The sequence below is a fragment of the Streptococcus sp. 1643 genome (genome assembly GCF_006228325.1).
In the GTDB taxonomy this organism is placed as follows: domain Bacteria; phylum Bacillota; class Bacilli; order Lactobacillales; family Streptococcaceae; genus Streptococcus.
Genome location: NZ_CP040231.1, coordinates 538,701 through 1,000,073, shown reverse-complemented (window position 1 = coordinate 1,000,073; position 461,373 = coordinate 538,701). Strand labels below are relative to the sequence as shown.

Genomic DNA, 461,373 nt, shown 5'->3' with positions numbered 1-461,373 from the left:
GGTCCTGCTGGATATGTAGCAGCCATTAAAGCTGCCCAACTCGGTGGTAAGGTTGCCCTTGTTGAGAAATCTGAACTTGGTGGAACTTGCTTGAACCGTGGCTGTATCCCAACTAAGACCTACCTTCACAACGCTGAAATCATCGAAAACATCGGTCATGCAGCAAACCGTGGTATCGTCATCGAAAATCCAAACTTCACTGTAGATATGGATAAACTTTTAGAAACTAAATCTAAAGTTGTCAATACCTTGGTAGGTGGTGTTGCTGGTCTCCTTCGTAGCTACGGAGTTACTGTTCATAAGGGTGTTGGTACGATCACTAAAGACAAGAATGTCTTGGTAAATGGTTCTGAATTGCTTGAAACCAAGAAAATCATCCTTGCTGGTGGTTCAAAAGTCAGCAAGATTAACGTTCCTGGTATGGAATCTCCACTTGTGATGACAAGTGATGACATTCTTGAAATGAACGAAGTTCCAGAGAGCCTCGTAATCATCGGTGGTGGCGTTGTCGGTATTGAACTCGGCCAAGCCTTCATGACATTTGGTTCAAAAGTGACTGTTATTGAAATGATGGACCGTATTGTTCCAGCTATGGATGCTGAAGTTTCTAAGAATCTTCGCTTGATTTTGGAACGCAAAGGAATGACTATCTTGACAGGTACCAAATTGCAAGAAATCATCGAAGAAAATGGTCAACTTCGTATCAAGATTGAAGGAAAAGACGATATCATCGCAAGCAAAGCTCTTCTTTCAATCGGTCGTGTGCCAGACCTTGAAGGTATTGGCGATGTTGAGTTTGAATTGGATCGTGGACGTATCAAGGTCAATGAATACATGGAAACATCTGTTCCAGGTATTTACGCACCAGGTGACATCAACGGTACTAAGATGTTGGCCCACGCAGCCTTCCGCATGGGTGAAGTTGCCGCTGAAAATGCCCTCAAAGGAAATCATGCTGTTGCCAAATTGAACTTGACTCCTGCAGCCATCTATACTCTTCCTGAAGTAGCAGCAGTAGGTTTGACTGAAGAACAAGCGCGTGAGAAATACGATGTAGCCATCGGTAAATTCAACTTTGCAGCCAACGGTCGTGCCATTGCATCTGATGCTGCTCAGGGTTTCGTAAAAGTTATCGCTGATAAGAAATACGGGGAAATCCTTGGTGTGCACATCATTGGTCCTGCAGCCGCAGAATTGATTAACGAGGCATCAAGCATTATCGAAATGGAAATCACTGTTGAGGAAATGCTGAAGACCATCCACGGACACCCAACCTACTCTGAAGTGATGTACGAAGCATTTGCGGATGTTCTAGGAATGGCCATCCATTCACCAAAGAAAAAATAAAACGAAGATAACTAGGCTGGAAAGATGTTTTCCAGTCTCTATCGTATAAAGGGATATCATGAAATACATTATCAATCATTCAAACGACACTGCTTTTAATATCGCCTTGGAAGAATACGCCTTTAAACACCTTTTGGATGAGGATCAAATCTTCCTACTTTGGATTAACAAACCATCTATCATTGTCGGGCGTCACCAGAACACTATCGAAGAAATCAACCGTGATTATGTTCGCGAAAATGGTATTGAGGTAGTCCGTCGTATCAGTGGTGGTGGAGCTGTTTATCACGATTTAAACAACCTCAACTACACCATCATTTCAAAAGAAGATGAAAACAAGGCCTTTGACTTCAAGAGCTTCTCAACCCCAGTTATCAATACCTTGGCTCAACTAGGCGTTAAAGCTGAGTTCACAGGCCGTAATGACCTAGAGATTGATGGCAAGAAATTCTGTGGCAATGCCCAAGCTTATATCAATGGACGTATTATGCACCATGGTTGCTTGCTCTTTGACGTTGATTTGTCAGTCCTTGCTAACGCCCTCAAGGTTTCAAAAGATAAATTTGAATCAAAAGGTGTAAAATCTGTCCGTGCTCGTGTCACAAATATTGTCAATGAATTACCAGAAAAAATCACAGTTGAAGAATTCCGTGATTTGCTATTGGAATACATGAAAAAAGAGTACCCAGAGATGACTGAATACGTCTTTTCAGAAGAAGAAATGGCGGAAATCAATCGCATCAAGGATACAAAGTTTGGTACTTGGGATTGGAACTACGGTAAATCACCTGAATTTAACGTCCGTCGTGGAACAAAATTCACTAGTGGTAAGGTTGAAGTTTTTGCCAACGTCATTGAATCAAAAATCCAAGATATCAAGATTTATGGAGACTTCTTTGGTATCGAAGACGTTGCAGCTGTAGAAGATGTCCTCCGTGGAGTGAAATACGAACGTGAAGATGTCCTCAATGCATTAGAAACTATTGACATCACACGCTACTTTGCTGGTATAAGCCGTGAAGAAATCGCTGAAGCAGTAGTGGGATAAAAAGAAAAGAAGTTGGTTGTATGACCAGCTTCTTTTTATGAGTTATATTTTACATAAATATTTTTATGTATTCTACAAACTATCTAAGGCATTCTTTTGTTCATCATTGACGATATGGGTATAGAGGTCAGTGACTTGTGTACTGGCGTGTCCTAGTTGGTGGCTGACCAAAACTTGCGATTTAGTCGCATCATAGAGCCTAGTAGCCAGGGTATGACGCAGTTTGTGGGGAGTTACACGCACTTTGAAGTCCTCAGAGTACTTAGCAACCATCTTTTCAACGCTAGAAGCATCAATACGATTGGGAACACCCCGATAGAGTGTCAAAAAGAGAGCTGTATCCGTCTTTTCTGTCTTATAGCGTTGATTTCGAATGGCGAGATAATTCTCTATATAAGGCTTGGCAAAGGCAGCGACATTAACCGAGTCACGTTTCCCCCCCTTACGTGTGACATCAATGACCATCATTTTGAGATTAAGGTCTCTTAGATCCAGATTAACAGCTTCAGATAGGCGGACACCAGACGCCAAGAGAAGGGCAATAATGGCTAAATCACGTTCTTTATTTTTATTGAATGACGAGAGGGCACGATTTGAGAGCTGTTGTGGATACTCCTGGTCGATATAGGTTAGAAAACCTTCTGTTTCATCACCTAGAAAGAGCTTTTGCTTGATGTTTTCAGCTCTGGCAGCAAGAGTTTCTTTCTTTTTCTTGGTTGAAACTTTCTTCATTACATTACGATAGAAATAGGGTTCTCCCTGGTCGTTTTCAACCTCCTCGGTCAGATACTTATAAAGACTGGAAAGTGCTGACAAGGTCCGATTGATGGTCGTCTGAGAGACACCTTGCTTGGCTGTATTAGCATTCAGCAAAGGTCGTTCACGTAGATACAGGATAAAGGATTCCATATCTTTCTTAGACATATTTTCCAAGACTGATAAAGGAATGTCAGACATTTTATCAACATTTGAAATACCAGACTCCAAAAGCCAGCTGAAAAATCGATCGTATTCCTTGAGATATTCGTACAAGGTTGTAAAACTGTAGGGCACAGCAAGCTTGGATTGGTAGTATTCCAGAACATACCAGGGCATGATTTGTTTTAGTTTGTCGATTCGTTCCAGTAAAATCTCACGTTTCATGTATTTTCTCCATAATTAAGTCTACTAGTAGTATAGCATAGACTCATATATTTTTCAAGAAAATTATAGTTTTTCGGAAAGATGTAACAAGAAACTTAAAACAGAAGTCTAACTTTTTTATAAAACTGAATTTTTTAAAAATCAAAACTTCCACTTAAAATGTACATTATTAGAGTGAGAACTGAAATGTCTTCAAATGTAGATATTGCATCTATACTCTATAACTACAAAAAAAGTCTCAATAATATTGAGACTTTTCATTTAACTATTCTTAATACAGGACCTTTTTGTGCCAATTGATAATTATCATTAATTGAAATATCTAATGATTTTTCTAACTCATCTTTGGGCAGAGATAAGTTAGAAATTAGTTCATTTTTTTGTAAAATATCATTACTGATAATTAAGTCAAATACTTTACGGTAAAGACTAGGTTTCTCAGGAGTCAATTCATCATCCAAAGGCTCACGCTTCTTCCATTTATTAAAGCCAATTTTCCTAAACAAATATAATTTTTGATCATCATTGATTAACTCTAACTGATAAGTTCTCATAATCATTGATTGAATAGAAACTTTCCAATATTTTTTTAACTCAATATAAAAGTCTAAATTAGTAGATAACAAAGATTTTAAAAAACCATTCTCAGGTAACAATAAACAAGAAGCAAAATAGTTTGCCTGATTCTCAATAATATTCTTTAATTCCTGAGAGGTATAGTCGTGAATACTTTCAATATCTCCATGAAGTAAAATATGACCTAATTCGTGTGCAATATTAAAACGACGACGTACAGCAGATTCTCCATTATCTGTCAGCATGATATACGGTCTGTCTTCAATCCATTCTGACACTGCATCCAATTTGTCATCAGACATATTGGACTCAACAACAATAATACCATTAACTTCTGCAATCTCAGTGAGATTAGAAATTGGTATATCTTTACCTAATCCCCATAGTTCTCTTAATTCTTTAGCTTTTTCCTCAATATCGTTATTAGTAATATCGTAAATAGTTTTCGTTAAAATGTCAGGTAGAGTTAATTCAGGAAAATTAACATACTGAGACAGCAAATCATAAATTTCCTTTTGAAATTCTAACCTGACAGCTTGCATATCCCTTGCTCTTTTAGTAGCCGCAGATTGACTACGAAAAAAAGTGGCCCCTTCGTAAAACCTTTTAGGTTCAGAAGTAAAATAGGCGTATGGAAAATCTAGTTCAGCAACAATTGTCATTAACTTACTTGCTCCTGGATGTGTTTTCCCTAATTCATAATTAGAAATCATTTGTCTAGATATTCCTGTTCGTTCAGCCAATTCTTTTTTAGTTAATCCTCTGGCTATTCTAGCCTTAGTTAATTTAGAGGGACTAAATATTCCTTGTTCCATTTACTTCTCTCCTAAGAAGCTCTTCTGACAGCTCCGTTAAAGTCAAATCTAGTTTCTTTTGAGTGGTCTGCTCTTGGTCTTTCGAGGCAACAATCCGCTGGGCATTCATAATATCTACTTTCTCAATCCATTGCTCTGTATCAACATTTGGCAAACCCAGCTGAACAAATTGCAGGTGATGATTCTTTCCGCCGTATGTTAAGAGGAGAAATGGTGGGTTATCAGCATCATAATGCTTATTGATATCCTCTTGGGTTGTAAAAAGATCAAATTGTTTATTTTTCACACTAGCCACACTTCTGTGAAGAGCTTTTTTCGGCATTGTTTTTATACTTCTGGTTTTTACTGGAGAAATAATGGCTCCTTTTGCTTCAATCATCGTATAAGTATAGCCGTTCACTTTATTATTCACTGCAGACAACATTTGCACATCTGTTCTCATTGATGAATCTTCTAAAACTAATCGCAGCGCTACATCGACTAATGCTTGTCGGATATGCCCATAAGTCTTTCGCATTTCTGGGTGCCGCAATACAGGTGTGGTATCAATGAGTTCCCACAAAAAACGATAGGCCTCCTTAATACTGTATGCTAATTCACCGGCTAATCGTGGGTCACACTCTGCTTCTAAATGAGTTCTTAAAATTCCCATCTTATCTCCTAACTATTAACTTTATTCACGTCATGTTAATAGTTTACCTTTTTTTAAAAAAAATGTCAACACCAAAACATACTAAGAATAGTAGGTAGAAAATTTCTGACGGGAAAATTACGCATTACTTTTTTGGTGCAAAGTAAAGGTGTCCTTTTAAATCAAGAGGCTTTTCCAAAGAATAATACTGTTTCATACAAAACAGCTAGCGACTATACTCGTCTTTTTTATGTATTACCATATAGCAGGATACCAAGATGATGAAGATTTTAAGCAGGTAGGTTTCAGATCGATCAGTGTCTATGGTTAGCTGAGACAAGACATTAATGATCGAATGTGTCATAACGCAAATCCAGAGATTCTTTGTTTTGTTATAAAGAGCTGAGAGTATGAAAGAATTCGTCAGCAATCCAAATAAAAACGGTAGAATTTGCAGAGTTGCTAGGGAACCATCTATGTAAAAGAACAACAGATGCCAAATTGCCCAGCTGAAAAAGGTTAGGATTGTTGAGTAAAAATATGGTAGCTTCTCTTGTAAGATTGGTTGAAAAACATATCGCCATCCAATCTCTTCTATACCGCCAAAGACAATAAATTTGAAGAACATCAAAAATGGGAGATACCAGCTAAATTCTACTATTTTCCCACTAAACACTAGAAAAGAAAAATCAAGGATAATAAGGAAAAAAGATAATAAATAATGTTTGTAACTGGTATGAATGTTAAAAAAATCGTTAACGATCTTCTTAAAAGGAATATGAAAATAGTGATTTGCAACAATTATTCCCCAAAGAGCTGAAGAAATCCCACCAACAATGATTCCTAAAACAGTTAATAGATTGGAATGAACAGAAAAATGATTCAAGAAAAAGAAAAGGAGACAAACTGATACTATCTGGCTAAATGTGCCTAGCAAATATACCGCAATTGCCTTATTTCTTTTCATAGAGAATCCTTTCAAAGTTTTTTACGTAAAACAAATTATGTAAAAAACCTACAGCAACAAATCTTTGACTTTTCCAATTTCACTTTTTGGAATCACTAGGTGAATCATATCACCCAAATACATTCTAGTTGAACCGTTGACTGTTTGGCTCTTGCCATTATGGACTTGGGTGGTGATGAGTACGTTATGTGGCAAGTTGAGTTCGTGAACCTGTTTTCCAGCGATTTTGTCAGACACAGGGATTTCTATGAGGGTGACTTCTCCTTCGTCTGTTGCTTCTTCTGGCAGCATTTTTTCTAGCATGGCCTCATAGACTGGCGCACCTTTAAGTAAATCCATGATGATATAGGCAACTAGGGTTACCAATCCAAGTGGCATGAGGTTGCGAATATCTCCAACCATCTCAGTTACGAGGATCATGGCAGTTAAGGGAGCCTTGGAAATTGCCCCAAAGTAGCCACTCATTCCCAGAATGACAAATATAGGGAATTGTGCCTGACTGACAAGCCCAAGATTGACACAAATGACACCAACTAGGGCACCAAGTAAGGAACCGAGCGCCAAAATGGGTAGGAAAATTCCTCCTGGGAGGCCACTTCCATAGCTAATCATGCTCCAAACAAAGCGAATCAAAAAGTAAGCTAATAGAACCTCAAAACTAAAATCTTGCTCAGTCAAAGAAAGAACGACCTGATTTCCACCACCGAGAATTTGTGGCAAGAAAATCCCGACTGGTATGATAAGGATAAAGGCTAGGATTGGATAATAAGCTTTATCCAAATGGATTTTTTGACCAATCCAGTCATAAATTCGACCAACATTGAGTACAGCCTTCTCATAGAGAAAACCAGAAAGTCCGAGAAAAACTCCCATAAGGAGGTAAATCCAATACTGGTCTAGGTTCATGAGAGGAATGTTGTCTGGCATATCCAGTACGGGTGTTAAGCCAAATATGAGCAGAGAAACAAAGTTTGCTACGAGACTAGCTGCTAGAGTTGAGACCCAGAAAAAGCGTGAAAAATGGTGATAGACTTCTTCTACAACAAAGAGGAGACCTGCAATTGGTGCATTAAAGGCAGCAGCTAAACCTGCAGCAGCTCCACTGGCAATCAGGGAACGTTCCTCTACTGGACTAGATTTGAGCCATTTGGCAATACCTTTACCACCAACTGCTCCAAGTTGAATACTTGGCCCTTCTCGACCTAGCATAAGGCCACTGGCAATAGCAAGAATCCCTAATACATATTTCTTCCAGAGAACACTCCACCAGTTAAGAGTCATGAGTCCCTTTAGTTCGGCTTCGACTTGAGGAATTCCTGAACCCTTGATATCTTTTTCTGACCGAGTTAGTTTCGCACTAAGCCAGCAAACGATTAAATAAAATAGACCAATGATAAAAAGATTGCGCACTAGGTGCGCTTGATCTTGATAGAGTCCTTGTAGCAGGTGGAAGCCCTTTTCGATTAAGAAACGAAAGGATCCGACGATTAGTCCGACGACGAGACCAACAATAATTCCTCGGCCAACTTGGGATAATATGGTGCTTGAGGCAAAGGCAAATTCTTTCTTGGAACTGAGTGTTTCTGACCGTTCCTCCATAATCATTTCCTCTTACTTGTCTTTCTTAGTTGAAACTAGTGTTTTGACTGGTTCAAAACTGGTTCGGTGAATTGGGGTGACACCTAGTTTTTCCAGTCCTTCTAGGTGTTTAGCAGTTCCATAACCTGCATTAGCTGTAAAATCATATCCAGGATATTGCTGATCATATTCCTTCATCAATTCATCCCGTGTCACCTTGGCCACTATAGATGCAGCTGCGATTGAGAGGGAGTTGGCATCTCCTTTGATGATTGCTGTTTGGGAAATCGACAAATCCAGTTTCATGGCATCGATCAAGAGGTGATCAGGTTGCGGACTGAGCTGGGAGATTGCTTCTTTCATGGCTAGTTTGGTTGCTTCATAGATATTGACTTGGTCAATGACTTGATTATCCATGATTCCAATGCCGATTGCTAAGGCTTGGTCTTGAACAGCATGATAAATTTCCAGATGTTTCTTTTTGGGGATTTTTTTACTATCGTTGAGGCCGTTAATCTTACAATTTTTAGGTAAAATAACAGCTGCAGCGACTACGGGTCCAGCCAGAGGACCACGGCCGACCTCATCAACACCTGCAATTAAGGCCACTCCTTGCTTGTAAAGTTCTTTTTCATAGGAAAGCATGGATTCCAAACGAAGGTCCTCATCCAGTTCAGCCTGTATGGCTTTTTTACGCTTGTTAATTTCTTTTTGAACTCCAGAACGAGGATCCTTTTCCAGTTCAAGAAAAAGGGGATTGTCTAATTCTTTGACAGTGGCAAGAAGGTCTTTGATTTCTTTAATCGTCGTCATCGATGTCATCCAATGTATCTAAGGTATAGTTACCGAGCTTTCCATCACGGACTTCCTTGACGAAGAGGCTGTAAAAGCGGTCGTAGTCGTCTCGGAAACCAAGGGCACGGGTCATATCCATGATGATAACAGGTGCTTCTTCTTCAATTTTCATTTGTTTGAAGCGTTCAGCTAGCTTTTCTGGATAATGTTTTTTGAAATAATTGAGACCAAAAATGGTCACCTCATCCATAGGAAGCAACTGGTCTTTGATAGCTCCAGTCAAGGCTAGTTTCAAAGCAACGGTTTCGTCTTCAAATTTAGGCCATAGAATACCTGGCGTGTCTAATATTTCCAGGTCTTTGTTGGTTTTGAGCCACTGTTGCCCCTTAGTAACACCTGGTTTATTGCCGACCACCGCAATCTTTTTCCCTGCCAAACGGTTCATGAGAGTTGACTTACCAGCATTTGGAATTCCGATAATCATGGTCCGCAAGGTTTCGATCTTGATACCGCGTTCTTTCTGGCGTGCAATCTTATCAGCCATGAGCTTTTTAGCCGCATCTGTCACAACTTTTACAGTTACTTGCTCTTTGGAGTTGATAGCCAGAGTTTGAATTCCCTGTGATTCAAAATACTGACGCCATTCTTTGGTCATTGCGGGGTCAGCAAGATCTGCCTTATTCAAAATCAAAAGCTTTGGTTTATCCCCCACAATCTTGGTTAACATAGGATTTTGACTAGATAAAGGTAGCCGAGCATCCACCAAAATCGTCACAAAATCAACAAACTTTAAATTCTCCTGAACTTGCCGCCGAGCCTTAGACATGTGGCCCGGAAACCATTGAATAGTAGCCATAATATTTCCCCCTTCCGACTAAAAAAAACGTAGTAAAAACGTTTTCTTTCTTACTACCTATTCTATCATAAATGAGGAACTTTTGCACAGGCTTTGACCATAATAAATGACAAATAGTATAGGTCCGACACATCCTTGATGCCAGTCTGAATTTACTTGACTTTTTTTGCCAATAGGTATATACTTAGTGTATACTAATTCGTGGAGGTAGAGCAATGAATACAGTAAAGACTCGGAAGGTGGGGAATTCGCTCACTGTGACCATTCCTAAAAATTTAGGGATGACAGAAGGTCAAGAAATGGTCGTCTACAAAGGGATTGACGGAGTCATTGTCTTAGCTCCAAAACTGAAAGATCCTTTTGATGGGATTACTGATTTGAGAATGACAAATGATTTTGAAGGAGTAAGGTCACTTGATAGCGAAATCTGAGTATATTCCTGAAAAGCAGGATATCATTTGGCTGGACTTTGATCCATCAGTCGGTCGAGAAATCCAGAAACGGCGACCTGCCTTGGTAGTTTCTAGGAGAGAATATGCCTTGCAAACTGGTTTTGTAGCTGTCTGTCCTATCACTCATGGCCAACAAGGTTTGGCAGAAAAAGGCTTGCTCGTTCCTGTCTCGTCGGACAAGGTAGATGGCGCTGTCAATCCATTTCAACTGTATACCTTTGATTTTCGGATGCGTAATGCTCAAAAAATAACAAGAATGGACACACAATGTTTTCAGAAAGTCGTCCAACTTTACCAGTACATCTTTGGAGATACTTAAATCCTACCATGCATAGACAAGGTAGGATTTTTTCTATATGAGTAACCTATCTAAAAACGGATGAAGACAATTGAGGAGAATCCCTCTAGTCCAGCTTTCTTGTGCAGATGACAGATGTTCTGCCTGAAGGCATTCTTTTAAAAATTCAGCAGCTTGTTCCGGAGCAATCTCAAACTCAAAGGCTTTCATCTTGTAAAAAAAGTCGATGAGATGCTCAGATAAGTATTCATCTGAAAAGCGTACTTCTCCACTTTTTCGATATTCTAATAGGAGCCGAGAAAATCTGGCTTTTTCATCAGGCAAATCCCGAAAATAGGAATTGAGAAGCCAAGTCTGCTTCTGCTTTCGTTCAATAGGATCTTGATTTGCAATTCGCTGATCCTTTTCCAACTCCTTTTGGTTTTGTTTAGCCTTGATAGCCCGTTCGTCCCTATTCTTACCAAAGAGGATTTTTTCCCATTTTCGTTCTTCTTGGGTCAAGGTTTCTGTAAAGCCGAAGTAATCTTGATAGGCTCGTTCTGCAGGCCCCATAGCAAGAATGAGGTTGTCAGCGTATTGCTTGGCGATTTTATCTCTCTTCTTGCGTTCTTTCTCTGCCTGAATCCGTAAATGCTGCTCGTAGTCGATTTTCTCCTTGCCTAGTTTGACAAGGTAGAGTTGGTCATCGGTCTTACCAAGTAAAAAAGGTTTGATACACTTTTCCAGCACTTCTTCCATACGAGCCTTCTTCTTTGGCTCTGCCTTGGTCCAACTTCCGCCTTGAAAGACCTCTAGGAAGAGCTGATAGTCTCTCTCAGGTGCGAATTGATTGCCACGATTGGCTTTGAAAACACCTTTTTCCCAAAACCATTTTAGAAGTCGTTCGTCAAAATCGCTTTTAGTGACCTTGATTTTTTCCTTTTTCTGAGCCTTTCTGGTTAGTTTTTCAACTTTTCTGAGTAGTTTTTCTTCCTCTTCTAGTTGCTGATCAAGGCTAATACGATGAAAATGGCGAACACAGTCGCTTCCTATAGGGAAGAGACGTTGGCCTGTAACTCCGTTAAAGAGTTCGTAGGCGTATTTTATGGCATTCCCGCAAACACAATTACTACGGCCAATGCCATTAAAAATCAAGGAAACTTCATTCCATTCCTTGGTAGCTTGATCCCAAGTATCGGCTTTTGAAGCCTGTAAAACCGCATCGTGCAGGGATTTTCTAACTGGAAGTGGCATGAGGTCTCCTTTCTAGGTTATACTTTTACAACTTGAACCTCGTCTTTGCCGAGCAAAATCAAGTATTTTTCTATGTTTTCAATTGAATAGGCACGAGATAAGGCTTCTTCATAGAGGGCTAACTGACCACGATAGCGGTCTATGAGTTGACTTGGTTCATCGTAACGGTCTGTTTTGTAGTCGAAAAGAACGATACGATCCTCATAAAGCAGATAGCCATCCAAGATCCCACGAACAACAAAGTCTTCCTGACTCTTTTGATCTTTTTTGAGCATGGAGAAAGGTTGCTCGCGATAGAGATGGTTTGTATTGGCGAGAATTTCCTGACCGAGTGGCGTATCAAAGAAAGCTAGGATTTTAGAAAGATTGATCTTGTCTCTAACAGCTGGACTAGTTTGAACTTGTTTAAGAGTATCTTTCAGGCTAGTAAGTGTTGGCCGTTGACTGAGGTCGATTCTCTGCATAAGTTCGTGGGTTGCACTACCAATTTCTGCTCCAGTTACCTTTTCTTTAGTTGAAAAATCTGGTAAATCAAAGCAGATTTTCTTCTCTGGTGATTGAGTTTGGTTAGTAATTTCTACCCCTTCCATATCCATAACAGGTTCGTAGAATTTCTTGATTTGGCTTGGGGTTTGAACACTAGGAAGCTCAATGGCTGCGCGGTGGAGACTATTATAAACCTCCACCTCTTTCAACATTTCCAAAGCCTCTTTGATGGTTTCAGACTGGCGGTTGCTTGCTTGAGAGCTATCTTGGAGAGGGCTCTTGTTCTCCAACTCCCCAATAGCTTCTCTAGTCAACTGGTCTTCACCAAGAAAACGATAGCTAAAGTTGAGATTTTCCTTGGCAAATACTTTGGTAATAGCCCAGATCCAATCTTGGAAATTTCTTGCTTGCAGTCTGGTATTGCTATCTAGTTTTCCATTTTTAGCTGCTGGGTATTCCTTTGTTTCCAGCTTTTCACGAGAGCCCTTACCGACAAGATAGAGCTTTCTCTCGGCTCGCGTCATGGCAACATACAGCAGACGCATCTGCTCTGAATAGCTAGCCAGTTGCAGTTCTTTCTCATTATGGATATAAGTCAGACTAGGAATGGAGAGTTTGATGGTTTTAGGATAGTGTGCTTCCACTGCTCCTGTTCCCACCTTAGCAATGTATTTGACACCAAGCCCATTTTGACGGCTGAGAATGACGTCTGACATTGAGTCTTGTTTGTTGAAGTCCTGATCCATGTTGAGGATAAAGACATAAGGAAACTCCAGTCCTTTGCTCTTGTGAATGGTCATGAGTTCCACGGCATCTTTAGGTGGAGCGACAGCTACGCTTGCGAGGTCATGCTGAGCTTCCAAAACCTGATCAATCATACGTATAAAACGCGACAAGCCCTTGAAATTACTCTTTTCAAACTGGTCAGCGCGCAGAGCTAGGGCGTAGAGATTAGCCTGTCTAGCAGGTCCGTTTGGCAAGGCTCCAACATAGTCATAATAAAAACGGTCATTATAAATCTTCCAAATCAAGTCATAGAGAGAGTGGGTTTTGGCATATAAGCGCCAAGAATCCAAGATATCCATGAACTGATTTAGTTTTTCAGCTAGAGCTGTATAAATCAAGTTTTTCTGACTTGTTGCCAGTTTTTGAGAATTGACCAGTTTCTCATAGAGATTTTCTTGGACCTTATCTTCTACTTTCTGAAGGGACAAGCGTGCCAACTCGTCCTCATCAAAGCTAAACATAGGAGACTTCATCAGGGCAACCAAGGCATAGTCTTGCAGGGGATTGTGAATGACACGCAGGGTGTCTAGCATGACTTGTACTTCTAGGGATTGGAGATAATTGTTTTGATCACCGTCGGTTTTAACTGGAATTCCATACTCAGACAGGGCGAGGAGAATCTGGTCATTTCGACTGCGGCTAGAGGTCAAAAGGGCAATTTTTTTGAAGGCAACACCTTTTTCCTGATGAAGTTTCAAGATTTCCTTGATGACCAGGCGCATTTCACCAGTGAGTTTCGTTTCTGCTTGGCTCTCTTCCTCCTCTTGCCCACTATCGTCCTTATCGTAGAGGAGAAATTCTGCCTTGTTGTCTGGATTGGGAGTCAGTTTGGTATTGGCAAAAACAAGCTGGTGCATACTGTCATAGTTGATTTCGCCGACCTCTTGGTCCATAAGGCGTGCAAAAACATCATTGGTTGCTGACAGCACTTCTGAACTACTACGGAAATTTTCCTTGAGGAGTATCAATTTACCCTCTTTAGGATTTTTCGCATAGAGTTGGAATTTTTCATTGAAAATCTGCGGGTCTGCCTGACGGAACCGGTAGATGGACTGCTTGATATCTCCCACCATAAAGCGATTGTGACCATTCGACAGCAATTCCAGCATCCGTTCTTGAATGTGGTTGGTATCCTGATACTCATCTACCATGACTTCATGAAATCTCTCTTGATAAGTCTCGCGAACTTGTGGGAAATTCTCTAAAATCTCAATGGTGTAATGACTGATATCAGCGAATTCAAAGGCATTTTCTTGGCGTTTACGTTCGCGATAAGCCTCCACAAAATCACTCATAAATGTTTGGAAGGTTTTAGCTAGCTCCCAGGTATCTTCATGATAACGTTCTTGATAGTCGAGAATGGTTATCTGGTCCGCCAGTTGTCCTAGTTTAGCAAACTGGACCTTTCTCTCATCGTTATAGGCATCAGCCAGTGGCTTTAAATCGGCCTTACGACTGGAGTTAGCCAGAGCCCGACCATTTTTCTCCTTAGAGATGGCGACAACACGAGCAAGCACTTCTTGATAAGCCTGACTATCGGACTCGTGATTTAAGGAGCCCATTTCATCCAAAACCTGTTGAACAGCTTCTAAATAGGCAGCTTTGGGAAACTCATTGGCATCGTTATCCAGATGATAACGGAAAAAGCTTTCCAAATCCCAAAGCGCCTGCTTGATTTGCTCAGTTTGTTTGTCTTTTTCATTTGCAAAGTCAGCTTCTTCAAACCCTTTGAGAAAAGAGTCGCTCAGCCATTTTTTGGGGCTACTGGTGGATTGAAGAAAATCATAGATTTTGTAGACTTGTTGGCGTAGACCTCGTTCATCCTTACCTCGTCCAGCAAAGTTCTTCACCAAACTACAAAATTTCTTTTTATTCTCACCTTGGTAATGTTCTTCAAAAACTTGATGAAAAACTTCGTTCTTTAAGAGTAACTGTTCACTTTCATTTTGTAGAATACGGAAATTTGGTGCAATATCAATCAGATAGCCATGTTTACCGAGGAACTTTTGTGTGAAAGAGTCCATAGTTCCGATGGCCGCGTTTGGCAGATCTGCCAACTGACATCCCAAGTGTTGTTTGAGATCAACATCATCGGTTTCTTGGATTTGTTGGCTGATTTTTTTCTCCAAACGTTCCTTGAGTTCACTAGCAGCCTTGACAGTAAAGGTCGAGATAAAGAGTTGGCTGATTTCCACACCTCGCGCCAATTGATCCAGAATGCGCTCGGCCATAACAAAGGTCTTCCCTGAACCAGCAGACGCTGAAACAAGAATATTTTGCCCTGCCGTATAAATGGCTTCGATTTGCTCGGCAGTTTTCTTCTGTTCCTTGCTCGAATTCGCTTCTGCTTCTTGCAGTTTTTGAATCTCTTCCTCAGTTAAAAAGGGAATGGGCTTCATCGATTCAACTCCTCTCTCATTTTCTCAAACCAAGCTTGCTTGAGCTTTTCTCCAACTAGACGCTTGCCATCAGCTAAGTCCAACTTCTCTAGGAAACGGGCTTGTCCCAAGTGGTAATTGGCTTCAAAACCTGTAATGGCTTGATGTTGCTGAACGTACGGGGCAATGCTTCTGCCATTTTCGGTATAGGGATTGATGGCGAACTGGCCTTCTAGAATCTTCTCAGCCGCCTTCTTGTACAGATGGGCATTATAGTCTAGTAAGAGCTGAAACTCCTCGTCTGTCAGCTGATTGGCCTTGTTTTTGTTGTAAAATTCGCCCAAGTGACTGCTTTCTTTCTCTAAAAAGAGTCCCTGGTATTTCATAGACTTGCTGGCTTCTGCTACTGCTCCAGACAGACTTTTAACAGCTAATAAAGATTGGACAGGCTCAGCCATTTCCAAGTACATGGCACCGAAAAAGTCCTGCTCCCCTTCTCTTTTTAGGGCAGCAAGATAGGTAGGCAGTTGGGAATCAAGCCCATTAAAGAAATGAGGAAACTGGAACTGGGTCAAACTAGACTTGTAGTCCACCACTCCTAGCGCTCCATCAGCTTTCAAACGGTCGATTCGGTCAACCTTGCCTCGCACATGGACACTGCGACCATTATCCAATTGAATAAAGGCCCGGTCCCTACCGCCAAATGTTGCCTCCTCTTGGATAGTTTCAATGGCTGGATTATGACGTAGGATGTGGCCCGTAGTTCGCGCAACATCAAGTAGAATTTCTTTTGTAAACTGGGCTTCCAAACTTTCCTGATAAATAGCCTCAAATTCCTGTTCTTGGCTGGTTTCTTCAATAGCTTGTTCCAAACGTTGGTCAAAGGAATTTTCAGCAGGCAGTTTCAAGGCACGTTCAAAAATACGATGCAAGAAATTACCATGACTGCGGGCATCCGGACGCAGGCGCACTTCTTCCTGCAAACCTAAGACATAACGGAGGAAATAACTGTATTCATTGCGGTAAAACTCTGTCAATCCAGACGTAGACAAGTAAAACTCCTTGTCAGCTGGATAGAGAGCCTGCAAGGTCTCTTTCTCTAATGGCTTGCTGCTTGGACTAGTTGGGAGTGCTGGATTTGTAAGACCTTTTTGGTCAAGTTTTTTCCCCATCACACGCGCCAGAACCTTGACAAAGGTCAAATCTTGCTCAGTATTACTTGTCTCGCCCTGCTGATGATAGGCAACCAGACTAGACAAAAGGCTGTGATATGAACCCATATCATCCTTAGACAGACTTTTTTGATGAATCTTCTTCTCTATTCGGCTAAATCCAAAACTCACCAGTTCCTGAAGATAGGCCGATTCCTTGCTCTCATTTTCATTGAGGAGACTTGGAGAGGATAACACCAACTGCTTAAGGGCAGCATTGACTAAGGAAAGCATGGTATAGCGATTTTTCTTGAGATTTTCACTACTTGCAATCAGTAATTGCGCTCCATCTTCAGTCGCTTGGTTTAGGCTTTGTCGTTCTTCATCTGTTAACAAACTGGTGTTTTGCGCGATTTTTGGCAAATGATCCTGAGTCAGTCCAATGGCATAGACAAAGTCAGTGGTCAGAGGGGCAATCAAATCATAACTCTGCACCAGAACGGTATCAACAGTTGCTGGAATGGTGCGATACTGAGACAAACTCATCCCAGAATGGAGCAAGGCTAGGAAATCCTCCAGACTAACTTGTGAACCTGCAAAAACGGTCGCAAATTGTTCTAAAACATGGCAGAAGGCTTTCCAAACTTCGGCTTGTCTTTCCTGTTCTAGAGTTTCCATAGTAGCTGTCAATTCTTGCATCTGCTTGCTTAAGGCAGCATTTTTTAGAAAAGCATTCCACTTTTGCAAGAGATTTTCAGCCTTCTGTTTCCGACTGGCTAATAAGGTTTCAAGTGGTGTCAGAACTCGCAGACGAATGGCGTTCAAACGTTCCAAATCGAATTTTCCGTGGTGGGATTTTGTGAAGGTCTGCTGAAAAGCTGGCAAGCCATTGATGCCAAGATAGTGGAGATATTGCTCAAAAGAATCAATATCCGCTTGGCTAAGGTCACTATACAGACCAGTTCTTAGGAGATTAATCAAATCTTCCTGACGGAAACGATAGCGTTTTAAACGCAAAATAGACTCCACATACTGGGTCAAGGGATGATGAGCCATGGATTCACTTCTACCTAGATAGAAAGGAATCTGGTACTGGTCAAAAATAGTCTTAAGAGACAACTGATAAGAAGCTACATCTCCCAAGAGAATACGAAAATTCTTGTAACTCAGGTCTGGATGGTCATGTAATTTCTGACGAATGCTACGGGCTACTAGTTCCAACTCCTCTTTTTGTGTCAAACAAGACCAGATTTGCAAATTTTCACGGTCCTTCTCATCGACATCTAAAGCGAGTTCTGAAAAGTCATAAGAAGACTCCAGCAAACGAGAGGCCTTGTCAAAACTATCTATTTTCTCATGAGTCTGAGAACGATCCTGAGCAGGTGTTTGGTATTTTGCCCCCAAATGATGGAGGAATTCCACACTGGCTTGGTAGAGATTTCCTTCAGTGAACGGACTGGTATAGGCCTTCTTGCTTGCATAAGCGCCAATGACAATCTCGACCCCTTTGCGATGGAGCAGATCCACTACACGCTCCTCTTCAGCAGAAAAACGGGTAAATCCATCAATAACCAAGGCAATCTGACTGAAATCACTACTTACCTTGCCATTTTCAATAGCCTCAATCAATTGAGACAACTGACTTCCCTGAGCCAACTGGCTTTGATTGAGATAGGCAGTTACTTTCTCGAAAATCAAGAGTAAATCTGCCCGCTTGTCTTCATCAGTCAAACTTTCCAAGTCTAAAAAGTTCATCTGAGCAGTCGTCATCTCGTGATAAAGTTCAATCAACTGCTGGATAAATTGAGGGTCTTGTTTAATAGCACCATAAACTCGTAAGTCCTTGGGATCAAATTCAGCAAGGCATTTATAAAAGGCCATTCCAAGTCCGATGTCATCAAGACTGGTCTTTGTAGGCAAGTCATTTAAAATCAGGTAACGAGCCATTTGGGCAAAGCGCGTAACAGTAATCGCAAAAGAAGCCTGCTGGGACAAGCATTCCAGAACGGCGCGTTCCTTTTCAAATGAAAGAGAGTTGGGGGCGATGTAGAAGACACGCTTGCCCACAGCAACTAGCTCTTCCGCCTCTCTAGTCAAGATTTCTGTCAAAGAAGTCCGAATATCAGTATAAAGTAATTTCATCTCAGCCTCGTTTGGTTTATCAAAGTTTCTTACTCTATTATAGCAAAGTTCGCTTCACAGTCCAAATCCAAAATTCTAGTTGACAATCATTTAATTAGCAAATCAATCATCCTTCATCATCCACTTTCATATGCTGAAAGATATAGAGGAAAAAGTCTTTAGAAACTTCAAAATGTCCATAACGAAGTCGAGAAGTATAGTCTTTCCATTCAGGATGTTGTCTGGCTACTTCTATGGAACAATCTTTGACTGGCTGATAATACTCAACATTTCGTCTAAAGGGAAAGAATCCTTCAAATTGCTCTACTTGATAGGCTTTGTCATCTATAATTTTACCTACGGCTACAAAAGCCTGTAACTTATCTTGACCATTCATATCGTATTTTGGACTATAGTATAAGAGATAGTCACCTTTTTTCATACGATTTAAGGGGCCGCCCTTTCCATGACAGACCTGACAAAAATTTCCCTCAACTCCTCTTAAAACATGGTTCTTTGAAACAACTCCGACCCAATATCTAGGCATTTTTATCCTCCAACACTGCTAACATGTGATTAAAACTTTCTCTATCGTTAGAAAGTTTTTCAAAAAATTTTTCATCAATCCCTTCTACTAAGGGTAAAGCTTGATTGACCTTCTCCGCGCCAGACTTCGTCACTGAGACCAGTTTTGCCCGACTATCCTTTGGATGTTGATCACGTCTAATGTAGTCCTTCTTCTCCAGTAGTCTAACAATCTGGGAAACCGTCATGACATCCATACCGGTGAAACGAGCAATATCAACTTGCGTTACATATTCCTCTCTATTGTTCAAAAACAAGAGCGAGGTTAAAACGATAAATTGAGGCAAAGTGAGGCCAACCGATTTCAAAACTCTTTTTAAATTACTTTCCCATTTGTTGTAAACTTTAATGAAAAGAAGACCTGTAGACTCTGTTTCATCGTTTTTATAAATTGAATTAAACTGATATTGTGGCATTTTTTCTCCTTAAATATTAAGTATACATATTATATAAGAATTTATTTTGTTTTTCAAGAAAAGGAAAGCCGAATTTTACAATTCTGTCAGACATTTTATAGTCTATATGCTATAATAAAAGCAAAACACATAGAAAAGGAAGTCTTATGATTAAACTACTAGCCTTGGATATGGATGGAACCCTCCTCAATGAAGCCAAGGAAATCCCTCAAGCCCACATTACTGCCATTCACCAAGCCATTAAAAAAGGTGTCAAACTGGTTCTCTGTACAGGTCGCCCGCTTTTCGGTGTCCTCCCCTACTATAAACAACTAGGACTTGACCTCCAGAATGAGTATGTCATTGTCAATAATGGTTGCTCAACCCACCAGACCAGTGACTGGAGTCTAGTTGACTGGCAAGAACTCAGTCCAGCTGACATTGAATACCTTTATGACCTAGCTGAAAAAAGCGACGTCCAGCTAACTCTTTTTGATGAAGAACATTATTTTGTCCTCGGTGGTAAACCTAATCAAATCGTTCAAAATGATGCCAAACTTGTTTTTTCAGACCTAACTGAAATTTCCCTTGAGGAAGCCACTAGTGGCAAATATCGGATGTTCCAAGGTATGTTTTTGGGTACCAAAGAACAAACAGACGATTTTGAGCAGCGTTTTGCCAAGGAACTTTGCCAACGATTCAGTGGAGTTCGTTCGCAGCCTGTCATTTATGAAGCGATGCCACTTGGGACGACAAAGGCTACTGCTCTTTCTCGACTAGCAGAGATTTTGAAGATCGAACCCTCGGAGATTATGGCCATGGGCGATGCCAATAACGATATCGAAATGCTTCAGTTTGCAGGACTTGGCATTGCAATGGGAAATGCCAGTGACCATGTCAAATCCCTTGCAAATGACGTTACAGCTAGCAATGAAGAAGAAGGCGTTGCGCGTGCGATTGAGAAGTATATTTTATAAAAAAGAAAAGCAAATAGACAGAAATTACTGCTATTTGCTTTTTTACTACTTAACCCAATAAGCAATCAGGGTAATAATCCATAAATGAGCTGGGTAGAAAATATAAAAAAAATATTTACTCCAACTGGTTTCTTTTCCTCGCTGTCCATTATACAAGGCCATAAAAGGAAAGACGGTGACAAAGAGCCAGTCAGAATTGAAAAGCATCATTCCCAGTGTTTGGTGCCAAGTGTCGTAAATTTGGATGGAAGTCACTAACAGAAAGGCCCACAGAAAGGCATATAGGAGATTTCGCAATCCCTTGCGATTTCGACAAGAGTAACTAATCAAGAGAAATGGTAGCATAGTAATACCACCCTCAGTAAAAAGACAACCGAAAATCAAGAGCCCAGCAACTCCAATCCGACGCCACAACTTCTCCTTTTTATCCAACTCTTTTCTGGGAAAACCAATCCAAAGCATGGTGACACCGATGGCCAAAGTCAGGAAAATGTTGTTATTTACCATTACTCCTTTGGATGCAAATAGGGCATTTAGTAGGCTATTTCCAGCAAACATGATAATCGCCCAACTCCAAAGGCGGATGAGGTAGTTTTTCAAATTCCGAGTATGAATGAATCCTTCCATAGCCATATAGGCAAACCAAACTCCTACACAACGGGTCAAGGCGTGAAAGATACCTTCCCACAGAGGAGAAACGATTCCGGTGATATGAGGGATATGGTCTAGAACCATTACTGCCGCCATCAGGTACTTCAACTGCGTCGCATTCCATTTTTTCATAATAAACCTCTTTCTTTTTAATCTACATAGAGTATAGCATACATTTTCACGTATAATCGTACACCCATCTTACATTTAAAAAGCCTATCTTACATTTTTGTAAGACAGGCGTGAATATCAAAAGTTTATTATGAAATTTACCATCTAGTCCGTAATTCGTTGGTACATTTCTGGTCTTCTATCTCGAAACAGTCCCCAGTTGAGGCGTTCACTTGCTCCCTTGTCAAGGTCATAGGTCGCTAACAGAATTGCTTCTCCTTGTCTTTCAGCTCTCTCTAAAATAGCTCCTGTTTCATCCGTCATAAAGGACGAACCGTAGAAGTCAAGACTGGAACTCTGTCCACCATTTTCCTCACTAGGAGAGACTTCTTCCAAACCGTAACGATTGGCTGCAATGACTGGAACAATATTTGCTGCTGCGTGCCCTTGCATAGTACGTTGCCAGTGACCACAACTGTCTGTATCCAAAATAGGTTCCGAACCGATAGCTGTTGGATAAAAGAGCAATTCAGCACCATTCAATGCAAGACAGCGCGCTGTTTCGGGGAACCATTGATCCCAACAGATGCCGATCCCAATTTTAGCGTAGCGAGTATCCCAGACCTTGAAGCCAGTGTTACCAGGCGTAAAATAAAACTTTTCTTGATAATAATGGTCATCTGGTATGTGGGTCTTCCGATAAACGCCCACCACTTCCCCATCAGCATCAATGACAGCAATAGAGTTATACAAGACATTGCCATCTTTTTCATAGAAACTGATCGGTAAAACAACTTCTAGTTCCTTAGCAATCACCTTAAAATGCTGAATGGCTGTATTTTCTGTCACCGACTGAGAATACTGGTAATAGTCATACTGACGTTCTTGACAGAAATAGGGACGTTCAAACAACTCCGGCAAGAGAATAATTTGTGCGCCTTGTTTTGCAGCTTGACGAACTAAACGTTCCGCTGTTTGGATATTTGTTGCTACATCCTTGGCGCATTGCATCTGGATCGCTGCAACTCTAACATTTCTCATCTTGTTCTCCTATTCTGGGATTTGTTGGGTAATGCAGTGGATATTGCCACCACCTAAAAGAATGTCTCTTGCTGGTATTCCGACAACTTTACGGTCTGGGAAACACTTGCTGAGGATATCCAAGGCCACTTGGTCGTTTACATCCTGAAATTGGGGAACAAGGACAGCCTTGTTGGCAATATAGAAATTGACATAGGAAGCTGCAAGACGTTCACCTGCATAACGCTCCTCTTCCCCTTCTTCATAGATGTAGCCTGGCAAATCCTCTGCGGTTACAACTTGTCGAACTGCAGGGATAGGCAATTTATGAATGGTGAAGGGACGCCCTTTTGCATCCGTTTCCTTCTCTAAAAGCTCTAAATCAGCTACTGACATGGCATATTGGGGATCATTTTGATCATCTGTCCAAGCCAAGACAAGCTCTGCAGGACCAACGAAGGCTGCAACATTGTCAACGTGTTCATTGGTTTCGTCCTGATAAATACCATAAGGTAGCCAAATAACTTTTTCAGCGCCAAGATAGTTCAATAATCTTCTCTCGATTTCCTCTTTACTGAGATGAGGATTGCGACCAGCGCTCAGATGGCAACTTTCAGTCACAAGAATGGTTCCTTGACCATCGCTATGGATCGCGCCGCCTTCCAGTACAAAAGGTTTGGCATCGTAAACAGGCATTTCCAAGGCCTCAGCAAAACGACTAGCTACTTGGTCATCTGCTTCATAGTCTTGATAAAGACCATCGACTGCTCCACCCCAGGCATTGAAAGACCAATCGACTGCCAACTTGTCTCTTTTATCATTGACGAGAATAGTCGGACCAGTATCACGGGCCCAGGCATCATTGGTAGGAATATCTAGATAAACGACCTTGTCTCCGAGATAGGATTGGGCTTCAGATTGATAGTCCTGCTCCGCCAAGAGATAAACGGTTTCCCCTTCGGCTATGGTTTTGATAATTTGGCTAAATGCTCTTTTGGCAGCCTTTCCTTGGAAGGGCCATGAACCTGGTCGAGTCGGCCAGATCATGATGGTGCCATGGTGTGGTTCATACTCTGCCGGCATACGGTAGCCTAATTTCTTTGGACTGTCCATCATGATAATCTCCCTTTAAAGTCTTGATAGCTGAAGGCTTTGACCAAGCTGCAGTCACCTCGCTCGTCCATGAGATAGAGACTTGGCAAGCCAATACCGTTAAAGGTATTATTTTTTACAAAAGAGTAAATAGCCATATCTTCAAAATAAAGTCTATCACCGATTTGGATTGGATTCTCAAAGCTATAATCGCCTATCACATCACCCGTCAGACAGGTATTGGAAGAAAGTCTATAGGTATGGGCTTTTTCCTGAGCCTCAAATCCATTTCTCAAAGGTGGACGATAGGGCATCTCAAGTACATCAGGCATATGGCAGGTTGCAGAGGCATCTAAAACCAAGATTTCCATACCGTTTTCTACAATATCCAATACCTCCGTTGCTAGATAACCCGCATTGAGCGCAATAGCTTCACCCGGCTCGATATAGACTTCAAGATTGTAAGTTTCTCGGATACGCTTGATTTCAGAAATCAGCAAATCCACATCATAGTCTTCTCTCGTTATGTGGTGTCCTCCACCCATATTGAGCCATTTGACCTTATATAAATAAGGTCCAAACTGCGCTTCTACAGCTTTCAAAGTTGTTTCTAAATCATCTGCCCCCTGCTCACAAAGGGTATGAAAATGAAGACCATCTACTAAGTCCAGCAAATCACTCGGTATCTTGTCTAAAGTAACTCCAAACCGAGATCCCGGAGCACAAGGGTCATAGAGCGCGTGATCTCCTTGAGTTGAACATTGAGGGTTGAGGCGCAAACCAACACTGATACCAGCCTCTCGACAACGAGAACCGTATTTACGCAACTGTCTCTCCGAATTAAAGACGATATGATCTGATATCTGAAGTAACTCTTCCATATCTGATTCCTTGAAAGCTGGCGCAAAGACATGGACTTCCCCTGGGAACTCTTCTCGTGCTAGTTTAGCCTCATAGAGACCACTAGCCGTTGTACCAGAGAGATACTGGCTAATTAAGGGATAGGTTTTATAAAGAGAATAAGCCTTCTGGGCCAGTAAAACCTTGCAGCCCGCTTCTTCCTGAACTTGCTGTAAAATACGGCAATTGGCTTCTAATTTTCCTAAGTCAATGACATAGGCTGGTGTGGGTACTTGTTCTAACTTCATTAGTCCACCATTTGCGGGTTTTCTACCACAACCCAAGGCAAGCCGTACTCATTCAAAGCTTCCATGAATGGATCTGGATCCAATTCTTCAAGGTTGTAAACTCCAGGTTGTTTCCAAGTACCATTCATCACTAATTTTGTCCCAATCATGGCTGGAACTCCTGTTGTGTATGAAATTGCCTGTGAACCAACTTCTGCGTAACATTCCTGATGGTCACAAACATTGTAGATATAGATAGTCTTCTCAAGACCATCTTTGACACCTGTAAAGATACATCCAATATTGGTTTTTCCAACAGTGCGTGGGCCAAGGCTAGCAGGATCAGGTAGCAAGGCTTTTAAGAATTGAATCGGTACAATTTCTTGACCGTTAAAGTTAATGGTATCCGTACGAAGGAGTCCGACATTTTCCAAGCATTTCATGTGCGTTAGATAAGATTGGCCAAAGGTCATAAAGAAACGTATCCGTTTGACACCGGGAATGTTCTTGGCCAATGATTCAATTTCTTCATGGTGAAGGAGATACATGTCTTTCTGTCCAACTTGAGGGAAATCATACTCACGCTTGATAGACATAGCTTCGACTTCGACCCATTTTCCATCTTCCCAGTAAGAACCTGGCGCAGAAACCTCGCGGAGGTTGATTTCTGGGTTAAAGTTTGTTGCAAATGGATAACCGTGGTCACCACCATTACAGTCTAAAATGTCGATATAGTGGATTTCATCAAAATAGTGTTTGAGAGCATAAGCTGAAAAGACACTGGTCACACCTGGGTCGAAACCAGAACCGAGAAGAGCAGTTAAGCCCGCTTCTTTGAATTTCTCCTGATATGTCCATTGCCATGAGTAGTCAAAGTAAGCTGTAAAACCAAGTTCCTTGCAGCGATTTTCATAAATGGCACGCCATTCTGGGTCTTCTGTGTCCTCAGCCTCATAGTTGGCGGTATCGATATAGTGGACACCTGTTGCCAAGCAAGCATCCATAATTGTTAAATCTTGATATGGTAAAGCTACGTTCAAAACAGCTTCTGGTTTGTAGCTATCAATTAAGGCAATCACTTCTTCAACCTTGTCAGCGTCAAGGGCAGCTGTCTCAATCTTTGTACTTGTTTTACCTTCCAGTTTAGCCTTCAAGTCATCACATTTTGACTTGGTACGGCTAGCAATCATAATCTCTGTAAAGGTTTCGCTATCTTGGCAAATCTTTGAAATAGCAACTTGGGCAACGCCCCCACATCCAATAATTAGTAAACGACTCATTTTTTTCCTTCCTCTTCTTCTAAAATGTCCTCAACATACTTGGGCAACATAAAGGCTCCCACATGTAAGTTTGCAGTATAGTATTCTGTGAAAAGCTGGCGTTTTTTCCAGCCTTCCTTGTCAAAATCTTTGACAGGGTGGTATTTTTTCGATGCAAATCCAAACAACCAATAGCCCGCTGGACTGGTTGGGATATGGGCCTGATAAACCCGACTGATTGGAAATGCTTGATTGACCTTGCGGTGCATACTTCGGCAAGCTGACTCATCCTCGTCAAAGAAGGGACTCCCATGCTGATAGATCATGATGCCATCTTCTTTGAGAGCTCTGTAACTGTTACCGTAAAATTCCTTGGTAAAGAGCCCTTCCGTATGTCCAAATGGATCTGTCGCATCGTTGATAATGATATCGTAATCATCCTCACAGTTTCTCAAAAATCGCAGTCCATTTTGGTAGTAAATGGTGACACGAGGGTCATCTAGCCCCGCAGCAAAATCTGGGAAATACTCACGACAAACCTCAACCAGCATTTCATCTGGTTCAACGATATCGATTTGCTCGAGTTCAGGATAGAGCGTTAATACTTGGGCAACACCGCCGTCGCCACCCCCAATAACCAATACTTTCTTAGGATTAGGATGGACAGCCATGGGTACGTGGACGGTCATTTCATTGTAAACAAAATCATCTGCATCTGAAAACAAGACATGCCCATTTAAGATCAATATCTTTCCAAAAGCTGGCGTGTCTAAGACTTCTATATCCTGCCATTCACTCTTACCAGCGTAGAGTTGCTTGGCTGTTCTCAGGGACAGTTTCACATCTGGAGTATGAACTTCAGAAAACCATAAATCCATCTAGTTCTCCTTTCTCTTAATGACGTTGATATGATTGACCTCTGGATCTTCCGTCCCTTGGAGGGAGCAACCACGTTCCTTGGCAAATTGGATATAGTCTACAATTTCTCGTGTAATGCGTTCACCTGGTGCTAGGATTGGAATCCCTGGAGGATAGCACATGACAAATTCCCCACAGACTTGTCCAACAGAATCATCCAAGGTTAAACTTTTTCTTTCTGAATAGAAGGCTTCTTGTGGAGACAGCACCAACTCGGGCTGGATATATTCCCCAGCAATCAAATCTTTTCCATCTCTTGAGTAGAGTCTCTTGATATCAGCCAAAGCACCAACCAAACGCTCGATATCTTGGATACGATCTCCAATGGAGATATAGGCCAAGATATTGCCGATATCACCAAACTCGATCTGAATGTCATATTCATCCCGTAAGAGGTCATAAACCTCGATACCGGTTAAGCCAATACCCTGAGTGTAGACTGACAACTTAGTCACGTCAAAATCACAGACAGACACACCGTCTATTAACTCTTTTGAATAGGCATAGTAACCACCGATAGCATTGATCTCACGACGAGCGTATTCGGATAGCTCAATGACTTTCTCAAACGACTCTTTCCCGCGAAGAGCTAGGTTGCGACGTGAAATATCCAAACTAGACATTAACAAGTAAGAGGCAGATGTAGACTGGGTCAGGTTGATGATCTGACGAACGTACTCAGGATTCATCTGATTCCCGATAAGTAAAATGGAGCTTTGGGTCAAACTCCCACCAGACTTATGCATAGAGACCGCCGCCATATCCGCTCCAGCGTCCATAGCAGATAGTGGCAATTTATCTGTAAAATGCAAATGCGCACCATGGGCTTCATCCACTAAAACCAGCATGCCAGCTTCATGAGCCATATCTGTTAATCCTCTCAGATCCGAACAAATCCCATAGTAGGTAGGATTGTTAATCAAAATGGCCTTGGCATCTGGATGCTCCTTAATTGCCTGCGCAACACGGTCATTTTCAAGACCTAAAGCGATGCCGATTTTAGGATCTACACTCATCTCGATATAGATGGGAATGGCACCACATAGAACCAGCGCATTGATAGCAGATTTGTGAACATTTCGTGGAAGAATAATCTTATCTCCTGCCTTGCAGGTGGAAAGAATCATGGTTTGAACAGATGAGGTTGTTCCCCCAATCATGAGAAAGGCATGGGCTGCACCAAAAGCATCCGCAGCTAATTCCTCCGCATCCCGAATAATCGAAATGGGATGACCAAGATTATCCAAGGGTTTCATCGAATTGACATCGATGCCAACGCATTTTTCCCCTAACAGTTCGACAAGTTCTGGATTTCCTCGTCCACGCTTGTGACCTGGCACATCAAAGGGGACAATCCTTTTCTTGCGTAGCTTGACCAAGGCCTCGTAAATTGGGGCTTGGTTTTGATCTAACTTATTCAAGACTTACTCCTTTACCGTATTTTAGCACCTCAAGAAGATAAAGGCGACTAAAGGTTGACTTATGAAAAAAGAGCAGGTTTTCACCTGCTCTGCAATCTTCTGACGTGTGTATTTTGGTTTCTGTTGAGTATGTCTGTTCCTGATGTTTCCTAACTCTCTAGTAGCAAATATTACGTACTTTATTGATCGTTTCACAAGATGACGTGTGCTTTCACCACACTAAAAATTTATGAATTAGGACAAGCGTCCTAACATCAACTTATAAAAGTAGGCTTTTAACCCTATCAATAATGTGGCTTTTTAACCACGCTTCGGCATTCAACCCTGCCTGTCCGTAGGCATTTTTTACTCGGGTTTATATTTGCTAGAAAACATCATCTCATTTTCTAAGCCTTATAACTATATCATGTTTATAAGAGCTTGTAAAGTGTTTTGTGAAACTTTTTTAAAGAATTTTATTTTTTGTTCGTCAAATTCTGTTGAACTATAAAAGGAAATCGCTTTAAAACGTCATAGGAATAAGAAAAAAGAAACTACAGGCATTAGCTGCTTCAATAATCTTAAAGTATAACTTGATATTGAAAATCAATTCTTTTCATCAGATTTCATAAATATTTTCAGCTAGGAAGTATGAATCAACTGCTCCAATTCTACTTCTGAAAGCTGTCCTTGATTGTAAAGTTTTCTAAATAAGTCCTCATCTACGGTAATTGAATAGTAATCCGTCACAAACTCATGAAATTTCTCAAAACTGTCAAAGAAATAGGATAATAACCATTCGCCACCGTCCTGATCTTGATAGGTATTTTGATGTTCTTGACCGTCATACCAGATAAAGAAGGTTGTTTCATCTTTTTGCTCTTCTGAGTATAGGTTTTGATACTTTTCATCCAGTCCTCTATAAAATCCGTCTATGATGTCTTGATTCCACTCATCCGCAGCAAACTGACTCAAACTGCTTTCATGATCAAAGCCCTTTATAAGGATCATTTTATCAGTAAAGATTACATCTAGAGAATCACCAGAACCGTTGTCGATGAGGTAACGAACCCCATAGCTCTCCTCACTCTTACTGATCAATCGAAGCCAGTTCTTGTCTGGATCTGTCTGATACTCATCAATGACGAGCAAAGCGTCTAAGCGAGTCTTTACCTTGTCCCATTCAATTTTTCCCATCTCTTAAAACCTCCATGCTAAAAAATTAAAATTTATTAAGGTCACAAGTTCTATAATCAATTTCTAGGTATTTCAACAGACTAAATGGATAGTAAAAATACTTAACAAATAATCACTAAGACATTACCCTTGAGATCTAAGATTTTCTTGTAAAAGTCTTTCATTTTTACAAAGCTGATTCGAATATCATCCTTGATTTCTTCCTCTTCTTCAAGATAATCCCAAATGTCAGGGTATAACTCTGCCTTCTTGCATGCTTCCATGCTAAAGTCTGCCATAGCCCTATCCATGTCAAAATTCTCTAAAGCTTGAACAATCTCAGCTATCTTTGACTTTTCAGTATAGGCTATATATTCTGACACATTTTCTAAAGGGGTCACTCCCAATACAGCTTCTCTCAAAGGATCGTCATCCATAAATTCTGAACTACTAAAGCCTGTCATAACAAAGAGTAAGGCGTCTCACATTTTGTCAATATCTATCAACGTCTCATTTTCCTTAGTAGAATCCTCTACTAAGTCAAACAATTCTTCTTCCTGACGAGAATCTGGCACTATTTGGCTTAATTCATTGTCAGATAGATATCGATAATTAGCAATCATTCCCATAATGTTTCCTCCTATTCGTTTCTTAGGATAGCACTGATTTTACTAGTTACCTTTCTTGAAAAGGCATAATACTTTTTGGTCTCTCCACCTTATTTCCAATCCTCATCTTCCGTCACTTCCCAGACTTCTGACTGATAGCCCTCCCCATCTATATCGTAGCGTTGCATATAGCCAATAAATCTTTCCTTTTTACTTGTCTTACGAGGCTTGAGAATGTTTACAGCCCAAAATCCGATAAGAATGACAACTAAAAGTGCTATTACTGTTTCCATATTACTTCTCCCCTGCCTAGCTTAATATCCTTCAACCCACTTTTCATTGTCCATGATGAAAGGTTTAGCTAGACCGTCACCTGTGTAATCAGCATATTTGGTGGATAGATACTTGTAACAATCTTCCTTGCTCGCGAACTTAATAGCTTGATAAGGCTCTTCAAAAGTCAGTTTCTCTACAAATAAGAAACCATCATCAGCTGGCACTAAAATACCAACATGCCCGACAAAAAGAAACTCTCCATCCAAATTATCATGTAACACAACAGACAGCATCCGAGCTTTATCATTGAATTGAAACTGGGAGAAGAATGTTTCCATCTTCTGCGCGTGAACTTTTACATCCGTCGTTGCTTCCGTCTCCACCCTAGAAAATAGAATATCAAACTCTTCCTTATCTTTTGCATCAAACACCTTTCCCTTATCGATAGCATCGTTATCCACGAAAAGAAGCTGATCATTCTTTTCAAGTTTTGGGATTGTGACTGAATTTTTTAATAGCGCATAGCTATTGATACGGCAGTTGGTCCCAACAAAGTCACCCTTTTTTTGATTCCAGAGATTGCTGATTTTCTCTACGTCGTATTCTGTCTTTGTAAAGGAAGCAAAATCACCACTTAAACCAGTGGAGCCGACAGTCGCATTATAGTCTGTGACAAGATTGAAAAATGCATCAACACTATTTGGGTCCAAGTGAGCTGATAAGAGAGATTTGACCTCTTCGGAACTTACCTGGCTGTTTAGATTGGTATATGAAGCCGTCCAAGGAACTTTATCTGAGCTGGTCTGTGTCTGATTTGTAGAGTCTGTGCTCGTATTATTTTGCTGACAAGCAGCCAATCCAAGTAATAAGGGTAAACACAGTCCCAAGGCTACTACTTTTCTCATTCGTTTCATGCAATTCTCCTTCTAGACTACAAGTCCCTTTTTCATTTTAAATAGCATTCACTAATCGTTCAGCTAGTAATCGGTGACCTAGCTTTATTATACTACATAAGTCAAAAAAAGACTGCACGAATCACCCATTCATTACAGTCTTTTTAATCTTATTTTTTATTGAATGACGAAACCTTTAGGCAAAATCACCAGTTGCTGGTCCAATTCTTGGCAATGACTGGCCAGCGCTATAGTATCACGATTTACAAGATAGTTTTCACTTGATTGGTTAAAAATAGCTTGGATTTTTTGTCCATCATAATCCCATGCCAGAGATACCACATCTGGCTCGATTTCTTTCAGTCTATAGGTCCCGTGCTGGATTATATCTGAGACATTCTTGCGAAGCTGAATCAATTTCTTCATGAATTGAAGCATCTCATTACTGTCGGAAACACGTTCCCAAGGCATGACACGTCGACAATCTGGGTCTTGCCCTCCACCTAACTCCAACTCCGTTCCATAGTAGAAACACGGTGTCCCCCTTTGTAAAAAGAGACAAGCAAGGGCAGACTTAACGAGTTGAACATCTTCCTTGGCAGTAGTCAAAATACGCTCCGTATCATGCGAATCCAAGAGATTGAACATCACTTCCGAAATCTGCTGTCTATAGTACATAGACTGGCTATTGATCTCATCGATAAATTGATGGGACTTCTTAACCCCACGCAAGAAATAATCCTTAATGCTGTCGGAGAGAGGATAGTTCATGACTGCGTGGAATTCATCTCCGTTTAACCAAGGCTGTGAAGTGTGCCAGACCTCTCCAAGAATATAAAGGTCAGGCTTTTTAGCCAAGACAGTCTTATGGAAATCTCGCCAAAATTGATGGTCTACTTCATTTGCCACATCCAAACGCCAAGCATCGATATCAAACTCTTCAATCCAGTAGGTCGCAACGCTTAGTAAATAGTCCCTTACTTGAGGATTTGCCGTATTGAGCTTGGGCATATAGCTGGCAAAGGCAAAGGTATGATAAGGGAGCTTTCTTGGATCACCGAGCTTATCCTTGGTCACTGGGAACTCTTGAATATGGAACCAGTCTTTATATACTGACTCTTCACCGTATTTAAGGACATCCTGCCATTGAGGTGATTTGTCCCCGATATGGTTGAAAACAGCGTCCAGCATGATCTTCATGCCTCTCTGATGGGCCCCCTCCACCAGTTTACGGAAGGTTTCCTTGTCTCCAAAATGCCGGTCAATTTTAAAATAATCCGTTGTATTATACTTGTGATTGCTTGGGGATTCAAAGATTGGACAGAGATAAAGTCCTGTAATCCCTAAGTCTTGCAAGTAATCCAGATGGTCAATAATACCCTGTAAATCACCACCAAAGAAATCGCTCGTCTTTGGTTTGATAGAGGAATCCCAAGCTAGTGCACCTTCAGGTGAAATCTCAGGATTGCCATTAGCAAAGCGTTCTGGGAAAATCTGGTACCATACCGTCTTTGCTACCCAGTCAGGAACATGACAAGCATCAATCTCATGAATATAAGGAATTTTAAATCCATTTCCTTCATAATGAAGGTTTTCTAGCGTGTTTTCAACACATCCCTTATCGCCATACAAAATATTCTGACCTTGCTTGTCCTTGAGTTCAAAGAGATACTGGAGTCGTGCATAGCCAACTGAAACTTCCGCTTGCCAGTAATCAAATAATGCATCAGAAGTTACTTTGAACATCGCCTTGCTTGCTTCATAATGGTCCTCTATAAAAATAAAAGGATCTCCATAATGCAAGTTGATGTTTTCAATATTATCTTTCTTAGTCCGGATACGAATGTGCATTTTATTATCCTTATAAAGGTACGCATACTCCGACTCTGGTCTGTGATAAATGGCTGTTAATTCCATTATTCTGTCTCCTAGTTTACTTTTATTCACCTTGCTGCGCAAACGTTTTCATAGTCTTGATTCTAGTATACTACTTTAAAATTTTATTTTCAAGGCTTTTCCGTAGTTTCGAGTAGTTTGGTTCTATAAATAAAAAAGCAGCCAGTCTTACAACTTGCTACTTTTCAAATGATGATTTACAACTGTCTTTCCAACCATTCTATCTTTTTAAAATCCTTATTGTTATTGTGGTCATTTCTATAAGAATCTTGGGAAGAAGCCTTGTAAATACTTAAAAACTGTTTTAAACTTGGAACGCGAAAAGTGATGTCCTCGAGATGAATCAGCTCTATATCTGATTCCGAAACCCCTGCAAAATCTGGTAAAGAATCAATACTTCCAAACTCAACGCTCACACCATCCTTTTGGAATTCGTGCTCGTGAATATCTACCAAGGTATAGCCCAAGTGGTTCATCACTTTCATTATCTTGTCCCAGTCATAAATTCTGAGATGATCAGGTGCTTCCCATCCTCTAGGATCTCCAGGAACATGAATGTCAATGTCGGACGGCTGCCATTCTTCATTTGAACGGTATTCAAAACCCAAAGACCCCATGAGCGTCGGAGTGATTCCGACTTGGTTTAAATGAGAACAAATTGTTCGAAATTCATCAAATAGAGAATTCATTCCTCCTCCAATCGTTGATATAGAACTTAATTTCGTTGTGAATAATAAACTAATTTTTACTTTCTACTCTTTCGGTTTTGAAAATACTTCTACTCGCTGAGCTAGGACTTTGATTTCAACAGGTAGGTTATCTGATTTATCGCCGTCAACATCTGACTCCAATTCACTATCTGAAGAGATCTTAATATTACGCGCTCTGATATACTCAATATTATCATTACCGACAACATCTCCTTTTAGTAAGTCAGGAATGACGGATAATTTTGAGAATATAGAAGCATCTTTTAGAATCAAAATATTGGCATAGCCATCTTTGTCTTCTTCAAAGATTTTCTTATCAGCGAAGTAATTTGTCAAGAGAACCAAAACATGACTAGCTTCACCAACATAATTTCCATTTTCAGTCTCAACCTTAATGTTAAAGACCTGATCCGTCATCACGGACTTCATGGTATTTACAGCATAGGCTAAAATACCGAATTTTGTCTTGTCCTCGATTTCAACATTGTGAATCGCCTCAGGCAGAGAACCGATACTAAAAATATAACCAAAATAGTTATCATTTGCTTTACCGATATCAATCTTGTTGGTTAAGTTAAAATCGAGTTCATCAATCGCACCATCGATGTCTTGATTGATTTCCAAAAGTTTCGTAATGAGGTTACCCGTCCCACCAGGGATAATCCCTAACTTAGGAATGAAGTCTCTCTCAGCAATACCTGAAATAACTTCATTGACAGTCCCATCTCCACCAAAACACACCACTGCATCATACTGCTCACGAGACGCTTCCTCAGCAAAATGTGTTGCATCCAGTGCTTTTTCGGTAATTTTTGTTTCCACCTGCTCAAAATAATCCTTGGCCTTATTCTCCAGCTTGACCTTATAATCCAAAGCCTTTTCCCCACCAGAGGTAGGGTTGATAATTAACATTACTTTTTTCATTAATAGTACTCCTTAATTTTTAAATAGAAATGTTAGTGTAACTACATCAGTCATTACATATAATGCTATTATATAATGAAAACTCAGAAAAGGGAACTTTGACGTACCGGAGATTAATATAATTTTATTCTATTTTCCCATCACCTTTAAGGATTCATCCAAATCAGAATAAGTTTTATCCTTTATCCAATAAGGAATACCATAAGCTGCCTCTGCCACCAAGTGAGATGGCGTTTCTACTTACAATAGTCTTTTATTTTATCAGCATATTCAGTCAAAAGATTTTTTGAATAAATTTTTTCATTACTTGAATTTCTAACTTCTTTCCAAAGAATAGAAGCTATTTTTAACTTGTTTGAGTAGTTACGACTATTTTCGTCTGCACAGAAATCCTTAAAAAATTGATTCCATTGACACACCGAATGGTCATACTTGGCATAATCTGAATCTCCATAATAAACTTTTAGCATATCTTGGATTGTAAAACTCAAATCATTTTCTCTTTTTGCCTTTCTCCAGGCTGTAGCCATATCAGCAGTAAATTTAAAGGGCGAAACACTTGTTAAAGTTGAAAAATATTCTCTAAAGTGTGCATTAAAGGAGAATCCACATTCAAGTAAAGGCGTATCTAAAGTAACGACTTCTACTTGTTTCTTCTTGCTTTTTATTGATGATTTTTTAATCAAATTCCCCTTAAAGTACTGCTCAATGATATCATTGAGTTCCTGTTTTGTACCTCTATATTCAAGTCCTAATGACTTGCATATCTGTGAAAGTTCATCACGATACCAGTAGTATTTATTAAACTCATCAAAGGATGAGATTTTATCAAACTCAGGTCTGCTCTCTATCAATATAACACCTCCTTAAAGCCAATTTAGGTTGTCATCTCAAAATAATGGAGTTTTAGTTCCTTTATTTTGAGGATTAGCTACGTTTCGCTAACAAACTCACACTCTCAGCGGTTCGGACTTACCGTATCATCCGTGAAAAAATAATCCTCACAAAATACTTCGTTTTGATATTGTTCCATTCGTAAACTGAACCTACAATGTCTCCAATAATTGCCCTAGCATAAGATTTGCCACCTTCTAAGTTTTTATAATCTACTCTCAGCTTCTCTAGTATTCTTTTTTCTCCATAATTAAAATAGATATTTTTATAGCAACTCCTATGGTAATAATACTGACAAAAACCATTCCAATAAAAATCATTAATCTCGAATTCTTTAAGAAAAACTCTACAACATTAGTCAGTAAATCTGATTTTGCTTTAAAAAAACTAGACAGAGCAAATACTGTAAAGTATGTTATAACCATGATTAGCCTACCTTTTTCAGCACCGTACTTAAGGATAAACGGAAGTTGAATAGCTGATATCAAAATACTTGCAACTAATGTAATTAGTGAGATAAATATGATGCTGTCTATTAACATCTCTTTTTTTATTACCAATTGAACAAATAAACAAACTGAACCTACTAATCCAAAAACAAACGCAAAAAACAATTTACTTAATACAAAGCTACTCTTTTTAATCGGCATTGAAAAGGCAAATTGTTCAAATTTCGATTTCGTATCATAACCAAAAGCGACTGCAGTTAAAATTAACGGTATCATTGTACAAATAAGCGGTATCATAAAAATTTCATTTTCATACACACCATACACAATGAGGGCAATACAGAGAGCAATTGTTAATAGTAGTGTTTTCTTTAAAGTAGCTATATCTTTTAATATCAATGCAGTCATTATCTTTTACCTCCTTTCACAAAATATATCATAATATCTTCGATAGACGGCTTTTGTAATCTGATTCCATCTGGAACAAGATTTCTTTTAACAAGCAACTCTTGTCCGAATGAGTGTATCCTTCTTCCAATTATGGCTTCCTCATCAAGATTTTTAACTTCTTCATTAGATAAAGTACAGATACCATAGTTTTCTTTGAGTTCATCCTTTGGTTCAACAAAAAGAACTTTACCATCATTGATAAAAGCAATATAATCCGCCACTTTCTCTAAATCTGATAGGATATGTGACGATATTAAAATTGTATGATTCTCATCTTGAATAAAGTCAAGAAGAAAATCTAAAATTTCCTCCCTTACAATCGGATCCAATCCACTCGTAGCTTCATCCAAAATGAGAATTTCTGCTTTATGAGATAAAGCTACTGCCATCGATAATTTCATTCTCATTCCACGAGAATAACTTTTAATAGCCTGTTTTTCAGATAAATTAAATTTTTTTATTAATTGATAGAAAAATTCTCTGTCCCATTTTGAATATACCCTTGAACAAAATTTTTCCAAATCAACAAGTGTCATTTCTTCCGGCACTAATAAATCATCAAACACTACTCCGATTTTATCTTTCAATTCAAGACTATTAGGATTATCATAATCTAAAATTTTAATTTCTCCTGAATCTTTCTTAAGTAATCCTAACAATAATTTTATGGTTGTACTTTTACCAGCACCGTTTTGGCCAATATATCCGACAATAGAGCCTTTAGGAATAGCAAAATCTATCGGACCTAATGTAAAGTCATCAAACTTTTTAACCAAGTTTTTGATTTCAATAGCAAAATCACTCATATTTTCCCTCCATATAACTACTAAACATCTCTACCAACTCATCATTGGTTACACCTGCAATAGCTGAAAGCTCAAGAATATCTTGCATCTTTGATTCGATTCGTTTCAAATATTCTTCTCGAATAAGCTCTTTATTTTGAGCTGCAACAAAATTACCTTTACCTTGAACTGAATTAATGAAACCATCAAGTTCCAGTTCATCAAAAGCTCTTTTAGCAGTTATCATACTCACTCGAAGTTCTTTAGCTAAGAATCTGATTGATGGCAATTGCTCGCCAACCTTTAATTCTCCCGAAATAATCTGAGCCTTTATTTGATTTTTTATCTGTAAATAAATCGGATTATCACTTGAATTATCAATTTGTATATTCACCCTCCATATCCTCCTAACTATCCAGCTGTTTTACCTGTTTATATTATACCATAACAGTTATATTAGTTCAATATTTAACAATCTGTATGAGCCATATTATCGTTTAAATTGATTACTTTTCAATTTCAATTTTTAATATAACAAAAAGCCTTACAATCAAGGCTTTTCTTAATCACTTTCATTCACAGGTTTATACGTTTTTACCATCAACAGCACAGGCCATGACCGTATCATCCGTGAAAAAACAATCCTCACAAAATAAAGAAAAATCCTTCGTTTTGATATTGTTCCATTCGTAAACTAAACCTACAATATCTCCAATAATTGCTCCTAGCATCCGTTTCCTCCTTATGGCATATCAGATTCGTTACACATTTCTAATGAGTCACTCTTTAAAAATGGCACCACCAAATCAATCCACTCATAAGGTAGGTAAGCTGATAAATAGCCGTGGTTATAGCCCTTTGCTTCATAGAAAATTGTATTTGAATGTAGCTGATGAAATAATTTCGCTGATTCTTTCACACAGTTCAATTCTTTTTCACCATAGATATACAGAACCTGAGCCTTGCTAGCAGAAATCATATCTTTCAGCTTGTAACATCCCATATAGTTTTTGTAAATGGTCACCAATGTTTTGATATGCGTCCTTGGCAGATCCTCCAAATAATAATCTTTTAGTTCCTCTGGATAAGCCAGTTTAGGATAGAGTTTGTTCATCATGCTTAACTGAAGTTTACAAGAGAATTTACTAAACATCAGTTTGCCAAATAGACGTACCAGAAAAATGCTGATTTTAGCTAATCTTGGTTGAGGAATACAGAGGCTTCCATCTATGATGGCCTTCTCAGCAATTTCACTGTCTAAAGACAAAAGCTCCATGGCAATTTGACCACCAAGTGAAACACCACCGATTGCAAACAATTTCCCACCACAGTTTGCTTTGATATAGTCTAGAATCTCCAAAGCAGAATCTTCAGTAGAAACATAATCAAGTTGATATTCCTCGCCGTGGCCATTCAAAGTTGGTAGAATAATACGGTATTCTTTTGACAAGATTCGTGCTTGACGAAGATAATTCCACCAAGAACTGCCACCACCATGTATCAGTATAATAGGAGGCAAATTCTTATCACCAAATTCATGGAATTTCATGTTTAAACTCCTTGCTGTAGGACTTTCACTAGATAAATACTTGTTAAATCAGTTTGAACAATCAGTGATGCCTCATCAAATAGAAAAGTCTCTAACATTGATTATCTAGAATGACCACACGTTACATTCAATAATGGATATCCTGATCTAAATTTTAAAATGTTGTTTCCTTACTAATTCTATTACTCGCCAATATAGTATAAATCAAATAACCAATAAAAATGATAATAAAAATAAGATTAATTTTTAACACAAAATAGAGATTTAACAAATTTGCGAACGCATGAAATAATAGACAGTACCCCACAGATTTCGTTTGACGATAAAGAAGCCCTAAAACAAAACTTAAAAATAATGTATATATAAAAAATAAAATGAAAGGAAATCCTTGATGACTTTCTCCGACTATAAACCATAAAGGCAGATGCCAAATTCCCCAGATTGAACCTACAATCAAATTAGATTGCCAATAAGTATATTTTTTATCAAGTAATGGCTGTAATATTCCTCTCCATCCTAATTCTTCATGTCCACCACCAAAAAAAATTAGTTGTATAAAGAATAATGGCATCAGATAAATGGATACTCCGTTTAATTCTAAGGAAGATACAGAAAATAGTATCAAAATTGCTAACATATGATAAATGAAATAAATACTACTATTTTCTATCTTATTAAATAAAAAATGTTTAAATTTTATATTATTACTTTTTAAATAAAAGCCACTTGCAATAGCTGGTCCAAGTGCACCAACTATATGTAATATTCTTCCTATAAATGTCTCTAATCCCAAAATATAAGATTGAGTAAAGATGGCAAGAATCCCCCAAGCTATATAAGTAATTCCAAATGTACAATAAAGATAATTTTTTAAATTCTTTTTGTCAATTTCTGTCATTTTATCTTCCTTATTTTGATTATTTTATATGTAATATTTGTTACTGCTTCTTAGTTGCTCTCGATTTATAACTACCTATATTCTATCATAAAAATAGGAGCAGTTTAATTGACTGTTCCTGTTTTTTATTACGAATATTCTCGAACAATTATCGTCACAACAGGATATAATTCATAGTTTACGTTTAAGTACTATTTTGTTACTAACTAGCTAACAAAAAGAGTGAGGAAATCAAACGTTTCCACCACTCGTTTGTATTCTATTATAGATAAATCGATGTTCTTTCACTATCTATTTTCTCTGTAATTTCAAATGATTTATCTTTCAGATTAGCTCTTCATTCTGCCACTGTATTGGCATCGGTATTGGTCTAGCTGATGTGGATAGTATTAGCGTCTTCCATGTCAACAGCAAACTCTCCATCAAATGCTGCGCTGGTATTACGGAATTTGAGCAGATTGAACAAGGACTGCACAACTGGGCGTTGAACTTCTCGCTCAATTTCTTCCAAATCGTAATAGTGACGGTTGATGTTGCAGCCTTCTTTGGTTGATTCGAGCAATTCGATATCATTTTCTCCTGACAACAAGCCAACGTAGTAAATCTGCGGAATACCTGGTGCAAAACATTGAAGCACACGTGCCAAGAGATAGGCTTGGTCATCATTTCCTAAAGATGAATAGTAGGTACAATTTTTCTTATAAATATCCAAATTATTGTAGGCCTCTGAGCTGTAAATCTTTTTGACATTTGCTCCTTGGGCATAGAGGGCTTCTCTTGTCGCCTCTGTTTCAACATCTGTTAGCAAGTCCTTGACATCGACCACTCCGATACTATCGTGCGTGTCTAAGGTTGTAAATTGCTTGCGAGGCAGATTTCCATCCAGTGAACAAGACGTTTGACATTACCTGAATAAAGAGCATGAAAAACCAGCATCGGAAGGGCAAAGTCATAGACATAGTAGTCTTGCTCAGCGATTTTTTGCTGAATGGTGTAATGTTCATGAATTTCTGGAAGAATTTTCACTCCTTTTGGTGCCAATAGCTGACACGGAAAATGAAGCATTTCCCAAATATCTGGCTCAACAAAGAAACAGTTGGTGCCGATTTTCTTATTGGCGTAGACAAAGGCGTCCAAGCGAATAATGGAAGCTCCGTGGTCCGCCAGCTGTTCCAGATTTTCCTGAATAAAGCGACGAGTTGTTTCTCTTGTCACATCGAGGTCGATCTGTTGCTCATCAAAGGTACACCAAACTTTTTCCTCACTACCATCAGCAAACTTGGCAATGCTATAGGGAGCACGTGGCTTCCGTTTGTAAATCAGGTCTACATCTTCCTGAGTCGGCCCACTGTTTGGCCAAAAGTTTTTGTAGTGGATAAACAAATCCGGATAGGCAGACTCATCTTTCTTTTCTAGGAAATCAAGGGAAAAGGCGACTTGGCTGAGATTAAGACCTACTTCAAGTCTTTCAGATTTTTTCCAGGACTGTCTGAATAGGTAATTAACATTGCTTGATTTTTTACTTTCATAACTTGCTCTATTTACCTTCCTCAAAGCGTTTATAGACTGCTATAAATTCCTCAGCAATCGTTCGAAAACCTTCTGCACTCATTAACTGATCCTCAGCATGCATCAGAAGTAGACCTGTTTCGCTTAATTCCCCATTCATTTCTTTTGTCAAAAGTGAGTGGTGAGCATTGTGTCCCTGTACAAATGCTTCTTCGCCTTGTTTAATTCTATCTTTAGCCTGCTCGAATTCACCCTGCTTAGCCAATTGAATAGCATTGATGTACATAGATTTTGCTGTTCCTACATAGGTGATAATTTGAAAACACACTTCGAGTACTTTTTCGTCCATTTTAATACCTCTCTTACCAATCTTCATCTTCTAAATCGCTTGTTTCTTGTATTACAGCTTGTAAAGCTTGTTTATCCATCTGTTTAATAAACGGATAATAAACAAAGAAAGACATAACCAAAATAAGTGTTTGCAACAAGGCTGTTTTCCAACCACCGATGATAAATCCTGAAATAATTGGAGGACAAGTCCACGGAACTTGAACGGCACCATACATAGGTGTCAGTCCAAAATAAATCGCTGAATACTGGATGATACAAGATAAAATAGGCGTTAATATAAAGGGAGTTGCTAAAACTGGATTCATTACAATCGGCAAACCAAAGAGCACCGGCTCATTGATATTAAAGATGGCTGGAACCATTTCAAGACGTCCAAGAATTTTTAGTTGTTTTGATTTTGCAAATGCAACCATGTAAACTACCAAACCAATCGTAATCCCGGCACCTGTAACATTGATAAATTGATCAAAAAATTGAATCGTCACAATATGACCGCCATTGGCTAGATTTAATTCTAGGCCCTTATCTAAAATGGCTTGGTTTTCCAAAGCATTCGCCTGTAGCAAGCCACTCATGATGCCACCAACTACAGTTGAGCCGTGCACCCCAAACATCCATAAGAATGGTACAAGGAAACACATAAGCACCGCACCAAACAATGAGTCAGTCAAGCCTTGCATTGGTGTTTGAATAAGATTATAAATCACTTCAATCGTTGTGACCTTAAACAATTGTTCAACAAGTCCGACAAAGATCGTTGCCGCTGTGATAATAACAGTAGCAGGAATCAAGGCTGAAAATGCGTTGGCTACACCAGTTGGTACGCCATCTGGCATTTTGATTTTGATATTTTTCTTCAAAAACCAAGAATAGCTTGCTCCTACTATCAAACCAACGATAATGGCACCAATCATCCCTTTCCCGGAAGTCCAATCCTTCAGAATAATGTTACCAACTACATCCCCATTTTTAGAAATCAAACTGGAGGGCTGGATTAGCAAGAAAACTGCTAGGGCAATGACACCTGCCCCAAGCGGCTCCTGTTTTTCTAGCTTAGCATAGGTATACGCAATCCCAATGACTGTTACAATCGCACTGATATTAAAGGTTGCACCAATTGCTTGATTGAGAACAGGGGTAATACCACTAGTTTCTAACATCGTTGCTAGAGCTGGAACTGGAAGATTGGCCAAGATAAGAAAGATGGAGCCAACAATCAACAATGGCATAGAGAAAACAATACCATCTTTTATCGCTGTTACACCTTTGGTATTGACAAAGGCCATCATCCTATCAACAAACTTTTTAATCAGTTTATCCTTCATCATCGTCTCCTTATTTTTTCATCATGTAAGCTTGTTTAAGAACTGCCATACCGTTTGCAGTACCATAATCAGCCATTGCAATCACTTCTACAGGAACATTGTGAGAAGCACAAATTTCTTTTGCTTTTTCAAGTTGGAAACCAACCTGTGGGCCTAATAGAGCCACATCAATATCTCCAACTCTTTGTTCCAATTCACTGATGGAATAAGCTGCAATTGTTGCATCTTTCCCTTTTTTCTGAGCCGCTTCTTTCATACGCTCAACCAAAATACTTGTTGACATACCTGCTGCACAAAACAATCCAATATTCATTTTAATTACTCCTTATAATTCGTTTCCATTTGATGCAATCACTTTTTGATACCATGTAAAGGAATCTTTCTTCATTCGTTGCAAAGTTCCTTCGCCATTATTATTCTTATCGACATAGATAAAGCCATAACGCTTCTCCATTTCACCTGTACCAGCACTAACAATATCGATACAGCCCCAAGGGGTATAACCAATGACATTTACGCCATCTTCTTCAATCGCTAACATCATTTGTTCAATGTGTTGTTTGAGGTAATCAATGCGGTAAGAATCATGGATTCCATCAGGCTCTACCTTATCATAAGCACCGAATCCATTTTCAACTATAAAAAGCGGACAGTGATAGCGATCGTATAAAAGATTTAAGCTATAGCGTAATCCCTCAGGGTCTATCTGCCAACCCCAATCGCTTGATTCAATATAGGGGTTTTTCTTAGTGTAAACATCTTTGAAAAGTTCTTCTGTTTCCTCAGATGCTGTAGCAGTCACTGTATCACTCATATAGTAACTCAAGCCAATATTATCTACACAACCTTCTTTTAGAGTTTCTAGATCTTCTGGTATAATATCCAGTTTGATATTATTTTTTCGACAAAAGGCCTCAATATAGTAAGGACGCTCTCCAAAAACATGAAGATCTCCATAGTGAAATAAACGATGCTCCATTGCCTTCTGGCTAGCAAGTATATCTTTTGTATCACATGTATTCGGGTAAAATGGTACCATTGCCAGCATACAACCAATTTTGAAATTTTTATTGATTTTCCGACCCAATTGTACAACTTTTGCAGAAGCCACTGACTGATAATGGATAACCTGCTGTAGTACCTCAACTGGATTTTCATCTTCTTGATAAATGACACCAGAATTAGTCCATGAGCACCAAGGAACATTAATTGCACCTTGATTATTGATCTCGTTAAAGGTCATCCAATACTTAACTTTGTCCTTATATCGTTCCATGACGACTTTCGCAAAACGAACAAAGAAATCAATCAACTTGCGATTACGCCAAGCACCATACTTAGTAACTAGATGATAGGGCATTTCAAAGTGACTGAGTGTGATGACCGGTTCAATTTGATGAGCTAGAAGCTGATCAAATAAATCATCATAAAATTTCAACCCTTCTTCGTTAGGTTCTTCTTCATCTCCATTTGGGAAGATACGAGTCCAGGCAATCGAAGTTCGAAAACACTTAAATCCCATCTCAGCGAATAATTGTATATCGTCCTTATAGGTTCTGTAAAAATCTATTGCATCATGATTCGGATAATATTCGTCAGGTAAGACGCCATCAGTAATCTGTCGAGAGTGGCTAGCACTTCCAACTGTCATCACATCGGCTATCGAAATGCCTTTTCCACCTTTATCATATCCTCCTTCAATTTGGTGAGCAGCAACTGCCCCACCCCATAAAAAGCCTTCTGGTATTTTTGCCATTTTACCAATCCTTTCTGTATTTTGTACTAGCGCTATGAACAAGTCTATTTTATAACATACTGTACCTGCTGACAATAGATATTGAGATAGAAAATAAATGTACAGTCGAACAATATTTGTTACATAAAAAAAACAAGAGTTTTCACTCCTATTTTTTTAAATAAACTTGGTAACGTAAGGATTCTAAAAAATAGACAACTGGAATCTGAGTGGTCAAATTAGTGGAACGTAGCGAGGAATCTGCATAGGCAACTGGCATAAAGTAGGATAAATTTATATCCGATAGCTGTGATAAAGTGGAAATATCTGTATTTGTCAGACTAACAATCTTAGCATTTCTTTCTTTGAATCCCTGTACCAGAGTTAGAACTTCTTCTGTCTCACCGCTGACACTTAGAGCAATAACCAAAACATCCTCCAAATTAGAATGATGCAATTTCAGAGAATAAAATGGGTTAGTGATAGCAAAGCTAAAAATACCGATTCCAGAAAAAAGATATGAGCCATATTCTGCCAAACTTAGACTAGTACCCACCCCTAAAAAGATAACTTGTTTGGCTTGAACGATCAAGTCTGCTATCTCTGATAGTTGTTTTTTTAAAGCTTCATCTTGAACACTAGTCTGTAAAAATTGTATTGCTGGAATATCAATAGGAAAGTAGTGACGATGTTTATTTTCCTTATCTTCTGACCTTGACAAGACATACTTTAAATCATTGTAGCTATCAAATCCCATCTTTTTCGCAAAACGAATGATGGTTGTTGTCGATAGATTTATAGATGTCGATAGCTCTCTGATAGTCATCGTAGCAACTTTATCTCTATGTTGCAATATAAAATTATACACGCTTAATTCACTATTATTTAGCCCTTTTACTTTATGATAATCAAATAAATTCATAGACACCCTTATGCTTTTGTAGTATATAGTTGTTTCATTAACATTTCAATAATGAAAATAACAGGTACCTGCGTCGTAATATTAAACCCATTTAAAAATAATTGAGGAACATGATAGGTTATGGAGCAATCAGATAGCCTTGACAATGTTGATTCCAATGTATTTGTGATGGCAATAACTGGACAACCTTTTTCCTTTAATTTTTGTACAATTTTCAATGTTTGAGAAGTCTCACCAGATTCGGATAAGGCAATGACACAAGTTTTTTCCATACTGTTTTGTAGCACTGGTTGCCAAGGATCTTCAATACACATACTAAATTTGCCAATATTTGAAAAATAGCGCGCTCCATATCGACCTAAAGTTCCAGAGGAACCAATTCCGACAAAAACAATCTGTTCAACGTTCTTTAAGATTGCCACAGCCTCCATAATCAGCTGCAAAAAAGTATCTTGCTCAGTATAATCAATGAATAACTTCAAAGAATGATTGTCTTGATTGTTTAAAATAATTTGCTCATTTTTTAAATATTCTTTATAAGCAATCTTAAAATGGCTATATCCATCAAATCCTAGATGCTTGCAAAATCGTTGTACGGTTCCAACTGATACATGTGCAAGTTGGGCCAATTCCTTGATTGTCATAGAGGATATATTTTCATTTTCTAAAATAGTTGTATAAATAGCATTTTCTAAGTCGTTAAAACTTGCTACAACCTCATAACTAAACATATAATTCCTTTTTCTATCTCTATTGATTTGCTTACAATGTAACAAAAAACTAATAACCAAAGTGTTCTACACTAAAATAATGGAGAGCATAATGGCTATAAAACCAAGTCAGCATTAAAATCCATTAGAAAACCAGACGAATCAGATTTGTCTAACGAGACATGGTTAAGAGAAAATACTTTAAAACAGTATTGCCTTATGTCCTAGATTATATCATATTTTTGAGCATACTTTGAGTATTGTTAGTTTATTGACTTAAAAGAAACATAACAAGAGCTTATCTCTATTAAATTGTCTCAATTTCAATCGCCCATTCTGGAGATATGTAAGGTGGGGACGTTTCTATTCCCACAAACTCCTTGTCAATGGAAAGAAACACATACCCACAGGGTAAATGTAAATAGAAACTGATAATTTCTAGCTATCACTTCTATTCATTCCAAAAATTTTCTCACTATAATACTCCCCCACGCCAATACAAAAAGCCTTGAAACCAAGGCTTTTCATTATTGCGATTTATCAAAATGTTCTAGGCTTTTACAAGCAAAGCTACACACTCGACATGTGGTGCTAGTATACTCCTATATTATAGAACGAAAGGGATAGAATCAACATTTAAATAACACTTTAGAACGAAAGAATATACTGTCTTGTACCAAATTTCTATTTTAAAAAAGGTAAAATAATTTATTACTAAATTAGTTAATAATTTACTCCAATAACACTACACTCTGTAAAACTAAAAACACAAAGTCACCAATAGTACCTTTTCTCACTTAGATATTGTTCTTTTTGTTCTCTAGAATTGTCATGATTTCTGATTCCTAACAATTTGTCTGTTGAAGAAACTATTGGGTCTATCCAGTCAGCTTTGGATCTAATCCAATCAATTTCATCCTTACTAAGTCTTCCCATTTAGGTACGTCGGGATTGGAGATTTCGTTCGGGCTACTGCTTGCTAATTTTAGTTCGATTCCTGATATTTTGTTATATCAGAAATAGTGATATCTTCATTATTAAACATATCATCCCAAATTTGCTTATAAAGTTCTTTTGCGGTCATTTGTTGAGGTATTTCAAAGGCTGTGTCGGTACTAGGAAATTGATCATATAGTCGTTCTTCTGTCCAGAAATTTAATCCAAATCTCAAACTTTCTTTAATTCTAAATTGGGTTGATATTGTAAAATTTTGATACTCGGGGTACAGATATTCTTTGACTAATCTCTTTACGCTATCTCGATTAACCAAATTCAGACCTGATAAGTCTTCAAGTTTGCTATCTATACCTTCGTGTAATAGTCCAAGAAAAAGTCTGATATATTCAGGACTGACTTTATACTTTTTATTCATTTAAATTTCCCCCGAATTGAAACTAATTGACCAACTTTATTGAATATGGCTTGTACTTGAGATGTTTGGATTAATAATCCTCTCTTCCTGTCTGGGCATACACCTGTTCGAGCACGGTATCTCTGCTGTGCTCTTGTTGTACCCGCATCAGGCTCATAGTACCTGAAGAAGTTGTAATGCAGCCCAGTTTCACGGTCGCAATACTGGTTTTGCAGGTGGAAGGACTAAAGGTTTTGTGCAGGCTACGGCTTGCTACACACGCCACGTCAAAATTGGAAGTTTCACGCAGGCTAAAACCTGTTAGTTGCGAGGACAGCACCATTCGAGATATCAACTTCCCAAGTATCTGAAATCAACCCTTTGTAATTAGACTCAACAATAAAATGTTCGTCGTCTATCCAATGAAAATTCAAGCTATACCATATATCGATATAATATGGTTGTTCTGTCAGTAATGTACCCTGCTTAACTATTTCCCCTTTTTTATCAGATATTATCCAAGTAATTTTAAAGTAGTGTTGATCGCAATATGCCCATAAAGACAAATATTGTTTTCTGTTCGGACTTAGCTTGCGCTTTTTGATTTGTCTTTTAAAGGTTAGATCGGAAGTTAAGCAACTTTGGTAAGCTTCTTCCAATGGTTCCGTATCCCAATTGTAATCAGCAGCAATATCTAGCATTCCCTGATGAATAACTTGTAATACCATGAACTTTCTATCTTCCTCAGTTAAAGAAAGATATTTTTTAAAATCAAAAAATTGGTACGACATAGCAAAACCCAGTATTTTCGCTTTGGTTGGAAATTGTCGGTCCTCACACAAGAAAATATTACATTTAAAAACTTTTTTTGAATCAAATTTTGGTAGAGATACCAAATATAGCTCTGATATAGCAAACATTCCTTTGCTAATGTTTTTATATTTTGTGTAATCTTTGAGCGGTAAGCGAATTTCTTTAATCATCGTTTTTTCCTTCGTTACATAGGAGATTTAGTAAGGATTCCAAATACAATTCTGATATAGAAAACATCCTCGGCGAATTATTTTCCATTTTAAAGTAATCTGCATTTGTTCTAGTTGCTCCGCTGATACCATATTCCATTATTTGCCCCGTTCTTTTATCGAAAATTTTATATCCGTGCAGAGACTTTTTTGAACTTTTACAGTTTCCATGACAAGCGCCTGCCTTTACCTGTGCTTTAGCCTGACTTTTCTCTTTTGAAGTATCACCACTTAGACTTAAAACTGCTCCAATGCCAATTGCTGTTAGTGCAGCTTGCCCTAAAGCAGTTAAAACAGCATCTATTTCTGGTAAGAAAACTAATGCCATAGCTATAAAACTAGAGGGATCAGTCCATCCTGGCGCATTAGGTGCAAACCGATAAAGGTTACTACCACCCCACAACCCAATCGGATCCTGATTCACAAACCTACCGGCCTCAGGTTCATAATAGCGCATCAAGTTGTAATGCAGTCCGGTCTCTTCATCGAAGTATTGGTTCTGCAGTCTGAACGCCTAGTGCGTGTCCTTATAAACCCGATCGTCCCGGCACCAAGCGGTGTATTCGCGGTACCACAATAGATTGCCTTGGAGGTCGGTCATCTCTTTTGGAATACCGTTTGGTAGCAGTGGAAGTAGTCGGTTTGTCGGCAGTTTCACCGTATTCGTTGATGTGGTTTCGAAAGCCGAAGCCGCTTATATTCGTACCATACATTCCCTGCGTCAGGACTAAAGGTTTTGTGTAGGCTGCGGCTTACTTTAATCAATATCAGGAATTGGGTAGTTTTGAATTACATAGACATCATCAATGTTACAAGTCTCATATATCCATTTATTCCAGTTATTTATTACCCATTGTCTATCTATTCCTGCAAAGTGATTTGATTCAGCTTCCTTTGGAAATTTAATTAAAATCAATCCCGCTTTGTGACCAGTAGATACAACAAGGCCAAATTTTCTATCACTATCTGGAAATTCAACTAACATCAGATCAACATATTTTTCATGTGGATATGAGCCTGGAAATCTAAAAACAGTACCATGCGCCAAATCACCATGATAATTCAATAATTTCTGCATCATTTACTCCTTATATCGTGTCCACCACTAGAATTTTGTTTACCTTTTTCATTTAAACACTTATCAACTTCACCCTTGTGTTTATCTTTCTTATTTAGTTTTACCTTCCATATTGTGTAGCTGTGCCAGGGGTTCGTAACTGTCGGGAGCGGTATAGATATAAGTATACCTGCCGTCCCAAACGACCTTCATGTAGACTAGTGATGAGATTGTTAAAGAACAAACATTTTAGATGACCTTATGGGATTATAAAACCTTGATACAAGTTACGTTTACTCAAAATCTATAATTTTTCCATATTCAAGAATTTCATCAAAAGTATCTGCTACTTTTCCAATACTTCCATCATCTAGCCAATATTCCCATATTGATAGATGATCATCTAAATCGAAATATAAGCGTCCTCCATCTGAAGAAGTTCCAAACATAAAACCTTTCTTTACGCGTTCAGAGTCTACAAATTCTGTGGAGTCATGCCTTTGTACAATATTTTCTGCCTTTTGTTTTTTCTTGTTGGTTTCAACTAAATATTCCATATAATTCCATCTTGGAAAAGAATTCAACTCGTCAAACAATAAATTATTATTAAATAAATCAATTTCATAATCTTTAAATTCTATTTCCATAAACGACTTGAATTTATCAAGGGTATTTTTATATGACTGAGGAAATAAGATGTTTAAATTTCTTTCTATGCTTGATAATTCTTTCATGATTAGTCCTTTCAATATGAGTTTTTTTTTTTACAACTTCCAATATAATCCCGTGCATGTTTTTCCAATAGGCCTCACGAAATTTATCGTGCGCATCAGTTTGTGCTTTATCTCTATGAAAACTTTCTGTAATAAAGAGTTGTGTACCTGTGCTAAGGGTTCGTAGCTGTCGTTTTGCCCTCTCCCCAGCCCTCTCCCACGAGAGAGGGAGTAGATGTTGGGATGGAAAAAAGTTCATCCAACACTTCTTTGATTTATATTAATCCCAATAAAAGTCTGAATTATTTAATTCCTTCCACTCTTCCAAAGAATAAAGAAAAGGCAAAGAAAAGTTTTCCAATATTTTTTCTTTTAAATTTTCTGACACCATAAATGCTCCTGAATAATTATAATTGGAAGACAATAAAATATCCTTATCTGAATTAGTATATGCCTCCAGTGAATAATCATCTTCATCTAATGCTAAATCTGGGTAAACAATTTCATCCTGAATTTCCCAATCAACTATTCTTACCAAATAATAGATTTCATTCGTCAATAACTCACCTTTTGTATTGACAATAATTGCTTTACTCATTCCAAAATCATGATCAAACCCATATTTTTTTATAAATTCCAAAAAACGTGCTGACATGATAAAGAAATCATTATATGGAAGAAAATCAAAAGTAACACCTCTTGCTTTCTTTAAGCAGACATAAACCTTTTCAGGCATTGGAGGAATTTCTTGTCCCTTTACGAACCAACTCCATGGAAAGTCAAAATCAGGATGCGTTTTCTTAGGGTTAAACTTCTCTGATATACCCACAGCCCCACTACTTACTCGTGGCAACCCCATTTTTTCTGCTTTATCCATGCTTTGTAGGGCATATCCCCATACTAGTAATTTTTTCATAATATCCTCCTAATCTAATCGTTTGGGTGAGTTGGTAGATGAACATCCTCCAACAGATATGGACTGACTCAAACGTTTTTTAAATCTTTCTTGTAAATCTCGTACACGCTGTCGCACTTGTGCCTGTAATCGACCATGATGTGGTTGCGGTAGGCGAAACCGTGTGCGTATAATTCTGCGCACACCTAACATTAGAATTGAAGGTTTCTGCGGGGCTACGGCTTGCTTACCTCAATGTTATTTTTATAAATTTTTATTAGATTTCCCCTCTCATCATATTCATAAGCAAAATCCATTACTTTATTATCATTAATAAATTTCTCAAATTTAATTAATTTTCCATCTTTATAAAACCCAGTATAATAAGATATAGTCTCTTTGCTTTTTCGGATATTGTTTACCTTATCTAAATTGATTTCATCATACAATTTTGCAGGATGGTTATACTTAGGAAAAGTCATTCCTAAATAGTATCTAACAGTCAAATCATTATATTGAGTATTTTTTGTAAGTGGTTGTGACATTTTTAAAGCTCCTGTCAAAAGCAAAATAGTTCCAATCAATCCAATCAGTAACTTTTTCATTTTACTTTCTCCAATTTTAAACCTAACTTTTTTATAAAGCCCTCTTGGGATGTGCGTTCTTATAAACCCACTCATCTTTTTTCAGACGACCCCAAGAGGTGTATTCGCCGTACCACAACAGATTGCCGTAGATGTCCGTCATCTCATGCGTACTGCACACATCCTACTTCGAAATTGAAGGCTTCATGCGAGCTATGTCTTGTTATTCACTCTAGTTAATTGATTATATTTACGTAATTTGGCTATATCTTCCCCTGTTTTTATCATTTCAATACAATTAAATTGTATTTTGTAGTCTTCTTCATAATGTATATCAAGCCGTTCATAATCTGTTTCGTAATACATAACATCAATTGTTTCAATTACCTTATCGCTACAATTCGTAATAAAAATTAGTTCATTTTTATTTATAAACTCGTATAGATATGATAATCCAATCATAGAATTTTGTGTAAAGATAGCTACGTTACCTGGGAACTCCTCTGTATCGGGGATGATTGTATTTAATGTATTCAGAGTTTTTTCAATTTCATCAGAAGAAATATCTTTATTTATATTAACATATAAAAAGATACTATCTAGCCAATCAGTACATAAAGAAAGATATGGCTCCTTAGTTATTCTTTTAATATGATTCTCTTCTAAAAAATTATCAAAACCTGCTATGAGATGTAAAATTCTATCTATGCAACATGCTCCAAAAAGTAATCTTTGTGTATTTGTTAAATTTGCCAATTCCTTTTTTATCTTTTCTTCATATTTTTCCATATTAGCACTTTCCTATGTTACGTCTTTTTCTACTTTTCTTACCAGAACGAGGAGTTTTACTTTTAACACCTTTTTCATTTATCAAATTTTTACAATCAAGATATACAGGACGTGAGGCCTCAATCTCTGTAATTCCTTTACCTGACTTGATTAAAGATTCTTCTTCGTGAGCATCTTTCATATTTATAACAGTAATATCTTTAGACTCAGCCCAAGTTCTTTGAACCTCTTCTGAATGCACTATAAATTGTAATTCGGCGCAAAAGCATACTAATTCTCCCCACCCAACAACCCAATCGGATCCTAATTCACAAACCGACCCGCATCAGGCTCGTAACAATAATCTGCTCAAACTTATTAATTAACTGATATTTATTAGTATTTTTAATTCTTCTGGTATTGTGGCACCATTTCTATGTGCCTTTTTAGCCCAAAATATGGCTTTTTCTTTATTGTCTTGTGTGAAAAATAAATCAGCTAAATTGGATTGGGCAATTGGATGTCCATTTTTTGCTGCGATCTCTAGCCATTTTATATTCCAAATCTTGGTCTAAAGATACAAACATATGGTATTGATATAATTTGAATGCTGAGTTTTTATCTCCATTAGTGGCGTTCTTTTCGAGAATTTGAATTTCTTCATCTGAAATCCAATAAGTATTACCTGTTGATATAAAGTTAGTCATTTGGAGCAGCCATTACAAACACTCCAGCTACCATACCACCTCCAACAACACTGCCAATAGTTGCAAGACCAGAAGTAATACCAACAGCTGATAACCCTACAGTACCTAAACCATAAAGAGCTGCAAATGAACCTATGCCACCAATACCTGCTCCCAATGCTCCAGCTAACACTTCTGGGATTGGACTCTCTCTTATTGTACGTGTTTTATCATTAAGAGCTGCCGCAGCCTCTCATTAATTACGTTTACAACTTGTTGTAGTGATTCTACACTTTGAAATACTAATTCTTTACTCATAAAAAATCCTCTTTATTTTATTATTTTAATTATACCATGTATAAATTGAAAAATTGCAACATAAAAGTTACAGTCTAACAATATTTATCCAAAAACAGTGTAATGAATTATACCCTATCTTTTATCATTCACGAGCAATACTCACACATCAACGTGTGCTTACATCTAGCTTTTCCTTCTATAAATTTACTAAAGTTAAATTTGGGGTATTAGAGGAATAGAAATATTCTCTTTCTAATCCTATTGAAATCCCTATTCTGTTCGAGTTTCAGCTAAATATATTCCCCATTCAGCTAATTCTGTAGGCAAATCATAAACAGTTTTTCCATTACTTTCATAGATTTCAGAGATTCCTGGTGAGGTCTTAGAAAAAGTTTTCCAAGCTGTCACTAGTTCTTCTACAAATTGAATATTATGAGGTTCAAAAAAGTCATTAAATTTCGATAGTTCTTTACTATAAATTGTCACAACATTATAGCTATCAAGCATGATTTCATCGTGACTTTTATGTCCACCAAATCCAAACTTACTTAATCCATCATTTACAAGTAAATCACCGTATCTAATCAACAGTGCTAGACATTCTTCTCTTGAACAACCATCAATATAATAAACATCCTTATGGGATTCCTTAATAATATTCTTTGCTATCACTTTTTCTCTATCAATACTGACAGGCAATTCCAAAATAAAAAACAAGGGCTCGTCATGATTCGCAATAAAGTGTTGAAAAACCTCTAATATTTTTTCTGCGTGTACATTCGCTATCAAAAGATGTTCATTTAACTTTGTAAATGATTCAAACAGGTTTTCTACCAAGCTAACTTGGTGACCTTTTACTAAATTCAACATTCTGTGTCCTCCAGAGAATTTAAACAATACCCACATTTATAATCTCATTATACCATTAAACCCCTAAAAAAACTGCAACTTCCCAGTCACAGTCTCTTATAAATCTACCCCAGTTCCTTCAAGGAAAGTTACTACAATTTTTCCATCTTCTGAAATATTTATGTGGTCGAGAACTTGATTCATGATAGCTCCATCAAATTTATCTAAATCTAGAATCTGATACATCTGCTTTGCATAGTGCTTATGGAGAAGATTTGCCCCTTGCTCTAGCTTTTGCCACTTATCTACCACATCGGATCTATGCTTTTGAAGTAGTCCAACTGCTTTCATAAAAGCTTTTTCAAGCATTTCTTCATCGATATGGTTGTTCTGACAACCAATATGTCCCTTGACCTTGTACCGGTTATTACATTGCCATACCTTCCGTTTACCACGACTTGTAGTCCAATTTTTTCTACCAAATGCTGAACCACACTCTGCGCAAAATACTTTTGTTGTAAAGGGATTGTTTTCTTTCTGCATGATATAAAATTGGAGATTATGTTGTTCTCTAAACTTCTTTCTTCTTGCTATTTCTAACTGAACAATCTCCCACTTTTCTCTATCTAAGATTGGTTCATGATTGTTCTCGATATAGTATTGATTAACTTGTCCATCATTATCAATTCTTTTCTTCGTCAGGAAATCAACGGTATAGGTTTTCTGAAGCAAAGCATCACCCTTGTATTTTTCATTTTGAAGCATTTTCCATATAGCACTTGGGCACCACTTTGCTTTACCTGTGCAACCTGGTATTTCCTGTTCTCTTAACTCTTTGGAAATAAATTCTGGACTGTATCCTTCTAGAAATCTATCAAATATATACCTTACGACATTAGCTTGTTCATGGTTTATAATGAGATTTCCTTTTTCATCTTTGTCATATCCCATAAAATTTGTAGTGTTTACTTGAACTACACCACGCTCAAATTTCTTACGAATTCCCCAAGTTGAGTTTTCTGAAATGGATCTCGATTCATCCTGTGCGAGTGACGATAGAATGGTAAGTAGTACTTCTCCTTTTGAATCTAGACTATCAATATTCTCTTTTTCAAACGTTACTCCAATGCCTAGTTCTTTCAGTTCTCTTACATATTTGATGCAGTCCAATGTATTTCTCGCAAATCTACTAATAGATTTAACTAAAATTCTATCCACCTTACCACCTCTACAATCTTGTATTAGGCGGTTAAAAGCATCACGTTTTTTTGTATTAGTTGCGGAGATCCCTTCATCCGCATAGATGTCTACTAACTCATAATCTTCATGTTTTAAGATGTATTCACGGTAATAATTAACCTGATTCTCATAACTTGATAGCTGTTCGTCTTGGTCTGTAGACACTCGACAATAAGCGGCTACTCTGATTTTTTTCCGAGTTTGAGATATGACCGTTTGCTGAGGTTTTTTGGCCGGTATAACCGTAATGTTTTTCTCCATCTTCTATCCTTTCTAACACAATTACTGGTAAACTTAGTTTCCAATCTTCAATATCCATTTCAGGGACTCTCATACCTTTACATGAATTTTTTCCTTCTTTGATATATTTGGAACAACACCAAACAATCTTTTTCTTATAAGATACCTGTCTTTTTAATGTTGAACCACAATATTGGCATTTTAACATTCTGGAAAATTTATAGGTTTTATTTGTACCTTGGATCCGAGAACGGCTTTTCATTTTTACCTGAACCTTCTCCCATATTTCCTTAGAAACAATTCCTTCATGATTATCTTCGATATAGTATTGTTCAACCTGTCCTTGATTTAATTTCTTTGGACCGTTTACACCGTCATGAAAGTATTTTTGAAGTAGTAAAGAGCCTTTGTATTTTTCGTTTTTTAAGATATTACGAATTGTGCTGTCATACCATTTCTTTCCTGTTACAGTTGGAACCTTGACCTCGTTAAGTTTTTTAGCAATCCTATGTGTACCCATTCCTTCTAAATAACTATAAAAGATGGTTCTTACTATTTGGGCTTCTGCTTTGTTTATAACAAGTTCACCTTTTTCGTTTAAATCATACCCTAAAAACCGTTTAGCATTAATGAGTAATTCTCCCTTCTGGAACTTTCTACGAAAACTCCATCGTTGGTTTCCGCTCATGCTTTGTAACTCTTCCTCAGCCAAACTTGCTAACACAGTCAAGACAACTTCACCTTCATTGGATAAAGTGTGGATATTCTGCTCTTCAAAAAAGATATCAATACCAAGAGTTTTTAATTCTCGACTGATTTCAAGAACATTGATGAGATCTCTTGCAAACCTTGATATTGACTTAGTATGGATAACGTCAATTTGTCCTTTTCTACAAGCATCTAGCATAGTTTGAAAATTAGGTCTATCATACTTTGAACCTGAAATCCCTTTGTCACAAAAAACACCCAAAAACTCAACATCATCACGTTCAGCATACAACTTTTCAAAAGAGACTTTTTGATTCTCTAGCGAATCAAGTTGACTTCCGTTGGTTGTAGAAACTCGAACATATGCACAAATTCTCTTTTTTCTTTTGTTATTCTTTGCTTCAATTTTTCTTATATTCATTTTTCCTCCTACAAGAAGTTTTTACACACTATATATCCCTCTAAACGCTTTATTAGTCAAGTAATCAGCAACCCTGTACTTTAACAAAATGTCTTTATTGTCCTCTTACCTAAATAGGTACTTTCAAGATAGATTTTTCCGGTTTTAAGAAAAAATCAAAAAGAAAAAGCCTGATGTACTTCACCAGGCTTAGATTTTTTATTTGAAATTTAATCGCAATATGTTATAATAAACATAGAAAAAGGAGCTGAGCTACCAACTCAACTCCAACGTAGAACCGTTAAAAAGACGGTAGCTCGTATAACAGATTTAATCCGTCCTACTCGCTCAAAAGTGGGGACGGATTATTTTTTGTCCTTGTCTTTGAAGATTTTATAGCACAAGCCAATCAAAGTAATGGCAAAACTACCAAAACCAAGTATTGTCTGTACAACTTCAAATGCGGTCAAAAGAGTGCCCCTCCTTTCCGTCAGATTTTGATGAACTGCCCATAGGCATCACCTCTCTTTCGGTATAAGGAGCCACCGTCTTCACTTATCTACAATAGATATTATACCACATGAACCACCAACTTCGGTGGTTTATTTTGTTTAAAGATTTATTTTAAGAGTAGTATCTACAAACTCTTAGTTAGTAGTAATCAAACCATCAGGTTCAATCGTAAATTCTGGTTTTACTGATAACGAACCATCAGACTTGAGATAGTACCATCCGTTTCCTGATTTAATAAATTGCTTAGATTTCATATCCCCATCTTTTTCATCCAAGTAATACCAAGTTTCACGATATTTTACCCAACCTTTAGCCATTCTACCATCCGACTTAAAATAGTACCAACGATGATCGATATGCATCCAACCAGTAACCATGGCACCACGCTTATCTAAATAAAACCAATCCTTGCCATCATTGAACCATTTATTGATGAAACAGTAGCCTCTATTATCAAAGTAGAACCATTCTCCTTTGATATTTTTCCATTGAGATTTTGGATAAGAGCCATCTGCTTCTTCCCACCACCAACCAACTTCGTTTCGTTTCCAGTTTCCTTCAGTTAGACCAGATTCAATATCTTTCTTAAACTGTTCTCTACTGATGCCCCATTTTGCAAGGTATGGATAGGGATCTACATGATCACTTCCATTATTTGGTTGATTGTAAGTACAAAATTGATGAGTTTTAATCCCAGCAAGACTACTAGAATCTAGAGTTTTAGGGATTCCAGCCTCGTCAGCTAACTCACGTAATAGATTGACATAAAGTCGATAATCTCTCATGAATTCTTCTTTAGATTCATGACTTTCTATTAGTTCAACTTGAGCGTAACCTTCAACATTCCATCCGCCACCAACATCATAAGCGCCTCGGTCTACTAACCAAGTTTGCATGATACGACCATTCCCTACCACATGGGAGAAAAATCCTGACTCAACTGGACGACGCAAATGGTAATCCGCTTCATTTTGTGCTGTTGAGTTAGGATTACCTGTAGAGTGAGCATGAACTTGTCGATAGGGTTGCTCACCGATTTGAGGAAGATTTGTTCGTAATCTACTTTTATCAACTTCCATGATTATCCTCCTTATCATCGTTAGACTTTCCTTCAGTTAGATGTTCAAAAGCTTTTAAAATTGGTTTAAAAAGTAGAATATTCCCTTTTACTTTTTGATAGTTCTCAATTAGTGATTGGAAAGTAAAAACTAGGTATCCGATATAAATCGAATACAGAAACATAAATCCAGTTTTTTCAGGCAACAAAACAGACATCGGAATCAATAACAGTAACATAAAAATCCCTAAGACTTTTCGAATTAATCCATTGATTCCAATTCTACTTTTATACTCAACATCAGGATTTACAATTGCAGCAAATGTGCCTGATGCAAAGTCTACAATTTCCATGATGACAATTAACGCTAACGCATACAAAATAAGCCCATCTTCTGTTTCGATGAGCTTTCTTAAAAAATTAAACAATTCAATATCCATTTTTAATACTCCCTATTGTTCTTTTTTATTTGACTCAATTTCAGCTAAAACAGCATCTTCTAATTCATATCGTTTATCTCGGAACAATTTTTCTTGGTTTCTCATTTCGAGACGATGCTCCGCATAGAGCTCTGAATGATAGAGAAACTCAGATACTGTAGAAACACCATGTTCATCAACATCAACAGTATACTGCTTAACTACTTCATCGCCAATCTTCAAATTTCCAACCAAACGTGTTGTTTTAGTAATTTCTAATGCCATTAACTTTCTCCTTTCTCTCTTTTAGTTTTTACTTCCTCAAATAAGTCTTTTAGGTCTGAGTCGTATTCTAATACATCTTTCATTAACTGCAATTCGCTTGCAACAACCAAATAAAGAGCCTCATTTTGTGCTGCTTGACCTTCGGTTTGTGCTAGTTTCTTAGTCAACGACTCCATTGCTAATTGATGGATTAAATCTGTGTTCATCTTCTAACATCTCCAATCGTTTATTTAATTTTCGAATATCAAGTATTAACTCTTGAATTCCTTTTAAAGCGATATTCGTTAATCTTGTATTATCAAGATTCAGAAAACCACCATTTTCATACACAAGTGACGAGTCAATTTGTTGAACATCTTGAGCGATGAGTCCAATTTTGGTATGAGCCTTTTGAATACGATTCCCTATTTTCTTCCAGTCATACTCTTTAAATTGAAATCTTTTGATAAAATCGAGTGCTTTATAGTTAGATAAGCCTATATTCTCTTTTAAGTTTTTATCAGAAAAATGTTGGTTAACAATTTGCCATAAGCTATAAGCATTTCCGTTATATGAGTAGTAAATATCATTTCCTGATCCACCAAAGTCTAGAGACACATTATTAGAATTCCAATAACTAATAGTTCCTGTAGTTGAGCCATTAATGCTACTTTTGCCGTACTTTAACCAGCCAATTCCTTTTGCCTTAATGTATCCTTCGACCGTCAATAGAAAATCATCACTATCACTTGCAGTGTTTCCAGTAGTAAAATCTGAATCTTTGTAAATAAATAAGCCGTAAGGAACATTGTCTCCTCGGCCATAAGAACCTATAAATTGTACGCCTAAACCATCTTTAGAATTAAACTGACGAGGAACATTAATCTGTAATCCACCGTTGATAGCGTCAAATGAACCATAAGCACCTAACTTAATTTTTGTTTCTCCAGTTAATAATCCACCAGAAATTGTGGTTCCAGTTATTGTGCCACCCTGAATTCTGTCACCACTTAGTAAGCCTGACTTTATTTGACTAGCATCAATCCTAACACTTTGTACACTATTGATAAAAGCATTCTTAGCAAACAGCTGTCGTAAATAAGCTTCATTTGCAACTAACTTATTAAAAAACGCTTGATCCACAACAATTTTATCTGCAGTTACTGAATTTGACGCTAATACCATAGTAGTTACTGAACCAGATTCAAAGTTTGATGTCTTTAATTTATCAATCATTCCTGATTTAATGACTGCTCTATCAATTAAAGTATCCCCAGTGATATGAGTTGCCTTACCAATGATTCTATTGATTCCATTCGCGCCTAGATTAATACCTGAAATTAAAGAGCCTGCATTAGTTAAATTTTGAATCGAATAGGAACCTTGATGTTGCTGAACAAGACTTTCTGTTGCAATTTGTTGAAACGATGTACTATCTACAAAGTTATTAGGTGGCTGACTACCTCGAACAATTGAAATTTGGCCAACTGCCACAGTGCCGTTCTTTTCTAGCCAAATATGAAGCCCAAAATCATCTGTTTTTGTCACGGTTTTATTTATCGTAAAAGTTCCTGTAAAAATTTGAGCTGCGCCCGTTCTAGTCGGACTAATGGTGAAACCTCCTATTGAGTTACCTGATTTAATTTCAAAACCAACTTTTCCATCAGGTAGTACATCTATCCATAAATTGACCCTATAAGAAAGTTTCTCACCAGCAACAAATTTTTGACTATGAAGAGGCATTTGGAAACCACGCCAACCATTTGTTGTCCTGCCACTTTGTGCAATTCTTAGCAACTTGTATTCATTAGTTCCAGTCATAATTAAATTCGAATTCGGTTCACGTTCTTTATATTTACTAAAATTGGTTGGATCGTATACTAAGTTTTGGTTATCAATTAAATCACTGACTCTTGTAATCAGTCCTTCGGATGTTTGTAAAATCTGACTAATTGATTTACCTTGTTCACTAATAGTTCTTGTATGGCTACCTATAGTATCTTTTACCTCGTTAAAGGCTGTTACAGTTGTTAAATCTTCGATAGGTTTAGTCCAATAATTTGGAAAGATATCTCCAGTAGTAATCATTAAAGCTCTCCAATGAAACTTACCTGAACTTGCTCCATCAATACGAAATTGTAATTCAAAGTTTTTAAAATTATTGAACATCTCATCTGTTACCATTCGAGAAATTTTAATAAGATGGTAGTTTGTACCAGTTTTTAAGGCGCTAGACCAAGAGGTATGAAAGGGATTAGAATGAACACTCCATACAGCGCTATTATCTGATTTTTTATATCCTGGACCTTGTAAAATAATTCTAGGAGTAACAGTTGAATCTAAAACAACATTATCGACAGAAATATAAACAAATAGGTTGATTTTTGTCCCTGCATAAATGCCAGTCGCATCACCATAAGGAATTTTTCCTAATGTTTGAATCCAATTGAGTTTCGAGTTTATTTCTTTGTATGAAGTCCAACTATCACTGGAACCAGATGCTAAGTTTCGATGAGAAACACTAGTTGGTATTAAAGCTTTAGTTTCACTAATAGTCCGAGTGAAACTATTAGATGTTTCTCTAACTAAGTTTTGCACGCTAGAGTTCGTTACATAACCTCTATCTAAAATATTTTTATCAACATCTGATTTAGTTTGAAATCCTTTTAAATTGATTACAGTTTCTACCTGACTACTGGTCAATCGTTTGGCTATTTCACCTGCTTGGATTTTAATTGTTGTTTCAGTACTAGCAAGTCGATTTGTCGTTTGGTTAAAATCTGTTTGTGATACTTTAGTATTTATAGCATCTGCAGCAACTTGTAAATCAGTTTTAGTTTTAGATATTGCTAATGCGTTCTCTGATATTCTTTGGAGTGCTTCACTAGCTGTTTGTTTAATATTTTCTACATAGGTCTTTTCAGCTTTTAGATTTATTTTATCCTTGGCTTGTGATATTTCCGTTCGTTGTTGCTCTACGGTATTTTTGATAGCATCAAAGTCTGTCTTTGAAACCTTGTTAGTAATAACACCCGTAAGCTTATCAATTGAAGATTCTACTGTCGTAATTTGATTCAATAAGCTATTCTTGCTGAGTTCAACTAAACGGTTTGCTTCTGCAATGGCTTCTTTTTTATAATTTAAGGTATCTGTTAGCACTGTATTAGTAGTTTCTTTAACTTCTTTACTGACCTCTAAGGCATGATTAGCTAAATCTCTACTACTATTTGCTTTAACCAATACATCGTTATATCTATTTTCATTAAGTAATTCATTAGATAGAACTTTAGAATCAACATCAGCAATCTTTCCTTCAATCTCTTGACGAATACCATCTGCGTAAACTTCTGCACTAGCTTTGACTTTTTCAATATCATCTAGAATTGATTCTTTTTGTTTAGTGAATTCGGCATCAAATGCTGTGTTCGCATTTCTCAAAGCTTTTTCAATTGTGACTTCTTGTAATGTGAAACTAGAGTCTAAAATTTCATTTGCGACAGTTGAAATTGCATTATTTGAAGTTGAAGCACCTACCATTGGTTTATCATCAAAAATAATCGAGATATATTCTTGTGTCAGTGCATCAAATTCATAAGCAACTGCCTTTTTGGGAATATCGATCCCATGTTTCAAACTCTTGATATTTACGGTATCCCCTAAATGTACAACCTGCCCATCGAGTTCATAGGCTTCAATCGTAATAGCATCCGATAACTTATCAATTCCTTCATTCTTGAACTTAGCCTCAGCCCACTTTTTTAACTCCTCAGTGCTTTTAAGAGTATTATTTTCATACTCTTTTTCATTAATATATGGATAGTAAGTAATTAGAGGACTGTCGACAGTAATTTTAATTGTCTGTTCTTTATCCTTACCATCTGGTTTAAATGTTGATTTTGCATGAATACGAGTAATGATTGATTGAGTTGATTTTGTTCTCTTGTAAGACTTTAGATTCTTATGTGTTGTTATGACAACACCCCTATTTTCACCTCTATTCTTCTTGATTGTCAGAGCCAAATTGTCACGAATCAACTCCCCTTCCCAAGTTCCTATAATAGAATGAGCACCATCCATTAAGACAGCATAAAGTGTTTTTACCTCATCTGTATTGAAAGTTCGGCGATCTGTAACATCGCTCGTAAATGAAAAATCACCAAGATTAGTCTTAGTATTTTGTACCATTTGGGATAAGGCCATACCACAAGTAAGATTAGCAACACTAATTGGTTCAATAGACCGTTGCATAATATCATCTGAAATATGGTAGGCGGTTATATCCAAACTATCATCGTTTTCAATTGGCTTTTTAATACGAAATAACTGGAATCCTAAGACAGGCACAGGAGCCTTGATAAGCATATCCTCTTTTATTTGTTTATAGATACCAGAATCGGTAATTGGATAGCGAATAGATAAGGTGAAATCACCGTTCAGGGTTTCTTTTACAATTGCAGAGCTAGTTTCATGAAGAGGTAATCCATTCCACTTTACAGTTCTAATATCTTTGTTCAACAAAAATAACATTTAAGCCCACCCCCAATTTGTTTCAAAGCTTAATGAAGTAATACCTCTACCAAGAACAACACCTACTTCTTTTTTAGCGCTTGGATCAATAGTGATAAAATCACCAGACCATTTGATGTACTTTTTGCTAACCGTTAGAAAACTTGGACTATTTGGTTCGTTTACCATCACAAGAGGTTCTGTAAGTTTTTCAATTTTAATAACCTGATCTCCAATCGTAAACTGAGTCTCAGTTGCCGAATTCCCCATTATCGTTATTTTGGGGAACGCTAGAGACGTCCCTTGAACTCTAAGTACACCGTTTGATGTCAAAGTTTGTCTATCAATTGATTTAAAAAACTTTGTAGGATGACAAATAAAGGTAGCTTTCGTCGCATACACACCATCTCTCTCTTGTTTTACCTCAGTACATTTTACTCGGTAACACCAAAGACGTGTGGTTTTCATCCGTTCACTCTCAAGCCAAAACTGCTCCTTGATAAATAGACCCATAAATTGATGGAGTTGTTCTTCTGAGGGCTTAACAATGTAAATCGTATATGATTTTTCAATTAAATCACGGTGCCGATTTGTTTGCGAAAGAGCGCCACTCATTCCTTTATGTTCTAATAAACTCGTCTTACTCTCCGCTAGAATAACAGAAGGCGATTCGTGGACAATCACCTTAAAAGGAAAACTAGAAGTTCCAATTCCATCTATGACTAACTCGTTTCTTTTAATCATATAGTGGCTCCTCTCAATTGTTTTTGACGTGCTAATTCTTCTGCGATTCGACTTGCTACTTCATTTGCTATTTTTTCAATATCTGCCTGTTCTCGGATAATATTTCCAGTAATCGAAATGTTGATGTCTGGCATTCTTAAATCCATCGTTCTTGCAATACCTCTTCCGATTGCCCCAAGAGTAGATTCATTTAAAGGGAGTACCGCTTCGTTTCCTGCTTCTCCTCCTACCATTAGGGAATTCCCTATTGTTCCAAAGGCAGTTGGTTTTGTTAAAATCCCCCCTTTTGCATACCACTCAATTCCGATTCTAGGAATTTGTCCCTTTAACCAATCCAGAGGGTTTGCAGATCCTGACACACTAAAATGAGGTAAAGGAATGTGTGGCCACTGAAATCTGAAATTAAAGAGATTTTTGATAGCAGTTATAGCAGTTGAAACTGCATTTTTGGCAGTGTTGATTGCATTTGAAATCGTATTTTTTACTCCATCCCAAACATTAGACACTGTACTTGAGATTCCATTTAGAATACCTGAAATAGTTGAACTGATACTATTCCAAATTGTACTGACAACGTTACTAATTGCTGATAAGAGATTACTAATTGTGTTCTTAATCCCATTCCAGGTGTTTGATATAAGTTGACTAATAGTACTTAGAACTAAGCTTACAATTGACTTGATGGATTCCCATACTGTTGAAATAACTGCCTTTATTGTTTCCCATGCACCAGACCAATCTCCTGTTATAACCTGCATGATTGCTTTAATAATGCCTAAGACAAGATTGATTGCCGTTTCAACTACTTGTTTGATGATTTCCCAAGCTGTGCTGATAATCAGTTTTATATTTTCCCATGCTGCCAGAATATAGGGTTCTAGAATTGACATAACGGTAGTTATGACTGTTGAGATTGCATTCCAAACTGTGGTTGCAGCTGCAAGAATTAACTCTTGATTCTCAGTCCACCATGAAGTTAGAGTCCCCCAAATACTTAAAATAAAGTCTGATATTTCTTGAATGATAGTAGATATAAAAGAATATATAGCATTCCAAATATCCATTACTGCTGTTCTAAATCCCTCGTTATGTTCCCAAAGTTCTTTTATACCAACAATTAACAAGGCTAGAACAGCTACAATTCCTAATACTATTGCAATAACAGGTGCTACACTTGCTATTAAGCCACCAATTGTGACACCCATTGCTAAGGCAGCTGCCTGAAGTGCTAAAAATATAGGGAGTAATAATCCTAATCCAGTAATGAGGCTACCTACAATAATGATAAATTGTTTTACTGGCGTTGATAAACTAGAGAACCACTCTGCAATTGAACGTAACAAATCAGCTAAAATCTCTAGTATCGGTGCAAAAGTGACAGCTATAGCATCCCCAACTTCAGCTAATGCTAACTTCGCTTCATTTTGAGCAGTTGTAAATTTATCAATTGGATCTAGTGTCGCTTCATAAGTTGAGCCGACTGTTCCTGATGCTTTCTTTGCTGTTTCAGCTAAGTCATCGAAAGATAAAGCTCCACGACTAATAGCATCCACCATTCTTGGAGCACCCTTGGTCCCAAATATATCTGAAGCGATAGTTAACTTTTCAGTTTCGCTAGTTGAATTTCTAATTTTTTCTATGGTTTCAGATAAACCTTGCTGCAAAGTCTTTCCAGATGCTGCGTACTTCACAGATGCTTTTGATAGGGATGATAAAGAGGCTGATGAATCCACACCAGCCTTTTCAAATTTCCCCATTAAAGCAACACCCTCATCAAATGAAAGTCCTAATGCCTTAATTTGTGGTGCTCCAGAGATAACCTTATCCATCAAATCTTGGACTCCCACCCCAGTAGCTTGACTGGTAAAGGTGACAGTATCAAGAACACCAGACAAATCCATTGCCTGTAAGCCATATGCTTCTATAGCTTTCTTAGCTGAAATAGCTGATGAGGTAACATCACTTCCGTTTATGGATGCGAATTGAATGAGGTAACTTGAAGCTGATTTTAAACTATCACCAGTTAAACCAAACTGAGTGTTCAACTCTCCGACTGCACTTCCAGCAGTGTTAAAGTCTGTAGGGATTTCTGTAGCAAGGTTCTTTGCGATAGTTGTCATTTCTTCTAAAGCTTGGCCAGAAGCACCAGTTTTGGTGACAATGATATCCATCCCTTCATCAACTTCGTTAAAAGCTTCAAGCGACTGTTTCCCAAAATCAATCAGTTTTTGTGATAATTCTGCTAAACGGTCACTGAATTCCATTAGGATTTCTGCTTTTAAGAGATGATTGATGTCTGATAGATTATCCTTTGCACTTATTGAACTAGTGCTCATCTCTTCCATCTCATTTTGAAGGTGATTATAGGCCGTTTTGGTATCATTTAGAGTCTGTTCCAGTTTATTGGCTTCAATTGAATTTTCGCCATACTGAGATTTTGTTAGTTCTAGCTGTTTCTCTAAATTCTGAATCTGTTTTTCTAGTAAAGAGGAACTTTCATTTACTTTTCTTTGAGCTAAAGCTAGCTGTTCAGATTCACTAGAACTTGAAGAAAGTTCACTTTCTTGTAATTTAAATTGACTCGTTAATTTTTCACTCTCAGAAGCTAGACGAGCTTGTTCTTGTTTCAAGCTATCCCATTGACTTTTAGTACTACCTATTCGATTACCATTTTCCGATAAGGCTTGGTTGACACCCTCTAGTTTGCCTTCGTAACTTTTCAGTACTGTCTGTGTAGTTTCTACTTCCCTTTGAAAGGCTCGATATTGTTCCGCACCAATAGTACCAGACTTAAATTGAGCTTCAACTTGAGCTTGTGCCTGCCTTAAGGTAGCTAACTTTTCTTTAGTTGTTTCAACTTGTTTAGCAAGCACTTCTTGTTTTTGAGTAAGGAGTGTGACATTTCCTGTATCAAACTTAAGAGCCTTATCAATTTGTTTCAATTCTTTAGTTGATTCAGCGGCTTGTTTATTTATCCCTTTTAAGGCATTTTGCAAGGGTTGTGTGTCACCACCAATTTCTATTGTGATGCCTTTTATATTTCCAGCCATGTTCACATCTCCTTTCTATTAAAAATTATCAAAATCACTTTGATTCGCTTTTCTTGTTTTGCTTGTTTCATTTGTCCGCAAGTTTACATAATCAGTTTGATAATCAAGAGCCATCCCTATTGAAATATGCTTTAAGTCGTTTATGGATAAGCCAGTTTCCTTACAACAAAATAGATAGCTTTCTACCGTAAAGATTTCTTCGCTTGCTGTTTCTGTTTGATCTGCTTTTTTCTTGTATTCATCCCTTGGTTAAGCATATTCATTAAGATAGTTGCTACTTCTTGAACTGGAAACTCCTCCATCTCCATAAAGAATTCTTTGAATGGTTTAATTCTTGGATTAGCAGATTTCGCAAATACCCAAAAAATTCTGTGAAAAAAAGTCATATCAAAATTGGTCAGGATAGATAGATCAATGTCACCAGTTTCGAGTTTTTCTTCCTCATTTAGGTGTTCAATCTTATCGAGAATTGACTGCGTACTCACCATTGAAAACAAGTCTTGAAAATAATCTTTACCAAACTGTTCTTTATAAGCAATCGGTGTATAGGCATTAGTAGCTAATTCATAGGTCTTTCCTGAAATTGTAATACTATCTCTCATCTGTAACTCCTTTATTCACGAGGTTCAAAGACTTCCTTGAACCAATTCTGACGAATCTCATCACTTGTTTCTTCTGTCGTTTTGCGACGAACCACCTTATCAAGTGGCCGAGGACTTGCAGTAAAGTTTAGCTCAACCTCATTAATATCTGAACCAGATTTTGTTTTTGATCCCATTGACGGACGTGATGCGTAACAGTAATACAAAACATGAAGTGTTTCTTTCTTATCTCCTTCAAAACGAAACATCAGAGCGAAATTCTTCTTTTCAGCATTTGCGATTTCAGAAATTGTTTTAGTTGTTGGATCTAATTTTTCTCCTAAGACACGAGTTAAAAATTCTTGGGTTAATAAGGCGAGCTTCAATGTTCCCTCATAACCATCATTTGATTCCGAAGTATAAAAGTTGATATTATCTGCCTTGTATGAACCTTTGTCACCAGTCGGTTCCAAGGTTAGTTCTGCTGCACCTCGTAATCGTTCAACCGTTCCATAAGTCAATGCACCATTTGAAGCTTCAGTTGTAACTTCTGCCCAATGAACATCTTGTAATCCGAATGTAACTTTATTTTTTTCAGTCATAACTATCCTCCGTTTAATGAAATGTAATATGTAATTTGATACAGTTTTTCAGTTGAGATATAAGTCTCTACTTTGTCAAAAAAAATTGAATGACTATCAAATAAGTCATCCATCTTAGTTTCGATTTCTAAGTCCTTCTTTAAGGTATAGAGTTCCGCTTGAAGATTAAGAGTCTTATGATAGCTCCAATTATCAGCTCCAGTATTTTCAGAGTCCTTAACAAGATATACAATAAATGGTGGAGCTGGACTTCTTCCTTCTTCAAAATGATGATAAGCTACTGGCAACTTTGATTTTATTAAAATGTTATAGAAATCTTTTAATGTCATGAAATCCTCACAATCTTTGTCTCAGCCTATCTTCAAGTGACTTAACGGCACTTTTTTCAACGATTTCAATATGTTTTTGCCCTTCTACTCGACCACCATTTTGTTTAGCGTGACCATTTTCTAGGAGATGAGTTAAGCCTGGTGTTCGGTTATGAATGGTTTTTGTTAAGCCTGTAGGACTGTCACTTGTTGACTTACTTTTCCAACCTCGTGCATACTTACCAGTTTTTCGTGGAGAAGAGATCTTTAAAGTATCTACAGCACTATCTGTTACTTCTTCTACTACCTCTCGCATTGCAGATGTCGTCTCTTTAATGTAATCACCCAACTCTTGATCAATTACTTTTTCCAACTCATCCATTCCTATCCTGTTCATAGTCATTCTCCTTAGTTGCTACAATATAAATCAATTGCCTAGGAACGCTATCACCATCAATTGAATCTATCGTAAAGTAGGCGTCTCTGTACTTTATCCTAGTTTTTAATGAACTTAGATTTAGTACCGCTTTGTCGTACCTTAGTGTAAATTGAATTTTGTTATAAAGAAGTTTAGACACACTCCCCTCATTTTCTGTCAAGGTCAATGGGCGACTAGAACACCATCTTTGGAAAACCGTGTTCCAAATTGAAGATTCATTTCCAATTTCATCAACCACAATTTTACGCACTTCAAATGTAAGACGGTCACGTAACGGAGCGATTTTCATCAAAAAATATCCTTCCTATCAGCTAATAGTAGGTGATATAACATTTGTTTTAACTCTTTATAATTAGCTGTTTCACGGTGTTCATAAAGATAGGCAACCCCATACAGGATTGCCATTCTTAGAACCTCACTGTAAGTATTCTGCCTTAATGTTTCTTCACAGAGTTTTTTACTCGTATCAATCAATTGCGTAATCAAGTCATCTTCATCTGTGTTTTCTACCTTAAGGTAAAGTTTTGCTTCTTCTAGACTTATCATGATTATTTTGCTTTCACAGATAAAATTTTTACTGCTTCTGGTAATACTAATTTCCCATCAACACGTTGAGATGCAAGAAAACCAATTTGACCATTATTAGCATAAAGTTCATTGAGACGTTTAAAAGTACGTCCTTGGCGGTCAGCAATCCAGTAATATGAGAAATCTCCAAATGCAATGGCTTTATTCCCCTGTTCAGGGAGAGGTGCAAAGGTAGATGTATAGTATGGACGGTTAAGAATTAAATCTGGTTGTCCAGCTTGTGTAGACGGTTGCCAAATATAATTTCCGTTATTGTCTTTCAGTTTACGGATTGCTTTGACAGTTGTATCATGAAGAATCCATACTGCATTTTTACGATACGGAGCAGGAAGAGAATGATACAATTCAATCATGTCATCAAACGTAATGTCTTTAGTCGTCGTTGTAGGACCAGTAACATTTGCTTGCGTAAAGATTCCTGTTGGTTTCTTTGAGCCATCTCCAATAAGGAATGATTTCTCTTCTTCTGTACCAATACGTCGTGCAAACTCACTAGTCATATAGGATTCTAAATCAAATACTGAGTCATTTAACAATTCTTCTGAGATTCGAATAGCTGTTCCAATCTTATGTGAATCAAGTGTTACTTGACCAAATGTCTCATCAGTTTCAGGATAAAGTCCATTTTCATCCATCCATGACGCAGTTCCATGCCCTGTAACAACTGGAATCTTCCGCTCTCCACTTGATGTTTTAATGACGGTTGCTAGACTTCGGAAGAAATTCTCTTCTTGAAGACCTTGAACTAGTTTTTTCTCATACTCATCAGGTACTAAATGGCCACCCTCTGTATCTTCTCCAACACGAAGAACATCCTTAACATCAAAGAAGTTACGCTTACGGACATTCGTCCAAAAGGTTTTGGAATAGACATCAGACTTAGTTCCCTTCTTCTCATCTTCTACCTCACTATCTTTTAAGACAGTGGTAGGCTGTCTTGTCAAAGCCTGAGAAGTTGGTTGAGCAAGTTCTAGATCAATCTTTTCTTGTCGTTCTAAGCGAGCGATTTCTTGATTATAGCGATTGATTTTACTTTCCATTTCATCATAGCGTTGAGAATCTTCTTCTGAGACTAAACCATCTTCAGTTCGCACTGAGTCTAGGAAAGTTTTTGCTTGTTCCCAAGCTTGATTTCGTTTTTCTTTTAATTCAAGTAATTTAGACATAGGTTAGTTTTCCTTTCATTATTTCAATAAATCTAATCGTTTTCTTAACTGATTGAGAGGAGTCGTTGATAAAGGTTTGTAGCTATCTATTTTGGCTTGAAGTTTAACAACAAGGTTATGATCCGCAGTGGCTCTACTAAATGAATAACTGCTAATTTCTAGCTCTTCTTTAGGTTCATCTTTATCGAATAGAATCTTGTCCGCAAAGCCAAGTTCAACTGCTTTTCTCGCATTAAACCATGATTCAGAATCCATTAAATGTGAGATTTTTGCCCTAGATAATCCTGTTCTTAACTCATAGGCATTCACAATGGACTCTTTGATTTCCCCCAACATTTCAATAATCTTTTCCATATCTTTTGCTTCACCTTGTGCAATCGTCCACGGATTGTGAATCATCATCATTGCAACAGGACTCATGGATACTGTTGTTCCAGCCATGGCAATCACACTGGCAGCACTAGCGGCAAGGCCATCAATTATGACATGCACATTTCCCTTGTAATCCATCAGCATGTTATAGATTTGTGCTGCAGCAAAAACATCACCCCCTGGACTATTAATCCAGAGGGTGATATCACCTTTTCCTGCATTTAAATCATTTTTAAAGAGTTGTGGAGTAACTTCATCTCCAAACCATGTTTCATCAGCAATCTGTCCTTCAATACGAAGAGTACGAATATTCCCTTCGTCTGAAAAACTCCAAAATTTACGCATCTTCTTCCTCCTTTGGTTTTTCTTTAGGTTGTTCAATTACCTGTTTTGTCATAAAACCACCAGCATCTTTTAATTTAGTCATATTTCCGTTAATTAAATAAAGATTTCCTCCCTCTTCATCTGTTAAAAGATTTAAATCTTCAAGTTCTCGAATATCATTTGTAGATAACCAGCCATTCTGTCTTGCAATAGCATATCCACTCATACGACTTTGATAATCTCCACGTAATAAACCATCTACATTGAACTTAACAAAGTACTTCTTCTTTTCTTCAGGCAAAAAAAGAGACCTCTTGAAGGCCTGTTCTAAACGAACTACCCAAGGGTCTAATGTGTATTTAACAAACTCTAGTGATTGTTGCTCGATATTTGAAAATGAAGATTTTTCTAAATCACCAATCATATGTGGTGGTATCCTATACAAACGTGCAATCTCATTGATTTGAAACTTCCGAGTCTGTAAGAATTGCGCTTCTTCTGGCGGAATGCCTATTTGAGTGTACTTCATCCCTTCTTCTAGAACTGCAACTTTATGTGAATTTGTGACACCGTTATAAACCGCATTCCAAGAATCACGTACTCTTTTTGGATCCTTCAAAATCCCTGGATGTTCCAATACACCACCAGGATTTGCACCATTTTTAAAGAATGATGCTCCGTAATTCTCTGTAGCCAAGGTCATTCCAATTGCGTTCTTTGCTAATGCGATGGGAGAATAGCCAATCAATCCATCAAAACCAAGTCCGGGAATGTGAAGTACATCTTCTTGTTTTAAAATAACACTGCCTTTTTCCTTGAAATTTGGATTTTCTTCGGTCTGACGTTGATATTTGTAGTAAAGTTTCCCATTTTCATCACGGTGTACTGACATTTTATCCGGTAACAAAGGATACAAACTGATAACCTGACCGCTCTTATCCCTTATGATTTGAATATAGGCATTTCCCCATATCAAAAGATGAGTCATCAAAGTTTCACGAAAGACAAAAGAAGACATCTCTGGATTTGGTTCATCATGAAGTAAGAAATATAGAGGGTGTTCAAATTTTTTCTCCCTCCCATTAGATGTTCTTTCATAAATGTGAATGGGTAGAGAGGCGACAGCTTCAGCTAATATTCTCACACAAGCATAAACAGCTGTAGTCTGCATGGCTTTAAATTCATCTACATTTTCTCCACTAGAAGTTCGTCCAAAGAGATAGGAAAAGTCCTGTCCCTCATAGCTATTATGCGGTTTATCTCGTGATCTTTTTCTTCCAATAAAATCTAAAAATCCCATCTAATCCTCCATTTTTGAGTACAATAAAAGCACCTCATTTGTGAGATGCTCTACGAATTATAATTGAATTTACTTATTGAATAACTTAGCCCAATTCTGCTTGGAATTTAAAATTCTTGAGACATAAACCTCATATTTGTCGATATAATAAAAAGCTAAGTAATTTTCAATAGGCATATATCTATAACGTTTCCCGTCATCTGTTAATTCACCATAACCTCGACTCGACACCAAAGGACATGCTTCTGGAAAGGTTTCTAAAGTTTCTAGTGCCGTTAAAATAAGGTCTAATTTACTATCGGCAGATTGCTGGCTGTAAAAATTCAGTACAATATAATCATGTATTTCTCTCAAGTCTTTCTTAGCTTGATCCGTAAGAGAAACATGGTAACGTTTATGATTACTCAAGTCCAAATTCCTTTCTTACATCTGCTAAAGACGTTAGTTTCCCTTGCTCAATTTCTTGATGGCCCAACAAGATTTCCTTTTTCAAATCTTCAAAAGCAACCTGATATTGAGTCTCTTGTGAATCACTAAATACGAACTCTTTGGGATCAACTGCACCTGTCGCAATTTTACGAAGTGCAGCATTAAAGATATCTGACAGGGTTAATTTTTCATCAGCTAAGATTTCTTTCGTTTGTTGGTAAAAAGTCGAATCTGCTCTAAAATTAACAGGTTGAGTACTTGCCATAATTAATACCTCTTTGTAAAGATGTTTTGTAAATACATTGTATCATCTTTAGATTTAAAATTCAACTAAAAGCTTAGTATTCCTCGCTCATCATAAATACTACTATCATTATTTTGGTGTCTAATACATCTATCAATCCCCATTATAAGAGCAACAATTCCATCGATTTTTTCAATTGATTTCTCTTTATCTGGTTTGATATTGCCTGCAGGGTCTTGGCGCATAACTACGTTTTGCGACATCCATTTTAAAACAGGTTGTCCTCCGTGTTGTATACGACCTTCCATCATAAGTTTGAATAATTCCTTTGACGGTGGACTCATATCCTTGTACCCCTGACCAAAAGGAATCATTGTCAGCCCCATATCTTCTAGATTCTGCACCATTTGCGTTGCATTCCATCTATCATAGGCGATTTCTTTTATATTGTATATCTTTGATAATTCCTCAATGAACTTCTCAATAAATCCATAATGAACTACATTACCCTCTGTCGTCTTTAGATAACCTTGCCGTTCCCATACGTCATACAAAACATGATCTCTACGACAACGAAGTTCAAGAGTATCTTTTGGTAGCCAGAAATAGGGTAGGATGATGTAATATTCTAATTCATTTCTAGGTGGGAAAACTAAAACAAAGGCTGTGATATCGGATGTACTTGACAAGTCTAGTCCTGCATAGCATTCACGACCTTGCAAACTTTCAAAATTGATAGGTGCATCCCCTTTGTTGTATACATGTTCTGGAATCCAAGCAACCGTAGAATTTGTCCACATATTTAGCCGTAGTTGCTTGAATACATTTTCTTCAGCAGGATTATCAAGTGCTTGTTTATAGGCTTCTCTGACACGGTCTAAGCCAATGGTATGACCTAATGACGGATTAGCTTTTAACCAGTTACTTTCGTCATTCCAGTCCTCTTCATCAGATAAACCATAAACGACAGGATAAAAAGATGTATCATTCTTTCTGCCCTTTAAAATATCAAGTGCTTTTGTATGTAACTCGTAACAAATTGAATTCTTATCTGTTCCTGCAGTAGTAATGATAAAAAATAAGGGTTGTTCTCGTGCATCCCCTGAACCTTTAGTTAAGACATCATAGAGGTGGCGATTGGGTTGCGCATGAATTTCGTCAAACACGAGTCCTGAAACGTTGAGACCATGTTTTGTACCAGTCTCAGCGGACAAAACTTGATAGAAACCTGCATTAGAGTAGTTAACAATTCGTTTCGTAGCACCCATTATTTTTGAACGTTTCTCTAAAGGTCGACTCATTAGTACCATTTGTTTTGCTACATCGAATACAATAGAAGCTTGATTTCGGTCACATGCAGCACCATAAACTTCTGCACTGGCTTCATTATCTGCATAAAGTAGATAAAGAGCAATTGCTGCTGCTAGTTCACTCTTCCCATTCTTTTTTGGAATTTCAATATAAGCTGTTAGAAATTGTCTATTTCCATCTTCTTTAACAATCCCAAATATATCTCGTACTATCTGTTCCTGCCAAGGTAAAAGTATAAACTTCTGACCTGCCCATTTTCCTTTAGTATGACAAAGGTTTTGAATAAAAGTCACTGCTCTATCAGCCTTACTTTTATCATAATGTGATGTAGCTAGCATAAAAGGAGTTGGTTCATAATGAAAAGTCATAGTAAACCTCCCAACAAATCTTCCATTTCGTCACCGTTACCAACCTCTGAATCCATAGTAGCTAAACGATTCCTAGCGGATGGGGTTAGACCAAATTGTTCACAAAACTTCAGCATAATTTTTAAATTAGTTTGACTAATTGAAACTTGTGGAACTTGCTGTAAATACCCATTTGGCGTCTTTAAGATAGAACCATGTTTTGATAAAAATTCCTCTGCTTCTTTCCATCGTGCGTAAGCTTGACAATAACCTGCAAATGCAGTCATATCCATTTCCGTCAGTAATCCCATTTGTTCCAATATTTTCCCCATCCGTTTCCATTCCCTCTTAGCATCCTCTTCAAGCCACTGGGGGCAACGTGGAGCCTTCCTTTGAGGTTTTACTTCATTCGTTGGGAGAGGCCGTTTACCAGGATTACCTTCTAAAACTTTTAAATTTGTAGGTTTCGGTTTACGTCCTCTAATTGCCACTAATTCACCTCCTAAAATAAAAAGAACTCACATCGAGTTCCAAATTATAATTTATTGTATGTATCCACTATTTCTTGATATATAATTTTATCCAAATCATCCATTCGGTCAGTAATTTTGCCATATTCATAATGAAAAACTATTTCTTTATTTCGTTTAATTTTTAGGATTGCTATCCAAGCTCCATCAATATGTCGATCATAAGTACTGTATTCCCTAAGAAACTCAATATGATAGTGCCGACCATTGAATTCTCTAGTTATCATTTCCCACATAACTATCTCAATTTCATTATTTTATCAATCCCGTAAAGTAAATTTAAACTTTGTCCGTTATCCCAACTTACTAAAATTGAACCAATATCATCAACACCAATTACCGTACCGAGAGTACCTATAGGTGGCGCAAATGGATCCTCCATTTCGAGTAATTTTACTCGAGTTCCATTGGGATACAATGATTTCAAAGTCTTCACTTTTAAGTCATCCATAATACAACCTCTTCTCTTTTGTTTAGTACATATTAACTCTAAAGTTCATTTTTATCCAGTTATTCCTGATGATATTTTTGAAGATAATATGGCGCAACCAATAGCATACACAACTGGTACTGTGACTCCGTTTCCTGCTTGTTTATAAAGTTGTGCATCTGAATTTACAGCTTTTGCCTTTTCAAATAAGTCATCATTAAAACCTTGAAGTCTAAAACACTCTTTTGGAGTAAGTCTTCTAATTTTGACAACACGACCATTCCAAACTACTGCGCCCATCTGGCAGCTACATGAAAGGTTGTGAGCTATTCCTCTCCCTACTCTTGCCCTTCTCGTTAATGAACTTGGATAAGAAAGATCAACCGAGTCACCAACCTCCGCCAATTGGTAACCTTGCTTTGTTCCGTTCCTAACCTTGATACCTTGTGTCAAAATTGGTTGAACCTCAAGCACTCCAGAGTTCATTGCTGTACGCTTTGTTGCACCAGCAGTATAACGAGCAGTTATACATCTTGCTTCTTCAGTTAACTTTGGTTCAGTTAGTGATTGGTCAATCAGATAAAGACCTGTCTTAGCTCCTAGTCCACCACCCTCTCCAACAAGTGTTGTTGCAATACCACTAGGGTCGTAGACACGGTAGCTTTGCATACCGCCTACAAGTTGCTTAAGATGGCTACTGCTTTCTCTGCTGATAGGTAGTACTTGTCGTCGACCTTTTCTTCTAAGATGTCCGATAGTATAGATGCGTTCTCTATTTTGTGGTACTCCGTAATCTTTTGAGTTAAACACTTGCCACTCAAGGTCATACCCTGATTCATCCAAGATAGAGAGATAGTCGAGATAATCTCGTCCCCCACCACTTGATAAAAGTCCTTTAACATTTTCAAGGAGAACCCATTCGGGTTTATCTTCTTCTTTTTGGCTTTTGATGAGTTCAACAAATGTAAAAAAGAGTCCACTTCGCTCACCGTATAGGCCGGCTCGTTTCCCTGCGATAGACACATTTTGACAAGGGCTTCCCGCACACCAGAGATCTGCTTTGGGTAATCGTGTTGAATCGATTGTTGTGATATCGTCATGAAACCATTCTCCTTTCGTATCATACATTGCTTCATAAGATTTGCGTGCAAACTTATCTTTTTCGCAAAATCCTATACACTTCATTCCTGCTAATTCTAGCCCATGTCGAAAGCCACCAACTCCGGAAAAGAAATCTAGAAATGTTAGTGTCATACTTGTTCCTCCAACTCCTTTAACACTTGGTTATAAGTTAAAACCTCATGATTACGTTGTACGGTTACTTCAGTATCTCCTGTAACTTCTATATAGCGTTTAACAATGACATCCACAAACTTTTCATCCAGTTCGATTCCATAACAAACACGTCCAGTCTGATCTGCAGCTATTAAAGTAGAACCAGAACCTAAAAATGGATCTAAAACTATTGTTCCACGCATAGAAGAGTTTTGAATAGGGTAAGCCATAAGTTGAATTGGTTTCATGGTTGGGTGGTCTTTACTAGACTTAGGACGGTCATATTCCCAAATGGTAGTTTGCTTCCGATCACTAAACCATTGATGCTTTCCTTTTTTCTTCCACCCATATAAACAAGGTTCATGTTGCCATTGATATGGGCTACGACCTAATACAAGTGAGTTCTTTTTCCAGATGCAACACCCACTCAAATAGAAACCAGCATCTTTAAAAGCTTTACGGAAGTTGAGTCCTTCCGTATCTGCATGAAAAACATAGATAGACGCATCATCTTCCATGTGATTTTCTACTTGAGTAAACATAGAAAGGAGAAATTGATAGAAGTCTCCGTCAGACATATTATCATTTAGGATTTTCCCAGCCGTCTCTTCAACGTCCACATTATAAGGTGGGTCCGTTACTACTAAATTAGCTTTCCTATCATCTAGCAACTGCTTATAGGTTTCAGCTTTTGTAGAATCACCACAAATGACTCTATGTTTTCCCAATTGCCAAATGTCCCCATGTCTTGATAACGTTGGTTTCTTCAATTCTTCTTCCACATCAAACTCATCTTCATACAACTCCTTGTCATGGACATTGGAGAGGATGTCATCAATCTCTGGTGGCTCAAAACCAGTAAGGTCTAGATTGAAATCAGACTCCTGTAAATCTAAAAGTAAGTCAGCTAAGAGAGCTTCATCCCATTGACCTGTAATCTTATTGAGTGCAATGTTCAATGCTTTCTCATCTTCTTTGGGTAAATCAACGATGACGCACTTAGCAGTTTCATAGTCTAAGTCTTTAAGAACTGTCAAGCGTTGATGACCACCAATTACAGTTAAATCTTCATTGACAATAATAGGGTCAACATATCCAAACTTAAGAAGCGACTGTTTAATTTTTTCATATTCCTTATCCCCTTTTTTCAGTTTCTTTCGAGGATTATAAGCTGCAGGCTTTAATTCTTTCAGAGGAAGTTCTTTTATTTCCATTGTTGGTTGGTTCGTCATTTTAGACTCCTTTGTAAAATCTTATCTGTATGTAGCAGGCATGGCTACAATACTTTCTATTGGGATTGGCATAAGATAAAAATGACCTACCACAACACTGGCAAGTCATTTCTTCATATGCAGTTTGTTCCTTATCATGCTCCTCTTGATGATTTTTCCACCAATTTATTCTGCACCTATCTGAGCAAAATTTCTTCGGTCGTCCGGTTTTATTAGGAACCATAGGTTGAAAACATTGAGGACAGTTTGTACCATTTTCAACTCGTTTCTCAACCATCAAATACGGTAATGTTCCTTGTCCCTTTAACTCAGGATGTCTTTTACAATACTTCTTAACAGAGTCTTTAGATAAACCAATTACTTTAGCAACTTCACCGTATCCTAAGCCATTTTTTCTAAGTAACCAAATTTGTTCTCGTTGAAAGTTATTCATACCTGTTCCTCACCTTTATACTAAAAAATAAGGTTATTTTCGTACCTAAATTTAAACAAATTTACGAAAATAACACTCACTTAATTCTATATTCTTACTGGATTCTTTACTATTTTGAATTTATTTTTATATCCCACCCTATCAATTTTGCGAAATTTTACGTTTAAGGGGGCGTCGGTCTTTTACAAACAAGGGGTTAGAGATTTTATCCCCCCTACCCCAGAGAGAAAAAAAATAAATACTTTTAGTACGAATCTACAATATTAAAACCGATAGGTATATTCCACATATCTATCAGTCGTCTTGGTCTTTCTATCATGACAAGATTTACAAAGGGCTTGCCAGTTAGATTGATTCCAAAAAAGTTCTTGGTCACCTCGGTGGGGAGTGATATGGTCAACCACTGTTGCCTTGGCCAGTCGTCCCTCTCTTTGACAGTAAACACAGAGAGGATTGAGCTTTAAGTAACGAATCCGTGCCTTATTCCACCGTGCATTGTAACCTTTAGCTTTAGTTGTCTTGGCGTCAAGTGCGTGGTTAGTCTTGTGGTCATAGCAGTACTTGTTTCCATAGGTCACAAGGTTTGGACAACCATTCTGCTTGCAGGATGTTCTTGGTCTACGTGGCATCTTACTGCTCCCAAGGAAGAGTTGATTTCGTAAAATGTCCAAAACATGTAGATTGAGTGTAGTCTACGTTTAGAAGATCCAACTCCTTGATAATCCCTTTCGGTGTTAAATCGTACCGTTCTCTAATCATTCCTACCAATTGTTTGCTCGTATACTTACTTGTCCCAAATGTTTCTACATGAATAGAAACCGGTTCTGCGACCCCTATAGCGTATGCTAATTGAACTTCGCATCGTTTAGCATATCCTTCACGAACGATGTCTTTTGAAATCTTACGTGCCATATAAGCTCCTGAGCGATCCACTTTACTTGGATCCTTTCCTGAAAATGCACCACCACCATGATGCGCAAATCCACCATAGGTATCAGCGATAATTTTTCTTCCAGTAACTCCAGCATCTGCATAAGAACCACCAAGAACGAAACGACCAGTGGGATTCACTAAAATATTAAAATCAAGGTTTTGTCTATACCGTTTAGCAATTTTCATCATAGATTCTTTAACAATTACTCTTAAATTCTCAATTGTCATTTCATCGCTATGCTGAATTGATACTAAGAATGTTGTAATTCTTTTATTGTCATAATCATAAGAAACCTGTGCCTTAGCATCTTTCCCTAAGAGCGGATGCTGAAGTTCCATAAGTTTCTCAAGAACACGAGTTGCTAAAACGTAGGGAAGCGGCAAGTATTCATCAGTTTCGTCAGTTGCATAGCCATACATCATCCCTTGGTCTCCAGCACCACCTGTATCAACACCTTGAGAAATATCATCACTTTGTAAACCGATAAGATTCGTCACAATGATATTTTCCATTCCTAGTGGTTTAACGACATTTCGAACAACAGTTTTTAAATCAAACAAGGCTGTTGTTTTCATTTCACCAGCAACCACTATATGATTATCTTTGATAAGAGTTTCTACTGCAACCCTGCTATTCTTATCTTGTTCTAAACATACTGTTAGAACTGCATCTGAAATCTGGTCACAAATTTTATCTGGATGGCCATTAGATACTTGTTCACTCGTAATAATCATTCTTTCCTCCACGCAAAAAGCCTCCCCATTTGGGTAAGGCTCTGTTTTTTTTATTTTGCTTTTCTACCTGCTTCATAGGCTTGTTCAAGCATTTCTTTCAATGCCCAAACGCTGATGTCATAAAAGTCAAGGCTGTCACTATTTCTCGTTTCTAGCGTTTCAGCGCCAATTCTATTTTTTGCGATTTTTGTTAAAATATCCTCTTTCTTCATGGTTTTATCCTCTTTCTTTTTTGTTGTAATCATATTACCTCTAAAATCGGGATATATCCAGTCATTTGTGCATTATTTTAAAGATATTTTTAAACTTTTAAAGCTTTCAAAACCACTTCAAGTATAGCTTCCTGTTCATCAGATTCTGGGTAGATATCCCATCCTCTGTCATAAGAAATGATAGTCTTTTCAGCAACATCAACCTCTAATTTGAATACACATCCTAAATCAATACCTACATCAGAAGGTTGGTCACTGACTTTTGCTATGTAATCAACTATTTGTCCGTGATAATGAATCTGCCCTCTGGTCCACATGGTTATTCTCCTCTTATTTTTCTAGGTGTATATTACCGTAGAACCAGAATTTTATCCAGTGAACATAGCCGATTTTCTATCTTTTTTGACATCTTAAGTATATCACAGTCATTTTTAAAAAGCAGTACCATCTTAGTAACAACTTAGTAACAGGGTAGTACCACCTTAGTAACACCCTAGTATCATTATCCATTTATACTCAAGGTTTTACCAGCAAAACGGTAATATTCTTTTACTTGTTTTAAGGCTTTTTGTCTATATCGACTAACTGTCATTCTAGAAACATTATGCTTAGGTAGTAACTCATCCCATGTCAATCCAGCTAAGACCAAATCAACAACTACATCCCTCATTATTTCATCAACAGAAGAAACAGCAAGTTCGAAGAAATCGAGATCGGTTTTTAAATGACAGTACTTTTCAAACAGTGACTCCTGATATTCTTTTTCCTCTGCTAAGAACTTATCATGAAAAGATAGAGCCATATTTTCTGTCCTAACATTAGTTTTACTCGTTTTAACACGTTCTTCATTTGTCTGTCTAGTAGCAAGAGAGTAGAGAAAAGCATCTTCTGAAATGGGTTTATAGTTTTCAATCAAGTTCTTTGCAATTATTAAATCTCTTTTTGCATCTTGATAGTGTTGGAAATAGTAGTCTACTTTATCCATATCATCCTCCTACTTGTGCTTTTACTGCTTCAATCAAACGTGATTGTTGTGCGTCCTTGGCAGTTAAAGCTTTTAGAATATCATCATCAATTGTACCTTCCGTTACAATATGTTGGATAATGACTGTGTTTGATTGTTGCCCTTGTCGCCAAAGTCGAGCATTGGTTTGTTGGTACAGTTCAAGTGACCAAGTTAACCCAAACCACACTAAGTGATGACCTCCCTTTTGTAAATTTAGACCATGTCCTGCACTAGCTGGGTGTAGCAAACCCACAGAGATATTCCCTTTATTCCATTCATGAATATCAGTTTCACTTTTAAGAACTGTACTTTGAATCCTAAGTTTTTTCAATCGTTCTTGAATACGAAGTAAATCATGTTTGAACCAATAAGCAACCAACACAGGTTCTCCATTTGCTGCTTCGATAATATCTTCAAGTGCATCTAGTTTTTGATCATGTAACTTGATAATTCTATGATCATCAGAATAAACTGCACCATTTGCCATTTGAACCAGTTTATTGGATAAACTAGCAGCATTTGCTGCTGTTACTTCAATTTCGTTAGAATCAGAAATAACAGATCCCTTTTTAAACTCTTTATATCTTTTTGCTTCTGCGTTTGTGAGATGGACTAATTTTTTCGTTGAGATTAATGTTGGCATTTGTAGATAATCCATTGCTTTCATAGAAATTGTGATGTCATCAATCTTGTCAAAGATTTGACACTCTGCATAGTCCATTGGAATATATTCATAGACGACGTTTCCATTTCTACGTCCCTCTCTAAAATAACGACTTCGGTATTCTCCGATAAAACGTCCCAAACGAACACCGCCATCAATGACCTTGAACTCCGCAAACAAATCCATCAATCCGTTGGAACTCGGTGTTCCTGTTAAACCTATCACTCGTTTCATGTAGGGGCGCATGGCCATAAAAGCTTTAAAACGTTTTGATTGCCATGATTTGAATGAACTTAATTCATCAATGACAATCATATCCCACTTGAAATGCGGATGACACTGTTCAACTAACCAAGGGATGTTTTCACGATTTACAATGTAGATATCTGCATCTTTTTGGAGTGCTTCTTGTCGTTGTTTAGGAGTACCCACAATTTTTGAATATCTCAAATGAGACAGTTCTGTCCATTGCTCTATTTCGTCACTCCATACTGTATTTGCGACTCTAAGTGGAGCAATTACCAAGACCTTTGAGACCTCATAGCGATCAAACATCAGTTCATTAATAGCTGATAAGGTTGTAGCTGTTTTTCCCATCCCCATGTCTAAAATGACTGCTGCATAAGGAGTTTTTATGATGAAGTCTTTGGTGACTTCTTGATAGTCATGCAGTTTCAATTTCATCCAATATCCCCTCAATATCTTTCTTATTATCTAAAACATAGACTCGAAATCCTAAATGTTCAAATAACTTATGCCGTGACACCTGCAAAGCTCTAGGATGTTGATTAGGTGCTTTTACTTCCACCAAACCAAACTTGCCATTGGGTAAGAATACCAATCGGTCAGGTACTCCTGAAAAGGAAGGTGATACCCACTTTGGACAGATACCACCACGCTTTAAAACCTCGCTTGCTAACTTTTGTTCTATCACTTTTTCTCTCATACTTGTCCTCTCATCAGATTTAAATGGTGGAGGTCTAATGAGGTCATATCCTAAACTTTCCTTATATACTTTTTCTTAGTTATATTTCCTATAGAGATAGTTTTAGAAAAGACCATCATTGACTTACACTAAACAAAGAAATGGAAGTCATGGAACTTAATCCATAAACTTTTTGACCATACTTCACAAATTATTTTTCACTGAATACTTCAACGACTTACACTCAAAAAATACTTCATTTAAAATCTACTGGTGATACAGCCTCACTGTGTAAGTCATTAGTTTAGAAAATCATCGTCATCAGCTTTTAATGATAACCCCATAATAAAATTCCCTTTATTAGTTCGTTTTCGTTCGTAACCAGCTTGATTAAGTGCAGCATAGAAATCAGTTGTACTTCGTGTGTATTCCAAATTTTGAAGGCAATATGCACGATACTTACTGTACAGTTCTCCTGATTTCTCACTTAATGTTTCTCCCACGACACAACTTTCATTGATGAAATGCCCCAACCAGTCATTAGCTTCACGGTAAGATTTGACAGAGTTTATTACTGCTTTTGGAACTGATGTTTTAAAATTTGCTTTGATGGCTTTTTCCGCTCCTTCAATAATCCACGATAAAATTGCTGGTGCCGCATTGTCATACAAATGGTCCGCAAAGTTTTTGATGTCAGAGCGGCCAGTGATTTTAGCATTAAAAGGAATAACAACCAAACGTCGCCACGTTCCATCATCGTTCGCTCCTACTTTAGGCAGATGGTTAGTGTAAAGAACTAGCGTGTGTGACGGCACGAAGTGAAAAGGATCCTTGTACTTTTTCTCAGCTTGGATTTCATCAGTTGAAGTAATCTGCTTAACAACAGCTGTATTGAGTCTCATGCCTTCTGCCATCTCAGAAGCAATGACCAGTCGTTTCCCTTTTAGCTCAGCAAGCTCAGGACTCACGTTACGCTTGTTTGACATGGTTAAAGCATCCGCAGATAGTTTTCCTGAATAGCTCCCTAGCACACGAGCGATGGTATTCCAAAAAGTAGACTTGCCATTTGCTCCACCACCGTATGCGATAATCATGTGTTCTTGGTAGACCTTTCCAATAGCTGCCATACCAATTATTTCTTGAACATAATCAATTAATTCTTGGTCATTACAGAAAAAGGTAGCCAATGTTTCCTGCCATAATCTCAGTCCCTGATCACTAGGAGAGATTGCGGTTATTTTAGTTATATAGTCTTCAGGATTATGTTCTTGTGACCCATTTATTCCTTTTCGTAAATCATAGGTAGCCTCTGGGGTATTGAGTAATAAGTCATCACTATCTAATTCTGACAATTCTACTGAAAGCATTGGTTTTGCTGTATTATAGACAGCCATCAAATTCTTATAGTCACGATGTTTCATAACAAATTTATGAAACTCTTTGGCTGCAAGATAGGCTTTTAAATATTTTAATTGGAGTGGAGTTTCAACTGCATTTTCTAGACGCTTTCCTCCTGCCTTAATGGTCAATTCCTCAATACCTGAAGACTGAAGTTGCTTCTCTGCAGATTCCAAGAGTACATTCGCTTCAGCAAGTTGTTCATCGGTAAAGTGTACAACTGCACCTAATGCCAACTGCTTATTCTCACGCCAGTGAGTTCCATCATAGTAAAGATAGTCCGTTGCATTGGTGTAAGCTAACTTCTTGGCATACTCTCTAGCAAGAACTCCCGCTTCCCCAACATCCGAGTAATCATCCGGTTTTAATGTTTCTCTATTGAAAGCATCTGGAGCCACATAACCTTGCGAGGTTTTAATAGTTCTGTTGTAGAATCGGATTGCACTTCCCCAGATGGTATCCAACTCTGCTTTATCAAGTGGCGGTACACATTTCTGTGCCTGCTCATCAAAGCCATCTCTTGCTTCTTGGGTCACGCCTAAACGTTTGAGAATCTTAGCCGCAAAAACCGACATTGTTGAATTACGACTCCCTTGCTGGATTGGACCACTTGGTGGAGTATAGAATTCTGCATCAAAATCTTCCTCGTCATCAATAGAAACAGCTTGAAACAAATCTTCATCAATAGTTAGCCATGAATCATGCCAAACAACTTCTGCTTGTGGATTTCCAAAGAAGAAACGTGCCGCATCTTTGGCATTATCATCAAAGAACTTGTACTGATTACAAAGTTCTTCCTTCATGGCCACATAGATATCCTTATCTGCCACCTCGTTGATTTGGAAGTAGATATGAAATTTAGGTCTTGGAACTTTTCCTGCCTTTACCTGCATATGACTTCGACTAGTTACCAAGGCAAAGTTGCAATCCGCAAAGATTTCTTTTAATCGCTCAACTGTCATCCATTCATCTGGATTTTCAGAATGGTCATTATCAATATCCATGACCAAAACGTCCGACTTGATAAAATTGGCATTTGAGCGTGCATTGTTTAAGAATATCCCTGCCACATGGTCAAATTGCACAACAGTTTGTAATGATATTTCATCAATAATGGTTACTTGATTGGGATAGACCGTGGTTGTCTGAACCCCAGTCTGTCCAGAATGAGATAAGGTAAATTGCATTATGCGCCCTCCAAATGTAATTAATGATATGGGGAGATTTTCCCTCCTACCTTAATAGGTAGAACTACGACTCATTTTTCCGCCTCTTAATAAAAATTTTTTCAAAAAAAATAATCTTCCTTTATATAGCTAGAGGAAGATTATTTTATTGCATAACAAATTAAAAAAATTTTTATAAAAAAGCGGAAAATTTCAACCCAGTATTACCTATATAGGTGTAAGAGATGAAAAACATCGATTCAAAAAAATTTTTAATAAAAACCGGAATTACTGTTCACATCTCTACCTAATAAGATAGGAGGTCACAAAATGACTAAAGAAATAACTGTGAATCACAATGATGAACTGGTCGATACTCTAACTGCCATCAGCGTCATCTCAAAGCAACTCGCTCGTAAGATAAAGGAGGAAGAAAACAATGAGCAAAATGAAAGAACTGAATAGACTAATTCATGATATGGAAGAAACCGCAAAGTACTACCTTCGCTTGGTGGATGAGTTCAAAAAACTCCTATCTAATGATAATGAAACAGTTCCTGAACCAATATCACCAAAATCTGAATCAAAAAGGGAAATTCAACTGGAGGATGTCCGTGCAGTCCTTGCTATAAAGGCAAAAGATGGCTTTAAGAATGAGGTTCGTGCTCTTCTAAATGCTTACGGTGCTTCTTCTCTATCAGCTCTTGACCCTAAATACTTTGCGACAGTCCTTGAAGAAGCTGGAGGGATTGGTAATGACTAACCACGCCATTCTATCTGCTTCTGCATCACATCGTTGGTTGAACTGCCCACCTTCCGTTCGGTTAACTGAAGATATGCCAGATGTAAACTCTGAGTTTGCCCTTGAAGGTACGGATGCTCACGAGTTATGTGCTTATCTAGTCGAGAAAGCTTTAGGTAGGAATGCGCGTGATCCAACTGAGGATTTAGCATTTTACAATCATGAAATGCAGGATTGCGCAGAAGAATACTGCAATTATGTCATGGAACAAATCGAGAAAGCCAGAGGCTACTCACGTGACCCTACAGTTCTTGTCGAACAACGACTGGACTTTTCTAAGTGGGTACCTGAAGGATTTGGAACTGGAGATTGCCTTATTGTGGCAGACGGACTTCTTCAGGTTATTGATTATAAGCACGGACTTGGTGTTCTAGTTGATGCAGACTATAACCCGCAAATGATGTGTTATGCACTTGGTGCTCTTGAGATGTTTGACGGTCTTTATGATTTTGATAAAGTTACCATGACTATCTTTCAACCACGAAAACATAACATATCTACCTTTGAGATAGAAAAGACTGAGTTGCTTAAATGGGCTGAAAATGTACTCGCTCCAAAAGCTGAACTTGCATTCAAAGGTGAGGGGGATATGCAGTCTGGTAAACACTGCCAATTCTGTAAACTAAAGAATATCTGTCGCAAACGTTCGGAGGATAATTTGGCTCTTGCCAAGATGGAGTTTGCAAATCCAGCTACTCTTGATAACGAGGACATTGCAGAGATTTTGCCTAAACTAGACTTGTTGATTTCATGGGCAAACGACATCAAAGCTTATGCATTAAATCAAGCCACAGATGGATATCCTATCCCAGGATACAAACTGGTTGAAGGTCGCTCAGTTCGTAAATTCTCAGATGAGTCAGCCGTTAGCCAAGCTGTGATTGAAGCAGGCTATGATCCTTATGAGAAGAAGCTGCTCACTATCACTGCCATGACAAAGTTACTTGGCAAGAAAACTTTTAACGACCTACTTGGTGGTCTCGTAATAAAACCAAGTGGTAAACCAACACTCGTTCCAATTGACGATAGCCGTCAAGAGATGAATCTAGCAAAAAATGAATTTAAAGAGGAATAACTATATGACAACTAAAGTAATTACAGGACCAAACACTCGCTTCAGCTACTTAAATGCCAACGAACCAAAATCTATCAATGGTAGCACTCCCAAGTATAGTGCCTCACTCATTATTCCAAAAGAGGATACTGTCACCATTAACAAGATTAAAGCAGCCATTGAGCAAGCTTACAAAGAAGGTGAGTCAAAACTCAAAGGCAATGGCAAATCTGTACCTGCATTATCTACTCTGAAAACTCCACTTCGTGACGGTGACCTTGAACGCCCTGATGATGAAGCATACAAAAATGCTTACTTCGTAAATGCTAACTCTCCGCATAAACCTGGTGTGGTTGATGGCAATCGTCAAGAAATCATTGATACTTCAGAATTGTACTCAGGTATCTACGGTCGTGCTTCTATTACCTTCTATGCTTTCAATTCTAATGGCAACAAAGGTATTGCTTGCGGTTTGAATAACTTACAAAAATTACGTGATGGTGAGCCGCTCGGAGGACGCACTCGTGCTGAGGATGATTTTGCGACTGAAGATGATGATGACTTTTTGAACTAGAAATGGAGAATTAGATTGATGATGTATACTATTTTAACTTGTACAATTATGGGACTTTGGGTGCTTATCGGACTATACTTCGGGTATATGACTATTAGAGATGATATTCGAAATGAATTGGAACGAAAGGCGAAGCAAAATAAAGAAAAACTTAGCCAAACACCACTCAGTCGAAAAAATAAATAGAACTTTAGGTGGCAGTACTTCTGTCACCTTTTTCAGAAAGGACGTACTATGCCAATTAAAGAACTCAGCATTGACATCGAAACCTATTGTGAGATTGACCTACGAAAATCTGGTGTCTATCGCTATGCGGAAGATGACAGTTTTGAAATCCTTTTGTTTGCTGTATCTGTCAATAATAGACCAGTGACTGTTTACGACTTAACTAAGGAGAAGTTACCACAAGATATTCTTGAAGCTTTAGTAAACGATAATGTTATCAAATGGGCTTTCAACGCTTCATTTGAACGAATTTGTCTATCCAACTGGCTCAAGAAACTTCATCCCGAATTGTTATCAGATGGATTTCTCTCACCAATTTCATGGAGGTGTAGCATGATTTGGTCAGCCTATTTAGGACTTCCACTCTCCCTTGAGGGAGTTGGAACAGTTCTCAAACTCAAAGACCAAAAGATGAGAGAGGGGACTGACCTCATTCGCTACTTCTGCGTACCTTGTAAGCAGACGAAAATTAACGGTGGACGGACACGTAACCTCCCTCATCACGCGCCTGACAAGTGGTCTACTTTTATCGATTACAACAGACGTGATGTTGAGGTCGAATTGGCCATCAAGGAACGGCTAAAAAACTTCCCAGTACCTGCCTTTATGTGGGATGAGTACCACCAAGATCAGATTATCAATGACCGTGGAATTGGTATTGACATTGACTTTGTTCAGTCGGCTATCAAAATTGATTCAGAGAGCAAAGCTAAAATCCAAGAAGAACTAAAAACCTTAACAGGCCTTGAAAATCCCAACTCTGTTCTGCAGATGATTGGCTGGTTACGAGAACACGAAGTAGCAACAGATTCTCTAGACAAAAAAGCTGTGAAAGAACTTCTCAAAACAGTTGATGAAACAACTGCTCAAGTTCTCAAACTTCGTCAGCAAGCTACCAAATCAAGTGTTTCCAAATACCAAGCGATGATGAACTGTGTTTGTAAGGACGGTCGAGCAAGAGGAATGTTTCAATTTTACGGAGCTAACCGTACAGGTCGATGGGCTGGCCGTTTGGTACAACTTCAGAATCTACCTCAGAACCACCTTTCTGACCTAGAGGAAGCTAGAAAACTTTTTAGAACTGGTGACTTAGAAGCTACTGAGCTACTCTATGACACTCAAGATACCTTATCGCAACTAATACGTACTGCTTTCGTTCCAAGTGAAGGAAAGAAATTCATTGTTTGCGACTTTTCAGCTATCGAAGCTCGTGTACTGTCCCACTTAGCTGGTGAGAGATGGCGTAGTAAGGTATTTGAACAAGGGAAAGACATCTACTGTATGTCTGCCTCACAAATGTTTGGTGTGCCTGTTGAGAAGCATGGACAAAATTCTGATCTAAGGCAAAAGGGAAAAATTGCGGAGCTTGCTTGTGGCTATGGTGGTTCAGTCGGTGCACTCAAAGCCATGGGAGCACTTGATATGGGACTAACTGAGAAAGAACTCCAACCACTAGTAAACTCTTGGCGTCAGGCAAATCCCAATATCGTTCTCTTCTGGTGGGATGTCGATAATGCCGTAAAGACTGCTGTAAAGGACCTAATTCCAACATCTGTTCATAACATTCAATTTGAAGTTAAAAGTGGCATTTTGTTCATCAGCCTTCCTTCTGGTCGTAAACTATCTTATATCAAGCCAAGAATTACCGAGAACCAGTTCGGTGGAGAGTCTGTCACATACGAAGGAACTGGAACTGCCAAACGTTGGGAGAGGTTAGAAAGTTATGGTCCAAAATTTGTGGAAAACATAGTCCAAGCTATCAGTCGTGACATACTTGCCTATTCCTTAAAACTGCTGAAAGAGTTCAAGATTGTAGGACATGTACATGATGAAGTAATAATCGAATGTCCAATGGAACAAAAACTTGATGAAATTGCAGCGTTGATGGGTAATGCGCCAGACTGGTTGTCTGATATTAACCTTCGTGCCGACGGATACGAATGCTTATTCTATCAGAAAGATTAGCAAAAAATCACCACCTCAAGTCGAGATGGTGATTTCCAATTATTGATTTAGTTCATTATAGACCTCCTTTGCCATTGCTTGTGCTTTCTTAATAGCAGCATATCCTTGGGTCTTTTTCAGACCAAGTTTTTCAATGATCTCTTGTTTACTAATCGTGATATCTTGGTAGATTAGCTTTAGGATTTTACCGTACTTTTCATTACGTTGGTATACAACATCAATCAATTCTTCTAGTGTTTCAATAAGCATCAGTTTCTCCTCGTGAGAAGGGATTCCAGTTGGATCGTAGCCAAATTTCTCATCATTATCCATTTTATCGAACATCTCATCTAAAGATAAATCATCATGCTTTCCTTTAGAATGACGGCTCAAGTATTCATTGGTATCCATGTTAAAGACACGAAGGGCATTCGCAAACTCATCTCGTTCAATAGGTACAAATCCAACAAGAATTCGCTTGCCATAAATGTTAAAAGTTTTAAGATTATCTCGATTTACATCCTTGTTAACTAGCATCGCTCTATCTCTAATTACGAATGGAGCTAGTACTTGTGAATCAGTAGGTTTTACACCATTATAAGACTTTTCACTTTGATAGCGATCTGGAGTGTATTTTGAGTTTCGATTTTGTTCATTAATTGACATGTCTTGTCACCTATTCCTTCGTTCACAAAGGAATTGGACATGCCAAAAGAACTATTAAATTTTATTTCTGACCACATCAGCAGTTCCTTTGCTAAATCATGGTCAGCTGGCTTTATAGCTGAACTGCTATTTCTTAAAGACACAGTTAAAGCCGATAACGTAGGAAAAATTCCTCGTTACAAAGTATCTTTAAGAAGACATTAGAATGTAGGATTAATCTTTACAGTATTAGTATAGAACATTAAAACTATTAAAAATAGGTAGTCTAGACTTCCGTAGCTAAACCCTATTGGTTATAATGTTTTTAATAAGATAAAGCCTTGAAATAATCAATTAATGAGCAAAAAGCGGAAATTGAATCTCCGCTTTTTTGATAAAAAAATAAGACCATCATAAATTTGATGGTCTATAGTGTCTTCATTTGTGCTGCTTGTAATATTGTATTAATTTCAGCTAATGGTTTGTAATAACTTGTCGTTAGTAACATTTTATAAACTTGATGCTGGTGAATTTTAGTTAATTTATGTCCCGCCTTTTCAAGCATATCCTCACTAATAGGTAGCATAAGTTTTAAAGCAAAACAAAATGCCAATGCTAACTCAAGCCTAGGTAGATTATCTTCTTTGGTTTCATAATCTCTTAGAGTTCTGTCCGTAATACCAACAATTTTAGCCAATAATGGTTGAGAGCATTTTTTTCGCTCTCTATGTCTTCGTAATGTCCCTGAAAATTCAAAAGGTAATTCCTTTAATAAATCAGAAATATTTTTTGAAAGTTTCACCATTTCTAAAGGTGGTAACTGATCCATTAAGCTCGGATTCTGTAAAATCTCCACAAAGTCAGCTTTTATTTCGCTCTCTCTTGTGACCCCACGATTTAATACATAATCATAATAGTCTTCATCAGAGATGGCAGTAAATTTCTTAGATTTTACCTTGAAAAGGAGACAACATTCATCCATATGTTCATAAGCATAATCAGTCATAACTGGGCCATCTTTTGTCATGGAAATATATTTTTTATCTTTTAAACAAAGATGGTTATCAATGTAAAGAAACTTATTTCCATCGATGATTTTTCTGAATGATTCATTGAAACAATACTCAAAACATAAATCATTCGATGTGATTGTATAGCTACTTCCATTATCAAAAGCTTCAAGCTCAAAAGCGAAATTGTGCATATACCTATCATCTAAGTAATTGTAAACTCCATTTGCTTCTTTGAATCCCAAGTCAATCATTCGAATTTTTGCTGCCTGCTTGGATACATTAAAGAATTCAGCAAGTTCATCAACCACTTCACGTACAAGTTCAGAGCGACTGATATCAGGATTCACTAAGGTTAAAGTTCGAAATAACTCTCTAATCTTAATTTTCGTTTGAACTTTTGGCATAAGGATTCGAGGAGCAATCCCATTAGCATGCCACTCCATCCAATCAAGTGGAGACCACATGCTAGAATCTGCTTGATTTTCCTCTGTCCAACTACTAGATACCGAGTGTCTGTTATCAAGTATCATTCTTACTTCGTGAAATACTTTATGTAATTCCCAGTGCACACACTCATGAATTACTGTATTATTGAAAGAACCAACATTTCTCTTATAGACAACATCTTTATCTACCAAGATACTTCCTTTGTTAAAAGGCTTAGAGACAGGTTGGTCATTTTCAATCACCTCTACTTTAGTATCTTTAAAAACCATTTTTCCAAAAACTGAGTCGTCTAATGTTAACTTCTCTCGATGTATTGAAAGTCCCATCTCCGCTACGATTAACTCAACTGGTATAGGAGTTGGTTGCCTAAGTGCTACAGGATAATATTTCTTTAGAAATGATTCTGCAATGTTATCAAATTCTTTCTTAGGGATGTACGGAACCCAATCCCTACTAAGCATCAAATTTCTATTTTTTTTATATTGGTCAGATTTAAACTCTGCGTTGTAAATATTAAAGACCTTTATACCTGAATCAAGCTCCATATCTACATAGACTGAAACGTACTTCGATTTCGTATCAAGTTCCATTTCCCCTTTGATGTACTGACGAACAATAACATCCGCAATCACAATAATTTCAAGTTTCAGTTTAGAATTATCAACTACTTCATAGTAAATCTTATAAAGTTCGAAATCATCAAACTCAATATATCCATTTGGTTCAGGTACCATGTATGTAGATAAATCAGTATTATCCTTATTATTGAAAATGAAACCTCTAACAGTTTTTATGATTAAATCCTGGTAAGTATCAAAAATATATTTATCGAACACTAGTTACCTCCGAGAACACTTACAATTATTTTCTAGAAAATTATACCACATTTTGCAAGCGCTTATAAACTATGATATAATTAATTGGAATTAACTCATTGGGAGGTATAAATGCTAAAGAATTTAAAAAAATTTCTACTCAAAGAAATCCCCAAAAAGATAAGCGAGCATGATTTGAACAGTTACGAAAATTTTGGAAAAATGATTGAGGATCACATTTCTGACATTATCGAAGAATATCTTAGAAATAAAAAAATTAAATTCAAATCCTATAGAGCCCCCAATAAAAATTATTTTCCCGATCTTACTCTAACTATAAGAGGTAATAAGTATGCATTAGAGTATAAATGTGGTCTATATAACAAATCAGGTACTTTTATTACTGAACCTGCTAATGATTTAGGGACTCTTAATTCTTACACTAAGAAAATCGATAAATTCAATAACAATATCTTTTGTATATTCGTAAAATATTCTATTGACGATAATTCCATCATTACTATCGATAATATTTATATTGATTATTTGTATAAATTTGTAGGAAGAAGAAATGAAAAATCTAAAATATTGACAAAATACCGTGAAAAGGATGGCAATCTAAGACCCAAAAATTGGGAGGATTTTGATAATTCTACCTCTTATTTCAACTCACTTGAAGAGTTTAGGAAGGCCTTACTTCTCACACAAAAATATAGATCTCTGCAATTAATATTAAAAAATTTGGAAACTTTATCTACTGACGAATTATTAGATATCAAAGCAAGTATAGATCACTTTATTAAAACAAAGCAAAACTAGAATAATTTTTTAGGAGTAATCAACATGGACAATATCGAAACTATTGAAGAACTTTTCCAATTGACCCAAGAAAGACTTGTTGGACAAGCAGGTGCAATTTCAATTACGTTTGCAAATCGAGCGCATATTTATTCTGGAAATGATGTTATTGGTAACTGCTTACAAGAATGGCTTCCTAGTTGGTTCACATTCCTTGGTGTAGATATACAGCCAGGTGCTCATACACAAGAGTTTCCTGATTTTGTAGCAAATTTTAATGGAAATCCTATTGATGTAGAAGTTAAAGCATGGAATATAAATAATGCTCCAGCATTTGATTTAGCAAATTTTTTTAGCTTTCTCGATACTACTTTTACTGAACCTGGAAAATTAAATGCACGATACTTTATTTTAGGTTACAGGCCTGCAAATGATGGTTTTACACAAGGTTTTACGCTAGAGAGGGTTTACCTCAAACATATTTGGGAGATTACTAACAACACTAGAAATTACCCTATCGGACTTCAGGTAAAACGTGGAAATCCATATGCGATGAGACCTAGTAATTTCTATAGAAATGAAGACAATCATTTTGAAAATATTTTCGAGTTTGTTGAAGCTGTTGCAGATGCATACAGACATTTTGAGCATGTATCTGATTTACCATTTACACCAGACGAATGGTACGAAAGAGTGATGAGTTATTTATAGTATCCTAAAATGAAAATAGAGTATGCTAACAAGTCATACTCTATTTTTTTTATAGGTTTCTAATAATTTATTCGATACTGCTTTTATTACTGGGACACATACTGTATTACCTAGTAAGTCAAATGCCTCACTTTCTTTTAGGAAACTGAGGTCATAATTATCTGGGAAACCAAATAATCGTAGACCTTCATTTACCGTTAAAGGTCGAATACCATTAAGTACAGGAACAGCAAGTTTATGAACATCTGTTGCTACTAAGGTTGGTGTTGTATCATAGGGCGATAGGATTTTTGTAAATTCAAAAGAAAGCTTACCGGTTACTATATTGTAACCTTTTTCTAGGGTTTCGTCTGGAACTCGTTTATTACCTTCAAGTTTTTTAGGATGTTCAAAACTTAAATATCCTTTTTTTACAAGATCATCTAGCATATCTGTAAGATTAGGTGAGTTAAAAAAAGTGGAAATCATATCCGATGTTAGCGGCATCCCATCCATCCATTTAATGCCAATTATTTCAGCCCATTTTTTATTTCTTCTTTGTTTTAATAAATTGTCTAATAAAGCTGCCTGTTCCTCCGATATTTCGCCTTTAAGACCTATATCCCAACTATGTATATTATTTTCCCCACCTCGTTTATCCTTTATCGCTTTACCATACACACTCTTCAAATCGTATTTTGATAGTAATTTTTTGGAAAAGTCACTATCAATTGGTGGAGTATTAAAGTCAATCACATCCTGAAGTACTGAATGAGAATATTCGAAATTTTCCAATGTCTCAATAGTATTAGATTTAAACCCAATTATGTAAATTCTTTTCCTAGATTGAGCTAAACCAAAGTCCTTACCATTCAAAACACTGTAACTTATTGAGTAACCCAAATCTGCCAAAGTCCGAGTAATAACTTTAAAAGTATTACCTTTATCGTGATTCACTAAGCCTTCCACATTTTCCAAAACAAATCCTAAGGGTTTTTTCTCCAATAGTATTTTTGCTATATCAAAAAATAATGTTCCCCTCGTATCTTGAAAACCTAGACCTAATCCTGCTTGTGAAAATGCTTGACATGGGAAGCCAGCTAATAGAAAATCAAAATTCGGTAAGTTTGATGGATTTAATTTAGTTATATCACATTCAGGATTATGACCGAAATTATTAGTGTATGCCTTTATCGCAGCAGGCTTGATGTCGCTAGAAAACACACATTTTCCAACCAATCCATGTTCCTGCAATGCTTGCTCAAAGCCAATTCTGATACCTCCAAGACCACTAAATAAATCAATGAAGGTCACTTCACCTTTATTTCTGACAAGCTTTTGTTCTACTTCTTTAATACCAATACCAATCAATTCTCTACATTTTTGAGAAAAAGTTGAACTGTTTGGCAAAGGTAAACTATCTATCCTTTCAGAATCCTCATCGCTTAGATATATAGTATACGCTTTTCTCTTATTAGAAATCGACTTTCTTCCTGCTCCTTTTCTCGGACCACCATGCATAATGTCACCTTCTTTAATATTCATTGTGTAAACATAATATCACAAAAACATTGTTTTTTCAAGTTTTTAAAATCCGAAAATTTATTCTAACTTTCTAGTTGAAATTATCTTACATTTTGATATAATTTTGTTAATTTATAAATTAACAAAAGGTGTAGACTAATGTTTTCAAAATTTCGTTTAAAAGCAAAAAGGGAAGAATTTGGTCTTTCTCAAACCAGTATTGCAATAGAGTTAGCGATAAGCCGTGTCGCATATAACCATTGGGAAAGTGGTAAAACTGTACCTAATCAAAAACACCTCACCGCTTTATCTAAAATCCTAGATGTCCCTGTTACCTATTTTGAATCTGAATACAATATTGTCAATAACTATCTTCAGTTATCTCCTGACAATCAGATAAAGGCAGAGGAATATGTTGAGGAACTTCTACTTTCTCAACAAACCTCAAACGTCACTCCACTTTTCTCTGTCCAAGTACTATCAGATGTTCAACTGTCTGCTGGTCTTGGTGAGGGCTTCTTTGACGAGTTTGAAACTGAAATAGTCTACTCAGATGAGGAACAATACGGTTATGACATTGCAGCTTGGATTGAGGGAGATTCTATGGAGCCTGTCTATAAGAGTGGCGAAGTCGCACTTATTCGTTCAAACGGCTTCGACTATGATGGGGTTGTCTATGCTTTATCATGGAATGATGCTGTCTATATTAAAAAGCTTTACCGTGAAGATGATGGGTTCAGAATGGTTTCTTTGAATAAGGACTATCCAGATAAGTTCATCCCTTATGAGGATGAACCAAGAATTGTTGGTCTGGTTGTAGGCCACTTTATGCCTGTCGAGGGAGTGTAGTCATGAAATTAAAAGATATTTTAGAACTTGGAACATACGGTTTCAATCCTGATTGTAAAGTTGAAATCTTCAATATGGACAACTTTGAAGAGCGACTAGAGAATGAAAGTTTCGATGAAATTCTTATTCCTCAAAATGATGATGCAAAAATCTATCCTTACGCTTTTTTGATAGAAGATTCTATTTTAATTGCTATGACCGAGGAGGGTGACAATACCAATGAACGTTAAAGAAATGATTTACATAAAGGGCGAACGTATTATCTTTACTCCCGACAAGTTCGAATACGACATCACTGATTACATTGGAGAACTTATCGAAGAGCTAGAAAAACTCAAACGGAGATGATCCTATGGGCTATATCGACTACTCTATAGAACCTCAAAGTGACATAGCCTTCCTCGATATGAAGTCCTTTTACGCTTCGGTTGAATGTGTAGATAGAGGTTTGCATCCGCTCTATACATCATTATGCGTCATGAGCCGAGCAGATAACTCAGCAGGATTAATACTTGCTTCCTCTCCTATGTTTAAGAAAGTATTCGGAAAAGCAAATGTAGGGCGTTCCTACGACTTGCCTTTTGACGTAAACACTCGTAAATTCAGTTATCAGAATGCATGGAAGCAGGGCATTGAGGTAACACCCAAGTATAAATCTTTCATCGAACACTGGGCAATGCGTACACTCATTGTTCCTCCTCGTATGGACAGATATATCGAGAAGAATTTAGAGATTCAACATATCTTTCAAGACTACGCTGCTCCAGATGACATTCTCCCCTATTCAATCGATGAAGGCTTTATTGACCTTACTAGCTCACTTTCTTACTTTATTTCTGATAAGTCAATGTCAAGGAAAGATAAGTTAGATAATGTTTCGGCAATGATTCAGAGAGATATTTATCGCAAAACAGGTATTATCTCAACTGTTGGAATGAGTAATTCCAACCCTCTTCTAGCTAAATTGGCTCTAGATAATGAAGCTAAGAAAACTGCTACTATGAGGGCTAACTGGTCATACCAAGATGTAGAATCCAAGGTATGGTCTATTCCAAAATTAACGGACTTTTGGGGTATTGGTAGTAAAACTGAGATTCATTTACAAAAACTTGGTATTCATTCAATCAAAGATCTAGCTAATTTCAATCCTGATATTCTCAAAAAAGAATTCGGTAAAGTCGGTGTTCAACTTTGGTTTCACGCAAACGGAGTTGACGAGAGCAACGTCCATGACCCCTATAAACCAAAATCACGAGGATTGGGTAATTCTCAAGTACTTCCTAGAGATTACAGAACCCAAAGAGAAATTGAAATTGTATTAGCTGAAATGGCTGACCAGGTTGCTAACCGTCTTCGCTCGGCACATAAAAAAGCTACTGTCGTTTCTATTCATATTGGCTATTCTAGGACTGAGATGAAAAAATCAATAAATGCTCAGAAAAAGATTGACCCCGCAAATTTTCCAAAAACAATGGTTGGTCATGTACTTGAATTATTCCGAAAGAAATACAACTCTGGTGCAGTGAGACAAATCGGCGTATCTTATAGTGGCTTCGTAGATGAAAATTATACTCTACTATCACTATTTGACGATGTAGAACAAATTGAAAAAGAAAATAGACTTCAGACAGCAATCGATGTTGTCAGAGAACAGTTTGGTTTTTTGGCCATACAAAAAGGAACCGTCCTAACCAAAGGTTCCAGAAATATTGAACGTAGTAAACTTATCGGCGGTCATTCCGCTGGTGGATTGGAGGGATTAAAATGAAACAAGAAAAAAATACAGTACAATTTTCAGAAATCCGTAGCAAAGGATGTAATGATATTGAAATGCTTGAAAGATTTTTACATGGAATCGTTGAAACAGCAACTTCAAAACTTCGTCAGAGAAAACTCAAAACAACTGAAATATCGATACGACTAGTACATGCTAAATCTGAAAACCGATTACCATTGGAATTTACATTTAGCATTAAGCCAACAAGCTCATCTGTGATAATCTATACTGAGGTAATCAATCGCTTTAAAGAATGTTACACAGGTGGGGGAATTCAAGGTTTTACGATTCAATTTGATAAAAATACCCTTGCCTCTGCATAGAAAGGATTTGATATGATTGACCGTTCATATTTACCATTTCAATCAGCAAGAGAGTACCAGGATACAAAGATGCAAAAATGGATGGGCTTTTTCCTATCTGAACATGCATCAGCACTCTCTGATGATACAAACAAAGTAACGTACATGTCTGACTTATCACTAGAGAAGAAATTATTACTCCTCAGTCAAGTATACGCCGGGCAGCTACGCACACGCATTCAAGTGATTGAAAAAAACAAGCGTGTTTCCTACACTGGAACAATACCAAGTCTGACCAAAGATTTCATTTTGATAAAAACTACAACAGGTCACATCAATTTGAAATTAAAAGACATTATTAGTATTGAACTTGTCGAGGAGGTGCTCTATGAATCAGCTTGAGTTTCAGCGTAATCACCTACAAATGGACTATTATAGCGAGAGCTACCAAGATTTTGAACGTGACTTCTACCGCTACTCTAACATGAATATTCCATTGACCTTCCTAACTGATGATATCCTAAAAACAATGGCGACTTCACGTAAGAATTACTTTGTCCTCAATAAGGAAAAGTCCAGAGATAACCGCGATCACTTCTTCATATTTGAAGTAAGTACCGTAGATGAGAATCCGCTAATCTATCATTATACATATAAGAAAACTACAATATATTTAGCAGAAAAATAGGAGCAGTTCAATTGACTGTTCCTATTTTTAATATTCATAAAATCTAAAGTCTTTATACTCTTTAACAATGGAGTCGCCAACCAGAACAGACTATACTGACCAGCGACTACCTTAAATTTAATGTTTCAGATTTATTTTCTTATCTCTAATTTCATAAACTACATCTGCTACATTTTCGAGTAATCGTTTATCGTGGGTGATAAACACGATAGTTCCGGTGTACTCCTTCATTAGTATTTCCAAAGCCTCTAAACTTGGTATGTCAAGGAAGTTACTGGGTTCATCCATTATTAGGATGTTATATCTACCCATGAGCATTTTAGCAAGCAACAATTTTATAATTTCTCCACCGCTTAAAACAGATAAACTTTTTCCAATATCGTTCTGTTTGAACCCCATAGATGCTAGCACTGAACGAATTTCTGATATATTGTAGTCACAATCCTTCTGCATAAACTCCATAACATTCTGATTACTGTTGTACTTGTAACCATTCTGTGCAAAGTAACCTATTTTTGCCTTAGGCGAAATAGAAATTCCTTCTTCATGGTTTAAGATCATTTGGATTAAAGTTGTTTTTCCGATTCCATTACCACCAGTTAACGCCACTTTTGCTCCTAACGGAATTTGAAAAGATGCATTTTCAAACAGAGCCTTATCCCCAAATACTTTATTAATTTCTGCACCGACTATAGGGTATGGATTATGGAGCTCCAATGCTTTACTTTGCCTGAAACGAATTCTGCGAATGCCTTCCGGAGCTTCTACTTTTCCTAAGGCCGCAATCCTGTGCTCTAGGGTTTTAGCAGCATTATACATCTTTTTTTCCTTACTTCCTATTGATTTTTGATGAGCTAAACGCCCTCCGTCTTCAGTACTTTTTTTCTTTGAAGAACCTTTTGCCTTCTGTTCTATTTTACGAGCCTGTTTTCGCTTTTCCTCCGCAGCCCTTTCCAATCGGGCACGTTCCGCAATAAATTGTTCGTATTCTGCAGCTTGGCTCTTACGTTCTTCCTCTTTCTGACGAAGATAATCAGAATAGTTTCCCCAATACTCAGTGATTTTGCCATCTTTCAGTTCCCATATTTTATCTACTATTTCATCAAGAAAATAGCGGTCATGGCTAATAACTAACAGTGCACCTGTAAAATATTTTAGCTGTCCTATTAGAAAATCAATTCCTTCACGGTCTAAATGGCTCGTAGGTTCATCCGCTAAAATACCATGAACCTGTGCCGATAAGGCCTGTGCTATTTTAAGCCTTGTTTCTTCACCACCGCTCATAGTCTGTATATTTAATTGCTCAACACCTAGCTTGCCTACAAGTGCAAAATCTTTTTCCTCCTGCAGAGTTACTTCGTCCAACTGGGGAATATAGGCAAGTTCACCCAGACGATTCATTTTACATCCTGGGGGAGTTAATTCTCCTAAAAGTACCCTGAGTAAAGTGCTTTTTCCAGCACCATTTGCTCCTACTAAACCAATACGGTCATAATCATATACTTCTAATTCATTTATATCTAAAACATCGCGTCCTTTGAATTCCACACGAATGTCTTTTGCTTTTAATATTAATTCCATAACATTTCCTCCTGTCTATAATCGCATGCTTTCATTTGCTTGTATGCAGGGAAAACCCTGCGATTTTAGCAGGAAGAGTTACATGAAAATAAGATACATAAATATTCCTCCAATATTGTTTATTTTAAATCTAATTTTCTAACCTCAGTTATCATTTGGCAAACTATAGCAATGCCAATAATTAAAATACCTGATAGTAAAAACCAATGATTTACACCGATTTTATCAGCAAAGAATCCAGAAAGAATTAACCCAATTGGCATAGCAAGTGACATGATACTTCCAATCAAAGAAAATACACGTCCTAAATATTCAGGCTTAATTTTCTCCTGAAAAAGAGCTGTTTGCACACCGCTATAAAATGGCACCGAAAGCCCCATTATTGCACAGCAAACTACGAATATTACAAATCCATTTGGAGGAAGTATTCCCGAAACGGCTAAACTGGTCCCCATTATAAAAAATGAACTTGTTATTAGTAATACATGCTTTTCGAAGCCCCCTAATCTTCCTAATAATAAGCCTCCTGCTAGCATCCCAAATGCAAAGGAAATTTCCGTAATAGAAATATGCACAGGCGTTCCATTAAAGTGTTCCATGCTTATTAAAGGAAATAGTGCATTGATTGGCATATAAACAAAAGTATATAGTGTTCCTAAGAGTAATAAGGCAAACAATCCTTTGTTTTGTCTCAGAACCACAACTCCTTCTTTCATCTCCCTTATGAAATTTGGTTCTAAACTTTGCACTTGATTACCCAGCTTAGGTATACGTACAATTGCTACCGTAATAGATGCAATCACAGCACCCAATACGTCGATGGCAATAATAGCATTTAAATCCCAAACGGAGTATAAGAGTGCTGCAACTGCCGGACTAACAATATAGCTTATAGACTGCAAAGACTGACTATAGCCTGCGCATTTCGTTAGCTGTTCTTCTGGTACTAAAAGTGGTGTAACCGCATTGAGTGCTGGGGTATGAAAAGCTGTTCCAATGCTACGGATAAACAATACTATCATAATCATCCAGACAGGTAGCTCCATACAGAATGCAACAATAGCAAGCACTGCACCAGCTGCTGCGATAATTAAATCGGCACCAATCATTATCTTCTTCCTATCATGACGATCCACTAGCACACCAATGGCAGGTCCCAAAATCGCATAGGGTAAAAAACCTACTAATGAAGCCATAGACAAGACCATCGCAGATCCTGTTTTTTCTGTAAGGTAAAAAATAATCGCCATTTGCAGGATGGCACTAGTGATTAATGATACTGCTTGCCCTGCCCATATTGCATAAAATTTTCGTTTCCAATTGTTGTATTTTTCCATTTATATTATCTCCTGCATATTATTTTGCTTGAATTTCTATTTTGAATAGCATTCTAGGCAATAAAAAATGCAGGCCAAACCCCACAATGTGGCTTTTGGTCTGCATACATACAATTTGGAAACATTCATATTAAAGACATAGTTAAATAAAGGTATAGTTAAATAACCAATATCCTCACCGTAACTAATGAATGCTCAATATCGTATAAATAAGCACAACAAAAAAGCCTATCATCGGGTATAGATTCTGCTTTTTTTATTGCCAGCTTATCTTAAACGCATTGAGGCTGTCATAGTTTCGGTTCCTCCTACATCTTTGTTTATATCAATTTATAGTATAACACAACAAGATGATATGTTCAATATAAAAGTTATGGAATGAGACTCATACTTCCAATTCGATGCCAGATTTAAAGGATATGACGAAGTTTTCTTCATAGACTGTAACGCTCTGGATTATCTTCCTTAGTAGCAAGCGATTAGCTTTCACAAAATCTTCTGTTTGTAGTTTTAAAAATTCATCAGGATTTTCTAACTCAACCTCAAAATATTTCATTTTACATTCCCTCATTTCATTTATTGATAAATTGAGTTTGCAAAAAAGAGTGGACAATTTTTGTCTACTCTTAACCTTTAAAATAGTTTTTTTTAATCGATTTGAAGTTGCCTAAATTATTACTTATTCGGTAAAATGAAGTATTGCTTTCAACAGATTTCCTTCAACTACACTTCACTTGATTCAAACAAGGTGGGTACATTTCTATTCCCACAAACTCCTTGTCAATGGAAACAAACACGTACCCACAGGGTAAATGGAAATAGAAACTGATAATTTCTAGCTATCACTTCTACTCATTCCAAAAATTTTCTCACTCTGATACTTACCCACCATAAAGCAAAAAGCCTTGCAATCAAGGCTTTCATTATCCCTTTCGTTCAAAGGTTTCTAAGCTTTTACGAGCAGAGCGACACACTCAGCGGTTCGCTATCTCCGTTCTGTCTGCGTGCTAGCACTTGTCAATCACGGACAGCTATCGCATGGGCGGAAGTAAATGCTAATCTTCGTCGTTTTACTCCTTGACTAGCAAACTTACCGCCTCAACATGGTGCGTTTGAGGAAACAAATCCACCGGTTGGACTTTCTTCAACTCATATCCCAACTCTTGGTAGAGTTTGATATCACGCGCCATGGTTGCGACATTGCAGGAGATGTAAGCAATGCGGTCTGCTCCTGTTTGAGCGCTTGCTTTGATAAAGCTTTCGGTCAAACCCTTGCGTGGTGGGTCAACCAAGATAACAGTTGGTTGAATACCTTCCTTGAGCCAATACTTCATAGCATTTTCAGCTGTGTCACAGACATAGTGGGCGTTTGAGATATTGTTTAGTCGGGCATTCTTTTTGCTATTCTCGACTGCTTCTGCAATCACTTCAACACCGTAGACTTCTTTAACATGCTTTGCAACGGATAATCCAATCGTTCCAATCCCTGAATAGGCATCGATAACCACATCATCTGCTTTTAATCCTGCAAAGTCAATAGCTGTTTGATAAAGTTTCTCTGCCATTTCAGTATTGACCTGGTAAAAGGCTGGGCCAGCGATTTGGAAGTCATTTCCCAACATCTGGTCCGTAATATAGTCTTGACCATAAAGAGTCTTCCACTCCTTACCAAAAATCGCATTGGTATTTCGGTCATTGATATTTTGCATGACAGACACAATCTCTGGAAACTGCTTGATTAGTTGGTCAATCAATTGTTCCACACGGAAAACTTTAGGACGAGTAGTTACCAAAATAACCATGATTTGTCCTGAATAATGGCCACGACGCACCACAAGGTTCCGAATCAAGCCAGACTGTTCCTTTTCGTCATAAGGTTTTAAATCAAAACGACGAAGCAAATCGCGTAGAACTACTACGACTTGGTCAATAACAGGATCCTGGATAAAGAAATCTTCAAGAGGCATGAGGTCGTGCGAATTCTTACGGAAAAAACCAGTTTCCAAGACACCATTCACTCGACGAACAGGTACCTGAGCCTTGTTACGATACTTGACAGGATTTTCCATACCAAGCGTTTCAGCAACATCTACATCTATAATACCAGCAATCTTGTAGAGACTGTCTTTGACTTGCTTGCTTTTAAACTTGAGCTGCTCGGGATAGGCAAGATGTCCCAAATCAGCGATACCTGAGCGTAGATAAGCTAGGTCAAGGTCTTGGTTACGATGAGGTGACTGAACGAGGTATTTTTCAACCTTCCCAAAGCCAATCTTTTTATTGACTTTAAGGACACGCATGAGGATTTTCTCAGTTGGTAGAGCATTTTCTACAAAGAAAACCAAACCTTCTACCTTGGCCACCCCAGAACCTTCATGGGTCAAATCAACAATTTCAACTTCTACAATATCATTTTTCTTTAACATATTTTTCACTTTCTATCGGCCGACAAAAAAGACGGCAACATTTCTGTTACCATCTATTATATCATGAAATGACCTAAGCACCAAAACTCTTGAAAAAGTTGACAATGGCTTGCCAAAGGGAGCTAAAGAAGTTGCCCCCGTCTTCTAGCGCTTTATTGGCATCAAAGTTGAGGTTGATATTTTTAAAGCTATCTCCAGCTTGGGAAACAATGCTTTCCTTGAGGTCTTTTAGGGTTTTAGTGAAATCAGCATTATTCAAGATGTCACTCTTCGAGAGGTTAAGTGCAAAATTGATGATGATGTTGACCTGGTTTCCTGTTATAACCTGATCAAGTTTGTAGTTTTTTAGCGTGTCTTCAACGATTTTGCGGACATCTTCTTCTGTCAGATTTCCTTTGGCTTCTTTTGCCTTTGCGATTCCTGCCTTGATATCTGCCAAAGCCACATTGAGTTTATTGGCATCGTAGCCTGACTTGTCCTTGTTTTCAGCATTGATATCAGATAAGGCTTTTAACTCTTCTTGAGCCAAGTCTTTATTGGCTTGTGGTACTTTAGCACCATTGGCCTCTAACGAGTAGTAAATCCCTGCTAGGGCACTCTCACCAGTAACGGGAATAGGAGCTGCAACTGTGATTTTTGCATGCTCAACTCCCAGGGTCACTGCTGCATTACGGTACATATCCTGCGTCACCTTGGTGATATTTTCAGGCGTTTCAATCTTGACCTCTAGAGGTGATTTGTCACCCAGCTTTTGAATTTTAGCCGACGAATAGAGTTGTAGGCTAGCATCATTAGCCACATTCATAATTTTCGAATAGATATCAGGTGTCATAGTTTTGATATCCTTGGTGTCTTTTGATGCGTCATAGCCAAGTTTGCTAAGGGTTTTGTTTTTCTGGTCCTCAGATAGAGAAGAACCAAGCACATATTCAGGCTGTACATAGGTTTCATCGATTACTTTTTGAACATCAGTTGCTGCGTGGACGCTTGTCATAGCTGTTACAGCCCACAAAACTGCAGCACTTGTTAGAAAGAATTTTTTTCTCATGGGATATTCCCTCCTTTACCTTTCTAGGGTAATAAATCAATCTTAAAGAAAGCTTATAGTGAAAAACACCTGGTAAAACCAGATGCTTAAAAGAAATTAAAGAATTTCATGATGTAAAAGTTAAAGCGTACCTGTCTCGAATAGTAATAATTTCCACCATTTTCATAGAGTTCTGCACCATGAAAGATAGAAATTGGGTTGATGTAGGTGTAGGTCTTCCCAGTGGTATTTCCAAGGATAGGAGCGACCGTTTCTCGGGAATAACGCTTGGCTAATGCTAGTGTATTTTCCTTGCCATTCTGAGCGATAAAGTCTATATAGGCAGGTCCAAAATTATAGGCTTGAACGGCTGTCCATACATCCACTCCTTTGTTTTGTGCAAGATAAAGGTTATCTGTTAGAGTTTGAATTCCTTGTCGAATACTTGCGGCATCATCATCAATGGTATTGGTAGTACCACTAGCAGATTCACTAGACTGCATGACATCCCGCTCTTTTCCTTTCGTTTCGGTATAAATCATGGCAAGCACTAATTCTTCATTGGCTGGTGTATCTCTTTCACTAAGGATTTCCCGAACCATAGGTTGGTAGGTCATGACTTGCTTTACATCCTGACGAATGTGATAGGCTTTGTATCCAGCAAAAAGAAGGACTGCTAGCACTAGCATTCTTCTTATAAATTTAAACATTATTTACTTTGAATATCCTCAATATTTTTGATTAAGATAGAATAGGTTCCATTGTCATTTTGGATAAACTCAACAGACTCGGCATCCTGGTAGACATTATTTGGAACGATGAGTTCGATTCCGTTTGACAAGGAAAGTTTTTGGTTTTCAAATTTCTTGAGCTGACGACTGGCATCAATTTCATCAAACTGGACTGGTTCTGGTACAGCTTCCTTGACTTGGTCTATAAAACTTAGACGAGCTGTCAGGTTGTTATCAAAAAGGTCGTTAGCCAATTTTTCAGGCGACAATTCATTGCTTTCTTCAAGATTGTTGAAAATCGCTGATTTGACCTTGGATTGAAACTGAAAATCATCTGTGTTAAAGGACTCTGCAATTCTCTGAGCCGTTTTTTCCAATTCCTTGATGGATTTTTTTGGCGAAATCTTAGGGGCAACAGCTAGGAGATTTTCTGAAAAGTAGTTCAAAAAAGTCCCATTGTACTTGATTCGTTTTTCAATCAGATGGTACTTGCGACTTTGAAGATTGACCACCAAGGCCTCATCAGCCCCCGTTCCAAATCCAGGCAAGTTATTCTGAGTTAGCTTGATTGGATTATCAACTTCTCCCCCAAGGTGGGTCAAGGTTTCCCGCAGGGCAATTCGTAAGAAAGCGAAATGCTCTACACCTTCTTTAGAAAACTCAACAAAAACCAAGTCATTGGTCTTGAGGTTTTCAGAAATACTGAATTCCTCTTTCCAAAGATTAGCCAGTGTTACTGATGTCTCCAACAAATCGTCTGTGATGTGATTGAAGAAGGGATTTTCTTCTTCGAAAATCCCAGTCTTGGCTTCATCTGAATACACGCGTTCGATTTTTTTGCGTAGGTATTCTTCGATTTTTGGAGTGATATTGAGAAACTTATCCGCTAAGAACAGCTCGGTATCATCTGGGCTGAACTGATGGATAATAGCTTTCTTAATATAAATGTCCATAAAAGTATTAGTCCTCGTATAATGGGAAGGCATCTGTCAATTCTTTGACTGCGCTTCTCACTTCTTCTAAAACAGCCTCATTTTCTGCATTTTTAAGAGTTTTAATGATGAGTTCAGCCACTTTGCGACTTTCTTCTTCACCAAATCCACGTGCAGTAATGGCTGCTGCTCCAATACGAATACCACTTGTCTTGAATGGTGACAAGGTTTCGTAAGGAATTGAGTTTTTATTTAGGGTAATATTGACTTCATCCAGCAAGTTTTGAGCAACTTTTCCGTTTTCTACAACCTTAGTCACATCCACTAGAAAGAGGTGGTTTTCAGTTCCTCCAGAAATGATACGAAAATCAGGGTCTTGCAAGAAGACATCTGCCATAGTCTTGCTGTTCTTGATAACATTGGCAGCATATTCCTTGAAGGCTGGATCCAAAACTTCTTTGAAAGAAACAGCTTTAGCTGCCACAACATGCTCCAAAGGACCACCCTGAATACCTGGGAAAATAGCTGAATTGATTTTCTTAGCAAGTTCTTCGTCATTAGTCAAAATCAAACCACCGCGTGGTCCACGAAGGGTTTTGTGGGTCGTTGTTGTAGTGATATGAGCGTATGGCACTGGGCTTGGGTGAAGTCCGGCTGCCACCAAACCAGCGATATGAGCCATGTCCACCATGAGCTTAGCCCCAACAGCATCTGCGATTTCACGGAATTTTGAGAAGTCGATAATTTGAGAATAGGCTGAAGCACCTGCTACGATTAGTTTTGGTTTTACTTCTTGGGCTTGTTTCAAGATAGCATCAAAGTCCAAGAGTTCCGTTTCAGGATCCACACTGTAAGAAACAAAGTTGTATGTTTGACCAGAGAAGCTAACTGGAGCTCCGTGGGTCAAGTGTCCACCTGCTGCCAAATCCATCCCCATAACGGTATCACCTGGCTCAATCAAGGCCATGTAAGCCGCACAGTTAGCTTGGCTTCCTGAGTGAGGTTGGACATTGGCGAATTTAGCACCGAAAATTTCTTTTGCACGTTCAATAGCTAGAGTTTCTACCACGTCTACTACATCAGTTCCACCATAATAACGGCGTCCTGGGTACCCCTCGGCATATTTGTTTGTCAAGATAGACCCTTGAGCTGCCATAACAGCCTTGGAAACCACGTTTTCCGAAGCAATCAACTCGATATTGTTTTGCTGGCGTTCTTCTTCTTTGGCAATAGCATTCCAGAGATCAGCATCGTATGCTTTAAAATCGTCTTTGTCAAAAATCATAGGTCTTCTCCTTTATAGTGTGACTGGTCCTTTAGTTTTTTTCCAATAAGAAAAGAAACTAAAAGATGCGAATAAACCGTTTCTGCACTTTATCACAAGTATAACCAACTTTTTCATAAAATGCATGAGCTCCCAGACGATGATCGGCAGAGTTTAAGCGGATAAACCCATAACCCCGTCTTTTTGCTTCTTGATCCAACCCTTGTAGTAAGCTTTTACCAATACCTTGCCCTTGTGCTTGAGGTGAAACCGCTAAGCCTAAGATATTAAATCCTGCTTTGGAATAGAGGGATTCATAAACTTCAGCATGGACATATCCAAGTAGGATATGACTAGCTGCATCCTCATAGCCAAGTAGGAAATGATGGGAGTCCTGAGACAGTCTAGCTAGTTGACTAGCTGTGTCCTCTGGACTAAAAGAATAACCCAAAGCCTCTTTGTTAATCTCACATATAACATTCACATCTGTTTCTTGCAAATTTCTTAGCATCTCATTCCTCCTCAAAAGAAATCTCTGGCAACCGAGCAAGAATATCTTCTCGCTTAATCGCCCCCTGGCGTAAGATTTTCACCTTGTCTCCAGACAAATCCAAAATCGTCGAATCCTGTCCAGTTAGAAAAGTGTCGTCTTCCAGACCCAAAACCTCTTGGTCAAAATCTTGTAGAATTTGAGCAAAGGTCACTCCACTTGCCTGACCTGAAATATTGGCGGATGGCCCAATCAAAGGACCTGTCTCTCGAATCAAATCCAGTGTAATGGGGTGATTCGGCATCCGAAATCCCACCGTTGCAAGTCCAGAATTGACCCAAAAGGGAACTCTGTCATTGGCTTCGAGGATAATGGTCAAGGGACCCGGTAAAAAGGTCTCTACAAGCTTTTGGAGATAAGTTGGCTGATTCTTTGAGAAGTGCAAGATGTCCTCTAGAGAAGAAACATTAAGATTGAGCGCCTTATCTCTAGGACGACGTTTGAGTTGGTAAACATGGTCGACAGCTTTTTCATCTAAGGCCTTAGCAAAAAGACCGTAAACCGTCTCTGTAGGCAGAATGACAGCTCCGCCCTTTTCCAACTCTTGTCTAATCCTGTCCATCATCAACTACAACCATCCTATCTTGACCAAATTGGTCTTTGAGTGTTCGTACTCGTTTTTCAGGAAAATGTTTCTTAAAAAGCGCAGGAACACTTTGACCTTGCTTGTATCCAATTTCAAGGTAAATCTTACCACCATCTGTGAGATAGTCTTTTGCATCTTCCGCAATTCTGCGGTAAATAGCTAGGCCATCCTCATCTGCAAAGAGAGCTAGATGAGGCTCCGAATGCAAAACATTCAAACCGACCTCTGACTCATCTTCACGAGAGATATAGGGTGGATTGGATACAATTATATCATATTTTTCAGAAATTTCTGCAAAACAATCAGATTTTTTAAAAAATATATTAAGATTTTGATTTTTAGCATTCTCTGATGCAAGCTCTAAGGCGTCTTGTGAAATATCTGCTGCTGTCACTGACCAATCTGGTCTGTTTTTTGCTAGTGCGAGGGCTATGGCACCACTTCCAGTACCAATATCCAAGTTCTTGAGATTTTCTTTAGGATTTTCAGCTAGGATGAGTTCCACCAACTCTTCTGTTTCTGGACGAGGAATCAAAACCCGCTCATCCACTTTTAACTGCATTCCAAAGAAATCTGCCTGTCCGATGATATACTGAGCTGGTTTGTGAGCTACTAGCTGCTGGAAAATTTCTTCTACAAATTGTTTTTCTCCCTCTGTTACTTCTTGCTGGAGGGCAAAGACAAAGTCCGTAAATGAGAGATTTTTTAAGCTACGATAGACAAAAGAGAGGCTTTCTGCTTCCTCTCCTTGTCTGATCAACTCTTCTTCAAAATCTGAAAATAATTGAGCTAATTTCATTAATTGTTTAATTCTTCTAATTTTTGTGTTTGGTCATAAAGAACCAAGGCATCCACAACTTCATCCAATTTTCCAGACAAAATGGTATCTAGTTTTTGGAGGGTCAAGCCGATACGGTGGTCTGTGACACGGTTTTGAGGGAAATTATAAGTACGAATACGTTCTGAGCGGTCACCAGTACCAATAGTAGACTTACGCTCAGCGTCTTGTTCATCCTGGGCAATTTGTGCAAAGTGGTCAGCAACACGCGCACGGATGATTTTCATGGCCTTCTCGCGGTTTTTCTGCTGGGTACGTTCTTCCTGCATCTCAACCTTGATATTGGTTGGCAAGTGAACGATACGAACGGCAGTCGCAACCTTATTGACGTTCTGTCCACCAGCACCTGATGCGTGGTAGATATCAACACGAAGGTCTTTTGGATCAATATCGTATTCTACTTCTTCCACTTCAGGCATGACAAGGACTGTCGCTGTCGAAGTATGTACACGGCCTTGGCTTTCTGTCACAGGGACACGTTGCACACGGTGGGCACCAGACTCATACTTGAGTTTAGAATATACAGACTGACCAGAAACCATAGCAACCACTTCCTTGAAACCACCGACACCATTCATAGAAGCTTCCATGACTTCAAAGCGCCAGCCTTGGGCTTCCGCATACTTTTGGTACATAGTTAACAAATCTCCAGCGAAAAGTGCTGCTTCGTCTCCACCAGCTGCTCCACGGATTTCAAGGATGATGTTCTTGTCATCGTTTGGATCCTTTGGAAGGAGCAAGATTTTCAATTTTTCTTCATACCCTTCTTTTTCAGCCTTGGCATCTTTCAATTCTTGCTTGGCCATTTCTTCCAAGTCCGCATCTCCGCCTGATTCTTTAATCATTTCTTCAGCATCGACGATGTTTTGAAGGACTTGTTTGTACTCACGGTAGGCTGTTACTGTGTCACGAGTTGAAGCCTCTTCTTTTGAAAGCTCCATGAAACGTTTGGTGTCTGAAACGACATCAGGGTCACTCAGCAATTCTCCTAATTCTTCATATCGGTCTTCTACAGCTTGTAGTTGATCATAGATGTTCATTTTTCTTTATTCTCCTTATTGATTTCAGGGGCAAAATAATGTTTACGGCAAACCGAGATATAGGTTTCATTGCCACCGATCTGGATTTGTTCGCCATCATAGACTGGCACACCATCTTGAGTTCGTAGAACCATGGTCGCCTTTTTCTTACAATACTGGCAAATAGTCTTAATCTCGTCAATCTTATCTGCTAAGAGTAAGAGATGTTTGGAACCTTCGAAGAGTTCATTGCGAAAGTCATTCTTCAATCCGAATGCCATGACAGGAATGTCTAACTCATCGACAACACGAGCTAGGTCGTAAACATGGTGACGTTTGAGAAACTGGGCCTCATCGACCAAAACACAGTAGGGTTTGACTTCCAAATCTCGGATTAAGCCATAGATATCTGTATCATCTTCAATCGCAAGTGCAGGTCGTTTCATGCCGATTCGACTCGACACATAGCCAACACCGTCACGCGTATCCAGAGCCGAAGTCATAATCACAACTCCCTTTCCTTGCTCCTCATAGTTATAGGCTACCTTAAGAATCTCAATCGTTTTACCTGAGTTCATAGTCCCATAACGATAATACAACTGTGCCATGCTTCTATTTCACGTCCATTTCTAAATTTTTGCTACATTCTAGTATATCATAATTTTCTGAAGCTTTAAATGGCAAAATATGGTAAAATATAAAGAAATAAAGAATCCACGGAGGAAACCATTATGCCATTTGTTCGCATCGATTTATTTGAAGGACGTACGCTCGAGCAAAAGAAAGCTCTTGCTAAGGAGGTTACTGAAGCAGTTGTCCGCAACACAGGAGCACCTCAGTCTGCTGTTCATGTCATTATCAACGACATGCCTGAAGGAACCTATTTTCCTCAAGGAGAAATGCGCACCAAATAAACCAGCTTAAGCAGAATTGCTTAGGCTTTTTCAATCTCCAAGTAGCATCCATTGAAGAAATAGTCTAATTTTGTTACAATTTGAAGAGATGCTTGGATACATATCCAAAGAAAAGAAATACAAAAGGAATTAGTATGATTACACGTGAATTTGATACCATCGCTGCTATCTCTACTCCACTAGGTGAAGGAGCCATTGGTATTGTCCGCCTGAGCGGAACAGATAGTTTTGCTATTGCCCAAAAGATTTTTAAAGGAAAAGACTTGAGCAAGGTTGCAAGCCATACTCTCAACTACGGACATATCGCTGACCCTCAAACTGGTAAGGTCATGGACGAGGTTATGGTTGGAGCTATGAAGTCTCCAAAGACCTTCACTCGTGAGGATATTATCGAGATTAACACTCACGGTGGGATTGCGGTGACCAATGAGATTCTCCAGTTAGCTATCCGTGAAGGAGCTCGATTGGCTGAACCTGGTGAATTTACCAAGCGCGCCTTTCTAAACGGTCGTGTAGATTTGACACAGGCTGAGGCGGTGATGGACATCATCCGCGCCAAGACAGACAAGGCTATGAATATTGCAGTTAAGCAATTGGACGGCTCCCTTTCTGACCTCATTAATAATACCCGCCAAGAAATCCTCAATACACTTGCCCAAGTCGAGGTCAATATCGACTATCCTGAGTATGATGATGTTGAGGAAGCTACTACTGCTGTTGTCCGTGAGAAAACTATGGAGTTTGAGCAATTGCTAACTAATCTCCTTAGGACAGCACGTCGAGGTAAAATCCTCCGTGAGGGAATTTCAACTGCCATCATCGGTCGTCCCAACGTTGGGAAATCGAGCCTGCTCAACAACCTCCTGCGTGAAGAAAAGGCCATCGTTACAGACATCGCTGGTACTACCCGTGATGTCATCGAAGAATACGTCAACATCAATGGTGTTCCTCTCAAATTGATTGATACAGCTGGTATTCGGGAAACAGATGACATCGTGGAACAAATCGGTGTCGAACGTTCTAGAAAAGCCCTCAAGGAAGCTGACTTGGTACTACTAGTACTAAATGCCAGTGAACCACTGACCGCCCAAGATCGCCAACTCTTAGAAATCAGCCAAGATACCAACCGCATTATTCTACTTAATAAAACGGATCTTCCTGAAGCGATTGAAACTTCGGAACTACCTGAAGATGTCATCCGTATTTCAGTTCTTAAAAACCAAAACATTGATAAGATCGAAGAGCGTATTAACGATCTCTTCTTTGAAAATGCTGGTTTGGTCGAGCAAGATGCTACTTACTTGTCAAATGCCCGTCATATTTCCTTGATTGAAAAGGCCGTTGAAAGCCTACAAGCAGTTAATGAAGGTCTTGAGCTGGGTATGCCAGTTGATTTGTTGCAAGTTGACTTGACCCGTACTTGGGAAATCCTAGGAGAAATCACTGGAGATGCAGCACCAGATGAACTCATTACCCAACTCTTTAGCCAATTCTGTCTAGGAAAATAAGAAAAATCCATGATCCTTCTTGCGGTCATGGATTTTATTGTCTTTATTAGTAATCTGGCCTAAGGACTCCTGTTACGGTTGCCTTAGTCGCTTCGTAGTCGCCATCTACAACAACCTTGATAATGCGTTTAGCATCTTCTTCTGGTGCTGGAACTAGAGGTAATCGAGTTGGTCCAGCTTCAAATCCCATATAGTTCAAAACAGCCTTAACTGGAGCAGGACTTGGATAAGAGAAGAGGGCGTTGACCTTAGGAATGAATTTACGTTGAATAGCTGCTGCTTTCTTCATATCGCTTTCTGCAATGGCAGTGAGCATCTCGTGCATCTCATCTCCATTTGTATGGGAGGCAACAGAAATAACCCCATCCGCACCAAGGTTCATGGCATGGAAGGCATCTCCATCTTCACCTGTATAAATCAAGAACTCTTCTGGCTTGTGTTCAATCAAGTAAGCCATATTAGCCAAGCTGGTACATTCTTTAACACCGATGATATTAGGATGGTCAGCCAAGCGAAGCATGGTTTCTGGAGTCAATTCGACAACCACACGCCCTGGAATGTTATAAATGATAATAGGTAAATCTGATGCATCTGCAATAGCTTTAAAGTGCTGGTACATGCCTTCTTGAGAAGGTTTGTTGTAGTATGGTACGATAGCAAGTCCAGCAGCGAAGCCACCAAAGTCTGCTACTTCTTTGACAAACTCGATCGAGTCACGCGTATCATTGGTACCTACACCCGCAATCAAAGGAACACGTCCATTAACAATCTTTTGTACAGCCGCAAAGAGTTCCAACTCCTCATCGTGGGTCAAGGTCGGACTCTCAGCAGTCGTTCCAGCTAGAAGAATGCCGTCTGTGTGATGGGCCAATAAATGCTCAATCAAGGCTGGAATGGCATCAAAGTTGATGGAACCATCCTCATGAAAAGGGGTAATAAAGGCTGTGATGATTTTACACTCTTTTAAATCTTGATAAGACATGAGAAACACCTCTCTATTTCAAAGAAGGAGTTCATCTGAACTCCTAAACGATATGGCTATTTTAATTCAAATTTCAACTCAGCTGTTGGACGAACCAATCCACGTTCGTGAAGCGTTTCTGCAATCTGAACTGAGTTCCAAGCAGCACCTTTGAGAAGGTTATCTGAAACAACCCACATGTGGATTCCTTTTTCAGCATCCAAGTCTTTACGGATACGACCAACAAAGGTATCACGTGAACCAACTGCATTGATGGCTTGCGGATAGATTTGATGAGCTACATCATCTTCAAGAACTGCACCTGGAAAGGCTGCGATAGCTGCTTTCACTTCTTCGATTGGGGCCACTTCTTTTGTTTCGATATAAACTGACTCAGAGTGAGCTGACAAGACGGGAATACGCACACATGTTGCAGACACTGCGATGCTGTCATCTTCCATGATTTTCTTCGTTTCCTTGGTCATCTTCATCTCTTCATAAGTGTAATCATTGTCAGTAAAGACATCGATTTGTGGAAGAGCGTTAAAGGCGATAGGATAGTGTTTCTTGTCACCACCTGAAGGCAAGATTTCCGCATGCAAATCACGTGGATTCACACCGTCATTCAAGACTTCACGAAGTTCACGTTGTGTTTCAAGAATCGCTCCCATACCAGCACCTGAAACCGCTTGGTAAGTTGAAACGATGATACGGTCCAAGCCCCATTTTTGACGAACAGGCTCAAGAGCCACCATCATTTGGATTGTTGAACAGTTAGGGCAGGCAATAATCCCGTTGTGGGCATCAAGTGCGTGAGCATTGACTTCTGGAACAACCAATGGTACATCTGGATTTTGACGGAAATAAGATGTATTATCCACTACTACCGCTCCAGCTTGAACTGCGTATGGTGCATACTTAGCTGATGTCGAACCACCTGCTGAGAAGAGTGCAATATCAACCCCCTCAAAAGCTGTCTCAGTCGTTTCTTCAATCGTAATATCTTGGTCTTTAAATTTCAAAGTCTTACCTGCTGAACGTGCAGAAGCAAGGTAACGAATTTTATCGATTGGAAGTGTTGATTCTTCCAACATTTTTATCATCTGAGCTCCGACAGCACCTGTCGCGCCGACTACAGCAACTGTATATCCCATAAATAACCTCTTTCGGAATTTTCTAAAAATTTCTATAATAGATGTATTATACTACTTTTTCAAGAAATTGAAAAGCATTTTTAGACTATATTTTCTGAAAACTAAAAATCCCTAGTCATTGACTAGGGATTAAGAGGCATCTTCATGTGATGAGCAGGTTCACACAACTCATCAAGGTCCGCTCCTGCGTTATGACCTCCTTATGCTCAATAGCAGTCCGAAGACTACCTATCGACTCATCGCAGGTTTTATTCTACTATGCTTTGCTGACTTTGTCAAGGCTAATGCGGGGGAAATATAAAAAACTCTCGAAAATCAAGAGTTTTTTTGTCTATCTAATGCTAATTGCCGGGATTGAACCGGCGACCTCATCCTTACCATGGATGCGCTCTGCCAACTGAGCTAAATCAGCTTACCTAAAAAGTATACTATAGTTCTATGTTCTTGTCAAGCGCTCTCTTTTAATTTTCTATAATGAAAAAAGCTAGATTTAGCAAGAATCTAGCTTATAAACTTCTTATTTTGTTAGATCGATTCGCTGTCCCAGTTTACCAATCAAAATCGCTCCCACGATAAGTGATGCAAACTCACCAATTCCAGTAGAGAACCATGTGAAAAAGAAGGGAGCTTCTGTCAAGATATGAAGTTCAGCTGCAATGGTAATCATTGAAATGGAGAAGAGGATTGAAAAGAAGAAATGATCTTTTCGAATCAATCCGTTAAAGAGGTAATCTTTGCTGTATTTTGCAAAGAGCCATACACCTAGACTAAGGAAAACTAGAGTAGATCCCCCGCCGACAAAGACATCAATTATGCCAAAACTAAAGAAATTAGCAATCATACAACCAATCGTCACACCGATGATGTATTTAGGATTGTAAAAAGCCAAAAAATTCATCATCTCAGAAATACGGAACTGGTAAGCACTGTAGCTAATAGCATTTAGTGGTGGGGTAATGGTCAAAACCACATAGATAGCAGCAACAATAGCAATATCTGCCATGTCACGAACAGTTAAATTTTTCATGTTTTCTCCTTTGGCGGTTTCCCGCGTAAAATATGCTTGGTGAAAGAAGCTAAGCACCAAGGGTTGAGTGAATCAACCTTACTAGTATAGCACAATATATGACTTTATGCTATACTAAAATCATGAAAAATCAAATTAAGGATTTTTTTGATAATGAAATCCTCTCCTATCTATTTTTTGGTGGAGCTACTACCTTGGTATCTATTTTATCACGTTTAGCTATCTACCATATCAGCCATCAGGAAATCCTAGCAACTGCCCTCGCTAATATTATCGGTATTCTTTTTGCCTTTCTCACAAATGATACAATCGTCTTTAAACAAGAGAGGAAGAATTGGCCAATGCGACTAGTTAAATTTTTCTTAGCCCGTCTCTCTACTCTTGGTCTGGACCTTCTTTTAACTTATATCTTCGTTACATCTTATCCTGATATTATTGGCCAGTTTGTCGAATTTAATATAGATAGGGTTAATACGATTGAAACTATCCTAGCACAAATTTTGATCATCATTTTAAACTATATTTTCAGTAAAATCTATATTTTTAAAGGGAGCAACTGACCACTTTGAGCGTTCAAGTTGCTTTTTGTCACAATTTAGGATATAATAAATTAGAAAATTAGGAAAGGAATTTATGAAAATGTTAAAGGATCTTAAAGAATTCTTGCTTCGTGGTAATGTCGTTGACCTCGCTGTCGGTGTGATCATTGCCTCTGCATTTGGTGCTATCGTTACTTCATTTGTTAACGATATCATCACTCCACTTCTATTGAACCCAGCTTTGGAAGCTGCGAAAGTACAAAACATCGCTGAGCTTGCATGGAATGGTGTTACATATGGTAAATTCTTGAGTGCTATTATCAACTTTCTCGTTGTAGGTACTGTGCTTTTCTTCGTTATTAAAGCTATGGAAAAAGCGCAAAACCTTCGCAAGAAAGAGGAAGTGGTTGAGGAAGCACCTGCTGCTCCAACTGAACTTGAAGTTCTTCAAGAAATCAAAGCTCTTCTTGAGAAAAAATAAAACAGATAAAGGATTTAGCTTAAAGCTAAATCCTTTTTTTCTTTACTCTTTTGGTAACTTCCCAGCTTTTTCGAGCATTTTCTTAATTAAGTAAGGCATCTTGACATTTTCACGGCCTTTTTTCTCAATGAGTTTTTTGACAAATTCTGGCATCTGAAGGTCGTTTGTCTCCTCCATGATGTCCTTTGTAGTTGCTGAAGGTGCTAACTCATCAAAGGTTTCTTCTTCTGGGAGAAAAGCTTTAAATTCTTTGTGTTCATTGGCTCTTACAGTAGCAACTAAAGCGTCAATTAAACGGCTATCCGTATTGGGCATAGGTGGACGATGGTAGGTGACACCTAATTCTTGACACAACTCATAACATTCCACATCATTATCAAAAAGGACTTCGATGTGCTCACTGATAAAACTAATCGGGACAAAAATATAATGCTCTGGATGTTGCTTTTGTTCTCGTAAATATTCTAAGACATCTGGCTTGATCCAAGGAATTCCAATATCGCTTTCGCTCTGCCAAGTATTGGTATACTGGTCGGCTGTTAGGCCGATTTGTTCAGCAATGAGCTTGCTATTATCGAAAATCTGATCGATATAAGGATCTCCATAATCCAAGGCTAAAATGGGAACACTGTGAGCTGAAAAGATTACCTTGAAAGATTCTTCTCCCACATGGTTTCGTAAAATTTTTCTAATCTCATCTGTCCAGAAGTCCAGCAAAGGCTGTTGCTGATACCAGTCCTTAATAACTAAAAATCGGATCTGCTGGCTTTCCAAAAACTTTTCATACCCCATGACTGAGTAAAAAGAATAATGAGGTTCCAAAATCAAACAAATACATTCTTCAATACCATCAGACTCCATCTGCTTGATCACATCTGGGATAAAGGGACGGGAAAACTTATTGGCAAAGTAGATACCGTACTCCTCCCCTAAGCTTTCTCTTACTAAAGCAACTTCTTCCCTTGTAATCTGTTGCAAGGGCGTCCCACCGATAAGGACGTAGTTGTCATAGAGGGTCTGAATCTCGTGGTCTTGAGGTCTAACACCACGACGAATATTTGTAAAAAATTCTGCTACTCCTTCAAAACTAATCTCCTCTGGAGATCCAAAGGTCATCATTAATATAGCTTTTTTCATGTTATCATCCTTATGATATTATTTTCACTATCTATTCTATCATGAAAGAAAAAAATAGTAAACGCTTCCGACGTCTACTATTTCTTTTGTTCTTTTGTCTTTCTATCTCGCCTTATGATTAGGATGATAACGACAAGGAGTAAAATAACGATAATCAGGAGAAGAAAGGCAAGGATATAAATCCAATGCGTTGGAATCCCTTGATCGAAATACCGTGTTCCTACTGCTTCCCCACTTTTATCCTGGGCTGCTTTTACTGGTGCATCCGTTATTTTAGCTAAGAGGATATGTCTTCCGTTGGTAATATTAAGGAAACAGGTGCTTAACAAAACAATCTTGTCCGTTGAGGTCAAGGAGACATCTCGCTTGTACTTGGCTTTACTTAGCAGATATTGATAGTAGGCCTGGTGTTCCTCATCGTTGGAACTCAAAGTTCGGTAAATCTCCGTGTCATAGGCATCCACTTCTAAAATCCCAAAAATCTCCAGACCACGTTCTCGACCATTGTAGTAGATAGAGCCATAGCGATGCTTTTCAAAAAAATCTTGATCCGCAAATTTTTGGATCTCCCCAAACATAGCTCCAGAAGCCATGGAGTGACCATAGATGATGGTGTTAAAGTCAGTAAAGTTGGGATTGAAACGATAGTCTAGGAATATAGAACCTGACACAGTATAATCACCAAAGGCATTTCGGTCAAGGTATTTGACATTGTCCTGACTCTGCAAGAGGGGATAGTCTACCTTGGTCCCATCGAGGCTAATCCAACCACAAACATCCTTGTTGAGATGCTGCAAGGTTTCAAAGCCCGTACTGCTGGCATCCTTTTCAATGGGATTATAATGATCGTAGTCGCTCGCAAGAGCTCTATCAGCTGTAAAAAGGCAGAAAAAAGCTAGAAAGAGGGAGAGAATGACCTTTATAATTTTGCGACTCGTATTTGTTTTCATATTTCCTTCTTTCTCCTTTCTAGCCTTGAAAATAAAAGAGCAAGAGAGGCTGTCCCTTTCTCTTTTATTGGTAGTTTAGTCAGTAATGGTATCTGCTCCTTCTTCCTTTGCTTCTCTTCTACGACGCAAGATCAAGTAGAGGATGATGAGCAAGAAGATCAATAGCAAGAGCAAGATAAACAAGATGATGTACCATATCCACAAAGGAATCGATGAGAGAAATCGTCCGAGCGACGAATCATCAAAGACACTGTATGGGAATGGTTTTGATTTTTTCGTATGGAAGGTGTTCTTTGGAACCGTATCCGTAATCTTGGCAACTACGATATGTCTCCCATTTGTTACGTCTAGGAAACAGGTACTGAGAAGGATGATATGGTCATTTGGCCCCAGTGTAATGTCTCGTTTGTGAATGGCAACCGAGAGTAAGTGATCGATATATTCTTGGCGCCGATCATCCCCATTAATACCTGGATCGTAGATGTTAAAGTCATAGGCGTCCACCTCGAGCATTTCAAAGATTTCAAGACCTTTTTCAACGCCATTATAGTAAATACTGCCGTAGCGATGCTGGTCAAAAAATTCCTTATCAGAAAACTTTGCTACATCTCCAAACATAACCCCATTTTCTACATGGTGACCGTAGATGATGGTATTAAAGTCTTCGAACTTGGATTCATTTCGAGCCTCAAGGAAAATAGCCCCTGTAGCTGCAAATTCTCCCTTGGAATCCTTGTTCAGGTATTTTTCATTGTCTTTGGCTTGGACTAAGGGATAGTCGATATTGGTGCCATAGACATTGATCCAACCGAGAACCTCTGGATTGACTTGCTGTAGCTTGTGAAAGCCAGAAAAACTAGCAAGCTCATCCTTCTCACTGGTACTAACAGGTCTATAAGCCTCATACTCACTTGATGAAGCCTGAGAATAAACCTGATTGGCATCCCAAAGGGCGTAGAAACCAAAGAGAAAGACTAAGGCAGCCAAGAGGAGCAGGATATGATTCATCAATGCATCTACAGCAAGGACCAGACGCCTAGACAAACTCCTTTTTGGTTTCTCACGCTTGATTTTCATAATTCAAACCAGTTGCCTAAGCTTGTCTGCGTTTTTTAGACAAAACAACAAATCCAGCCAAACCAAGACCAATCATCAAGATGAAAGGAAGGTTATCAATCAAGAGACCAGTAGGGGTAACGTCTGGTAAGCTATTTGTGATAGTGTTATCGTTTGGTTTTTCACCAATAAGGATGTTTTCTTGTGTAAAATCTTGTGATTTTGTTCCATTCTGTGTTCTAATTAAACCATTTGATTTGAGTTCTGATGATGCAGTATATCCCTGAGAACTAACTTCAACTAATTTATATTTTGTACCAGCTGGAATTTTTTTAAATACAAGAGTTTGATTATGTCTTAAAGTAATTGTAGTTTCTCTATCATATTCAAAAGTTTTGGAAACTCCATCAATACTACCATTAATTGAACTTGCTTCTTCAGTCGACGCTTTTTTAAAAGTAAGTTTGAAAGTGAAATTTTTAGTCTTATCAGCACTTGATCCTGACACAACTTTTTTAATAACTAATGAATTTGCTGTTGGATCTATGTTAGCTTGATCTGGATTATTTGGTTTTGGATCATTGGGGTCCGTAATTTTTCCAGCATCTTTTCGATAGATGTTACTAAATAAATCATATTTATATGTTTCAGAGCCTGTAGAAGGTTTTACTTTTGCGCCATTAGTATTACTGGTTTCTTTAAAATACACAGATGAAATGTAAGTCCCATTCTCACGACTCTTATTCTTTACAATAACGTGCATGTCGTATGTACGCGTATCATAAGTCATATAATCAATAGGGGTACCATTTTTGGAAATCGCATGCCAACCATCATTCTTTTCTGCAACTCTATAAACATATTCACCAGCATGATTATATCTAACAGAATAAAAAATATTAGTTGTGTCTTTTTTTATACTATCTTCATTCGGTTTCAAGACATCTGACGAACGAAAAGTTACACTCTGATCTGGAATATTCGTTCCAGTTTCATATGGTGCCCCATTAGATGATGTTCCAGTTTGAGGTGTGAATGTAAATGTAAAAGTTGCATTAGGTGTAGTAATTCCTTCGGCAATTTTTAAAGTTTTATTTATAGCAACTTTAGCATCACTTTCTCCTGTTGCTCTAGCTGTTGCGAGATTATCATCATTTGTATCCGCAAATGTTGGCACTCCTCTAAAGACCGACAAGGCGGTTACAGCTGCAATACTTGCAGTAACTAATTTTTTCAAAAATGTTTTTTTCATGATTATTCCTTTTATTTTTAAATTTCTTTTTTCATAAATTATCATCAAAAGCCCCGTCGCCTTAGGACTGTTACCACCTTGCCATGGGTATCCTGTATAGGAATGGTTCCAAAAGCACGACTATCTACAGCCGTTGTTCGATTGTCTCCGAGGACAAAGAGTTGTCCTGCTGGAACTTTCATTGGGAAGGTAGCCCCTTCCTTATAGAGCAGCGTTTCTTTGTAGATATCCTGCTCTTGTTGAGGAGAACCATTGATGATGAGACCATTTTCGTTTATATCGATCGTACTTCCTTCGGTTGCTATGACACGCGCCACTCTTTCCTTGCCCTTATAACTATAGACGAGCAGATCACCAATCGAATAACGTTTATCCAACCTATAGTAGACAACCAAGTCGCCATCTTTTAAGGCTGGCTTCATGCCATCGTCATTGTATCTCAATAGTCCAAAGACAAAAAAGTAAAGGGTGGCCAGTACAAACCCAACCATCAGAAGCTTACTGACTAAGTAGAGGATATCTCCCCATACACTCGGCGGAGACTTATCCCAATTGACTTGTGTTACTGTTTTCTTATGTTTCTTTTTAAGTAGCATTATTTTCTCCTATGTACCACTAGATATCCGAGTAGGATTGTAAAGAAGATTCCTCCTAGAGGAAGGATTATTCCTAACATGAGTGTACTGCTGAGGAAGTCAACTCCGGTTTCAGGTACACTATTCTTATTATTCGTGACTGTCGCGGACTTATCCCCATCCAGCTTGCCTTCTTGATTTTCATAAGAAACCTGATATCCACGCGAAGAGTTTGATTCCTCTTCTACGGTATAGTGACTATCGAGTGGAAGTCCATCAATTTTTATGGTTTGGTCTTTGTTGAGATCAATAGACGCTCGACCATTCGTGAATTGCAGAGAGGTTCTTTTATTATTCACCGTTGCATTATAGGTTCCATTCAATGGGCTATTCTGAGCATCCCTGATGTTAATGGTAATCTTGAAGGATTTTAATAGATTGGCAAATACGCCTGTAACTTTTTTTGTGACTGATAAACTTGGAAGCTTGTGATTTGTGACAATACTGCTTTCGTCTTTATTCAGATCACCCTCTTGATTCTCATATGTAACGTGGTAACCATTCGTTGATGCCGCTTCTTCTTCAACCTTGTAATGTGTTCCATACGGAAGATATTTTAGAGATTTTTCGGCATTATGTGTTAATGGTATTTGTGCACGTCCATTAGTAACTTTGATATCACCAAAAGTACCATTTATAGGATTTCGTTCTTTATCAGTTAGCTCGATGTTAATATTAAAACTCTTATTCGATGTATCTTCAGGGACTAATATCTTTCTTATCGTCAAACTAGGTAATTGACGATAAAATACTTTAAAGGTTGGCGATTGGTCCGTTCCTTCTTTTTTTACTTCCTTAGTAAAACCGGGAACATCAGGAGCTATAAGATCATATTGATAACCCTTAGCTACTTTTTCAAAATGGGAAGTTTCACTTAGTTCACCTGCTTTTACTCCAACACTAGTTTTCCTATATTCATTCTTGTCAGTTCCGCCACTCTTGCTCTTTTGAATTAATTTAAAATCTAAAGCCTTAGGTTGATTAGCTGTTACTGTGCTACTTCCATTAACACCTTCCCACTTAACTTCCACTGGAACCGTTAATGGATCTGAAGGCTTGAAGGTTGGTTTGTCAGAGTAATCTTTGATCTTGGTTTGAGAGGTGCCTATTCCATAAGAATATGTGACACTAGCTCCTTTATTGGAGTAGAGTTTATTAACATCGGATCCCTCAGCATCCCCAGCCTCTAATTTTTTATCACCAGCGATAGCATCTAGAGCTTCTTGACTAGATGCAACTTTAAATTTTAGTACATATCTAGCGCCATCTTCCAAGGAATAATTAGGAGAAAAATTAGCCGTAACCTCCACTAATCCTTCTGAGCTTGTCTTGGTTTCAAAAGTTACTTGCTCGTTGCTTAATGTTTCACTGCTACCATCTTTCTCTTTAACGACACGAAAATCTGAAGATCCATTAGGTAATAACTGAACATACTTAGAAAGAACATCCTTGATGGTCACATGGTGGACCCCCAGAGGTAAAATCTTATCTGTGATATCTTTAAAACTGTCTCGTAACTGGTCTTCATTATTTGCGGATAGGATTTCATTAGGAATAGAAGAATTGTGGTACCTGATATAATACTGCAAACTGGTAATACTATCGACATTATTTGAATAACGAAACTTAATAGAGTAAAAGCCAGCTAGTTTTGGAGCGAGACTATAGGCGAGATTATTGATAGATACATCTAAATTATTCCAGAACCAATCTGGTGCCGTTTCTGATCCATCTTGATTATTATAGTTATAAACTGTATAACCACTGTCGTTGTAATACATATTGGCAAAACCATCTGATAGAACAATAACAACCTTCTTGGCATTTGGTCTTGCACTATCTATCAATTGATTAGCAATACGAATACCCGCGCTAATATTGGTTCCTGTACCGATTCCTGATTCAGTCCCTATTGATTGACCACCAGCAATTCTCATATTACTGACTGCAGTCTTTGAACCACTAGCATCGTTATTCCAATTTAAAATTGTTTCCGCATCATCCCATGGGGATACACCATCATAAAATGCTGTTCTCTCTTCATACGGCCAATACCGATACCCCCACTCCCATTTTCGGTAGTAGGAATTCCATGCTTGTTCCGCAAACTTATTATCAATCTTTCCACCAAAACCTACCATGGATAACCGATTATTTGAATTGGATAAAATCGTATCAATTAATCCCTGACGATTTCGAGTTCCTTTAAGGGTATTTTTTAAAGCATCCAATCTTGTAATTGTTCGGCCAATAGAAGAAGGAACATCTCTCTTGTTCATACTTCCTGAGAGGTCTGCTACTAAAACAACATCCAAGGGATCCGTTTGAGTCTCCGTTCCCAGTTTGGATGTGATATCCAATGACAACTCATACTTGTCATCCTGTCCTGATATCGGAGTAATTGTCTTGTGAAGAGTTGTCTGAGGTTCTGTAGTAGAATCTGCATTTAACAGACTTATAGGAGCACACAAAAAGAGAATAGCTAACAGTATAACTAAACGGCTCTCAATAATTTGAACTTTCTTAAAATCGAAGCGAATGTTCATTTTATTCTCCTTAATTATTTTGCTTTTAAATCTATTGTTATATCAATCTAAACATTTGCAAGACAATTGTACAATAAAGTTCACGCAGTGTCAATTAATATGATTAATTTTATATTATGTTAATTAATAAAAGAGTATGATTCTTCTTTGTCTTTCAAACTATTCTATGGTAAAATGAAAAAAGAATAAAAAAATCTCATAAAATATCAATGCATATATTTTATTCTAGAATATCCAAAATTTCATTTAAAAGTCTATTGAATTTGAATTATTATATTTTTTCAAAATTCATGAAATTTTCAGAATAAGGTTTTTTCCGAAGTTTGCATTCTATTTTATGATTGTTAAAGGAGTTTTTATGACTTATCCGAACCTTTTAGATCGTTTCTTGACCTACGTTAAGGTCAATACGCGTTCTGATGAACACTCTACTACTACTCCAAGTACGCAAAGCCAGGTAGATTTTGCGACCAATGTTCTTATTCCTGAAATGAAACGTGTCGGTCTGCAAAACGTCTACTACCTTCCAAATGGTTTTGCTATTGGAACCTTACCAGCTAATGATCCAAGCTTGACACGCAAGATTGGCTTCATCTCCCACATGGATACAGCTGATTTTAATGCTGAGGGAGTTAATCCGCAAGTCATTGAAAATTACGATGGTGGAGTTATCGACTTGGGTGATTCTGGATTTAAACTCGATCCTGCTGATTTCAAGAGCCTTGAGAAATATCCAGGCCAAACGCTTATCACAACTGATGGCACGACCTTGCTGGGTGCTGATGACAAGTCAGGGATTGCTGAAATTATGACTGCTATTGAATATCTGACTGCTCATCCCGAAATCAAACACTGTGAGATTCGAGTTGGTTTTGGACCAGATGAAGAAATCGGTGTTGGAGCTAACAAATTTGATGCTGAAGACTTTAACGTTGACTTTGCTTATACTGTTGATGGTGGTCCGCTAGGTGAGCTTCAGTATGAAACTTTCTCAGCAGCTGGTGCTGAATTGCATTTCCAAGGGCGCAATGTTCACCCTGGTACTGCTAAAGGACAGATGGTCAATGCCCTTCAGCTAGCGATTGATTTTCATAATCAACTTCCAGAGAATGACCGACCTGAATTGACAGATGGTTATCAAGGTTTCTATCATCTTATGGATGTGACAGGTAGTGTCGAGGAGGCGCGTGCAAGCTACATCATCCGTGACTTTGAAAAAGATGCCTTTGAAGCTCGTAAAGCAGCTATGCAAGCCATCGCTGACAAGATGAATCAAGAGCTTGGGAATAATCGCGTGACCTTAACTCTGACAGACCAGTACTACAATATGAAGGAAGTCATTGAGAAAGACATGACTCCTGTTACCATTGCCAAAGCCGTAATGGAGGATCTGGGAATCACGCCAATTATCGAACCAATTCGTGGTGGAACAGATGGGTCTAAGATTTCCTTTATGGGGATCCCAACTCCTAATATCTTTGCTGGTGGTGAAAACATGCATGGACGTTTTGAATACGTCAGCCTTCAGACTATGGAGCGTGCGGTGGATACCATCATTGGCATTGTATCTTATAAAGACTAAAAAAGACGAGGTAGCTTAGCTACTTCGCCTTTCTTTTTATTCTACTGTTTTTTCTTGATTTTCAGTGCTTGTTGTAGATTCTGTTGTTTCCTTTTCTGAAGTTGATTCAGATGGTTTAGAATCTGTTGCATTACTCGGTTTGTTTTCGTCGCTGGCAGTTTCGCTGTTAGATTCTGCAGTTGCTGATGTTTCAGTTTCAGTACTTGTCTTACCACTATTTGCTTCAGCATTTCTTGCTGGGGTTGCTTCTTCACCGACGCTTGATTTTGACTTGATTTCTTGATTTAATACCAGAATAGCTTTTGTCAATTCAAGTAAAGCGGCTTTATCTTTACTCTTAGCAGATAGCTGATCTAGTAGAGCATCAACCTTATCAAAGTCTGCATCAGAACCCTTATTATTTTCTAAATATGAGTGAAGCGACATGAGAATATCGTAGAGTTTTTGATAGAGAACAAGTGTCTGAGGATCTTGCTCTGCATTTTCCTTCTCTTGTTTAAGGGCGCTAGCGATACGAGCCAAGACGTCTTTCACCTGACTATTTACTTCATCCAAGTCTGCATCAGCCTTGTTTGTGGCAGCTTTGAGATTTTCTACTTCTTCTGCCAAGGATTGTTTGATGCCTTCTTCTTGGATTTGTTCCAAGAGTTGATTTGCCTTGCTCAGGAGACTCTCTACTTGTTCCTTGCTAACATGGTTGACATGTTCCTCAGGCATAAAGTCTCCATACAATTCTTTCAAGAAGCCATAAATAGCTGTTTTGGCACTTTGATTATCGACTTTTTCAGTATCTAGAACTGTTTGCGTTGATTTTGCAGTAGTTGGTTGAGCTTTCAAAGCTTCTTCCACTTCTTGTTTTGCCTGATAGATGCTTGGGAATAATTTGTTCAATTCTGCTGCCTTAAGGAAGGATTGAGATTGATACAAGGTCCAAGTCAACTGAGCTACTTTATTTCGCAGTTCATCACTCAAACGACCATCATTTACGTGTTCGTAGAAATACTTGATGTATTCTACAGTTGTAACACCTGTTCGATCATTAAAGTCTTGTAAGGCTTGAAGTTGTGATTCAACCGCTGCTAAACCAGCCTCATCTTTAGCTAATTTAGCTTCTTGAAGTTGAACGAGAAGCTCTTTCTTAGGAAGACCATAAGAGTCTGTATCTAGTGTATTGATTTTATCAATCAAGGCCTGATATTTCTTATCTAGAGCGCTTGTTTCAACAGGTTTGATACTTTCATCAATATGGATATATTGCTTATCAAAAAGATCAAGTGTTGCAAGATAACCTGCCGTAGAGTTGGTTGCTAGTTTCTTCATATTTTCAGTAAACTGACCTAAAGCTAATTCAATCTGTCTTTGTGCGATAGGCTTGTCTTTGTAAATATTTCTGCTATATTCTAAAAGTTGATCCACTTTAGATAGAACAGTTTGTTCATCAAAAGCCCCAGGTTGATAGGTCGATTGTAGGGCCGGAATCTTATTTTTCAAAGCTACTTCATAGCCCTTGGTTTGAACCTTGATGTAGTGATTGTGGTCTCCGTGAGGAATTACAAAACTACCATTTTCTACTTGCAAACTATAAGGAGATACCCCATCACGTAGTGCAGTCGTATAAAGTTCATTTAGGAAATCCAGTTCTGGATTTCCAGTTTGGAGAGGAATACGAACATGTTCTTTTCGAACGGCATAGGGATGGATATGGGTTGGATCATAAGCTTGATCCGGATTTCCAAAGACAAAGAATCCATTTGAAATGCGAATGGCTTCTAGCGGTACACCGTAGGTCTTAGCAATATACTCCATTTTTTCTTTGTCACTGGCCTCTCTAGAAAATGCTTCTACATCTTTTGCAAGAGGTTTAACAGACTCAGTTTTATGACTGTTTAAATGTTCTTGAGCAGCTTTAATCTGATCTTTTGTTAAATCTTTTTTAAAGAAATAGTGGTTGTGATCTCCATGAGAAACGACAAATCCTTTATCATCTTCACTTATCACTCGATCTGCTGCAAAGCCATGATCGTGTTCTTCCTCATGATGGTTTCCATGGTTATCATGATGGTGTTCTTCTGGTTTACTAATGTGGTTATCAGGGCTAGTTTCTGAATGTTTATTTCCGTACAAGTGATCTTGTGCTGCCTTGATTTGCTCAGGTGTCAAATCTTTCTTAAAGAAGTAATGATTGTGATCACCATGACTCATGACAAAACCTTCTGAATCTTCACTTATAATTCTATTTGCATCAAAACCATGATCGTGTTCCTCTTCTTCATGGTGAACATGTGGTAACGGATTATTTGGTGTAGAATTAGAAGGACTTTCTAAGCTTGGAGTGTTAGATTGTGCTTGATGATTGTTAAGAGATGATTTAGGGATATAGTGATAGTGGTCCCCATGTCGTACGATATAAGCATCGCCAGTATCTCTGACAATATCATTAGGGTTAAAGACATAACCATCATCTGCTGCAGAAACACCATTATTCGGTGTCAGTGACAAGGGTTGACTGAGAGCTGAACTATTGCCAGATAAATAAGCCTTTGCGGCAGCTAATTCACCCGCTGACAGATCACTCTTAGGAATATAATGGAAGTGTCCTCCGTGGGGAACGATATAAGCATCTCCTGTATCTTCAATGATATCAGAAGCGTTAAAAACATAACCGTCATCAGTTGTATAACGTCCTTGAGCTCTAGCTGCCACAACTTCCTTAGAATCATTTTTTTGGTCAGATGTATGCCCTTGTTTTTGTTTTTCAATTTGTTCTTTGGTACGAATATTTTCAGCTTGACTAGCATTTTTTAGGTAGACATAATACTTACCATCAACCTTGATAATGTAGCCACCTTTGATTTCGTTGACAATATCAGCGTCTTTCAGTTGATAATTGGCATCTTTCATCAACAGTTCTTCGCTGAAAATCGCGTCAAAAGGAACTTTACCATTGTAATAATGGAAATGATCACCGTGTGAAGTCACATAACCTTGATCGGTAATTTTCACAACAATTTGTTCAGCCTGAATGTCTTCTTTTTTGCTAACTTGATCTGGTGTCTGATTCTCTGTTTTTTTAGTGTCTTGCTTCCCATCGACATAAGACACACGGTTATTATCTTTATTTCCTTCTACCTGGTGTTGGTTCAATGCATAGATGCAAAGGCTTAGGGAAAGGACAAGAGCCGATCCTGCTACAATATATTTCTTCTTCATTTTCATCATCTCCTCATTTTAATTCTTCTGCAAGAACATTCATATTTTCTTCTAGATTTTCTAAGTAAGTTTTGTCATTTTCAGGATCTGCTTCTAAAGGATTGAGTGTCTTTAGGCTAACTCCTGTTGATTTGACCAAGGTCTCAGCGACTTTAGAAGAAGCATTGCTCTCAGTAAAGATGGTTTTAACCTTATAGGTTTTAACGAATTCTTGGATTTCTGTCAACTGTCTCGGACTTGGCTCTTGTTCAGGGGAAATCCCTGCTATACCAAGTTGTTTCAAACCAAAGCGTTTAGCGAGATAAGAAAAGGCTGTGTGTTGTGTAACAAAGGTCTTTTGACTCGCTTTTTCAAAAATAGGCTGGTACTTCTTAGTCAATTCTTGGGCTTTAGCGATAAAGTTTTTAGCATTCTTTTGATACGTTTCCTTATTAGCACTATCAATCTCCGAAAGTTTGTCAGCGATAATCTGAGCTTCTTCACCTGCTTTTTCTGGATCTAACCAAGTGTGAGGGTCGTAGAGTGTTTTTTCATCGATGCCGTCACCAGCTTCAACATCTTCCAAACCTGGTACACGCTCCAAAGTCATTCCTTCAGAAGCTTCTAAAACCTTAACTTTTGAGTTTTTCAAGTTAGGATCCAGACTTCCAGCCCAAGATTCGAGCGTATGAGAATGGTAGACAAAGACATCCGCGTCATAGATAGCAGCAATGTCATTTGCTGACGGTTCAAAGGAGTGAATCCCACTACTTGACTGAATCATCCGTACGTCATTCAAGTCACCTGATACCTCTTTGACCATGGCATAGATTGGGTAAAAACTTGTTACAATCTTCATCCCTTTTGCTTCTTGTTTTTCTTTTTGACTACATGCTCCTAAGACAAGAGCCAATAAACTGGCCATCAATAATAGGATCGTTCTTTTTTTCATCATTACTCCTTAACTAGTATTTAACCATTTAATTAACTAGTAAATAGTTTATCTTTATTTACACTATATGTCAAGTTATTTTGCACATTTTCATAAAAAAAATGAGAACTAGAACTCACATTCTGCTCTCATTTTTCGATTTTATCTTTTCTATATATCCTATCCTGTTTTTAGGAGTTAGAAAATTGGGGTAGGTTTAGTTACTCTCCTTTAGCAATGCCAACAGCTTTTGAACTTCTGCCATAATAGTATTGTTGTCTTGGGCGCCAAATAGCAAGTTATTCTTTAATCCTGTGAGAGTTTCTTTGGCATTGGATTTGATAATGGAGTCTTGGATCTTTGCAAGTAGCTCTTCAGCCTCTCTCAACTTCGCTTCAACCTTTTCAGTCTCGACCTGAGGTTCTTCTGGTTCCTCTGGTGATTCTTCTTCCAGCTCCTCAGTTGGTTTTGGAGATTCTGGTTTCTCACTTTGAGGCTTCTCTTCGCGAGGCTTTTCTTCCTCAGGTTTGTCTGTCCGAGGTTTCTCCTCTGATGGTTTTTCCGTTTGATTGGTATCAGCTTGACCATTTTGGTTTCTTTGAACATGGTCACTTGCATTGCCCCAACCACTATCTGAATGCGGACGTTCGTTTGGATGTTCGACATAGTACTTGAAAGTCGCAAAGAGATCTTCTAGACTATACCCCTTAGGTACCTCATAAAGTCCTTCGTCAAACCACTCAAATTTGATGTTATGGTAATGATCATAATGAGGAATGATTAAACTACCGTTTTTAACTTCCACGGCATGTTGGAGATTGTAAGGCATACGATCAAGCGTCACCTTCTTAGCTGCTTTCACGCGGTTGTAGATAGCTTCTGCTCCTTTAGCCTCCGTATTTCCTGGATTCTGATGGTCTGTTGAAGGAGGAGTCAAACCTTTCTCTTTAGCATAAGCCTGGGCTGCCGCTCTTTCAGCTTCAGACAAACTATCTTTCTTAATCCAATGACTGTGGGTCATATGTGGAGTTACATAGGCATCCCCCTCATCACTGGTGATATCACGAGGATCAAAGATATAGCCATCTTCTGTTGTATACTTGCCTGCCAACTTGGCTACCTGAATCTCATCATCAGTGTAGGCAATTTGCGCATTTGGTTTTCCTAAACGTTCTGGATGACGAATCGGTGCTAGAAAGGCCAAGATATCATCCACCAACTTGACTTTATCACTGCTTTCATCATTTAAACGTTCCAACAGTTTATCCAAAGTGTCAAAATCAGCTTGGCGCCCTCTATTATCAAGTAAGTCTTGATGAACTCTTGCTAGTAAATCATAAGCCTTATTGTAAAATCCTTGATCACCAGATGGGAGGTTGGTTTTCTTAGCTCCGAGTTTATGATCTAAACTTTATTGCTTGACTAGTTTACTATCAATGGCTGCAGCAGTTTCTGCTGAAAGCTTCTTGGCAGGAATATAACGTGAGATTCCATTCTCCTCAAATACATAGCCATCAGCTACTTTTCGAATCACCTGTTTAACTAATTTTTCATCAATTGGATTGCTTGGAGTTGGTTGAGGAGTTGGTGCAGGTTGCGGGCTTGGACTAGGTTCCGGAGTCGGTTGTGGACTTGGTTGTTCTGGTCTTGAATCCGGCACCAAATGGTTCGAACGATAGCGAAGCGGGATGATGCGAGCGATTCGTTCTTCCAATTCAGACATCTGTAAATAAGGTATGAAATGGTAATGATTCCCATGAGGCACAGCAACTCCTCTAGCTGTTCGACTTGTAATCTGTGCTGGGTCGAAGACAAGGCCATCAGATTCTACGTGTCGTTGGCTGAGCGGCAAGGCGTAAAGTTGTTTCAGAAGGCTATCAATATCCTCATCACTCTGACTTGCTTGGTTATCGTCGCTACTGTTGTTAGCTGTGTTCGTGTTCGTATAGCTGTTGCCTTGATTATTATTGGATGGAGTCCATCTATCTACATCGCTGCTAGCACTGTTGTTATTGGTACGGCGGTAAGTAGGCGTATTTGATTGGCCACTTCTACCAGATAGAAAGGCTTCTGCAGCAGCCAATTCGCTGGCAGACAAGTCACTCTTAGGAATATAGTGGAAGTGATTGCCATGAGGAACGATATAGGCATCACCTGTATCTTCTATGATATCAGAGGCATTAAAGATATAACCATCATCTGTGGTGTAGCGTCCCTGTGAACGTGCCAAGGCTACCGCACCATCGTTTGCTGAAGTCCCTCTTTCACGATGCTGACTATGTTCTTGTTTTTGCCGATTGATTTCTTCTTTCGTACGGACATTATCCGCATATGCAGCATCCTTAAGGTAAACATAGTATTTTCCATCTACCTTGATAACATAACCGCCCTTGATTTCACTGACAATATCCTCGTCCTTGAGCTGGTAGTTTGGATCCTTCATCAGCAACTCTTCACTGATGATAGCGTCATAAGGAACCTTCCCATTGTAATAATGATAGTGGTCTCCATGAGAAGTGACATATCCCTGGTCTGTTATCTTGATGACGATTTGTTCGGCATTGATGCCTTCTTTTTTGCTAACCTCATCAGGAGTCAGATTCTCTGTTTTTTGCGCAGCCTGTTTTCCATCTATATAGGAAACACGATTATTTTCTTTTACAGTTTGAGCTTGATGCAAACCTAGTTCATAAGCACAGACACTTAAAAAAAGTGTAGCTACTGACCCAGCTAGATATTTTTTATTAATTTTCATTCTTTCCTCTTTTCTTAAGTATATTTGATTCACTATAAAATAACAAACCGGTTAATTAACCAGTTAATAGTTTACTCTTTTTAATATTGCTTGTTAAGAATTTTACATATATACATAATAAAAATGAAAGCCTCTTTATTGAGACTTTCATTTTTCATTAGTTTATTTTTTCCTTACTTACAGATGAAGGATTACTTCCTTTTAACAACGCAAGTAATTTTTCTGCTTCTGCCATGATACCATTATTATCCATAGTTTGAAGAGTCAAATTATTTCGTAAACCAGCTAGAGTTTCTGTTGCATTAGCTTTCAGACTAGAATCCGTTACTTTCGCAAGCAAAACTTCTGCTTCTTTGAGTTTGGCTTCTACTTTTTCAGTCTCTACTTGAGGGACTTCTGGCTCAGCAGGTGTTTCCTCTACTAGCTCTTCGTCCGCTTTGAAGTTCTTATTTGGTTCTTCACTGTGGTCTTTCTTGCCTAACACATGCTCACTGGCATTGCCCCATCCATCATTAGAATGTGGACGTTCGTCAGGGTGTTCGACGTAGTACTTAATCGTCGCAAACAAATCTTCCAAGGTATAGCCATTTGGAGCTTTGTATGTGTGATCATCAAACCAAGCAAATTTAATGTTATGGTAATGATCCTTATGAGGAATAATCAAATTACCGTTTTTAACCTCAACTGTATGCTCAACCATATATGGAAGTCGAACGAGTGGAATTCGTTTTTCCCCTTTCACACGATTGTAAATAGCTGCTGCACTATCTCCAGTTGGATTTGCTTGAACATCTGCGTCTGGAGATGGAGGTAGGATACCTTTTTCTTTAGTATAGGATTGAGCTGCAACTTTTTCCTTATCAGAAAGGCTGTCTTTTCCAATCCAGTGACTATGGCCCATATGAGGCGTTACATATGCATCTCCTTCATCACTGATTATATCATGTTCGTCAAAAATGTAACCATCTGACGTTGTATACTTATCAGCTAATTGAGCAATACGAACTTCGTCTTCAGTATACTCAATCTGAGAATTTGGCTTGCCAAGTCGCTCTGGATGGGTAATTGGTGCTAGGAATGCCAATAAATCATCTACTAATTTTCCTTTATTAGAAGATTCATCATTCAAGCGTTCTGCTAATTTGTCTAAGGCTTGGAAGTCAGAAGTACGCCCCTTGTTTTCAGACAAGGCTTTATGAGCCTCGGCCAATAAATTATATGCTTTATCATAAAATTCTTGGTCACGAGAAGCGACATTTTCTTTCTTCGCAACTAGGGCATGCGTCTCTTGAGTTTTCTTAGACAAGAGATTTTCAATAGCGTCAATCTTATCCTTGGCTAAGTCTTTAGCTAGAACATAACGACTAGCGCCCTTATCTTCGATAATATATCCATCACCAACTTTTCTAACAACCCGGTTGACATCAAATTCTGTCGGTTTATTTTCCACTGGTGCTAGAGGTTTGGTAGTAGGGGCTGGTTTCAGAGGAGTAACACTTGACAAGACACTGCCATTTTGTCCCTTAATAGCTATCATACGAGCCAATTTTTCTTCCAGCGGTGACATTTGTGAATAAGGAATAAAGTGATAATGGTCTCCGTGAGGCACTGCTACACCATTAGCTGTACGTTTGATGATTTGTGCCGGATCAAAGACTAATCCATCAGATTCCACATGGCGTTCTGATAAAGGTTTGGCATACAATTCACTTAAAAGTGTTGGGATATCTTCCCCTTGATTTTGATGATATGTTGGGGTGACAGTCAGGTTTGGAGTCTCTGTCAAACTTGGTTGGGCTGGTTTAGCATTATCACTACTTGATTTACTTGAGCTTGTAGAAGAATGAGAACCCTGTTTACCATTCCAATAGGCTTGGGCTGCAGCCAATTCTCCTGCTGACAAATCACTCTTAGGTATATAGTGAAAATGATTGCCGTGCGGTACAACAAAAGCGTCACCTGTATCTTCAATCACATCTGTCGGACTAAAGACATACCCATCATCCGTTGTATAAGCGCCTCCAGTTCCTCGATTTGGTGCCTGCGTATTGAGATTAAAGTTTGATTTAATCGGTGAACTTGGTGTTGAACTTGGTTTATCTGTACTGCTTGGTTTCGTATTGTCAGAATGACTTTGAACTGGCTGACCTCCAATTGGTAAATTTCGAGCCAATTTTTCTTCCAAAGCAGACATTTGTGAATAAGGAATGAAATGGAAATGATCTCCATGAGGAACTGCCACACCATTGGCAGTACGTTTTATAATCTGTGCTGGGTCAAATACCAATCCATCAGATTCCACATGACGTTGGCTAAGTGGCAAAGCGTATAATTCTTGAAGAAGACTAGCTAAATCCTCATTTTGGCTCTCCGGAGCTGTTGCAGGATTTTGAGGAGTTTCAGATGAACTAGTTCTCACACTAGATCTTGTTTCTCCCCTGCTTGAACGGTATTCAACCGTACTTAATTGGCCACCTTTTCCAGATAGAAAGGCTTCTGCAGCAGCCAATTCGCTGGCTGATAACTCGCTCTTAGGAATGTAATGGTAATGGTCGCCATGAGGAACGATATAAGCATCACCAGTATCTTCAATGATATCGGATGCATTAAAGATGTAACCATCATCTGTGGTGTAGCGTCCCTGTGAACGTGCCAAGGCTACCGCACCATCGTTTGCTGAAGTCCCTCTTTCACGATGCTGACTATGTTCTTGTTTTTGCCGATTGATTTCTTCTTTCGTACGGACATTATCCGCATATGCAGCATCCTTAAGGTAAACATAGTATTTTCCATCTACCTTGATAACATAACCGCCCTTGATTTCACTGACAATATCCTCGTCCTTGAGCTGGTAGTTTGGATCCTTCATCAGCAACTCTTCACTGATGATAGCGTCATAAGGAACCTTCCCATTGTAATAATGATAGTGGTCTCCATGAGAAGTGACATATCCCTGGTCTGTTATCTTGATGACGATTTGTTCGGCATTGATGCCTTCTTTTTTACTGACCTCATCAGGAGTCAGATTTTCCGTTTTCTGCGCTGCTTGTTTTCCATCTATATAGGAAACACGATTATTTTCTTTGACTGTTCTAGCTTGATACAGTCCCAACTCGTAAGAGCAAACACTTAAAATTAAAGCTGCCGCAGAACCAGCAAGGTATTTTTTATTAATTTTCATTGAAACTCACTTTCTTTTTTAATATTTCTATTTGCAATTCATTTCTAAATTGCAGAAACTCCTCTCTATTACTTAACTGGTTAATAGTTTACTCCTAAATTTGCAACTTGTCAAGAATTTTATGAACCAGTTAAGTATTTTTGTTCTGACCACTACTTTCTCTAGAATGGAGTTTATATAAGAAAGATTTTCTTGAAAGTTCTTAAAAAAATCCCTGCAACTGGGTTGCAAGGACTTTTCGATTAATCAAAATTAACGTATTCTTTTTGAAGTTCAAGAACTTCTTCCATTGTTGAGCATTCTGTAAGGGCACGGTTTGCGTACTCTTCCATCTTAGCTGTATCGAGTTTCTTCATCAAGCTACGTGTACGAAGTACTGATGTTGCTGACATAGAGAACTCATCCAAGCCCATTCCGACAAGAAGTGGAACAGCCTGTTGGTCACCAGCCATCTCACCACACATACCAGCCCATTTACCTTCAGCGTGAGCTGCTTTGATAACGTTGTTAATCAAACGAAGGATTGATGGGTTGTATGGTTGGTAAAGGTATGAAACTTGCTCGTTCATACGGTCTGCTGCCATTGTGTATTGGATCAAGTCGTTTGTACCAATTGAGAAGAAGTCAACTTCTTTAGCAAATTGGTCTGCAAGCATTGCTGCTGCTGGGATTTCGATCATGATACCAACTTGGATATTATCCGCAACTGCAACACCTTCAGCAAGAAGGTTTGCTTTTTCTTCGTCAAAGACTGCTTTCGCTGCACGGAATTCTTTCAAGAGCGCAACCATTGGGAACATGATACGCAATTGACCGTGAACAGACGCACGAAGAAGGGCACGGATTTGTGTGCGGAACATAGCATCTCCAGTCTCAGAGATAGAGATACGAAGGGCACGGAATCCAAGGAATGGGTTCATTTCGTGAGGCATATCGAAGTAAGGAAGTTCCTTATCTCCACCGATATCCATTGTACGAACGACAACAGGTTTACCGTTCATTCCTTCAAGTACAGCCTTGTAAGCTTCGTACTGCTCGTCTTCTGTTGGGAAGTCTTGAGAATCCATGTACAAGAACTCTGTACGATAAAGACCAACAGCTTCAGCACCGTTGTCATTGACACCTTCAACGTCTTTTGGAGTACCGATGTTGGCAGCCAATTCAAAGTGTTTGCCATCAGCAGTTACTGTTTTAGCATCTTTCAAGAGAGCCCATTCAGCTTTTTGTTTCGCATAAGCTTCACCAGCAGCCTTGAATTCAGCCGCTTGCTCATCTGTTGGATTGATAATAACCTCACCTGTGATACCGTTAACGGCAAGAAGGTCACCGTCTTTAACGATTTCAGTGATGTTGTTTGTACCCAATACTGCTGCAATTTCAAGTGTACGTGCCATGATAGCTGAGTGACTTGTACGTCCACCAATGTTTGTTACAAAAGCTTTTACAAAGTTTTTGTCCAATTGAGCTGTATCTGAAGGAGTCAAGTCATGCGCAATCACGATCACTTCTTCATTGATAGAAGCTGGGTTTGGCAATTTTTTACCAAGGAGGTTTGCCAATACACGTTTTGTCACGTCGCGGATATCCGCTGCGCGTTCTTGCATGTATGGGTTGTCTTCCATGCCTTCAAAGATAGTGATAAACATATCTGTAACTTCTTTCAGACCTGCTTCTGCATTCACTTTCTTCGCACGGATTGTTTCCTTGATTTGGCTGATCATTTCTGGGTCAGCAAGAACCATTAAGTGAGCGTCAAATACTTGAGCAGCTTCTTCACCAAGCGTACCTACTGCTTTCTCACGAATAACAGAAAGCTCGTCTTGTGATGCTTGTAGAGCGGCATCAAGGCGAGCTTCTTCTGCGTTTGTATCTTCGACTGTAATAGTCTCAAATGACAAATCCGGTTGAACGAGTAGATATGCTTTTGCAACTGCAACACCGTCAGATGCTGCGATTCCTTTAAGCATTTCTGTCATTTTCCTTATGCCAATCCTTCTTTTTCCATAGTTTCAGTGATAGCAGCGATTGCGTCGTCAGCATCTGCACCTTCAGCTGAAATTGTAACGTCAGCACCTTGGCCAACACCAAGACTCATAACACCCATGATAGATTTAAGGTTTACTGATTTACCTTTGTATTCAAGAGTGATATCTGAAGCAAATTTGCTAGCTGTTTGAACCAACAATGTTGCTGGACGTGCGTGAATACCTGTTTCTGCCACTACGTGGAAATCTTTAGAAGCCATAGTTTGACTCTCCTTTAGTTATTTCTTTTTTGGATTATATGTGATAACCCTTACAAGACTGTATTATATCACCTTCTAGATTATTTTTCAAGTGTTTTATGGACTTTCTTCTATTTCCTTTCAGATAACTTGCTGAAAATCTTCTATTTATCTTACCAATATACAGTATATAGTTTTTTTGTTTTGATAAACTTTGATAGTTCAATGAAAACCCAATTTTACACTCCGACAAAACACTATATATTGTGCTTTGTTTTTGAAACTGTAACTTTTTAGCACAAGATTTAGTTTAAAAAGTTTGACAAAGTTTTTTTTTCTGATATACTAAGAAAGTAATCTATATTTGAAAGAGGAGTTACGAAAATGGTAACCGTTTATTCTAAAAACAACTGTGTCCAATGTAAGATGACCAAGCGTTTCTTGGACAGCAACAATGTCGCTTATCGTGAGATCAATCTCGATGAGCAACCAGAGTACATCGATCAAGTTAAAGAGCTCGGTTTCAGCGCTGCTCCTGTTATCCAAACACCAACTGAAATCTTTTCAGGCTTCCAACCAGGAAAACTGAAACAATTAGCATAATCTTAGTACATCATCCAGAAGAGATTGCTTCTAGGGCTAACTTAGAGGCCTTTCTTTTGTAATTAGATAAGGGAAATTTTATGGGATTAAAACATCTTGAGGACGTAACTTACTTCCGTCTCAATAACGAAATCAACCGTCCTGTCAATGGACAAATCATGCTTCATAAAGATAAGGAAGCCTTGGATGCCTTCTTTAAAGAAAATGTAGTTCCAAATACCATGGTTTTTGATTCAATCACTGATAAAATCAACTACCTCATTGAACACAACTACATTGAAACTGCATTTCTTAAGAAATACCGTCCAGAGTTTTTGGAAGAATTGCATCAATTTATCAAGGATCAAAACTTCCAATTCAAATCATTCATGGCTGCCTATAAGTTTTACAACCAGTATGCCTTGAAGACTAATGACGGTGAATATTACCTTGAAAGTATGGAAGACCGTGTCTTCTTTAATGCACTTTACTTTGCAGACGGGGATAAAGCCATTGCGACTGATATTGCCAATGAAATCATCCACCAACGCTACCAACCTGCTACTCCTTCCTTCTTGAATGCTGGCCGTGCTCGTCGTGGGGAGTTGGTATCTTGTTTCTTGATTCAAGTAACCGATGATATGAACTCTATCGGACGTTCTATCAACTCAGCCCTTCAACTTTCACGTATCGGTGGTGGTGTGGGAATTTCCCTCAGCAACCTTCGTGAAGCTGGAGCTCCTATCAAAGGTTATGAAGGTGCTGCTTCTGGTGTCGTACCAGTTATGAAACTTTTCGAAGACAGCTTCTCTTACTCTAACCAATTGGGTCAGCGTCAAGGTGCTGGGGTTGTCTACCTCAATGTCTTTCACCCAGATATCATCTCTTTCCTTTCAACTAAGAAAGAAAATGCCGATGAAAAGGTTCGTGTTAAGACCCTCTCACTTGGAGTTGTGGTGCCCGATAAATTCTACGAATTAGCTCGTAAAAATGAAGAAATGTATCTCTTTAGCCCATACTCTGTAGAGCTTGAGTATGGTGTACCGTTCAACTACATTGACATCACTGAAAAATACGATGAATTGGTCGCAAATCCAAATATCCGCAAGACAAAAATCAAGGCGCGTGATTTGGAAACTGAAATCTCTAAATTGCAACAAGAATCTGGTTACCCTTATGTCGTCAACATTGATACGGCTAACCGTGCAAATCCTGTTGATGGAAAGATTATCATGAGTAACTTGTGTTCTGAGATTCTTCAAGTTCAAGAACCAAGCTTAATCAACGATGCTCAAGAATTCCTTCAAATGGGAACGGACGTTTCATGTAACCTTGGATCAACCAACGTGGTCAACATGATGACTTCACCTGACTTTGGTCGTTCTATCCGTGCGATGGTTCGTGCTTTAACTTTCGTTACAGATAGTTCACACATCGTAGCTGTTCCTACTATCGACCACGGAAACAGTTTGGCTCACACCTTTGGTCTTGGTGCCATGGGGCTTCATAGTTACCTTGCCCAACAACTCATCGAATATGGATCAGCTGAGTCTGTTGAATTCACTAGCATCTACTTTATGCTTATGAACTACTGGACCTTGGTAGAATCAAACAATATCGCCCGCGAACGTGGTATCACCTTCCACAACTTTGAAAAATCAGATTATGCTAACGGAAGCTACTTCAACAAGTATGTAACTGGTGAATTTGTTCCAAAATCAGACCGTGTTAAAGAACTCTTCAAAGATGTCTTTATTCCAAGTGCTGCTGATTGGGCTGAACTTCGCGAAAAGGTTCAAGCAGATGGACTTTATCACCAAAACCGCCTTGCTGTAGCGCCAAATGGTTCTATCAGCTACATCAACGACGTTTCTGCTTCTATCCACCCGATTACACAACGTATCGAAGAACGTCAAGAAAAGAAAATTGGTAAAATCTACTATCCAGCTGCAGGTTTGTCAACAGATACTATCCCTTACTACACTTCTGCTTACGACATGGATATGCGCAAGGTGATTGATGTTTACGCTGCTGCAACAGAGCACGTGGACCAAGGGCTTTCACTCACTCTCTTCATGCGTAGCGACATTCCAAAAGGTCTTTACGAATGGAAGAAAGAAAACAAACAAACGACACGTGACCTATCTATCCTTCGTAACTATGCCTTTAACAAGGGTATCAAGTCTATCTACTACGTCCGTACCTTTACCGACGACGGTGGAGAAGTCGGCGCAAATCAATGTGAAAGTTGTGTGATTTAATTTTTATCTGAAGCAACCACATTTTCTCAGATTAGTAATTCAATCACCGTATTAGACTGGAATAAGCATCTATACTATGAAAAACTAAAAAGTCGGGCTTCCGACTTTTTGTGCGATACTCTTCTCAGACTATGATAAAATAGAGATGATTCGGCAATCGCATTATTACATACAGAAAGAGATTTCAAATGGAAACTTACTACAAAGCCATTAACTGGAATGCCATCGAAGATGTCATCGACAAATCAACTTGGGAAAAGCTGACAGAGCAATTCTGGCTCGATACGCGTATCCCCTTGTCAAATGACCTAGACGACTGGAGAAAACTATCAAACAAAGAAAAAGACTTGGTAGGAAAAGTCTTTGGTGGTTTGACCCTTTTGGATACCATGCAATCTGAAACAGGAGTTCAAGCGCTTCGCGCAGACATCCGTACACCGCATGAGGAAGCTGTTTTCAACAACATCCAGTTTATGGAATCTGTCCACGCAAAATCCTATTCTTCTATCTTCTCTACCTTAAACACCAAGGCTGAAATCGAAGAAATCTTTGAATGGACCAACACTAATCCCTACCTACAAAGAAAAGCAGAAATTATCAATGAAATCTACCTCAATGGTAGCCCCCTTGAAAAGAAGGTTGCCAGCGTTTTCCTTGAAACCTTCCTTTTCTACTCTGGTTTCTTTACACCACTCTACTATCTTGGTAACAACAAACTGGCCAACGTTGCGGAAATCATTAAACTAATCATCCGTGATGAGTCTGTTCACGGAACCTACATTGGTTACAAATTCCAACTTGGTTTTAACGAATTGCCTGAAGAAGAGCAAGAAAACCTCAAAGAATGGATGTACGACCTGCTCTACACCCTCTACGAGAACGAAGAGGGCTATACAGAAAGCCTCTATGACGGTGTTGGCTGGACTGAGGAAGTTAAAACCTTCCTTCGTTACAATGCCAATAAAGCTCTTATGAACCTAGGACAAGATCCACTCTTCCCAGATTCAGCAGATGATGTCAATCCAATCGTTATGAACGGAATCTCAACAGGAACTTCTAACCACGACTTCTTCTCTCAAGTCGGAAATGGTTACCTCCTTGGTGAAGTTGAAGCCATGCAAGACGAGGATTACAACTACGGTTTAGACTAATTTGACCAAACATTCAAAATATCATGGTTTGTTTAAAACAACCATGATATTTTTGTTTTTGTTTTATTTTGTTTTTTTCTATTTGATTGATTGAGCGTTTTATGGTAAGATAATAATAGTAGAAATCGAGGTGATAAGGATGCTAAAGCAAGAAAAACTAGATAGTATTCTAGAAGCAGTAAACACAAAAGGCACTATTACTGTAAAAGAGATTATGGAGAGTCTTGATGTGTCAGATATGACAGCTCGCCGCTATTTACAAGAACTAGCAGACAAGGATTTGCTGGTCCGTGTGCATGGTGGCGCTGAAAAACTTCGTACAGGTTCTCTCTTAAACAACGAACGCTCAAATGTTGAAAAACAAGGCTTGCAGATTGCTGAAAAACAAGAAATTAGCCGTTTTGCCGGCCATTTGATTGACGAAGGTGAAACTATTTTCATCGGGCCAGGAACAACCTTAGAATGTTTTGCTCGTGAGCTCCCAATTGATAATATTCGTGTTGTAACAAACAGTCTTCCTGTTTTTCTCATCCTAAACGAACGAAAACTAACAGATTTAATCTTGATTGGTGGAAATTATCGCTCTATCACTGGTGCTTTTGTAGGGACACTCACCTTGCAGGATTTGACAAACCTTCAGTTTTCTAAGGCATTTGTTAGCTGTAATGGTATTAAGGATAAGGCAATTGCTACTTTCAGTGAAGAAGAGGGCGAAGCGCAACGAATCGCCTTGAATAATGCTAATAAAAAATACTTACTGGCAGACCACAGTAAGTTTAATAAGTTTGATTTTTACAATTTCTATAATATCTCAGAAATTGATACCATCGTTTCAGATTCCAAACTGAGTCAGGAGACATTTGAAGACCTGTCAAAACAAACAACCATTCTTTTATCAAAACCATAAAAATTCCCCTGCCTTTGTGGCGGGGAATTTTTGTTGAATTTTAATCAATAAGTTGGGTCTCAGCTAGTTTCTTGTACCAGTGAGCTGATTGCTTTGGATAACGCTCCTGGGTTTCAAAATCAACATAGAAGAGGCCGTAACGCTTTTCGTAACCATTTGACCAAGAAAAGACATCCATCAACGACCAAATGAAGTAACCTTTTACATTAGCTCCATCAGAGATTGCATCTGCAATCACTTCCATATGTTTCTTAACATAATCAATCCGTCCATCATCGTAGACTGTTCCATCCACAAACTCGTCTTTGTATCCGAGACCATTCTCTGTGATGTAGATTTTTTTGTAATTTGGATAATCTTTCTTCACGCGCATGATTTGATCATACAAACCTTGAGGGTAGATAATCCAATCCCAATCCGTACGTGGGACATAGTCAGGCGCCACTCGACGTCCAACTCCCTTAATCTGATACTTAGAGCTTCCTTTTTCACCCTTACCGTTATGAATGATTTCTGTTTCGCCATCAAAGGCTTGCATCCAATCACTCATATAGTAATTAATTCCAAGAAAGTCGTTCAAGTCTTTTGCAGCTTCTAGCACAGCGAAGTCTTCTTCACGCAGATCTAAGCTTCCACCGTTGACTGCTAAGATATGGTTGACACCTTCCATGGTTTCTTCGGAATATCGTCCTAGATAAGTCGCATCCAAAATAAATTTATTATGGATGATATCTTCCAACTCAGCAGCGCGAACATCTGCTTGATTTTCAGGATCTAGAGGATATTTAGTAGGCAGGGCGTGAACCACACCAATTTCCCCTTTATAGCCTTTATCTTTATATAGTTTGACTGCACGCGCATGCGACACCATCATATTGTGATGAGATTGGAAGACTTTGGCAAGGTCGTACTGAATACCTGGAGGGAATTTCCCAACCAAGTATTGACCATCACCAATTGGCCCAATTTCATTAAAGGTTGTCCAATAGTTTATTTCTGGGAATTCTTCAAAACAGAAAGCAGCGTAGTCTACAAAGTGTTCAATGTTTTCACGGTTTAAGAAGTCTCCATTTGAATGTAGAGCTTCTGGCGTGTCAAAGTGATGAAGAGTTACAAAGGGCTCAACATGTCGCTTGTGACACTCTGCAAACAACTTGTGGTAGAATTCAACTCCCTTGTCATTGACTTTTCCGTAACCAGTTGGAAAGATACGTGACCAAGCGATTGAAATACGGATACCATTGACACCATACTCTTCTGCTAGTTTGAGGTCAACTGGGTATTTGTGATAGAAATCACTGGCTGGTTCAGCAGTGTACCAGTAGTTATCTTTGAGGTATTTATCCCAGGCAACTGGTCCTTTACCATCAGTATTTGTCGCACCTTCTGCTTGATAGGCAGCTGTTGCTCCGCCAAAAATAAAGTCTTTTGGAAGTGTTTTTGTCATTTGATTCACCTTTCAAGAAATAGAAATGAGATGGAGATAGAGTTGGGAGGAATTCCTCCATCTCACTTCTTCGCTATTTACCTTTTATTCTTCGAACTGCGCTTGAACAAAGGCAAGAGCGCCTTTTCCATCGCGAGTCAGTTTAATGTATTGCCCACCTTCTGTCTTGGCAAGTTTGATACCAAGTTTGTCGGTTTCGGCCTTCATGTCTTCAAAGTTTGAAGCAACTTGAGGAGCAAGGATAACCAGATCAAACTCAGGCAACATTTCACGGTGAGCACCATAGCCACCAGCTGCTGCTTTAACAGGAACCTTGTACTCCGCAGCTGCCTTGTTTAGAGCATTTGCCAGGAGACCACTTGTACCTCCTCCTGCACAGAGAACGAGAACATTTGTTTCTTCTGTGATTGTGTTTTGCGCTGTTTCTACACCTGCTTTTTCAAGAATCGCATCTGCTTTGGCAGTATTGAAGTTTGCTGCTACTTTTTCTTTCAATTCATCATTGGCTTTACCAGAACGCTCTTCTTCAAGGATTTGTTCATCATAAACCTTGAGGAATGGATAGTAAACGGCTACGTCAACAAGGATTAACAAAGCAGCAAGTACAAATGACAAGAATTGGAAGTTTGTACCGAGAACAATACCGAGCGGACCTGGTGTTGTCCAAGGAAGGTTGGCAGTAAATGAGTTCATGCCAAGCGTTTCAATAAAGAATTTAAAGATCCATACGTTAGCAATTGGCGCAAAGATAAATGGAATAAAGAAGATTGGATTCAAGACAAGCGGTGCACCAAACAAGATTGGTTCATTTACACCAAAGAAAGTTGGAACTACTGAAGCACGTCCGATTGCACGGTTTCGTTTTGATTTGGTCAACCACATGAACATGAATGGAACAACTAGTGTCGCACCAGTACCACCCATGGTAACGATAAACATTTGTGTACCAGAAGTAAGGATCTTGTCTGCATGCATCCCTTGTTGGAGAAGGTTCAAGTTGACTTCGGCATTTGCATAGGTAATAGCTGCGATTGCTGGTTCAACGATAGATGGACCATGAATACCAACAAACCAGAAGAAGGCAAAGGCACCAAAGATAATGGTAATGCCTAGATAGCCATCAGCAGCAGAGAATAATGGTGCAAAGAATTTACCGATTGATTCAGCTACGCTTGCACCAACAAAATGACGAGCTAGTAAATCAAGAGCATAAAGAGAAACCACTGATAGAGTGAATGGAATCACATCTTTAAAGACTTGTGAGATATTTGGTGGAACTTCGTCAGGCATACGAATAGTGACGTTGTTCTTAACACAAACCTTATAGATTGCTACAGTAACAAAGGCAGCAAGGAAGGCTGAAAGCAAACCTTTTGTCCCAAGGAAACCTGTCGCAAAGCCACCTTCAATCGGATCAGCTGCCAACATCAACAAACCAACAATCGCTGCCAACAGTGTTGACATATAGTTGATTTGGTTGGTTTTCTCCATGCTACGGTTTACTGAGTCGGTCAATGACTTAGCTGTTGTGCCAGCTACCAAGAGAGCTAGAATCCCCATTGAATAGCTATAAGGTTTCATGAGGAGATTAACAACATCATCAGACCATTTAAAGCCCCATGAGTTTGGTACAAAAGCAATCAAGATAAAGATACTTGAGAAGAGAATAACAGGCATCCCTGCAATGAAACCATCACGAATAGCACGAAGATAGATATTACGAGACAGTTTTTCAAAGAAAGGTTTTCCTTTCTCGATAAATGAAATTAGTTTGTTCATTACTTAACTCCTCTCTTGTAGAGTTCGATTAAATGGTACATCAAGTCTTTTAACAAGATAGTTGTCATCAAGTGGTCTTGGCCATGCATCATGGTCACACTATAAGCCAAATCCTCACCAGCTGCTTCCTTGGTCAATAGACTTGTTTGCGCGTGATGTGCTTCAGCAATGCAAGAACCAGCTTCTTCAACTAAGCTATCCGCTTTCGCGAAATCACCAGCTTCAGCAGCCTTCAAGGCTTCCAATAGTTTTGAACGAGCATCGCCAGCATAGGCTACGATTTCAAAACCTAACAATGTTACTTCTTCTCTATTCATGATAGAATTCTCCTTATGTATTTTTAATTAAATTTTTATGACAATAAACGTTGGATATGTAGAACTAGATAAACTCGTTCACTTTTATACAAATCAAGACCCGTATGTTGCGTAATCACATCATAAATCTTGGAACCAATCTCGAACGCTTTTGGATAGGATTGTTTAATGTGATCTTCCATATCCAGAAGTGATTGGTTATCATCTCTAGATCTGTCTAAATAATCCAAGAAATAATTCAAATGAATCATAAAACGATCATAGAAATGATTATTCTCTTTGGTTCGTTGAATTGCATAACCCTTTAGCACTTCTTCAACATTCCTGAGAATTTCTTTCCTCTTATCAATCGACTCAACCACTTGAACTTCATTCTCCCCTTCGGCATTGATGAAATGATAAGCGATCCGAATAATTTCATCCTCAGGGAAATGATCTGTCAACTTCTGACGATAGATGTCAAAGGCTTCCTTTGCGATTTGAAAAGCGACAGGATACTTAGTGGAAATATCTGGCAGATTACTATCCTTGTACCTTCCTTGTGCTAGAGCTTGGTAAGAACAGTAAATATGATCTGTCAAGGTTACGTAGAGATACTCTTGAATCGGATAATGATATTTCTTTGATAGCTTATCAATGATTTCATAAGTCACTGTGATAAAATCAAGCGGAACATCTTTGAGCAGAGCCATAAAGTTTTCTCTGGACTCTTCTGTCTTCATCCGAAAGATTTTCTCAACTTGTTCTTCAGCAATCAAATCCCCCTTCTTCTTTCCAAATGCAATCCCCTTACCAATCACAATCACTTCTTCTCCCTTGTCATTTCTGACAAGAGAGACGTTGTGATTCATTGGGTTTAGAATTCGATACATGGCAACCTCCTTTTATCTCTTAAAGGTATATGAGTATAAAAAATGACCACAAATGAACTAGAAAATCTATTGATTTCTAATCCACCTGTGATCATGCCTAATATTACTTAGTAACACTCACCTTGTATTAACTTGTGATTTAAGTATAGCACAAGTCAGTTTTTTTGTAAACCTTTACATTCAACTTTTTTTAAATTTTTTATTTAGATCAATGTTCCTAAGATTAGGGGGGAAAACTTATACACGTTCAGTCCATGAAGTCGCTGTGGTTTGGAGAACTTTGTTGAGTTCATCAATGTTCTCAAATCCAGTTGTGCGAAGCCATTCACGAGCTGCTGCTTCACCGTCTTTGATGTAGGCTTCAACTGATCCAGCCCAAGTTGCACGGCCGCAAAGAACACCGTTGAAGTTTGCGCCTGATTTGTGGGCAAAGACAAGTGTTTCTTGGAAGAGTTTGGCTGATACACCCGCACTCAAGTAGATATATGGCAAGTTAGTCGCTTCATCTTGTGCTTTGAAGAAGGCTGCTGCTTCTTCACGAGTATGAACGATTTCACCATCACCAAATCCTTCAACGTATTTCACATTGACTGGAACTTCCACTTTCAAAACATCAATGTTAAAGCGTGGGTCTGAGAAGACCTTCATGGCACCGATAACCTTGTGTGGTTTCACTTTTGCGTATTCTGCAGAACCTGCATCAGCGATTTTTTCATCGTAAGCGAGGATTTCAAGGAAGAATGGAATGTCTTCCGCCACGCATTCAGATCCAATGCGTTCGATGTAAGCTTGTTTTTGTTGGTTGAGTTCGTCAGAGCTATCTACGTCATAGTAAAGCAAGAATTTGACAGCATCAGCGCCTTGTTCTTTGATGCGTTTTGCAGACCAAACATCCAAGCAGTCAGGCAAGCGTTTGGTGCTTGTTGTGTCGTAACCAGTTTTTTCATAAGCAAGGAGAAGGCCGGCGTTGACATCAAGCGCTTTTGTAGCTGGAAGACCATACTCTGGGTCAAGAAGCATAGAGGATGCGTATTTAGTCAATTCATCTGCAACCAAGACTTTGAGTTCTTCCATTTGAGCCACTGTTGGCTCTTCTGTTTGGTATTGCGCCATAAGGCGTTTCAAAGCACCACGTTGGTCAAAGGCAAGAGCTGAGATGATGCCGTTCTCGTCAGAGAGTTTTTGCAAGCGTACACGTTTATTTTCTGTTAAAACCATTTTATACCTCTTTTACTATTAATTGATCATATAAAGCTTGATAGTTGGCCATATTGACATGACCTGTCATCTTTTCTTGAGCATTGAGCATACCAAGGACATTGGCCTTGATGAGGAGTTCTTGATCAGTTTCCTTATGAAGAAGACCTGATGAAATACCTGCAACAGTAGAATCTCCAGATCCGACAGGATTGACTACCTGAATTCTTGGAATATCTACCTTGTAGAAAGTATCACCGTGTTTTGCAAAAGCACCATTTGCTCCAAGTGAAACGATTATCCACTCAATCCCTGCAAATAGAGGCTCTTGAAGAACTTCTTTTAATTCATCCAAATCCTCAGAAACTTCTTTCCCAAGAAGCTGAGACAATTCTTCGTTATTTGGTTTGATTACTGTTGGTTTATGTGGTGATTCAAGAACCGCCTGAAGGGCAGCACCTGAGCAATCCAGAACAACTGGTTTTCCTGCGCGATTAGCAAGTTCTACTAAGCTTGCATAGTAGTCAACTGGAAGACCTGCTGGCAGACTACCAGAGATGGCTACTACTTCCACAGTGTCAAGGAGATGCTCGAAATGAGCCAAGAAATCTTGCCCTTCTTGTTCTAGAACTTCAGGCCCTTTTTCAAGGATTTCTGTTTGGTTGTCTCCGTGGAGAATAGCGATACAGTTACGAGTCTCTCCTCGGATAGAGAAGAAACGTTTCGTTACTTTATCGTCGATATGCTCTACTAAAAACTCACCAAGTTTCCCACCGACCAAACCAGTAGCAACAACAGAATCGCCAAATTCTGAAAGAACTCGTGTAACATTAAGACCTTTACCACCAGCTGTCTTGGTCACGTCCACCACACGGTTGACAGTGTCAATTTTCAATTCATCCAAAGGATAAGAAATATCAATGGATGGATTCATTGTGACTGTTAAAATCATGCGTCACCTCTTAGTCGTGGTATTCACCGCGATCCCATTTTTCAAGGAATTCTGTAAAGAAGTTTGCATCTGCTTGATGAGCATTGTGAGTTTCAACGTGCTCAATTTTCGCAATCAATTTTTTATTTTCTTCTGATGGTTTGTATTCAGCATTGATGAAAGCTTCAATGATATCGCACATGAGCAATTCACCAGTGATTTTACCACCAAAACCAATAACGTTGGCGTTCAATTGTTCTTTTGCATAAAGAGCTGTTGTCATATCACGAACCAAGGCAGAACGAACTCCTGGAACTTTATTGACAGCGTTGTTGATACCAACACCTGTACCACAGATACATACTCCAAGATCAGCTTGACCGCTTGTAACGGCTTCACCAACTTTTTTACCAAAGATTGGGTAGTGAGTACGTGTGTGGTCATAGGTACCAAAGTCGATGACTTCATATCCTTTTGATTTCAAAAATTCTGAAACCGCCATTTTTTCATCTGTTACGATGTGGTCACATCCAATTGCAATTCTCATTTTTAACTTACCTTTCTTACTGTAATCTAATTAGCACATTTTGTTCAACATATCAACACGAATTTGGTGACGGCCACCGTCGTATTTACCGTTAACAAATCCTTTAGCAATATTTTTAGCCAATTCATCACCAACAAGTTGTGCACCCATAGTGATCATACGTGAGTTGTTGTGTCCACGAGTCATATAAGCTGAACGTTCGTCAGATACTTCTGCAGCAACCATTCCTTTGATTTTAGTTGCAACCATAAATGGACCAGCTCCATAAGCATCAATCACGATACCAAGATTTTGTTCTTCTTTGTTTACTTCTGCAGCAACAGCAAGAGTCACATCAACAAAATCTTGACCTTCAGCTGTAACATCCACAACGTGGAAGTTTTCTTTTTCCAAGAAGTCTTTCACAACTTCTTTCAATCTCAAACCTGCAGCATCTGCACCGATAACAATAGACATATTGTATACTCCTTTTTATTTTTCTAGGCTAGTAAAGACTTTTATAGTTAGCAGTTTACCTACAAAAGATTTTCTAGCAGTTTATTGACAAATTTGATTGAATGAGATGAATATCACCTTATCCAAGTCCAGGAAATCAAGTTCCTAGAAACAAACTTTCTCCTCGAAAGAGAATATAACAAGTGATTATTTGTTTGTTACAAACATCATTTGTTGCTTACAAACATAATATACTCCTATTTATAGAAAAAGTCAACAGTAAATGTTTGTTTTTGTGGTTTTTTATCTAAAATATTTCAATATCAAAGCCAATCTGATCTACTTGACCAGGTTCTAAGAGACGAACGTTTTTCTTATCTTCTAAATGATCTCCTTCTTCAAGAGATGTTGATAATCCAGACCAAGGTTCAAAGGCAATGAACGGTCCCTTATTCAAAGTTGACCAAATGATGAGATTTGAAAACTCTGCAAAGTGCACTTTTAATCCCTTCTCATGCTTACGAGAACGAAGGGCAATTGTTCTGGATTGTAACTCATCCAAAGTCACTGCATCTGTGCTAAACAAATCATAGCTAAGGTCTAATTCTTTTTGCCCATCCAACCATGGACTTCTATCTTGGAAGTCTAACATTCCTGTTTCTGGGAAAGGTCGTGGAACAGAGCAAGTCTCTTCTTTCTCAAACTCTAAATAGTAATCTTCATAAGTTTCGCCATCTAGTAGAGGACAATTAAATCCTGGATGTCCTCCTATAAAGAATGGCATTACTTTATTCGTTTCTTTATTATAGATTTTGTATTGAGTACGAACAATCTTGCTGGTCACTAGATAAGTGATTTCAAGGCGGAAGTGATAAGGATAGTTTTGATAAGTATTCTCATCATCTTCGATAGCAAAGGTTACGCTGTTTTCTGTTTGATCAACTAAGTCAAATTCTTTTTTACGGACCAAACCGTGACGAGGAATGTTTCCTTTCGTCTCCGTTCCATCTTCGTGATTGTAGAAGGCTGTATCTTCTCTTAAAGAGCCACAGATTGGAAAAAGAACTGGCGCTTGTCCACTCCAGTAAGTGGCATCTCCTTGCCACAAATACTCAATGCCTTCTCGATTCTTGAGCGACGACAAGGCGCCACCTAAGGTTTTAAACTGGACCGTTAACTGGTCTGATTTTACTTCAATTACCATTGTATTCTCCAACTATTTTTAGATTTTTATATAAAAAACTAGGTTGCCACTCCCAATGTAGGAAATTAACAACCTAGTTTTCACAATTTACATTTTATAGGAGCGAATTATTTAGCATTTGCTGCGTATTCTTCGTTACGTTTGATCATTTGTTTTCTATACCAAGCAAAGATACCTACATAGAATACAAGGAAGACTGCTGCACCAAGGATTGCTTTGATATCACCTGTTGTAGCATTACCGATTGCCCAACCAAATAGTTTTTCAATTGGTCCTTCAAGAGTTGAGTGAGTAATCAATTGAGATTGGTTCACACCTTCTGGGAAGGCACCTACACCTTTAGCAAGTTCTGTTGCGAATGGTGCGATAAGAGTACCAGAAAGAAGGAAGAGAGGCAACAAGAGTGTTCCGAAGATAATCATACGGAGCAATTTACCACGTGTAACAACCAAGAGAGCTGGAGTTACACCCATAGCGATGATACCTGCAAGTGGCAAGATACCATTACCGACATTAGAAAGAAGCACAGCTTCTACTAGCATGATTGGAGCAAGTACGTTTGCACAAGCCCAGATTTCAGCACGACCAGCGATGAAAGGCCAGTCAAGACCGATGTTGAATTTACGTCCTTGAAGACGTTTAGTAGCAACGTTTGTAATACCTTGTGAAAGTGGTTCTACGGCTGCGATGAACCAAGATCCGATAAGTGAGAAGAGTTCCAAAGCTACACCGGCAGTCAAACCAAGGCTCAACCAACCTTTAATAACAAGTTCCCATTTATCAGCTCCTTCTACACCTGCAACTGGGTGTGGAGTCCCCATCAAACCAATAACGATACCAAGAATGAAACCGATGAAGAATTTAGATCCCCAGAAACCGATTTTCTTGTTCAATTTTGCAGCGTCAAAGTCATATTTATCAAGACCTGGGAAGAATTTTTCAAAAATCTTATCCAAAACCATGATAACTGGGTTCATCATGTAGTTCATGTGAGTTGAAGTCATTGGTGATGAACTTGGTGCATTAAGAAGGTCGTCGAATGTTGGTTTCATCAAGTCAGAGTTAATGATTTTCAAAACACCTACAAGGACAACTGCTGCAGTTGCGATGAAAAGTGAAACTCCTTGGCTAACACCATTGTTGTCTGCATACCATTTGATCAAAAGACCAGTGATTGACAAGTGCCAGATATCAAAGATATCAACGTCAAGTGTGTCCGTTTTCTTCATTGCAAGCATCACAACGTTGACAATCAACATCACAAGCAAGAAGTAAAGTGTCCAGGCAGATCCCCAAGTAATCGTAGCAAGTGGTGCCCAACCAACGTCAGTGATGTTTAACTGAATACCTGTGTTTTCAACGAATTTCGCAAGTGATGCTGAGAAAGCTCCGTTGAGCATACCGATGATGGCACCGATACCAGTAAGGGCGATGGCAAGTTTAATACCACCTTCAAGCGCTTTGGAGAATTTCACTCCAAATAGTAAGGCCAATACTGTCAAGATGATCAGCATGATGATAGGACCACCCATTTCCAAGACTGGCTTGAAAATCTTATTGGCTAGTTCGATAATGACATCCATAATAGTTCCTCCCGTTTTTTTTTAGTTATATGAATGTTAACAAGATAAAGAATAAATTAGCTTAGTCCGTGTTCTTTGATAGCTGCTTCAATATTGTCAAATACTGGAGCGCTCATTGCTGGAATACGGAACAAGATTGGTCCAGCTTCAATTACTGGAATACCAGGTTCAAAACCAAGGTCAGTTGCAGCGATTGGTGTAAAGATATCATAGCCCTTGATAAGGTCTTCGTTTACATCTTTCACCATGACGGCATCACAGTGAACGTCATAACCACGGTTTGAAAGTTCTTCTTCTAGAGCACTTTTAATTTGGTGACTTGAGTTAACACCTGCACCGCAGGCAGCAAGAATTTTAATCATTTGGATTTCCTCCGATTTTATATTTTAATAGACAAGATTAAGCGGTTGCTTCAGCAATGTAAGCATAAAGTTTTTCTGGTTCGGAAATTTTTGATAAATCTTCCAGATGTCCATTTCCTGTGAAAAAGTCCATCAACTGAGCCAGAATATTTGTTTGACTTGAACTTGAGTTGTTAATGATAAAGAAGAGTAGGGATACTTCTACTTCCTTATCAGGAGCTATCATATTGTGAAAAGTTACTGGTTTTTCTAATCGAACAACCACCACTTTCTCAGCTAGATTATGAACAATATCTGTATGAGGAATCGCTACATTTGGCAAGTCCTTACCTAGAAATTCCATATCTAAACCAGTTGGAAATGACTTTTCACGCGTGATCAAGGCTTCACGATAAGTTGGAGTTACAATTTCTCGTTCTTCCAACAGGGTTGCTACCTGATCAAAGAGTTGTTCTTGATTATCCGCTTCTAAGCAAAACACGAGGTCTTTGTCAAAGAAATGATCTAATCCCATAACATTTTCCCTTCTTTCAATTATCTTTTATGCTATAAGTATAACACTATATGAAATCGTTGTCAATAATTTTTTGTTTTATTTTGTTCATTTTTTTGTAATTTTTGTTTCATTTAAAGAATACAATCAATATCAAACACTCTTGTTATAAAATCCACAAAAAAAGAAGGTCCAAGCCTTCTTCTCTTTCCTTACTTAATGGTAGATAAAATCTCTTCTAACTTATGGTAGTCCTTTACACTATCAATTTCATAGATGCTATTTCCTTCTAATTCTTCGACATAGACATCCAATTCTTTGATATTATCCTTAACCATGTTATCCCAGTAGAGATCAACAAATTCACCACTTTCGTAAGCTTTGTCAATAAAGCTAACAATCTTCTCTGCTGTTGGTGCATCCCAGAATGAAACTCCGCTCAGAATGCGACCAGCCTTACTGTCAACAATAATGTCTTGAACCTTGTAGTCATCACCGTAAACCAAGAACCACTCGTTGGTACAGTCTTCACGATAAACGCTAAAATAGGTAGAACGTTTAAGATCGTTTCGAAACATATTTTTGAAAAGATAGTTATCTGCATCAATGACATAGCTGTTAGCCAAATCTTCTTTTACTAAATAAAGTGAGTAAAAATTATTGTAATCAGCATACTTGTCGTTAAAGATCAAACGGACACCATATTTTTCTTTTAGGTAGTCAAATTGTTCTTTGAGGTAACCGACAACGATGATAATCTCATCAATTCCTCTCTCTTTCAAAAACTCGATTTGGTATTCTACTAAGGGTTTTTGATTAACCTTAACCAAAGCTTTTGGGGTATTTTCAGTCATAGGGCGTAGACGAGTTCCTAAGCCCGCTGCTAAAATAATCGCTTTCACACGAATCTCCTTTATTCTTTAATAATAATATAAACACCAGCCATAACAATAAGTGAAGTGATGATTGTCAGCATATCTAGCGGTGCACCCAAGAAAAGCACTGCAAATAAGACAGTCCAAACTACATAGCTCACATTCAAACCTGTCGCTTTCGCAGGTTGTAAGCGATTAATGGCGATATAATAAGCTAAGTAGGAAATCATATTAAAGGCCGCAAAGACAAGCAAGAGGCCTAGTAACTGCCCATCTGCCACTTCTGCAAACGAATGGTGAGAAAAGAGCACAATCACAAGATAGGACAAGAATGAGGTTACTTGTCGGATTAACAAGGCTTCAATTTCACTTAAATCACTTTCCATAGCATAGGAGCTGAGAACACTTTCACTCCCCCAGGCAATAGCACAGATAAGGGCACAAAGAATCCCAATGTAAAACGAGTTAACTTGTTCAACCTTGTAGGTTTGAGCAATGATCGCTGCAATAATCAAGAAAACACCGAATACTGTATTCTTTGAAACCTTGTGTTTCAAAATGAAGAAGGCTAGCAAAACTGAAACTGCTGGGTAAATAGCTGATACAGATGAAGCTAGAGAACTACCAATATATTTAACCGCATAAAGATTGGCCTGCATACCAATAGGTCCTGCTAGTAAAGCACCGATAATTACACTCACATTTCGAATATTTAAGAAAATCGAAAGACGAACTTTTCTTTCTTTTACCAAAAGAAAAGCTAACAAGATAAAGATACTCAAGAAATCATGAGCAGCAGCCACCACAAAAGGTGAAAGATTTGTAAAAATTGAAAAGATATAAGCACTAATTGTTAGACCTAATCCCCAGAAGATACCAGAGAGCAGACCAAAGGAAACACCATTTTTATTCTTCATCCTAACCTCCATAATAAGTCAAACCTTCGACAGCTCTTTGGTAACGACTGACACCGTAATCTCCAAAATCAGCCCCTTGAGCTTCTTTGTACACTGTCCACAAACTCCAGATAGTATCTTGCAAGATTTTATAGATACGAATTTTCTCACGTGATACAGGCGTTTTGTCACTTTCATAGTAGGAAAGGAAATCATCTTCCTCTTGCTTTGTAAATTCAGACTCTAAGAAAAGAGCTGCCAAATCCCACATCGGGTCATTCATAGAAGAGTATTCCCAGTCAATCAAATACAAACGACCTTGTGGTGACTCGATAAAGTTTTCTGGTACCAAATCGATGTGACAGGACTTTCTATCAACACCCAAATCAGCCAATCTCTTTTCTAGTGAAAATACATCTTTTCTTACAGCTTCATAGTTTTCATAAGGGATAGGTCCCTCAATCAAGGATTCATATTTGCTGATTTCCTCAAAAGGAGCAAATTCTCCTCTTAATTCTTTCCCTGAAGTGTGGATGGTTTGTAAAATTGGTGCAATCTTTTCAAACTTGGATTTGATAGATGTTGAATCAAGAGTTACTGCCGATTCGATGTATTCATTTACTTTAATCCCTGACTCAATATCAAAGAGATAATTTTTGACATCTAAATCTAAATCCTCTAAAAGTTCAAGATTGTACTTTTCATTTTGACGATTGATGAGTTTTTCAGTCCCTTTACCAAAAAATTTCACAATATACTGTTTGTTGGTTGTTTTGACCAAATAGTTTTGGTTGGTCATGCCTCCCAACTGTTCAACACTGAGTACTTCCTCTTCATTAGATAGTAAAGAAGAAATTTTTTCTTTGATGAGTTTTTCCACAATTAACCTCCATCTCCTACACTTCCCACTTAAATACTGTTTTAAAAGCAGTATTAAGGTCTGTAGCAAAGACACGGTGAATGTCCTTGATTTCTCTCACAGGCTCTTCAACATAAAGGATATTCTTCAGACGATTCGCAAACTTTTTAACTTCCATCATTTGAATGGCCATCTCAAAATCGACGCGTCCTGAACGAGATGATCCTACTAATAACAATCCTTTTTCCAAAGCATCTCGTGTATTGATATTAACCTTGTATTCACTTACTCCCATCATGAGAATCGTTCCCTGTGGACGAATATAGCGAATCAAGTCATTGATAGCTGGGCCTGTACCATCGCCACCGCAACACTCAAACCCATGATCAAAGGTCAAATCCTCTGGGATATTATCCGTGATGTAGCACTCTTTTGCAAAAGAGAAGAGCTCCAATTTTTCCCAATGGCGACCAATCACGATAATCGCTGCTTCTGGCAAGGTATAATTGATAATATTTGCAACCACAAAGGCCAAACTACCATCTCCAATAACAGCGATGCGCTCTCGCTTGCTATGAGCAAGATGCAGGAATCGATCCATAGCATGCATACCAACACTTACAAACTCGGTAATGGCAGCAACTGTATCTTCGATATCATTATAAGAAACGACTCGGTCTTTTGGAAGAGAGACAAATTCTCGCATAAAGCCATCGTAACCACTAGATAGGAAGTAGGTGCCAGTCATGTAGTTCTCGTAGAACTCCTTGTCACTCTGCATAGGCGGTTGATTGGGAATCATAACTACCTTTTGACCAACTTCATAAGTCCCAGTTGGATCGGAAATAACAGTTCCACAAGACTCGTGAATCATGGCCATTGGAAGCTTTTTAGCCAATATCTTTGGATCACGTTTCCCTTGATAGTAACGTTGATCCGCATGACAAACCGCCATATAATTTGGACGAATAAGGATATGATTCTCCTGATCAATGTCCTCTTCTTGGTATTTTACATTGATAAACTTTGGTTTTGTCAGTTGATAAATTTGATTAATCATAGCCTTAGTCTTTCTCAATCATGCTTTTCGCGATTTTCAAGTCTGTCACTGTTGTGATTTTAAGGTTTGAATATTCCCCTTTAGCTAGAGCAACATCCTTCCCTTTGATAACAAAAATCTTACATGCATCCGTCAGGATTTCTTTTTCTTGATCAGATAGGGAACCATACAAATCCATGAAATCCTTACAACGGAAAGTCTGAGGTGTTTGACCTTGATAAAGGTGAGCACGATTTGGAATATCAGTGATAAACTGACCATTAGTACTTTCAACAATGGTATCAACTGCTTCTACTACTGTGTCAACCGCATCATGATTTTGCGCCAGTTTGATATTGTCCTGAATCATGCGAAGTGTGATAAAAGGACGAACAGAGTCGTGGGTAATCACAATATCTTCTGGAGTGATTGGACGATAGGCATCAATAGCTTCTATAATCTTCTCGATACTGGTATTGCGATCAGCACCACCCTTGGTAATGATGATACGATCCTTGTGAAGAGAAAGATACTTGTCAACTAGGTCCTCAGCGTGTGACACCCAGTCTCCATGGACTCCAACTACAATTTTTTCAATACTTGGTTCTAAAACAAATTTTTCGATTGTGTGGATCAAAATAGGTCGATCACCCAACTCCAAGAATTGTTTTGGTAAATTACTGATTCCCATGCGTGTGCCAGTTCCTCCGGCTAGGATTCCTGCATAGATCATTTATATTCTCCTTTAGTTTATTCTAAAAAACTCATTACTATCTATTATATCACAATCTATCTTTATCATGAAGAAAAGACAGAGCGTCATTTAGTCTAATCGACGCACCATTTAAGGTAAAAAGTGAACAATATGTTACTAAATCTGTAAAGACCATAACAAATTAAGAAATAAAAATAGGTTATCCTCTATATTATCCGTCCAACGTTCGGTTAATATAGAGTTCTTTAGAATATAATAGAAACCTTAAAGAAAGCTTAAACGCATTTTTTGAATACAAAAATAAGCTAGGAAACTGTTCAAATTTGTCTAGACAACTACAGTTCCTAACTTTATTGTTTTTATTTGTAAAAGATGGAATAGATTATTTTTCCTGTTCTTGGTCACTAAGTCCTTTAACTGCCTTCTTAAACTCAGACAGCATTTTACCAATTGATTCACCCAGTTCTGGTAATCGTTTTGGTCCAAAGATTAAGAGCGCACCTAGAACGATGATAATCAATCCTGGAGCACCGATATCACGTAAAATTCCCATTCTTTTCTCCTTTCATTTTTTTCTTTATTATTCTCTTGCTAATTGCAATACTAAGCTCATAGAGCGAGATTAAAGGAATAGTCATGGCTAAATCGCTAATAAAATCAGCAGGTGTCAAAATAACAGCGAGTACCAATAAAATAAAGTAGGCATAACGTCTATAGGTAACTAAGAGACTTGGTCCAATCAAGCCAATCGACGTTAAAAAAGCGATGATGACTGGCAATTCAAAGATGAATGCCAAAGGGATAGTTGTTTGGAAAACAAAGTCTAAGTAGTTCTGCGCCGTTAATTGAGTTTCAAATAATCCTTCCCCTAGTCCTAAAAGCACTTGAAGTAAGGCAGGTGTTACAAAGTAGAATCCAAAGGCTAGTCCAAGTAGAAAGCAAATAAAACTAGCTGGAATATAGGCAAAAATGGCTCTTGCTTCTTCTATTTTCAAGCCTGGTTTGATAAAACTCCAAATCTGATAAATTGTAAAAGGTAGAGTAATAGTAAAGGACATTAGGCTCGCTAAGCGAAAATAAATCCACAGAATATCATTTGGACCTAATACAATCAATTTTTGATTAAAGGACTGAGTTAGATAGTAGTAGAGCTGATCTGCAAACAATAAAGCTCCACAAAAGACTATAGAAAAGCAGGCTATAACAGCAATGAACCTCTTTCTAAATTCTACCAGATGTTCAACGATTGTCAATTCTTTTGTATCCATCTACTTTTCACCCTGTCTCAATGTGACAACCAAAACAATTATCAAAAAGACTAGCTGACTTCCTAAACCTTCCCAACTTGGATAGATACCCAATAGGTCGATCGTTGGGAAACCTGATATTAAGTGATTTGGAGCCATATTAGTCAGCTGGAGTGCATGCAAACTAACACCTAGCATCTTGAAAGCCAGAGCATAAATCATCCATGTCAAGATAAAGAAGATCTTGTGAGGGAGAATAAATTGACTCGCCTTATTCATCAGAAATGCGATAACTAGCAAGACGAACAAAGCCAGAGAAATACCTAGAATAAACTCAAAATGAGATATTCTCGGTAAAATTCCTACATAAAATAGTATGGTCTCTGCCCCTTCACGAAAAACAGCTAGAAAACTAAGAGCAAACATGGAAATGAAAGAACCTGTCCTGGTCACCGTTTTCATCTGTGAATCCATAAAGTCATTCCATTTTTTGACCGAGGATTTACTGTGAAGCCAGATACCGATCAAAATCATCATCACTACTGCAAAAATACCAACAGATCCTTCAATGATTTCACGATTGGAGCCTGATGTCACTGCTGGAAAGGCAATTTGCAGGATAAAAGCAATAAGGAGACTAGCCATAATTCCAGTGATAGCACCACCATAAACCCACTTGAGTCCTTTACGCATCTTGGCTGCTTTCAAGGTCGTCACCAAGGCCATGACGATTAAGAGAGCCTCTACCCCTTCTCTCAGGAGAATGAGCATAGCATCAAAGGCATTGTAACGTGCGCTGGTATCAATTTGTGATAAATCTGCAATCAGTTTTTCTAATTTTTCTTGATATTCCTTCTCACTTCCCTTGACCATAATCACAGGGCTTTCACTTTCAACTCGTGTATAGAGGGAAGGATTGGTCGTGCTAACAGAACCCTCAATCGTTGGCCAGATAGTGATGAATTCCTTCATACTAGCTGCTCCTGATGCTTGGTCACCAGCTTGGAATTGTTCTAAAGCCTTCTTCAAAAGGGCAATACCGTCTTTGAGACTTAAATCAGAAGATGCTTCTGCGACTTCTTTTCCAGTTACAAAATCATCAATAGCCTTTTTTAAGTCTTCAAAGGAAGTCTGGATGGAGTTAAAATCAGTAGGCTCAGTTTCTATGCTACTACGCAAGAAGGAGATAGCTGTTTCAACACGTCCATAATGGGCCGTACTATTATCACGAACCACACTTTCATTGATGGTCCAAGTGGAATTCATCTTTTTATAGGCTTCTCGAATTTGCTCTATGTCTTTGGAAGAAATTGCCTTATCCAAAGTCTCAAAACGTGGTTTTAGTCGACTAACAAGCTTTTCTTTTTCAGCATCAAGATCTACCGGATTTTGCTCTTTCTCAAATGCAAGAAGAGCAGATGAAATCTGTGTCAGATTTTCTTCACTAATCTCCCCTGACAGAGCAAGTTTCTCTTTGACAACCTTTCCAGCTTCTGAATCAGCATGTTCTACTGTTTCAAAATCCATCGCCATTTCTCTAACTAGGGCCTTGGCTTCTGCCCGATTTCCATTTTTTAAAGCCTGAGAGGCATCCGTAATCTTTACAAAATAAGAACTCAGACTTTCCTTCGCACTAACTGGAGAAATAGCTAGCAAGAGAAAAGATAAAGCCAAGAAACAAATGTTAGTCTTCCAATAATTTCTGACCAATATAGCCTCCTTTCTCTATTCCACCAAAGCAGGCAAAAAGACCACTACCGATGTGTGTTACATACTCATTCATCTTGTCTGTAGCTCCGAGGTTGGTTTGAACCTTGACAAAATGATCTGGATCCTTTTGGAAAGAAATAAAGAGTAAACCCGTGTCAAATTGTCCAGTCTTTTCATCAATGCCATCTGAGTATGAATAGGATCGTCGTAAGAGTGGCTTATCTACCTCTTTGGCTAATCGAACATGCGAATCATCTGGTAAAAGACTCAAATCGACTTCATCAAACTCATTCTTCTTACCAAAGGGAGCGCCACTTTCCTTGTAGCGACCAAAGGTATTTTCTTGCTCTTCAAGATTGGTTCGATCCCAAGTATCGAGAAACATCTGGATGCGGCGAACAGCCATATAGGATCCATTTTCCATCCAGTCCTTGCTATCAGCCCAGACAACTCGGTCAAAATCCTTCTCTTTGGTCACATTAGCTGTTCCATCCTTGAAACCAAAAAGGTTACGTGGTGTCTCCAGACGATCTCCAATAGCAGCAAAACCAGATTGGCTCCAACGGAGAATCACCGCATTTCTCCCTTTACGGATAAGGTTGCGAATAGCATGAAAAGCAACTTGCTCGTCATCTGCACAGGCTTGGATAACAATATCTCCCCCAGTATATTTTTCACGTAGTTGCTCTTTTGGGAAGGGAGGTAAATCCTTAAAAAGTTGAGGACGTTTTTGCTCTAATTTCATCTTTTTCAGGAAACTAGCAGATACACCAAAAGTCAGCGTTAAACGATGAGGATTTAGCCCCACGGTTTCTCCAGTGTCACTAGGTGGCAAGAGGGCATTCGGACCATCTTTTTTAACCAATTCCCCCTCGACCAACTTGGCACTATAATCCGTCCAATCCTTGAACAACTGGATAATCTTATCCTTATCTGTCGTATGCAAATCTAGAACAACAAAATAAATATTCTTCTGCATAGGGGTCGTGATACCCGCTTGGTGTTTCCCATAAAAGTCAATCTTTTCATTACCGTACGAGATTTTTTCCTGCTTGTCTAACCTAGGTGCTAAAAAAGCGGAGGCACCGGAGAGACCTAGAGCTAGTCCAGCACCTCCAATACCCGCTTTTTTTAGAAATTCTCGACGGTCCATTTTTTTCTCAAAAAAATTTTCGTCTTTCTTAGTCATACTGCTTATTCTCCATCAAGAAATTTGCCCATTTGTGATAGAGGTTCACCAAGTTTTGTCACGGCTTCAGCCAATTCCTTGGTGTCTTCTTTTGTTAAGTCTGTATAAAGTTTGTAGTGCTCCTTGTCCGTCATATGTTTGTCCAACAAGCTATTAACAGACTTGAAATCTGCTTCCAATTCTTTAACTAAATCAGCATCTGATTTTTCTAGTAAAGGTTTAAAGAGTTGGAAAATCTTCTCAGCACCTTCAATATTGGCACGGAAGTCATACAAGTCTGTATGAGAATAAATTTCTTCTTCACCTGTAATCTTGCTTGTCGCTACTTCATTAAGCAAGTCAACTGCCCCAGTCAACATAACCTTGTAGTCCACATCTACAGTCGCAATCTTAGCTTTCAATTCCTTAATATCATTGACCAATTGGTCACCGTATTTTTCAGTCCCTTTTGTGGTATTATCTTCCCAAAGGATACGCTCAATACGGTGGAAACCAGACCAGCCTTCCTCAGTCTTATTTTCATCTACGTAGTCTGCCAAACGAAAGTCAATCTTGACATCTGACTCACCAAAGCTCTCAGCTATGGGTTCTGAACGCTCATAAGACATACGAACTAATGGATAAGCTTTCTTTGCTTCCTCCAGTTTCCCCTCTTTCAAAAGTTGAACAAAGCCCTCAGTATCGGTCAAAAGTTTATCAATTTGCTCTTGTACAAAAGTCTTATAGTCAGCAGTGGCCTTATCCAGCATTTTTTGCTTGTCTTCAGACAAGGCTGTCACCTTAGAGGAATCATTTGTCTCGGTTGATTTTTCAAAACGGACTGCACATGCTGTCAATAGCAAGGCTGAAGATAAAAGGACAAAACCTAGTTTTTTCATTGTATACTCCTATTGGTTCAGAAGACCTGAATTTATTTTACGCTCTATTATAACATGTATTTCCTCATTTTTCAATAAATTGTCAGAAAATTTAATGTTAGCTATCTAAAACTAATAATAGACTTTTGCCCCTAAAATTGATAAAATAAAAAAGAAAATAATAGAAAAAGGAAACTGTAAACCGCCATGATGAACATGCAAAACATCCGTAGTAGTTTTTTAAGAAACCTAAATCTTAAAAATGTTATTTTTATAGCTTCTATAGTTTATTAAATTATTTTTATTTAGATTCAATTTTTAAAAATAAGTCAAAAAATAGTCACTGTAGTATCTAGATTGTACAAAAAAGCAACACTGAATTCGATGTTGCTTTTTTTATATCTTAAATATGTTTAATTTAAAAAATTAGTTTTTAGCTACTACTTTCTTAGTTGCATCAATTCGGTTATTTGTATACTGAACCACATCTCTAATAGCTAATTTTGATACAGCTCTTGCAAAGATTTCCATGAAATCAAATGCTATTTCATCATTTATAACTGGCAAAGCAATATTCTTATTTTTAACAACATTCCAGCCACCAAGTTTCATTTTATAAGAATAAATTGGTAAGTCAGTTACTTTGTTGATAGCTCTGACTATGAAGAGGTACTGGTAATTGGATAGTTTCTGCTCTTCATCAGTCCATTTAATAGCATATGCATCTGATAAAACAGTAAATTCTCTTGACTGGAAATATGCTCTATACACATCACTGTTGGATGGAATAGAAATCACATCTTTTAAGATCGTTGCCCCTTCTTTTGGAGCAAAATAGTTCAAACCTTGGTTTCTAAAGCTAGAAGTCAAACAAGGTAAATCGTAATTATCAATCGCTTCTGTTGGTAAGTCTTTAGCTTTGTAAGGTAATTTCTTGGTACTGATACGACTAAATAGGCTACCAATACGATATTCTCTCCACTCCATAGAATCATAATCTTGAAGAGCTTTCAGCTCTTCATCGGACAATTCATAATTGTCCAATCCGCTTACTTTTAAGTAAGCGGATAGCTCCGCTATACGCTCTGCCTCTAGCTCCGCTATAAAGGACTCCATAAATTCAAAGTCTATTTGATTGTTACATGTTGGAAGTAAGATAATCTCCTCTTTCAACGAAGATAAAGTAGGATAACTAGAATACCCACTATATTTCGATAAAGCTCTATTGATTACTACAATCAACCATTGATTAAACAATTTTTCAATGTTAGGTTCCAGTATAAACATATTCTGACTAGAATACCATTCTTTTTGTCTTAACTGTGCATGAATAGCTCCTATCTGACTTATTGAAATACAGTGAGCTTTATTTGGTTTTGAATCTAATTTTTTTACATATCCTTGAAGTCCATAATCGGTTTGTGTTCGACCAATAAATTCATAAGTATCTGTTGACTTTTTAACAAAATTCATCTTTCCTGCATCATATCCACGAGAGGTTGAAATAGAGAACAAGTCATCTAATCTATATTCGCCCCACTCAACATTTGCTAATTTTTGATTGAGTGAGGCATCTATTTTCCCAGCATTTCATCTTCAGTAGATTGATTTTGTAAAAGATTGGAAACTTCCCAAGCTAGATAATTACTAATAGTTTTCTTGAAATCATTCAGTGTTGGTTTCAAGTCAATCGGTGCGGTTTGATTCCAGTCATCACCTTTTGATACATCAATATTACCTTCATAGTATTCTGATTCTGTTAGATAATGTAGCTTGCTTTTACCATATTTCACCAAATCTACCACTTCTTGATACTTTTCTTTAGCATGGTCTGTATCTCTAAGATTATTACTAGATTTCTTACGATTGCTTCTGGTATAACCATCATTTGTAAAATCAATAAATTTTACCGTATAGTCATTTTCGTGTGCTTCGCCCACTCGAAAAACATAGATATAGGTCTGAACACTAGATTTCCCTACAAACAAGTCTATAGGCATTTTGATACTTGCTAACAAACGATTAGACTTCAATATTTCCTTGTTAATTTCAGAAGCCTTACCACTACCAGCGGATCCCTGAATGATGATAGATGCATAGCCTTTATCCATCATAGAAAGTGCACGTTTAACAAAAATCATACCATTGCCATCTGCTGAATATGGAGGATTAAGGACAAATGCTGTCGCTGGAAACCTCTCGTCAGTCTTGCCATAGCCATACTTACCATTAAATTGTGTTAGAGAGTCTTCGTTGATGATGTTTGATGAACCATCCCCCATCATAATCATGTTTAGAACAGCAAGCATATAAACAGATGATAAGATTTCTAACCCTAAGAGTTGATTAGCTTTAATTTCGGCCTCTTTTTTGTATAGTTCATCAGGAGAAGTAATTTTAGCTTTGGCGTCATTAAGCATTTCATTCATAGCTGATACCAAAAGTCCAGCAGAACCAGTTGCAAAGTCCCAAACATAAGAGTCTTTATCAACACGAGCTAATTTTACTAATAATGTAGCTACGTATGATGGAGTTAGAACAACATCATTTAACTTATCTTGTGTAAAACCTAACCATGAATACATCTCATTGAAAAGTTTTCCAGTAAAGTCAGTGTTCAAACCAATCTTGTAGTAAATCCCCAAATCGTCAACAATTTTGCTGAATACTCGTTTTAATTGACTTTCACCATTTACAGGCTTGTTGATATTTTCTGTAGTTAGTGTATTTTTCAGCGTGCGAATGATTAGCTCTTTTTTGGCTTTTGGAATTTTTTTCTCTTTCAAGAAAGAGTTAACTTTTCGAATAACAATATCACCATCTCTATTTTCTTCCTCAGTTGATGATTTTAAATCTTCCTTATCTAATGGTTTTACTTTACCAGGTACACCTAGAGTAGCAATAATAGAAGCAGCAACTAGATACACACGGTCGTTTTCTCCTAAACCTTTTTCATTTTGATAAATATCATTGTTAAGTTTAGTTAAACTTGCATCAATTTCTTTCTCACGTTGCTCTTTTAATTTTTCAGCTTCCTCAGCAGTCAACTCCAAAGCTTTTACTTTCTCAATAAAGGCATCAAAGTTTCTAGATTTCAAAAAAGAGAGATCAGTATAATCATCTACTTTTTGACCAATACCAAAGTTATCTTTCGAAACATAGTAGACACCGATTTGAGTTTGAATTTCACCATTCTCATCTTTATATCCAGTAACTCCTATAGAAATAATATTGGTATAGCTTGTATAATGTAATAATGCGTTTGCATAGTGTACTGCCCCGTTAACAGCAAAGGAATTAATATTTGAGTAATTGGGTTCATTCTTACTCTTTCGATTATCTACCTGACCATCGCTATCAAGCTTCTCTAATTTATCTTTATAACCTTTATACTCAATTAAAATCGGCCAATAATCTGTGTGCTTATCTTGTAGTAATAATTTTGCATCAGGGCGATTCCCACCTTTACCACCATTCTTTGAAGCATACTCCAATAAAGCCTTATCGATTTCAGAATTTAATGTTTCTTGTTCTAATTTATAATCTAAATCATAAGATTTCAACCAACCATTGACTAAATCAGCCACCATAGGCTCAACCGATTGAATTTTTGCTTTCCCTTTTGCCATTTAATAAAACTCCTATTTCGACAGTATTTCATGCTATTATACCATGAATTATCGTAGATAAAGTATAATCCACAAAAAAATGTTGTTTACAAACTATTTAACAGTGCTTTCAAATTCATCTATTTGTTTTATTTCCAATAACTTTAGAAATCTATCTTCTGAAAAACGATGTGATGCTTTAATCAAAAACATCTCACTATCAAAATACTCCTGCTCAATATTACCAAATATATCTTTTTGCAAATTCTCTAATTGTTCAATATAAACTTCACTTGCTTCTAACAATTCCAACATAACATCCATTTCATTTTTTTCTGCTCTAGTAATATAGTACCCATATTCTTCTGAACTTCTACTTATATCTAAAATCATTAACTCATCACCTAGTTTTAAATCATCAAGTAAAATACTATAAGCTCTATTTCCTAGTGAATTATTTGTATTCTTATTAAGAATCGGTTCAAGTATGTCTTTGTTTGATTTACGAAACGCATCTTCAAAATTTTGAAAATGAATTATTTCTTTTTTTAATTGATAACGACCATTACTGTCTTTAGATTCATAAGTGTAATCACTTCTTAAAAACTCTAAAAAATTTTCAAAAATTGTTTCAGACACATCAGAAAGACAAAATAAATAAACAGACTCCGCAAATGTATCAACATGATTATTTTTAGAATCATTTTCAAAAATACATTCATAATTTTTATAATGTTCTGTATATTGTTCAAATGCAAGTTCTCTCGCATATGGAACATAATCCAATAATATTTTTTCGATATAAAAAGAATATTCCTCGTCACTTTCCAAATCTAAAAATAAATTCAAAAAGAAATTGAATTTATCTTTTTGTGTAAATTCTTTATCAACCCCCCAAAACAATTCTTGAAGTGTTCTAAATTCTAAATTTTCACTTCTCATTCTTTCCTCATCTGATTTTATAGAAGACGTTGAAATTAAATCAGGTTTCAATTTAATATTATCAATCAACGACTGAGCAACTGTAAGTGATAATTTTTCAACGAGTATATCTGAATCTAATTCTCGTATTTCTTTTATAATTTTTGGTTTATTTTTGTAAATGTGAGTATTTCTAATTTTTTTTAGTTTCTTATATCTAATATCTCTACTATTTCTCAAAGATACTCTTCTAGAATTTATCAACTCAATACGTTCATTTATTCGTTTCTGACAATTAGACAAATAATATTTCAATAAATTAGTTACCATAATACACCTCTATAAAAAAAAACGGATTATTTCAGCTAAGATTATAACATTCAATCCTTATATTTTCAATTTTTAGGTGATATGATTAAAGCATATAGAAATTACAAGTTGAATTTCTATTCGATATCTCCTGCTAGTGGAGAACTTGCTAGCTAGAAAGTTAAGAGGTAGTCAATATGATTACAAACTTGAAGCAGACGCTTCGTAAATTATATGCTTACAGGTTGATAAACTACGGAAACACAGCTTATCAACATATTACTAATGACTGGCATTTTGAAAATGTACCAACTCAATTAAAAGAGCTCTGGCATGGACAAGATGTTGTTTCTTTCATAACTCTATCTATCGCTTATGACTCAGATATTGATTTTATGTCACATCATGAGCTAGTTCGCAGGATTGATAATGAATATTATCTAATAGCTCGTTTGGAAAAAATTTTTTCAGACCTTAGAAAAAGAAAGTAGGTACTAATAATGGCAAAAACTAACTGGAATAGAACTCTTGAGGAGGTTCTCAAACAAAAAACACAACCCATAGTAATGGTTAGCGAGAAAACAGGTAATGAGTATACAACTGATGTTGTTCCTGTTTTGAACGTTGTATCAATTGGTTCAATTGAAGAAATTGATGGAAAATTTAAATATTCAATTGTAGACACAAACAACGATCTTGAATATACTATCAAAACATCAAATAAGGTTGAAGTAAAGTTTGGTACAATTCTTCAATTCAAAAATGTACGTGGCGGTGCAACAGCTAGTGGTGTAGGATGGTATGTTGCTGATTCAGTAACTGTGGTTCAACGCAATGCGTAAGCGTAGATTCAGAAGAATCAAACCAACTTCTAATTGTAAATTACAAGGCTATCAAATCTCTCTGATAGCTTTTGTAGTTACAATCAGTATAACTGGCTTGCTACTCTACATAAGTCTTTCAAATTCTATATTGGCACCGTATATTGCAAAACCGCTACTGCTCTTCTACTTACTAGATGCTATATTTTTATCGCTATTAGTTCTTCTATTCACAAAACGAGAAGAAGTATCAACAATTTCAATACCTTCAATGTCTAGCAAATCAAAAAAACTGGCTAAAAAACTGAAACAACTATTTAATGATAAACAAATAACCGATGTTCTAAAACTTTCAAACTCCACTAGATACGGAGATGAAATGCCCGAAATTTCTGTCTGGGTTAATGAAACCTTAATAGATGGATATATAGCCATTGAAAATATCGCTAATTGGGAGCGTGCAGACCGTGAAAAGTTTGAACAGCGAGTATCTGGAATACTATCAGGTAAATATCAACGTTTCTCTGTTGTCAACTCCGAACTAACCGCTGGAGATAGCTATATTCTCTTCTATTTTGAAGATACACTTACTTCACAGCGTTTGATTGTAAAAGACAATATAGATTCATTAAAGCCATTTGTAAACGATGATACACATGCAATAAAGCTATCAAAAGACCTAATATGGCATTCGGATATTGTACCCATGATGTCTATCATTGCACGAACAAGAGCAGGGAAATCAGTGTTAGCTGGTCGATACTTGGCTAAACTAATGTTGTTACAAGGTTGGACAGTTGAATACAATTCTGCTAAATACGACCGATACGTCAAGGAATTTAACGGTCAATCAGAACCTACCAAGATTGTTGAACGTGCTGAATATTGGTGTAGCATTATGGATGATCGACTTTCAAAAATCAATGAAGCAGGAAAAGAAAAGTATCTTGAAATGGAACACATGCCAAATATTGGCTTGTTCTTCGATGAACTCGGAAATCTAAATGCTTCATTAGAATCACTAGACAAGACTGATAAAGCATTAAAAGCAACTTCACGCTGGACCAATGCAATAAACAGACTATCTGCGACTGGTGGCTCTGCTGGTATTCATATCATTGCTATTAGTCAGTTTGCAACAAAAGAAGGGTTTTTACCTTCCTTGGCTCGTGTAAATTGCTCCGATGCTGTAATCATGTTAGGTGGTGCTGCCGATTCTGCTGATGAACGTAAATATCTGATGTCTGGTTTTGCAGATATGGCTAAAAGAAGTTATGGAAAAGGTCAGGGACTAGCTCGGATTTTAGGTTCTGGTAAAAAGTGGGAAGTGCCACACTTCTATGAAACGCCGTGGTTTGAAGAATAGTGAAATATAATCCATTTGTGTTTCAACTAGAGAAATCTGTTGAATTAACAAATGGATTCATGACGAAGCCGACGAGTCATAAGGTCGGTTATCTTTGAAAAAGATGAAACACTTTTAAATCTAACTATGTCTAACGCGTGCACGGCACTGGGCTTGTCAAGTGCCGTGCATATTCAAAAACCTAGGAATATCAAGTATTTGAGCGAATTATAAAAATTAGTTCTCTTGATTTATCTAGGGAATAGTTAGAAGAATAATTAAAACAAGGAGTTCTTAATAATGAACAAAAATAAAAAAGACGCAAACCTAACTGCTATCATGCTGGTCCAACAACTGGAAGATGAACACTGGAAAACTTGGCAAGATAAAACAGCTTTAAAAAAGGCTAGAGATGAAAGTAATATCCGCCCCCTACTTGAGATAGTCACTGATAAACTAAATAAAGCTGATATTACTGTTAAAGAGGCTTACGGAATCAAACACGATAAAGACGAGATAAACGTTTGGAATCAAGAATTGATGAAAAATGTAATCAAAAAGAAAGCTGAACATATTCATTTTCTCTTTAAGTTTGAAAAAGGAGCATCACTAAACAGAATAGCTCTAGCTGTTGGGGTTGAACCTCAATATCTAGAAAAACTAAAGTCTGGTCGATACGGATATGATAATTGTTTAGCCTACTTAGTCCATGCGAAGGACGAGAGTAAATATCAATACAAACCAGACGAAGTTGTTACTGTAAAAGGTGAAAACTACGCTAGCGTTTATCATAGATGTATGGAAACATGGGTTAAAGGTCGTGCAACCAAAAAAGCTAAGGAAACAGATCTTAGTATTGATTGGTTAATTGAAAAGATATTGTCCGGAGAAATAACCAAAAGTAATATTTTGCTTACGAATGATTATTACGCTATCTATGGACAACATAAGCGAAAAATAAATGAAGCTTTAGATACCGTAGGAGAGCGAAAAAGTTATAGGACTATTGCAGAACTTGAAGCAAGAAGCTTCAAGAAAACAGTTTTATTTGTTACTGCTAAAAGTGGGGTTGGAAAAACAAAATACAGCAAGAAGCTGATAACGTTATTACAAAATGTAGCTTTAAATTTCGGACAAACTTGGGATTCCTGCGTCACAGCATCAACTAATGCTTTTGATGAATATAATAGTCAAGAAATTTTGTTTCTTGATGACATCAGAGGAGACAGTTTAACTGTATCTGATTGGTTAAAACTACTCGATCCTTTTATGATTAGTCCAATATCAGCGCGATATCATAACAAAATGGGGTCAGCAAAAGTCATTATCATTACAAGTACCAAACAACCTATTGATTTTTTTGCAATTGCAAAAGGAAATATTACTGAAGATGTAGGACAATTTAATCGTAGAATTGATTATTTAATTAAACTAGATGATGATAGTGCAACATTATCAATCCCAACAAAACAATTAGAAGAAATTTTTAATGAAGAAGAAATCCCTTGGGGATTGCCTCCTTTTATTTCATATGATTTTTCGCAAGATAAACAAGTTACAGTTAACGAATCTATCGATATTCTAATAAAAACTATTATTCGCAATATGCAATGGAACAAAAAAAAGGTTATCTCTGACACCGAACAAAGTAACAAAGATAACCAAAATACTCAACAAAAATAGTCAACAACTACCTCTGTTGTTGCTATTATATCATAATTTCCTAAAGGAGTATAATATGCAATTTAAACAAACTACAAAACAAAATAGATTATCAAACTCTAATACTACAACTTTTGCACTTGTAAATAAGATTGATGTTATGAACATGACTGGATATTCAGAATCACAATCAAAAAAAATAATAAAGCAGGCTAAACTTATTCTTGTTAATAAAGGTTTTCAATGGTATAAAAATAAACGTGTTGGTCGAGTACCAATGAAAATAGTAGAAGATATACTTGGTTTTGAATTGAATTTAAAAAATGATATAATGTATAATGTACATGAAGATACTGCTAATAGGGAGGAAACCCAGTATGGTAGTAACTAAACAAAAAAATAAAAAATGGAGGGTTGATATTAGTGATGGCTATGATGCAATAACTGGTCTTCAAAAGCGTCACAGAAAATCTGATTTAAAATCACGTAAAGAAGCTGAACAATATGAGGCTGATTATCGTATCAATAAGCTACATCAAGTAACTCATAAAGATAAAATTTCTGTTTCGTATCTGTACTCGCTCGTTCAAGAAGAAGATGAACTTCGAGGGAATAAACGAGGAACAATAGATAGTCAAAATTCTTACTATCGAGTGTACCTATCCAGATACTTTAAAAACGCAGATATGCGAAATGTTTCCCTAAACGAAATCAAAGAGTATAGAAACTGGCTTAAATGTCAACCCAGTAAAAAAGGTGGATGCCTATCTAATTCTCACGTTAATCAGCAAATGATTTTTGTCCATAAAATGTTTGATGTTGCAATAGCCAATCGTATTCGACAAGACAACCCTTGCGACGGATTAAGGCGTTTGCCGAACAAACATAATGAAATGGAATACTATACACCTGAACAATTTAAAGAATTTGATTCACTTTTTGAAGAACATGAATACACTTTCCAACTTTTGTATCGGGTATTGATGTATACTGGTTTACGTATGGGTGAGGCGCTCGCTTTGACTTGGGAACAGATAAACCTTGATGAAAAATATATTGATGTTAAATACTCAGCGTATTATCGCAATAAACAAGTCTATATTGGCTCAGTAAAAACTACACAGTCAAATCGTAGAATATATATTCACGAAAACTTTGTAAATGAGTTAAAGGAATGGAAAAACAGACAACATGAACTACTGAAAGAGTTTAGTCAAAATGTAAATAGTTTTCAAATTTATCAAACTAGTCCTGAAGTTTTAACTGCTCCAAAAGTATCTAATTTTAGAGTTTTATTCAAGAAACGTTTACCAAAAAATTTAAAGCTAATTCGTAATCACGATTTTAGACACTCTCACGCTGCTTTTCTTATTTCACAGGGATTACGTAATGGAGAAGGAAAAGACTACATCTTTTTTACGTTGATGAAAAGATTAGGACACAGTTCTATAACTACTACGATAAATGTTTACTCTCATTTATTCCCTGAACAGCAACAAGAACTCGCCTCTGCCTTTGATAATTTTTAAAATAAGGCAAAATTAGGCACATAAAACACATAAATAGGGTATAAACTCTTTATACGAAAGGAATCTTAAAAATCTTATGATGAACATGCAAAACATGATGCGCCAAGCACAAAAACTTCAAAAACAAATGGAACAAAGCCAAGCAGAACTCGCTGCCATGGAATTTGTTGGAAAATCTGCACAAGACCTTGTCCAAGCGACCTTAACTGGTGACAAAAAAGTTGTCAACATTGACTTCAACCCAGCAGTTGTAGATCCAGAAGATCTCGAAACCCTTTCTGACATGACTGCGCAAGCAATTAACGCAGCACTTGAACAAATTGATGAAACGACTAAGAAGAAACTCGGTGCTTTCGCTGGAAAATTGCCTTTCTAATCCACAAAAAAAGAGAAACAGATGTTTCTCTTTTTTTCTTAGAAATCAAAGAATTCCATTACTTTCTTTAAGAGTAATTCCGTATATTCTGGATCGTCTTGAGCCATTGTGACTTGTGACTGGACCATTTCAAGATCATCAGTAATCATGCCATCTGCGCCGAGACGAACTGCTTTATCAAATGCCTCCGAACCATTTACGGTCCAAACATAGAGCCTCTGATCGGTTGTCCAGAGTTTATTGACAAAGTATTCATCCAAAGTCGAGTACTCCATAGTGTAACCCGTTGCCTTGGTTCTTGGGAAGATACTGTTATAGGGAAGAATAAAGTAAACTGGAATTTCAGAATCATAAGTCAACACTTTATCAATCACATGATAGTCTAGTGATTGCATCTGATGTCCATATTTCTTGATAGTCGCTCCGTACTTTTCGAGGAAATGGTCCATCATTTGCGGACTATCTTTTTTACTGGTCTTAATCTCAATCAGCAATTTTTGATTTAAAGCATTTGCTCGTTCTAAATAGGCATCAAAGCTTGAAATCTTTGTTTGATAACCATTCTCATAAATATCTGTATTTGTTAATTCATCCAGAGTCAAATCTTGCGGCGTAGCATTAATACCTGTTAAATTTTTTAGGTTAGCATCGTGCATCATCACGAACTGACCGTCTTTCGTTTCCTGCACATCCATTTCGATGAGATCTGGTTTTAGCTGAGCTGTTTTTTCTAAAGACTGCACAGTATTTTGAACACCATTTTTATTACTTACTCCTCTGTGCGAAATCACTAAAGGTGTATTGGTATCCGGAGATTCCAGATAAACGTAGCCTTCTATGGCAAAGAAGATGCTTGCACACCCCATAACACCCCATCTCATCAGATGATCTTTCTTTCTCCTTGGCATGATCTCCAACTCTTCTCCTGTCAGGAAGGAAACAAACTTCACTAGGAAATAAGTCAGGGTCATGTAATGGAAATTTTTAATCAAGACAAAATTAATCACACCGAGAATCAAGGATTCTTTTTGAGTGAGATTATCCATCACTGCTTGCGCAAAAAGCAAAGGAATTAGCAAACCAAAGAAGAAAAGATAGGTTTTAATGATAATGAGTAAGAGATGCCAAGAGAAGAAAAGGACATTTTTCTTTGTCTTTTGGAGACTATATTTCACACTTTCTCTTACGGTCTTTCTTTCAAAGAGAATCTTAGGAAGGGCAAACATAAATCGGACAGAGATGTAGAGAAAGATCCAAGCGGATGCTATGATCATCAGACCTACCAGCCAATGCTTACCTTCCCAATAATTCACAATAAAATCAGGAATAATAATCTTGTTGAGGTAGTAGATTTTTAAAATCTTACGGATGAACGGGAAAAGCAAAGCAATGTAAAAAAAGACAAAGGCCATCTTACAAAAGCTCAATCGCTTAACGAATAGAAAGCTCTGGTGAAATACTTTTCTACTGTACTCAATTAAAGTTCTCTTTTCATGATAGAGAAGGTGACGAGCCCCGATAAACAAAAGACAAATCTGGAAATAGGCAACCAGGAGATTGATTGCAATTAAGATGAGAAAGGCTAAACTGATAAAAGGCGAGCCTTGTATAATCGCCCAAAAGTTATTGTAGGAGATAAACAAATAACCGGTTTGTCTCAGAAGAATGCCAGCAATCCACGAATTTAATGGTAGCCAGACAAACTCAACCATCATAAATATCAAGAAAAATAGAAATAAAATCTTATCTAGGTTATAGTATATCTTCCTAAAACCTAGCTTTTTAGGTTTTTCAGGTTTCATAGGCACTCCTAGTCTAAAAATTGGGATAAATCTAAGCCATCGAAAGGATTATTCATAGAAAAACTGCTTTGGTTTTCTATGAATAGCTTTCCTTCATCCGATTCCAAAAAAGCTTCGTAAACACGCGCCGTCATGCGGGCATCTTCTAAACTGTTATGAGATTTCCCGTGAAAGCCTAAAAAATTTGCAACAGTTTGTAATTTAAGATTGGCTATGCCGTGTAGGTCAGAACTACGGCGTTCAAAAGCCTCCTCATATAGATCAACCTTATACTGGTCACGATAATCAATACCATGCTCCAAGAGAATAGGCAAATCACTCTTAGCTGCATTGTAACCAACGATAGGTAAGTCGCCAACAAATGCTTGAAAGTCCTTTAAAACTTGTTCTACTTTTGGCGCATCTTTCAAGGTTTCAGCTGTGATCCCAGTCAAACCATTGATAAAACTCTTCAATGGGGCTGTAGTATGAACATAAGAATCAAAAGCAGCACTTTCTTGTCCATCTTGATAGCAGACTGCTGATACTTGAATTAAATGGGTAACCCCCTCGTGTTGATTGAATTCCAAATCAAAGGCGATATAATCTCTTAATTTTTCCATTATTTACCTCAATTACTACCCAAACTAAACTATAAATAATAAAAGAAGCCATTAGGTTAGTGAGTAACCCAAACAGCTTCTTTATTTTCCTCCAAAAAGGCGAGCAAAAAAGCCTTTTTTGGTTGCTTGGACTTCTTCTTTTGCTTGGTCCAACTCGAGTTTCAAGGTTTCTTGATCCTTCATCGCTTGAAGAGTCAACTGTTGCTGTTGGTCCAACTGTTTGTCCTTTTCAGCAATCTGGCGGTCTTTGATACGCATCTGTTCATCTTTTTCTGATAACTGGCGATCTTTTGCCTTGAGCTGCTCGTACAAGCGAAGAATTTCAGCATTTTTCTCATCGACCAAGATTTCCATCAGTTCACGTTGTTTGACATCATCACTGACTGGTTCATCTTCAAAAATCGTTTTTTTGTAGATTTCTTCTAGCTTGATCAAGCCACTTCGAGTAACTACAGTTACACCTTTGTCATTTTTTTTCGTGTCCTCTTCTGGAAGTTCTTTGACACGATTGTTGATTGCTTGACGAGATAGTCCCAAGACCTCTGCAATCTCACTGACGGTCATTTCAATACTCATAATATCCTCTGAAACGTTTTCTAGCTTTTCTTTATTTAAATCTTATCATAAGCTAGATAAACTGTCAAATTTTCGCTTAATCCAAGGCCTTTAAAAAGGCTAGTAAGACTTGGGCAGAACGACGTCCAGCTTCGATAATAAACTCATCAAAAGAGATAGAGGCTTCGTGATTGGCATTGTCACTCATAGCACGAATGACTAGGAACGGTAAATTAAGAGCCTGAGCCGCTTGTGCAATGGCTGCACCCTCCATCTCAACAGCTAGAACATCTGGAAAGTGGGATTTGATACTAGCAATCTTATCATCTCCAGCTATAAAACTGTCCCCTGTAGCAATCAAGCCTAGGTGCCAAGTCTGTTCTAACTGAGATAAGTTTTCTTTAATCCTAGCGATAAAGTTCTTATCTGATTCAAAGTAAAGAGGTTGACCAGCCATTTGGCCATAAGCATAGCCAAAAGCAGTCACATCCACATCATGATAAGCCAACTTATCCGCAATCACTACATCTCCAACAGCAATCCCTTCAGCAAGAGCACCAGCAGATCCTGTATTGATGATGGCTTCTACTTGGAAATGGTCAGCTAGAATAGCTACACTCATAGCCGACATGACCTTTCCAATCCCACTCTGAACTAGAACGACTTCTGTATTGCCAACAGAGCCTGTGTAGTATGTATTTCCTAAGACTTGGATTTCTTGAGGTTTATCCAAATTCTGAGTCAAATATACGAGTTCTTCTGGCATAGCAGCAATGATTCCAATTTTCATTTCAAGTCCTTTCAATTACAAGAGTTTCATCGCTAAAATTAACAAAATCAAAAGTAGGATGACTGCAAACAAGATGCGATTGAGTTTCGAATTAAAAACATTTCTCTTGGTATTCTCAATGCGGCGACTCTTATGAATCGTTGGCTCTACTTCGATTGTTAAGGTATCTTGACTAAAACCGTGGTCTCTAGAACGTGAATAACCAAAATGTTGTGAAGACGTTGGTAGGATCTTTGTTTCCTCATCATCTTTAAGAGGTGGTCCTGATATTTTCTCACCACGGTTGGCACGTTCAATCATTTCGTCTGTTAATAAAGGTTTTCCCATGGGTTGCTCCTCTATTTCTTTTGTAGTTCCCAGTACTGAATCGCCATAATGGTCTTGGCATCACAGATATGACCTGACTGGATCAGGTCCTTGGCTTCCTCTAGGCTTACTTCTAAAACTTCCAAGGTTTCATCATCATCTTGTGGGCGAGGATTATCTACCTTAGTCAAATCACTTGCAAGGTAGAGTTTCAATTTTTCGTTGCAAAAACCAATTGCAGAATAGAAATCGTATAAGAGTTCTAACTTAGCTGTGTAGGCAACCTCTTCTTCCAATTCCCGAAGAGCAGCTGCCATTGGATCTGCATTTTCACCAGTTTCCAGTTTTCCTGCGGGAATCTCATAAGAAACAGCCTCGATGGCTTTCCGATATTGCTTAACGAGAACGATTTTGTCTTCGGCTGTCACAGCTAGTACACAAACAGCTCCATTGTGAAAAATCAAGTCACGTTGGGCAGTCCCCTTTCCTTCTGGTAGTTCCACCTGGTCTTGTACTAGTTTGAAAATAGGACCTTGATAGATTTCCTTCCGACTAATCGTTTTTTCTTCAAATTCCATGACAAACTCCTACTGGTTCTTAGGATGATGAGGTAAGCGTGTTGCGTACTCATCTTTGTTAACTTGTCGCCCACGGCCGATAGCAATGGCATCAGCAGGAACATTCTTGGTAATAGTTGAACCCGCTCCAACCAGAGAATTATCCCCAAGTTCTACAGGAGCAATAATAGTTGAGTTTGAGCCAACAAAGACATTATTGCCAATGACAGTTTTGTATTTATTTTTGCCATCGTAGTTAACTGTAATAGTTCCTGCACCAAAATTAACGTTGCTACCCACTTCACAATTTCCAATATAAGTCAAATGACCCGCCTTGGTATTTTCACCGATTGAAGAGCCTTTTACTTCAACAAAATTTCCAATGTGAACTTGAGCAGCCAGACTTGAACCTGGACGAATATGGGCATAAGGACCAACTGTTACACCGTCCGCAACACTACTTTCCTCAATCATAGAGTTGGTAATCACGGCTCCAGATCCAACGGTGCTATCTACGATATAAGTTCCATTTGTTAAAATAGTCTCCGCACCAATCTTCGTTTGACCTTTCAAGGTAACATTAGATTCGATTTGGACTTCAGGAGCAATCTCAACATCAATATCGATGTATGTTGCTTCTGGATTGACAAAACTAACACCATTAACCATGTGCTTTTGATTGATACGGCGACGCATCACTGCTTCCGCAGTCGCAAGAGCTACACGATCATTTACCCCAAGACTTTCATCAAAATCCTTGAGAGTATAGGCCCCAACCTTTTCACCAGCATTACGGAAAATACCAATCACGTCAGTAATATAGTACTCACCTTGGGCATTGTTGGTGTTGATGTTTTTAAGAGCCTCAAAAAGACGCTCATTGTCAAATACATAAGTTCCTGTATTGATTTCCTTAATTTGCTTTTCAAAGTCTGTGGCATCTTTCTGCTCAACAATACGAAGAACTTCAGCATTATCGTTACGGACGATACGACCGTATCCAAAAGGATTTGCCGCTTCAGCTGTTAAAATCGTCGCCACATTTTTGTGATTGATATGGAAATCCAAGAGGTTTTTCAAGCTTTCACCTGTAATCAGAGGAGTATCTCCAGCGATAACCAAGGTGTGGCCTGTACGATTTTGGAGAATAGGCTCTGCCATCATGACAGCATGCCCAGTTCCTAGTTGTTCTGATTGGGTAACAAAGTCTGTCTGACCGGCTAATACTTGCTCAACTAGCTCTGCCTTGTGACCAACTACAGTAACTGTTTTTTCAGGTTGAATAGCACCAACACTACGAAAAACATGTTCCAACATCGAAATTCCAGCTACTTTATGAAGTACCTTTGGAAGATCTGATTTCATGCGAGTACCTTTACCCGCTGCTAGAATAATGGCATAATTTGACATAATCTTCTCTTTTCTCTAGAAATTCCCTTATATTATACCATAATTTAGTTTCTTAGGAGTAAACAAACAAAGAAATAGGGAAAAGACGCCCATATATTCACTTTTTCCGATGTTTTCTTTGATTTTTTTACCTATTTACGTTAAACTATTTAAATATGAGAAAAAAGATTCATCCAGCTATTATTTTTACTTTATTTACTATATTTATAGCTATTTTGATCCTCAATAGACCAACTTATGAAGACCATCCTATCAAGTCAAAACCCAATGCAGTCCAGGTTGAAAATCAGGCCTTGCATAATCTTGACAAACCTATTATTGATGTCTCTGGTTGGCAAAGACCTGAGGAAATCAACTACGATACCTTGTCTCAAAATATTTCAGGTGTTATTGTTCGCGTCCACAATGGGGCTCAACATACTGAAAAAAATGATGCCGCTTATGCCAATGGTATTGATAAAGCCTATAAAAGTCATATTACAGAATTTCAAAAGCGTAATGTCCCAGTTGGAGTCTATGCCTATCTAGCTAGCCCCAGCAAGGAGGAAATGGAAAAAGCCGCTGAAGTTTTCTATAATGCTGCTTCTCCTTACAACCCTAGTTACTATTGGTTGGACGTGGAAGAAAAAACAATGTCTGATATGAATGAAGGGGTTGAAGCCTTTCGTGCTAAACTGGAATCTTTAGGTGCTAAAAACATCGGCATCTATATTGGAGTTTACTTCATGCAAGAACACAGTATCAATACAGATAAGTTTACTGCTATTTGGATTCCTTCCTACGGGACAGACTCTGGTTACTTTGAAACAACACCCAATACCAGTTTAGACTATGACCTCCATCAGTATACTTCAAAAGGAAGAATAGCTGGATTTGAACACCATTTAGATATTAATCTCATTTCTACCTTGAAGGAAAAAGAAGAAACCTTCAGAAAACTATTTTTAAGACCATAAAACAAGTGAAAATTGCTCTCTTTTTCACTTGTTTTTTCATTTTCTTCTCGTCTGTGTTATAATTGATAGAATAGAGAAAGAATTTTATGAAATTGAGGATTTTATGATGTTTTCATGGATTGCAAGAGTTATTAAGGGAATAGTCATCGCCTTAGGATTTATCTTACCAGGAATTTCTGGTGGTGTTCTGGCAGCTATTTTGGGAATTTACGAGCGAATGATTAGCTTTCTGGCTCATCCCTTTAAGGATTTTAAAGAGAATGTCCTATACTTTATCCCAGTAGCAATCGGGATGTTGCTAGGCATTGGTTTGTTTTCTTATCCAATCGAGTATCTGCTAGAAAATTATCAAGTCTATATTTTGTGGAGCTTTGCGGGAGCCATCATCGGTACAGTTCCTAGCCTCCTTAAAGAATCTACTCGAGAATCTGATCGTGACAAGATCGACCTAGTCTGGTTCTGGACCACCTTTATCCTTTCAGGCCTAGGGCTCTACGCGCTAAACTTTGTTGTTGGTTCTCTCAGTGCTAGTTTCGCTAGTTTCATCTTAGCGGGTGCTCTTTTAGCTCTAGGTGTCTTGGTGCCTGGTTTAAGTCCGTCAAATCTACTCTTGATTTTAGGGCTGTACGCTCCAATGCTAACTGGTTTTAAGACCTTTGATTTATTCGGTACTTTCCTTCCTATCGGAATTGGTGCAGGTGCAACCCTCATCATTTTTTCAAAATTAATGAACCATGCCTTGAACAACTACCACTCCCGTGTTTATCACTTTATTATTGGAATTGTGCTATCAAGCACCCTCTTGATTTTGATTCCAAATGCTGGAAGTGCTGAAAGTATCCAATACACTGGACTTTCTATCGTGAGTTATGTTCTCATCGCCTTCTTCTTTGCACTTGGCATTTGGCTTGGTATCTGGATGAGTCAATTGGAGGATAAATATAAATAATGGCAAAGAAAGTTAAGATTAAAAAAACCTTGGTCGAACAAATCTTGACCAAGGCGGGTATTGATCATACTGGTATTCAAATCAATGCGCTTGAGGGAGAACTTCCTTCGGAATATGATCGAACACATATCTTTAAAACCTTGGCTCTGCTGGGTGATAAGACGGGGCCAATCATCGGAATCGTTCCCATAACAGAACACCTCGCTGAGAAAAAACTAGCAAAGGTTTCTGGTAATAAAAAAGTCAGCATGATTCCACAAAAAGACCTAGAAAAAACGACAGGCTATATTCATGGGGCTAATAACCCCGTCGGCATTCGCCAAAAACACAATTATCCTATTTTTATTGATCAGACTGCTTTGGATTTAGACAAAATGATTGTCTCTGCTGGAGAAGTCGGGCATAGTATCATCATCCGACCTCAAGACTTAGCCAGCTTTGTAAAAGCGGACTTTGCTGACATCTTGGAGGAAGACAACTGATGAAACTCTATTTTGTCCGCCATGGTCGCACCCTCTGGAATCTTGAAGGACGTTTTCAAGGTGCTAGCGGTGACTCTCCCCTTCTTCCAGAGTCCATTGACATCCTAAAACAACTGGGTCAACATCTCAAGGAAATTCATTTTGATACGATTTATTCTAGTGATTTACCCAGAGCAGTTAAGTCTGCTGAAATTATCCAAAGTCAACTCCAGTCCCCTTGTCCTTTAAAGAGCATTCCTGACCTACGTGAATGGCAACTTGGCAAACTAGAGGGATTAAAAATCGCTACGCTCAATGCCATCTACCCACAACAAATCAAGGCCTTTCGCTCTAATCTGGCTCAGTTTGATACGAGGATGTTTGAAGCCGAATCTCTCTACTCTACGACTCAGCGAACCATTCAGTTTATCAAATCTCTGAAAGAAAGTCCGGCTGAAAGAATTCTGATTGTCGGGCATGGGGCAAATCTCACTGCTAGCCTTCGTACACTTTTAGGCTATAAAGAAGCTCACCTCCGCAAAGATGGAGGCTTGGCCAATGCTAGTCTGACAGTTTTAGAGACCGATGATTTTGAAACCTTCACTCTGGAAAGATGGAATGACACTTCCTATCAAGAAAAATAATGGAACTTGATCTTAATAGTCAAGTTCTTTTTAGTTTTCAAAGAATATCCGTGAATTTCTCTGCTATTTATGATAAAATGGGAGTATCGCAAAAAATGACTCATCGTATCAAATTTTGAGTAAAATTAGGAGGAACCCATGTCTACAGAACATATGGAAGAACTAAATGACCAGCAGATCGTTCGCCGTGAAAAAATGGCTGCGCTCCGTGAACAAGGAATCGATCCCTTCGGAAAACGTTTTGAACGTACTGCTAACTCTCAAGAGCTTAAAGACAAATTTGCAGAACTTGATAAAGAACAATTACATGAATTAAACGAAACTGCTACTATCGCTGGACGCTTAGTAACCAAACGTGGTAAAGGGAAAGTCGGCTTTGCCCATCTTCAAGACCGCGAAGGTCAAATCCAGATCTACGTTCGTAAAGATGAAGTTGGTGAAGAAAACTACGAAATCTTCAAAAAGGCTGACCTTGGTGACTTCCTTGGTGTCGAAGGTGAAGTCATGCGTACAGATATGGGAGAACTTTCTATCAAGGCAACTCACATCACACACTTGTCTAAAGCACTTCGCCCGCTTCCTGAGAAATTCCACGGTTTGACTGACGTTGAAACAATTTATCGTAAACGTTACCTTGACTTGATTTCTAACCGTGAAAGCTTTGAACGCTTTGTCACTCGTTCAAAAATCATCTCTGAAATCCGTCGTTATCTAGACCAAAAAGGTTTCCTTGAAGTGGAAACACCTGTTCTTCATAATGAAGCCGGTGGTGCTGCTGCCCGTCCATTTATCACTCACCACAATGCCCAAAACATTGACATGGTGCTTCGCATCGCGACTGAGCTTCACTTGAAACGCCTTATCGTTGGGGGTATGGAACGTGTTTATGAAATTGGCCGTATCTTCCGTAACGAAGGAATGGATGCTACTCATAACCCTGAATTCACTTCTATCGAAGTTTACCAAGCTTATGCAGACTTCCAAGATATCATGGACTTAACTGAAGGTATTATCCAACACGCTGCTAAGGCAGTTAAGGGTGATGGTCCAGTTAACTACCAGGGCACTGAAATTAAGATCAACGAACCATTTAAACGTGTTCACATGGTGGATGCTATCAAAGAAATTACTGGTGTAGATTTCTGGCAAGACATGACTTTCGAGGAAGCTAAAGCTATCGCTGCTGAGAAGAAAGTTCCAGTTGAGAAACACTACACTGAAGTTGGTCACATCATCAATGCCTTCTTTGAAGAATTTGTTGAAGAAACCTTAATCCAACCAACTTTTGTCTACGGACATCCAGTAGCTGTGTCTCCACTCGCTAAGAAAAATCCTGAAGACGAACGCTTTACTGACCGTTTCGAGCTCTTTATCATGACTAAGGAATACGGTAATGCCTTTACTGAGTTAAACGACCCAATCGACCAACTTAGTCGCTTTGAAGCCCAAGCCAAAGCTAAAGAACTTGGTGACGATGAAGCAACAGGTATCGATTACGACTACATTGAAGCTCTTGAATACGGTATGCCACCAACAGGTGGTTTGGGTATCGGTATCGACCGTCTCTGCATGCTCCTCACTGATACAACTACTATCCGTGATGTATTGCTCTTCCCAACAATGAAATAAACTCTTATCCTCTGGTACTTGCCAGAGGATTTTTCGATACAAAAAGAGACTGAGGAAAAACTCAATCTCTTTTCTTATTCTTGATTTTTAACTTGACTGGTGGCTACATCTTCCCCAAACCATTTCTGGCTGATTTCCTGAAATTTTCCTTCTTGGTATAGTGAAATAAAGGCTTGATTCAATACAGATAGCAAAGTTTTATCGGCAGGTCTAACACCCACTGCAAAAGCTTCACTTTCAAATCCAGCTGAAAAGACATTGTAGTCATTTAATATTCCTTCAGACTGGAGATAATAATTGGCATATACCCGGTCAATCAACAAGGCATCAATCCGGTCATTTTTCAAATCAATCAAGGCTTCATTGAAACTTTGGTATTGATTGGCCTTCTGATCTTTCACTCGATTCTTGAGTAGTTCGGGTTGTCCTTCAAAATTCAAATAGCCAGAAGATCCTGCCTGGGCCCCTAAAACTTTGTCAGTCATATCCTGAATTGAGTGGATATTTTGAGACTTTTTAGAGACCAAAACTTGTTGATTTTCCATGTAAGGAATGGTAAAAGCAACCTTCTCTTTCCGTTCATCTGTTGCTGTATAGCCATTCCAGATGGCATCAATGGTACCATTTTGTAGCTCGGTTTCTTTCATATCCCAGTCGATGGGTTGAAATTTAATCTGAATTCCTAGCTTTTCAGAGACAGCTTGGGCTAGGTCGATATCAAAGCCCGCATACTGGCCATTCTTTTCCTCAAATCCCATGGGAACAAAGGTATTGTCAAAGCCAATGGTAATGCTTCCCTGTTTTTGATATTTGGCCCAATTATCCTGATTTGGATCACTTGCCTTCTGAGTACAAGCCGTCAGGAAGAAGCTAAAGAACAGAGCAAGTACAAGGGCAATTTTCTTTCTCTTCATAGGCACCTCCTACTCCTACTTTGGATCAACCTTAAGAATCTGATCAGCAATGTTTTCCGCAAACTGAAGATCGTGGGTCACAACAATCTGGGTCATCCCACGCTCTTTATTTTGAAGGATAAGTTTTTCTACTTCTAATCGCAATTCTGGGTCTAAGGCTGATGTAGGCTCATCATATCCAATAATTTCTGGGTTTATCATCATAGCGCGCGCTAAGGCCACCCGTTGTTTTTGCCCACCTGAAAGTGAGAATGGAAAGGCATCTGCGTGCCCAGCTAACCCAAGTTGTTCTAACAAGCCACGCGCCTTCTTCTCAGCAACTTCCTTCTCCATACTCATCGTTTTTATGGGCGACAAGGTTAAGTTATCTAGAACTGACAAATGCGGAAAGAGTTGAAAATCTTGGAAAACAAATCCCAGAAGATTGCGCTTTTCTAGTTCGTCTATAGCTAGCGATTCACCGTTATAGTAAATTTCCCCTGAATCGATGGTTTCCAGTCCAGCTAGCATACGTAACAAGGTGGTCTTTCCGCCTCCTGATGGACCTACGATTGCAAGGATTTGCTTTTCAGGAATAGATAGGCTAAGGTTGGTTAAGATTTGTTTGCCAGCAAAGGCCTTGTTGATGTTTCGTAATTCTAACATAGCAATCCTCCTATCTGTAATAACTATACTTCTTCTCAAGTTTTTTCGCTACAATGGTTACAAGACCAATCATAATCAAATAAATCGCTCCAGCTAAAAACATAGGAACAAGACTGGCATCTCGATTGGCTGCTGTCCGACTAGCCAAAATCAAATCTGAAATCCCAAGGGCATAGACCAAAGAAGTATCCTTGACCAAACTCATGATTTCATTAAAGACGCTCGGTAAGACAATCTTTGTAACTTGAGGAAGAATGATATATCGCACTGTGTCAAAAGGACTAAACTTCAAGACCTTAGCAGCCTCATATTGACCTTTAGGAATGGTTTCAATCCCACCACGAAATATTTCAGCAAAGTAGGCTGCATAGTTCAATACAAAAGCGATTACAGCAGCAGGCAAACGATCTAAACGTATCCCAATGCTAGGGAGAACATAGTAAATAAAGATTAATTGCAAGAGCAAGGGAGTCCCTCGCATCACCCAAATATAAAGGTCAATCAGATAATGGAGGGGTTCCCAGCGGACTTGTAAAGCAAAGGCAACGACAATACCTAAAGGAATTGAAAAGATCAAGACCAGAACAAAGACTTGAAGAGTCATACTTGCACCGTTCAATAAACTTGGTAATATCTCAAACATATAAGACATACTGCACCTCCTAAAAATTATTGTTCTCATTATAGCATAAATAAACAATTTAGCAAGGGTTTTTGTAAAAAAATTCTATTTCTTTCAAAAAAACGTATCTGCCAAATTGACGGATACGTTTTTTTAGAGAGATAACTTTTAAAGTGTTTCTAAGAGTTCTTGCATCTGAACATCATCTGGAACGATTTTCAAATAAGCTTCAGCTTGTACTTTGGCTTCTTCAAAATACCCCAATTCACGCAAAAGATAAGTATACTGCTCCAGAAACTCAGGATTATCCTTAAGGTCAGACGATAGTTCCTGATAGAGCTCATAGGCCTTATCTAAATCCTCGATTTCCTGGTAAGAACGGGCAATCATCCACTTGGTCAGGAGATTTTCAGGTTCTTGACTTTGGAGAGCGATAATATCTTCGTACCGTTCTTGTTCCATATAAATAGTTGCAAGGCGAAGGAAAATTTCTTCTGTATCCTCTGCATCTTCTTTAGCAGTAAGGAGAAACTGCTCTGCACTATTAGGATCATGCAATTCATACGAAAACTGAGAAGCAGCTAGCAAGAGCCTAGTTTCAAATGGATTTTTCTCCAAACCTTGTTTAACGATACGAAGGGCCTCTTCCACCTGATGTTCCTTATGCAAAGCTTGACTGTAGCCATACTCATATCCTTCAAAATCAGGTGAAATGGTATCAATCTGCTTAAAGTAAAGAACAGATTTTTGATACTCTTCTTGGTCAAAGTAAAGGCTAGCCAGTTCAAAGGCAGTTTGGTCATCGTATTCTAGTTCCAAAGCTTTCTCTAAGAATTCAGTTGCGGCTTCAAACTTGCCTAACTGGGCATAAGCGTAACCAATTCGTTGATAGGTTGAGACACCCGTTTGCTCATAGATGGAGCGATTGTCTAATTGAGCATAGCCCTGAATGGCTTCCTGATAATTCCCTAACTCGCTATCCAACTCAGCCAAACCAAAAACTAATAAGGCATCGTCTGAGTAGTTTAGGGCTTCCAGTAACTTTTCACGCGCTACATCTGTCAATCCTTCCAACTGATAGAGGTCTGCCTTCAAGGCCAAGGCCGATACGTACCAGTCACTTTCGGGTGTGATTTCCTCAAGGTAAGCAAAGGCTTCCTCAACATTGCCATCCTCACTAGCAATGCTTGCTAAATTCAGATTCACTTCTGGAAATTCTGTAACGATATGTTGGTAAATTTCTTTTGCTTGAGGATAAAAGCCAATTCCCTCTAGATAGCTTGCTAGTTCGTAAAGAACTTCACTTGAATCTGTTTCGAGGGCTTCGTGAAAATACTGATCCGCTTTGGTTAAATCCTGTTCATCCAAAGCCTGGAGCATGCGTTGACTATTGTTCACTCTTGATTTCCTCCCCTTCTTCTTCATACAGACCGCTGACTTTTTTATACCAGTTAAAGATAGCTGAGATAACGACCTTGGCAGAAGCATAGACAGGAATTCCCAGCAAGACTCCCCAAATACCAAACATAGAACCTGAAGTTAGGAGAACAAATAGGACATTGATTGGATGGATATTTAGCTGGCTACCTAAAATAAGTGGAGAAACGAAGCGACCTTCAATCGTTTGTTCAACAATAAAGACAATAATCACTTTCAAAAGCATGACAGGCCCCGCTATCAAGCCCAAAACCAAAGCAGGCAACATCGCTAGAAAACTACCTAGATAAGGTACTAGATTAAGGATACCAGCCGTGATCCCCAGAGTCACAGCATATCTGAGACCAATAATTTTAAAGAAGATAATAAACATAATTGCCACGATAATAGCAACTGTAACCTGCCCTCTAACATAGTTTGACAACTGTTTATTAACATCTGACAAAACTTGTCCGACAGGTTCTTTTAACTTGTTTGGGATGAATTTAGTCAGGTAATCTCGCAAGCCTTTCCCATCTCTCAAAAGATAAAAGAGCATGAAGGGTACGATAATAACCGCAACAATGACTTGGGAAACGCTACTGATAAAGGCGCTAACCCAGTTAACAGCTTGAGAAGAGATTTTGCTGGCCCACATGGTCGCCTCACTAGAAACATTGGAAAGAACCTGCTCCAACTGTGGTCTAAAATCATCTGGCAAGCGTTTGGTTACAAGGTCATTGATCACCTTATCAGCATCTTCCAGGTATGTCGGCACATTCTTCGCAAAATTTAAGACTTGGCGTTGCAGATTAGGAATTGCGACTGCCAGCCCCCAAATGATAAAGAGTCCAATAACAACAAAAACAATACTAATGGCAAGGACACGATTGATCTTGTGCTTCTCCATCCAGTCCACAATCGGATTGAGGAGGTAATAAAGTAAACCAGATAAAATAACTGGCAACATGACAACTCCTAGAAAATCCAAAACTGGTAAAAAGATAAAACTAATCTTACTTAGAATAAAAATGTTTAGTCCCAGTAACAAGGTTACTAAAAATACAGTGATGGCTTTATTATCTAAAAACCACTTAAAAAACCAAGATAGGCTAAAATGTTTCTCTTTATGTTCCATAAATACATCCTTTCTGTCATTCTCTCATTATACCATTTTTAGACTAAAATAACTCTTTTTTAAAGTGCTTACATGAATGAATCTAGTGCTTCATGACTGCCATTTTGTGGTATAATGAACTTATCATTATTAAGAGGTATGGACATGAAAGAAACTGTTTATTTTGGAACTTACACTCGTCGCTTATCTAAAGGGATTTACAAGGCAGATTTTGATACAGAAACAGGCCAGCTTGCAAATCTTGAGCTCTTTGCTGCTGAACCAAGTCCAACCTACCTTGCCTTTGACCAACAGCAACACTTATACACTGTAGGGAGCCAGGATGGCTTAGGTGGAATCGCTGCTTACAAGACAGATGGCGCTTTGCTAAATCATGTGGTTGAAGAAGGCGCTCCCCATTGTTATGTGTCAGTGGATGAAAAGCGTGGTCTCGTTTATGGAGCTAACTATCATAAGGGTCAAGTTCTGGTTTATAAACGTCAAACGGATGGTAGCCTCATCCAAACAGATCTAGATCAGCATAGTGGACAAGGTCCTCATGAAAACCAAACTTCCCCACATGTACACTTTACGGATCTAACACCTGACCAGTACCTTGTCACCTGTGATCTAGGAACAGATGAAGTAACGACCTATGATGTTAGTCCAGAAGGAAAACTAAATAAACTCTACACTTATCACAGCCAAGCTGGAGCAGGTGCACGCCACATCGTTTTCCACCACCACTATAAGATTGCCTATCTCATCTGCGAACTTAATAGCACGATAGAGGTCTTGATTTATGATGGAGTTGGTGAATTTGAACGCATGCAAGTTATTTCAACCTTACCAGATGGATACGAGGGCTTTAATGCTACTGCTGCCATTCGTCTTTCTAAAGATGGAAAATACCTCTATGTATCCAACCGAGGTCATGATTCCATTGCAGTCTATACAATCCTCGATGATGGTAGCTTGGAATTATTAGAGATTGTACCAAGTCATGGTAAAAATCCACGTGATTTCGACCTAACTCCTGATCAAGAGTTTCTCATTGCTGTTCATCAAGATTCTGATAACGCAACCGTCTTTAAGCGCAATCCTAAAAGTGGTCGTCTTGCAGAGCTTTCTAACGACTTCCATGTCCCTGAAGCAGTCTGCATCAACTTCCCACATTAAAAAAAATGAACTTGAGTTTCAAGTTCATTTTTTTATAGTCTATTTCCGACATTGATACGGTTGATAGCACGTTGCAATGCGATTTTTGCGCGACGTTCTTGGTCAATCAAGTGCTTGTCATGGGCTTCTTCGATTTCTCGTTCAGCGCGAAGTTTCGCACGTTCTGCCCGACTGATATCAATATCACGAGCACGCTCTGCTGAGTCTGCTACAATAGTAATGATATCATTAGCAATCTCGATAATTCCTCCGTTCACTGCAATCCAGTTCACATGAGTATCGTCATCGATACGTTTCACCTTCACTTCATCAACCGCTAAAACCGCAATCATATTTTCATGTCGTGGCAAGATCCCCATCTCACCATCCAGAGTTCGTACCGATACAAAGCTGGCATGGTGATCATAGACGAGGCCATCTGGTGTCACGATCTGGACAGTTAAATGAGCCATAGATCACCTCTTAAAATCCCATTTTCTCTGCCTTAGCAATGACGTCTTCGATTGAACCGACACCACGGAAGGCATCTTCTGGTAGCTGGTCATGTTTTCCTTCAAGGATTTCCTTAAAGCCACGAACTGTTTCCGCTACTGGTACATAAGAACCAGGTTGACCAGTAAATTGTTCTGCAACGTTAAAGTTTTGAGACAAGAAGAACTGGATACGACGGGCACGTGCAACCAAGGTCTTTTCTTCATCAGAAAGTTCATCCATACCAAGGATAGCAATGATATCTTGCAATTCATGGTAACGTTGAAGGACACGTTTAACCTCAGCAGCAACTGCGTAGTGCTCCTCACCAACAATCTCAGGTGCCAAGGCGCGTGAGCTTGAAGCTAGAGGGTCAACGGCCGGGTAGATACCCAACTGTACCAACTTACGTTCCAAGTTTGTTGTTGAATCCAAGTGAGCGAAAGCTGTTGCTGGCGCAGGGTCAGTGTAGTCATCCGCTGGCACATAGATAGCCTGGATAGAGGTTACAGAACCCTTCTTAGTTGATGTGATACGTTCTTGCAATTGACCCATTTCCGTAGCAAGTGTTGGTTGGTAACCAACGGCTGAAGGCATCCGACCCAAAAGGGCAGATACTTCTGAACCAGCTTGAGTGAAACGGAAGATATTGTCGATAAAGAGAAGCACATCTTGGCCTTCTACATCACGGAAGTATTCGGCGATTGTCAAACCAGTAAGAGCAACACGCATACGTGCTCCAGGTGGCTCATTCATCTGACCAAATACCATGGCTGTTTTCTCGATAACGCCTGATTCTTTCATTTCCCAGTAAAGGTCGTTCCCCTCACGGGTACGTTCTCCAACACCGGTAAATACTGAAATACCACCATGTTCTTGGGCAATGTTGTGAATCAACTCTTGGATCAAGACAGTTTTACCAACTCCGGCACCACCGAAGAGTCCAACTTTCCCACCTTTAAGGTAAGGGGCAAGAAGGTCGATAACCTTAATCCCTGTTTCCAAGATTTCAGATGAGGTAGACAATTCATCAAAAGTTGGAGCTTTCTTATGAATTGGCTGACGCTCAGCGTCTTCAGCGAAAGGAGCATCCAAGTCAATCGTATCCCCCAAAACGTTAAAGACACGTCCCAAAGTTTCTTTACCTACTGGCACGGAGATTGGACGTCCTGTGTCCAAAACTTCCATTCCACGAGTCAAACCATCTGTTGATTCCATGGCGATCGTACGGACCATACCATCACCCAACTCCAAGGCTACTTCAAGGACGATTTTTGTTTTTCTTTCGTCATTTTTGTAGACGACAAGTGCATTATTAATCTCAGGAAGTGTTTCCCCTGCTGCAAACAAGACGTCTACAACGGGTCCGATAACCTGAGCAATTTTACCTGAACTCATCTCCTTCTCCTATTCTATATAAGATACTGTCGGTTCCTAGCTCAACTAGGTCCTAAGTTCATTTTGATACGAGGGAGGCAAAGCCTTATTCTAAGGCACTAGCCCCCGCTACGATTTCTGTAATTTCTTGTGTAATCGCCGCCTGTCTAGCACGGTTATACTGGATTGTCAAATCATTGATGACCTTCTTAGCATTATCGGTCGCCGTTTGCATGGCTGTCATACCTGCAGCATTTTCAGCTGTCTTGGCATCAATAATAGCCCCGTAAATCATACTTTCAGCATACTGTGGCAACAATTGCTCTAGAATCTCATCACGGCTCGTTTCCAACTCAAATGTCAAGCTATACTCTTCATCCGCTTCATTTGGATCCAAGTCAACAATCGGAAGCATTTGTTCCACACGCATTTGACTTGTGAGAGTATTGACATGATGGTTGTAGCAGACGTACAATTCATCAAAAAGTTCGTTTTGGTACATATCAATCGTTTTTGAAATAATTTTACGAACTTCATCAAAACTAGGTTGATCTGCCAAGCCACGTAGTTCATAGATTGGCTGAATACCACGAGCCTTAAAGAAATCAGCTCCCATACCACCGATACAGATTATCTCAAAATCTTTACCATCTGGATGGTATTCTTCTTTCAACTCCATAACGGCTTTAAGGATGGAAGCATTATAACCTCCAACCAAGCCACGGTCTGAAGTAATAACGATATAGCCTGTTTTCTTAACTGGGCGACTGATGAGCATCGGATTGGTTGAACCACCAGATCCGTTACCATGCAAAATATCCGTTAAAAGCTTACGAACTTTCTGAGCGTAAACTTGGAAGTTGCGCGCTGCTTCTTCAGAGCGACCTAACTTGGCAGCCGATACCATTTGCATAGCATTAGTGATTTGACTCGTATTTTTGGTTGAGGCGATTTTTGTTTTAATATCATTTAGAGATACTGCCATCTGAAACCTCTATTCTTATTGGAAGCTGGATTGATTGAGAAACTCTGTAATCGCAGCATCCAAGACTGCTTCTTCTGGCAAGTCTTTTGTTTCACGAATGGTTTCCAAAATCTCTGGATAATGAGCATCAAAGAAAGTATGGAACTCTTCCTCAAAACGAACAATGTCATCTACTGGAATCGTATCCAAGAAACCATGTGTCAAAGCATAGAGAATGGTTACTTGTTTCTCAACAGGTAGTGGTTTGTGAACAGGTTGTTTCAATACTTCCACAGTACGACGTCCACGGTTTAACTTAGCCTGTGTTGCTGCATCCAAGTCAGAACCAAACTTGGTGAAGGCTTCCAACTCACGGTATGAAGCAAGGTCGATACGAAGTGTACCAGCTACTTTCTTCATAGCTTTAATCTGTGCCGAACCCCCTACACGGGATACAGACGAACCCGCATCTATGGCTGGACGAATACCCGCATTGAAGAGACCATCACCAAGGAAGATTTGTCCGTCAGTGATAGAAATCACGTTGGTTGCGATATAGGCAGAGATATCTCCTGCTTGTGTCTCGATAAATGGTAGGGCTGTAATAGATCCACCACCAAGCTCATCAGAAACTTTAGCTGAGCGCTCAAGCAAACGACTGTGAAGGTAGAAAACATCCCCTGGGAAGGCTTCACGACCTGGTGGACGACGAAGCAAGAGGGAAAGCTCACGATAAGCGACCGCTTGTTTTGAAAGATCATCGTAAACAATCAAAACATGCTTGCCTTGGTACATAAATTCTTCCGCCATAGCAACTCCGGCATAAGGAGCTAGGAAGAGCAATGGAGATGGTTGTGAAGCAGAGGCTGTCACAACGATTGTGTAGTCCAAGGCACCGTACTGACGAAGTGTTTCTACTTGTGTACGGACTGTTGATTCTTTTTGTCCAATCGCTACGTAGATACAAATCATATCTTGACCTTTTTGGTTCAAGATTGTATCAATTGCAATAGTTGTTTTCCCTGTCTGACGGTCACCGATAATCAACTCACGTTGACCACGACCAATCGGAACAAGGGCGTCAATAGCTTTCAAACCTGTTTGCAATGGTTCTGATACAGACTTACGTTGCATAACGCCAGGAGCTGGCGCTTCTACTGGACGAGTCTTGTCAGTATGGATGTCACCAAGACCATCAACTGGACGACCAAGTGGGTCGACAACACGTCCGATCAGGCTATCCCCCACAGGAACTTCCATGATTTTACCTGTACGGCGAATGGTATCACCTTCACGAATATCTGTAAAGTCTCCAAGGATGATAATCCCAACGTCTGTAGACTCCAAGTTTTGCGCCATCCCATAAGAGCCGTTTTCAAAGATCAACAGCTCTCCACTCATGGCATTTTCAAGACCGTGAGCACGCGCAATTCCATCCCCGATATAGGTTACAACACCTGTTTCAGACACATCAAAATTGGGTTTGAAATTTTCAATTTGTTGCTTAATTAAAGCGCTGATTTCTTGTGCGTTAATTGCCAAAAGAACACCACTTTCTATTTCAAATTTTCTTTAACAACTCGAAGTTGTTGTTTTATACTCACATCAATTGTCTTGTGATTAGCAAAAATAACAAAACCACCAATGAGTCCTTCATCAATTTGTTCTTTGATACTCCGTACTTTCAGAGACATTTTTTTCTCTATCAAGGGAAGCAAACGTTCCTTCTGCTCGTCCGTTAAAGGATGAGCTGAGGAAATCGTGACTACAAAATGATTGGTTTCTATTTCAAGACGATTCAAACAATCAACAATGATATCATAAAAAAGATTTGCTCTGTGATTGTAAATCAGAACCTGAATAAAGTTTTGCATTAAAGGTGAGACAGAGTCTTGAAAAAAACCAACTGTTTTTTCCTTATCAGACTCATCAACTGCCACCTGAGCTAAAAAAGAAGGTAAGCCCGTTTCTTCTGCGACTTGCTTGATTTGATCCAAGTCTGCAAAAATCCGGTCCTCTTCTCCTTTTTCAATCACTAATTGGACAAAAGGCATGCTGTACTTTTCAATGACCTTTGCTGTTTTCTTGTCCATTAGGCTTCTCCTAGCTGATCGATATACTGATCAATGAGTTCCTTATGAGCATGACTGTCAAGGTTTTTTGAGATGATTTTAACAGCAAGACTAATCGTCAAATCTGCCACCTCGCCCTTAACACTTTGCAAAGCTTCTGCTTTATTCTGAGCAATTTCTTGATTCGCCTTCTCTTTTAAGCGACCCGCTTCTACTTTAGCATCTGCCAGAATATCTGCTTTACTCTTCTCTGCAGTCTCTTTAGCATTTTCAATGATTGTTTTGGCTTCGTTGCGACTACCAGCCAATTCATCTTCACGTTTTTGGGCAAGAGTTTCTGCTTTTTGACGAGCTTGTTCAGCTCCATCAATATCAGCAGCAATTTTATTTGCCCTTTCTTCGAAGACACTTGTCAAGTTTGACCACGCATATTTCTTAACTAAGACAATCAAAAGGATAAAAGAGCCAGCGATTAAAATAAAGTTACCAATTAATTCACCTACTGTTACGTGCATCTGTTACTCCTTTCTACTCTTCTCCATCATTTATCTTATTTCCTAAGTACATAGAAGACAACATGGTAAACACATAGGCTTGGATGCAGGAAATAAAGACAGAAAAGGCTGTCCAAGCCAAGTTAGCACCAAAAGCAACTGGATACCAATATAGAGCTTGATGAGATAGAGTGATTAGCAAACTAGCCATCACTTCTCCAGCAAAGATATTTCCGAACACCCGCAAGGCAAGTGATAAAAAGTTGGTAAACTCTTCTAAGATATTCATGGGAGTCATAAAGCCAGGTGTGATATAGGCTTTTAGATATTTTTTAATCCCACGGCGACGAATCCCTTCAATATGGGTCATCAGGATAATTCCAAATGACAAGGCCAAGTCAAACTGGAGATTTGCAGTTGGCGATGTCCAAAGGTTTGTCCCATCTGTAGTTTGAAGTTTCGCCATCAAACCGAGGTTATTTGCCAGTACCATAAATAGAAATAGACAAAGGAAAAAGAGCGAGTAGTCTTTCATGTAGCTTTTACCAATGTTAGGTTCTGTAAATCCAATAACGAAGTCATAGAAATACTCAAGTACATTTTGCTTTCCTTTGGGTTTCAAAGTCATATTGCGACTTGCCCAATAGATAAAGCCAAAAACAACTCCCACAATCAACAAGGTCATGGCTAACATGGTTAAATCAAAGGTAACAGGACCAATATTGATGGTTGGATTGATACTTTCTTCCATCTAGAATCCTCCCTTTTCTTCTCGTTCCATTTGTCTATTTGATGACGAATGAAAAGACGAGGGTAACCAAGAACGTTCCTTCAATAAAGGCAATCCCCATGATCATTAAGCTACGTAATTGTGGGATGATGTCTGGTTGGCGAGCTGCTGATTTGAACAAACCGTTCATCAACATACCTTCTGCAAGGGATACACCCATACAGGCAAGACAAAGACCGAAAAATGTTAAATTCATGATGAATTCTCCTTTTATTTAAAATTTACTTACTTAGTTTAGTCCTAAAATTTGTTTTTGTCAACTTTTTACTTACGTTGGAAGCGTTTCAGCTGATTTATTTCTATTTTTGCTATTTTTACACTATTCTATAGAAAGTTTTTCCATTTTAGATTGCGAGTTTTTCTTGATTTTACTATATTTTCTGAAACAAACCGAAAAATCCAAGTTAAGAACTTGGATCGATTCATTTTATTTAAAATAGTAGGAATAGTGTTGTTTACAACCTGGATTAAATGGTGCACTGCAGTAAGGACAAGCCATCTGTTTTTGGTAATCTTGGAAAGTCATTGTCCTCTTACAAACCCCACATAAGATCGGTCGATCCTCAGAAAGCACCAAGGGATAGGGCGAAAACAAATGCGTTTCCATAGCATTGTGGCACTGATAGCATGCATAGTATTTCTTGCATTCATAACACTGGAGTGAAACAATATCCTTTTCACTATGATAATGAACACACCTGCTTTCATCATCTACCAATAAACCTTGAGCTTGAATCATTCCCTTTTCCTTATCTAGGCACGAACTGTAACACTTGTCCCGTCTTCCTTATAGAGGTTGATGAGCCCTTCTTTCAGAGCACGAACCATGTCACCTGCTTGTACAGGTTGTGGGACCTTGATTGTCAAGAGTTCCATTGGATTTGGAGCACGGTCGATTTTATTGCCCTTGGCATCATGAAGATCTTCGATATAAGTATCAAAATGACGGAAACCTGGTCCATAAAACTCAACTTGATCGCCTTCGTTGATGACATTTCGTTGACGAATGGTTGCCGTTTGAGTCGCATCATCATAAGCAACCACTTCAGCGACAAACTTGTATTCAGGAATTTTACGACGTGCGCCAAATAACTGCTCATTCTCAGACGGTGTACCATAGTAGAATCCAGTTGCCAATTCACGCTGGGCAACCTTCCACATCTCGTCCACCAAGTCCTGTTTGATGGCCTCAAACTTTTCAGGACTTTCGAGATAAGCATCCACAGCCGCCTTGTAGCAGTTTGTTACTGTTGAAACATAGTGAATAGACTTCATACGACCTTCGATCTTAAGACTGTCTACACCATTTTCAATCATATCTGGGATATGGTCAATCATAGACATATCTACGGCAGACATCGAAAATTCTTCTGGGATTTCACCTTTAAGGCTCTTACGTTCTTGGCCGAATGGCATGTCGTAGAGGTCGTATTTCCAACGGCAAGATTGAGAACAACCACCACGGTTAGCATCACGCATACTCATGTGGTTTGAAAGCGTACAACGACCTGAGTAAGAAATACACATGGCCCCATGGACAAATGCTTCAATCTCGACATCTGTACGTTTGCGAATCTCTGCCAATTCTTCCATTGAAACTTCACGAGCCAAAACCACACGAGTTAGACCAAGTTCTTTCCAGAACTCAAGAGTTTCATAGTTGGTCGCACTTGCTTGGGTTGAAAGGTGGATTTCAAGACCTGGTGCTTCAGTTGCTGCAATCATAATCAAGGCTGGATCTGACACGATAACTGCGGCAATCCCAATGTCACGCAACTTACGGAACCATTCTCCAGCACCAGCTTCGTTTCCTTCGTGCATAACCATGTTAGCAGCCACATAGACCTTGGCACCGTACTTAGCAGCAAACTGGACTCCTTCTTCCATCTGTTCAAAGGTGAAGTTTCCTGCACGGCTACGAAGACCATAGGCCTGTCCGCCGATGAAGACTGCGTCCGCACCATATTGAACAGCTACTTTCAGCTTCTCTAAAGTCCCTGCAGGTGATAAAACCTCAGGACGTTTTAATGTTTTTGTCATTTTTTCTCCTATTTGCAATATAAAAGTTTGACGTTTTTCCTTCTCATTTTATAGTAAATAATGGATAAAATCAAGCCTAGACAGATTGTTTTGACAATTCTAATCTTTTAAGAAAACAAAAAACTAGCCTTTCTAAACTAGTTATTTTCAAGATAAAATTCAAAGCGTTCGCCCACGTATTGACTCTTTACATACTCAAAAGCTGTCCCATCTTCAAGATAAGAGACCTGAGTCAAGGCTAAAATGGCATGCCCCTTTTCGACTTCTAGATAGTGAGCAATCTTTTCCTTAGCCAATCTCGCATAAATGGTCTGTTGGGATTTGCCAATCCGGTAGCCATGTTGCTGCAAGGTTTGGAAGAAATGACTGGTGATTTCTTCTTTTTTAAAATCCTTGATAAATTTCTCAGGAATGGATGCGACTTCATAGACTAGCGGAACTTGGTCAGCGTAACGCACCCGTTCCATACGGATAATATTCTCTGTCGGAGTAATCCCTAGCTTAGCGACCTCTTGCTCATTTGGAATGGTTCTTCTATAAGAAATGAGTTGGCTGGAAGGTACTTTCCCCTGAGATTTGACAATCTCCGTAAAACTTGTCGTTCCCCGCATTTTTTCTTGGACACGAGTGCTAGAGACAAAAGTCCCACTTCCTACTCGACGCTCCAAAACTCCTTCCTCAACCAAGAGAGAGATAGCTTGGCGTAATGTCATCCGGCTAACTTGAAACTGTTCCGCTAAATCTCGCTCACTTGGAAGCCTCTCTCCGATTTTCCAATGATGCTCATCTATATCCTTTTTGATCTGATCGTGGATTTTCATATAAGCTGGTAACATGATTCTCACTTCTTTTCTTTATTTTCTCCATTGTACCGTATTTGCTAAGAAAAAGTCAAACTTTGCCTTGTTTAGTTGGTAATTCGCCCCTATTTGTGATAGAATATTGAAAAAGATATTTCTTTTGAGAAAGGAAAAAGATGAGCAACACTTCAACTGATTTGCAAGATGTCGAAAAAATTATCGTGCTGGACTATGGTAGCCAATACAACCAGCTGATTTCACGCCGTATTCGTGAAATTGGTGTTTTTTCAGAGCTAAAAAGTCACAAAATCTCAGCTGCAGAGGTTCGTGCGATTAACCCTGTAGGGATCATCCTCTCTGGTGGACCAAACTCTGTATACGAAGATGGTTCATTTGATATTGACCCAGAAATTTTTGAACTTGGCATTCCAATTTTAGGAATATGCTATGGTATGCAACTTTTAACTCATAAACTTGGAGGAAAAGTTGTCCCTGCAGGTGATGCTGGTAACCGAGAGTATGGCCAATCACCACTTACCCATACCACTTCTGCCCTCTTTGAAGGGACTCCTGAAGAACAGATTGTTTTGATGAGCCATGGCGATGCTGTTACAGAGATTCCAGCTGATTTTGTTCGTACTGGAACTTCTGCTGACTGTCCTTATGCAGCTATTGAAAACCCTGACAAGCACATCTATGGTATCCAATTCCACCCAGAAGTTCGCCATTCTGTATACGGGAATGATATCCTTCGCAACTTTGCCCTTAACATCTGTCAGGCTAAAGGCGACTGGTCAATGGACAACTTCATCGATATGCAGATCAAAAAAATCCGTGAAACTGTAGGTGACAAGCGTGTTCTTCTCGGCCTATCAGGTGGTGTTGACTCTTCTGTTGTTGGCGTTCTTCTCCAGAAAGCAATCGGCGATCAATTGATCTGTATCTTTGTAGACCACGGTCTTCTCCGTAAGGGAGAGGCTGACCAAGTTATGGACATGCTTGGTGGTAAGTTTGGTTTGAATATCGTTAAAGCAGACGCTGCTAAACGATTCCTTGATAAACTTGCAGGTGTTTCTGATCCTGAACAAAAACGGAAGATTATCGGTAACGAGTTTGTTTATGTCTTCGATGACGAAGCAAGTAAGCTAAAAGATGTAAAATTCCTTGCTCAAGGAACACTATACACTGACGTGATTGAGTCTGGTACAGATACTGCTCAAACCATCAAATCACACCACAATGTTGGTGGACTTCCAGAAGACATGCAGTTCGAGTTGATTGAACCATTGAACACTCTTTATAAAGACGAAGTCCGTTCTCTCGGTACAGAGCTTGGTATGCCAGACCACATTGTATGGCGCCAACCATTCCCAGGACCAGGACTTGCTATCCGTGTCATGGGTGAAATCACTGAAGAAAAACTAGAAACTGTTCGTGAGTCTGATGCTATCCTTCGCGAAGAAATCGCTAAAGCTGGTCTTGACCGCGATATCTGGCAATACTTTACTGTCAACACAGGCGTTCGTTCAGTCGGTGTTATGGGTGACGGTCGTACTTATGACTACACCATCGCCATTCGTGCGATCACTTCTATCGATGGTATGACAGCTGACTTTGCCAAGATTCCTTGGGAAGTTCTTCAAAAAATCTCTGTACGTATCGTAAACGAAGTGGACCACGTTAACCGTATCGTCTACGACATTACAAGTAAACCACCTGCAACCGTGGAGTGGGAATAGAATTTTCTATAAAATAATAAATAATACTGCTGGAGCATGGACTACAGTAGTATTATTTTTTATAATTTCAATATTAAGAAAATTTCTCGACTCTCAACTCCGCTTTTTAAATCCCTAAAACCATGCTATAATATAGTAAGTATAGATCCAATAACCTAATGATAAAGATTTCTTACATCATCCGTAAGTGTTATTCTACTCTGATTCATATTATAATGAAATTAACAAAAGATGGAGGTGTCTCACATGGAAACAATTTTACGAGTAGAATCATTAAAAAAGCATTATGGAAAAGATCCGAATATCACCAAAGCCTTGAACGGTATATCTTTTCAAGTTGTCAAAGGTGAATTCTTAGGGATTATGGGGAGCAGTGGTTCTGGGAAAACAACCCTTCTTAACTGTCTCGCTACCATTATCAAACCAACTGACGGCTCCATTCAAATGCAAGAAAAGGATTTAGGTCAGTTAAAAGGTAGTCAGTTAGCTGATTATCGTGGCAGGGAAATTGGCTATCTCTTCCAGAATTTTGAGCTTTTGGATAATCTGACAGCCAAAGAAAATATTTTACTCCCCTTGTCTTTGCACAAGGTCGATGCCAACGAAAGCAAGGTTCGGTTAGAATTGCTTTCCCAATATCTGGATATTTCTGAACTTCTGGATAAGTTCCCATCTCAATTATCAGGTGGTCAACGGCAAAGGGTAGCTGCTGCTCGTGCCTTGATTTTGGAACCTAAGATTGTATTTGCGGATGAGCCCACTGGGGCTTTGGATTCAAAAAATGCGACCATTTTGATGCAAAAATTATCCGAAATGAATCAAGTGGAAGAAACCACCATTCTCATGGTGACCCACGATTCCGTCGCAGCCAGCTTTTGCAACCGCATCTTGTTTATCCAAGACGGAAAACTATTCCATGAAATCCGTCGCGATTATCCAAGAGAAAGTCAAGAAGACTTCTACCACAGAATACTAAAGGTCATGGCAGCCCTAGCTGGAGGTGATGGCAATGTTTTCTAAATTAGTCTCAAGAAATAGCAAGAGAGACCGAAAAAATAATGGCTTGTACTTCAGTTCCATGGTTCTTTCTATTATCTCCTTTTACATCATCCTTTCTTTGTCCCATCAAGATGTGATGACCTTTCTAAAACAAATAGAAAGTGACGCTGTAAATAAACTCTTTAGCATGATTCCTATTCTTTATGTAGCAACGCTCTTTATTCTCTTTTTTCTAGTCTACTTCGCAAGCAGTATGCAGATGGAAAGGAGAAAACATGAATTTGGTGTCTATCTCACACTGGGAATGCGAAGAAGCAAACTGTTCTTGCTACTCCTGCTCGAGGATTTGAGAAACAGTGTCCTTGCCCTTGGAATAGGCCTTCCAATTTCTATCTTGATCTCAGAACTAATCAGCCTAATAACCGCTAAAATTGTAGGACTAGGGATTATTGAACATCAATTTTCTCTATCTACCACAGCTCTACTCTATACAGTCATCGGCTTCCTAGCCGTAAAATTAGCTGTTTTTGTCCTTTTAAGTGCAAAGACGGCCAATATGGAAATCGGAAACCTGCTTACCTATTCTCCTTCTGGGATTAAGAAAGTACTACCCAAGGGGGTATACCTTCTTGCTTCTGTCCTCGGGATTTTGCTTCTAGGAACAGCCTATTACATGGGGATGAGTGGACGAGCTTGGGAAAATGTCATAACAATGGGCATCACCGTTCTCTTAGGAACTCTGGGAACTATCCTACTCTTCTTTGGTATGCGTTTATTTATAGACTTTTTGGTCAAGCTTGGAAACAATCGAAAACTTCATGCCTATAATTTTAGACAGATTCAGGAATTAGTTATCCAGCGCTCAACTATACTGGCCATCTGCTCCCTCTTAATCTTCTCTGCCTTGTGCCTCTTTGGAGCAGGTGTTGCTATTTCAAGTGGCAATTCAGGCAATCAAACCCACGTATTGGATTATACATTTAGAGATAGCAAGCAGGAAACAGACGAAAATCTTGATATAGACAAAGTTAAAAAAGAGCTTGAAACTGCAGGATTAGCATCACAGTTTTCAAAGATTCTGCAAATCAAAGTCGGCAAACCGAAAGAACACGAGTCCGTGTCCTTTGAACAGTTCATCAAGATTTTGAAAGAGCAAAAAGGCAGCAAGAACAAGGAAATTTTGCTCCAAAGATTTAAACAGTCTACTACTTCCCACCTCATACCAGTTTCCGAATACAATGAACTTAGAAAGGCTGCCAATCTCCCTCCTCTAGAATTAACTAGCAAGGAAGCCTACTTGTATATAGGGAAAGATTTTCTCCCAGATGAAAGTCTCGTCAACTCTGTTCTAAAGACGAATCCTCAAATCAAAGTCATGGAAAATGATGTAAAATTGATTGGAGAGGTGGAGTCTTTACCGATTGTAACGGATCGTGAAATCACCCTCTCTGTTGCCCTCATAGTCCCAGATGAAGTCTTTATGAACTATACAGACGGTCGCTACTCGAACTATGTCAGCGGTATCTTAGCTCCTGAGCTAGTCAAGGAAAAAGGCCTGATGAGAGCTATCTCAGATACCAATGAAAAGCTAAATCAAACCTCTCTTGGCTATGAAAGCTATATACAAAATATGGGAAGACAATTATTTTACATTATCTCTGCCAGCTATATCACTATCTATCTGGCTATCATCTTCCTTGTTGTCACAAATACAATCATTGGCGTTCAGTTTTTGATGGGACAAAGACAATCCTATAGACGATACCAGACCTTAATCCATCTTGGTGCCAACTATGAAACTCTTTGTAGATCTTCAGAAAAGCAAATCAATTGGTATTTTGGTCTGCCAATAGCCCTTGCACTTATCAGTAGTAGCTTCGGAGTGAACTCCCTCCTCACAGGAATAGTACCAGCCAGTGCAAAAATGGCCATGGGGCAAAAATTTATCACAGCCATGCTGATCGTACTGCTTTTAGCTGGCTTTGAAGTCATCTATATCAGAATTGTAAAGAAAAATAGCAACAAGTACTTATTATCCTTAATGGAACCCAAAAGAGATGAATAAGGTAAAATAAATTAGGAAAAGGAGGAACCGATATGAAGCATATTCTGGTTATTGAAGATGAAGCCTTGATTCGAGATGAAATTGTTATTTTGTTAGAGAAGACGGGTTATCAAGTTGATAAGTTGATTGACTTCAAAGATACAAGCCAGCAAGTGCTGCAATACGATACGGATCTAATCATACTCGATTTGAATTTGCCGGGAGAAACTGGTTTTCAAATTTGTAAAAATCTCAAGTCCAAACGCTCTGTGCCCATATTGGTTCTCACCTCCCGTGAACAACTAAAAGATGAGATTTACGCCCTGAAATTAGGGGCAGATGAGTATCTAACAAAGCCTTTCAAGAAAGAAAGATTTTTGGTACGTATAGAAAATATCTTGAAACGCTATGAAGGCAGACGAAATCTACTTGAAAAAGATAATTTTCTGCTGGATAGACAGACCTATACCCTTTATATCAATGGACACTCGATTTTACTCCCCCAAAATCAAGGGAAATTGTTAGAAACCTTATTGGTTACTAATGCTCCTGTCATCACAAAAGAAGAACTAAGTATGAAACTGTGGAATACAACTGAGTTCATCGATGAAAATGCCCTACAAGTAAACATTGCAAGGCTAAAAAAGGTGATGAAACAGGCTGGCATTGCCCTTCAAGTCAAGTCCGTCAGAGGTATTGGTTACAAGCTTGAAGAGGTAAGTCCAGATGAAACATAATCTAAAATATCTAGCTAGTTATCTGCCTTGGTTACTTGTTCTCTTAGCATTTGATCTATTTACAGCTGTCCTGCTTTGGCTTTCAGATGTGAGAATGTTTCAAGCCCTCATCCTTCTCTATATTTTAGCAACCGTCCTGCTTTTTTTCATCCTATCATTCTTACTTATAAGAACAGAAAGAAAAAAATCATCTGCCTATAAAGCCTTCATAGCCAATCCCAAGACGGATACTGAGCTTGAATTATTGCATTTATCAAGTGCCTCAGAAAAAGAAAGCATTGAAAAAATAGCAGATACACTTTATCAAAAGCAGGCTGAAATAGGAAAACTCAACTCATTACTAGCCGAGTATGAGGACTATGTTGAAAAATGGGCGCATGAGATTAAACTCCCTCTGTCGCTTCTTTCCCTCCTTTTGGACAATCAAAGCGACCAGTTGCCTGAGGATACAGCTTTTAAGTTGGACTATGTGAAAAAGCAAATCCAAGAAAATGTATCACAGATCCTATTCTACTACAGGGTGAAAAGTGAGAAAAATGATTTTCTATTTGAATACCTTGACCTAGAAGAGTGTATCCAAGATCTTTTGGAAAACTTTGATCCCTTGCTCAAAGAAAAGAAATTTACGATTAAGGTAGAAAACATACAAGGAATCTGCTACACCGATCAACGCAGTTTTGAATTTATCCTCTCTCAAATCCTAGCCAACTCCATTAAATATAGCTCCGACAAACCCGAACTCAATATTTATATATCAAAAGACAAGGGACGTACAAGTCTGATTATTAGGGATAATGGCTGCGGAGTTAAAGCTTGTGACTTACCTCATATCTTTGAGAAAGGTTTTACAGGTGATTCAGGAGAGACAAGGAAAAAATCAACAGGCATGGGCCTATATCTGGTCAAACAATTAGCAGATGCTTTAAAAATCGAAATCACAGTAAAATCCGAATGGATGCAAGGCTTTGAAATCTCTCTTTCTATTTAGTCATTTTTCAATTAAGAAAATTGCCTAATCATAGAAAGCACATATTTTATACCAAAAAGGAAAGCACTTCTGCTTTCCTTTTTTATTTGCGTTTTTTCTTCGCTTTTTTCATTTTGTTGGCCATGCGTTTCATAGACTGTTTCATGGCAAATTCACCAATTTTACCTTTGAGTCCGCCACCAAACATCTGGCTCATATCTGGCATGCCTGCTCCTCCGAGACCTGACATATCCGGCATTCCACCTTGTCCCATCATGCCTTCAAGGGCAGACATATCCATCCCTCCCATATTTGGCATATTTTTTGGAAGGTTATTTGGGTTGATTCCCATCTGCTTCATCATCTTGTTCATATCCCCAGACATGACACCTTGCATGAGCTGTTTGGCCTGGTTAAAGTCCTTGATAAATTTATTGACTTCGACAAAGGTATTTCCAGAACCAGCAGCGATACGACGGCGACGACTTGGATTTAACAGATCAGGGTTTTCGCGTTCTTCAGGTGTCATAGAAGACACAATGGCACGTTTGCGCGCAATCTGGCGCTCATCCACCTTCATATTTTGAAGGGCAGGATTGTTAGCCATACCTGGAATCATCTTGAGTAAGTCTTCCATTGGCCCCATATTTTGCACCTGATCCAATTGATCAATGAAATCATTGAAATCAAAGGTGTTTTCGCGCATTTTCTCAGCCATTTCAAGAGCTTTTTGCTCATCGTATTCCTGAGAAGCTTTCTCAATCAAAGTGAGCATATCCCCCATACCAAGGATACGGCTTGACATACGGTCTGGGTGGAAGGTTTCGATATCTGTTATCTTTTCACCCGTACCAGTGAACTTGATAGGTTTTCCAGTGATGTGACGAACAGACAAAGCTGCACCACCACGAGTATCCCCATCAATCTTGGTAAGGATGACACCAGTTACTTCCAACTGAGCATTAAACTCACGGGCAACATTAGCCGCTTCCTGACCGATCATGGCATCAATGACAAGGAGGATTTCGTTTGGTTGAGCCAGTGCTTTAACATCACGAAGCTCATTCATAAGAAGTTCATCGATTTGTAAACGCCCTGCCGTATCGATCAAGACATAGTCGTTGTGATTGGCCTGCGCTTGCTCCAAACCTTGGCGAACAATTTCAACAGCAGGCACTTCTGTTCCAAGTGCAAAGACAGGAACATCGATTTGTTGTCCAAGTGTTTTCAGCTGATCGATGGCTGCTGGACGATAAATATCTGCCGCAATCATCAAAGGACGAGCATTTTCTTCCTTCTTGAGTTTATTAGCCAGCTTACCAGCAAAAGTCGTTTTACCAGCCCCTTGCAAACCGACCATCATGATAATGGTTGGAATTTTTGGTGACTTGATAATTTCTGCCGTATCGGAACCTAAAACAGCTGTCAATTCCTCATCAACGATTTTGATAATCTGTTGGGCTGGATTGAGGGTATCAATGACCTCGTGTCCGACTGCACGTTCACGAACCTTCTTGATAAAGTCCTTTACAACAGGCAAAGCAACGTCGGCTTCCAGCAAGGCCAAACGAATCTCTTTGGTTGCTTCCTGGACATCAGCCTCAGATATTTTTCCTTTTTTACGTAGATTTTTAAAGACGTTCTGTAAACGTTCTGTTAAACTTTCAAATGCCATTTTTTTCTCCTATGTTTCATTAATTCGGTGGAAAACGTCCAAAATCTTGTAAACAAACAAGTTCTTCTGGAGTGACTTCTTTCATTATCTCATTTGGATATCCCCAACAGCTAAATCCCTCTTGAAGAGCTCGAAAGATAGAATCAGACGAGAGGATTTGTAGCCTTGTGGGAAAAGGAGTCTCAGCAGCTAATAGTTTACAGGGTATACCTTTGTAGATGACTATACTCCCCATACTTATTCTCTATTATCAATACTTGTTAAAATTTCTATCTGCTCCTGCAGAAAGTCATCCTTGGGATAACGCTCCAAGATCTGGTCAAAAATCTGACTGCGGACAATGTAGTCCGAATACATGTGCAGTTTCATCTCATAATCTTCTAGAATCTTTTCCGTCCGCTTGATATTATCATAGACAGCCTGACGACTGACACCGAACTCTTCAGCAATCTCAGCAAGACTATAATCATCAGCATAATAGAGTTCAATATAGTTCATCTGCTTGTCTGTCAAAAGCGCCGCATAAAATTCAAAAAGGGCGTTCATACGATTGGTTTTTTCGATTTCCATAACTTTTATTATACCAAAAAAACTATTATACTGCTAGAGTAGAAGCACTTCAAATAGAGTAAGGAGAAGAAAAAAAGAACCTTGCAAGGCAAGATTCTTTTAGTGTCTGACTTAAATAATTGTTCTTCTGGGAACTTAATCGAATTAAGCTTCGATTTCTGTAACCATACCTGAACCAACAGTACGTCCACCCTCACGGATAGAGAATGTAGTACCTTGTTCTACGGCGATTGGGTGGATCAACTCAACGTCGATAGTCACGTTATCACCAGGCATTACCATTTCAGTACCTGCAGGAAGTTCGATTGAACCTGTAACGTCAGTAGTACGGAAGTAGAATTGTGGACGGTAGTTGTTGAAGAATGGAGTGTGACGTCCACCTTCTTCTTTAGTAAGGATGTAGACTTCACCTTTAAATTTAGTGTGTGGGTTGATTGAACCTGGTTTAGCGATAACTTGTCCACGTTCGATTTCGTCACGTTGAACACCACGAAGAAGGACACCTACGTTATCTCCAGCAAGACCTTCGTCAAGTTGTTTACGGAACATTTCAACACCAGTAACAACTGCTTTTTGAGTTTCTTCTTTGATACCAACGATTTCGATTTCGTCGTTGACACGAACAGTACCACGGTCGATACGTCCTGAAGCAACTGTACCACGTCCAGTGATTGAGAATACGTCTTCGACTGGAAGAAGCAATGGTTTTTCAGTGTCACGTTCTGGTTCTGGGATGTACTCATCAACAGTGTTCATCAATTCCATGATGATGTCTTCGTATTTAGAGTCACCTTCAAGAGCTTTAAGAGCTGAACCTTGGATAACTGGAAGATCGTCACCTGGGAAGTCGTATTCTGACAAGAGGTCACGGATTTCCATTTCAACCAATTCAAGCAATTCTTCGTCGTCTACCAAGTCAATTTTGTTCATGAAGACGATAAGGTGTTTAACACCAACCTGACGTGAAAGAAGGATGTGCTCACGAGTTTGTGGCATTGGTCCGTCAGTTGAAGCTACTACAAGGATAGCTCCGTCCATTTGAGCAGCACCAGTAATCATGTTTTTAACGTAGTCCGCGTGTCCTGGAGCGTCGATGTGAGCGTAGTGACGTTTTTCAGTTTCGTACTCAACGTGCGCAGTGTTGATAGTGATACCGCGTTCGCGTTCTTCTGGAGCAGCATCGATAGACGCATAGTCTTTAGGTTGGTTAACTGCTGAAGGCAAGCGACGTGCCAATACAGTTGTGATAGCTGCAGTCAAAGTAGTTTTACCGTGGTCAACGTGTCCGATAGTACCAATGTTAACGTGTGGTTTACTACGATCGTATTTTTCTTTTGCCATTTGAGTAAAAGCCTCCAATAAAATATATTTTATAGATAGACAGTAGGCAATACAGTCTAACTTTCCTTACTATTTTATCAAATTTCTGCTAAATTGCAAGTGTTTTACACATATTTTGTGAATTAATCTAAATCTTATCAAATCCTGTTCTTCTGCTTCTTTATGGCAATATGAATTCAAACTTCTTTTCGTTTGGCGATAGTCTTTTCATCAAAAAAATCAGGTCTCCCTGATTTTAATTTGATTCTGTTTTTTCCAGTTCCTTAGCTTCTTTATGGTTTTCATATAATTTCGCTAGGAACTTAGTAATTTCTTTAAAAATAGAGTAAGTAGGTACTGCTACGACCATCCCTATGACACCGTAGATATTACTTGACAGTAAAAGGAGCACCAAAATCGTAATCGGATGCACTTTCATAACTCCTCCAACGATGCGTGGATAGAGAACATTTCCGTCAATCTGCTGAATAATGAGCATATAAGCAACCGCAATCAACATACGATGAGGATCTGTGAACACATTGGCAATCACCATTGGAATCAAGCCAATACTTGGACCAACATAAGGAATCAAATTTGCGATTCCAGAAAAAATAGCAAAAACTAGGGCGTACTTTAATCCGATAACGCTATAGCCAATATAGGCTAAACATCCAATAATAACCGCATCAATCGCAATTCCACTGATATAGCGCGCTATGGTTGTATTGAGATTGGTTAAAAGGCTAGAAAGATTCAATTTGTCATGTTTTAAGATGGTACGTTCCAACATTGGTAGCAACTTATGACCATCCAACAAGAAATAAATCAAGAATACAGGGGTCATAATGAGAATCAGAACTGTACTAAACAAGGCTGAAAGAACGCTTCCTAAACTGTTGCTGACGCTATTAAGGATATTCTGTAGGATATCCACATAGGAGAGATTCAGTTGTTGAATTGTTTGTTGAATATCAATATTTTGGAAGACTGGATTCATGGACAAATCGATGATCAAATCTTGTAGTCTACTATAGATGTTTTGACTAGAAATAATCAAGCTGGTCAACTGATTAATCAAAATCGGCAAGAGATAAACGACCCCTACAACGATAGCACCAATCAAGGCACAAAGAGTGACCAAGACGCCAATTAGACGATTGATCTTACATCTCTTTTCCAAGAAAGTAACGACTGGATTTGTAATGTAGTAAAAAAATCCACCAAGCAAAAATGGAATCATGATGGTATTCACAACCGTTACGAAGGGAGTAATGATGGCTCCCATTTCTCTCCAAAGATAGAAAATCAATGTTAATAATAAAATTTCAGCTGTCCAAAAAAATAATTTGTTTCTACGGAACATAGGTATCCTCCTTCTCTCTATTTTACCATATTTCTGAAAAAGATAAGTTGGCTTTAGTAAAAAAGCGAGAATATTTTTTTTCTTTATGATAAAATAAAGCTAATATGAAAAAAATAATTTTATCTTTTATGACACTTTTGGTTTTTGGAACAGCTTCTACTGTTTCTGCTCAGGAGTTTGATGTTGCTGCTAAACATGCTATTGCTGTCGAGGCTACAACTGGAAAAATCCTCTATGAAAAAGATGCAAATCAGCCTGTAGAAATTGCTTCTATTACAAAACTGGTTACAGTTTATTTGGTCTATGAAGCTCTGGAACAAGGAACTATCAGCCTATCTACACCTGTTGATATTTCGGACTATCCTTACAAACTTACAACTAATTCTGAGGCGAGTAACGTCCCTATGGAAGCTCGAAATTATACTGTTGAACAGCTATTAGAGGCTACAATGGTATCCAGCGCGAACAGCGCTGCGATTGCACTAGCAGAAAAGATTGCTGGTTCTGAGAAAGATTTTGTAGACAAGATGAGGGCTAAACTTCTTGAATGGGGAATTCAAGATGCAACTATTGTAAACACAACTGGTTTAAATAATGAGACCCTTGGCGATAATATCTATCCTGGTTCTAAAAAAGACGATGAAAACAAGTTGAGTGCCTACGATGTTGCAATCGTCGCTCGTAACCTCATCCGAGATTATCCTCAAGTTTTGGAAATCACAAAAAAACCAACTTCTACCTTTGCAGGACTTGAAATCCACTCAACCAACTATATGTTGGAGGGAATGCCTGCCTATCGTGGTGGTATTGATGGACTAAAGACAGGTACTACTGATAAAGCTGGTGCTTCATTCGTTGGAACAACTGTTGAGAAAGGGATGCGTATTATTACGGTTGTTTTGAATGCAGATCAACAAGATACCAACCCTTATGCACGTTTTACTGCTACTTCTGCACTTTTAGATTATATTTCTGCAAACTTTGCCTTAAAAACCGTCGTTCAGAAAGGTGAAGCATATAACGATAGTAAAGTAACAGTTCTGGATGGTAAAGAAGATAATGTGACAGCTGTCGCTAAGTCAGACATTTCCATCGTCCAACGCATCGGAAGCGGTACTACACCAGCTCTCCAATTCACACCGAAATCAACATCAGAAATGGCTCCATTGGAAGAAGGCAAGGTTGTTGGTACTCTGACCTATGATGATCAGGATTTGGTCGGGCAGGGCTATCTCACTTCCGACAAACCATCTTTTGAAATGGTTTCTGAAAAGAAAGTTGAAAAAGCCTTCTTTTTGAAGGTTTGGTGGAATCAATTTATCCGCTTTATCAATGAAAAACTATAAAAAAAAATCGCGAACAATCGCGATTTTTTCTTTATTTCATTTCTTTAAATGCTGCTTCTGCATCAGCGTTGCTAATAGCACCAAATTGGATTTTTCCGATTTTACCTTGACTGTCAATCAAGTATTCCGTTGGAATACTACGAATTTGGTAGGCTTGGAAGGTAGTTGCTTGCGTATCATATAGAACTGGAATATCCTTGTAGCCTTGTTCTTGGTACCATTTTGGAAAGTCTTGAACTGTTTTTTCACCTTGTAAACCAGGTGCAATGACACTCAAGATTTCAAAGTCTCGATCTTGTTTTGCAGCTAGTTCCATCAACTCAGGCATGCTTTTTTTACATGGTCCACACCAAGAAGCCCAGAATTTCAAATAGACCTTTTTCCCTTTATAGTCTGATAACTTCACTTCTTTGCCATCCATAGACTGCAAGGTAAAGTCTGGTGCATCCTTACCGACTGCGATTTGTTGTACAGCTGGTTGTTTTGGACTGCTTGTCTGTTTGGTTTCTTTTTCACCACAAGCAATCAACAAGAATAGAGACATGAGGCTCAATCCAGCAAAAATAACTTTTTTCATTTTTTTCTCCTTTTATCCAAGAATTCCTGACAAGGCATTTAACTGCCCTAGCATTAATAACAATCCCATCAAAATAATCAAAGCTCCCCCGATTTTCTTTAGTAGAATCATATGGGGTTTTAATTTACTAAAATAGGGCATAATCCAGCCCGAAGCCAAGGCCAAAACAATGAAAGGAAGGGCCATTCCCAATGTGTATACTAATGTTAACACGGCTCCTTGCCAAGCACCATTGCCACCGGAAGCTGCTAGGGCCAAGACTGAACTTAAGACTGGTCCGATACAAGGGGTCCAACCAAAACTAAAGGTTATCCCAAGTAAAAAGGCTGACAGATAGTGATTCGACTTTGATTGTTTAAAGGTTACTGTCTTTTGAACTTCCAGTTTATTGAAATGCAAGATTTCCATCTGGTGAAGCCCTAAAAGAATAATGACTATTCCCATAGCATAACGAAACCAGTCTGCATAGAGCATGTGCCCTAGGAATCCAGCTCCAAATCCTAAAATAAAGAAAATGAGGGAAATTCCAGCAATAAAGCACAAGGTTCGAATTAAACCAGACCATGCAACGTCTCTTCCAAAAAAGCGAAAGCTTTTCGAATTTCCCTGATCATCCAGTAAAATACCAGCATAGACAGGTAGCAAAGGAAAGATGCAGGGTGAAAAGAAGGACAGGATACCTGCTAAAAAAACGGATACTAGAAATATAATCGACTCCAACGAATTACCTACTTTCTCAAAATTCTAATCCTATTTTACTACAAAAGAATAAATTTGTAAGAAGTCTGCTACGCTTATTTGTTTTGACTAAAGTTGACACAAAAAAAGGAGCTAAGCTCCTTTCATTTTAATACGTTCCTTCTTCACCTTGACTAGTCAAGATAACAGGACCGTCTTTGGTAATCACAAACTGGTGTTCATATTGGCAAGACAGGCCGCCATCGATGGTTTTATGAGCCCAGCCAGTCTTCATATCCGTATCAATTTCCCAGTCACCAGTATTAATCATGGGTTCAATGGTTAGTACCATTCCTTCACGGAGACGGAGTCCACGGCCTGCAATACCGTAGTTAGGAACCATTGGCTCTTCGTGCATAGTTGGACCAACACCATGACCAACCAAATCACGAACGACACCGTAACCGCGACTTTCAGCGTATTCTTGAATGGCTGCACCAATATCACCGATACGATTGCCGACAACTGCTTGCTCAATTCCTACATACATAGCTTCCTTGGTTACGTCCATCAGGTTTTTCACTTCTTCAGACGGTGTACCAACCACATAAGCCCAACATGAGTCTGCTAAACCACCAGTATAACTTTGGGTGTATTTTTTCATTTGCTCAACATTGTTGAAGTTGAGTTTAGATACATTAAGGTCGGATTTGGCAATCGGACCTCCCAGTACCATATCAACCTTGAGCAAATCGCCATCTTTCAAGATGTAATGACGTGGAAAAGCGTGAGCTACTTCGTCATTGAGAGAGCAACAAGTGGCATAGGGGTAATCCATAACAGCACCATCCACACCTATCTGTAAAGGAAGGAAATTTTCCTCTTTACAACGTCGACGAACGTACTCTTCAACTTCCCACATATCCATGCCTGGCTTAATCAAATCACGTAAGCCGATATGGATACTTGCTAGGAAATCACCAGCCTTGTCCATGGCTTCGATTTCACGTACTGATTTTAAAGTTATCATTTTTTCTCCTAGATTCTAATTAATTTTAACCGTAACATTTGCTTTTGAAACAATCTGATGACCATGATAAATATCATAATCAATAATAGCTGAACGTCTCGTGTGGTGAATAATCCGAGCCTGAATCCGCAGAGTATCATCTATCTGTACAGCCTGCAAGAAATAAATCAACATCTGTTCAATGATGAGATTACGTCCGCTATTGACAACGAGGTCTTGGGTCATATGGTTGAGGATTTCAGCCAAGACTCCATTAGCAAGGACACCATTTTTCTCCAGCATGAAGGGCTCAACAGTAATAACGACTTCATCATGATGATAAGAGAGTTTTTGCCCGATTTGCTCTGAGAAGGTCGGCAAAGCAGAAACTTGGGAACGGCTCATCTTTTCCATGACATCTCGTCGTGTTACGACACCGAGCAAGGTTTGGTTACTTCTGACAACGGGAACCATCTCAAAATCTTCTGCAATCATTCGTTGACTGACATTGGCAATATTAGTCGCTAAGGCTGTTACGAAGATGCTCCGCGTCATCACCTTGTCAATCGTTGTGCTGGGTGACTTATCTCCCGCATCACGCATGGTAACAACCCCAACAACCACTTGGTGTTGGTTAATAACTGGGAAACGGCTACTTCTGTTCTTACGGACCAAGTCTAGATAGTCTTTGACTGTATCCGTCTCTCTCAAAAAGCCATACTCATGACTCGGACGATAGAGCTTTTCGACTGTTAAAATGTCTGTTTTGATTTGAACATTTGAGAGAGCTTTGTTAATCATGGTTGCGACTGTAAAAGTATCATGCTTACTTCTCAGAACTGGGATACCTTTTTTATTGGCTAGAGTCAATACATCATCTTGGACATGGAAACCTCCAGTCACAAGGACTGCATTTTCATTTTCCAGCGCTAAAAGTTGAATGCGAGTGCGGTCTCCTACGATCAACAGACCACCATCATGGAGATAAGACAGGATATTTTGCTCTGTCATAGCTCCAATGGAGAATTTGCTAAACTCTCTCTCCAACCCTTCCTGACCAGCTAAAACTTCAGAGGAGGTGACTTCAGCAATTTCAGCATAGGTTAGCCTCTCAATAGCCACTTTCTGGGACTTGACCCGTATAGTTCCACTACGTGGCCGAGTTTCAACAATTCCACGATTTTCAGCTTCTTTGATAGCTCGGTAGGCTGTTCCGTCACTAACACCTAGGTGATTGGAAATACTGCGAACGCTAACTCTCTTCCCAATTGGCAACTCTTCCAGATAGGACAAAATTTCCTGGTGTTTACTCATTGAATTCTCCTTTTATGTATCGAAATTCAAGATAGTCCCTCATTTTTCGTGTATAGCGATCGCTCCCCTTAAACTGTCGTACGAGGCTAAAGCCTGATTTTAAGGCTACTTTTTGACTAGCTTGATTCTCCAAATGAGTGATGATGGATAATTGTTTTAAACCAAATTCTTCAAATGAAAGCTGACATAGCTTGGTAACCACTTCTGTCATATAACCTTGTGACCAAGAATCTTTTTTCAAGAAATAACCAATTTCTGCTTCTTTTTTGATTTCATCGATCTTTTCAAATTTAATGGAGCCAATCATTTCTTGATTCCCTTGGAAACAAATTGCCCAAACTCCTAGAGGATTCTTCATAAAATAGTTAGCAAGTGCGTACTGACTTTCTTCCAAACTTGCTTGACTAGGAAAAATAAACTGCAAATTCTCAGGGTTTGAAGCAATGTCGAAAAACGCTTGACTGTCACTAAAAAAGAAAGGACGCAAATACAAGCGCTCCGTTTCAAAAAAAGAAAACATTGCTAATTTGGTCCAAATATTCATAATCACCTCAACGGCTTAGTCTTCAACGAGTGTAATATCTGCTCCAAGGCTACGCAATTTTTCAATAATATCTGAGTAGCCACGAAGGATAAACTCAATATTCGTAATTTCAGTCTGGCCTTGAGCCATCAAACCAGCGATGACAAGTGCTGCACCAGCTCGCAAGTCTGTAGCTTTTACACTTGCCCCGTGTAACTTACGACCACCGTTGTAGATAATGTGATCATTTGTAGTCGTAATATCCGCATCCATTTTTGCTAACTCAAAGACATGATTGACACGTTTCTCATAAATCGTATCAATAATGGTTCCACGACCTTGCGCAGTTAGTAAAAGTGGCGTGATAGGCTGTTGCAAATCAGTTGCAAAACCAGGATAAGGAGCGGTTTTAATATTGATAGCCTTCAAATCGGACTGTTCTTCAACGAAGATACTGTCTTCTGAGACCGTCATACGAACCCCCATTTCCTCTAGTTTAGCGATAAAGCCTTCTAAGTGTTCATAGAGAACGTTGTTAATACGAATTCCTTTTCCTACTGCTGCAGCAAGTGAAATATAGGTTCCTGCTTCGATACGGTCTGGAATAACCTGGTGACGCGTTCCATGAAGTTTCTCAACACCATCAATAATGATAATATCAGTCCCTGCACCACGAATGTGTGCTCCCATGTTATTCAAGAGGGTAGCCACATCGATGATTTCTGGTTCACGGGCCGCATTTTCAATGACAGTACGTCCCTTTGCTTTAACCGCGGCAATCATGGTGTTAATCGTTGCACCAACGCTAACAGTGTCCATGTAAATACTTGCTCCGTGAAGCCCCTTGCCTTGGGCAGATAAATTCATATTATCTCCCTCGTAGCTCACCTTAGCCCCCATAGCTTCAAAGGCTTTTAAGTGAAGGTCAATCGGACGAGGACCCAAATCACATCCACCAGGAAGTCCTACCGTAGCTTCACCAAAGCGCCCTAAAAGACTTCCGTAAAAATAATAAGAAGCACGCAAGCTATTAATCTTGCCATAAGGCATAGGAATGTTTTGAACCCCTCTTGGATCAATCTCCAAGACATCCTCATAACGCTTAACAGTCGCCCCCATAATCTCCATGATTTCGACAAGACTAGCAACGTCTGAAATATCTGGAACACAATCTAAAGTGACAATATCATCTGATAAGATAATAGCAGGAATAAGCGCTACGACACTATTTTTAGCACCACTAATGGTGATCTCACCTTGCAATGGACGTCCACCATTGATGACAATTTTTCTCATGTTTTACTCTTTCAAAATTTACTAAAAAGGTCTTTTCATTCTATTATACCATAATTTTCAGTTTTTTCCCATTCCTATTTACTAAATACCATCTCATTTTGATAAAAAAAGACCTATCACTCAAGCTTTTCAGCCTGAAATGATAGGTTTTAATGTTAGATTAACGTACTGTACGGATACGCATTGTGTTTGTACGGACAGCTTCACCAAGTGGCACACCAGCAACGATAACGATATCATCACCAGATTCAACCAAGCCTTGTTCAACTGCGATCTTTTCAGCAAGATCAAACATATCGTCAGTATTTGAAGGACGTTCAGTTGTTACTGGAATGACACCCCAGTTCAGCATAAGACCGCGTTGAGTCAATTCGTCAAAAGTGATAGCCAAGATATCAGCATTTGGACGGTATTTAGAAATCAAGCGAGCTGTGTGACCAGTTTTAGTAAGGGTAACTACCAACTTGATATTCATTGAGTTAGTTGCATCTTTAACAGCTGATGCCATAACTTCAGTCTTAGAATTACGCGCCAAGTTAACTGATGACAAACGACCGTATTCATTAAGAAGAGTTTGTGCATTCTTGTCAATCGTAGCCATTGTTGTTACTGATTCAAGTGGGTATTTACCGTTTGCAGACTCACCTGAAAGCATTGTTGCGTCAGTTCCGTCGATAACAGCGTTGAATACGTCTGATACTTCTGAACGAGTTGCACGTGGTTTTTCAGTCATTGTTTCAAGCATGTTTGTTGCTGTGATAACAACTTTACCTGCTGCGTTCACTTTAGTGATGATCATTTTTTGGTAAACTGGAACCATTTCGAATGGTACTTCGATACCCATGTCACCACGAGCGATCATGATACCATCAGCAGCTTCAATGATTTCATCCAAGTTATCGATACCTTGTTGGTTTTCGATTTTAGCGAACAATTGAACGTGACCGTTACCAGTTTCTTCACAGATTGCACGAACTTCTTGAACATCTTTTGCAGTACGTACGAATGAGATCGCGATGAAGTTGATACCTTGCTCCAGACCAAAACGGATATCATCGTTATCACGTTCAGCAAGAGCTGGGAAAGGAATCTTGGTGTTAGGGATGTTTACACCTTTTTGCTTAGCAATAATGCCGTCATTTTCAACTACTACTTCAAATTCACGAGCAGCATCGTCTTTAGCGAAAACACGAAGACCTAGTTTACCATCATCAACCAATACTTGGTGACCAACTTCAACATCATCGTAGATATCAAGGGCACCAGCAACGTTCAAAGCAATCACATCACGAGTTGATTTGATACCTTGTTTGGTTGCAACACGGATTTTTTCACCTGTTGTGTATGAATACTCTTTTGCGTCGCCTTCGAACAATTCAGTACGGATTTCAGGACCTTTTGTATCAAGAAGGAAACCAACTTTTTGACCGGCAATTTCTTCTGCACGCTTAACAGTTGCCATACGTTCACCTTGTTCTTGGTGGTCACCGTGTGAGAAGTTGAAACGGAAAGTGTTAGCTCCTGCTTCAATCAATTTAGCAATGTTTTGAGCTGATGCTTCAACATCCAGCTTTTCTCCCCAGTATCCGTCATCACCGAATTTTTTACCACCACGGATTTCTACCGCAGGACCCAAGGTTGCAACGATTTTTACACGTTTGTTCATGATTTTTGTGACTCCTTTATATAATTTGACCTTTAATGGTCATTTTACCAGATTAGTTAAAGTTGATTAGGACAAGCTCTTGTTCAAGTTAGAGAGTTCAAGATCAGCTTTATGTGGGTTGTTTACAACAATCTTACCATCAGCTGTTAAGCTAAACAAAGCTCCCTCTTCTGCTGTTCCAAGAATTGGATTTTCAACCATTTTCTCGTTACGAATACCGACAGCGACACCACCGATTCCTTGTTTAAGAAGTTTAACAGCGTGTGCTCCCATACGTGACGCTAATACACGGTCACGAGCAGTTGGTGATCCACCACGTTGGATATGACCGAGTTCTGTGACACGAAGATCACTTGTGTCTCCTGCTTCTTTCAACTTTTGACCAAACTCAGCTGCTGACATGACACCTTCAGCTAAGACGATGATATTATGCTTTTTACCGTGTTCATATCCAGCTTTGATGCTTGCTACGATGTCTTCCATTTTGAAGCCTTCTTCAGGGATGATGATTTCATCAGCTCCAGTTGCGATACCAGCCCAAAGAGCGATATCACCTGCGTTACGTCCCATTACTTCAACGACGAAAGTACGACGGTGACTTGATGATGTATCACGAATCTTATCGATTGCATCCATAGCAGTAGTTACTGCCGTGTCAAATCCGATTGTAAAGTCAGTACCTACGATATCGTTATCGATTGTACCTGGAAGCCCGATAGCAGGGAATCCATGCTCAGTCAAGCGCATAGCTCCATGATAAGAACCGTCTCCACCGATAACTACGACTCCTTCGATACCATGTTTTTTCAATTGCTCGATCCCTTTAAGTTGACCTTCGAGTTGTGCAAACTCAGGGTAACGAGCAGAGTGAAGGAAAGTACCACCACGTGAAATGATGTCTCCTACTGAAGCAGCATCAAGTGGATAGATTTCACCGGCAACCATACCTGCGTATCCATCGTAGATACCAAATACTTCCATTCCTTCTGAGATTGCTTGACGAACTACCGCACGGATGGCAGCATTCATACCAGGGGCGTCTCCACCACTGGTCAAAACAGCAATACGTTTCATTTGGTTATGCTCCTTTTTCTTTTAACATTCTTACTGATTATACCACATTTAATTGGAAAATTCTTCTATTTTCTGTATTTTTAGCGATAAATCGTTTTCATAACAATTCCCTCTAATTTTTCCTGTAAAAGGGGATCTTTTTTTACAAAATGTTGGGAGGAAACAATTGTTTTCTCTTCCTCAACATACCTGATAATTACAGGAATAGAGCCTTTATGTTGTTCTAGGATAGTTGAAATTTCTTTATCATTATCGTGATTTTTAACTTGAATCCAGAATCGTTCAGCTACTGCTTCTTTCAAATCTTGTGCAATCATTTGCAGACGACCATCTCGAGATTGAACTTTGCCATTGATGTAGTAAAATTTCCCTTCGGATAAAATGGAAGCAAATTTTCTATATTGGTCTGAAAATACAGTTACATCCATCCGAGACTTACTATCATGAACCTGTAGAAAGGCCATACTCTCGCCTTTCTTGGTTCGAATCACTTTAATCTTTTGAATTTCAACTAGGAGAGTGGCTTGAGCTCCCTCGGTTAGATTAGTGATTTGCGTGGTCGGATATAGGGCTTGTTTGGCAAGAGTTTGGAGAGGATGGGGACTGATACCTACCCCAATCAGTTCCTGCTCTTTGTAAAATTTCTCTGCTTCCGTAAAATCATCAGCTTCAGTCCAACTATAATTTGTATCCGCAAAGAGTCCACCCAACTCCTCAACAAAAACAAATAGGTTTGGTAGGTTGACTAGGATTTTCTGGCGGTTCTTGTCAAAGTCATCAAAGAGCCCAAGTTCAATCAAAGGAGACAAAAGCGATAGTTTCTTGTAATTCTTAGGAAGACGTGTGACAAAATCTTCAGTGCTTGAGTAGGGACGATTTTCAATAATCCAGTAAGACAAATCTCTTGGCATGCCTTTAATGGCTTTCAAACCAAGATAGATTGTCTTCTGGGTGATTTTATCATGATAGGGAATGCTGTTGATGGCTAAAGGAGCAACTTCAAATCCCATCTGCAATGCATCTACAATGTAATCACTGCTAGAATAATTCAACATTACTTGAAAGAAAATAGCAGGATAATGTGTCTTGAAATAAGCTAGCTGGAAAGCCAGGGCTGAGTAGGCGTAGGCGTGGGATCTGTTAAATCCATAACTCGCAAACTTTTCCATCACTGCAAAAACTTGGTTGGCCTTTTCTTCTGTATGCCCCAATTTCATAGCTCCTGTGATAAAATCTTCCTTCATCAAATGCATCTCTTTGGCATTTTTCTTACCCATGGCACGTCTGAGAATATCGGCTTTACCAAGGCTAAAGCCTCCAAAGCGCTGAGCAACCTGCATGACTTGCTCTTGATAGAGCATAATGCCATAGGTTGATGACAGAATGTCCTCCAAGGCAGGGTCTAACACCGTCACCTTTTCTTTACCGTGCTTACGAGCGACAAAATTATCAATATAATCACTAGCTCCCGGTCTGTTGAGCGAGGTCGTTGCTACTACCTCTTCAAAGACTTGTGGCTGAACTCGTTTTAAGAGTCGAATGGCGCCAGGTTGTTCAAATTGGAAAATCCCTTTCGTATTTCCAGCTGCAAAGAGGGCCAAGGTTTCTTTATCTTCTAGATCAATTTCTTCGATTTTCAAATGAATACCTTCTGACTCGGCTAGTAATTCCTGCATTTTTTGTACGAAAGTCAGGTTACGTAAACCGAGGAAATCCATTTTTAAAAGGCCATTAGCTTCAACACCATGAGCATCATACTGGGTGATCAGCATATCCTCACCGTATTTGAGTGGGATATAGTCCGTCAGGTCTTGGTCACTCATAACGACCCCAGCTGCATGGATAGAAGTCTGTCGAGGATACCCTTCAATCTTTCGAGCAATCTCAAAAGCTTTTTGATATTCCATTTTGCTATTGATGACCTGCCTAAACTGTAAATTCTTTTCATAGGCTGTCGTTAGCGTATCTCGAAAACTGATTTTTTTCGTAATATTGGTTAATTCGTACTCAGGGACACCATAACGTTTGAAAACATCACGAATTGCCTGTTTTGCTCCAAAAGTCGAATAGGTAACAATCTGTGCCACATGTTGACTACCATACCGATCACGAACATAGCGAATGAACTCCGGCCTATAAAGATCAGGGATGTCGATATCAATATCAGGCATGGTGTATCGCTCACGATTTAAAAAGCGTTCGAAAATCAAGTTCTTTTCAACCGGATCAATTCCTGTAATATCCAGTGAGTAAGCCACCAGACTACCAACCGCAGAACCACGCCCCATTCCCATATAATATCCTTGGGAACGTCCAAAACGGAGCAAATCCCAAACTACAAGGAAATAATCGTCAAAGCCCATATCATGAATCACAGCCAATTCCTCATTCAGTCGCTCATGATAAATAGCTGAGGTTAACTCCTTGTCACTCAAGCCTTGCTCAGCTCTCTCTCTAAGTTCTTCGACCGCTGGTCTTTCAGGATTAAAGCGGGGAAGTTTTAAACTTGGGTCGATTTGATAGCTTACATTCTCTATCAGACCTTGGAGATTGGCAAGCGCCTGAGGGAAGCGATTTTTAAACCGTGCTTCCAAGTCTGAGGCAGGTAAAAAAATCCCTTGTTGTGAATGTACATCCACTTCTCTCAGACTGACATTGTCCTTGACTGCTGACAAGATTTGTAAAACTTGAATATCTTCTTTTTCAAAAGAATTGACTTGATAGAGTGGAAGAATGGGCCTAGTAAAGACTTCTTGAGGAGTATCTGGACTGACACCGATAAAATAATCATGCTCCAAATCCAGCTGTTCGACCCCATTAAAATAGGGAACAATAATAGCAACATCTTCGAGGTGGGAGGTGAAGTCAGACCAATTTTTCCGTCCAGTCATTTTTAAAGTGGATAACTTCATCAACTCTTGATAACCTTTAGTGGATAGGGCTAGAAAACGTAGAGAGAGATTCTCCTCATCTTTGACCAAGGTCATTTCTAAACCAATTAAAGGTTGAATGCCATGCTTACGAGTTGCTTCTAGAAAATGATAGGCTCCATAGAGATTATCCACATCCATGATAGCAAGGTGAGAATAGCCGTATTCTTTAGCCATTTGTACATATTTTTCAATCGAAACCACACTTTCCATAAAACTATAAACAGTCTTGGTGTCGAGCTGTGCAATCATTTCTTCTCCTCCTTGCTTTCGTTTTACTACTATTATACCATTTTAAGTTGGATATTGAAGTAACTCTGCACTTTCTTTTCAATATCATCAGTTACAAACTTCTTCTCTTCTTAGTTGTAAATTCTTTATTTTTCAAAGGAAGGAAGGAAGGAAGGAAGGAAATAAAAAATTAATATTATATAATAGTTTTAAATGTAAATTTAGATATATTTATACCAAACGAAGTATAATAAAGATAGGAGTTATATGCAGTTTTACATATAAAAATCTCTAGAAAAAGGCTTACTTCTATGGTATTTATTCAGTATTTTATAATAACTTACCAAATAGATATGCTGGTTTAAGAAATTTATTTCATTTAAGTTTATTTATTCCATTTTTCCCTCTTTTTTGATATAATAAATCCAGTCTGTTTTCAAAGGAGAGAAACATGCGTTTTAATCAATTCAGCTACCAACCAACCACTAGTTCTCAACGATTTGAAGAATTAGAAGATCTTGGTCTAAAGCTGTCACCCCAACTGTCCTTAAAAAGACAGTTTGAAGACTTCATTCGTTGGAGTTTTTTCACTTATTCTAACACGGATTATGCCTTATCGACTTTGGCTGCGGATAAAGAAACAGATTTAGTAACTTTTTTCCAGTCAGACCGTGAGTTAACTGCGGAGATTTTCTACACAGTAGTTTTTCAACTTTTAGGATTTAGCTATCTTGTTGACTTTGAGAATGCTGAACAGTTTCGTAAAGAAACTGGTTTTCCTATTGTTTATGGAGATCTCATTGAAAATCTTTATCAGTTACTCAATACGAGAACGAAAAAAGGAAATACGCTCATCGATCAGCTTGTTAGTGATGGACTCATTTCAGAAGATAATCACTACCACTACTTTAACAGTAAGAGCTTGGCAACATTCACTACTCATGATGTCATTCGTGAAGTCGTGTATGTCGAGAGTCGTGTGGATACTGATAACGACGGTCTCCCTGACTTAGTCAAGGTCAGCATTATTCGCCCGCGTTATGATGGTCAAGTACCTGCTCTTATGACTGCCAGCCCTTATCACCAAGGGACCAACGACAAAGCCAGTGACAAGGCTCTCTACAAAATGGAAGGGGAGCTTGAGGTCAAACTGCCCCACACCATTGAACTTGAGGAACCTAAGCTGAATTTAGTTGAACCTCATGCTCAAGCAGAAGTCGTCTCAGAAGCTGAAGAAAAGCTATCTCATATCAATAGCTCATATACTCTAAATGACTACTTCCTCCCACGTGGATTTGCCAATCTCTATGTATCGGGTGTTGGTACCAGGGATTCCCAAGGGCTCATGACCAATGGTGACTACCAGCAGATTGAGGCCTATAAAAATGTCATTGACTGGCTCAATGGTCGTTGCCGTGCTTTCACGGACCACACGCGCAAACGCCAAGTCAAAGCTGACTGGTCAAACGGGAAAGTCGCAACAACAGGTATTTCCTATCTAGGTACCATGTCCAATGGTCTCGCCACCACTGGTGTTGATGGCTTAGAAGTCATCATCGCTGAAGCAGGTATTTCCTCTTGGTACAACTACTATCGGGAAAATGGTCTAGTGACCAGCCCAGGGGGCTATCCAGGTGAGGATTTTGACTCACTTGCTGAATTGACCTACTCTCGCAACCTCCAAGCCGGTGACTATATTCGTGGCAATGAAGCTCATCAAGCAGACTTAGAAAAGGTTAAAGAGAAACTCGATCGCAAGACTGGTGACTACAATCAGTTTTGGCATGACCGCAACTATCTGCTCAATGCTCACAAGGTTCAAGCTGAGGTCGTCTTTACGCATGGTTCCCAGGATTGGAACGTCAAACCTCTTCATGTTTACCAGATGTTTCATGCCCTTCCTAGCCATATCAATAAGCACCTCTTTTTCCATCATGGTGCCCATGTCTATATGAACAACTGGCAGTCGATCGACTTCCGCGAGTCCATGAATGCCTTGTTGAGTAAGAAATTGTTAGGACTTGACTCAGGTTATCAACTTCCGACTATTATCTGGCAGGACAACTCCGAACCGCAAACATGGCAGAGTCTTGATGACTTTGGCAAACAGGATGAACTGCATACCTTTTCTCTTGGTAATGAGGAAAAAGTGATTCAAAACCACTATGAACTAGAAGATTTTGAGCGTTATGGAAAAACTTACCAGACCTTCAACACCGAACTTTACCAAGGTAAAGCCAATCAGATCACCATTGACCTTCCAGTAAGTCAAGACCTTCACTTAAATGGGCGAGTGGCGCTGAAACTTCGTGTCAAATCGAGTACGAACAAGGGCTTATTATCCGCCCAACTGCTAGAACTTGGACAAAAGAAATATCTGCAGCCTTATCCAGCTGTTTTAAGTGCTAGAACCATTGATAATGGTCGTTACCACATGTTAGAAAATCTCTGTGAACTACCATTCAACCCAAGTGACCAACGTGTCATCACCAAAGGCTACCTAAATCTTCAAAATCGAACCAATCTCTTGACGATTGAAGAAATCCAACCAAATGAATGGATGGACTTCAAGCTAGAGCTTCAACCAACTATCTACAAACTTAAAGAAGGAGATACTCTCCGTTTGGTTCTCTATACAACAGACTTTGAGATTACAATTCGAGATAATACAGACTATCAGTTGACTGTTGATTTAGCACAGTCTAGTCTTATCCTACCTTGTCAAAAGGTATAATCTACCAGACTTTCAATATGGAAGTATTCAAAGGAAAAGTCAATGAAATAGACCATTGAACTTCCTATAACCAAAGTTTTCTACTTGAACAGTCGAATCAAACATAAACTTTGTATCAAATTCAGTTCATCTAAAAGCATTATAGAAGCCCCTAGATAGAACTTGGACAAAAGATACTCCCTCTAACCAACATGTGTAACCATTTATCATACACGCTACCAGACCACATGTTGGAAATCTCTGTGAATTAACATTTAGAGTGAATTCACAAAACGCCGTGACAAAAAGCTACCCAAATTGAATGATTCACTGTCATTAAAGAACATCAATGTAGATGAACGGATTGCTACCCAGTTTATCTGCACGCAACTAGTGACAAAGTTAAAAGAAGGAGAATCTCTCCATCTAGTTCTTTATCCTACTGACTGCGAAATCATCATACGTGACAATACCGCCTACCACCCGACTGACGTTATCGTTCAGTCCACGCTACTGTACCTTGTAAAAGGAGTACTTACTTTATGAACAAATCAGAACACAGACACCAACTTATCCGCGCCCTCGTTTCAAAAAACAAAATCCATACACAAGCTGAATTACAAGCCTTATTAGCGGAAAATGATATCCAAGTGACTCAGGCTACTCTATCACGCGATATCAAAACCATGAACCTTTCAAAAGTGCGCGAAGAGGATAATTCTTACTATGTGCTAAATACAGGGTCTATCTCCAAATGGGAAAAACGTCTTGAAAACTATATGGAAGATGCTCTTGTTATGTTGCGTCCGGTGCAACACCAAGTTATTTTGAAAACTTTACCCGGTTTAGCCCAATCATTTGGATCTGTAATTGATTCCTTGGCCTTTCCAGATGTCGTTGCAACTCTTTGTGGAGACGATGTCTGCATGATTATCTGTGAAGATGCTACAAAAGCGCAGGCTTGTTTTGAGAGTCTTAAAAAATATGCGCCACCATTTTTCTTTAGTGAATAAAACAAATCCCGTGATTAAAAGATCACGGGAATTTTTTATTTCTTTGACTGTGTTTCTTCTTTCTTTGTACGCGCCAATCGAAGAGCACGTTTAGGATTGAGACGATTAAACAATTCTTCTAGTTTCTTTTCATTCCACACATCTGCTGCAGAAACAAAATTGCCATCTGCATCTCGGAATGATATCGGTTTATCTCCCATATCAATCTCCTAGTCTACAAATTCAAACTCAAATTTACCGATGCGGACCAAGTCGCCATCTTTGGCGCCACGTGCACGAAGGGCTTCGTCAACCCCCATACCACGAAGCTGACGGGCAAACTTCATGACCGATTCGTCACGGTCAAAGTTGGTCATGTTAAAGAGTTTCATTAGTTTTTCACCAGAAAGTACCCATGTCGCATCATCATCACGACTAATCTCAAAGGCTTTTTCTTCCTCGTCAAAGCCATAGTAAGTCTCTTCTTCCATATCGGATTCATCATAAATCGGGAATTCTGGAGTCTTGTCTAACAATTCAGCTGTCGCGTCCAAAAGAGTCGCCAACCCTTGCTTGGTCAATCCAGAAATTGGGAAGATGGCTGGGAGTTCCTCAAACTCGTCGTAGTTTGCTGCCAACTTTTCCTTGAAAGTTTTAAGATTTTCCTGACTTTCAGGCATATCCATCTTGTTGGCTACGATAATCTGTGGACGTTCCATGAGACGAAGGTTATAGGATTCTAATTCCTTATTAATAGCAAGGTAATCCTCATAAGGATCACGTCCTTCGCTAGCTGACATATCGATGACATGGAGGATAACTCGAGTGCGTTCGATATGACGAAGAAACTGGGTTCCAAGACCAACACCTTGACTAGCCCCTTCAATCAAACCTGGAAGATCTGCTACTGCAAAAGATTCACCTGACTGCGTACGAACCATACCCAAATTAGGGACAATCGTCGTAAAGTGGTAAGCACCGATTTTTGGCTTAGCTGAAGTGATGACACTAAGCAAAGTTGACTTGCCGACAGATGGGAAACCGACCAAGCCGACATCCGCTAGAATCTTCAATTCCAGTTGCAACTCGCGTTCTTGTCCTGGTTCTCCATTCTCAGAGATTTCAGGTGCAGGATTTTTGGGAGTGGCAAAACGGATATTTCCACGACCACCTCGACCACCATGAGCCACGATAAACTCTTGACCATGTTCAATCAAGTCTGTAATGACTTTACCTGTTTCCGCATCACGTACAGTAGTTCCCTGTGGTACGCGAACACGAAGATCTTCTGCACCACGTCCGTGCATTCCTTTGGTCATCCCTTTTTCACCAGAATCAGCCTTGAAATGACGGTTATAGCGGAAATCCATCAAGGTACGTAAGCCTTCGTCTACCACGAAAACAACGTTTCCTCCACGTCCACCATCACCACCCCAAGGACCGCCATTAGGGACATATTTTTCACGGCGAAAGGCAACCATGCCATCGCCACCATTACCAGCCTTGACCTTAATCTTGGCTGTATCTAAAAACATACTCATATTTTCTTCTCACTTTAAAAAGGCTGGGGAGAACCCAGTCATTAGTTATTGTTTCTATCCTCGTAGCTTGCTTAGAATCTACTAAAAGCTCCTAGCGCAGTTGCAAAGATACCAGCAAGGGTTACAAACAACATGATGAGCACGACAACAAGTGTCACCTTTTCAAACAAAGTTTTTTTACGTTTTCCGTTATCTCCAAAAGCCATAACTTCTCCTTTTTCTATATAATTTTAATTTAATATTCTGTTGAAACTGGTGCAATCAACCATAAAATGATATAAGCAAGGACTCCTGTCCCATAACAAAATGCAAGAACAGCCCAAATGACACGAACAATTGTTGGATCGATATCAAAATAATGAGCAACTCCTGCGCATACTCCACCAATTTTTTGATCTTTCCCGCTTCTCATTAATTTTTTCATTTTTTCTTCCTCTTATTCTATTATTTGAATTCGTCTCTCCAATAATCTCTGATGCTAGACAATTGTTTTCGTGACGCTCTTAAAATACGCTTGGATTCTTTTACTGGGCTTGTAACAGCCTGTTGAGGTAGATAGAGAATCGTTTTTAAAAAGCGCTGAGTGACAGGTTGTCCATCATGTAGCTCATGTTCAAAGTTATTTGAGATAATGGCATCAAGGTAAAACTCATGAACTCGTTTCCCAAAATTTTCAGCCGAAATCTCGTACAACTTATCCGCCAACTTTTGTTCAGACATATCAGGAGTAGCGATCAATGCTTCAAGGATAGCGCCCGCAAGCTCTCGTTCTCCATAGTAAAGGGTACCAAACATTTTATCATTGATCAGATTTTCAAGATAGGGGTTGCCATGAGCGATAACAGGTGTTCCACTGGCTAGACTTTCTAGATAGGTTAAGCCTTGAGTTTCACTCGTAGAGGCTGAAATAAAGAAATCAGCTGCTTTATAGTACAAGGCTGTCTCACTTGGAGCAATCATACCTGTAAAAATCACATGTTTTTGTATGTTTAATTTCCGTGCTTGTTCTTTCAGACTGTCCAGATAAGGTCCGTCTCCAGCAACAACCAACTTCACCTTGTCTTCTTCTTTCAAAACCTGTTCAAAGGCAGCTAAAACTGCTTGGATATTTTTCTCATAAGAAATACGCGAAAGGCTCAGCAGCATTTTCTCGCCTTCCTGAATACCTAACTTCGAGCGAAGCTCTAGTAAGTTTTCCTCTTTGATCTCAGGTCGTTCAAACTTAGCCAGCTCAATTCCAGTTGGGATGACACGCTTTTCAACCTTGACTTTGTATTTAGATAAAAGGTCACGAACAATCTCACTAGGGCAAATCACGCCATCTACATCATGAAGGAAGCCACGCACCAAATATTTTACCATACTCGGACGAATTAGCATGCCCTTAGCAATGTAATGCACATAGTCTTCATACTGGGTATGGTAGGTATGAATAACTGGAATTTTCAATTCTCTCGCAATCCAAATCCCTAACAAACCAAGTGAAAATTCTGTCTGGGTATGAATAATATCGAGTTGATACTGCTTGGCAATTTCAAGCGCCTTTGTAAAACCTCGGTAGGCAAATCGTCGATCCTTAAATGCAAAGAAAGGGACACTCGGAATGCGAATAATTTGCCAATCCTCGTATCGGTTTACGTCTTTATCAGTCGTTGTAAAGATAAAAACTGCATGCCCCTGCTTTTCAAGCTCAGTTTTCAAAGTCCGAATACTAGTCGCGACCCCGGAAACCTGAGGGAAATAGGTATCTGTAAATAAACCAATTCGCATAAATTACCTCACTTTTTGCCCAAAGCAGCCTGTTCTCGATAAAATTTTAACCAGATTTCCAACAAATGCTCCTCAGAGTACTCTTTGGAGATCTCGCGAGCTTTTTCTTTCAAGTCCTTTAAGGCTTCAGGGTCATTCTTGTATTCTAGGATTGCTTCTCTCATCTCGGAAACATCACTTGTAGCACGATAATTCCCATCAAGAATAACCTTATACAGATCCAAATCTCTTAACATAATAGGAGCCTCGCAACTAGCGGCCTCTAAAATGGTCATAGGGAATAATTCATTGTAACTTGGTAGCAAGAATAGATCCGCCATAGCGTAAAGTTCCCGCATCCGTTCCGGTGACACAATCCCAGGGAAAATAAGATTTTCAGGTGGATTGTCCATTATCTTCTTGTAGCGTTCATAACCATCTGTCATCCCACCAAATGAAAAACCACCTGCCCAGATAAAGGTAATTTCTGGCAATTCCTTAGCAAGACGGATAAAATCATCAATTCCTTTACGTTTCTGAACCTGACCCGCACCGATTACGACAAACTGATCTTCCGCAAGATCCATTTCCTTCCGGAGTTGTGCAACCTGTTCAGCTGGTAATGGATGCCATTTTTCTTTGTTTACAAAGTTTGGAATATAAGTTACTTTTTCACGTGGAATGCCAGCAGCCACTAAATCCTCGATAAACATGGGATTGACCACCACCAAGTGTTCCATTCGGTTGTAAAAGGAAAAAACATAGCGTTTGACAATTCCTTTTAGGAAAAATGGAATCTTCAAACTCCCCTCAAGCGTATCAGGCAAAAAATGCACATAGCCAATTTTTCTCCCAGAGCGTTTCTTTTGGAAAGTAGATAAATAATAAGGGAAATCAATGGTGTGAAAATGAGTTACATCCGCTTCTACAGGAAGATTCTCTGTAACAATCAACTGGTCTTTGGCATCGCGGTGAAGGAGACTAACCAATTCTCGATAAGCTCCTGACACTCCTTGACCAGCTACTTTTTCACTTGAACTTAGCATATTAATACGCAATTTTTCGTTTTCCATACCTTTCATTATACCATTTTATTTCCAGAAAATCAGCAAAAGAAAGAAGAGACCAAAGGAAAAAGGATAAAATTACCTTATTTTCCAATCGTCTCTCGCATTTTTCTTAGTCTTTATTTAATTCCTAGGGCGATACGCGCGTATCGGCTCATTTTTTCAACCGTCCAAGCTGGATACCAGACCAATTTAACTTCGGTATTTGTTACCTCAGGCACATCTGTCATCGCATCATGTATCTGGTCTGTCAAAAGGTCAGCCAGTGGGCAGCCCATAGTTGTCAAGGTCATATCAATTTCAGTGTGACCTGTTTCACCATCAAAACGAATTTCATAAATCAAACCTAGGTTGACAATATCAATCCCCAACTCAGGGTCGATGACTTCTTCCAAAGCATTTAAAATGCGTGTTTTGATCGTTTCAATTTGCTCTTCTGTATAAGCCATGTTATTCCTCACTCTTAGTCTTCAATAAAATCACGAAGGGGTTTACTGCGACTTGGTTGACGCAATTTTCTCAAAGCCTTAGCCTCAATCTGACGGATACGCTCACGAGTCACGTTAAAGACTTTACCAACATCTTCAAGAGTACGCATTTTCCCATCATCTAGCCCGAAACGAAGGCGCAGAACGTTTTCTTCACGGTCTGTAAGAGTATCCAAAACCTCATCCAACTGCTCACGCAAAACGATACGAGTTGTGTAGTCTACTGGATTTTCAATCACTTCGTCTTCGATAAAGTCCCCAAGATGACTATCGTCCTCTTCACCGATCGGTGTTTCAAGTGATACTGGTTCTTGGGCAATCTTTAGGATTTCACGGACCTTGTCAGGTGTCATATCCATACGCTCAGCAATTTGTTCAGGAGTTGGATCTTGCCCCAATTCTTGAAGGAGATTCCGCTGTTCACGGACAAGCTTGTTAATGGTTTCTACCATGTGGACAGGGATACGAATAGTACGTGCCTGGTCAGCGATGGCACGGGTAATCGCCTGACGAATCCACCAAGTTGCGTACGTAGAAAACTTAAATCCTTTTGAATAGTCAAACTTGTCAACAGCCTTCATCAAGCCCATGTTTCCTTCTTGGATCAAATCCAGAAATTGCATGCCACGCCCTACGTAGCGCTTAGCGATAGAAACCACCAAACGAAGGTTGGCTTCTGCAAGACGTTGTTTGGCTTCGATATCACCAGCCTCAACTGCTAGGGCCAATTCTTTTTCCTCTTCGTTGGTCAAGAGAGGAACGACCCCGATTTCCTTCAAATACATACGGACTGGGTCATTGACCTTGGCAGAAGTTGAGCCAATCAAGTCCTCATCACTGAGTTCTGGCTCTTCTTCTGCACTAAGCACACGCGCGCTTGGATTTCCTTCGTTGTCTGTGATAGAAATTCCAGCATCCTGAATCCGTTGCAAAAGGTCTTCAATGCCATCTGCATCAAGGGCAAAAGGAATAACCAGACTTGAATTGATTTCATCATCTGTTGCTGTTCCTGTTTTTTTGTGGTTACGGATAAAGTCTGCTACTTGCACATCAAATGTGGTTACTTCTTTTTGTTTTGTTGCCATTATTACTCCATTCTTCTCTTTTGGGAAATCAATCGTTGCAATTCTTCCAAGGCTGTGTCTGTATCTCCTACATGACTAGCTTCCTGCACTTTCTTTTTAATTCGTAAGTTGTCCTTGCTGAGGAGAGCACGGTTTCGAGTCGCTTCGACTTCCATTAGCTCTTGAGGCGACATTTCAGCTGGCAAATCCAAGCTAAGCACGTGGTACCAAGCATTTTCAACCTCAGGCGTCTGATGAGAAAGCTCCTCTGAGCCAATTTCTCCCTGCTCACTTAATAATTCGTAAAGAATCTGAAATTCTGGGGTATCAAAGAAAAAATCTTCTCTTAATCGGTAGTCATTTAGAACAACTGGATTCTCAGCCATTCTATAAAGGAGATGAGCCTCTGCTCTCATGACTGCTGTCAGTTGCCGCGTTACAGGTATACTAATCGCTGCTGGAGGTTGCTCCTCTTTGACTCTTTCCTGCCTCTGAACAATGCGACTTTCATTTACAATCTGCTCCACCTGCTGGTAATCAAAAGAAGGTAGATTATCCGCCAGAATGTGGATATAAGAATTCTGGGCAGTGATAGACTTTTCTTTGGCGATTAGGGGCGCAATCTTTTCAATGAACTCAATTTGCGCCTGCAAGTTATCACTATTATCAGGCTTGAGCTGGTGAATATAGAACTCTATAGGACTGATACGAGTCTTGGTTAAAAGGTAAGCCAGGTCTTCAGCAGAATTCTTTTGCAAATACTCATCTGGGTCCATGGCATCAGGTACTCGAACAACCTCCACTGAGAAGTCTTTTAACTCCTCTAGAGCCTTGGCTGTTGCTGCCTGCCCTGCCTTGTCGCCATCATAGCTGAGAACAATTTTTTTGGTAAAGCGTTTGAGGTGGTCAACATGCTCCTTGCTTAAGGCTGTTCCCATGGAAGCCACAGAATTTTCTATACCAGCACGGTAGGCTGCGATCACATCCATGAAGCCTTCCATCAGATAGAGCTCTGTAATCTTACCTGTTCCCTTTTTTGCCTTGTCCAAATGATACAATTCGTAACTCTTGTTAAAAATTGCAGTCGAGCGACTATTTTTATATTTGGCAGTCTGACTGTCAGTTTCTTGCCAGATACGACCTGAAAATGCAATGACCTGTCCCTTGTCATTGGTCAAAGGAAAGATGATCCGTCCAAAAAAAGTATCATAAAATTGATTACCATCTGACAGATAAAACAAGCCCGAATCCAATAAATCCTTTTCCTCAAACTTGTCAGCCAAACGTTGATAGAGATAAGTTCTCTCTGCTGGAGCTAGTCCAATCTGGAAGTGCTTCAGAACATCGTCTGTCAATCCGCGTTTGTAGAGATAAGCCCTTGCTTCTTCTCCCATCTTTGTCGTCATGAGGATGGCATGGTAAAAACGGGCAGCTTCTTCATGCATATCATATAGAGCTTGATGAGGGGAAGCTTGTTGGGGACGAGACTGAACAGGCATAGCTAGTTGAATACCGACGCGCTCTCCTAAGAGTTGAACGGCTTCCATAAAGGACACGCCTTGGTATTCTTCGATAAACTTAAAGACATCTCCTGAACGACCACAGCCAAAACAGTGATAAAACTGCTTGTCCTCAACTACGTTGAAAGAGGGGGTCTTTTCACCATGAAAAGGACAGAGCCCTAAATAGTTCCGTCCAGCCTTCTGTAAAGAAATCACATCACCTATGACTTCCACAATGTTGGCATTGTTTTTGATTTCTTCAATGACTTGCTTGTCAACCATACACAATACCTCCATCTTATCATAGTTTCACGTAAACTAGTATAGCTTATTTCTGAAAAAAAGTAAACCATTTCATACGCTTTCCGTAATTCTCTTTGCCTTATTTTTCCAGATAGAAAGAGGAGATAAAAAACTCAGAAACACTTCCATGCTTCTAAGTTTCTCTTCTCTATTTTTTGATGATTATTTAACTCATCTATTCAAATAATTGATAGTAGTCTGAAATTTTCATCTTAGCTTTTTCTTCTTTATTGAGGTCTTGGATAATACGACCTTCCTTCATGACAATCAGACGATTGCCATACTTCAGTGCATCTTCCATATGGTGGGTAATCATCAAGGCTGTCAGATGATCCTTACTGACAAAGTCATCTGTTAACTCCATCAAAGCAACACTGGTCTTTGGGTCGAGAGCTGCTGTGTGTTCATCCAACAAGAGCAACTCTGGTCGCTTCAAGGTTGCCATCAAGAGACTCAAGGCCTGACGTTGACCACCTGATAGAAATTCAATAGGAGTGTCCAGATGTTTTTCAAGACCATTTCCAACCTTTTCAATGGTAGTCTGGAACTCTTCTCTATGGCTTGAAAGTCTCCTAGGAAGGAGTCCTCTCTTCTCACCACGAAACTTGGCAATTAAGAGATTTTCCGCCACCGTCATACGGGGAGCCGTCCCCATCTTAGGATCTTGAAAGACACGAGACAAGTACTTAGCCCGCTTTTCAGGTGAAAAATGCGTCACATCCTCGCCCATGATACGGATACTTCCACTTGTTAAAGGTAAGGTACCTGCAATCGTGTTAAAAAGCGTTGACTTCCCTGCTCCATTTCCCCCTAGGATGGTAATGAAATCATGTTCGAAAATTTCAAGAGAAACATCATTCAGAATGATTTTTTCCTCATCAAAGCCATTCGTGATGACTTTGGTAGCATTTTTTAATTCTACAATTGCTGTCATTTGCTAAACTTGACTCCTTTCAGGTATTTGCTTTTGAAGGTTGGAATCATAAGGCAAACTGCCAAAATCAAGGCGCTGTACAAACGAAGATAACTTGTATTAAACCCAAGAGCAATCACTCCCCAAACGAGGAACTGATAAGCGATAGAGCCAACGACGATGGTCATGAGTCGCTCTGCCAGGGTCAAACTCTTGAACAAAACCTCACCAATAATCAAGCTAGCAAGCCCTACGACAATCACGCCAATTCCTCGAGAAACATCTGCATATCCTTCTTGTTGAGCAATTAAAGCCCCTGCAAGCGCGATAATCCCATTTGAGAGAACCAAGCCCATGAGTTCCATACGTCCCGTATTGATACCAAAGCTACGAGCCATATCAGGATTGTCACCTGTAGCGATGTAGGCCTGACCTAGTTTGGTATCAAGGAAAAAGAGCATGAGACCAATAACAAGAGCTACAAAGATTAATCCAGTCAGGAGTTGGTTAAGGTCTGAATCGAAAGGCAAGACATCCTGAATTTGCTTGGTTCCAAGAAGCCCCAGATTGGCACGTCCCATAATCATGAGCATGATGGAATGGCAAGAAGTCATGACCAGAATCCCTGATAAGAGGGTTGGGATTTTTCCTTTGGTATATAAGAGACCGGTCGCCATTCCAGCTAGACAACCCGCTCCTACTGCAGCTAGGGTTGCTAAAAATGGGTTGACTCCCTGTGTTATCAAGGTTACAGCTACTGCTCCCCCAAGAGGAAAAGAACCTTCAGTAGTCATATCAGGGAAATTCAAAATTCGAAAAGTCATAAAGATTCCCAAACCTAAAATCGCCCAGACCATCCCCTGAGAAATAATGGATACTATCATAATCTTTCACTCATTTCTTTCTTTAGTAAAAATGGGAGGAGATGTGCCCAGCTCCTCCTTTATCTTTATTCAATCACTTGTCCTGCTTCTTTTAGAACGGACTCAGGAATGGTGATACCAAGTTCCTGCGCTAGTTTTTTGTTAATCACTGACTTACCAGTTGAAAATACATTAACTGGCGTATCAGCTGGTTTTTCACCTTTCAAAACTTTGGCAATCATCTTACCAGTAGCCACTCCAAGATCGTGTTGGTCAACTACTACAGATGCTAATCCACCTGCTTCTACCATGGCAGTAGCACTTGGGTAGATTGGCTTTTTAGCTGTTTGGTTGCTTGAAACAACTGTTGAGAATGCTGATGCGATGGTGTTGTCAATTGGAACCCAAATCGCATCAACCTTACTTGTCATGACATTAACTGTTGAAGCAATTTCATTGGTTGATGGAACGGCAAATGTTTCGACTGTCAAACCTGCTTTTTCAGCATAAGCCTTGAATTCTTCTACCTGTGTTTTTGAGTTATCTTCGCTACTTGAGTAAAGAGCACCGATTGTTTTGACATTTGGTGTCAAAGTTTTAATCAATTCCACTTGCTGTTCAGCTGGGTTGTGGTCTGACACCCCTGTAATGTTGCCACCTGGTTTTTTCAAATCTTTGACCAAGTTAGCACCGATTGGGTCTGTAATAGCAGCCATGATAACTGGTAGATCTTTAGTAGCACTTGCAAGTCCTTGAGCTGCTGGTGTTGCAATCCCAACAACTACATCGTTTCCATTTGCTACCAATTGTTTACTCATGGTTGCAACCTTGCTCTGATCGCCTTCAGAGTTCATAAAGTCGATTTTTACTTGGTCGTCCTTATAGCCTTCTTCAGCTAGTCCATCTTGAATTCCTTGGTAAATCAAGTCCAAGGATGGGTGACTAACAAATTGAAGGACACCAACCTTAGCGACCTTTTGCTCTTCTTTAGCTGCTGGCTTGTTCATTGATGAATAAATCAAGCTAGCCACCACCAATACTGCTAATCCAGCGACAATTCCAATCAAACGTTTATTTTTCATTTTTCTTTCTCCTTAATTCTTTTACCTTAACTTTTTAAATCACATCATCAAGCGATGCCATCGTTTAAATTCCAATATCTTTCCTCCCCACAGAAAAAGTCCTCACACAAAAAACTTGTGTGAGGACGTCGATGCGCGGTACCACCTCAATTATAGGGAATATCCCTATCGCTCTTTCTCGCAATAACGAGTTGCACTGTAAGGTGTGCTCACCGAATTTTTATGATTTCAAATTCTTAAGTACATTCAGCCCAATTTCATCAATTTCATCTATCTGCTTTCACCAACCACAGACTCTCTAAAAAATGAGCAAGATTACTTTCTGAATGTTTAAATTATATCATTTTTCAACTACTTGTCAAGCTTATTTTTAGAATTTTTTAAACAATTCAAAAACTTCCCCTTGAAAAAAGAGGAAGTTTGTAGAATATCAGCCTGAATTACGTAAACCAGTTGCAATTCCGTTGATAGTTGTATGGATTAATTTTTCTTCGTCTGCCGACAATTCGCCGCGACGTTGACGTTTGATCAACTCCAACTGGATGTAGTTCAGGATATTAAAGTAAGGCATACGATAGTTTAGACTGTCTTTTAGATAAGAGTTTTCTGCCAAGAGTTCGTCATAACCTTCGATAGCTAAAATAACGTCCTTAGTCAACTGCCATTCATCTAAAATAGTGTAGTAGATAGCTTGTACTTCTTCGTCTTCACAGAGCTTGGCATATTCAAAAGCAATGTTCATGTTAGACTTAGACAAGACCATGTCTACATTGGAAAGCAAAGATTGAAAGAAAGGCCAGTTTTGGTACATGTCACGAAGAAACTCGATATTCTTCGGATCTTGATCTATAAATTCTTTAAAGCTTGATCCCACTCCGTACCATCCAGGGAACATGACACGGCTTTGTGACCATGAGAAGACCCAAGGGATAGCACGCAAACCGCCAATTTCAGTGATGGTCTTACGAGCTGCTGGACGCGAACCGATATTGAAGCTTGAAATAGCCTTGATTGGACTTGATTCAAAGAAATAGTCATAGAAATGTTCATTTCCAAAAACCAAATCACGGTAGATATCATAACTACGGTCTACTACTTGATCCATGATAGCTTCGTAACGATTTGACGTATTGATATCACTCTTCTTCTTGGTAATCATGCGGTTAATAGCTGCAGAAACCAGCATCTCAAGGTTGTAATAGGCTGCATCTTTGTTACCGTATTTGTTGCCAATGACTTCTCCTTGCTCAGTCAGACGGATACGGTCCTTAATAGACTTGAGTGGTTGAGATGTGATGGCTTCATAAGTTGGTCCACCACCACGACCCACAGTACCACCACGACCATGGAAGAAAGTAACCTTAACGCCAAATTCATCCCCAATAGCAGTCAGTTGTTGTTGAGCTTTATAGAGAGTCCAACATGATGACAGGTAACCACCGTCTTTGTTACTATCAGAGTAGCCAAGCATGATTTCTTGGTAGTTGTCTTTTGAAGCAATCCATTTTTTAGCCAAAGGAAGAGAGAAATATCTTCTCATGGTTTCTTCTGAGTGATCCAAATCTTCAATCGTTTCAAAGAGGGGAACAATCTGAACGCGGGCTTTTTGGGCATCCACCAAGCCGACTTCCTTAAGCATAATGGCTAGTTCAAGCATATCGGATACACTGGTTGCGTGAGAAATGATGGTTTGACGAATAACATTTTCACCCAGTTTATCCTTCAACTTGCGCGCAGCTTTAAAGATAGAGAGTTCTTTTTCAAGCAGTTCTGACTTTTCAGCATGAGTCGCTGAGAGGATACGAGGATCTTCTTCCAACTCTTTTAAGAGGAGGGCACATTTTTCGTCTTCAGAAAGGTCGCTATAATGGTCGTTAATACCAGCTGATGCTAGCAATTCAGCCACACAGGCTTCGTGAACACTAGAATCCTGGCGCATATCAATAGAAGCAAGGTAGAAACCAAAAATTTCGACAGCTTGCATCAACTCGACAAATTCTCCTGAAATCAGGTATTCCCCTTTGTTTTCAAGGAGAGAATCACGAATGGCCAACAAATCTTGATAAAATTCATCTGCAGTGGCATATCTAGGTTGAAGGTCCTTGTCTTCAATGAGATAAGCCTTGGTTGCCTGCATCTTAGCTTGGATGTCAAAGAGGGCACGACGATAGAGTTCTTTTTCGCGATAAATGGAGTTATCTTGTGACTTCAGTGCCATCTCACGAACCTTGTCGCTGACATTCACGATGCTGGTTGAAAGTGAAAATTCACGATAAAGATTATAAATCTTTTCATCATAGTAGTTCATGATGACTTCACACTGGGTCAAGGCTGATTTGTTTAGAGTTTCCGCAGTTACGAAAGGATTTCCATCACGGTCTCCTCCTATCCACATCCCCATAGTAATCGGTTTTGGATGTTGGAGCTCGATACCTTGTTCTTTAGCCAATTTTTTATACTCAGCTGTCAAACGCGGAACAGCATTCAGGAAAGAACTTTGGTAATACTCCATCACATTGGTGATTTCGTTGGTTACTTTCAATTTCTTCTCACGAATCATGTCCGTTTGCATGATAATTTCAATGTAACGACGGAGATCTGTGTGCCATTTTTCTTTATTAATCAAGCCGAGTTTGACATCACGGTACTTGCGCAAGAGCGTATGGATGTGGTTGGTCAAATCCAGCATACTCTTGCGTTGTACTTGTGTTGGATGGGCGGTCAAGACAGGAACGACATTTAACTTTTCTAAAATTTCGGCTGCATTTTCTTTTTCAGCTACCATCTTAATCGTTGTAGATAGTTTTCCTAAATAGTCTTGGTCCACATTGTTTTGGTGATTGATTTCATAGGCCAAATCCACATCCTCAGAGATATTAATCAAAAGTGGAAGGATAGAGAAATAGCGTGAAATGTAAATCATTTCTTCGTTCGAAAGACTGGTCACTAGGTCATTGAGCCCTTGATAATTCTCGCTAGTTGATAATTCCTTCAACTGGATAATCTTTTCAAAGGTTTCTGGCGCCAGCATATTTTTTGTGATATCTTCTAATAGCTCAGTCAGAATCAAGACTTCTTCTTGGACGACTGCTTTATTACTATAGTTTTCTAATTTTTGAAGAGACATATACTTTCCTTTCCATTCAATCCTTACAGACTTTCATCGGTTTGATTTTCGTATTCTCTGATAAGTTTGGCACGTTTTTCACTGGCATCAATGTTTAGTACAAGCGCGATGGCCACGGATAATACCAATAGACTGTTCCCACCTTGTGAAAGGAAGGGGAAGGTTACCCCTGTAGAAGGAATCAATCCTGAAATCCCACCGATATTGACAAAGACCTGAACAAGGATCATTCCTCCGACACCAATAGCAACCATGGAGTTAAAAGGATCCTTTGCTCGAATACCAACTAAGATGATTCGCAAAATCAAGAAGAAGAGTAAAGCCAAAATCATACTGGCTCCAACAAATCCAAACTCCTCGATAACAATCGAAAAGACGAAATCCGTATGGGCTTCTGGCAGATAACCACGCTTCTCAATAGAATTCCCTAGTCCCAGTCCGAACCAGCCTCCATTTACCATTGCATAGTAAGAATTTGCGAGCTGGTGCCCTGCACCCGCCAAGTCATTAAAGGGATTAAAGAAGGCACTAAAACGTTTAGCAACGTAACCAAATACAGGAATTTGAGAGAACTTTTCAACCCCAACAAAGCGAATGACAGACAAGACTAACATTGAGCTCCCTGCCAAGAGAGCTAGAATGGTCGAGAACCAACGATAGGCGATTCCACTAACCGTATACATGATGAGCGCCACCAAGACCAAGATGGTCGCATTACCCAAGTCTGGGAAAATTCCCAAACTACCAATCAGAACCAGCAGAACAAAACGCCAGTCGTTAAAAGCTCGAGGAAGCCACTGATTCTGTGTCAAAACCTGGAAGTCATAAACCGCAATCTCATCTTGTTGTTTTGAAAATCGATGTGCCAGGTACCAGATGATGATAATCTTAAGGTACTCAGCAGGCTGAATCGTTACAGGTCCTACAGAAATCCATCCGTATGCTCCATTGACAGGTGTTCCGACCAGTCGCGCCAGAGCTAAAAGAACCATCTCCACAATCATCACGGTAAAAATGAGACGCCCATTTCTTAGGAAACCTAATTTTAATTTATAGATTAAGGCAATCAGAATCAAACTAGCTATCCAGAAGATCCCCTGGTTACGCACCAATTGAAAGGCACTTTTCCCTTCTTCGATCAAGGTTGCACTCGTTGTCGAGTACACCACAATCAGCCCCAAAATCGATAAAAGGAAGTAAGGAATCAAAATGGAATAGTTTAGTAGGTGCCTTTTACTAATTTTCATATTTCACCACTCTAATAGGAACAGACGCTTCTGTTCCCAATTCCGTTTTATTTTCTAGTTTTGATTGCTATTATACCACTTTTTCAGAAAGAAAAAAACTCTTATCCTTTAATCCTTCGAATTTTACTCATTTTCTAGTATCAGGTATAAAAAAACAAATCTCAAAAGAGATTTGTTTTTTGCTTTCTTAGTTAGATGAAGAGCTGCTGCTTGAGCTTGAGTCACCACCACCGATGTATTGGGTGAAGATGTTTTGGAAGGCTTGGTCTTTAACCTTGATGTTTGCTGCTTGCAATTCTTTACCAATTACTCCTTGAACAAAGGCTGAATCATTTTGTTTTTGAGTCAAGATGATGGTCTTCAATTTTTCTTTGTAATCCTCTATATTAGAAGATTTTTCTGTTTTCTTCGTTACTTTGATGATGTAGAACTGACTGCTGTAGGCTTGTGTTCCAGTAGCTGTAATCACATCAGAAACCCCGTTCACATCCAAGGCAAAGGCTGCTTTCTTGACTTGTTCTGGAAGTTCTGTTGAAGCAGAGTCAAAAGTGATTTCTCCACCATTTTCTTTTGTCTTATCATCGTTAGAGTTGTCTTTTGCCAACTGAGCAAAATCCGCACCTTCTGCTTTAGCTTTCTCAAGTACTTCTTTTGCCTTGTCTTCATTATCCAAACGAATGATTTGAGCTGTTATATCTGGTGTGTAAGACTCAAAAGCTTTTTGGTAAGCTTCGTCTGTCAACTCACTCTCAGCAGCCTTCTTAACTGCCAATTCAACCAATTTGCTGGTACGGATTTGAGCTTTACGAGTCTCAGGTGTCATACCTGCACGTTGAAGCACGCTGTTGTAGCTATCGCCGTATTTCTTTTGTTCTTCAGCAACGGCGTCATCCACATCTTTATCCGTTACCTCTGACCCATATTGTTGTTCAAATACTTTTTGGATAGTCATATTGAGCAAGACTTGTTGTGCAGTTGGATTGTTCTTTACTTCTTCAAAGAATTGATGTTCTGTAATCACATCGCCCTTCATGCTGATCAAATCTTTTCCTTCAGAACTGTTTGAACAAGCTGCAAGTGTTGCTACTGATAAAAGTGTGATGGCTCCTGCCATAAGTTTTTTCTTCATGTTTACTCCTTTTTCTAAAAACGGTCGAAAATTTCTCTAGACCAACTCAATCATTATACCATATTTTAAAGCAGATAACTTAAATAAGACTAAAAATAGTAGCTTTTAAATTTTAAACGATTCAGTTTTTTTCATTCCAAAAAGAACCTGAACAATCGTTCAAGTCCTTTGTTTGTCTTGTATTATTTTTTAGTGACGTCCTTTGTAAGTCAAGCCTGCTAGACCAAGACTTGCAAGGAGGAAACCTGCAAATCCAAGAATTGAATTTTGTTCGCCAGTGTTTGGTAGGGCTTTCGACCCACCTTCAGTCTTGGTATTCAGCGGTGTAGCTTGCGCTTTTGTGGTATCTGCTCCATTGCTATTTTGAGCTGTGGTTGTTGTATTTTCACCACCTACAACAGCAATAGGCATTTGTATGCTACTGTCATTGCGATTTGCAGCAACATTTTTGAATGTCATTGCATAGATACTAAAGTGGTTGGTTTCAAAAGTCACCTTATCTGCATCTTGCTTGAAATCAAGTGCTTGCAAAGCGCCATCTGGGGCAACATAGTAGACATTTTCAACTGGCTTGTCGGCAGAAAGGGTCACTAAAACCATGCCATTTGGCTGGATAGCCTTGCCGTTTGCGTCATATAAATGAATGTCATAAGCCTTATAGCTTTTCGTCTCAAGTGATTTAGCTTTGGTTTCTTCTACCTTGATGTAGCTAACATTTTTGAGCGTTGCCTCTGAGCCACGAACTTGAACGCTTCCAGCTTCGTTTGAAAGAACTCGGCTTGTGCTTGGAGTAGCTGGATTTGTAGGAGTTACAGGAGTTGTTGGGACTGTTGGAACAACTGGTGTAACTGGTTTTGGTGTGTCAGAAGGCTTAGGTACCGGTTTTACTGCCGGTTTCGGTGTATCTGATGGTTTAGTTTCCGGTTTTACTTCTGGTTTTGGTGTCTCTGAAGGCTTAGGTTCTGGCTTAACCTCTGGTTTTGGTGTCTCTGAAGGCTTAGGTTCTGGCTTAACCTCTGGTTCCGGAGTCTCTGAAGGCTTAGGTTCTGGCTTAACTTCTGGTTTCGGTGTCTCTGAAGGCTTAGTTTCAGGTTTTACTTCTGGTTTCGGTGTATCTGATGGTTTAGGTTCTGGCTTAACTTCTGGTTTTGGTGTTTCTGAAGGTTTAGTTTCCGGTTTTACTTCTGGTTTCGGAGTCTCTGAAGGCTTGGCATCCGCGTTTACCTTCTTATACTTTAGATACATGTAATTGTCATCCAAAGTACCACCAAAATATGTATTCATTATCCGGTAGTCCACTTTATAACCAGGCATCCAGCTAGCATACGAAACTACCTCATAGCCCTCAATATCTTTATAAATATTGATGGTCTCTCCTGGGTTTAAAACTCCAATTTCTCGAGATATCCTCTCTCCCGTATCTGCATCGAAATAATCGATACGATATTTGAGGGGCTCCTGCTTTTCTTCATCTTTTGGCGCTGGTTTTGGTGTGTCTGAAGGCTTAGCATCCGTCTTTACCTTCTTATAATCTAGAAACATGTAACGTTCAAACGTTTGACCACCAAAATATCTATTCATTATCCTGTAGTCCACATTATATCCAGGCATCCAGCTATCATTCGAAACTACCTCATAGCCATCAATATTTTTATGGATATTAACAGTTTCACCAGGATTTAATACTCCATATTCTCGAGATATCTCCTCTCCCGTTTCTGCATCGAAATATTCGATAAGATAGTTGATGGGCTCTTGTTTTTCGTCAGCTTTTGGCGCTGGTTCTGGTTTTACTTCTGGTTTTGGTGTCTCTGAAGGCTTAGTTTCCGGTTTTACTTCTGGTTTCGGTGTCTCTGAAGGCTTAGCATCCGCATTTACCTTCTTATATTCTAGAATAATGTATCGATATCCAGAAAAAGACCCAAAATATCTATCCATTAACCGGTAGTCCACATTATAACCAGACATCCAACGACGATTCGTAACTACCTCATAGCCATCAATATTTTTATGGATATTGATAGTTTCACCAGGGTTTAAAACTCCGATTTCTCGAGATAGCCTCTCTCCCGTATCTGCATCGAAATAATCGATACGATATTTGATGGGCTCTTGATTTTCGTCAGCTTTTGGTGCTGGTTTCTCCGTAGGTTGAGATGGTTTTTCATATCCAATATAGCCCGCTGGTCGATAATAACTATAATTAACTGAAATATGATCGCTTTCTACACCGTCAACAACAGCAGGATAAAAGTTGAATTTCTCGTAAGGTACAGTTTCTCCAGGTTTATAATGATTACCAGTAGTTGCTCCCCATCTTCCCTCTTCGTGTCTAGAATCCGTTATCTCTTCCAAAATATAGCCATCTATATCACCCTTAGGTAAAGTAAAACTCTCACCTGGCTTAATAGTGACTGTTATATCTCGTTTATCTTCATCAATAGAATGATACTTACGATGAGGTGGGAGTGTACCATCAGGCATAATTTTAGGAGTTCCAGTATAACTAAAGCTAATATGAAGAGTCCGTTCGCTCCTATTGGGCTTTTCCAGTGGAAGTGTCTCATATTCAAGCTGATAATGTGCTATGATTGTATCGCCCTCTTTGGTGAGAGTAAACATCCCATATTTCAATGAATCATATACTTGACGAGGTTTAGATCCAACTGTCTTCCCATAATAATTTAGTTTATCATAACTAATATTCAGAATTTTGGGGTAAGATCTATTAAGCCTATAGCCTTCAAATGTTGGAGCATCAATTGTTAAATCTTCACCAAAGTTAACATTTCCTGTCAACGTTTTAGTAGGTTCTACTTTCTCCCCAGTCCTTATATCCTTAAAATCTAGTTCAATCACATATCGGATAGGAAGATGCTTTTCTTCATTTAAGGTTGCATGTCCCTCAGGAGTATCAGATGGTTGAGACTCTGCTGGATTTGTTTCTGACTCAGATTCAGGTTTCACTTCCTCAGCCGGTTTAACCTCTGGTTTTTCTGAATCACTTAGTTTGGCATTTTCTACTGGTTTTGAAGCTGTATTTGGCTTTTCTGCCACATTTGTGTCAGCCTGAACTGTAAAAGCTGGCACTGCACCCAACACCGCAACCGCAAAGGTTGCAACACCGAGTCGTAATAACTTATGGTTTCTCATATAGAACCCTCCTAAAATAAAATCCTTTCTTCCCTACTAGAAAAAGGAATTAACTGTATCGTGTAACGACCGTTAAACGATACACTTAAAAAACAAAAAAATACAAATCCAACACAGGCTCAAATCCTTGTTAAATTCGTATTTTCTGAAATATTCACATTGTTATTTTGAATGTTTCGCAAAACGGTCGTTAATCGAAACATATTTACGCCTTCATTGTAGCATTTTGTCTGGTTTTTAGCAAGAATTTTGCGAAACTTTTTTGCGATTATTGGCAACCTTGTTTCGTTCCAAGACTTTATAGATGGTTGAGGTCGAAATTCGTTCTGTTTTTGCTATTGTTCTGATGCTTGTTCCCCCTGCCAAATACTGCTCAATAATTCTCCCCTCCTTCTTTTTCGAAATTCGCTTAGCACCCAGTTTGACGCCTTTTTCATTGGCTTTACGAAGCCCTTCACGAGTACGAAATCGCAAATTTTCCAGTTCACTTTCTGCCACAAAATCTAAAATCATACAAAGTAACCTACCAATGAGCTAGTCAGTTTCCAATTTTTCATGCAAACTGACTAGCTGAATATCCGAATCATTAAATTGTTCAATCAGTTCTAGCAATTTAAACATAGAGCGCGTAAGCCTATCAAGCTTGTAGATGGTGAAAGTGACTTGCGTTCCTTTTTCGAAAGCGTTTGAGCCAATTTTAGAGCCTTTTCGAGCTCTGAGCGTACATTGTTTGAACCAGATTCACGTTCGATAAAGAGCTGGTCGCAGTGCTTAAGAGCCTCGATTTGCACCTCTAAGCCCAAATCTTGCTTATGCGTTGAAACGCGTGTATAGCCGATATTTATGGTGGTTTGAGACATAAAAATCCTCCTATTACTTGGTACAGGAGGATTGTGCTATTTTTTAATTTATTCCATTTCTGGTAAAGTTACATTTTTCACATTCTTTCGTAGCATGAGAATGCCGTCCCCAAGCGGAACTAGAGTCGCCGTTAGACCAGGATTGTCCAACGTTGCGTCGAAAAGTCTTTGCAAACCACGGTAAATAGTTCGTTGACCTCGGCGGACTTCCATGATATCCTTGGCAACATCGCCTCCTTGGAAAATGTCATCCAAGACCACTACTCCACCGACTTCCAAATGTTTAAGAATTTCAGGTAGAAAGACGATATACTTGGACTTGGCAGAATCCATAAAGACAAAGTCATAAGTTTCTGTCAGACTAGATAAAACATCGACTGCATCTCCCTCTAAGAGGGTGATTTGCTTACGCCTGTCAAACTGAGAAAAGTTTTCCTTGGCAAAACCAATCATCTCAGGATTACGGTCAATGGTTGTAATCTTGGCATCTGGCGCATGTTCCGCCATCAAGAGGGCTGAAAAGCCAATTGCCGTCCCAATCTCCAAAATGTTCTTGGGCTGTATGGTCTCCATGAGAAATCGAAAATACGCGACCGTTTCATGGGGAATAATGGGAATGTTTTCCTTGCGAGCGAAGGTCTCCAATTCTTTCAAAGAACCTGTCACCTGTTTTTGACGCTGGCGCATGAGTTCTACGATTTCTTCCTTGACGACAGGCCGGCGCATGTTATGGTTGGCATTTTTACTATAAGACTCTACCATCTTAAGCTAGTCCCAATTTTTCAACAAGAGCTTCAAACTCGTTCAAGCGACGTTCAAAGACTGCAAAGGCATCGTTGAGATAGTCTTCCTTCTCCATATCCACACCCGCTTTTCTCATGACATTGAGCGGATAGTCTGACTTACCAGCCTTGAGGTAGTCGATATAGCGGTCACGGTCTTCTTGACTACCATGGACAATCTTCTCAGCCAAGGCTGAAGCAGCTGCAAAACCAGTTGAATACTGATAAACATAGTAGTTATAGTAGAAGTGTGGAATGCGTGCCCACTCGTATTGGATCTGAGGATTGTCTTCCTTGCTGAGTCCATAGTACTCTTGGTTCAAGTCAGCGTAGAGCTTATTGAGGAAATCGCTTGTCAAGACTTCACCGTTTTGATCAGCTTGGTGAATGGCATGTTCAAACTCAGCGAATTGAGTTTGACGGAAGACTGTTCCACGGAAGCCGTCCAAGAAGTTATTGAGGATAGCAAAGCGAGTTGCATCGTCTTCTACTTCTTCCAATAATTTCTCAGTCAAGATGTTTTCGTTGGTCGTTGAGGCAATCTCAGCCAAGAAGATAGAGTAATCTCCGTAAACATAAGGTTGGGTTTCACGAGTATAGCTAGAGTGCATACTGTGACCTGTTTCATGGACAAGGGTAAAGAGATTGTCTAAATTGTCCTGCCAGTTGAGAAGCATGAAGGCATTGGTATCATAAGAACCACCAGAGTAGGCACCAGAACGTTTGCCTTGGTTTTCATAGACATCAATCCAACGCTCGCTAAAGGCACGTTTGACACGGCTCAAGTAGTCGTCACCCAAGACTGCCAAGGCCTCTTCTGCTTTCTTCAAGGCTTCTTCGTAGGTAAAGCTGTATTCTACTGAAGATAGTGGTGTGTAGACATCGTACATCTTGAGATCAGAAATACCCAAGATTTTTGAACGAAGCTCGAGGTAACGATGCAAAAGTGGCAAATGCTTGCGAACTGCTGCTACCAAATTGTCATAGACACTTTCTGGAACAAAATTTGCTGCGAGGGCTGCATGGCGAGCACTCTTATAGTTGCGAACTTTTGCTCGGTAGTTTTGCACCTTAACATTTGTCTGCAAGGTCTTCGCATAAGTGTGTTGGAATTGCTCATATGTCGCATAAAGGGCTTCATAGGCACCACGACGCACTTCACGGTTTTTAGACTCCATCAAACGGATGTAAGTACCGTGTGAGAGTTGCACTTCCTTACCTTCGTCATCAAGCACGTATGGGAAGCTAATATCCGCATTGTCCAAAATAGCGAAAGTTTCACTAGCAGCGCCAAAGATTTCTCCTGCTCCAGCAAGTAATTCTTCCTCACGTTGTGAAAGAACATGGTCTTTCTTTTGCAAGAGCTTGTCAAAAAAGTGTTTGTAAACTTGGAGTTTTGGTTGAGCTTCTAGGAAGGCCGCATACTGCTCTTCCCTAATCTCCATAAACTCAGGTTCATAGAATGAAAAGGCTTGTTCTAACTGACTGTATAGGGTCATTGCCTTAGCATAGTACTCTTGATACTTGGCTTCACGCGTGTCCTGGTCATTTTTCATATGCGCATAGACATAAAGTTTTTCAACTTGGCGTTCCAAGTCGAGTGAGAATTCTGTGATCTCAAGCAAACTGTCTGCGCTGTCCAAGAGATGTCCCTCATACTGGGATGCTGTTTGTACTTTTTCAGTTAAATCTTTCAAGGCTTCTTCCCAAGCCTGGTCTGTTGGGTAGATTGTCGAAAGATCCCATGTATCTTTTTCATTTATTTCATGTCGTTGTAATACCATAAGATTCCTCCATCCTTTCTATTTTACCACATTTTTTGAGAAATATAAGTGATAAAAGGCTGGTGGATAGAGCTTTTGGCGATTATTTTTCGGATTTTTTTGATAGTAAGCCTGAAAATTTCTATAATAGCTATCCAAATCCGTTTCAATCTGCAAAAAATCACCCGATTCTATCGGTCTGACCTGGGGATACCAGTCGTCCAGTTGATGCTTTAATAGATTGTCTCCTTGATAATAAGCTTCCTCCTGCTTCTTCATCCAGTAGGGCGTTTGATAGTACAACTGCTGGCGAATGTAGTGACAGATAGTTGAATCTTGCACAACAGCAAAACGAGGCAGTTTTTGTTTTTGATAAGGAAATCGTAGAATTTCCAAGAGATTTCCTTGGCCATAGGGAAATTCCTTGACCTGAAAATGAAGCTTGCCACGTAGGTCCTGATGCAAAAGATATTTGAGTCTCAAAACTTGCTTTTTGATATCCAGTTCCCAAACATAAAATCCCATATTTTGACTAAAATAGAGAAATCCCCTTTGCAATTGTGTTAATCGCTCTTTTAACCAGAGTTTTTCTCCCAGTAGCCAGATAACCTGATAGCCCTGGCTGCGGTATCCTTGACTTCTATCGCCTAAAAGCTTTTGAGACAAGGGACTGCACTGAACCTCCAGAGCTAGTTTCTCATTGACGAGAACATCTGCTATCTGCTGAATCTCGGGCAGACTATATTCTAAGGCGACCTGATTGTCCTTCTTGGCCCAATGATAAAGGGCCTCTTTGTTGCCTAAGTGTTCTGGACTTTCATTTTCAAAAATGGCAATACAATCTCTTAACCTTTCATGGGCAAAGTGCGTTCGAATACTCTGTCCTTGACGTAATCGTAGTCCGCCCCCACAGGCTGGACAAGTATAAGCTTGCTTGGTCACATCTTTTTCAAGGGCATTCACCAAATTCCCCTTGGCATCTCTGGCTACAAACATGGGCTACCTCCTTTTCTCATTTATTCGAAAAAGAAGTAAAAAAGACTGGAATCCAGCCTTTCATGATATTATTTCTTATCTCTTTTGTCTCTTAGAGTATTTTTTCAGCATGGGAATGAGATTAGGAATCTGCTCACTTCTAATGACCAGCACGCCGTATTCCTGGCAGCGATTGGCATAAGCAGGATTGATTTTCCCCGTACAGACAATTAACTTGAGGCAACTCTCCCCAGCAAAATGATTGGCATAGACTTCTAGTTCATTGATGGCTTCAACAGATAAATCTGTCATCTTGCAAGAGATAAAGGTAATCGAGCGTCCCTTTCTCAAAATGACATCAATCTCATTTTGAACATTGTCTGCCTCTGGAAAGATACCATTCCAATCAATCTCACCACCTATCATGCACTCATCAAACAGCTGAGATTCAAGCGCCAAGAGATAGAGATATACCTCTAAAATATGTCCCTTATTGCGGCAAAAGACTTGAGCCTCTTGACTTGGAAAGCTGTAGGCTACTCGTTTTTTGTCCTCACTTTCAATACAAAGCATCCCTGCTTCCACAAGTAAAGGAATAAGGGATTTTGGATAGTGATAATACCTGCCATTGTTTTCCAGTATCTTTTCTGTCTCAGCATGCAGGTCATTGGTCTTAGCTAGAGAGAAAAATTGGGTCACTTGATACCAGTGGGCAGGATTGGCAATGGCAGAGCTGGCTAGCTTTTTGATGGCTGCAATTTGCTGAGCTGAGTGGATAGGGCGTTTTGATTTGAGCATTTTTCCACCACGCAAGGCTATCAACTGTTGGATGCTTAGGGTTGGAATGTCCATGTCTTCTTTTTCTAACTGACCGGCTACCCACTTGTATTGTTTTCCCCGCTCGACATCCATGGCAACGATGGGGAGGTGGCGATCCAAGCCGTATTGATAGAGAGATAAGGCTAGGAGCGAATCCCCACCAAAAACATCAAGAAGAACCTGGTCATAGCCTGCTAGACAATAATCTAACTGGTTTGCTAGTTGTTCTAAGGATAACTGACGAAAGGTCACTCGTTGGATATGAGGTACCTCTTCCATGATAAACTGACGGAGAGAGAGCTTCTCTTCATTGCTTATTTTCGTCAAAGATAGAAAAAGAATCTCATCACAATCACTGATAAAGGCTTGGTAGACATTCTTTTCCAATACATGCCGATCATATAGCTCCACCAAAAGACTCGTCATTTGATCACCTCCATCATAAAGACTTTCTTGCGCTGAGATAGACAGTAACACACTTCTACTGCTCAGATTTCCTACTTCTAGTATAGCATAAAATCCTGCTCACCCCAATCAACCAACGCAAACAAAAACGAATAGAAACCTTGCAAAGTGGTTTCTATTCGCTGGTATAGGTTTGATTTACTTGATTTACTTGATTTTCTTGGCTAGCATAGTCGCAAAGCGTAGTTGAATGCGATTACCATTTTCATCACGACGGTGCAGATGTCCTGGGTTTTCATTATATTTGACCAATTCCCAATCCTTGTAGTAGTCCGCCAGTTCCCCTTCTTTAAAGGTGAATGGGAAGTTAACCGAGCAAGGATAATCCTCCGTGTCCATGGCACAGACGATGAGATTGTAGCCACCGACTGTGGTGTGCTCCTGCATATTTTGGATAATAGCTGGAATACGGTCCGCTTGTAGGAACATCAGAACAACTGTCGATACGATAAAATCATAGTCTTGGCTAATGCTGGCTGAATTGATATCGTATAGTCCGACAGGCATGTCTAAATCCTCTTGCTCTACGATGCTTTGCAAGATTTCAAGGGACAATTCATTTTGATCCACAGCTGTCACATCAAAACCATTCTGTGCGAGAAAGAGAGAGTTACGCCCCTGACCACAACCCAAATCCAAGGCTCTTCCTGGTTTCACCGTCTGCATAGCCTCTAGGACCTCTGAATGGACTGGATTGGTCTGGTATTTCTTAGGGAAATAATCCTCAGGTTTACAATAAAATTCCAAGTACCACTCTACATCGTCTGTCGCAGCCTCCACTCGGTGCCAGGCTTGTGGTTGCGCCATGGGATTATCAGCTCCTGCCTCAAAGAGGTGCTCAGCTAGAACCTCACCATCTTCAGTCAGCTCAATAAACTTGAGTGCCCCCTTTAAGACAGTAATTTTTCCCCAAGTGCCGACCTTAGTATTGTGCTTTTGCTGAACTGCTTCAGGCATGGTCTGTTTATTCCACAAGGGCATCCGTTTATAGGCAATTAATTTTTCCATTTTACTTCCTCTTCTTAACGCTGGTTGACAGCTTTCATCACACGCGCGATGTCGCGGTTTTGTTCACGTCGCTTGATAGACTCCCGTTTATCATAGTCATGTTGCCCTTTAGCAAGTCCTAAAAGAAGCTTGGCGTAGCCATCTTTGATATAGACTTTAAGGGGAACAAGGGTCATTCCTGTTCCTTTGGTCTCTTGTTCCAATTTTTGAATTTGCTTCTTATGGAGCAAGAGTTTACGACGGCGTTCAGGTTCCTGGTTCCAGATATTACCCTCTTCGTAAGGGGCGATATGAACATTGCTCAGCCAGACTTCCCCATTTTTTACTTGGGCAAAGCCGTCCTTGAGATTGATTCGAGCAGCTCGAACGCTCTTGATTTCCGTTCCTGTCAGGACCATTCCTGCCTCTAGCGTATCTACGATTGTATAGTCGTGGTGCGCCTTTTTATTTTGTGCGACGACCTTTCCCTCGCCCTTTGCCATGCTTGGCTCCTTTCTTAGCTACTTCTTTGTAAAAAGGTTTCTTGCCTTTTTTCTTCTTGTCTTTTTGTGAATGCTTGTGCTTATCATTTAAGCGCCCTGATTTTCTCTTGTCTTCCTTCTTATCCGAACGACGACTTGAACCACGACTTCTGTCTTTGCGCCCAGCTTGTTTCAAGCCTTTTTCGATAACATCAAACTCACTTGGGATATAGGAGAAATCAATCTCACCTGTCATCTTATCCGCTCTTTCAACCCGAATGCGAATCTGCTGTCCTACACGGAAGGTTGTGCCTGATTTCTCCCCACGGAGTGTCAAATCTCGCTCATTGAAATGATAAAATTCAGGTAGATTGGTAATGTGAATCAAGCCTTCAACTGTATTTGGCAATTCAACAAAGAGACCGAATTTGACGATGCTGGATACAACCGCATCATACTCTTCACCCACGTATTCTTCCATGTACTCAGCCTTTTTCATGGCTTCGACTTCACGCTCCGCCTCGATGGCACGACGCTCACGGTTGGAAGACTGGGTCGCAATCTCTGGAATCACTTGCTCAAAATGCTCTGCTATTTCTTTAGAACGGCCATAGTCCCGAATCATTCGATGGACAAGGAGGTCTGGATAACGGCGAATAGGACTGGTAAAGTGAGTGTAATAATCAGCAGCAAGACCATAGTGACCGTGATTGTGCTCTGAATAGCGAGCTTGTTGCATGGATCGGAGAAGCATCATGGACAATACATCCGCATAAGGCTCTCCCTCAACAGCACGCATGATATCTTGAAGCGCCTCCTGGCTAATTTCACTGGCAGTCCCATAAATCCGCAAACCAAAGCTTGAAGCATAATCAATAAACTTCTGAACTTTTTCAGCCTTGGGCTCCTCGTGGATTCGATAAATGAAAGGTAGATCCAGCTTGCTAAAGTGCTCGGCAACCGTTTCATTAGCAATCAACATGAAGGACTCAATCATCCGCTCGGCAACACCACGCTGACGAAGAACGATATCCACAGGCTTGCCTTTTTTATCCACTAGAATCTTAGCTTCATTAGTATCAAAATTGAGGGCACCACGCTTCTCACGCATGCTTCCTAGCCTTTCATGAAGCTTGGCCATGAGCTCGATACTTGGAACAATTTTCTTAAACTCTCGTCTCTTTTCCTCATCGCCAGCTAGGATATCATTAACAGCGATATAGGTCATACGGAAGCTCGTCTTGATAACTGTTTGGGTAATGGTGTAATTAACCACACGACCATGTTTATCAATTTCCATAATAGCAGACTGGGTCAAGCGATCGACTTGAGGATTGAGAGAGCAGATGCCATTTGACAAACGCTCTGGAAGCATTGGAACCACTCGGTCTGTCACATAGACAGAAGTCGCGCGGTTAAGGGCTTCCTTGTCAAGGGCAGAACCCTCGGTCACATAGTAGGAAACATCTGCGATGTGAACTCCGAGTTCGATATTGCCATTCTTTAAAGGCTTGATGTGTACTGCGTCGTCCAAGTCCTTGGCATCCGCACCGTCAATGGTAAAGGTAAGCTCATCTCTCAGGTCCAGACGACCTTCCATATCCTTTTGAGACGGAGCTTCTGGTACACTTTCTGCCTCCTTGAGAACAGCTTCTGGAAATTCTGAAACAATATCCATGGATTCCAAGACTTCAAGAACGTCAATCCCAGCATCAGTCGAGTGCCCCACCACATCAAGGACACTAGCAACAAAGAAATCATGTTTCTTACTTGGGTATTTATCGATAAAGACCTTGAGAACCTCTGTCCCTTCCAACTTGATAGCTGGTTTCTTCACATAGATCGGTTGGCTGATTTTCTGATTCTTTGAACGGATGTAGCCCGCATACTTGGGCTTTTCCTGATCCAGAACGATTTGCCCGACAACTGTAGTCAGACTATGCTCTAATATATCAATGATTCTGGCTTCGGCAGCTGTTCCCTTGTTGCGGTCAGCAACTTTCTTGATGACCACCTCAACGGTATCACCATCAATGGCATAGTTGACATCGTTTTTTCCTACAAAAAGATCGTCCTCTTCGCCTTCTAGACTGACAAAGCCAAAGCCGTTTTTATGGGCATGAAAAATCCCTTTGAGGGTAATTTCATGTTTCTTCTTTTGGTCCAGACATAAACTACCATCATCTTCAAAACGAATCTGGTGCTTTCTTTCCATCAGAGACAGGGTTTTAATCAACTCACGGAAATCCTTGGACCCATCCTTTCCGAGAGCCTGAGCTAGATCATTTACCGTCACTCGCCCCTTCTCTTGCAAATATTCTTTAATTTTATCTTTCATGTTCTCTTTCTAGATTTTTATAATTTTTTGAGTGATAACTTTAGTAAACATCATTCAAAATAAAAATAGGCAAAGACCTAGTCCTGCCCATTTCTTATCTACTTGATAATACCGTTAATGCTAAGGCAATGGCTAGCCAGAAAAAGACTAAAATACCTGTCAAACGTTGCATCACAGCTTCAAAACCACGCGCTTTACTACGTTCAAACAAATCACCTGAGCTGGCATCAAATACATTGCTGGATTGGTTCTTAGTTGGTTGCATGAAAATCGCAATCACAATCACAACAGATAATACTAATAAAATGGTTAATAATAGGTTATACATATCAAACTCCTTAAAATCCCTATTATTTTACCATAAATTCTACTTAGATTCAAGATGTAAAGTTACTTTTCTTTCCTTTGGACAATATTTTAACACCTCAATCCTGTCTGGATGGGTTTTGGAGTTCTTACTGGTTAGATAATTCATGCTGCCGCAAGAGGAGCACTTGAGATTGATTTTTACTCGCACTAGATTTCCTTTACTTTTAATAATGATCTAAATTGCACTAAGTTACATAAACAACTGAAAGCTACACAGGCTGCTGTCGCATAAAAGACAGCATGGTAGCCCAAATATCCTGCAACTGCGGATCCCGCCATAGGTCCAATCACTCCACCGAGATAAAAAAAGACTTGGTTGAAGGCGAAAATCCTTGAAATACCTGATTTCGGAGTCATTTTGCTAAGAAGGGCATTAACTCCCGGTATGAGAGCACCTGTTCCCAAACCAAAGAGAAAACGATACAAGCCAAGTTGAAGGGGGCTGGTTGCATGGGCACAAAGAAGGTAAATGATGACGGAATAAATCTGCGCTGCAACTAACAATCTATGATTCCCTACCTTATCACCAAGCTTTCCCATCACTCCAGCGCTCATCATACTAGAAAATCCCATGCTGGATACGATCAATCCTGATACAAAGAGGAGATTCTCAGTCTGCCCTAAGTCCCGCACATAGAGAGCCAGAATGGGGCCAATTGATTGAGCTGAAAATTGAATGACGAAGCTAGTCAAAAATAGATTCACTAAAAGTCTAGGATACTTGAAAGCAGAAAATACTTCTTTTGTTGGGATAGCCTTCTCCTTAGCCACTGGCCGAAAATCTTCCTTGATAAAGAAAATGGTTAGGATTGCAGCTAAAAACAAGAAAGAACCTACCAATAAAAAGACATTACGAATGCCAAAAATTTCAGCAATAAAACCTCCAACAAAGGGACCCGTCAGTGTTCCTGCAACAACACCTGTAGTTAGAGTCCCCAGAGCCGCTCCAGACTTATCTTTGGGTACCTGACTAGCAATCAAGGCTGTTGCATTGGGGACAAATCCAGTAAATACACCATTGAGCAAGCGCAAAAAGAGTAGCCAATAGATATTTGGCACGAAGGCCAAACCTCCCATAGTGATGGTCATGGCAAGCCCAGCTCGAATCATCATGGGCTTTCGACCGTACTTGTCAGCAAGAATACCCCAGATAGGAGAAACTAGAGCTGCTGAAACAGCCGAAACTGAGATGGCTAATCCAGCATAAAAAGCAACTTGGTCTCCTTCAATTCCCAACTGTTCTACAAAGATAGGCATGAAAGGAACGACCAAGGAAATGCTGGCGCCCGTTAGAAAACTACCAAACCAGGCGACACGAAGATTCTCTTTCCAACTAATCTCTTGCACAGCTATCGCCTCCTTCAAGTAACTTCACTACTTGAGCCACAAGCTGATCACGACTGCCATTGTTGTCTAGAACATGACTGGCAAAATCTTTCTTTTTCTCTAAGGGCCATTGGGCGGCCAAACGGGACTCTGCTACTTCCTTAGAAAGATGATCCCGTTTCATGAAACGTTCCACCTGAACATCACGATTCACATAGACCAGCCATGTTTCATCAAACCAAGCACTGTAGTCCTGTTCAAAAAGCAGGGGAATATCCATGAAAAAAATCGCTTCTGTCTGAGTCAACTGGTCTCGCAATGCAGCCAATTCCTCACGAATAATTTCCCCTTGGGTTTGCTTAGACCATTCTCGTTCTTCAGGGTTTGAAAAGATGAGACTAGCTAGGAGAGGGCGATTGAGTTCTCCATTTTCGAGGATAATTTCCTGCCCAAAGTGGTGAACTAAGAGTAGATAAAGACGACCACCAGGTTTTTGTAGTTGGTGAACGACTGCGTCAGCATCCACCACTTGAAAGCCTTTCTCTCTTAGGAAATTTGTCACAGTTGACTTACCAGAAGCAATTCCTCCTGTGATTCCGATGATTTTTCCCATCAGTCCCTCCTTTGACACTGAGGACAAAAATGAGTTCCCCGTCCACCGAGCTGGAATTTCTCAATCACTGTCCCACAGCGGGAACATGCTTGTCCAGTCTTATCATAGACCTGATGGAAGTCCTGCATGGTTCCGTCTTCCCCAAAGGCATTGGTATAGGTCCGAATGGTGGAGCCGCCCTTTTCAACTGCCTGCCCCAAAACAGCAATGGTCTGGTCATGAATGGCTGTCGCTTCTTCTGCTGTCAAAGTCTGGGAAGGTCTTGCTGGATGAACCTGAGCTCGCCAGAGAACCTCATCCACATAGATATTGCCAAGACCAGCTACCAAGGTCTGATCTAGGAGATGGGATTTGATAGGCTTTTTAGACTTGGATAGAGCAGCTTGAAAGACCTGCAAATCAAAGTCCTGCTCTCTTGGCTCAGGGCCTAGTTTCTTAGAAATAAAGTAGGCATCCAAAAGGTCGGGTGCCAGCAATTCCATAGTACCAAACTTGCGCACATCCTCATAAACAAGAGTGCCACTATCTTCAAACCGAATCAAAATATGGGCATGCTTGCGTTCAGAAACCTGATCCGGATAGTAGAAATACTTGCCCTCCATCCGCAGATGGGAAATCAAGACCTTGTCTGTTAGGTAAAAAAGCAGATATTTTCCACGGCGTCCTATTGACTCAATTACTTGATCAGGCACTTCCTTTCGAAACTCGTCCAAATCCGTCTTGATCATCTTAGGATAAGTAATCTCTATATTAGAAATCTTCTTTCCCAAGATCAATTTTTCTAAGCCACGACGAACCGTTTCAACCTCTGGTAATTCAGGCATAAATCCTCCTTCTGTAAAAACAAGAAGCAGGCATGAGCCCACCTCTACTTAGTATTCTTTTTCATTATAGCCAAAGTCTGCCAAATCTAGCTTTTTATCACGCCAGTTTTTCTTGACCTTGACCCAAGTTTCTAGGAAAACCTTGTCCCCTAGCATGAGTTCGATATCACGACGGGCCATGGTCCCAATTTTCTTAAGCATGGCGCCACCTTTTCCGATGATGATGCCCTTTTGGCTATCACGCTCGACCATGATGGTTGCTCGGATATGGACCTTGTCTGTCTCTTCATCACGCTTCATAGAGTCGACCACCACTGCAACTGAGTGAGGAATCTCTTCGCGCGTTAAATGAAGAACCTTCTCACGAATCATTTCTGAAACCAAGAAACGCTCAGGATGATCTGTGATTTGATCAGCTGGGAAATACTGGAAACCTTCCTCTAGATTTTCACTCAAAATATCGATTAGTCGAGAAACGTTATTTCCCTGAAGGGCTGAGATAGGAACAATTTCCTTAAAGTCCATCTGGTTACGGAAGTCATCAATTTGAGCCAGAAGTTGGTCTGGATGAACCTTATCAATCTTATTCACCACCAGAATCACAGGAACCTTGGCAGCTTTCAGACGCTCGATAATCATATCGTCTCCCTTACCACGTGGCTCATCAGCTGGCACCATGAAGAGAACAGTATCCACTTCACGCAGAGTACTGTAGGCAGATTCCACCATAAAATCTCCAAGAGCTGTTTTTGGCTTGTGAATCCCCGGTGTATCGATAAATACGATTTGCTCCTTATCCGTGGTGTAAATCCCCATGATTATATTACGCGTTGTTTGCGCCTTGTCACTCATAATGGCAATCTTTTGCCCCATAACGTGATTTAAAAAAGTTGACTTCCCAACATTGGGACGTCCTAAAATGGCTACAAAGCCTGATTTAAAAGTCATAATTTCCTCTTACTGTTTAAAATATTAAGTCCCAGATTCGTGGGAGAAAAATCAATGCACCTGTTAAGGCTGCGAAAAGAGAGACCACTAATACCGCGCCAGCCGCCATATCCTTGGCATTTTTAGCCAGCATGGAAAAGTGATAGTGACTGGCCAAATCCACCACATTTTCAATAGCAGAGTTGATAATTTCAAAGGCTACTACCAAGAAAATGCTCAATAGGAGAAAGAGCCATTCGATTCGTGACACCTGAAAAACAAACCCTGCAAGGATGACCACGAGAGCCGTCACTGCATGCTTTCGCATATTGCGTTCTTCCTTGAAAGCAGTCAGAATTCCTGTAAGAGCAAATTCTAAACTAGATACCAGGTCACGATTTTTCCATTTTCGTTTATTGTCTTGTGAGTCCATAGGCTGTCAAAATTTCTTCTTGTAAACCGAACATCTCCGCTTCTTCTTCCGGAGTGTAGTGATCGTAACCGTTGATATGTAAAAAGCCGTGTACTGCCAAGAAGCCCATCTCACGCTCAAAGCTGTGACCGTATTCCTCAGCCTGCTCATGAGCTTTATCGATAGAGATGAACAGTTCCCCAATGTAGGCATCAAACTCGGACATCATTTCTGCTAATTCAGGATTTTCAAGCAAATCCTCTTCGTCAAAGGAGATGTCCAACTCTGGTTTATACTCAAGGCTAATGACATCTGTCGGACGATCCGTATCACGGTACTCGAGGTTGAGTTCGTGGCTACGCTCATTGGTCACAAAAGTGACTGCCATCTCCTTGTCTTCTTTTCCTATTTTTTGGGCTGCAAATTCCAAAATTTCTTGGGTTTGTTGCAAGATTTCTTGTGAAACTTGACCAGTTTCATCTACCATTTCAATATACATGTACTTCTCGATTCTCTTTACTTGGCTTTATTATACCACATTTCCATGATTTTATTCTACCTTTTTGATATAATACTATGGAATACAATCACAAGGAGAGAACGATGTCATTTGACGGATTTTTTTTACACCACATGGTTGAGGAATTGCGAAGCGAGTTAGTCAATGGTCGCATCCAGAAAATCAATCAACCTTTTGAACAAGAGTTGATCTTGCAAATCCGCAGCAATCGCCAAAGCCATCGCCTGCTCCTTTCTGCCCATCCTGTTTTTGGACGCATCCAGCTGACCCAAACGACTTTTGAAAATCCAGCCCAACCTTCTACTTTTATCATGGTTTTGAGAAAGTATTTGCAGGGTGCCCTGATTGAGTCGATTGAGCAAGTCGAAAACGACCGTATCGTGGAAATTACCGTTTCCAATAAAAACGAGATTGGGGACCATATCCAGGCTACCTTGATTATCGAGATTATGGGCAAACACAGCAATATTCTACTAGTCGATAAAAGCAGCCATAAAATCCTCGAAGTTATCAAACACGTCGGCTTTTCACAAAATAGCTACCGCACCTTACTTCCAGGATCGACCTATATCGCTCCGCCAAGCACCGAATCTCTCAATCCTTTTACTGCCAAAGATGAAAAACTCTTTGAAATCTTGCAAACCCAAGAACTAACAGCCAAAAATCTTCAAAGTCTCTTTCAAGGTCTAGGACGAGATACGGCAAACGAATTGGAAAGACTCTTGGTTCGTGATAAACTTTCTACCTTCCGTAACTTTTTCAGTCAAAAAACCAAGCCATGCTTAACAGAGACTTCCTTCAGTCCAGTTCCTTTTGCGAATCGTGTAGGAGAGCCTTTTGCCAGCCTTTCTGACTTGCTGGACACCTACTATAAGGACAAGGCTGAACGCGACCGTGTCAAACAGCAAGCCAGCGAACTGATTCGACGTGTTGAAAATGAACTTCAGAAAAATCGACATAAGCTGAAAAAACAAGAAAAAGAATTACTGGCAACAGACAATGCTGAGGAATTTCGCCAAAAAGGGGAATTGTTGACAACCTTCCTCCACCAAGTGCCTAATGACCAAGATCAGGTTACCTTGGACAACTACTACACCAATCAACCTATCACCATTGCGCTTGATAAGGCCTTGACTCCCAGTCAGAATGCCCAACGCTATTTTAAGCGTTACCAGAAACTCAAAGAAGCAGTCAAATACCTGACTGAACTGATCGAAGAAACCAAGGCTACCATTCTTTATCTAGAAAGTGTCGAGACTGTTCTCAATCAAGCTGGGCTGGAGGAAATCGCTGAAATCCGTGAAGAATTGATCCAAACTGGCTTTATTAGAAGACGCCAACGCGAGAAAATTCAGAAACGCAAAAAACCAGAACAGTATCTGGCGAGCGATGGCAAGACCATCATCTATGTCGGACGAAACAACCTGCAAAATGAGGAATTGACCTTTAAAATGGCCCGCAAGGAGGAACTTTGGTTCCATGCCAAGGACATTCCTGGAAGTCATGTCGTCATCTCAGGAAATCTTGACCCATCTGATGAAGTTAAAACAGATGCGGCCGAACTAGCCGCCTACTTCTCCAAAGGGCGCTTGTCAAATCTCGTGCAAGTGGATATGATTGAAGTGAAAAAGCTCAACAAACCAACTGGTGGCAAACCCGGTTTTGTAACCTACACAGGACAAAAGACCCTCCGCGTTACACCAGACCCAGAAAAAATCGCATCTATGAAAAAATCCTGATTCCACTTGAAATCAGGATTTTCTTTTACATTTTACTCTGCAATCAAGGTTTCCAAACCAACCTTCATCATATCAGTGAAGGTATTTTGGCGTTCTTCTGCCGTAGTGTCTTCATCTGGATTGACCAAGCTATCAGAAATGGTCATGATAGCAAGTGCATCAACGTGGTGTTGGGCAGCAAGATAGTAAAGAGCTGCTGCTTCCATTTCCACAGCCTTAACTCCCCATTTACCAAGTTCGATGTTCTTTTCAAAGTAGTTTGAGTAAAAGACATCTGATGACAAGACGTTCCCAACGTGGGTGGTCATACCAAGATCTTTGGCGATATGGTAGGCCTTGTCTAGCAAGTCAAAACTTGCAATTTGTGGAAAATCATACTGTGGCCAGTCGTTACGGATGATGTTTGAATTGGTTGCAGCTGCTTGCGCCAAAACCAATTCACGGACATGAACATCCTTGTTTAACGAACCCGCAGTTCCCACACGGATCAATTTCTTTACACCGTAGTCCACAATCAACTCACGCGCGTAAATCGAAATGGATGGCATCCCCATCCCAGTTCCCATGACAGATACACGGTGGCCCTTGTAAGTACCAGTGTAGCCAAACATGTTACGCACTTCGTTAAAACAAACAGCATCTTCAAGGAAGTTTTCCGCAATAAATTTCGCACGAAGAGGATCCCCAGGAAGAAGAATTTTATCAGCAATTTCACCTTGCTGAGCAGCAATATGGATAGACATAGTTTATGATACAAAGAGCGAGAAGAAAACGACTGAAAATTAGGAATTTGACGAGAAATCCTGATTTCTCAGTCAGATTATCTATTTTCCGAGTTTTCCGCTCGTGTTCAAATTAGAACACTTCGCTCTACCTTTCTTTTTGTATATTTAGGATAGCTACAGAGAACAAAGTAAAAATAGGAAACTGACGACGCATCGCAGATGCTAGACAGTTTATCTTTTTTACACAGTTCTCCGCCCGTATTCAGTTCAGCGAATACAAGGAGCCCATCCTTTCTTTAATTTATATTTGATATTTAGAAAGATACCAAACCCGTCAAAAAGCGAAGGGAAAATTGGAGTTGGGTGCAGTGTGCGATGCTCACTAGACCAACTGTCTTTTTCCCACTGCTTTTAGGGTGGGTTCAATTCCTTTCTTTCTTAATTTTGATGACAAATAGGTGAACAGCACGGGCTCAATTTAAACCCAAACTACCTAGCTTTCAATTTTTTTAGAAAAGTTTTCCGCTCGTGTTCAAATCAGAACACTTCACTCTACCTTTCTATAATAAGTATTGATTACAATTCAGCAAGAATCGCTTTAAGCAAGCCTTTGAAATCACCTTTGACACGTTCAGTCACTTCTACAACTTCCTCGTGGTTGAGTTCTTCTTGGAATCCTGCAGCATGGTTAGTAATACATGAAATACCGAGAACTTTCAAGCCTGAGTGGGCTGCCACAATCACTTCAGGAACAGTGGACATACCAACTGCATCTGCTCCCAATGTCTTATAGGCACGAATCTCTGCAGGTGTTTCATAAGTCGGACCGGTTACACCGATATATACACCTTCATCAAGCTTGATACCGAGTTTTTTAGCCACTTCATGAGCAGTAGCACGGTATTCTGGTGTGTAGGCTTTAGACATATCTGGGAAACGTGGACCAAAATCATCCAAGTTTTCACCCATCAATGGGTTTTGCCCCGTCATATTGATATGGTCTGAGATAGCCATCAAGGTACCAGGACCAAATCCAATACCTCCAGCTGCATTGGTTACAATGACACCTTCACATCCGAGTACTTTCATTACACGTACTGGGAAAGTCACGACTTCAAGAGGATTGCCTTCGTAGAAATGGAAGCGTCCTTGAAGAGCCAAGACCTTGCGCCCTGCAAGTTCACCATATACCAATTTACCAGCGTGCCCAACTACTGTAGAGCGGCCCCAGTTTGGAATGTCTGCATAGTCTACTACAACTGGATTTTCGATTTCTTCTGCCAATTCTCCAAGTCCTGATCCAAGGATTAGACCGAACTCAGGCGCTAGGATTCCCTTGTCTTTCAGGAAGGCAGCTGTTTCATTGATTTTATCTAAAAATGTCATTGTGTCTCCTTTATTATTTTTTTATCATTTGACCGATTTTGTCAAAAGTTTTAGCATTACGAATGGTGATTTGGCGGTAGAAAGGCATCTTGAGTAAGTATTTGTGATAGGCAGTTGCATAGTAGGATTCCTCAGAGAATTTCCCCCAGAAAATTCCAAGTCTTCCAAAATGAACGACTTCATCTTCCAGTTCCAAACTGTTCACTTTCTCGATGACTTGAGCCACATCCAATCCCTCCGTGTAGAAGAGGACATCTCTTCGTGCCAAATCTTTGGTCCACCATTCAGGCAGATTTTCAAGTTCCGCTTCAAAGTCCTCAAGACTCAACAAAGAAAAGCTCTGAATAAATGGATAATGGATTTCAAAGAAAGCCTCTAACTTTTCAACCAATCGGGCTTTGGGGTCTGTCGAAGTAAAGAAAATATTGCCACTGTTGATGTAGGTCTCAACCTTTTCCAGTCCCAACTCTGTCAGTTCTTGACGAAGTTGCGCCATGACAACCTTATTTTTCCCACCGACATTAATTCCCCGAACAAGTAAAGCATATCGCGTCATCTTATACCAATTTATCTAAGAAACTTTCCCCAATCATGGCAGTTTCAACACCAAAGTTATCCGCAACTGTCGCTGAGATATCTGCAAAGTGTCCAACTGGAATGACACCATTCCCCTTAAAGCTAGGGCTGTAAGCTAAAAGTGGGATATATTCACGAGTGTGGTCTGTTCCTGCATAGGTTGGGTCATTTCCATGGTCAGCAGTAATCAAGAGAAGGTCATCCTCTCTCATAGCTGCGATAATTTCAGGCAAGCGTTCATCGAACTCATGCAAGCAATCACGGTAACCGTGTGGGTCACGACGGTGGCCATATAGGGCATCGAAGTCTACCAAGTTTGTAAATGAGAATCCTTTTTCAAACTCAGCAAGCCCCATAGTCTTCAATAGTGTATCAATTCCATGGCTATTTGACTTGTTGTGTCCCATGTCATGATTGATTCCTGCACCGTTAAAGATATCGTTGATTTTACCCACAGCGTACGTATCGATGCCAGCTTCGTTCAATTTATCCAAAACAGTTGGGGCAAACGGGGATACAGCCAAGTCACGACGGTTTGCTGTACGAGTGAAGTTACCTGGTTCACCAACATATGGACGGGCAATGATACGACCTAGAAGGGCAGGACGCTCAAGGGTAATTGAACGAGCGTATTCACAGATTCGGTACAATTCATCCAAAGGAATGATGTCTTCGTGGGCAGCAATTTGCAAAACAGGGTCAGCTGAAGTATAGATAATCAACTCCCCAGTTTCCATTTGACGTGGTCCGAAATCATCGATAACAGCCGTACCTGAGTAAGGCTTGTTGGCTTCACGAATGACCTTACGTCCTGAAAATTCTTCGATTTTCGTCAAAATTTCTTCTGGGAATCCGTTCCAGAAAGTATCGAAAGGCTCCGTAATGTTAAGTCCCATGATTTCCCAGTGACCAGTCATAGTATCCTTACCAAGGGATACTTCTTCCAATTTTGTTGCATATCCAGTTGGATTGCTCTCAGCTGGCACAGTCTTAAGAGGAGTTTCACGAGGAATATTTCCTAGACCGATTTTAGCCATGTTTGGCACATTCAAACCAACTGTTTTGGAAATGTGTCCTAGTGTGTCAGAAGCTCCATCTGGAACCCCTGCATTGACAAAGTTATTAGCATCTGGTGCAGCACCGATTCCTACAGAATCCAGTACTACCAAGTGAATACGATTAAATTTTGACATAGTGTGTCTCCTTTTATTTCCCTTTTCTTGAAGTTAAAATCTGAACACAGTCTCGTCCCGCTACGATGACCTTATCCACCATTTGGTTGAACAAGCCATGCTCTACGACACCAACGACATGGTCCAATTCTTGCCCGAAAGCAATTGGATCTTCAATGACATCCAAGGCTAGGTCAATGATAAAGTTCTGCATATCGGTCACAAAACGTTGGCCGTCTTTTTCACGGAAACTTGGTTTGTAGCCAGCTCGCTCAAACCGACGAAAGACCTGTTCTGCACCATACTGAACTACTTCCACAGGCAATTTAAAAGCACCTAGTTTCTCTACCAGTTTGCTTTCATCAACCACCCAAATGTATTCTTTTGAGGGCGTTGCCACAACCTTCTCCATCAGAAGGGCACCACCTCCGCCTTTGATTCCGTTAAACTGGCTATCTACTTCATCCGCCCCGTCAACCGTCACATCAACAAAATCCACTTGATCAATCGACTTGAGCGGGATGTTAAGTCCTTCAGCCTGTTTACTGGTCACACTGGAAGTTGTCACAGCAGTAATCTGCAAACCTTCTTCCTTAATCCGACGGCCTACTTCCTCTACGAAATAGTAGGCAGTAGAGCCCGTTCCAAGTCCGACTACCATGCCATCCTTGACAAACTCAGCAGCCTTGATACCTGCCATTTTCTTCAGATTTTCCACTCAAACACCTCCATTAAAGAGCTATTTTTATTATAACATGTATCCGTTTTTATTTCATGGATACACTGGAAAAACCCGAACATTTTTATTTCGGGTTTTGGTGTCCTATTTAACCATATCTGGATCGTAATCATAGAATCCTGTATCGAGAAAACGGTTTTTAGGGTGTAACTTGCGCACTTCCTCATCTAACAAGAAAGCTTGGTCATGGCTAAAGTTGCCCTCTTGGATTAAGCCACGCGCTTGAATAAAGAGTTTAGCAATTTCTACAAAATTCTGACCTGGGGTGTAAAGTCCTTCAAGTTTCCAGTGAGTAAAGCCATGCTCCACTAGTTCTGTCAATTTGGTCATCAAATCAAGGTCGTTATTTGCAAAGATGTGGGTGCCATGATTGTCTTCAAAGATAGAGTAATGGCTCTCTGGATCACTTGGTTCAGCCAAGAAGAGGTCACGTTTACGTGTCTTTTCATCATCGATGTGCGTGAAGTTATAGTAGTTTTGCAAGAGCGGACGCTTAGAATGGTGAATGACACTAGCCCCATAAACCAATACTTCAGCAGGAATTTCCAAAATCTCAGGCATCTTGAAGAGCTCAGCAGATGGAATTTCACGCGCCAAAACAGCCTCAGAGGCCCCTGCCTTTTGACCCCAGAAGTTAATTTGACGACTACTTGTTACCATGGTTGAAGCATCATAAATGGTTTTAAAGGAATAGCCATCACGGTTTACCACGTAAAAGACACCTGCATCTCCTACTGTAATATAGTCTGTCTTGATTTCTTCCAAGAAGTCTAGGAAAGGCTTAATACGGTCCATCATGTCTTGGTGCATGAGGGCGTTGACTGCAACGATCAACTCCTTACCCCCATCATGAACGAGCTTAGCGATGGTGCGTAACTCTTCATAACTAAAGGTTGTTGGCAGACGAAGGCCAAAATCTTTCTCACCAACATAGATACGGTCTACGCCAGCTTCTAGTAACTGTTCAACTTGTTCAATACTTTCAGCAGTTGCTGTAATGATAATCTTTTCCATAAGAAAAATTATACCACATTTCTCAAAAATCATCTATGGGTACTGATAGTTTCACAAAAAGTTAAACTTATTTCTATCTTTTCCAATCAAAAAAGTGAACAGTAACTTGTACTATTCACTCTATTTTATGCATGTGTTTCTTCAACTAGGTGGCCATCGTTCATGACATAAATACGGTCAACCTTATCAAGAAGACGAGTATCATGCGTAATCATAACAACTCCTCTACCTTGTTCATGAGCAATGGCAGCCAACATCTCCGTTACTTGGTAAGCACGCTCGGTGTCTAGACTGGCTGTCGGCTCATCTGCAAGCACAATGCTTGGATTGTTATAGAGCGCTCTAGCAATCGCTGCACGTTGACGTTCGCCACCTGATAAAGCCTTTGGATACTGATCTTGTACTTTTTCCAAATCCAACAGGTCAAAAAGCTCTTTTCGATCACTTTTACTATTTTTTCCCTTATCCAGTCTGTTAATCAAATCCAGCTGTTCCTTGACTGTTAGAAAAGGAATTAGGTTTGAAGCCTGGAGAATGAAACCAAACTCTCTAAAACGGAGGTCTGTTTTCTCCTTCTCCGTCAAACTGCCTGTTTCCTTCCCCTTTACCAAAATTTTTCCACTCGATGCTTCCTGAAGTTGTCCTAGAGTCGTTAGAAAGGTCGTCTTTCCAGATCCAGAAGGCCCGACGATAGCCACGAACTCTCCCGCATTTAGCTGAAAATTCGTCTCATGCAGGGCTACGACTTTCATCTTTCCTTCCCCGTAGGTTTTTGTCACTTGAGTCATTTCAATCAATGCTGTCATACTATTCTCCTTATCATTCTGCAATCGCAGTAATCGGGTCCACCTTTAACAAGCGTGGAAGTGAAATGACACCACCTAGAAGGGCCATCATGGAAATTACCAAACTTAGGACAGAGTAAGCTATCCAACTTGGATAGAAAAAGAAGGTAGCTGGTAAGACTAAAATCACTCCTCCGATTGCCAGCAAGGCTAAAGCAATCCCCATACCAGCTAGGAGGAAGATTTGACAGAAAAGGGACCATACAATGGTTTTGATCTGTATCCCTTGAGCCCGCATTATTCCATAAAGGCCTAGTTTTTGGATAGTAATGATATAAACAAAAATCCCCACAATCAAGCCAGTGATAACAATCATAGCAAGAATCATACCTGAAAATACATTAACCTGAGGTGTGTAACCAGGAATTTTTGATATCATTTTTGGAATGGAAATCTGCTTCAGTCCATCCCCGACCACTTTTATATCATTTTTCAATACCAAGGCAGAGATGGAACGATTGGCTTTCAAGGTTCCTTGTAAGGTCCAATAAGTTGTCAGGCTCGTAAAGACAACAGGCTCGGTGAAAAATTTATTTCCTTGAGTCAGGCCTACAATCTTGTAACTTGAATCGCTTCCATTCAGTTGAATGGTATCACCTAGCTTCATCCCATAGTTCTCAAAGGACTGATCCACGACAACCTCATAATCTCCTTCAGGATAACGACCCTCCGTCAAACTAGGAGAGATAAAAGCGTCCCAGTCTTGAGCAAAAATGGAAACATTGACCTTTTCACTACCATCGACTAGATTGGTCACAGCGAACATATAGCCCAATGGAGCAGCCTCTTCAGAACTCTTTTCCTTGTAGTCCTTTTCAGGAATAAAGGATGCCGTCAAATTATCATTTGCGTAGTCGGATAAAACGACACCCGTCGCTTGCCAATTATCAATAGCTGCTCGGTTGTTTCGCACAAGACCAAGAGCTAGACTGGTCATAAAAAAGACCATAAAAGCGATAAGAAAAATGGTAGTTAGAATCAAACTATATCGAAGTTTGTTTCGTACTATTTCTTTGATAGCAAGATACATGCTTATCTCCTTTAACATTTCCCAAAGGTAGTTTAAAAGCCACCCAGTCCAATAGACAGAATCTCTGTCTTATCATCCATTCAAAACAACTCCTACCAATACTCTTCAAAAGTATCCAGGTAGCAACTTAACAAATCATCTTAGGAAAAAGCCTCAGCTTGCTATCAATTTATATAAGTTTTCCTTTCCTTTCTCAGTATATTTATAATTAAGAAGGTCAGGTCATCTGTTTTAAGTGTAACATCCATGCTATCATTTTCTCTAGTGGGTGTCAAGAAGAGAGACTTATAAGTTGATAAGAGACTTTAGTAGTTTTGTAACAATTCTGTAATAATTCTCTGCATAAAAAATGATAAAATAGTTATGTACTGTTAAGGAGAGAATCATGTCCGCAAGAAAATTAGAAGCTTATGAGTTTGAACAAGCTCCCGAATTAAAACAAACTCCGCTTTACCAAGATTACACACCTGAAGCCCCAGTTGGCCCTAACCTAAAAGAGATTTTATTTTTTGTAAATATCGCTTGTTTCTGTATTTTTATGGCACTGTTTAGTTTTATCTTTTTAGCTTTAAAATTAAATACAGCCTTATCCTTTGTCGCTGCAATAGGTCTTAGTTTCGCCCTTTTACAACTTCAACGAAAGATAATGAAACGAAAATTTTCAAAATAAAGGTTGGTACTACTACCAACCTCTTTTCTAGTTACCAAAAAAGACAGTCATATAACTGTCTTTTTTTATTTATTCTTACGTTTTGAAGGAGATTGAATAGCGATTTTAACTTCAAAAATTGTTCCTCTAGGTTTGTTATCTTTGACGCTAATCGTTCCTCGTAAGGCATCTACGATCTGCTTGGCTAAAGATAGTCCAAGACCAAAGCCACCTTTCTGACGAGTTCTTGCCTTGTCTACACGGTAAAAACGGTCAAAGATTTTCTTCTTATCAGCAGCTGAGATTCCAATTCCGTTATCCGTTACTGTTAGATAGAGGTGACGATCTGTAGCATGAACTACGAACTCAATTTTCCCATCTTCTTCGGTATACTTGATGGCATTGTCAAATAAAATGGTCATGAGCTGTTTTAGGAGCAACTGATCGGTCATGAAGGGACGATAAATCCGATTTTCATACTCAAAAATACGATCATTTTCAGAAGCAATCAACTCATAGTTAGCAAAGGTCGTCTTTAAGAACTGTGGTGATACTTCTGCTATTTCTGGTTTAATTCCATCATCTCGACGTGCAAGGTTGAGAAGATTGGTCGTGAGGAAGCGCATGTTGCGAACCTCTTCAAGACTGGAAGCGATACTTTCGCTGGATTCCATGATGGTTGCCTCTGGTTTTCGAAAGAGATTTTCTAAACGATTTTGTAAAACGGCCAAAGGCGTTCTCAGTTCGTGACTCGCATTTTCAACAAAGGACTTCTGCTTTTGCATGCTTTCCAGTAGCGGTTTGACACTGACACGTGCCAGGTAAACACTAGCAATTAAAGACAGGAGCCAGAAACTAGCCATGACTACAACAATTAAATGCTCGTGATTTTGGCTGATTTGCTCAAGCTGGCTGGTATTGATTAGAACCGCCGCATATTTGACATTACTTGATACGGTGGAAGAGTTGGTTTCCATCAAGACCATTCGATAGGTTTCTTCCTGACCATAGCTGTTGAAAACTTGGATTTGCCGAATATGATTCAACTCTTTCTTGTCCAGTTTGATCTTGTCCAAGCCTAAAAAGCGATTACCCAGTAAGAGTTGGTTAAAATCCTTGTCAAAAAGCAAAACTTCTGTATTGGAGCTAACATTGGGCTTGATTTCAGCCTTGCTGGCATCCGCTGTTGCTGGTTGAATATCCTTGACTTCCTCAGTTGCCCGATTAAGGGCTAACTGGATAACAGCTTGAGGACTACTACTAAGGGCTTGGAGTTTTTCATCTACAGAAGTGTAGAGACTCGAGTGCATGACCTGAAGGATAATCAAGGTCATAGCAGAGAAAATCAGGGTGAACACTCCGAAGTTTCGAATGAAATAGCTGAAATCATCCGCATACCATGTTTTTTTTAGTTTATTGAACATCTTTTAAAATATACCCGACACTACGCAAGGTTTGAAGATTTTCAGCAAAGGCTGTCCCCTTCAATTTCTTACGAACTTTTGAAACATAGACTTCTACAACGGAAATAGTCGTATCGCTATCAAATCCCCATAGACGATCAAAAATTTGTGTCTTGGGAAGAATGACATTTTGATTTTGAAGGAAGTAAACCAATAACTCAAACTCTTTTCCGAGCAGTTCCACAGGCGTATCTTCCACTTTTACTTCATTCGTTGAAAGGTTGACGACAACATCCCCATAGGTCAAGGTATTTTCGTTAAACTTGCCTGAACGTTTGAGAAGGGCTTGAATCCGCATTTTGAGTTCTTCTAGGTAGAAAGGTTTGGTGAGGTAGTCATCCGCTCCCAATTCAAATCCATGCCCCTTGTCATCCAAACTTTCCTTAGCAGTCATGATAAGGACAGGAGTTGTAATTCCTTTTTCACGCAATTCTTTCAAAACTTGGAAGCCATTTTTTTCAGGCAACATGAGGTCAAGCAGAATCAAGTCATAAACACCACTTTCTGCTTCGTAGAGCCCCTCTTCTCCATCAAAGACCTGCATGACATCTGCAAAATCATCCAAAAAGTCAAATACTGAGTTTGACAGGCCCAGGTCATCTTCTACTAATAAGATTTTTATCATCAGAAACTCCTCCTTGTTATGATTATTATACCAAAATTGCCTTAAAAAAAACTCAACTCTCTCTTCTTTTCAGATAGAAAGTTGAGTTTTTGTTTACATTTTGAACGAATTAAGCTTTGGCATATTGGGCTACAACAGTTTCGACTGCTGCTTTCTCACGCTTAATCAAGTCAACACGCGCTGCGATATCCTTGATTCCCATCTTGATATTACGGCTAAGAGCGAGGTCAGAGAGTTGTGGTTCAAAGAATTCCTTGTACTCTGCCAAGCGTTGCTCTGTTTTAAAGATGTGTGATGGGAAGATGACAAAACTATCAAAGCTCATATCCCCACCAAGGGCCGCCTTGATCCAATCCCAGTTTTCACGCGCCCAAACCCAAACAGTTTCTTGAGTAGCCTTGTGTCCAAGGAATTGGAGATACCAAGAAGAAAGGTCCTGTGGTTTGACCACAAATTTATCTTTCCATGAGTCAATCAAGGTTTGGATATTGTCCGCATCTGTACTGTAGGCTAGAGCTGCTGCCAACTGGCGTTTGAAGACCGCATCCGTTGCATGAGTGTAGAGGTCCAGATAAGTTACGACCAAGTCCTTGGTCTCATGGTGTTTCATTTCATTGATGAGCACTTGAGCACGGATTGCTGCTGGAAGGCCTGCAAGATTCTCCTTGTGAGCTGCAAAGATTTGACTAGCGACTTGACTAGCTTCTGCTTCATTTGAGCGAATCATCATGGAAATGGTCAACTGACGAACCAATTCATCTTCATCTGATTCCCCATCTTTGGCTTCAAAACCAAGACGGTCATAGTTGTGACGAGCCAATTTAGCAACGAGTGTGTTAAAGGCTTTCTCAGTTTCTGTTCCTTCATCGATAAAGCGCTCAAGGGCAGCAATCACTTGAGAAACAGCTGAAACTACCAGATAAGACTCTTCCTTAGCAAGTTTTTCAAGTACTGGAAGCAAGTCTGCATAAGAAATGTGCCCTGCCTCAGCCAACAAACGACGTTCTTGAACAATTTGCAGTTTGCTTGTGTTATCAAGTGTCTCTAGCTCAGCAAGAACAGCTTCTAACAAGTCTCCTTGATAGTCGGTAATATAGTGGGCAGTATTTTCAGTGTTGAGACGAAGAGCCCCTTCATTTTCAGCAAGAAGAGCTACGTAGCCAGGGATTTCGATACTTTCAGTTTCGAGTGTATCTGGCAAGCCTTTCCAGTTGCTGTTGAGTGGCACAACCCAGAGACGGTTCTTGTCTTCGTGCTCACCGATAAAGAATTGTTTTTGCGAAATCTTCAAGACGTCATTTTCAACTTTGACAGTGAGAACTGGGTATCCAGGTTGTTCCAACCAAGAATCCATGAAGGCTGCAACATCACGTCCTGATGCTTGTCCGAGAGCATTCCAAAGGTCACGACCAATGGTGTTGCTGTACTGGTGCTTTTCAAAGTAAGCATGCAAGCCTTTAGCGAAATCAGCATCTCCGAGCCAACGGCGAAGCATGTGCATGAGACGGCTTCCTTTGGCATAGACGATAGCGCCATCAAAGAGCGTATTGATTTCATCTGGGTGTTTAACTTCAACATGGACAGACTGAACACCATCCGTCGCATCGCGTTTAAGTGCCGCTGGAACACCACCTGTTTGGAAATCTTCAAAAATATTCCAACTTGGCTCGATGGCATCGACACAGACGTATTCCATCATGTTAGCGAAGCTTTCATTGAGCCAGAGGTCATCCCACCATTTCATAGTAACGAGGTTACCAAACCATTGGTGAGCCAACTCATGTGCTACAACTAGGGCAACTTGTTGACGGCTAGCAAAGGTTGAGTTCTCATCCACAACCAAGTAAACTTCACGGTAGGTTACCAGACCCCAGTTTTCCATTGCACCCGCTGAGAAGTCAGGGAGGGCGATATGGAGAGATTGAGGGATTGGGTACTTAACTCCGTAGTAATCTTCGTAAAACTCGATTGAGCGAACAGCAATGTCCAATGAGAAGTCAAGGTTTGATAGTGGATGTGCTTTGGTCGAGTAGACACCTACGAGGGTACCATTTTTAGTTTTAGCGGTAACCCCTTGCAAGTCACCAGCTACAAAGGCCAACAAGTAAGATGACATACGAGGTGTTGTCTCAAACTTCCAAATACCTGTTTCCTTGCGGTTATCCACATCAATCTCAGGCATGTTTGACAAGGCCAACTCACCTGCTGCTTGGTCAAAGCGAAGAGCGAGATCAAAGGTTGCTTTGGCTTCTGGCTCATCTACACACGGAAAGGCTTCACGCGCAAAGTGGCTTTCAAACTGCGTAGACAAGACTTCCTTCTTGATACCATCTACTGTGTAGTAAGAAGGGTAAATCCCTGTCATGTTGTCTGTAATTTTTCCTGAAAAGGCGATGACCACTTCAACTTGACCGGCCTCAGCCAATTCGATATGAAGGGCTTCATTTTCATGATCAACTGTAAATGGACGAGCTTGACCCGCAACTTCTACAGAAGCGATTTCCAAATCTTTTTGGTGAAGGGAAATACGGTCACTCTTGGCTTGACCAGTGATGGTCACCTTCCCAGAAAAGGTCTTGGTCTCACGACTCAAGTCCAAAAATAAATCATAATGTTCAGGAACAAATTGCGTAATAAAATGTTCAACTGCTTGCATAGTTTTCTCCTATTCTAAGTTTAAGAGTTTTACTCTTATTCAAACAAACTTATTATATCATGTTTTGCTTAAGAAAAAAGGATTGGACGGTAATTTCCAAAACTTTCTTCCTTCAGCAGTCTAGAGTGGGTAGACCTTGCGAAATTCTTCCAAAACGACCTTGCTGTCAGGGCTAAAAGTCAGTCCGGCTTCCCTCATCCACTCGGTGAAAAAGTTCTCATGAACCTGACGCCAATAGGCTAAAGATTTGTCTCCCTCCCCTTCCTTGTAGGCATGGTCTGCAGAAACTTGATTGAAAGGCTGAACGGAAACCTTGGTAATTTCGACAATGCAGACAGCCTGATCTTGACTGTCTAAAATAACATCGAAGGTCCCTTCTTGCGGAAGAGGTTCATCCTCTATTGCGTAGAGGTCGTAGGCCGAGGCAGTTGCTGTCTTTTCGCCTTTTAAAACCAAATCTGCCAAGAGATCTGCTTCCACTCCAAAAGCCCAGGCATCTATCTCATCTCCGATAGAGGGGTTGATTTGCTTGTATGCATTCCACATTTCTTGCGGTGTCATGGGTTGCTCCTTTGTAATTTTTTACTTACTTCTTTTACACGTTTGAGGTGGTCTGGATGGTCAATCTCTAAATCAAAAATCTCTGGAATAGAACTGTAGTGGATAATACACTTGATACCCATCTGATTCATTTTTTGTATGAAAGAAGTATTCAGATAGCCTGCTACAGCAAAGTCAATCTTTTTCATCCTTGCTTTATCCTGCATTTGTCTTAGCATATCTAATATTATTGGACTTTCCATATCATGCCATTGACTGTTTCTCACAGTCGCAAAAACAAAAGAAGTCAAATCATTCATTCCAACTATAATCTTTGAAATACCCGTTTCCAGTATCCTGTCCAAGTCAAAATAAGCTGACGGTAATTCAATCATTGTGCCGACTTTTCCAGTAAAACCATGCTCACGCAATACTCTAATAGCTTGTTTTAATTGGTCGGCATCATTGACAAAAGGAAAAATAACAGACAGATTGGGATTTGTTTGATAAACTTCTGTAATGACATGTGCCTCAGCCTGAAATTCATTCGGACACGCCAGCAAACGCCTTGTCCCTCTATATCCAAACAAGGGATGATTTTCATCAAAATGCTCTTTAGTCCCCTCTAAACAATTAGCTTCTGTATTTGTTAACTCTGAAAAACGATACCAAACCTCTTCATCTGAGCACAAGGAGCAAATGGTATCTAGATAATCTTTTACAAATTGCTGACAACTTGCTAATAGGATGTTTTGATTAAGCTCTCTCAGTAAGTATTCCCCACGAATCATACCGACGTGGTGCAATAACTGAGGATAAACTTTTTCAGCGATTTGCTCTCCGCTAAGGGCTAGTTGGTTTCTCATCATTCACCTTCCAACTCATGTAAGAAGTCTTGTCTAGTTCTGGAAATCCTAATAACTCTGCTTTGACCTTCAAGACTAATGGCGATGCATTTTCTTCTGTGATTTTCTGAATATCCATCCAAATATATCCGAGTGAATCATTCGCACCATCAGAGACAGCATCCGAAATAGTAACTTGAGCTTCCTTCTTGTTTATCTCAACATCATACAAGGCCATGATATGGTGAACAGTAAAATTTGTTAACTCTTCCCTGACGAAAACATCGTAGATTCGAGGATTGGAGTAGCTTCTAACAGTATATCCCGTCTCTTCCATAACTTCTCTAATCAGCGTTTCCGTCAATCCTTCACCAAGTTGCTGACTACCACCGGGTAGATCATAACGATGTTGATAAGGGCCTCTCGTTTTTTCAATGCAGAGTAACTTCCCATTTTCAAAGCAAACAGCATAGACTCCAAAGTGTTTTTTGATTTCCATTCAACTCCTCCTACTTCAAAGACCAACCACCATCAATGGTCAGGATTTGTCCTTGCATGGCGCTCGCTTTTCCACTTGCTAAGAAAAGGCTAATCTCTGCTACTTCCTCTGGCTCGATCCAGCGCTTGATTGGCGTTTCACTAGCCACCCAGTCAGCCAATCCACCTGGCTCAAAGTCGGCAGCAGTCATGGCTGTCTTGACTGCCCCTGGAGCAATCCCAAAGATCTGAATACCAGCCTCAGCATAGTCTAGAGCCAACTGCTTGGTAAAGCCAGCTAAGGCGTGCTTAGACGAGGTATAGGCGTGACCACCTCCGCCAGCTAGACTTGAGGCAATCGAACACATATTGATAATGATTCCTTTTTTATTTTCCAGCATTTGCGTCAAATAATAGCGAGTTAACTCAACAGGAGTCACATAGTTGATTTCAAAAATCTCTTGAATTTCCTGGGCTGATTGTTCCAAAAGTGGTTTGAAATCATCCAAAATTCCAGCAGTATTACACAAGACATCCACCTGAGGACACCAGTCAAAAATTGGCTCCAAGTCCAAGGTCAAATCTCTCTGTAAAAAGTGAAAATCACGCTCTAAGAGTGGATTTTCACCTTGGTCAACTCCATAAACTTGATAGCCATTCTCTAAAAAGAGTCGTGCTTGAGCCAGACCAATTCCTGAACTTACTCCCGTAATCAATACACGTCTAGTCATACACTTCTACCCAATCCGTCGCCAAAACATCACAAGGTGTCGGGCTCCACATGGAAAAACCTTCCCCTTCTCCAGACACGTTGATGAGGAAATAAGGCGTCACTTCAAGTGCAACCCCGTTTTGCTCGATAGTGTCAAAGAGTTGGACATAGTTTTCAGCCCCTCCCCAACCAGTTCGTACATATTTTTTCTTGTCCTTTAACCCAGGCAGGATTTCTTCAAAAGTCATGTTGTTCTCCTTTAATGCTACATTCTTCATTTAATTATAACAAAAAACCGTTTTCCAACGGCTTTTTGACTGTATATCTGCTAAATTCTTCCTACCACTGCAATCCGGCTTCTCTAATTTCTTTCTTAGAAGCAAATTTCCCATTTGGTCTGTGCCATCTTCCGTTTTTATCTCTAAAGTAGCCACCTGAATTTGTTGATTGCGAGTTTGATTCCTGGCTTTCTTCCTGTTCTTGTGCGGCTTTGCGAGCTTTTTCCTGTTCTTCTTCTTTTGCTTTCTTTTCAGCTGCTTCTTTTTCTTCAGCCTCTTTCTTGGCTTTTTCCTCAGCTTCCTTCTTAGCCTTTTCTTCAGCTTCTTTTTTAGCTTTTTCTTCTTTGTTTTCAACTGTATTTTTAGCCGTACCGTCCAAGTAATTGATTTCCGCATTAGCTGAAACATTGTCTAAAACGACATGCGTCACTGAATGCTGATCAACCTTTTCTTTACTACCACCTAGTTTGATTTCCAAGAGTTTGCTGTTTTCATCGATTCCCACATACTGCAATTCAATTTGTCTCGGAATCAATTCATCTTTCTGATAGATTGGGGTCACCTTGTAGTCAAGATAGTAGTTGGGGTGATTGGCCAACCAAGAGTCCAAGCGATTCTCATAGTAAAGCATACTTTCTTGATTAGTATTATCTGTACCATAATAAGTTCCAACATTTAGCCAGTTAGTCATTGGAACCAGATTCCTCTTTTCATCATTCAATCCGCTAAACTGGTACCCGATAAGATGGCCTCGACTCATCAACCAAGCTTCTTTTTTACCATCCCCATAAAAGAATTTATAGTTGTGCCATCCAACTGGATTATAAGTCAACTTGGACTCTCTCTTCTCAGTTGGCTCATCGCTGTCCTTAAGTTGAATATGAGCACCCGTTGCGCGTGATTTAGAATCCAATTCCCCAAGTTCTAGTTGTTTCTCATTTTTAAAAGGCAAGAGTCCAGCTTCTTTAAACAACTTCTCATCAAACTTGATTTGCTTCTGTTCAATTTTTTCTTCTGGGACCTTTGATTCCGCCTTATGTCCAGAACAAGCAACTAGTGTTGTGATTGAAAGCAAGGCAATTGAGAAGGATAGTAACTTTTTCATAAAATTCTCCTTTTTATATAGTAATTAGATTAATATCTCCTATTACATTTTACTATCATTTTGTTAATTGTTCAAGAATAAAGAGACTGTTATTATACTATTTCTCCTCCAATGTTTAAAACAAAAACGATAACCACTTTTTTAGTAGTTACCGTTGATTTTTTGATTAGTCTCTTCCACCAAGTTTGCTATTGATAGTCATCATGATGCTGGCTATTTTCTCACCCCAGTAAGGATCGGAAGCATAGCGAACATTCATTCCAGTTGCCTTGTTTCCAAGATGGTCTCTGCCGTAGTCGATGTAATTCTCACGAATCCACTTGGCAGCTCCTAGAATCCCTTTATCCACATTATCAAAGCTCTTGGCTGAGAGATATGGGCTCGTATCATAAGCGGCAATACCAAAGAAGTTGTTCTTATCTCTGGCAATTTGACTGCGACCCCAAGCACTTTCAAGGGCACTATGGGCCATCAAGTAAAGGGCATTGACGCCATAACGTTCTTCAGCCTCTTTGAAAGTCGCTCCTTTACCCGCTAGTGGACTATCCTGCAAGTTCATCATGGAGTAAATTTTATTCAACTCAGCTGCACTATAATTACTTGGCTCTCTCAAGTTCTTATAGAGGAAAGGATTTTTAATGGTAAAGCCATCGAAATGCTCACCATCAGTCGAGTAGTACTTCTTACCAATAACCATAGCAGATGTGTGTGGAGCTACTTTGATACTCGTGTATGGAGAGAGTTCATGGTAAAGGAATTTCCCATCACTAGTATAATGAGGGATAAACTCGCTTCCTTCATCTACTGCTGTCAAATCACTTCTATTCATGAAACCTGACAGACCAGAAATATTCACAGATATTTGAGTATTTTTGGGGGCTTGAGTATCTCCAAATGAGACAATCGTTCCCTGTGATACATAGCTTAATTTTTCTCCCGAACTACTATATACATATGCAGTGATTGGTTTAACTTTGTAATATTTAGATTCTGAAATCCACTTTCCATTGTTTTGAAAAGAATACTCTTTACCTTTAATATTAAAAGTACCTGTCACATACACACCATCTTCTTTTAGATAGTACCAAGCATCATAATCTTTGTCAAAAATCCACTCATTTTTTGCCATATATCCACCTTTTTTAAGGTAATATGAGCCACTCCATTCTTGAGAAGCATAAGCCCCTCCGGGTTTTAAATAAAACCAACTATTGTATGAATTATCAAAAATCCATTCTTTTTCTGCCATGGCACCACTATCTTTTAGATAGTAATCTTTTCTCCACTGGTTACTCAGCATTACACCATCAGTATCAAAATAGTACCATATCCCTTTTATTTTTTCCCATTTATTACGGGAAATTTTCCCAGATGCTGTAGCATAGTACCACTTGTCAGAAATTTTTACCCATGTATTTTCTGCCAAAGCACCACTATTTTGAATAAGATAATCACCAACTAAAGTATTAGTTACCATGATGCCTTCTTTATCAAAGTAATACCAAATTCCAGCGATTTTTTCCCATTTATTACGGAAAATTTTCCCAGATGCTGTAGCATAGTACCACTTGTCAGAAATTTTTACCCATGTATTTTTTGCCAAAGCACCATTATCTTGAATAAGGTAATCATCGATTATAATATTACTAATCATAACACCTTCTTTATTGAAGTAATACCATTTGTTATCGATTTGTTTCCAGTCTAAGACAGGCTGGTTATTTTCATAAAAGCGCCAGCTTCCCTGCTCCTTCTGCCAACCTTCTTTTTTGATTTCTCTACTCTTTTCCTTATTTGATGAATCTTCTTTAATGGAATCGTTCTCTTTTACAACTGAGTCTTTTCTGGTATCAACTTGAGGAACTTCTTTTTTCGGAGCAGACTCTTCTTTTTTCGGAGCAGACTCTTCTTTTTTCTCAACCACATCTGTTGTCTGAGATTTTTTTGTAACTTGAGACTCTTCGGCATACACTGCCGATTTTGCAAATCCTGCTATAGAGAGAGCAACAGTACTTGCAAGCAGTATCTTCTTCATTTTATTCTCCTTAGTAAAAAACTATATGCATTTTCTAAACCCTATTGTAACATAGTTAACCGACGGAAATATTACAAATTGATGAAGATTCTATGTCTTGTTGACGATAAGGAAGGTCTAGCTTATCTCAGACTGGCTTTGACTTCCTGACGGAGATCTTCCAAACTGCTAATGCCATATTTGTCCATGACTTTTGGCAGATTTTCGATGATGTCAGGACAGGCGTATGGATTGGTAAAGTTGGCTGTTCCAACACCGATGGCAGAGGCACCAGCCAGATACATTTCTAGCGCTGCTTCAGCCGAATCCACTCCCCCCATTCCAATGATCGGGAGGTCTGTGGTTTGGGCTACTTGACGAATGAGTTTGAGGGCGACCGGAAAAACTGCTGGGCCTGACATTCCACCTGTACCATTGGCTAGGATTGGTTTTCTAGTTTTGAGGTCAAAGCGCATACCGACAAGGGTATTGATCATGGTTAACCCACTTGCTCCTGCATCTTTTGCGGCTTTAGCAATAGTGACAACATCCGTTACACTAGGGGTTAACTTAACATAAACTGGCACATCAGAGGCTTCCACAGCTGCTTTTACCACTTCGTAGGCCAAATCAGGATCTTGCCCAATCAAAAGTCCATGATTGCCATGATCCACATTCGGACAAGAGATATTGAGCTCGATCGCTTTTACATTAGCTGCCTTGGAAATTCCTCGAGAAACGGCAGCGTACTCTTGTTTTGAAAAGCCTGCTACATTGGCGATGATGGGAAGTTTAGGATACTCTCTTTCCAGCCAAGGCAATTTCTCAGCTAAAACAGATTCTAAACCTGGATTTTGCAAGCCGATTGCATTGAGCATACCAGCAGGCGTCTCTGCAACTCTGGGAGTAGGATTACCAAAACGGGGTTCTAGAGTCGTTGCCTTAATCATAATAGAGCCTAAAAGGTCCAAATCATAGTACTTGGAATATTCCTGACCAAAACCAAAACAGCCTGATGCTGGTATGATGGGGTTTTTCAAGTCCAAGCCTGGTAGAGAAACTTGTAAACGATTTGTAGTCATGACTTTCTCCTTATAATACAACTGTTCCTGTACGGAAAACAGGACCATCTTCACAGACGCGTTGACTGACTGTCTCACTTTCTGGCACTTTTAGGACGCAAGCATAGCAGGCCCCCATCCCGCAAGCCATACGAGATTCTAGAGATAGATAGGCTCTTGGATGATCATAAAATCTTTGATTGATATACTTCATCATTCCAGGCGCTCCACATGAGTAAACAGCCTCAAATTGACTGTCTAAGTCATTGATGACGACTGATACATTTCCCTTGATACCATAAGAACCATCATCTGTCGTAACAAAAACCTGACCATATTGGGTCAATTCGGTTTCGAGAATAACAGCATCCTTGTTGGCAAAACCGAGGACTGTCAATACTTTCACCCCACGCGCATGCAATTCCTTGGCTACTTCTAGCAAGGGTGGAACACCGATTCCACCACCAACGAGGAGAACTTGGCTCTGATTGCCTAAATCAGACAAGTCAAAACCATTTCCCTGAGGCCCCATCACATCAAGAGTATCTCCCTGTCTTAAAGTTGAAAAAATAGCTGTCCCAGCCCCCTCTATCCGATAAATGAGATGACACTGCTTCTTGATCTTGTCAATAGACGAAATTGAAATAGGACGACGCAAGAGATGGACATCATCAGGCACGCGCAGATGGAGAAATTGGCCTGCTCGCATAGCTTCAACCATTTCCCCTTCTAGGACTAATTCAAAGATTGCTGGAGCGATTTCCTCCTGTGCAACAACCTTCATGGTTTCTAAACGAATGGCACCCAAACGCTTCTTACATGTAGGATTCATGATTTTCCTCCTTAAATTTTAAGGGGACCAGATAAAGAAAAGACCTTGCTATTGCAAGGTCTCAGTCGAAATAGGACAGAACTCATGCGCACACTTAAAAAGTCTCCACAGAGAGTTCCCTATCACTTTTATCTGACACCTTGTGAGTCTCTCTGGACTCCCCTTAAAGGTTAAATTTGTATTAGTATACTCTTTCAAAGTAAAAAAGTCAAGTAGAAAACGAACATTCTACTTGACTGTACAGGATTATTTTTCACGAATCACTTCGACCTTGTAACCATCAGGATCCTTGACAAAGTAATAGTTTGGTGGGTTTCCAGGTAGGCCTTTTGGCTCTGTAACCTCATAGCCTTTGTTGCTGTGTTCTTGATGAAGTGCCTCAAGGTCAGGTGTACTGAGGGCGATATGAGCAAAGCCATCTCCTACCACATAAGGGCCGTGGTCATAGTTATAGGTCAATTCCAACTCGTAGTCATCACCGTCAAGTCCTAGATAGACAATCGTGAAGGCATAATCTGGAAAATCCTTACGACGCAACTCTTTAAAACCAAAAGCATCTTGATAGAATGCAATTGATTTTTCAAGATTTTCTACTCGCAAGCAAGTGTGTAGCATTTTTGAAGCCATTTTCATTACCTCTTTCATTTGAATAGTTCCATTATACCTTTATTCAGGAAAATTTACTAGGAACTTGAACTAGAGTCCTCTTCTCTAGGTTATCATTCTATGCAGAATTTTTCCGATTTTCCTTGCGTATATTTCGAATAAGGAAAAGCAGGATAAGGACAAAGAGTCCCTCGAGGAAGTAGAAAGCAAATTCGCTATTCAAGATTAACAGGTCTTTTTCAAAATAAACTTTGCTAAAATCAGGGATAAGTGCGAATAGGATTCGGAACAGTCTTCTTAGGAAAATAAAGATTTGCAGTCCATAAATCATAAAGACCTTCTTCACACCAATCATGAAACCTTGTTCCTTTGTAAAATAAGACAAGGCAATTCCATTTAACAAGAGGACAACCGTTATGGTCAGAGTTTCATTTCTTAGGATATTTGGATTAAATATGTTTAAGCGGCTGTGAACGAAAGGCAATAATTGAAAGAGTAGGATACCCAAGATTGCTGGAAGGAGAATTTTTTTCAGAGATGGTGGAAATCCGGGACTAAATCTTGTAAAAGACAAGCAAATCACAAGGATTGCAAAAATATGGAAGTACATCATTGCAACTCCGGAAATGATCTGGCTTCGATTTACCAAAGCAGATAGGAAGCCAGCAGAAAGAAAGATACCGACAGGAATCAGCTTATCCAAAGAATAATCCCACTTCAGCCCTTGACTCACTTGGAAGCCATCGATGAGACAGAAAAATGTAATGAAAACAAGGGCCCCAATGAGACCAAACGGTAAGAATGGAGTGACGAGGGTCAATAGCAAGATGAATAGGAACCATGGATGGGGACTGTGGTAAAATTTTCGTTTTGAACCCCTAGCTGTCACTCCTTCCTCAATTAGTGTTTTCCTTAATTTTAGCATATAGACGTAAAAGAGAGACAACATACCAGCATGGACCCAAGAATTATAAATAGGTTGCTCTAGAACACTGAGTATCAGACTCACAATCGTAAAGAGGCTAAAGAATATCTGTAGAAACTTATTATTAAAGACCTGTCTTTTTTTCCAATCCAAATAAGATAACTTGGCCTTTGGATGACTGAGTTCATAAGCATAAACTGTCATCTCTTCTAGTTTCTGGTCTGTCTCCTCCGTCATCATTTGGGGAGCCATTTTAGAAGTAGGAAAAGGAGCCAAAACATATCTCAGGAGCTCACCATCTGTAAACCGATGGTACTCCTTATAGATCTGTTGAAGCAAAACCGTTAGAATGCGTGGTCTTCCTTTAAAGTAGCTTTTCCACTTATCCCAATCATTGATATCTTCATCACTCTTGGTGAGCTTATCAATATAAAGATAACCTTCATTGTACCAGTAGTCAAAATTTTCTTTTTTATCAAGTGCGTACTCCTCCACCACTGAAGGATAAGACTGGACACTCTTCCAGAAGTGAAGCTTTTTCAGATATGGATTTGATTCCTCATCACTGTAACGCTCTACAAATTGGAGAACGAGGGCTAACACTTTTGCATTGGTTAAAGGATAGACGTCCACCTTTTCTAACAAATCAAGTAGGAGCGTGTGATCTTTGACTGATTCAAAAAGATATTGCCAATCACGTAAAAGTTTATACTCGTCTTGATATGAACTATAGAGTAAAAGATATAGTTTTTCCTCAACCTCCGATGGATTTAGCAGATTATAATGATGGATATCGAATGGTTCTTCTGAATCTGCTTGTAATTCCTCAAAGTAAGCTAGAAGTTCATCATAGGCTTTTTGTTCCTCTTCTCCAACCTCTGGTTTAATCTTCTCCAAGATATAAGCCAAAACTGGAATGCAAGTAATCATTTGTTTACTGTTATTCAAGAGAAAAAGGACAGTACTAGGAGAAAATGATTGACTGAAAAATTTTATCCAAGCTCCAATCTGATTAGCTCTTTGGGAATCTTCAAGGATTGCCTGACATAAACGATAAGAAGCATACAAATTCGAAATTTCTTTTTTTGCATCTTCAAGAGACTCTCCATTTTTGTAGGCGGTAGCTCTTTTAACCTTCCAATGCTTCAGTTTATAGTAATAGCCCCAGTATCGAAAGTCAGGTATATAGTCTTCCAGCAAGGGAATGAGGATAGAGAATTGCTCCGGTTTATTAAAAATATAAACATCCATTTCCTCTAAAACGGATTGAACAATGTCCATATCATACTGATACTGATGAAAGAACTGACGCCATAGATGCTCTTGTTCTTCTGGACTGTAATCATCATTTTTAACAATACTTTCAATCGCATTTCGAATCAAATAGGCTGCTTCATTATAACTACTAAAGTCAAGAGTAGACCTTGTTGTTCCTTCTTGCCCACGGTTCTCTTCGTCACCAAACGTTTCAAAGTTGAGGGTATTCGTAGCTCTTTCTTCAGAATCTCCATTTAGCTGAACTTCCTCATCATAGTCACCAAAGTCAAGGGTTGACTTTTGCTTATCCTCTTCTGCTTTAAAGGTTTCAAAGTTAAAGGAATCGCTGAATTTATCAGTCGATTGCTGATAATCACTGAAATCAAGACTAGATCTTTCAGACTCTTCGTTCTCAGTATTCGTTTCTTCAGTCAAGTTTTCAAAATTGAGACTAGAGTTAGGCTTTTCATTCGCCTCTTCTTCAAGTTCAGCAGCTTCTTGAGAGTCACTCGCTTTTCTTAGACTATTTTCTGGTTTTGTATTTCTAGATCTCGCATAAGTCAAGGCTTTTTGATAAGCTTCAACAATTTCTTGGTAAATTTCTGGTTGGTCTTCTGGGTGATAGAGCCGAACCAGTTCAGCATAACGCCTTCTAATAAGCTTGACGTCAGTCGTTGGCTCTATCCCTAAAGTTTCCCATATATTCATAAGGTCTCCTCTTTTACAGTCCTCGCTCTAGGAAGTCTAAATAGTTTGAAAATGATTGATAAAGTTTTGGCAAATGATACACAGATGCTTGACTGACCTCTTCTTCAAATCGTCTAGTTTCAGCCATTAGCTCATCTCTTCTTCTCCCCAAGAGCATACTGTACACGCGATTCGCTTTTTCAATCAAGAAACGATAAACCTCTGTTTCTTGAGCATTAATCTTATAGCGAGTCAACTCTGCTTGCTTAGCCTTGATTTCCTTTTCTGTCAGAGTAACACTATCTTGGAGAATAACATTGCTAAAGACTTCCTGTGTTGAATCAATTTTCACTTCGACATCCAAAATTCCATTTAAATCATAGGTAAATCGAACTGTGAAACTTTCATTTACTCTAGTATTCACAGGGACGGGAACTTCTAATTCTCCTAGAAACAGGTTTTGTGATGCCTTCATCATCTCACCTTGATAGACCTTTATCTTGACTTGGCTCTGTCCCAATTCAGCCGTATAGTACTGCTCGATGCGTGAAGCAGGGAGGGTAGAATTTCGCTCAATAATCGGCGAAAAGCGGTCGCCAATTATCTCAATCCCTAGTGTAAAAGGACAAATATCAGACAGTAATAAATCTCGTATCTCACCTTGCCGCTCTTTTATTCCTGCTAAAAGGGCACAACCTCTCGCAATCATCCGATCGGGATCATCCGAAACCTGCACCACTTGATTGATACAGTAGGATAAAAAATCCTGAACCAAGCGGAGTTTCGAAGTCCCCCCAACAAGAACAAAGTTATCTGATGATACATAGCTATAGCGCGCATCCATCAAGGCACGGTCCAAAACGGCCTTAACACGGGCTAGCAGAGGTTGACAAAGCTCATAAAAACGCTGGTAGCTCAAGTCTAAAGTGTATTCCTGATCTTGGTCCAGAACTGTCATCTTCACTTCTTCTTTACTATTGAGTTCTAGTTTAGTCTTTTCAGCCTGTACCAGAGTTTTGCTATAAAATTCTCGGGAAATCGTATCCTTGGTTAATTGATTGGAGACTAAAAATTCCTCAGCAATAGCCGCAGTAAAGTCTTCTCCTCCCAAACGATTGTCCCCTGCGATTGACACGATTTCGACGATGTTATCAAATAGCTCCACAACTGAAATATCTAGCGTACCCCCACCAAAATCGACAACCACAAAAGATTGGTCTTCTTGATTGCTCATAGATTTTTTAGCAAGAGCAGCTGCGGAAGGTTCATTGATAATCCGATCAATCTGAACTCCTGCAAATTTCCCTGCTAGTTTGGTCGCATAGCGTTGAGCATCATTGAAATAGGCTGGAACACTGACAATCACTTCCTCGACCTTTTCTCCAAGATAGGTCTCTGCATCGTCTACCAACTTTCGAATGATAAAAGAACTCAATTCTTCAGCCTTATATGCTCGATTTCCTAACGTCAACTCATGCTTGGTCCCCATAAAACGCTTGAACTGAGAAACCGTCTTATCTGGGTGGGTTACCAAGCGTTCCTTGGCAATTTTTCCAACTATAATCTCATCATTGTCATCTAAAGCCACAACAGAAGGAGTTAAATACTCACCAAAAGCATTGGGAATCAGCTTGACCTGGCCATCTTGGTATACCCCTACTAAAGAATTAGTCGTTCCTAAATCAATACCTACTATCATCTTCTTCTAACTCCAAATCTTTTTTTAGATATTCCTATTATACAGGAAATATCCTATTTTCTTTGAAAAAATCTGTCATCTACTCTTTAAAATAGAGAATCATTTATGGAGAATAAAAAAGTTTCACCCTACTCTTGCGGTAAAAACCACGAGAGTAAGAATGAAACAGTTTATCATTATTTACCAAGTTTTGCTTTAGCTGCATCTGCAAGAGCTGTGAAAGCTGCTGCATCGTTAACAGCCAAGTCAGCAAGCATTTTACGGTTAACTTCGATTTCAGCCAATTTCAAACCATGCATCAATTGTGAGTATGAAAGTCCGTTCAAACGAGCTGCCGCATTGATACGAGTGATCCACAATTTACGGAAGTCACGTTTTTTCTGACGACGGTCACGGTATGCATAGTAGTAAGAGTTCATTACTTGTTCTTTTGCAGTACGGAACAAGATGTGTTTAGCTCCATAGTAACCTTTTGCTAATTTAAGAATACGTTTACGACGTTTGCGTGATACAACGCCACCTTTAACACGTGCCATGTTTTATTTCCTCCAAATATTTCCTAGAATTGTTTACTTACTGTTAGGCTATTATTTCAAGCGAGTAAGCATTGCTTTGATACGTTTGAAATCTCCTGAATGCACCATAGATGCTTTACGAAGATGACGACGTTGTTTCTTAGTTTTTCCGTGGAAACGGTGAGAAGTGTAAGCACGGAAACGTTTAAGTCCACCAGAACCTGTACGTTTGAAACGTTTAGCTGATGCGCGGTGTGTTTTTTGTTTTGGCATGATTTTTTCTCCTTTATTTAACTTTCTGACAATTATTTTTTGTCAGTTGCTGGCGCCAACTGCATGAACATTTGGCGTCCATCCATCTTAGCTCGTTGTTCGATGATCGCAATATCTTGTGTTGCTTCAGCAAACTCGGCTAAAACTTTTGCACCAATCTCTTTATGGGTAATCATACGACCCTTAAAGCGGATAGATACCTTAACTTTATTTCCTTTTTCAAGGAACTTGCGTGCATTGCGAAGTTTTGTGTCAAAGTCACCCTTGTCAATAGTTGGACTCAGACGAACTTCTTTCACAGTAACAACACTTTGTTTTTTACGTTGTTCTTTTTGCTTTTTCTGGTACTCAAATTTGAACTTACCGTAGTCCATAATTTTAGCAACAGGTGGCTTTGCTTGGGGTTGGATCAATACTAAGTCAACATTTGCACTATCAGCTAATGCTTGCGCTTCACTGAGTGGCTTGATGCCTAGCTGTTCTCCCTCAAGACCGATCAAGCGAACTTCACGTACACGAATTTCATCATTGATGAATAAGTCTTGCTTTGCTATGGTTTTCACCTCTTTTTTATTATTAGAGAAAAACAATAGCGGACTCGTAATGATACAAGCCCGCACGTTATGATAGCGTTTCTTAGAAACTTTTCATCCGTAGGGCCAGGCAACTTGATGTCACAAGGCGAGAAGCTCTCACTTCTGCTTTTCTCAACTTTTATATGATACCAAGTTTTCTATTCCTTGTCAAGATAAAAAGTCAATTTTTTCGAAAAACTTTCTGTTTTCTTCTTGATGTCCGCATCAAAAAGAGAGAACCATTCCGGTTCCCTCTCTGTGTTAGTTTTTTCCTCATCTTCCGTATAGGGACGCTAAGACCTATTAAAAAATTCTTTTTTCTGTGAACTTCCCCATCTTTCAATAAATAGAATCCCCACTAACAAAAGGATAATCAGGCAAGGAAGTAAGACCATCCCCATGCTCCAATGTAGATCGACATTATTAATCTGCTTAGGTAATCTTCCAGATAAAATCTCTACTGAACGCAAGTAAGTAAAGGGAATCAGATGTGCAATACTCTGAAGAGGCTGGATCGTTTGGATACCAAACAATAAGCCAACAATCCCAATGAGGGAAAGAAAGAGGACAGGCATTTTTTGCTTGAAAAAGTAAGCAATCAAGTAAACGACTTCCACAACGACGATAAAGGCTAAGAAAGCTAATAGCAAGCTAGGAAGTAACACATCTTGTATCTTCCCAATAGTTACCTCTTGATTTGTCAAGCTGTAGAATGGGTAGGGATAATCTAACTGTCCAAAACCACTTATCAGACTTCCCACTAGAAAAGAAAATCCACAGATTCCGATAAACAGCACGGTTACATAACTCACCCCAACTCCAAGAGAGGACATGGCAAATGTCACTTTTGAAAAAGGATATAACTGAGCTGTATCGAGATGATTTTGATATCTTTCTGCGAACAGTTGTGTTAGCATAAAAATAATAGCAATCACAAACAAGGTTGGGATGATAGCCTCTAAAATCCAGACAATCTGATCAATCCCGTGGGTCGGAAACTCCAAAGTATGTGCTTTTATGTTCAAGGGATACAGGGCTTGGTAAATCTTCCGTTGGCGGTCGCTCGCCATTTTTAATTCAGAGCTAGAAGTCGGTTGATTTGACATAACTTCATAATTCTTCTCTTCATCTTGCCACTGCAAATAATAGGCTTCTTTCCAGCGCCCTTCTTTTAGTAAAGTTAGAATTTCTTTCTCTTGCGTTAAAAGATTTTTTTGCAATTCTAAATTTCTTTTAACACTCTGGTATTCCTCCGAGCTGGTGTCAGACATTTGGGAAAGCTTCGCTTCATTTTCATTGATGATTCTCTCATCTTTTACAAGACGGGTTTCCAACTCGCTCTCCAAGCTGTGTGAGTTTGCAGTCTGACTATTTAAATAAAAGGTAACACCGAGTACAGATGCAAATAAAAGTAAGATAATCCAGTTTAAACGACTTTTGAAAACTTTCTTTAATAAAAATAGGCTAATATCTTTCATAACGGAACCTCTTCTATCTGCCCCTGACGAATGGTTACGATGCTATCGCAAATCTCCATTAACTCCTCTTTGTAGTGGGAACTCAAAAGAACCAGCTGTTCTTTTCTATCGATTTGTGCCAGTCTATCAAAAAACTTCTGTCGATAATACTCATCTAAGCCATTTGTAATCTCATCCATGAGCCAGCATTTCGCCTGACTGAGGAAATACATAGCAATCACCAAGCGTTGCTTCATCCCTAAGGAATACTTGCGGATGGGAAGACTGATATAGTCAGACATTTCCCAGTAGGCGATTTCATCCCTCAAGTTCAGGGCTGACTTCCAGATGTTTTTTATAAGACGAAGGTAGTCCATCCCACTTAAGTTTCCATCCAGCCATTCAACGCTCTCATAATAAAACAAAGAAGGAGGGGCTGCGATATGTCCACTACTAAGGGGAAGCAACTTGCTAATAGCTCGGAACAGGGTCGTCTTTCCAGAGCCATTGATAGCAAGAAGGCCATAAATCTTACCTTTTTTAAAGGTGAAATCCGCATCTTGCAAGATGACTTGTCGCGTTTTTAAGGTAACATGAGTAAGAGTTAACATAGCCAGCCCTCATTTTTCTCAATTTTTAACGATTAATAGTTTCCGCTGTAGTAGTTTATGACTTCATAACGATCGTAATTCCAGCCAGAACCAATTTTACACTCAGAATAGACCATAACGGGATAGAAATGTATTGATGGTTGTGATAGTTAGTACTATATTCCCACATAGTATTCCAATCATACCAATATTTTTTAGTGACTGTTACAGCAGATACACTGGACTGAAAAAGACCAACAGATAACAAACTAGCTAATAAAACGGGTTTTACTGATTTTTCATGGTTATCATTGCATTTGTATCATTAGTACTGAAGACGCTTTCATTATATCGTTTTTCTCATTATTATGCAACAGATTATTTGTTTATTTTACTAATATATAACACCTTTTCTTCCTAACGAACACTTTCAATCTGCCAACTATTCCACCCTGTAAAGCGGATAGCCCCTTGCTGGTCAGTTCGGTAAATCTTACTCTTGATGATTTCTAGTCGTGTCAAGGTTTCCTGATGGGGGAGTTTCGCACGATTGTTCTTTCCAACTGAAATAAGAGTAATTTCTGGTTTGAGTTTTTCTAGGAAAGTTGGATTTGATGATGTTTTAGCACCATGTTGGCCTGCTTTCAGGACATCCACCTCTAAGTCAGGGTATTGCTTTAGAAGATCCTTCTCTTTCAAATTTCCTGTGAAGAGAAAGTGCTTATCCAAAAGTTTTCCATAAAGAACCAGAGAACCATCACGATCCTCATCTCCAATCTGCCTTGGAGATAGGACTTCTAAGTAACTGCCAAAAATCGGGAAATTCTCCCCAGCTGTCACACTACGTACCTTGTTTTGACTTGCTTCTAGTTCCGCTACAAATTCCTTCTGTGTCAGACTTCCTCTTGATACTAAAATCTCCCCAACATGGAAAGCCTTGGTCACCTCCAGCAAATCACCAACATGTTCCTTGTCTGTATTGGTCAAAATTAGCTGGTCAATCTTATCTACTCCTCGACTTTTAAGATAGGGAATCAAGGTACGCTGGGCATTGCTGGTCGTCGCCTTTTCCTGCCAAGCTTGGATTTTCTTGTCAGATTCTGCTTTACCTCCCACATCTATGAGAATGGTTTTACCAGCCATATCACGTAGAAAAATGCTTTCACCTTGCCCTACATCCAGCAAGGTGATTTCATTTTCCAGTGGGTGTTTGGTCAGGAAAAAGAGCCCCACAATAAAGAGACTGAATCCTGCTAGTCTTTTGATGTTTTTCCTCATGTCATAGACCAAGGCTAATAAAACTAACAGTAGAATCAACAGCCATGCGTTGGGTTGACCAAAGACCAGAGGCCTGCTTGCCAGCTGCGATACCAAGCGAATGATGTTCTCCAACCACTCAAAGACAAAGTTAAACTGAGTGACTGGGTAAATAAAAGACAGAATGAATAAGATGGACAAAAGCGGCAAGAAAACCACATCAAACAGAAAGGAAAAGACAAAGGTCAAAAGGATAGACCAAGGCTGAAATTCTGCAAAATAGAAGGATAGAATGGGCAATATTCCCAAAGAAATGACCAAACTTTCTCTGGCAACTACCTTGATCCCATCGCCTTCTTTGCTAGTCATGGTCAAGATAAAAGCATAAGCGCAGGACAAGACTCCTCCTGCAGTTAGGAAAAAGTTTGGCATAATGATAAAAAGGACAAGGACCGTCAAGGCAAAATTATCCAAACCCTTAATACCATGTTGGGCCAGTAACTTTTGCAAGAGACTGCGAATGACTGAAGCTGAAAATCCTGTCAGACCTGCATAGATAAGAGAAAAGGGATAAGTTAGCCACTTCAACTTCTCTTGGGTCAAGCCCAATCGCAAGAGGAGTTTCTTAAAGGCATCCATAAAGAAGCCCACTTGCATACCTGACAAGGCAAATAGATGGATAATTCCAAGACTGGAATAAAGCTCATTCATCTCCTCAAAGTCCGTGTCCAAATGTCCTAAAAGAAGACCTGTCATGTAGTTGCGCATAGGGTCTGGAAAGTGCGTCTTAATCCAAACTACAGCCTTTCGACGTAAACTAGACAGATTTTCTCTTATATCCCAACTGCTAACCTGTTTCATTGACTGGATACTCTTGATAGTCAAAGTTTGGTAAATTCCTTGAGTCTTCAGATAGGCTTGGTAGTTAAAGCCACCAAAATTCCTCTGCCCTTCGGGTTCCGAAAGTTTTCCTTCTAGTTCAATCTCATGAAGGTCTGTTAAGGTCTGAAAGAGCTCTTTCTCTTCCTCGGACTGGAGTTTATAGTAAACTTGGAAGGTGTGAGCCTCAGCCTTGCCCCGAAAGGATAGACTATCTCCATTGACCTTAATAGTGTCAGGCAAAATCCGTACCCTTTCAACAGAATCCACTAGGTTTTGACTAGCTTGACTTTGTTGCCAAGTTTGAAACAGAAACCAAAATCCAAAAACTCCACAAATCGCTAGAACTTTTCCAGCCGATTTCCAAGGAAATTGGAAAAAGAGACAGACGAGCAAAAAAACAAAACCTAGCAGTGCGAGATAGGACGCTCCAAAAATGGCGTAGTAAAGCCAGAGCAATAGAAAACTCAGATAGATTAGGGGGATAGGGAAATTCTTAATCCACTGTGACATAATCTTTTAGCTTTTCTATGGTCTTAGCGCCAATACCAGAGACTTTCTTTAATTCATCTACCGACTTGAATTTGCCATTTGCCTCACGATGATCAATAATATCCTGGGCTCGTTTTCCTCCCAAGCCTTTGACCTGTTTTAGTTCTTCCAGACTAGCTTTATTTAGGTTGACCTTCTTATCTTTACTTGTCGAAGGAGTCGTTCCAGAGGCAGCCTGCTGACTAGCCGCTTCTTCTCCCTTAGTTGGAACATAGACAAGAGCCTCGTCACTGACTTTCTGAGCGAGATTGAGCGATTTACTATCTGCTTCCTCTGTCAAGCCACCTGCCTTCTGAACAGCATCATGAACACGACTCCCAACTGGTAAATCATAAATCCCTGGCGATTTAACAGCACCCTTGACATCTACTGTTATTATATCTTGTTCAGCAGACTCTTCCTTTTCTTCCTTCTTGACTTCTTTTTCAGAAGATGAATCCTTTGAAACGGCCGAGACTTCAGCTTGCAAGTTTGTTTCTTTCACAGGTGTCTGTGTAGATGGCTTTAGTAGGAAAAATCCTCCCAAGGCCAAACCCAAACCAGCACAGATGACAATGATTTTATACTCTTTGATTTTCTCGATAATTGCTTCCATATTTACTCCTCTCTTAAGTTATTCGCAAGAGAAAGAAAAAACAGTCGAAAATTTCTTTTCAACTGCTTATTTATTTGCAAAATAGTCTTCCTTAGTCAAGACATAATGAACTCTTGTGATGATTCGACCTGGTTCTTTATTATCCATTCTGGCATAGGGTTCTTCGTGGGAAAAACGCATACCTGATTTCTCCATGACCTTGCCAGATGCGGGATTGTCTTTGTCATGAAGAGCGGTCAACTTGTTCATTCCAATCTTCTCAAAAGCCAGCTCAATCACGGCACGATTGGCTTCTGTCGTCAATCCTTGATTCCAATACTTTTGGTTGATAATGTAACCAATAGCTGCTTTTTTGAGAATGGGATCAATCTTGTGCAAATCAATAGTTCCAATAAACTGATCATTGCTTTTTAGTTCGATTCCCCACCGTCCCAAGGGATTAGCCAAGTAGAACTGAGCGATGTTGTTCTTGGTTTCTTCTAAGCTTTGATTTGTTGGAAAAGTATAGCGTGTATTTTCTCTGTCTGAGGCATACTCAAACATAGCTTCTGCATCGTCCAAGGTTACAGGTCGGAGCAATAAACGCTCCGTTTCTATAGATGGATACTGGACAAATTTCACAAATATTGATTCCATACTTTTCCCTCCATTAGAGCTTGATTCTCACTAGTCTAGCATAAATAAATTTGGATGACAAGTTTTTCTTGATTTTTGAAGCGGTTTCATATACAATAAAACCATCACATTTTTGATTTATGAACTGAAATGTGACAACTAAAACAATCCCGTCAATTGAAAGGTAGGTTATCTCTATGTTAATCGGAATCCCAAAAGAAATTAAAAATAACGAAAACCGCGTTGCCCTCACTCCTGCTGGCGTCCATAGTTTAGTCAGCCGTGGACATCGTGTTCTCATCGAAACAAATGCTGGTCTCGGTTCAGGATTTACTGATGCAGACTATCAAAAGCAAGGAGCTGAGATTGTCGCTACTGCTGCCGAAGCCTGGGCTGCCGAGTTGGTCGTGAAAGTAAAAGAACCACTAGCTTCTGAATATGGTTATCTGCGCGACGATCTTCTCCTCTTCACCTACTTGCACATGGCCGCTGCTCCAGAATTAGCAGATGCCATGCTAGCAGCAAAAACAACAGGAATTGCCTATGAAACTGTTCGTGACAATCAAGGACAACTACCGCTCCTCGTTCCTATGAGTGAGGTTGCAGGTCGTATGGCTGTTCAAATCGGAGCCCACTTCCTTACTAAGCAAGCTGGTGGCTCTGGTGTTCTACTTGGTGGTGTACCAGGTGTTCCAAAAGGAAAAGTAACCATCATCGGTGGTGGTGTCGTCGGTACACATGCTACCCGCATCGCCCTTGGTCTTGGTGCTCAAGTGACTATTTTAGATATCAGTGCGAAGCGTCTCTCAGTTCTAGAAGAAGTCTTTGGAAACCAAATCCAAACTCTTATGTCTAATTCATTCAACATCGAAGCAAGTGTGAGAGATGCTGATGTGGTGATTGGTGCAGTTCTCATCCCTGGTGCCAAAGCACCAAAATTGGTGACAGAAGAGATGGTCAAACAAATGCGTCCAGGCTCTGTCATTGTTGACGTTGCCGTTGACCAAGGTGGCGTTATCGAGACAGCTGACCGTGTGACAACACACGATGAACCCGTCTATGAAAAACACGGTGTTCTCCACTATGCCGTTGCCAATATCCCTGGTGCGGTTGCCCGTACTTCAACCATCGCCCTAACCAATGTCACTCTTCCTTATATCGAAGCTCTTGCTGGCAAAGGATTCGCACAAGCAATTGCTGAAGATGAGGGCTTGCGTCAAGGTGTGACCACTTATCAAGGTTACTTAACTAGCCTCCCAGTTGCTCAAGGCCTCGATAAAGAGCACACGTCTATCGACGAACTTGTTTAAAGCTAGACACTCATTAAAAAAAAGCAGTTCACATCTGAACTGCTTTTTTGCTATTCTGTTTCTTGATTCTTTTCTTCAACCTTAACTGGAGCCGGTTCATAAGCTCGGATAATCTGAGCGACAACTGGATGGCGAACCACATCCTTGGCTGAAAAATGAACAAAGTCGATTTGGTGAATGTTCTTGAGCTTTTCTTGAGCATCAATCAAACCGGATTTAACATTACGTGGCAGGTCAATCTGGCTGATATCTCCATTGACAATCATCTTGGAATTAAAGCCTAAACGAGTCAGGAACATCTTCATCTGCATGATGGTCGTATTTTGTGCCTCATCGAGAATGACAAAAGCATCGTCCAAGGTCCGCCCACGCATGTAGGCAAGAGGCGCGATTTCGATAATTTCACGCTCCATGAGACGGGTCGTCTGATCTTTGCCGAGAATCTGATACAAGGCATCGTAAACTGGTCGAAGATAAGGATCCACCTTCTCCTTGAGATCACCTGGAAGAAATCCTAGACTCTCACCTGCTTCCACTGCTGGACGAGTAAGGATAATCCGCTTGACCTGCCCACGTTTAAGGGCAGTTACTGCCAAGGTCACTGCAAGAAAGGTCTTCCCTGTCCCTGCAGGTCCGATTCCAAAGGTCACATCATGCTGTTTGACACTGTCCACATAAAGCTTTTGACCCAAGGTTTTGACACGGATCGGTTTCCCAGTATTGTCCTTGATAATTTCTTCTTCGTAAAGGGCGACAAACTTGTCGATTTCATCGTTTTTGACCATGCTAATCGCAGTCACCACATCTGGCGTGCCAACCGTTATTCCTCTATTCACCAAAACCATCAATGCTTGGATAACCTGACGGGCTTCCTCACAGGCAGACTCTTCTCCGATAACCTGGACAATTTCCGTACGGGCATGAATCACCACATCGAGCTCTTCTTCCATCAAACGAAGATGGCGCTCATTGGAACCAAAAAGATGGAACAAGTCATCTGGGTGACTTAGTTGAATGTCTATTGAATGTTCCTTCAAATAAAGAACCTCTCTAATCCGTTTATTTCTTTTTATTATAGCAAAGAGAACAATAAAATACTAGCCTCATCTCATTGTCTCTAGTGTTCTAAGTATTCTTGCCAGATGGCGTCAAAGTCTCCTAGGTTAAAAGAGAAGCTGGCATGCTCCTCCAAAAAGCGACTCACCTCATCAAAATCATCCGTGTGTTTTGGAAAAGCTGACTCCTCAAAAGCGAGATCTGCCAAAATGGCTTTGGGGCTATTACTTTTAGGATTGCGCTCGGTCATGAGCCAAGTGTAAAATGATTTTCTCAATTCTTTCTCCTATCAAGAGTTTTTTGATGACACTTTTCTGATTCTTGAAAATTACTGGACTTAGCCTCTGAAACGTAGTGGTTTATAAAATCCGTTTTCGCATCTGTATAGGCGTCTCGATTGTGTTCAAATTGTTTCCACAAACTTAGTTTTAATTCCTGATACGCTTGGGCAATATCTGGATGCTGGCAGAGATAATCTCTAAAATAAATCTCGTCATGATCTCCCGTCATTCGCAAATGTAGATGAAAAACGTTCTCAGCAAATCCCTGCTCTGTATATCCTTTATTTAGCGAAATCCTGTTAGGACTCTCCGACATCACTAGCCAACCATTCTTCACCAATAAATCCCTGACTCTTGCTAAATCCTCTATTCTACCTACTTCTAGCAGAATATCAACGATATTTTTGGCCCAAATATTAGGGATAGCAGTGCTACCGATATGTTCTATTCTTTTAATAACATTTGCACCCAATATTTTTTTCAGACTTGTTTTTTCCGATTCATACCAGTCTTTCCACTCTGACTTATGCTCTACTAGAAAAATAGGAAAAAGTTGCCAGAGTTCCTCTAAACTCATTTCTTCAAGTTTCTTTATCATGTCTATAAGGTTTAAATCAACTCTGTCCCAAACTGATCTTGCTTGATTTTACCAGCCTTCATCAAGCCACCGAGTGCTTTCTTGAACTGACCTTTAGAAATGCCAAAGGTTGCCTTGATGTCTTCAGGAGATGACTTATCATTTAAGGTCATGAAACCGCCATTGCTTTCCAAGTAGGTCAAAATCATCTGGGCATCATTTTCCAACATTTCAAAGGAACGTGGTTTGAGGGAGAGGTTCAAGGTACGATCCACTTCACGGAAACCAATTACACGCGCATCTAACACTTGCCCCAAACGTGGCTCTGCGTAGCGCTCACTTGGGTGAATGAAACCAAGCATGTTATTCTCTGGCAGATAGACAAAGGTCCCTGATAGCTTGAGACGGTAAACAATGGCTGGCCAGTTTTGGTTCTGCATGTTGTTGTAGGCAGGACGAGCCAGACGTTGGAAGTCTTCCTGATACGCCAAAAGTCCCCAGATTCGGTCTTTCTTGTCCACTTCAAGACGGATGTAAAGTTTATCACCTTTCTTAGGCCAGAGTTCCTTGAGCTCAGGGAGGATATCGAGTGACACAACGATTTCCTTATCAGGTAGACCGGTATCGACAAAGACACCCAAGTCCTTTCGAACTTCTGTTACGGTTCCCCAACCAAATTGGTCCTGAGTCGCAGTAACTTCTTGAGTGGTCAAGCGGAGTTTTTGCTTCATATCCGTGTAGGCAAAACCTTTGACCGTATCCCCTACTGTATGTTGACCTTCTTCTTTAGCAAGAGCATAGGTCTGACCATCCTTTTGCACAAAGTAAAAACGGTCATTTTCATCGATGATGAGTCCAACGATAAAACTTGCAAGATTTGTATTCATATTTCCTTCTTTCGAATAAAACTCAGCCAGCAATGCCAACTGAGTTTTTCTGTTTATTTTTAGACTTCCAAGATTTCTTTTTCTTTATTGGCAGTCATGTCGTCGATGTGTTTCACAGCATCGTCTGTTACTTTTTGAATATCTTTTTCAAGAGTCTTCAATTCGTCTTCAGTGATTTCTTTTGCTTTTTCTTGTTTCTTAGCTTCATCCATAGCATCACGACGGATATTGCGGACAGCCACTTTAGCATTTTCACCGACCTTCTTCACTTCTTTGGCAAGGTCACGACGAGTTTCTTCTGTAAGAGCTGGGATAACCAAGCGGATCACAGAACCGTCATTAGCTGGTGTAATACCAAGATCAGAAGCGTTCAAGGCACGTTCGATGTCTTTCAATGAAGACTTGTCAAATGGTGTTACCAACAAGACACGCGCTTCTGGAATAGTAATTGAAGCGATTTGGTTAAGAGGAGTTTCAACTCCATAGTATTCTACGTGGATACGGTCTAGCAAGCTTGCGTTGGCACGACCGGCACGGATACCTCCAAATTCACGAGCAAGTGATTGGTGAGACTGGGTCATTCTCTCTTTTGCTTTTTCTACAATTGCATTAGCCATAATTTTCTTATTCCTTTTCTTCGATATTGTTTGAAACTGTTGTTCCGATATTTTCACCAAATACGACACGTTTGATGTTGCCTGGTTGGTTCATATTGAAGACAACCAAGTCAATGTCGTTGTCCATAGAGAGAGTTGAAGCTGTTGAGTCCATGATACGAAGACCTTTATTGATAACGTCACGGTGGGTCAATTCTTCAAACTTAACGGCAGTTTTGTCTTTCTTAGGATCGGCATTGTAAACACCGTCTACGCCATTTTTAGCCATAAGGATGGCATCCGCTTCGATTTCAGCTGCACGAAGGGCTGCTGTTGTATCTGTTGAGAAGTAAGGTGAACCAATACCAGCACCAAAGATAACAATACGGCATTTTTCAAGGTGGCGAAGAGCACGTCCACGTACATAAGGTTCTGCCACTTGTTGCATGGCAATGGCTGTTTGTACACGCGTATCGACACCAACTTGTTGCAATGAATCTGCCATCACAAGAGCATTCATCACGGTCCCAAGCATTCCAGTGTAATCAGCCTGAACGCGGTCCATTCCTGCTTCTGCAGCAGGTTCTCCGCGCCAGAGATTTCCTCCACCAATAACAAGGGCAATTTCGATACCTAAGCTATGAACTTCTTGAATCTCTTTTGCGATTGTTTGAACTGTTTGGATATCAATCCCTACGCCACGTTCACCGGCAAGGGCTTCACCTGATAACTTGATTAAAATACGTTTATACTTGGGGTTCGCCATTTTTACTCTCCTTTTTTTATCCTACCTATTTTATCACAATTTCTAAGATTTTTATAGTATCATGAGCAATTCTTTGAAAAAAATTAGACCGTTAAAAATTCCTCTAAGTCGGTAAGAGCACGCTCTGCAATTTTTTCATAACGAGCCTTCTTATCACGGATACGCTCGCCTTCCAATTCCTTGATAATCCCGAAATTGACGTTCATTGGTTGGAAATGTTTGCTATCAGCGTGAGTGATGTAATGAGCCAGACTTCCAATCGCTGTGGTCTCTGGGAAGATAGCTTCACTTTCACCCTTAAAGAGACGAGCTGCGTTAATACCTGCAACCAAGCCTGAAGCTGCTGACTCAACATAGCCTTCTACACCCGTCATTTGACCAGCAAAGAAGAGGTTTGGTTGTTTCTTAGAACGGTAAGTCTGTTCAAGAAGATTTGGTGAATCCATATAAGAATTGCGATGCATGACCCCATAACGGACAAACTCAGCATTTTCAAGACCTGGAATCATTTGGAAGACACGCTTTTGTTCTCCCCATTTGAGGTGGGTTTGGAAACCAACGATATTGTAGAGGCTACCAGCCGCATTGTCCTGACGAAGCTGGACAACTGCATACGGTGTTTTGAACTCCCCGTCACGAGGGCCTGTATAATCGTCTGGATACTCCAAACCGACTGGCTTCATCGGACCATAAAGCATGGTTTTAATGCCACGCTTAGCCATGACTTCGATAGGCATACAACCTTCAAAGTACTTTTCTTTTTCAAACGAATTGAGCGGGGCTTCTTCCGCATTGATCAATGCTTCATGGAAATCCATAAATTCTTGCTTGGTCATAGGGGCATTGAGGTAGGCTGCTTCTCCCTTGTCATAACGAGACTTGAGATAGACCTTGCTCATATCGATGGTATTGACATCGATAATCGGCGCCGCCGCATCGTAGAAATAGAAACCATCACCGTCATTAAGGGCATGAATCTTTTCAGCTAGGGCATCGCTGGTTAAAGGACCAGTAGCGACAACTGTAATAACATCAGTCGGCAATTCTGTAATTTCATCACGAACCACTTCAATCAAGGGGTGATTAGCCACTTTTTCAGTCACCATTTGAGAGAAACCATCACGGTCCACCGCAAGGGCTCCACCAGCAGGAACACGTGTAGCTTCAGCAGATTCCAAGATAACAGAACCCAAGCGACGCATTTCTTCCTTGAGAAGCCCAACTGCATTGGTCAAAGCATCCCCACGTAAGGAATTGGAACAAACCAATTCAGCAAAATTGTCTGTTTTGTGCTGAGGTGTTGACTTGACCCCACGCATTTCATAAAGTTTAACTGGAATACCGCGTTCTGCGATTTGGTAAGCTGCTTCAGAACCTGCCAAACCAGCACCGATAACATTGATATAAGATTGAGACACGACACTAATACCTCTTTGGGTGGAACCTAAGTTCATATCAAAACAAGCTACTAGACTGTTTGACACCCACAAATCTTTCTAATTTTTCTTCTACTAGTATAACAAAAAAAGGGAAGATGGCAAACTTCCCTGTTTAGTCATTTTCTTGATTTTCTTCCCATTCGTGGTAGGCAGCGTAGAGTTGGCTTTTATTCCACTGGTAGAGTTTCGCAACTTCCTTAATGGCTTGATTTTTCTTCATGCCTTGCTGGATACGAGATTGGATTTCTGAAAACAAGTCCTCCTCGTCCTTTTCCTCCACATCCTGACTTGCGCCTTTAACGATGAGAAGGCATTCACCCTTGAGTGGCGTTTCAGCAATACTTTCTAGTAGCTCTGAAATCTTTCCTCGTTGGTATTCTTCATAGATTTTGGTCAATTCCCTGACCAAGACTACCGAGCGGTCACCGTAGACTTCTAGCATATTTTCCAATGTATCTGATACACGGTGGGGCGATTCGTAGAAAATCTGAGTTTCTGGGTAATCTTTTTTTAAGTCGAAAAATTGCTTTTGCTGGCCTGATTTTCTCGGTAAGAAACCGTAAAAGATATGTGGTTGTGGAGCTAAACCACTGGCAATCAAAGCAGAAATCCCTGCAGAGGCACCCGGAACTGTCACTACTGCAATTTCTTCCTCAATAGCTGCCTTAACCAAATCATGACCAGGGTCCGAGATACTAGGCAGACCCGCATCGGATACCTGAGCGATACTTTGGCCTGCTTTCAAGAAACCAATCAAATCAGGAATTTTTTCCTTGGCATTGTGCTCGTGAAAACTAATCTGCTTGGTGGAAATGTCAAAATGCTTGAGCAAAAGTCCTGTATTGCGCGTGTCCTCAGCTGCAATCCAGTCCACTTCTTTCAAGGTCTGAATGGCACGAAAGGTCATGTCATCTAGATTGCCAATCGGCGTTGCCACTAGATAAAGTTTGCCATATGGAGATTGTCCCTTAAAACTTTTTTGAATCTGCATGCCTACTCCCTGTACAACAACTCGTCACAGAACATACATTCCTCGTCCTGCTCTCGGCGTTGTCCATAAAAATCATTACATACGTGAAAACCGTCCTTATAGATTCGACGGACGCTTTCACGAACATGCTTAGCCTTGACGGGAGTATCTGCTTCCACCTCGCCCAAGCGTTCGCGCAACTTACTATTTTCCAAGCGAAGAGCTGTATTTTCCTCTACCAGGCTCTTGAGATTTTTCTTGATGGCTTCCACATCGGCCAAGGTCACCAGTAACTGTTGGGAAAAATCATCCAGCGCGTCAAATAATTCTTTTTTGTCCATAAACCAGCCCTTTCCTTTCTTTATCCTTCATTGAGTTTATATTTCTTTCAAGACCAGATATTCCATAGCATTTTGAAAGCTGACATTAGCCTGCCACATTTTTCTAGCTTCTAGTAAATCTTGTAGAATCTGTCGAATCCTTGCTTGCAAGAGATCCTGCCCACAGAGGACTTCGAGGATTCGCAAGACCTGATCTTGTTTTTCCTTGTCATCTACCAAGCTGGCTAATTTCGCAACTTGCAAATAACTCTCTTTTTTCTTAGCTAATAACCAGGTCAGCAGGCGTTCGCTCTCATCCACCAAGGTCCAAAAACTAGCCTGATTGACCAACTTTTCAGCTTCAGCACGTGATTGACAAAACTGGGCTAAGAGAGTTGCTTTTTTCTTGACCAGACCTGCTTGTTCTAATTGATGGATGAGCTTTTCTTCTTGCTTTTTAAAATGGAAAATCTGGGTCCGACTACGGATTGTTGGCAAGATTTTTTCCTCATCGCTGGTCAAGAAGAAAATGTAAACTTCACTCTGGGGTTCTTCGATGACCTTGAGCAGAGAATTAGCCGCGTTAGGATGCATTTTCTCCGCCTGCTCAATAATAAAGACCTGCTGCTGACTTTCAATCCCTGCTTGAGAAAACTGACCCACCAATTCCCGAATGCGTTCTGTCTTGATGACCTGATTGACTGGCTTAATCAAGGTAACATCGGGGAATTCTTCCTGTTCAATCAGCTTACAGTTTCGGCATTTCTCACACGGCAAAACGCCTACTTTATCCCTACAAAAGAGGCTCTTAGCCAAAAACTGCGCCATTTCCAAGCTTCCAAAGAAACCTGAAAAGAGATAGGCGTGATTGAGCTGATCTTGTTCTAGGATACGGACAAAGCGGTCAAACTGGTCTGGCTGCCAAGCTTTTAGTTGTTCTTGTTTCATTTAGCCAAGCCCATTCTGTCAAACAAGACAGCCTTGGTCGTTTCCACAACTTGCTCCAAAGGAAGACTCGCATCAATCTTGACAATGCGATTTCCTTCTTTGTCCAGAAGAGAAAGGTAGCCTTGACGGACTTTCTTGTGCAAGTCCAAGCCTTCCAAGTCCAAACGATTGACCTCGCGGTCACTATTAGCAGCAATGCGAGCCAGCCCCTCTTCCACCTCGATGTCAAAATAGAGTGTCAAATCGGGTTTAAGTCCATCTGTCGCAAAGTGATTGAGCCAATCAATGGCATCAATATCCAAGCCACGGCCAAATCCCTGATAAGCAACAGAACTATCGATGAAGCGGTCCATAATGACCAACTTGCCATCTTCAAGTGCTGGAAGAACTTTTTCTACCAAATGCTGTCTGCGACTGGCGATATAGAGAAGAAGCTCTGTTTTAGGATCCATCTGCGTATGACTTGGATCCAAAATCACTTCCCTAATCTTCTCCCCGATCAAGACTCCGCCAGGTTCACGGGTCGTCAACACTTCTACTCCTTTTTCCTCTAAAATTGGGAGTAGAGTCTCTAAAACACTGGTCTTTCCTGCTCCCTCTGGTCCCTCAAAAGAGACTAAAAATCCTTTTGACATGTCTAACTCATTTCTTTTTTACTATCTTCTATTCTATCAAAAAAATAGATTTTTGTGACAATCTTTTTGCGTCTTCTCCATTCAATCGACCATAAAAGAGGCTGGGAGTCACCCAACCTCTTATTTACCTAATTCTTGTGTTCGTTTGTAGGCTTGCTGAACTGCGTCCATGACGGTACCTCTAAAGGCATGTTCTTCCAGACTTGCTACACCAGCGATAGTCGAACCACCTGGACTGCAAACTTGGTCTTTCAAGACCGCAGGATGTTGCTGACTTTCCAGAACCATTTGTCCAGCTCCAACTACTGTTTGGGCTGCCATTTTCAAAGCCGTTTCTCGTGGCAATCCTGACTGAACACCTGCATCTGCCAAAGCCTCGATAAAGAGGTAGACAAAGGCTGGCCCACAACCTGCAAGACCTGTCGCCGCATCAATTAAGTCATCCCCAAGCTCAACCAATAGACCCGCATTGGATAAAAGCTGACAAAAGAGTTCACCGTCCTCAGCAAGACAGTTTGCTGACATGGCATAACTAATCACCCCTTGACCGATAGCCACTGGAGTATTGGGCATGATGCGAATGATACGATGTTGACTTGGGATAAGACTAGCTAGTTTTTCCAAAGTCAATCCAGCTGCCATGGAAATCAAAAGAAGACTCTCTCTTTTTTCAAGGATGGTCTGATATTGAGCAAGCAGTTCAGAAAACTGCGCAGGCTTTACTCCTAGAAAAATCACATCTGCTTCTGCGAAGATTTCTTCATTGCTGGAAGCCTGACCACCAAAGTTGACAATGAAAGCATCTACTTTTGCTTGACTACGATTGGCAAGGAGAATCTGAGCACCCGTCTTGGCCTGCACAACAGCCTTAGCCAAGCTAGCTCCCATATTCCCCAAACCGATAAATCCAATCTTCATCTCTTACTCCCTTATCTGTCCGTCACCAGTAACCACATACTTGTAGCTGGTCAACTCTTTCAAGCCCATAGGCCCACGCGCATGCAGTTTCTGAGTAGAAATCCCCATCTCACATCCAAGACCAAATTGACCTCCATCAGTGAAACGCGTTGAGGCATTGACATAAACCGCTGCTGAATCCACTTGATCTGTAAAGTAGGCTGCCGCTTCAGCATTTTCCGTCACAATGGCATCCGAATGATGGGTACTGTGGGCTTCAATATGCACAACCGCTTCTTCTAAACTACTCACGACCTTAACAGCTAGGACATAGTCTAAAAACTCAGTGTCAAAGTCTTGCGCCTCAGCTGCTCGACCTGAAAGAGACTGACTTGCTTTCTCATCCAAGCGGAATTGAATTGGTTCCAGTCCAGCTTCTTTCCGACTTGTAACCAGCACTTTCTCCAAGCGAGGAAGAAAACGTGCTGCCTTGTCTTCATGAACCAGCAAGACCTCCATAGCATTGCAGACAGAAGGACGACTGGTTTTAGCATTGTTAATGATAGACAGAGCCTTGTCTTCATCGGCATCCTTATCCACATAGACATGTACAATCCCAGTTCCTGTCTCGATAACGGGTACGATAGCATTTTCAACCACGGCATTGATCAAGCCAGCACCTCCACGAGGAATAAGAAGGTCTAGATAACCCTTGGCCTTCATCATAGCATAGCTACTTTCACGACTAGTATCTTCCACCAGTTGAATCACCTCTGGATGGATGATCGTCGTCTCCAAGCCCTTCTTTAAGGCTGTGACAATAGCATGAGCTGTTTGGTAGGCGTCCTTACCACTACGAAGAACGACCGCATTGCCACTTTTGAGAGCCAAAGCAGCCGCATCAGACGTCACATTTGGACGGCTTTCATAGATAATACCAATAACCCCCATAGCCACACGTTTTTTGGTGATTACCAAGCCATTTTCAAGATGACTTGTCTCTAGGACCTCACCAATAGGATCTGGTAAAGCAACCACTTCACGAATCCCTCTTGCCATCGCTTCTATACGTCCCTCATCCAAATAAAGACGGTCTAGCATGACATCTGAGATTTTCCCCTTGGCCGCTGCCATATCGAGGGCATTGGCCTCTAAAATCTCCTCAGTAGCTGCCAATAAATAATCAGCCATAGCTAGCAAGGCTTGGTTTTTCACTGCTTCACTGGCAGTATTGATTGATTTCTTAACAGCCTGTACCTGTTCGAATTGTTCTTGTGTACTTACCATCGTTCACCTCTAAAATTCTGTAAAGAGCAGCTGGATTTCAGGAGTGATGGAAATCCAGTCATCACGGTGAATCAAGACTCCCTTAGCTTTTTGAGAACGGAGCATATCTTCTAGGGCTGAGACACCAAATTGGACACGTCCCTTTCCAAGAGATTGACCTGTTTCTTTATCTGCTACTGTTACAATATCGTGGTAAGAGAAGTTTCCTTCCACTTCTACCACACCCGATAAAAGGAGACTTTTCCCGTTTTTTGAAAGTGCCTCTGCAGCTCCACCATCTACCCAAATCGTTCCCTGACTTTGAGCATAGAAGGCCAGCCATTGTTTCTGGGTACGAAGTCCCTTCTCTTGCGCAACAAAGAAGGATCCATCCTTGGTCTCCTCTGCTGCTTCAATCAAGGCATCAGATTTCATGGAAGAGCAGATATAGACTGGCACACCTGACTCCGTCGCAATAGTTGCAGCTTTGATTTTTGTCAACATACCCCCAGTACCGTTTGACGAACCTGCTCCACCAGCCATATCAATAATCTCACGATTGATAGTCTCGATTTTCTCCAAACGTTTGGCTGTTGGATCTGAGTTGGGATTTCCGGTATAGAGACCGTCCACATCCGTCAAGAGAACTAAAAGGTCTGCTTGGACCATCGCCGCTACCTGGGCACTCAGAGTGTCATTATCACCCACCTTGAGCTCATCAATAACGACACTGTCATTCTCGTTGATGATGGGGATTGCACCACGATGAAGCAATACAGACAAGGCCTGGTGGGCATTCTTATAGCGACGCTTATCTACAAAATCATCCTGTGTCAGCAAGATTTGTGCAGAAACGATCTGGCGCATGAGGAGGTTGGTTGTGTATTCCTCCAACAAAAGTCCCTGACCAACTGCAGCCGAAGCTTGTTTATCTGCAATCTTGGTCGGACGTTTTTTAAAACCCAAAGCTCCAAATCCAGCGGCAACTGCCCCAGATGACACTAAAATCAACTCATGTCCAGCTTCATGTAGCATAGCCAATTGCTGGGTAATTGCCTTTACTTTACTCCTTGATAAACTCCCGTCTTCATTTGTCAAGGAGGAAGTCCCTACCTTAAAGACGATTCGTTTGTACTTCATATTCTCACTCCGATTCTTCATATTTATCCATTATAACATGAATACTTTAAAATGGAAAAGACTTGAAATGAAAAAGGTTGAGACAAGGCATCTCAACTCTTTTATCTATTCTCAGTTTTACGCAATCTTTCCAGCGTTTCTTTAAAAATCTCTGGAATATCTGCTGTGAACTCCAAGGTTTCACCTGTTCTCGGATGAGTAAAGCCTAGAGTCTTAGCATGGAGAAATTGCCCATGTCCCTTCAGTGTCTTACGAGGACCATAGACTTCATCACCAGCGACTGGATGGCCAATATAAGCCATATGAACACGGATTTGGTGAGTACGCCCTGTTTCCAGTTGCAACTCTAGCAAACTATAATCTCCAAAGCGTTCCAAGACTTGAAAACGAGTCACTGCTGGCTTCCCTTTAGCAGTCACTGCCTGTTTCTTACGATCTTTTTCACTACGACCAATCGGAGCTTCAATCACACCACGATCATTGGGAAGATTGCCATGAACAATCGCCCAGTATTTGCGGAGAGACTTCTTATCCTTGAGTTCTTGAGCGAGTGCTAAGTGGGCCTCATCATTCTTAGCAATCATAAGGAGACCAGACGTGTCCTTGTCTATGCGATGAACAATACCCGGTCGGAGAACCCCATTGATACCTGACAAGTCCTTGATATGGTACATGAGGGCATTGACCAAGGTTCCGCTAGTATGACCGGCGCTGGGATGAACCACCATCCCTTGAGGTTTGTTAACAACGGCTACATCCTCATCTTGGTAGACGATTTCTAGCGGAATATCCTCAGCCACATACTCTAAAACCTCCGGTTCTGGCACATGGTAGGTGACGATATCCCCCTCTTGGACAGTGTATTTGGCTTTCTTTACTTGCCCATTCACCAAAACTTGTCCAGCCTTGATTTGTTCATTCGCGAGACTGCGTGACAATTCTGTCAGATCTGACAGAGCCTTGTCTAGACGTTGCCCACCAGTTTCAATTTTTATTTCCATTTACTTCCTCTTTAAGCATTGCAATCAATAAAACAATCACACCAACTGTCAAATAGCTGTCAGCAACATTGAAAATCGCAAAGTTGATAAAGTCTAGGTGAAACATATCCACCACAAAACCTTGACTCATTCTGTCGATAAAGTTGCCCAGACCTCCCGCGATTATCAAGGTCAGTCCAAAAACCAACCAGAGAGAATCCTCCATGTGTTTATGTAGATACCAAATGGCACCTACCATGACGACCAGTGTAATGACAGCAAATAACCACTGCTGATCTTGCAGCATGGAGAAGGCTGCCCCACGATTTTGCAGATAGGTCAAGCTAACGAGATTGGGGATCCACGAACGAACTTCACCCAGTGGAATCTGCTGGACAACATAATTTTTGACCAACTGATCCAGCCCAATCAAAAGCAGTACAATGACTGCTACTATTCCTCTTTTTTTCATGATTTCCTCTTTTGATCAAAATATTCTTGCATAACCTCAACGAAAAGAGTCCCAGCTTGGCTAAGCTCCACCTCTTCCCGTTTGACGTAGACCATGCGATTATCTAGATTATCCTTGAGACGAATGACTGTGATGCCATTAACACTGTCACTATCTAAAAATCCAGATCCAGTCGCATAGGCATCTGTCCGCTCCAAAATACCATTCAAAGTAGCACGGTCGGTCACATTGAACATCTGCGAGCTCGCGCTGGTGTCGACAAAGTTCTCTGAATAGTATAGATACTCATCCTTTTCCTGAGTAAACCGAACCGTTGGTAAATCCGCTAGGTCCTCCATGACCAATTCCTCTTTCTGTGCTAAAGGATGCCCTTCACGAAGATAAATGTGAGTCTGGAAAGGAATTAATTCAATAACTTCTAAACCAAGCTTTTCAACCCGTTGCATGATGCCCTTTTTATTTTGATTGTTGAGGTAGATAATCCCAATCTCACTATGTCCTTGAGCCACTTCGTCTAAAATTTGAACTGTGGTAGACTCAAAAATACGAAAGTTCTTATAGTCAGGATGGCGCTCTGAAAAGGCCGTAATGGTTGGTGGCAAGAAGTCATAGTGCTGGCTGGCAATGGAAAATTCATCCTTTTCTTCCTCAGGATTGGCATACTGATTTTGAAAAACATCAAAGCCTTTGACTAACTCTTGTGCTTTCTCATAAAATTCCATACCACGACGGGTTAAGAAAGTCCCCGAACTCGTCCGACGAAAAATCTTAAAGCCTAGCTCTTTTTCCAAATCGCGCACAGAAATAGACAGACTCGGCTGACTAACATACATCTTTTCAGCAGCTTCACGGAAAGTACCACTATTGGCAATGGCCACAACATAGCGTAATTGTTGAATGTTCATCTTTTACCCCCAACTTCTCTATCTGTTCATTATACCATATTTCAGAATTTTTCCAAAAAAGAAAAAAGTGTCCATCGCAAGTTTAAATCTAACTATTCTCTATTAAATTCAAAATGGGTATCAAAACAAAAAAATAGGCTCTCCGAAAACTCGGAAAGCCTAATTTTATGCTAGTTCTAGCTTCCTCGCCTTTTCATTTTAAGGCTCGGGATAAAAAGGTTCACTGAACCTTTTTATTTTGCGATTGGGTAAACAGAAACTTGTTTCTTATCGCGACCTTTACGTTCAAAGCGTACTACGCCTTCAACTTTAGCGAACAAAGTATCGTCCCCACCACGTCCAACGTTTACACCTGGATAGATGTGTGTACCACGTTGACGGTAAAGGATTGATCCACCTGTTACAGTTTGTCCGTCAGCTGCTTTAGCTCCAAGACGTTTCGCTTGTGAATCGCGTCCGTTTGATGTAGAACCTCCACCTTTTTTGTGGGCGAAAAGTTGCAAGTTGTTAAGAGTCATTTTTAACATAATGTTTTCCTCCGTGTTAGTTTTCTGTGATAACTCTGGTTTGGACGAACTCAGAAGAGTTCTCCGATAAGTTTGCCATACCTAAGAAAAATGATTCGAAGAATAACTGCGTCATTTCTCTCTGGTGTGAAGGAAGATCCGCTGGTATTTCAACCTTTAGATAGCCACCTTCATCTTCGTTTAATTCTAAGATTGGTTCATAGCCTGCAAATTTCTCAATGGAATTGACAAAGTTAATGGCAAGCGTAGAAACCGATGCACACACGACATCTAAGCCGTATTCGCCACTTTCGGCGTGTCCAGTAATTTCCGCACTCCTCAGCTCGCCATCTTCGGCTCTCTCAAAGACTGCTTGTATCATGTGTTCTCCTTAAAATTAAGCGTTGATCGCGTTGATGACAACTTTTGTATATGGTTGACGGTGACCTTGTTTACGGTGACTACCTTTTTTAGGTTTGTACTTGTAAGTAACAACTTTCTTTTGTTTTCCTTGTTTTTCAACAGTTCCAACTACAGTAGCTCCAGCAACAAGTGGAGTTCCGACAACAGTGTTTTCACCACCAACAAGAACAACTTCGTTAAAAGTAACTTCTTGACCAGCTTCAACGTTCAATTTTTCAACGTAGATTGCTTGACCAACTTCAACTTTAACTTGTTTTCCGCCAGTTTTGATAATTGCGTATGTGCTCATTATGCACCTCCTATGATTTTTAGGGTTTCCCCGTATTTTTGTGAAGACTCGCCTAGCATCGTGGGACGAACCACTTAAAAGAAGAGCTCTAAGTATAACAAAGTTTAAATTTGTTATACGATGAGCAACGATGTTCGTGCGGTTGCACAGGATTGTGCATAGTCAACTCTTCAAGTATAGCATATCTTCTTTTTTCTTACAAGCGAAATCAATCAAATTTAAGCTTTTTCTTTCCCTTTTTTTTCCAAGAAGCAAAAAGCATACTGAAGTAAAAGATACTCATCATAAGAGGAACACCTAGAATTGTCTTCTCCTGATAATAAATCGTCAAATAAGCTGAAAAAACAACTCCGAAGACAAAACTGCTAAGCAAGCTAACAAAAATCAAGCCCTCTCGTAGGAAAGGCGTATGCTTGGTCCGGAAATAATCTCCAAAGGCCAACATGGTACGTTTGATATTCCCTGTCATAAAAGCATTATTATAGGCAATACCTGACACTTCTCCAAAAGCAGTTGTCACCAGACCCATACAAAAGGCCAAGGGCGGTACGAGATAGATATTATCAACCGTTTGCGGCACAAAGCCTATAATTAGGGACAGGACTGCAAGAGGAATCAAGGACAAAATCGGCTTTTTAACAATTCGTAGTTTTTCCTTATACAATGTCAGAAAAAAGACACCCATCATAAAGAAAAGCAAGGTCATTACTTTAGCACTAGCATCCGATACATTTTGTTGAATGAGTCCTACAGAAAGAAAAACGACATTCCCAGTCTGTCCAGCGACAAGGGTATTCCCTCGCACGATAAAAGTATAAGCATCGACATATCCTGCACAAAAAGTCAAAAAAAGCGCTAGTCGCTTAGACTGACGTGATATTTTCCTTATTGGTAATAATCTCATTTTCTCCCCCTTCTCATTTCATCTACTTATCTAAATATTGTACCACTTTCTCCAAGAAATTCGTAGCCCATTTGAAAATTTTTACCATCTGTTGGATAGTCCTTCTTTTCTATGTTATAATGAAGGAAGGATTTGAAGTCGAAAAAGGAGTATTTATGCTTAAATTAGGTGTCATCGGAACAGGGGCTATCAGCCACCATTTCATAGAAGCAGCCCATGCTAGCGGAGAATACCAGCTGGTTGCAGTCTATTCTAGAAAACTAGAAACTGCCGCAACCTTTGCTTCTCGCTATGAAAATACCCAACTCTTTGATCAATTAGAAGACTTCTTTAAGTCTTCCTTTGATGTGGTCTATATCGCCAGTCCAAACTCCTTGCATTTTGTTCAAGCCAAGGCTGCCTTATCTGCTGGTAAGCACGTCATTCTTGAAAAACCAGCTGTCACTCAGCCACAAGAGTGGCTGGATTTGAGACAGACAGCTGAGAAAAATCATTGTTTTCTCTTTGAAGCAGCACGAAACTACCACGAGGAAGCTTTTACCACTATCAAGAATTTTTTGGCAGACAAGCAAGTGTTGGGAGCAGATTTCAACTATGCCAAGTATTCTTCCAAGATGCCGGATTTGTTGGCTGGGCAGACGCCAAATGTCTTTTCAGATCGTTTTGCTGGTGGAGCCCTTATGGATTTGGGGATTTATCCTCTCTACGCTGCCGTTCGCCTCTTTGGAAAGGCTCAGGACGCAACTTACCATGCTCAACAGCTTGACAATAGCATTGACTTAAATGGTGATGGTATCCTCTTCTACCCAGAATTTCAAGTTCATATCAAGGCTGGGAAAAACATCACTTCCAATCTTCCTTGTGAGATTTACACAGCAGATGGAACCTTGACCCTTAACACGATTGAACATGTCCGCTCAGCTATTTTTAGCGACCACCAAGGAAATCAAATCCAGCTCCCTATCCAACAAGCTCCTCATACGATGACTGAGGAAGTCGCAGCATTTGCACAGATGATCCAGAAACCAAACCAGACACTTTACCAGAACTGGCTGGATGATGCAGGTTCTGTTCATGACCTATTACATACCATGCGCCAGTCATCTGGCATTAGATTTGAGGCAGAAAAATGAAAACCAAACTACCTACTGAATGGCAAGAACTGAGCGTCCAACTCGGTTTCCAGGAATTTACCCCCATTCAAATTCAACTATTTGAACCCATCCTCGCTGGAGAAAACCTACTGGGAGTGAGCCCAACAGGAACTGGTAAGACGCTAGCTTATTTACTCCCAAGTCTTCTCAGACTAAAAAAGAAAAAAGCCCAGCAACTCTTGATTCTAGCACCAAATACAGAACTAGCTGGACAGATTTTTGACGTGTGTAAAACGTGGGCAGAGGCTATCGGCTTGACTGCTCAACTCTTCCTATCAGGCTCAAGTCAGAAACGCCAGATTGAACGCCTTAAAAAAGGACCAGAAATTCTGATTGGGACCCCTGGCCGTATCTTTGAGTTGATTAAATTGAAAAAAATCAAGATGATGAATGTGGAAACCATCATCCTGGATGAATTTGACCAATTGCTCGATGATTCTCAGATTCACTTTGTCGAGAAAATCACTCACTACGCACCTCGTGACCACCAACTCATCTACATGAGTGCGACGACCAAGTTTGACCAAGAAAATATTGCACCAAACACGCGCACCATTGATCTCTCTGGTCAAAGACTGGACAACATCCAACACTTCTACATGCAGGTAGACCAACGTCACCGAGTGGACATGCTACGAAAACTAGCACATGTAGAGGATTTCCGTGGTCTGGTCTTCTTTAATAGTTTGTCAGACCTTGGAAGTGCAGAAGAAAAACTACAGTATCGCGATATCTTGGCTGTCTCCCTCGCTAGTGATGTCAATGTGAAATTTCGAAAAGTCATCTTAGAAAAGTTTAAAGATAAGCAACTAACCCTGCTCCTTGCAACTGACCTTCTGGCTCGTGGAATTGACATTGATAGCCTAGAATGTGTCGTAAACTTTGATGTTCCTAGAGATATCGAAACATACACTCACCGCGCTGGCCGTACAGGTCGCATGGGCAAAGAAGGCTATGTTATCACTCTGGTAACCCATCCTGAAGAACTTAAAAAACTCAAGAAATTCGCAAGTGTTCGTGAAATTGTCCTAAAAAATCAAGAACTCTATATCAAATAAGGTTGGCATTCGCCAACCTTTTTCTTATCCCCAAGTAATTTCTAATTGATAGCTGGCAAAGGGGTGTCCCTCTTGATTTTGCAGTTGATATGCGAGTTCAATCTTTTGCCCATCCAGTTTGTAGTGATTCGTTTGGATGATAAACTCCTGCATCCCCATTGGAGTCGGAATATAGGCTAAACTATCACTAGCCTTTAGAAAACGCATGATGGTTTTGGGACTCGAGAAACGGGTCATCACCAGTTCTTCTTCATGAAACTTGAGAACCACTTTTTCCTTTTCCTCATTGTAGAAAAGCAGATAGCTATAATCTCCCTTTTTATGCACTTCCACGTCATAGAGTTGGTCAATGACTTCCAATTGTTCATCAAACTGAATCGTATTTCGCATCCGAATCTTCACATCAAATCCTCTTTCTTGTCTCTTGTCCTACTATTTTACCAAAAAGAGCAGGATTTTGCTATAATGGTCATATGAACGAAAAAGTATTCCGTGACCCAGTTCACAACTATATCCACGTCAATAATCAGGTCATATACGACTTGATCAATACAAAAGAATTTCAACGTCTTCGCCGTATCAAACAGCTAGGGACTTCCAGTTATACCTTCCATGGTGGTGAGCACAGTCGCTTTTCCCACTGTTTGGGAGTCTATGAGATTGCTCGACGTATCACGGAGATTTTTGAAGAAAAATACCCTGAAGAATGGGATCCTGCTGAGTCTCTCTTGACCATGACCGCTGCTCTCCTACACGACCTTGGGCATGGTGCCTACTCGCATACTTTTGAAAATCTTTTTGATACAAATCATGAAGCCATTACTCAGGAAATCATCCAAAGTCCTGAGACAGAGATTCACCAAGTCCTGCTACAAGTAGCGCCAGATTGCCCAGAAAAGGTAGCCAGTGTTATCGACCATACCTATCCTAACAAGCAGGTCGTGCAGCTCATTTCTAGTCAGATTGATGCGGATCGCATGGACTATCTATTGCGCGACTCTTATTTTACAGGAGCATCTTATGGGGAATTTGACCTGACTCGCATCCTCCGAGTCATTCGTCCTGTCGAAAATGGGATCGCCTTTCAGCGCAACGGCATGCATGCCATCGAAGACTACGTTCTCAGTCGCTACCAGATGTATATGCAGGTTTATTTCCACCCAGCAACACGCGCCATGGAGGTTCTTCTACAGAATCTCCTCAAACGCGCTAAGGAACTCTATCCTGGGGACAAAGACTTCTTTGCACGCACTTCTCCTCATTTGCTACCTTTTTTTGAAAAGAAAGTTACTCTATCTGATTATCTGGCACTTGATGACGGCGTGATGAATACCTACTTCCAACTCTGGATGACCAGTCCTGACAAGATACTAGCCGACTTGTCGCAACGTTTTGTCAACCGCAAGGTCTTTAAATCCATTACTTTTTCAGAAAAAGACCAAGACCAACTCGCAACCATGAGACAACTGGTTGAAGAAATCGGTTTTGATCCAGACTACTATACTGCCATTCATAAGAACTTTGACCTCCCTTATGATATCTATCGTCCCGAATCTGAAAATCCACGGACACAGATTGAGATTCTACAAAAAAATGGAGAACTGGCTGAACTCTCTAGCCTGTCTCCTATCGTCCAATCCCTTGCTGGCAGTCGCCATGGAGACAATCGTTTCTATTTCCCGAAAGAAATGTTGGACCAAAATAGCATCTTCGCAAGTATCACCCAGCAATTTTTACACTTGATTGAGAACGATCATTTTACCCCAAATAAGAACGAATAGAGGAAATTTATGAGTATTAAACTAATCGCCGTCGATATCGATGGTACCCTGGTTAACAGTAAAAAAGAAATCACTCCGGAAGTCTTTTCTGCCATCCAAGATGCCAAAGAAGCTGGCGTCAAAGTCGTGATTGCAACGGGTCGTCCTATCGCAGGTGTTGCCAAACTTCTGGACGACTTGCAGTTAAGAGACCAAGGTGACTATGTCGTGACCTTCAACGGTGCCCTTGTCCAAGAAACTGCTACTGGCCATGAGATTATCAGCGAATCCTTGACCTATGAGGATTATCTGGATATGGAATTTCTCAGTCGCAAGCTCGGTGTCCACATGCACGCTATTACCAAGGACGGTATCTATACTGCCAATCGCAATATCGGAAAGTACACGGTGCACGAATCAACCCTCGTCAGCATGCCCATCTTCTACCGCACTCCTGAAGAAATGGCTGACAAGGAAATCGTCAAGTGTATGTTTATCGATGAACCAGAAATTCTCGACGCTACGATTGAAAAAATTCCAGCAGAATTTTACGAGCGCTACTCCATCAACAAATCTGCTCCTTTCTACCTCGAACTCCTTAAAAAGAATGTAGACAAGGGTTCAGCTATTACCCATCTAGCTGAAAAACTCGGATTGACCAAAGATGAAACCATGGCGATCGGTGACGAAGAGAATGACCGCACCATGCTGGAAGTCGTTGGAAATCCCGTTGTTATGGAAAATGGAAATCCAGAACTCAAAAAAATCGCCAAATACATCACCAAAACAAATGATGAATCTGGCGTTGCCCATGCTATCCGTACGTGGGTACTTTAAAATGCTTAACTATTAAAAATAAACGACACCCCAAAAGGTAGAGATGACACTCTAACTTCCGGGGTGTTCTTTTTGAATATTGAATTCGTGACAAACAAGTTACCTTTAGAAACTAACAAATCAATTACTCTTCCTCTTCAAACATCAGAGCATCCAGTTCTTCTCTCTCTGCCGCAATCTCTTCAAAAGTAGAAATAAGATTATTTACTATTTCTAAGGAGATAATACCAGTCGAATCCCTCATCGTAACCTTGGTCCCAATAGCACTCAACTCACGGATGAGTTCTCGAACCTTTCTCAATCCATCCAAATCTAACATGTCTACTTCTATCACCGCGTCATGATCTTTGATTCTAGATTGGATTAAAGAAAGAGGCAAGGATGAATGGTTTCTTAACAACTTATAGGTTCCTGACTTGTCACCTATAGAATCAATAAAAATAGCTAGCATCGTTTCCGCTCCCTTTATCACTCCGGCAATTCTACCTTCAAGCTCATATCAGTCGGTTGCAATACTTTCTGAACAGCTGCGAGAAAGGCTAGACCGTTGTCTGATGGGGAATACTGGAATGTGATATGGATGACTTTTTTGTCAAACTTATCACCGTATCGTGCCACATACTGCTTGCTTTCGAGGAAGTAGATATAGTTGTTAAGTTTTTCTTGAAGTTTCAAGAGATGCTCCTCTTCGGTATCTGGAAGCCAAAGATTACCATCAATTAATAAAAGTTCCAAGTCTGTATCACTCGTTCCGATTGCATCAATTTCTGAAACCTCTAACAGAATAGGGATACTTTTAATCCTACATCTAAACTTTACAATCTCATATAATTCTTCAATAGCATCCTTTTCTCTTTCAAAACTAGCTTTTTCATATAACTGTTGACGTTCAGTCACCTCATACACTATAAATCTATTTGCACTTAAATCCTGATAATACCCTATCGCAAACTGCTCTAAAACTTTTTTATTTAAGTACACAGTATAATATCTAAGTTTGTTACTATTAAATTTTAAAAAGTCTAATAATTCCTGTTTTCTCATTTAAAATTCTCCACAACTCTTACATTCACTATGGCGTTTGCTATAGCTCTACTACCTTAGGGGGATTGTAGTATTTTTCCTTGAATTCCTTGAGAATCTTCTCTACCTTTTCTTCGTCACACTGTCTGTATAATGGACTACGGTCTAATACATTACAGAGTCTTTCATAGGTATAAGTACGTTTCTGCTCATCTGATAATTTTGAAATACTTTCTATAATATTTCTTACTAACTCATCTATTTCAATAACAAAGGGAAGATTGGAATATTCAGTTAAAAACCAGTTTTGAATAGAAATATAATCAGTCACCTTATCTAATTTGACTAGGTCAACCGATAAGCTAAAATCTTTCAAGATTTCAAAGGTTCTGCGCGCTATATCCTTATCACCTTCCACATACAAAGGGTATAAGCAATATTCCATTAATACTCCAATATCTGTACTATCCACTTCATAAGAATCTCGTTGCCGAAAACGATACTTAGCTTCTGTTCCTAGAAATGCTTCTGCTTCTTTTCCTTCCTTCATCACCTCTAGATAATGTTTGACAAAATATCTATAATTCTCTTTATTTTTCAATTTATAAGTCTTCATTTATTTACTCCATTGGTTAATTCTAAAAATCCCTTCAACTTGCTCAATTTCATTAGTACCTGGCTTATAGACACGTGGATTTTTGATTTCATAATAGCCTTGACGTTCAATCGCAGATAGAAAATCATCGTAAGAATGCCCCGTTGTGTCAATCGTTGGCATAAGTAGTTCGCTATTTTTACCTGTTGAATGAGAGTTTTAATTCTAGTCTCATTATAGCATAAAAAATATAAGTAGAATCAACATGCGAAAAACTTAAAACCATCTGAGAGACTTTTCAGATGATTATCTTTACACTATCTTCTTCATTATTTTCTAACATCTGAAAACGTTAACTGAACAGGAATTTTTCTTAAAATCCTCCCTTTTTCAAGACAGCTTGCAGAGTTTCAGGAGAAATCGGGTCCACAAGAACATACTTGGCATCTAGCATATAGATGCCCTCAGTCAACGACTCTAAGAACTGTCGATAAGGAACCTCGGCTAGTTTTTCCCCATCGGCTGTCATGATAAATAGTCGTGCAACTGCAACCTTACTTCCTCGATACTCTTGTAAATATTGAGGTTCTAGCTCTGGTTGAGCCGGTAAGATTGTTCGTCCTTCACTATTTAGATAATTGATAGGGATAATGATGTCCTCTCCATTTTGCTCTACTTTAAAAACTTGCTGCTCAGAGTAATAAGCATTTAGCTGTTGGGTAAAGCGCAAACGCTGGTCATAACTATTTAAGAGTTGCTCGTCCGGCACATGGATTATCTGCCCTAGGTAGAGTTCATTGATGTAAATAGGACGTTTCACTCCCATAATTTCCACGATGGGATGGACTTTTACTTCCTTAGTCAATTCTGAAAGAGCTGATAAGAAAATATCTGTGAAATGAAATTCTAGAATAGAATCTTTATCATACGCCACACCATCATGTTCACATACAGTTACATCTAAGAGAATGAGCAAGGTTTTCAAGAACATCAAGGCCCCAGTCCAGTCAGAAGCTGTCGCCAAATCTGGAACAGATACCTGATAAGCTTGACCATCAAAAGATAGACGGAACCCTAAACTAGACTTCTCTTTGACCCCAAACTGAACAGAATGGAAATCCGAAATAAGAGAGTCTGCAGATGGCTTTAATCCTGCATCCTTAGCGGAAACGCTGTAACATTCAAAGAGTTCTGCTTGAAGCACCTCACCAATTCTTAGTGATTGGTTGCTTTTTATTGTAAAATTAACTGTTTTCATTTTTTCTTCCTTCGATCTACTGGCAAATCCTTTCTACGACGTAGAATCGTTACTTCGCTGACAGGGATTTTTCCTGATGCATACGTGATAAGACCGTACTTATCATCCATCAATTCCGCACCATCTGCTATATTGTTTTCATTTAAAAATTCTTTATCAGAAACCAATATTCGCACATAAGAATCAGGTGCTGTAAAATCATCATCTCCACGCTTGTGACCAGCCATTGTAAATTCCTGACCTTTATATAGGACACGATCATAAACCGAATACCTCTGACTAACCTCACTATAAGGCACAAGCTTCCCGTATAGACCTTCTTCTTCACCATCTACATAGGAACTATAGGGGAAATAGCCTTCTTTCAACATTGCCGGATCTTCTGAAAGAAGGATATAGTCATTTATATAATTCACAAAATTAGAATATACTTTGTTTTGGTAAACTAGAAATTCTTTACGTATACTATCCCTCCACGTATTCCATTATACCACAAAAAGAGAGCGGTTTTCGCTCCCTCAATTAAGCTAGTAATTCTACTTTTATATCTATCTATTCTGTAGTCTGTTCTTTAGCATGGTTCTCTCTAAAATCTTTTTTGGATCTATCAATGACTCTACGCAATTCCTCATCATCAACTCCGGGAAGATGGAAATCATAGTTATGTGTCTCATCTTTTGAAGATTCCGTTCCTGAACTTTCTTCCTTCGTGCTCTCTTCAGTAGAAGACGATGCACCAGAATCTGAAGAGTTAGCTCTTTCAGAACTAGAAGAGCTTGGTGTTTTAGGTGTTTTGCGGTCCAATTTTGGTATCTTATTGATTTCTTCAATACTAGGTATTGGCTTATTCACTTTAACCGGTCTGTAGAGCATCGCAAAAGAGAAGAATAAGGCCAAAATAGTTCCAATAGCTGCTAAAGTTCTTTTACTGGATTCTGATGAGGGAATTCTGATACCACTGGTGCTAAGCTCTCTCCATTCAGGATGTTCTTTTTCTATCTCTTTTTTTTGTTCCCATAGCGGAACTAGCAGAAAATGATTAAAAGGCACAACTGTTCCCATAGCTGTTGCTGCAAGTGGGATAAATCTAGAAAGGTTAAAAATGAGTACTATGCTTAGTATTGCAAATATAGTAAATAGAAATATCACTAATCCTAAGCGAATTTTATATTCTTTTTTAATCTGGAGATATCGCTCTTGAAATACCTTTTCTTGTTCTTGTTTGGGATGACTTACATCTGCTAATGAGCTCTTCTTCTCTGGCAAAGTTTCATCATCAGGAAATTCTACCTTCAAGCTCATATCTGTATTTTGCAATGTCTTCTGAACCGTAGCGAGAAAGGCCAATCCGTTATCAGATGGGGAGTACTGGAATGTGATATAGATGACTTTTTTGTCAAACTTATCACCATATCGCTCCACATACTGCTTGCTTTCGAGGAAGTGAATGTAATTATTCATTTTTTCTTGCAGAATTTCCAGATGGACTGCTTCTATCTCTTCCTCCCAGCCGACTGGATCCACCAGAAGAAGCTCTAAATAACTATCAACTATACCAATTGCATCAAGTTCGCTAGGTTCCAGTTCTGAAACAATGGCTTTGGTGACAATTTGGGTAAATTCCTCTGCTGTGAAAAGACAACGACTATTTTCAGGATTTTTCAAAATAAAGGAAGGATGATCTTCGATGAAGAGCTTATCGGATTCATCTTGTGTATATTGTTTTTTAGATTTCCAAAAACCATATTGCGCATAAGTCATCAACTCTTTACCAGTATGTTCTCCCGACATATAACTATCTGCAGCTTCTTTGGGAATTTCTCTAATCACTTCTGGGCAGGTAATATTAAAAGTTGGATAACGCAAGAAATACTTGTCACCATCTTGACAGATTTCCAACATATCTTTTTTGCTTAAATAAATTGTTTTCATTCTCATCTCCTTTTCCATCTACCAAATGTCTACTGATTAGTTATTCCCTATTTTTGGGCTGTTCTTATGATGTCATCCACTTTACTATAAAGGCCAGTGCCCTGTTTCAGCATAAACCATGACTTCGTATGCTCCCCTAGAAGATTCTAATGCTTTATCCATTAGTTCCTTAGTAATGGGGTAGCATACTTCTTGGCCCATAGCTCCTCCAACTTCTTTAAAAAAGCTAATTTCGTAATAGCCGTCTGTCTCATATACAATAAATCCATTGCCTCTATGTACAATCGTATCCGCTTGATTATAGTCTTCTAACTCATCTGCCTTTGGCCAACGATGATGTTCACAATAAAACATTACTTCTAAAGAATCTTTGTCTGATTTTGAAACACGTTCTGCTAATTCCTGGTTAATGGAAAAGTTAAGCACTTCTTTCCCTCTACTCCACAGAATCTCATAATCATTATTGTTTTTTAATACCGTACAATTTTTGTATTGCAGCATTTCTGTTGTCATATAAATCAACTTTCCTTTTTTTATTCTTCTTTATCATAGGCAAAAACAAAAAGATCTAGTTGGTGCGCACATTTCTTATCAAACTCTCCATGACCTTCTTTCGCTTGTGCAAATTATTTGCTAAACACAAATAGAGAATAAACAAAAGCATCGAGTGGAAAAATAATGGCAAAAAACTAGGATATAACAGGAAGACGACTAAAGATACTAACAAACTAATAAAGCTACCACGAATTACGGAAGAAACAACAGCTCCACTTTTCTTTACTATCTCTAGGAATTCTAAGAACTCCAAATCTGTAAACAAAGCAGGATACAAATCCAAATCTTTCTTAAAATAGACATCTAACAATTTCCCGAAAAGTAAGGAAAGACAAGAGAATAAAATCAAATAAAGATACTTGTGCTCAGCTATACTAAAGATTGTCAATCCATTCAGAAATCTGATAAAAGGAAGAACGAGCAATACCAGAGACAAAATAACGTACTGTTGACTCTTAGAAGATCTTTCTGGAATCGAAAAAAACAATTTCTTTGTCTTTAAGTCATAGTAAACTAATTTGTTCTTAAACTCTCCTAGATGAACTAGTCCAGTATAATGTTTATTCTTTTCTATCATTTCCACTCCCTTTCTAACCATAATCAAATGATATAAGCTTTTTCATAGCTTCAGTGAACTGGATTAGAGCTCTCTAATATCTGGAATTCAGTTTCATTATATATCTCTTTTACTTGAGTAGCGATACATAATCATCTGGAAGTTTGCCCATTGATTCTATCCATTGTTCTTCAGCTTGGGGAATAAGTATTTCAAGTTCTTTATTACTAAAAAGCAACTGATTTTTACGGTTGGAAATCAGTACAATTGGCTTTTTTCTAGCTCTATCTTTTCTAATTTCGTTCTTTTCTTCTTCCGTTGGTGGCCAACAATCGTTTTGAACCTTCCAAGATATTTCAAGTAGCGTCCGTTCTCCACTCTCTAGTAAGGTAAATAATTCTTGTGGTAATTCATAGACAACTAACCAAGAAACTACGGTTCCCTCTTCTAAAACTAAATAATACTTGTCCTCATCTTTCCAGATATGCTGACCGTAACCTTTTACTTCTTCGAACTGGATAACATCTTCCCATTGTAGTTTTGTTGGTTTCATTTGTATTCTCCTAGTGCAAGTTATTCTCTCAACCAGAATATCATAAAATCAGGATTATTTTTCTCTTCCTCAATAGGCTACGCCATCTTTTATCCATTTTCTAGTTTCTAAATCCACATTAAAATAGAAATCACTTCGACCAAATTTATCAAAACAATCTTCATTAAGAGCTTCACATACAATTCTCAGTTTTTCTTTACTTATCTCAGAAATATATAGCATAGTAAACCCTGCAGGAGATTCAATTTGGTCGATTTTATCACCTTCTAAATTATAAACCTCTAGTTCTGATGGAAGGTCAAAATCGCTGAATGAGCGAAATATACTGAAGATACGCTGATATTTAGGACTAAATCGAAGATGATGTAAATGTTGAAAAATAACCTGATGCTTCCCATTATGATTCCAATCTAGTCTCCCTTCCTCTACATTTTGTCGCCCTAATAGTTTTCCTTCTAAACTATAGTAGAAAACGATTTTGTTAATAAGATTTTCCCCACTATAAACCATCACCATGTTCTCATCTTTATTATATTCCGCATGAATGATATCTGGTAGTTCTATCTTTATTACACAACCATTCCAATCCCATATGACTATCCGTTCACTGTAATCGATTTTCATCATCCTTCTCCTACTCTAACTCAGATAAATTCGATCTGGATTGTTTGCTCCGCCATCATGGAGTTCACTTCCTCGACAAGTTTATCTATCTCGTTCTGTGTGATAGGAATGTGATTGTAAGGTGACTCCCAATTCTGTATGCTTGACCTATATACAATAAAGCTACCAACAGTCAACAACTCTCCCTCTGCTTTTAGAACATAGCCATTTTCATAGTCAAAAGTAACGTTACCACTTGTCCCAGAAATTTTCATTCCATTTCCTTCTTTGCTCAAACATCATTATTTTTCTCAGAAAACTAAATCCTAATACTCATAATAAGGAGAGAAATTCCCCTTCAAATAAGCACTTATACTTTCTCCTATTATACCACACCTCCATTTTCATCTGAAATGGTTTCTATTTTAAGACAAAAAACACTGATCATTCAGTGCTTTTTGATTGAATTACTGCCCCCTGCAAACATAATAATATATATCAATCTTTCTGATTTGTTGTCATTTATGATTTTTATAAAAAAAAAAACGATTGAAAAATATAAAATAATAAGTTTTTTGGGGCAGGTTTAGGGTGAAAATATTTTGAAATAATTTATTAAAACACTTGACACCTCGGTTCTCCGTTATATAATATGATTAAGATAAAAAATTGAGGTAAAGAATATGAGAAAAGTTATTCAAGAATTATTAGACAGTTCTATATCTACTTCTACTATTTCACAAGGTGCTGGAGTTCCATGGACTACTGTTTCTGATCTTAGAAAAGGAAAAACAAGCATGGATAAAATGGCGCTTCTAACGGCAGAAAAGCTCTATGAATTTGCTACAGCTGATAAGCATTGATTTCGGTCACTGCTTTTATTATTGCAAACAAAAAAACCGCAAGCTATTGCTTGCGGTTTGTGTAATCTAATTTGAAAGTCTTTCTGTTTTTTTATTTTTCTTCTTTTGGTTTGTCAACGACGGTCACCAGACCATCTGGTTCGGTTTTGAAAGCTAGTTCTGTATGAAGTTCACCCTTTGCCTTCAGGTAGTACCAGCCATCACCAGACTTGATAAATTGCTTAGATAGCAGTCAATAAGACATTGAGAAGAATTGTTGGTAGAAATGTCCATGCTCATTCGCTTAGACATACTTATGCTTCTTTTTTGATTGCAAAGCGTATTGAATTACTATCTATTTCAAAAATCCTTGGTCATGAGAATATGAACGTCACCATCGAAGTCTACGCTCATCAATTAAAAGAACTAGAAAAGGCAAGTAATTCGGAAGTAAGAGAGATATTCGCAAATTTAGGGGCGAATTTGGGGCGAAACACCTCAAATACCCAGTAAAATCAATAGTTTACTGCCCCCTGCAGGAATCGAACCTGCAACTACTCCTTAGGAGGGAGTTGTTATATCCATTGAACTAAGGGAGCTAGAGAAAAACTCTGCTGGATGAGCAGAGTTTTTAGTCGAATTAACGACGGATTTCTTTGATACGAGCTGCTTTACCTTGAAGAGCACGCAAGTAGTACAATTTCGCACGACGTACTTTACCGTAACGAACAACTTCGATCTTTTCAACACGTGGAGTGTGGATTGGGAAGATACGCTCAACACCTACACCGTTAGAGATTTTACGAACTGTGTAGTTTTCTGAGATGCCAGCACCTTTACGTGCGATAACAACACCTTCAAAAATCTGGATACGTTCACGGTTTCCTTCGACAACTTTCGCGTGTACACGAACAGTGTCACCAGGACGGAATGATGGGATATCTGTACGAAGTTGACCTTCAGTCAAGCTTTGGATTAATGGATTCATTTTATTCTCCTATCTTTGTCAATCTTGAGGAACCTTCCTCAGCGGATAAACTGTATTTTTGTGCGTCCATTACACACAAGATACAGTTTACCAAATTTCCACCTAAAAGTAAAGAAATTTATAGCAGAATTCCTAAAAAAATCGCTAGAAACCCGCCTATGTAAGTTAAGAGGAAATAGCTATAAAATAACTTCTTGTCACTTAACAGTCTTTGCAGCTCGTCATTCAAGGTTGAAAAGGTCGTCAACCCTCCACAAAAACCTGTCGCTAGGATGGCATAGATTTCCTTGGATTCCACATGATTGTAGAGTAGGCCGATCAAAAAACATCCTAGAAGATTGGCTATGAGAGTTCCCAATGGCAATTTAGAAGCTTGATTATAGCGGGAAAAGAAATAACGCACCAGGGCTCCAAGCCCGCAGGCGATTGCAAGATAAACGATTACCATTTCTTCCTCCCTAGAACATAAGCCAAGAGTAGACCTCCACCAATGCTCAAAAATAAGTAGATGCCTAAGCTAAGATAACGCCCGGTATCAAGCAGTTTTACTGCATCAAGCATTAGGCTAGAAAAGGTTGTCAGGCCACCACAAAATCCTGTCCCCAGCGCCAAAACCAAGCCTTTACTAGTTCCCTTATGGGCCAGATAGCCTTTTACCAGATAGATCAGGCAGAATATTCCCAGATAATTGACGAGAAGGGTTCCCCAAGGAAAGTCTGGGCTAGCTGGTAACCAAGTGGAAATGAGATAGCGGACAAGGCCTCCCACCATTGCAGCTAGAAAAATCCCTAGCGGATAAAATTGTTCTTTTTTCATTTAATGTTTTGATCCTGATAATCACGCGAACGTTTGAGAATATCTGAAAAAGTCGCAACAATGGTCTCCTGATAGCGCTTATCTTCTACTCGATTTCTGACTTTTTCAAAAATGATTTCTTCTCGCTTGGTATCTAAGATTGGCTTACCAGATGCTTTCTTATAAGCGACAACCCCTTCAACTAAGTGCATCCGTTCTTCTAGGAGCTTAACGATTTGGTCGTCGATTTGATCAATTTCTTGCCGAATAATATCTAAATCCATAGTGTCTCCTCCTTTATTTGAATTATTGTATCAAAAAGCCTCTAAATAGGCTAGTAAAATCCCAAAAAAACTAATAAAAAAACGCACTGACTTCTTCCAGTCAGCGCAGTTTGATTCTTATCCTACTTTTGCAGCCAATTCTTCTGCGAATTGTTCCAAACGTTCGATGTCTTCTTCTTCAGCAGAAAGGTCCACTTTAACACACTCTGAACCTTTTTCTGCTCCTGTTGCTACAAAAACGCGATCAAAGTCATCGACAGCCTTACAGAATTCGTCGTAGAAGGTATCTCCTGAACCGACCACTCCGTAGATTTTGCCATTCAAGTTGAGATCTGCTAGGTCTTCGTAGAAGTCCATCATCTCATCTGGCAATTCTCCGTCTCCATAAGTATAGGTCGCAACGATTGCGATGTCCGCTTCCAAGAAGTCTGAAGCGTCAACAGTCGTACATTCATCCACATCGACATCCAAGCCCAAGTCACGCAATTTATCTGCTACAATATCTGCAATTTCTTCGGTATTACCGGTCATACTGGCAAATACAATTTTTGCTAATGCCATAACGTCCTCCTCAATTTATCTTTCTCCATTATATCATATCTTTTTCATTTTAAAAATAAAAATTCTTGTGCTACAATGAAATGAGAAAGAATTGAGGTTATTTATGGAAATTTGCCAGCAAATATTAGAGAAAATCAAAGAATACGATACCATTATCATTCACCGTCATATGAAACCAGATCCGGATGCCTTAGGGAGTCAGGTAGGTTTGAAAGCTCTTCTCACACACCATTTTCCAGAAAAGACCATTAAAGCAGTCGGTTATAACGAACCAACTCTAACTTGGATGGCGGAAATGGATACTGTCCAAGACAGTGACTACAAAGGAGCTCTTGCGATTATTTGTGATACAGCGAATCGTCCTCGTATCGATGATAAACGCTACGAACAAGCTGCTTTCACCATCAAAATCGATCATCATCCAAATGATGATATCTATGGTGACCTATCATGGGTGGATACAAGTTCAAGCAGTGCCAGTGAGATGATTGCATTATTTGCTCAAGAAAATCAGCTAGCTTTGTCTAGTGAAGCGGCACGACTTCTCTATGCAGGAATTGTCGGGGACACAGGGCGTTTTCTCTACCCGTCAACTAGTGCCCGTACCTTTAGAATAGCTGGCCAGCTCCGAGAAATTGATTTTGACTTTGCTGGATTGTCTCGTCAAATGGATACCATGAGCTTCAAGATTGCAAAATTGCAAGGGTATGTCTATGATCACTTAGAAGTTGATGAGAATGGGGCTGCACGCGTTCTGCTTACTCAAGACATCTTGGAAAAATATAAGGTTACGGATGCTGAAACAGCAGCGATTGTTGGGGCACCTGGTCGAATTGATACCGTTAAGGCTTGGGCTATTTTTGTTGAACAAGCTGACGGTCACTTCCGTGTGCGAATGCGCAGTAAAATCACTCCTATCAATGAGATTGCCAAAGAACACGACGGAGGAGGACATCCATTAGCCAGTGGCGCCAATTCCTATAGTCTAGAAGAAAACGAACAAATATACCAAGAGCTGAAAGAGGTTCTACAGATTCACCAAGGCTAAGAAAGAATTTTCTTGGCCTTTTATATGCTATATTCTTAAAATATACGGTTTCTTTGTACCTCAGTTTATGGTATAATAAATCAAACTGAATAAAAGGAGACTTAATAATGGAAAAAAATCGTTTGTATATTCTCATTTCTGCTGGAGTAGCCATCCTTGGTTCACTTTTGCCATGGGCTAGTTTAAATGCAGGTTCTTTTGGATCCTATAGCGTGAATGGTTACCAAGGTGATGGGTGGTTTGTCATTATCGCCGCTATTGTGTCTATTGTTCTTGCTTGCTTGAATAATATGAATAAAGCAATGCCTAAAGGGTTCTCAATTGGTGTCATTGTTGCGGGTGCAATTGCAACTCTCGTCACACTAAATAGTCTCTTTAATGTAAATAAATACATGTCTAACTTTGGTGGATATGGCATTTCAATCGGCTTTGGTTTGATTTTGGCTATTCTTGCTAGCATTGCACTAGTTGTAACTGGTCTCTTGGCAATGTCAGGTGGTAAAATTACCAAAGAATCATTTACTGAATTAGCTGAGTCTGGTAAAGATTTTGCTCAAACTGTCGGACGTGTAACAAGCTCTACTGTTAAAACTGCAGTCGAAGAAATCAAAAAAGAATCTCAAGAACGTAAAAAAGAAGAAACTACAGCTGAAAAAACAGAGACAGCTAAAGAGAAAACCGAGCAAAAAGAAGAAGCTAAGGAACCAGCTAATGTAGAAGCTGAATCAGCAGCAGAAAACGCAGAACCAGTAAAAGAAGAAACTACTGAATCTGAAACAAAAACAGAAGCTGAGCCAGTAGCTGAACCAACAGAAACAGAGGCTGAAGCTGAAACTGTAACAGAATCAACTGAAACAGAACCTACTGAAACTGAAAAAGAAGCTGAATCAGCAGCAGAAAACGTAGAACCAGTAAAAGAAACAGAAGTAAAAAATCAACAAGAAGAAAAAACTCCAAATCAAGAGAACTAATCATTCTTCTACCGTCACTCCAGTAAACACTGGAGTGATTTTTTATCAAGATTTTTAATAAAATCAGGGAAAAGACTTGCCAAACTTATCAGAATCTGATAGACTAGTATGGTAACAATCTATGGCTCGCAAAGAGACCATGGCAGAAAGGAAATATTGCAAAATGAAAAAAGATATCCATCCAGAATATCGCCCAGTTGTCTTCATGGACACAACTACTGGTTACAAATTCCTTAGCGGTTCAACAAAACGCTCTAACGAAACTGTTGAGTTCGAAGGCGAAACTTACCCATTGATCCGTGTGGAAATTTCATCAGACTCACACCCATTCTACACTGGACGTCAAAAGTTCACTCAAGCAGATGGACGCGTGGATCGTTTCAACAAAAAATACGGTCTCAAATAATGATAAAAAAGAACAGTTACCACTGTTCTTTTTTTGTACTTGTTTTTATGAACCAATTACTACTACTTTCTCTTTATCAGCCTTCACGCTGACACTATAATTGATTTCAAACGAGTTTAAAAAATATCGAAAAGAAGCTTGATATTGAGAATGGTCAAGATGATTGAAACTGTGTAACCTAGGATTGTGTTCCACTTGGCATTGGAAAATTCTCCCATCAGTGACTTCTTAGAGGTCAGATAGATTAAGGGGAAGATTGAAAACGGAAGAGCAATTGACAGAAAGACCTGTGAATAGACCAATAACTGATCCAAGGTTTTTTCTTGATGTCCAAACAAGACGGCTACAATAATCACAGGGAGCAATGCAAAAATCCGGGTACCGATACGGATAATCCACTGAGGCAATTTCAGATGTAAGAAGCCTTCCATGACAATCTGTCCTGTTAAGGTACCTGTAATGGTCGAATTCTGGCCACTTGCTAAGAGGGCTAGGGCAAATAAAGTTGACAGAGTTGAACTAGCTATCGCTCCTGCTATTGTCGAATCCTGTAAAGCATTGTACATTTGAGAAAAAGCTGAAATTTCAGATGCATGACCAAAAAAGAGAGATGCCCCTAAAATGAGAAGTAAGGAATTGACAATAAAGGCTAGGGACAACTGAAGATTTGAATCCCAGGTCATAAAACGCACGGCTTTTCGAACATCCTTCTTATTTTTGTGATTGATTTTCCTTGTCTGGGATAGGGATGAATGAAGATAGAGATTATGGGGCATGACTGTCGCTCCTACAATTCCTAGAGCCAAGGTCAATTGGCTTTCATGACCTGGCAATGGTGTCTCAAATAATGTTGGAGTTGGTAAATAACCACCAATAATCCCCTGGATACTTGGATTGGATAAAGCTACCAGATAGGTAAAGATGGCTAATATGGTTAAAATAAGGGTCGTAACAATGGCTTCAATTTTTTTGAAGCCAAATTTCATCAATAAAAGTAACAAAAATACATCTAAAACGGTTAAGAGGATAGCGACCATAATCGGTATTTTAAATAAAAGATTTAAGGCAATCGCTGAGCCTAAAACCTCGGCTAAGTCTGTCGCCATTAAAGCTAATTCTAAAATCACCCAAAGACTATAGCGGAGCCATTTGGGAGCATGATGTGCAGTTGCCTGTGCTAGGTCCATCTTAGTTACGATACCGAGTTTTCCAGCCATCTGTTGTAACTGCATGGCAATGATGGAGGAAATCAAAATAACAAATAAGAGACTATATTTGTAGGAAGCACCACCAACCACACTGGTAATCCAGTTTCCAGGATCCATATAACCAACTGCTACAAGGGCTCCAGGTCCTAAAAATGCTTTTAGATTTTGCCAAAAATGATTGTTATTAGGAGTTTCAATAGATTGGTTGATCTCAGAAAGAGAGACTTTTTTGTAAGAAGACATCGGAATTTTACACTTTCTAATCTGTCTTTACTTTTTTAATGGAATTTTTGAAAATATAATGAAAATAGTTTCCCATTTCCAATTCTCCCTTATTATATCACATTTTAGAATGATTCTTAAGGAAAGAATGATGGTTGAAATAGGCAATTTCTGTATTGCAAAAGCCAGCGTTAGAAAACGCTGGCTTTAAAACTGTGAAAATTCTTTCTCAACTAGATCGCTTCTGTGACAAAACTACGGCTTTCTAGCACCTTGAGCATGGCATTAGCTGTATCTAGAGCTGTAAAGAGTGGCACACCGTGTTCAATGGCTGAACGACGAATTTGCTCACCATCTTCGTCAGCAGTTCGTTTAGTTCCGACAGTATTGATGATCGCTTGGATTTTCCCTTTGCGGACAAAGCTTGGGATATCCTGTTCATCGTCACCAATCTTACCAACAGGTTGGGCTTGAAGTCCATGACTGGCAAAGAAGGCTGCTGTCCCTTCTGTCGCGAGGATACCATAACCGATATTTTGGAAACGGCGAGCCAAGTCCAAGGCTTCATCTTTAGCATCATCTGCAATAGTGAATACAACATTCCCGAAGGTTGGCAAGTGTAGGTAAGAAGCTTCAAAGGCCTTATAAAGAGCCTTTTCAAGAGTTGTATCAGAACCCATAACTTCACCTGTTGACTTCATTTCAGGACCTAGTAAGCTGTCTACCTTAGCTAGTTTCGTAAAGGAGAAGACAGGCGCCTTGATATGAACGCGAGTGCTTTCTGGATAAAGGCCATCTTGGTAGCCAAGTTCTTCAAGACTTTGACCAAGAATGAGCTTAGTCGCTACCTGAGCCATAGGAATATTAGTTACCTTAGAAAGGAATGGCACCGTACGGCTGGCACGTGGATTGACCTCAATAACATAGACTTTTTCGTCCTTGATGACAAACTGGATGTTCATCATCCCAAGACAGTTAAGACCAATTGCTAGGCGTTTGGTGTAGTCTGCAATGGTTTCCTGAACCTTTTGCGACAAGGTTTGCGGTGGGTAAACGGCCATTGAGTCACCTGAGTGAACACCAGCACGTTCGATATGTTCCATAATACCAGGGATAAGGACATTTTCTCCGTCTGAGATGGCATCAACTTCGCACTCTTGCCCAACGATGTATGAATCAACAAGAACTGGATGGTCTGGACTAGCCTTAACAGCGGTACGCATGTAAGAACGGAGGTCTTCTTCGTTTTCCACGATTTCCATAGCACGTCCACCCAAGACATAAGATGGGCGAACGAGGACCGGGAAGCCAATCTTGCGAGCTGCAAGCACTGCTTCTTCTTCATTGGTAGCCGTTTGTCCTGGTGGCTGTGGAATATCCAAGTCTTTAAGAGCTTGCTCGAAGAGGTCGCGGTCTTCGGCACGGTCTAAGTCAGCGACTTGCGTACCAAGGATGGTCACACCTGCTTTTGCCAATGGCTCTGCAAGGTTGATGGCTGTTTGACCACCGAACTGAACGATAACCCCTTTTGGTTGCTCCAAGTCAATAACATTCATAACATCTTCAAAAGTTAATGGCTCAAAGTAGAGCTTATCAGATACCGAGAAGTCTGTAGAAACGGTCTCTGGGTTTGAGTTCATGATGATGGCTTCGTAACCAGCTGCTTGGATAGCCTTAACAGAGTGAACGGTTGCGTAGTCAAACTCAACCCCTTGACCGATACGGATTGGACCTGAACCTAGGACAAGTACAGATTCCTTATCAGACTTGATAGACTCATTTTCCCAACCATAGGTTGAATAGAAATATGGTGTTTCAGAGTCGAACTCTGCCGCACAGGTATCGACCATCTTGTAAACTGGGACAATCTTATTTTCCAAGCGAAGTTGGCGAACTTGGTCAGCTGTCGTTTTCCAGAGTTCAGCAATCTTACGGTCTGAGAAACCATTGAGTTTGGCTGTTTTCAAGATTTCTAAATCTTGTGGATGTTCACCCAATTCTTGCTCGATTTCAAAGATGTGCAAGAGTTTATCCAGATAGAAGATATCAATCTTAGTCAATTCAGCAATTTCTTCTGGTGTGTAGCCACGGCGAATGGCTTCTGAAACGTAGAAGAGACGATCATCTTGGGCTTTCACAACCTTTTCAATCAAAGCATCATCTGAAACGGTTGCAAGTTCAGGCATTTCATTGTGGTGAACCCCAATTTCAAGAGAGCGACATGCCTTGAGAAGTGACTCCTCGATGTTCCGACCGATGGCCATAACTTCTCCAGTTGCCTTCATCTGGGTACCAAGACGACGTTCCCCTTTTTCAAACTTGTCAAATGGGAAACGTGGAATCTTAGCAACCACATAGTCGAGGGCAGGCTCAAACATGGCATAGGTTGAACCTGTAACTGGGTTGATGACCTCATCCAAGGTCAAACCGACGGCAATCTTGGCAGCCAACTTAGCAATCGGATAACCTGTCGCCTTAGAAGCAAGGGCAGAAGAGCGCGATACACGAGGGTTTACTTCGATAACATAGTACTTGAAGCTATGCGGATCAAGGGCCAGCTGAACGTTACACCCACCTTCAATCTTGAGAGCGCGGATAATGCTCAAGCTCGCGTCACGTAGCATTTGGTTTTCATAGTCTGACATGGTTTGTGCAGGAGCAAATACGATAGAATCCCCTGTATGAATCCCAACTGGGTCAAAGTTTTCCATGTTACAAACAACGAGGGCATTATCAGCCGAGTCACGCATAACTTCGTACTCGATTTCCTTGAAACCTGCAATGGAACGCTCAATCAAACATTGGGTAACAGGTGACAGTTTCAACCCATTTTCAGCGATTTCACGCAATTCTTCCTCGTTGGCACACATACCACCACCAGTACCACCTAGGGTAAAGGCTGGACGAACGATAACAGGGTAGCCGATTGATGTCGCAAAGGAAACAGCTTCTTCCACTGTGTTGACAATTTCAGATTCAGGAATCGGCTGCTCAAGCTCTTCCATCAATTGTTTAAAGAGGTCACGGTCCTCCGCTTGGTCGATGGCAGACAATTTAGTCCCCAGAAGTTCGACACCAAGCTCATCAAGAATACCGTTTTTAGACAATTCCATGGCCATATTGAGCCCTGTCTGACCACCAAGTGTGGGGAGCAAGGCATCTGGACGTTCCTTACGGAGAATACGTGTCACAAACTCGAGTGTAATCGGTTCGATGTAGACCTTATCCGCAATCTCCTTATCCGTCATGATGGTTGCAGGGTTTGAGTTAACCAAAACAACCTCATAACCTTCCTCTTTCAACGACAAGCAAGCCTGGGTCCCAGCGTAGTCAAACTCAGCAGCCTGACCAATAATAATCGGACCAGAACCAATCACCATAATTTTTTGAATATCAGTACGTTTAGGCATTTATAAGATATTAAGGGCGTCAAGCGGACAAAGCTAAAATAGGAGTTATGACGAAGAACTGTCAGTTCTAGGAATAACTATCTTTTTAGCACCGTCCGTAGCCCGTATTCAGTTCAGCAAATACGGACCACCCTTCTCCTTTCTATTCGGCAACTCTCAGGTTGCCATTAAATAAATTCTCCGACGATTTTTTAGAGAAACGATATTTTTCGATAAAAAATCTAGTGCAGGGAGTTTTTAGTTCGCCCGATAGCGACTAAAAAACGACCTGACTTTCTATCGTCGCCTCACAGAGCGACATTAAATAAGATACAAAGGACGAATAGAAAGCGATTGAATTTTAGGAAACCAAGGAAGTATTGACAATCCAAGTTGGTTTCTCTAAATTCCGAGCTTTCCGTCCGTGTTCAGTTAAATAAATTCTCCGACGAGCTTTTACTCGTTCTTAGTTTGCTTGTTTAAAAGCTTCCATCATCTCGATAAATTCGTCAAAGAGGTAGCTAGCGTCGTGTGGACCGGGAGCTGCGTCTGGGTGGAATTGTACAGAAAAACCTGGTTGGTATCTGTGGCGAACTCCTTCAACTGATTTGTCATTGATTTCTTCGTGGGTGATGATCAAATGCTCTGGCAAGTCCTCACGGCTGACTGCATAACCATGGTTTTGGCTAGTAAAGTCTACACGTCCTGTTGCAATTTCACGTACCGCGTGGTTAAATCCACGGTGACCAAATTTCATCTTGTAGGTCTTAGCTCCGTTTGCCATGGCAAAAAGTTGGTGTCCCATACAAATTCCGAAGATTGGAATTTTCCCTTGAATACCACGAATCATGTCCAGTGCTTCTGGAACGTCTTCTGGGTTACCTGGACCATTTGACAACATAACTCCATCAGGATTTAGGTGGAGAATTTCTTCTGCCGTTGTTGAATAAGGAACAACCGTCACGTTACAGTTGCGCTTAGAAAGTTCACGTAAGATTGAGTGCTTGAGACCAAAGTCCACTAGCACCACGCTCAAACCAACTCCTGGAGCTGGATAGGAAGTTTTAGTAGAAACTTGTTTGATATTGTCTGTCGGCAAGACTGTTGCTTGGAGCTGGTCCGTCACATGGTCCATACTGTCCCCAACGTGAGTCAAGGTTGCACGCATGGTACCATGCTTACGGATAATCTTGGTAAGTGCACGCGTATCAATCCCTGAAATACCTGGAATTTTCTTAGCTTTCAAAAATTCATCCAAGGTCATTTGGTTGCGCCAGTTGCTAGCTCGACGCGCTTCTTCGAAAACGACAACTCCCTTACAAGTTGGAATGATGGATTCGTAATCATCACGATTAATGCCATAATTTCCTACCAAAGGATAGGTAAAGGTCAAGATTTGCCCATTATAAGACTGGTCAGTAATGGATTCTTGATAGCCTGTCATCCCTGTATTAAAGACGATTTCGCCTGTTACATCTATATCTGCTCCGAAGGCCTTGCCTTCAAAAACTGTGCCATCTTCTAATACTAGAAGTCTTTTTGTCATATTTTCACCTCTCGTGGACGCTCACTGGCGTCTTTTAACGTCTTGTGTTTTAGTTGGCGTTTCTACTCGCCAGTACGGATTCTAAGATTGCCATTCGAACAAAGACACCGTTGGTCATTTGTTGGACAATGCGTGATTTTGGTGCTTCAACCAAGTGGTCAGCAATTTCCACATCTCGATTCACTGGGGCAGGATGCATAATGATTGCTGTTTCTTTTAATCTATTATAGCGTTCTTGGTTCAAGCCGTGTTGAGCATGGTAGTATTCTTTTGAAAAGACCGCTCCACTTTCGTGGCGTTCATGTTGAACGCGGAGCAACATCAAAACATCCACCTGATCAACAATCTCATCAATGGTTACAAACTGTCCATAGTCCGCAAACTCTTGGCTTCTCCATTCCTCAGGTCCTGCAAAGAACAGTTCAGCTCCCAAGCGTTTCAAAATCTGCATATTTGATTTGGCGACACGTGAGTGGTCCAAGTCGCCTGCAATAGCGACCTTGAGCCCCTCAAAGTGACCAAATTCTTCATAAATAGTCATCAAATCAAGCAAGCTCTGACTAGGATGTTGTCCCGAACCATCTCCACCATTGATGATGGAAGTCGTAATTGATGGACTCGCAATCAACTCTCTGTAATAGTCGACCTCTGGGTGGCGAATCACACAGACATCCACTCCTAGAGCAGATAGAGTCAAGATGGTATCATACAATGTCTCACCCTTATTGACCGAACTAGTCTTCACATCAAAGTCCAGTCGTTCCAGCCCCAGCTTAATCTCTGCCACTTCAAAGGACTTATGTGTCCGTGTAGAATCTTCAAAGAAGAGATTCGATACGATAGGTTTGTTCTCGTAGGGGAGTTGGGCTCCGTTTTTAAACTCAATCCCTCGTTTGATCAATTTCATCACTTGATCAACTGTAAGGTCTTCCATGGAAACCACATGGTTCAATGCTTGTTGATTTTCTGACATGGCTACTCCTTCAGCTTTCTAAGCTTCTTCAGTAATCAGAACTCTGTCTTGGCCATCAAGTTCTGTCATCTCTACGATGATTTCTTCAGAACGACTGGTTGGGATATTTTTCCCAACGTAATCTGGACGAATAGGCAATTCTCTATGTCCACGGTCAACTAGCACCGCAAGACTCACGCGCGCAGGACGACCATGGCCGACAATGTTATCAATAGCGGCGCGGATGGTACGGCCTGTATAGAGTACATCATCCACCAAGATAACTTCACGGTCTGTCACATCAACAGAAATCAAAGAAGTATCTTCTCCGCTTTTAACATCATCACGGAAAGGTTTGGTGTCCAATTCCACAACAGGAACAGTGATGTTTTCCAACTGCTCCAAGCGTTCTTTGATACGATGAGCGATGAAAACACCACGCGTTTTTATCCCAGCTAGGATAATTTTATTCAAATCTTTATTGCGCTCAATAATCTCATAAGTAATTCGCGTAATCGCTCGTTTGACAGTCAATTCGTCTACAACTTCTTTTGTCTTCATGACAAACCTCCAAAAAGAAAAGTCTCCTTCTACAAGGAGACTTGAAATGTATAGCTAAGCGAGCCCTACTGTATACAGTATAGACTTCACCCTTCTACTTTATCGCGCTCCTTGCCTGCCTCACGGGACAGGTTTAAAGGACTATTTAGTTACCATTTACTATAGCACAAAGCACCCTTAAAATCAAGCAAAAACTTTTTCAGAGTCCCCTTAAACATTGCTAAAATCATATAACTGGGGATAGTGGTCACATTCTGGATTTTTGGGATGACAGATAGCTCGTCCAAAGTAAATCATGGCCTGGTGAGCTGCTAACCATTCTTCTGGTGGCAAGACATCCATAACACGTTTCTCTACTTCAAGTGGCGTAGCTGATTTTTTAACGATATCGTGATGTTTGCAAATACGCTCCACATGAGTATCGACTGCGAAGGCTGGGATTCCATAGCCCACACTCATGACAACATTGGCTGTCTTACGACCAACACCTGCTAGACTTTCTAATTCTTCACGTGTCTGAGGGACTTGACCATCAAAATCATCTAGTAACTGTTGGGCACATTTTTTAAGGAATTTAGCCTTATTTCGATACAGTCCCAGACGAGAAATGTGTGAAGCAATTTCACTCTCTGTCGCTACAGACATGGCTTGCGGCGTTGGAAAAGCAGCAAAGAGCCCTGGTGTGGCCTTATTTACCGCTGCATCTGTGGTCTGGGCTGACAGCATCACCGCAACCAGTAGTTCAAAATGATTGGTAAAATCAAGACTAGGCTTAGCATCTGGAAAGAGGGCAATAATTTCCTCTATGACATGACGGGCACGTTTCTTAGATAAAACCATCTACTCGTCTCCATCAAACAGTCCTTGCAAGCCAGCAAATGGACTGTTTTCTTCTTTCTTGACTGCTTGTTGGGCTTGGTATTCATCTTCAGTCATGATTTGCCAGTCATTTCCTGACACAAAACCTTGGCCCGCCTCTTCTTCTGCCGTCAAGACCTTGATAGGGATATTGAGCAGAATATTATCTGCTACGCTCTCAGCAAGGTCAATTTCCCCATTTTCGATAGGCAAGACCAAATCATCATCTAGAACTTCCTGGTCTAGTTGGTTGGTCGCTCCTTCCATGAAAACTTCTGTGACTGGATAAGACTCAGCCAACTCAACTGGCTCCATACTGCGGCTGGAAGCAAGGACAATGGTATATGACAACTGATAGTCCAAGAAATACAGACGGTCTTCGTACTGCACCTTCCCCACTGCAAGGATATCTTTGACATCTAAAATCTCTTGATTTCGTTTACACAAGTCTGCTGCCAGGTCTAAAGCTTGTTCAAAATGTAGGCCTTCAGGTTGCTTACGAATTTCTTGAATGTTTAACTTCATATTTCCTCCATAAAGATGTACTCACTTGATTATACCATGAAAAGGCTATAAGTCAGCCTCCCAAACTTTGAGATTAAAATCTCATTTTTTAACATATTTACTATGACAAACTTTCCTATTAGTGCTATACTATAGGCAAGAATACATCAGAGCAAGGAGGATGCTCATATGGAAGACAAAGCACTCATCACTGAAGCTTATCGACTCCTTTCCGAGTTAAATAAAAGCTACCAAAGCTGTAAACAAGGAACAGCTGATGATCTTCGACTGCAAGAGCTGCTGAACACCACTCTTAAGGAACTAAAAACAGCAGAAAAGCTGGACAACAGTATCTTAATCGACCTTGAGAAATTTTACCAACGCACCAGTCTTCTGATTGGACTGGGTAGCCTAAAACTAAATGATCAAGCACGCACCGCTTGGCGAAACTATGACAAGTTCCATTACGAGCACGTCAAACACGTACTGACTCTCTATGGACCTGTTTTTGGATTTTAGAGTTTAGAATTTTGGATTTTCTATTGACAAAATTTCCTTAAAGGTATAGGATAGAGATACTAATACTCGGAGGTATGGGAGACATGAACAACTAATCTATCAAATAAAGAACTTTATTTAGTAGATCTTGTTTTTGTCTCTTTTTGTGTGCTCTTTTTATACTAGATTTTCTAGTATCTTGTCCTCATTGAAAATCGAAAAACTAGAAAGCTATGCTCCTCTTGAGTTGGGTTAGGCAGCTCCAAGCTAGTTTGACGAGTTTTTCAACGAGGATAATAGAGTTTTTGACAGTGACTTTGGGCTCTACTAGATAAAGTAGAGCTTTTTGTTATGCAATATCGACATTCTAGAAAGGGCAAGAATATGATAAAAATCAATCATCTAACCATCACGCAAAACAAAGATCTACGAGATCTTGTATCTGACCTAACCACGACTATCCAAGACGGGGAAAAGGTTGCTATTATTGGTGAAGAAGGAAATGGTAAATCGACTTTACTACGAGCTTTAATGGGGGAAGCATTACCTGATTTTACTATCAAGGGCGACATCCAGTCTGATCTTCAATCACTGGCCTACATTCCTCAAAAACTCCCTGAAATCCTGAAAAATAGGACTCTACACGACTACTTCTTTTTGGATTCTGCTGATTTAGACTACAGCATTCTTTATCGTTTGGCGGAGGAGTTGCACTTTGATAGCGACCGTTTTGCTAGCGACCAAGAAATTGGTAGCCTCTCGGGGGGCGAATCTTTGAAAATTCAGCTCATCCACGAGTTAGCCAAACCCTTTGAGATTCTATTTTTGGATGAACCTTCAAATGACCTAGACCTTGAGACGGTTGATTGGCTAAAAGGTCAGATTCGAAAGATTAGGCAAACTGTTATTTTCATTTCCCATGATGAAGACTTTCTTTCTCAAACGGCTGATACTATTGTCCACTTGCGACTGGTCAAGCATCGGAAAGAAGCGGAAACGCTAGTCGAGCATTTAGACTATGATCGCTATAGTGAGCAGAGAAAGGCTAATTTTGCAAGACAAAGCCAGCAAGCTGCTAACGACCAGAGAGCCTATGACAAAACCATGGAAAAACATCGCCGCGTCAAGCAAAATGTGGAAACTGCACTTCGAGCTACCAAAGACAGTACTGCCGGTCGCCTATTGGCTAAAAAGATGAAAACTGCTCTCTCTCAAGAAAAACGCTTTGAAAAGGAAGCTCAGTCCATGACCCAAATGCCACTTGAAGAGGAACAAATCCAACTTTTCTTCTCAGACATCCAACCATTACCATCTTCTAAAGTCTTAATCCAACTGGAAAAAGAAAATTTATCCATTGGCAAGCGCATTTTAGCTCAGGAGTTACAACTAACTGTTCGTGGCCAAGATAAAATCGGTATCATCGGGCCAAATGGTGTTGGAAAATCAACACTGTTAACCAAATTGCAACAACTGCTCAGCGCTAAAAGAGAAATATCGCTTGGTTTTATGCCACAAGATTACCATAAAAAACTGCAATTGGATTTATCTCCAGTAGCCTATCTCAGCCAAACTGGGGAAAAAGAGGAACTACAGAAAATCCAATCTCACCTAGCCAGTCTCAATTTCAACTATCCAGAGATGCACCATCAAATCCGCTCCCTATCTGGCGGTCAACAAGGTAAACTCCTACTTTTGGATTTAGTGTTGCGCAAACCAAACTTTCTCCTTCTGGATGAGCCTACACGTAATTTTTCTCCCACTTCTCAACCTGAAATCAGAAAACTATTTGCCTCTTATCCTGGCGGTCTGATCACTGTTTCGCATGACAGACGCTTCTTAAAAGAGGTCTGTACGAGTATCTATCGTTTGACAGATCGTGGTTTGGAAGTTGTTGATTTACAAGATTTATAAATGTTGAACATAGCAAAAATCCAGAGACGATCTCTGGATTTTGTTTACACACGTCTTTCTTGGGATCATTGATATAAAGAGCGCTTCTGGCGTCTTTTACGTGACAGATTATGCTCTGACTTTTGTTTAAATTATATAAGCTAGAAATCATTTTTTACTATTTTACAGCTCAAAGCATTCTAATGCATCATTATCTCATATACAAAAAGCAAAATGCAACCAGATTATTGAGGACATGCAAAAGAATGGAATTCCATAGGTTGTCAGAAGTCTTGTACCTTACCCCAAATGCAAATCCCATACCTAAATAGCTGATAAAGCTAGGAATAGTATAGGGACCATGAAGATAAGCAAAAAGAAGCGATGTGGCAAACAATCCAAAATAGGTATTCTTAAATACTAGCCCCTGTAACATACCTCGCATAAAGATTTCTTCCGTGACAGGTGCCAAAACACAGAGATCCACAAAAAGTACAGACCATGAAAGTGATAAACTTTGCACAGTTTGAGTTGTGTCTGATTGGGTAGGGCCTAAAAAATTGACCATAATATAAAACAGGAAAAGCAAGGCGTATGAAAGAAAACATTTTAAAATATCTTTTAGGTAGATTTTCCGAATGTGAAACAAGTCATACTTTTTTCCTACATATAAAAATAATGCAAGTTCAACAAGTGTAAAAAGGATTGATAGCGGTAATGAATTTATTCGCATGATTTTCTCTGCTATACTCAAATGAATCGGCATAAAAATCAAAATCAAGAAAAACGTCATCCAGCGCTTATACATCATTCACCTCAATTATATTGAATTACATATATTATACTATTTTTTGGTGAGATAACAAGTTAAAAGCGAAACACTAAAAGCAAAAATCCAGAGACGATCTCTGGATTTTTTTACATGTGTTTCAAGCGTTCGATTCGTTCTGAGATAGGTGGGTGGGTATAAAAGAGTTTTTGAAGTCCCCCACCTTTCTTCGGATCATTGATATAAAGAGCGCTACTGGCATCGTCAACATGGTGATGCATCGGATCGCTATTCTCCAACTTACGCAAGGCATTGATCATCCCTTGAGGATTACGAGTCAGCTCCACACTGGATGCGTCCGCTAGAAATTCCCGCTGGCGAGAGATAGCTAGTTGTACCAAGGTTGCTGCGAGAGGTGCTAGAACAATGGCTAAGAGAGAGATAACAAGCATGATAATCTCTAGACCATTTCCATCACGATCATTATCACTCCGTCTGCGGCCTGCGCCACCCCACCACATCATCCGACCAGCCATACTAGACAGAAGGGTAATGGCACTGGCAAGGGCAACAGCAATGGTCGAAATACGGATATCGTAGTTTCGGATATGACTGACTTCATGACCCATGACCGCTTCTAGCTCCTCACGATTCATGATAGCCAGAAGACCCGACGTTGCTGCGACTGCTGCATTCTGCGGATTCGAACCTGTTGCAAAGGCATTTAAAGAAGAATCCTCAATGATGAAAACACGTGGCATGGGAATCTGAGCGACCATGGCCATATCTTCCACTACATGGTAGAGGTCTGGTGCTGTTTGCTCATCAACCTCACGCGCCCCATTCATAGACATGACAATCTCTGTTGATTGAAAGATCATGGTCAGAGCGTAGATAAGACCAATAATCAAGGCAATTATCATCCCCCCAAGACCTGAGCGCATGAAGAGATAACCAACCGCATAACCAACCAAGGTCAAGAGTAGGAAGAAAACCAGCAATAAAATCCAAGTTTTTCGTTTATTACTCGCAATTTGATCAAACAACATCTTAGTCACCTAAACCGCTAAAGTCAACTTTAGGAACTGCCTTTTCCTCTTCAGGTGTTTGAAGGAAGTCTGCAGCTTTAAAGCCAAATAGTCCTGCGATGACATTGCTTGGGAAACTTTCTAGTTTTACATTGTAGTTGCTGACAACACTGTTGTAGAGTTGGCGGGAGTATGAAATTTTATTTTCTGTATTGGTCAACTCTTCTTGCAATTTGATAAAGTTAGCACTAGCTTTCAAGTCTGGGTAATTCTCTGCTACTGCAAAGATACCAGAAATCTGGCGGGTAAGGGCATCACTGGCCTTCATAGCTTCAGCTGGAGACGTTGCTGCGGCTACTTGCCTACGAAGTTCTGTCACCTTTTCCAAGGTAGAACCTTCATATTTCGCATAGCCTTTGACTGTTTCAATCAAGTTTGGGAGGAGATCATTACGACGCTTCAACTGAACATCGATCTGGCTCCAAGCCTCCTTGGTCTGCATACGATTTTTCACCAAACCGTTATAGCTAACAATCACAAAAATAACAATCAGAGCCAAAACTCCAAGAATAATCCAAGTCATAATCTTATTCCTTTCTTCTTTTAGATTACTACCAGTATATCAAATTTTTAATGAATATGGTAAAATAAGATGATACTAGAGAAGGAAACTACTATGAAACCAGAAACATTTTACAGTCTACTAGCTGAGCAAAATCTTCCACTTTCTGACCAGCAAAAGAACCAATTTGAACGCTATTTTGAACTCTTGGTCGAGTGGAATGAGAAGATTAACCTGACAGCTATTACAGACAAAGAAGAAGTCTACCTTAAACACTTTTATGATTCGATTGCACCCATCCTACAAGGCTTGATCCAAAATGAGAATATTAAACTTCTTGATATCGGAGCTGGGGCAGGATTTCCTAGTCTACCCATGAAAATCCTCTATCCTCAGTTAGATGTGACCATCATTGATTCGCTCAATAAGCGCATCAACTTCCTTCAGCTTTTGGCTCAGGAGTTGGATTTGGATGGTGTTCACTTCTACCATGGACGTGCAGAAGACTTTGCCCAAGACAAGAACTTCCGTGCCCAGTTTGATGTGGTGACGGCTCGCGCGGTTGCCCGTATGCAGGTCTTGTCTGAGCTGACCATTCCCTATCTTAAAGTCGGCGGAAAACTATTGGCACTCAAGGCCAGCAATGCTCCTGAGGAATTGCTAGAAGCTAAGAATGCCCTCAACCTCCTCTTTAGTAAGGTAGAGGACAACCTCAGCTATGCCCTGCCAAATGGAGATCCGCGCTACATCACTGTGGTCGAAAAGAAAAAGGAGACGCCTAACAAGTACCCAAGAAAGGCTGGCATGCCCAACAAACGCCCACTTTAAACAATTTACAAAATCATACCTCGCTCTCGCATTTCCGGGCTCGGGAAAAAATGATTTACAAAATCAAACCTCGCTCTCACATTTCTGGGCTCGGGAAAAATTCGTTTACAAAACGAATTTTTTCTGCTATACTATCCTAAGCAAAGGTTTTTAATGTCATCCTGTGAGGTGACGAAGGCGCAGATTTATATAAATTTTTAAAAGATAGCTATTTTTTAAAAAGTCTTACTCTGAGGGCCTATTGCTGCAAAATAATGGGCTCTTTTTTGGTGCCCAAAAGTGAGGTTTTTATGAAACAGGAATCAACTGTTGACTTGTTACTAGACGTTGATCAACGTCCTTCTGCTGGTAAAGGCATTCTTCTAAGCTTCCAGCACGTGTTTGCCATGTTTGGTGCAACCATTCTCGTTCCCTTAATTTTGGGAATGCCCGTATCGGTTGCTCTCTTCGCTTCCGGTATTGGAACACTTATCTACATGATTTCTACTGGCTTTAAGGTTCCAGTTTATCTAGGTTCTTCATTCGCCTTTATCACAGCTATGTCTCTAGCCATGAAAGAAATGGGAGGCGATGTCTCTGCTGCCCAAACTGGAGTTATCCTGACTGGTTTTGTCTACGTCCTTGTAGCAGCAAGTGTTCGTTTTGCAGGTACGAAATGGATTGATAAACTCTTGCCACCAATCATTATCGGACCTATGATCATCGTTATCGGTCTTGGTCTTGCTGGTTCTGCTGTAACGAATGCTGGACTTGTAGCAGACGGAAACTGGAAAAACGCTCTTGTAGCCGTTGTTACATTCTTGATTGCCGCCTTTATCAATACAAAAGGAAAAGGTTTCCTTCGTATCATTCCTTTCCTCTTTGCCATCATCGGTGGGTATATCTTCGCTATGATGCTTGGTTTGGTTGACTTTACCCCAGTCCTTCAAGCCAACTGGTTTGAAATTCCTGGTTTCTACTTGCCATTTAGTACAGGTGGAGCCTTTAAAGAGTACAACTTGTACTTCGGTCCTGAAACAATCGCTATCTTGCCAATCGCTATTGTAACCATTTCAGAACACATCGGAGACCACACAGTTTTAAGCCAAATCTGTGGCCGTCAATTCCTAAAAGAACCAGGACTTCACCGTACGCTTCTCGGTGACGGTATTGCGACATCTGTATCTGCTTTCCTCGGTGGACCAGCCAATACGACCTACGGAGAAAATACAGGAGTTATCGGGATGACTCGTATCGCTTCTGTCTCTGTTATCCGTAACGCGGCCTTCATCGCCATTGCTCTTAGCTTCCTTGGTAAATTTACTGCCTTGATTTCAACCATTCCAAATGCTGTGCTTGGTGGCATGTCCATCCTTCTCTACGGAGTTATCGCCAGCAACGGTCTAAAAGTTTTGATTAAAGAGCGCGTTGACTTCAGTCAAATGCGTAACCTCATCATCGCAAGTGCCATGTTAGTACTTGGACTTGGTGGAGCTATCCTCAAACTTGGCCCAGTTACACTTTCAGGTACTGCTCTATCAGCCATGACAGGAATTATCTTGAACTTGATTTTGCCACACGAAAATAAAGACTAATAATCTATACACACAAAATCCACTCGATTGAGTGGATTTTTTAATTACTTACTCTTTATCTCCAGCAGTAAATCTTTCAATGAAATAATGGTCACGGCTAGTAAAATCATGGCCATACCGACAAAATCAATCGCATAGAATTGCTCCTTCATAATTAAAAAGGCAAAGAAAACGGCTGAAATTGGCTCTATGGAAGCCAATAAACTAGACTTAACAGGGCCTATCAGACTAGCTCCTTTTAGGAAAGCTGTATAGGCAAAAACCGTTCCGATGATGATAATCCCAGCAAATGCAAAGAGAAAATCTAGGCTAGTCGGTATGCTGGCCTGTAAGACTCCTGTGAAGGGAAGAGCCACCACACCAGAAATAACCATCCCGACACCAATCACCAAAATACTGCCCCACTTCTTAATCAAAGCGATGGGAAGGATAATATAGAGAGCATAGGTCAAGGCTGAAAAGAGGCCCCAGAAAAGTCCAGCAGGTGTGACAGACAACTGGTCAAGTTCCCCATGTGTCACGATAAGAAACGTTCCTCCAATTGCTAAACCAATTGAAATAATCTCAGCCAGAGTAGGCGCCACCTTGTCCTTGATACAAGTATAAACCAAGATCCCAACTGGGCATACATACTGGAGAACTGTCGCCGTCCCAGCATTGGTTTCCTGAATGGCAGAAAGATAGGCGAACTGGTTTAAGAAAAGCCCGAACAAGGCAAATAACAGCAGAGATAAAAGACTTTTTCTGTCTTTTAAAAAAGCATAGAGTTTATCCTTTGAAGTCGTATAGGATAAGAACACCAGTGCCAAGCCTGCAATGATAAGTCGCAAATTAGTCAAGACTAGAGCGGAAATCCCGTGTACCATCAGGTATTGACCACTGGTTCCAGACAAGCCCCAAGCAATCCCTGCCACTACTGTATACAGGGTTCCTTTTACGGTTTTTGACATGCTTCTCCCTACTCCCCTTGACGAATCATTTCCATGACTTGGTTTCGATCGACTATCCACTGGGCACGCTCATCCTTCTCATACGTTCGATTGGATAAAAAGATAGCCGCCTCCTGCTTATCCCGATTCCACATGATGAAGGTACCTGTATATCCCGTATGGTCGAGCCAAGCTCCTTCCAGATTCCAGGCTAGGGAACGCTCCTTATCATCTAAAGGAGAAAAATTTCGGCTCAATTCTGCAGCAAAATCATCTTTCAAGTAATGTTCCAGGAAGATCTGCAAATCCTTAACAGTCGAAAACAAACCAGCACTTCCTGCGTGTTTCCCTAATAGACGGGCTTTGGGATCATGAATGTTTCCGGCCTCTACTCCTCTCACTGTTGGTACAGCTTGCTCAACGGGGCCGAACTTGGTTCCCATCATTCCCCATGGTTTCAAAACTTGTTCTTCTATAATCTGATCCAAGTCTTGGTCAAAGATTTTTTCCAAAAGAAAGCCCAAGAGTAAAAAGTGAACGTCTGAGTATAGAAAAGCAGGCTGACTTCGTCTGTTGAGGTGAAACATGGCTTCTCTCAATTCCTCTGCACTTAACTTGTCACGGTTGGGAATGAAGGGGTCTAAATCTGTAGCATGGGTCAGAAGCTGCCGTATAGTGATATCAGGATAATCACACTCCGGTAAAAAATCCGTCACCGGTCGATCAATATCTAATTTGCCCTGCTGCCACAAGAAGGTAAAAACCGTCCCCACTCCCACGACCTTACTCACACTGGCTAGATCATAAACCAAACCGCTTTCTGTCTTCAAGTCTCGTTCTGAATCACTCAATCCTAGATAAGACTCTTTCCATTCACCATCCTTATAATACGCAAAAGAGGCCCCGGGATAAATCCCTGCCTCGATTTGATTTTCTATTTTTCTTAGAATTTTTTCCAACTTCATGCTTCTTCAAACCACAATTCAATGTTATTGGTATCTTTACCAAGGAAGAATTTTTCAGACTTAGGGACAAAGTAGCCTGTCTTTTCAAATTTCTGACGAAGACTGGTTAGATCAAAATTTCTTACTAAAAATTTCAACATCGTCAGGTCCCAAGTGACATTGTTTTCAACAGCCAAATCTGGCCCTTGCCCTTTAGTAAAGGTAATTGCTGGCGCTACTCCTTCAGGATCAAGTAAACTCTCTGTCCCCTCAGGCAAATGCAACTCCGTAGAAACCTCAAATTGGCTCACGTATTTTATACTTGTATTTGAATAAAATTCAGGAACAGTTTCCAGTGGAACCAAATCTCTTATATCATCTTCTGCATGAACAAGGATCACATCCTCTTCAGGAGAAACAATCTCAAAAGCATACCCACGGTTTCCTTTAAATAGACGAGGAAGAGACTTCATCTGAGAAAGAAGAGCTTCAATTTCAGAAGGATTCTCAACCTTTATCAAGAGTCTAGCTAGCTTCTTAAGTCCTTCAACTTTGCGTGTTCGCATGCTTGGAGCCTCTTCTAAAATCAATCTCTCCGTAGCTGTCTGATCACCTAGAGAAATAAAGGCAGACTCTTCCAGCAAAGGTTTCATCCCCAGGGTTTCAATGTAAAATTTTTCATTTAATTTTCGATTATTAACTTTCAAAGTCGGAACGATCCGAACAATCTCATTCACATTCATATATTCCTCCAACTCTTTTATTTTAAAGGATTTTCGAATATTTTACAAGCCATATCTATTTTATTTAGAAATTTTACAAGAAAAAAACTGGGATTCCCCAGTTTCATTTCTTATAGGTAAAGTAGTTTGAATAGTGCTACTGCCGCAATACCCGCTGCAATTGGAGCTACAACTGGAACCCATGCATACCACCATTTTGAATCACCCTTGTGTTGACCAAGAACTGATTTTGGAAGGAGTTCGTGAAGAAGACGAGGTCCAAAGTCACGAGCTGGGTTCAAACCAGGACCAGTAGGTCCACCAAGTGAAGTTACCAAGGCCATTACTAGGAAACCAAGTGCCAAGTGCGCAACTGAGATCCCAGCAGCTGTATGTGGAGCTACTTGAGCTTTCACTGCCAATTCACTTAAATCAACAGTTTGTCCAGCTTGAGTAGCCATTTGTTTCATGTATTGAAGAACCTCTGCACCAAAGAAGTTTTTAGTCAAACCAAGTGCTGCAAAGAAAAGAACAAATGAACCTACAAACTCATTGAGGAAGCCGTTAACAGTAGCTGCAAAACGTGATTCTTTTGTACCGTGGTCAATGCTTGAAATTGTTGAGAAGGTACCCAAGATATTGTTAGGGTTCTCTGTCTTCAAGTAGTAAGGACGGTGAGTCGCTACAACCAAAGCTTGACCGAAGATTGCTCCCAAAACTTGTGCTAGGATGTAAAATGGAACTTGATCCCAAGAGAAAAGACCACTAACAGCAAGTCCAAGAGTGAAAGCTGGGTTGATGTGGTTACCAGATACGTTACCAAACATCAAGGCTGGGATCATAACCCCCATACCGTAACCAACCGCGATAACGAGCCAGCCACTTTGGTGACCTTTCGTACCTTTAAGTTCAACGTTAGCAACTGCACCATTACCAAGAATGATCAAAATAGCAGTTCCCAAGAATTCTGTGGCATATTTAATAGCCCATGTAAAATCCATTTGATAGATTCTCCTTAAATTTTTTTAGACAATCCTTATTCTATCAATTTTTAGGCCTTTTAGCAATATCTTTTCTAAAAGAATCTATGGAAAACGCTTTATTTAACTTATCTTTAAGAAAAGGACAAAAGAAGTCAAACTCCTTTTGTCCTAATCGTTATTCTTGACGTTGACCAAAATCTGCAATCATCTGCTCCATCTCTTGGCGACTCGGAGTGGTCAACATATAAAGGTAGTCCCCTTGTAGCTCTGCAAAGGCTGCTGGCATGATTTTTTTGACCTTGAATTGCTGGCTGTACTTAGCAAGAAGGTTCTCTTCTGAATAGACATAATTTGCATTGGCACGACGTGATGTAGCTAAACAGTATTGTGGTTCAAACTCTGATGCTGGGAACTCTTCACCTGCAACAATCGCCGCATAACCTCGGTAGAGATCCAAGGAGTGAGCGAAGTTATACACATCAATGGTAAAGCCACCTGCAGGACGGTTATTGTACTCAATGGCAATGTAGTCGTCCCCGTCACGGAAAAACTCGATATGGAAAAAGCGCTCTTTCATACCAAATTCCTTGACAATGGCCTCGCCATACTTACGCAGTTTGGGATCCATATCCTTGAGCACATAGTAGGAATTGTCCATCTTATAAATCATCAGATCAAGTGGTGTATGGGCATAATCGAAAGTCGTTGAAAAGACGATGTTGCCATCCTTGTCCACAAGTCCGTCAAAAGTACAGATTTCGCTAGAAGTGACAAATTTCTCAAAGAAATACACGGTTGAATGGTCCCATTCAGCCTTAAAGTGATTTACATCGTCTTCTGTCTCAAGCTTAAAGGTTGCTGCCGCTCCCACTCCATTGTCAGGTTTGGCAATCATTGGTAGACCGATTTCGTTCACTGCTTTATCCACATCTGCTTCCGTATGGATAACAGCTCCAGGTACCACAGGGACACCTGCTTTTTTGAAAAGTTTCTTCATCTCAGACTTAAACTTGGTCTTTTTGAGATCCTCTGGTTTGGCACCAAAAACATTGAATTGCTCACGAAGTGCTGCATCCAGCTCAAGCCAGTATTCATTGTGGGACTCGATGCGGTCGATTGGTCCATGCTTGTAGAACAGAAAGGCAACAGCACGCTTGACTTCGTCTATGTTCTCAAGATTGTCCACACGGAAATACTCGGTCAGGCTATTGCGCAAAGGTTCATCTAGTTGTTCGTAAGGTTCTTGACCAATCCCCAAGACTGTAATGCCTTTATTGGCTAGCTCGATTGTAAACTGTTGGAAGTTTTGCGGATAGTAGGGAGAAATAACAAGGTAATTCATAGGCAACTCCTTTTATAGATACAGGTGTCCAAGAAAATAGGGCATTTGTTTACGCCACCATTCCCAGTCGTGAGCGACATCGTGTCCCCATTCAGCAAACCAGGCTGGAATTTGTTTCTGGTCAAAGGCTTCTTTAAGCTTGTAGAAGGATGGCAGACCATCTTGTTCCCAAGCACCGAGACCCGTACAGACGACAATCTCCGCCTGACGGTAACGATCGATAAACCATCCGTCGTTTTGATTCCAGATATAATCTACAGGTGAGTTTTGGTAAATTGCATCGTCATTGTAGTAATCGCCAACGAAGAAACGTGCGTCGTAAACACCACTGAGGGCAATCACCTTGGTAAAGACATCTGGATGCTGAAGAAAGAAATTGAGTGCATGATAGGCCCCCATCGAGCAACCTGTCGTCATCATGCCATCAAACCAACCTGTCTTGTGCTTGATAAAAGGAATGGCCTCCTCAATCACATAGCGTTCGTAGGCGCGGTGCATCTCCGCCTGGTCATGACCATTTTTCCAAGTAGCCAGCCAGCTCTCACTGTCAACACTGGAGAGAGTAAAGAACTGCACTCGCCCTTCCTCGATAAAGGAAGCACAGGCGTCAATCATGCCAAAATCATAGTATTCGTTGTGACTACCACCAGATGAAGCAAAAACAACAACTGGAATCCCAGCGTGTCCATAACGGTTAAGGTACATTTCACGGTTGAGGTGACCACTCCAGTGGCTGAGGTTTTCAATATGCATTGGCTTTCTCCTTTCTTAACTTACCATTTCTCTGCAAAAAATCGGAGACAGTCTGGTAAATTTTCCGACCAAGGTATTTCACTATGGATAGCACCAGACTGAACTTTCAAGACAAGATTATCCAAGTGTACTCCACCTGCAATCAAATCACGGTAATAACGAAGCGACGAGTCGATATAGGCTTGCTTGATATTGCCAGCCATCAAGGTCTTGTCCGTATCGTCTGCTTCTTCTGTTCCTACATAGATGAAAATGCGCTGTTCAGGCGACAATTTCTTACGCTCGATATAGCGGTTAAAGGCTTCTTGGTGAAGCCAGTTAGCAGATGAGAAGACACCTAGACAACCAATTCGGTCTTGGTACTCTAGTCCGATAAACTGGGTAATATTGCCTCCTAGTGAAGAGCCAATCATAGCCGTATGCTGCCGATCAGCTTTAGTACGGTAGGTCTCATCGATAAAAGGCTTGACCACCTCCATGACAAACTCGGCATACTCCACACCCTTACCGCCAAACTGCTGGCCTGGGATAGGAGATTCTTGAAACTTCCAAGCCGCATACTCATTCATCCGCCCCATGCCGTCATTATCTATAGCAACGACAATCATGCGACTGATGTCAGGATTTCGTTTAATAGCTGGAATAATCTTCCAAGAGTGTCCAATATAAGACTCCTTACTGTAAAAGACATTTTGCCCATCATGAAAGTAAACAACTGGGTAAAAACGGTCGGTGTCTTTCTCGTAGTCCTTAGGCAGAAGCACACGCACACGACGCTCTTTTCCTGTATAAGGAACCTTGAGTTTATGTTCTTTCATTTTTAAGTAAAAGTAGGAATGATTCATTGTCAGAAAACTCTCTATATTCAAAATTTTATCTCATTATACCATAAAAATAGAAAAAAAGTCAGTAAATGTCCATTTTAAGGATAAATAACTAACTTTTTTCATTTAATATTCTAAATTCTTCTGGTTTTTCTGATTAGAGGAGATTATCAATTAACTCATCGACAGCATCTTTTTCAGCTTGAGGTGTGATCTTAGTGATCATAATCCCTGCCACTGCTCGCTCAACCAATCCTTCAACATCCATGCGTTTTTCATACTGCTCTGCATTCTCTATCTTAGGATTGGTCTTAGGACGGTCAGGCGCAAAAATAGTACAGCAGTCTTCAAAAGGCTGGATTGAAATTTCAAAGGTATCGATTTCCTGCGCGATGTCAATGATTTCCAACTTGTCCATGGTAACCACGGGACGAATGACTGGTGTGCTGGTCACAGCGTTGATAGTCTGCATGCTTTCCAAGGTCTGGCTGGCTACTTGACCAAGACTTTCTCCATTGATGATAATTAAACCATTTCGTATCTCACGAATACGGTCGGTAATCCGCATCATAAAACGACGGGTCAAGGTCATGAGGTAGGCTTCTGGCGCTTTAGCCTTGATTTCCTCTTGAATCTCTGTAAAAGGCACCTCGATAAACTGGATATTGCCCCCAAACTTGGTCAATTTCCGAGTCAAATCGTGGGCTTTCTTGAGGGCACCAGGACTTGTGTATGGCGGGCTAGCAAAGTGAACCGCCTCAATATCTACCCCTCGTTTAAGAGCTAGATAACCAGCTACAGGTGAGTCAATTCCTCCTGACAACATGAGCATACCTTTACCAGAACTTCCCACAGGTAATCCTCCTGCTCCACGAAAAGTTTCATAGGAAAGATAGGCAGCCTCTTCACGAATCTCAACCTGAAGATTAATATCTGGATTTTTCATCTGAGCTTGCACGTTTGGAATAGCCTCGAAAACAGCTCCACCAAGAGTTTGATTCAGTTCACGACTGTCGAGTTCAAAGTTGTGGTCGCTACGCTTACTAGTGATTTTAAAGGTCATCCCTTCCTTATAGATTTCCTTCATAATCTCTTGGACAGCAGACTTCAGAACGTCCACTGACTTTTCAATCTTATACACAGGAGAAAAATTTTGAATTCCAAAGACTTGTTTGAGCGATTCTGCAACTGCTGTGTAATCTGCTCCATTGAGGTAAGCGTGGGCACGGTCGCGATCTGCGGTTACCTTAACTTGAGGATAGATAGACAAAACGTCTGAAATATTATTACGAAGTTTATTAATGAAACGCATACGATTTTTGTGTTTGGTTGACAATTCTCCGTATCGAATCATAATTTCTGAATACTGCATAAATGCTCCTATCTTACTTTTCTAGTTTGATTGTAAATTAATTTTAACTTGGTCAAAAACTGCTCGACTTGACTCATATCATTTTCCAAGTCTAGGCTTAGGCGAACAGCTGACTGGGCCTTATCCTTGTCCACTCCCATGGCAATCAAGGTCCCTGCGGGTTTTCCTGCCTTGGACGAACAAGCAGAGGTTGTGGAAATGAAAATATCATAATCTTCAAAGGCATGAACGATGACTTCTCCACGAACCCCCTTAATCCCAAAAGTCAGGATATGAGGGGCAAAGTCTTCCTCATCCGAAAAGACGAAAATGTCTGGATAGTCCAGAAGGGCTTGGCGAATGACTGCCTTCATCTGTCCTGTCTTGCTAGTAAAGAGATCTAACTTTTCCATAACCAAACGAAGAGCTTTGGCTGTCGCTGCAATCCCTGCTACATTTTCAGTTGTCGAACGATAGTCTCGCTCCTGACCACCACCAGTCAACAAAGGCGTAATCTTCTTACCAGACTTGATATAGACAAAGCCAACTCCTCGCACACCATGAAACTTATGGCTCGAAAAGGTTGCAAAATCCACCCGATCCGTCAGGTATTTTTCAGTCGGAATCTTAGCAAGTGCCTGAACTGCATCAACGTGGAAGGAAATAGTCGGCTTATCTTCTAACAGTTTCGAAATAGCCTCAATGGGCTGGATAGAGCCGATTTCGTTGTTAACTGCCATAATGGAGACGAGAGTCGTATCAGGACGTATCAAATCTGCTAACGCTTCAACATCCACAAATCCTTTCTCATCAACTGGAGTAAAATCTATCTCAAAACCTTGACTTTTCAGCCAAAGGGCTGATTCCTTGACTGCTGGATGTTCAATAGCTGACACGATGATGTGCTTGCCAAACTGGGCTTTTTCAAAGGCCACACCCTTGATGACCCAGTTATCCCCTTCTGTTCCACCAGAGGTAAAGAAGATTTCATCACTTTTCTTGCCAATCAAATCTGCAATTTGCTGCCGGGAAGCATCTAAAATTCGTGTTGCTTGGTCGCCCAAACGATGGAGACTAGATGGATTTCCTACAATTTTTGAAGCGACCTGCATATAGGTCTCTAGTGCTTCAGGATAAGGCTTGGTTGTCGCCGAATTATCAAAGTAGATCATGTTTTCTCACGCTTTCTAAAATCACTCCTTCTATTGTATCACGAAAAGAGACCTGCGACAAGAAAGGGAAGTTTCTCTTTTTTTAAGATTTTTTTAAAGAAATGAGGTATAATAAATCATAATCAAAGGAGAGTATCATGTCTAATTATCGTAGAACTTCTAATAAATCAAAAACTGAACACATTAAAAAAGGATTTACTGTCTTTCAAAAAACGATTGCTACCATCGGTAGTATCCTTGGTCTCATCACCGCTACTATCACCATCATGAACGCCATGGATAATAACAAAAACAACAAAAAAGAACCGACGACAACCCAAACAACTGTTGTCAAGGAAATTCAAAAGGAATCCCCTCAGGAAAATACTACACCTAACAAGGACAACACTTCTACTAAAGAAAATACCACGCAAGAAGAAACTTCTCAATCCAATAAAAAAGAGGAGAAAAAAGAAGAACAGAAAACAACAACTCAGGACTCTTCTACACCAGCTACAAATAAAGAAACAAGTGATAATGGAACACAGTCAAATACGACGAGTTCTGAAACTAAAACGAACCAGTAATCACCAAAATAGCTTCTTTCCAAATTTGGAAAGAAGCTATTTTTTTATTGTTGCAATACTTTTCGTGGTTTGGTTCCCTCAGCTGGACCGATAACACCTGCCATTTCGAGTTCTTCCATCAGGCGGGTCGCACGGTTAAATCCAACCGACAAACGGCGCTGAATCATGGAGGCACTGGCTTTCTGCGTCTCGATAACCAGAGCCTTGGCTTCTTCAAAGAGCGGATCGCCACCAGCTTCACCGTCAGAGAAATCTCCTTCATTATCTGGGACGTCTCCTGGATCAAAGCTATCATCATAATCCGCATCAGCCTGCGCCTTGATGAAGTTTACGATGCGTTCAACATCATCATCAGAGATAAAGGATCCTTGCAGACGGACTGGATGATTTTCATCAATTGGTTTAAAGAGCATGTCTCCTCGACCAAGCAGTTTTTCAGCGCCATTCTCATCCAAGATGGTTCGTGAATCTGTTCCCGATGAAACTGCAAAAGCCACACGAGATGGGACATTGGCCTTGATAAGACCAGAGATGACATCGACTGATGGACGCTGTGTTGCGAGAATCATGTGAATCCCTGCAGCACGCGCCTTCTGTCCGAGACGAATGATAGCATCTTCCACTTCCTTGCTAGCCACCATCATAAGGTCAGCCAACTCATCCACAATGACAACAATCAAAGGTAGGGGTATTTGTTTGTACTCAGATTGGCTATTAAATTCCTCGACCTTGGCATTGTAACCAGCGATATTTCGTACTCCAACCTTAGCAAAGAGTTCATAACGGTTTTCCATCTCATCCACCACCTTTTGGAGAGCCTTGCTGGCCTTGCGTGGATTGGTTACAACTGGAATCAAGAGGTGAGGAATGTCATTGTACACCGATAACTCAACCATCTTTGGATCCACCATCATAAACTTGACCTGGTCGGGTCTTGCTTTCATAAGAATGCTCGCGATAATACCGTTAACTGCGACTGACTTCCCTGATCCCGTCGAACCTGCAACGAGTAGGTGGGGCATCTTGGAAAGGTCAAAGGTGCGAGCAGTTCCATTGACAGCCTTACCCAGAGGAATTTCGAGGAGATTTTCTGGTTTAGTTTGAGACTGTTCCCAGAGTTCACGGAAGGAAACGGTCGCAATCTCAGAGTTGGGTACTTCAATTCCGACTAAGGATTTACCAGGGATCGGAGCCTCAATCCGAACATCCTTAGCTGCTAGAGCTAGCGCTAAGTCGTCTGCCAGATTGGAAATGCGGTTAACCCGTACACCGACTGCTGGCTTGACTTCATACTTGGTAACTGATGGTCCTATTTCAGCCCGTTCCACCGTCACCTTGATACCAAAGCTAGCAAAGGTTTCTTCTAGGATTTTGATATTTTCTCGAACAATCTTCTTTTCCTTGGACTGATCTTTGGGTTTATCTGGCGCAAAGAGTTGCAAGCTTGGTAGCTTGTATTCAAGGGCTTCCTTGGCAGAAAAATCAACCTGCACCTCTTCATCCTCAAAGTCTTCTTCCATATCTGGAACGTCAAAATCAGTTTGAGGGAGGATAATCTCCGGTTCGATCCATTCTTCCTCAGGAATTGGGTGGAAATCGTAGTCTGGTACCTCTGATAAGATTTCTCCCGTTTCAGGATCTACAGGAGGAAGCGGTAATGCATCCTGTTCTTCTTGTTCTCTCTGAATTCTGGCGGCTTCTTCAGCTTCTTGACGAGCCTTCTCTTCTTCTCTCTTGATGAAGCGTTCCTGTTTTCTCTGTTCCTGTTTTTCCATGAAGGATCTGAACTGAGCTCCAATAAAGGCTGCAACATCATAAATAGACCAAGGACTAACTAAGAGTGCCCCAACTAGAATCAAGAGAACTCCAATAAAGTACGACCCGATATTGGAGAAAAGAAAGGCTATGGGGATATAAAGTCCAACACCAAGCAGGCCTCCACCAGCGAAGCTAGTCACCCGCATACCAGTCAGGTCCGTCATAACTTGAGACAGGGTCCCTTTTAGAACTGATTGCTCCAAGCCATATTTCCATACCAAGTAGGCCTCAAAAATCAAAAGCAATCCAGCGAAGATACAGAGAAATCCTGACAGAAGTCCCTCTTGCTTGCGGATCCATTTAAAAAGAAAAAGATAGATGAGGAGGCCACCAATGGCCACATAGGCCAAACTTCCGACAACCAGTCGAATGAGATTGTAAAGAGTGACACCTGCTGCACCGAGTTTGAGGGCTGCAATAATCAATAACAAGGCGATTCCTAAGGAAATCAACATCCTCTGGATAGCCTGTTTTCTTTCGAGCTCTGCTTTAGACGGTCTCCGTCTTGTTTTTGTAGTATTCTTGTTTGCCATTCTTTTATTATACCATATTTCACAGCCATTTCGAATAGAGAAAAAGATTGCACCAAATGGTAACAATCTTTCTATTCTAATCCATTTTATGCTTGTGGTTTGCGTAGGTAACCATAAACCACACCACTTACAATTGCGCCAACCAAGACAAATGCAAGGTAGAGAAGGGCATTTGAAGTAAGGGCGATGACGAAGATTCCTCCGTGTGGCGCCATGAGTTTGATTCCAGCAAGACCAACGAGACCACCTGCTACTGCTGAGCCAAGAATGAAGCTTGGAATCGCACGAGCTGGGTCAGCAGCACCAAATGGAATTGCTCCCTCAGTGATAAATGACAAGCCCATGATGATGTTTGTCAAACCAGAGTTACGTTCTTCTTTGGTAAATTTATCTTTGAAAAGAAGGGTTGCGACAAAGATGGCAAGTGGTGGAACCATTCCTCCAGCCATAACTGCTGCCATGGCTACAGAACCACCTGAGGAAACAGTCGCTGCAAGCGTACCTGTACCAAAGACATAAGCCGCTTTGTTGACTGGTCCACCCATATCAACAGCCATCATGCCCCCAAGAACGATACCAAGAAGGACAGCTGAACCTCCCCCAAGACCGCCTAGGAAGTTATTCATAGCAGTGTTGATTTCTGCCATTGGGATGTTGACAGCTAACATAACAAATCCAGTCAAGATTGTTCCAAGAAGTGGCAAGAGAAGGATTGACTTAGCCCCTTCAAGTGAACGAGGAACTTTTACGTATTTCTTGATAGCAAGAACCAAGGCACCTGCGATAAATCCACCAACAAGGGCACCTAGGAAACCAGAAGAGACACCTGCAAGAGTTGAAGTTGCTTCACCACCTGCGGCATAAGGAATTTTACCAAAGGCAAAACCTTCTTTGGCAATAGCACCAGCCACAAAGCCAGCTACCAAACCTGGTTTTTCAGCAATAGAGTAGGCCACATAACCTGCAAAGACTGGAAGCATCAAGCCAAAGGCTGCACCACCGATTTTCATGAACATAGAAGCTAGCTCATGGTAGGATCCGAGATTGCCAAGACTATCTTGTGGCACACCAAAAGCTCCGTCGATTAAGAAGGCAAGGGCAATCATGATACCACCACCAATAACGAATGGCAACATTTGGGATACACCACTCATCAAGTGTTTGTAGAAGGCACCACCGATACTTTGTTTTTCATTAGATGCCGTTGCAGCTTTTGCTCCATTAGCAGCACGATAAACTTCAGCATCTCCTGAAAGAGCCAAGTTGATCAATTCTTCAGTCTTACGGATACCGTCTGCAACTGGACGGTTAACCAAAGGTTTTCCATCAAAGCGGTCCATCTCAACAGCCTTGTCTGCTGCGATGATAACAGCTTTAGCCTTGCGGATGTCCTCTGCAGTCAATTGGTTCCCAACACCGCTAGCTCCGTTTGTTTCAACCTTGATCCCAACACCCATTTCGGCAGCTACTTTTTGAAGAGCTTCTTGGGCCATGTATGTGTGGGCAATACCTGTCGTACAAGCTGTAACAGCTACGATAAAGTCGCCAGATTCATTGGCAGGTGCTTGAACAGGCTCCTCAGCTTTTTCTGAAGCTTGGTCAAAAAGTTCAATAACTTGATCAGCTGATGTTACTTGGCGAAGTTTGTCAGCAAAACCGTCTTTCATCAAGTATTGAGACAATTCTGCCAAGGCAGCCAAGTGAGTATCATTAGCACCTTCTGGAGCTGCAATCATGAAGAAGAGGTCTGTTGGTTGCCCATCCAAGCTTTCATAGTCAACACCCTTGTTTGACTTAGCAAAGAGAACCGTTGCTTCTTTGACAGCAGAGTTCTTGCTATGAGGCATAGCAATTCCGTCACCTAAACCAGTGGAAGTGAGAGCTTCACGCGTTAAGATCCCTTCTTTAAAGGTTTCAAAATCCGTCACGTAACCGTGATCTACCAAACTTTTAATCATCTCTTCGATGACAGCTGTTTTTTCAGTTGCTTGCAAATCCAGCAACATGACATCTTTTCTCAATAGGTCTTGAATTTTCATCGTTTTTCTACCTCAACTTTTTCATATGTTTCTTTAATAAATTCCGCTGTTGCCAAGTCATCCGAGAAGGTAGTTGCTGTTCCACAAGCTACTCCCCATTTGAAGGCCTCTACTGCGTCTTTAGATTTGACAAATTCACCTGTAAACCCAGCAACCATAGAGTCACCAGCCCCGACTGAATTTTTGACTGTTCCCTTGATTGGTTTAGCGAAGTAAGCTCCCTCAGATGTGACAAGAAGTGCACCGTCCCCAGCCATGGAGATAATGACGTTTTGAGCTCCTTTGGCCAGTAACTGACGAGCATAGTTCTCGATTTCATCTAAACTTTCGAGTTTCACTCCAAAGATAGCTCCAAGTTCGTGATTGTTTGGTTTAACCAAAAGTGGCTGGTAGTCCAAACTATCAATCAAGGTCTGTCCTTCAAAGTCACAAACCACTTGCGCACCAGTCTGGCGTGTCAAGGCAATCAAATCTTTGTAGATAACATTACCTAGATTCTTAGCACTTGAACCTGCAAACACCACTGTATCTTCTGCTGTTAAACTAGATAAGATAGCTTTCAATTCTTCTAGCTGAGCCGGTTCGACGGTTGGACCCGTTCCGTTGATTTCTGTTTCTTGGTCTGCTTTGATTTTAACATTGATGCGCGTATCTTCTGCTACTTGGACAAAACGCGTTTCGATTTCCTCTTCTGCCAAAGTATCTGTGATAAATTTACCAGTAAAGCCTCCGATAAATCCAGTCGCAGTATTAGGAATATCCAAGCGTTTCAAGACACGACTGACATTGATTCCTTTCCCACCAGCAAACTTATCATCACTGTCCATACGATTGACACTGCCGACTTGAACTTGGTCCAAGCGCACGATATAGTCTATGGATGGATTAAGTGTGACTGTATAAATCATACTTCTATTACCTCCGTTTTCTTCTTAATAGCCTGCAAGAGCTCATGCCCTTGACTTGTGATGACAATAGCGCGTTTAAGCGGTGCTACCTTGGCAAAGCAAGTTTGACCAATCTTTGACGAATCAACCAAGACATAGGTTTGTTTGGCATTCTCCAAAATAGCACGTTTTACAGCTCCCTCCTCCATATCTGGAGTCGTATAATAACCATCGTCGATACCATTCATCCCAATAAAGGCACGGTCAAAGTGCAATTGATTGATTTGGTTAAGAGCAACACCACCGATACATGCATCTGTTGCCATTTTGACACTTCCTCCAACCATGACAGTTGGAATCTGTTTTTCAACCAACTGAACCGCATGGTGAATGGAGTTGGTCACAACTGTGATATTCTTATTAACCAATTCCTTGATTAAAAAAGCAGTTGTCGTTCCAGCATCGATAAAGATGACATCTTTTTCCTTAATAAGAGAGGCTGCTTTTTGAGCCAGTAGCTTCTTCTCTTGAAGGTTTTTGACAGATTTTTCTTGGATGGTTTCTTCTTCCTGCAAGGAGTGAGGTAGTTCTGCTCCACCATGCACACGGCGAAGCTTGTTTTCCGCCTCCAACTCATCCAAATCTCTTCGTACCGTTGATTCTGATGTTTCTAATAGACTAACCAATTTTTCTAGGGAAACTACATGATGTTGATTTAACTCCTCTAAAATCAGTTGCTTCCGCTCAGTTTTTAACACCAAATCACCTCCTGTTATCGTTTACACTATTCATTCTAGCACATTCTCTACCAAAGTCAAGCACTTTTTATCATTTTCTTTCAAATTCTATCATTTTTCTTATTTCCAGAATTTTTATTGCAAGATAAGTGGCTTTATGGTAGACTATTTGAGTAAGTATTGGAAGATTACTCAAGAGGCTTAAGAGGCCGTGTTGGAAACGCGGTAGACGTGTAACAGCGTGCGTGGGTTCGAATCCCATGTCTTCCGTAGAAAAAAGAAAAACTGCACCTCAATGCAGTTTTTTATCGTTCTAAGAACAATATATAGAAATGAAAGGCTGAGTTATTCTAACAACCACGCCACATTTTTGTACCCTACCCTAGAATCACTTTGATTTCATAAAAAAACAAGTAGTTTATTAAGACTACTTGTTTTTCTTCTAAATCTTGTGATTAGATATTGCTTTTATCTTTTTTATCTGAAGATTTGTCTGTTGATTTATCAGTGGATTTGTTTGAAGATTTATCTGAAGACTTGTCTGTTGATTTGCTCTTAGATTTTGTAGAGTTCTTACGATCAATCTTATCATATCCCTCAGTAGTATCCATTAACTCAGTTGATAAAGTACGATAATCTTCTTGAGAAATCAGCCAGTTTCCATCCTTATCCTTGGTTAGTTTGATTTCTGTATCAAAATCTCCAGTAGTAAGAGGTGTAAGAGCAGCTTCAGCATCTACATCACTGTAGGTAGCAAAATCTTTTCTGAAGAGGTGTTCGTAAATCCAATATGTCACCAATGTTTGGTAACGCTTGATGTCGACGTTTGAACCAGCTTGGTTGTACTTACCTAGGTTATCGATACCACCAATAAGAATTGTTAGAACTTCTCGAATTGATGAAGTCAACCCTTTAGAATGCAACTTCTTAGAGTTAAAAGTAACAGTCGCAGTATTGCCAGATTCATCAACCTTTACATCTTTAACAGTGTAAGAGCCGATATCTTGGAATAACTTGCGTTTCATCTTCAAGAAACCTGAAATGGTTTCTTCTGGAGTTTCTACAGGGAAATCTTTGTGCCATTGTACTGAATAGGTAGATGCAGGTGAAAGACCTTCTTCTTTGATTTTTTCACTTGTTTGCACTGCAAAAATGGCCTCAGTCCATTTTTCATAGGTTTCGCCATAAATTTTCTTAAATCGAGCAGAGTCGCTAGTAAGAACTGAGTCTAAGAGAATCTCAGCATCTTTTGTAACTTTTTCTTTAACTTCTGCAGCTTCATCTTTCTTCTCAACTTGTTCCGTATTCTCCTTGTTATCAGAAGAAGCTTCAGATGACTGATTAGAAAATACAGAACATGCACCCAAGACAACTGTTGAAAGTGCTAAGATACTTAGTAACTTGATCTTTTTCATGTTTCACCTCTTTATGAAAAATTACTCTTGGAGACCACCTCCAAGGATAGTTGTTTAGAAAAACACTGGGTTTATCTAACGGAGAATGGGGGATTCGAACCCCCGCGCCAGTTACCCGACCTAACGATTTAGCAAACCGTCCTCTTCAGCCTCTTGAGTAATTCTCCACTAACACACTAGAATAAATAGGATACAACAAAGGATACAATTTGGAAAAAATCTACTGTATACCTGTTCATAATGGAGCCGGTGGGAGTCGAACCCACGTCCAAACACCTGCTAACATATTTGTCTACAACCATAGGTTATGTATTGTTTTAACAGTCCCTCGACACATAACTCAAGCCTAGGAACTGCGAGTCTATCAATCTCCTATCAAACCACTAGACAAGGCTTGATCGTATCTCGCTAATCATAAGACCTGTCATTGAACACGAGCAATCCAAATCAGGTCACGCCTGCTGGTTTTTAGGCAGCTAGAGCGTAAGAAGTGTTATTTTTTGCAGTTATATTTAACTGAGCGTTTGCGTCGCCACACGGGTTGCAAAATATGCCTCATAATGCCTGTCGAATCCGTAACGACCCCAAGATTATAGAACTATTATAACCTATCTTAATAAAAAATGCAAAATCAAGCCAATTCTTTAGAAAAGATACGTTTTCAAAGCATCTGATAATGCTTGATAACCGGCTACACTTAGATGGAGGCCGTCCGTTGTATAGGATGATTGAAGTTGTCCTTTTGAATCTGTCAAACTATCATAAATCGGTACAAAATCTACCTGCATATAAGCGGATGCTAGAGCCTCATAGGCTTGATTCCATTCTCTGATCTTTTCATTGGTACGAATATATACTGTCTGCTTGTATTCTTCTCCTTCATTGACTGGTAGAATCGAAAGGAGCTTTATTTGTGACAGCGGATAATCTCGGGCAATCGATTGGATTACACCTTCAAGATTATCCAAGGCTTCATTCATGGGAATATCTTTTCCAATATCATTTGTCCCAATTAGGAGAACAATTTGATCGACAGCATCACCATAAAGATGGGCATCCAAATTCTCTAATAACAATCTCGTCTGGTAACCTCGGATGCCTCGATTAACAATCGTCTTGGCAGTCCCGAGTAACTCTTGCAAAGGGTAGTATTCTACAATCGAATCGCCGATAAAAATCATATCTGGTTCTAAAAGAGAAATTTGATTGAGTTCACGATACTTGGTTTGAATCTTTGCTTGCTCTTTTAGAAGCCAATTTTCTAATAACTGTACTGCCACCTTATCCCTCTTTCTCTAACCACTTTTCTAGAATCTGATAAACGCCCCCTTGGCTGTTAGCTGGAGCTAGGGCTGTTGCAACTGCCTTGGCCTCATCATCAGCATTTTCCATAGCATAGGCAATTCCAGCCATCTCCAACATCTCAACATCATTTTCGCTATCACCAAAAGCCATAATTTGTTCTGATGTCAAATCCCAGAGCTTGAGTAATTCTTCCAATCCCCAAGCCTTGTGAACCCCAGCCTGCAGGATGTCGATACAGCCATAACCGCTAGAAACAGCCCTTACACGACCATCAAAGAGGTCATTGATTTCCTGCAAAACTGAACTAGAACGTTCTTCACCAACAACCATGCTCATCTTTAACACTCCACCGAAGAGGTCAGCTTGCAAGTCTTCCACAAAATTCATTCGTTGATAGAATTTTTCAATCATCTCTGGTGTCATAAATTTTTCTAGGTCTGTAAACACAGTCCCTTTCTTGACAAAACCACCCTTCATACCTGTTACAACAAACTGATCTCGGCACTCTCTCCCTTTAAAATGAACTAAAGCCTTGTCAACCATAGCATCATCCCAGGTCTGCGCTTGAATCAGTTTATTGTTTTCAAAAATACGCGCCCCATTGGCAACGACTAGAACTACTCTACTCGCCAAGTGTTCTAGTAATTGCCTCATACGGTGAACTTCATTCCCTGTCGCAATGACAAAACGGATATCCCTTTGATCCAGCTGATCTAAAATCTTTTCCAAGCGGGGCAGATCCAGCTGCCCCCTCGGGTCTAGCAAGGTTCCATCCATGTCTGTTGCAATTAATTTAATCGTCATCTCGTCTCCTTTAGGGCAAGTGCCTACCACTTCAACCCTACATGTTCATTCATTTCTTTATAGGCCGTGTCAATTCGTTCCTTGGTCTCTTCGTCCAACTTGTCACGGTGACTGCCCCCCTCGATGAAGTCCTCTAGGATATAGGTCTGATAGAGGAAGAGCGGATAGCCTTCTGGAGAGTATGTCCCTTTGGGTGTTCGATTGACCCAAGTAGGATGCGCTTTGGCCGTTTCAATCCTAGTCTTGCCATCTTTTTTCTTAATGGTCACATCCATGAGAACACCGCGCTCCGTCCACTTGGCATTTTCCTCATCTTGCATGGTTTCAATACGTTGATTTGAGAGGAAATTCCCCATGGAGTAGATGATCAATTTTTTGTCACCATCTTTTTCAACTGTCTCAGCAGGTTCAACGACGTGAGGATGCCCTCCAAAGATAATATCTGCTCCCCAGTCAATCATCTTATGGTACAGTGTTTTCTGTTCTTCCGTTGGTTCTAGCTGGTACTCAATTCCCATCTGAGGCATGATGACAGTAATATCCGCCTCCTTCTCTGCACGCTCGATTTCTGCCTTCATCTTATCTTCATTCAAATCAGAAAGATAGCGATTATAGTCCTCTTGAGAGATATACTGCTCAATGCCATTAAAACCGTAGGAATAGGCCAGGAGAGCTACCTTGATACCATTGACTTCCTTGATGACTATAGGGGCTTGGTCACGGGATTCATGTGTATAGACTCCGATGGGTGTCATTCCAGCCTTTTCAATAGCTTGAGCCGTTGAAACCACCCCATCAATTTGAGAATCCAAAATATGATTATGAGCCAAGTCTAGAACTTGGTAGCCTGCATCCTTGATCGCATCCATGACTTCCCCTGGTGCATTAAAGAGAGGATAACCTGCCAAATAGTGGTCCTTGTTCACCGTTCCTTCAAAGTCACCAATCACCAAATCCGCTTGCTTGAGCCAAGGTTTTACATACTCAAAATTTTCATGGAAATCATAGGTTCCATCTTCTTTAAGAGCTGTTCGGTAGATGGGGATATGATAAAGAAGGTCACCATTTGCCATGATACGCGCCGTCGTTTCACCAGACTGATCTTCCTTGGATTGACCAGATGTACTTGCAGAATCAATAGTTTGACTACTAGGACTCGTTCCCTTACTACTTTGTACTGCTCGAACTAATAAGTTCCCCCCCATGGATAAGGCAACTGCAAGCAATAACACAATAATAAACTGGGCATTGGTCCAGGATTTATAATTCCGAAAGAAATCCACACTAGTTCTCCACACCCCATAAAGAGAGCCCTGAGACCGTCTATCTTGTCGCTTTTCCATCTTTATTCCCCTTGCTTTTACTGCGAGTCTTTTCTTTTATTATACCACAGACAAAAGAGGAATACCGTTTATTATATTATTTTTTAGGAACTTCTGCGACTTTCTTTCTAACCTATTTTGTGTTATCATGTAGAGGTAATGAAAGGAGAGAAAATGTCTGCAATAGAACGTATTACAAAAGCTGCTCACTTAATTGATATGAACGATATTATCCGCGAGGGGAATCCGACGCTTCGCGCAGTTGCTGAGGAGGTCACTTTCCCACTGTCTGACCAGGAAATCATCCTTGGCGAAAAGATGATGCAATTCCTCAAACATTCCCAAGATCCTGTTATGGCTGAGAAAATGGGGCTCCGCGGTGGTGTTGGATTGGCTGCTCCCCAACTCGATATCTCAAAACGCATTATTGCCGTTTTGGTCCCAAATATTGTAGAAGAAGGTGAAACTCCTCAGGAAGCCTACGACTTGCAAGCCATTATGTACAATCCAAAAATCGTCTCTCACTCTGTTCAGGACGCTGCTCTTGGCGAAGGAGAAGGTTGTCTTTCTGTTGACCGAAATGTGCCTGGCTATGTTGTCCGTCATGCCCGTGTCACTGTTGATTACTTTGACAAGGATGGCGAAAAACACCGAATCAAGCTCAAAGGTTACAACTCTATCGTTGTCCAACATGAAATTGATCATCTAAACGGAATCATGTTTTACGATCGTATCAATGAAAAAGATCCATTTGCTGTCAAAGATGGACTCCTCATCCTTGAATAAAGAAAATCCCGTTGCAAGACGGGGTTTTGTGTTATAATAGAGGCATGAAAACAAATGATATTGTCTATGGCGTCCACGCCGTTACAGAAGCCCTCCTTGCAAACACTGGAAATAAACTTTACCTCCAAGAAGATCTTCGAGGTAAGAATGTTGAAAAAGTCAAGGAACTGGCTACAGAAAAGAAGGTATCCATTTCTTGGACTTCAAAAAAATCCCTGTCTGAGATGACTGAAGGCGCTGTCCACCAAGGTTTTGTTCTACGAGTGTCCGAATTTGCCTATAGTGAGCTGGATCACATCCTTGCAAAAACACGTCAAGAAGAAAATCCACTTTTATTGATTCTGGATGGTCTAACTGACCCTCATAATCTGGGTTCAATCTTGCGAACAGCTGATGCGACCAATGTTTCAGGAGTCATTATCCCCAAACACCGTGCTGTCGGAGTGACTCCTGTCGTTGCCAAAACGGCCACAGGTGCTATTGAGCATGTACCGATTGCCCGAGTGACCAACCTTAGTCAAACCCTAGACAAACTAAAGGCTGAAGGCTTCTGGACCTTTGGAACGGATATGAACGGTACTCCTTGCCACAAGTGGAATACAAAAGGGAAAATCGCCCTCATCATCGGAAATGAAGGAAAAGGCATCTCCAGCAACATCAAAAAACAGGTCGATGAGATGATTACCATTCCCATGAATGGGCATGTTCAAAGTCTCAATGCCAGTGTGGCTGCAGCCATTCTCATGTACGAAGTTTTCCGAAACCGACTATAAAAAAGTTTCCAATCAAGTGATTGGAAACTTTTTTCTTAACTATGTTCTGTAATAAATTTGTAAGCTTCTTGACCAGCGATAGCCCCATCTCCAACTGCTGTTGTTACTTGGCGAAGGTCTTTCTGGCGAACATCTCCAACTGCAAAGATACCGTCAACGGCAGTTTTCATGTGATTATCTGTTACAATCCAGCCTGCCTGGTCTTGAATATTCAATTCTTTAACAAAATCGCTAACAGGATCCAAACCGACATAGATAAAGACACCACCGAAGGCTTGCTCTGTCACTTGACCCGTTTTTACATTTTCAAATACGACAGATTCTACTCGGTTTTCACCTTTGATTTCCTTGACAACAGAATCCCAGATAAAGTTGACTTTCTCATTTGCAAAAGCACGGTCTTGCAAAACCTTTTGGGCACGAAGTTCATCTCGACGGTGAACAATAGTGACGGACTTGGCAAAGCGAGTTAAGAAGAGAGCTTCTTCTACCGCTGAATCTCCACCACCGACTACGAGCAAGTCTTGGTCACGGAAGAAAGCTCCATCACAGACCGCACAGTAAGAAACACCACGACTGTTCAGTTCTTCTTCTCCGGGAACTCCCAAAAGACGGTGTTTAGAACCAGTTGCTACAATGACAGTACGGGTTTCGTAAACTTGATCATCAGTGATTACCTTCTTATAGTCACCCTGGTCTTCAATATTTTCAACATAGCCATAAAGATGCTCCACTCCAAGGTTTTCAAGTGGTTCAAACATCTTTTCAGCTAATTCAGGTCCACTGATGTTGGCATAACCTGGATAGTTTTCAATATCAGATGTGTTATTCATTTGCCCGCCTGACAGACCACCTTCAATCAAAGCCACTTTCAGATTGCTTCGAGCAGCATATAAGGCAGCGGTCATTCCCGCAGGTCCAGCACCGATAATAATCGTATCGTACATTTCGATTCCTTCTTTCTTGTTGTAACTATCTTTATTCTAACTCATTCTTGCTAGTCACGCAAGGATTATGCCTTGAAAACCAAGAGCAAACTCATGACGGCAAAGGATAACACCGGAATGACCAAAACTCCAATCATAATCATATCATAGAGATGGGCTTGGCGAGCTTTGGCTGTCTTGTCCACACCAGACATAGCTCTCAATCCAATCCAAATCCCCAGAAAAATCACGACAAGGATGGTCGTTAAGATCAAACTCTCGAAATACAAAGAAAATAGATGCAGTAGCATGATCTCTCTCGTTTCTATCTTTTTTAAAGAGTAAACTCAGCTAGTCCAACTAACTGAGTTTTCCTTTTTCTATTATATCAAATATAAGTCCGTTTGTAACTAGCAAAGAATTCTTTTGTCCGTTCTTCTTTCGGATGATTGATGATTTCATCCGGTGTGCCAGACTCGATGATTTTCCCTTTATCTAGGAATAAAACCTTGTCTGCCACTTGGGCTACAAAAGACATATCGTGACTGACCAAAATCATGGTCTGACCTGACTTGGCAGCATCTGCAATAGACTTTTCTACTTCTCCGACCAACTCTGGGTCGAGGGCTGAAGTGGGTTCGTCCAAGAGCAAAACATCTGGTTTCATAGCAAGCGCACGCGCGAGGGCAACCCGTTGCTTTTGTCCACCTGATAAATGGCGAGGATAATGGTTTTCACGATCAGAAAGACCAACCTTGGCCAACTCTTCCTTAGCGATTTTTGTTGCTTCCTCGTCCGATAATTTTTTAACGACAATCAAACCTTCCTTGACATTGTCAAGAGCAGTTCGGCGTTCAAACAAATTAAACTGTTGGAAAACCATAGATAACTTGCGACGAAGGGTTAGGATCTCTTCTTGGCTAATCTGAGAAAAATCAACTTTAAAATTGTCAATCTGAATCGTTCCACTATCTGGAGTTTCAAGGTAATTCAAACTACGAAGAAAGGTTGATTTCCCAGCTCCAGATGAACCAATCAAAGCCACTACCTCACCTTTTTGAATATCCAAGTTCAGATGATTCAAGACTGTCTGTCCTGAAAAGGATTTGCTTAAATTCGAAATCTTAATCATTAACGAAGGTCTCCTTTCACATCTGTAGACACTGTATCCGGCGCTGAGATAGCCATTTTTCTCTCGATGAAACGGCCGAGGCTTTCAATTCCGATATTGACTACCCAATAAACAAGGGCAACGGAGATGAAGCGCTCAAAATAGCGATAATCAGCTCCACCTAAAATCTGAGCTTGGGCAAAGACCTCCACAACACCTGCACTAAAGGCTAGAGAAGTTCCCTTGGTCAAACCGATAAGGGAGTTAATCAAAGTCGGTGTCGCAACTACCGCCGCATTTGGAATAATCACGCGACGATAAACTTGCGCTCGCGTCATACCCAAACTGCGTGCCGCCTCAATTTCACCTGGATTAACAGAAAGGATGGCCGCACGAATCGTTTCACTTGCATAAGCCGCCTCATTAAAAGCAAAGGCCACAATCGCAAAAAGCGCTGCTGGAATCGCATTGATATTGAGACCAGTTCCCCATTGTTGGTTGATAGCTTTCAGTGCTAAAGGAATTCCGTAGTAGGTCAACATAAGTTGAACTAGGATTGGGGTACCTTTTAAGAAGCTGACGAAAAAGGCCTGCAAGGGATATAAAATCTTAACACGATTGATCTTAACAATGGCAAAAATTAGGGCAAGTAGCAAACCAAAGAGTGCACCTCCAAGCGTCAACATCAAGGTTGTAGGCAGTTGTTGGACAATCCTTGGAATTCCATCAAAGACCGAACGCAAACTAAAGAGCTTACCATCCGGAATGAGTTGCATCAAACTTTGGTACCAATCTGATGCTAAAAATGTTGTAACAGTCATAAAAACATCCTCTCCTGATAATGATTCATTCTATCATACTTCTGCTCGCAAGCAAATTATTTGCTACGGGCTGCTCAGACTTTGTCTATCTTCTAGTTTATCACACTTTAAAACAGGGAGGCTATATATTTTACCTATCAAGGAGATAAATAAAAACTATCTCAAACCTAAGTTCTCATAGGTCTTTCTATAGCCAATTTGTTTAACAGCACCATTCTCCACCAAAATTGGACGTTTCAATAACATACCATCACTCGCTAGAAGCTTGGCTGCTTCTTGTTTTGACAAACTTCCCACCTTATCTTTCAAGCCCAGTTCGCGGTATTTGATCCCGCTGGTATTGAAAAATTGTTTCACTTCAAAACCGGAAGTTTCCAACCAGTTCAAAATCACGTCTTCACTTGGTGTTTCTTCTACGATGTGGACATCTTGGTATTCCAGTCCAAGTTGATCTAATTCATTTTTTGCTTTCTTACAAGTTGAACATTTTGGGTATTCGATAAATTCTAACATCTTCTTTTCTTTCTATTTTTTATTTTCTTGAAATGCTGCACCTTCATGTTGCAAGAGCCAGGCTTTCTTTTCGACTCCCGATGCATAGCCTGTCAGACGATTGCCTGACCCCAGCACACGATGACAGGGTACGAGTATGGACCAAGGATTACGCCCCACTGCTCCGCCAATCGCTTGGGCAGAAGCCACTTGCAAGTCTTGAGCTATTTGTCCGTAAGTTACTGTTTGACCATAAGGAATGGCCTGTAAGTAAGCCCAGACCCGCTTTTCAAAATCTGTTCCAATAGGAGCCAAAGGTAAGTCAGATAGGTCCTGAACACTGCCTTCGAAATAGGTATCTAAATAGGAAATAACTTGCTCTAATACAGGATGGCTATCAACTTCTTCTATCGTTTCATCCCCTAATCCCCTCTCAAAATGAGTTTGGTCCTGTACCCAAATTCCATACAGATATTGCTCGTCAGCAACTAAGGATAAGGTTCCAATTGGCGACGGGTAGAACATTTTTGCGTACTTATTCTGCTTCATTTTTTTAATTTCTGATAGGCCAAACGTTCCCCATCAACTGGAACCTTACCGACCCGTTGGAAGCCTAGCTTTTCAAAAATATGCTGCATGGTCTTGTTTTCCGCATGCGTATCTGAACGAAAATCTAGATAATCAAAACCTTCAATCAAGCCTTCTAGGAAAGTCTGAGCAACACCTTGTCCTTGGACATCTGCTGCCACAGCGATACGGTGAAAGACCAAATATTCTGATTCTCCCCCCTGCCAACTCCCTTCATAAATGGCTTCATAGGCTTCCTCTGGGCTCTTGGTCACAGCAGCATAAGCTAGCAGTTCTCCTTCTTCCAAGGCCACATAGGCTTGGCCTGAGATGATATCATCAATAATGATATCTGCATTTGGATAGCCATTTTGCCACTGGTCACTACCAGACTCAGCTAAGCACTTTTTGGCATCCTCCATCACCTGCATAATCGCATCTACTTCGTTTGGAAAAGCTAAACGAATCTCCATCTTTTCCCCTCATTTCTAACTATTTTCTCTCATCATAGCATAATTTAAAGCTTTCTACAAGCAGTTGAAACTTGACTTTTGTTTTTAATTATTTTATAATCTAGTTATCAAAACTAGATAAAAAGGAGTTGGAAATGAATTCTAACTTTTCCTACCCAAAATGGGAAGACATTCCAAATATTGACCTCTATCTGGATCAGGTTTTGCTTTATGTCAATCAGGTCTGTGCCCCTATCTCTCCAGATAAAGACAAGGGACTAACAGCATCCATGGTCAATAACTATGTCAAACATGGTTACCTGACAAAGCCAGACAAGAAAAAATACAAACGCAAACAGATCGCCCGTTTGATTGCCATCACCACTCTCAAGTCTGTCTTTTCGATCCAAGAAATCGCTCAGACCCTTAATACTCTGCAAACTCAAGCGAGCTCAGACCAGCTCTACGACGCTTTTGTGGACTACATGAACCATGGGGTTGATCCAGAAAATCCTATTATCCAAACTAGCTGTCAAACGGTTAAACTCTATCATCAAACTCTAGACTTAATCCTTATCAAAGAAGAGGAGGAAATCCAATGAACACCAGCCTAAAGCTCAGTAAAAAACTCAGTTTTGGAGAGGAGATTGCTAATAGCGTGACCCATGCTGTAGGTGCCGTTATCATGCTCATCCTACTCCCTATTTCATCCACCTATAGTTATGAAGCACATGGATTTTTATCATCTTTTGGTGTTTCTATCTTTGTTATCAGTCTCTTTCTCATGTTCCTCTCGTCAACCATTTACCACTCTATGGCCTATGGTTCGACCCACAAATACGTCTTACGAATCATCGACCATTCTATGATTTACGTAGCTATCGCAGGCTCTTATACGCCGGTCGTCTTGACTTTGATGAATAACTGGTTTGGCTATCTGATCATTGCCATTCAGTGGGGAACGACCATCTTTGGCATCCTCTATAAAATCTTTGCTAAAAAGGTCAATGAGAAATTCAGCCTTGCCCTTTACCTGATTATGGGCTGGTTGGTTCTGGCTATCATTCCTGCCATTATCAGTCAAACAACGCCAATTTTCTGGAGTCTCATGGTAACTGGCGGACTCTGTTATACAGTTGGAGCTGGATTTTACGCTAAGAAAAAACCTTATTTCCACATGATTTGGCATCTCTTTATCCTAGCGGCGTCTGCACTCCAATATATTGCCATTGTTTATTACATGTAAAAAAGTTGAGAATCTTTTCTCAACTTTTTTCTTTACACATATTGATAAAGTACTGGTGCAAGCCAACATCATCTGTCAATTCTGGATGAAAAGAAGTTACCAGCATATTTTTTTCTTGGGCTGCAACGATTTGATCATCAACTGTTGCTAAAACTTCTACACCCTCTCCAACACTGCTGATAATCGGTCCACGGATAAAGGTCATGGGAATCTGACCAACTCCCTTACATTCTGCCTCTGTATAGAAGCTTCCTAGTTGGCGCCCATAAGCATTGCGCTCAACCACTATATCCATAGTCGCTAGATGACTTTCTTCCTGAGAAGTGATTTCCTTAGCCAGCAAAATCAATCCCGCACAAGTTCCAAAGACTGGTAGTCCAGAAAGAATGGCTTCTCGGATGGGAAGCAGCATCTGCTGGTCACGCAAGAGCTTGCCCATGGTTGTAGACTCACCGCCAGGCAAAATCAAACCGGACAAGTCACTCTGATATTTCTGAAAATCATCTAAATTTCTGATTTCGACACTAGCGACTCCTAGTTTATCTAGCACTTTTGCATGCTCTTCAAAGGCTCCCTGCAAGGCTAATATTCCGATTTTCATCTATTTCCCTCGCTCAGCCATGAGAATTTGGATTTCATTCTCATTAATTCCAACCATAGCTTCCCCTAGGTCTTCAGAGATTTGAGCCAGAATTTGAGGATTTTGGTAGTTGGTTACGGCCTTAACAATAGCACTTGCTCGTTTAACAGGGTCTCCTGATTTGAAAATACCTGAACCAACAAAGACACCCTCTGCCCCCAATTGCATCATCAGCGCAGCATCTGCTGGTGTTGCAACACCTCCAGCTGCGAAGTTTACAACTGGCAATTTTCCATGTTCATGAACGTATTGAACCAATTCTATAGGGACTTGCAAGTCCTTAGCAGCTACATAAAGTTCATCTTCGCGTAGATTTTGAATGCGACGAATTTCCTGATTCATCATACGCATATGGCGAACGGCTTGAACGATGTCACCTGTCCCCGGTTCTCCTTTTGTCCGAATCATGGAAGCACCTTCAGCGATACGACGCAAGGCTTCACCCAAGTCCTTAGCTCCACAGACAAAAGGAACTTGAAATTCCTTCTTATCTACATGGAAACGATCGTCTGCTGGAGACAGCACTTCACTCTCATCGATATAGTCAATCTCAATAGCCTCTAAAATCTGAGCTTCAACAAAATGCCCAATTCTGACCTTGGCCATCACTGGAATGCTGACCGCTTCTTGGATTTCCTTAATCATCTTTGGATCGCTCATACGGGAAACCCCACCAGCTGCACGAATATCAGCTGGAATCCGTTCCAAGGCCATAACAGCTGCCGCACCAGCAGCCTCTGCGATACGAGCCTGTTCAGGGTTTTGAACGTCCATGATAACCCCACCTTTGAGCATCTGTGCCAAGTTTTTATTTAGTTCATAACGATTTTCAGTCATTTCTTAATCCTCATCATTTGTATTGGTAGCTACCATTTCATTTTAAGCCAGATTAGAATGAAGTACAAGATAAAAAAAGGATAATTGTATGGGTACAGATTGATACTCAATGAAAATCAAAGAGCAAACTAGGAAGCTAGCCGCAGGTTGCTCAAAGCACTGCTTTGAGGTTGTAGATAAGACTGACGAAGTCAGTTACATATATCTACGGCAAGGCGAAGCTGACGTGGTTTGAATTTGATTTTCGAAGAGTATAACTAAAAAACTATCTGACCTTAACTTAAGGCCAGATAGCTTAGCTATTATTATTTTTCAGCTGTAAGTGCAGCCATTGTGATGTAATTGTATGGTTTGTTGAAATGTGGCAAGAAGAATAGGTCTGTCAAGGCCAATTTATCAATGGTTACATGCTCTTGGATAGCAAGTGAGAACATGTGGATTCCCATACTGATAGCAGCATCATGTGACACCATTTGTGCACCAAGGATTTCGCGGCTGTCTTTGTCAAAGACAATCTTGATGGCAACTTCGTGGTTGTCATGTTTGATAAATTCTGGTTTTTGAAGATCGTTAAAGCCTGTTTCAGTTGCATTATAGCCTGCAGCTTTGGCTTTTTCAAGAGTCAAACCAGTCGAAACCATGTGAAGACCGTAGATAGAGATACCATTTGATCCTTGAACTCCGATTCCTTCCAATTCATGTCCACAAGCGTTATAAGCACCAACGATACCAGTACGTACAGCGTTAGATGCAAGAGCGATGTAGCTTGTATCTTTACGTGCATTGTCATAAACAGTTGCACAGTCACCAACAGCGTATACACCTGGGATAGATGTTTCTTGTTTCTTATCTACAAGGAAGGCACCATTGCGGAAGAGTTCAATCTTACCGTCAGCAAGAGCTGTATTTGGACGGAAACCAACAGCAAGAACCACCATATCTACATCAAATGTTTCTTTGTCTGTTACCAAGCGTTCAACTTTACCATCACCTTGGATGGCTTTAACTGTTTGACCAAGAGCCAAGCGGATGTTGTGGTCTTCCAAGTTCTTCGCCATCATTTGAGTGAAGTCTTTGTCATAGTAGCCGTTCAAGACTGTGTCTACGATATCGACAAGCACTACTTCTTTTCCAAGACGCTCGAAAGCTTCGGCAAGTTCAACACCGATATAACCACCACCAACAACGGCAATGCGCTCAAGGTGTTTGCTCTTGTCTTCAAGTTTCTCAATAACTTCTTCAGCGTTTTGGTACAATTTAACAAATTGTACATTTTCAAGAGTTGCTTTGAATTCGCGGTTGCCCTTAACGATTTCAACACCTTCGATTGGAGGCAAGATTGGAGTTGAACCAGTTGCAAAGATCAATTTATCATAAGACTCTTTGTGTTCTTTACCTTCAACTTCTGCTGTCACAACTTTGTTATCGTAGTCAATTGAAAGAACTGGTGAGTTCATGTAAACTTTAGCACCTTTTGCTTCCAATTTTTCTTTATCAGAGTAGAAGAGACCTTCTGGGCCATCAATTTGTTCCCCGATCCAAAGCGCCATTCCACAACCAAGGAATGAAATATTTGAGTTTTGGTCAAATACTACGATTTCGTTCTCATGTCCGAAGTTGTCCAACATGGTATTAATACAAGCTGTACCAGCGTGGTTAGCACCAACTACAACGATTTTACTCATAGAAAAATTCCTACCTTTAATTTTTGATTTACCTTCCTAGTATATCATTTACTGTTAGCGTTTACAAGATATTTGCTCAGAATTCTCTTTTTTTCAGAAAAAAATACACTTAACATTGATAAATCCAATTTTTCTATCGTTTTCATATTAATTTTGAGCATATTTCTTGACTTTTTGTCAAAATTCATTTGTGAAAACGCTGACTTTATGATATGCTAGATACATGGAAAGAAAATGTAAGGGGTTTAATTTTTCTTTAACGACCTTATATTGAATGATTTCCTATAAAGAGAAAGGAGCTGGTAGCTTGCCTCTTCATTCACGTTCTGAACGGCTAATGGGAACAACTATCACGATTTCATTAGTAGATGAACAGGCTGATTGCCTACTTCAAGGAGCCTTTGATTTACTCAAGGAGCTCGAATACCGCTTCAACGCCAATAGTCAAGAATCCGAACTGATGGAAATCAACTACCAGGCTGGAATCGTACCTGTTAAGGTTCATCCTGACCTGTTTGAACTGATTGCTCTTGGACTTGAGCATAGCCTAGCACCATCTAGCCATCTCAATATCAGTATTGGTCCCTTGATTCAAACCTGGCGAATCGGATTTGCAGATGCACGGCTTCCAGACTTTAAAGAAATCGAAGCTGTCTTGCCTCTAGTTGACCCCCATTTTATCAAGTTAGATCCCTCTGGCTCTACTGTCTTTTTAGAGAAGAAAGGAATGAAGCTTGATTTAGGTTGTTTAGCTAAGGGCTATAGTGCAGATAAGGTTGCCCAGTATTTGAAAGAACACGGTGTCACCTCTGCCTTGATCAATCTCGGAGGTAATATCCTCACCATCGGGAATAACCAAGCCAAAGAAGGGAAAGCCTGGCAGATTGGGATTCAAGATCCGCGAAATCCTCGTGGCAATCATCTCCTAACTATCCCTGCTTCTAACAAATCCGTTGTCACTTCAGGTATCTATGAACGCCACCTGACAGTAGATGGAAAAGACTATCACCATATCTTTGATAGTAAGACAGGATTCCCTGTCGAAACTGATCTCGCTAGCCTGACGATTGTCTCTGATAAATCCGTTGATGGTGAGATATGGACAACACGCCTTTTCGGAGAGCGAAGCGCTTCTATCCTCTGGCAAGTCGAAAGTATAGATGGTATTGAAGCCATCCTCATCGACAAAGAGGGACGCCTTGCATGTTCTTCAGGCCTTCAAAATTGTATTATGTAAAAAGAGAAAGGAAATCTCATGCTAAAACTTATTGCCATTGTTGGAACGAACTCTAAACGTTCTACAAACCGCCAATTGCTCCAATACATGCAAAAACACTTTGCGGATAAAGCTGAAATTGAACTCGTTGAAATCAAGGATATCCCTGTTTTCAACAAACCAGCAGATAAGCAACTTCCAGCTGAAATTCTTGAAATTGCAGCTAAAATTGAAGAGGCTGATGGTGTGATTATCGGTACTCCTGAGTACGACCACTCTATCCCTGCAGTTTTAATGAGTGCTCTTGCTTGGCTATCTTACGGTATCTACCCACTTTTGAACAAACCAATCATGATCACTGGTGCTTCTTACGGTACACTTGGTTCCTCTCGTGCCCAATTGCAACTTCGTCAAATCTTGAACGCTCCTGAAATCAAGGCAAATGTTCTTCCAGATGAATTCTTGCTCTCACACTCCCTTCAAGCATTTAACCCAAGTGGTGACTTGGTTGACCTTGATGTCATCAAGAAATTGGATGCCATCTTTGATGACTTCCGTATCTTTGTGAAGATTACTGAAAAATTGCGCAATGCACAAGAATTGCTTCGCAAAGATGCAGAAGAATTTGACTGGGAAAATTTGTAAGATAGGAGACCGAAAGAATGAAATTTGTTGGACTTGTTGGATCAAACTACGATCAATCATATAACCGCAAACTCTTGGAATTTATTCGTCGCAATTTCAAATTCAAATTTGAATTAGAAGTCCTTGAAATCGACGAAGTTCCGATGTTTAACCAAGACGAAAAATGGGACGAAAGCTTCCAATTGCGTTTCTTGTATAACAAGATTACACGTGCTGATGGTGTCATTATCGCCACTCCTGAGCACAACCACACTATCTCAGCTTCACTTAAATCTGTACTCGAATGGCTTTCATACGAAGTTCATCCATTTGAAAACAAGCCTGTTATGATTGTAGGTGCATCATACTATGACCAAGGAACATCACGTGCCCAAGTTCACCTTCGTAAAATCCTTGATGCTCCAGGTGTCAATGCCTACACACTTCCAGGTAACGAATTCCTTCTTGGTAAAGCTAAGGAAGCTTTTGATAACAACGGAAATATCACCAACGAAGGAACTGTTAAATTCCTTGAAACTTGCTTAGATAACTTTGTAAAATACGTAGGAGTCGTTTCGAAATTGAAAAAACCAAAACCAATCGAACCAGAAGACTTGGATTGTGGAAAACCAATTGCTACAACCATTACAGAAGTTGACCCTGACGATCCAGAATGGGTAGAAAAAGTTGCAGCAATCACTGGTGCTGTTTCTGGTGATACCTATGTCAAATTAGACCACGGTATCCTGACCGTTAACCAAATCGATATGTTCTTGAAAGCTATGCCATTTGAATTGACATACGCTGACGACAACAACCAATTCCTCTATTACAACAACGCTCACCAAGATCCAGACACTATGTTCGCTAAACGTGTACCACCTCAATCAGGTAGCCGTATGTCGACTGTTCATGGTTCTCTTCCACCAGCACGTATGAAGAACGTAGAGTGGGTTATCGGAACACTTCGCAACGGAAACCAAGAATACGTCCGTACGATCGTTCCAGGTTCTCCTGCAGGTGTCATCAACACCCACAACTACCAAGCAATGTACTATCCTGATGGATCATACGCTGGAATCAATGAAATTGTCTTTAACTTCCAACCATGGCTTGACTGGTACCTAAAAGAGACTGGTCAACGTTTGGTGGGTGGTAGCGGACCATTTGCTCCTGCTGCTGGAGGTCATGGAGACGCCGATGCTACTTCTGGCGCTTCTGATTCAGGGGATGCTGGAGGCCACGGTGGTGACGCTGACGCTACATCTGGCGCAAGCAACTAAGAAACCAAAAAGGAGCCTAGTGGCTCCTTCTTTTTTGTTGTTATCAAAAAAGGGTTTTGTATATCATCTACAAAACCCTTGAATTTTATGAATTTGGATCATCAAGACTACGGCCGTGCAAACCTTTTTCACGTTGTACTTGACGTAGTTTTTCTGGTGTAACGTCATTTCCTTCCTCGTCCACAATTTTGATTCCTTCAATGTGGTGGCGAACAGAACGACGATAGCCTTCGATGTACTCCTCACGAAGTTTAGCTTGTTCCACTTTTTCAGCAGAAGTTAAGCCTTCTGTTTTTTTCTTTTTGGCAAGCTCGTTAATGCGATCAATTTTTTTAGGATCCATGTTTCTCTCCTTTATGATAAGATTTAATCCGTTTACCAGATTTTATTTGGTATTGATTTGGTTGAAACGTGCAAGTTTAGCTGCTTTCTTGGTTAATTGCGACAAGATAGCCAAGCGATTTTGTCGGACAGCCTGGTCTTCAGCCATTACCATGGTATTTTCAAAGAAAGCATCAATAACTGGGCTAAGCGCAAAGAGTTGTTCTAATTGCTGACTTGCAGTACCTGACAAAACAAGTGATTCTACGGCTTCTACCAAGGCTTTCTCTTCTTCATTCTCAAAGAGAGCAGGATCAACAGTATCAGTTCCTTCGGCTTTTTCAGCCAAGTTGAAAGCACGTGAGAGGGATTCGACAGATGGTTTGAAGTCTTCTTTCTTGCTTGCTTCGACAAGAGCACTTGCTGCTTCCAGCATATCCGCCACAACAAAGTTTGAACTTGCAAGGACTGCTTCCTTGATATCTTTTGGAGTAGAACCCATCATCTTATCAACACGAGCCTTGATAAAGTCCATGACCTCTGCTTTATTTTCATAAGTCAAGCTGTCAAATTTCAAAGTATAAAGACTATCAATCAACTCATCCATAGCAATATGCCAACCAAAAGCATCCAAGATACGAACCACACCTTGCGTCGCACGACGAAGGGCATAAGGGTCATTAGAACCTGATGGAATCAAGCCTACTGAGAAGAAACTCAAAATCGTATCCAATTTGTCTGCAATGGCTAGAATGGCTCCCACCTTACTCTCTGGAAGAGCTCCGTCAGCAGCTGTCGGCATGTAGTGTTCACGAATAGCAGCCGCAACTGCTGGAGTTTCCCCAGCAAGGAGGGCATATTTCTCACCCATAATTCCTTGGAGCTCATCAAACTCACCAACCATACCTGTCAACAAGTCAAACTTGTAAATAGCTGCTGCACGAGCTAGGTCAACTGTTTCATCCACTGACAAGCCAGCTTTTTCTGCCAAGAGAATGGCAATCTGCCCCGTACGAATCATATGTTCACGAAGAGAACCAATCTTTTCATGGAAAGTGACGTTGTTTAATTTTTCAACAAGGTCAGAAATGACCAATTTTTGGTCTTCACGCCAGAAGAATTCTCCGTCCTCCAAGCGGGCTACCAAGACTTTTTCATTTCCCTTGATGACATTTTCCAAATGCTCAGCGTTTCCGTTACGAACAGAAATAAAGTTTGGCAAGAGTTTACCTTCTTGATCACGAACAACGAAGTAACGTTGGTGTTCCTTCATCGAAGTCACCAAAACTTCTTCTGGAACGTCAAGGTATTTGGCATCAAAACTTCCCATGAAGGCAGTTGGGTATTCAACCAAATTCAAGACTTCATTAAGCAAATCAGCATCAATTTCGATACGTACCCCATGTTCAGCTTCGATTGCCTTGATTTGGTCAACAATCATTTGCTCACGTTCACGTGGATCTGCGATTACAAACTGAGCACGAAGGTCTTCTTCATAGCTCAAAGCTGACTGAATCTTGGTTTCTTGTCCCAAGAAACGATGACCGCGACTCACACGATCGCCCTTGATATCAAGGAAATCCAAATCAAACTCTTCTTCATCTAAAAGAACTGTCAAAGTGTGTACAGGGCGGATGTATTCAAAGGTATTGTTAGCCCAGTGCATGCTGACAGGGAAAGTCAAGGACTTCAAGACATCTACAACACCTGGTACTATGGTTTCAACTGCTTGACCCACTTCTTCCTTGGTAACATAGACATATTCTTCACCCTTGATTTCACGGAATTCAATATCTTCAACTGTCAAGCCTTTTCCACGGACAAATCCTTGAGCTGCTTTGGTGAAGTTTCCATCACTATCCAAGGCAATTTTCTTTGCTGGTCCCTTGAAATCTTCGGTCAAATCAGACTGTTTGTCTGCAAGACCAGTCACACGAACAGCCAAACGGCGTGGTGTTGAGAAGGTTTGAATGGCTTCAAAAGACAGGCGGTTTTCCTTGAGGAAGGCTGCCATTTTTTCACCTAGTTGTTTTTCGCTTGGAGTTACTACGTAGGCTGGTAACTCTTCAAGACCGAGTTCTACTAATAAATTTTTTGTCATGTTTTTCTCCGAAAAGTATCTTTTTATTTTCCAGTTTGCCTTATGTGATTGGCACGCAAGCAACCAACTTCGTTGTTTCATTGCTAAAATTGGAGTCGAAAGTCTCCAATTTTGCCTAGTATCCTTAGCTTCACTAAGGATACCTTTATCACTGCGGCAACTGGAACAGGGCTCACTCCGTTCGCCCATTTTCGTAATTTGTCACTCTCTTTATTCTGCGTCTTCTGCTAGGAGTTTAGCTCGTGTTGCTTCATCCAAAAGTGGGTAACCTAGGCGTTTGCGTTCTGCGACAAAGGTTTTGGCTACGACACGGGCCAAGTTACGGATACGGGCGATATAGCCTGCGCGCTCCGTTACGGATACGGCACCACGCGCATCAAGTAGGTTAAAGGTGTGTGAACATTTGAGAACATAATCATAGGCAGGGTGAACCAACCCTTCTTCCAATGCACGACCAGCTTCTTTTTCGAACTTATCAAAGTTTTCAAGCAACATTTCTTGGTCCGAAATTTCAAATGAGTATTTCGAATGCTCGTACTCAGGCTGGATAAAGATTTCTCCGTATTTTACACCATCTGCCCACTCGATATCATAGACAGAGTCCACTTCTTGAATGTAAGAAGCCAAGCGTTCCAAACCATAGGTAACTTCCGCAGTCACAGGGCCTGTTGCCAATCCACCGACTTGTTGGAAGTAAGTGAACTGAGTGATTTCCATACCATCAAGCCAAACTTCCCAACCGAGACCAGCTGAACCAGTTGATGGGTTTTCCCAGTTGTCCTCAACGAAACGGATATCGTGTTCCAATGGATTGATACCCAATTTTTCCAAAGACTCAAGATAAAGTTCCTGGATATTTGATGGAGATGGCTTCATGACCACTTGGAATTGGTGGTGTTGGTAGAGACGGTTAGGGTTTTCCCCATAACGACCGTCAGCAGGACGACGTGATGGCTCTACATAAGCCGCATTCCATGGCTCAGGTCCGATAGCACGAAGGAAAGTGTAAGGACTCATTGTCCCCGCACCTTTTTCATTATCATAAGCCTGCATGAGCATACAACCTTGGTCATTCCAAAATTGTTGCAAAGTAAGGATGATTTCCTGGAAAGTCAATTTTTTAGACATTGTTTACTCCTTTAATTTATATTATCTTTTTAGCTTTATTCATCAAGCAACCAAGAAAAAGCTGAGTCCTGAAAAATATGACGTTTGGGAACAGTTTGTAAATTCTGATCGCATTCGTCTATTGTACCTAATTTCAAAGCACAGACTTCCGGTATATTTTCTTGAGCAGTGAAAATTTGACTATGACAGTTCTGACAGTAATAGCGTTGTTTTCCTGGAGATGAACTATAGGTAACCAACTGTTCTTTTCCATGCAATACTAGGTTTCTACTGCTAACTTTGGCATTCACTGTATAGGCAGACGCAGTTGCTTTCCGACAGAATGAGCAGTGGCAAAAAACTAATTCCGACAATTCCTCATCTAAAGTGTAGGTCACTGCTTTGCATAAACAAGATCCTTTAAGCATTATGCTCCTTTCTACTTAGGCATTAGACGAAATTCAAAAAGAACCGAATTTCAACACCCAAGCCTTGCGACTAGGGGCGTCAGAAACGCGGTTCCACCCTAATTTATTACTTCATTGTTTTTAAAAATACGACAGAAAGTGCCAGTTTCTTACCTTGTTCTACTTGGCTCCCACTACCCCAAGCTCGCTGAAGAACGCCATAAGACTTTCTTTCCTGTTGAATATTATATCAGAAAGGTACAAAATTTACAATTCTTTTTCTTACTTTCTAAAAATCCATCTCATCCACACGAGGTGCGCCCGAAGTCACTGAAATTGTCTTTAAGACTTCTCGCTCGTCTTTGCTGAGTTCAATTCCAAAACAGTCAAGATTGCTCTGGATGCGAGAGGCTGTCACTGACTTAGGTAGGGGTAAAAATCCTTCTGCCAAACTCCAAGCCAAGGCGATTTGAGCCACTGATTTCCCATGCTTAGTAGCAATTTCTTGGACTTCTTTCTGTTCAAACAGCTCCCCTTGCCCAAATGGTCCCCAAGCCTCTAAGAGAATCCCTTTCTCTCTACAGTAGTCAACCACTTCCTCTTGATAAACTCCTGGTGCCAAGCGTACCTGATTGACCGCCGGAATGATTCTTGCTGTCTCAAGCAAGGCATCCAAATGATGGGGGAGGAAATTACTAACGCCGATAGCACGGATTTTGCCTTCTTGGTACAGATCCTCCATCGCTCTCCAGACATCGGCATTGCGAGTTTTCCATGCCTCATTTTCTCTTAGTGGTTTTGGATTTGGCCAATGGATAAGGTACAAATCTAGATAATCCAATCCCAGTTTTTCCATTGATTCTTCAAATGCTTGGCGAGCTTCATCATAGCTGTGATTGGTATTCCAGAGTTTGGTCGTTACAAAGATTTCTTGTCGTGGAAGACCGCTATCTCGAATAGCGCGACCAACACTCTCCTCATTTTTATAGATAGCTGCAGTATCGATATGACGATAGCCGGCCTTTAAAGCTTCTAAAACGGCTTGGTAGGCTACCTCTCCATTTTCAGCTTTCCATGTTCCAAATCCTAGTACAGGAATTGAAACTCCATTATTAAGGGTGTAAGATTTCATCGTTTTTCCTTTCTATGTGAAGAAAATCTAAAGAAACAAAATCCTGATTATCAGAACACTTGCCCCTTTAGATTTTAACAATTATTGATCACGATCGTAATAGATCTCGTGAGCTTTCAAGCGAGAATTGAGCAATTCAGGAACGGTCACAAATGTATACCCTTCACCCTTTAAATACTCAATGACACTTGGTAGAGAATTAACTGAAGGACCATGGATATCATGCATGAGAATGATAGAACCATTGCGAACTTGACGTTGAATCTCTGTCAAAATGGCTGTCTCATTTTTACTCTTCCAGTCCAAACTATCCACGTCCCACATGATGAAGCTTAAATCAAGGCCGTTTCGAATATCATCAGTGATGGCACCATAGGGTGGACGCATCAGTTTAGAGCTTGATCCTAAAACTTGAGTTAACAAATCTTCTGTATCAGTGATTTGCTTTTTAGCATCTTCAAGCGAAAGTTGTGAAAGAACGGGATGACTCCAGCTGTGGTTTCCTACAACATGACCTTCTGATTTCATTCGTTTTAGAAGATTTTCATTACCTGCAATGTTTTTACCAAGTACAAAGAAGGTTGCTTTTACACCATATTTAGCTAAAGTATCCAAAGCTTGCGTGGTTGTAGTTGGATTTGGACCATCGTCAAAGGTTAAGGCTACAACCTTTTTGTTTTTCTTAGCAAAGTATGCTTGGTAAAGCTCAGCATCCTTTTCTAATAGATAAGAGGACTCAATGACATCAAAGAAACTAGATATTGGTAAAGCAATTTCCTCAACAGTCTCTCCAGCATTAGCAGGATAAAGGATGATTTGACTATCCTTATAATCAAAGCTCCAAGATGTCAATTCTTGGTCTGTGAAGCTCTTTATAACTTGATCAATTTTTGCCTGGTCAAGTTTCTTATCTTCTAGAGTTGATTTGATTTGACTCAGTAAAAGTTCCTTAGCCTTACTTGCATCTTTGAAGAGTTTGCTGAGGTCAAAATCTTTCCCATCTTCAGTCAAGAAAATTTTCCCTAAAGAAGTCTTTTCTTTTTCTTCAACCTTTGATGCAGACAAATCGTAGACTTGCTTACTGATACTACGAGCAACAACTCCCTTTAAGACTGGGTCCAACTGCTCAGTATAATAAAAGACCAAATCCTCTTTATCTTCCAGCTTTTCTTTGATATCCTGGTTGATTTTTTCTCTAACAGACGCAATGACTTCCTCTCCTTGCAGAGGGTAGTAGGCAATCACCTCAGCTTGACCTTTTCGGAAATGGTCCTTCTGACTACCTGAGTTGAATTGCTGGTCCTTTTCGCTTTTTAGCACTTCAATTTTTTGTTCGTAAGATTGCTTTTGTAGTAGCTTATAACCAATAGCACTCCCTAATAGAATCGTAGCAATTCCTAAGATTCCAACAAGGGAAAGCAATATCCTTCTCGTTTTATCGTGAGAAACACGTTTCGCTCTATTTTTTTTCATATTTCCATCATATCAAATCGAGGCTATTATTTCAATGATAAACAGGGATTCTGTCTTTTTTAAAAAAGTTTCATAAAATCCTGTGATGAAAAGTAACAAAACAATTCATAAGAAAGAATCTTATGAATTTAGTAGAACTTATGATTTTTTTATACAACCAAAGAATTGTAAAGCTATCGATTTCGTCGTTCAACTTTTCACATACATATGACCAATAAAAAGATTCTTTACAATCTTTTAATCTATGGTTCAGATTTAAAACACCACTGTAATCTCTATAAATTCCTGTTTTTTCATTTTTAAGAGAAACAATCCAATCATTCTTTGTGTTAATACTATCTTTTTAACTGTTTTTAAAGACAGTAACAAGATTATTAATACAATGAAATTTCCCTACTTACTTAAATGAAAAATTAAAGACTAATAACAGCTTCCTCAAAGTTATCAAGCGTAACTCTTTTAACTTCTATAATTTTGAAAATTTTAAAAATAGAATTCTTATCACTTTGCATATCAAAAAAGAGAGGACCAAATGATCCTCTCCAAGATATGACTCTTTTTGACCTACTTCAATTTGCACTGTATCTTTTGCTACTAAATGAGATTAGTCTTCTTTTCTTCGTTTAGTTGCTACAAGACCTGCACCTAAAGCTAGAAGAGCTAAACCTGCTGCTAATGCAGCTTGTCCAGATTCGCTTCCAGTGTTTGGTAGGTTAGGATTTTCTGGTTCAGTTTGGTCCGTTACTACTAACTTACCATCCTTAAACTCAACCTGATTTCCACTAGCATTTACCACTGTTACAGTTCCGTCGTAGTTAACTTGGAATGTAATATCTGTTACTGCTAAGTATCCAGTTGGAGCGGCCTCTTCATGGAAAGTATATACTCCCGGAGTCAAATCAAGTACATGTGATTGATTGGCTTTTGAAGTCCATTCAGCCACAAGTGTTCCTGCAACCTTCTTACCGCGGAAAATTTGGATTTTAGCTCCCGCGATTTCTTCACCTGCTAGGTTTACCTTACTGAAGGTGATCTTACGTGGAAGGTCATCGTCTTTATCGGTTACAGTTACAGTTGAGCCGTTGGTTACAACTTTGTTTTCTTCACCCTTAGAGTCTTTCTCACCAACGTTTGTCACTTCCACTGTGCCGTCAGTTTTGACTTGGAAAGTGATGTCCGTTACTTTGAGGTAACCAGTTGGGGCTGCTTCCTCATGGAAGGTGTAAGTGCCTGGAGCCAAGTTGAGATCTTTAGACTTACCAGCTTCAGATGTCCAGCTTTCTACGGCTGTGCCTTCTGCCTTATCGCCCTTGTAGATCTTGATTTGAGCTCCTGCGATTTCTGTACCACCAAGGTTAACTTTACTGAAAGTAATGGTTTTTGAACTATCATCGTCTTTATCCGTTACTGTAACAGTTGAGCCGTTGGTTACAACTTTGTTTTCTTCACCCTTAGAGTCTTTCTCACCAACGTTTGTCACTTCCACTGTGCCGTCAGTTTTGACTTGGAAAGTGATGTCCGTTACTTTGAGGTAACCAGTTGGGGCTGCTTCCTCATGGAAGGTGTAAGTGCCTGGAGCCAAGTTGAGATCTTTAGACTTACCAGCTTCAGATGTCCAGCTTTCTACGGCTGTGCCTTCTGCCTTATCGCCCTTGTAGATCTTGATTTGAGCTCCTGCGATTTCTGTACCACCAAGGTTAACTTTACTGAAAGTAATGGTTTTTGAACTATCATCGTCTTTATCCGTTACTGTAACAGTTGAGCCGTTGGTTACAACTTTGTTTTCTTCACCCTTAGAGTCTTTCTCACCAACGTTTGTCACTTCCACTGTGCCGTCAGTTTTGACTTGGAAAGTGATGTCCGTTACTTTGAGGTAACCAGTTGGGGCTGCTTCCTCATGGAAGGTGTAAGTGCCTGGAGCCAAGTTGAGATCTTTAGACTTACCAGCTTCAGATGTCCAGCTTTCTACGGCTGTGCCTTCTGCCTTATCGCCCTTGTAGATCTTGATTTGAGCTCCTGCGATTTCTGTACCACCAAGGTTAACTTTACTGAAAGTAATGGTTTTTGAACTATCATCGTCTTTATCCGTTACTGTAACAGTTGAGCCGTTGGTTACAACTTTGTTTTCTTCACCCTTAGAGTCTTTCTCACCAACGTTTGTCACTTCCACTGTGCCGTCAGTTTTGACTTGGAAAGTGATGTCCGTTACTTTGAGGTAACCAGTTGGGGCTGCTTCCTCATGGAAGGTGTAAGTGCCTGGAGCCAAGTTGAGATCTTTAGACTTACCAGCTTCAGATGTCCAGCTTTCTACGGCTGTGCCTTCTGCCTTATCGCCCTTGTAGATCTTGATTTGAGCTCCTGCGATTTCTGTACCACCAAGGTTAACTTTACTGAAAGTAATGGTTTTTGAACTATCATCGTCTTTATCCGTTACTGTAACAGTTGAGCCGTTGGTTACAACTTTGTTTTCTTCACCCTTAGAGTCTTTCTCACCAACGTTTGTCACTTCCACTGTGCCGTCAGTTTTGACTTGGAAAGTGATGTCCGTTACTTTGAGGTAACCAGTTGGGGCTGCTTCCTCATGGAAGGTGTAAGTGCCTGGAGCCAAGTTGAGATCTTTAGACTTACCAGCTTCAGATGTCCAGCTTTCTACGGCTGTGCCTTCTGCCTTATCGCCCTTGTAGATCTTGATTTGAGCTCCTGCGATTTCTGTACCACCAAGGTTAACTTTACTGAAAGTAATGGTTTTTGAACTATCATCGTCTTTATCCGTTACTGTAACAGTTGAGCCGTTGGTTACAACTTTGTTTTCTTCACCCTTAGAGTCTTTCTCACCAACGTTTGTCACTTCCACTGTGCCGTCAGTTTTGACTTGGAAAGTGATGTCCGTTACTTTGAGGTAACCAGTTGGGGCTGCTTCCTCATGGAAGGTGTAAGTGCCTGGAGCCAAGTTGAGATCTTTAGACTTACCAGCTTCAGATGTCCAGCTTTCTACGGCTGTGCCTTCTGCCTTATCGCCCTTGTAGATCTTGATTTGAGCTCCTGCGATTTCTGTACCACCAAGGTTAACTTTACTGAAAGTAATGGTTTTTGAACTATCATCGTCTTTATCCGTTACTGTAACAGTTGAGCCGTTGGTTACAACTTTGTTTTCTTCACCCTTAGAGTCTTTCTCACCAACGTTTGTCACTTCCACTGTGCCGTCAGTTTTGACTTGGAAAGTGATGTCCGTTACTTTGAGGTAACCAGTTGGGGCTGCTTCCTCATGGAAGGTGTAAGTGCCTGGAGCCAAGTTGAGATCTTTAGACTTACCAGCTTCAGATGTCCAGCTTTCTACGGCTGTGCCTTCTGCCTTATCGCCCTTGAAGATCTTGATTTGAGCACCTGCGATTTCTGTTCCACCAAGGTTAACCTTGCTGAAGGTAATCGTACGTGGACTGTCATCATCTTTATCGGTTACAGTTACTGTTGAGCCGTTGGTTACAACTTTGTTTTCTTCACCCTTAGAGTCTTTCTCACCAACGTTTGTCACTTCCACTGTGCCGTCAGTTTTGACTTGGAAAGTGATGTCCGTTACTTTGAGGTAACCAGTTGGGGCTGCTTCCTCATGGAAGGTGTAAGTGCCTGGAGCCAAGTTGAGATCTTTAGACTTACCAGCTTCAGATGTCCAGCTTTCTACGGCTGTGCCTTCTGCCTTATCGCCCTTGAAGATCTTGATTTGAGCACCTGCGATTTCTGTTCCACCAAGACTAATTTTACTGAACGTGATTTTACGAGCTACATCGTCATCTTTATCAGTAACTGTCAGAGTTGAATTTTGGGCTACAACACGATTGTCTTCACCTTTAGAATCTTTTTCACCTACTTTTGTCACTTCAACAGTACCGTTAGGTTTAACTTGGAAAGTGATATCCGTTACTTTGAGGTAACCAGTTGGGGCTGCTTCCTCATGGAAAGTGTAGATACCAGGTTCAAGATTCAATTGCTTAGGTTGGTCAGTTGAAGTCCAGCTTTCTACAGCTGTGCCTTCTGCCTTGTCGCCCTTGTAGATCTTAATCTGTGCACCAGCGATTTCATTCCCTCCAAGGTTTACCTTACTGAAGGTAATTGGTTTTGGACTAGTATCCTCTTTATCGGTAATAGTCAGAACTGGACCAGCTGCAAGAACAGTGTCATCAGCTCCCTTATTCTTAATAGTGATAGAACCGTCAGCATTAACAGTAAAAGTAATATCTCCTACAATTTGATATCCCTCTGGAGCATCGAACTCTCTTAGAGTGTAGGTCCCTGGTGCCAGCTTAATCACTTTAGAAGTGTCAGCTACAGTAGTCCAGTCTGCAACAGGTGCCTCTTCAAGATTGACTGTATCTCCACTATAGATTTTCAGTTCCGCTCCTGGAATTTCTTTTCCATTTGGATCCACCTTTTTGAAAGTAATCTCTTTCTCAGTTGGTGTCTTCGGAGGTGTCTTCTTATTTTCAATTCGACGTTCTACTGATTTGTCTGAACCAAACTCATCTGGAGAAATTTTAATATCTTCAGTTAATTTGTCATAGCCAAGAGGAGCAGTTACTTCACGAATTGTATAGTTGTCTCGCAACAATTTGCCTACACTAGCGTTACCATCAGAATCTGTTGTCAATCGTCCAACAACAGATTGGTTACGATCACGAATCACTTCAAAAACTGCACCTTGCAAAGGTTGACCAGCTTCGTCTACCTTATGAATTTTAATGGTGAAAACATATCCTTCTGCAACACCACCTGCAATCTGGTAGGTACGTGTGCTGGTTGACTGTTCATTCTCACTACCATTGTAGCTCATGTTGGCTACGTTCGTAATTTCCTCACCATCGACTAGATCATAATTCGCTTTAGCTTGATACTCGATCATATAACCAAAACCATTAGTATCTCCTAAAGGAAGGGTGAAACCATCACCATTCGCATTTACCACTAGTTGGTTTTTAAAGGTTTCGGTCATATCCTGAGCATCAGACCATTTCCAGTCTCCGTTATTCCAGCTCCAGTTTACTTTATAAATACGAAAAGTATCTGGTAGGAATTTCATATTTGGAGATGAGAAGGCATCTTTGATAGTAACATTACTATAATCAGCCATATTTCGGTTTATAGTAATATTGTAACGAATTACATTTTTAGGGTCTCCTCCCTGTTGAAATGAACTCTTTTCGATTTTCGAGTCGTATTTCCCTGGAGGGCCGTTATAACGGATCTTTCCTGCAAATAGAACTCTATGTCCTACAGTAATGTTGACATCAACGTCTTTTTCTTCTGAAACAGCGTCATGGTCAACTCGGACATAGACAAAGAATTTCCCCCTAACGCCAGAATTATTCTCAACAAACTTTGTGTAAGTGAGCGTAATCGTTTTGCTAGTGGCATCTAGATGTCCAGTAGCTACAAGATTGTTAGAAGCATCTCGTAATTCAATGTCTGAAGAGTTTGAAAATGCAATCTCTGATGGCAATTGAAGTGTTGTTGTATCACCTTCATGCACCGTATTATCTGGCAACTCAAAATTGGCAGTAAGACGGAATTCTTGCCAAATATCCAATCCTTGCGTTAATGCTTCACCAGATTTGTTCTCAACACCTACACTAGTGATCACATCATTATACTCTGTCGCATGTACTTGCGTCAGAGGGGCAAATGATTGGAGAATAACTCCCAAACAAAGAATAAGGATCTGAATCCAAGATCTTATTTTCTTGTTCATTTAATCTTCCTTTCTTATAATATTCAGTTGTAAATGTACAATGTAATAGTAAACTAAATGATTGTCCCCAACTAATCACCATTCTCCTTTTTCAAGTAAAAATTGATAGCTACATTACTTTCATATTTTATCATACTATTTAAAAAAAGGCTAGAAACATCAAACATTTTTTAAAATTTATTTTACTATTTAAAATTCATATTTTCTTATCGAATTCCCCATCGATTTATTGTATCGTTTTCCCCTATCACCGAAACAGAATCCAGTATATTTTACCGCTATTTTTTAAAAAATAAGTTCATCTCGTTTTCGATACCAGATAATGTTTTTATCATTTTGGGTATCTGATTTCATAAACGCTAAAATTGCTATAGAGAGAATACTTCTACCCATTAAAAAGACCAGGTTTCCCTGGTCTTTCTGAGATACATTTAGAAGAAATAATGATTCATTCTAGTCTTCTTTTTTACCTTTAGTGGCCACTAGACCTGCACTCAAACCAAGAAGAGCTAGGCCTGATGCTAGGGCTGCTTGACTTGCTGCACTTCCTGTATTTGGTAACTGTTCTTTTTGAGCTTGACTAGCTGCACTTGAAGCAATTTCTTTTGTATCTGCTTTTTCTGATACTTGTGGTTTTGTAGATTCTTGAGGTACTGGCTTAGTCGTTTCACCAGCTGTACCAACTTCTACAATGCGATCTTGAGCCACGACTTTATCATAGCTTTCTTTTTCAGTTCGCTTGCCATTTTCAGCTTCGATCAAGTGAACACGGATACCCTTTTGACCTTCTTGGAGAACACGAGTTTGACCCGCTGGAAGCTGATCATTCTTTTGTTCCTGAACCTTGAAATCAATTGTTTCTTCTTCGATTACAAGTTCTGGTCTGTTAAGGACTAGGTTCTTCACTTCATCTTCTGGAAGGGAGGTTCCTGGTTTGGTTCCAACCAAGACGATGCGGTCTGTCGGAGCCTCTACCACTTCACGGAGTTTTTCTTCCTTACTTCCACTAGGATTAACCGCTGTGAAGATCCGTTCCTTACCAACTTTTCCTTCTTATTCTACACGAGTTTCACCTAGATACAGTGTTGAATCCTTTTTCTCAACTGTCTTATAGGCCAAATCTTTTTCAACAAATTCGAGTTTTGGAAGTTCCTCTTGTACAGCAGCAACTGTCTTCTCAGAAACTGGTTTTTCCTTGGTCAACTGGATATGGTATTCCTTGACTTGTTTTCCACTTTCTGAAACAAGGCGAACAAGTACTGGAAGGCTATCGTCTCCGCTATCTACAACTGTTGAAGCTACTTGATTACTTTCTTCGACTGAGACTTTTGGACGTTGACCTTTATAGGTGATTTGGTAGTCTTGACGATCTTCAGCGAAGTCAGGAAGTTCTTTTCCATCTACAAGAATTTTTGATTGGGTACTTTCTTGAGGCAATTCACTCGGTGCAAAGAAGGTCATCTCAATCATCGCAACACCGCTCTTGTCTGCTTTACGCTCCATACGCCATCTCATGGCTTTGGCTTTGACAGCTTTAAATGTTACGTTGATTTCATCACCAGCTGCGATGTCTTTATCCGCACGATAAGGCACAGCTTCCCAATTTTCTGGATTATTGAATGGATGAGCTGCATCGTAGGCTTGGTAGTTTGAATAGTAGGTAGGCACTTCAAAATCTGGGCCAATATAGCGTTCCAAAACGAGTTTAGATGGTGCATCTGTACCACTATCTGCAAAGAAGTGAAGTTTGGCTTGCGCTACAGTCCGTTCTACAATCTTACCATTTTCACGGAAGATCACACCTGCTGATACTTCTGGATTAGAAGATGGTGTTGGAGACCAGTTTGTCCAACGACGATTTTCTGAATGATTTCCGTCATTTAGATAGTCCACACGGTCATGGGAGTTTCTATCAATGTCGTTAGTGGCTGAAGCAAAGGCGCGGTTACTATTTTCATCATACTCTGGGTTATTTGAAAGAGCTTCGCCAAGTTTGTCTGTCACTCGTACAGTGAACTCAGCAACAAGATCACTACCAAGGATATGGCCTCGAACAGTAAATTGACCTGCTTTTGTCAGATTTTCTGCTGGAACTTCTTCCCATTCAACTGCCAAGTCTTTTGTTTCGTAACCGTCTTTACCTGTGAAGTAAACAGGAACCTTAGTTGGCAATTCAAGCGGTTGCCCTACTTGTAGCAAGCGAGCTTGTTTGACCGCGGCAACTGGTTTACGAGAGAGCAAGTCTTTATTGCTTGTAAAGTGTAGACGGTATTCTCCTAGGATATCACCATTTTCAGCTTTCGCGATAACACGAACTGGCTCACCTTCACGAACGCTTGGAACGACGGTAGCGAGACCATTGTTGCTAACACTTGCTGTTACTGCAGGAACTTTTCCATCTACTGACTCAAGATAGTAGTCAGTCAAATCAGGGTTAAAGTTTGCTAAGTCTTTACCGTCAACTTGGATTCTTGTTTGTCCTTGTTTAGCTGCCGCAACTTGTTTCGCAAAAATTTGTACTTCTGTGATAGACGTTCCTTTCTTGCTATCAAGTCGAACCATACGAATGCGAACCGCATAGGTCTCAACTTTATCAAAGCTGAAATGATTCATTTCTCCAGCTTTTAATTGAGCTGGTGCTTTGAGATTGCTTACCTCTTTCCAGTTTGCAGGATCATTAAAGGCATGGTTTTCCTCACCTACAAAGCTAGGGTTTTTAGGGGCTGTTGGAACGGTCTTACCGACATAATATTCAATCACATAAGACTTCGGTACGCCAACTCCGTGGTCTTCGTGGAATCCGACACTTAGATTATCAACTGAACGTTTGCTCAAAATACCTGAATCTCCGAATAGGACACCAACTGAAGCTTCTGGATTACTACGGTTCCAGTTTGTCCAACGGTTAGCTGGGCGGTCATTAAAGGAAATCAATTTATCGTTGACGTTTGAAACAGGATCAGTTGGATTTGAGTCTGAAGCAAAGGCAAGTGGCAATTCTGAACCGGTCCATTGGTCAGAAATATTTGCCCCTTTCTCAGTTTGAGCAGATACGCGAACATGGAGTTTAGTTGTTAATTGCGTACCTTCTAGGCGACCATTAACTGTAAAGACACCTTCCTTGGCGTATTGCTCTGGACGAATCGTATCCCAAGTAACCTTAGCTGATGAAACGTGACCATTTGAATCATAGGTACGAACGCTTTCTGGTAATTGTGGTGCTTCTGAGATTGGGGTTGTCACACTGACTTCTTCAACTGAAACGATGCCTTCTACAGATACTTTAGCACGCGCTTCAAGATCCAGACCTTCAACTTTACCTAGAACTTCAAAGGTTTGATAGTGGTCGAGTTTTTCTTTTGGAATGGCTTGCCAAGTGACTTTGTGGGCTTTAGGGAAACCTTTGTCATACTCAACCGTTACTGTTGCTGGAAGAGTAGGTTCTTGATGCAAGTCTGTTACTACGTTTACTGGACGGATAGATTGGGCTACTTTTTTCTCAGTATTGGCCTGGATCGTAAGAACGATTTGACCTGTAGCCCCCTCATATTCTGCTTTGAGAGTGACTGTTCCTGGCTTATGCAACTCAAGCATTCCTTTACGAACTGCGACTTCCCCTTCACCACTTGTAGAGAAGGTCACCTTATCTGCTGGTAGAACTGCTTGTGTTCCGTCTTGATAGTGTGCAAGGACAGACAATTTCACTGTTTGGTCTTCTTTAAGACCGTCAGCTTGCTCTACTTGTAAGCTCAAGTGGTCAATTTTTGGTGCTTCTTCAAGGAATTGAATTGCATATGTTTGAAGAGGTCCACCATCTTTTGGTTGAACATAGATGCTTGCACGCATGCCGTTTGCTGCACTTGCTTGGACTACAGTAACATCCGCATTTTCAGCACTTGCTACAACTTCTGGCAAGGATGCACCGTAAGCAAGAGTTCGATATTGCATTGGATTTTGAGTAGTAAGACCAGTGACAGCTTCACCACCAACCGTTACAGTTGGTACTGCAGGTGCCGCAGCTTCGCCTTCTTCTACTACAAGGGTAGCGTGAATAGTCTCACCACCCAGTTGACCAGTCATTTGAATACGTGATCCTGCAACTGACAGTTTAGCTTTATCTGCTTCCGAAATCTCCCACTTATCAACTTCGTATTCTTGTACGCTTCCATCCGTAACAGCAATAGAAACGTATTTATCAACAGCGCTCAAGTCTGTTCCTGGAGCAACACGCTTAACAGTTGGAAGCTCATTTGCGATTGCTAGAATTTCGACACGGGCCTCAACTTCGCGTCCGTCTGCCATACCTTTAACAGTCACAACTCCTGCTTGGCTCACATCAACTGAAGACCAAGTGACTGGACGTTTTTCACGACTGCCATCACTGTAGATAAAACCGACTGTCTTCGGCATTTTTGGCTCTTTCTCAATAACAGTACGTACTTTTGGTACTTCTGTACCTAAAACAGTTTTTTCTTGTCCTTCTTTCTTACCTGTAAAGACAGTGACTTGGTCCGATTTCAAGAGATCAGAGTGGGCAGTAAGGGTGAATTTACCTGCTTGCTCAGTTGATTTAACAATGGCAACCCCTTTACCGTTAAAGGCTCTGCGGATCCAAGAACCATCAGGTTGTGCCTTGTAGCGTTCACGGCTGGCTTGTTCCCCATTATCAACACCAACCAGTTGACCTTGTCCATGCAATTGGAAACGAACCAAATTATTGGCAGTTGGTACCACATTTCCTTCACTGTCTACGATTTCATAGTAGATGTAAGTCAAGTCTTTTCCATCTGCAGCGATTGCGTGTTCTTCCTTGATGAGACGAACACCTGCAGGTTGACCTGCAGTGGTAATCTTGTCACGTGCAATTTCTTTACCAGCTTCATCACGAGCTACTGCTTCTAAGGTACCTGGTTGGTAAGCAACCTTCCACTCAAGATAGAGTTCCTTAGCATTGGCACCTTCTTGGTAGGTACGACCATCACTAGTTTGTTTTTTGTTGAACTTTTTAACACCGAGAGATTGACCGTTCAAGAACAATTCAACACTTGCAGCATTAGAGTAAGCGCGAACTGGAATCTTTCCTTGTGCATCTTCTACTTTAGAGGCCAAGTCTCTATTCTCCCAGTTCCAGTGAGGAAGAAGGTGAACCATTGGTTTCTTCTTGACAGAAACCCATTGGCTTTGGTAGAGGTAGAAGTCATGTTTTGGAATACCCGCTGTATCTACGATACCAAAGTAAGAGCTCTTAACGGGAGTTTGGTTTTGGTTGTGCCATGGTGTAGGTTCACCGATATAGTCCGTACCTGTCCAGATAAACTGTCCAGCATAGCCAGCGTTGTCACGATCAAACGTCCATGAATCTGTTGCCGTTTTACCCCAGCCAACTCGGTCATTACCATAGTCAGACTGTTCGTAATGACGCTCAGGTCCGTTACTATGTTTCAATTCCTGTTCAGGGCGATAGTAACTTCCACGTGTACGGGTAGCTGAAGATGTTTCGGAACCGTAAATCAACCAGTTTGGATGTTTCGCACGAAGTTTCTTGTAGTTGTCTTCTGAGTAGTTGAAACCAACTGCATCCAGTTCATTAGCAATTTTCTCATGATCACCGCTACCATCACCAAAGCGGAACTTATCTGCTCCCATAGTGACATAACGTGTAGTATCAACATCTTTAATCACTTTTACTAAGCGTTTAACCGTTGCAAGAGAGTGAGCATTACCATTGGCTTCACCGATTTCGTTCCCGATAGACCACATGAAGACAGCTGGGTTATTTTTATCTCTTTCGACCATGGTACGAAGATCGTAGTCAGACCATTTTTCACCTTTTCTAGCTTCTGGGTGAGTAGCATCTTTTTCAAAGAAACGTCCGTAGTCATAAGGTTTCTTACCACCATACCAAGTATCAAAGGCCTCTTCCTGAACCAGCAAACCAAGTTCTGCTGCGATTTGCAAGGTCTGTGGACTTGCAGGGTTATGAGTTGTACGGATGGCGTTAACGCCCATCTCCTTCATTTGTTTGAGACGACGGTATTCTGCCTTATAGTTTTCTTCTGCTCCAAGCGCTCCGTGGTCATGGTGCAAGGAAACACCATGGAATTTAATGCGTTCACCATTCAAAGAGAAACCTTCATTTGGAGTCCAATGATAGTAACGGTAACCAAACAGATCCTTCTTAGCATCCACCAATTGACCGTCACGGTAAACACGCGTAATCAATTCGTACAAGGCAGGTTTATCATTTAAAACTGTCCAGAGTTTTGGTTGTTCAACTTCTAAAATCGCATCAAGACTTGTTGACTCATGTGCTTTCAAGGTGCGGCTCGCTGTACGAACCAAACCTGTTACAGCCTGACCACCACGTTCAACGATTTGATACTCTGCCACCAATTCATGGTCTTTATCATCTGTATTGACGATTTTGCTGGCTACATGAGTTTCAACCTTGCCATGTTGCTGTTCTTCAAGTTTTGGTGTTAAGATGGTTGTTCCATTTTTCTCAACATGAACCTTATCTGTCACTTGCAAGGTCACATCACGGTAGATACCACTACCTGAGTACCAACGGCTACTTGGTTGTTTGTTAACCGCATGGACAGCAATCACATTCTCACGACCATCTTTGTGAAGGTATTTGGTGATATCGTATGAGAACTGGTTATATCCATTTGGATAATGCCCCACTAACTGGCCATTGACATAGACTTGAGAGTCCATATAGACACCATCAAAAGTGACACGAACATTTTTCTTGAGATCTTTTTCATCAAGTTTAAAGGTCTTGCGATACCAAGCTTCACCACCATTGAGCTGTCCACCCTCGTTTTGGGCAGGTGACTGATGGTCAAAATCGTTAAAGATACTCCAGTCGTGTGGGAGATCCAATTTTTGCCATGTTGATACATCTGCATCCGATTTCACAGCTTCTTTAGGATTCGCATTGAGTTTAAAGTGCCAATTTTGATTAAAATTCACTTTTCTATCTTCAATCATTTGATTCACTTCTTCATTTGTCGCAGCTTTCAACTCTTCCTTGACAGGCTTTTCTTGACTTGAAGCTTGAGATTCTACCTTTGGTGCTGTTTCTTCAGGTTTTAGAGATGCTTTCTCCTCTTTTGGAGCTACAGGTTCCTCTTCTTTCTTCTCTGGTTTGCTTGCTTCAATTGGAGCAGCTTGACTTTGGTCGACACTTGCAGCATCCTTGTGCTCTGCTACAGCTTGATCTTCTTTTTCCTCCACTGCCGGACTTTCCTCTTTTGCTTGTTCCACAGTGTGGGTGATAGGAGTTTCATCCGCGAAAACTGGTGATTCTCCAATGACACTTCCTCCAAATAGAACCGCACAGGTTCCAATCATGACAGAGCAAGCGCCTACGGCAAACTTACGAATGCTGTAGACTCTTTTACGATTCCAATGGCCTTTTTCCATAAAATAGCTCCTTCGGTAACTTTTATATATTGCACAGCAAGTTACTTTTAGGATTCTTTTAACTTTATTCTATAAGACGATATAGGAAATTTCAATACCCTAAACACAAAAAATCATATTTTTGATTGTTTTTTCTAAAATTTGTAGAAGATTCGAAAAAAGTGAATGTAGATTTAGAACAAAAAAACAAACATTTCTTGTCACTCAGTAAAATATCATAAAACAAAAGGAACCTTTTTTACTTATAATTAAAAGTCTCCCCTGCCAACTTATCGGCTAGCTTGGGAAAGAGGGTATAAAACTTATGGGCTAGATTCAACAAAACTGGGAGATTGAGTTCCCGTTTGTTTTTTCCTATGATTTTGACAATTTTTCTAGCGACTACATCTGGTTCTAAGAGAAATCGGTCAACAGACTTGAGGTAGCTCCCATCTGACGTCAAATGAGGATTTCCATTAGCAAAGCGTTCTGGGAAAATCTGATACCACACGGTATTTGAAACCCAACTAGGAACCTGACATCCATCAATTTCGTGAACATAAGGAAGTTTAAAGCCATTTCCTTCAGCATCCAAGTTTTCTTGAGTATGTTCCTTATCTACATAAAAATACCCTTACCCTCTTTATCAAGGAGTTCAAAGAGATACTGAATGCGTAAAAAATCAACAGAGACCGTAACCTGCCAATAATCAAGTAAGGCGTCTGAAGTTACTTTGGTCATTTCTTTCTTAGCTTCATACTTATCCTCAATGAAAATAAATGGATCTCCATAATGCAGAATAACCTTCTGAACATCATTTTTCTACGTTCTAATTCGGATATGTAGCTGATCTTCTTTGTAAAGATAAGCGTATTCTGATTCTGGTCTATGATAAATGGCTGTCAATTCCATATTTTATCTCCTAAATAGTCTACTATCATTTTAAGCAAACGTTTTAATAATCGCTGGTTCTAGTATACTTTTTACGGTTTAAATTGCAATACTTGGATAAATAGTTGAATAAATCCATCATATATTTTTAACTGGATTTAATTTCCATTTACCTCTTATAACTTGGCTTTTCTAGGGGTATCGGCTCGGGATTTTGCTTAATCCATATAAGAGCTAGCTGACACAGACGATCTAGACTGGCTTCATCATCGCTTTCTTTACTATGGATTTGCGCAATAACTTGCTTGCTTTCTTCTAATTCTTGTTCTGAAAGAGAGTTTCCTAGAGACAAGTATTGAGGGAGAGCCTGAAGCATTTTTCTATAGTCCCTGTCCCAGTTGACCCCACCATTGCGATCCAGTTCATCTCGGACTCGACCTGGTATACGGATAACTTCTCCCTGAACAGTTTTGGCTGCTCCACTTGAAGGAATCAAGAAAGACCATAGTTCCTCATATTGCTCCTCCCAGCTACCTTCTTTTACGAGAATCGGAGAAACTCCATCGTGGGTTATTCGTTTGGCTACCGGCTTGACATCAAACAAACGATAAAGTATGGCTAAACCTTTATCTGCTGCTTCTAGATAGTCGGGATTGATTCCTTCTCTATGAAATTCAAAATCCTTACCAATATTTTCGACCTTTTCTTTCATAGCTGGTGTTTTCTTAGCACCAGCATCCAGAAGCATTGCAGCGATTTCAGCTGTTTGGGCAATATAGATTCCCCGACAGACAGTGAGAACGGAGTCTAGTGGAGTTTGTCCCCTATCATTCTTAGGGTTGACCTTTGCTCCCTTTTCTAAGAGAAGCGCAACGGTCTTAGGATGAAAAACTCAGCTGCCACATGCAAGGGTGTATTGCCATAAGTATTGGTTTTTTCAACATCTGCACCCAATTCGAGCAAGAGTTTTACAGTCTCTCTTCCCATGGTTGCCTGACGATACAAAGGAGTTGCTCCATAATAATCAGGGATATTGATATCTAAGCCCTGTTCGACAAGCCAAATAACCAATTCATCCGGGACTCCTCCCATATGCAGAGGTGTACATAAGCTAAATCTTCCATCATGTGCAGTTAACTCACACTTATCATATACGGACTTTAATTGGTCAATATTTCCATCAGTTAGTAGTTCATTAAAGTCCTTGGGTAAGGTAACTCTTTTCTTTTTTGCCATTTTTTACTCCTGTATCCATGATTCTATCTTTTTGTACCTAGATTGTACTCTAAGTATCTTCTAGAACTCTTTTATTTGTATTATACCCTAAAAGCTATGAATAGGCACGAATAAGCTTGATTTTTAACTTTAAAACACTCTTCTTTCAAGAAATTAAATCAAAAAACTATTCATTAAAGGAATAGCTTTTTTACTTATAATTAAAGGTTTCCCCAGCCAACTTATCGGCTAACTTGGGAAAGAGGCTATAAAATTTGTGAGCTAAATTGAGCAAAAAAGGAAGATTGAGTTCCCGTTTGTTTTTTCCTATGGTTTTGACAATCTTTCTAGCCACTGCATCTGGTTCTAAGAGAAAGCGGTTAACCGACTTAAGGTAGCTTCCATCTGGATCTGCTTGGTCAAAAAATCCAGTTCGGATTGGTCCTGGATTGACCGTAGTTACATAGACTCCATAGGGAATGAGTTCGAGGCGTAATGCATTTGAAAATCCAATAGCCGCAAACTTGGTCGCTGAGTAGAGACTGGATTTCCCTGTAGCTATCAAGCCTGCCATGCTAACGATATTAATGATATGCCCTTTTCGGCTCTCCTTCATATGACGAGCAATAAGACGAGACAAGTTCATCAGGGCAAAGGTATTGACCTCAAACATCTGGTGAATGTCTTTGTCAGAAATCTTGTCAAATTCTTCAAAAATTCCGTAACCAGCGTTGTTTATCAAAACATCAATCTTGCCATAGCGGAGGTAGAGGTCAGCCACTAAAGTTTCTAGGGCTTGGTCATCGGTAATATCAATCTCAACTAATTCTGCCTGAGAATGATTTCCGTAGAGTTGAGCTAATTTTCCCTTATTTCTACCAAGTAGAATGAGTTGGTCATTTGGCAAAAGTTTGACCATTTCTTGGGCTAAGCCACCGCTAGCACCTGTAATGAGAATCGTTCGCATGTTTCTTCCTTTCTGTAGCACTTAAATTTCCACTTCTTCCAAGTCTTTAACCACATGGACATTTTCAAAAACAGTGGCCGCATCTTTCTTGAGCTGACTGATATCTTTTGAGAGGAAACGAGCACTGATATGATTTAGTAGGAGGCGTTTGGCACCTGCTTCTGCTGCTACTTGTGCTGCCTGCATATTGGTTGAGTGACCGTGATTACGAGCAATTTTTTCATCTCCCTTACCATAAGTCGACTCGTGAACCAAGACATCGGCATTGACAGCTAGACGCACACTGGCATTGGTTTTTCGGGTATCACCCAGAATGGTGATAATCTTACCTGGACGTGGCGCTGAGATATAATCAGCAGCCTTGATTTTAGTGCCGTCTTCTAGGACAACGTCCTGACCGTTTTTGATTTTTCCAAAAAGCGGGCCAAATGGAACACCAGCTGCCTTGAGTTTTTCAGCATCCAAGGTCCCTTCTAGATCCTTTTGCATGACACGATAACCAACGCAGAAAATAGTGTGGTCCAGCTCCTCTGCATACACTGTGAATTTATCGGTCTCAAGGATTTTCCCTAGAGAATCTTGGTCAAACTCATGAAAATGAATGCGGTAAGGCAGACGAGAACCTGACACACGAAGGCTGGTTAAAACAAAGGACTTGATCCCTTGTGGTCCATAAATGTCCAAATCTGTCTGCTCTTCATTAGCTTGAAAAGCACGGCTAGAAAGGAATCCTGGCAAGCCAAAGATATGGTCTCCATGCAGGTGGGTGATAAAGATTTTGCTGACCTTACGTGGTCGAATCGTGGTTTCCAGAATACGATTTTGCGTTCCTTCTCCACAGTCAAAAAGCCAGACTTCGTTAATCTCGTCCAAGAGTTTCAGGGCGAGACTTGAAACGTTGCGGGCTTTAGAGGGCTGACCAGCCCCTGTTCCTAAAAATTGAATATCCATTCGATACTTTCTAATTAATCAATATATAACATGGCTGTGCGATTTTCCGATCGGAAATAGCGTTTGCCAGTAAAAGCTTTAGACTCTTGAAGCAAATCGTCTTGACTATAACCTTTGAGACGTTTGCGACCATCAGCTAAACTTTCCAAATCAGTCAAAGCTGTGAGACTTTTTACGCTAACAACTTCCTCGTCCCCGACAGACTTCAAGTAAATCTTTCCAGACTCTTCAAAGACCAACTGATGAGGGAAAATCTGAGCAATTTCAAAGAGCAAGTCAGCTGTGATTGCTTCCTCAGTTTCTGAGAATATCCTTCCCAGTCCTTCACTCTCATAGCAAAATCCAAAAGATTTGCCAGATAAATTAAGACGAATAAAAGGCTTATTTTCAAAGGTGAAACTTGGATCAGCATTGTAGAGATTCAGTTCATGACTGACTTCTAAAAAATAATCCGTCGCAGCTTCAGGACTCTTTTTCTGGTAGAGTTCAGCAAAGTAGGCATTGACTACACTCGGAGGAGGTGTGATGAGAGCCAACTGCTCTTGCTCTGTTTTGCCAGCTAGAAGTTGATCCAGATAGACCTTATCCAAACTTGTATAACCCCCATACTTTAGAGCCAAGGTTTTAATATCAGTCATAAAATTCCTCTAACCTCCATTTGTTTTTCTCGGAAATGTAGCCTGTAATCACTTCTCCATCATCTTGGTAGTCACGATCTTCAAGAATCGCTACACTTTCCAAATCATGAATCTTGTAGGACTTAGAAAAAGGCACCCGTAGAGTAAAGGCTTCAAAAATCTCCTTGATTTTTTCTAAAAATAAAGCCTGCAACTGCTCACGACTATCCTCAGACTTGGCAGAAATGAGGGCATACGGCGTTTGAGTAGGCGTAAAATCCTCCACCAAATCCGCTTTATTGTAAAGAGTCAAGCGAGGAATATCCTCCATATCCAAGTCTTTCATGATAGACAGAACCGTTTTTTCATGCTCCTCGTGATAAGGATTGCTGGCATCGATGACATGAACCAAAAGATCCACATGCTTGCTTTCTTCCAAAGTTGACTTGAAACTGGACACCAATTCAGTTGGCAAATTCTGGATAAAACCAACCGTATCAGTCAAGGTAACCTGAAGATTGCCCCCAAGATGGATACTCTTTGTCGTCGCATCCAGGGTCGCAAACAGCTCGTCTGCTTCGTACTGGGTCTTACTGGTTAAGCTGTTCATGATAGTTGATTTCCCAGCATTGGTGTAGCCAATCAAGCCAATCTTAAAGGTGCTTGACTCCAAGCGTTTTTCTCTGACTGTCGCCCGATTTTTCTCTACCACCTTGAGCTGGAGTTCGATATCTGTGATTTGATTGCGAACACTACGACGGTTCAGTTCCAACTGACTCTCACCTGGACCACGGGAACCAATTCCCCCTGCCTGACGGCTGAGCATTATCCCCTGACCAACCAAGCGAGGCAAGAGATATTTGAGCTGGGCTAGGTGGACTTGGAGTTTCCCTTCATGGCTTCGAGCCCGCATAGCAAAGATATCCAAAATCAACTGCATACGGTCAATGACCTTGACACCCAGAACTTCCTCTAGATTGACATTTTGCCGTGGTGTCAGACGGTTGTTGACAATGACAGTAGTAATTTCCTCAGCATCCACCATGAGCGCAATTTCTTCCAACTTACCAGATCCGACAAAAGTCTTGGAGTCATACTTTTCACGTTTTTGCCTGTAGCTATCTACAACGACTGCTCCAGCAGTCTTAGCCAGACTGGCCAGCTCTTCCATGGAGAGGTCAAAATTATCCATGCCTTGTAGCTCAACACCAATTAGCAGGACTCGTTCCTCTTTTTTCTCTGTTTCAATCATGTAAAAACTCCTCAATCTGACTTAGAATGCGGTCCTTCACGCCAGACTCTCCGATCTGATAAAAGGTGACCTGCATGCGATTACGGAACCAGGTCAACTGACGCTTAGCAAAACGACGAGTCGCCTGCTTGAGACTCTCACTTGCTTCCTCTAAAGTCTGCTCCCCACGGAAATAAGGAAAGAGTTCCTTGTAACCAATGCCTTTAGCTGCCTGCACATCTGGATAATGGTCAAAGAGCCACTTGGCCTCATCCAAAAGCCCAGCCTCAAACATCAGATCTACTCGGCGATTGATACGTTCATAAAGCTGACTGCGTTCATCATCCAAGCAGATAATCAAAGGTTCATAAGGACTTTCCTGATTTTCCAAATCCTGACCAAAATGGGCAATCTCCAAGGCACGCATAGCACGACGACGGTTAAACTGGGGAATTTCAAGACCTGCTTGCTCCACAAGATGGGCTAATTCCTCATCTGAATAAGGCTCCAAACTAGCCCGATAAGCTACAATCTCCTCATGAGGTGTTTCCCCACCTAGATGGTAGCCTTCTAACAAGCTCTGGATATAAAGCCCAGTCCCACCAGCGATAATGGCTAGCTTGCCACGGCTTTGAATATTCTCAATAGCCTTCTTAGCTTCTGAAACAAAATCAAAAGCCGAGTAAGACTCGGTCACCTCTCTGACATCAATCAAATGATGAGGAACAGCTGCTTGCTCCTCTGGGCTAGCCTTGGCCGTCCCAATATCTAGCCTTCTGTATACTTGCTGACTGTCACCGCTGACCACCTCTCCACCAAAGCGCTTAGCTACTTCAATAGCAAGGGCTGTTTTCCCAACAGCAGTCGGTCCAACAATCACAATTATTTTTGTTTTCATCTTTTTTCCTTGAAAAATTTCCATTTTTTCGTTACTATTATTATATCACAAAAAGTTAAGTCAGAAAAATGCTACCACTTAAGGAGCCTGGCTGATCGGAAAGATAAAGGAGGAAGACTCATGGCTAAAGGATTCGCTAAAGGTCTTGTAACAGGTGTCGCAGGAACTGTCGCTGCCGTTGCAGGTGCAGTATACGCAATTAAAAAGAAAGTGATTGAGCCAGAAGAGCAAAAAGCAGCTTTCATCGAAGAAAACCGTAAAAAAGCAGCTCGCCGTCGCGTATCACATTAAGCAACAAAAGAAGTTGGGGATAAACTTAATTTGAGGAGAATGCCCAATAAATATTTCCACAATAAAACACATAGTATCAGGTATTCAAAAAACTGATACTATGTGTTTTTTGATTTCGACGACTTTTAACCCATACTTTATAATTAAAAAGTAGAAATCGAATTGATAAATAAAGTATGAATCTATATTACGAAAGTTAGACAGAAAATTTCATGATTGAGGTGTAAATTAAATATGTTTGCTACTATTCTTTACTTATATTATTCATAAAAAGGCAATATTGAATCTATTAAATTTACAATATCAGATTTTGTAATAACGTATATATACACAATGATGTTAACTGTCATCCAAATGCAAACAATTCGCGTACTAATAATTTTACAAATGAACGAGACATACTTTCCTCTTTTTATTGATTGTCACTGAGACAAATTAATTACTTTGTCGTATTGTGCAAGTGTCTCCTCATCATAATGGTGGATTACCTCAACCAAGGTTTGTGGAAGGGTTAATAAGATATTTGAAATTTGTTTTGAATTCACTTTATCAAGATTGGCTTTAACCTCGTCTGCCAAAATCAGATCACTATTATGATACAAACTGCGAGCGATTTCTATACGTTGCTTTTCCCCACCAGAAAGATGATTTCCATAAAGAAGATGTCCCTTTAAAAATTCTAGATTTACTCGATTAAGAATCAGGTCCATCTTTATATTATCCATCGACTCTCCAAGGGTAATATTCTCCTCAAGTGATAAACCATCAAAAATATAGGAATCTTGTAAAATATAAGAAGCTGATTTGGCAACTTGCTCTTGATTTAAGATCTGACCAGCATAAGTCACCTTCCCCAAATCTGGAGATAGTTGCCCATAGATGAGGTTAAGTAAGGTTGACTTACCACAACCACTTGCACCTATTAGAGCAATTTTTTCTCCTTTTTTAATTTCAAATGATAGATTTTCAAAAAGTATATTATCTTCAAAACTTAAACTGACGCAATCAACTAAGATAGGAAAAAGTGATGTTGAAGACAGGTCATCTGTTTGTATAATCGCATCTTGAAGTAGAAAATCATAACGATTCCTAAGCTGCTTGCTTGATTTATAGGTATTGATAAAATATGACAATTCATTGAATTGATAGCCTATGTTATGAGATACTAGATAAATTGCAACAAAACTAGCTCCTGACAAATAATTATAATAAGTCATTATACCACCGATAATGATGGGAACTACCGAACAAAATGCGTCAATACTATTAATGAGAATATTATTAATCGTACGTTGTTGTTCATAACGAATGTCCTGATCAATTCTCTTCGACAAGGCTCTTCTGAAAAGAGAATAGAAGAAATCCATAGCACCGTAATTTTTAATCACACTCTCTCCACCAATGATATTCGTTGTCTGAGACAAGTACTCCTGATTCGACGTCGCTTTTTCCTCAGAAATAAGGGCTAATTTTTTACTACCTATACCACTACAGAGTGCAGGCATAGAGTAAAAAAAGATAAATATCCAGCCCAACCAAAAATTTGTTGTCAATGCATATACAATGGAAACTATTGTAAAACCAACTGAGGAAATAATAATGACTGCTGGTTCGAGATAAGACGTTTCTAATTGTTTGACATCGTTTTCAAGATTGGATAGGATATCCTCTTTTTTACTATTTTTATTATATAGAAAATGCTCAAACAATTTATATTTCATGATCCAAGTGAAATCTGCTACTAACTTGGCATAATAATACCTTTTCCCAGCCAATCCAATAAGAATAAATAAATTACCAATTATACCTACAGTAAGGGCTATCCATAAATCATCCAGAATCTTCTTCTCAAAACTGGCTATAATCATCGATACCAAGGTTGGTGTGATGATAGCCTCTAACCACGTAATAGCAATGAAAATAAAATAGAGCACCAAATGTTTTTTTGTGATGAACTTTTTAAGCATATCTAATGAACCTTTCAAAATTGTTAACTAATTTTGTTAAACGCTCTTTATCCTTACTCAATTCAATAATTTTATAAATACAGTATTCCATTAAATCTTGTTTTTTACACTCAATAAATTTTCCTTCTTCAGAAATAATTGATGAATAGCCATCAATCATATTTGCGACACATTCCATGCACATTCCTCTACACCAACAATCTTTACACTTAGAAAAGTTATCCTTATTATTGAATTGTGTAACTTTATCACTGCTATGGGTCCCCCAAAATCTAAAGCAAGATTTAGTTGATCCATCAACATCAAATGTTATTGTTGTTTCTGGATCAATATCATCACAAAACGATTCTATCTTACTTTTAAAAATCATTGAAAGTAGCACATCATAAACAATCGGGCTAATGTAGTTTTTAACATTATTATTGATAATATCTTCGAATGACTGATCGATAAATGTTTTTCTATTTTCTTCAGTCATTTCCATTTCTTTAACTATTAGAATTTTATTTTTGCTAAATACATTATTGATATTAAATCTAACACCCATATCAGTAAAATATCTATAGATATCCCCTTTTTGAAATCCAAGTATTTGATGCATCCGCGTGTAAGTAGAAGCGACTTCAAAATTTTCGTAATCTATTTCTTTTAAATACTGAATAAAATTCAATGTTCGTCTATGACTTCCCTTGCCTCTTAACTTATCGTGAATCAATTGTGGGCCATCAAGGCTAACTGTTAAAAAAGGATGATAATTGTTAATCATCATTTCAACTTTCTTATTTAGGATGGTACCATTTGTCACAGTTTCAATTTTTTGAATCTCAATATTTTTAGATAGCTTTTCAATAATATAAACAAACAAATCAATATTTAAAAACGGCTCGCCTCCAAAAAGGATTAATCTCTTTATACATTGAATTCTGCGAGAGACTAGCTGATCAATAATTTTATCTGCTGTATCAATATTCATCAGTTGATTCATCATTCCGTAATTACCACCATCAGCATAGCAGTATGTACATGAAAGATTACAGTTATTTGAAATATTGATTACTACTTTTTTTAAAATATTATAATCGTTTTCTTTTTTGATATTATTATTCAAATCATCTATTGAAGTTGATAAAGTAAAGGTTTCAGAATTAAAATAAAGAGTATCGGATTCTGTAATAAATGCTTTTAACATAATTATTCCCCCTATATAACATAGAGAGGGAATAAAAATCCCTCTCACAATAAAAATAAGATAGTCGTTACCGACCTCCACCACAAGAATGACTAGGGCCGCAATCATGAATAACATAGGCTGATTTATTGGCTAGTAATTCTTCCATATCGATAATTTTGAGATTATCCATTTTATTGTCCTCCTTTATTTGATGATATGATTATATCATTCAATAGTTCAGTCAAAATTTCTTTCCCATATCTGCTTGACGACTGTCCTCCCCTAAAACTTTTTTTAAATGTCCTTCATAAATCTTTGCTAAGTGGTTACTGCCTGCTAATTTTATTGCTCCAATACATTTTTTCATTTCAATAATTGCAATCTTATTTCCGTTTTTTTGATAGCGATAAAGGTTTTGAGCATAGAGAAAAATGAGTCTTTCATAAATTTCTGTCTCGATAAAAAAGCATTGTTTCAATTGTTTTTCAAAATACAAAGCATCCATAAACTTTTTCTTTTCAATACAGGTAATATAAGCATTAAGCAACATGGTTGAAATCAGGCGTCGATTAATAGGAATTTCTTTATAAAAATCTGATCGTCTAGACATTTCTCTTGCTAAAACCATAAAAACATCATGTTTTAGAACATCCAAAGTATTCATGAAAATCAACAATTCATAATATCCCCAATATTCAACACCAAATAGATAATCGGTTAAATCATCCAAATCTGTTTCATTATAGTATTTTTCTCCCGATAAATCCTGAAGGCGAATTTTAACTAAAATGGTATTTATATGATGAAATTTCTCTCGTTTTCCTTCATTTTCCATTTGAGATATCAACAATCTCTTCATCCCTTCAATGTCGCGAGTCGTTACACATTTCCTAACCTGAGCTAATAGTTCATTTAGTTCATCACGATGAAAATCATGAACGGCATACATAAATTCATCAATTGGCATGTTAATTTCATTTAGAATATGTATAAACTTTGAAATGGTTAAATCCGTTTCTCCTTTTTCGAAACGTGAAAGCTGAGATGTTGATATACCAGCCTTCGTGAGATCCTTTAACCGCAATCCTCTTGATTCTCTAAACTTTTTAAAAATTTCTCCAAAATTTTTCATTCTGAACCTCCATCACGCATATATGGGAATATATTTTATTCACCCCAATAATAACATATAATAAAAAAAAAACAAAAGTGAGGATTACACATGAAAAAACAAAAAATATTACCACTCCTACTCTTTTTACTAGAAGGAATTATTATTATCGGAGTTGGATAATCTTAATTTCTAAGGAGAGTTTTGCCTAGACTGCTCAGCGATAAGTACTGCTGAGCGCAGGCTTATAGTTTGGAGGCAGGTAATGTACGTAACAGTCAGGTATTGCCTGCCCTCTTTAGCTAGATAGAAAACATCAAACTTTCTTACATTATCGCGAATTCCAGTTACAAAACTCCCATTAAACTTAAGTTCTTACTGAATTAAGACATCACTCCTATCTCTCCTTACACTCGTCCTAGCAGACAGAAGGATATGCTTAGTCCGAAAAAGTTTAACTATAGTCAGCACAATGACTCCTATACCTGTCTTAAAAAGGCTTTTCGCTAGACCACTACAGTTGACGAAAAGCCTACTTTTGCAGATTATAAATTTGAACTTTATCCTCATAAATTACAACATAAGAAAACACCTCATAAGTTAGATTTTTCTGTCTAACTTATGAGGTGTTAGTCATAGAAGGATATTTACATTTTTCTTAAATAGCCAAATCAAACTTCAGCTGTGGCTTAACCGGATCATAGTCAACCAACTCAAAGTCCTCGGCTTTGATGTCAAAGAAATTAGTCTTATCTGGTACATTCAAGACCAAACGAGGTTGGCAGTTTGACGGCTCACGGCGGAGCAATTCCTGAGCTTGTTCAAATTGATTATCGTAGATATGAAGGTTGTTGATAAAATAGAAAAACTTCCCAACCTTCCAGCCAAAGTGTTTAGCAATCATCATTTGAAGAGCCACATACTGCATGGCGTTAATGTGGTGAGCCACCAACATATCATTAGAACGCTGGGTCAAGGTCGCATCCAGATAGATGTCCCCATCAACCCGACGGACATCAAACATGGTCTGAAAGGCGCATGGAAGAAGACCATCTGTCTCCTCAAAAGCTTGGTAATCCCAGAGCGAGATGATATTGCGGCGGTTCCAAGGGTTGGCTTCTAACTGCTTGAGAATCTTGTTGATGATGTCGTGTTTCTTAACGACTGCCCCATAGCGTTCACCGATGGTTCCCGTATCTCCCACTTCCCAGTCATTCCAGTAGTGAACATTGTACTTGCTATTCAGCACTTCTAGGCTATTAGACTGATCTTGGTAAATCCAGAGTACTTCCTTGATGGCAGATTTGATTGCAATGGGACGCAAGGTTGTGATGGGAAATTCCCCCTTAGACAAATCATACTCCGCAAAGGCACCCGTTACGTACTTGGAGTTGGCAACAGTCCCATCCTTGTACTTGGGACGAGCCTGCTCAGAAAAGACACCGTCTTTGAGGATTCGTTCAATATTCTCTTTAAAAATCGTATCAGCTTTTGTCATTTACTCTCACCTCATTTATTGTCCTAACTAGTATAGCATAAAAAAAGAAAGGAGGAAAATCACTGGCTTTAAAGTAGTGTTTTTCCTCCTTTTATGATCTTATTGCAATACAAGTGATGCTGCTCCAATCACTCCAGCGTCATTTCCTAGAGTTGCAAGAGCTAGTTTAGTTGTTGTGCGTACTTGTGGGAAGGTGTTTTCGTCGTAGACTTTTTGAACACCTTGTAGAAGGAATTCTCCCGCAGCTGATACACCACCACCGATAACGATTGTTGATGGGTTTAGGATTGATCCTATGTTAGCACACGCGATACCCAAGTAACGTGAGAAGTTACGGTAAACGATCAAGGCAAGGTCGTCCCCTTCTTTTGCAAGGTCAAAGACAGTTTTGGCTGTTACTTCTTCACCGTCGTCGATCAAGCGTTTCAAAGCCGCATCGCCTTCGTATTCATCTGCATAACGACGAGTCAAGTTGACAATCCCTGTTGCAGAAGCAACTGTCTCAAGACAGCCTTTTTTACCACAGGTACATGCGATTGGTTGGTCAAAGTCAACAGTGATATGACCAAGCTCACCAGCAGCACCAGCAACACCGTGGAGCAATTTGCCTTCTGCCACGATACCACCACCAACACCTGTACCAAGTGTCATAAAGACAACGTCCGGTTGGTTGTCACCAGCCCCCATCCAGCGCTCACCAAGAGCCGCCACGTTGGCATCATTATCGATGAAGAATGGAATCCCCAAGGCTTTTTCAATCTTTTCTTTAATTGGTTGAAGGGTTTTCCAGTTTAGGTTGTAGGCACCAATAACAGTTCCTTTTTCACGGTCAACCACACCAGGTGATCCCATCCCAATCCCTCGGAAGTCTGTGGCTGACAATCCAAGCAAGTCCAAACGATGTTGAATAGACTCGATCATATCATCTACAATATGGCTTCCTTCATCCAAAATATTAGTCTTGATAGACCATTTTTCTTGGATTTCTCCCTCTTGAGTTAAAATTGCAAACTTGACAGATGTTCCACCAAGGTCAATCCCTATAATCTTTTGACTCATCGTCTTCTCCTTTTTAATTGAAAATGCTTACAGATATAGTATAACAAAATCGTCCATTTTGTGCAAAGGTTTGCATTAACTTCCTAGAAATTATTCTGATTTATGGTTTCCAAAGACCAGAACCATCTACGTAGTATCTGCCACCATCAACTTGCTCATTCTTTGCCATTTTACCATCTGATTTCAAATAGTAATTTCCTTGCCAAGTATTACGAGCGTATGAACCATCTGATTTCAAGTAGTACCAAGATTGATAAGAAGAGTCATAAATCCACTCACCTTGTGCCATTTTACCGTTCGCTTTGAGATAAAAAGCGCCTTGCCAAGCATTTTGTGCATAGGATCCATCTGATTTCAAATAATACCAAGCTTGGTATGATGAATCATAAATCCATTCACTTTGAGCCATCTTTCCGTTTTGTTTAAGGTAGTAACTTCCTATCCATGTGTTTCGTGCATATGAACCATCCGATTTGAGATAATACCATCCTTTGTAATATGAGTCATATATCCACTCACTCTGAGCCATTGTCCCATCTGATTTGAGATAGTAATCTCCTTTCCAAGAATTTGTTACTGGATTACCATTGTCAGAATAATAATACCAATATCCGTCCTGCTTAACCCATCCACTAGAAGAAACTCTATTTTGTGGACTAGACTGGCGTGGTTTAAAGACTTCCCGAGGTGCATTTGCACGTTCACAAGCTATCCCATCACCATCTTTGTCTAGTCTTGAAGAATATCCAGGCTCTCCTCTATGGATATCAGAATAACCATTTTCCCATGCTTCTTTACAACTAGAAAAATGAATATTTTCTTCTGCACTAACCGGTTGAGCAAACAAACCTAAAATTGGAAAAACAGTAAGAATCACTTTCAGCAAAATTGTTTTTTTCATCATTTCCTCCTAATAAAATGACATCGTTTTCTTTTTATTTTATCAAACTTAATTCAACAATTCAACATATCCATTATATTTTTTAATTTATGAAATTTATTTAGAATTCACTTCCAACTCATACAATTTTCTCACTGCGTTACAGCCATAGATAGTTTCCGCTTGGTTCAAGTCTGCCAAAGTCAGAACTTTTTCCTCTACCTGTCCTGTTTCCAACAAATGCTGGCGGTAGATACCTGGTAAAATTCCTTGACCGAGGGGTGGTGTGTAGAGTTTACCATTAATTTTTAAGACCAGATTTCCAATAGAGGTCTCAAGCAGTTCTCCTGCTGCATTATGGTAAATGATTTCCTGTTTACCTAGGCTTAAATGTGGTCTGTGAGTGGTTTTGAAGTAGGTAAATGCTTGCTGCAAATCAGCTTCTTGCAGGCAGAGTTTAGCCTGACAGAACTTTGGACTAAGTGGTGTTAAGATTTGGCGACTGAGCTCTATTTCTCCAGACTTGTTGAGACTGATTCTCAAACGGTAGTCTTGATTAGCATCACAAGCCTGACACTCTCCCTCTATTTTTTGTTTCAAGTCTTCTGCATCAAAAGGATAGGCAAAATATCGACTCGCCTTTGTCAGTCTTTCCAGATGTTGATCTTCAAAAAGCAGTTGTTTTTGACTGATTTTCCCAGTTGTAATCAATTGGAAACGTGGTTGTTTACGATAGAGTACAGCCGCCTTTTGATGAACTTCACGGTATTCAGACTCCCAAGTACTATCCCAAGTAATCCCGCCTCCAACTCCATAGATAGCTTGGCCCATATAGAGTTGAATGGTCCGAATGGCGACATTGAAAATCCGTCGTCCATTTGGAAGCAAGAGACCAATCGTTCCGCAGTAGACTCCTCTGGGTTGGGGCTCCAAGTTCTTGATGATTTCCATGGTCGCAATTTTCGGTGCTCCCGTTATGGAACCGCATGGAAAGAGTGAACGGAAGATTTCAACTAGGTCAACATCCGGTCGTAACTGACTCTTGATGGTTGAAGTCATCTGCCAAACAGTTGAATACTGCTCCACTTGACACAGACGTTCTACATGCTCACTCCCCACCTCAGAAATACGGTTCATGTCATTGCGCAAGAGGTCCACAATCATCATATTTTCAGAGCGATTTTTAGGATCTTGTTCTAGCCAACTAGCTTGGGCAAGGTCTTCTTGGTCAGTCACCCCACGCTGGGTTGTTCCCTTCATTGGTCGCGTTGTCAATTCACGGTCATTTTGCTCAAAAAAGAGCTCTGGGCTCATGGAAATCACTGCCATCTCATCGTGTTCCACATAGGCATTGTAGCCCGCCTCCTGCTCTACCACCATACGATTGTAAATAGCAAAAGGATTGGCACTTAAATCTTGCTTGAGTTGGACAGTGTAGTTGACCTGGTAGGTATCCCCCTGACGCAAATGATGGTGAATCTGGGCAATAGCCTTTTCATAGTTCTCTGCAGATGTTAGCTCCTGCCACTTTGAAGGCAAAGCTACATCTTCATAAGTCAGAGGAATAGGGGATGTTTCCACCCTATCGTGAACGGTAAAATATAGCAGATACTCTGCCAGTAAAGGAGCTTTATGAACTGCTAATTTCTCCTCAAATGCAGGTGCAGCCTCGTAACTGACATAGCCCACCACATAATAACCTTGCTCTTGGTAGCTCTCCACCTGTGCCAGCAAGTCCGCCACTTCTGATAAATCTCTCGTTTTTAACTCTTTGATAGGCTGAGTGAAGGTGTATCTCTCCCCCAAAGCCCTAAAATCAATCACTGTTTTTCTATGCATATCTTAAGTATAGCACAAAAAAGCCGACCTAGAACAGCTAAATCCAGCTTTGTTTACTGATTTCTATAACGGAAAAGCTTCTCTAAGTTTCTTTTTTCTACTTTTTGGCAATTCTCCATCAGATAGCACCCCTTCTTCTTGTAAAAACTGGTCTTATTTGGAGCACTTTACACAAAATTCAGCAAAAGACAGAGGAAGTAATGGTATCTATACCATTACTTCCTCTGTCTTTTGCTTTTCTTCTGTTACTAAAGAATAATTTCACGACTTTCTGATAGAATCTTGTGGATACTGCGCACGCGCACCTCCGATTAGTTTGGGACGACTTGCAAGAGCCGTTACATGGGCATGCCCAATTTCTCTCAAAAGAGGGCGAATTGGAACCTGAACATGCTTGACATGCATGCCAATCGCAGTATCTCCGATATCCAATCCAGCATGGGCCTTGATAAATTCAACCTCAACTGGATCCCGCATAAACTTGAAGGCTGCCAACTGACCCGAACCTCCTGCATGAAGTGTAGGAAGGACACTGACGATTTCAAGACCAAACTGTTCTGCCACCTGACGTTCAACAACGAGGGCTCGATTGACATGTTCACAACCTTGAACAGCTAGATGAATTCCTTTTTCCTCTAGGATATCTAGAATGGTCTTCACAATGACTTCCCCAATTTCTTGACTGGATTCCTTACCAATCTGACCACCTATCACCTCACTAGAAGAAAGGCCCAAAACAAAGATAGTTCCTTGCTTCAAATTAGCCTTTTCTAATACATCTTCTACAATCTGGCTTGTTGCTCTTTGAATGTCTTTTTCCTTCATACTTGATACCTCTTTTGTCACTATCTATCATATCTTTTTTTACTGATTTTATCAAGGCCAACTAATCATTCTGAATTTTAAAAGCAAAACTCCCAGAATAGACTGGGAGTTAGCTAATTACTATTTTATTAATGTATATTTCAACTATCGTCCCTTTTGAAGGTACAGAATTGATCTTCATCTGGTAATTGTCTCCAAAATGAAGTTTGAGTCGTTGGTCGACATTTTGAAGGCCAACTCCCCCACGTTTGAGTTGACTTTGACTACTATCGCCAGCAGCTTGGAAACCAACACCATCATCCTCAATGCGGATGACAAGCCCTGTATCCTGTCTCTGAACAGAAAGTTTAATATGGCCCTGACCTTCCTTCTCCTTGATGCCATGGTAAAGAGCATTTTCTATAAGAGGTTGCAACACCAACTTAGGCAAGACTAAATTATCAAAGTCAGGTTCTTCATCAATCTCATACTCCAGCTTATCACCATAGCGTTGTTTCTGGATAAAGAGGTACTGGCGAACATGATTGATTTCATCAGAAAGAGAAATCAAATCCCTTCCTTGATTGAGCGCCAAGCGGAAATAGGTTGCCAAGGACTTGGTCACCTGAACCACTCGCTGACTATCCTGAAACTCAGCCATCCAGATGATGGTGTCCAAGGTGTTATAGAGGAAATGGGGGTTAATCTGGCTCGACAGTGCTTGAAGTTCATACTGCCGGGTCGCTTCTTCCTGCCTGCGCACATCTGCCATCAGCTGATCAATCTGATCCAACATGGCATTAAACTGGCGAGTCACTTCTCTCAGTTCATAGGCACCAGCTTCTTTAGCACGAAGATTTTGTGTACCAGAAGCAATTTCCAGCATGGTTTCTCTCAGATCCTTCAAAGGGGCAATCCAGCGTTTGAGACTGAACCACACCAAGCAGAGACAGGCAAGAAGAGATAAAGTACTAGCAGCAAGCAAGGTCCACATGAGTTGACTCCGAACCTGGTCTAACTTCTCCAACGAAGACACGCCTATAACCGTCCAATCAGTCCCTGCAATCTGTTCCTGACTGACGTAGGATTGGTGGTCCAGCGTATAGCCCTGCCCCGTCTCGATGTAGGGTTTCATAGCCTCCATTTCACTCGCTGAGCTATAGACAGTACGTTTAGGATGGTAGACAAATTCATGGTCTTCATTGATGATAAAGGCAAAACCCTGCTGCCCCAACTGAAGTTGGTTGAGATAGGCTTCCAGAGTTTCATAGGAAATATCCAAACGAAGTACGCCAAGATTGGCCCCCTCTGCATCAACAAGTTCTTGAGTGACAGAAATAACCCACTGACTATCTGATTTACGAGCTGGGGTCAAAACTGGCTTAGCTCCCTGATGAATAGCCTTTTGGTACCAATCCTCAGCCATCATATCAGAGGAGGTTTTCATCTGCACACTATCATCTGTAGAAATAACCTGACCGGATTTGGTGACCAGTACCACCGTTTTCAAGTCCTGGTCTGCCTTTAAGATGGTCAAAAACAGATCTCGGATTCCCTTGGCTTGGACTTGGTTAGGATTCTCAGCATAGGCTAGGACATCCTTCTGCTGAGTCAAACTGGTAGAGGTGGTTTCTAGTTTTTTGATATAAGACTGAATAAAGTGGCTAGTTTGGCTAATGGTCGTTTGGCTATTACCCTCGATAGTAGCCTCAATAGCTGATGAACTAGATTGATAATAGAAAGTCCCAACCAGAGCTAGGAGAATGAGAAAGACCAGAAAGATGGAAATAACCATTCTGACTAGGAGAGAAGAACGCTTCATCGGCCTTCCCCCTTCTTAAACTGACGAGGTGTCACACCTGCAATCTGTTTAAAACGTTGGGTAAAGTAGTTCATATCTTCAAAACCAACCTTTTCTGCAATCTCATAAATCTTTAAATCCGTTGTCAAGAGCAAGAGCTTGGCTTGTTTGACACGCTCTCTCACCAAATAATCCTGAAAAGGCAGGCCCAACTCTTTCTTAATCAAGGAGCTCATATAAGTCGGACTAAAGCCCAAGTCACTGGCCAAGCTCTTTAAACTGAATTGGCTATCAGCTAGATGAGACTGGATCCTCTGGGCTATGTTTCCTTCAAACTTATCGGTCAGTAAATCTTGTAACTGCTCTTCCTTTTCTTCCTTGTCTAGTTTTTGTTTGATTTTCCCCAACATTTCCTCAATATCCTGACGAGAAAAGGGCTTGAGCAGGTAGTCATCGACACCTAGTTTGACAGCAGACAAGGCATAATCAAAATCATCGTAGCCAGTCAAAAAGACCAAATGAACTTCTGGATAGGTTTCTCGGACCAGACTGGCCAACTGGATGCCATTCAGCTGAGGCATGTTGATATCGGTTAAAATGATATCTGGCACCTGCCTTTGAATCAAGTCCCAAGCCTGTCTTCCATTTTCAGCCTGACCGATGATTTCCATATCGTAGGCTGCTACATTGACCAACTTGGTCAAGCCTTGTCTTACCAGATATTCATCTTCTACGATTAAGATTGTGTAGGTCATGCTCTGCTCCTTTCCCACTTACTAGTATCAGTATAGCAAAATTCTCCTCTAACTGCTTAGGAAAGACTTCTTAATCAACATAATCTAGTAAATAGGCATAGCCTTTTTCTTCCATTTGGGCTTTAGGAATAAAGCGAATGGAAAGACTATTGATACAGTAGCGCAAGCCCCCCTTGTCTTCTGGTCCATCCGTAAAGACATGGCCAAGGTGAGAATCTCCAACTCGGCTCCGCACTTCCATACGCGTCATATTGTAAGACTTATCTTCCTTGTAGGTGGCAACATCCGGGCTGATTGGTTGGGTGAAACTAGGCCATCCGCAACCAGACTCAAACTTGTCCTTTGATGAAAAGAGGGGTTCGCCAGTTGCCACATCCACATAGATACCAGATTCAAATTTATCCCAGTAGCGGTTTGAAAAAGCTCGTTCTGTTTGATTTTTCTGGGTAACTGCATACTCCTCAGGTGACAAGGTCTTTTTCAATTCCTCATCACTTGGTTTTGGATATTTGCTGGCATCGATGACGGGGTAGGCAGCCTGATTGACATTGATATGACAGTAGCCATTTGGATTTTTCTTGAGGTAGTCTTGGTGATAGTCCTCAGCCACCACAAAATTCTTCAAGGTCTCCTTTTCAACTGCTAGAGGTTGATCGTATTTCTTAGCCACCTCATCAAAGACTTGGTTGATTACCTCCAAATCATTGTCATCTGTGTAATAGACACCAGTACGATACTGAGTCCCCACATCATTTCCTTGTTTATTTTTGCTGGTTGGATTAATAATGCGGAAGTAATGAAGCAGAATTTCCTTGAGGGAAATTTGCTTGGCATCATAGGTGACATGGACAGTCTCTGCATGTCCTGTTTGGTTAATCAATTCGTACTTGGTTGTTTCCCCTCTACCATTTGCATAGCCTGAAACTGCATCTGTCACTCCGGGAACGCGTGAGAAGTATTCCTCTACTCCCCAGAAACAACCCCCAGCTAGATAAATTTCGTGCAAGTCTGCGTCTTTACTCACTTCTGTTTTTTTCACTGTTTTTCCTCCTTGGCTAACTGATGCTTTCTCAATTTGCGAGCTATCTGTCTGCCCTGCATTTCGCATCAATAGAAAATAGAAACCGGTTATGGCTAGGAGAATGACCCCTGCCAAGACAAAAAGTTTTACTTTATCATTCATAGCCTTTCTCTACCCCATTTCTTTCAATTCTTTTAAAATCATATCCTTATCCATAAAACCTGGTTGCGTTTTGACCAGCTTGCCTTCCTTGTCTATAAAGGCTTGAGTCGGATAAGAACGGACACCATAACTTTCCAAGAGTTTACCTGATGGATCAATTAAAACTGGAAAATTTTTATAATCCAAGCCCTTGTACCAATTCTTAAAGTCCGCTTCTGCTTGTTCCCCCTTGTGTCCAGGAGACACCACTGTCAAGACCACATAGTCATCACCAGCTTCTTTAGCAATTTCATCCGTATCTGGAAGGCTGGCTAGACAGATGGAACACCAAGAAGCCCAAAATTTGAGATAGACTTTCTTGCCCTTGTAATCAGACAAACGATAGGTCTCGCCATCTACACCTGTCAGTTCAAAATCAGCGACTTCCTGACCTTTAGTCGCAGTTTTCGAACTAACTTGTTCTGTTTTGGATTGCTCCCTCATAGTAGACTCGTCTGACATGTTTTTAGCCGAACAGGCTGCCAAGCAACAAATTGAGCCTACTCCAAGGAGACATGTTTGCCATTTTTTCATTTCTTTTTCCTCTCTATTCAAATAATGTAGTCAAAATGGAAGCATTTCCCAAAAGCACCAAGATTCCCATCACGATAATGAGAAAACCACCCACTTTTTTGAAGGTTCCGAGATAAGGATGGAGTTTTCGGAAATGTTTCAAAACATAGCTGGAAGCAAGAGCTAGAACCAAAAATGGTAGCGCCAAACCCAGCGTGTAAATCAACATGAGACCAGCACCCTGCCAAGCTCCTGAACCACCTGAAGCCGCCAAGGCCAAAACAGACCCCAGAACCGGCCCCACACATGGCGTCCAAGCAAAACTAAAGGTTAACCCCAGTAAAAATGCCTGACTATAGCCGTTACCCTTTTGCCCTTGTCTCTTTAATTGTAGCCTTCTTTCCTTGTAGAGCCCCTGCAAATGTAAAACATCCATCTGGTGCAAGCCCAAGAGAATGATAATCGCACCCGTCACATACTGAAACCAAGAAGCATACAGCAAATTGCCTAAAAAACCAGCTCCATAGCCCAGTAAGATAAAAACAAAGGAAATCCCCGCTATAAAGACCATAGTTCGCAATAAACTAACAACTGAGATTGAAAATTTTCCACTAGAAGCCTGAGCACCATCTTTGTCATCCAACAAGACCCCTGCATAGACCGGCAACAAAGGTAAAATACAAGGAGAAAAGAAGGAAAGAATTCCAGCAAGAAAAACACTGATAAAAAAGATTCCATTGTCCATTGCCTTCCTCCATTCTTTGATTTGATAGGACTATTATAGCTCTAAAACTCCAGAAAAAACAGGGACAATGATAGGAAAAAATAGGAATTTAATCAGTTTATTTAGAAATTTTGCACAAAAAAAGCCAGACAAGGTCTGACTTTGATAGAAACAGAAAAGAAAATCACCTATCTTTCCTGCATATCTGGTAATAAATAAGGTCCGCAACGTAGTCTTTTCTCTCCACACCATTGGCAATAGTTTTTAGATAGGACATTCCAGCCTTCTCCATCACACGGCCTGAAGCTGGATTGAGACTGGCGTAACGAGCTCTGACCTTTTGAAAGCCTGCTTGAGTAAAACAAAAGTCTAACACAGCTTTCAAGGCCTCTGTCATCATACCTCGGCCCCAAAAGTTTTTTCCTAAAACATACCCAATTTCACAACTTAAATCTTCCTCGTGCATTTCAATGATGCTGATATCTCCTATCACATGCTCTGGGTTCTCTTTGAGACAAATGGCCCATTTGTAATAGTTGGGATTAGTATAGGATGCAACCCAATTTCGAATCGAGTTCCGAGTCGCTTCAACATCAGGATGAGGATCCCAGGTGACATAGGTCAGATTCTCAGCAGACGAAGCCCAATTTTGAAACATGGCTTCCGCATCACTCTCCACAAATCTTCTCAAGATTAAACGTTTCGTCTCTAACATTTGCGTACCGATTGCTTTCATAATGTTACCTCGCTTTCTAAGCTTAATGCTCAAGCTAAAAAGGTCCCCCGAGCCTTCCTCGCATTCTCATTTCTAGGCTCAGGGTAAAAAGACTATACTCAGTAACAGCTAGAAAACAAGTTTTTCATCTAGTTACTTGACGCAGTCGCTGTCTGGTTTGAAATGCGCTTTACCAAGCTTTTTCAAACCTAGTCATCGTTGCGGGGGTGAGACAACGAAATCGAACTCTTCGAGTTACCGATTTCTGTCTCACTCCCAAAAGTCATCAAATACGGTGATTGGTAGGTGGCGTTTGTGTTGACCTTTGTACCACCAGTTTTCGATAGTCGCTTGGGCTTCTGGGCTGATTATTTTGCCTTCGAGGTAGTCATCAATTTCATTGTAAGTGACTCCCAAGGCTACTTCGTCTGCAATACCTGGTTTTTCTTCCTCCAAATCTGCTGTTGGGATTTTTTCATAAAGAGCTGGGTCTGCACCAAGTTCCTTCAAGAGTTGTTTTCCTTGGCGTTTATTGAGGCGGTAAAGAGGGAGAATGTCTGCACCACCATCACCAAACTTGGTAAAAAAGCCTGTGATATTTTCCGCAGCATGGTCTGTTCCAATGACGGCTCCGCTATGGGAACCCGCAAGAGCATATTGGGCAATCATACGACTACGAGCCTTAATATTGCCCTTGTTAAAGTCTGAAACAGGACTTCCTGTCGCTTCAACTGCAGCTGCCATGGCATCAGCTGATTCCTTGATATTCACAACCAAGCTGACATCTGGCTGGATGAAAGCAAGAGCATTTTGAGCATCTGCTTCATCAGCTTGCACGCCATAGGGCAGGCGGACAGCGATAAATTGGTAGCTGTCATCTCCTGTCTCAGCTCGCATTTCTTCCATCGCTAATTGTGCCAAGCGCCCTGCCAAGGTTGAGTCTTGTCCTCCAGAAATTCCTAGTACAAAGGTTTTAAGGAAGGGATGTTTTTTCAAGTATCTTTTTAAGAAGTCAATCGAACGACGGATTTCTTCCTGAGCGTCAATCACTGGCTTGACACCTAGTTGCTGGATAATGGTCTCTTGCAAACTCATTCTTCTTCTCCTTCACCAAGGGCTTCCTTGCGCATCTTATCAATCAAATCCATCTTATCTTGCCAAATATCACGCGCCAAGTCCACTGGATAGTGCTGCGGATTGAGCACGCGTTTGTATTCATCCCATAGCTTGTCAAATTCCTTACGGGCATAATCCTGAATGTCAGTCAAACTAGGCAAGTCGTAAACTAATGTTCCTTCTTTAAAGATATCCACCAAGAGAGGAACGGCGTCAAAATTACGAACGGTCTTTTTGATGTAAGTATAGGTCGGATGGAACATTTTGATTTCTGTCATGCTGGCAACATCCACACCGTCATAGGTGATGTAGTCACCTTCTGACTTGCCTTTTTCACGACTGGTAATGCGCCATACTTGCTTCTTACCTGGGGTCGATACTTTTTCAGCATTACTTGAAAGCTTGATGGTATTGCGCATCTTACCAGTTTCATCTTCAATAGCCACAATCTTATAAACTGCCCCAAGAGCTGGCTGATCATAGGCTGTAATCAGCTTGGTACCCACCCCCCAGACATCAATCTTGGCGTGTTGCATTTTGAGGTTAAGGATGGTATTTTCATCGAGGTCATTGGAAGCGTAAATTTTGGCATCTGGATATCCAGCCTCATCTAACTGTTGGCGAACTTTCTTGGAAATATAGGCTATATCCCCTGAGTCGATACGAACGCCTTTAAAATTAATCTTGTCTCCCAGTTCACGAGCAACCTGAATGGCAGCTGGCACACCGATGCGAAGCGTATCATATGTATCTACTAGAAAGACACAGTCACGATGGGTTGACGCATAAGCCTTGAAGGCCTCATAGTCGTTTCCATAAACCTGTACCAAGGCATGGGCATGAGTACCCAAGACAGGAATGCCAAAGAGCTTCCCTGCTCGCACATTGCTAGTCCCGTTGGCTCCTCCAATCACGGCTGCGCGTGTTCCCCAGATAGCTGCATCCATTTCTTGCGCACGACGTGTTCCGAATTCCATCAAAGGCTCATCTTCAATGACTGAACGAATACGTGCTGCCTTTGTCGCTATCAAGGTTTGAAAGTTAACGATGTTTAAAAGAGCCGTTTCGACCAATTGACATTGGGCTAGAGGTCCTTCAACCTGCACAATCGGCTCATTAGCAAAAACCAAGTCCCCTTCCTGAGCAGAACGAACCGTTAGTTCTAACTTGAGATCTCGTAGGTAATCCAAGAATTCTCCATGATACCCAAGCGTCTCCAAGTAGTCAATATCGCTATCTGAAAAGCGCAAGTCTTTAAGATAATGTACAATTCTTTCCAAGCCAGCGAAAACTGCATAGCCGTTCTGAAAAGGTTGCTGGCGGAAATAAACTTCAAAGACCGCCTTTTTATTGTGAATTCCTTGGTCAAAGTAAACTTGCATCATGTTAATCTGGTACAAGTCCGTGTGCAATGTCAAACTATCATCTGGATACATCTGTTTTCCTTCTTCCTACTTTACAAAGGTATGAACGTATTCTACCACTTTCACACCGTCCGATAAATTAGTACTATTATAACACATTTTACCAAGATTGATAAAAAGCTAACAAGCTATTCTCCATTCTCAAGTTCATCCATATCTTGCTCAAACTTTTTTTTAGCCCATTCGCCATAACTTTTAAGGCCTAGATTGCCGATAAAAACCCAAGGAAGGTAAATCAGATAAGTAATAACCCAAGCAGACAAATATTTAAGGTTCAGAGGATTGTGCTTATAAATTTCGATATTGAATTGATAGTTCTCCAACATCAAGAGAGTCGTAATAGCGAGAGTCACCAGCAAACACCCTACAATCGTAAAATGAAAACGACTATAGTAGGTCACTCCAAGTTGTCGTGCACGGTTGAAAAAGAAGAAAATTCCTAAAAGAAGAGTAACCAGAAGAATATTAGGATTAAAAAGAGCAGGTGCTAATACAGCCACCAAATAACTTAACAGAATGAGCCCGATAAACATATAAAAAGACTCTGTCCCAGCTTTGTTAATCAGTTGTTCTTCTCTTTCGTCTAATAATTGATAATAAAAAAAACTATTTTTCATCTTCTTCCTCCCAAAATAATTGATCTAAAGTTTTGCCTAAGCATCTGCAAATGGACTGGCAAAGGGAGAGACTAGGATTGTATTTCCCAGCTTCAATCAAGCCTATAGTCTGCCTAGTAACACCTACAGCTTCTGCCAAATCCCCTTGTGTTAAATCACGCTCCACACGAGCTAATTTTAATTTTAAATTTTTAGCCACTAGCGTCCTCCTTCACATTTTTAAAAAGTTGCGCTTCTTTTTAAATATATTATACCATATATCTAACTTAATGCAATATATAAATGTCATTTTGTAAGATTTTATTAACAAAAAACTCTCTACCATATTACATGATAAAGAGTATTCGTTCTTTTTTGATACTTAGCTAAGTTCCTCTCCAAAAGAAAGAAGTCTAGGTCACAAATCTTTTTGGTAATAGTATCTTTGTCCTGTATAGGGATAGTTTTGCAAGGTAAAGACTTCCTTGTAGCCATGCCTTTTATAAAAATCTGGTGCTTGAAACTGGTAAGTATTTACAAAAGCAAAACGACAGTTTCGTTTCTTGGCTTCATTTTCTGCTCGCTGCAATAGTTTTGAACCGATTCCTTGTCCCCTCAATTCCTCTTTCACAAATAAATATTCGATTTCCAACCAATTTCCGAAAGTCTCAGCTACTAAGCCCGCCATGAGATTGCCCTTTTCGTCTTCAACATAAAGGTTCAGTGGCTTACTTTCAGCCTCTTCTCTTTTAGAACGATTATAAGCACGAATCAAATTCCCTATTTCTTGCGCTTTAAGCGATTCCTTATTTTCCAATCTAACGTGCATCCAAACCTCCTAATAAACTACTACAGCTTGATTATAGTCTTATTTCGATGGACTGTCAAACTAGAAAAACTCACCAAACAGAGTTGATGAGTTCATGATTTATTTTCTAAATTTCCACTGACTATAAATCCCAAAAACAAGAATCCAGATAGCAGAACCAACTGCCCCCATGAAAGTGGACTCTTGCAAAAAGAGAGTCACAAAAACAAAGACAAAAAAGAGAATGGTTAGGGGATTAAGTAAGCGATACTGAGGCATAAGGTAGCCATCCGCCATGAAGTCTTGTGACTTGCGGTATTTGAGATGAGCTACCATAATCAAGATATAAATCGCGATGTAAACACCTGATGAAGATGCCGTAATCAAAGCAAAGGCATCTGAAACACCTGGTAGCACGTTGATAAAGGCAGCCAGAGCAATCAAGATTGCTGAGGCAATGATGGCATTTTGTGGAACATTGTGGCGAGAAAGGGTATCGACCTTAATGGCCTTTAAGAAACGATTTGGCGAATCATGGGCAATCTGATATAAGTGTCTCCCTGTTGAGTAGAGAGTTGAGTTAAGCGCAGACGCTGCTGAGGTCAAGACAACAAAGTTGATTAGAGCCGCTGCCCACTTGATCCCCGCCAGTTCAAAGACCGTTACAAATGGAGAATCTGAAGAATTAAGATAAGACCAAGGAATAATGGCCATAATCGCAATGAGAGCTCCCCCGTAGAAGAAGATAATTCTGAGAGGAATTTCCTTAACAGCTTTGGGCAAGACCTGACGAGGGTTCTTTGTTTCAGAAGTTGTCACCCCGATAAACTCAATCATCAGATAGGCAAAAAATACCATTTGAAAGGCCATGACAAAGTTCATAACTCCGTTTGGAAAAAGAGAGAACTGGTCGCTGATATTTGCCAAACTTGCAACACCATGCGGTGTCTTAAAGCCTGTCAAAACCATAAAAATCCCAGTGGCAATCATGGCTAAAATCGCCACAATCTTGACCATAGCAAACCAAAACTCGACTTCTCCAAAAAGCTTAACTGCAATCAGATTGACCAAAGCCAAAATCGTTAAAAAGACAAGCTGAATCAGCCAGCTAGGCCAGGTAGGGAACCAGAAGCGGACATAGTCTGAGATGGCAGTGATTTCTGCCATACCGATAAAGACAACAGACAACCAATAAGACCAAACTGAGAAATATCCCCAGCCTTTCCCCAAATGACGGGTGATAAAGTTGATAAAGGTATGTTGTTCTGGATCCTGATACAGCATCTCCCCAACAGCCCTCATCATCAAAAACATAAAGGCTCCTGTGATCATATAAATCAGAATGATAGAAGGTCCTGTAAGGCTGATAGAGCGACCAGCACCTAGGAAAAGTCCTGTTCCGATTGTTCCCGCAATGGCCATCACCTGAACATGGCGATTGGTTAAACCACGCTCCATTTTATTTTTCTTCTTATTTTCACTCATATAGTCTCCTTTTTATCCAAAAAACCAAAAAGGAGTTGAGCAAGGCAAAACCTTCACTACTCCTTTTCCATCCTATTTAGGCTGTTTTCTCAACCTTTAAGATTTTGACATCATAGCTACCAACTGGTGTTTCAATCGTTGCAGTATCACCAGTCTTCTTGCCAATTAGAGCACGGCCAATCGGACTTTCATTTGATACTTTACCAGCAAAAGCATCTGCACCTGCAGAACCGACAATGATGTAGACCTCTTCTTCGTCTTCACCGACTTCTTGGATTGTTACTGTTTTACCGATTGCTACCTCATCTTGGGCAACTGCATCGCTATTAACAATTTCAGCATAACGAATTTTTGTTTCTAGACTTGAAATTTGACCTTCAACAAAAGCTTGTTCATCTTTTGCTGCTTCATACTCACTATTTTCTGAAAGGTCTCCATAGGAACGAGCAATCTTGATACGCTCTACGACTTCAGGACGACGGACGAGTTTCAACTCCTCTAATTCTTTTTCTAGTTTTTCCTTTTCTTCAAGGGTCATTGGGTAAGTTTTTTCTGCCATTTTTTTAACTTTCTTTTCTATTTACTTTTTTAAAACAAAATTATGTGGAAAACCACATAATTTTAGTTTGAACTACTTGCTTGAGGTAACTTGCTATTGATATGCTCTGCAACGTTTTGATCATGTTCTTCTTTTGTTGTCGCAAAGTATACTTTACCGTCTTCAACATTGGCTACAAAGTACAAGTACTCACTCTTTGTCTGGTTTACACTTGCTTCAATCGCATCCGAACTTGGGCTATCAACCGGTCCAGGCATGAGGCCAAGGTGTGTGTAAACATTGTATGGTGAATCAATCGTTGTATCAATTCCAGCGTCATCTGCTAAACTAATCTTTTGACCAAGTTTTCCTTGAGCATATAGGATAGCGATATTACTTTGAAGTGGCATACCGACATTCAAGCGGTTATAGAAGACACCTGCGATTTTCTTGCGGTCTTCGGTCTTAGCACCTTCTTTTTCGACAAGAGAAGCAATGCTGAGCAATTCATTAACTGTTAGATTCTTTTCTTTGATCGTAGCGTAATATGGTGACATAGCCTTATCCATAGCAGCCACCATCTCATCAATCAAACTTTCAACAGTTGTGCTATCTTTGATCGTATAGGTCGCTGGGAAAAGGTAGCCTTCAAGACGATAACGAACGCCACTGTCTTTTGTTGGAAGACTTCCAAGTAGGTTTGGATACTTGGCTACTAATTGTAAGATAAAGGTCTCATCTTGAGCTTTTGCCAAGAAAGCATCCGCAGTAAGAGGTTCTTTAAATTCACCTTGAAGTTGTCCTACTGTTTGAGCGATTTGCTCTAATGTATAGCCTTCTGGAATTGTCAAGTTTGCAAGCACAGGTGCCTGAGCTTCAGGAGTCCCACCTTTTTCCAATTCTTGAATCAACTCATCCGTACTCATACTCTTCTTCAAGTTGTAATAACCTGACTTCAAGTTGGCATGGCTATAGTATTTAGCATAAAGGCTAAAGATCAGTCCATGTTTAACCAGACCAGATTTTTCCAAGGTGCTTCCAATTTCTTGAACATTTGCACCGTCTGGGATTTGAACCGTTACGTAGTCCTTAGAGCTCGCATCCACAGGTTTCAAGGAATCTTGCACATAACCATAACCAAAATAACCACCAACTGCAACGAGTACTAGGAGAACTAGAACTGTTACTAGGCAACCTTTGGCTTTTGATTTTTTCTTAGTTGATGTTGCACCTTGACGACGACTACGACGTGGAGCATCAGCTAATCCACTGCTAGATTCTGTAGAAACAGGCTCAACTCTTTCAGGCATTCCTGGGGTAATTTCCTCTTTCTTGTCTTCTGTTTTATAGGTTACGGCAACCTTAGTCGGAGTGTCGTTAAATTCTTTTTCTTCGGGTTTAAGCTCAACTGGTTCTACCTTAGGTTGAACGGATTCCACTACAGGTTCTTCAGCCAGATGAATCGGCTCTACTAGAGGTTCTTCAGATTCTACAACTTCAATCTTATCAATGATTGGCTGTCTAATCTCTTTCTCTTCTTGTCCATCCGTTTCATCAGTACTAGCACTTGAAAGTGGAGGAACACTTGGTGCATTCTTTAGGATTTTATCGACAACAGACAGGGAATCAGCCATCAACTCTTCTGTTGATGTTTCTGGTTCAAGATCTGAAGGAGTTGCTGAACTAGCTGGAGATGATGAAGCCGTCAGATTTGGAATCTCTACTTCTTTCTCTCTTCTATCTTGTTCTTTTACTCTTTCTAAATCACGTAGAATCTGCTCTTTAAAGCTTAATTTTTCTTCTTCTCTTGATTTTTCAGTCAAAAGCATTACCTCCTTGTTGACAATCCATAATATTATATCTTAAAAGTCGCAGAAAAGCAACCAACTAGGGCATTCCCTAGCTAGTTTTCTTTATTTTCAGGCTGCCAGACCATATCATACCATGTTTCCCCAGCAAAGCTTGACTGAGATATTCCTTCATTAACAAAGCCATGTTTTTCATAATAGGCGATAAGGTAGTCATGACATGTCAGATTAATACCCTCTCGTTCATGTTCTAAAGCGACTTCTTTCAGAGCCTTTAATAGTCTTTTCCCCACTCCCAAAGCTTGTGCTTCCTTGGCAATAGATAGGCAAGTCACAGAAATATAACCTCCAGGTTGATGACTATAGTCTTTTATTTTTTCTGTAAAGGACTGATCATGTAGATGGCGGTGCGGAACGACTGGACCTTCGATATAACCAAGAATACGCCCCTCTTTTTCAGCTACCAGAAAACTGGTCTGAATTTCCCGCAAATGGGCCTCAAAGACGGAACGAGGAATGGCTTCCTCAAGGGAGAAATTCTCTAACTCTATCTCTATAATCCGATCTAAATCTGAAAATCTTGCTTGTCTGATTTTCATATTTCCTCCTGATAAAAAGGATTAGCCCAAATCAGATACCACTCAGAACCACTGCCATAATGACTCTCTATCACTTCTTCTTCAACAAAGCCATTCATTTCAAAATATGATAGCAGCTCATCAGGACTCTGCAAAAGAATACCTTGATAATCTAGTTCGACTGTCACCTGTTTCAAGGCCACAAGAAGAAGAGTTCCCAGCCCCTGTCCCCAATGGTCAGGATGAATGGTCATGGATTTTATTTCTATCCATTTGGGATGAAGATACTGAGCTTCTCCTAAAACATAGCCCAAAAGCTGATTTTCATCCCCAGCTACAAGAAAGGTACCCGCAGTCTTGCGGATACTCTCTTCTAAGGATTGGCGGCTAAATGCCTCTTCTAACGAAGGATTGGCTTCTTCAATCGCCAACATTTCTTCTAAATCTGATAAGGTAGCTTGCCTTATTGTGATTGGAATTTCCATCTGTTTTCCTTATTGGACGTTGCTTGTCAAGTTAGACAAAAGACGTTCAAATGAATATTCATAGGTTTGGATGTCTCCTGCACCCATAAAGACGTAAACAGCATTATCATGGTCTAGGAGTGGAGAAACATTTTCAACAGTGATAACCTGGTGTTTCTTGTTGATTTTATTGGCTAAGTCTTCTACCTTAACATCACCATGGTCCACTTCACGCGCAGATCCATAGATTTGTGCTAGGTAAACAGCATCTGCTTGATTTAGAGCATGAGCAAATTCGTCCAACAAAGCAATGGTTCTAGTAAAAGTATGCGGTTGGAAGATTGCGACGATTTCCTTGCTTGGGTATTTTTGACGAGCAGCATCCAAGGTTGCAATGATTTCTGTTGGATGGTGGGCAAAATCATCGATAATCACCGTGTCATTGACAATTTTCTCAGTGAAACGACGCTTAACACCAGCAAATGTTTTCAGGTGTTCACGCACCAAGTTCAAATCAAATCCTGCTGTGTAAAGCAATCCAATCACTGCTGTCGCATTCATAATATTGTGACGACCAAAGGTTGGGATGTGGAATTGTCCCAACTCTTGTCCACGGAAGTGAACTGTGAAGGTTGAACCAGTCGTAGAACGAAGGAGATCGCTAGCTACAAAGTCATTGCCTTCTGCTTCAAAACCATAATAGTAGATTGGTGCATCAGACGTAATTTTACGCAATTCTGCATCTTCACCGTAGACAAAAAGACCCTTGGTAATTTGTTTAGCATAGTCGTTAAAGGCATTGAAAACATCCTCTAGACTTGTGAAGTAGTCTGGATGGTCAAAGTCAATGTTGGTGATGATAGAGTATTCTGGGTGGTAAGGCATGAAATGGCGCTCATATTCGTCTGACTCAAAGACAAAATATTTGGCATTGGCTGAGCCGCGACCTGTCCCGTCACCAATCAAGAAGCTGGTGTCTGTGATGTGAGACAAGACGTGTGACAGCATACCTGTTGTTGAAGTTTTTCCATGTGCTCCTGCCACTCCCATGCTGACAAAGTCGCGCATAAAGCTACCTAAGAATTCGTGGTAACGTTTGTAGCTGATACCATTTTGATCTGCATAGGCGATTTCAACGTTGTTATCTGGACGGAAAGCATTCCCCGCGATAATCTCCACATCACCTTGTAGGTTCTTTTCATCAAAAGGAAGAATCGCAATCCCTGCCTGCTCTAGTCCACGTTGAGTAAAGTAGTATTTTTCAACGTCTGAACCTTGAACCTTGTGTCCCATTTGGTGCAACATCAAGGCTAGGGCACTCATCCCTGATCCCTTGATTCCAATAAAATGATATGTTTTTGACATGCTTTTCCCCCTACTCAGTAATTCTTGTCAGATTCAACTCTTGGGCAACCTGACGTTCCTGTTCTGTTTGCTTATTCTTTTTATTATAGATCTGACTCTTCTTTAGAAAATCATAGTTGTTCTTTTTAGCTTTTTCCATTTGGGTTTTCGGAGTTGGATTCGCCACTTGGCCAACCTCCTCAGCTAAGATATAGTGAGACTGGCTCAAGTTTTTACTAAATTTGGCAAACTCACCTGGATTTTCCTTTTGAAATGGCGCTGTTGGTTGGTTTCCTTGACGAACAAGTGTTGAACCATTGTGTCGTCTAGTATGACTAACATCTTGAGTCAAATACTTGGCTGAGCGTTTCTTCTTCAAGTCCGCACGCGCCTCTTCTCGAGCCAATTCAGCATACGTTTTTTCAACTTTTTTAGGTTCTGGGCTTGACTTTGACTCCTTAGTAACCACTGGAGAAACTACGGTTTCTTCCTCATTGATAGGAGACCATTCCAAATAGTTCTTATCGCGGTAATCACCTTTGATATTGCTAATAAAGTCTGACTCATCGTACAAGTCCATGACTGGCATTTTGGTCAGCATGATCTCATCATCTGACACCAATGGAAATCGATCTTGTTTCATTTTGTATTTCCTTTCAACACTTCATTATAGCGTATTGTCTTGATTTTTCAAGTGCTGGCTTCAGAAATTCCCAAAATTTCACGAATTTCTGCCAGACTGAGACTCGCACGCGACTCCGTACCATCTAAAACTTGGGAAACCAAATGTTTCTTTTGTTCTTGAAGTTCTTGGATTTTTTCTTCAATGGTTCCTTTGGTAATCAAACGATAGACCTCGACCATCTGCTCCTGCCCCATGCGGTGGGCTCGTCCGATAGCCTGGGCTTCGACAGCGGGATTCCACCAAAGGTCAACCAAAATAACCGTATCAGCTCCCGTTAGATTGAGACCAACACCACCCGCCTTCAGAGAGATGAGAAAGGCGTCTCTTTCTCCCTGATTAAATGCCTTGGTCATCTCTTGTCTGTCTTGAGCAGGAGTTGAGCCTGTGATTTTGAAAGAAGTCAAGCCTAAGTCTGGAAGTTCTTGCTCGATTTTTTCCAACATTCCTTTGAATTGTGAGAAAATCAAGACCCGATGGCCACCATCTGCCACTTGTAGCAATAAATCTCGGAGACTATCGAGTTTACCACTGGCTCCTTGGTAATCGTCCATGAAGAGAGCTGGCGTATCGCAAATCTGGCGCAATCGCATGAGGCCAGATAAGATTTCTACCCGACTTCTCTGGAATTCTTGATCTGTCACTTGCGCTAGGCGGTCTCGCATCTGTTGCAACTGGGCGAGATAGATGGCCTTCTGCTGGTCTTCCAGTTCATTTTTATAGACGACTTCGATCAGGTCAGGTAGTTCTGTAAGGACTTCTTCTTTCTTACGCCTCATGACGAAAGGCTTGATAAACTGCGCGACTCGGTCAGCCGGTAATTTCATAAACTCCTTTTTACTTGGTAAGAGCCCCGGAAGGACAATTTGAAAGATAGACCACAACTCTCCTAAATGGTTTTCGATAGGCGTACCTGACAAAGCAAAAACTGCTGGCACCACAAACTGGCGCAAACTCTGAGCAATCTTGGTCTGGGCATTTTTCATGACCTGGGCTTCATCTAAGAAGAGAAAATCAAAAGCCATCTCTTGATAAAGCTCGCTGTCTTGACGAAAGGTGGCATAGCTAGTCACATAGATTTGGTGATTTTCAGAAAGAATTGCTTCTCGATTCGCTTTCAAACCATGAACGACAGCCAAATCCAATTGTGGGGCAAATTTCCTGAATTCATCTGCCCAATTATAGATCAAACCTGACGGAGCCAAAATCAAGACCCGACTATCTTCTGTCACCTGACTGGTCAAAAAAGCAATAGTTTGCAGTGTTTTTCCCAGTCCCATATCATCGGCTAGGATGCCACCAAAGCCATAGTGATGAAGCATCTGGAGCCAACGGACACCCTTTTCCTGATAGTCTCTCAAACTCGCCTGCACCCGTATATCTCCCAAAGGAAAGTCCTCTGGATGGGTCAAATCATGAGCTAAATGCTGAAATTCTTCCGAGAAGGAGATCCTGTCTCGACCTTCAAACAACTGAGACAAACTGTAAGCTAGGGATTTCCGAGCCTGAAAAGAACCATCTTTTAGCTCAACCCCCAGTTCCTGCAAATTTTGACGAATCTGCTTGGTTTCCTCATCAAAAAAGTACACTTGGTCAGAAGAACTGATATAGAAATCCTGATTGCTGGTCAGGGCTTTAAGAGCTTGATCAATCTCTTCTTGGGCAATCCCTTGGAAATCAAACTGAATCTCCAACAGTCCTCCCTTGGACTCAATCTGAACCTGAGGAGCTTGGATGCTGTAGAGCTGATTCATCTCATCAGACAAGAAAACCTGACCCAACTTCTCAAAAGCTGGAATCGTATGGTGAAAGAAAGAATAAACTGCCTCTGGCTTCAAAGCCTGTCTCCAAGACTGAAAATCAGCCTCAAAACCAGCCCCTAAACAGACTTGAAATAGTTGGTTTTCCAAGACAGCATCGCTTGAAAATGGTAATTGTTCCAGCTGTTGACGACTAGTTACCTTAACATCTCCATAGTCAAACTGAATATTCAAGCGGATGCGGCCGTCATCCTCCCTATCAAAGTAAAAGATTGGTGAAAAGGGTCTGATTTGCAAGCGTTCAGGAGCAGAAACTGTGCCCAGCTGTCCAAACAAAGGCAGACAGGCGGCTAGGCGGTCACGATCACTATTGTCAAACTGGAGGCATTTTCTCCCTCTTTCCTCCTGAGGAAGCTCCTTGATTTCCTTTAGGAGGCTGATTTGTTTAGGATTTAAGAGATAAAGATTCCCCTTACGAAAGAGAACCGCTCCCCCATAGAATACGTTGACTCGCTCACTTTCAGAAATCTCCATCTCAAAATAATCGGGATACTCCTGCACGGAAAAAGAGAAAAGGTTTGCTTCTGGATCTAAATCATGAAAGAGAAGATTTTCATAACTAGTAATCTGGTGTTCGAAATGAAAATCTTCCAAGTTCATCAATAACCCCACTCCCTGCTCAAAAAAGGTCAGAGGGAAAAAGAGGTGACGACCTTGATTGGGGAAAAAGAGCTCTTGACTCAGTCCCTCCTCAATCAAGCCACATAAAAAAGTAAGAACTTCCTGACTAGCTGTATCAAAAGCATCCCAAGACAAGTCATTTTCATAGTGTTTCCCAATCATATATGGCTTTCGATGGACCAAGACCTTCAAAAAGAGAGGGATGTCACGAATGACATAATATTTTTGACTATCAACTAAACCGATTCGAAGAGTCCATAGGAGGCGATTGGTTCCAGCTTCTACCTGGCCTTGAGACGACAAAGTGTAGATTTTTTCTCGCTTCTGAGGTTGGATCCGCTCCAAAAAACTACCACCAAAACTAACCTTGGTTTCGACCTCTTCTTGCTCTTCATGTCCTTTTTCTAAGACTTGTAAAATCACCTGGCCTTCTTCATCAGTCTTCAGATAATGCTCGAGCGCTGCGAGGTGAACACAGTAACCTCTTTTTTGGAAAAAATCGCAAGCACAAAAAACCAGATCATCCTCTAAACTGTAGCGCAAGTCTTCTCCCGCCACACGAGTATAGAGGCGATTCCCTTTTTCCTTGATAATCTCAATGTTGCCTGTTTCATAGAGTGTAACCCCCTCCATGCGCAACTTTCCCGGAATCAATTTAGCCATAGTTACCCCTTTATCTTATCTTTTTATTATACCACATTTTCCCCTACGAAAATAGCCTTCTAGGAAGACTTTTCTCCTAGAAGGCTGGATTTTTAAAGTGTAGCAAAAGTGGTCACGATGCGTTGGCAAACCTCTTCCAGTACTGACTTCGGCATAGCCACATTGAGGCGGGCATGAAGAGTTCCCTCCTCTCCAAAGTCCAAACCTCGGTTCAAGATAACCTTGGCTTCATTCTTCAAAAGCTCTTGCAAGCGGTCATCCGTTAGGTCATAGGCTGAAAAATCAAGCCAAATCAAGTAGGTACCTTGTGGTTTCATGACCTTAATCTTGGTTTCGTTGCCCAAAATATCCACTACATAGTTAATGTGGTCCTCGATGACTTCTTTTAACTCTCCTAACCAGTCCTTACCATAACGGTAGGCAGCTTCTGTCGCCAAATACCCCAAGCCTGAGATTTCATGCTGGTTATTGGCCAACTGGCGTTTTTGGAAAGCCACACGAAGCTTGGGATTTTCAATAACTGCATAGGAATTCTTGGTCCCAGCAATATTAAAGGTCTTAGTGGCACTGCTCAAGATAAGGGCGAAGTCTTTAAAAGCAGGATCAATGGTGTTAAAAGACTGGTGTTTGTGACCAAAGAGGGCCAAATCTTGGTGAATCTCATCTGAAACAAGCAAAACACCGTGTCTTTGGCAGAGATGACCAATCTTTTCTAACACTTCCTTTTCCCAAACACGTCCACCAGGATTGTGGGGATTGCAAAGGATATAAAGCTTCACATCCTCTTCCACCAATTCCTTCTCCAACTGGTCAAAGTCAATCTCAAACAGCCCATCCTTTTCCACCAAAGAATTGGTAATCAATCTGCGATTGTTCAGTTTGACACTGCGGGCAAAAGGAGGATAGACCGGTGTGTTAATCAGAACAGCCTCTCCCTCTTTTGTAAAGGCTTGAATGGCTGTTGAGATGGCTGGTACCACTCCCTCGATAAAGACGAGGGCATCCTTGTCAAAGCGATAGCCGTGTTGACTGGCTTCCCAATCCTGAACCGACTCAATCAAAGCATCGCTAGCATAGGTATAGCCATAGACCAACTGATCTGCGTAGGCTTGTACAGCTTGTCGAACCTCAGGCAAAACCACAAAGTCCATATCTGCTATCCAGGCTGGTAGAACTTCTCGGTCAGCTTCTGCTTCTTTCCATTTATAGGTATGGTGCCCAAAACGATTGGGCAGACTTGTAAAATCATATTTCCCCATATCTGTCTTATCCTTCCAAAGCTTGGCGCAAGTCCGCAATCAAATCTCTAGCATCCTCAATCCCAATGGATAAACGCAAGAGGTCATCTGTTAAGCCATAGGAATGGCGCACTTCTGCTGGAATATCCGCATGAGTCTGAGTTGTCGGATAGGTAATCAGACTCTCTACCCCACCCAAACTTTCTGCAAATGAGAAGACCTTGAGGCTATTTAAAATATGAGGAATACGTTTTTCATCCACTACTTTAAAGGAAATCATACCCCCACGTCCAGTATAGAGCACTTCCTTGACAGCAGGTGAATCCTTCAAAAAAGCAACCACTTCTTGGGCATTGGCTGTAGAACGTTCCATACGAAGAGGTAGAGTTTTAAGACCGCGAATCAACTGATAACTATCAAATGGTGACAAGACCGCACCTGTCGTATTGAGATTATAGAAAAGTTGCTCATATAGTTCTAAACTATTAGTCACAACCACCCCAGCCAAAACATCATTGTGCCCTGCTAAATACTTGGTGGCAGAATGAAGAACGATATCCGCACCATCTTCAATCGGACGTTGGTAAATCGGACTGTAGAAGGTATTGTCCACCACTACCTTGGCACCCTTGGCATGAGCTAGTTTGGCTAGTTTGGCAATATCAAATTCCAACATCAAGGGATTAGTTGGTGTTTCAATATAGAGAACATCCACATCTTTCTCTAACTCAGCAATCAGCTCTTCTTCTGTATTGGCATAGGTAAAATGGAAACGGCCTTCCTGCTCGACTTGGTTGAACCAACGGAAAGAACCCCCATACAGATCACGAACAGCCAAGACTTTACTTCCTACTGGAAAAACACTAAAAGCCAGTACAATCGCAGCCATTCCTGAGCTTGTCGCTAGGGCATAATCTGCTGATTCGATTGCCGCCAAAACCTCCTCCGCCTTACTGCGAGTTGGGTTTTTGGTACGAGTATAGTCAAATCCCGTAGACTGACCGAACTCTGGATGCTGATAAGTGGTTGAAAAATGAAGCGGTGTTACCAAGGCACCTGTAGCCTCATCTGACTTGATCCCAGCCTGGGCCAAAATTGTGTTGATGTGTAGTTCTTTGCTCATACAATACCTCCAAATCTATAGTAACTATTGTACCACTTATTTTTACTAACTCATTTTCTTGTTTTCAAGAGCTAGTTATAGTTTCAAACTATATAAAAACGATAGTTCCTTGAGAAACTATCGTTTTTCCTGTTGAATAGACTGGTTATTTAACGTGTTTTGCCAGTTCTTCTTGGGCTTTTTTATTTGATTCTTCTTTTTCTTTCAGCCATTTTTCTTTAGCTTTTTCATACTCATCAGCCGTTACAGTCTTATCTTGTAACTTGAGATACTTGTATGATTCGACACCCTTATTTCCAGCTTGTGAGAATGGTGATGAGAATGGAACTGTCTTTCTCAAGGTCGGTGTCCCACCCTGAGAAACGTTTGGAATTGCAAGGGCGCTATCAACGAGCCAAGCTTGAATTTCAGCATATTTTTCATAACGTTTTGCTGGATCTTGCTCCTTGTTCGCTTCTTCTAACATTTGAGTGTAAGTATCCAGACCAACTGCCTTAGCCTTGTCATTGACCTCACCTGGTTCTAGACCAAGATTTTGCAACATACCGCCGTTATTGACATTTAGGATATCTAGATAGCTTGATGGATCCAAGTAGTCCGCACTCCAACCGCCATTATAGATATCAAAGTCTTTTTGAGCTGCAGTTTGAGCGAGGTAGCTAGAGTTGTTAAACTCATCTGTTGATATCTGTTGGATATCGATAACCACATTCTCAGCTCCTAGAACAGATTCGATGGATTGTTTCAAAGAACTTGCTTCAAGTACACCTTTTTTAGCTGATTGGTCAACTGATACATCCAAGTGGATTGGGAATTGCACACCCTTAGCTTCCAATTCTTTCTTAGCTTCCGCAAATTTAGCCTTAGCTTTATCAGGATTGTAGTATGGATCTTGCGCGTCCGCAAAGTTGATTCCTTGCCATTCTTGGCCATAGTTGACCATCTTTTCTGAAACAACATCGCCAAAGTCTTTTCCGTTGATACTTACAAATGTTGGAGGTACAACCAAATTACGAATAATCTTCGTTGCTCCGTCCTCCCCTTGAGATTGTGCTCCATAGGCAGTACGGTTATAAGCATAGTTGAAGGCTTGACGGAAGTTTTTATTCAGAACTGCTTCTTGGGTTGATTTCTTTTCGATATCTGAGGACTTAGAAGTGAAGTTATAAGATTTTCTGTCCAAGTTGAAGTTCAAGTAATAAGAAGTTGCATTTTGCATACTATAGATGATGTTATCCTTGTTCTTCTCTTTAATGCCTTCAAAGCTTGAGCTATTTGGATAGAGACGCGCGTAGCTATAGACTCCTTCTACAAAGTTACGTGCTAGTGCATCTTGGTCACTACCATCATAATAGGCCAATTTCACACCATCCACAAAGACATTTTTTTCATCCCAGTAGTTGGGATTTTTCTTGAATTCGATAACAGATTTTGAAACAAAAGATTTCATTAAGAAAGGTCCATTGTACAAAATACTAGAAGGGTCTACCTTACCAAAGTCATCCCCTTTTGATTTTAAGAAATCTGCATTGACAGGGAAGAGAATGGTTGAAGTTGTTTTAGAATTCCAATAAGATTCTGGACGTGTCAAAGTGTACTGAACCGTTTGGTCGTCAATCGCCTTAACACCGACAGTTGAAAAGTCAGTTGTTTTCCCGTTGATATAGTCATCCAAACCTGCTACCGAGTCTTGAACCAGGTACAAGGCTTCGGATTTTTTATCAGCAGCATATTTCAAACCTGTCACAAAGTCTTGGGCCGTTACAGGGGCGTATTCTTCACCCTCATAAGTATACCATTTTGCATCCTTACGCAATTTGTAAGTATAGGTCAAACCGTCCTGAGAAACAGTCCAATCCTCTGCCAACGATGGAACATAGTTACCGTATTGGTCATTTTCCATCAACCCATCCACCAAATTGGTCACGATGTCATTGGTTGTTGCACGGTTTTCTGCAAGATAGTTCAAACTAGATGGATCGCTCGAATAAACATAGTTATATGTTTTAGTAGCGCTACTTGAATTTCCACATGCGCTCAGTAAGATACCTGCGCTTAACACGACACTTGCAAGTGTCAGATACTTGGCCTTAGACTTTTTCATTTCCAGAACCTCCTGTTTAAAAGTTTTGTCTTATTATACAGCTTTAGTTTTATTTAGTCAAGTGATTTCTGAAGAAAAACTTAAAAAAGCATATTTTTTGCTCTTGATTTTAGAAAAAGTTCTCTTTTTTTAAGAAAAATGTAGTATAAAAACCTTTCTGTTAAAGAAAGGTTAAATTTATTACTTTTATTTATAAATCTTTTTACGATATTTTCAATCGTGTACGTAGTCGGTCTGCTTGAGCCTTTCCAATTATCTTGTCCAAGAGTCGTGTCCGTAGGCTCATCAAACCATAGAGACCTCCTCCAAGCCCTCCTATGAGAGCTACGTAAAGGAAACTCCAGAAACGTCCACTTGGCTGGAAGACAAAACCAAGTAGCCACTGCAAGAAGCCAACTAGGATAAACATGACAAGGGTCAAGATGGTAATCAAAATGGTTCGCTTCAAGATTATCTTTCGACGAGCACCCGTTACCTGGCAGATGTCTCGGTACATCAAGACATTTGGAATAATCAAGCCGATAGTCGTTGAAATCAAGGGACCGTAGCTATGGAAAATAGCAATGGTTGGCAATTGCAAGACGATCTTAGCAATGGAACCATAGATGAAGTAAAGAACTGCCTTGCGGTTTCGGAACATAGCCTGAAGCATAGGAGACAAGACCATATACAAGCCTAGGATAGTAGACTGCAAAACTGCAAAGACAAATAAGCCCATGGCCAGACTATCTGGCTTACCGTAAAAGACTGTATAAAGAGGCTCCCCTACCATAACCACTCCAACTGTTGCAGGTAGTAGAAATAAGAAGAGCATGGTAAGGCTATCTTGTACTAGGCGAGCCGCCGCCTGCAAGTCGCCTTTTACATAGTTTTCCGTCAACAGCGGCAAACCAACACTCCCAATTGAAACTCCCACAGAGATTAAAATCATAGTAATTTTATTCGGATTGGCAGAGAAATAAGAAAACATGACAACCAAGTCTTCATTACTGTAGTTGGTAAACCACTTCATACTATTGATAAAGGTCATCTGGTCTAAAATCTGGAAGAGTTGAATGGCTGATCCTGTCAGGATAAAGGGAATGGCTTCCTTGATCGTATCGACTAAGAGTCGCTTACTATTGATTTTATCCCGTGTTTCAAAAACTCTTTTAAGCAAACCTTCTTGAGCAAGGAAGTAGATCAAAACTGCAAAACTTGCCACCATCCCCACAAAGGCTGCAAAGGTTGACTGAGTAACGGCTGATAAGTAGTCACCAGAACCCATCTTCATAATGAAGAAGGTTGCCATTAACATCCAGATAACACGGATCACCTGCTCGGCGATTTGACTCATAGCATAGGGTTTGAGGTTATTCATCCCTTGGAAGAAACCTCGGATGACACTCATAGATGGGAAAATCAAGACTGCCCAAGCTAAGCTCTGCATGATGGGAATCAGGTCTTTCCCCACACCTGACAAATCTGCTAACCAGGGAGAAAAGAGATACAAGACCAAGGCAAAGACTAAGCCCAAGCCCGTCATAAAGCTTAGAAAACTCCGAATCAAGGCAAAGCTATGCTCTTCTTCTCGCATGGTATTGTACTTAGCCACTTGTTTGGCGACCGCAACTGGGATACCCGCTGTCGAAATCAGCAAGAACCAGGCGTAAATATTGTAGCCCATAGTAAAGAGTCCATTTGCCTTGGCAGCATAGGTCCCCATCCAGATATACCAGGGAATAATGTAGATAGCACCAAGGAGGCGACTAATAAAGTTACTAGCTGTTAGCCAAGCAGTTCCTCGCAACATCTGGGCTTGCTGGTGATTGTTTTCGTTAGACATAGCTTCCTCATTCAATTTTGATAACTAGGAAAAGTTCCTTATCTTCCATTATAAACTTTTCCTTGTTACTTGTAAAATTCGGGCTTGAAGTTTATAATAGAAAGTATGATTAAGATTGAAACCGTATTAGATATTTTAAAGAAAGATGGCCTTTTTCGCGAGATTATTGACCAAGGACATTACCACTACAACTACAGTGAAGCTGTTTTTGATAGCATCAGTTATGACAGCCGAAAAGTAAAAGAAGGGACTCTTTTTTTTGCAAAAGGTGCTGCCTTTAAAAAAGAATACCTCCTATCCGCTATAACGCAAGGATTAGCTTGGTATGTCGCAGAAAAGGACTACGAAGTCGGTATCCCCGTCATCATTGTGAACGATATCAAGAAAACCATGAGTTTGATTGCTATGGAATTTTACGGTAATCCACAAGAGAAACTCAAAATTCTCGCTTTCACAGGGACCAAAGGAAAGACAACAGCAGCTTACTTTGCTTACCACATCCTATCTCAACGCTACCCAACAGCTCTCTTGTCAACTATGAACACAACTCTGGATGGCGAGACCTTCTTTAAATCTTCCTTCTCAACGCCTGAAAATATCGATCTTTTCGACATGATGGCTCAGGCTGTTAAGAATGGTCGAACCCATCTTGTAATGGAAGTTTCTAGCCAAGCCTATCTTGTTCATCGAGTCTATGGCCTGACCTTTGATGTAGGTGTCTTTCTTAACATCACACCTGATCACATCGGACCAATTGAGCATCCGACTTTTGAAGACTACTTCTACCACAAACGTCTCTTGATGAAAAATAGCCGAGCAGTTGTCATTAATAGCGACATGGACCACTTTTCTGTATTGAAAGAACAAGTGGAAGATCAAGAACATGACTTCTATGGTAGCCAGTCAAGTAACCAAATCGAGAACTCCAAAGCCTTTAGCTTTTCCGCTACAGGTAAACTAGCTGGTGATTATGATATCCAACTCATCGGTCACTTCAATCAAGAAAATGCAGTTGCTGCAGGACTTGCCTGTCTTCGTCTCGGAGCCAGTCTTGAAGATATCAAAAAAGGAATCGCTGCAACCCGTGTTCCTGGACGTATGGAAGTTCTCACTCAGAAAAATGGAGCCAAGGTCTTCATCGACTATGCCCACAATGGTGACAGTCTGAAAAAACTGATTTCTGTTGTTGAAACCCATCAAACTGGAAAGATTTCTCTGGTTCTCGGTTCGACTGGAAACAAGGGTGAAAGTCGCCGCAAAGACTTTGGCCTCCTCCTCAATCAGCATCCCGAGATTCAAGTCTTTCTCACCGCGGATGACCCCAACTATGAGGATCCAATGGCAATTGCTGAAGAAATCAGCAGCTATATCAGTCATCCTGTTGAAAAGATTGCCGATCGTGAACAAGCCATCAAGGCGGCGATGGCCATCACAAATCAAGAACTCGATGCCGTGATTATTGCTGGTAAGGGAGCTGATTGTTACCAGATCGTCCAAGGAAAGAAAGAAGACTATCCTGGAGATGCGGCTATCGCAGAACGTTATCTATAAAAAAATCAAGGGAAACATTCCCTTGATTTTTTTAGTCTTCTTTCTTAAATGAATTTTTAAGACCTTCAACGGCACCTTCTACAGCACCTTTAGCATCTTCAACAACTTCTTTTGCTTTCGCAACTGTTTTTTCTACAGTGCCTTCTGCTTCTGTCTTGCTATCGCCAGTAACTTTACCAAATCCTTCTTTGATAGCACCAGTTGCTTGGTCCAATTTATTTTCAAGTGACATAGCTCTGTCTCCTTTGCTTTTAATACGATAAACGTTATCGCTTACATTCAGTTTATGCTTATTCTTTAGTAAAGTCAAACAATCTGCTCAAAATGAAGCAATTAAAGTAAATAGAAAATCAACCGTTCCTTGTCGAAATCAACAGCCAACTCATACTTCCCTTCTTCATTTTGCACAACATAGCCTAAAACGACTAGACTCTCAACGAAGATATCACGGCGTTTCTGTATCAGCTGATCCTTTTTGAGGAATTTCAGTAAAAAAGTCGTCATATATTTGAGAGCATACTCAGGATTAACATCTCCTAAAATATCATAGAGTTTCTGCTGTTTTTGTGTCAAAGGATATTGATTCCTGACCTTGTAGAAATAGTTGGATAGGGTCATCTTTTCTCTTGCAAAGTCCGTAGATTCGACTAAAACGGCGGCATTGGTTTGATTGCGCAATTCTGTCTCAAAAGTCTGCTCCAACAGAGCATGATAAACTGGACTATCCTCTCTGACAAAAATCTCTTGGTCAAGGGCTAAATTATCCGTAGATTCTAAAAAAGGGAGATTAAGGGAATATCGTTTGTTTTCCCTTCGGATCAAACCGGCCTTAATATACTCTTCCATGAGTTTATCAACTGCTACATCTGGAAACTGAGCCTTGATTTCTCGTAGGATCACATCATCATGCTGGTCCAGATAGTCCACCAAATCTATAAAAAATGGCTGTCGAGTCAAACGAGATGGGTTAAAAATCTGAATCATGAAGATTCCTTTCTTTACATTCTAAAAGAGGTGATGCTGCTAGTTGACTAGGATTGGTCCCTGGTTGATTCAGAGGCACAGGAAGTTCGAGTTTCCTGTAATATTCTCTCCAAAAATCACTAATCTCCTGCTCCCCATCACCAAATTTCATCGATACGCTCTCAAAAATCGGTAGGATTTCAGCGATGTACTGGGAGCAGTAAAAGCCAGAACCATCTGGATAAAACGAGCTATTATAGGGTGCACCTAAATGTTTGCTAGCTCTCTCCTTTACCAAGTCAGCTTCCAGCTCTGGGTAGACATAAAGATCGTAGAGATGAGTCGGTTCAAAAAATTCTACTGGTTCTTGACAAATAACACCTGTTTGCCCACTAGCATGGTAGACGAAACCGTCCAAAAAGATTGCTACATGACTATAGTTCCCAGTAGAAGCCTGGATGGCCTGCCCCATATCTGAAAGGTCCTTCACAAAAATCAAATCACCATTTTCTAACATCTTTCTCTCCTAGAAAAAAAGGAGCCGAAACTCCCTTCAATATATGAAAACGAACGTTTTCTATTTTGAAATAACACCCAAAATCTTAAGCATTAAAGCTCTCAGTCAACTGAGGCACCACTTGTTTCTTACGTGAAACAGCACCTGGAAGGAAAGCATGGTTGTCTTCAAGTTTAAAGTTGAAGGCAGCTTCGACCTTGTCCATGTTTGATCCAAGAGCAAGGATTTCTGAGTTTGAGTTGACGATGTCTGTAATCATCAAGACAAAGTCAGAGTAGCCATTTGCTGTATTGGCAGCTTGCATTGCAGCTTCAATTTCAGCTTGGCGTTCCAAGACTTCAGCAATATCAACTGTGTTTACTTGGGCAACACGGACCTTATTTCCGTTGAGTTCAAAGGTCTTAGCATCGATATCAATCAATTCCTCAGCAGATTTGCTAGCCAAGTTGGTACCAGCCTTGAGCATAGCAAGCCCATACTCTTCCAAGTTGACGCCTGCTAATTCTGCCAATTCAGGAGCAATGACTTTATCAGATGGGTGTGTTGTTGGTGATTTCAAAAGGAGGGTATCTGAAATCAAACCTGAAAGCATCAAACCTGCGATTTCTTTGGGAACTGCTACACCGTGTTCTTTGAACATACGATAAACGATTGAAGATGCAGAACCAACTGGTTCCAAACGCATGTAAAGCGGACTTGCAGTTTCAAAGTTAGCCACACGGTGGTGATCCACTACTCCGTATACTTCTACTTCAGCGATATCTGATACAGATTGTTGGAATTCATTGTGGTCAGTCAGGATAACTTGCTCTGCGCCTTCTGCTTTAGCAGAAGTGATAACACGCGGTGCTTCCACACCAAAATAGTTCAAGACAAAGGCTGTTTCTTCATTTGGAGTTCCAAGGGCAACAGCTTCCGTATCCAAACCGTAAGCTTCTTTTGCAAGGTAGGCAAAGGCTACAGATGACCCGATGGCATCTGAGTCGGGATTTTGGTGACCAAATACTAGAATCTTAGACATGATAATACCTCTTTAAATTTATTCATCTTATTTTAGCACTTTTTTCCTCTTTTGACAAAAGTAAGAGAAGTCAAAGGACTCCTCGTTAGATATCAATATGGTTGACTAGATTATTCTCTTGATTTTCGGATAAAAATCGTTCTTTCTGTGGACGTTTCTTGCGTTTGAGGAGAGCCTCTGCTGACATGGCTTCTTCCTTGCGAGCAAAACCCTCTACATAGATGAGTTTGACTGGCAAGCGAGCTCGAGTATACTTGGCTCCCTTACCACTATTATGAACGGCAAGGCGCCTCTTCACATCCGTTGTATAGCCCGTATAGTAAGACCCGTCGCGGCATTCCACCACGTACATATAGGCTTTATGATCCATAGTAAATCTCTTGAATTTCTGGTGTATAGGAACCATCATCATTGTGAACGATGAGAGGTGGCAAGACCTTAAAGCCACTCGTTGAGCCATCCTTGATAGCTTCAATTAAGAGCATATTGGCCTCCTTCTCACGTTTAGGATAGACAAATTGTAGGCGCTTGGGTGCCAAATTGTGGCGTTTGAGCATATCTAGGATATCCAAGAGCCGATCTGGACGATGAACCATGGCCAAACGGCCATTAGACTTGAGAATACTCTGAGCACTTCGGCAGATTTCATCTAGGTTAGTCGTAATTTCGTGTCTGGCCAGAAGGTAGTGTTCACTCTCGTTGAGATTAGAATGCGGATCCACCTTAAAATAAGGCGGATTGCACAAAATCATATCCACTTTACTTCCCTGAATGTAGGCAGGCATATTTTTCAAATCATCACAGATGACCTGCATCTGCTCTTCCAAGCCGTTCAACTGAACCGAACGCTCTGCCATATCCGCCAAACGCTCCTGAATCTCTACAGATATTATCCGCGCCTGAGTACGTGAACTGGCAAAAAGTCCCACTGCACCATTTCCAGCACAAAAGTCCACAATTAACCCCCGTTTAGGGAAGCGGGGAAAGCGTGATAGAAGAACACTATCCACCGAATAGCTAAACACCTCTCTATTTTGGATGATCTTGATATCTGTCGAAAAGAGCTGATTGATTCGCTCTCCTGGTTTTAATAATTGTTCTTCTTTCATACTTTTATTATAACAAACGATATTAATATTACAAATGGTTTAGATAATCGTATTTATGGCTTCTTCTTTAAATGCTCTAATGCCTCACGCGTCCAAACAGGCATCATTCGTCCAAGTGGTGCAAAACCGTGCTTGATACGATCATTTGAAAAACGTCTCCGTCTTGGCAATTGATGTTTTTCTTCCTCCAAGGTACGTATGGAAAGACTGGCCTTCCCAGTGTATTCGTCAAAATCCACCACCTGAACTTGGACTTCATCACCAATTTTTAAAATGTCATAGATATTTTCAATAAATCCCGTCCGAATCTCCGAGATGTGAATCAGCCCTGTCACCCCTGTCTCTAACTCGACAAAGGCACCATAGGGCTGAATTCCTGTAATACGCCCAGTTAGCTTATCACCAATTTTCATTCTAGTCCTCAATTTCAATCGTTTCAATTACTACATCTTCAACTGGCTTGTCCATTGCACCTGTCTCAACAGCTGCAATGGCATCCAAGACCTCAAAAGATTCTGCGTCTACCAACTGCCCGAAAACAGTATGGCGGCGGTCAAGGTGAGGTGTTCCGCCTTGCTCTGCATAAATCTCAGCGATTGGTTCTGGCCAACCACCACGCGCAATCTCTTTCTTAGAGTATGGCAAGTGTTGGTTTTGCACGATAAAGAACTGACTTCCATTGGTATTTGGACCCGCATTGGCCATAGAAAGGGCACCACGGATATTGTAAAGTTCTTCTGAAAATTCATCTTCAAAAGCTTGTCCATAAATGGACTCACCACCCATACCTGTACCAGTGGGGTCTCCACCTTGAATCATAAAGTCCTTGATGATGCGGTGGAAAATCACACCATCATAGTAACCGTCTTTTGACAGAGCAATAAAGTTAGCCACTGTTTTAGGAGCATGTTCAGGGAAGAGCTTGATACGCAAGTCTCCGTGATTTGTCTTAATGGTCGCAAGAGGACCTTCTACTGTTTCAATTTCCACTTGTGGGAAATGCAATTCTTTTTCTACCATACCAAATCCTTCTAAGGCATCAAAAATGCCATCTTCTTCTACTGTTTTTGTAATATAATCTGCTTTTTCTTTGATTTTATCATGAGAAATTCCCATAGCAACACTAATACCTGCATAATCAAAGAGTTCCAAGTCATTGAGACCATCCCCAAAGACCATAACATTCTCTGGTTTCAAGCCTAGATGTTCTACAACCTTGGCTACACCAGTTGCTTTGGATCCTGAAATCGGTACGATATCAGATGAATGTTCATGCCAACGCACCATGCGAAGTTTACCAGAGAGACTATCTGGTAACCGCAAGTCATCCCCTTTATCCTCAAAGCTCCACATCTGGTAAATGTCCGCTTTTTCATGAAAATCTGGATCCACATCCAAGTTTGGATAAATCGGATCAATCGCCTCACTGATCAGTTCTGTTCGAGTGGAGAGTTTGGCGTCATAACTGCCAACTAAACCATATTCAATCCCCTCTTGTTTTGTCCAAGAAATGTATTCTTCCACATCTTCTTTGGCAATCTGATGCTGATAAATGACCTGGCCTTTTTTATCTTCGATATAAGCTCCATTTAGGGTTACAAAAAAGTCAGGTTTGAGCTCACGAATCTCTGGAACAACACCAAAAATACCACGTCCAGAGGCGATTCCTGTTAAAATTCCTTTTTCACGCAACTGTTTAAAGACAGTGGGAATTGTAGCTGGAATAAAACCTGTCTTTGACGTACGCAAGGTATCATCAATATCAAAAAAGACGATTTTAATCTTCTTTGCCTTGTATTTTAATTTTGCATCCATCTCTCTACCTCTTTTCCATCACTCCTTCCATTATACCATAAACCTTAGGAAATTCCTTTTTTGAAAAAAGATGAAAATCCTATCAAAAAGAGAGCTAGTATAACTAGCCCTCTCTTTTCATTCTAGAACATCTCTAGAGCAATCATGGTAATCATCGTTGCATCATAGTAGTTGTCCAAAGGTAAATCTTGTGTGAAAATGTATTTATTTTGCTGAAGAAGTTTCAGATAGCCTTCTCCCTTGTCAGACACGTAGGTAATCGGTGCCAAGAAACTACCCGCCTGGTATTGATTGAGGGCCGTTCCGTTCAAGTCATAACCAGCATAAATGCGCTGCTCTTTCATAAAGAAATCCATCATCTTTTGAACGAGTTTTTGGCTTCTTTCATCCTGGCTCTGTGACAAGTGATAAGGCAAACGGCAAGCGTTATAAGAGTACGCCCCATCGTATTGAGATTCGATAGTGTTGGCATCAACAAGACGTGCCCCAGACTTCTCAGCCCAGATAAAGTCTGGCAAGAGACCCGTATCAGAATGAGAACTGATTTGCTCCAGTTGCCCAAGCATCTTATCCTTAACATCCAACCACTGTTTGTTTCCAGTCAGGTCATAAAAAGATTGGAAATAGTGAGGAAGAGTATCAGACGTTCGCATCAAGTAATAATAATCGGAATCCTTGTTTGCCCAATCCCCAACTGTTAAAACACCAGTTTCCTCGTTGTAATTGTACTTAAGGACATCATCCAAGATTTTTTTAGCTTGCGCTTGGTATTCCTGCGCTTTATCTGGCCACTGCTTGGCAGCTTCAATTAAAGAATAAGCGATATAGAGATCTCCATCAGTTGCATTTTGTTTCTCGACCGTTTCGCTATCATTTTTGATCACTTGCTTCCAAGACATCAACTGCGTTCCCTCAATACGATGATTTTGGTAGTAACGATAAAGACTCTCAAAATCTGCTTGACTTGCTTGCCCTTTTTGGGCAGCTAAAACTGTTATGAGCATGCCGTAACTTTGGGCTTCTGATAAAACTGTTGTCTCCTCAGAATCATTCGTCGTACGGACATAGGACTGATTTCCCTTAGTCACAAGAAACTGTTCACTCCATTGGCGGTAAATACGATTACGCATCTCGACTTTACTCCTTCCTCTTGCTAAAAACAATGCTAAACAAAAGATAGAAAGGATGAGCACAAACCATACATATTTTAATTTATTCGTTTTCATAAATCCTCCTATCCTGCAAATCGCTTGGTTTTAACCCACTTGGTTTCTTTTCGTCGGAGTACCTTGTCCAGAACGATTGAAGAAATGGAATCAATGGAAACAACGATAAACATCTGTGCATAAGTGAAATAGGCAGCCAAAGCCAACCAGATTTGCTTTGTAGTAGCTTGTCCAAATTGACTTGCCAATGCTGTCATAATTTGCATCAAATAGAGACCAATCATGAGAATCCAGTTAAAGAGCATGAGCTGGGCGATGTAGATATTGTCCGCATCAAAAGCAAATGGAACCCTGACATCTGGGAAGAAAAGATTAAGACAGATCGCTAGCACATTCGCTAGGAAAATCAAATCCGAAAGAACAATGGCAAAGTTAAACCAAAAGAAAACACATGAATAGTTAAAGACTTCTAGCTTAACGCGCCAGTTTGCTCTGCCAAATAGATGCTTAAAGTTTGAGAGAACAACTTCGTAATTTCCTTTTGCCCAGCGTTTCCGTTGCATATAGTAACTCTTTAAGGTCTCAGGTTCTTGTTGGAAAGCCTCCGAATTATAGGCAAGGGCAATCAATTTACCACTCTGCATGATTTTGAAGGAAATATCGGTATCCTCGGTTAAGGCACCATTTTTCCAACCACCGATACTCTTTACAAAGTCGGTTTGAATGATAAAGTTGGTTCCTGGAATACGCCCAATTTTAAAGAGATGCCACATCCCAACGTGGTGCACGCGCTGAGTAACAACGATTTCCTGGTTGATACAACGAGTCAAGAAATTTTGGTTGGCATTTCGAGTCTTGTTGCGACCGAAAGATGCAACATGACGTTCTGGATCCTTCATCACTTCTTTCACAAGGAAATAAAGGGCATTTTTTTCAGGCATGGCATCTGCATCATAGACACAGATATATTCGCCTGTTGCCATCTCCAAAGCATCGTTTAGAACACCAGCTTTTCCTCCCGTACCAGTACGGTCGATAATAGTCAGATTTCTTTCTGCATATTCAGGCATGGCTTGTACAGACAAACACTCTGCATAGGTATTATCTGAACAGTTATCCGCAAACAAGAGCAATTCCACACGGTCGTGAGGATAGTTCATATCCAAGATAGCTTTTGCCGTTTGGGCAATAACCACATCCTCATTATGAGCAGGAACAACAATCGTTACCTTAGGATAATAAGGTAGCGGCGAAGTATCCACACGAAAATCACTGTGTTTAAACCAAAAGTGAACAGCTGAAAAGAGAATTACCAATCCCCATGCTAGAGAAATCCAAATTGTAAGCAAGGTAAAAATCATTAACATTTGACTAATCATGATTCACCGCCTTAAAATTTTTGTTCACTCGATGGTAAAGAATATTGTATGCAATAAATAGTATGATAAAACAAATGCCAAAGGCGAGACTGAGTCCCAAAGCAATACCAAAAAATAGTTCGGTTAAAGTCATGTTTCCCTCCTAATATTCTACAATTACATCTGTCTCTAGTTGACGTTTGAGATGACTGGCTACATCTGCGTAGTCTTGGTATTTATCTTTATTATCAGGGTTAATCACCAAATAGCCTGTTTGGAACTGAATTCCTTGATTGCCATCTTCTCCATGAAAAACTAAACTGCTCAGTTTCTCCTGCAAACCATTCAAATAAAGTTCCTTCAAAGAATGTTGGTTAGTACTCGATAGAACGAGAAAATTACCATCCGAAACGTAATAGAGCTTATCATTGTAACTCAATTCCTGAGCAATCACCTCTTGAATTCGACTGAGCATCTGGTTATGTTCTTTGGGTTTAATCTGGAAGAACAAATCTTCATGTGCCCAATGAATCAATAGAGATTGAACCGTAACATCACTTTGTTCAGTGACCATAGCTTGGTAACCTGCTCGAGCTTCGTCTTCCTGTTCTTGGACCTTTGAGGTCACCTTGAAGAAATAATAACGAACCTTAAGTAGAATCCCAATCAAAAGTGGAAAACTGATTAATAAGAAGATCAGTTGAATTATTGGGATATAAACCACACCCGCAACCAAAACGATAAGTCCAAAACCAAATGCTAAGATAAGGGTCCAAGTAAGCAAAAGGTCAGATAATACCAACACTGCAAACAAGGCTAAAGCTAAAAACAAGATTTGTTCTAAAATGATTGCTCGAGCATACAAAAAACAAAGCACCAAAAGAATGACCTCACAGGCAAGCAAAGCCATAAGCCAGTTTTTAAATTGACTCCAATTTTTCATTTTATCTTATTTCCCTCCTTTGAATTCAGATACAGAAGTCGCTGCCCCAAAGTACTGTTGAATGGATTGTACGATTCGTTCAGAAGCTCTTCCATCTCCATAAGGATTTGGTGCCTGAGACATTTGTCCATAAAGAGTTTCATCTGTTAGGAGTGCTGCCATCGCTTCTTTCACACGTACTGGATCCGTACCAACTAGCTTCAACGTACCTGCTCTTACTCCTTCTGGACGTTCCGTCGTGTCACGAAGAACAAGGACAGGTTTGCCGAGAGAAGGCGCCTCTTCCTGAACACCTCCAGAGTCAGTCATGATAAAATAGCTTCTTGAAGCCAAATTATGAAAATCAAGTACATCTAAAGGCTCAATCAAGTGAATGCGCTCATGACCAGCTAGAATATCCTTTGCTGCTTCTTGCACAGCAGGGCTAAGGTGAACAGGATAAACAACTTCAATTTCCTGATGAAGATCGACCATCTCACGTAAAGCTGTAAAGACATTTCTCATTGGTTGACCTTGATTCTCACGACGGTGCATGGTTACCAATACAAGTTTCTTATCTGGATCCAATTGATCTAGAACTTCATGATAGTAATCCGATTGAACGGTTAGTTTCAAGGCATCAATGGCTGTATTTCCCGTAATGACAATAGCAGACTCAGGGTGATTTTCCTTAAGGAGATTTTCTTTACTCTCACTAGTTGGAGCAAAATAGAGATCCGCAAGATTATCTGTCATCTGACGGTTCATTTCTTCTGGGAAAGGAGAATACTTATCAAAGGTCCTTAGCCCGGCTTCAACGTGGCCGATACGTACCTGATTATAGAAAGCAACTAAACTTGCTGCAAAAGTTGTTGTTGTATCTCCATGAACAAGAATTATATCTGGAAGTTCTTGCTTAACAACTGGATCAAACTTTTCTAAAATTTTTCCAGTAATATCTAAAAGGGATTGATTTTTCCCCATAATATCCAGGTCATAATGTGGCTCGATGCTAAAAGTTTCAAGAACTTGATCAAGCATTTGACGGTGCTGAGCTGTCACAACTATGATTGTCTCAATGCTGTCACTATGTTTTTGCAATTCTAACACTAAAGGGGCCATTTTAATAGCTTCTGGTCGTGTTCCAAAAACAACCATCACTTTCAGTTTCTTCATTATGCTATCCTTCTACTATAATAAAATTTGATAAATCATATTAATTTGTATATCGAATAGTTCCAATTTCAATTAATTTGACTTTCATAATTATTTTACCGTCAATTTATTTATATGTCAAATTTTTTCCAAATTATATTATTTCATTTAATTTAATTTTAACATTCTGTAACTTTTTTGTAATGATATCGTTTACAACTAAAAACAGCCCATTCTTCGATATGTTTCAGATTTTTTTCAGAAAATATGACAATACACAAACTATTATTTATATGTCTTGTTGTATATTTATATTTGTATTGATATTTCAAACAATTATATTTTATCACTTTGAGGAATAAATTAAACAATTTCAAACAAAAAAATTCCTTTTTCGAATGAAAAAGGGACTGTGATTGTTTACTATATTTAAAATTTAAATCTTATAAAATCTGTCTTAAAACAAATTTTTCGACAGATACAAGACCAATTCTCCGATATCTTCACAAACCGCATTCATGGCCGGTTGATGGTTCTGATACCAAACACCCGTCCCATCTGGAATATAGCCTCGTTTGATGTACAATCTCTGGGCAGGTCCATACCCTGAATGGAGCCCAACACCAAGGGTCACCTTATCCGATATGAGCCTAACTCGTTTTTCTGCTTCTTCCAGCAAGAGATTTCCAATACCTTGATTTTGAAAGGGCTCAAAGACATTGAAATCTGAAAGTTCTGGAGCCATTCCAGCAAAGGGACCCTGCTTAGCATCGGGTAAAATCGTAATGTAACCCGCTACAGCACCCTCAATCTCTGCAACTAAGACTTCTCTCTCCCCACTTTCTTGCTCCTTAAAGTATCGAGTTAAAATTTCCTTTCTACTTGGCCAACCTTGGCTGATAAATCCTCGAGATAGTTCTTTTATGTCAGATTCTTGCATTTTTCTAATTGAACATGTCGTCTTCATAAGCTGCTCCTTTATAGCTTTCTCCTACCATTATAGCACGATAATAAAGATTAAAATAAAAAACCTAGTAAGACAAAAGAATCCTACTAGGTCAACAGGGAATCCTTTCTAACAAAGTCCTATAAAAATCTGAAAAAGAGGTCCCCCGGACCCAACTCGCTCCCTCATTTCAAAGCTCGTGAAAAAAAGACCCGTTGGGGTCTTATTCGCTTTCTTATTTCCGAGCTCATGAAAAAGAGGTCCACTGGACCTGAAAAAAAGACCCGTAAGGGTCTTTTTTTTAATCTTCGTTTACGAAAGGCATCAAAGCCATTACGCGAGCGCGTTTGATAGCTGTTGTTACTTTACGTTGGTTTTTAGCTGAAGTTCCTGTTACACGACGAGGAAGGATTTTCCCACGTTCTGAAACGAAACGGCTAAGAAGCTCAGTATCTTTGTAATCAACATATTCAATTTTGTTTGCTGCGATGTAATCAACTTTTTTACGGCGTTTGAATCCGCCACGACGTTGTTGAGCCATGTTTTTTCTCCTTTATAGTATTAATTGTCCATTAGAATGGTAAATCATCATCTGAAATGTCCAATGGATTGGTTGCTCCAAATGGATTTTCAGAACGTGAAAAGTCTGGTACTGGATTTGCAGGTGCTGATTGACCAGCAGTTGGTGCAGAATAAGCTCCACCTGAATGTCCTTCGCGCACTCCGCGGCTTTCCAACATTTGGAAATTCTCAGCCACGACTTCTGTTACGTAGACACGTTGTCCTTGCTGGTTATCGTAACTACGAGTCTGGATACGACCTGTGATCCCGATAAGAGAGCCTTTTTTAGCCCAGTTAGCAAGATTTTCAGCCTGTTGGCGCCACATAACGACATTGATGAAATCAGCCTCACGTTCGCCATTTTGACTCTTAAATGTACGGTTTACTGCAAGAGTAAAAGTCGCAACTGCTACATTTGATGGGGTATAACGCAACTCAGCGTCACGTGTCATACGCCCTACAAGTACAACATTGTTAATCATAATTTACCTTCTTACGCGTCAAGTTTGACGATCATGTGACGAAGAATGTCAGCGTTGATTTTTGAAAGACGGTCAAACT

Annotated in this window: 449 protein-coding genes, 4 tRNA genes, 1 other RNA gene, 13 pseudogenes, 1 riboswitch and 3 other annotated features (2 of these 471 running past the window's edge); of the genes and pseudogenes, 77 read left to right on the top strand and 390 right to left on the bottom strand. The window is 39.9% G+C overall.

The genetic code is table 11. The features are described 5' to 3' along the window. Nucleotides 1-1,347: the 3' portion of a dihydrolipoyl dehydrogenase gene (gene lpdA / locus FD735_RS05320; RefSeq protein ID WP_139658659.1), read on the top strand. It extends 357 nt beyond the left edge of the window; only the last 1,347 of its 1,704 coding nucleotides appear in the window; its start codon lies beyond the left edge, outside the window; its stop codon occupies nt 1,345-1,347. Between the two features lie 58 nt (nt 1,348-1,405). Beyond that, nucleotides 1,406-2,395, top strand: a complete 990-nt coding sequence (locus tag FD735_RS05315) for a lipoate--protein ligase (RefSeq protein ID WP_061420980.1) — start codon at nt 1,406-1,408, stop codon at nt 2,393-2,395. A 72-nt stretch (nt 2,396-2,467) separates the two neighbouring features. Here FD735_RS05315 and xerS read toward each other — a convergent pair whose 3' ends face one another. From xerS to ylqF, 7 genes are all read right to left on the bottom strand, one after another. Then, a complete protein-coding gene (xerS, locus tag FD735_RS05310) occupies nt 2,468-3,538 on the bottom strand; it encodes a tyrosine recombinase XerS (RefSeq protein WP_139658658.1) in 1,071 nt (356 codons plus the stop codon). Between the two features lie 257 nt (nt 3,539-3,795). Then, nucleotides 3,796-4,929 (bottom strand): ImmA/IrrE family metallo-endopeptidase, encoded by a 1,134-nt coding sequence (locus FD735_RS05305; RefSeq protein WP_000434809.1) that lies wholly within the window; start codon nt 4,927-4,929, stop codon nt 3,796-3,798. Continuing rightward, the gene (locus tag FD735_RS05300; protein ID WP_000512118.1) at nt 4,910-5,581 is read right to left on the bottom strand and encodes a hypothetical protein; all 672 of its coding nucleotides are present in this window, start codon (nt 5,579-5,581) and stop codon (nt 4,910-4,912) included. The genes FD735_RS05305 and FD735_RS05300 overlap by 20 nt, the downstream gene beginning before the upstream one ends. Before the next feature lie 205 nt (nt 5,582-5,786). Continuing rightward, complete coding sequence (locus tag FD735_RS05295) at nt 5,787-6,527, bottom strand: CPBP family intramembrane glutamic endopeptidase (RefSeq protein ID WP_139658657.1); 741 nt, start codon at nt 6,525-6,527, stop codon at nt 5,787-5,789. Between the two features lie 48 nt (nt 6,528-6,575). Next, a complete protein-coding gene (locus FD735_RS05290; RefSeq protein ID WP_139658656.1) occupies nt 6,576-8,126 on the bottom strand; it encodes a ClC family H(+)/Cl(-) exchange transporter in 1,551 nt (516 codons plus the stop codon). A 12-nt stretch (nt 8,127-8,138) separates the two neighbouring features. After that, the gene (locus FD735_RS05285; protein ID WP_139658655.1) at nt 8,139-8,918 is read right to left on the bottom strand and encodes a ribonuclease HII; all 780 of its coding nucleotides are present in this window, start codon (nt 8,916-8,918) and stop codon (nt 8,139-8,141) included. Then, nucleotides 8,905-9,756 (bottom strand): ribosome biogenesis GTPase YlqF, encoded by an 852-nt coding sequence (gene ylqF / locus FD735_RS05280; RefSeq protein WP_000201310.1) that lies wholly within the window; start codon nt 9,754-9,756, stop codon nt 8,905-8,907. The genes FD735_RS05285 and ylqF overlap by 14 nt, the downstream gene beginning before the upstream one ends. Before the next feature lie 215 nt (nt 9,757-9,971). Here ylqF and FD735_RS05275 point away from each other — a divergent pair, with 215 nt between their 5' ends. Further along, nucleotides 9,972-10,187, top strand: coding sequence for a type II toxin-antitoxin system PemI/MazE family antitoxin (locus tag FD735_RS05275; RefSeq protein WP_001098942.1), 216 nt, complete (start codon nt 9,972-9,974; stop codon nt 10,185-10,187). Further along, nucleotides 10,171-10,527: a type II toxin-antitoxin system PemK/MazF family toxin gene (locus tag FD735_RS05270; RefSeq protein ID WP_139658654.1), complete on the top strand. Its 357-nt coding sequence runs from the start codon at nt 10,171-10,173 to the stop codon at nt 10,525-10,527. Before FD735_RS05275 ends, FD735_RS05270 begins: the two co-directional genes overlap by 17 nt. Nucleotides 10,528-10,560: 33 nt before the next feature. Here the strand turns inward: FD735_RS05270 and FD735_RS05265 are convergent, their stop codons facing one another. From FD735_RS05265 to FD735_RS05245, 5 genes are all read right to left on the bottom strand, one after another. Then, nucleotides 10,561-11,739 carry a hypothetical protein gene (locus FD735_RS05265; protein ID WP_139658653.1) on the bottom strand — a complete coding sequence of 393 codons (1,179 nt, stop codon included), beginning with the start codon at nt 11,737-11,739 and terminating at the stop codon, nt 10,561-10,563. A 17-nt stretch (nt 11,740-11,756) separates the two neighbouring features. Then, nucleotides 11,757-15,410: a helicase-exonuclease AddAB subunit AddA gene (addA, locus tag FD735_RS05260; protein WP_139658652.1), complete on the bottom strand. Its 3,654-nt coding sequence runs from the start codon at nt 15,408-15,410 to the stop codon at nt 11,757-11,759. Continuing rightward, complete coding sequence (gene rexB / locus FD735_RS05255; protein WP_139658651.1) at nt 15,407-18,682, bottom strand: ATP-dependent nuclease subunit B; 3,276 nt, start codon at nt 18,680-18,682, stop codon at nt 15,407-15,409. Before rexB ends, addA begins: the two co-directional genes overlap by 4 nt. 106 nt (nt 18,683-18,788) lie before the next feature. Next, nucleotides 18,789-19,208 carry an EVE domain-containing protein gene (locus tag FD735_RS05250; RefSeq protein ID WP_139658650.1) on the bottom strand — a complete coding sequence of 140 codons (420 nt, stop codon included), beginning with the start codon at nt 19,206-19,208 and terminating at the stop codon, nt 18,789-18,791. Beyond that, the gene (locus tag FD735_RS05245; RefSeq protein WP_139658649.1) at nt 19,201-19,662 is read right to left on the bottom strand and encodes a MarR family winged helix-turn-helix transcriptional regulator; all 462 of its coding nucleotides are present in this window, start codon (nt 19,660-19,662) and stop codon (nt 19,201-19,203) included. Before FD735_RS05245 ends, FD735_RS05250 begins: the two co-directional genes overlap by 8 nt. Nucleotides 19,663-19,808: 146 nt before the next feature. Between FD735_RS05245 and FD735_RS05240 the strand changes: the two genes are divergently transcribed. After that, nucleotides 19,809-20,618, top strand: a complete 810-nt coding sequence (locus tag FD735_RS05240) for a Cof-type HAD-IIB family hydrolase (protein WP_139658648.1) — start codon at nt 19,809-19,811, stop codon at nt 20,616-20,618. A 45-nt stretch (nt 20,619-20,663) separates the two neighbouring features. On the opposite strand, the gene FD735_RS05235 is transcribed toward FD735_RS05240, so the two are convergent. The 76 genes and pseudogenes from FD735_RS05235 to FD735_RS04830 form a co-directional block, all read right to left on the bottom strand. After that, entirely contained in the window at nt 20,664-21,401 is a 738-nt protein-coding gene (locus FD735_RS05235; RefSeq protein ID WP_000759204.1) for a TraX family protein, read from the bottom strand. Nucleotides 21,402-21,545: 144 nt separating this feature from the next. After that, entirely contained in the window at nt 21,546-22,421 is an 876-nt protein-coding gene (aguB, locus tag FD735_RS05230; protein WP_139658647.1) for an N-carbamoylputrescine amidase, read from the bottom strand. Between the two features lie 9 nt (nt 22,422-22,430). Next, the gene (aguA, locus tag FD735_RS05225) at nt 22,431-23,516 is read right to left on the bottom strand and encodes an agmatine deiminase (protein ID WP_139658646.1); all 1,086 of its coding nucleotides are present in this window, start codon (nt 23,514-23,516) and stop codon (nt 22,431-22,433) included. Then, nucleotides 23,513-24,640, bottom strand: coding sequence for a carboxynorspermidine decarboxylase (gene nspC, locus FD735_RS05220; protein WP_000764387.1), 1,128 nt, complete (start codon nt 24,638-24,640; stop codon nt 23,513-23,515). Before nspC ends, aguA begins: the two co-directional genes overlap by 4 nt. After that, nucleotides 24,640-25,899, bottom strand: coding sequence for a saccharopine dehydrogenase family protein (locus tag FD735_RS05215; protein WP_000088680.1), 1,260 nt, complete (start codon nt 25,897-25,899; stop codon nt 24,640-24,642). The genes nspC and FD735_RS05215 overlap by 1 nt, the downstream gene beginning before the upstream one ends. Next, nucleotides 25,896-26,756: a polyamine aminopropyltransferase gene (gene speE / locus FD735_RS05210; protein ID WP_000366713.1), complete on the bottom strand. Its 861-nt coding sequence runs from the start codon at nt 26,754-26,756 to the stop codon at nt 25,896-25,898. Before speE ends, FD735_RS05215 begins: the two co-directional genes overlap by 4 nt. Next, nucleotides 26,757-28,217 (bottom strand): aminotransferase class I/II-fold pyridoxal phosphate-dependent enzyme, encoded by a 1,461-nt coding sequence (locus tag FD735_RS05205; RefSeq protein ID WP_071850992.1) that lies wholly within the window; start codon nt 28,215-28,217, stop codon nt 26,757-26,759. 621 nt (nt 28,218-28,838) lie between these two features. Beyond that, nucleotides 28,839-29,393: a hypothetical protein gene (locus FD735_RS05200; RefSeq protein ID WP_139658645.1), complete on the bottom strand. Its 555-nt coding sequence runs from the start codon at nt 29,391-29,393 to the stop codon at nt 28,839-28,841. 101 nt (nt 29,394-29,494) lie between these two features. Beyond that, nucleotides 29,495-30,001 (bottom strand): annotated as a pseudogene (locus FD735_RS05195) (YfbM family protein). 89 nt (nt 30,002-30,090) lie between these two features. Next, nucleotides 30,091-30,273, bottom strand: a complete 183-nt coding sequence (locus FD735_RS05190) for a hypothetical protein (RefSeq protein ID WP_101800009.1) — start codon at nt 30,271-30,273, stop codon at nt 30,091-30,093. 21 nt (nt 30,274-30,294) lie between these two features. Beyond that, nucleotides 30,295-31,170 (bottom strand): DUF4300 family protein, encoded by an 876-nt coding sequence (locus FD735_RS05185; protein ID WP_139658644.1) that lies wholly within the window; start codon nt 31,168-31,170, stop codon nt 30,295-30,297. A gap of 156 nt (nt 31,171-31,326) precedes the next feature. Continuing rightward, nucleotides 31,327-33,066 carry a glycoside hydrolase family 13 protein gene (locus FD735_RS05180; protein WP_139658643.1) on the bottom strand — a complete coding sequence of 580 codons (1,740 nt, stop codon included), beginning with the start codon at nt 33,064-33,066 and terminating at the stop codon, nt 31,327-31,329. A gap of 176 nt (nt 33,067-33,242) precedes the next feature. Then, nucleotides 33,243-33,734, bottom strand: coding sequence for a nucleotidyltransferase family protein (locus tag FD735_RS05175; RefSeq protein WP_139658642.1), 492 nt, complete (start codon nt 33,732-33,734; stop codon nt 33,243-33,245). A gap of 63 nt (nt 33,735-33,797) precedes the next feature. Then, nucleotides 33,798-34,679 carry a diacylglycerol kinase family protein gene (locus tag FD735_RS05170; RefSeq protein WP_125391760.1) on the bottom strand — a complete coding sequence of 294 codons (882 nt, stop codon included), beginning with the start codon at nt 34,677-34,679 and terminating at the stop codon, nt 33,798-33,800. 113 nt (nt 34,680-34,792) lie between these two features. After that, a pseudogene (locus FD735_RS09930) lies at nt 34,793-34,892 on the bottom strand (hydrolase); the annotation flags it as partial. A 23-nt stretch (nt 34,893-34,915) separates the two neighbouring features. Continuing rightward, entirely contained in the window at nt 34,916-35,533 is a 618-nt protein-coding gene (locus tag FD735_RS05165) for an SAP domain-containing protein (protein ID WP_049505788.1), read from the bottom strand. A gap of 267 nt (nt 35,534-35,800) precedes the next feature. Beyond that, nucleotides 35,801-36,430 (bottom strand): ABC-2 transporter permease, encoded by a 630-nt coding sequence (locus tag FD735_RS05160; RefSeq protein ID WP_049518659.1) that lies wholly within the window; start codon nt 36,428-36,430, stop codon nt 35,801-35,803. Further along, nucleotides 36,430-37,278, bottom strand: coding sequence for an ABC transporter ATP-binding protein (locus FD735_RS05155; RefSeq protein WP_049518657.1), 849 nt, complete (start codon nt 37,276-37,278; stop codon nt 36,430-36,432). The genes FD735_RS05160 and FD735_RS05155 overlap by 1 nt, the downstream gene beginning before the upstream one ends. Next, entirely contained in the window at nt 37,271-37,651 is a 381-nt protein-coding gene (locus tag FD735_RS05150) for a GntR family transcriptional regulator (protein WP_038805294.1), read from the bottom strand. The genes FD735_RS05155 and FD735_RS05150 overlap by 8 nt, the downstream gene beginning before the upstream one ends. Before the next feature lie 208 nt (nt 37,652-37,859). Next, nucleotides 37,860-37,988: pseudogene (locus tag FD735_RS05145) on the bottom strand (ADP-ribosylglycohydrolase family protein); the annotation flags it as partial. 11 nt (nt 37,989-37,999) lie between these two features. Further along, nucleotides 38,000-38,806, bottom strand: a complete 807-nt coding sequence (locus FD735_RS05140; RefSeq protein ID WP_125391921.1) for an alpha/beta fold hydrolase — start codon at nt 38,804-38,806, stop codon at nt 38,000-38,002. Between the two features lie 154 nt (nt 38,807-38,960). Beyond that, complete coding sequence (locus FD735_RS05135) at nt 38,961-39,704, bottom strand: CPBP family intramembrane glutamic endopeptidase (RefSeq protein WP_038806089.1); 744 nt, start codon at nt 39,702-39,704, stop codon at nt 38,961-38,963. A 262-nt stretch (nt 39,705-39,966) separates the two neighbouring features. Continuing rightward, nucleotides 39,967-41,233 (bottom strand): annotated as a pseudogene (gtfA, locus tag FD735_RS09850) (sucrose phosphorylase). 8 nt (nt 41,234-41,241) lie between these two features. Further along, complete coding sequence (locus tag FD735_RS05125; RefSeq protein ID WP_049518651.1) at nt 41,242-41,562, bottom strand: PTS lactose/cellobiose transporter subunit IIA; 321 nt, start codon at nt 41,560-41,562, stop codon at nt 41,242-41,244. Nucleotides 41,563-41,575: 13 nt separating this feature from the next. Next, nucleotides 41,576-42,889, bottom strand: coding sequence for a PTS sugar transporter subunit IIC (locus FD735_RS05120; RefSeq protein WP_049518650.1), 1,314 nt, complete (start codon nt 42,887-42,889; stop codon nt 41,576-41,578). A gap of 10 nt (nt 42,890-42,899) precedes the next feature. Then, nucleotides 42,900-43,202, bottom strand: a complete 303-nt coding sequence (locus FD735_RS05115) for a PTS sugar transporter subunit IIB (protein WP_001020606.1) — start codon at nt 43,200-43,202, stop codon at nt 42,900-42,902. Nucleotides 43,203-43,214: 12 nt separating this feature from the next. Then, nucleotides 43,215-44,645 (bottom strand): 6-phospho-beta-glucosidase, encoded by a 1,431-nt coding sequence (locus FD735_RS05110; RefSeq protein WP_125391062.1) that lies wholly within the window; start codon nt 44,643-44,645, stop codon nt 43,215-43,217. 148 nt (nt 44,646-44,793) lie between these two features. After that, complete coding sequence (locus FD735_RS05105; RefSeq protein WP_049518645.1) at nt 44,794-45,546, bottom strand: MurR/RpiR family transcriptional regulator; 753 nt, start codon at nt 45,544-45,546, stop codon at nt 44,794-44,796. An 8-nt stretch (nt 45,547-45,554) separates the two neighbouring features. After that, entirely contained in the window at nt 45,555-46,277 is a 723-nt protein-coding gene (locus FD735_RS05100) for a MurR/RpiR family transcriptional regulator (RefSeq protein ID WP_049518643.1), read from the bottom strand. 964 nt (nt 46,278-47,241) lie between these two features. Beyond that, nucleotides 47,242-47,628, bottom strand: a complete 387-nt coding sequence (locus FD735_RS05090; protein ID WP_139658641.1) for a hypothetical protein — start codon at nt 47,626-47,628, stop codon at nt 47,242-47,244. Nucleotides 47,629-47,918: 290 nt separating this feature from the next. Beyond that, a complete protein-coding gene (locus tag FD735_RS05080; protein WP_139658640.1) occupies nt 47,919-48,590 on the bottom strand; it encodes a hypothetical protein in 672 nt (223 codons plus the stop codon). Then, a complete protein-coding gene (locus FD735_RS10000) occupies nt 48,583-49,086 on the bottom strand; it encodes an RHS repeat-associated core domain-containing protein (protein WP_304364599.1) in 504 nt (167 codons plus the stop codon). The genes FD735_RS05080 and FD735_RS10000 overlap by 8 nt, the downstream gene beginning before the upstream one ends. 300 nt (nt 49,087-49,386) lie before the next feature. Further along, the gene (imm45, locus tag FD735_RS05065) at nt 49,387-49,707 is read right to left on the bottom strand and encodes an Imm45 family immunity protein (RefSeq protein WP_139659104.1); all 321 of its coding nucleotides are present in this window, start codon (nt 49,705-49,707) and stop codon (nt 49,387-49,389) included. Between the two features lie 272 nt (nt 49,708-49,979). Further along, nucleotides 49,980-50,420 carry an SMI1/KNR4 family protein gene (locus tag FD735_RS05060; protein WP_139658639.1) on the bottom strand — a complete coding sequence of 147 codons (441 nt, stop codon included), beginning with the start codon at nt 50,418-50,420 and terminating at the stop codon, nt 49,980-49,982. Nucleotides 50,421-50,679: 259 nt separating this feature from the next. After that, on the bottom strand, nt 50,680-51,315 hold the full coding sequence (locus FD735_RS05055) for an Imm43 family immunity protein (protein ID WP_139658638.1): 636 nt from the start codon (nt 51,313-51,315) through the stop codon (nt 50,680-50,682). 215 nt (nt 51,316-51,530) lie between these two features. Continuing rightward, nucleotides 51,531-51,899 carry a hypothetical protein gene (locus FD735_RS05045; RefSeq protein ID WP_139658637.1) on the bottom strand — a complete coding sequence of 123 codons (369 nt, stop codon included), beginning with the start codon at nt 51,897-51,899 and terminating at the stop codon, nt 51,531-51,533. A 192-nt stretch (nt 51,900-52,091) separates the two neighbouring features. Continuing rightward, nucleotides 52,092-52,667 carry a DUF416 family protein gene (locus FD735_RS05035; protein WP_139658636.1) on the bottom strand — a complete coding sequence of 192 codons (576 nt, stop codon included), beginning with the start codon at nt 52,665-52,667 and terminating at the stop codon, nt 52,092-52,094. Between the two features lies 1 nt (nt 52,668). Further along, nucleotides 52,669-52,908 (bottom strand): hypothetical protein, encoded by a 240-nt coding sequence (locus FD735_RS05030; protein WP_139658635.1) that lies wholly within the window; start codon nt 52,906-52,908, stop codon nt 52,669-52,671. Between the two features lie 437 nt (nt 52,909-53,345). Beyond that, nucleotides 53,346-53,525, bottom strand: a complete 180-nt coding sequence (locus tag FD735_RS09925) for a hypothetical protein (protein ID WP_255296301.1) — start codon at nt 53,523-53,525, stop codon at nt 53,346-53,348. Between the two features lie 377 nt (nt 53,526-53,902). After that, complete coding sequence (locus FD735_RS05015; RefSeq protein ID WP_139658634.1) at nt 53,903-54,502, bottom strand: hypothetical protein; 600 nt, start codon at nt 54,500-54,502, stop codon at nt 53,903-53,905. A gap of 96 nt (nt 54,503-54,598) precedes the next feature. Beyond that, nucleotides 54,599-55,885 carry a recombinase family protein gene (locus tag FD735_RS05010; protein ID WP_255296305.1) on the bottom strand — a complete coding sequence of 429 codons (1,287 nt, stop codon included), beginning with the start codon at nt 55,883-55,885 and terminating at the stop codon, nt 54,599-54,601. Further along, nucleotides 55,848-57,089, bottom strand: coding sequence for a recombinase family protein (locus FD735_RS05005; protein WP_139658633.1), 1,242 nt, complete (start codon nt 57,087-57,089; stop codon nt 55,848-55,850). Before FD735_RS05005 ends, FD735_RS05010 begins: the two co-directional genes overlap by 38 nt. Before the next feature lie 344 nt (nt 57,090-57,433). Further along, nucleotides 57,434-57,562: a putative holin-like toxin gene (locus FD735_RS05000; RefSeq protein ID WP_173276792.1), complete on the bottom strand. Its 129-nt coding sequence runs from the start codon at nt 57,560-57,562 to the stop codon at nt 57,434-57,436. 153 nt (nt 57,563-57,715) lie between these two features. Continuing rightward, nucleotides 57,716-58,660: an N-acetylmuramoyl-L-alanine amidase family protein gene (locus tag FD735_RS04995; protein WP_139658632.1), complete on the bottom strand. Its 945-nt coding sequence runs from the start codon at nt 58,658-58,660 to the stop codon at nt 57,716-57,718. Continuing rightward, entirely contained in the window at nt 58,650-59,078 is a 429-nt protein-coding gene (locus FD735_RS04990) for a phage holin family protein (RefSeq protein ID WP_045616014.1), read from the bottom strand. Before FD735_RS04990 ends, FD735_RS04995 begins: the two co-directional genes overlap by 11 nt. A 12-nt stretch (nt 59,079-59,090) precedes the next feature. After that, complete coding sequence (locus tag FD735_RS04985) at nt 59,091-59,342, bottom strand: hypothetical protein (RefSeq protein WP_001162702.1); 252 nt, start codon at nt 59,340-59,342, stop codon at nt 59,091-59,093. Further along, nucleotides 59,342-59,548, bottom strand: a complete 207-nt coding sequence (locus FD735_RS04980; protein WP_001090723.1) for a hypothetical protein — start codon at nt 59,546-59,548, stop codon at nt 59,342-59,344. The genes FD735_RS04985 and FD735_RS04980 overlap by 1 nt, the downstream gene beginning before the upstream one ends. Continuing rightward, the gene (locus tag FD735_RS09920; protein WP_255296300.1) at nt 59,502-63,848 is read right to left on the bottom strand and encodes a phage tail spike protein; all 4,347 of its coding nucleotides are present in this window, start codon (nt 63,846-63,848) and stop codon (nt 59,502-59,504) included. Before FD735_RS09920 ends, FD735_RS04980 begins: the two co-directional genes overlap by 47 nt. Next, nucleotides 63,849-64,571, bottom strand: a complete 723-nt coding sequence (locus FD735_RS04965) for a phage tail protein (protein WP_049501427.1) — start codon at nt 64,569-64,571, stop codon at nt 63,849-63,851. Beyond that, nucleotides 64,568-67,621, bottom strand: coding sequence for a phage tail tape measure protein (locus FD735_RS04960; RefSeq protein WP_139658631.1), 3,054 nt, complete (start codon nt 67,619-67,621; stop codon nt 64,568-64,570). Before FD735_RS04960 ends, FD735_RS04965 begins: the two co-directional genes overlap by 4 nt. Nucleotides 67,622-67,803: 182 nt before the next feature. Continuing rightward, nucleotides 67,804-68,223, bottom strand: coding sequence for a hypothetical protein (locus FD735_RS04955; protein WP_139658630.1), 420 nt, complete (start codon nt 68,221-68,223; stop codon nt 67,804-67,806). Nucleotides 68,224-68,234: 11 nt separating this feature from the next. After that, nucleotides 68,235-68,804, bottom strand: a complete 570-nt coding sequence (locus tag FD735_RS04950) for a major tail protein (protein ID WP_045616007.1) — start codon at nt 68,802-68,804, stop codon at nt 68,235-68,237. Nucleotides 68,805-68,806: 2 nt separating this feature from the next. After that, complete coding sequence (locus tag FD735_RS04945; protein ID WP_139658629.1) at nt 68,807-69,133, bottom strand: hypothetical protein; 327 nt, start codon at nt 69,131-69,133, stop codon at nt 68,807-68,809. Between the two features lie 7 nt (nt 69,134-69,140). Continuing rightward, entirely contained in the window at nt 69,141-69,509 is a 369-nt protein-coding gene (locus FD735_RS04940) for an HK97 gp10 family phage protein (protein WP_045616005.1), read from the bottom strand. Beyond that, nucleotides 69,487-69,840: a head-tail adaptor protein gene (locus tag FD735_RS04935; protein WP_061421027.1), complete on the bottom strand. Its 354-nt coding sequence runs from the start codon at nt 69,838-69,840 to the stop codon at nt 69,487-69,489. The genes FD735_RS04940 and FD735_RS04935 overlap by 23 nt, the downstream gene beginning before the upstream one ends. After that, nucleotides 69,840-70,097, bottom strand: a complete 258-nt coding sequence (locus FD735_RS04930) for a head-tail connector protein (RefSeq protein WP_006153583.1) — start codon at nt 70,095-70,097, stop codon at nt 69,840-69,842. Before FD735_RS04930 ends, FD735_RS04935 begins: the two co-directional genes overlap by 1 nt. A gap of 2 nt (nt 70,098-70,099) precedes the next feature. Beyond that, entirely contained in the window at nt 70,100-71,305 is a 1,206-nt protein-coding gene (locus FD735_RS04925) for a phage major capsid protein (RefSeq protein WP_125841180.1), read from the bottom strand. Nucleotides 71,306-71,323: 18 nt separating this feature from the next. Further along, nucleotides 71,324-72,022 carry a head maturation protease, ClpP-related gene (locus FD735_RS04920; RefSeq protein WP_061421029.1) on the bottom strand — a complete coding sequence of 233 codons (699 nt, stop codon included), beginning with the start codon at nt 72,020-72,022 and terminating at the stop codon, nt 71,324-71,326. Then, nucleotides 72,015-73,301 (bottom strand): phage portal protein, encoded by a 1,287-nt coding sequence (locus FD735_RS04915; protein WP_139658628.1) that lies wholly within the window; start codon nt 73,299-73,301, stop codon nt 72,015-72,017. The genes FD735_RS04920 and FD735_RS04915 overlap by 8 nt, the downstream gene beginning before the upstream one ends. A 69-nt stretch (nt 73,302-73,370) precedes the next feature. Next, a complete protein-coding gene (locus FD735_RS04910) occupies nt 73,371-73,709 on the bottom strand; it encodes a type II toxin-antitoxin system RelE/ParE family toxin (protein ID WP_006153450.1) in 339 nt (112 codons plus the stop codon). After that, nucleotides 73,702-73,995 (bottom strand): antitoxin, encoded by a 294-nt coding sequence (locus tag FD735_RS04905; RefSeq protein ID WP_045615998.1) that lies wholly within the window; start codon nt 73,993-73,995, stop codon nt 73,702-73,704. Before FD735_RS04905 ends, FD735_RS04910 begins: the two co-directional genes overlap by 8 nt. Before the next feature lie 65 nt (nt 73,996-74,060). Beyond that, entirely contained in the window at nt 74,061-75,653 is a 1,593-nt protein-coding gene (locus FD735_RS04900) for a terminase large subunit (protein ID WP_139658627.1), read from the bottom strand. Continuing rightward, on the bottom strand, nt 75,650-76,123 hold the full coding sequence (locus FD735_RS04895) for a phage terminase small subunit P27 family (protein WP_139658626.1): 474 nt from the start codon (nt 76,121-76,123) through the stop codon (nt 75,650-75,652). Before FD735_RS04895 ends, FD735_RS04900 begins: the two co-directional genes overlap by 4 nt. A 44-nt stretch (nt 76,124-76,167) precedes the next feature. Next, nucleotides 76,168-76,398: a hypothetical protein gene (locus FD735_RS04890; RefSeq protein WP_139658625.1), complete on the bottom strand. Its 231-nt coding sequence runs from the start codon at nt 76,396-76,398 to the stop codon at nt 76,168-76,170. Between the two features lie 2 nt (nt 76,399-76,400). Then, complete coding sequence (locus FD735_RS04885) at nt 76,401-76,613, bottom strand: DUF4314 domain-containing protein (protein ID WP_139658624.1); 213 nt, start codon at nt 76,611-76,613, stop codon at nt 76,401-76,403. A 51-nt stretch (nt 76,614-76,664) separates the two neighbouring features. Continuing rightward, nucleotides 76,665-77,846, bottom strand: a complete 1,182-nt coding sequence (locus tag FD735_RS04880; protein ID WP_139658623.1) for a DNA cytosine methyltransferase — start codon at nt 77,844-77,846, stop codon at nt 76,665-76,667. Then, nucleotides 77,843-79,099 (bottom strand): site-specific DNA-methyltransferase, encoded by a 1,257-nt coding sequence (locus FD735_RS04875; protein WP_139658622.1) that lies wholly within the window; start codon nt 79,097-79,099, stop codon nt 77,843-77,845. The genes FD735_RS04880 and FD735_RS04875 overlap by 4 nt, the downstream gene beginning before the upstream one ends. A gap of 1 nt (nt 79,100) precedes the next feature. Then, a complete protein-coding gene (locus FD735_RS04870; RefSeq protein WP_139658621.1) occupies nt 79,101-79,532 on the bottom strand; it encodes a helix-turn-helix domain-containing protein in 432 nt (143 codons plus the stop codon). Between the two features lie 263 nt (nt 79,533-79,795). After that, the gene (locus tag FD735_RS04865) at nt 79,796-80,161 is read right to left on the bottom strand and encodes an HNH endonuclease (RefSeq protein ID WP_139658620.1); all 366 of its coding nucleotides are present in this window, start codon (nt 80,159-80,161) and stop codon (nt 79,796-79,798) included. Between the two features lies 1 nt (nt 80,162). Then, a complete protein-coding gene (gene metK / locus FD735_RS04860; RefSeq protein ID WP_139658619.1) occupies nt 80,163-81,200 on the bottom strand; it encodes a methionine adenosyltransferase in 1,038 nt (345 codons plus the stop codon). Between the two features lie 50 nt (nt 81,201-81,250). Further along, nucleotides 81,251-81,445, bottom strand: a complete 195-nt coding sequence (locus FD735_RS04855) for a hypothetical protein (protein ID WP_139658618.1) — start codon at nt 81,443-81,445, stop codon at nt 81,251-81,253. Between the two features lie 56 nt (nt 81,446-81,501). Then, a complete protein-coding gene (locus FD735_RS04850; protein ID WP_139658617.1) occupies nt 81,502-81,729 on the bottom strand; it encodes a hypothetical protein in 228 nt (75 codons plus the stop codon). A gap of 185 nt (nt 81,730-81,914) precedes the next feature. Continuing rightward, entirely contained in the window at nt 81,915-82,397 is a 483-nt protein-coding gene (locus tag FD735_RS04845) for a hypothetical protein (RefSeq protein WP_139658616.1), read from the bottom strand. A 1-nt stretch (nt 82,398) separates the two neighbouring features. Then, the gene (locus FD735_RS04840) at nt 82,399-83,766 is read right to left on the bottom strand and encodes a DEAD/DEAH box helicase (RefSeq protein ID WP_139658615.1); all 1,368 of its coding nucleotides are present in this window, start codon (nt 83,764-83,766) and stop codon (nt 82,399-82,401) included. Continuing rightward, nucleotides 83,747-84,028 carry a VRR-NUC domain-containing protein gene (locus FD735_RS04835; RefSeq protein ID WP_006153521.1) on the bottom strand — a complete coding sequence of 94 codons (282 nt, stop codon included), beginning with the start codon at nt 84,026-84,028 and terminating at the stop codon, nt 83,747-83,749. The genes FD735_RS04840 and FD735_RS04835 overlap by 20 nt, the downstream gene beginning before the upstream one ends. Before the next feature lie 278 nt (nt 84,029-84,306). Further along, complete coding sequence (locus tag FD735_RS04830) at nt 84,307-86,592, bottom strand: phage/plasmid primase, P4 family (protein WP_139658614.1); 2,286 nt, start codon at nt 86,590-86,592, stop codon at nt 84,307-84,309. A 309-nt stretch (nt 86,593-86,901) separates the two neighbouring features. Here FD735_RS04830 and FD735_RS09915 point away from each other — a divergent pair, with 309 nt between their 5' ends. The 5 genes from FD735_RS09915 to FD735_RS04810 all read left to right on the top strand — a co-directional run bounded on the left by FD735_RS09915 (nt 86,902) and on the right by FD735_RS04810 (nt 91,191). After that, nucleotides 86,902-87,036, top strand: a complete 135-nt coding sequence (locus FD735_RS09915) for a hypothetical protein (RefSeq protein WP_255296299.1) — start codon at nt 86,902-86,904, stop codon at nt 87,034-87,036. After that, the gene (locus FD735_RS04825; RefSeq protein ID WP_125841166.1) at nt 87,011-87,334 is read left to right on the top strand and encodes a hypothetical protein; all 324 of its coding nucleotides are present in this window, start codon (nt 87,011-87,013) and stop codon (nt 87,332-87,334) included. Before FD735_RS09915 ends, FD735_RS04825 begins: the two co-directional genes overlap by 26 nt. After that, the gene (locus FD735_RS04820; RefSeq protein WP_139658613.1) at nt 87,327-88,448 is read left to right on the top strand and encodes a DUF2800 domain-containing protein; all 1,122 of its coding nucleotides are present in this window, start codon (nt 87,327-87,329) and stop codon (nt 88,446-88,448) included. Before FD735_RS04825 ends, FD735_RS04820 begins: the two co-directional genes overlap by 8 nt. Nucleotides 88,449-88,452: 4 nt before the next feature. Further along, nucleotides 88,453-89,001 (top strand): DUF2815 family protein, encoded by a 549-nt coding sequence (locus FD735_RS04815; RefSeq protein ID WP_046391433.1) that lies wholly within the window; start codon nt 88,453-88,455, stop codon nt 88,999-89,001. Nucleotides 89,002-89,235: 234 nt separating this feature from the next. After that, nucleotides 89,236-91,191, top strand: a complete 1,956-nt coding sequence (locus FD735_RS04810; protein WP_125841164.1) for a DNA polymerase — start codon at nt 89,236-89,238, stop codon at nt 91,189-91,191. Nucleotides 91,192-91,230: 39 nt separating this feature from the next. On the opposite strand, the gene FD735_RS04805 is transcribed toward FD735_RS04810, so the two are convergent. Further along, on the bottom strand, nt 91,231-91,836 hold the full coding sequence (locus FD735_RS04805) for a hypothetical protein (RefSeq protein WP_125841163.1): 606 nt from the start codon (nt 91,834-91,836) through the stop codon (nt 91,231-91,233). A gap of 39 nt (nt 91,837-91,875) precedes the next feature. On the opposite strand from FD735_RS04805, the gene FD735_RS09820 reads away from it, so the two are divergent. After that, on the top strand, nt 91,876-92,040 hold the full coding sequence (locus FD735_RS09820) for a hypothetical protein (protein ID WP_156672168.1): 165 nt from the start codon (nt 91,876-91,878) through the stop codon (nt 92,038-92,040). Nucleotides 92,041-92,242: 202 nt separating this feature from the next. Here the strand turns inward: FD735_RS09820 and FD735_RS04800 are convergent, their stop codons facing one another. Next, nucleotides 92,243-94,111 (bottom strand): helix-turn-helix transcriptional regulator, encoded by a 1,869-nt coding sequence (locus tag FD735_RS04800; RefSeq protein WP_125841162.1) that lies wholly within the window; start codon nt 94,109-94,111, stop codon nt 92,243-92,245. A 111-nt stretch (nt 94,112-94,222) separates the two neighbouring features. Between FD735_RS04800 and FD735_RS04795 the strand changes: the two genes are divergently transcribed. Beyond that, nucleotides 94,223-94,909 carry a hypothetical protein gene (locus FD735_RS04795; RefSeq protein ID WP_139658612.1) on the top strand — a complete coding sequence of 229 codons (687 nt, stop codon included), beginning with the start codon at nt 94,223-94,225 and terminating at the stop codon, nt 94,907-94,909. 24 nt (nt 94,910-94,933) lie between these two features. Beyond that, complete coding sequence (locus FD735_RS04790) at nt 94,934-95,599, top strand: NgoBV family restriction endonuclease (RefSeq protein WP_125840180.1); 666 nt, start codon at nt 94,934-94,936, stop codon at nt 95,597-95,599. A gap of 33 nt (nt 95,600-95,632) precedes the next feature. On the opposite strand, the gene dcm is transcribed toward FD735_RS04790, so the two are convergent. Beyond that, nucleotides 95,633-97,123 (bottom strand): DNA (cytosine-5-)-methyltransferase, encoded by a 1,491-nt coding sequence (gene dcm, locus FD735_RS04785; protein ID WP_255296298.1) that lies wholly within the window; start codon nt 97,121-97,123, stop codon nt 95,633-95,635. A gap of 138 nt (nt 97,124-97,261) precedes the next feature. Between dcm and FD735_RS04780 the strand changes: the two genes are divergently transcribed. From FD735_RS04780 to FD735_RS04755, 6 genes are all read left to right on the top strand, one after another. Further along, nucleotides 97,262-97,951, top strand: a complete 690-nt coding sequence (locus FD735_RS04780) for a LexA family transcriptional regulator (protein WP_049494974.1) — start codon at nt 97,262-97,264, stop codon at nt 97,949-97,951. A 2-nt stretch (nt 97,952-97,953) separates the two neighbouring features. Next, nucleotides 97,954-98,181, top strand: a complete 228-nt coding sequence (locus FD735_RS04775; protein ID WP_049494972.1) for a hypothetical protein — start codon at nt 97,954-97,956, stop codon at nt 98,179-98,181. Between the two features lie 122 nt (nt 98,182-98,303). Next, on the top strand, nt 98,304-99,719 hold the full coding sequence (locus FD735_RS04770) for a Y-family DNA polymerase (RefSeq protein ID WP_139658611.1): 1,416 nt from the start codon (nt 98,304-98,306) through the stop codon (nt 99,717-99,719). After that, the gene (locus FD735_RS04765) at nt 99,716-100,051 is read left to right on the top strand and encodes a hypothetical protein (protein WP_000806926.1); all 336 of its coding nucleotides are present in this window, start codon (nt 99,716-99,718) and stop codon (nt 100,049-100,051) included. The genes FD735_RS04770 and FD735_RS04765 overlap by 4 nt, the downstream gene beginning before the upstream one ends. Nucleotides 100,052-100,063: 12 nt before the next feature. Continuing rightward, nucleotides 100,064-100,432: a hypothetical protein gene (locus tag FD735_RS04760; RefSeq protein ID WP_000567222.1), complete on the top strand. Its 369-nt coding sequence runs from the start codon at nt 100,064-100,066 to the stop codon at nt 100,430-100,432. Beyond that, a complete protein-coding gene (locus tag FD735_RS04755) occupies nt 100,419-100,718 on the top strand; it encodes a DUF5960 family protein (protein ID WP_001072467.1) in 300 nt (99 codons plus the stop codon). Before FD735_RS04760 ends, FD735_RS04755 begins: the two co-directional genes overlap by 14 nt. Before the next feature lie 117 nt (nt 100,719-100,835). On the opposite strand, the gene msr(D) is transcribed toward FD735_RS04755, so the two are convergent. From msr(D) to FD735_RS04690, 13 genes are all read right to left on the bottom strand, one after another. Beyond that, entirely contained in the window at nt 100,836-102,299 is a 1,464-nt protein-coding gene (msr(D), locus tag FD735_RS04750; protein ID WP_000420313.1) for an ABC-F type ribosomal protection protein Msr(D), read from the bottom strand. A gap of 119 nt (nt 102,300-102,418) precedes the next feature. Beyond that, on the bottom strand, nt 102,419-103,636 hold the full coding sequence (gene mef(A), locus FD735_RS04745; protein WP_000417519.1) for a macrolide efflux MFS transporter Mef(A): 1,218 nt from the start codon (nt 103,634-103,636) through the stop codon (nt 102,419-102,421). 385 nt (nt 103,637-104,021) lie between these two features. Then, nucleotides 104,022-104,192, bottom strand: coding sequence for a hypothetical protein (locus FD735_RS04740; RefSeq protein WP_000873143.1), 171 nt, complete (start codon nt 104,190-104,192; stop codon nt 104,022-104,024). 514 nt (nt 104,193-104,706) lie between these two features. Beyond that, nucleotides 104,707-106,062, bottom strand: coding sequence for a 23S rRNA (uracil(1939)-C(5))-methyltransferase RlmD (rlmD, locus tag FD735_RS04735; protein WP_139658610.1), 1,356 nt, complete (start codon nt 106,060-106,062; stop codon nt 104,707-104,709). 73 nt (nt 106,063-106,135) lie between these two features. Next, nucleotides 106,136-107,110, bottom strand: coding sequence for a DUF1002 domain-containing protein (locus FD735_RS04730; protein ID WP_125391059.1), 975 nt, complete (start codon nt 107,108-107,110; stop codon nt 106,136-106,138). An 86-nt stretch (nt 107,111-107,196) separates the two neighbouring features. Then, a complete protein-coding gene (locus tag FD735_RS04725) occupies nt 107,197-107,799 on the bottom strand; it encodes a lysozyme family protein (RefSeq protein WP_125391058.1) in 603 nt (200 codons plus the stop codon). Beyond that, nucleotides 107,799-108,773: a nucleoid-associated protein gene (locus tag FD735_RS04720; protein WP_176553060.1), complete on the bottom strand. Its 975-nt coding sequence runs from the start codon at nt 108,771-108,773 to the stop codon at nt 107,799-107,801. Before FD735_RS04720 ends, FD735_RS04725 begins: the two co-directional genes overlap by 1 nt. A gap of 7 nt (nt 108,774-108,780) precedes the next feature. Next, the gene (gene glyA, locus FD735_RS04715; protein WP_125391056.1) at nt 108,781-110,037 is read right to left on the bottom strand and encodes a serine hydroxymethyltransferase; all 1,257 of its coding nucleotides are present in this window, start codon (nt 110,035-110,037) and stop codon (nt 108,781-108,783) included. 58 nt (nt 110,038-110,095) lie between these two features. After that, nucleotides 110,096-110,527, bottom strand: a complete 432-nt coding sequence (locus FD735_RS04710) for a GNAT family N-acetyltransferase (protein WP_125391055.1) — start codon at nt 110,525-110,527, stop codon at nt 110,096-110,098. 1 nt (nt 110,528) lies between these two features. Continuing rightward, nucleotides 110,529-111,131, bottom strand: coding sequence for an L-threonylcarbamoyladenylate synthase (locus tag FD735_RS04705; RefSeq protein ID WP_125391054.1), 603 nt, complete (start codon nt 111,129-111,131; stop codon nt 110,529-110,531). Beyond that, on the bottom strand, nt 111,115-111,951 hold the full coding sequence (gene prmC, locus FD735_RS04700; protein WP_125391053.1) for a peptide chain release factor N(5)-glutamine methyltransferase: 837 nt from the start codon (nt 111,949-111,951) through the stop codon (nt 111,115-111,117). The genes FD735_RS04705 and prmC overlap by 17 nt, the downstream gene beginning before the upstream one ends. Next, a complete protein-coding gene (gene prfA, locus FD735_RS04695) occupies nt 111,951-113,030 on the bottom strand; it encodes a peptide chain release factor 1 (protein ID WP_125391052.1) in 1,080 nt (359 codons plus the stop codon). Before prfA ends, prmC begins: the two co-directional genes overlap by 1 nt. After that, complete coding sequence (locus tag FD735_RS04690) at nt 113,027-113,617, bottom strand: thymidine kinase (protein WP_125391051.1); 591 nt, start codon at nt 113,615-113,617, stop codon at nt 113,027-113,029. Before FD735_RS04690 ends, prfA begins: the two co-directional genes overlap by 4 nt. Before the next feature lie 123 nt (nt 113,618-113,740). On the opposite strand from FD735_RS04690, the gene FD735_RS04685 reads away from it, so the two are divergent. Further along, nucleotides 113,741-113,923 carry a 4-oxalocrotonate tautomerase gene (locus FD735_RS04685; protein WP_001117401.1) on the top strand — a complete coding sequence of 61 codons (183 nt, stop codon included), beginning with the start codon at nt 113,741-113,743 and terminating at the stop codon, nt 113,921-113,923. Nucleotides 113,924-114,057: 134 nt separating this feature from the next. Then, nucleotides 114,058-115,431: a tRNA uridine-5-carboxymethylaminomethyl(34) synthesis GTPase MnmE gene (mnmE, locus tag FD735_RS04680; RefSeq protein ID WP_139658609.1), complete on the top strand. Its 1,374-nt coding sequence runs from the start codon at nt 114,058-114,060 to the stop codon at nt 115,429-115,431. Between the two features lie 46 nt (nt 115,432-115,477). Here mnmE and dapA read toward each other — a convergent pair whose 3' ends face one another. The 4 genes from dapA to FD735_RS04660 all read right to left on the bottom strand — a co-directional run bounded on the left by dapA (nt 115,478) and on the right by FD735_RS04660 (nt 118,573). After that, entirely contained in the window at nt 115,478-116,413 is a 936-nt protein-coding gene (gene dapA, locus FD735_RS04675) for a 4-hydroxy-tetrahydrodipicolinate synthase (RefSeq protein WP_000121601.1), read from the bottom strand. Nucleotides 116,414-116,469: 56 nt separating this feature from the next. Then, on the bottom strand, nt 116,470-117,546 hold the full coding sequence (locus FD735_RS04670) for an aspartate-semialdehyde dehydrogenase (protein WP_000542494.1): 1,077 nt from the start codon (nt 117,544-117,546) through the stop codon (nt 116,470-116,472). Nucleotides 117,547-117,885: 339 nt separating this feature from the next. Further along, nucleotides 117,886-117,958: transfer RNA gene (locus FD735_RS04665), tRNA-Thr, on the bottom strand. A 105-nt stretch (nt 117,959-118,063) separates the two neighbouring features. Continuing rightward, nucleotides 118,064-118,573, bottom strand: a complete 510-nt coding sequence (locus FD735_RS04660; RefSeq protein ID WP_125391048.1) for a QueT transporter family protein — start codon at nt 118,571-118,573, stop codon at nt 118,064-118,066. Continuing rightward, nucleotides 118,571-118,667: riboswitch (PreQ1 riboswitch) on the bottom strand. Its footprint overlaps the gene before it by 3 nt. A 28-nt stretch (nt 118,668-118,695) precedes the next feature. Here FD735_RS04660 and FD735_RS04655 point away from each other — a divergent pair. Further along, complete coding sequence (locus tag FD735_RS04655) at nt 118,696-119,133, top strand: GtrA family protein (protein WP_139658608.1); 438 nt, start codon at nt 118,696-118,698, stop codon at nt 119,131-119,133. Nucleotides 119,134-119,212: 79 nt separating this feature from the next. Beyond that, nucleotides 119,213-119,593 carry a large conductance mechanosensitive channel protein MscL gene (mscL, locus tag FD735_RS04650; RefSeq protein WP_000910206.1) on the top strand — a complete coding sequence of 127 codons (381 nt, stop codon included), beginning with the start codon at nt 119,213-119,215 and terminating at the stop codon, nt 119,591-119,593. Nucleotides 119,594-119,635: 42 nt separating this feature from the next. On the opposite strand, the gene hemH is transcribed toward mscL, so the two are convergent. The 6 genes from hemH to pitA form a co-directional block, all read right to left on the bottom strand. Next, nucleotides 119,636-120,730, bottom strand: a complete 1,095-nt coding sequence (gene hemH / locus FD735_RS04645; RefSeq protein WP_139658607.1) for a ferrochelatase — start codon at nt 120,728-120,730, stop codon at nt 119,636-119,638. A 77-nt stretch (nt 120,731-120,807) separates the two neighbouring features. After that, nucleotides 120,808-121,680, bottom strand: a complete 873-nt coding sequence (gene srtB, locus FD735_RS04640; protein ID WP_139658606.1) for a class B sortase — start codon at nt 121,678-121,680, stop codon at nt 120,808-120,810. 75 nt (nt 121,681-121,755) lie between these two features. Beyond that, the gene (gene srtB, locus FD735_RS04635) at nt 121,756-122,757 is read right to left on the bottom strand and encodes a class B sortase (protein WP_000695087.1); all 1,002 of its coding nucleotides are present in this window, start codon (nt 122,755-122,757) and stop codon (nt 121,756-121,758) included. 16 nt (nt 122,758-122,773) lie between these two features. Then, complete coding sequence (locus FD735_RS04630) at nt 122,774-123,988, bottom strand: Spy0128 family protein (protein ID WP_176553059.1); 1,215 nt, start codon at nt 123,986-123,988, stop codon at nt 122,774-122,776. 44 nt (nt 123,989-124,032) lie between these two features. Continuing rightward, nucleotides 124,033-124,584: a PI-2 pilus system signal peptidase SipA gene (sipA, locus tag FD735_RS04625; protein ID WP_139658604.1), complete on the bottom strand. Its 552-nt coding sequence runs from the start codon at nt 124,582-124,584 to the stop codon at nt 124,033-124,035. Then, nucleotides 124,584-127,169, bottom strand: a complete 2,586-nt coding sequence (gene pitA / locus FD735_RS04620; protein ID WP_139658603.1) for a PI-2 pilus tip adhesin PitA — start codon at nt 127,167-127,169, stop codon at nt 124,584-124,586. The genes sipA and pitA overlap by 1 nt, the downstream gene beginning before the upstream one ends. A gap of 358 nt (nt 127,170-127,527) precedes the next feature. On the opposite strand from pitA, the gene pepT reads away from it, so the two are divergent. Continuing rightward, nucleotides 127,528-128,751 (top strand): peptidase T, encoded by a 1,224-nt coding sequence (gene pepT, locus FD735_RS04615; RefSeq protein ID WP_071850955.1) that lies wholly within the window; start codon nt 127,528-127,530, stop codon nt 128,749-128,751. 36 nt (nt 128,752-128,787) lie between these two features. Here pepT and FD735_RS04610 read toward each other — a convergent pair whose 3' ends face one another. The 6 genes and pseudogenes from FD735_RS04610 to FD735_RS04585 form a co-directional block, all read right to left on the bottom strand. Then, nucleotides 128,788-131,967: a pneumococcal-type histidine triad protein gene (locus tag FD735_RS04610; RefSeq protein WP_125391043.1), complete on the bottom strand. Its 3,180-nt coding sequence runs from the start codon at nt 131,965-131,967 to the stop codon at nt 128,788-128,790. A gap of 7 nt (nt 131,968-131,974) precedes the next feature. Then, on the bottom strand, nt 131,975-132,892 hold the full coding sequence (locus tag FD735_RS04605; protein WP_125391042.1) for a metal ABC transporter solute-binding protein, Zn/Mn family: 918 nt from the start codon (nt 132,890-132,892) through the stop codon (nt 131,975-131,977). Between the two features lie 196 nt (nt 132,893-133,088). Then, a pseudogene (locus FD735_RS04600) lies at nt 133,089-135,626 on the bottom strand (pneumococcal-type histidine triad protein). A gap of 157 nt (nt 135,627-135,783) precedes the next feature. After that, complete coding sequence (locus tag FD735_RS04595; protein ID WP_139658602.1) at nt 135,784-138,807, bottom strand: pneumococcal-type histidine triad protein; 3,024 nt, start codon at nt 138,805-138,807, stop codon at nt 135,784-135,786. Between the two features lie 242 nt (nt 138,808-139,049). After that, on the bottom strand, nt 139,050-140,783 hold the full coding sequence (gene ptsP / locus FD735_RS04590; protein ID WP_125413184.1) for a phosphoenolpyruvate--protein phosphotransferase: 1,734 nt from the start codon (nt 140,781-140,783) through the stop codon (nt 139,050-139,052). A gap of 5 nt (nt 140,784-140,788) precedes the next feature. After that, a complete protein-coding gene (locus FD735_RS04585) occupies nt 140,789-141,052 on the bottom strand; it encodes a phosphocarrier protein HPr (RefSeq protein WP_000146948.1) in 264 nt (87 codons plus the stop codon). A 363-nt stretch (nt 141,053-141,415) separates the two neighbouring features. Between FD735_RS04585 and nrdH the strand changes: the two genes are divergently transcribed. From nrdH to FD735_RS04565, 4 genes are all read left to right on the top strand, one after another. Further along, nucleotides 141,416-141,634 (top strand): glutaredoxin-like protein NrdH, encoded by a 219-nt coding sequence (nrdH, locus tag FD735_RS04580; protein ID WP_057528781.1) that lies wholly within the window; start codon nt 141,416-141,418, stop codon nt 141,632-141,634. A gap of 80 nt (nt 141,635-141,714) precedes the next feature. Further along, nucleotides 141,715-143,874, top strand: coding sequence for a class 1b ribonucleoside-diphosphate reductase subunit alpha (nrdE, locus tag FD735_RS04575; protein WP_139658601.1), 2,160 nt, complete (start codon nt 141,715-141,717; stop codon nt 143,872-143,874). 188 nt (nt 143,875-144,062) lie between these two features. Then, nucleotides 144,063-145,025, top strand: a complete 963-nt coding sequence (gene nrdF, locus FD735_RS04570) for a class 1b ribonucleoside-diphosphate reductase subunit beta (RefSeq protein ID WP_139658600.1) — start codon at nt 144,063-144,065, stop codon at nt 145,023-145,025. Between the two features lie 139 nt (nt 145,026-145,164). Beyond that, a complete protein-coding gene (locus FD735_RS04565; RefSeq protein ID WP_139658599.1) occupies nt 145,165-145,932 on the top strand; it encodes a DeoR/GlpR family DNA-binding transcription regulator in 768 nt (255 codons plus the stop codon). Nucleotides 145,933-145,972: 40 nt separating this feature from the next. On the opposite strand, the gene lacG is transcribed toward FD735_RS04565, so the two are convergent. The 25 genes from lacG to FD735_RS04440 form a co-directional block, all read right to left on the bottom strand. Next, a complete protein-coding gene (lacG, locus tag FD735_RS04560) occupies nt 145,973-147,379 on the bottom strand; it encodes a 6-phospho-beta-galactosidase (protein ID WP_139658598.1) in 1,407 nt (468 codons plus the stop codon). A gap of 84 nt (nt 147,380-147,463) precedes the next feature. After that, complete coding sequence (locus FD735_RS04555) at nt 147,464-149,158, bottom strand: lactose-specific PTS transporter subunit EIIC (RefSeq protein ID WP_139658597.1); 1,695 nt, start codon at nt 149,156-149,158, stop codon at nt 147,464-147,466. Further along, entirely contained in the window at nt 149,158-149,475 is a 318-nt protein-coding gene (locus FD735_RS04550; RefSeq protein ID WP_139658596.1) for a PTS lactose/cellobiose transporter subunit IIA, read from the bottom strand. The genes FD735_RS04555 and FD735_RS04550 overlap by 1 nt, the downstream gene beginning before the upstream one ends. A gap of 35 nt (nt 149,476-149,510) precedes the next feature. Continuing rightward, nucleotides 149,511-150,347: a PRD domain-containing protein gene (locus FD735_RS04545; protein WP_139658595.1), complete on the bottom strand. Its 837-nt coding sequence runs from the start codon at nt 150,345-150,347 to the stop codon at nt 149,511-149,513. 237 nt (nt 150,348-150,584) lie between these two features. Beyond that, nucleotides 150,585-151,565, bottom strand: a complete 981-nt coding sequence (gene lacD / locus FD735_RS04540; RefSeq protein ID WP_139658594.1) for a tagatose-bisphosphate aldolase — start codon at nt 151,563-151,565, stop codon at nt 150,585-150,587. Nucleotide 151,566: 1 nt separating this feature from the next. Continuing rightward, complete coding sequence (locus tag FD735_RS04535) at nt 151,567-152,496, bottom strand: tagatose-6-phosphate kinase (RefSeq protein WP_139658593.1); 930 nt, start codon at nt 152,494-152,496, stop codon at nt 151,567-151,569. 10 nt (nt 152,497-152,506) lie between these two features. Further along, nucleotides 152,507-153,022 (bottom strand): galactose-6-phosphate isomerase subunit LacB, encoded by a 516-nt coding sequence (lacB, locus tag FD735_RS04530; RefSeq protein WP_001216921.1) that lies wholly within the window; start codon nt 153,020-153,022, stop codon nt 152,507-152,509. Between the two features lie 30 nt (nt 153,023-153,052). Continuing rightward, nucleotides 153,053-153,478, bottom strand: coding sequence for a galactose-6-phosphate isomerase subunit LacA (gene lacA, locus FD735_RS04525; protein ID WP_000029277.1), 426 nt, complete (start codon nt 153,476-153,478; stop codon nt 153,053-153,055). 286 nt (nt 153,479-153,764) lie between these two features. Beyond that, on the bottom strand, nt 153,765-154,661 hold the full coding sequence (locus FD735_RS04520) for an aldose 1-epimerase family protein (protein WP_139658592.1): 897 nt from the start codon (nt 154,659-154,661) through the stop codon (nt 153,765-153,767). A gap of 107 nt (nt 154,662-154,768) precedes the next feature. After that, nucleotides 154,769-156,244 carry a PTS galactitol transporter subunit IIC gene (locus FD735_RS04515; protein ID WP_049520803.1) on the bottom strand — a complete coding sequence of 492 codons (1,476 nt, stop codon included), beginning with the start codon at nt 156,242-156,244 and terminating at the stop codon, nt 154,769-154,771. A gap of 56 nt (nt 156,245-156,300) precedes the next feature. Continuing rightward, a complete protein-coding gene (locus tag FD735_RS04510) occupies nt 156,301-156,606 on the bottom strand; it encodes a PTS sugar transporter subunit IIB (RefSeq protein WP_000590551.1) in 306 nt (101 codons plus the stop codon). Nucleotides 156,607-156,643: 37 nt separating this feature from the next. Further along, complete coding sequence (locus FD735_RS04505) at nt 156,644-157,120, bottom strand: PTS sugar transporter subunit IIA (protein ID WP_061416918.1); 477 nt, start codon at nt 157,118-157,120, stop codon at nt 156,644-156,646. A gap of 191 nt (nt 157,121-157,311) precedes the next feature. Beyond that, on the bottom strand, nt 157,312-158,001 hold the full coding sequence (locus FD735_RS04500; protein ID WP_139658590.1) for a sugar phosphate nucleotidyltransferase: 690 nt from the start codon (nt 157,999-158,001) through the stop codon (nt 157,312-157,314). 11 nt (nt 158,002-158,012) lie between these two features. Continuing rightward, entirely contained in the window at nt 158,013-158,891 is an 879-nt protein-coding gene (locus tag FD735_RS04495) for a DMT family transporter (RefSeq protein WP_042768437.1), read from the bottom strand. A 1-nt stretch (nt 158,892) separates the two neighbouring features. Then, nucleotides 158,893-159,750: a phosphotransferase family protein gene (locus FD735_RS04490; protein WP_129312830.1), complete on the bottom strand. Its 858-nt coding sequence runs from the start codon at nt 159,748-159,750 to the stop codon at nt 158,893-158,895. A 16-nt stretch (nt 159,751-159,766) separates the two neighbouring features. Next, nucleotides 159,767-160,789, bottom strand: coding sequence for a ribitol-5-phosphate dehydrogenase (locus FD735_RS04485; RefSeq protein ID WP_139658589.1), 1,023 nt, complete (start codon nt 160,787-160,789; stop codon nt 159,767-159,769). 4 nt (nt 160,790-160,793) lie between these two features. Further along, entirely contained in the window at nt 160,794-161,501 is a 708-nt protein-coding gene (locus FD735_RS04480; RefSeq protein WP_000638514.1) for a 2-C-methyl-D-erythritol 4-phosphate cytidylyltransferase, read from the bottom strand. 364 nt (nt 161,502-161,865) lie between these two features. After that, nucleotides 161,866-162,036 carry a twin-arginine translocase TatA/TatE family subunit gene (gene tatA / locus FD735_RS04475; RefSeq protein ID WP_049484393.1) on the bottom strand — a complete coding sequence of 57 codons (171 nt, stop codon included), beginning with the start codon at nt 162,034-162,036 and terminating at the stop codon, nt 161,866-161,868. Further along, a complete protein-coding gene (tatC, locus tag FD735_RS04470) occupies nt 162,020-162,751 on the bottom strand; it encodes a twin-arginine translocase subunit TatC (RefSeq protein ID WP_139658588.1) in 732 nt (243 codons plus the stop codon). The genes tatA and tatC overlap by 17 nt, the downstream gene beginning before the upstream one ends. Further along, nucleotides 162,752-164,440, bottom strand: coding sequence for an FTR1 family protein (locus FD735_RS04465; RefSeq protein WP_139658587.1), 1,689 nt, complete (start codon nt 164,438-164,440; stop codon nt 162,752-162,754). Next, nucleotides 164,415-165,629, bottom strand: a complete 1,215-nt coding sequence (gene efeB, locus FD735_RS04460) for an iron uptake transporter deferrochelatase/peroxidase subunit (RefSeq protein WP_139658586.1) — start codon at nt 165,627-165,629, stop codon at nt 164,415-164,417. Before efeB ends, FD735_RS04465 begins: the two co-directional genes overlap by 26 nt. Before the next feature lie 5 nt (nt 165,630-165,634). Beyond that, nucleotides 165,635-166,507 carry an iron uptake system protein EfeO gene (gene efeO, locus FD735_RS04455; RefSeq protein WP_139658585.1) on the bottom strand — a complete coding sequence of 291 codons (873 nt, stop codon included), beginning with the start codon at nt 166,505-166,507 and terminating at the stop codon, nt 165,635-165,637. A 405-nt stretch (nt 166,508-166,912) separates the two neighbouring features. Continuing rightward, on the bottom strand, nt 166,913-168,001 hold the full coding sequence (locus FD735_RS04450) for a restriction endonuclease subunit S (protein ID WP_255296297.1): 1,089 nt from the start codon (nt 167,999-168,001) through the stop codon (nt 166,913-166,915). A gap of 59 nt (nt 168,002-168,060) precedes the next feature. Next, nucleotides 168,061-170,115 (bottom strand): N-6 DNA methylase, encoded by a 2,055-nt coding sequence (locus FD735_RS04445; RefSeq protein WP_139658583.1) that lies wholly within the window; start codon nt 170,113-170,115, stop codon nt 168,061-168,063. 93 nt (nt 170,116-170,208) lie between these two features. Further along, complete coding sequence (locus FD735_RS04440; RefSeq protein WP_139658582.1) at nt 170,209-171,345, bottom strand: hypothetical protein; 1,137 nt, start codon at nt 171,343-171,345, stop codon at nt 170,209-170,211. Nucleotides 171,346-171,521: 176 nt separating this feature from the next. On the opposite strand from FD735_RS04440, the gene FD735_RS04435 reads away from it, so the two are divergent. From FD735_RS04435 to FD735_RS04405, 7 genes are all read left to right on the top strand, one after another. Next, a complete protein-coding gene (locus FD735_RS04435; RefSeq protein ID WP_139658581.1) occupies nt 171,522-171,815 on the top strand; it encodes a hypothetical protein in 294 nt (97 codons plus the stop codon). Between the two features lie 9 nt (nt 171,816-171,824). Continuing rightward, nucleotides 171,825-172,166, top strand: coding sequence for a hypothetical protein (locus FD735_RS04430; RefSeq protein ID WP_139658580.1), 342 nt, complete (start codon nt 171,825-171,827; stop codon nt 172,164-172,166). Continuing rightward, entirely contained in the window at nt 172,159-173,511 is a 1,353-nt protein-coding gene (locus FD735_RS04425; protein WP_139658579.1) for a cell division protein FtsK, read from the top strand. The genes FD735_RS04430 and FD735_RS04425 overlap by 8 nt, the downstream gene beginning before the upstream one ends. 279 nt (nt 173,512-173,790) lie before the next feature. Then, nucleotides 173,791-175,173, top strand: coding sequence for a Rep family protein (locus FD735_RS04420; RefSeq protein WP_255296296.1), 1,383 nt, complete (start codon nt 173,791-173,793; stop codon nt 175,171-175,173). Between the two features lie 139 nt (nt 175,174-175,312). Continuing rightward, nucleotides 175,313-175,543 (top strand): DUF3173 family protein, encoded by a 231-nt coding sequence (locus tag FD735_RS04415; protein ID WP_255296303.1) that lies wholly within the window; start codon nt 175,313-175,315, stop codon nt 175,541-175,543. Then, complete coding sequence (locus FD735_RS04410; protein WP_139658577.1) at nt 175,530-176,681, top strand: site-specific integrase; 1,152 nt, start codon at nt 175,530-175,532, stop codon at nt 176,679-176,681. Before FD735_RS04415 ends, FD735_RS04410 begins: the two co-directional genes overlap by 14 nt. A gap of 76 nt (nt 176,682-176,757) precedes the next feature. Continuing rightward, entirely contained in the window at nt 176,758-177,057 is a 300-nt protein-coding gene (locus FD735_RS04405) for a YbaB/EbfC family nucleoid-associated protein (protein WP_139658576.1), read from the top strand. 38 nt (nt 177,058-177,095) lie between these two features. On the opposite strand, the gene FD735_RS04400 is transcribed toward FD735_RS04405, so the two are convergent. The 7 genes from FD735_RS04400 to glmU form a co-directional block, all read right to left on the bottom strand. Further along, the gene (locus FD735_RS04400; protein WP_139658575.1) at nt 177,096-178,859 is read right to left on the bottom strand and encodes a glycerophosphoryl diester phosphodiesterase membrane domain-containing protein; all 1,764 of its coding nucleotides are present in this window, start codon (nt 178,857-178,859) and stop codon (nt 177,096-177,098) included. Nucleotides 178,860-178,867: 8 nt separating this feature from the next. Continuing rightward, nucleotides 178,868-179,461, bottom strand: a complete 594-nt coding sequence (locus FD735_RS04395; RefSeq protein WP_139658574.1) for a 3'-5' exonuclease — start codon at nt 179,459-179,461, stop codon at nt 178,868-178,870. Between the two features lie 81 nt (nt 179,462-179,542). Next, nucleotides 179,543-180,037: a chromosome segregation protein RocS gene (gene rocS, locus FD735_RS04390; protein WP_000021252.1), complete on the bottom strand. Its 495-nt coding sequence runs from the start codon at nt 180,035-180,037 to the stop codon at nt 179,543-179,545. Nucleotides 180,038-180,113: 76 nt separating this feature from the next. Next, nucleotides 180,114-180,806: a 5'-methylthioadenosine/adenosylhomocysteine nucleosidase gene (locus tag FD735_RS04385; RefSeq protein WP_139658573.1), complete on the bottom strand. Its 693-nt coding sequence runs from the start codon at nt 180,804-180,806 to the stop codon at nt 180,114-180,116. A gap of 15 nt (nt 180,807-180,821) precedes the next feature. After that, nucleotides 180,822-181,133, bottom strand: coding sequence for a cell wall synthase accessory phosphoprotein MacP (gene macP, locus FD735_RS04380; protein WP_000517860.1), 312 nt, complete (start codon nt 181,131-181,133; stop codon nt 180,822-180,824). A gap of 11 nt (nt 181,134-181,144) precedes the next feature. Further along, on the bottom strand, nt 181,145-181,690 hold the full coding sequence (locus FD735_RS04375; RefSeq protein WP_139658572.1) for an NUDIX hydrolase: 546 nt from the start codon (nt 181,688-181,690) through the stop codon (nt 181,145-181,147). Between the two features lie 9 nt (nt 181,691-181,699). Beyond that, nucleotides 181,700-183,079, bottom strand: a complete 1,380-nt coding sequence (gene glmU, locus FD735_RS04370) for a bifunctional UDP-N-acetylglucosamine diphosphorylase/glucosamine-1-phosphate N-acetyltransferase GlmU (protein ID WP_042768422.1) — start codon at nt 183,077-183,079, stop codon at nt 181,700-181,702. Nucleotides 183,080-183,234: 155 nt separating this feature from the next. Between glmU and FD735_RS04365 the strand changes: the two genes are divergently transcribed. The 5 genes from FD735_RS04365 (at nt 183,235) to lysS (ending at nt 187,718) form a co-directional block, all read left to right on the top strand. Then, nucleotides 183,235-184,035 (top strand): glycoside hydrolase family 25 protein, encoded by an 801-nt coding sequence (locus tag FD735_RS04365; RefSeq protein ID WP_125391023.1) that lies wholly within the window; start codon nt 183,235-183,237, stop codon nt 184,033-184,035. A gap of 106 nt (nt 184,036-184,141) precedes the next feature. Next, the gene (locus tag FD735_RS04360) at nt 184,142-184,984 is read left to right on the top strand and encodes a DUF368 domain-containing protein (protein ID WP_139659099.1); all 843 of its coding nucleotides are present in this window, start codon (nt 184,142-184,144) and stop codon (nt 184,982-184,984) included. Then, nucleotides 184,984-185,466 (top strand): aminoacyl-tRNA deacylase, encoded by a 483-nt coding sequence (locus tag FD735_RS04355; RefSeq protein ID WP_061427240.1) that lies wholly within the window; start codon nt 184,984-184,986, stop codon nt 185,464-185,466. The genes FD735_RS04360 and FD735_RS04355 overlap by 1 nt, the downstream gene beginning before the upstream one ends. Then, a complete protein-coding gene (locus FD735_RS04350) occupies nt 185,466-186,089 on the top strand; it encodes a histidine phosphatase family protein (protein ID WP_061427238.1) in 624 nt (207 codons plus the stop codon). Before FD735_RS04355 ends, FD735_RS04350 begins: the two co-directional genes overlap by 1 nt. Before the next feature lie 138 nt (nt 186,090-186,227). Beyond that, entirely contained in the window at nt 186,228-187,718 is a 1,491-nt protein-coding gene (gene lysS / locus FD735_RS04345) for a lysine--tRNA ligase (protein WP_000102438.1), read from the top strand. A 74-nt stretch (nt 187,719-187,792) separates the two neighbouring features. Here lysS and FD735_RS04340 read toward each other — a convergent pair whose 3' ends face one another. The 5 genes from FD735_RS04340 to FD735_RS04320 form a co-directional block, all read right to left on the bottom strand. Then, complete coding sequence (locus FD735_RS04340) at nt 187,793-188,632, bottom strand: amino acid ABC transporter substrate-binding protein (protein ID WP_139658571.1); 840 nt, start codon at nt 188,630-188,632, stop codon at nt 187,793-187,795. 15 nt (nt 188,633-188,647) lie between these two features. Then, on the bottom strand, nt 188,648-189,277 hold the full coding sequence (locus FD735_RS04335) for an amino acid ABC transporter ATP-binding protein (protein ID WP_139658570.1): 630 nt from the start codon (nt 189,275-189,277) through the stop codon (nt 188,648-188,650). A 10-nt stretch (nt 189,278-189,287) separates the two neighbouring features. Next, on the bottom strand, nt 189,288-189,929 hold the full coding sequence (locus FD735_RS04330) for an amino acid ABC transporter permease (protein ID WP_139658569.1): 642 nt from the start codon (nt 189,927-189,929) through the stop codon (nt 189,288-189,290). Nucleotides 189,930-190,067: 138 nt separating this feature from the next. Beyond that, entirely contained in the window at nt 190,068-191,297 is a 1,230-nt protein-coding gene (locus FD735_RS04325; RefSeq protein WP_176553058.1) for a tetratricopeptide repeat protein, read from the bottom strand. After that, nucleotides 191,287-192,453: an AI-2E family transporter gene (locus tag FD735_RS04320; protein WP_000400296.1), complete on the bottom strand. Its 1,167-nt coding sequence runs from the start codon at nt 192,451-192,453 to the stop codon at nt 191,287-191,289. The genes FD735_RS04325 and FD735_RS04320 overlap by 11 nt, the downstream gene beginning before the upstream one ends. 144 nt (nt 192,454-192,597) lie before the next feature. Between FD735_RS04320 and FD735_RS04315 the strand changes: the two genes are divergently transcribed. Beyond that, nucleotides 192,598-193,611: a lactonase family protein gene (locus tag FD735_RS04315; RefSeq protein ID WP_139658568.1), complete on the top strand. Its 1,014-nt coding sequence runs from the start codon at nt 192,598-192,600 to the stop codon at nt 193,609-193,611. Nucleotides 193,612-193,643: 32 nt separating this feature from the next. On the opposite strand, the gene FD735_RS04310 is transcribed toward FD735_RS04315, so the two are convergent. From FD735_RS04310 to FD735_RS04260, 11 genes are all read right to left on the bottom strand, one after another. Next, on the bottom strand, nt 193,644-194,063 hold the full coding sequence (locus FD735_RS04310; protein ID WP_000940836.1) for a F0F1 ATP synthase subunit epsilon: 420 nt from the start codon (nt 194,061-194,063) through the stop codon (nt 193,644-193,646). 10 nt (nt 194,064-194,073) lie between these two features. Beyond that, nucleotides 194,074-195,480: a F0F1 ATP synthase subunit beta gene (gene atpD, locus FD735_RS04305; protein WP_000094372.1), complete on the bottom strand. Its 1,407-nt coding sequence runs from the start codon at nt 195,478-195,480 to the stop codon at nt 194,074-194,076. An 85-nt stretch (nt 195,481-195,565) separates the two neighbouring features. Continuing rightward, nucleotides 195,566-196,444: a F0F1 ATP synthase subunit gamma gene (locus FD735_RS04300; RefSeq protein ID WP_061587114.1), complete on the bottom strand. Its 879-nt coding sequence runs from the start codon at nt 196,442-196,444 to the stop codon at nt 195,566-195,568. Nucleotides 196,445-196,459: 15 nt separating this feature from the next. After that, on the bottom strand, nt 196,460-197,965 hold the full coding sequence (gene atpA / locus FD735_RS04295; protein WP_000996617.1) for a F0F1 ATP synthase subunit alpha: 1,506 nt from the start codon (nt 197,963-197,965) through the stop codon (nt 196,460-196,462). 14 nt (nt 197,966-197,979) lie between these two features. Continuing rightward, complete coding sequence (locus FD735_RS04290) at nt 197,980-198,516, bottom strand: F0F1 ATP synthase subunit delta (protein WP_070568704.1); 537 nt, start codon at nt 198,514-198,516, stop codon at nt 197,980-197,982. Continuing rightward, nucleotides 198,516-199,010, bottom strand: coding sequence for a F0F1 ATP synthase subunit B (gene atpF / locus FD735_RS04285; protein ID WP_061421090.1), 495 nt, complete (start codon nt 199,008-199,010; stop codon nt 198,516-198,518). Before atpF ends, FD735_RS04290 begins: the two co-directional genes overlap by 1 nt. Before the next feature lie 13 nt (nt 199,011-199,023). Next, nucleotides 199,024-199,740: a F0F1 ATP synthase subunit A gene (gene atpB / locus FD735_RS04280; protein ID WP_000392869.1), complete on the bottom strand. Its 717-nt coding sequence runs from the start codon at nt 199,738-199,740 to the stop codon at nt 199,024-199,026. 34 nt (nt 199,741-199,774) lie between these two features. After that, on the bottom strand, nt 199,775-199,975 hold the full coding sequence (locus tag FD735_RS04275) for a F0F1 ATP synthase subunit C (RefSeq protein WP_001054556.1): 201 nt from the start codon (nt 199,973-199,975) through the stop codon (nt 199,775-199,777). Nucleotides 199,976-200,206: 231 nt separating this feature from the next. Continuing rightward, the gene (locus FD735_RS04270) at nt 200,207-200,518 is read right to left on the bottom strand and encodes a CHY zinc finger protein (protein WP_076984503.1); all 312 of its coding nucleotides are present in this window, start codon (nt 200,516-200,518) and stop codon (nt 200,207-200,209) included. Nucleotides 200,519-200,532: 14 nt separating this feature from the next. Further along, a complete protein-coding gene (locus FD735_RS04265; protein ID WP_070568709.1) occupies nt 200,533-201,819 on the bottom strand; it encodes a U32 family peptidase in 1,287 nt (428 codons plus the stop codon). A gap of 137 nt (nt 201,820-201,956) precedes the next feature. Continuing rightward, on the bottom strand, nt 201,957-202,655 hold the full coding sequence (locus tag FD735_RS04260; RefSeq protein ID WP_000936178.1) for a GntR family transcriptional regulator: 699 nt from the start codon (nt 202,653-202,655) through the stop codon (nt 201,957-201,959). Between the two features lie 140 nt (nt 202,656-202,795). Here FD735_RS04260 and guaA point away from each other — a divergent pair, with 140 nt between their 5' ends. The 5 genes from guaA (at nt 202,796) to FD735_RS04235 (ending at nt 209,126) form a co-directional block, all read left to right on the top strand. Then, nucleotides 202,796-204,358, top strand: coding sequence for a glutamine-hydrolyzing GMP synthase (gene guaA / locus FD735_RS04255; protein WP_139658567.1), 1,563 nt, complete (start codon nt 202,796-202,798; stop codon nt 204,356-204,358). A 246-nt stretch (nt 204,359-204,604) separates the two neighbouring features. Then, nucleotides 204,605-205,378: an ABC transporter ATP-binding protein gene (locus FD735_RS04250; RefSeq protein ID WP_139658566.1), complete on the top strand. Its 774-nt coding sequence runs from the start codon at nt 204,605-204,607 to the stop codon at nt 205,376-205,378. Then, the gene (locus FD735_RS04245; RefSeq protein WP_139658565.1) at nt 205,368-207,422 is read left to right on the top strand and encodes an FtsX-like permease family protein; all 2,055 of its coding nucleotides are present in this window, start codon (nt 205,368-205,370) and stop codon (nt 207,420-207,422) included. The genes FD735_RS04250 and FD735_RS04245 overlap by 11 nt, the downstream gene beginning before the upstream one ends. 32 nt (nt 207,423-207,454) lie before the next feature. Further along, on the top strand, nt 207,455-208,138 hold the full coding sequence (locus FD735_RS04240; protein ID WP_139658564.1) for a response regulator transcription factor: 684 nt from the start codon (nt 207,455-207,457) through the stop codon (nt 208,136-208,138). Then, the gene (locus tag FD735_RS04235) at nt 208,128-209,126 is read left to right on the top strand and encodes a HAMP domain-containing sensor histidine kinase (RefSeq protein WP_125391011.1); all 999 of its coding nucleotides are present in this window, start codon (nt 208,128-208,130) and stop codon (nt 209,124-209,126) included. Before FD735_RS04240 ends, FD735_RS04235 begins: the two co-directional genes overlap by 11 nt. Nucleotides 209,127-209,208: 82 nt before the next feature. Here the strand turns inward: FD735_RS04235 and ffh are convergent, their stop codons facing one another. The 5 genes from ffh to FD735_RS04210 all read right to left on the bottom strand — a co-directional run bounded on the left by ffh (nt 209,209) and on the right by FD735_RS04210 (nt 214,036). Then, the gene (ffh, locus tag FD735_RS04230; protein ID WP_000863609.1) at nt 209,209-210,780 is read right to left on the bottom strand and encodes a signal recognition particle protein; all 1,572 of its coding nucleotides are present in this window, start codon (nt 210,778-210,780) and stop codon (nt 209,209-209,211) included. A 19-nt stretch (nt 210,781-210,799) separates the two neighbouring features. Beyond that, nucleotides 210,800-211,015 (bottom strand): hypothetical protein, encoded by a 216-nt coding sequence (locus tag FD735_RS10035; RefSeq protein ID WP_000534887.1) that lies wholly within the window; start codon nt 211,013-211,015, stop codon nt 210,800-210,802. Nucleotides 211,016-211,017: 2 nt separating this feature from the next. Further along, nucleotides 211,018-211,350, bottom strand: a complete 333-nt coding sequence (locus FD735_RS04220; RefSeq protein ID WP_000402066.1) for a putative DNA-binding protein — start codon at nt 211,348-211,350, stop codon at nt 211,018-211,020. Nucleotides 211,351-211,494: 144 nt separating this feature from the next. Continuing rightward, a complete protein-coding gene (tuf, locus tag FD735_RS04215; RefSeq protein WP_001040720.1) occupies nt 211,495-212,691 on the bottom strand; it encodes an elongation factor Tu in 1,197 nt (398 codons plus the stop codon). Nucleotides 212,692-212,926: 235 nt separating this feature from the next. Next, entirely contained in the window at nt 212,927-214,036 is a 1,110-nt protein-coding gene (locus FD735_RS04210) for an AI-2E family transporter (protein WP_000489828.1), read from the bottom strand. Between the two features lie 104 nt (nt 214,037-214,140). Between FD735_RS04210 and pbp3 the strand changes: the two genes are divergently transcribed. Then, nucleotides 214,141-215,382, top strand: coding sequence for a D-alanyl-D-alanine carboxypeptidase PBP3 (gene pbp3, locus FD735_RS04205; RefSeq protein ID WP_002874503.1), 1,242 nt, complete (start codon nt 214,141-214,143; stop codon nt 215,380-215,382). A gap of 31 nt (nt 215,383-215,413) precedes the next feature. On the opposite strand, the gene sdbB is transcribed toward pbp3, so the two are convergent. The 9 genes from sdbB to FD735_RS04160 all read right to left on the bottom strand — a co-directional run bounded on the left by sdbB (nt 215,414) and on the right by FD735_RS04160 (nt 226,701). Beyond that, the gene (gene sdbB, locus FD735_RS04200) at nt 215,414-215,959 is read right to left on the bottom strand and encodes a thiol-disulfide oxidoreductase-associated lipoprotein SdbB (protein WP_000755591.1); all 546 of its coding nucleotides are present in this window, start codon (nt 215,957-215,959) and stop codon (nt 215,414-215,416) included. A 12-nt stretch (nt 215,960-215,971) separates the two neighbouring features. Further along, on the bottom strand, nt 215,972-216,679 hold the full coding sequence (gene ccdA2, locus FD735_RS04195) for a thiol-disulfide oxidoreductase-associated membrane protein CcdA2 (RefSeq protein WP_002875594.1): 708 nt from the start codon (nt 216,677-216,679) through the stop codon (nt 215,972-215,974). 127 nt (nt 216,680-216,806) lie between these two features. Next, nucleotides 216,807-217,667 carry a methionyl aminopeptidase gene (locus tag FD735_RS04190; protein ID WP_139658563.1) on the bottom strand — a complete coding sequence of 287 codons (861 nt, stop codon included), beginning with the start codon at nt 217,665-217,667 and terminating at the stop codon, nt 216,807-216,809. Between the two features lie 15 nt (nt 217,668-217,682). Continuing rightward, a complete protein-coding gene (gene spxR, locus FD735_RS04185; protein ID WP_049479010.1) occupies nt 217,683-218,960 on the bottom strand; it encodes a CBS-HotDog domain-containing transcription factor SpxR in 1,278 nt (425 codons plus the stop codon). Then, the gene (locus tag FD735_RS04180; RefSeq protein ID WP_049479009.1) at nt 218,953-219,504 is read right to left on the bottom strand and encodes a GNAT family N-acetyltransferase; all 552 of its coding nucleotides are present in this window, start codon (nt 219,502-219,504) and stop codon (nt 218,953-218,955) included. Before FD735_RS04180 ends, spxR begins: the two co-directional genes overlap by 8 nt. A gap of 15 nt (nt 219,505-219,519) precedes the next feature. Further along, nucleotides 219,520-220,779: a UDP-N-acetylglucosamine 1-carboxyvinyltransferase gene (locus tag FD735_RS04175; protein ID WP_001227109.1), complete on the bottom strand. Its 1,260-nt coding sequence runs from the start codon at nt 220,777-220,779 to the stop codon at nt 219,520-219,522. 160 nt (nt 220,780-220,939) lie between these two features. Continuing rightward, nucleotides 220,940-222,445: a pyruvate kinase gene (pyk, locus tag FD735_RS04170; protein WP_139658562.1), complete on the bottom strand. Its 1,506-nt coding sequence runs from the start codon at nt 222,443-222,445 to the stop codon at nt 220,940-220,942. Between the two features lie 66 nt (nt 222,446-222,511). Further along, the gene (gene pfkA / locus FD735_RS04165) at nt 222,512-223,519 is read right to left on the bottom strand and encodes a 6-phosphofructokinase (protein WP_139658561.1); all 1,008 of its coding nucleotides are present in this window, start codon (nt 223,517-223,519) and stop codon (nt 222,512-222,514) included. Between the two features lie 80 nt (nt 223,520-223,599). Further along, nucleotides 223,600-226,701, bottom strand: coding sequence for a DNA polymerase III subunit alpha (locus FD735_RS04160; protein WP_139658560.1), 3,102 nt, complete (start codon nt 226,699-226,701; stop codon nt 223,600-223,602). Between the two features lie 430 nt (nt 226,702-227,131). Here FD735_RS04160 and FD735_RS04155 point away from each other — a divergent pair, with 430 nt between their 5' ends. Both FD735_RS04155 and FD735_RS04150 read left to right on the top strand, forming a co-directional pair. Continuing rightward, nucleotides 227,132-229,414 (top strand): Xaa-Pro dipeptidyl-peptidase, encoded by a 2,283-nt coding sequence (locus FD735_RS04155; RefSeq protein WP_139658559.1) that lies wholly within the window; start codon nt 227,132-227,134, stop codon nt 229,412-229,414. A gap of 521 nt (nt 229,415-229,935) precedes the next feature. Further along, nucleotides 229,936-230,406, top strand: a complete 471-nt coding sequence (locus FD735_RS04150; RefSeq protein ID WP_049477502.1) for an arginine repressor — start codon at nt 229,936-229,938, stop codon at nt 230,404-230,406. Nucleotides 230,407-230,441: 35 nt separating this feature from the next. On the opposite strand, the gene FD735_RS04145 is transcribed toward FD735_RS04150, so the two are convergent. The 34 genes from FD735_RS04145 to ybeY all read right to left on the bottom strand — a co-directional run bounded on the left by FD735_RS04145 (nt 230,442) and on the right by ybeY (nt 264,054). Further along, nucleotides 230,442-230,606, bottom strand: coding sequence for a hypothetical protein (locus FD735_RS04145; protein ID WP_000502578.1), 165 nt, complete (start codon nt 230,604-230,606; stop codon nt 230,442-230,444). Nucleotides 230,607-230,615: 9 nt separating this feature from the next. Then, on the bottom strand, nt 230,616-231,926 hold the full coding sequence (gene obgE, locus FD735_RS04140; RefSeq protein ID WP_000061638.1) for a GTPase ObgE: 1,311 nt from the start codon (nt 231,924-231,926) through the stop codon (nt 230,616-230,618). A gap of 71 nt (nt 231,927-231,997) precedes the next feature. Further along, entirely contained in the window at nt 231,998-232,132 is a 135-nt protein-coding gene (locus FD735_RS04135) for a DUF4044 domain-containing protein (protein WP_000863851.1), read from the bottom strand. Nucleotides 232,133-232,161: 29 nt separating this feature from the next. Next, nucleotides 232,162-232,350, bottom strand: coding sequence for a PspC domain-containing protein (locus FD735_RS04130; protein ID WP_000735790.1), 189 nt, complete (start codon nt 232,348-232,350; stop codon nt 232,162-232,164). A 20-nt stretch (nt 232,351-232,370) separates the two neighbouring features. Next, complete coding sequence (locus FD735_RS04125; protein ID WP_139658558.1) at nt 232,371-233,696, bottom strand: glycosyltransferase family 4 protein; 1,326 nt, start codon at nt 233,694-233,696, stop codon at nt 232,371-232,373. Between the two features lie 8 nt (nt 233,697-233,704). Then, nucleotides 233,705-234,748, bottom strand: coding sequence for a glycosyltransferase family 4 protein (locus tag FD735_RS04120; protein WP_176553057.1), 1,044 nt, complete (start codon nt 234,746-234,748; stop codon nt 233,705-233,707). A 113-nt stretch (nt 234,749-234,861) separates the two neighbouring features. Then, nucleotides 234,862-235,191 (bottom strand): metal-sulfur cluster assembly factor, encoded by a 330-nt coding sequence (locus FD735_RS04115; RefSeq protein WP_000331930.1) that lies wholly within the window; start codon nt 235,189-235,191, stop codon nt 234,862-234,864. 14 nt (nt 235,192-235,205) lie between these two features. Continuing rightward, nucleotides 235,206-236,315, bottom strand: coding sequence for an RNA polymerase sigma factor RpoD (gene rpoD / locus FD735_RS04110; RefSeq protein WP_000201890.1), 1,110 nt, complete (start codon nt 236,313-236,315; stop codon nt 235,206-235,208). A 2-nt stretch (nt 236,316-236,317) separates the two neighbouring features. Beyond that, complete coding sequence (gene dnaG, locus FD735_RS04105; protein ID WP_139658557.1) at nt 236,318-238,078, bottom strand: DNA primase; 1,761 nt, start codon at nt 238,076-238,078, stop codon at nt 236,318-236,320. A 196-nt stretch (nt 238,079-238,274) separates the two neighbouring features. Further along, nucleotides 238,275-239,033: an ABC transporter ATP-binding protein gene (locus FD735_RS04100; protein ID WP_049505730.1), complete on the bottom strand. Its 759-nt coding sequence runs from the start codon at nt 239,031-239,033 to the stop codon at nt 238,275-238,277. Beyond that, entirely contained in the window at nt 239,030-239,896 is an 867-nt protein-coding gene (locus tag FD735_RS04095; RefSeq protein WP_000637255.1) for an ABC transporter permease, read from the bottom strand. Before FD735_RS04095 ends, FD735_RS04100 begins: the two co-directional genes overlap by 4 nt. Before the next feature lie 65 nt (nt 239,897-239,961). Then, nucleotides 239,962-240,957, bottom strand: a complete 996-nt coding sequence (gene trpX / locus FD735_RS04090; protein WP_000792183.1) for a tryptophan ABC transporter substrate-binding protein — start codon at nt 240,955-240,957, stop codon at nt 239,962-239,964. Nucleotides 240,958-241,075: 118 nt separating this feature from the next. Continuing rightward, nucleotides 241,076-241,291, bottom strand: a binding site (T-box leader). 96 nt (nt 241,292-241,387) lie between these two features. Then, a complete protein-coding gene (gene ppc, locus FD735_RS04085) occupies nt 241,388-244,084 on the bottom strand; it encodes a phosphoenolpyruvate carboxylase (RefSeq protein WP_139658556.1) in 2,697 nt (898 codons plus the stop codon). Nucleotides 244,085-244,107: 23 nt separating this feature from the next. Further along, nucleotides 244,108-245,331, bottom strand: a complete 1,224-nt coding sequence (locus FD735_RS04080) for a cell division peptidoglycan polymerase FtsW (RefSeq protein ID WP_139658555.1) — start codon at nt 245,329-245,331, stop codon at nt 244,108-244,110. Between the two features lie 187 nt (nt 245,332-245,518). Continuing rightward, nucleotides 245,519-246,460, bottom strand: a complete 942-nt coding sequence (gene prsA, locus FD735_RS04075) for a peptidylprolyl isomerase PrsA (RefSeq protein ID WP_139658554.1) — start codon at nt 246,458-246,460, stop codon at nt 245,519-245,521. Between the two features lie 189 nt (nt 246,461-246,649). Further along, entirely contained in the window at nt 246,650-249,613 is a 2,964-nt protein-coding gene (locus tag FD735_RS04070) for an LPXTG cell wall anchor domain-containing protein (protein WP_139658553.1), read from the bottom strand. Between the two features lie 237 nt (nt 249,614-249,850). After that, a complete protein-coding gene (locus FD735_RS10030; protein WP_369689504.1) occupies nt 249,851-250,126 on the bottom strand; it encodes a hypothetical protein in 276 nt (91 codons plus the stop codon). Nucleotides 250,127-250,147: 21 nt separating this feature from the next. Beyond that, nucleotides 250,148-250,264 carry a recombinase family protein gene (locus FD735_RS10025; protein WP_369689506.1) on the bottom strand — a complete coding sequence of 39 codons (117 nt, stop codon included), beginning with the start codon at nt 250,262-250,264 and terminating at the stop codon, nt 250,148-250,150. Next, nucleotides 250,219-250,473: a recombinase family protein gene (locus FD735_RS10020; protein WP_369689503.1), complete on the bottom strand. Its 255-nt coding sequence runs from the start codon at nt 250,471-250,473 to the stop codon at nt 250,219-250,221. Before FD735_RS10020 ends, FD735_RS10025 begins: the two co-directional genes overlap by 46 nt. 48 nt (nt 250,474-250,521) lie before the next feature. Beyond that, a complete protein-coding gene (locus FD735_RS04060) occupies nt 250,522-251,235 on the bottom strand; it encodes an O-methyltransferase (protein WP_139658552.1) in 714 nt (237 codons plus the stop codon). A gap of 1 nt (nt 251,236) precedes the next feature. Next, complete coding sequence (gene pepF, locus FD735_RS04055; protein WP_139658551.1) at nt 251,237-253,039, bottom strand: oligoendopeptidase F; 1,803 nt, start codon at nt 253,037-253,039, stop codon at nt 251,237-251,239. A gap of 18 nt (nt 253,040-253,057) precedes the next feature. Further along, nucleotides 253,058-254,014: a competence protein CoiA gene (locus FD735_RS04050; RefSeq protein WP_139658550.1), complete on the bottom strand. Its 957-nt coding sequence runs from the start codon at nt 254,012-254,014 to the stop codon at nt 253,058-253,060. 75 nt (nt 254,015-254,089) lie between these two features. Beyond that, complete coding sequence (locus FD735_RS04045) at nt 254,090-255,238, bottom strand: DUF1887 family protein (RefSeq protein ID WP_125391064.1); 1,149 nt, start codon at nt 255,236-255,238, stop codon at nt 254,090-254,092. A 186-nt stretch (nt 255,239-255,424) separates the two neighbouring features. Continuing rightward, the gene (gene tehB / locus FD735_RS04040; RefSeq protein ID WP_000413060.1) at nt 255,425-256,285 is read right to left on the bottom strand and encodes an SAM-dependent methyltransferase TehB; all 861 of its coding nucleotides are present in this window, start codon (nt 256,283-256,285) and stop codon (nt 255,425-255,427) included. Nucleotides 256,286-256,299: 14 nt separating this feature from the next. After that, nucleotides 256,300-256,767 (bottom strand): SsrA-binding protein SmpB, encoded by a 468-nt coding sequence (smpB, locus tag FD735_RS04035; protein ID WP_139658549.1) that lies wholly within the window; start codon nt 256,765-256,767, stop codon nt 256,300-256,302. Next, the gene (gene rnr, locus FD735_RS04030) at nt 256,730-259,084 is read right to left on the bottom strand and encodes a ribonuclease R (protein WP_139658548.1); all 2,355 of its coding nucleotides are present in this window, start codon (nt 259,082-259,084) and stop codon (nt 256,730-256,732) included. Before rnr ends, smpB begins: the two co-directional genes overlap by 38 nt. 94 nt (nt 259,085-259,178) lie before the next feature. Next, the gene (gene secG, locus FD735_RS04025; RefSeq protein WP_000282517.1) at nt 259,179-259,412 is read right to left on the bottom strand and encodes a preprotein translocase subunit SecG; all 234 of its coding nucleotides are present in this window, start codon (nt 259,410-259,412) and stop codon (nt 259,179-259,181) included. Nucleotides 259,413-259,451: 39 nt separating this feature from the next. Beyond that, nucleotides 259,452-259,601, bottom strand: coding sequence for a 50S ribosomal protein L33 (gene rpmG, locus FD735_RS04020; RefSeq protein ID WP_033628657.1), 150 nt, complete (start codon nt 259,599-259,601; stop codon nt 259,452-259,454). Beyond that, nucleotides 259,601-260,800 (bottom strand): multidrug efflux MFS transporter, encoded by a 1,200-nt coding sequence (locus FD735_RS04015; protein WP_139658547.1) that lies wholly within the window; start codon nt 260,798-260,800, stop codon nt 259,601-259,603. Before FD735_RS04015 ends, rpmG begins: the two co-directional genes overlap by 1 nt. Next, on the bottom strand, nt 260,787-261,392 hold the full coding sequence (gene coaE / locus FD735_RS04010; RefSeq protein ID WP_139658546.1) for a dephospho-CoA kinase: 606 nt from the start codon (nt 261,390-261,392) through the stop codon (nt 260,787-260,789). Before coaE ends, FD735_RS04015 begins: the two co-directional genes overlap by 14 nt. Next, the gene (mutM, locus tag FD735_RS04005; protein WP_139658545.1) at nt 261,392-262,216 is read right to left on the bottom strand and encodes a DNA-formamidopyrimidine glycosylase; all 825 of its coding nucleotides are present in this window, start codon (nt 262,214-262,216) and stop codon (nt 261,392-261,394) included. Before mutM ends, coaE begins: the two co-directional genes overlap by 1 nt. 48 nt (nt 262,217-262,264) lie before the next feature. Further along, nucleotides 262,265-263,164, bottom strand: coding sequence for a GTPase Era (gene era / locus FD735_RS04000; RefSeq protein ID WP_084921933.1), 900 nt, complete (start codon nt 263,162-263,164; stop codon nt 262,265-262,267). A 16-nt stretch (nt 263,165-263,180) separates the two neighbouring features. Beyond that, nucleotides 263,181-263,576: a diacylglycerol kinase family protein gene (locus tag FD735_RS03995; RefSeq protein ID WP_139658544.1), complete on the bottom strand. Its 396-nt coding sequence runs from the start codon at nt 263,574-263,576 to the stop codon at nt 263,181-263,183. Further along, the gene (ybeY, locus tag FD735_RS03990; protein WP_000275172.1) at nt 263,557-264,054 is read right to left on the bottom strand and encodes an rRNA maturation RNase YbeY; all 498 of its coding nucleotides are present in this window, start codon (nt 264,052-264,054) and stop codon (nt 263,557-263,559) included. The genes FD735_RS03995 and ybeY overlap by 20 nt, the downstream gene beginning before the upstream one ends. A gap of 104 nt (nt 264,055-264,158) precedes the next feature. Here ybeY and pavA point away from each other — a divergent pair, with 104 nt between their 5' ends. Continuing rightward, nucleotides 264,159-265,814: an Rqc2 family fibronectin-binding protein PavA gene (pavA, locus tag FD735_RS03985; RefSeq protein ID WP_139658543.1), complete on the top strand. Its 1,656-nt coding sequence runs from the start codon at nt 264,159-264,161 to the stop codon at nt 265,812-265,814. Between the two features lie 32 nt (nt 265,815-265,846). On the opposite strand, the gene deoD is transcribed toward pavA, so the two are convergent. The 8 genes and pseudogenes from deoD to FD735_RS03945 form a co-directional block, all read right to left on the bottom strand. After that, nucleotides 265,847-266,557, bottom strand: coding sequence for a purine-nucleoside phosphorylase (deoD, locus tag FD735_RS03980; protein ID WP_139658542.1), 711 nt, complete (start codon nt 266,555-266,557; stop codon nt 265,847-265,849). Nucleotides 266,558-267,115: 558 nt separating this feature from the next. Then, nucleotides 267,116-267,925, bottom strand: coding sequence for a purine-nucleoside phosphorylase (locus tag FD735_RS03975; RefSeq protein ID WP_139658541.1), 810 nt, complete (start codon nt 267,923-267,925; stop codon nt 267,116-267,118). Then, nucleotides 267,926-268,481 (bottom strand): annotated as a pseudogene (locus FD735_RS03970) (DUF1697 domain-containing protein); the annotation flags it as partial. It abuts the gene before it with no gap. Between the two features lies 1 nt (nt 268,482). Continuing rightward, nucleotides 268,483-269,694, bottom strand: coding sequence for a phosphopentomutase (locus FD735_RS03965; protein WP_139658540.1), 1,212 nt, complete (start codon nt 269,692-269,694; stop codon nt 268,483-268,485). A 13-nt stretch (nt 269,695-269,707) separates the two neighbouring features. Then, nucleotides 269,708-270,391 carry a ribose-5-phosphate isomerase RpiA gene (rpiA, locus tag FD735_RS03960; protein ID WP_139658539.1) on the bottom strand — a complete coding sequence of 228 codons (684 nt, stop codon included), beginning with the start codon at nt 270,389-270,391 and terminating at the stop codon, nt 269,708-269,710. 105 nt (nt 270,392-270,496) lie between these two features. Beyond that, nucleotides 270,497-271,426 (bottom strand): peptidase U32 family protein, encoded by a 930-nt coding sequence (locus FD735_RS03955; RefSeq protein WP_139658538.1) that lies wholly within the window; start codon nt 271,424-271,426, stop codon nt 270,497-270,499. 125 nt (nt 271,427-271,551) lie between these two features. Beyond that, nucleotides 271,552-272,232 carry an ABC transporter ATP-binding protein gene (locus FD735_RS03950; RefSeq protein ID WP_139658537.1) on the bottom strand — a complete coding sequence of 227 codons (681 nt, stop codon included), beginning with the start codon at nt 272,230-272,232 and terminating at the stop codon, nt 271,552-271,554. Between the two features lie 13 nt (nt 272,233-272,245). Further along, nucleotides 272,246-273,301: an ABC transporter permease gene (locus FD735_RS03945; RefSeq protein ID WP_139658536.1), complete on the bottom strand. Its 1,056-nt coding sequence runs from the start codon at nt 273,299-273,301 to the stop codon at nt 272,246-272,248. Between the two features lie 385 nt (nt 273,302-273,686). On the opposite strand from FD735_RS03945, the gene FD735_RS03940 reads away from it, so the two are divergent. Next, nucleotides 273,687-273,971, top strand: a complete 285-nt coding sequence (locus FD735_RS03940; protein ID WP_139658535.1) for a DUF3270 domain-containing protein — start codon at nt 273,687-273,689, stop codon at nt 273,969-273,971. 65 nt (nt 273,972-274,036) lie between these two features. Here the strand turns inward: FD735_RS03940 and FD735_RS03935 are convergent, their stop codons facing one another. The 24 genes and pseudogenes from FD735_RS03935 to FD735_RS03825 form a co-directional block, all read right to left on the bottom strand. Further along, the gene (locus tag FD735_RS03935; RefSeq protein ID WP_139658534.1) at nt 274,037-275,374 is read right to left on the bottom strand and encodes a cell wall metabolism sensor histidine kinase WalK; all 1,338 of its coding nucleotides are present in this window, start codon (nt 275,372-275,374) and stop codon (nt 274,037-274,039) included. After that, nucleotides 275,364-276,038, bottom strand: coding sequence for a two-component system response regulator CiaR (gene ciaR / locus FD735_RS03930; protein ID WP_000590635.1), 675 nt, complete (start codon nt 276,036-276,038; stop codon nt 275,364-275,366). Before ciaR ends, FD735_RS03935 begins: the two co-directional genes overlap by 11 nt. Before the next feature lie 109 nt (nt 276,039-276,147). After that, the gene (locus tag FD735_RS03925) at nt 276,148-278,694 is read right to left on the bottom strand and encodes a M1 family metallopeptidase (RefSeq protein ID WP_139658533.1); all 2,547 of its coding nucleotides are present in this window, start codon (nt 278,692-278,694) and stop codon (nt 276,148-276,150) included. 120 nt (nt 278,695-278,814) lie between these two features. Then, nucleotides 278,815-279,255 (bottom strand): ASCH domain-containing protein, encoded by a 441-nt coding sequence (locus tag FD735_RS03920; RefSeq protein ID WP_084921940.1) that lies wholly within the window; start codon nt 279,253-279,255, stop codon nt 278,815-278,817. Continuing rightward, entirely contained in the window at nt 279,252-280,100 is an 849-nt protein-coding gene (locus FD735_RS03915) for a putative PEP-binding protein (protein ID WP_139658532.1), read from the bottom strand. Before FD735_RS03915 ends, FD735_RS03920 begins: the two co-directional genes overlap by 4 nt. Further along, a complete protein-coding gene (locus FD735_RS03910; protein ID WP_125390973.1) occupies nt 280,078-280,578 on the bottom strand; it encodes an NUDIX hydrolase in 501 nt (166 codons plus the stop codon). The genes FD735_RS03915 and FD735_RS03910 overlap by 23 nt, the downstream gene beginning before the upstream one ends. A 10-nt stretch (nt 280,579-280,588) precedes the next feature. After that, a complete protein-coding gene (locus FD735_RS03905) occupies nt 280,589-281,287 on the bottom strand; it encodes a 3-oxoacyl-ACP reductase (protein ID WP_139658531.1) in 699 nt (232 codons plus the stop codon). Further along, nucleotides 281,280-281,516 (bottom strand): DUF2829 domain-containing protein, encoded by a 237-nt coding sequence (locus tag FD735_RS03900; RefSeq protein WP_125390971.1) that lies wholly within the window; start codon nt 281,514-281,516, stop codon nt 281,280-281,282. The genes FD735_RS03905 and FD735_RS03900 overlap by 8 nt, the downstream gene beginning before the upstream one ends. Before the next feature lie 91 nt (nt 281,517-281,607). Next, nucleotides 281,608-282,651 (bottom strand): DNA/RNA non-specific endonuclease, encoded by a 1,044-nt coding sequence (locus FD735_RS03895; RefSeq protein WP_139658530.1) that lies wholly within the window; start codon nt 282,649-282,651, stop codon nt 281,608-281,610. 166 nt (nt 282,652-282,817) lie between these two features. Beyond that, nucleotides 282,818-284,686, bottom strand: coding sequence for a glucosaminidase domain-containing protein (locus FD735_RS03890; RefSeq protein ID WP_125390969.1), 1,869 nt, complete (start codon nt 284,684-284,686; stop codon nt 282,818-282,820). Between the two features lie 122 nt (nt 284,687-284,808). Next, nucleotides 284,809-285,795 carry a dihydroorotate dehydrogenase gene (locus FD735_RS03885; RefSeq protein WP_176553054.1) on the bottom strand — a complete coding sequence of 329 codons (987 nt, stop codon included), beginning with the start codon at nt 285,793-285,795 and terminating at the stop codon, nt 284,809-284,811. Next, on the bottom strand, nt 285,758-286,558 hold the full coding sequence (locus tag FD735_RS03880) for a dihydroorotate dehydrogenase electron transfer subunit (RefSeq protein WP_139658528.1): 801 nt from the start codon (nt 286,556-286,558) through the stop codon (nt 285,758-285,760). The genes FD735_RS03885 and FD735_RS03880 overlap by 38 nt, the downstream gene beginning before the upstream one ends. A gap of 246 nt (nt 286,559-286,804) precedes the next feature. Then, nucleotides 286,805-287,185 carry a VOC family protein gene (locus FD735_RS03875; RefSeq protein WP_042902591.1) on the bottom strand — a complete coding sequence of 127 codons (381 nt, stop codon included), beginning with the start codon at nt 287,183-287,185 and terminating at the stop codon, nt 286,805-286,807. Between the two features lie 97 nt (nt 287,186-287,282). Further along, on the bottom strand, nt 287,283-290,054 hold the full coding sequence (locus FD735_RS03870; protein WP_139658527.1) for a J domain-containing protein: 2,772 nt from the start codon (nt 290,052-290,054) through the stop codon (nt 287,283-287,285). Nucleotides 290,055-290,067: 13 nt separating this feature from the next. Beyond that, nucleotides 290,068-291,732 carry a molecular chaperone HscC gene (locus FD735_RS03865; RefSeq protein ID WP_139658526.1) on the bottom strand — a complete coding sequence of 555 codons (1,665 nt, stop codon included), beginning with the start codon at nt 291,730-291,732 and terminating at the stop codon, nt 290,068-290,070. Nucleotides 291,733-291,908: 176 nt separating this feature from the next. Beyond that, on the bottom strand, nt 291,909-292,268 hold the full coding sequence (gene rplT / locus FD735_RS03860; RefSeq protein WP_000124830.1) for a 50S ribosomal protein L20: 360 nt from the start codon (nt 292,266-292,268) through the stop codon (nt 291,909-291,911). Between the two features lie 51 nt (nt 292,269-292,319). After that, entirely contained in the window at nt 292,320-292,520 is a 201-nt protein-coding gene (gene rpmI / locus FD735_RS03855) for a 50S ribosomal protein L35 (RefSeq protein WP_001125942.1), read from the bottom strand. Between the two features lie 32 nt (nt 292,521-292,552). Then, on the bottom strand, nt 292,553-293,083 hold the full coding sequence (gene infC, locus FD735_RS03850) for a translation initiation factor IF-3 (protein WP_000848184.1): 531 nt from the start codon (nt 293,081-293,083) through the stop codon (nt 292,553-292,555). Between the two features lie 15 nt (nt 293,084-293,098). Further along, nucleotides 293,099-293,230: a sequence feature (ribosomal protein L20 leader region), on the bottom strand. 158 nt (nt 293,231-293,388) lie between these two features. Continuing rightward, on the bottom strand, nt 293,389-294,573 hold the full coding sequence (locus tag FD735_RS03845) for a hypothetical protein (protein WP_139658525.1): 1,185 nt from the start codon (nt 294,571-294,573) through the stop codon (nt 293,389-293,391). After that, entirely contained in the window at nt 294,570-295,163 is a 594-nt protein-coding gene (locus FD735_RS03840) for an ATP-binding cassette domain-containing protein (protein WP_139658524.1), read from the bottom strand. Before FD735_RS03840 ends, FD735_RS03845 begins: the two co-directional genes overlap by 4 nt. A gap of 32 nt (nt 295,164-295,195) precedes the next feature. Continuing rightward, a pseudogene (locus tag FD735_RS09910) lies at nt 295,196-295,410 on the bottom strand (hypothetical protein). A gap of 149 nt (nt 295,411-295,559) precedes the next feature. Beyond that, nucleotides 295,560-297,791, bottom strand: coding sequence for a DNA internalization-related competence protein ComEC/Rec2 (locus FD735_RS03835; RefSeq protein ID WP_139658523.1), 2,232 nt, complete (start codon nt 297,789-297,791; stop codon nt 295,560-295,562). Continuing rightward, nucleotides 297,775-298,425: a helix-hairpin-helix domain-containing protein gene (locus tag FD735_RS03830; RefSeq protein WP_139658522.1), complete on the bottom strand. Its 651-nt coding sequence runs from the start codon at nt 298,423-298,425 to the stop codon at nt 297,775-297,777. Before FD735_RS03830 ends, FD735_RS03835 begins: the two co-directional genes overlap by 17 nt. A gap of 66 nt (nt 298,426-298,491) precedes the next feature. After that, nucleotides 298,492-299,061: a GNAT family N-acetyltransferase gene (locus FD735_RS03825; RefSeq protein ID WP_139658521.1), complete on the bottom strand. Its 570-nt coding sequence runs from the start codon at nt 299,059-299,061 to the stop codon at nt 298,492-298,494. 176 nt (nt 299,062-299,237) lie between these two features. On the opposite strand from FD735_RS03825, the gene ald reads away from it, so the two are divergent. Next, on the top strand, nt 299,238-300,350 hold the full coding sequence (gene ald, locus FD735_RS03815) for an alanine dehydrogenase (RefSeq protein WP_139658520.1): 1,113 nt from the start codon (nt 299,238-299,240) through the stop codon (nt 300,348-300,350). Between the two features lie 50 nt (nt 300,351-300,400). Here ald and FD735_RS03810 read toward each other — a convergent pair whose 3' ends face one another. The 17 genes from FD735_RS03810 to FD735_RS03730 form a co-directional block, all read right to left on the bottom strand. Beyond that, the gene (locus FD735_RS03810; RefSeq protein ID WP_139658518.1) at nt 300,401-301,387 is read right to left on the bottom strand and encodes a PhoH family protein; all 987 of its coding nucleotides are present in this window, start codon (nt 301,385-301,387) and stop codon (nt 300,401-300,403) included. Nucleotides 301,388-301,467: 80 nt separating this feature from the next. Next, nucleotides 301,468-301,683: a YozE family protein gene (locus FD735_RS03805; protein WP_001232084.1), complete on the bottom strand. Its 216-nt coding sequence runs from the start codon at nt 301,681-301,683 to the stop codon at nt 301,468-301,470. After that, entirely contained in the window at nt 301,680-302,285 is a 606-nt protein-coding gene (locus FD735_RS03800) for a GrpB family protein (RefSeq protein WP_042902395.1), read from the bottom strand. Before FD735_RS03800 ends, FD735_RS03805 begins: the two co-directional genes overlap by 4 nt. Before the next feature lie 11 nt (nt 302,286-302,296). After that, nucleotides 302,297-303,151 (bottom strand): RNA-binding virulence regulatory protein CvfB, encoded by an 855-nt coding sequence (gene cvfB, locus FD735_RS03795; RefSeq protein ID WP_009730017.1) that lies wholly within the window; start codon nt 303,149-303,151, stop codon nt 302,297-302,299. Nucleotides 303,152-303,210: 59 nt separating this feature from the next. Next, nucleotides 303,211-303,768 (bottom strand): ribosome recycling factor, encoded by a 558-nt coding sequence (gene frr / locus FD735_RS03790; protein ID WP_001262235.1) that lies wholly within the window; start codon nt 303,766-303,768, stop codon nt 303,211-303,213. A 7-nt stretch (nt 303,769-303,775) separates the two neighbouring features. Then, the gene (gene pyrH / locus FD735_RS03785; protein WP_139658516.1) at nt 303,776-304,513 is read right to left on the bottom strand and encodes a UMP kinase; all 738 of its coding nucleotides are present in this window, start codon (nt 304,511-304,513) and stop codon (nt 303,776-303,778) included. An 83-nt stretch (nt 304,514-304,596) separates the two neighbouring features. Beyond that, complete coding sequence (gene trmFO, locus FD735_RS03780) at nt 304,597-305,931, bottom strand: methylenetetrahydrofolate--tRNA-(uracil(54)-C(5))-methyltransferase (FADH(2)-oxidizing) TrmFO (protein ID WP_000083706.1); 1,335 nt, start codon at nt 305,929-305,931, stop codon at nt 304,597-304,599. Between the two features lie 133 nt (nt 305,932-306,064). Then, nucleotides 306,065-306,943, bottom strand: coding sequence for a 16S rRNA (cytidine(1402)-2'-O)-methyltransferase (gene rsmI, locus FD735_RS03775; RefSeq protein ID WP_001166866.1), 879 nt, complete (start codon nt 306,941-306,943; stop codon nt 306,065-306,067). Nucleotides 306,944-306,945: 2 nt separating this feature from the next. Beyond that, nucleotides 306,946-307,263: a DNA replication initiation control protein YabA gene (gene yabA / locus FD735_RS03770; RefSeq protein WP_000358229.1), complete on the bottom strand. Its 318-nt coding sequence runs from the start codon at nt 307,261-307,263 to the stop codon at nt 306,946-306,948. Between the two features lie 36 nt (nt 307,264-307,299). Next, a complete protein-coding gene (locus FD735_RS03765; protein ID WP_076984476.1) occupies nt 307,300-308,190 on the bottom strand; it encodes a DNA polymerase III subunit delta' in 891 nt (296 codons plus the stop codon). Next, nucleotides 308,187-308,825, bottom strand: a complete 639-nt coding sequence (tmk, locus tag FD735_RS03760; RefSeq protein ID WP_076984475.1) for a dTMP kinase — start codon at nt 308,823-308,825, stop codon at nt 308,187-308,189. Before tmk ends, FD735_RS03765 begins: the two co-directional genes overlap by 4 nt. A 120-nt stretch (nt 308,826-308,945) precedes the next feature. Next, on the bottom strand, nt 308,946-309,743 hold the full coding sequence (gene proC, locus FD735_RS03755; RefSeq protein ID WP_076984474.1) for a pyrroline-5-carboxylate reductase: 798 nt from the start codon (nt 309,741-309,743) through the stop codon (nt 308,946-308,948). Between the two features lie 3 nt (nt 309,744-309,746). Continuing rightward, nucleotides 309,747-311,009, bottom strand: coding sequence for a glutamate-5-semialdehyde dehydrogenase (locus FD735_RS03750; protein ID WP_139658513.1), 1,263 nt, complete (start codon nt 311,007-311,009; stop codon nt 309,747-309,749). 9 nt (nt 311,010-311,018) lie between these two features. After that, nucleotides 311,019-312,128, bottom strand: coding sequence for a glutamate 5-kinase (gene proB, locus FD735_RS03745; RefSeq protein ID WP_000875730.1), 1,110 nt, complete (start codon nt 312,126-312,128; stop codon nt 311,019-311,021). Between the two features lie 101 nt (nt 312,129-312,229). Further along, nucleotides 312,230-313,129, bottom strand: coding sequence for an RluA family pseudouridine synthase (locus tag FD735_RS03740; protein ID WP_000403230.1), 900 nt, complete (start codon nt 313,127-313,129; stop codon nt 312,230-312,232). After that, nucleotides 313,113-313,580: a signal peptidase II gene (lspA, locus tag FD735_RS03735; protein WP_000745683.1), complete on the bottom strand. Its 468-nt coding sequence runs from the start codon at nt 313,578-313,580 to the stop codon at nt 313,113-313,115. Before lspA ends, FD735_RS03740 begins: the two co-directional genes overlap by 17 nt. After that, nucleotides 313,577-314,485, bottom strand: a complete 909-nt coding sequence (locus FD735_RS03730) for a LysR family transcriptional regulator (protein ID WP_049479174.1) — start codon at nt 314,483-314,485, stop codon at nt 313,577-313,579. Before FD735_RS03730 ends, lspA begins: the two co-directional genes overlap by 4 nt. On the opposite strand from FD735_RS03730, the pseudogene FD735_RS09905 reads away from it, so the two are divergent. Next, nucleotides 314,478-314,552, top strand: a pseudogene (locus FD735_RS09905) (AraC family transcriptional regulator); the annotation flags it as partial. The gene FD735_RS03730 and the pseudogene FD735_RS09905 overlap by 8 nt on opposite strands. 166 nt (nt 314,553-314,718) lie before the next feature. Here FD735_RS09905 and rpmA read toward each other — a convergent pair. The 4 genes from rpmA to FD735_RS03710 all read right to left on the bottom strand — a co-directional run bounded on the left by rpmA (nt 314,719) and on the right by FD735_RS03710 (nt 316,607). Then, the gene (gene rpmA / locus FD735_RS03725) at nt 314,719-315,012 is read right to left on the bottom strand and encodes a 50S ribosomal protein L27 (protein ID WP_000916509.1); all 294 of its coding nucleotides are present in this window, start codon (nt 315,010-315,012) and stop codon (nt 314,719-314,721) included. A 16-nt stretch (nt 315,013-315,028) separates the two neighbouring features. Next, nucleotides 315,029-315,373 (bottom strand): ribosomal-processing cysteine protease Prp, encoded by a 345-nt coding sequence (locus FD735_RS03720; protein ID WP_000613705.1) that lies wholly within the window; start codon nt 315,371-315,373, stop codon nt 315,029-315,031. A gap of 15 nt (nt 315,374-315,388) precedes the next feature. After that, a complete protein-coding gene (gene rplU / locus FD735_RS03715; protein ID WP_000109137.1) occupies nt 315,389-315,703 on the bottom strand; it encodes a 50S ribosomal protein L21 in 315 nt (104 codons plus the stop codon). A gap of 34 nt (nt 315,704-315,737) precedes the next feature. Then, nucleotides 315,738-315,857, bottom strand: a sequence feature (ribosomal protein L21 leader region). 54 nt (nt 315,858-315,911) lie between these two features. Beyond that, complete coding sequence (locus FD735_RS03710; RefSeq protein ID WP_139658511.1) at nt 315,912-316,607, bottom strand: YoaK family protein; 696 nt, start codon at nt 316,605-316,607, stop codon at nt 315,912-315,914. Nucleotides 316,608-316,762: 155 nt separating this feature from the next. Here FD735_RS03710 and FD735_RS03705 point away from each other — a divergent pair, with 155 nt between their 5' ends. Together FD735_RS03705 and FD735_RS03700 are read left to right on the top strand one after the other, a co-directional pair. Next, the gene (locus FD735_RS03705; protein ID WP_139658508.1) at nt 316,763-317,740 is read left to right on the top strand and encodes a Gfo/Idh/MocA family protein; all 978 of its coding nucleotides are present in this window, start codon (nt 316,763-316,765) and stop codon (nt 317,738-317,740) included. Next, nucleotides 317,737-318,819, top strand: coding sequence for a DEAD/DEAH box helicase (locus tag FD735_RS03700; protein WP_139658507.1), 1,083 nt, complete (start codon nt 317,737-317,739; stop codon nt 318,817-318,819). Before FD735_RS03705 ends, FD735_RS03700 begins: the two co-directional genes overlap by 4 nt. Before the next feature lie 24 nt (nt 318,820-318,843). On the opposite strand, the gene FD735_RS03695 is transcribed toward FD735_RS03700, so the two are convergent. Continuing rightward, the gene (locus FD735_RS03695) at nt 318,844-319,221 is read right to left on the bottom strand and encodes a DUF1934 domain-containing protein (protein WP_139658505.1); all 378 of its coding nucleotides are present in this window, start codon (nt 319,219-319,221) and stop codon (nt 318,844-318,846) included. A 71-nt stretch (nt 319,222-319,292) separates the two neighbouring features. On the opposite strand from FD735_RS03695, the gene FD735_RS03690 reads away from it, so the two are divergent. Together FD735_RS03690 and yidA are read left to right on the top strand one after the other, a co-directional pair. Continuing rightward, nucleotides 319,293-320,600, top strand: coding sequence for an HD domain-containing protein (locus tag FD735_RS03690; protein ID WP_139658504.1), 1,308 nt, complete (start codon nt 319,293-319,295; stop codon nt 320,598-320,600). Between the two features lie 9 nt (nt 320,601-320,609). Beyond that, the gene (gene yidA, locus FD735_RS03685; RefSeq protein WP_000023486.1) at nt 320,610-321,416 is read left to right on the top strand and encodes a sugar-phosphatase; all 807 of its coding nucleotides are present in this window, start codon (nt 320,610-320,612) and stop codon (nt 321,414-321,416) included. 124 nt (nt 321,417-321,540) lie between these two features. Here yidA and FD735_RS03680 read toward each other — a convergent pair whose 3' ends face one another. The 11 genes and pseudogenes from FD735_RS03680 to FD735_RS03625 all read right to left on the bottom strand — a co-directional run bounded on the left by FD735_RS03680 (nt 321,541) and on the right by FD735_RS03625 (nt 328,766). Continuing rightward, on the bottom strand, nt 321,541-321,867 hold the full coding sequence (locus FD735_RS03680) for a hypothetical protein (RefSeq protein ID WP_125390945.1): 327 nt from the start codon (nt 321,865-321,867) through the stop codon (nt 321,541-321,543). Between the two features lie 17 nt (nt 321,868-321,884). After that, complete coding sequence (locus FD735_RS03675) at nt 321,885-322,460, bottom strand: DUF6572 domain-containing protein (RefSeq protein ID WP_125384632.1); 576 nt, start codon at nt 322,458-322,460, stop codon at nt 321,885-321,887. 40 nt (nt 322,461-322,500) lie between these two features. Then, a complete protein-coding gene (locus FD735_RS03670) occupies nt 322,501-323,055 on the bottom strand; it encodes an NAD glycohydrolase inhibitor (RefSeq protein WP_139658503.1) in 555 nt (184 codons plus the stop codon). Further along, nucleotides 323,056-323,217: a hypothetical protein gene (locus tag FD735_RS09815; protein WP_176553053.1), complete on the bottom strand. Its 162-nt coding sequence runs from the start codon at nt 323,215-323,217 to the stop codon at nt 323,056-323,058. A 190-nt stretch (nt 323,218-323,407) separates the two neighbouring features. Continuing rightward, nucleotides 323,408-324,292 carry a DUF4299 family protein gene (locus tag FD735_RS03665; protein WP_125384634.1) on the bottom strand — a complete coding sequence of 295 codons (885 nt, stop codon included), beginning with the start codon at nt 324,290-324,292 and terminating at the stop codon, nt 323,408-323,410. Then, on the bottom strand, nt 324,289-324,756 hold the full coding sequence (locus FD735_RS03660; RefSeq protein WP_125384635.1) for a hypothetical protein: 468 nt from the start codon (nt 324,754-324,756) through the stop codon (nt 324,289-324,291). Before FD735_RS03660 ends, FD735_RS03665 begins: the two co-directional genes overlap by 4 nt. Before the next feature lie 811 nt (nt 324,757-325,567). Further along, nucleotides 325,568-326,224: pseudogene (locus tag FD735_RS03650) on the bottom strand (DUF6572 domain-containing protein); the annotation flags it as partial. Nucleotides 326,225-326,308: 84 nt separating this feature from the next. Further along, a complete protein-coding gene (locus FD735_RS03645; RefSeq protein ID WP_125384636.1) occupies nt 326,309-326,737 on the bottom strand; it encodes a hypothetical protein in 429 nt (142 codons plus the stop codon). A 728-nt stretch (nt 326,738-327,465) separates the two neighbouring features. Then, entirely contained in the window at nt 327,466-327,888 is a 423-nt protein-coding gene (locus FD735_RS03635; RefSeq protein ID WP_139658500.1) for a hypothetical protein, read from the bottom strand. Nucleotides 327,889-327,957: 69 nt separating this feature from the next. Continuing rightward, nucleotides 327,958-328,512, bottom strand: a complete 555-nt coding sequence (locus FD735_RS03630) for a hypothetical protein (protein WP_000687346.1) — start codon at nt 328,510-328,512, stop codon at nt 327,958-327,960. Between the two features lie 20 nt (nt 328,513-328,532). Continuing rightward, on the bottom strand, nt 328,533-328,766 hold the full coding sequence (locus FD735_RS03625) for an Imm74 family immunity protein (RefSeq protein ID WP_139658499.1): 234 nt from the start codon (nt 328,764-328,766) through the stop codon (nt 328,533-328,535). Between the two features lie 408 nt (nt 328,767-329,174). On the opposite strand from FD735_RS03625, the gene FD735_RS03620 reads away from it, so the two are divergent. Further along, complete coding sequence (locus FD735_RS03620; protein ID WP_001233345.1) at nt 329,175-329,354, top strand: hypothetical protein; 180 nt, start codon at nt 329,175-329,177, stop codon at nt 329,352-329,354. A 91-nt stretch (nt 329,355-329,445) separates the two neighbouring features. On the opposite strand, the gene FD735_RS03615 is transcribed toward FD735_RS03620, so the two are convergent. Further along, nucleotides 329,446-329,568 carry a hypothetical protein gene (locus tag FD735_RS03615; RefSeq protein WP_232007601.1) on the bottom strand — a complete coding sequence of 41 codons (123 nt, stop codon included), beginning with the start codon at nt 329,566-329,568 and terminating at the stop codon, nt 329,446-329,448. A gap of 29 nt (nt 329,569-329,597) precedes the next feature. Here FD735_RS03615 and FD735_RS03610 point away from each other — a divergent pair, with 29 nt between their 5' ends. Continuing rightward, the gene (locus FD735_RS03610) at nt 329,598-329,846 is read left to right on the top strand and encodes a tyrosine-type recombinase/integrase (protein ID WP_139658498.1); all 249 of its coding nucleotides are present in this window, start codon (nt 329,598-329,600) and stop codon (nt 329,844-329,846) included. Nucleotides 329,847-329,860: 14 nt separating this feature from the next. Here FD735_RS03610 and FD735_RS03605 read toward each other — a convergent pair. The 6 genes from FD735_RS03605 to FD735_RS03580 form a co-directional block, all read right to left on the bottom strand. Further along, nucleotides 329,861-329,932 (bottom strand) — tRNA-Arg (locus FD735_RS03605). 41 nt (nt 329,933-329,973) lie between these two features. After that, the gene (gene rplS / locus FD735_RS03600) at nt 329,974-330,321 is read right to left on the bottom strand and encodes a 50S ribosomal protein L19 (protein ID WP_001068669.1); all 348 of its coding nucleotides are present in this window, start codon (nt 330,319-330,321) and stop codon (nt 329,974-329,976) included. Nucleotides 330,322-330,439: 118 nt separating this feature from the next. Further along, nucleotides 330,440-330,769: a fluoride efflux transporter CrcB gene (gene crcB, locus FD735_RS03595; protein WP_125421034.1), complete on the bottom strand. Its 330-nt coding sequence runs from the start codon at nt 330,767-330,769 to the stop codon at nt 330,440-330,442. Next, on the bottom strand, nt 330,763-331,137 hold the full coding sequence (gene crcB, locus FD735_RS03590) for a fluoride efflux transporter CrcB (RefSeq protein ID WP_125441780.1): 375 nt from the start codon (nt 331,135-331,137) through the stop codon (nt 330,763-330,765). Before crcB (FD735_RS03590) ends, crcB (FD735_RS03595) begins: the two co-directional genes overlap by 7 nt. Then, nucleotides 331,134-331,400 (bottom strand): chorismate mutase, encoded by a 267-nt coding sequence (locus FD735_RS03585; protein WP_061587597.1) that lies wholly within the window; start codon nt 331,398-331,400, stop codon nt 331,134-331,136. Before FD735_RS03585 ends, crcB (FD735_RS03590) begins: the two co-directional genes overlap by 4 nt. Nucleotides 331,401-331,517: 117 nt before the next feature. After that, a complete protein-coding gene (locus tag FD735_RS03580; protein WP_001162125.1) occupies nt 331,518-331,961 on the bottom strand; it encodes a flavodoxin in 444 nt (147 codons plus the stop codon). 103 nt (nt 331,962-332,064) lie between these two features. Here FD735_RS03580 and FD735_RS03575 point away from each other — a divergent pair, with 103 nt between their 5' ends. The 3 genes from FD735_RS03575 to FD735_RS03565 all read left to right on the top strand — a co-directional run bounded on the left by FD735_RS03575 (nt 332,065) and on the right by FD735_RS03565 (nt 334,386). Further along, entirely contained in the window at nt 332,065-333,009 is a 945-nt protein-coding gene (locus FD735_RS03575; protein WP_000401792.1) for a bifunctional oligoribonuclease/PAP phosphatase NrnA, read from the top strand. A 107-nt stretch (nt 333,010-333,116) separates the two neighbouring features. Continuing rightward, nucleotides 333,117-333,980 carry a lantibiotic ABC transporter permease gene (locus FD735_RS03570; RefSeq protein ID WP_139658496.1) on the top strand — a complete coding sequence of 288 codons (864 nt, stop codon included), beginning with the start codon at nt 333,117-333,119 and terminating at the stop codon, nt 333,978-333,980. A gap of 163 nt (nt 333,981-334,143) precedes the next feature. Further along, on the top strand, nt 334,144-334,386 hold the full coding sequence (locus FD735_RS03565; protein WP_000710762.1) for a type B 50S ribosomal protein L31: 243 nt from the start codon (nt 334,144-334,146) through the stop codon (nt 334,384-334,386). Nucleotides 334,387-334,502: 116 nt separating this feature from the next. Here FD735_RS03565 and FD735_RS03560 read toward each other — a convergent pair whose 3' ends face one another. From FD735_RS03560 to FD735_RS03530, 7 genes are all read right to left on the bottom strand, one after another. Further along, the gene (locus FD735_RS03560; protein WP_139658495.1) at nt 334,503-335,837 is read right to left on the bottom strand and encodes an Nramp family divalent metal transporter; all 1,335 of its coding nucleotides are present in this window, start codon (nt 335,835-335,837) and stop codon (nt 334,503-334,505) included. 212 nt (nt 335,838-336,049) lie between these two features. Then, a complete protein-coding gene (gene carB / locus FD735_RS03555; protein WP_139658494.1) occupies nt 336,050-339,226 on the bottom strand; it encodes a carbamoyl-phosphate synthase large subunit in 3,177 nt (1,058 codons plus the stop codon). A 445-nt stretch (nt 339,227-339,671) separates the two neighbouring features. Continuing rightward, nucleotides 339,672-340,751: a carbamoyl phosphate synthase small subunit gene (locus FD735_RS03550; RefSeq protein WP_000166842.1), complete on the bottom strand. Its 1,080-nt coding sequence runs from the start codon at nt 340,749-340,751 to the stop codon at nt 339,672-339,674. A 49-nt stretch (nt 340,752-340,800) separates the two neighbouring features. Beyond that, on the bottom strand, nt 340,801-341,724 hold the full coding sequence (locus tag FD735_RS03545; RefSeq protein WP_139658493.1) for an aspartate carbamoyltransferase catalytic subunit: 924 nt from the start codon (nt 341,722-341,724) through the stop codon (nt 340,801-340,803). 18 nt (nt 341,725-341,742) lie between these two features. Beyond that, entirely contained in the window at nt 341,743-342,264 is a 522-nt protein-coding gene (gene pyrR / locus FD735_RS03540) for a bifunctional pyr operon transcriptional regulator/uracil phosphoribosyltransferase PyrR (RefSeq protein ID WP_000850018.1), read from the bottom strand. Nucleotides 342,265-342,474: 210 nt separating this feature from the next. Further along, complete coding sequence (nth, locus tag FD735_RS03535) at nt 342,475-343,104, bottom strand: endonuclease III (RefSeq protein ID WP_139658492.1); 630 nt, start codon at nt 343,102-343,104, stop codon at nt 342,475-342,477. Beyond that, the gene (locus tag FD735_RS03530) at nt 343,105-343,647 is read right to left on the bottom strand and encodes a DUF177 domain-containing protein (RefSeq protein WP_139658490.1); all 543 of its coding nucleotides are present in this window, start codon (nt 343,645-343,647) and stop codon (nt 343,105-343,107) included. Nucleotides 343,648-343,815: 168 nt separating this feature from the next. On the opposite strand from FD735_RS03530, the gene FD735_RS03525 reads away from it, so the two are divergent. Further along, the gene (locus FD735_RS03525; protein ID WP_139658489.1) at nt 343,816-344,145 is read left to right on the top strand and encodes a helicase BlpT; all 330 of its coding nucleotides are present in this window, start codon (nt 343,816-343,818) and stop codon (nt 344,143-344,145) included. Between the two features lie 330 nt (nt 344,146-344,475). Further along, entirely contained in the window at nt 344,476-346,035 is a 1,560-nt protein-coding gene (locus FD735_RS03520; protein ID WP_139658487.1) for an ATP-binding cassette domain-containing protein, read from the top strand. Between the two features lie 190 nt (nt 346,036-346,225). Here the strand turns inward: FD735_RS03520 and FD735_RS03515 are convergent, their stop codons facing one another. From FD735_RS03515 to FD735_RS03505, 3 genes are all read right to left on the bottom strand, one after another. Further along, nucleotides 346,226-346,825 carry a CPBP family intramembrane glutamic endopeptidase gene (locus tag FD735_RS03515; protein WP_255296294.1) on the bottom strand — a complete coding sequence of 200 codons (600 nt, stop codon included), beginning with the start codon at nt 346,823-346,825 and terminating at the stop codon, nt 346,226-346,228. Nucleotides 346,826-346,932: 107 nt separating this feature from the next. Then, nucleotides 346,933-347,832, bottom strand: a complete 900-nt coding sequence (htpX, locus tag FD735_RS03510) for a zinc metalloprotease HtpX (RefSeq protein WP_139658485.1) — start codon at nt 347,830-347,832, stop codon at nt 346,933-346,935. 1 nt (nt 347,833) lies between these two features. Beyond that, nucleotides 347,834-348,394 carry a LemA family protein gene (locus FD735_RS03505; protein ID WP_000219840.1) on the bottom strand — a complete coding sequence of 187 codons (561 nt, stop codon included), beginning with the start codon at nt 348,392-348,394 and terminating at the stop codon, nt 347,834-347,836. Nucleotides 348,395-348,487: 93 nt separating this feature from the next. Between FD735_RS03505 and rsmG the strand changes: the two genes are divergently transcribed. Together rsmG and FD735_RS03495 are read left to right on the top strand one after the other, a co-directional pair. After that, a complete protein-coding gene (gene rsmG / locus FD735_RS03500) occupies nt 348,488-349,201 on the top strand; it encodes a 16S rRNA (guanine(527)-N(7))-methyltransferase RsmG (protein ID WP_139658484.1) in 714 nt (237 codons plus the stop codon). Between the two features lie 290 nt (nt 349,202-349,491). Further along, a complete protein-coding gene (locus FD735_RS03495; RefSeq protein ID WP_049506041.1) occupies nt 349,492-350,775 on the top strand; it encodes a uracil-xanthine permease family protein in 1,284 nt (427 codons plus the stop codon). 44 nt (nt 350,776-350,819) lie between these two features. Here the strand turns inward: FD735_RS03495 and FD735_RS03490 are convergent, their stop codons facing one another. From FD735_RS03490 to FD735_RS03450, 9 genes are all read right to left on the bottom strand, one after another. Beyond that, the gene (locus tag FD735_RS03490) at nt 350,820-351,725 is read right to left on the bottom strand and encodes a DMT family transporter (protein ID WP_139658483.1); all 906 of its coding nucleotides are present in this window, start codon (nt 351,723-351,725) and stop codon (nt 350,820-350,822) included. A gap of 8 nt (nt 351,726-351,733) precedes the next feature. Further along, a complete protein-coding gene (locus FD735_RS03485; protein WP_139658481.1) occupies nt 351,734-352,669 on the bottom strand; it encodes a serine hydrolase domain-containing protein in 936 nt (311 codons plus the stop codon). Further along, nucleotides 352,666-353,391, bottom strand: coding sequence for a CppA N-terminal domain-containing protein (locus tag FD735_RS03480; protein ID WP_139658480.1), 726 nt, complete (start codon nt 353,389-353,391; stop codon nt 352,666-352,668). The genes FD735_RS03485 and FD735_RS03480 overlap by 4 nt, the downstream gene beginning before the upstream one ends. Nucleotides 353,392-353,501: 110 nt before the next feature. Beyond that, nucleotides 353,502-354,371 (bottom strand): aquaglyceroporin Gla, encoded by an 870-nt coding sequence (gene gla, locus FD735_RS03475; RefSeq protein ID WP_049477633.1) that lies wholly within the window; start codon nt 354,369-354,371, stop codon nt 353,502-353,504. A 157-nt stretch (nt 354,372-354,528) separates the two neighbouring features. Next, complete coding sequence (locus FD735_RS03470) at nt 354,529-355,695, bottom strand: acetyl-CoA carboxylase biotin carboxylase subunit family protein (protein WP_139658479.1); 1,167 nt, start codon at nt 355,693-355,695, stop codon at nt 354,529-354,531. A gap of 12 nt (nt 355,696-355,707) precedes the next feature. Continuing rightward, entirely contained in the window at nt 355,708-356,448 is a 741-nt protein-coding gene (locus tag FD735_RS03465; protein WP_042902431.1) for an esterase family protein, read from the bottom strand. A 20-nt stretch (nt 356,449-356,468) separates the two neighbouring features. Continuing rightward, nucleotides 356,469-357,293: an alpha/beta hydrolase gene (locus tag FD735_RS03460; RefSeq protein WP_001016817.1), complete on the bottom strand. Its 825-nt coding sequence runs from the start codon at nt 357,291-357,293 to the stop codon at nt 356,469-356,471. A gap of 136 nt (nt 357,294-357,429) precedes the next feature. After that, nucleotides 357,430-358,644, bottom strand: coding sequence for a tRNA uracil 4-sulfurtransferase ThiI (thiI, locus tag FD735_RS03455; protein WP_139658478.1), 1,215 nt, complete (start codon nt 358,642-358,644; stop codon nt 357,430-357,432). Nucleotides 358,645-358,652: 8 nt separating this feature from the next. Then, entirely contained in the window at nt 358,653-359,795 is a 1,143-nt protein-coding gene (locus FD735_RS03450; RefSeq protein WP_139658477.1) for a cysteine desulfurase family protein, read from the bottom strand. A 137-nt stretch (nt 359,796-359,932) separates the two neighbouring features. Here FD735_RS03450 and FD735_RS03445 point away from each other — a divergent pair, with 137 nt between their 5' ends. Continuing rightward, on the top strand, nt 359,933-360,361 hold the full coding sequence (locus tag FD735_RS03445; RefSeq protein ID WP_125397933.1) for a DUF6556 family protein: 429 nt from the start codon (nt 359,933-359,935) through the stop codon (nt 360,359-360,361). Between the two features lie 44 nt (nt 360,362-360,405). Here FD735_RS03445 and FD735_RS03440 read toward each other — a convergent pair whose 3' ends face one another. The 4 genes from FD735_RS03440 to FD735_RS03425 all read right to left on the bottom strand — a co-directional run bounded on the left by FD735_RS03440 (nt 360,406) and on the right by FD735_RS03425 (nt 366,396). Continuing rightward, the gene (locus tag FD735_RS03440; protein ID WP_139658476.1) at nt 360,406-362,712 is read right to left on the bottom strand and encodes a DNA translocase FtsK; all 2,307 of its coding nucleotides are present in this window, start codon (nt 362,710-362,712) and stop codon (nt 360,406-360,408) included. Nucleotides 362,713-362,798: 86 nt separating this feature from the next. Beyond that, nucleotides 362,799-364,751, bottom strand: coding sequence for a fructose-specific PTS transporter subunit EIIC (locus FD735_RS03435; protein WP_139658475.1), 1,953 nt, complete (start codon nt 364,749-364,751; stop codon nt 362,799-362,801). Further along, on the bottom strand, nt 364,748-365,659 hold the full coding sequence (pfkB, locus tag FD735_RS03430) for a 1-phosphofructokinase (RefSeq protein WP_139658474.1): 912 nt from the start codon (nt 365,657-365,659) through the stop codon (nt 364,748-364,750). Before pfkB ends, FD735_RS03435 begins: the two co-directional genes overlap by 4 nt. Beyond that, a complete protein-coding gene (locus FD735_RS03425) occupies nt 365,656-366,396 on the bottom strand; it encodes a DeoR/GlpR family DNA-binding transcription regulator (RefSeq protein ID WP_125397928.1) in 741 nt (246 codons plus the stop codon). Before FD735_RS03425 ends, pfkB begins: the two co-directional genes overlap by 4 nt. A 161-nt stretch (nt 366,397-366,557) precedes the next feature. Between FD735_RS03425 and FD735_RS03420 the strand changes: the two genes are divergently transcribed. Continuing rightward, nucleotides 366,558-366,645: transfer RNA gene (locus FD735_RS03420), tRNA-Ser, on the top strand. Nucleotides 366,646-366,830: 185 nt separating this feature from the next. Here the strand turns inward: FD735_RS03420 and FD735_RS03415 are convergent. The 6 genes from FD735_RS03415 to FD735_RS03390 form a co-directional block, all read right to left on the bottom strand. Then, nucleotides 366,831-367,790: a hypothetical protein gene (locus FD735_RS03415; RefSeq protein WP_139658473.1), complete on the bottom strand. Its 960-nt coding sequence runs from the start codon at nt 367,788-367,790 to the stop codon at nt 366,831-366,833. Between the two features lie 79 nt (nt 367,791-367,869). Then, a tRNA-Ser gene (locus tag FD735_RS03410) sits at nt 367,870-367,957 on the bottom strand. Between the two features lie 71 nt (nt 367,958-368,028). Next, nucleotides 368,029-368,376: a transfer-messenger RNA gene (gene ssrA / locus FD735_RS03405) on the bottom strand. 58 nt (nt 368,377-368,434) lie between these two features. Then, nucleotides 368,435-369,070, bottom strand: a complete 636-nt coding sequence (locus FD735_RS03400) for an SGNH/GDSL hydrolase family protein (RefSeq protein ID WP_139658472.1) — start codon at nt 369,068-369,070, stop codon at nt 368,435-368,437. 1 nt (nt 369,071) lies between these two features. Continuing rightward, nucleotides 369,072-369,899, bottom strand: a complete 828-nt coding sequence (locus FD735_RS03395; RefSeq protein ID WP_139658471.1) for an HAD family hydrolase — start codon at nt 369,897-369,899, stop codon at nt 369,072-369,074. 23 nt (nt 369,900-369,922) lie between these two features. After that, nucleotides 369,923-371,242 carry a CapA family protein gene (locus FD735_RS03390; protein ID WP_139658470.1) on the bottom strand — a complete coding sequence of 440 codons (1,320 nt, stop codon included), beginning with the start codon at nt 371,240-371,242 and terminating at the stop codon, nt 369,923-369,925. A 153-nt stretch (nt 371,243-371,395) separates the two neighbouring features. Here FD735_RS03390 and def point away from each other — a divergent pair, with 153 nt between their 5' ends. Both def and rlmB read left to right on the top strand, forming a co-directional pair. Beyond that, nucleotides 371,396-372,007 (top strand): peptide deformylase, encoded by a 612-nt coding sequence (def, locus tag FD735_RS03385; protein WP_042767740.1) that lies wholly within the window; start codon nt 371,396-371,398, stop codon nt 372,005-372,007. A 44-nt stretch (nt 372,008-372,051) separates the two neighbouring features. Further along, the gene (rlmB, locus tag FD735_RS03380) at nt 372,052-372,780 is read left to right on the top strand and encodes a 23S rRNA (guanosine(2251)-2'-O)-methyltransferase RlmB (protein ID WP_000855740.1); all 729 of its coding nucleotides are present in this window, start codon (nt 372,052-372,054) and stop codon (nt 372,778-372,780) included. 35 nt (nt 372,781-372,815) lie between these two features. Here the strand turns inward: rlmB and trxB are convergent, their stop codons facing one another. The 7 genes from trxB to FD735_RS03345 form a co-directional block, all read right to left on the bottom strand. Continuing rightward, on the bottom strand, nt 372,816-373,727 hold the full coding sequence (gene trxB, locus FD735_RS03375; RefSeq protein ID WP_139658469.1) for a thioredoxin-disulfide reductase: 912 nt from the start codon (nt 373,725-373,727) through the stop codon (nt 372,816-372,818). 65 nt (nt 373,728-373,792) lie between these two features. After that, nucleotides 373,793-374,017 carry a DUF4059 family protein gene (locus FD735_RS03370; RefSeq protein ID WP_000924293.1) on the bottom strand — a complete coding sequence of 75 codons (225 nt, stop codon included), beginning with the start codon at nt 374,015-374,017 and terminating at the stop codon, nt 373,793-373,795. Nucleotides 374,018-374,094: 77 nt separating this feature from the next. Further along, nucleotides 374,095-374,838 carry an amino acid ABC transporter ATP-binding protein gene (locus FD735_RS03365; RefSeq protein WP_125397927.1) on the bottom strand — a complete coding sequence of 248 codons (744 nt, stop codon included), beginning with the start codon at nt 374,836-374,838 and terminating at the stop codon, nt 374,095-374,097. Next, a complete protein-coding gene (locus tag FD735_RS03360; protein WP_000219166.1) occupies nt 374,838-375,638 on the bottom strand; it encodes an amino acid ABC transporter permease in 801 nt (266 codons plus the stop codon). The genes FD735_RS03365 and FD735_RS03360 overlap by 1 nt, the downstream gene beginning before the upstream one ends. A 156-nt stretch (nt 375,639-375,794) precedes the next feature. Continuing rightward, nucleotides 375,795-376,151: an arsenate reductase family protein gene (locus FD735_RS03355; protein WP_139658468.1), complete on the bottom strand. Its 357-nt coding sequence runs from the start codon at nt 376,149-376,151 to the stop codon at nt 375,795-375,797. A gap of 12 nt (nt 376,152-376,163) precedes the next feature. Further along, the gene (locus FD735_RS03350) at nt 376,164-376,679 is read right to left on the bottom strand and encodes a methylated-DNA--[protein]-cysteine S-methyltransferase (protein ID WP_139658467.1); all 516 of its coding nucleotides are present in this window, start codon (nt 376,677-376,679) and stop codon (nt 376,164-376,166) included. Then, nucleotides 376,676-377,170: a GNAT family N-acetyltransferase gene (locus FD735_RS03345; protein WP_139658466.1), complete on the bottom strand. Its 495-nt coding sequence runs from the start codon at nt 377,168-377,170 to the stop codon at nt 376,676-376,678. Before FD735_RS03345 ends, FD735_RS03350 begins: the two co-directional genes overlap by 4 nt. Nucleotides 377,171-377,304: 134 nt before the next feature. Between FD735_RS03345 and FD735_RS03340 the strand changes: the two genes are divergently transcribed. Both FD735_RS03340 and FD735_RS03335 read left to right on the top strand, forming a co-directional pair. Then, nucleotides 377,305-377,751 (top strand): DUF1836 domain-containing protein, encoded by a 447-nt coding sequence (locus FD735_RS03340; protein ID WP_139658465.1) that lies wholly within the window; start codon nt 377,305-377,307, stop codon nt 377,749-377,751. Beyond that, nucleotides 377,748-378,395 carry a hemolysin III family protein gene (locus FD735_RS03335; protein WP_001097972.1) on the top strand — a complete coding sequence of 216 codons (648 nt, stop codon included), beginning with the start codon at nt 377,748-377,750 and terminating at the stop codon, nt 378,393-378,395. Before FD735_RS03340 ends, FD735_RS03335 begins: the two co-directional genes overlap by 4 nt. Before the next feature lie 19 nt (nt 378,396-378,414). Here FD735_RS03335 and pdxT read toward each other — a convergent pair whose 3' ends face one another. The 3 genes from pdxT to nox form a co-directional block, all read right to left on the bottom strand. After that, nucleotides 378,415-378,996 carry a pyridoxal 5'-phosphate synthase glutaminase subunit PdxT gene (pdxT, locus tag FD735_RS03330; RefSeq protein ID WP_139658464.1) on the bottom strand — a complete coding sequence of 194 codons (582 nt, stop codon included), beginning with the start codon at nt 378,994-378,996 and terminating at the stop codon, nt 378,415-378,417. After that, nucleotides 378,997-379,872, bottom strand: coding sequence for a pyridoxal 5'-phosphate synthase lyase subunit PdxS (pdxS, locus tag FD735_RS03325; RefSeq protein WP_000138514.1), 876 nt, complete (start codon nt 379,870-379,872; stop codon nt 378,997-378,999). It abuts the gene before it with no gap. Nucleotides 379,873-380,177: 305 nt separating this feature from the next. After that, nucleotides 380,178-381,557, bottom strand: a complete 1,380-nt coding sequence (gene nox / locus FD735_RS03320) for a H2O-forming NADH oxidase (protein ID WP_000036761.1) — start codon at nt 381,555-381,557, stop codon at nt 380,178-380,180. A gap of 307 nt (nt 381,558-381,864) precedes the next feature. Here nox and FD735_RS03315 point away from each other — a divergent pair, with 307 nt between their 5' ends. The 3 genes from FD735_RS03315 to FD735_RS03305 are packed head-to-tail and all read left to right on the top strand — an operon-like array spanning nt 381,865 to nt 384,680. Next, nucleotides 381,865-382,794 (top strand): FAD:protein FMN transferase, encoded by a 930-nt coding sequence (locus tag FD735_RS03315; RefSeq protein WP_139659096.1) that lies wholly within the window; start codon nt 381,865-381,867, stop codon nt 382,792-382,794. A gap of 18 nt (nt 382,795-382,812) precedes the next feature. Beyond that, entirely contained in the window at nt 382,813-383,418 is a 606-nt protein-coding gene (locus FD735_RS03310; protein WP_000915935.1) for an NADPH-dependent FMN reductase, read from the top strand. A 17-nt stretch (nt 383,419-383,435) separates the two neighbouring features. After that, the gene (locus tag FD735_RS03305; RefSeq protein ID WP_000673672.1) at nt 383,436-384,680 is read left to right on the top strand and encodes an NAD(P)H-dependent oxidoreductase; all 1,245 of its coding nucleotides are present in this window, start codon (nt 383,436-383,438) and stop codon (nt 384,678-384,680) included. 85 nt (nt 384,681-384,765) lie between these two features. Here FD735_RS03305 and FD735_RS03300 read toward each other — a convergent pair whose 3' ends face one another. From FD735_RS03300 to miaA, 16 genes and pseudogenes are all read right to left on the bottom strand, one after another. Further along, complete coding sequence (locus FD735_RS03300) at nt 384,766-385,023, bottom strand: DUF896 family protein (RefSeq protein ID WP_000371301.1); 258 nt, start codon at nt 385,021-385,023, stop codon at nt 384,766-384,768. A 42-nt stretch (nt 385,024-385,065) separates the two neighbouring features. Further along, a complete protein-coding gene (gene glyS, locus FD735_RS03295; protein WP_139658463.1) occupies nt 385,066-387,102 on the bottom strand; it encodes a glycine--tRNA ligase subunit beta in 2,037 nt (678 codons plus the stop codon). 210 nt (nt 387,103-387,312) lie between these two features. Further along, nucleotides 387,313-388,230: a glycine--tRNA ligase subunit alpha gene (gene glyQ, locus FD735_RS03290; RefSeq protein WP_000038733.1), complete on the bottom strand. Its 918-nt coding sequence runs from the start codon at nt 388,228-388,230 to the stop codon at nt 387,313-387,315. Between the two features lie 35 nt (nt 388,231-388,265). Beyond that, nucleotides 388,266-388,637: a GFA family protein gene (locus FD735_RS03285; protein WP_139658462.1), complete on the bottom strand. Its 372-nt coding sequence runs from the start codon at nt 388,635-388,637 to the stop codon at nt 388,266-388,268. A gap of 268 nt (nt 388,638-388,905) precedes the next feature. Continuing rightward, nucleotides 388,906-389,748, bottom strand: coding sequence for an aldo/keto reductase (locus FD735_RS03280; protein WP_139658461.1), 843 nt, complete (start codon nt 389,746-389,748; stop codon nt 388,906-388,908). A gap of 81 nt (nt 389,749-389,829) precedes the next feature. Beyond that, on the bottom strand, nt 389,830-391,221 hold the full coding sequence (pgdA, locus tag FD735_RS03275; RefSeq protein WP_139658460.1) for a peptidoglycan-N-acetylglucosamine deacetylase PgdA: 1,392 nt from the start codon (nt 391,219-391,221) through the stop codon (nt 389,830-389,832). Nucleotides 391,222-391,825: 604 nt separating this feature from the next. After that, complete coding sequence (locus FD735_RS03270; protein WP_139658459.1) at nt 391,826-396,961, bottom strand: SpaA isopeptide-forming pilin-related protein; 5,136 nt, start codon at nt 396,959-396,961, stop codon at nt 391,826-391,828. A gap of 453 nt (nt 396,962-397,414) precedes the next feature. Beyond that, nucleotides 397,415-404,392: pseudogene (gene bgaA / locus FD735_RS03265) on the bottom strand (LPXTG-anchored adhesin/beta-galactosidase BgaA). A gap of 238 nt (nt 404,393-404,630) precedes the next feature. After that, nucleotides 404,631-404,825, bottom strand: a pseudogene (locus FD735_RS09810) (short-chain dehydrogenase); the annotation flags it as partial. Further along, nucleotides 404,817-405,283 (bottom strand): annotated as a pseudogene (locus FD735_RS03260) (alpha amylase N-terminal ig-like domain-containing protein); the annotation flags it as partial. The pseudogenes FD735_RS09810 and FD735_RS03260, both read right to left, overlap by 9 nt. A gap of 148 nt (nt 405,284-405,431) precedes the next feature. Continuing rightward, nucleotides 405,432-406,498 (bottom strand): annotated as a pseudogene (locus FD735_RS03255) (ankyrin repeat domain-containing protein). A gap of 190 nt (nt 406,499-406,688) precedes the next feature. Beyond that, the gene (locus FD735_RS03250) at nt 406,689-407,444 is read right to left on the bottom strand and encodes an SDR family oxidoreductase (RefSeq protein ID WP_139658458.1); all 756 of its coding nucleotides are present in this window, start codon (nt 407,442-407,444) and stop codon (nt 406,689-406,691) included. Nucleotides 407,445-407,465: 21 nt separating this feature from the next. Continuing rightward, nucleotides 407,466-408,395: a ribonuclease Z gene (gene rnz / locus FD735_RS03245; RefSeq protein WP_139658457.1), complete on the bottom strand. Its 930-nt coding sequence runs from the start codon at nt 408,393-408,395 to the stop codon at nt 407,466-407,468. A 14-nt stretch (nt 408,396-408,409) separates the two neighbouring features. Then, nucleotides 408,410-409,033, bottom strand: coding sequence for a cystathionine beta-lyase (locus tag FD735_RS03240; RefSeq protein WP_139658456.1), 624 nt, complete (start codon nt 409,031-409,033; stop codon nt 408,410-408,412). Beyond that, a complete protein-coding gene (gene hflX / locus FD735_RS03235) occupies nt 409,026-410,264 on the bottom strand; it encodes a GTPase HflX (RefSeq protein ID WP_139658455.1) in 1,239 nt (412 codons plus the stop codon). Before hflX ends, FD735_RS03240 begins: the two co-directional genes overlap by 8 nt. After that, complete coding sequence (miaA, locus tag FD735_RS03230; RefSeq protein ID WP_084855937.1) at nt 410,257-411,141, bottom strand: tRNA (adenosine(37)-N6)-dimethylallyltransferase MiaA; 885 nt, start codon at nt 411,139-411,141, stop codon at nt 410,257-410,259. The genes hflX and miaA overlap by 8 nt, the downstream gene beginning before the upstream one ends. A gap of 120 nt (nt 411,142-411,261) precedes the next feature. Between miaA and FD735_RS03225 the strand changes: the two genes are divergently transcribed. Beyond that, nucleotides 411,262-411,432 (top strand): DUF3042 family protein, encoded by a 171-nt coding sequence (locus FD735_RS03225; protein WP_001051782.1) that lies wholly within the window; start codon nt 411,262-411,264, stop codon nt 411,430-411,432. Nucleotides 411,433-411,854: 422 nt separating this feature from the next. Here FD735_RS03225 and FD735_RS03220 read toward each other — a convergent pair whose 3' ends face one another. From FD735_RS03220 to FD735_RS03070, 31 genes are all read right to left on the bottom strand, one after another. Further along, nucleotides 411,855-413,399: an ABC transporter ATP-binding protein gene (locus FD735_RS03220; RefSeq protein WP_000913380.1), complete on the bottom strand. Its 1,545-nt coding sequence runs from the start codon at nt 413,397-413,399 to the stop codon at nt 411,855-411,857. Next, entirely contained in the window at nt 413,392-414,588 is a 1,197-nt protein-coding gene (locus tag FD735_RS03215) for a radical SAM protein (protein WP_000909921.1), read from the bottom strand. The genes FD735_RS03220 and FD735_RS03215 overlap by 8 nt, the downstream gene beginning before the upstream one ends. 223 nt (nt 414,589-414,811) lie before the next feature. After that, nucleotides 414,812-415,702: a helix-turn-helix domain-containing protein gene (locus FD735_RS03210; RefSeq protein WP_045616868.1), complete on the bottom strand. Its 891-nt coding sequence runs from the start codon at nt 415,700-415,702 to the stop codon at nt 414,812-414,814. A gap of 637 nt (nt 415,703-416,339) precedes the next feature. Then, nucleotides 416,340-417,179, bottom strand: coding sequence for a thymidylate synthase (locus FD735_RS03205; protein ID WP_139658454.1), 840 nt, complete (start codon nt 417,177-417,179; stop codon nt 416,340-416,342). A 99-nt stretch (nt 417,180-417,278) separates the two neighbouring features. Then, nucleotides 417,279-418,238 carry an ROK family glucokinase gene (locus FD735_RS03200; RefSeq protein WP_000078589.1) on the bottom strand — a complete coding sequence of 320 codons (960 nt, stop codon included), beginning with the start codon at nt 418,236-418,238 and terminating at the stop codon, nt 417,279-417,281. A gap of 100 nt (nt 418,239-418,338) precedes the next feature. After that, nucleotides 418,339-419,139, bottom strand: coding sequence for an excalibur calcium-binding domain-containing protein (locus tag FD735_RS03195; RefSeq protein WP_139658453.1), 801 nt, complete (start codon nt 419,137-419,139; stop codon nt 418,339-418,341). 96 nt (nt 419,140-419,235) lie between these two features. Continuing rightward, nucleotides 419,236-420,957 carry an aminodeoxychorismate synthase component I gene (gene pabB / locus FD735_RS03190; RefSeq protein ID WP_139658452.1) on the bottom strand — a complete coding sequence of 574 codons (1,722 nt, stop codon included), beginning with the start codon at nt 420,955-420,957 and terminating at the stop codon, nt 419,236-419,238. Nucleotides 420,958-421,218: 261 nt separating this feature from the next. After that, nucleotides 421,219-421,782 (bottom strand): TIGR01440 family protein, encoded by a 564-nt coding sequence (locus tag FD735_RS03185; protein WP_049505343.1) that lies wholly within the window; start codon nt 421,780-421,782, stop codon nt 421,219-421,221. Nucleotides 421,783-421,891: 109 nt separating this feature from the next. Further along, nucleotides 421,892-423,583, bottom strand: a complete 1,692-nt coding sequence (locus FD735_RS03180; protein ID WP_139658451.1) for a sensor histidine kinase — start codon at nt 423,581-423,583, stop codon at nt 421,892-421,894. Further along, the gene (locus tag FD735_RS03175; RefSeq protein WP_139658450.1) at nt 423,580-424,317 is read right to left on the bottom strand and encodes a response regulator transcription factor; all 738 of its coding nucleotides are present in this window, start codon (nt 424,315-424,317) and stop codon (nt 423,580-423,582) included. The genes FD735_RS03180 and FD735_RS03175 overlap by 4 nt, the downstream gene beginning before the upstream one ends. A 70-nt stretch (nt 424,318-424,387) precedes the next feature. Further along, nucleotides 424,388-425,500: a peptide-methionine (R)-S-oxide reductase MsrB gene (gene msrB / locus FD735_RS03170; protein ID WP_139658449.1), complete on the bottom strand. Its 1,113-nt coding sequence runs from the start codon at nt 425,498-425,500 to the stop codon at nt 424,388-424,390. 9 nt (nt 425,501-425,509) lie between these two features. Continuing rightward, nucleotides 425,510-426,073 (bottom strand): redoxin family protein, encoded by a 564-nt coding sequence (locus FD735_RS03165; protein WP_139658448.1) that lies wholly within the window; start codon nt 426,071-426,073, stop codon nt 425,510-425,512. Between the two features lie 13 nt (nt 426,074-426,086). Beyond that, a complete protein-coding gene (gene ccdA2, locus FD735_RS03160; RefSeq protein ID WP_139658447.1) occupies nt 426,087-426,797 on the bottom strand; it encodes a thiol-disulfide oxidoreductase-associated membrane protein CcdA2 in 711 nt (236 codons plus the stop codon). Between the two features lie 163 nt (nt 426,798-426,960). Further along, entirely contained in the window at nt 426,961-427,512 is a 552-nt protein-coding gene (locus FD735_RS03155; RefSeq protein ID WP_139658446.1) for a GNAT family N-acetyltransferase, read from the bottom strand. A gap of 249 nt (nt 427,513-427,761) precedes the next feature. Further along, entirely contained in the window at nt 427,762-428,586 is an 825-nt protein-coding gene (gene nadE, locus FD735_RS03150; RefSeq protein ID WP_139658445.1) for an ammonia-dependent NAD(+) synthetase, read from the bottom strand. Next, a complete protein-coding gene (locus tag FD735_RS03145; protein WP_070568585.1) occupies nt 428,583-430,043 on the bottom strand; it encodes a nicotinate phosphoribosyltransferase in 1,461 nt (486 codons plus the stop codon). Before FD735_RS03145 ends, nadE begins: the two co-directional genes overlap by 4 nt. A gap of 116 nt (nt 430,044-430,159) precedes the next feature. Then, the gene (locus FD735_RS03140) at nt 430,160-430,648 is read right to left on the bottom strand and encodes a DUF6773 family protein (protein WP_070568582.1); all 489 of its coding nucleotides are present in this window, start codon (nt 430,646-430,648) and stop codon (nt 430,160-430,162) included. Then, nucleotides 430,638-430,847, bottom strand: a complete 210-nt coding sequence (locus FD735_RS03135) for a helix-turn-helix transcriptional regulator (protein ID WP_001107502.1) — start codon at nt 430,845-430,847, stop codon at nt 430,638-430,640. Before FD735_RS03135 ends, FD735_RS03140 begins: the two co-directional genes overlap by 11 nt. A 198-nt stretch (nt 430,848-431,045) precedes the next feature. Beyond that, nucleotides 431,046-431,456, bottom strand: coding sequence for a GNAT family N-acetyltransferase (locus FD735_RS03130; RefSeq protein ID WP_000558481.1), 411 nt, complete (start codon nt 431,454-431,456; stop codon nt 431,046-431,048). 99 nt (nt 431,457-431,555) lie between these two features. Further along, nucleotides 431,556-432,920 carry an amino acid permease gene (locus tag FD735_RS03125; protein WP_070568580.1) on the bottom strand — a complete coding sequence of 455 codons (1,365 nt, stop codon included), beginning with the start codon at nt 432,918-432,920 and terminating at the stop codon, nt 431,556-431,558. Nucleotides 432,921-432,996: 76 nt separating this feature from the next. Beyond that, the gene (gene greA, locus FD735_RS03120; protein WP_000818765.1) at nt 432,997-433,479 is read right to left on the bottom strand and encodes a transcription elongation factor GreA; all 483 of its coding nucleotides are present in this window, start codon (nt 433,477-433,479) and stop codon (nt 432,997-432,999) included. A gap of 62 nt (nt 433,480-433,541) precedes the next feature. Next, entirely contained in the window at nt 433,542-435,287 is a 1,746-nt protein-coding gene (gene mltG, locus FD735_RS03115) for an endolytic transglycosylase MltG (protein ID WP_083303886.1), read from the bottom strand. Nucleotides 435,288-435,361: 74 nt separating this feature from the next. Beyond that, entirely contained in the window at nt 435,362-435,865 is a 504-nt protein-coding gene (locus FD735_RS03110; RefSeq protein WP_061427752.1) for a GNAT family N-acetyltransferase, read from the bottom strand. Continuing rightward, complete coding sequence (locus FD735_RS03105) at nt 435,862-436,329, bottom strand: GNAT family N-acetyltransferase (protein WP_139658444.1); 468 nt, start codon at nt 436,327-436,329, stop codon at nt 435,862-435,864. Before FD735_RS03105 ends, FD735_RS03110 begins: the two co-directional genes overlap by 4 nt. A 9-nt stretch (nt 436,330-436,338) precedes the next feature. Continuing rightward, nucleotides 436,339-437,673, bottom strand: a complete 1,335-nt coding sequence (gene murC, locus FD735_RS03100; RefSeq protein ID WP_125389093.1) for a UDP-N-acetylmuramate--L-alanine ligase — start codon at nt 437,671-437,673, stop codon at nt 436,339-436,341. A 10-nt stretch (nt 437,674-437,683) separates the two neighbouring features. Further along, nucleotides 437,684-438,295, bottom strand: a complete 612-nt coding sequence (locus FD735_RS03095; RefSeq protein ID WP_125389092.1) for a cystathionine gamma-synthase — start codon at nt 438,293-438,295, stop codon at nt 437,684-437,686. 47 nt (nt 438,296-438,342) lie between these two features. Then, a complete protein-coding gene (locus tag FD735_RS03090; protein ID WP_139658443.1) occupies nt 438,343-441,438 on the bottom strand; it encodes a DEAD/DEAH box helicase in 3,096 nt (1,031 codons plus the stop codon). Between the two features lie 92 nt (nt 441,439-441,530). Continuing rightward, nucleotides 441,531-442,697: a MalY/PatB family protein gene (locus FD735_RS03085; RefSeq protein ID WP_000521334.1), complete on the bottom strand. Its 1,167-nt coding sequence runs from the start codon at nt 442,695-442,697 to the stop codon at nt 441,531-441,533. 7 nt (nt 442,698-442,704) lie between these two features. Then, entirely contained in the window at nt 442,705-443,799 is a 1,095-nt protein-coding gene (locus FD735_RS03080) for a cystathionine gamma-synthase (RefSeq protein WP_000031946.1), read from the bottom strand. 145 nt (nt 443,800-443,944) lie between these two features. Next, complete coding sequence (locus FD735_RS03075; protein WP_044020476.1) at nt 443,945-445,903, bottom strand: peptide ABC transporter substrate-binding protein; 1,959 nt, start codon at nt 445,901-445,903, stop codon at nt 443,945-443,947. A gap of 202 nt (nt 445,904-446,105) precedes the next feature. Continuing rightward, complete coding sequence (locus FD735_RS03070) at nt 446,106-447,728, bottom strand: polysaccharide biosynthesis protein (protein ID WP_000064205.1); 1,623 nt, start codon at nt 447,726-447,728, stop codon at nt 446,106-446,108. A 105-nt stretch (nt 447,729-447,833) separates the two neighbouring features. Between FD735_RS03070 and FD735_RS03065 the strand changes: the two genes are divergently transcribed. Beyond that, on the top strand, nt 447,834-449,279 hold the full coding sequence (locus FD735_RS03065) for a UDP-N-acetylmuramoyl-L-alanyl-D-glutamate--L-lysine ligase (RefSeq protein WP_139658442.1): 1,446 nt from the start codon (nt 447,834-447,836) through the stop codon (nt 449,277-449,279). A 31-nt stretch (nt 449,280-449,310) separates the two neighbouring features. On the opposite strand, the gene FD735_RS03060 is transcribed toward FD735_RS03065, so the two are convergent. From FD735_RS03060 to rpsF, 16 genes are all read right to left on the bottom strand, one after another. Continuing rightward, the gene (locus tag FD735_RS03060; protein WP_000051179.1) at nt 449,311-449,511 is read right to left on the bottom strand and encodes a CsbD family protein; all 201 of its coding nucleotides are present in this window, start codon (nt 449,509-449,511) and stop codon (nt 449,311-449,313) included. Between the two features lie 101 nt (nt 449,512-449,612). Then, nucleotides 449,613-450,263, bottom strand: coding sequence for a DUF1803 domain-containing protein (locus tag FD735_RS03055; RefSeq protein ID WP_139658441.1), 651 nt, complete (start codon nt 450,261-450,263; stop codon nt 449,613-449,615). Continuing rightward, the gene (locus tag FD735_RS03050; protein ID WP_139658440.1) at nt 450,247-450,759 is read right to left on the bottom strand and encodes a YiiX/YebB-like N1pC/P60 family cysteine hydrolase; all 513 of its coding nucleotides are present in this window, start codon (nt 450,757-450,759) and stop codon (nt 450,247-450,249) included. The genes FD735_RS03055 and FD735_RS03050 overlap by 17 nt, the downstream gene beginning before the upstream one ends. An 85-nt stretch (nt 450,760-450,844) precedes the next feature. Beyond that, nucleotides 450,845-451,780: a manganese-dependent inorganic pyrophosphatase gene (locus FD735_RS03045; RefSeq protein WP_139658439.1), complete on the bottom strand. Its 936-nt coding sequence runs from the start codon at nt 451,778-451,780 to the stop codon at nt 450,845-450,847. Between the two features lie 85 nt (nt 451,781-451,865). Then, the gene (locus tag FD735_RS03040; RefSeq protein WP_139658438.1) at nt 451,866-452,150 is read right to left on the bottom strand and encodes a GIY-YIG nuclease family protein; all 285 of its coding nucleotides are present in this window, start codon (nt 452,148-452,150) and stop codon (nt 451,866-451,868) included. Further along, nucleotides 452,140-452,889, bottom strand: a complete 750-nt coding sequence (locus FD735_RS03035; RefSeq protein WP_139658437.1) for a tRNA1(Val) (adenine(37)-N6)-methyltransferase — start codon at nt 452,887-452,889, stop codon at nt 452,140-452,142. The genes FD735_RS03040 and FD735_RS03035 overlap by 11 nt, the downstream gene beginning before the upstream one ends. Before the next feature lie 53 nt (nt 452,890-452,942). Then, entirely contained in the window at nt 452,943-453,302 is a 360-nt protein-coding gene (locus tag FD735_RS03030; protein ID WP_000689619.1) for a S1 RNA-binding domain-containing protein, read from the bottom strand. A gap of 1 nt (nt 453,303) precedes the next feature. Next, nucleotides 453,304-454,704 (bottom strand): bifunctional Cof-type HAD-IIB family hydrolase/peptidylprolyl isomerase, encoded by a 1,401-nt coding sequence (locus FD735_RS03025; protein ID WP_139658436.1) that lies wholly within the window; start codon nt 454,702-454,704, stop codon nt 453,304-453,306. 122 nt (nt 454,705-454,826) lie between these two features. Continuing rightward, nucleotides 454,827-455,930, bottom strand: a complete 1,104-nt coding sequence (locus FD735_RS03020; RefSeq protein WP_139658435.1) for a glycosyl hydrolase family 8 — start codon at nt 455,928-455,930, stop codon at nt 454,827-454,829. An 8-nt stretch (nt 455,931-455,938) separates the two neighbouring features. Further along, nucleotides 455,939-457,249 carry a glycosyltransferase gene (locus tag FD735_RS03015; protein WP_042769130.1) on the bottom strand — a complete coding sequence of 437 codons (1,311 nt, stop codon included), beginning with the start codon at nt 457,247-457,249 and terminating at the stop codon, nt 455,939-455,941. A gap of 142 nt (nt 457,250-457,391) precedes the next feature. Beyond that, complete coding sequence (locus tag FD735_RS03010) at nt 457,392-458,171, bottom strand: hypothetical protein (protein ID WP_139658434.1); 780 nt, start codon at nt 458,169-458,171, stop codon at nt 457,392-457,394. 6 nt (nt 458,172-458,177) lie between these two features. Then, a complete protein-coding gene (gene wecB / locus FD735_RS03005; protein ID WP_139658433.1) occupies nt 458,178-459,326 on the bottom strand; it encodes a non-hydrolyzing UDP-N-acetylglucosamine 2-epimerase in 1,149 nt (382 codons plus the stop codon). A gap of 436 nt (nt 459,327-459,762) precedes the next feature. Next, entirely contained in the window at nt 459,763-460,272 is a 510-nt protein-coding gene (locus tag FD735_RS03000) for a GNAT family N-acetyltransferase (protein ID WP_139658432.1), read from the bottom strand. A 280-nt stretch (nt 460,273-460,552) separates the two neighbouring features. Continuing rightward, on the bottom strand, nt 460,553-460,792 hold the full coding sequence (gene rpsR / locus FD735_RS02995) for a 30S ribosomal protein S18 (protein ID WP_000068664.1): 240 nt from the start codon (nt 460,790-460,792) through the stop codon (nt 460,553-460,555). A 31-nt stretch (nt 460,793-460,823) separates the two neighbouring features. After that, nucleotides 460,824-461,294: a single-stranded DNA-binding protein SsbA gene (gene ssbA, locus FD735_RS02990; RefSeq protein WP_000609595.1), complete on the bottom strand. Its 471-nt coding sequence runs from the start codon at nt 461,292-461,294 to the stop codon at nt 460,824-460,826. A gap of 11 nt (nt 461,295-461,305) precedes the next feature. After that, nucleotides 461,306-461,373, bottom strand: the final stretch of a protein-coding gene (gene rpsF / locus FD735_RS02985; protein ID WP_001151782.1) for a 30S ribosomal protein S6. It continues 223 nt past the right edge of the window; the window shows 68 of its 291 coding nt (coding positions 224-291); the start codon falls outside the window, past its right edge — the gene reads right to left on this strand; the stop codon is at nt 461,306-461,308.

Excerpts from the sequence above, each read along its gene's own strand:
- FD735_RS05315 (WP_061420980.1), top strand. The coding sequence starts at position 1,406 with ATGAAATACATTATCAATCATTCAAACGACACTGCTTTTAATATCGCC.
- xerS (WP_139658658.1), bottom strand. The coding sequence starts at position 3,538 with ATGAAACGTGAGATTTTACTGGAACGAATCGACAAACTAAAACAAATC.
- FD735_RS05305 (WP_000434809.1), bottom strand. The coding sequence starts at position 4,929 with ATGGAACAAGGAATATTTAGTCCCTCTAAATTAACTAAGGCTAGAATA.
- FD735_RS05300 (WP_000512118.1), bottom strand. The coding sequence starts at position 5,581 with ATGGGAATTTTAAGAACTCATTTAGAAGCAGAGTGTGACCCACGATTA.
- FD735_RS05295 (WP_139658657.1), bottom strand. The coding sequence starts at position 6,527 with ATGAAAAGAAATAAGGCAATTGCGGTATATTTGCTAGGCACATTTAGC.
- FD735_RS05290 (WP_139658656.1), bottom strand. The coding sequence starts at position 8,126 with ATGGAGGAACGGTCAGAAACACTCAGTTCCAAGAAAGAATTTGCCTTT.
- FD735_RS05285 (WP_139658655.1), bottom strand. The coding sequence starts at position 8,918 with ATGACGACGATTAAAGAAATCAAAGACCTTCTTGCCACTGTCAAAGAA.
- ylqF (WP_000201310.1), bottom strand. The coding sequence starts at position 9,756 with ATGGCTACTATTCAATGGTTTCCGGGCCACATGTCTAAGGCTCGGCGG.
- FD735_RS05275 (WP_001098942.1), top strand. The coding sequence starts at position 9,972 with ATGAATACAGTAAAGACTCGGAAGGTGGGGAATTCGCTCACTGTGACC.
- FD735_RS05265 (WP_139658653.1), bottom strand. The coding sequence starts at position 11,739 with ATGCCACTTCCAGTTAGAAAATCCCTGCACGATGCGGTTTTACAGGCT.
- addA (WP_139658652.1), bottom strand. The coding sequence starts at position 15,410 with ATGAAGCCCATTCCCTTTTTAACTGAGGAAGAGATTCAAAAACTGCAA.
- rexB (WP_139658651.1), bottom strand. The coding sequence starts at position 18,682 with ATGAAATTACTTTATACTGATATTCGGACTTCTTTGACAGAAATCTTG.
- FD735_RS05250 (WP_139658650.1), bottom strand. The coding sequence starts at position 19,208 with ATGCCTAGATATTGGGTCGGAGTTGTTTCAAAGAACCATGTTTTAAGA.
- FD735_RS05245 (WP_139658649.1), bottom strand. The coding sequence starts at position 19,662 with ATGCCACAATATCAGTTTAATTCAATTTATAAAAACGATGAAACAGAG.
- FD735_RS05240 (WP_139658648.1), top strand. The coding sequence starts at position 19,809 with ATGATTAAACTACTAGCCTTGGATATGGATGGAACCCTCCTCAATGAA.
- FD735_RS05235 (WP_000759204.1), bottom strand. The coding sequence starts at position 21,401 with ATGAAAAAATGGAATGCGACGCAGTTGAAGTACCTGATGGCGGCAGTA.
- aguB (WP_139658647.1), bottom strand. The coding sequence starts at position 22,421 with ATGAGAAATGTTAGAGTTGCAGCGATCCAGATGCAATGCGCCAAGGAT.
- aguA (WP_139658646.1), bottom strand. The coding sequence starts at position 23,516 with ATGATGGACAGTCCAAAGAAATTAGGCTACCGTATGCCGGCAGAGTAT.
- nspC (WP_000764387.1), bottom strand. The coding sequence starts at position 24,640 with ATGAAGTTAGAACAAGTACCCACACCAGCCTATGTCATTGACTTAGGA.
- FD735_RS05215 (WP_000088680.1), bottom strand. The coding sequence starts at position 25,899 with ATGAGTCGTTTACTAATTATTGGATGTGGGGGCGTTGCCCAAGTTGCT.
- speE (WP_000366713.1), bottom strand. The coding sequence starts at position 26,756 with ATGGATTTATGGTTTTCTGAAGTTCATACTCCAGATGTGAAACTGTCC.
- FD735_RS05200 (WP_139658645.1), bottom strand. The coding sequence starts at position 29,393 with ATGGGAAAAATTGAATGGGACAAGGTAAAGACTCGCTTAGACGCTTTG.
- FD735_RS05190 (WP_101800009.1), bottom strand. The coding sequence starts at position 30,273 with ATGGAAACAGTAATAGCACTTTTAGTTGTCATTCTTATCGGATTTTGG.
- FD735_RS05185 (WP_139658644.1), bottom strand. The coding sequence starts at position 31,170 with ATGAAACGAATGAGAAAAGTAGTAGCCTTGGGACTGTGTTTACCCTTA.
- FD735_RS05180 (WP_139658643.1), bottom strand. The coding sequence starts at position 33,066 with ATGGAATTAACAGCCATTTATCACAGACCAGAGTCGGAGTATGCGTAC.
- FD735_RS05175 (WP_139658642.1), bottom strand. The coding sequence starts at position 33,734 with ATGAATTCTCTATTTGATGAATTTCGAACAATTTGTTCTCATTTAAAC.
- FD735_RS05170 (WP_125391760.1), bottom strand. The coding sequence starts at position 34,679 with ATGAAAAAAGTAATGTTAATTATCAACCCTACCTCTGGTGGGGAAAAG.
- FD735_RS05160 (WP_049518659.1), bottom strand. The coding sequence starts at position 36,430 with ATGACTGCATTGATATTAAAAGATATAGCTACTTTAAAGAAAACACTA.
- FD735_RS05155 (WP_049518657.1), bottom strand. The coding sequence starts at position 37,278 with ATGAGTGATTTTGCTATTGAAATCAAAAACTTGGTTAAAAAGTTTGAT.
- FD735_RS05140 (WP_125391921.1), bottom strand. The coding sequence starts at position 38,806 with ATGAAATTCCATGAATTTGGTGATAAGAATTTGCCTCCTATTATACTG.
- FD735_RS05135 (WP_038806089.1), bottom strand. The coding sequence starts at position 39,704 with ATGACAGAAATTGACAAAAAGAATTTAAAAAATTATCTTTATTGTACA.
- FD735_RS05125 (WP_049518651.1), bottom strand. The coding sequence starts at position 41,562 with ATGGACGAAAAAGTACTCGAAGTGTGTTTTCAAATTATCACCTATGTA.
- FD735_RS05120 (WP_049518650.1), bottom strand. The coding sequence starts at position 42,889 with ATGAAGGATAAACTGATTAAAAAGTTTGTTGATAGGATGATGGCCTTT.
- FD735_RS05115 (WP_001020606.1), bottom strand. The coding sequence starts at position 43,202 with ATGAATATTGGATTGTTTTGTGCAGCAGGTATGTCAACAAGTATTTTG.
- FD735_RS05110 (WP_125391062.1), bottom strand. The coding sequence starts at position 44,645 with ATGGCAAAAATACCAGAAGGCTTTTTATGGGGTGGGGCAGTTGCTGCT.
- FD735_RS05105 (WP_049518645.1), bottom strand. The coding sequence starts at position 45,546 with ATGAATTTATTTGATTATCATAAAGTAAAAGGGCTAAATAATAGTGAA.
- FD735_RS05100 (WP_049518643.1), bottom strand. The coding sequence starts at position 46,277 with ATGTTTAGTTATGAGGTTGTAGCAAGTTTTAACGACTTAGAAAATGCT.
- FD735_RS05090 (WP_139658641.1), bottom strand. The coding sequence starts at position 47,628 with ATGAATAAAAAGTATAAAGTCAGTCCTGAATATATCAGACTTTTTCTT.
- FD735_RS05080 (WP_139658640.1), bottom strand. The coding sequence starts at position 48,590 with ATGATTAAAGAAATTCGCTTACCGCTCAAAGATTACACAAAATATAAA.
- FD735_RS10000 (WP_304364599.1), bottom strand. The coding sequence starts at position 49,086 with ATGCGCTATTATGAACCTGAGGCCGGTAGGTTTGTGAATCAGGATCCG.
- imm45 (WP_139659104.1), bottom strand. The coding sequence starts at position 49,707 with ATGCAGAAATTATTGAATTATCATGGTGATTTGGCGCATGGTACTGTT.
- FD735_RS05060 (WP_139658639.1), bottom strand. The coding sequence starts at position 50,420 with ATGAAAGAATTATCAAGCATAGAAAGAAATTTAAACATCTTATTTCCT.
- FD735_RS05055 (WP_139658638.1), bottom strand. The coding sequence starts at position 51,315 with ATGAAAAAATTACTAGTATGGGGATATGCCCTACAAAGCATGGATAAA.
- FD735_RS05045 (WP_139658637.1), bottom strand. The coding sequence starts at position 51,899 with ATGAAAAAGTTACTGATTGGATTGATTGGAACTATTTTGCTTTTGACA.
- FD735_RS05035 (WP_139658636.1), bottom strand. The coding sequence starts at position 52,667 with ATGGAAAAATATGAAGAAAAGATAAAAAAGGAATTGGCAAATTTAACA.
- FD735_RS05015 (WP_139658634.1), bottom strand. The coding sequence starts at position 54,502 with ATGTTGAATTTAGTAAAAGGTCACCAAGTTAGCTTGGTAGAAAACCTG.
- FD735_RS05005 (WP_139658633.1), bottom strand. The coding sequence starts at position 57,089 with ATGAATATAAGAAAAATTGAAGCAAAGAATAACAAAAGAAAAAAGAGA.
- FD735_RS04995 (WP_139658632.1), bottom strand. The coding sequence starts at position 58,660 with ATGGAAGTTGATAAAAGTAGATTACGAACAAATCTTCCTCAAATCGGT.
- FD735_RS04990 (WP_045616014.1), bottom strand. The coding sequence starts at position 59,078 with ATGGATATTGAATTGTTTAATTTTTTAAGAAAGCTCATCGAAACAGAA.
- FD735_RS04985 (WP_001162702.1), bottom strand. The coding sequence starts at position 59,342 with ATGGCATTAGAAATTACTAAAACAACACGTTTGGTTGGAAATTTGAAG.
- FD735_RS04980 (WP_001090723.1), bottom strand. The coding sequence starts at position 59,548 with ATGAACACAGATTTAATCCATCAATTAGCAATGGAGTCGTTGACTAAG.
- FD735_RS09920 (WP_255296300.1), bottom strand. The coding sequence starts at position 63,848 with ATGTTATTTTTGTTGAACAAAGATATTAGAACTGTAAAGTGGAATGGA.
- FD735_RS04965 (WP_049501427.1), bottom strand. The coding sequence starts at position 64,571 with ATGATTAAAAGAAACGAGTTAGTCATAGATGGAATTGGAACTTCTAGT.
- FD735_RS04960 (WP_139658631.1), bottom strand. The coding sequence starts at position 67,621 with ATGGCTGGAAATATAAAAGGCATCACAATAGAAATTGGTGGTGACACA.
- FD735_RS04955 (WP_139658630.1), bottom strand. The coding sequence starts at position 68,223 with ATGAGAGATAGTATTACAATTTCAGGAAAGACCTATGAATTAGCTACT.
- FD735_RS04950 (WP_045616007.1), bottom strand. The coding sequence starts at position 68,804 with ATGACTGAAAAAAATAAAGTTACATTCGGATTACAAGATGTTCATTGG.
- FD735_RS04945 (WP_139658629.1), bottom strand. The coding sequence starts at position 69,133 with ATGACATTAAAAGATTTCTATAACATTTTAATAAAATCAAAGTTGCCA.
- FD735_RS04940 (WP_045616005.1), bottom strand. The coding sequence starts at position 69,509 with ATGAACAGGATAGGAATGGATGAGTTGGAAAAAGTAATTGATCAAGAG.
- FD735_RS04935 (WP_061421027.1), bottom strand. The coding sequence starts at position 69,840 with ATGAAAATCGCTCCGTTACGTGACCGTCTTACATTTGAAGTGCGTAAA.
- FD735_RS04930 (WP_006153583.1), bottom strand. The coding sequence starts at position 70,097 with ATGATAAGTCTAGAAGAAGCAAAACTTTACCTTAAGGTAGAAAACACA.
- FD735_RS04925 (WP_125841180.1), bottom strand. The coding sequence starts at position 71,305 with ATGTCTAAATTACTTGAATTAAAAGAAAAACGAAATCAAGCTTGGGAA.
- FD735_RS04920 (WP_061421029.1), bottom strand. The coding sequence starts at position 72,022 with ATGCGTAAATTTTGGAGTTTTTCAGACGAAGGGAATATTCGTACTCTT.
- FD735_RS04915 (WP_139658628.1), bottom strand. The coding sequence starts at position 73,301 with ATGGGATTTTTAGATTTTATTGGAAGAAAAAGATCACGAGATAAACCG.
- FD735_RS04905 (WP_045615998.1), bottom strand. The coding sequence starts at position 73,995 with ATGGCAAGTACTCAACCTGTTAATTTTAGAGCAGATTCGACTTTTTAC.
- FD735_RS04900 (WP_139658627.1), bottom strand. The coding sequence starts at position 75,653 with ATGACTTTTCATTATGAACCAACTCCTTTTATGCTAGCTACATCACAT.
- FD735_RS04890 (WP_139658625.1), bottom strand. The coding sequence starts at position 76,398 with ATGTGGGAAATGATAACTAGAGAATTCAATGGTCGGCACTATCATATT.
- FD735_RS04885 (WP_139658624.1), bottom strand. The coding sequence starts at position 76,613 with ATGGATGACTTAAAAGTGAAGACTTTGAAATCATTGTATCCCAATGGA.
- FD735_RS04880 (WP_139658623.1), bottom strand. The coding sequence starts at position 77,846 with ATGACACTAACATTTCTAGATTTCTTTTCCGGAGTTGGTGGCTTTCGA.
- FD735_RS04875 (WP_139658622.1), bottom strand. The coding sequence starts at position 79,099 with ATGACGAACCAACCAACAATGGAAATAAAAGAACTTCCTCTGAAAGAA.
- FD735_RS04870 (WP_139658621.1), bottom strand. The coding sequence starts at position 79,532 with ATGAATAACTTTCAACGAGAACAAATTTGGTTACTTAGAAAAAATGGC.
- FD735_RS04865 (WP_139658620.1), bottom strand. The coding sequence starts at position 80,161 with ATGCCACGTAGACCAAGAACATCCTGCAAGCAGAATGGTTGTCCAAAC.
- metK (WP_139658619.1), bottom strand. The coding sequence starts at position 81,200 with ATGATTATTACGAGTGAACAAGTATCTAATGGCCATCCAGATAAAATT.
- FD735_RS04855 (WP_139658618.1), bottom strand. The coding sequence starts at position 81,445 with ATGATTACAACAAAAAAGAAAGAGGATAAAACCATGAAGAAAGAGGAT.
- FD735_RS04850 (WP_139658617.1), bottom strand. The coding sequence starts at position 81,729 with ATGTGGACCAGAGGGCAGATTCATTATCACGGACAAATAGTTGATTAC.
- FD735_RS04845 (WP_139658616.1), bottom strand. The coding sequence starts at position 82,397 with ATGGATAAAGTAGACTACTATTTCCAACACTATCAAGATGCAAAAAGA.
- FD735_RS04840 (WP_139658615.1), bottom strand. The coding sequence starts at position 83,766 with ATGAAATTGAAACTGCATGACTATCAAGAAGTCACCAAAGACTTCATC.
- FD735_RS04835 (WP_006153521.1), bottom strand. The coding sequence starts at position 84,028 with ATGAGAGAAAAAGTGATAGAACAAAAGTTAGCAAGCGAGGTTTTAAAG.
- FD735_RS04830 (WP_139658614.1), bottom strand. The coding sequence starts at position 86,592 with ATGCAATTTACCTTATCTCATTCTGGACAGACTGGGGTTCAGACAACC.
- FD735_RS09915 (WP_255296299.1), top strand. The coding sequence starts at position 86,902 with ATGACTAAAGAAATAACTGTGAATCACAATGATGAACTGGTCGATACT.
- FD735_RS04825 (WP_125841166.1), top strand. The coding sequence starts at position 87,011 with ATGAGCAAAATGAAAGAACTGAATAGACTAATTCATGATATGGAAGAA.
- FD735_RS04820 (WP_139658613.1), top strand. The coding sequence starts at position 87,327 with ATGACTAACCACGCCATTCTATCTGCTTCTGCATCACATCGTTGGTTG.
- FD735_RS04815 (WP_046391433.1), top strand. The coding sequence starts at position 88,453 with ATGACAACTAAAGTAATTACAGGACCAAACACTCGCTTCAGCTACTTA.
- FD735_RS04810 (WP_125841164.1), top strand. The coding sequence starts at position 89,236 with ATGCCAATTAAAGAACTCAGCATTGACATCGAAACCTATTGTGAGATT.
- FD735_RS04805 (WP_125841163.1), bottom strand. The coding sequence starts at position 91,836 with ATGTCAATTAATGAACAAAATCGAAACTCAAAATACACTCCAGATCGC.
- FD735_RS09820 (WP_156672168.1), top strand. The coding sequence starts at position 91,876 with ATGCCAAAAGAACTATTAAATTTTATTTCTGACCACATCAGCAGTTCC.
- FD735_RS04795 (WP_139658612.1), top strand. The coding sequence starts at position 94,223 with ATGCTAAAGAATTTAAAAAAATTTCTACTCAAAGAAATCCCCAAAAAG.
- FD735_RS04790 (WP_125840180.1), top strand. The coding sequence starts at position 94,934 with ATGGACAATATCGAAACTATTGAAGAACTTTTCCAATTGACCCAAGAA.
- dcm (WP_255296298.1), bottom strand. The coding sequence starts at position 97,123 with ATGAATATTAAAGAAGGTGACATTATGCATGGTGGTCCGAGAAAAGGA.
- FD735_RS04780 (WP_049494974.1), top strand. The coding sequence starts at position 97,262 with ATGTTTTCAAAATTTCGTTTAAAAGCAAAAAGGGAAGAATTTGGTCTT.
- FD735_RS04775 (WP_049494972.1), top strand. The coding sequence starts at position 97,954 with ATGAAATTAAAAGATATTTTAGAACTTGGAACATACGGTTTCAATCCT.
- FD735_RS04770 (WP_139658611.1), top strand. The coding sequence starts at position 98,304 with ATGGGCTATATCGACTACTCTATAGAACCTCAAAGTGACATAGCCTTC.
- FD735_RS04765 (WP_000806926.1), top strand. The coding sequence starts at position 99,716 with ATGAAACAAGAAAAAAATACAGTACAATTTTCAGAAATCCGTAGCAAA.
- FD735_RS04760 (WP_000567222.1), top strand. The coding sequence starts at position 100,064 with ATGATTGACCGTTCATATTTACCATTTCAATCAGCAAGAGAGTACCAG.
- FD735_RS04755 (WP_001072467.1), top strand. The coding sequence starts at position 100,419 with ATGAATCAGCTTGAGTTTCAGCGTAATCACCTACAAATGGACTATTAT.
- FD735_RS04740 (WP_000873143.1), bottom strand. The coding sequence starts at position 104,192 with ATGAAATATTTTGAGGTTGAGTTAGAAAATCCTGATGAATTTTTAAAA.
- rlmD (WP_139658610.1), bottom strand. The coding sequence starts at position 106,062 with ATGTTAAAGAAAAATGATATTGTAGAAGTTGAAATTGTTGATTTGACC.
- FD735_RS04730 (WP_125391059.1), bottom strand. The coding sequence starts at position 107,110 with ATGAGAAAAAAATTCTTTCTAACAAGTGCTGCAGTTTTGTGGGCTGTA.
- FD735_RS04725 (WP_125391058.1), bottom strand. The coding sequence starts at position 107,799 with ATGTTTAAATTTATAAGAAGAATGCTAGTGCTAGCAGTCCTTCTTTTT.
- FD735_RS04720 (WP_176553060.1), bottom strand. The coding sequence starts at position 108,773 with ATGGACATTTATATTAAGAAAGCTATTATCCATCAGTTCAGCCCAGAT.
- glyA (WP_125391056.1), bottom strand. The coding sequence starts at position 110,037 with ATGATTTTTGACAAAGACGATTTTAAAGCATACGATGCTGATCTCTGG.
- FD735_RS04710 (WP_125391055.1), bottom strand. The coding sequence starts at position 110,527 with ATGCTAAGAAATTTGCAAGAAACAGATGTGAATGTTATATGTGAGATT.
- FD735_RS04705 (WP_125391054.1), bottom strand. The coding sequence starts at position 111,131 with ATGATGGACAGGATTAGACAAGAGTTGGAAAAGGGCGGAGCTGTCATT.
- prmC (WP_125391053.1), bottom strand. The coding sequence starts at position 111,951 with ATGAAATTAGCTCAATTATTTTCAGATTTTGAAGAAGAGTTGATCAGA.
- prfA (WP_125391052.1), bottom strand. The coding sequence starts at position 113,030 with ATGAACATCTATGATCAACTACAAGCTGTAGAAGACCGATATGAAGAA.
- FD735_RS04690 (WP_125391051.1), bottom strand. The coding sequence starts at position 113,617 with ATGGCACAGTTGTATTATCGTTATGGGACTATGAACTCAGGTAAAACG.
- FD735_RS04685 (WP_001117401.1), top strand. The coding sequence starts at position 113,741 with ATGCCATTTGTTCGCATCGATTTATTTGAAGGACGTACGCTCGAGCAA.
- mnmE (WP_139658609.1), top strand. The coding sequence starts at position 114,058 with ATGATTACACGTGAATTTGATACCATCGCTGCTATCTCTACTCCACTA.
- dapA (WP_000121601.1), bottom strand. The coding sequence starts at position 116,413 with ATGTCTTATCAAGATTTAAAAGAGTGTAAAATCATCACAGCCTTTATT.
- FD735_RS04670 (WP_000542494.1), bottom strand. The coding sequence starts at position 117,546 with ATGGGATATACAGTTGCTGTAGTCGGCGCGACAGGTGCTGTCGGAGCT.
- FD735_RS04660 (WP_125391048.1), bottom strand. The coding sequence starts at position 118,573 with ATGAAAAATTTAACTGTTCGTGACATGGCAGATATTGCTATTGTTGCT.
- FD735_RS04655 (WP_139658608.1), top strand. The coding sequence starts at position 118,696 with ATGAAAAATCAAATTAAGGATTTTTTTGATAATGAAATCCTCTCCTAT.
- mscL (WP_000910206.1), top strand. The coding sequence starts at position 119,213 with ATGTTAAAGGATCTTAAAGAATTCTTGCTTCGTGGTAATGTCGTTGAC.
- hemH (WP_139658607.1), bottom strand. The coding sequence starts at position 120,730 with ATGAAAAAAGCTATATTAATGATGACCTTTGGATCTCCAGAGGAGATT.
- srtB (WP_139658606.1), bottom strand. The coding sequence starts at position 121,680 with ATGAAAACAAATACGAGTCGCAAAATTATAAAGGTCATTCTCTCCCTC.
- srtB (WP_000695087.1), bottom strand. The coding sequence starts at position 122,757 with ATGAAAATCAAGCGTGAGAAACCAAAAAGGAGTTTGTCTAGGCGTCTG.
- FD735_RS04630 (WP_176553059.1), bottom strand. The coding sequence starts at position 123,988 with ATGAAAAAAACATTTTTGAAAAAATTAGTTACTGCAAGTATTGCAGCT.
- sipA (WP_139658604.1), bottom strand. The coding sequence starts at position 124,584 with ATGCTACTTAAAAAGAAACATAAGAAAACAGTAACACAAGTCAATTGG.
- pitA (WP_139658603.1), bottom strand. The coding sequence starts at position 127,169 with ATGAACATTCGCTTCGATTTTAAGAAAGTTCAAATTATTGAGAGCCGT.
- pepT (WP_071850955.1), top strand. The coding sequence starts at position 127,528 with ATGACTTATCCGAACCTTTTAGATCGTTTCTTGACCTACGTTAAGGTC.
- FD735_RS04610 (WP_125391043.1), bottom strand. The coding sequence starts at position 131,967 with ATGAAAATGAAGAAGAAATATATTGTAGCAGGATCGGCTCTTGTCCTT.
- FD735_RS04605 (WP_125391042.1), bottom strand. The coding sequence starts at position 132,892 with ATGAAAAAAAGAACGATCCTATTATTGATGGCCAGTTTATTGGCTCTT.
- FD735_RS04595 (WP_139658602.1), bottom strand. The coding sequence starts at position 138,807 with ATGAAAATTAATAAAAAATACCTTGCTGGTTCTGCGGCAGCTTTAATT.
- ptsP (WP_125413184.1), bottom strand. The coding sequence starts at position 140,783 with ATGACAGAAATGCTTAAAGGAATCGCAGCATCTGACGGTGTTGCAGTT.
- FD735_RS04585 (WP_000146948.1), bottom strand. The coding sequence starts at position 141,052 with ATGGCTTCTAAAGATTTCCACGTAGTGGCAGAAACAGGTATTCACGCA.
- nrdH (WP_057528781.1), top strand. The coding sequence starts at position 141,416 with ATGGTAACCGTTTATTCTAAAAACAACTGTGTCCAATGTAAGATGACC.
- nrdE (WP_139658601.1), top strand. The coding sequence starts at position 141,715 with ATGGGATTAAAACATCTTGAGGACGTAACTTACTTCCGTCTCAATAAC.
- nrdF (WP_139658600.1), top strand. The coding sequence starts at position 144,063 with ATGGAAACTTACTACAAAGCCATTAACTGGAATGCCATCGAAGATGTC.
- FD735_RS04565 (WP_139658599.1), top strand. The coding sequence starts at position 145,165 with ATGCTAAAGCAAGAAAAACTAGATAGTATTCTAGAAGCAGTAAACACA.
- lacG (WP_139658598.1), bottom strand. The coding sequence starts at position 147,379 with ATGACAAAAACACTTCCAAAAGACTTTATTTTTGGCGGAGCAACAGCT.
- FD735_RS04555 (WP_139658597.1), bottom strand. The coding sequence starts at position 149,158 with ATGAACAAACTAATTTCATTTATCGAGAAAGGAAAACCTTTCTTTGAA.
- FD735_RS04550 (WP_139658596.1), bottom strand. The coding sequence starts at position 149,475 with ATGAATAGAGAAGAAGTAACATTGTTAGGTTTTGAAATCGTAGCCTAT.
- FD735_RS04545 (WP_139658595.1), bottom strand. The coding sequence starts at position 150,347 with ATGTATCGAATTCTAAACCCAATGAATCACAACGTCTCTCTTGTCAGA.
- lacD (WP_139658594.1), bottom strand. The coding sequence starts at position 151,565 with ATGGTTTTAACAGAAAATAAACGTGTACGCTTGCAAAAACTCTCTGAC.
- FD735_RS04535 (WP_139658593.1), bottom strand. The coding sequence starts at position 152,496 with ATGATTTTAACAGTCACAATGAATCCATCCATTGATATTTCTTATCCT.
- lacB (WP_001216921.1), bottom strand. The coding sequence starts at position 153,022 with ATGAGAATTGCAATTGGATGTGACCACATCGTAACAGATGAAAAAATG.
- lacA (WP_000029277.1), bottom strand. The coding sequence starts at position 153,478 with ATGTCTATTGTTATCGGTGCAGATGCTGCAGGTTTGAGATTGAAAGAA.
- FD735_RS04520 (WP_139658592.1), bottom strand. The coding sequence starts at position 154,661 with ATGGTAATTGAAGTAAAATCAGACCAGTTAACGGTCCAGTTTAAAACC.
- FD735_RS04515 (WP_049520803.1), bottom strand. The coding sequence starts at position 156,244 with ATGGATGTCATTATCGAACTAGCCAATAAGATTTTCAAGCCAGTCTTG.
- FD735_RS04510 (WP_000590551.1), bottom strand. The coding sequence starts at position 156,606 with ATGATTAAAATTCTTGCTGCCTGCGGTGCAGGTGTTAACTCAAGTCAC.
- FD735_RS04505 (WP_061416918.1), bottom strand. The coding sequence starts at position 157,120 with ATGGGATTAGATCATTTCTTTGACAAAGACCTCGTGTTTTGCTTAGAA.
- FD735_RS04495 (WP_042768437.1), bottom strand. The coding sequence starts at position 158,891 with ATGAAGAATAAAAATGGTGTTTCCTTTGGTCTGCTCTCTGGTATCTTC.
- FD735_RS04485 (WP_139658589.1), bottom strand. The coding sequence starts at position 160,789 with ATGATTAATCAAATTTATCAACTGACAAAACCAAAGTTTATCAATGTA.
- FD735_RS04480 (WP_000638514.1), bottom strand. The coding sequence starts at position 161,501 with ATGATCTATGCAGGAATCCTAGCCGGAGGAACTGGCACACGCATGGGA.
- tatA (WP_049484393.1), bottom strand. The coding sequence starts at position 162,036 with ATGGGAATTTTACGTGATATCGGTGCTCCAGGATTGATTATCATCGTT.
- tatC (WP_139658588.1), bottom strand. The coding sequence starts at position 162,751 with ATGGATACAAAAGAATTGACAATCGTTGAACATCTGGTAGAATTTAGA.
- efeB (WP_139658586.1), bottom strand. The coding sequence starts at position 165,629 with ATGACTAAGAAAGACGAAAATTTTTTTGAGAAAAAAATGGACCGTCGA.
- efeO (WP_139658585.1), bottom strand. The coding sequence starts at position 166,507 with ATGAAAAAACTAGGTTTTGTCCTTTTATCTTCAGCCTTGCTATTGACA.
- FD735_RS04445 (WP_139658583.1), bottom strand. The coding sequence starts at position 170,115 with ATGGCAAAAGGGAAAGCAAAAATTCAATCGGTTGAGCCTATGGTGGCT.
- FD735_RS04440 (WP_139658582.1), bottom strand. The coding sequence starts at position 171,345 with ATGGTAACTAATTTATTGAAATATTATTTGTCTAATTGTCAGAAACGA.
- FD735_RS04435 (WP_139658581.1), top strand. The coding sequence starts at position 171,522 with ATGATTACAAACTTGAAGCAGACGCTTCGTAAATTATATGCTTACAGG.
- FD735_RS04430 (WP_139658580.1), top strand. The coding sequence starts at position 171,825 with ATGGCAAAAACTAACTGGAATAGAACTCTTGAGGAGGTTCTCAAACAA.
- FD735_RS04425 (WP_139658579.1), top strand. The coding sequence starts at position 172,159 with ATGCGTAAGCGTAGATTCAGAAGAATCAAACCAACTTCTAATTGTAAA.
- FD735_RS04420 (WP_255296296.1), top strand. The coding sequence starts at position 173,791 with ATGAACAAAAATAAAAAAGACGCAAACCTAACTGCTATCATGCTGGTC.
- FD735_RS04415 (WP_255296303.1), top strand. The coding sequence starts at position 175,313 with ATGAACATGACTGGATATTCAGAATCACAATCAAAAAAAATAATAAAG.
- FD735_RS04410 (WP_139658577.1), top strand. The coding sequence starts at position 175,530 with ATGGTAGTAACTAAACAAAAAAATAAAAAATGGAGGGTTGATATTAGT.
- FD735_RS04405 (WP_139658576.1), top strand. The coding sequence starts at position 176,758 with ATGATGAACATGCAAAACATGATGCGCCAAGCACAAAAACTTCAAAAA.
- FD735_RS04400 (WP_139658575.1), bottom strand. The coding sequence starts at position 178,859 with ATGAAACCTGAAAAACCTAAAAAGCTAGGTTTTAGGAAGATATACTAT.
- FD735_RS04395 (WP_139658574.1), bottom strand. The coding sequence starts at position 179,461 with ATGGAAAAATTAAGAGATTATATCGCCTTTGATTTGGAATTCAATCAA.
- rocS (WP_000021252.1), bottom strand. The coding sequence starts at position 180,037 with ATGAGTATTGAAATGACCGTCAGTGAGATTGCAGAGGTCTTGGGACTA.
- FD735_RS04385 (WP_139658573.1), bottom strand. The coding sequence starts at position 180,806 with ATGAAAATTGGAATCATTGCTGCTATGCCAGAAGAACTCGTATATTTG.
- macP (WP_000517860.1), bottom strand. The coding sequence starts at position 181,133 with ATGGGAAAACCTTTATTAACAGACGAAATGATTGAACGTGCCAACCGT.
- FD735_RS04375 (WP_139658572.1), bottom strand. The coding sequence starts at position 181,690 with ATGGAATTTGAAGAAAAAACGATTAGTCGGAAGGAAATCTATCAAGGT.
- glmU (WP_042768422.1), bottom strand. The coding sequence starts at position 183,079 with ATGTCAAATTATGCCATTATTCTAGCAGCGGGTAAAGGTACTCGCATG.
- FD735_RS04365 (WP_125391023.1), top strand. The coding sequence starts at position 183,235 with ATGAGAAAAAAGATTCATCCAGCTATTATTTTTACTTTATTTACTATA.
- FD735_RS04360 (WP_139659099.1), top strand. The coding sequence starts at position 184,142 with ATGTTTTCATGGATTGCAAGAGTTATTAAGGGAATAGTCATCGCCTTA.
- FD735_RS04355 (WP_061427240.1), top strand. The coding sequence starts at position 184,984 with ATGGCAAAGAAAGTTAAGATTAAAAAAACCTTGGTCGAACAAATCTTG.
- FD735_RS04350 (WP_061427238.1), top strand. The coding sequence starts at position 185,466 with ATGAAACTCTATTTTGTCCGCCATGGTCGCACCCTCTGGAATCTTGAA.
- lysS (WP_000102438.1), top strand. The coding sequence starts at position 186,228 with ATGTCTACAGAACATATGGAAGAACTAAATGACCAGCAGATCGTTCGC.
- FD735_RS04340 (WP_139658571.1), bottom strand. The coding sequence starts at position 188,632 with ATGAAGAGAAAGAAAATTGCCCTTGTACTTGCTCTGTTCTTTAGCTTC.
- FD735_RS04335 (WP_139658570.1), bottom strand. The coding sequence starts at position 189,277 with ATGTTAGAATTACGAAACATCAACAAGGCCTTTGCTGGCAAACAAATC.
- FD735_RS04330 (WP_139658569.1), bottom strand. The coding sequence starts at position 189,929 with ATGTCTTATATGTTTGAGATATTACCAAGTTTATTGAACGGTGCAAGT.
- FD735_RS04320 (WP_000400296.1), bottom strand. The coding sequence starts at position 192,453 with ATGGAACATAAAGAGAAACATTTTAGCCTATCTTGGTTTTTTAAGTGG.
- FD735_RS04315 (WP_139658568.1), top strand. The coding sequence starts at position 192,598 with ATGAAAGAAACTGTTTATTTTGGAACTTACACTCGTCGCTTATCTAAA.
- FD735_RS04310 (WP_000940836.1), bottom strand. The coding sequence starts at position 194,063 with ATGGCTCATTTAACTGTCCAGATCGTGACACCAGATGGCCTCGTCTAT.
- atpD (WP_000094372.1), bottom strand. The coding sequence starts at position 195,480 with ATGAGTTCAGGTAAAATTGCTCAGGTTATCGGACCCGTTGTAGACGTC.
- FD735_RS04300 (WP_061587114.1), bottom strand. The coding sequence starts at position 196,444 with ATGGCAGTATCTCTAAATGATATTAAAACAAAAATCGCCTCAACCAAA.
- FD735_RS04290 (WP_070568704.1), bottom strand. The coding sequence starts at position 198,516 with ATGGACAAGAAAACAGCAAAGGTCATTGAAAAGTACAGCATGCCTTTT.
- atpF (WP_061421090.1), bottom strand. The coding sequence starts at position 199,010 with ATGCACGTAACAGTAGGTGAATTAATTGGTAACTTTATTTTAATCGCT.
- atpB (WP_000392869.1), bottom strand. The coding sequence starts at position 199,740 with ATGGAAGAAAGTATCAATCCAACCATCAATATTGGTCCTGTTACCTTT.
- FD735_RS04275 (WP_001054556.1), bottom strand. The coding sequence starts at position 199,975 with ATGAATTTAACATTTTTCGGTCTTTGTCTTGCCTGTATGGGTGTATCC.
- FD735_RS04270 (WP_076984503.1), bottom strand. The coding sequence starts at position 200,518 with ATGATTCAAGCTCAAGGTTTATTGGTAGATGATGAAAGCAGGTGTGTT.
- FD735_RS04265 (WP_070568709.1), bottom strand. The coding sequence starts at position 201,819 with ATGACAAAAACATTAAAACGTCCTGAGGTTTTATCACCTGCAGGGACT.
- FD735_RS04260 (WP_000936178.1), bottom strand. The coding sequence starts at position 202,655 with ATGTTACCAGCTTATATGAAAATCCACGATCAGATCAAAAAGGATATA.
- guaA (WP_139658567.1), top strand. The coding sequence starts at position 202,796 with ATGAGCAACACTTCAACTGATTTGCAAGATGTCGAAAAAATTATCGTG.
- FD735_RS04250 (WP_139658566.1), top strand. The coding sequence starts at position 204,605 with ATGGAAACAATTTTACGAGTAGAATCATTAAAAAAGCATTATGGAAAA.
- FD735_RS04245 (WP_139658565.1), top strand. The coding sequence starts at position 205,368 with ATGTTTTCTAAATTAGTCTCAAGAAATAGCAAGAGAGACCGAAAAAAT.
- FD735_RS04240 (WP_139658564.1), top strand. The coding sequence starts at position 207,455 with ATGAAGCATATTCTGGTTATTGAAGATGAAGCCTTGATTCGAGATGAA.
- FD735_RS04235 (WP_125391011.1), top strand. The coding sequence starts at position 208,128 with ATGAAACATAATCTAAAATATCTAGCTAGTTATCTGCCTTGGTTACTT.
- ffh (WP_000863609.1), bottom strand. The coding sequence starts at position 210,780 with ATGGCATTTGAAAGTTTAACAGAACGTTTACAGAACGTCTTTAAAAAT.
- FD735_RS10035 (WP_000534887.1), bottom strand. The coding sequence starts at position 211,015 with ATGGGGAGTATAGTCATCTACAAAGGTATACCCTGTAAACTATTAGCT.
- FD735_RS04220 (WP_000402066.1), bottom strand. The coding sequence starts at position 211,350 with ATGGAAATCGAAAAAACCAATCGTATGAACGCCCTTTTTGAATTTTAT.
- tuf (WP_001040720.1), bottom strand. The coding sequence starts at position 212,691 with ATGGCAAAAGAAAAATACGATCGTAGTAAACCACACGTTAACATTGGT.
- FD735_RS04210 (WP_000489828.1), bottom strand. The coding sequence starts at position 214,036 with ATGTTCCGTAGAAACAAATTATTTTTTTGGACAGCTGAAATTTTATTA.
- pbp3 (WP_002874503.1), top strand. The coding sequence starts at position 214,141 with ATGAAAAAAATAATTTTATCTTTTATGACACTTTTGGTTTTTGGAACA.
- sdbB (WP_000755591.1), bottom strand. The coding sequence starts at position 215,959 with ATGAAAAAAGTTATTTTTGCTGGATTGAGCCTCATGTCTCTATTCTTG.
- FD735_RS04190 (WP_139658563.1), bottom strand. The coding sequence starts at position 217,667 with ATGATAACTTTAAAATCAGTACGTGAAATCGAAGCCATGGACAAGGCT.
- spxR (WP_049479010.1), bottom strand. The coding sequence starts at position 218,960 with ATGAGTAAACACCAGGAAATTTTGTCCTATCTGGAAGAGTTGCCAATT.
- FD735_RS04180 (WP_049479009.1), bottom strand. The coding sequence starts at position 219,504 with ATGAATATTTGGACCAAATTAGCAATGTTTTCTTTTTTTGAAACGGAG.
- FD735_RS04175 (WP_001227109.1), bottom strand. The coding sequence starts at position 220,779 with ATGAGAAAAATTGTCATCAATGGTGGACGTCCATTGCAAGGTGAGATC.
- pyk (WP_139658562.1), bottom strand. The coding sequence starts at position 222,445 with ATGAACAAACGTGTAAAAATCGTTGCAACCTTGGGTCCTGCGGTAGAA.
- pfkA (WP_139658561.1), bottom strand. The coding sequence starts at position 223,519 with ATGAAACGTATTGCTGTTTTGACCAGTGGTGGAGACGCCCCTGGTATG.
- FD735_RS04160 (WP_139658560.1), bottom strand. The coding sequence starts at position 226,701 with ATGATTGCACAGCTCGACACCAAGACTGTTTATAGTTTTATGGAAAGT.
- FD735_RS04155 (WP_139658559.1), top strand. The coding sequence starts at position 227,132 with ATGCGTTTTAATCAATTCAGCTACCAACCAACCACTAGTTCTCAACGA.
- FD735_RS04150 (WP_049477502.1), top strand. The coding sequence starts at position 229,936 with ATGAACAAATCAGAACACAGACACCAACTTATCCGCGCCCTCGTTTCA.
- FD735_RS04145 (WP_000502578.1), bottom strand. The coding sequence starts at position 230,606 with ATGGGAGATAAACCGATATCATTCCGAGATGCAGATGGCAATTTTGTT.
- obgE (WP_000061638.1), bottom strand. The coding sequence starts at position 231,926 with ATGAGTATGTTTTTAGATACAGCCAAGATTAAGGTCAAGGCTGGTAAT.
- FD735_RS04135 (WP_000863851.1), bottom strand. The coding sequence starts at position 232,132 with ATGGCTTTTGGAGATAACGGAAAACGTAAAAAAACTTTGTTTGAAAAG.
- FD735_RS04130 (WP_000735790.1), bottom strand. The coding sequence starts at position 232,350 with ATGAAAAAATTAATGAGAAGCGGGAAAGATCAAAAAATTGGTGGAGTA.
- FD735_RS04125 (WP_139658558.1), bottom strand. The coding sequence starts at position 233,696 with ATGCGAATTGGTTTATTTACAGATACCTATTTCCCTCAGGTTTCCGGG.
- FD735_RS04120 (WP_176553057.1), bottom strand. The coding sequence starts at position 234,748 with ATGGAAAACGAAAAATTGCGTATTAATATGCTAAGTTCAAGTGAAAAA.
- FD735_RS04115 (WP_000331930.1), bottom strand. The coding sequence starts at position 235,191 with ATGGCTTATACAGAAGAGCAAATTGAAACGATCAAAACACGCATTTTA.
- rpoD (WP_000201890.1), bottom strand. The coding sequence starts at position 236,315 with ATGGCAACAAAACAAAAAGAAGTAACCACATTTGATGTGCAAGTAGCA.
- dnaG (WP_139658557.1), bottom strand. The coding sequence starts at position 238,078 with ATGGTTGACAAGCAAGTCATTGAAGAAATCAAAAACAATGCCAACATT.
- FD735_RS04100 (WP_049505730.1), bottom strand. The coding sequence starts at position 239,033 with ATGACAGCAATTGTAGAATTAAAAAATGCTACCAAAGTCATCACGAAT.
- FD735_RS04095 (WP_000637255.1), bottom strand. The coding sequence starts at position 239,896 with ATGATAGTATCCATTATTTCTCAGGGGATGGTCTGGGCGATTTTAGGT.
- trpX (WP_000792183.1), bottom strand. The coding sequence starts at position 240,957 with ATGAAAAATAAACGTTTGATTGGAATTGTCGCTGGATTAGCAGTATTG.
- ppc (WP_139658556.1), bottom strand. The coding sequence starts at position 244,084 with ATGTCTCTTCAAAAATTAGAAAACTATAGTAATAAAGCAGTCGTCCAA.
- FD735_RS04080 (WP_139658555.1), bottom strand. The coding sequence starts at position 245,331 with ATGAAAATTAGTAAAAGGCACCTACTAAACTATTCCATTTTGATTCCT.
- prsA (WP_139658554.1), bottom strand. The coding sequence starts at position 246,460 with ATGAAGAAAAAACTTATGGCAGGAGCCATCACACTTTTATCAGTAGCA.
- FD735_RS04070 (WP_139658553.1), bottom strand. The coding sequence starts at position 249,613 with ATGAGAAACCATAAGTTATTACGACTCGGTGTTGCAACCTTTGCGGTT.
- FD735_RS10030 (WP_369689504.1), bottom strand. The coding sequence starts at position 250,126 with ATGATTTTAGATTTTGTGGCAGAAAGTGAACTGGAAAATTTGCGATTT.
- FD735_RS10020 (WP_369689503.1), bottom strand. The coding sequence starts at position 250,473 with ATGTCTCAAACCACCATAAATATCGGCTATACACGCGTTTCAACGCAT.
- FD735_RS04060 (WP_139658552.1), bottom strand. The coding sequence starts at position 251,235 with ATGGTAGAGTCTTATAGTAAAAATGCCAACCATAACATGCGCCGGCCT.
- pepF (WP_139658551.1), bottom strand. The coding sequence starts at position 253,039 with ATGGTATTACAACGACATGAAATAAATGAAAAAGATACATGGGATCTT.
- FD735_RS04050 (WP_139658550.1), bottom strand. The coding sequence starts at position 254,014 with ATGTTTGTAGCCAGAGATGCCAAGGGGAATTTGGTGAATGCCCTTGAA.
- FD735_RS04045 (WP_125391064.1), bottom strand. The coding sequence starts at position 255,238 with ATGACGAGTCTTTTGGTGGAGCTATATGATCGGCATGTATTGGAAAAG.
- tehB (WP_000413060.1), bottom strand. The coding sequence starts at position 256,285 with ATGGAAAAATTAATTGCCTATAAACGGATGCCCTTGTGGAATAAACAG.
- smpB (WP_139658549.1), bottom strand. The coding sequence starts at position 256,767 with ATGGCAAAGGGCGAGGGAAAGGTCGTCGCACAAAATAAAAAGGCGCAC.
- rnr (WP_139658548.1), bottom strand. The coding sequence starts at position 259,084 with ATGAAAGATAAAATTAAAGAATATTTGCAAGAGAAGGGGCGAGTGACG.
- secG (WP_000282517.1), bottom strand. The coding sequence starts at position 259,412 with ATGTATAACCTATTATTAACCATTTTATTAGTATTATCTGTTGTGATT.
- coaE (WP_139658546.1), bottom strand. The coding sequence starts at position 261,392 with ATGGGAAAAATCATCGGAATCACAGGAGGAATTGCTTCTGGTAAGTCA.
- mutM (WP_139658545.1), bottom strand. The coding sequence starts at position 262,216 with ATGCCTGAATTACCAGAGGTTGAAACGGTTCGTCGTGGCTTAGAAAAA.
- era (WP_084921933.1), bottom strand. The coding sequence starts at position 263,164 with ATGACTTTTAAATCAGGCTTTGTAGCCATTTTAGGACGTCCCAATGTT.
- FD735_RS03995 (WP_139658544.1), bottom strand. The coding sequence starts at position 263,576 with ATGGACTCACAAGACAATAAACGAAAATGGAAAAATCGTGACCTGGTA.
- ybeY (WP_000275172.1), bottom strand. The coding sequence starts at position 264,054 with ATGTATATTGAAATGGTAGATGAAACTGGTCAAGTTTCACAAGAAATC.
- pavA (WP_139658543.1), top strand. The coding sequence starts at position 264,159 with ATGTCATTTGACGGATTTTTTTTACACCACATGGTTGAGGAATTGCGA.
- deoD (WP_139658542.1), bottom strand. The coding sequence starts at position 266,557 with ATGTCTATCCATATTGCTGCTCAGCAAGGTGAAATTGCTGATAAAATT.
- FD735_RS03975 (WP_139658541.1), bottom strand. The coding sequence starts at position 267,925 with ATGACATTTTTAGATAAAATCAATGAAACAGCTGCCTTCCTGAAAGAC.
- FD735_RS03965 (WP_139658540.1), bottom strand. The coding sequence starts at position 269,694 with ATGTCAAAATTTAATCGTATTCACTTGGTAGTACTGGATTCTGTAGGA.
- FD735_RS03955 (WP_139658538.1), bottom strand. The coding sequence starts at position 271,426 with ATGGAAAAGATTATCATTACAGCAACTGCTGAAAGTATTGAACAAGTT.
- FD735_RS03950 (WP_139658537.1), bottom strand. The coding sequence starts at position 272,232 with ATGACAGCATTGATTGAAATGACTCAAGTGACAAAAACCTACGGGGAA.
- FD735_RS03945 (WP_139658536.1), bottom strand. The coding sequence starts at position 273,301 with ATGTATCTTGCTATCAAAGAAATAGTACGAAACAAACTTCGATATAGT.
- FD735_RS03940 (WP_139658535.1), top strand. The coding sequence starts at position 273,687 with ATGTCCGCAAGAAAATTAGAAGCTTATGAGTTTGAACAAGCTCCCGAA.
- FD735_RS03935 (WP_139658534.1), bottom strand. The coding sequence starts at position 275,374 with ATGTTCAATAAACTAAAAAAAACATGGTATGCGGATGATTTCAGCTAT.
- ciaR (WP_000590635.1), bottom strand. The coding sequence starts at position 276,038 with ATGATAAAAATCTTATTAGTAGAAGATGACCTGGGCCTGTCAAACTCA.
- FD735_RS03925 (WP_139658533.1), bottom strand. The coding sequence starts at position 278,694 with ATGCAAGCAGTTGAACATTTTATTACGCAATTTGTTCCTGAACATTAT.
- FD735_RS03920 (WP_084921940.1), bottom strand. The coding sequence starts at position 279,255 with ATGACACCGCAAGAAATGTGGAATGCATACAAGCAAATCAACCCCTCT.
- FD735_RS03915 (WP_139658532.1), bottom strand. The coding sequence starts at position 280,100 with ATGAGAAACCAACTAGCCCTTAGCGGAGAGCAAATCGCTGAAAAAGTT.
- FD735_RS03910 (WP_125390973.1), bottom strand. The coding sequence starts at position 280,578 with ATGGAAATCAAAAAACACTTTGGAGTCTATGCTGTTTGCTTTGAAAAT.
- FD735_RS03905 (WP_139658531.1), bottom strand. The coding sequence starts at position 281,287 with ATGACTAGACGTGTATTGATTACGGGAGTAAGTTCAGGAATTGGTCTG.
- FD735_RS03900 (WP_125390971.1), bottom strand. The coding sequence starts at position 281,516 with ATGACTTTTGAAGAAATCCTGCCTGGGTTAAAGGACAAGAAAAAATAT.
- FD735_RS03895 (WP_139658530.1), bottom strand. The coding sequence starts at position 282,651 with ATGAAAAAGTTACTATCCTTCTCAATTGCCTTGCTTTCAATCACAACA.
- FD735_RS03890 (WP_125390969.1), bottom strand. The coding sequence starts at position 284,686 with ATGAAGAAGATACTGCTTGCAAGTACTGTTGCTCTCTCTATAGCAGGA.
- FD735_RS03885 (WP_176553054.1), bottom strand. The coding sequence starts at position 285,795 with ATGGTCCTGTTTTCCGTACAGGAACAGTTGTATTATAAGGAGAAAGTC.
- FD735_RS03880 (WP_139658528.1), bottom strand. The coding sequence starts at position 286,558 with ATGAATCCTACATGTAAGAAGCGTTTGGGTGCCATTCGTTTAGAAACC.
- FD735_RS03875 (WP_042902591.1), bottom strand. The coding sequence starts at position 287,185 with ATGGCTTCAAAAATGCTACACACTTGCTTGCGAGTAGAAAATCTTGAA.
- FD735_RS03870 (WP_139658527.1), bottom strand. The coding sequence starts at position 290,054 with ATGAATATATGGGAAACTTTAGGGATAGAGCCAACGACTGACGTCAAG.
- FD735_RS03865 (WP_139658526.1), bottom strand. The coding sequence starts at position 291,732 with ATGATAGTAGGTATTGATTTAGGAACGACTAATTCTTTAGTAGGGGTA.
- rplT (WP_000124830.1), bottom strand. The coding sequence starts at position 292,268 with ATGGCACGTGTTAAAGGTGGCGTTGTATCACGCAAACGTCGTAAACGT.
- rpmI (WP_001125942.1), bottom strand. The coding sequence starts at position 292,520 with ATGCCAAAACAAAAAACACACCGCGCATCAGCTAAACGTTTCAAACGT.
- FD735_RS03845 (WP_139658525.1), bottom strand. The coding sequence starts at position 294,573 with ATGAAAGATATTAGCCTATTTTTATTAAAGAAAGTTTTCAAAAGTCGT.
- FD735_RS03840 (WP_139658524.1), bottom strand. The coding sequence starts at position 295,163 with ATGTTAACTCTTACTCATGTTACCTTAAAAACGCGACAAGTCATCTTG.
- FD735_RS03835 (WP_139658523.1), bottom strand. The coding sequence starts at position 297,791 with ATGTCACAGTGGATTAAGAATTTCCCTATCCCCCTAATCTATCTGAGT.
- FD735_RS03830 (WP_139658522.1), bottom strand. The coding sequence starts at position 298,425 with ATGGAAGCAATTATCGAGAAAATCAAAGAGTATAAAATCATTGTCATC.
- FD735_RS03825 (WP_139658521.1), bottom strand. The coding sequence starts at position 299,061 with ATGGAATCAATATTTGTGAAATTTGTCCAGTATCCATCTATAGAAACG.
- ald (WP_139658520.1), top strand. The coding sequence starts at position 299,238 with ATGTTAATCGGAATCCCAAAAGAAATTAAAAATAACGAAAACCGCGTT.
- FD735_RS03800 (WP_042902395.1), bottom strand. The coding sequence starts at position 302,285 with ATGATAAAGAAACTTGAAGAAATGAGTTTAGAGGAACTCTGGCAACTT.
- cvfB (WP_009730017.1), bottom strand. The coding sequence starts at position 303,151 with ATGAATACAAATCTTGCAAGTTTTATCGTTGGACTCATCATCGATGAA.
- frr (WP_001262235.1), bottom strand. The coding sequence starts at position 303,768 with ATGGCTAATGCAATTGTAGAAAAAGCAAAAGAGAGAATGACCCAGTCT.
- pyrH (WP_139658516.1), bottom strand. The coding sequence starts at position 304,513 with ATGGCGAACCCCAAGTATAAACGTATTTTAATCAAGTTATCAGGTGAA.
- rsmI (WP_001166866.1), bottom strand. The coding sequence starts at position 306,943 with ATGCAGATTCAAAAAAGTTTTAAGGGACAATCTCCATATGGCAAACTT.
- yabA (WP_000358229.1), bottom strand. The coding sequence starts at position 307,263 with ATGGACAAAAAAGAATTATTTGACGCGCTGGATGATTTTTCCCAACAG.
- FD735_RS03765 (WP_076984476.1), bottom strand. The coding sequence starts at position 308,190 with ATGAAACAAGAACAACTAAAAGCTTGGCAGCCAGACCAGTTTGACCGC.
- tmk (WP_076984475.1), bottom strand. The coding sequence starts at position 308,825 with ATGTCAAAAGGATTTTTAGTCTCTTTTGAGGGACCAGAGGGAGCAGGA.
- proC (WP_076984474.1), bottom strand. The coding sequence starts at position 309,743 with ATGAAGATTGGATTTATCGGTTTGGGGAATATGGGAGCTAGCTTGGCT.
- FD735_RS03750 (WP_139658513.1), bottom strand. The coding sequence starts at position 311,009 with ATGGTAAGTACACAAGAACAATTCGAACAGGTACAGGCTGTTAAGAAA.
- proB (WP_000875730.1), bottom strand. The coding sequence starts at position 312,128 with ATGAAGTACAAACGAATCGTCTTTAAGGTAGGGACTTCCTCCTTGACA.
- FD735_RS03740 (WP_000403230.1), bottom strand. The coding sequence starts at position 313,129 with ATGGAAATAAAAATTGAAACTGGTGGGCAACGTCTAGACAAGGCTCTG.
- lspA (WP_000745683.1), bottom strand. The coding sequence starts at position 313,580 with ATGAAAAAAAGAGGAATAGTAGCAGTCATTGTACTGCTTTTGATTGGG.
- FD735_RS03730 (WP_049479174.1), bottom strand. The coding sequence starts at position 314,485 with ATGAACATTCAACAATTACGCTATGTTGTGGCCATTGCCAATAGTGGT.
- rpmA (WP_000916509.1), bottom strand. The coding sequence starts at position 315,012 with ATGTTAAAAATGACTCTTAACAACTTGCAACTTTTCGCCCACAAAAAA.
- FD735_RS03720 (WP_000613705.1), bottom strand. The coding sequence starts at position 315,373 with ATGATACAAGCAGTCTTTGAGAGAGCCGAAGATGGCGAGCTGAGGAGT.
- rplU (WP_000109137.1), bottom strand. The coding sequence starts at position 315,703 with ATGAGCACATACGCAATTATCAAAACTGGCGGAAAACAAGTTAAAGTT.
- FD735_RS03710 (WP_139658511.1), bottom strand. The coding sequence starts at position 316,607 with ATGAGATTATTACCAATAAGGAAAATATCACGTCAGTCTAAGCGACTA.
- FD735_RS03705 (WP_139658508.1), top strand. The coding sequence starts at position 316,763 with ATGCTTAAATTAGGTGTCATCGGAACAGGGGCTATCAGCCACCATTTC.
- FD735_RS03700 (WP_139658507.1), top strand. The coding sequence starts at position 317,737 with ATGAAAACCAAACTACCTACTGAATGGCAAGAACTGAGCGTCCAACTC.
- FD735_RS03690 (WP_139658504.1), top strand. The coding sequence starts at position 319,293 with ATGAACGAAAAAGTATTCCGTGACCCAGTTCACAACTATATCCACGTC.
- yidA (WP_000023486.1), top strand. The coding sequence starts at position 320,610 with ATGAGTATTAAACTAATCGCCGTCGATATCGATGGTACCCTGGTTAAC.
- FD735_RS03680 (WP_125390945.1), bottom strand. The coding sequence starts at position 321,867 with ATGCTAGCTATTTTTATTGATTCTATAGGTGACAAGTCAGGAACCTAT.
- FD735_RS03675 (WP_125384632.1), bottom strand. The coding sequence starts at position 322,460 with ATGAGAAAACAGGAATTATTAGACTTTTTAAAATTTAATAGTAACAAA.
- FD735_RS03670 (WP_139658503.1), bottom strand. The coding sequence starts at position 323,055 with ATGAAGACTTATAAATTGAAAAATAAAGAGAATTATAGATATTTTGTC.
- FD735_RS09815 (WP_176553053.1), bottom strand. The coding sequence starts at position 323,217 with ATGCCAACGATTGACACAACGGGGCATTCTTACGATGATTTTCTATCT.
- FD735_RS03665 (WP_125384634.1), bottom strand. The coding sequence starts at position 324,292 with ATGAAAACAGTTAATTTTACAATAAAAAGCAACCAATCACTAAGAATT.
- FD735_RS03645 (WP_125384636.1), bottom strand. The coding sequence starts at position 326,737 with ATGACAACAGAAATGCTGCAATACAAAAATTGTACGGTATTAAAAAAC.
- FD735_RS03635 (WP_139658500.1), bottom strand. The coding sequence starts at position 327,888 with ATGAAACCAACAAAACTACAATGGGAAGATGTTATCCAGTTCGAAGAA.
- FD735_RS03630 (WP_000687346.1), bottom strand. The coding sequence starts at position 328,512 with ATGAAAATCGATTACAGTGAACGGATAGTCATATGGGATTGGAATGGT.
- FD735_RS03625 (WP_139658499.1), bottom strand. The coding sequence starts at position 328,766 with ATGAAAATTTCTGGGACAAGTGGTAACGTTACTTTTGACTATGAAAAT.
- FD735_RS03620 (WP_001233345.1), top strand. The coding sequence starts at position 329,175 with ATGAGAAAAGTTATTCAAGAATTATTAGACAGTTCTATATCTACTTCT.
- rplS (WP_001068669.1), bottom strand. The coding sequence starts at position 330,321 with ATGAATCCATTAATCCAAAGCTTGACTGAAGGTCAACTTCGTACAGAT.
- crcB (WP_125421034.1), bottom strand. The coding sequence starts at position 330,769 with ATGGTAATCGTTTATCTTGCAATCGCCTGCGGGCTTGGAGCCCTGGTG.
- crcB (WP_125441780.1), bottom strand. The coding sequence starts at position 331,137 with ATGAAAAAAGAACAATTTTATCCGCTAGGGATTTTTCTAGCTGCAATG.
- FD735_RS03585 (WP_061587597.1), bottom strand. The coding sequence starts at position 331,400 with ATGGATTTAGATATTATTCGGCAAGAAATTGATCAAATCGACGACCAA.
- FD735_RS03580 (WP_001162125.1), bottom strand. The coding sequence starts at position 331,961 with ATGGCATTAGCAAAAATTGTATTTGCCAGTATGACCGGTAATACCGAA.
- FD735_RS03575 (WP_000401792.1), top strand. The coding sequence starts at position 332,065 with ATGGAAATTTGCCAGCAAATATTAGAGAAAATCAAAGAATACGATACC.
- FD735_RS03570 (WP_139658496.1), top strand. The coding sequence starts at position 333,117 with ATGGAAAAAAATCGTTTGTATATTCTCATTTCTGCTGGAGTAGCCATC.
- FD735_RS03565 (WP_000710762.1), top strand. The coding sequence starts at position 334,144 with ATGAAAAAAGATATCCATCCAGAATATCGCCCAGTTGTCTTCATGGAC.
- FD735_RS03560 (WP_139658495.1), bottom strand. The coding sequence starts at position 335,837 with ATGTCTTCTTACAAAAAAGTCTCTCTTTCTGAGATCAACCAATCTATT.
- carB (WP_139658494.1), bottom strand. The coding sequence starts at position 339,226 with ATGCCTAAACGTACTGATATTCAAAAAATTATGGTGATTGGTTCTGGT.
- FD735_RS03550 (WP_000166842.1), bottom strand. The coding sequence starts at position 340,751 with ATGACAAAAAGACTTCTAGTATTAGAAGATGGCACAGTTTTTGAAGGC.
- FD735_RS03545 (WP_139658493.1), bottom strand. The coding sequence starts at position 341,724 with ATGTCAGAAAATCAACAAGCATTGAACCATGTGGTTTCCATGGAAGAC.
- pyrR (WP_000850018.1), bottom strand. The coding sequence starts at position 342,264 with ATGAAGACAAAAGAAGTTGTAGACGAATTGACTGTCAAACGAGCGATT.
- nth (WP_139658492.1), bottom strand. The coding sequence starts at position 343,104 with ATGGTTTTATCTAAGAAACGTGCCCGTCATGTCATAGAGGAAATTATT.
- FD735_RS03530 (WP_139658490.1), bottom strand. The coding sequence starts at position 343,647 with ATGAAGTTAAACATTCAAGAAATTCGTAAGCAACCTGAAGGCCTACAT.
- FD735_RS03525 (WP_139658489.1), top strand. The coding sequence starts at position 343,816 with ATGGAAGACAAAGCACTCATCACTGAAGCTTATCGACTCCTTTCCGAG.
- FD735_RS03520 (WP_139658487.1), top strand. The coding sequence starts at position 344,476 with ATGCAATATCGACATTCTAGAAAGGGCAAGAATATGATAAAAATCAAT.
- FD735_RS03515 (WP_255296294.1), bottom strand. The coding sequence starts at position 346,825 with ATGATGTATAAGCGCTGGATGACGTTTTTCTTGATTTTGATTTTTATG.
- htpX (WP_139658485.1), bottom strand. The coding sequence starts at position 347,832 with ATGTTGTTTGATCAAATTGCGAGTAATAAACGAAAAACTTGGATTTTA.
- FD735_RS03505 (WP_000219840.1), bottom strand. The coding sequence starts at position 348,394 with ATGACTTGGATTATTCTTGGAGTTTTGGCTCTGATTGTTATTTTTGTG.
- rsmG (WP_139658484.1), top strand. The coding sequence starts at position 348,488 with ATGAAACCAGAAACATTTTACAGTCTACTAGCTGAGCAAAATCTTCCA.
- FD735_RS03495 (WP_049506041.1), top strand. The coding sequence starts at position 349,492 with ATGAAACAGGAATCAACTGTTGACTTGTTACTAGACGTTGATCAACGT.
- FD735_RS03490 (WP_139658483.1), bottom strand. The coding sequence starts at position 351,725 with ATGTCAAAAACCGTAAAAGGAACCCTGTATACAGTAGTGGCAGGGATT.
- FD735_RS03485 (WP_139658481.1), bottom strand. The coding sequence starts at position 352,669 with ATGAAGTTGGAAAAAATTCTAAGAAAAATAGAAAATCAAATCGAGGCA.
- FD735_RS03480 (WP_139658480.1), bottom strand. The coding sequence starts at position 353,391 with ATGAATGTGAATGAGATTGTTCGGATCGTTCCGACTTTGAAAGTTAAT.
- gla (WP_049477633.1), bottom strand. The coding sequence starts at position 354,371 with ATGGATTTTACATGGGCTATTAAATATGCCACAGAATTCTTGGGAACT.
- FD735_RS03470 (WP_139658479.1), bottom strand. The coding sequence starts at position 355,695 with ATGAATTACCTTGTTATTTCTCCCTACTATCCGCAAAACTTCCAACAG.
- FD735_RS03465 (WP_042902431.1), bottom strand. The coding sequence starts at position 356,448 with ATGCATATTGAAAACCTCAGCCACTGGAGTGGTCACCTCAACCGTGAA.
- FD735_RS03460 (WP_001016817.1), bottom strand. The coding sequence starts at position 357,293 with ATGAATCATTCCTACTTTTACTTAAAAATGAAAGAACATAAACTCAAG.
- thiI (WP_139658478.1), bottom strand. The coding sequence starts at position 358,644 with ATGCAGTATTCAGAAATTATGATTCGATACGGAGAATTGTCAACCAAA.
- FD735_RS03450 (WP_139658477.1), bottom strand. The coding sequence starts at position 359,795 with ATGATCTACTTTGATAATTCGGCGACAACCAAGCCTTATCCTGAAGCA.
- FD735_RS03445 (WP_125397933.1), top strand. The coding sequence starts at position 359,933 with ATGTCTAATTATCGTAGAACTTCTAATAAATCAAAAACTGAACACATT.
- FD735_RS03440 (WP_139658476.1), bottom strand. The coding sequence starts at position 362,712 with ATGGCAAACAAGAATACTACAAAAACAAGACGGAGACCGTCTAAAGCA.
- FD735_RS03435 (WP_139658475.1), bottom strand. The coding sequence starts at position 364,751 with ATGAAAATTCAAGACCTATTGAGAAAAGATGTCATGTTGCTGGATTTG.
- pfkB (WP_139658474.1), bottom strand. The coding sequence starts at position 365,659 with ATGATTTATACAGTCACACTTAATCCATCCATAGACTATATCGTGCGC.
- FD735_RS03415 (WP_139658473.1), bottom strand. The coding sequence starts at position 367,790 with ATGAAAAAGATCAAGTTACTAAGTATCTTAGCACTTTCAACAGTTGTC.
- FD735_RS03395 (WP_139658471.1), bottom strand. The coding sequence starts at position 369,899 with ATGACGATTAAATTAATTGCAACAGACATGGATGGAACCTTGCTAGAC.
- FD735_RS03390 (WP_139658470.1), bottom strand. The coding sequence starts at position 371,242 with ATGGAAAAGCGACAAGATAGACGGTCTCAGGGCTCTCTTTATGGGGTG.
- def (WP_042767740.1), top strand. The coding sequence starts at position 371,396 with ATGTCTGCAATAGAACGTATTACAAAAGCTGCTCACTTAATTGATATG.
- rlmB (WP_000855740.1), top strand. The coding sequence starts at position 372,052 with ATGAAAACAAATGATATTGTCTATGGCGTCCACGCCGTTACAGAAGCC.
- trxB (WP_139658469.1), bottom strand. The coding sequence starts at position 373,727 with ATGTACGATACGATTATTATCGGTGCTGGACCTGCGGGAATGACCGCT.
- FD735_RS03370 (WP_000924293.1), bottom strand. The coding sequence starts at position 374,017 with ATGCTACTGCATCTATTTTCTTTGTATTTCGAGAGTTTGATCTTAACG.
- FD735_RS03365 (WP_125397927.1), bottom strand. The coding sequence starts at position 374,838 with ATGATTAAGATTTCGAATTTAAGCAAATCCTTTTCAGGACAGACAGTC.
- FD735_RS03360 (WP_000219166.1), bottom strand. The coding sequence starts at position 375,638 with ATGACTGTTACAACATTTTTAGCATCAGATTGGTACCAAAGTTTGATG.
- FD735_RS03355 (WP_139658468.1), bottom strand. The coding sequence starts at position 376,151 with ATGTTAGAATTTATCGAATACCCAAAATGTTCAACTTGTAAGAAAGCA.
- FD735_RS03350 (WP_139658467.1), bottom strand. The coding sequence starts at position 376,679 with ATGAAGCAGAATAAGTACGCAAAAATGTTCTACCCGTCGCCAATTGGA.
- FD735_RS03345 (WP_139658466.1), bottom strand. The coding sequence starts at position 377,170 with ATGGAGATTCGTTTAGCTTTTCCAAACGAAGTAGATGCGATTATGCAG.
- FD735_RS03340 (WP_139658465.1), top strand. The coding sequence starts at position 377,305 with ATGAATTCTAACTTTTCCTACCCAAAATGGGAAGACATTCCAAATATT.
- FD735_RS03335 (WP_001097972.1), top strand. The coding sequence starts at position 377,748 with ATGAACACCAGCCTAAAGCTCAGTAAAAAACTCAGTTTTGGAGAGGAG.
- pdxT (WP_139658464.1), bottom strand. The coding sequence starts at position 378,996 with ATGAAAATCGGAATATTAGCCTTGCAGGGAGCCTTTGAAGAGCATGCA.
- pdxS (WP_000138514.1), bottom strand. The coding sequence starts at position 379,872 with ATGACTGAAAATCGTTATGAACTAAATAAAAACTTGGCACAGATGCTC.
- nox (WP_000036761.1), bottom strand. The coding sequence starts at position 381,557 with ATGAGTAAAATCGTTGTAGTTGGTGCTAACCACGCTGGTACAGCTTGT.
- FD735_RS03310 (WP_000915935.1), top strand. The coding sequence starts at position 382,813 with ATGCTAAAACTTATTGCCATTGTTGGAACGAACTCTAAACGTTCTACA.
- FD735_RS03305 (WP_000673672.1), top strand. The coding sequence starts at position 383,436 with ATGAAATTTGTTGGACTTGTTGGATCAAACTACGATCAATCATATAAC.
- FD735_RS03300 (WP_000371301.1), bottom strand. The coding sequence starts at position 385,023 with ATGGATCCTAAAAAAATTGATCGCATTAACGAGCTTGCCAAAAAGAAA.
- glyS (WP_139658463.1), bottom strand. The coding sequence starts at position 387,102 with ATGACAAAAAATTTATTAGTAGAACTCGGTCTTGAAGAGTTACCAGCC.
- glyQ (WP_000038733.1), bottom strand. The coding sequence starts at position 388,230 with ATGTCTAAAAAATTGACTTTCCAGGAAATCATCCTTACTTTGCAACAA.
- FD735_RS03285 (WP_139658462.1), bottom strand. The coding sequence starts at position 388,637 with ATGCTTAAAGGATCTTGTTTATGCAAAGCAGTGACCTACACTTTAGAT.
- FD735_RS03280 (WP_139658461.1), bottom strand. The coding sequence starts at position 389,748 with ATGAAATCTTACACCCTTAATAATGGAGTTTCAATTCCTGTACTAGGA.
- pgdA (WP_139658460.1), bottom strand. The coding sequence starts at position 391,221 with ATGAAAAAAAATAGAGCGAAACGTGTTTCTCACGATAAAACGAGAAGG.
- FD735_RS03270 (WP_139658459.1), bottom strand. The coding sequence starts at position 396,961 with ATGAACAAGAAAATAAGATCTTGGATTCAGATCCTTATTCTTTGTTTG.
- FD735_RS03250 (WP_139658458.1), bottom strand. The coding sequence starts at position 407,444 with ATGCGAACGATTCTCATTACAGGTGCTAGCGGTGGCTTAGCCCAAGAA.
- rnz (WP_139658457.1), bottom strand. The coding sequence starts at position 408,395 with ATGGATATTCAATTTTTAGGAACAGGGGCTGGTCAGCCCTCTAAAGCC.
- FD735_RS03240 (WP_139658456.1), bottom strand. The coding sequence starts at position 409,033 with ATGACTGATATTAAAACCTTGGCTCTAAAGTATGGGGGTTATACAAGT.
- hflX (WP_139658455.1), bottom strand. The coding sequence starts at position 410,264 with ATGATTGAAACAGAGAAAAAAGAGGAACGAGTCCTGCTAATTGGTGTT.
- miaA (WP_084855937.1), bottom strand. The coding sequence starts at position 411,141 with ATGAAAACAAAAATAATTGTGATTGTTGGACCGACTGCTGTTGGGAAA.
- FD735_RS03225 (WP_001051782.1), top strand. The coding sequence starts at position 411,262 with ATGGCTAAAGGATTCGCTAAAGGTCTTGTAACAGGTGTCGCAGGAACT.
- FD735_RS03220 (WP_000913380.1), bottom strand. The coding sequence starts at position 413,399 with ATGCTTAAAAAGTTCATCACAAAAAAACATTTGGTGCTCTATTTTATT.
- FD735_RS03215 (WP_000909921.1), bottom strand. The coding sequence starts at position 414,588 with ATGTTAAAAGCATTTATTACAGAATCCGATACTCTTTATTTTAATTCT.
- FD735_RS03210 (WP_045616868.1), bottom strand. The coding sequence starts at position 415,702 with ATGAAAAATTTTGGAGAAATTTTTAAAAAGTTTAGAGAATCAAGAGGA.
- FD735_RS03205 (WP_139658454.1), bottom strand. The coding sequence starts at position 417,179 with ATGACAAAAGCTGATACGATTTTTAAAGAGAATATTGAACGAATCCTC.
- FD735_RS03200 (WP_000078589.1), bottom strand. The coding sequence starts at position 418,238 with ATGAGTCAAAAGATTATAGGGATTGACCTTGGTGGAACATCTGTCAAG.
- FD735_RS03195 (WP_139658453.1), bottom strand. The coding sequence starts at position 419,139 with ATGAAAAAAACAATTTTGCTGAAAGTGATTCTTACTGTTTTTCCAATT.
- pabB (WP_139658452.1), bottom strand. The coding sequence starts at position 420,957 with ATGCATAGAAAAACAGTGATTGATTTTAGGGCTTTGGGGGAGAGATAC.
- FD735_RS03185 (WP_049505343.1), bottom strand. The coding sequence starts at position 421,782 with ATGAAGGAAAAAGACATTCAAAGAGCAACAAGCCAGATTGTAGAAGAT.
- FD735_RS03180 (WP_139658451.1), bottom strand. The coding sequence starts at position 423,583 with ATGAAGCGTTCTTCTCTCCTAGTCAGAATGGTTATTTCCATCTTTCTG.
- FD735_RS03175 (WP_139658450.1), bottom strand. The coding sequence starts at position 424,317 with ATGACCTACACAATCTTAATCGTAGAAGATGAATATCTGGTAAGACAA.
- msrB (WP_139658449.1), bottom strand. The coding sequence starts at position 425,500 with ATGAATGATAAAGTAAAACTTTTTGTCTTGGCAGGGGTCATTCTCCTA.
- FD735_RS03165 (WP_139658448.1), bottom strand. The coding sequence starts at position 426,073 with ATGAAAAAATGGCAAACATGTCTCCTTGGAGTAGGCTCAATTTGTTGC.
- ccdA2 (WP_139658447.1), bottom strand. The coding sequence starts at position 426,797 with ATGGACAATGGAATCTTTTTTATCAGTGTTTTTCTTGCTGGAATTCTT.
- FD735_RS03155 (WP_139658446.1), bottom strand. The coding sequence starts at position 427,512 with ATGAAAGCAATCGGTACGCAAATGTTAGAGACGAAACGTTTAATCTTG.
- nadE (WP_139658445.1), bottom strand. The coding sequence starts at position 428,586 with ATGAGTTTGCAAGAGACCATTATCCAGCAACTAGGTGTCAAGCCAGTG.
- FD735_RS03145 (WP_070568585.1), bottom strand. The coding sequence starts at position 430,043 with ATGTATCCAGATGATAGTTTGACATTGCACACGGACTTGTACCAGATT.
- FD735_RS03140 (WP_070568582.1), bottom strand. The coding sequence starts at position 430,648 with ATGAAAAATAGTTTTTTTTATTATCAATTATTAGACGAAAGAGAAGAA.
- FD735_RS03130 (WP_000558481.1), bottom strand. The coding sequence starts at position 431,456 with ATGCACGTTAGATTGGAAAATAAGGAATCGCTTAAAGCGCAAGAAATA.
- FD735_RS03125 (WP_070568580.1), bottom strand. The coding sequence starts at position 432,920 with ATGAGTGAAAATAAGAAGAAAAATAAAATGGAGCGTGGTTTAACCAAT.
- greA (WP_000818765.1), bottom strand. The coding sequence starts at position 433,479 with ATGGCAGAAAAAACTTACCCAATGACCCTTGAAGAAAAGGAAAAACTA.
- mltG (WP_083303886.1), bottom strand. The coding sequence starts at position 435,287 with ATGCTTTTGACTGAAAAATCAAGAGAAGAAGAAAAATTAAGCTTTAAA.
- FD735_RS03110 (WP_061427752.1), bottom strand. The coding sequence starts at position 435,865 with ATGAAAATCAGACAAGCAAGATTTTCAGATTTAGATCGGATTATAGAG.
- FD735_RS03105 (WP_139658444.1), bottom strand. The coding sequence starts at position 436,329 with ATGGAAATTCCAATCACAATAAGGCAAGCTACCTTATCAGATTTAGAA.
- murC (WP_125389093.1), bottom strand. The coding sequence starts at position 437,673 with ATGTCAAAAACATATCATTTTATTGGAATCAAGGGATCAGGGATGAGT.
- FD735_RS03095 (WP_125389092.1), bottom strand. The coding sequence starts at position 438,295 with ATGAAACAAGATCGATTTCCATTGGTGTCAGATGATGAGATCATGCTG.
- FD735_RS03090 (WP_139658443.1), bottom strand. The coding sequence starts at position 441,438 with ATGGCTAAATTGATTCCGGGAAAGTTGCGCATGGAGGGGGTTACACTC.
- FD735_RS03085 (WP_000521334.1), bottom strand. The coding sequence starts at position 442,697 with ATGGGGAAATATGATTTTACAAGTCTGCCCAATCGTTTTGGGCACCAT.
- FD735_RS03080 (WP_000031946.1), bottom strand. The coding sequence starts at position 443,799 with ATGAGCAAAGAACTACACATCAACACAATTTTGGCCCAGGCTGGGATC.
- FD735_RS03075 (WP_044020476.1), bottom strand. The coding sequence starts at position 445,903 with ATGAAAAAGTCTAAGGCCAAGTATCTGACACTTGCAAGTGTCGTGTTA.
- FD735_RS03070 (WP_000064205.1), bottom strand. The coding sequence starts at position 447,728 with ATGTCTAACGAAAACAATCACCAGCAAGCCCAGATGTTGCGAGGAACT.
- FD735_RS03065 (WP_139658442.1), top strand. The coding sequence starts at position 447,834 with ATGATTAAGATTGAAACCGTATTAGATATTTTAAAGAAAGATGGCCTT.
- FD735_RS03060 (WP_000051179.1), bottom strand. The coding sequence starts at position 449,511 with ATGTCACTTGAAAATAAATTGGACCAAGCAACTGGTGCTATCAAAGAA.
- FD735_RS03055 (WP_139658441.1), bottom strand. The coding sequence starts at position 450,263 with ATGATTCAGATTTTTAACCCATCTCGTTTGACTCGACAGCCATTTTTT.
- FD735_RS03050 (WP_139658440.1), bottom strand. The coding sequence starts at position 450,759 with ATGTTAGAAAATGGTGATTTGATTTTTGTGAAGGACCTTTCAGATATG.
- FD735_RS03045 (WP_139658439.1), bottom strand. The coding sequence starts at position 451,780 with ATGTCTAAGATTCTAGTATTTGGTCACCAAAATCCCGACTCAGATGCC.
- FD735_RS03040 (WP_139658438.1), bottom strand. The coding sequence starts at position 452,150 with ATGGATCATAAAGCCTATATGTACGTGGTGGAATGCCGCGACGGGTCT.
- FD735_RS03035 (WP_139658437.1), bottom strand. The coding sequence starts at position 452,889 with ATGAAAGAAGAACAATTATTAAAACCAGGAGAGCGAATCAATCAGCTC.
- FD735_RS03030 (WP_000689619.1), bottom strand. The coding sequence starts at position 453,302 with ATGAAAATTGGTGATAAGCTAACTGGGCGTATTACAGGAATTCAGCCC.
- FD735_RS03025 (WP_139658436.1), bottom strand. The coding sequence starts at position 454,704 with ATGGATGCAAAATTAAAATACAAGGCAAAGAAGATTAAAATCGTCTTT.
- FD735_RS03020 (WP_139658435.1), bottom strand. The coding sequence starts at position 455,930 with ATGAAAACGAATAAATTAAAATATGTATGGTTTGTGCTCATCCTTTCT.
- FD735_RS03015 (WP_042769130.1), bottom strand. The coding sequence starts at position 457,249 with ATGATTAGTCAAATGTTAATGATTTTTACCTTGCTTACAATTTGGATT.
- FD735_RS03010 (WP_139658434.1), bottom strand. The coding sequence starts at position 458,171 with ATGAAAAATTGGAGTCAATTTAAAAACTGGCTTATGGCTTTGCTTGCC.
- wecB (WP_139658433.1), bottom strand. The coding sequence starts at position 459,326 with ATGAAGAAACTGAAAGTGATGGTTGTTTTTGGAACACGACCAGAAGCT.
- FD735_RS03000 (WP_139658432.1), bottom strand. The coding sequence starts at position 460,272 with ATGAAGACGACATGTTCAATTAGAAAAATGCAAGAATCTGACATAAAA.
- rpsR (WP_000068664.1), bottom strand. The coding sequence starts at position 460,792 with ATGGCTCAACAACGTCGTGGCGGATTCAAACGCCGTAAAAAAGTTGAT.
- ssbA (WP_000609595.1), bottom strand. The coding sequence starts at position 461,294 with ATGATTAACAATGTTGTACTTGTAGGGCGTATGACACGTGACGCTGAG.